The sequence below is a fragment of the Paenibacillus oryziterrae genome (assembly GCF_042610485.1).
In the GTDB taxonomy this organism is placed as follows: Bacteria; Bacillota; Bacilli; order Paenibacillales; family Paenibacillaceae; genus Paenibacillus_AQ.
Genome location: NZ_JBGJZO010000001.1, coordinates 115343 through 515068 on the forward strand (window position 1 = coordinate 115343; position 399726 = coordinate 515068).

Annotated in this window: 360 protein-coding genes, 5 pseudogenes and 3 riboswitches (1 of these 368 running past the window's edge); of the genes and pseudogenes, 229 read left to right on the forward strand and 136 right to left on the reverse strand. The window is 47.2% G+C overall.

The genetic code is table 11. From position 1 onward, the window contains the following. Positions 1-25 carry the 5' portion of a DNA-3-methyladenine glycosylase family protein gene (locus ACAN55_RS00580; RefSeq protein WP_379126712.1) on the reverse strand. Its footprint begins 875 nt before the window's first position, so only the first 25 of its 900 coding nucleotides appear in the window; its start codon is at positions 23-25; its stop codon lies beyond the left edge, outside the window. Positions 26-193: 168 nt separating this feature from the next. On the opposite strand from ACAN55_RS00580, the gene ybaK reads away from it, so the two are divergent. Further along, on the forward strand, positions 194-667 hold the full coding sequence (gene ybaK / locus ACAN55_RS00585; RefSeq protein WP_379126714.1) for a Cys-tRNA(Pro) deacylase: 474 nt from the start codon (positions 194-196) through the stop codon (positions 665-667). 8 nt (positions 668-675) lie between these two features. Here ybaK and ACAN55_RS00590 read toward each other — a convergent pair whose 3' ends face one another. Further along, positions 676-1614, reverse strand: coding sequence for an AraC family transcriptional regulator (locus ACAN55_RS00590; RefSeq protein WP_379126716.1), 939 nt, complete (start codon positions 1612-1614; stop codon positions 676-678). 175 nt (positions 1615-1789) lie between these two features. Here ACAN55_RS00590 and ACAN55_RS00595 point away from each other — a divergent pair, with 175 nt between their 5' ends. Then, positions 1790-3907, forward strand: coding sequence for a glycoside hydrolase family 52 protein (locus ACAN55_RS00595; RefSeq protein ID WP_379127533.1), 2118 nt, complete (start codon positions 1790-1792; stop codon positions 3905-3907). 56 nt (positions 3908-3963) lie between these two features. Here ACAN55_RS00595 and ACAN55_RS00600 read toward each other — a convergent pair whose 3' ends face one another. Then, positions 3964-5658: a M3 family oligoendopeptidase gene (locus tag ACAN55_RS00600; RefSeq protein WP_379126718.1), complete on the reverse strand. Its 1695-nt coding sequence runs from the start codon at positions 5656-5658 to the stop codon at positions 3964-3966. A 168-nt stretch (positions 5659-5826) separates the two neighbouring features. Here ACAN55_RS00600 and ACAN55_RS00605 point away from each other — a divergent pair, with 168 nt between their 5' ends. Beyond that, a complete protein-coding gene (locus ACAN55_RS00605; RefSeq protein WP_379126720.1) occupies positions 5827-7281 on the forward strand; it encodes a DEAD/DEAH box helicase in 1455 nt (484 codons plus the stop codon). Between the two features lie 83 nt (positions 7282-7364). On the opposite strand, the gene ACAN55_RS00610 is transcribed toward ACAN55_RS00605, so the two are convergent. Together ACAN55_RS00610 and ACAN55_RS00615 are read right to left on the reverse strand one after the other, a co-directional pair. Next, positions 7365-8219, reverse strand: coding sequence for an SDR family oxidoreductase (locus ACAN55_RS00610; RefSeq protein WP_379126722.1), 855 nt, complete (start codon positions 8217-8219; stop codon positions 7365-7367). A 4-nt stretch (positions 8220-8223) separates the two neighbouring features. Next, positions 8224-8667: a MarR family winged helix-turn-helix transcriptional regulator gene (locus tag ACAN55_RS00615; protein ID WP_379126724.1), complete on the reverse strand. Its 444-nt coding sequence runs from the start codon at positions 8665-8667 to the stop codon at positions 8224-8226. 159 nt (positions 8668-8826) lie between these two features. On the opposite strand from ACAN55_RS00615, the pseudogene ACAN55_RS00620 reads away from it, so the two are divergent. From ACAN55_RS00620 to ACAN55_RS00665, 10 genes and pseudogenes are all read left to right on the forward strand, one after another. Next, positions 8827-9921: pseudogene (locus tag ACAN55_RS00620) on the forward strand (NADH:flavin oxidoreductase). 160 nt (positions 9922-10081) lie between these two features. Further along, positions 10082-11668: a tRNA (N6-isopentenyl adenosine(37)-C2)-methylthiotransferase MiaB gene (gene miaB / locus ACAN55_RS00625; RefSeq protein ID WP_379126726.1), complete on the forward strand. Its 1587-nt coding sequence runs from the start codon at positions 10082-10084 to the stop codon at positions 11666-11668. A gap of 60 nt (positions 11669-11728) precedes the next feature. Continuing rightward, on the forward strand, positions 11729-12145 hold the full coding sequence (locus tag ACAN55_RS00630) for a YlbF/YmcA family competence regulator (RefSeq protein WP_379127535.1): 417 nt from the start codon (positions 11729-11731) through the stop codon (positions 12143-12145). 132 nt (positions 12146-12277) lie between these two features. After that, positions 12278-13048: an NUDIX domain-containing protein gene (locus tag ACAN55_RS00635; protein ID WP_379126729.1), complete on the forward strand. Its 771-nt coding sequence runs from the start codon at positions 12278-12280 to the stop codon at positions 13046-13048. A gap of 20 nt (positions 13049-13068) precedes the next feature. After that, positions 13069-13611: a cysteine hydrolase family protein gene (locus tag ACAN55_RS00640; RefSeq protein ID WP_379126731.1), complete on the forward strand. Its 543-nt coding sequence runs from the start codon at positions 13069-13071 to the stop codon at positions 13609-13611. Positions 13612-13640: 29 nt separating this feature from the next. Beyond that, positions 13641-15092: a nicotinate phosphoribosyltransferase gene (locus ACAN55_RS00645; RefSeq protein ID WP_379126733.1), complete on the forward strand. Its 1452-nt coding sequence runs from the start codon at positions 13641-13643 to the stop codon at positions 15090-15092. Between the two features lie 330 nt (positions 15093-15422). Continuing rightward, the gene (locus ACAN55_RS00650; protein WP_379126735.1) at positions 15423-16652 is read left to right on the forward strand and encodes a family 8 glycosyl hydrolase; all 1230 of its coding nucleotides are present in this window, start codon (positions 15423-15425) and stop codon (positions 16650-16652) included. Between the two features lie 377 nt (positions 16653-17029). Then, complete coding sequence (locus tag ACAN55_RS00655; protein WP_379127538.1) at positions 17030-18040, forward strand: 2-oxoacid:acceptor oxidoreductase family protein; 1011 nt, start codon at positions 17030-17032, stop codon at positions 18038-18040. A 25-nt stretch (positions 18041-18065) separates the two neighbouring features. Beyond that, positions 18066-20372, forward strand: a complete 2307-nt coding sequence (locus ACAN55_RS00660) for a thiamine pyrophosphate-dependent enzyme (RefSeq protein WP_379126737.1) — start codon at positions 18066-18068, stop codon at positions 20370-20372. 181 nt (positions 20373-20553) lie between these two features. Continuing rightward, positions 20554-21111 carry a hypothetical protein gene (locus ACAN55_RS00665; protein ID WP_379126739.1) on the forward strand — a complete coding sequence of 186 codons (558 nt, stop codon included), beginning with the start codon at positions 20554-20556 and terminating at the stop codon, positions 21109-21111. Positions 21112-21175: 64 nt separating this feature from the next. On the opposite strand, the gene ACAN55_RS00670 is transcribed toward ACAN55_RS00665, so the two are convergent. From ACAN55_RS00670 to ACAN55_RS00690, 5 genes are all read right to left on the reverse strand, one after another. After that, positions 21176-21994, reverse strand: a complete 819-nt coding sequence (locus ACAN55_RS00670; protein ID WP_379126741.1) for an ABC transporter permease — start codon at positions 21992-21994, stop codon at positions 21176-21178. After that, positions 21991-23010: an ABC transporter ATP-binding protein gene (locus ACAN55_RS00675; RefSeq protein WP_379126743.1), complete on the reverse strand. Its 1020-nt coding sequence runs from the start codon at positions 23008-23010 to the stop codon at positions 21991-21993. Before ACAN55_RS00675 ends, ACAN55_RS00670 begins: the two co-directional genes overlap by 4 nt. Before the next feature lie 22 nt (positions 23011-23032). Then, positions 23033-23830: an ABC transporter permease gene (locus tag ACAN55_RS00680; protein WP_379126745.1), complete on the reverse strand. Its 798-nt coding sequence runs from the start codon at positions 23828-23830 to the stop codon at positions 23033-23035. Between the two features lie 54 nt (positions 23831-23884). Next, positions 23885-24925, reverse strand: a complete 1041-nt coding sequence (locus ACAN55_RS00685) for an ArsR/SmtB family transcription factor (RefSeq protein WP_379126747.1) — start codon at positions 24923-24925, stop codon at positions 23885-23887. Between the two features lie 255 nt (positions 24926-25180). Next, on the reverse strand, positions 25181-25696 hold the full coding sequence (locus ACAN55_RS00690; protein ID WP_379126749.1) for a MogA/MoaB family molybdenum cofactor biosynthesis protein: 516 nt from the start codon (positions 25694-25696) through the stop codon (positions 25181-25183). 190 nt (positions 25697-25886) lie between these two features. Here ACAN55_RS00690 and ACAN55_RS00695 point away from each other — a divergent pair, with 190 nt between their 5' ends. The 7 genes from ACAN55_RS00695 (at position 25887) to ACAN55_RS00725 (ending at position 31474) form a co-directional block, all read left to right on the forward strand. Beyond that, the gene (locus ACAN55_RS00695) at positions 25887-26915 is read left to right on the forward strand and encodes a CobW family GTP-binding protein (protein WP_379126751.1); all 1029 of its coding nucleotides are present in this window, start codon (positions 25887-25889) and stop codon (positions 26913-26915) included. A 152-nt stretch (positions 26916-27067) separates the two neighbouring features. Next, positions 27068-27415, forward strand: coding sequence for a four-helix bundle copper-binding protein (locus ACAN55_RS00700; RefSeq protein ID WP_379126753.1), 348 nt, complete (start codon positions 27068-27070; stop codon positions 27413-27415). 161 nt (positions 27416-27576) lie between these two features. Beyond that, the gene (locus ACAN55_RS00705; protein ID WP_379126755.1) at positions 27577-28599 is read left to right on the forward strand and encodes an SDR family oxidoreductase; all 1023 of its coding nucleotides are present in this window, start codon (positions 27577-27579) and stop codon (positions 28597-28599) included. Next, positions 28586-29560: an ABC transporter ATP-binding protein gene (locus ACAN55_RS00710; RefSeq protein WP_379126757.1), complete on the forward strand. Its 975-nt coding sequence runs from the start codon at positions 28586-28588 to the stop codon at positions 29558-29560. Before ACAN55_RS00705 ends, ACAN55_RS00710 begins: the two co-directional genes overlap by 14 nt. Beyond that, complete coding sequence (locus ACAN55_RS00715) at positions 29557-30270, forward strand: hypothetical protein (RefSeq protein WP_379126759.1); 714 nt, start codon at positions 29557-29559, stop codon at positions 30268-30270. The genes ACAN55_RS00710 and ACAN55_RS00715 overlap by 4 nt, the downstream gene beginning before the upstream one ends. A 22-nt stretch (positions 30271-30292) precedes the next feature. Continuing rightward, a complete protein-coding gene (locus ACAN55_RS00720; protein WP_379126761.1) occupies positions 30293-30841 on the forward strand; it encodes a hypothetical protein in 549 nt (182 codons plus the stop codon). A 24-nt stretch (positions 30842-30865) separates the two neighbouring features. After that, on the forward strand, positions 30866-31474 hold the full coding sequence (locus ACAN55_RS00725) for a class I SAM-dependent methyltransferase (RefSeq protein ID WP_379126763.1): 609 nt from the start codon (positions 30866-30868) through the stop codon (positions 31472-31474). A gap of 137 nt (positions 31475-31611) precedes the next feature. On the opposite strand, the gene ACAN55_RS00730 is transcribed toward ACAN55_RS00725, so the two are convergent. The 3 genes from ACAN55_RS00730 to ACAN55_RS00740 form a co-directional block, all read right to left on the reverse strand. Beyond that, a complete protein-coding gene (locus ACAN55_RS00730; RefSeq protein WP_379126766.1) occupies positions 31612-32889 on the reverse strand; it encodes a DNA glycosylase AlkZ-like family protein in 1278 nt (425 codons plus the stop codon). A 175-nt stretch (positions 32890-33064) separates the two neighbouring features. Continuing rightward, complete coding sequence (locus ACAN55_RS00735; RefSeq protein WP_379126768.1) at positions 33065-35143, reverse strand: ABC transporter ATP-binding protein; 2079 nt, start codon at positions 35141-35143, stop codon at positions 33065-33067. A gap of 35 nt (positions 35144-35178) precedes the next feature. Further along, positions 35179-36921, reverse strand: coding sequence for an ABC transporter ATP-binding protein (locus ACAN55_RS00740; RefSeq protein ID WP_379126771.1), 1743 nt, complete (start codon positions 36919-36921; stop codon positions 35179-35181). Positions 36922-37386: 465 nt separating this feature from the next. Between ACAN55_RS00740 and ACAN55_RS00745 the strand changes: the two genes are divergently transcribed. Beyond that, on the forward strand, positions 37387-37704 hold the full coding sequence (locus ACAN55_RS00745) for a HesB/YadR/YfhF family protein (protein WP_379126773.1): 318 nt from the start codon (positions 37387-37389) through the stop codon (positions 37702-37704). A 59-nt stretch (positions 37705-37763) separates the two neighbouring features. Here ACAN55_RS00745 and ACAN55_RS00750 read toward each other — a convergent pair whose 3' ends face one another. After that, on the reverse strand, positions 37764-38270 hold the full coding sequence (locus ACAN55_RS00750) for an ADP-heptose synthase (RefSeq protein WP_379126775.1): 507 nt from the start codon (positions 38268-38270) through the stop codon (positions 37764-37766). A 123-nt stretch (positions 38271-38393) separates the two neighbouring features. Between ACAN55_RS00750 and ACAN55_RS00755 the strand changes: the two genes are divergently transcribed. Then, complete coding sequence (locus ACAN55_RS00755) at positions 38394-40142, forward strand: ABC transporter ATP-binding protein (protein WP_379126777.1); 1749 nt, start codon at positions 38394-38396, stop codon at positions 40140-40142. Positions 40143-40218: 76 nt separating this feature from the next. On the opposite strand, the gene ACAN55_RS00760 is transcribed toward ACAN55_RS00755, so the two are convergent. Together ACAN55_RS00760 and ACAN55_RS00765 are read right to left on the reverse strand one after the other, a co-directional pair. After that, the gene (locus ACAN55_RS00760) at positions 40219-40662 is read right to left on the reverse strand and encodes a DUF441 domain-containing protein (protein WP_379126779.1); all 444 of its coding nucleotides are present in this window, start codon (positions 40660-40662) and stop codon (positions 40219-40221) included. A gap of 18 nt (positions 40663-40680) precedes the next feature. Beyond that, positions 40681-41670 (reverse strand): YpdA family putative bacillithiol disulfide reductase, encoded by a 990-nt coding sequence (locus tag ACAN55_RS00765; RefSeq protein ID WP_379126781.1) that lies wholly within the window; start codon positions 41668-41670, stop codon positions 40681-40683. 193 nt (positions 41671-41863) lie between these two features. Between ACAN55_RS00765 and ACAN55_RS00770 the strand changes: the two genes are divergently transcribed. The 4 genes from ACAN55_RS00770 (at position 41864) to rsgA (ending at position 45432) form a co-directional block, all read left to right on the forward strand. Beyond that, positions 41864-42460: a DUF2087 domain-containing protein gene (locus ACAN55_RS00770; protein ID WP_379126783.1), complete on the forward strand. Its 597-nt coding sequence runs from the start codon at positions 41864-41866 to the stop codon at positions 42458-42460. Positions 42461-42581: 121 nt separating this feature from the next. Continuing rightward, positions 42582-43040, forward strand: a complete 459-nt coding sequence (locus ACAN55_RS00775) for a DUF3939 domain-containing protein (RefSeq protein WP_379126785.1) — start codon at positions 42582-42584, stop codon at positions 43038-43040. A 153-nt stretch (positions 43041-43193) separates the two neighbouring features. Further along, the gene (locus ACAN55_RS00780) at positions 43194-43865 is read left to right on the forward strand and encodes an HAD family hydrolase (protein WP_379126787.1); all 672 of its coding nucleotides are present in this window, start codon (positions 43194-43196) and stop codon (positions 43863-43865) included. 475 nt (positions 43866-44340) lie between these two features. After that, positions 44341-45432, forward strand: a complete 1092-nt coding sequence (gene rsgA / locus ACAN55_RS00785; RefSeq protein WP_379126789.1) for a ribosome small subunit-dependent GTPase A — start codon at positions 44341-44343, stop codon at positions 45430-45432. Between the two features lie 149 nt (positions 45433-45581). Here rsgA and ACAN55_RS00790 read toward each other — a convergent pair whose 3' ends face one another. Continuing rightward, positions 45582-46208 (reverse strand): FMN-dependent NADH-azoreductase, encoded by a 627-nt coding sequence (locus ACAN55_RS00790; RefSeq protein WP_379126791.1) that lies wholly within the window; start codon positions 46206-46208, stop codon positions 45582-45584. Between the two features lie 370 nt (positions 46209-46578). On the opposite strand from ACAN55_RS00790, the gene ACAN55_RS00795 reads away from it, so the two are divergent. From ACAN55_RS00795 to ACAN55_RS00810, 4 genes are all read left to right on the forward strand, one after another. Continuing rightward, the gene (locus tag ACAN55_RS00795) at positions 46579-46716 is read left to right on the forward strand and encodes a hypothetical protein (RefSeq protein WP_379126793.1); all 138 of its coding nucleotides are present in this window, start codon (positions 46579-46581) and stop codon (positions 46714-46716) included. Between the two features lie 127 nt (positions 46717-46843). Continuing rightward, the gene (locus ACAN55_RS00800; protein ID WP_379126795.1) at positions 46844-47761 is read left to right on the forward strand and encodes a helix-turn-helix transcriptional regulator; all 918 of its coding nucleotides are present in this window, start codon (positions 46844-46846) and stop codon (positions 47759-47761) included. 80 nt (positions 47762-47841) lie between these two features. Continuing rightward, the gene (locus ACAN55_RS00805) at positions 47842-48342 is read left to right on the forward strand and encodes a DinB family protein (protein ID WP_379126797.1); all 501 of its coding nucleotides are present in this window, start codon (positions 47842-47844) and stop codon (positions 48340-48342) included. Positions 48343-48363: 21 nt separating this feature from the next. Next, positions 48364-48933: a YdeI/OmpD-associated family protein gene (locus tag ACAN55_RS00810; RefSeq protein ID WP_379126799.1), complete on the forward strand. Its 570-nt coding sequence runs from the start codon at positions 48364-48366 to the stop codon at positions 48931-48933. A gap of 29 nt (positions 48934-48962) precedes the next feature. Here the strand turns inward: ACAN55_RS00810 and ACAN55_RS00815 are convergent, their stop codons facing one another. Further along, positions 48963-49202 carry a hypothetical protein gene (locus tag ACAN55_RS00815; RefSeq protein WP_379126801.1) on the reverse strand — a complete coding sequence of 80 codons (240 nt, stop codon included), beginning with the start codon at positions 49200-49202 and terminating at the stop codon, positions 48963-48965. Positions 49203-49301: 99 nt separating this feature from the next. Next, positions 49302-51014: an alpha-amylase family glycosyl hydrolase gene (locus ACAN55_RS00820; protein ID WP_379126803.1), complete on the reverse strand. Its 1713-nt coding sequence runs from the start codon at positions 51012-51014 to the stop codon at positions 49302-49304. Positions 51015-51437: 423 nt separating this feature from the next. Between ACAN55_RS00820 and ACAN55_RS00825 the strand changes: the two genes are divergently transcribed. The 27 genes from ACAN55_RS00825 to ACAN55_RS00955 all read left to right on the forward strand — a co-directional run bounded on the left by ACAN55_RS00825 (position 51438) and on the right by ACAN55_RS00955 (position 81127). Next, complete coding sequence (locus tag ACAN55_RS00825; protein ID WP_379126805.1) at positions 51438-52451, forward strand: ABC transporter substrate-binding protein; 1014 nt, start codon at positions 51438-51440, stop codon at positions 52449-52451. 62 nt (positions 52452-52513) lie between these two features. Beyond that, positions 52514-53296 (forward strand): ABC transporter ATP-binding protein, encoded by a 783-nt coding sequence (locus tag ACAN55_RS00830; protein WP_379126807.1) that lies wholly within the window; start codon positions 52514-52516, stop codon positions 53294-53296. Continuing rightward, positions 53289-54125, forward strand: a complete 837-nt coding sequence (locus ACAN55_RS00835; protein WP_379126809.1) for an ABC transporter permease — start codon at positions 53289-53291, stop codon at positions 54123-54125. The genes ACAN55_RS00830 and ACAN55_RS00835 overlap by 8 nt, the downstream gene beginning before the upstream one ends. Before the next feature lie 92 nt (positions 54126-54217). After that, positions 54218-55192, forward strand: coding sequence for an aromatic acid exporter family protein (locus tag ACAN55_RS00840; RefSeq protein WP_379126811.1), 975 nt, complete (start codon positions 54218-54220; stop codon positions 55190-55192). Between the two features lie 93 nt (positions 55193-55285). Next, a complete protein-coding gene (locus tag ACAN55_RS00845) occupies positions 55286-56302 on the forward strand; it encodes an HD-GYP domain-containing protein (RefSeq protein WP_379126813.1) in 1017 nt (338 codons plus the stop codon). Between the two features lie 125 nt (positions 56303-56427). Continuing rightward, a complete protein-coding gene (locus ACAN55_RS00850; RefSeq protein ID WP_379126815.1) occupies positions 56428-56985 on the forward strand; it encodes an outer spore coat protein CotE in 558 nt (185 codons plus the stop codon). 1107 nt (positions 56986-58092) lie between these two features. Further along, positions 58093-59028: a putative amidoligase domain-containing protein gene (locus ACAN55_RS24230; RefSeq protein WP_489685758.1), complete on the forward strand. Its 936-nt coding sequence runs from the start codon at positions 58093-58095 to the stop codon at positions 59026-59028. A 131-nt stretch (positions 59029-59159) separates the two neighbouring features. Further along, entirely contained in the window at positions 59160-62006 is a 2847-nt protein-coding gene (mutS, locus tag ACAN55_RS00860; protein WP_379126819.1) for a DNA mismatch repair protein MutS, read from the forward strand. 674 nt (positions 62007-62680) lie between these two features. After that, complete coding sequence (gene mutL, locus ACAN55_RS00865; protein ID WP_379126821.1) at positions 62681-64828, forward strand: DNA mismatch repair endonuclease MutL; 2148 nt, start codon at positions 62681-62683, stop codon at positions 64826-64828. 38 nt (positions 64829-64866) lie between these two features. Beyond that, entirely contained in the window at positions 64867-65652 is a 786-nt protein-coding gene (locus tag ACAN55_RS00870) for a class I SAM-dependent methyltransferase (RefSeq protein WP_379126824.1), read from the forward strand. Next, entirely contained in the window at positions 65636-66583 is a 948-nt protein-coding gene (miaA, locus tag ACAN55_RS00875) for a tRNA (adenosine(37)-N6)-dimethylallyltransferase MiaA (RefSeq protein WP_379126826.1), read from the forward strand. Before ACAN55_RS00870 ends, miaA begins: the two co-directional genes overlap by 17 nt. A gap of 52 nt (positions 66584-66635) precedes the next feature. Continuing rightward, a complete protein-coding gene (gene hfq / locus ACAN55_RS00880) occupies positions 66636-66875 on the forward strand; it encodes an RNA chaperone Hfq (RefSeq protein WP_379126828.1) in 240 nt (79 codons plus the stop codon). Between the two features lie 150 nt (positions 66876-67025). Then, positions 67026-69590 carry a transglycosylase domain-containing protein gene (locus tag ACAN55_RS00885; protein ID WP_379126830.1) on the forward strand — a complete coding sequence of 855 codons (2565 nt, stop codon included), beginning with the start codon at positions 67026-67028 and terminating at the stop codon, positions 69588-69590. A gap of 143 nt (positions 69591-69733) precedes the next feature. Further along, entirely contained in the window at positions 69734-70288 is a 555-nt protein-coding gene (locus tag ACAN55_RS00890; RefSeq protein WP_379126832.1) for a ribonuclease FAU-1 family protein, read from the forward strand. A 1-nt stretch (position 70289) separates the two neighbouring features. Then, positions 70290-70949, forward strand: coding sequence for a YdcF family protein (locus tag ACAN55_RS00895; protein ID WP_379126834.1), 660 nt, complete (start codon positions 70290-70292; stop codon positions 70947-70949). An 86-nt stretch (positions 70950-71035) separates the two neighbouring features. Next, positions 71036-72007, forward strand: coding sequence for an AAA family ATPase (locus tag ACAN55_RS00900; RefSeq protein WP_379126836.1), 972 nt, complete (start codon positions 71036-71038; stop codon positions 72005-72007). Positions 72008-72055: 48 nt separating this feature from the next. Next, on the forward strand, positions 72056-73351 hold the full coding sequence (gene hflX / locus ACAN55_RS00905; RefSeq protein ID WP_379126838.1) for a GTPase HflX: 1296 nt from the start codon (positions 72056-72058) through the stop codon (positions 73349-73351). A gap of 95 nt (positions 73352-73446) precedes the next feature. Beyond that, positions 73447-74700, forward strand: a complete 1254-nt coding sequence (locus tag ACAN55_RS00910) for a methionine gamma-lyase family protein (protein ID WP_379126840.1) — start codon at positions 73447-73449, stop codon at positions 74698-74700. A 63-nt stretch (positions 74701-74763) separates the two neighbouring features. Beyond that, on the forward strand, positions 74764-75090 hold the full coding sequence (locus ACAN55_RS00915) for a hypothetical protein (RefSeq protein WP_379126842.1): 327 nt from the start codon (positions 74764-74766) through the stop codon (positions 75088-75090). Between the two features lie 275 nt (positions 75091-75365). Then, complete coding sequence (locus tag ACAN55_RS00920) at positions 75366-75776, forward strand: MerR family transcriptional regulator (RefSeq protein WP_379126844.1); 411 nt, start codon at positions 75366-75368, stop codon at positions 75774-75776. A gap of 29 nt (positions 75777-75805) precedes the next feature. Next, complete coding sequence (glnA, locus tag ACAN55_RS00925; protein ID WP_379126846.1) at positions 75806-77134, forward strand: type I glutamate--ammonia ligase; 1329 nt, start codon at positions 75806-75808, stop codon at positions 77132-77134. Positions 77135-77423: 289 nt separating this feature from the next. Next, on the forward strand, positions 77424-77762 hold the full coding sequence (locus tag ACAN55_RS00930; protein WP_379126848.1) for a YolD-like family protein: 339 nt from the start codon (positions 77424-77426) through the stop codon (positions 77760-77762). A gap of 240 nt (positions 77763-78002) precedes the next feature. Then, positions 78003-78317, forward strand: coding sequence for a hypothetical protein (locus tag ACAN55_RS00935; protein WP_379126850.1), 315 nt, complete (start codon positions 78003-78005; stop codon positions 78315-78317). Positions 78318-78385: 68 nt separating this feature from the next. Then, positions 78386-78532: a hypothetical protein gene (locus ACAN55_RS00940; RefSeq protein WP_379126852.1), complete on the forward strand. Its 147-nt coding sequence runs from the start codon at positions 78386-78388 to the stop codon at positions 78530-78532. A 136-nt stretch (positions 78533-78668) separates the two neighbouring features. Further along, positions 78669-78977 (forward strand): hypothetical protein, encoded by a 309-nt coding sequence (locus tag ACAN55_RS00945; protein WP_379126854.1) that lies wholly within the window; start codon positions 78669-78671, stop codon positions 78975-78977. A 154-nt stretch (positions 78978-79131) separates the two neighbouring features. Next, positions 79132-79644: a TetR/AcrR family transcriptional regulator gene (locus ACAN55_RS00950; RefSeq protein ID WP_379126856.1), complete on the forward strand. Its 513-nt coding sequence runs from the start codon at positions 79132-79134 to the stop codon at positions 79642-79644. Between the two features lie 61 nt (positions 79645-79705). Next, entirely contained in the window at positions 79706-81127 is a 1422-nt protein-coding gene (locus tag ACAN55_RS00955; RefSeq protein ID WP_379126858.1) for an MFS transporter, read from the forward strand. Positions 81128-81156: 29 nt separating this feature from the next. Here the strand turns inward: ACAN55_RS00955 and ACAN55_RS00960 are convergent, their stop codons facing one another. Then, positions 81157-81843, reverse strand: coding sequence for an SOS response-associated peptidase (locus ACAN55_RS00960; RefSeq protein WP_379126860.1), 687 nt, complete (start codon positions 81841-81843; stop codon positions 81157-81159). A 197-nt stretch (positions 81844-82040) separates the two neighbouring features. Between ACAN55_RS00960 and ACAN55_RS00965 the strand changes: the two genes are divergently transcribed. After that, a complete protein-coding gene (locus tag ACAN55_RS00965; RefSeq protein ID WP_379126862.1) occupies positions 82041-84095 on the forward strand; it encodes a stalk domain-containing protein in 2055 nt (684 codons plus the stop codon). Positions 84096-84170: 75 nt separating this feature from the next. Here ACAN55_RS00965 and ACAN55_RS00970 read toward each other — a convergent pair whose 3' ends face one another. Further along, a complete protein-coding gene (locus ACAN55_RS00970; protein ID WP_379126864.1) occupies positions 84171-84806 on the reverse strand; it encodes a guanylate kinase in 636 nt (211 codons plus the stop codon). Positions 84807-84959: 153 nt separating this feature from the next. Between ACAN55_RS00970 and ACAN55_RS00975 the strand changes: the two genes are divergently transcribed. From ACAN55_RS00975 to ACAN55_RS01000, 6 genes are all read left to right on the forward strand, one after another. Then, complete coding sequence (locus ACAN55_RS00975) at positions 84960-85658, forward strand: response regulator transcription factor (protein ID WP_379126866.1); 699 nt, start codon at positions 84960-84962, stop codon at positions 85656-85658. Further along, positions 85651-86748: a HAMP domain-containing sensor histidine kinase gene (locus ACAN55_RS00980; RefSeq protein ID WP_379126868.1), complete on the forward strand. Its 1098-nt coding sequence runs from the start codon at positions 85651-85653 to the stop codon at positions 86746-86748. Before ACAN55_RS00975 ends, ACAN55_RS00980 begins: the two co-directional genes overlap by 8 nt. 84 nt (positions 86749-86832) lie before the next feature. After that, positions 86833-87696: a M15 family metallopeptidase gene (locus ACAN55_RS00985; RefSeq protein ID WP_379126870.1), complete on the forward strand. Its 864-nt coding sequence runs from the start codon at positions 86833-86835 to the stop codon at positions 87694-87696. Between the two features lie 34 nt (positions 87697-87730). Next, positions 87731-88234 carry a VanZ family protein gene (locus ACAN55_RS00990; protein WP_379126872.1) on the forward strand — a complete coding sequence of 168 codons (504 nt, stop codon included), beginning with the start codon at positions 87731-87733 and terminating at the stop codon, positions 88232-88234. 66 nt (positions 88235-88300) lie between these two features. Then, positions 88301-88813: a cupin domain-containing protein gene (locus tag ACAN55_RS00995; protein WP_379126874.1), complete on the forward strand. Its 513-nt coding sequence runs from the start codon at positions 88301-88303 to the stop codon at positions 88811-88813. 65 nt (positions 88814-88878) lie between these two features. Further along, the gene (locus ACAN55_RS01000; protein ID WP_379126876.1) at positions 88879-89088 is read left to right on the forward strand and encodes a hypothetical protein; all 210 of its coding nucleotides are present in this window, start codon (positions 88879-88881) and stop codon (positions 89086-89088) included. A gap of 173 nt (positions 89089-89261) precedes the next feature. Here the strand turns inward: ACAN55_RS01000 and ACAN55_RS01005 are convergent, their stop codons facing one another. From ACAN55_RS01005 to lexA, 4 genes are all read right to left on the reverse strand, one after another. Then, a complete protein-coding gene (locus tag ACAN55_RS01005; protein WP_379126878.1) occupies positions 89262-89861 on the reverse strand; it encodes a hypothetical protein in 600 nt (199 codons plus the stop codon). A 128-nt stretch (positions 89862-89989) separates the two neighbouring features. Then, positions 89990-90229 (reverse strand): LSm family protein, encoded by a 240-nt coding sequence (locus tag ACAN55_RS01010; RefSeq protein WP_379126880.1) that lies wholly within the window; start codon positions 90227-90229, stop codon positions 89990-89992. 110 nt (positions 90230-90339) lie between these two features. Further along, on the reverse strand, positions 90340-90678 hold the full coding sequence (locus ACAN55_RS01015) for a L,D-transpeptidase (RefSeq protein ID WP_379126882.1): 339 nt from the start codon (positions 90676-90678) through the stop codon (positions 90340-90342). A 126-nt stretch (positions 90679-90804) separates the two neighbouring features. After that, a complete protein-coding gene (lexA, locus tag ACAN55_RS01020) occupies positions 90805-91431 on the reverse strand; it encodes a transcriptional repressor LexA (protein ID WP_379126884.1) in 627 nt (208 codons plus the stop codon). Between the two features lie 192 nt (positions 91432-91623). On the opposite strand from lexA, the gene ACAN55_RS01025 reads away from it, so the two are divergent. From ACAN55_RS01025 to ACAN55_RS01100, 16 genes are all read left to right on the forward strand, one after another. Beyond that, positions 91624-92034: a LysM peptidoglycan-binding domain-containing protein gene (locus ACAN55_RS01025; protein WP_379126886.1), complete on the forward strand. Its 411-nt coding sequence runs from the start codon at positions 91624-91626 to the stop codon at positions 92032-92034. A 98-nt stretch (positions 92035-92132) separates the two neighbouring features. Beyond that, the gene (locus tag ACAN55_RS01030; RefSeq protein ID WP_379126888.1) at positions 92133-92342 is read left to right on the forward strand and encodes a DUF896 domain-containing protein; all 210 of its coding nucleotides are present in this window, start codon (positions 92133-92135) and stop codon (positions 92340-92342) included. Between the two features lie 49 nt (positions 92343-92391). Then, a complete protein-coding gene (locus tag ACAN55_RS01035) occupies positions 92392-92913 on the forward strand; it encodes a hypothetical protein (protein ID WP_379126890.1) in 522 nt (173 codons plus the stop codon). A gap of 34 nt (positions 92914-92947) precedes the next feature. Beyond that, complete coding sequence (locus tag ACAN55_RS01040) at positions 92948-93733, forward strand: HAD family hydrolase (protein WP_379126892.1); 786 nt, start codon at positions 92948-92950, stop codon at positions 93731-93733. A 246-nt stretch (positions 93734-93979) separates the two neighbouring features. Beyond that, positions 93980-97357, forward strand: coding sequence for a methionine synthase (metH, locus tag ACAN55_RS01045; RefSeq protein ID WP_379127541.1), 3378 nt, complete (start codon positions 93980-93982; stop codon positions 97355-97357). 216 nt (positions 97358-97573) lie between these two features. Beyond that, positions 97574-98503, forward strand: a complete 930-nt coding sequence (rnz, locus tag ACAN55_RS01050) for a ribonuclease Z (RefSeq protein ID WP_379126894.1) — start codon at positions 97574-97576, stop codon at positions 98501-98503. A 193-nt stretch (positions 98504-98696) separates the two neighbouring features. Further along, positions 98697-99485 (forward strand): TIGR01457 family HAD-type hydrolase, encoded by a 789-nt coding sequence (locus tag ACAN55_RS01055; protein ID WP_379126896.1) that lies wholly within the window; start codon positions 98697-98699, stop codon positions 99483-99485. A gap of 43 nt (positions 99486-99528) precedes the next feature. Further along, positions 99529-100344, forward strand: coding sequence for an Fpg/Nei family DNA glycosylase (locus ACAN55_RS01060; protein WP_379126898.1), 816 nt, complete (start codon positions 99529-99531; stop codon positions 100342-100344). Beyond that, complete coding sequence (locus ACAN55_RS01065) at positions 100334-101182, forward strand: deoxyribonuclease IV (protein ID WP_379126900.1); 849 nt, start codon at positions 100334-100336, stop codon at positions 101180-101182. Before ACAN55_RS01060 ends, ACAN55_RS01065 begins: the two co-directional genes overlap by 11 nt. 3 nt (positions 101183-101185) lie before the next feature. Beyond that, positions 101186-101533, forward strand: coding sequence for a cyclic-phosphate processing receiver domain-containing protein (locus tag ACAN55_RS01070; protein ID WP_379126902.1), 348 nt, complete (start codon positions 101186-101188; stop codon positions 101531-101533). A 42-nt stretch (positions 101534-101575) separates the two neighbouring features. Then, on the forward strand, positions 101576-102358 hold the full coding sequence (locus tag ACAN55_RS01075) for an ABC transporter ATP-binding protein (RefSeq protein ID WP_379126904.1): 783 nt from the start codon (positions 101576-101578) through the stop codon (positions 102356-102358). Next, complete coding sequence (locus ACAN55_RS01080) at positions 102355-103422, forward strand: SAM-dependent methyltransferase (protein ID WP_379126906.1); 1068 nt, start codon at positions 102355-102357, stop codon at positions 103420-103422. The genes ACAN55_RS01075 and ACAN55_RS01080 overlap by 4 nt, the downstream gene beginning before the upstream one ends. Before the next feature lie 136 nt (positions 103423-103558). After that, complete coding sequence (locus ACAN55_RS01085; RefSeq protein ID WP_379126908.1) at positions 103559-105037, forward strand: serine/threonine protein kinase; 1479 nt, start codon at positions 103559-103561, stop codon at positions 105035-105037. 116 nt (positions 105038-105153) lie between these two features. Further along, complete coding sequence (locus ACAN55_RS01090) at positions 105154-106707, forward strand: ABC-F family ATP-binding cassette domain-containing protein (protein ID WP_379126910.1); 1554 nt, start codon at positions 105154-105156, stop codon at positions 106705-106707. Positions 106708-106822: 115 nt separating this feature from the next. After that, positions 106823-107863 carry a ThiF family adenylyltransferase gene (locus ACAN55_RS01095; protein WP_379127544.1) on the forward strand — a complete coding sequence of 347 codons (1041 nt, stop codon included), beginning with the start codon at positions 106823-106825 and terminating at the stop codon, positions 107861-107863. A gap of 129 nt (positions 107864-107992) precedes the next feature. Further along, positions 107993-108742 carry a winged helix-turn-helix domain-containing protein gene (locus ACAN55_RS01100; RefSeq protein WP_379126912.1) on the forward strand — a complete coding sequence of 250 codons (750 nt, stop codon included), beginning with the start codon at positions 107993-107995 and terminating at the stop codon, positions 108740-108742. Between the two features lie 42 nt (positions 108743-108784). On the opposite strand, the gene ACAN55_RS01105 is transcribed toward ACAN55_RS01100, so the two are convergent. Together ACAN55_RS01105 and ACAN55_RS01110 are read right to left on the reverse strand one after the other, a co-directional pair. Beyond that, the gene (locus ACAN55_RS01105; protein WP_379126914.1) at positions 108785-109291 is read right to left on the reverse strand and encodes a C40 family peptidase; all 507 of its coding nucleotides are present in this window, start codon (positions 109289-109291) and stop codon (positions 108785-108787) included. Between the two features lie 275 nt (positions 109292-109566). Next, positions 109567-110208 (reverse strand): thiamine diphosphokinase, encoded by a 642-nt coding sequence (locus ACAN55_RS01110; protein WP_379126917.1) that lies wholly within the window; start codon positions 110206-110208, stop codon positions 109567-109569. Positions 110209-110368: 160 nt separating this feature from the next. Between ACAN55_RS01110 and ACAN55_RS01115 the strand changes: the two genes are divergently transcribed. Then, positions 110369-110833 (forward strand): low molecular weight protein-tyrosine-phosphatase, encoded by a 465-nt coding sequence (locus ACAN55_RS01115; RefSeq protein ID WP_379127547.1) that lies wholly within the window; start codon positions 110369-110371, stop codon positions 110831-110833. A gap of 141 nt (positions 110834-110974) precedes the next feature. On the opposite strand, the gene ACAN55_RS01120 is transcribed toward ACAN55_RS01115, so the two are convergent. Continuing rightward, positions 110975-111706 carry an alpha/beta hydrolase gene (locus ACAN55_RS01120; protein WP_379126919.1) on the reverse strand — a complete coding sequence of 244 codons (732 nt, stop codon included), beginning with the start codon at positions 111704-111706 and terminating at the stop codon, positions 110975-110977. A gap of 265 nt (positions 111707-111971) precedes the next feature. Here ACAN55_RS01120 and pdhA point away from each other — a divergent pair, with 265 nt between their 5' ends. Genes pdhA through lpdA form a run of 4 tightly spaced genes read left to right on the forward strand, consistent with a single transcriptional unit; the run spans position 111972 to position 116828 of the window. Then, entirely contained in the window at positions 111972-113039 is a 1068-nt protein-coding gene (pdhA, locus tag ACAN55_RS01125; protein ID WP_379126921.1) for a pyruvate dehydrogenase (acetyl-transferring) E1 component subunit alpha, read from the forward strand. A gap of 15 nt (positions 113040-113054) precedes the next feature. Beyond that, positions 113055-114032 carry an alpha-ketoacid dehydrogenase subunit beta gene (locus ACAN55_RS01130; RefSeq protein ID WP_379126923.1) on the forward strand — a complete coding sequence of 326 codons (978 nt, stop codon included), beginning with the start codon at positions 113055-113057 and terminating at the stop codon, positions 114030-114032. Positions 114033-114071: 39 nt separating this feature from the next. Further along, the gene (locus ACAN55_RS01135) at positions 114072-115412 is read left to right on the forward strand and encodes a dihydrolipoamide acetyltransferase family protein (protein WP_379126925.1); all 1341 of its coding nucleotides are present in this window, start codon (positions 114072-114074) and stop codon (positions 115410-115412) included. Positions 115413-115415: 3 nt separating this feature from the next. Continuing rightward, the gene (gene lpdA / locus ACAN55_RS01140) at positions 115416-116828 is read left to right on the forward strand and encodes a dihydrolipoyl dehydrogenase (RefSeq protein WP_379126927.1); all 1413 of its coding nucleotides are present in this window, start codon (positions 115416-115418) and stop codon (positions 116826-116828) included. Between the two features lie 323 nt (positions 116829-117151). Here the strand turns inward: lpdA and ACAN55_RS01145 are convergent, their stop codons facing one another. Next, on the reverse strand, positions 117152-117292 hold the full coding sequence (locus tag ACAN55_RS01145) for a DUF3918 family protein (protein WP_379126929.1): 141 nt from the start codon (positions 117290-117292) through the stop codon (positions 117152-117154). 157 nt (positions 117293-117449) lie between these two features. Here ACAN55_RS01145 and thyA point away from each other — a divergent pair, with 157 nt between their 5' ends. The 3 genes from thyA to ACAN55_RS01160 all read left to right on the forward strand — a co-directional run bounded on the left by thyA (position 117450) and on the right by ACAN55_RS01160 (position 120457). Next, entirely contained in the window at positions 117450-118244 is a 795-nt protein-coding gene (gene thyA, locus ACAN55_RS01150; protein ID WP_379126931.1) for a thymidylate synthase, read from the forward strand. A 15-nt stretch (positions 118245-118259) separates the two neighbouring features. Further along, positions 118260-118754 (forward strand): dihydrofolate reductase, encoded by a 495-nt coding sequence (locus tag ACAN55_RS01155; protein WP_379126933.1) that lies wholly within the window; start codon positions 118260-118262, stop codon positions 118752-118754. A 215-nt stretch (positions 118755-118969) separates the two neighbouring features. Beyond that, on the forward strand, positions 118970-120457 hold the full coding sequence (locus ACAN55_RS01160; protein ID WP_379126935.1) for a glutamate synthase subunit beta: 1488 nt from the start codon (positions 118970-118972) through the stop codon (positions 120455-120457). A gap of 81 nt (positions 120458-120538) precedes the next feature. Here the strand turns inward: ACAN55_RS01160 and ACAN55_RS01165 are convergent, their stop codons facing one another. Continuing rightward, positions 120539-122704, reverse strand: a complete 2166-nt coding sequence (locus ACAN55_RS01165; protein ID WP_379126937.1) for a methyl-accepting chemotaxis protein — start codon at positions 122702-122704, stop codon at positions 120539-120541. 256 nt (positions 122705-122960) lie between these two features. Here ACAN55_RS01165 and ACAN55_RS01170 point away from each other — a divergent pair, with 256 nt between their 5' ends. Further along, positions 122961-125204: a type IA DNA topoisomerase gene (locus tag ACAN55_RS01170; RefSeq protein ID WP_379126940.1), complete on the forward strand. Its 2244-nt coding sequence runs from the start codon at positions 122961-122963 to the stop codon at positions 125202-125204. Between the two features lie 95 nt (positions 125205-125299). Here ACAN55_RS01170 and ACAN55_RS01175 read toward each other — a convergent pair whose 3' ends face one another. The 3 genes from ACAN55_RS01175 to ACAN55_RS01185 form a co-directional block, all read right to left on the reverse strand. Continuing rightward, positions 125300-126037: a DsbA family protein gene (locus ACAN55_RS01175; RefSeq protein ID WP_379126942.1), complete on the reverse strand. Its 738-nt coding sequence runs from the start codon at positions 126035-126037 to the stop codon at positions 125300-125302. Positions 126038-126136: 99 nt separating this feature from the next. Continuing rightward, positions 126137-126895 (reverse strand): HAD family hydrolase, encoded by a 759-nt coding sequence (locus tag ACAN55_RS01180; RefSeq protein WP_379126944.1) that lies wholly within the window; start codon positions 126893-126895, stop codon positions 126137-126139. 35 nt (positions 126896-126930) lie between these two features. Further along, positions 126931-127848, reverse strand: a complete 918-nt coding sequence (locus tag ACAN55_RS01185) for an ArsR/SmtB family transcription factor (protein WP_379127550.1) — start codon at positions 127846-127848, stop codon at positions 126931-126933. A 135-nt stretch (positions 127849-127983) separates the two neighbouring features. On the opposite strand from ACAN55_RS01185, the gene ACAN55_RS01190 reads away from it, so the two are divergent. The 6 genes from ACAN55_RS01190 to ACAN55_RS01215 all read left to right on the forward strand — a co-directional run bounded on the left by ACAN55_RS01190 (position 127984) and on the right by ACAN55_RS01215 (position 134531). Next, positions 127984-129162: an MFS transporter gene (locus ACAN55_RS01190; protein WP_379126946.1), complete on the forward strand. Its 1179-nt coding sequence runs from the start codon at positions 127984-127986 to the stop codon at positions 129160-129162. Between the two features lie 92 nt (positions 129163-129254). Next, a complete protein-coding gene (locus tag ACAN55_RS01195; RefSeq protein WP_379126948.1) occupies positions 129255-129980 on the forward strand; it encodes a phosphonate ABC transporter ATP-binding protein in 726 nt (241 codons plus the stop codon). Between the two features lie 30 nt (positions 129981-130010). Further along, positions 130011-131309, forward strand: a complete 1299-nt coding sequence (locus ACAN55_RS01200) for a hypothetical protein (RefSeq protein ID WP_379126950.1) — start codon at positions 130011-130013, stop codon at positions 131307-131309. After that, positions 131302-132000 carry a response regulator transcription factor gene (locus ACAN55_RS01205; RefSeq protein WP_379126952.1) on the forward strand — a complete coding sequence of 233 codons (699 nt, stop codon included), beginning with the start codon at positions 131302-131304 and terminating at the stop codon, positions 131998-132000. The genes ACAN55_RS01200 and ACAN55_RS01205 overlap by 8 nt, the downstream gene beginning before the upstream one ends. Next, positions 131997-133397, forward strand: a complete 1401-nt coding sequence (locus ACAN55_RS01210; RefSeq protein WP_379126955.1) for a sensor histidine kinase — start codon at positions 131997-131999, stop codon at positions 133395-133397. Before ACAN55_RS01205 ends, ACAN55_RS01210 begins: the two co-directional genes overlap by 4 nt. 66 nt (positions 133398-133463) lie before the next feature. Next, a complete protein-coding gene (locus ACAN55_RS01215) occupies positions 133464-134531 on the forward strand; it encodes a GNAT family N-acetyltransferase (protein WP_379126957.1) in 1068 nt (355 codons plus the stop codon). A gap of 101 nt (positions 134532-134632) precedes the next feature. On the opposite strand, the gene ACAN55_RS01220 is transcribed toward ACAN55_RS01215, so the two are convergent. Continuing rightward, the gene (locus ACAN55_RS01220; protein ID WP_379126959.1) at positions 134633-135856 is read right to left on the reverse strand and encodes a glucose-1-phosphate adenylyltransferase; all 1224 of its coding nucleotides are present in this window, start codon (positions 135854-135856) and stop codon (positions 134633-134635) included. Positions 135857-136064: 208 nt separating this feature from the next. Here ACAN55_RS01220 and glgB point away from each other — a divergent pair, with 208 nt between their 5' ends. Both glgB and glgA read left to right on the forward strand, forming a co-directional pair. Then, positions 136065-137993 carry a 1,4-alpha-glucan branching protein GlgB gene (gene glgB / locus ACAN55_RS01225; RefSeq protein WP_379126961.1) on the forward strand — a complete coding sequence of 643 codons (1929 nt, stop codon included), beginning with the start codon at positions 136065-136067 and terminating at the stop codon, positions 137991-137993. A gap of 61 nt (positions 137994-138054) precedes the next feature. Continuing rightward, positions 138055-139479, forward strand: a complete 1425-nt coding sequence (glgA, locus tag ACAN55_RS01230) for a glycogen synthase GlgA (protein WP_379126963.1) — start codon at positions 138055-138057, stop codon at positions 139477-139479. Between the two features lie 109 nt (positions 139480-139588). On the opposite strand, the gene ACAN55_RS01235 is transcribed toward glgA, so the two are convergent. Next, positions 139589-141346 carry an alpha-glycosidase gene (locus ACAN55_RS01235; protein WP_379126966.1) on the reverse strand — a complete coding sequence of 586 codons (1758 nt, stop codon included), beginning with the start codon at positions 141344-141346 and terminating at the stop codon, positions 139589-139591. Between the two features lie 320 nt (positions 141347-141666). Between ACAN55_RS01235 and ACAN55_RS01240 the strand changes: the two genes are divergently transcribed. From ACAN55_RS01240 to ACAN55_RS01260, 5 genes are all read left to right on the forward strand, one after another. Then, positions 141667-143646, forward strand: coding sequence for a methyl-accepting chemotaxis protein (locus ACAN55_RS01240; RefSeq protein WP_379126968.1), 1980 nt, complete (start codon positions 141667-141669; stop codon positions 143644-143646). Positions 143647-143787: 141 nt separating this feature from the next. Next, a complete protein-coding gene (locus tag ACAN55_RS01245) occupies positions 143788-144603 on the forward strand; it encodes a transporter substrate-binding domain-containing protein (protein ID WP_379126970.1) in 816 nt (271 codons plus the stop codon). A 114-nt stretch (positions 144604-144717) separates the two neighbouring features. Then, the gene (locus tag ACAN55_RS01250; protein WP_379126972.1) at positions 144718-145377 is read left to right on the forward strand and encodes an amino acid ABC transporter permease; all 660 of its coding nucleotides are present in this window, start codon (positions 144718-144720) and stop codon (positions 145375-145377) included. After that, entirely contained in the window at positions 145364-146086 is a 723-nt protein-coding gene (locus ACAN55_RS01255) for an amino acid ABC transporter ATP-binding protein (protein ID WP_379126974.1), read from the forward strand. Before ACAN55_RS01250 ends, ACAN55_RS01255 begins: the two co-directional genes overlap by 14 nt. Before the next feature lie 114 nt (positions 146087-146200). Further along, positions 146201-147757: a Ppx/GppA phosphatase family protein gene (locus ACAN55_RS01260; protein WP_379126976.1), complete on the forward strand. Its 1557-nt coding sequence runs from the start codon at positions 146201-146203 to the stop codon at positions 147755-147757. On the opposite strand, the gene ppk1 is transcribed toward ACAN55_RS01260, so the two are convergent. Next, positions 147714-149828, reverse strand: coding sequence for a polyphosphate kinase 1 (gene ppk1, locus ACAN55_RS01265; RefSeq protein WP_379126978.1), 2115 nt, complete (start codon positions 149826-149828; stop codon positions 147714-147716). The two genes, ACAN55_RS01260 and ppk1, sit on opposite strands and share 44 nt — an antisense overlap. Before the next feature lie 237 nt (positions 149829-150065). On the opposite strand from ppk1, the gene ACAN55_RS01270 reads away from it, so the two are divergent. Continuing rightward, positions 150066-150749 (forward strand): 3D domain-containing protein, encoded by a 684-nt coding sequence (locus ACAN55_RS01270; protein ID WP_379126980.1) that lies wholly within the window; start codon positions 150066-150068, stop codon positions 150747-150749. Positions 150750-150816: 67 nt separating this feature from the next. On the opposite strand, the gene ACAN55_RS01275 is transcribed toward ACAN55_RS01270, so the two are convergent. Beyond that, positions 150817-151629, reverse strand: coding sequence for a polysaccharide deacetylase family protein (locus tag ACAN55_RS01275; RefSeq protein ID WP_379126982.1), 813 nt, complete (start codon positions 151627-151629; stop codon positions 150817-150819). A 158-nt stretch (positions 151630-151787) separates the two neighbouring features. Here ACAN55_RS01275 and ACAN55_RS01280 point away from each other — a divergent pair, with 158 nt between their 5' ends. The 11 genes from ACAN55_RS01280 to mobB all read left to right on the forward strand — a co-directional run bounded on the left by ACAN55_RS01280 (position 151788) and on the right by mobB (position 164596). After that, entirely contained in the window at positions 151788-152822 is a 1035-nt protein-coding gene (locus ACAN55_RS01280; protein ID WP_379126984.1) for an NADH:flavin oxidoreductase/NADH oxidase, read from the forward strand. Between the two features lie 84 nt (positions 152823-152906). Next, entirely contained in the window at positions 152907-153611 is a 705-nt protein-coding gene (locus tag ACAN55_RS01285) for a dihydroorotate dehydrogenase electron transfer subunit (RefSeq protein ID WP_379126986.1), read from the forward strand. Then, positions 153604-154536: a dihydroorotate dehydrogenase gene (locus ACAN55_RS01290; protein ID WP_379126988.1), complete on the forward strand. Its 933-nt coding sequence runs from the start codon at positions 153604-153606 to the stop codon at positions 154534-154536. Before ACAN55_RS01285 ends, ACAN55_RS01290 begins: the two co-directional genes overlap by 8 nt. Before the next feature lie 34 nt (positions 154537-154570). Then, positions 154571-154909: a prenylated flavin chaperone LpdD gene (gene lpdD, locus ACAN55_RS01295; protein WP_379126990.1), complete on the forward strand. Its 339-nt coding sequence runs from the start codon at positions 154571-154573 to the stop codon at positions 154907-154909. Between the two features lie 69 nt (positions 154910-154978). Continuing rightward, positions 154979-155647, forward strand: a complete 669-nt coding sequence (locus ACAN55_RS01300; RefSeq protein WP_379126992.1) for a PspA/IM30 family protein — start codon at positions 154979-154981, stop codon at positions 155645-155647. Between the two features lie 117 nt (positions 155648-155764). Next, the gene (locus ACAN55_RS01305; RefSeq protein WP_379126994.1) at positions 155765-156172 is read left to right on the forward strand and encodes a DUF350 domain-containing protein; all 408 of its coding nucleotides are present in this window, start codon (positions 155765-155767) and stop codon (positions 156170-156172) included. Positions 156173-156196: 24 nt separating this feature from the next. Further along, positions 156197-156703, forward strand: a complete 507-nt coding sequence (locus tag ACAN55_RS01310; protein WP_379126996.1) for a DUF4178 domain-containing protein — start codon at positions 156197-156199, stop codon at positions 156701-156703. A 30-nt stretch (positions 156704-156733) separates the two neighbouring features. Beyond that, positions 156734-156958 (forward strand): hypothetical protein, encoded by a 225-nt coding sequence (locus ACAN55_RS01315; RefSeq protein ID WP_379126998.1) that lies wholly within the window; start codon positions 156734-156736, stop codon positions 156956-156958. A gap of 402 nt (positions 156959-157360) precedes the next feature. Further along, on the forward strand, positions 157361-162331 hold the full coding sequence (locus ACAN55_RS01320; protein WP_379127000.1) for a discoidin domain-containing protein: 4971 nt from the start codon (positions 157361-157363) through the stop codon (positions 162329-162331). Between the two features lie 298 nt (positions 162332-162629). Continuing rightward, the gene (locus ACAN55_RS01325) at positions 162630-163910 is read left to right on the forward strand and encodes a molybdopterin molybdotransferase MoeA (RefSeq protein WP_379127002.1); all 1281 of its coding nucleotides are present in this window, start codon (positions 162630-162632) and stop codon (positions 163908-163910) included. Between the two features lie 176 nt (positions 163911-164086). Then, a complete protein-coding gene (gene mobB, locus ACAN55_RS01330; RefSeq protein WP_379127552.1) occupies positions 164087-164596 on the forward strand; it encodes a molybdopterin-guanine dinucleotide biosynthesis protein B in 510 nt (169 codons plus the stop codon). Between the two features lie 137 nt (positions 164597-164733). On the opposite strand, the gene xerS (ACAN55_RS01335) is transcribed toward mobB, so the two are convergent. After that, positions 164734-165816 carry a tyrosine recombinase XerS gene (xerS, locus tag ACAN55_RS01335; RefSeq protein ID WP_379127004.1) on the reverse strand — a complete coding sequence of 361 codons (1083 nt, stop codon included), beginning with the start codon at positions 165814-165816 and terminating at the stop codon, positions 164734-164736. A 162-nt stretch (positions 165817-165978) separates the two neighbouring features. Here xerS (ACAN55_RS01335) and ACAN55_RS01340 point away from each other — a divergent pair, with 162 nt between their 5' ends. The 8 genes from ACAN55_RS01340 to ACAN55_RS01375 all read left to right on the forward strand — a co-directional run bounded on the left by ACAN55_RS01340 (position 165979) and on the right by ACAN55_RS01375 (position 171770). After that, complete coding sequence (locus tag ACAN55_RS01340; protein ID WP_379127007.1) at positions 165979-166485, forward strand: GNAT family N-acetyltransferase; 507 nt, start codon at positions 165979-165981, stop codon at positions 166483-166485. A gap of 13 nt (positions 166486-166498) precedes the next feature. Beyond that, entirely contained in the window at positions 166499-167248 is a 750-nt protein-coding gene (locus tag ACAN55_RS01345; RefSeq protein WP_379127009.1) for an SAM-dependent methyltransferase, read from the forward strand. Positions 167249-167339: 91 nt separating this feature from the next. After that, complete coding sequence (locus ACAN55_RS01350) at positions 167340-168344, forward strand: hypothetical protein (protein ID WP_379127011.1); 1005 nt, start codon at positions 167340-167342, stop codon at positions 168342-168344. Positions 168345-168417: 73 nt separating this feature from the next. Next, entirely contained in the window at positions 168418-168819 is a 402-nt protein-coding gene (locus tag ACAN55_RS01355; RefSeq protein WP_379127013.1) for an Rrf2 family transcriptional regulator, read from the forward strand. 66 nt (positions 168820-168885) lie between these two features. After that, complete coding sequence (locus tag ACAN55_RS01360) at positions 168886-169536, forward strand: MBL fold metallo-hydrolase (protein WP_379127015.1); 651 nt, start codon at positions 168886-168888, stop codon at positions 169534-169536. Positions 169537-169725: 189 nt separating this feature from the next. Beyond that, positions 169726-170349, forward strand: a complete 624-nt coding sequence (locus ACAN55_RS01365) for a TetR/AcrR family transcriptional regulator (protein WP_379127017.1) — start codon at positions 169726-169728, stop codon at positions 170347-170349. Positions 170350-170385: 36 nt separating this feature from the next. Beyond that, positions 170386-171264: a hypothetical protein gene (locus ACAN55_RS01370; RefSeq protein WP_379127019.1), complete on the forward strand. Its 879-nt coding sequence runs from the start codon at positions 170386-170388 to the stop codon at positions 171262-171264. A 17-nt stretch (positions 171265-171281) separates the two neighbouring features. After that, positions 171282-171770, forward strand: a complete 489-nt coding sequence (locus ACAN55_RS01375) for a flavodoxin domain-containing protein (RefSeq protein WP_379127021.1) — start codon at positions 171282-171284, stop codon at positions 171768-171770. A 171-nt stretch (positions 171771-171941) separates the two neighbouring features. On the opposite strand, the gene ACAN55_RS01380 is transcribed toward ACAN55_RS01375, so the two are convergent. Next, complete coding sequence (locus tag ACAN55_RS01380) at positions 171942-172883, reverse strand: Gfo/Idh/MocA family protein (protein ID WP_379127023.1); 942 nt, start codon at positions 172881-172883, stop codon at positions 171942-171944. A 140-nt stretch (positions 172884-173023) separates the two neighbouring features. Between ACAN55_RS01380 and ACAN55_RS01385 the strand changes: the two genes are divergently transcribed. After that, positions 173024-173962 carry a helix-turn-helix transcriptional regulator gene (locus ACAN55_RS01385; RefSeq protein WP_379127025.1) on the forward strand — a complete coding sequence of 313 codons (939 nt, stop codon included), beginning with the start codon at positions 173024-173026 and terminating at the stop codon, positions 173960-173962. A 20-nt stretch (positions 173963-173982) separates the two neighbouring features. On the opposite strand, the gene ACAN55_RS01390 is transcribed toward ACAN55_RS01385, so the two are convergent. Continuing rightward, positions 173983-175206: an MDR family MFS transporter gene (locus ACAN55_RS01390; RefSeq protein WP_379127027.1), complete on the reverse strand. Its 1224-nt coding sequence runs from the start codon at positions 175204-175206 to the stop codon at positions 173983-173985. Between the two features lie 173 nt (positions 175207-175379). Here ACAN55_RS01390 and ACAN55_RS01395 point away from each other — a divergent pair, with 173 nt between their 5' ends. Further along, complete coding sequence (locus tag ACAN55_RS01395; RefSeq protein WP_379127030.1) at positions 175380-175652, forward strand: hypothetical protein; 273 nt, start codon at positions 175380-175382, stop codon at positions 175650-175652. 183 nt (positions 175653-175835) lie between these two features. Next, positions 175836-176723 (forward strand): aldo/keto reductase, encoded by an 888-nt coding sequence (locus tag ACAN55_RS01400; RefSeq protein WP_379127032.1) that lies wholly within the window; start codon positions 175836-175838, stop codon positions 176721-176723. Positions 176724-176934: 211 nt separating this feature from the next. On the opposite strand, the gene ACAN55_RS24235 is transcribed toward ACAN55_RS01400, so the two are convergent. Beyond that, positions 176935-177120: a hypothetical protein gene (locus ACAN55_RS24235; RefSeq protein ID WP_489685756.1), complete on the reverse strand. Its 186-nt coding sequence runs from the start codon at positions 177118-177120 to the stop codon at positions 176935-176937. A 216-nt stretch (positions 177121-177336) separates the two neighbouring features. On the opposite strand from ACAN55_RS24235, the gene ACAN55_RS01405 reads away from it, so the two are divergent. Next, the gene (locus ACAN55_RS01405; RefSeq protein WP_379127034.1) at positions 177337-177762 is read left to right on the forward strand and encodes a MaoC family dehydratase; all 426 of its coding nucleotides are present in this window, start codon (positions 177337-177339) and stop codon (positions 177760-177762) included. 269 nt (positions 177763-178031) lie between these two features. Here the strand turns inward: ACAN55_RS01405 and ACAN55_RS01410 are convergent, their stop codons facing one another. Continuing rightward, on the reverse strand, positions 178032-178481 hold the full coding sequence (locus ACAN55_RS01410; protein ID WP_379127037.1) for an Hsp20/alpha crystallin family protein: 450 nt from the start codon (positions 178479-178481) through the stop codon (positions 178032-178034). Between the two features lie 60 nt (positions 178482-178541). Here ACAN55_RS01410 and ACAN55_RS01415 point away from each other — a divergent pair, with 60 nt between their 5' ends. The 6 genes from ACAN55_RS01415 to ACAN55_RS01440 all read left to right on the forward strand — a co-directional run bounded on the left by ACAN55_RS01415 (position 178542) and on the right by ACAN55_RS01440 (position 181567). Next, positions 178542-178820, forward strand: a complete 279-nt coding sequence (locus ACAN55_RS01415; RefSeq protein ID WP_379127039.1) for a spore germination protein — start codon at positions 178542-178544, stop codon at positions 178818-178820. Between the two features lie 13 nt (positions 178821-178833). Further along, positions 178834-179058: a spore germination protein GerPB gene (locus tag ACAN55_RS01420; RefSeq protein ID WP_379127041.1), complete on the forward strand. Its 225-nt coding sequence runs from the start codon at positions 178834-178836 to the stop codon at positions 179056-179058. Positions 179059-179105: 47 nt separating this feature from the next. Next, positions 179106-179717, forward strand: a complete 612-nt coding sequence (gene gerPC / locus ACAN55_RS01425) for a spore germination protein GerPC (protein WP_379127043.1) — start codon at positions 179106-179108, stop codon at positions 179715-179717. After that, positions 179698-179892 (forward strand): spore gernimation protein GerPD, encoded by a 195-nt coding sequence (locus tag ACAN55_RS01430; RefSeq protein ID WP_379127045.1) that lies wholly within the window; start codon positions 179698-179700, stop codon positions 179890-179892. Before gerPC ends, ACAN55_RS01430 begins: the two co-directional genes overlap by 20 nt. Before the next feature lie 140 nt (positions 179893-180032). After that, on the forward strand, positions 180033-180275 hold the full coding sequence (locus ACAN55_RS01435) for a hypothetical protein (protein ID WP_379127047.1): 243 nt from the start codon (positions 180033-180035) through the stop codon (positions 180273-180275). Between the two features lie 62 nt (positions 180276-180337). Further along, positions 180338-181567, forward strand: a complete 1230-nt coding sequence (locus tag ACAN55_RS01440; RefSeq protein WP_379127555.1) for an aminotransferase class I/II-fold pyridoxal phosphate-dependent enzyme — start codon at positions 180338-180340, stop codon at positions 181565-181567. A gap of 155 nt (positions 181568-181722) precedes the next feature. Here the strand turns inward: ACAN55_RS01440 and ACAN55_RS01445 are convergent, their stop codons facing one another. Beyond that, complete coding sequence (locus tag ACAN55_RS01445) at positions 181723-183033, reverse strand: APC family permease (RefSeq protein ID WP_379127049.1); 1311 nt, start codon at positions 183031-183033, stop codon at positions 181723-181725. A gap of 129 nt (positions 183034-183162) precedes the next feature. Here ACAN55_RS01445 and ACAN55_RS01450 point away from each other — a divergent pair, with 129 nt between their 5' ends. Then, the gene (locus tag ACAN55_RS01450) at positions 183163-184092 is read left to right on the forward strand and encodes a LysR family transcriptional regulator (protein ID WP_379127051.1); all 930 of its coding nucleotides are present in this window, start codon (positions 183163-183165) and stop codon (positions 184090-184092) included. Between the two features lie 82 nt (positions 184093-184174). Further along, positions 184175-185098, forward strand: a complete 924-nt coding sequence (locus ACAN55_RS01455) for a tyrosine-type recombinase/integrase (RefSeq protein ID WP_379127053.1) — start codon at positions 184175-184177, stop codon at positions 185096-185098. A 264-nt stretch (positions 185099-185362) separates the two neighbouring features. Here the strand turns inward: ACAN55_RS01455 and ACAN55_RS01460 are convergent, their stop codons facing one another. Continuing rightward, complete coding sequence (locus ACAN55_RS01460; RefSeq protein ID WP_379127055.1) at positions 185363-186289, reverse strand: L-lactate dehydrogenase; 927 nt, start codon at positions 186287-186289, stop codon at positions 185363-185365. 146 nt (positions 186290-186435) lie between these two features. On the opposite strand from ACAN55_RS01460, the gene ACAN55_RS01465 reads away from it, so the two are divergent. The 14 genes and pseudogenes from ACAN55_RS01465 (at position 186436) to murB (ending at position 199656) form a co-directional block, all read left to right on the forward strand. Continuing rightward, positions 186436-187065, forward strand: a complete 630-nt coding sequence (locus tag ACAN55_RS01465; RefSeq protein WP_379127057.1) for a LysE family translocator — start codon at positions 186436-186438, stop codon at positions 187063-187065. Positions 187066-187119: 54 nt separating this feature from the next. Further along, the gene (bcaP, locus tag ACAN55_RS01470) at positions 187120-188505 is read left to right on the forward strand and encodes a branched-chain amino acid transporter BcaP (RefSeq protein WP_379127059.1); all 1386 of its coding nucleotides are present in this window, start codon (positions 187120-187122) and stop codon (positions 188503-188505) included. A gap of 44 nt (positions 188506-188549) precedes the next feature. After that, positions 188550-189842 carry a WD40/YVTN/BNR-like repeat-containing protein gene (locus tag ACAN55_RS01475; protein ID WP_379127061.1) on the forward strand — a complete coding sequence of 431 codons (1293 nt, stop codon included), beginning with the start codon at positions 188550-188552 and terminating at the stop codon, positions 189840-189842. Positions 189843-190188: 346 nt separating this feature from the next. Next, positions 190189-190365: a hypothetical protein gene (locus ACAN55_RS01480; RefSeq protein ID WP_379127063.1), complete on the forward strand. Its 177-nt coding sequence runs from the start codon at positions 190189-190191 to the stop codon at positions 190363-190365. 182 nt (positions 190366-190547) lie between these two features. Further along, positions 190548-190940 carry a DUF2500 domain-containing protein gene (locus ACAN55_RS01485; RefSeq protein ID WP_379127558.1) on the forward strand — a complete coding sequence of 131 codons (393 nt, stop codon included), beginning with the start codon at positions 190548-190550 and terminating at the stop codon, positions 190938-190940. 235 nt (positions 190941-191175) lie between these two features. Continuing rightward, the gene (locus ACAN55_RS01490) at positions 191176-191598 is read left to right on the forward strand and encodes a cell wall hydrolase (protein WP_379127065.1); all 423 of its coding nucleotides are present in this window, start codon (positions 191176-191178) and stop codon (positions 191596-191598) included. A 60-nt stretch (positions 191599-191658) separates the two neighbouring features. Then, on the forward strand, positions 191659-192153 hold the full coding sequence (gene gerQ, locus ACAN55_RS01495; protein ID WP_379127067.1) for a spore coat protein GerQ: 495 nt from the start codon (positions 191659-191661) through the stop codon (positions 192151-192153). A 283-nt stretch (positions 192154-192436) separates the two neighbouring features. Further along, positions 192437-193753, forward strand: coding sequence for a hemolysin family protein (locus ACAN55_RS01500; protein WP_379127069.1), 1317 nt, complete (start codon positions 192437-192439; stop codon positions 193751-193753). Between the two features lie 222 nt (positions 193754-193975). After that, complete coding sequence (locus ACAN55_RS01505; RefSeq protein WP_379127071.1) at positions 193976-194692, forward strand: DsbA family protein; 717 nt, start codon at positions 193976-193978, stop codon at positions 194690-194692. Then, the gene (locus ACAN55_RS01510) at positions 194689-195147 is read left to right on the forward strand and encodes a disulfide oxidoreductase (RefSeq protein ID WP_379127073.1); all 459 of its coding nucleotides are present in this window, start codon (positions 194689-194691) and stop codon (positions 195145-195147) included. The genes ACAN55_RS01505 and ACAN55_RS01510 overlap by 4 nt, the downstream gene beginning before the upstream one ends. Before the next feature lie 202 nt (positions 195148-195349). Next, a riboswitch (cyclic di-AMP (ydaO/yuaA leader) is annotated at positions 195350-195507 on the forward strand. 125 nt (positions 195508-195632) lie between these two features. After that, positions 195633-197450, forward strand: a complete 1818-nt coding sequence (locus ACAN55_RS01515; protein WP_379127075.1) for an APC family permease — start codon at positions 195633-195635, stop codon at positions 197448-197450. 253 nt (positions 197451-197703) lie between these two features. Further along, a pseudogene (gene fecE, locus ACAN55_RS01520) lies at positions 197704-197808 on the forward strand (Fe(3+) dicitrate ABC transporter ATP-binding protein FecE); the annotation flags it as partial. A gap of 4 nt (positions 197809-197812) precedes the next feature. Continuing rightward, the gene (locus ACAN55_RS01525; protein WP_379127077.1) at positions 197813-198637 is read left to right on the forward strand and encodes a (2Fe-2S)-binding protein; all 825 of its coding nucleotides are present in this window, start codon (positions 197813-197815) and stop codon (positions 198635-198637) included. A 101-nt stretch (positions 198638-198738) separates the two neighbouring features. Further along, complete coding sequence (gene murB / locus ACAN55_RS01530) at positions 198739-199656, forward strand: UDP-N-acetylmuramate dehydrogenase (protein ID WP_379127080.1); 918 nt, start codon at positions 198739-198741, stop codon at positions 199654-199656. Between the two features lie 51 nt (positions 199657-199707). Here murB and ymzB read toward each other — a convergent pair whose 3' ends face one another. Further along, the gene (ymzB, locus tag ACAN55_RS01535; protein ID WP_379127082.1) at positions 199708-200046 is read right to left on the reverse strand and encodes a protein YmzB; all 339 of its coding nucleotides are present in this window, start codon (positions 200044-200046) and stop codon (positions 199708-199710) included. Between the two features lie 270 nt (positions 200047-200316). Here ymzB and ACAN55_RS01540 point away from each other — a divergent pair, with 270 nt between their 5' ends. From ACAN55_RS01540 to ACAN55_RS01565, 6 genes are all read left to right on the forward strand, one after another. Next, positions 200317-201054, forward strand: a complete 738-nt coding sequence (locus ACAN55_RS01540; RefSeq protein WP_379127561.1) for a ZIP family metal transporter — start codon at positions 200317-200319, stop codon at positions 201052-201054. An 81-nt stretch (positions 201055-201135) separates the two neighbouring features. Continuing rightward, a riboswitch (PreQ1 riboswitch) is annotated at positions 201136-201179 on the forward strand. A gap of 152 nt (positions 201180-201331) precedes the next feature. Beyond that, positions 201332-201832 (forward strand): preQ(1) synthase, encoded by a 501-nt coding sequence (gene queF / locus ACAN55_RS01545; protein ID WP_379127084.1) that lies wholly within the window; start codon positions 201332-201334, stop codon positions 201830-201832. Positions 201833-201855: 23 nt separating this feature from the next. Then, positions 201856-202518 (forward strand): 7-cyano-7-deazaguanine synthase QueC, encoded by a 663-nt coding sequence (queC, locus tag ACAN55_RS01550; protein WP_379127564.1) that lies wholly within the window; start codon positions 201856-201858, stop codon positions 202516-202518. A gap of 17 nt (positions 202519-202535) precedes the next feature. Next, the gene (locus tag ACAN55_RS01555) at positions 202536-203000 is read left to right on the forward strand and encodes a 6-pyruvoyl trahydropterin synthase family protein (RefSeq protein WP_379127086.1); all 465 of its coding nucleotides are present in this window, start codon (positions 202536-202538) and stop codon (positions 202998-203000) included. After that, positions 202993-203715, forward strand: coding sequence for a 7-carboxy-7-deazaguanine synthase QueE (gene queE / locus ACAN55_RS01560; RefSeq protein ID WP_379127088.1), 723 nt, complete (start codon positions 202993-202995; stop codon positions 203713-203715). The genes ACAN55_RS01555 and queE overlap by 8 nt, the downstream gene beginning before the upstream one ends. Before the next feature lie 185 nt (positions 203716-203900). Next, positions 203901-204215, forward strand: a complete 315-nt coding sequence (locus ACAN55_RS01565) for a hypothetical protein (RefSeq protein ID WP_379127090.1) — start codon at positions 203901-203903, stop codon at positions 204213-204215. Positions 204216-204339: 124 nt separating this feature from the next. Here the strand turns inward: ACAN55_RS01565 and ACAN55_RS01570 are convergent, their stop codons facing one another. Further along, entirely contained in the window at positions 204340-204558 is a 219-nt protein-coding gene (locus ACAN55_RS01570) for a hypothetical protein (RefSeq protein ID WP_379127092.1), read from the reverse strand. A gap of 288 nt (positions 204559-204846) precedes the next feature. On the opposite strand from ACAN55_RS01570, the gene ACAN55_RS01575 reads away from it, so the two are divergent. From ACAN55_RS01575 to ACAN55_RS01590, 4 genes are read left to right on the forward strand one after another with little or no spacing between them, the layout of a single operon-like run. Next, a complete protein-coding gene (locus tag ACAN55_RS01575) occupies positions 204847-205365 on the forward strand; it encodes a sigma-70 family RNA polymerase sigma factor (protein WP_379127094.1) in 519 nt (172 codons plus the stop codon). Positions 205366-205401: 36 nt separating this feature from the next. Beyond that, positions 205402-206532 (forward strand): hypothetical protein, encoded by a 1131-nt coding sequence (locus ACAN55_RS01580; protein WP_379127096.1) that lies wholly within the window; start codon positions 205402-205404, stop codon positions 206530-206532. Beyond that, positions 206529-207521: an ABC transporter ATP-binding protein gene (locus ACAN55_RS01585; RefSeq protein ID WP_379127098.1), complete on the forward strand. Its 993-nt coding sequence runs from the start codon at positions 206529-206531 to the stop codon at positions 207519-207521. Before ACAN55_RS01580 ends, ACAN55_RS01585 begins: the two co-directional genes overlap by 4 nt. An 8-nt stretch (positions 207522-207529) precedes the next feature. After that, entirely contained in the window at positions 207530-208396 is an 867-nt protein-coding gene (locus ACAN55_RS01590; protein ID WP_379127100.1) for an ABC transporter permease subunit, read from the forward strand. Between the two features lie 73 nt (positions 208397-208469). On the opposite strand, the gene catR is transcribed toward ACAN55_RS01590, so the two are convergent. Further along, a complete protein-coding gene (catR, locus tag ACAN55_RS01595) occupies positions 208470-208796 on the reverse strand; it encodes a catDE operon transcriptional regulator CatR (protein WP_379127102.1) in 327 nt (108 codons plus the stop codon). 191 nt (positions 208797-208987) lie between these two features. Here catR and ACAN55_RS01600 point away from each other — a divergent pair, with 191 nt between their 5' ends. The 5 genes from ACAN55_RS01600 to ACAN55_RS01620 all read left to right on the forward strand — a co-directional run bounded on the left by ACAN55_RS01600 (position 208988) and on the right by ACAN55_RS01620 (position 213700). Further along, the gene (locus ACAN55_RS01600) at positions 208988-209770 is read left to right on the forward strand and encodes a GTP cyclohydrolase II (protein WP_379127104.1); all 783 of its coding nucleotides are present in this window, start codon (positions 208988-208990) and stop codon (positions 209768-209770) included. Positions 209771-209872: 102 nt separating this feature from the next. Next, entirely contained in the window at positions 209873-210925 is a 1053-nt protein-coding gene (locus ACAN55_RS01605; protein ID WP_379127106.1) for an ABC transporter ATP-binding protein, read from the forward strand. 34 nt (positions 210926-210959) lie between these two features. Further along, positions 210960-211754 carry an ABC transporter permease gene (locus ACAN55_RS01610; protein WP_379127566.1) on the forward strand — a complete coding sequence of 265 codons (795 nt, stop codon included), beginning with the start codon at positions 210960-210962 and terminating at the stop codon, positions 211752-211754. Between the two features lie 48 nt (positions 211755-211802). After that, complete coding sequence (locus tag ACAN55_RS01615) at positions 211803-212546, forward strand: ABC transporter permease (RefSeq protein ID WP_379127569.1); 744 nt, start codon at positions 211803-211805, stop codon at positions 212544-212546. A gap of 179 nt (positions 212547-212725) precedes the next feature. Further along, the gene (locus ACAN55_RS01620) at positions 212726-213700 is read left to right on the forward strand and encodes an ROK family protein (RefSeq protein WP_379127108.1); all 975 of its coding nucleotides are present in this window, start codon (positions 212726-212728) and stop codon (positions 213698-213700) included. Between the two features lie 97 nt (positions 213701-213797). Here the strand turns inward: ACAN55_RS01620 and ACAN55_RS01625 are convergent, their stop codons facing one another. Next, positions 213798-214445: a LysE family translocator gene (locus tag ACAN55_RS01625; RefSeq protein ID WP_379127110.1), complete on the reverse strand. Its 648-nt coding sequence runs from the start codon at positions 214443-214445 to the stop codon at positions 213798-213800. Positions 214446-214823: 378 nt separating this feature from the next. Here ACAN55_RS01625 and ACAN55_RS01630 point away from each other — a divergent pair, with 378 nt between their 5' ends. The 5 genes from ACAN55_RS01630 to ACAN55_RS01650 all read left to right on the forward strand — a co-directional run bounded on the left by ACAN55_RS01630 (position 214824) and on the right by ACAN55_RS01650 (position 218615). Next, positions 214824-215615: a 4'-phosphopantetheinyl transferase family protein gene (locus tag ACAN55_RS01630; protein WP_379127112.1), complete on the forward strand. Its 792-nt coding sequence runs from the start codon at positions 214824-214826 to the stop codon at positions 215613-215615. A gap of 213 nt (positions 215616-215828) precedes the next feature. Continuing rightward, positions 215829-216368, forward strand: coding sequence for a hypothetical protein (locus tag ACAN55_RS01635; RefSeq protein WP_379127114.1), 540 nt, complete (start codon positions 215829-215831; stop codon positions 216366-216368). Between the two features lie 20 nt (positions 216369-216388). Next, a complete protein-coding gene (locus ACAN55_RS01640; protein ID WP_379127116.1) occupies positions 216389-216733 on the forward strand; it encodes a DUF6054 family protein in 345 nt (114 codons plus the stop codon). 76 nt (positions 216734-216809) lie between these two features. Further along, on the forward strand, positions 216810-217394 hold the full coding sequence (locus ACAN55_RS01645; RefSeq protein ID WP_379127119.1) for a TetR/AcrR family transcriptional regulator: 585 nt from the start codon (positions 216810-216812) through the stop codon (positions 217392-217394). A 60-nt stretch (positions 217395-217454) separates the two neighbouring features. Continuing rightward, positions 217455-218615, forward strand: coding sequence for an MFS transporter (locus ACAN55_RS01650; RefSeq protein ID WP_379127121.1), 1161 nt, complete (start codon positions 217455-217457; stop codon positions 218613-218615). Here ACAN55_RS01650 and ACAN55_RS01655 read toward each other — a convergent pair. Beyond that, entirely contained in the window at positions 218606-219040 is a 435-nt protein-coding gene (locus ACAN55_RS01655) for a DUF4395 domain-containing protein (RefSeq protein ID WP_379127123.1), read from the reverse strand. The genes ACAN55_RS01650 and ACAN55_RS01655 overlap by 10 nt on opposite strands. Before the next feature lie 173 nt (positions 219041-219213). Between ACAN55_RS01655 and ACAN55_RS01660 the strand changes: the two genes are divergently transcribed. From ACAN55_RS01660 to ACAN55_RS01695, 8 genes are all read left to right on the forward strand, one after another. Continuing rightward, on the forward strand, positions 219214-219783 hold the full coding sequence (locus tag ACAN55_RS01660; RefSeq protein ID WP_379127125.1) for a TetR/AcrR family transcriptional regulator: 570 nt from the start codon (positions 219214-219216) through the stop codon (positions 219781-219783). A gap of 43 nt (positions 219784-219826) precedes the next feature. Further along, positions 219827-221278 carry a DHA2 family efflux MFS transporter permease subunit gene (locus tag ACAN55_RS01665; protein WP_379127572.1) on the forward strand — a complete coding sequence of 484 codons (1452 nt, stop codon included), beginning with the start codon at positions 219827-219829 and terminating at the stop codon, positions 221276-221278. 181 nt (positions 221279-221459) lie between these two features. Continuing rightward, the gene (locus tag ACAN55_RS01670; protein ID WP_379127127.1) at positions 221460-222371 is read left to right on the forward strand and encodes a hypothetical protein; all 912 of its coding nucleotides are present in this window, start codon (positions 221460-221462) and stop codon (positions 222369-222371) included. Positions 222372-222502: 131 nt separating this feature from the next. Then, positions 222503-223246, forward strand: coding sequence for a M15 family metallopeptidase (locus tag ACAN55_RS01675; RefSeq protein WP_379127130.1), 744 nt, complete (start codon positions 222503-222505; stop codon positions 223244-223246). A gap of 128 nt (positions 223247-223374) precedes the next feature. Further along, complete coding sequence (locus tag ACAN55_RS01680) at positions 223375-224034, forward strand: TetR/AcrR family transcriptional regulator (RefSeq protein ID WP_379127133.1); 660 nt, start codon at positions 223375-223377, stop codon at positions 224032-224034. 24 nt (positions 224035-224058) lie between these two features. Continuing rightward, a complete protein-coding gene (locus ACAN55_RS01685; protein WP_379127135.1) occupies positions 224059-225555 on the forward strand; it encodes a DHA2 family efflux MFS transporter permease subunit in 1497 nt (498 codons plus the stop codon). Positions 225556-225705: 150 nt separating this feature from the next. Beyond that, positions 225706-226269 (forward strand): PadR family transcriptional regulator, encoded by a 564-nt coding sequence (locus ACAN55_RS01690; RefSeq protein WP_379127139.1) that lies wholly within the window; start codon positions 225706-225708, stop codon positions 226267-226269. Between the two features lie 2 nt (positions 226270-226271). Then, positions 226272-227189 (forward strand): alpha/beta hydrolase fold domain-containing protein, encoded by a 918-nt coding sequence (locus tag ACAN55_RS01695; protein WP_379127142.1) that lies wholly within the window; start codon positions 226272-226274, stop codon positions 227187-227189. Here ACAN55_RS01695 and ACAN55_RS01700 read toward each other — a convergent pair. Further along, the gene (locus tag ACAN55_RS01700) at positions 227167-228066 is read right to left on the reverse strand and encodes a DMT family transporter (protein WP_379127145.1); all 900 of its coding nucleotides are present in this window, start codon (positions 228064-228066) and stop codon (positions 227167-227169) included. The two genes, ACAN55_RS01695 and ACAN55_RS01700, sit on opposite strands and share 23 nt — an antisense overlap. 122 nt (positions 228067-228188) lie before the next feature. Here ACAN55_RS01700 and ACAN55_RS01705 point away from each other — a divergent pair, with 122 nt between their 5' ends. Next, positions 228189-229058 carry a LysR family transcriptional regulator gene (locus ACAN55_RS01705; protein WP_379127148.1) on the forward strand — a complete coding sequence of 290 codons (870 nt, stop codon included), beginning with the start codon at positions 228189-228191 and terminating at the stop codon, positions 229056-229058. Positions 229059-229115: 57 nt separating this feature from the next. Here ACAN55_RS01705 and ACAN55_RS01710 read toward each other — a convergent pair whose 3' ends face one another. Continuing rightward, on the reverse strand, positions 229116-229322 hold the full coding sequence (locus ACAN55_RS01710) for a DUF1657 domain-containing protein (RefSeq protein WP_379127151.1): 207 nt from the start codon (positions 229320-229322) through the stop codon (positions 229116-229118). A 170-nt stretch (positions 229323-229492) separates the two neighbouring features. On the opposite strand from ACAN55_RS01710, the gene ACAN55_RS01715 reads away from it, so the two are divergent. From ACAN55_RS01715 to ACAN55_RS01740, 6 genes are all read left to right on the forward strand, one after another. Continuing rightward, entirely contained in the window at positions 229493-230353 is an 861-nt protein-coding gene (locus ACAN55_RS01715) for a DUF421 domain-containing protein (RefSeq protein ID WP_379127154.1), read from the forward strand. A 316-nt stretch (positions 230354-230669) separates the two neighbouring features. Continuing rightward, positions 230670-232112 carry a spore germination protein gene (locus ACAN55_RS01720; protein ID WP_379127157.1) on the forward strand — a complete coding sequence of 481 codons (1443 nt, stop codon included), beginning with the start codon at positions 230670-230672 and terminating at the stop codon, positions 232110-232112. Then, on the forward strand, positions 232109-233257 hold the full coding sequence (locus ACAN55_RS01725) for a Ger(x)C family spore germination protein (RefSeq protein WP_379127160.1): 1149 nt from the start codon (positions 232109-232111) through the stop codon (positions 233255-233257). Before ACAN55_RS01720 ends, ACAN55_RS01725 begins: the two co-directional genes overlap by 4 nt. Positions 233258-233276: 19 nt before the next feature. After that, positions 233277-234365 carry a GerAB/ArcD/ProY family transporter gene (locus ACAN55_RS01730; RefSeq protein WP_379127163.1) on the forward strand — a complete coding sequence of 363 codons (1089 nt, stop codon included), beginning with the start codon at positions 233277-233279 and terminating at the stop codon, positions 234363-234365. A 64-nt stretch (positions 234366-234429) separates the two neighbouring features. Then, positions 234430-234837: a MerR family transcriptional regulator gene (locus ACAN55_RS01735; protein WP_379127165.1), complete on the forward strand. Its 408-nt coding sequence runs from the start codon at positions 234430-234432 to the stop codon at positions 234835-234837. A 66-nt stretch (positions 234838-234903) separates the two neighbouring features. Beyond that, positions 234904-235845 carry an alpha/beta hydrolase gene (locus ACAN55_RS01740; RefSeq protein WP_379127168.1) on the forward strand — a complete coding sequence of 314 codons (942 nt, stop codon included), beginning with the start codon at positions 234904-234906 and terminating at the stop codon, positions 235843-235845. On the opposite strand, the gene ACAN55_RS01745 is transcribed toward ACAN55_RS01740, so the two are convergent. From ACAN55_RS01745 to nagZ, 3 genes are all read right to left on the reverse strand, one after another. Then, positions 235830-236159, reverse strand: a complete 330-nt coding sequence (locus ACAN55_RS01745) for an AzlD domain-containing protein (protein ID WP_379127171.1) — start codon at positions 236157-236159, stop codon at positions 235830-235832. The two genes, ACAN55_RS01740 and ACAN55_RS01745, sit on opposite strands and share 16 nt — an antisense overlap. After that, positions 236150-236884 (reverse strand): AzlC family ABC transporter permease, encoded by a 735-nt coding sequence (locus tag ACAN55_RS01750; protein WP_379127173.1) that lies wholly within the window; start codon positions 236882-236884, stop codon positions 236150-236152. The genes ACAN55_RS01745 and ACAN55_RS01750 overlap by 10 nt, the downstream gene beginning before the upstream one ends. Before the next feature lie 82 nt (positions 236885-236966). Further along, positions 236967-238295: a beta-N-acetylhexosaminidase gene (nagZ, locus tag ACAN55_RS01755; protein ID WP_379127176.1), complete on the reverse strand. Its 1329-nt coding sequence runs from the start codon at positions 238293-238295 to the stop codon at positions 236967-236969. Between the two features lie 192 nt (positions 238296-238487). On the opposite strand from nagZ, the gene ACAN55_RS01760 reads away from it, so the two are divergent. The 6 genes from ACAN55_RS01760 to ACAN55_RS01785 all read left to right on the forward strand — a co-directional run bounded on the left by ACAN55_RS01760 (position 238488) and on the right by ACAN55_RS01785 (position 244239). Continuing rightward, positions 238488-239351, forward strand: a complete 864-nt coding sequence (locus tag ACAN55_RS01760; RefSeq protein ID WP_379127179.1) for a cation diffusion facilitator family transporter — start codon at positions 238488-238490, stop codon at positions 239349-239351. A 231-nt stretch (positions 239352-239582) separates the two neighbouring features. Further along, positions 239583-239993 carry a bacteriohemerythrin gene (locus tag ACAN55_RS01765; RefSeq protein ID WP_379127182.1) on the forward strand — a complete coding sequence of 137 codons (411 nt, stop codon included), beginning with the start codon at positions 239583-239585 and terminating at the stop codon, positions 239991-239993. A 187-nt stretch (positions 239994-240180) separates the two neighbouring features. Then, complete coding sequence (locus ACAN55_RS01770; protein WP_379127185.1) at positions 240181-241452, forward strand: MFS transporter; 1272 nt, start codon at positions 240181-240183, stop codon at positions 241450-241452. A gap of 162 nt (positions 241453-241614) precedes the next feature. Continuing rightward, a complete protein-coding gene (locus ACAN55_RS01775) occupies positions 241615-242808 on the forward strand; it encodes a metallophosphoesterase (protein WP_379127188.1) in 1194 nt (397 codons plus the stop codon). Between the two features lie 74 nt (positions 242809-242882). Continuing rightward, positions 242883-243335 carry a MarR family winged helix-turn-helix transcriptional regulator gene (locus ACAN55_RS01780; protein WP_379127191.1) on the forward strand — a complete coding sequence of 151 codons (453 nt, stop codon included), beginning with the start codon at positions 242883-242885 and terminating at the stop codon, positions 243333-243335. 76 nt (positions 243336-243411) lie between these two features. Beyond that, complete coding sequence (locus ACAN55_RS01785; protein WP_379127194.1) at positions 243412-244239, forward strand: NmrA family NAD(P)-binding protein; 828 nt, start codon at positions 243412-243414, stop codon at positions 244237-244239. Here ACAN55_RS01785 and ACAN55_RS01790 read toward each other — a convergent pair. Beyond that, entirely contained in the window at positions 244236-245156 is a 921-nt protein-coding gene (locus ACAN55_RS01790) for an alpha/beta hydrolase (protein ID WP_379127197.1), read from the reverse strand. The two genes, ACAN55_RS01785 and ACAN55_RS01790, sit on opposite strands and share 4 nt — an antisense overlap. A 96-nt stretch (positions 245157-245252) precedes the next feature. Beyond that, positions 245253-245314: riboswitch (Fluoride riboswitch) on the forward strand. Positions 245315-245384: 70 nt separating this feature from the next. Here ACAN55_RS01790 and ACAN55_RS01795 point away from each other — a divergent pair. From ACAN55_RS01795 to ACAN55_RS01815, 5 genes are all read left to right on the forward strand, one after another. Then, the gene (locus ACAN55_RS01795; protein WP_379127199.1) at positions 245385-246686 is read left to right on the forward strand and encodes a voltage-gated chloride channel family protein; all 1302 of its coding nucleotides are present in this window, start codon (positions 245385-245387) and stop codon (positions 246684-246686) included. Beyond that, the gene (locus ACAN55_RS01800; protein WP_379127201.1) at positions 246683-247360 is read left to right on the forward strand and encodes a response regulator transcription factor; all 678 of its coding nucleotides are present in this window, start codon (positions 246683-246685) and stop codon (positions 247358-247360) included. The genes ACAN55_RS01795 and ACAN55_RS01800 overlap by 4 nt, the downstream gene beginning before the upstream one ends. After that, the gene (locus ACAN55_RS01805; RefSeq protein ID WP_379127203.1) at positions 247357-248745 is read left to right on the forward strand and encodes a sensor histidine kinase; all 1389 of its coding nucleotides are present in this window, start codon (positions 247357-247359) and stop codon (positions 248743-248745) included. Before ACAN55_RS01800 ends, ACAN55_RS01805 begins: the two co-directional genes overlap by 4 nt. 69 nt (positions 248746-248814) lie before the next feature. Continuing rightward, complete coding sequence (locus ACAN55_RS01810; protein WP_379127205.1) at positions 248815-249942, forward strand: ABC transporter permease; 1128 nt, start codon at positions 248815-248817, stop codon at positions 249940-249942. After that, positions 249939-250616: an ABC transporter ATP-binding protein gene (locus ACAN55_RS01815; protein WP_379127208.1), complete on the forward strand. Its 678-nt coding sequence runs from the start codon at positions 249939-249941 to the stop codon at positions 250614-250616. The genes ACAN55_RS01810 and ACAN55_RS01815 overlap by 4 nt, the downstream gene beginning before the upstream one ends. A gap of 112 nt (positions 250617-250728) precedes the next feature. On the opposite strand, the gene ACAN55_RS01820 is transcribed toward ACAN55_RS01815, so the two are convergent. Beyond that, positions 250729-251553 (reverse strand): helix-turn-helix domain-containing protein, encoded by an 825-nt coding sequence (locus tag ACAN55_RS01820; protein ID WP_379127211.1) that lies wholly within the window; start codon positions 251551-251553, stop codon positions 250729-250731. 170 nt (positions 251554-251723) lie between these two features. On the opposite strand from ACAN55_RS01820, the gene ACAN55_RS01825 reads away from it, so the two are divergent. The 4 genes from ACAN55_RS01825 to ACAN55_RS01840 are packed head-to-tail and all read left to right on the forward strand — an operon-like array spanning position 251724 to position 255848. Further along, positions 251724-252887: a Gfo/Idh/MocA family protein gene (locus tag ACAN55_RS01825; protein ID WP_379127214.1), complete on the forward strand. Its 1164-nt coding sequence runs from the start codon at positions 251724-251726 to the stop codon at positions 252885-252887. A gap of 49 nt (positions 252888-252936) precedes the next feature. Further along, complete coding sequence (locus ACAN55_RS01830) at positions 252937-253713, forward strand: sugar phosphate isomerase/epimerase family protein (RefSeq protein WP_379127217.1); 777 nt, start codon at positions 252937-252939, stop codon at positions 253711-253713. Next, on the forward strand, positions 253710-254798 hold the full coding sequence (locus tag ACAN55_RS01835; protein WP_379127220.1) for a Gfo/Idh/MocA family protein: 1089 nt from the start codon (positions 253710-253712) through the stop codon (positions 254796-254798). The genes ACAN55_RS01830 and ACAN55_RS01835 overlap by 4 nt, the downstream gene beginning before the upstream one ends. 33 nt (positions 254799-254831) lie before the next feature. Further along, entirely contained in the window at positions 254832-255848 is a 1017-nt protein-coding gene (locus tag ACAN55_RS01840) for a Gfo/Idh/MocA family protein (RefSeq protein WP_379127222.1), read from the forward strand. Between the two features lie 92 nt (positions 255849-255940). Here the strand turns inward: ACAN55_RS01840 and ACAN55_RS01845 are convergent, their stop codons facing one another. Further along, positions 255941-256825 (reverse strand): copper amine oxidase N-terminal domain-containing protein, encoded by an 885-nt coding sequence (locus ACAN55_RS01845; protein WP_379127224.1) that lies wholly within the window; start codon positions 256823-256825, stop codon positions 255941-255943. Positions 256826-257005: 180 nt separating this feature from the next. Between ACAN55_RS01845 and ACAN55_RS01850 the strand changes: the two genes are divergently transcribed. From ACAN55_RS01850 to xerS (ACAN55_RS01880), 7 genes are all read left to right on the forward strand, one after another. Then, positions 257006-257431 (forward strand): DMT family transporter, encoded by a 426-nt coding sequence (locus ACAN55_RS01850; RefSeq protein WP_379127227.1) that lies wholly within the window; start codon positions 257006-257008, stop codon positions 257429-257431. Between the two features lie 36 nt (positions 257432-257467). Then, the gene (locus ACAN55_RS01855) at positions 257468-258166 is read left to right on the forward strand and encodes a Crp/Fnr family transcriptional regulator (protein WP_379127229.1); all 699 of its coding nucleotides are present in this window, start codon (positions 257468-257470) and stop codon (positions 258164-258166) included. Between the two features lie 13 nt (positions 258167-258179). After that, positions 258180-258662, forward strand: coding sequence for a DMT family transporter (locus ACAN55_RS01860; protein ID WP_379127232.1), 483 nt, complete (start codon positions 258180-258182; stop codon positions 258660-258662). A 352-nt stretch (positions 258663-259014) separates the two neighbouring features. After that, positions 259015-260133: a phosphodiester glycosidase family protein gene (locus tag ACAN55_RS01865; protein WP_379127235.1), complete on the forward strand. Its 1119-nt coding sequence runs from the start codon at positions 259015-259017 to the stop codon at positions 260131-260133. A 183-nt stretch (positions 260134-260316) separates the two neighbouring features. After that, a complete protein-coding gene (locus ACAN55_RS01870; RefSeq protein WP_379127238.1) occupies positions 260317-261135 on the forward strand; it encodes a hypothetical protein in 819 nt (272 codons plus the stop codon). A gap of 286 nt (positions 261136-261421) precedes the next feature. After that, entirely contained in the window at positions 261422-264883 is a 3462-nt protein-coding gene (locus ACAN55_RS01875; protein ID WP_379127241.1) for a discoidin domain-containing protein, read from the forward strand. A 182-nt stretch (positions 264884-265065) separates the two neighbouring features. Then, entirely contained in the window at positions 265066-266136 is a 1071-nt protein-coding gene (gene xerS, locus ACAN55_RS01880; RefSeq protein ID WP_379127244.1) for a tyrosine recombinase XerS, read from the forward strand. 138 nt (positions 266137-266274) lie between these two features. Here the strand turns inward: xerS (ACAN55_RS01880) and ACAN55_RS01885 are convergent, their stop codons facing one another. From ACAN55_RS01885 to ACAN55_RS01895, 3 genes are all read right to left on the reverse strand, one after another. Further along, a complete protein-coding gene (locus ACAN55_RS01885; protein ID WP_379127247.1) occupies positions 266275-266820 on the reverse strand; it encodes a hypothetical protein in 546 nt (181 codons plus the stop codon). 281 nt (positions 266821-267101) lie between these two features. Then, on the reverse strand, positions 267102-267662 hold the full coding sequence (locus ACAN55_RS01890; RefSeq protein WP_379127250.1) for a dihydrofolate reductase family protein: 561 nt from the start codon (positions 267660-267662) through the stop codon (positions 267102-267104). 288 nt (positions 267663-267950) lie between these two features. Further along, positions 267951-268472, reverse strand: coding sequence for a hypothetical protein (locus tag ACAN55_RS01895; RefSeq protein WP_379127253.1), 522 nt, complete (start codon positions 268470-268472; stop codon positions 267951-267953). Between the two features lie 610 nt (positions 268473-269082). Between ACAN55_RS01895 and ACAN55_RS01900 the strand changes: the two genes are divergently transcribed. Next, a complete protein-coding gene (locus ACAN55_RS01900) occupies positions 269083-269499 on the forward strand; it encodes a VOC family protein (protein ID WP_379127256.1) in 417 nt (138 codons plus the stop codon). 78 nt (positions 269500-269577) lie between these two features. Here the strand turns inward: ACAN55_RS01900 and ACAN55_RS01905 are convergent, their stop codons facing one another. After that, positions 269578-270003 (reverse strand): SRPBCC family protein, encoded by a 426-nt coding sequence (locus ACAN55_RS01905; RefSeq protein WP_379127258.1) that lies wholly within the window; start codon positions 270001-270003, stop codon positions 269578-269580. Between the two features lie 75 nt (positions 270004-270078). Further along, a complete protein-coding gene (locus tag ACAN55_RS01910; protein ID WP_379127261.1) occupies positions 270079-271035 on the reverse strand; it encodes a sigma-70 family RNA polymerase sigma factor in 957 nt (318 codons plus the stop codon). 255 nt (positions 271036-271290) lie between these two features. Between ACAN55_RS01910 and ACAN55_RS01915 the strand changes: the two genes are divergently transcribed. Continuing rightward, positions 271291-272256 carry an NAD(P)H-dependent flavin oxidoreductase gene (locus ACAN55_RS01915; protein WP_379127264.1) on the forward strand — a complete coding sequence of 322 codons (966 nt, stop codon included), beginning with the start codon at positions 271291-271293 and terminating at the stop codon, positions 272254-272256. A gap of 685 nt (positions 272257-272941) precedes the next feature. Here ACAN55_RS01915 and ACAN55_RS01920 read toward each other — a convergent pair. From ACAN55_RS01920 to ACAN55_RS02000, 17 genes are all read right to left on the reverse strand, one after another. Next, complete coding sequence (locus ACAN55_RS01920) at positions 272942-273478, reverse strand: redoxin domain-containing protein (protein ID WP_379127267.1); 537 nt, start codon at positions 273476-273478, stop codon at positions 272942-272944. Continuing rightward, on the reverse strand, positions 273475-274194 hold the full coding sequence (locus ACAN55_RS01925; protein WP_379127269.1) for an ABC transporter ATP-binding protein: 720 nt from the start codon (positions 274192-274194) through the stop codon (positions 273475-273477). Before ACAN55_RS01925 ends, ACAN55_RS01920 begins: the two co-directional genes overlap by 4 nt. Further along, positions 274187-275008, reverse strand: coding sequence for an ABC transporter permease (locus ACAN55_RS01930; protein ID WP_379127272.1), 822 nt, complete (start codon positions 275006-275008; stop codon positions 274187-274189). The genes ACAN55_RS01925 and ACAN55_RS01930 overlap by 8 nt, the downstream gene beginning before the upstream one ends. Before the next feature lie 2 nt (positions 275009-275010). Beyond that, positions 275011-275568, reverse strand: a complete 558-nt coding sequence (locus ACAN55_RS01935; protein ID WP_379127276.1) for a nitrous oxide reductase accessory protein NosL — start codon at positions 275566-275568, stop codon at positions 275011-275013. Further along, positions 275565-276929, reverse strand: coding sequence for a right-handed parallel beta-helix repeat-containing protein (locus tag ACAN55_RS01940; protein ID WP_379127279.1), 1365 nt, complete (start codon positions 276927-276929; stop codon positions 275565-275567). Before ACAN55_RS01940 ends, ACAN55_RS01935 begins: the two co-directional genes overlap by 4 nt. A 187-nt stretch (positions 276930-277116) precedes the next feature. Then, positions 277117-277776, reverse strand: coding sequence for a response regulator (locus ACAN55_RS01945; protein ID WP_379127282.1), 660 nt, complete (start codon positions 277774-277776; stop codon positions 277117-277119). Then, positions 277773-278591 (reverse strand): sensor histidine kinase, encoded by an 819-nt coding sequence (locus tag ACAN55_RS01950; protein WP_379127285.1) that lies wholly within the window; start codon positions 278589-278591, stop codon positions 277773-277775. The genes ACAN55_RS01945 and ACAN55_RS01950 overlap by 4 nt, the downstream gene beginning before the upstream one ends. Positions 278592-278803: 212 nt before the next feature. Beyond that, a complete protein-coding gene (locus ACAN55_RS01955) occupies positions 278804-279769 on the reverse strand; it encodes an NAD(P)H-dependent flavin oxidoreductase (protein WP_379127288.1) in 966 nt (321 codons plus the stop codon). 48 nt (positions 279770-279817) lie between these two features. Continuing rightward, the gene (locus ACAN55_RS01960) at positions 279818-280606 is read right to left on the reverse strand and encodes an energy-coupling factor transporter transmembrane component T family protein (protein WP_379127291.1); all 789 of its coding nucleotides are present in this window, start codon (positions 280604-280606) and stop codon (positions 279818-279820) included. Beyond that, entirely contained in the window at positions 280596-281456 is an 861-nt protein-coding gene (locus tag ACAN55_RS01965) for an ATP-binding cassette domain-containing protein (RefSeq protein WP_379127294.1), read from the reverse strand. Before ACAN55_RS01965 ends, ACAN55_RS01960 begins: the two co-directional genes overlap by 11 nt. Beyond that, positions 281441-282250 (reverse strand): energy-coupling factor transporter ATPase, encoded by an 810-nt coding sequence (locus tag ACAN55_RS01970; RefSeq protein ID WP_379127298.1) that lies wholly within the window; start codon positions 282248-282250, stop codon positions 281441-281443. The genes ACAN55_RS01965 and ACAN55_RS01970 overlap by 16 nt, the downstream gene beginning before the upstream one ends. A 10-nt stretch (positions 282251-282260) precedes the next feature. After that, on the reverse strand, positions 282261-283064 hold the full coding sequence (locus tag ACAN55_RS01975; RefSeq protein ID WP_379127301.1) for an SDR family NAD(P)-dependent oxidoreductase: 804 nt from the start codon (positions 283062-283064) through the stop codon (positions 282261-282263). Further along, positions 283061-283414 (reverse strand): MaoC family dehydratase, encoded by a 354-nt coding sequence (locus tag ACAN55_RS01980; RefSeq protein WP_379127304.1) that lies wholly within the window; start codon positions 283412-283414, stop codon positions 283061-283063. Before ACAN55_RS01980 ends, ACAN55_RS01975 begins: the two co-directional genes overlap by 4 nt. Next, positions 283411-283791, reverse strand: a complete 381-nt coding sequence (locus tag ACAN55_RS01985) for an FAS1-like dehydratase domain-containing protein (protein WP_379127307.1) — start codon at positions 283789-283791, stop codon at positions 283411-283413. Before ACAN55_RS01985 ends, ACAN55_RS01980 begins: the two co-directional genes overlap by 4 nt. Further along, entirely contained in the window at positions 283788-284939 is a 1152-nt protein-coding gene (locus ACAN55_RS01990) for a thiolase family protein (RefSeq protein ID WP_379127310.1), read from the reverse strand. The genes ACAN55_RS01985 and ACAN55_RS01990 overlap by 4 nt, the downstream gene beginning before the upstream one ends. Next, positions 284936-286426: a class I adenylate-forming enzyme family protein gene (locus ACAN55_RS01995; protein ID WP_379127313.1), complete on the reverse strand. Its 1491-nt coding sequence runs from the start codon at positions 286424-286426 to the stop codon at positions 284936-284938. The genes ACAN55_RS01990 and ACAN55_RS01995 overlap by 4 nt, the downstream gene beginning before the upstream one ends. Before the next feature lie 8 nt (positions 286427-286434). Beyond that, entirely contained in the window at positions 286435-286986 is a 552-nt protein-coding gene (locus tag ACAN55_RS02000) for a biotin transporter BioY (RefSeq protein ID WP_379127315.1), read from the reverse strand. 216 nt (positions 286987-287202) lie between these two features. Between ACAN55_RS02000 and ACAN55_RS02005 the strand changes: the two genes are divergently transcribed. Next, a complete protein-coding gene (locus ACAN55_RS02005) occupies positions 287203-288180 on the forward strand; it encodes a biotin--[acetyl-CoA-carboxylase] ligase (protein ID WP_379127318.1) in 978 nt (325 codons plus the stop codon). A 167-nt stretch (positions 288181-288347) separates the two neighbouring features. Here ACAN55_RS02005 and ACAN55_RS02010 read toward each other — a convergent pair whose 3' ends face one another. The 5 genes from ACAN55_RS02010 to ACAN55_RS02030 all read right to left on the reverse strand — a co-directional run bounded on the left by ACAN55_RS02010 (position 288348) and on the right by ACAN55_RS02030 (position 292507). Continuing rightward, entirely contained in the window at positions 288348-289025 is a 678-nt protein-coding gene (locus ACAN55_RS02010; protein WP_379127321.1) for an FtsX-like permease family protein, read from the reverse strand. 41 nt (positions 289026-289066) lie between these two features. Further along, on the reverse strand, positions 289067-290155 hold the full coding sequence (locus tag ACAN55_RS02015; protein ID WP_379127323.1) for a hypothetical protein: 1089 nt from the start codon (positions 290153-290155) through the stop codon (positions 289067-289069). A gap of 12 nt (positions 290156-290167) precedes the next feature. Further along, positions 290168-290848: an ABC transporter ATP-binding protein gene (locus ACAN55_RS02020; RefSeq protein WP_379127327.1), complete on the reverse strand. Its 681-nt coding sequence runs from the start codon at positions 290846-290848 to the stop codon at positions 290168-290170. A gap of 11 nt (positions 290849-290859) precedes the next feature. Next, positions 290860-292080, reverse strand: coding sequence for an FtsX-like permease family protein (locus ACAN55_RS02025; RefSeq protein WP_379127329.1), 1221 nt, complete (start codon positions 292078-292080; stop codon positions 290860-290862). Between the two features lie 238 nt (positions 292081-292318). Further along, positions 292319-292507, reverse strand: a complete 189-nt coding sequence (locus tag ACAN55_RS02030; RefSeq protein ID WP_379127332.1) for a hypothetical protein — start codon at positions 292505-292507, stop codon at positions 292319-292321. Positions 292508-292689: 182 nt separating this feature from the next. On the opposite strand from ACAN55_RS02030, the gene ACAN55_RS02035 reads away from it, so the two are divergent. Both ACAN55_RS02035 and ACAN55_RS02040 read left to right on the forward strand, forming a co-directional pair. Continuing rightward, a complete protein-coding gene (locus ACAN55_RS02035; protein ID WP_379127335.1) occupies positions 292690-293403 on the forward strand; it encodes a L,D-transpeptidase family protein in 714 nt (237 codons plus the stop codon). An 83-nt stretch (positions 293404-293486) separates the two neighbouring features. Then, entirely contained in the window at positions 293487-294770 is a 1284-nt protein-coding gene (locus ACAN55_RS02040) for a TcaA NTF2-like domain-containing protein (protein ID WP_379127337.1), read from the forward strand. A gap of 76 nt (positions 294771-294846) precedes the next feature. Here the strand turns inward: ACAN55_RS02040 and ppsA are convergent, their stop codons facing one another. Then, the gene (gene ppsA / locus ACAN55_RS02045) at positions 294847-297462 is read right to left on the reverse strand and encodes a phosphoenolpyruvate synthase (protein ID WP_379127340.1); all 2616 of its coding nucleotides are present in this window, start codon (positions 297460-297462) and stop codon (positions 294847-294849) included. A 385-nt stretch (positions 297463-297847) separates the two neighbouring features. Between ppsA and ACAN55_RS02050 the strand changes: the two genes are divergently transcribed. Both ACAN55_RS02050 and ACAN55_RS02055 read left to right on the forward strand, forming a co-directional pair. Next, entirely contained in the window at positions 297848-298627 is a 780-nt protein-coding gene (locus ACAN55_RS02050) for a TrmB family transcriptional regulator (RefSeq protein ID WP_379127343.1), read from the forward strand. A gap of 30 nt (positions 298628-298657) precedes the next feature. Continuing rightward, a complete protein-coding gene (locus tag ACAN55_RS02055; protein WP_379127345.1) occupies positions 298658-299884 on the forward strand; it encodes an MFS transporter in 1227 nt (408 codons plus the stop codon). 121 nt (positions 299885-300005) lie between these two features. On the opposite strand, the gene ACAN55_RS02060 is transcribed toward ACAN55_RS02055, so the two are convergent. From ACAN55_RS02060 to ACAN55_RS02070, 3 genes are all read right to left on the reverse strand, one after another. After that, complete coding sequence (locus ACAN55_RS02060) at positions 300006-301004, reverse strand: NADP-dependent oxidoreductase (RefSeq protein ID WP_379127348.1); 999 nt, start codon at positions 301002-301004, stop codon at positions 300006-300008. A gap of 162 nt (positions 301005-301166) precedes the next feature. Next, positions 301167-301631 (reverse strand): DUF8821 family protein, encoded by a 465-nt coding sequence (locus ACAN55_RS02065; protein WP_379127351.1) that lies wholly within the window; start codon positions 301629-301631, stop codon positions 301167-301169. 22 nt (positions 301632-301653) lie between these two features. Further along, positions 301654-302133 (reverse strand): GyrI-like domain-containing protein, encoded by a 480-nt coding sequence (locus tag ACAN55_RS02070; protein ID WP_379127354.1) that lies wholly within the window; start codon positions 302131-302133, stop codon positions 301654-301656. Between the two features lie 111 nt (positions 302134-302244). On the opposite strand from ACAN55_RS02070, the gene ACAN55_RS02075 reads away from it, so the two are divergent. Continuing rightward, the gene (locus tag ACAN55_RS02075; RefSeq protein WP_379127357.1) at positions 302245-303195 is read left to right on the forward strand and encodes a helix-turn-helix transcriptional regulator; all 951 of its coding nucleotides are present in this window, start codon (positions 302245-302247) and stop codon (positions 303193-303195) included. A 111-nt stretch (positions 303196-303306) separates the two neighbouring features. Here the strand turns inward: ACAN55_RS02075 and ACAN55_RS02080 are convergent, their stop codons facing one another. Further along, positions 303307-303435: a DUF6254 family protein gene (locus ACAN55_RS02080; protein ID WP_379127360.1), complete on the reverse strand. Its 129-nt coding sequence runs from the start codon at positions 303433-303435 to the stop codon at positions 303307-303309. Between the two features lie 157 nt (positions 303436-303592). On the opposite strand from ACAN55_RS02080, the gene ACAN55_RS02085 reads away from it, so the two are divergent. Then, a complete protein-coding gene (locus tag ACAN55_RS02085; protein WP_379127362.1) occupies positions 303593-304768 on the forward strand; it encodes a serine hydrolase domain-containing protein in 1176 nt (391 codons plus the stop codon). Positions 304769-304904: 136 nt separating this feature from the next. Here the strand turns inward: ACAN55_RS02085 and ACAN55_RS02090 are convergent, their stop codons facing one another. The 4 genes from ACAN55_RS02090 to ACAN55_RS02105 all read right to left on the reverse strand — a co-directional run bounded on the left by ACAN55_RS02090 (position 304905) and on the right by ACAN55_RS02105 (position 307525). After that, positions 304905-305123 carry an SHOCT domain-containing protein gene (locus ACAN55_RS02090; protein WP_379127364.1) on the reverse strand — a complete coding sequence of 73 codons (219 nt, stop codon included), beginning with the start codon at positions 305121-305123 and terminating at the stop codon, positions 304905-304907. A 17-nt stretch (positions 305124-305140) separates the two neighbouring features. After that, positions 305141-306496, reverse strand: a complete 1356-nt coding sequence (locus ACAN55_RS02095) for a sensor histidine kinase (protein WP_379127366.1) — start codon at positions 306494-306496, stop codon at positions 305141-305143. Beyond that, positions 306486-307199 (reverse strand): response regulator transcription factor, encoded by a 714-nt coding sequence (locus tag ACAN55_RS02100; protein ID WP_379127368.1) that lies wholly within the window; start codon positions 307197-307199, stop codon positions 306486-306488. Before ACAN55_RS02100 ends, ACAN55_RS02095 begins: the two co-directional genes overlap by 11 nt. Before the next feature lie 71 nt (positions 307200-307270). Further along, positions 307271-307525, reverse strand: coding sequence for an FAD/FMN-containing dehydrogenase (locus tag ACAN55_RS02105; RefSeq protein WP_379127371.1), 255 nt, complete (start codon positions 307523-307525; stop codon positions 307271-307273). Positions 307526-307718: 193 nt separating this feature from the next. Here ACAN55_RS02105 and ACAN55_RS02110 point away from each other — a divergent pair, with 193 nt between their 5' ends. The 3 genes and pseudogenes from ACAN55_RS02110 to ACAN55_RS02120 all read left to right on the forward strand — a co-directional run. Continuing rightward, positions 307719-308336: a TetR/AcrR family transcriptional regulator gene (locus ACAN55_RS02110; protein ID WP_379127374.1), complete on the forward strand. Its 618-nt coding sequence runs from the start codon at positions 307719-307721 to the stop codon at positions 308334-308336. 33 nt (positions 308337-308369) lie between these two features. Continuing rightward, entirely contained in the window at positions 308370-310760 is a 2391-nt protein-coding gene (locus ACAN55_RS02115; RefSeq protein WP_379127378.1) for an MMPL family transporter, read from the forward strand. Positions 310761-310909: 149 nt separating this feature from the next. After that, positions 310910-311077, forward strand: a pseudogene (locus ACAN55_RS02120) (TetR/AcrR family transcriptional regulator); the annotation flags it as partial. A 786-nt stretch (positions 311078-311863) separates the two neighbouring features. Here the strand turns inward: ACAN55_RS02120 and ACAN55_RS02125 are convergent. Then, positions 311864-312046 (reverse strand): annotated as a pseudogene (locus tag ACAN55_RS02125) (ArsR/SmtB family transcription factor); the annotation flags it as partial. Between the two features lie 173 nt (positions 312047-312219). Between ACAN55_RS02125 and ACAN55_RS02130 the strand changes: the two are divergent. Then, positions 312220-313716, forward strand: a complete 1497-nt coding sequence (locus ACAN55_RS02130; RefSeq protein ID WP_379127381.1) for a glycoside hydrolase family 43 protein — start codon at positions 312220-312222, stop codon at positions 313714-313716. Positions 313717-313843: 127 nt separating this feature from the next. On the opposite strand, the gene ACAN55_RS02135 is transcribed toward ACAN55_RS02130, so the two are convergent. The 8 genes from ACAN55_RS02135 to ACAN55_RS02170 form a co-directional block, all read right to left on the reverse strand. After that, positions 313844-314380, reverse strand: coding sequence for a GNAT family N-acetyltransferase (locus ACAN55_RS02135; RefSeq protein WP_379127384.1), 537 nt, complete (start codon positions 314378-314380; stop codon positions 313844-313846). Between the two features lie 38 nt (positions 314381-314418). Further along, the gene (locus ACAN55_RS02140) at positions 314419-314727 is read right to left on the reverse strand and encodes a hypothetical protein (protein ID WP_379127387.1); all 309 of its coding nucleotides are present in this window, start codon (positions 314725-314727) and stop codon (positions 314419-314421) included. A 68-nt stretch (positions 314728-314795) separates the two neighbouring features. After that, entirely contained in the window at positions 314796-315581 is a 786-nt protein-coding gene (locus ACAN55_RS02145; RefSeq protein ID WP_379127390.1) for a DUF817 domain-containing protein, read from the reverse strand. Between the two features lie 2 nt (positions 315582-315583). Beyond that, positions 315584-316528 (reverse strand): ABC transporter permease, encoded by a 945-nt coding sequence (locus ACAN55_RS02150; protein ID WP_379127393.1) that lies wholly within the window; start codon positions 316526-316528, stop codon positions 315584-315586. Further along, a complete protein-coding gene (locus ACAN55_RS02155) occupies positions 316521-317450 on the reverse strand; it encodes an ABC transporter ATP-binding protein (protein ID WP_379127395.1) in 930 nt (309 codons plus the stop codon). The genes ACAN55_RS02150 and ACAN55_RS02155 overlap by 8 nt, the downstream gene beginning before the upstream one ends. Before the next feature lie 241 nt (positions 317451-317691). Beyond that, a complete protein-coding gene (locus ACAN55_RS02160) occupies positions 317692-318894 on the reverse strand; it encodes a Ger(x)C family spore germination protein (protein ID WP_379127398.1) in 1203 nt (400 codons plus the stop codon). Beyond that, the gene (locus tag ACAN55_RS02165; RefSeq protein ID WP_379127400.1) at positions 318884-320296 is read right to left on the reverse strand and encodes a spore germination protein; all 1413 of its coding nucleotides are present in this window, start codon (positions 320294-320296) and stop codon (positions 318884-318886) included. Before ACAN55_RS02165 ends, ACAN55_RS02160 begins: the two co-directional genes overlap by 11 nt. Next, positions 320293-321387, reverse strand: a complete 1095-nt coding sequence (locus ACAN55_RS02170) for a GerAB/ArcD/ProY family transporter (protein WP_379127402.1) — start codon at positions 321385-321387, stop codon at positions 320293-320295. Before ACAN55_RS02170 ends, ACAN55_RS02165 begins: the two co-directional genes overlap by 4 nt. Before the next feature lie 530 nt (positions 321388-321917). On the opposite strand from ACAN55_RS02170, the gene ACAN55_RS02175 reads away from it, so the two are divergent. The 5 genes from ACAN55_RS02175 to ACAN55_RS02195 all read left to right on the forward strand — a co-directional run bounded on the left by ACAN55_RS02175 (position 321918) and on the right by ACAN55_RS02195 (position 329070). Continuing rightward, on the forward strand, positions 321918-323708 hold the full coding sequence (locus ACAN55_RS02175) for a cache domain-containing sensor histidine kinase (RefSeq protein ID WP_379127406.1): 1791 nt from the start codon (positions 321918-321920) through the stop codon (positions 323706-323708). Next, positions 323701-325260 carry a response regulator transcription factor gene (locus ACAN55_RS02180; RefSeq protein ID WP_379127409.1) on the forward strand — a complete coding sequence of 520 codons (1560 nt, stop codon included), beginning with the start codon at positions 323701-323703 and terminating at the stop codon, positions 325258-325260. Before ACAN55_RS02175 ends, ACAN55_RS02180 begins: the two co-directional genes overlap by 8 nt. Before the next feature lie 123 nt (positions 325261-325383). Beyond that, on the forward strand, positions 325384-326340 hold the full coding sequence (locus ACAN55_RS02185) for an ABC transporter permease (RefSeq protein WP_379127411.1): 957 nt from the start codon (positions 325384-325386) through the stop codon (positions 326338-326340). 9 nt (positions 326341-326349) lie between these two features. After that, positions 326350-327252, forward strand: a complete 903-nt coding sequence (locus ACAN55_RS02190) for a carbohydrate ABC transporter permease (RefSeq protein ID WP_379127414.1) — start codon at positions 326350-326352, stop codon at positions 327250-327252. Between the two features lie 75 nt (positions 327253-327327). Then, positions 327328-329070: an ABC transporter substrate-binding protein gene (locus ACAN55_RS02195; protein WP_379127416.1), complete on the forward strand. Its 1743-nt coding sequence runs from the start codon at positions 327328-327330 to the stop codon at positions 329068-329070. Between the two features lie 137 nt (positions 329071-329207). Here the strand turns inward: ACAN55_RS02195 and gshAB are convergent, their stop codons facing one another. Beyond that, positions 329208-331538 (reverse strand): bifunctional glutamate--cysteine ligase GshA/glutathione synthetase GshB, encoded by a 2331-nt coding sequence (gene gshAB, locus ACAN55_RS02200; RefSeq protein WP_379127419.1) that lies wholly within the window; start codon positions 331536-331538, stop codon positions 329208-329210. A gap of 438 nt (positions 331539-331976) precedes the next feature. Here gshAB and ACAN55_RS02205 point away from each other — a divergent pair, with 438 nt between their 5' ends. Next, on the forward strand, positions 331977-332282 hold the full coding sequence (locus ACAN55_RS02205) for a hypothetical protein (protein WP_379127421.1): 306 nt from the start codon (positions 331977-331979) through the stop codon (positions 332280-332282). Between the two features lie 53 nt (positions 332283-332335). On the opposite strand, the gene ACAN55_RS02210 is transcribed toward ACAN55_RS02205, so the two are convergent. From ACAN55_RS02210 to ACAN55_RS02220, 3 genes are all read right to left on the reverse strand, one after another. After that, positions 332336-332437, reverse strand: coding sequence for a YjcZ family sporulation protein (locus ACAN55_RS02210; protein ID WP_379127424.1), 102 nt, complete (start codon positions 332435-332437; stop codon positions 332336-332338). A 459-nt stretch (positions 332438-332896) separates the two neighbouring features. Continuing rightward, positions 332897-333676 (reverse strand): Cof-type HAD-IIB family hydrolase, encoded by a 780-nt coding sequence (locus ACAN55_RS02215; RefSeq protein ID WP_379127426.1) that lies wholly within the window; start codon positions 333674-333676, stop codon positions 332897-332899. A gap of 171 nt (positions 333677-333847) precedes the next feature. Further along, entirely contained in the window at positions 333848-334828 is a 981-nt protein-coding gene (locus ACAN55_RS02220) for an aldo/keto reductase (RefSeq protein WP_379127428.1), read from the reverse strand. A 203-nt stretch (positions 334829-335031) separates the two neighbouring features. Between ACAN55_RS02220 and ACAN55_RS02225 the strand changes: the two genes are divergently transcribed. Next, positions 335032-335949 carry an AraC family transcriptional regulator gene (locus ACAN55_RS02225; RefSeq protein WP_379127430.1) on the forward strand — a complete coding sequence of 306 codons (918 nt, stop codon included), beginning with the start codon at positions 335032-335034 and terminating at the stop codon, positions 335947-335949. A gap of 109 nt (positions 335950-336058) precedes the next feature. Here the strand turns inward: ACAN55_RS02225 and ACAN55_RS02230 are convergent, their stop codons facing one another. From ACAN55_RS02230 to ACAN55_RS02250, 5 genes are all read right to left on the reverse strand, one after another. Then, entirely contained in the window at positions 336059-337300 is a 1242-nt protein-coding gene (locus ACAN55_RS02230) for a macrolide family glycosyltransferase (protein ID WP_379127433.1), read from the reverse strand. 26 nt (positions 337301-337326) lie between these two features. Further along, complete coding sequence (locus tag ACAN55_RS02235; protein ID WP_379127436.1) at positions 337327-338556, reverse strand: macrolide family glycosyltransferase; 1230 nt, start codon at positions 338554-338556, stop codon at positions 337327-337329. A gap of 85 nt (positions 338557-338641) precedes the next feature. Further along, positions 338642-345616: an amino acid adenylation domain-containing protein gene (locus ACAN55_RS02240; RefSeq protein WP_379127439.1), complete on the reverse strand. Its 6975-nt coding sequence runs from the start codon at positions 345614-345616 to the stop codon at positions 338642-338644. 27 nt (positions 345617-345643) lie between these two features. Continuing rightward, positions 345644-357568: an amino acid adenylation domain-containing protein gene (locus tag ACAN55_RS02245; protein WP_379127442.1), complete on the reverse strand. Its 11925-nt coding sequence runs from the start codon at positions 357566-357568 to the stop codon at positions 345644-345646. A gap of 20 nt (positions 357569-357588) precedes the next feature. After that, entirely contained in the window at positions 357589-360213 is a 2625-nt protein-coding gene (locus ACAN55_RS02250) for a non-ribosomal peptide synthetase (protein ID WP_379127445.1), read from the reverse strand. A gap of 920 nt (positions 360214-361133) precedes the next feature. Between ACAN55_RS02250 and ACAN55_RS02255 the strand changes: the two genes are divergently transcribed. Next, positions 361134-361754: a TetR/AcrR family transcriptional regulator gene (locus ACAN55_RS02255; RefSeq protein WP_379127447.1), complete on the forward strand. Its 621-nt coding sequence runs from the start codon at positions 361134-361136 to the stop codon at positions 361752-361754. A gap of 27 nt (positions 361755-361781) precedes the next feature. After that, positions 361782-363062: an MFS transporter gene (locus tag ACAN55_RS02260; protein WP_379127450.1), complete on the forward strand. Its 1281-nt coding sequence runs from the start codon at positions 361782-361784 to the stop codon at positions 363060-363062. Positions 363063-363121: 59 nt separating this feature from the next. Here ACAN55_RS02260 and ACAN55_RS02265 read toward each other — a convergent pair whose 3' ends face one another. The 11 genes from ACAN55_RS02265 to ACAN55_RS02315 form a co-directional block, all read right to left on the reverse strand. Next, positions 363122-364600, reverse strand: a complete 1479-nt coding sequence (locus ACAN55_RS02265) for an Lsa family ABC-F type ribosomal protection protein (RefSeq protein WP_379127453.1) — start codon at positions 364598-364600, stop codon at positions 363122-363124. A gap of 300 nt (positions 364601-364900) precedes the next feature. Continuing rightward, positions 364901-365731, reverse strand: a complete 831-nt coding sequence (locus tag ACAN55_RS02270; RefSeq protein ID WP_379127456.1) for an alpha/beta hydrolase — start codon at positions 365729-365731, stop codon at positions 364901-364903. 76 nt (positions 365732-365807) lie between these two features. Then, positions 365808-368129 (reverse strand): histidine kinase, encoded by a 2322-nt coding sequence (locus ACAN55_RS02275; protein ID WP_379127459.1) that lies wholly within the window; start codon positions 368127-368129, stop codon positions 365808-365810. Positions 368130-368208: 79 nt separating this feature from the next. Next, positions 368209-368829: a potassium-transporting ATPase subunit KdpC gene (kdpC, locus tag ACAN55_RS02280; RefSeq protein WP_379127462.1), complete on the reverse strand. Its 621-nt coding sequence runs from the start codon at positions 368827-368829 to the stop codon at positions 368209-368211. A 50-nt stretch (positions 368830-368879) separates the two neighbouring features. Continuing rightward, entirely contained in the window at positions 368880-370913 is a 2034-nt protein-coding gene (gene kdpB, locus ACAN55_RS02285) for a potassium-transporting ATPase subunit KdpB (protein WP_379127465.1), read from the reverse strand. Between the two features lie 18 nt (positions 370914-370931). Continuing rightward, entirely contained in the window at positions 370932-372608 is a 1677-nt protein-coding gene (kdpA, locus tag ACAN55_RS02290) for a potassium-transporting ATPase subunit KdpA (RefSeq protein ID WP_379127468.1), read from the reverse strand. Between the two features lie 62 nt (positions 372609-372670). Continuing rightward, entirely contained in the window at positions 372671-372748 is a 78-nt protein-coding gene (gene kdpF, locus ACAN55_RS02295) for a K(+)-transporting ATPase subunit F (RefSeq protein ID WP_379127575.1), read from the reverse strand. Between the two features lie 222 nt (positions 372749-372970). Continuing rightward, the gene (locus ACAN55_RS02300) at positions 372971-373129 is read right to left on the reverse strand and encodes a hypothetical protein (protein WP_379127471.1); all 159 of its coding nucleotides are present in this window, start codon (positions 373127-373129) and stop codon (positions 372971-372973) included. 264 nt (positions 373130-373393) lie between these two features. Further along, complete coding sequence (locus tag ACAN55_RS02305) at positions 373394-374104, reverse strand: response regulator (RefSeq protein ID WP_379127473.1); 711 nt, start codon at positions 374102-374104, stop codon at positions 373394-373396. Beyond that, the gene (locus ACAN55_RS02310) at positions 374097-376796 is read right to left on the reverse strand and encodes a DUF4118 domain-containing protein (protein WP_379127476.1); all 2700 of its coding nucleotides are present in this window, start codon (positions 376794-376796) and stop codon (positions 374097-374099) included. The genes ACAN55_RS02305 and ACAN55_RS02310 overlap by 8 nt, the downstream gene beginning before the upstream one ends. A 128-nt stretch (positions 376797-376924) precedes the next feature. Beyond that, complete coding sequence (locus tag ACAN55_RS02315) at positions 376925-377506, reverse strand: TetR/AcrR family transcriptional regulator (protein ID WP_379127479.1); 582 nt, start codon at positions 377504-377506, stop codon at positions 376925-376927. A 205-nt stretch (positions 377507-377711) separates the two neighbouring features. Between ACAN55_RS02315 and ACAN55_RS02320 the strand changes: the two genes are divergently transcribed. Then, a complete protein-coding gene (locus ACAN55_RS02320; RefSeq protein WP_379127482.1) occupies positions 377712-378923 on the forward strand; it encodes an MFS transporter in 1212 nt (403 codons plus the stop codon). Between the two features lie 51 nt (positions 378924-378974). Here ACAN55_RS02320 and ACAN55_RS02325 read toward each other — a convergent pair whose 3' ends face one another. The 3 genes and pseudogenes from ACAN55_RS02325 to ACAN55_RS02335 all read right to left on the reverse strand — a co-directional run bounded on the left by ACAN55_RS02325 (position 378975) and on the right by ACAN55_RS02335 (position 380338). Beyond that, on the reverse strand, positions 378975-379517 hold the full coding sequence (locus tag ACAN55_RS02325; protein WP_379127485.1) for a CueP family metal-binding protein: 543 nt from the start codon (positions 379515-379517) through the stop codon (positions 378975-378977). A 103-nt stretch (positions 379518-379620) separates the two neighbouring features. Then, positions 379621-380166: pseudogene (locus ACAN55_RS02330) on the reverse strand (ADP-ribosylglycohydrolase family protein); the annotation flags it as partial. 16 nt (positions 380167-380182) lie between these two features. After that, positions 380183-380338: an ADP-ribosylglycohydrolase family protein gene (locus tag ACAN55_RS02335; RefSeq protein ID WP_379127577.1), complete on the reverse strand. Its 156-nt coding sequence runs from the start codon at positions 380336-380338 to the stop codon at positions 380183-380185. A 152-nt stretch (positions 380339-380490) separates the two neighbouring features. Between ACAN55_RS02335 and ACAN55_RS02340 the strand changes: the two genes are divergently transcribed. Further along, positions 380491-382500: a Na+/H+ antiporter gene (locus tag ACAN55_RS02340; RefSeq protein WP_379127488.1), complete on the forward strand. Its 2010-nt coding sequence runs from the start codon at positions 380491-380493 to the stop codon at positions 382498-382500. A 71-nt stretch (positions 382501-382571) separates the two neighbouring features. On the opposite strand, the gene ACAN55_RS02345 is transcribed toward ACAN55_RS02340, so the two are convergent. The 11 genes from ACAN55_RS02345 to hydE form a co-directional block, all read right to left on the reverse strand. Further along, the gene (locus ACAN55_RS02345; protein ID WP_379127490.1) at positions 382572-384953 is read right to left on the reverse strand and encodes a polyprenyl synthetase family protein; all 2382 of its coding nucleotides are present in this window, start codon (positions 384951-384953) and stop codon (positions 382572-382574) included. Between the two features lie 179 nt (positions 384954-385132). After that, the gene (gene hydF / locus ACAN55_RS02350; RefSeq protein WP_379127492.1) at positions 385133-386389 is read right to left on the reverse strand and encodes a [FeFe] hydrogenase H-cluster maturation GTPase HydF; all 1257 of its coding nucleotides are present in this window, start codon (positions 386387-386389) and stop codon (positions 385133-385135) included. Between the two features lie 43 nt (positions 386390-386432). Continuing rightward, positions 386433-387848 carry an aspartate ammonia-lyase gene (locus ACAN55_RS02355; protein ID WP_379127495.1) on the reverse strand — a complete coding sequence of 472 codons (1416 nt, stop codon included), beginning with the start codon at positions 387846-387848 and terminating at the stop codon, positions 386433-386435. 10 nt (positions 387849-387858) lie between these two features. Continuing rightward, positions 387859-389058: a [FeFe] hydrogenase H-cluster maturation GTPase HydF gene (gene hydF / locus ACAN55_RS02360; RefSeq protein ID WP_379127498.1), complete on the reverse strand. Its 1200-nt coding sequence runs from the start codon at positions 389056-389058 to the stop codon at positions 387859-387861. Positions 389059-389079: 21 nt separating this feature from the next. Then, positions 389080-390504, reverse strand: coding sequence for a [FeFe] hydrogenase H-cluster radical SAM maturase HydG (hydG, locus tag ACAN55_RS02365; RefSeq protein ID WP_379127501.1), 1425 nt, complete (start codon positions 390502-390504; stop codon positions 389080-389082). Positions 390505-390583: 79 nt separating this feature from the next. Further along, on the reverse strand, positions 390584-392320 hold the full coding sequence (locus ACAN55_RS02370; RefSeq protein ID WP_379127503.1) for an NADH-dependent [FeFe] hydrogenase, group A6: 1737 nt from the start codon (positions 392318-392320) through the stop codon (positions 390584-390586). Between the two features lie 17 nt (positions 392321-392337). Beyond that, complete coding sequence (gene nuoF / locus ACAN55_RS02375) at positions 392338-394215, reverse strand: NADH-quinone oxidoreductase subunit NuoF (protein WP_489685757.1); 1878 nt, start codon at positions 394213-394215, stop codon at positions 392338-392340. Positions 394216-394257: 42 nt separating this feature from the next. After that, the gene (nuoE, locus tag ACAN55_RS02380; protein ID WP_379127505.1) at positions 394258-394758 is read right to left on the reverse strand and encodes an NADH-quinone oxidoreductase subunit NuoE; all 501 of its coding nucleotides are present in this window, start codon (positions 394756-394758) and stop codon (positions 394258-394260) included. Between the two features lie 292 nt (positions 394759-395050). Beyond that, positions 395051-397342: a thiamine pyrophosphate-dependent enzyme gene (locus ACAN55_RS02385; protein WP_379127507.1), complete on the reverse strand. Its 2292-nt coding sequence runs from the start codon at positions 397340-397342 to the stop codon at positions 395051-395053. A 22-nt stretch (positions 397343-397364) separates the two neighbouring features. Next, the gene (locus ACAN55_RS02390) at positions 397365-398357 is read right to left on the reverse strand and encodes a 2-oxoacid:acceptor oxidoreductase family protein (RefSeq protein WP_379127510.1); all 993 of its coding nucleotides are present in this window, start codon (positions 398355-398357) and stop codon (positions 397365-397367) included. 104 nt (positions 398358-398461) lie between these two features. Beyond that, a complete protein-coding gene (hydE, locus tag ACAN55_RS02395; protein WP_379127513.1) occupies positions 398462-399523 on the reverse strand; it encodes a [FeFe] hydrogenase H-cluster radical SAM maturase HydE in 1062 nt (353 codons plus the stop codon). Between the last annotated feature and the right edge of the window lie 203 nt (positions 399524-399726).

Consider the following 399726-nt stretch of genomic DNA (forward strand, 5'->3'; position numbering starts at 1 on the left):
CGATCATCTTTATTTCAGTGTTCATCTCTTCATCAATCCTCCATTTAAGTCCTTCCAATGTAGCATAAATATCGTGACCGTAATTTCGTTATCTTGCTCTTATATTCAGGATGCAGTTATTGACGGAGGCTGTATTGTGAATATACTGTAATCAGGTCAAGCCCGAATGAATGAAAGGAAGGATGTATTCCAGATGTCAGTTACTAAGACGAATGCCATGCGTATGCTGGATTCCAAGAAAATTCCGTATGAAATACATATCTATGACAATGAAGACGGCCAGATCCACGGAACGGCGGTTGCCGAAAGAATCGGACTCCCTCCGGAAATCGTCTTCAAGACGCTCGTCTCCCACAGCGGGCCGAACCTGTATGTGTTTGTCATCCCCGTCGGGTCAGAGCTTGATCTGAAAAAAGCGGCCAAGGCCGCTGGTGAGAAGAAGATCGAAATGCTGCCCCTTAAGGATCTGCTGAAATGGACAGGTTATGTTCGTGGAGGTTGTTCACCCGTCGGCATGAAGAAGCTGTATCCGACCTTTATTGATGAAAGCGCCGAAACTGGTGCGACAATTGCGGTCAGCGCCGGAAAAATCGGCATGCAGATGGAACTGGCTCCCGGGCTTTTAGCCGCGACCGTCTCTGCCAAGTTTACCGCTTTGGTGAAATAAAAGGGTCATTACTCTTCATTTAAACTACTCGAGCTGTCATGACTTAACCGTCGATATCCGGCCGGAGACAGGCCTGTCCAGCGCTTGAACTGCTTGCTGAAATGGGAGACATCCCGGTAGCCGAGGCGGCGGGCGATGGAATCCACAGATAAATTGTTGTCCATCAGAAGTAGTTTGGCTTGGCGGCTAATTAGTCCGGACAGATACTGGCGCGGCGACAACCCGTAAATTTGGTGAAAAGCACGGTTGCAATGGGTGGTGCTGTAGCCAAGTCTTGCGGCAATCGTCTCAATTCCGCCATCCCTCTCACCAGTGGCCTCCGCTGCGGCTACGGTCTGTTGCAGCAGCCGTTCAATGGCGTTAGCCAATGCAACGGTATTCTCTGTCGCCTCTGATGGGATTCGGTTGACAGTCTGCGGCATTTCCGAAAGCACCCAACCGCTAAGTGCGGTGAGAAGCTGGAGGGAGGCATGAAGCGTTGCCAGACGGGTTCTATGGGAATCGGCGGTTTCAGACAGGATGGTAGAGCTGATAATGTTATCGAGCGCGGAGCGGATCTCTTTAATTTCAGGAGTGTTACCGCTCAGGCAGACTGAATTCGTCGTCAGCAGTGCACGGCGCAGCGTCAGGTCGTCGATATCGAAATGCAGGCAGTAATAGGTCATGTCGCTGCCGCTTGGTCCAGGCCCTTGGCTGGAATGCGGTGTGCCGGGATGAATAAACAGAATATCCCCGCTCTGCTGGTTGTAGCTTTGGCCGTTCACGGTCATATGCTGCTCTCCCTGAAGCACGACATTGATTTCAAACATGGGGTGCGTGTGGAGCGGATACTGCCACTGCTCGTTTACCTTGCGCCAATGTGCGGCAAAAATATGAAACGCGGCCTGGATATCGGGAGACATCCGTCCGTCGATGGAATTCATGGTACCAGGAACATTTGTATTCATGCTCAGCCTCATTTGCAAATGAAATAATGGGTTTATTATATCATAGCCTCGTCAATGTATGATTTGCCCAAATAAGTGCAGGCTTTAACCCTGTGCTCTCTGAGGACCTGGAGATAAGATAAGGATGAACCCGGATGATCTCCGGGATATCTGCCGGAGGGAGTGCATTTCACGTATGCCTCAGAACCAGTTTTTTAATGCCCATCATTCACCAATCGGCGCTTTTGCCAGCTTTACCTTAGGTTTTCCCGGATCAGGCGGCGGCTTCGACCTGGAAATCGGCAAATCGCCGAAGCAAAACATATTCATCGGCCTGGAGCGTCACGATGGCCAGGGTTACGATACGCTCCCCTTTCATGAGCAAGCAGGGGACGATGAGAGCAAACGCTATGATATCGAGAATCCGGACCCGAATCCAGACAAGCCGCGGATTCTCCATCCTTTTGCTAAAGAAGAGATTACCAGAGATTTCAGATTGGCTACAGATAGCTGGAGCGCAGGCGATCTGACCTTTCGTATTCTGTCTCCGGTACGTTCTGTCCCGGACCCGGAGTTAGCTTCTGCAGATGAGTTGAAGGATGTGCTGCTGCCGGCAGTACTCGTGGAGATCGAGGTGGATAACCGGACATCGAATGCCGCACGCCGTGCATTCTTCGGTTTCCAAGGGACGGACGCCTACAGTGCGATGAGAAGGCTGGACGATGTATCCCCGGCGCTTACCGGAGTTGGACAGGGGCGATTCCTCGCCATTGCAGCGGAACGGGGGAGAGCAGAATCTGCCCTGCATTTTACCTTGGAGGATATTCTGAGTGCAGAACTAAGGGAGAACTGGACCTTCGGCCTCGGGCATGTCGGTGCCTTGATCATGGATGTTCCGGCAGGTGTGAAAGAGACTTACCGTTTCGCTGTCTGCTTCCATCGTTCCGGTTACGTAACCTCCGGTATTGACGCATCCTATTATTACAACCGTTTCTTCAGCAATGTAGAAGCCGTGGCAGAATATGCGCTGTCCCGGTTCGATGCATTGAAGGAAGCGGCTCTGCAGGCCAATGAGCTGCTTGCAGATACCGGACTCTCCGAAGACCAGACGTTTATGCTGGTCCATGCTATTCGCAGCTATTATGGTTCAACTCAACTGCTGGATTACAACGGCAAGCCGTTCTGGATCGTCAATGAAGGCGAATACCGGATGATGAATACCTTTGACCTGACTGTAGACCAGTTATTCTATGAACTGAAGATGAATTCATGGACGGTACGCAATGAGCTGGATATGTTTGTAGAGCGGTTCAGCTATGAGGATACGGTTCGTTTCCCGGGAGATTCGACCGAATATCCGGGTGGCATCAGCTTTACGCATGACATGGGTGTTGCCAATGCAGTATCCCGTCCGGCGTATTCTTCGTATGAGCAGTATGGTATCGACGGATGCTTCTCTCATATGACCCATGAACAGCTGGTGAACTGGGTGTTATGTGCCGCAGTGTACGCCGAGCAGACCGGAGACAATGCATGGATGCAGCGCAATTTAAGTGTACTGGAACGCTGCCTGGACAGCATGCTGAACCGCGATCATCCCGATCCGGAGCAGCGTAACGGCATTATGGGACTCGACAGCTCGCGTACGATGGGCGGGGCGGAGATTACAACCTACGACAGTCTGGATGTCTCTCTCGGCCAGGCGCGCAACAATATCTATCTGGCGGGTAAAAGCTGGGCCGCATACGTGGCGATGGAGAAAATATTCACCGATCACGGCCGGGTCGACCTGTCTAAGGTTGCCGGTGATCAAAGTGACCGCTGTGCAGCGACGATTGTTGCCCATGTAACCGAGGACGGCTACATTCCTGCGGTAATCGGAGAAGGCAACGACTCGAAGATTATTCCGGCCATCGAAGGACTTATCTTCCCTTACTTCACCGGTTCCAAGGAAGCATTGGAGCGGGAAGGACGGTTCTCCGCTTATATTGGCGCGCTGGATACACATCTGCATGCGGTTATGCACAAGGGGGTATGTCTGTTCGAGGACGGCGGCTGGAAAATCTCCTCAACCAGCAACAACAGCTGGCTGAGTAAAATTTACCTGTGTCAGTTTATCGCCAGGGAAATCCTTGGCTTGCCTTGGGATGAAAGTGGCCGCGAGGCCGACCGTGCTCATGTGGCCTGGCTGACCCATCCGGAGCTCTCCATCTGGAGCTGGAGTGACCAGATCATCTCCGGGGAAATTACCGGAAGCAAATACTACCCGCGTGGAGTGACAGCTATTTTATGGCTGGATGAGACGCGGAACTAATCCAAAACAAAGGGTTCTATGGAAGTCACTTCCATAGAACCCTTTTTTAAATATCCTTACAGCTTCTTATCATCAATTCCGTCCAGCCAGGCTTCAATATCGCCAATCACGGAGCTGATGCAGCCGTCCTCGAAAGGAGACGTCAGACCGGCAAGCTCTACCAGCTTGACGAAAGGCTGGCTTCCGCCGGCCTGACAGAGACGCAGATAGTCGCTCCAGGCGGCGGCGAAATCTTCTTTCGAGCGTTTCCAGAACTGAAAGGCGCACAGCTGGGCCAACGTATAGTCGATGTAATAGAACGGCATCGCATAGATGTGAGCCTGTTTTTGCCAGAAGCCGCCCTGCTCCAGATACATATTGCCTTCATACTTGCGGTGGGGCAGATATTTTCGTTCAATTTCACGCCATGCCTGTTTGCGTTCAGCAGGGGTCGCATCCGGGTTGTCGTACACGAAATGCTGGAATTCATCGACAGATACCCCGTACGGAATGAACAGCAGACTGTCTGCGAGATGGTTGAAACGGTATTTATCGGCTTCCTCCAGGAAGAACAGGTCCATCCATGGCCAGCAGAGAAACTCCATACTCATGGAATGAATCTCAGCGGCTTCCGAGGTAGGGAACGCATATTCAGGTACATCAATATTCCGGCTTTCATAGACTTGGAAGGCATGGCCTACCTCGTGGGTGAGCACATCGATATCCCCTGAGGTTCCATTAAAGTTGGAGAAAATGAACGGTAACTTGTAATCGCTGAAATATGTACAATATCCGCCGCTTTGTTTCCCTTTTTTGCTGACCAGATCCATTAGCCCGCGCTCTTGCATCAGGCTGAAGAACTCATCTGTCTCCGGGGACAGCTCCTTGTACATTCTCGCACCACCCGCGACAATCCAGTCGGGATCACCTTTGGGAGTAGCATTACCGGAATTGGAGTTGAGGTTCTCATCATAATAGAGCAGTTCATCGAGGCCAAGACGCTCGGCTTGGCGTTGTCTCAGCTTTTGCGAGACCGGAACGATATGTTCCAGCACCTGCTTGCGGAAGTTCGCCACCATCGCCGGGTTGTAATCCGTACGCGTCATCCGGTCATAACCCATCTCTACAAAGCTGCTGTAGCCCAGTTTTTTGGCCATCCCCACACGTACTTGAACTAGTTCGTCATAAATCCGGTCCAGTTCAGCTTCGTGTTCGGAGAAAAAGCCGTATTTAGCTTCGGATGCGTTCTTGCGCATGTCACGGTCAGTTGATAATTCGAAAGGCGCGAGCTGCGACAATGTGCGTTCTTCGCCTTCAAACATGATTTTGGCCGAGGCAATCAGCTGGTAGTATTCGGTGGACAGCTTATTTTCCAGCTGCAGATCCTCGATGATCTCGGGGCTAAAGGTACGGAGTGAGACTTCGGCAAATTGGAGCAACTGCGAGCCATATTCCTCTTCAAGACCTGCTCTGAATTTGGAATCAACAAGCGCCTGATAATACCTGGTAACATATTCCTGGATAACCGGACCGACTTCATCCATGAATTCCTGCTCCGCTTTGAAGAATTCATCCGTCGTGTCGATCGAATGGCGGACACTGGCCAGTGTCTGCATGGTGTCGAACCCGCTGCGCAGTTTGTTGATCTCGGTAACGGCAGCCTTTTGTTCCTCAAGGGTTGAAGCGGTAATCAGGACGTTCAGCAGTTCGGTGAAATCAGCTTTGAGCTTCTCTACGTCGGGACGTTCATAACGGTACTCGCCAAACTTCATTAATCAATCAACCCTTCCTGGATAAGATAACCTCTATTATAATATTTGGAAAATATTTTACCACTGTATAATTGAATAAGTGAGAAGCCAGTTTTTTTGTTTTCCTTTTTCGCTCCATCCATGCTATTATTATTTGTTACGAAATGAATGGAAGACTAAGGAGATCAAATGACATTTAATGAATTGAATATTGTACCTGAGATTCTAAAAGCTCTGGACAAAGAGAATTATACTTCACCCACACCTATACAAGAGCAGGCTATCCCTGCTGTTCTAGCCGGCAGAGATCTGCTTGGCTGTGCTCAGACAGGAACCGGCAAGACGGCTGCTTTCTCTGTCCCGATCATTCAACTGCTGCACGGACAGAAGAAATCTGGAGCAGGACGGAGAATCCGTTCCCTGATTCTGACACCAACCCGGGAGCTGGCACTGCAGATTTCCGATAATATCAAAGCGTATAGCCAGTTTACCGATATTCGCTGCACTGCTATCGTTGGCGGCGTATCTCAAAAAGCGCAGGAGCGTGCGCTCAGCCAGGGTGCCGATATTCTGATCGCGACGCCGGGCCGGCTAATCGACCTGCTGTCCCAGAAACGTGTAGACCTGCAGCATGTTCAAATTCTGGTGCTGGATGAAGCTGACCGGATGCTGGATATGGGCTTTATCCATGATGTTAAGCGTATCATCGCTAAAATGCCTGTTAAAAAGCAAACTTTGTTCTTTTCCGCAACGATGCCTTCCGAAATTGAGAAGATGGTTAAGTCTCTTCTTGTTAATCCAATAAGAGTTGAGGTTACTCCTGTATCTTCCACGGTCGACCGGATTACACAATCGATCTATCTGCTCGAAACGGGTAACAAGCAAAATCAGCTCAACATCTTGCTTCAGGATCCGTCTATTGCTTCAGCGTTGGTCTTTACACGGACCAAACGCGGTGCCGACCGAGTAACCCGTGATTTGGCGAAGGTCAATGTAACGGCACAGGCCATCCACGGCAACAAATCACAAAATGACCGGCAGAATGCTTTACGTAATTTCAAGAGCGGAGCAACCCGGGTGCTCGTGGCTACAGATATCGCAGCCAGAGGGATTGATATTGATGAGCTGTCTCACGTCATAAACTTTAATCTGCCTAACATTCCGGAAACGTACGTTCACCGGATCGGACGTACCGGCAGAGCTGGACTGAGCGGCACCGCCATTTCGTTCTGCGAGGCGGAAGAGCTTCCTTTCCTTAAGGATATCGAGAAATTAATTGGGAAGACGATACCTGAGGTGAAGGATCATGCCTATCCGATGAAACGGAAGACTGTGGCTGCCAAGGAGCAATCAACTCCCAAACAGACACAAACCAAATCTTCACAACAAGGGAAGCGGCCGCAAGCCAGACCCTCCCAAGGGAAGCCGGCATCAGTTGGAGCGCCTGGAGCAAAGTCAGGGGCAGCCAAGCCCAAATCGGCGAAGCCAGCATCCGCCCAGGTTTCATCCGCAAGACCTTCGGTCTATAAATCGGCTGCAGGCCAACCGACCGGAGCCAAGGCAAACTCATCGCGCAAGCCGCAATCCGATTGGTACCGTAAAGGTGCGGCGTCAGGAGTCAAATCCGGCAGATCCGCCACTTAACATTAGATAGTAAGAAGGTTGTTCTCTTAGCCATAATGGCCGAGGGAACAACCTTTTTTTGATTAGTACTGTTACGATCCCACCTAATTGCCGAACATCTCCTTATAGTCCTCCAGATAAGCATCAATCACAGTTGGCTGCTCCCCGGTGAGCGTGTTGTAGGCGTTCGTAACGCCACCGGCCAGCCCGATCTTGGTGACCAGATGAAGTCCTGCGACCACATTAATGTACTTGGCATCCAGCCCTTTTGCTAGCATGCAAGCTTTGAACTCTTTAAGTGAAGGATTGGCATAGTGGATGGGGCGTCCTAGTGCTGCCGTCATCTTCTTCGCCACTTCGTAGAAATCAAGTGCCTGACTTCCAGTCAGGGCATACTTTTTGCCGTAATGTTTATTCCCTTCAGTAAGGGAGCGGGCAGCAATTTCGGCGATATCCCTGATATCCGTAAAGCTGGTTTTGCCTTTTCCGGCAGGGACGTAAATCCGGTCATTCGTGATCAGCTCATCCAGCAGGAACAGGTTCAGATTCTGCATGAAATAACCCGCTCTAAGGAAGGTGAAGGGAATGCCGCTGCGCCGGATTTCCCTCTCATTCTTGTAATGGGGAATGAACGGCATATATTGTGCATCCTTCACGGATAAGTAGACGATGTGGCGGACGCCTTGTTGTTTCGCAGTGCGGATAAAACCGTGAAATCCTTCAAAGGCCGTTTCAGGTGGATACATCAGGAAGAGGCGGTCGATGCCCTGCAGGGCCGGTACAAAGGTTTCGGACCGGGCATAATCCAGTTTTACATAGGAATAAGTATTTCCATATTGGAGTGTTGCCTGCTTCGGATCACGTACAGCACAAACCATTTCAGCGTCTTTTGCGCTCAGGCGTTTAGCGACCTCCCGGCCAGTATTTCCGGTAAATCCCGTAACTAAAATTGCTCCCATTTTCTCACAACTCCTCTTTGCCATTCTGATATGAAAGGATAGATTCCGATAAGCGGTTCAAGGTTTGGACGGTGACAAGCAGTTCGTCTTCCGTATAACCCTTAAGAATCTTCCCGAACATTTCGATATGCTCACCTTTTCTACGATTCACGTACTCCATCCCGGCGTCAGTCAGCTCAATCCAACTGATTCTGCGGTCTTTCGTATCCCGGGTTCTGCTGATTAATCCCATACGCTCTAACTTATCGGCAACAGCAGTTGCTGCTCCGGGTGTGAGAGAGAAATATTCCGAGATTTCAATGGTTTTGATTCTTCCTTTGCGAACGATCATGAAGAGCAGGTAGACATAGCTATCCGGTATATCATCAGGATCTGTAGGCTTTGTGACTTCCGAGGTCAGCTCCTGCAGTTGTTTTATGGCAATAATCAGTTGTTCAAAGAGATCCATTATGCTCATCCTCCGCAAAATACTTCAATGACTAAAATATATAACGATTAAATTAATATTGCAACTGTTCATCCATTCCCACCATTTGCATATCTGTCTGAAAGACGCCATAATATTACTTACAAAAAGTAATCTATTTATCCATGTGGAGGTAACCATATGAAAGCTGAACTATTATTCAAACCATTTCATGCAGGAAATCTGCACCTGTCGAACCGGATTGTTATGGCACCTATGACCCGTGCATTCTCGCCGAACGGAGTACCCGGGAAAAATGTGGCCGAATACTACCGGAAACGTGCAGAGGGTGGAGTAGGCCTGATCATTACCGAAGGAACGGCAATAAATCATCCTGCAGCGGTAAGTCACCCCGATATCCCCAATATTCATGGCGAGTCAGCATTAGCTGGATGGGAGCAGGTTGTCCATGAAGTTCACGCGGCCGGCGGCAAAATAATCCCTCAGCTGTGGCATGTCGGTATGGCACGCGAGATCGGTGCACTTCCGAATAAGGAGGCACTGCCAATCGGCCCTTCAGGCCTTGATTTATCCGGTAACTCTGTGACCGCGCCGATGACTGAAGAAGAGATTGACGGAATTGTGGCTGCTTTCGCCGCTGCTGCCGCTGATGCCAAAAGAATCGGCTTTGATGGAATCGAACTGCATGGAGCCCATGGTTACCTGATTGATCAGTTCTTCTGGGAGAAGACCAATGTCCGTACCGATCAATACGGTGGAGATCTGGAGGCACGCACTACTTTTGCGGTGAAGATTATTGAAGCCTGCCGCACTGCAGTGGGTCCCGATTTCCCGATCGTGCTCCGTTTCTCACAGTGAAAAGCGGGAAATTATGATGCTAAGCTCGCGAAGACCCCAGATGAGCTCGAACGATTCCTGGCGCCACTCAGCCGTGCAGGTGTGGATATCTTCCATTGCTCCACGCGTCGTTTCTGGCTTCCGGAGTTTGAGGGCTCTGAACTGAATCTGGCAGGCTGGACAAAGAAGCTGACGGGCAAACCGACAATTACCGTAGGCTCAGTAGGCTTGAACAGTGAGTTCGTAAGTGCCGTTACCGAAAAGAACGAAGAGGACAATATGGAGCGGCTCTTGGAAATGCTGGAGAAGGAGGAATTTGATCTAGTAGCAGTTGGTAGAGTGCTGATCAGTGATCCTTCCTGGCCTGCAAAAGTCCAAAGCGGCAGTAATGATGAGATCATTCCTTTTACATCCGCGGCAACACGGACATTAGCATAATATAAGGGTAGACAAGAACAGCGGGTGTCCCAAGCAGCGATTCCCTGTTTTAGGTGACACCCGCTTCCAAAGTAACGTTCTCAAGTTCATGTTCTATATGTTATAATTTTGTATTGGCAAAATTAAAAATAATGGTTAATCAATAGAGGACGTGAACTTCATGACGAAAGAAAGTCAGAGCTCACCGGACTTAAAATCCGGCAAGGGTTCGAAGAACTATGCTCAATATTTCGATTTCACAGACGCCAAGATTATTGCTGAAGAGGAAGGCAAGACGACATACCGTATTAAAGGCCGGAACGTGCAGATTAACAGCCAGCCTGATTACAAGGAGGGCAAACGCCGCGGCAAGGAAGATATCGAGGTCCACTATGATTTCGCTATTCCTGAGGATATGCAGAATTTCGGAGTGGATAAGTACTATCATATTACCACCTATGGCTGCCAAATGAATGAACATGATACCGAGACCATGAAGGGTCTGCTGGAGCAGATGGGTTACCGCAGCGTGGAGGATCGCAATCAAGCCGATCTTATTTTGCTTAACACCTGCGCAATTCGTGAGAATGCTGAAGATAAGGTGTTCGGAGAGCTCGGACATCTGAAAACTTTGAAGCTTGAGAGACCGGGTCTACTGCTTGGGGTATGTGGCTGCATGTCGCAGGAGGAAGGCGTCGTGAACCGGATTATGTCGAAGCACGGATTCGTCGATATGATCTTCGGCACACATAATATCCACCGTCTGCCGCACCTCATCAAGGAGGCTGTGTTCAGCAAGGAGCTTGTAGTTGAGGTATGGTCCAAGGAAGGCGATATTATTGAGAACCTGCCGAAGAAACGGGAGGGTATGCGGGCCTGGGTGAACATTATGTACGGCTGCGATAAGTTCTGCACGTACTGTATTGTGCCATTTACTCGTGGTAAGGAGCGCAGCCGCCGTCCGGAGGACGTCATCGCGGAAGTGCGCGAGCTTGCCCGCCAAGGCTTCAAGGAAGTAACGCTGCTTGGACAGAATGTGAATGCATACGGTAAGGATTTTACCGATATTAACTATACATTTGGTGATTTAATGGATGATATGCGCCTGATCGATATTCCGCGCATCCGTTTCATGACCTCGCACCCGCGTGATTTCGACGACCGTCTGATCGAGGTGCTGGGCAAAGGCGGCAATCTGACGGAGCATATTCACCTTCCGGTTCAATCCGGCAGCAGTGAGGTGCTCAAGAAAATGAGCCGTAAATATACGCGTGAACGGTACCTGGAGCTTGTTGCCAAGATCAAGGCGGCAGTGAAAGATCCTGTACTTACCACCGATATTATCGTGGGCTTCCCGGGCGAGACCGAGGAACAATTCGAAGAGACATTGTCACTCGTACGCGAAGTCGGTTTCGACATGGCATACACCTTTATCTATTCTCCACGTGAAGGCACACCGGCCGCTTCCATGGAGGACAACGTGCCAATGGACGTCAAGAGCAAGCGTCTGCAACGGCTGAATGATCTGATCAAAGAGAACAGCCGGATCAGCAACGACCGGATGCTGGGCGAGGTTGTAGAGGTATTGGTAGAAGGGGAGAGCAAGAACAACACAGATGTACTTGCCGGACGTACCCGCAGCAACAAGCTGGTTCATTTCGAAGGATCTAAGGAGCTAATTGGCACCTTTGTACAGGTCAGAATTACAGATGCCAAAACCTGGTACATTAAAGGCGATTATGTGGTAGAGGCTGCCGTACTCAATTAAATCATACAGAATGGGGCGATTCATGTGTCAACAGAAGAAGGACGTCTGAACCAATACGGAATGCCTAGCTACAACACCCGCGATTTAATTGTACGTGATGATATTATGGGCAAAGCTAAGGAATTAGCCTCGCTGATCTCTACCAGTGAAGAGGTCAGGCATTTCCAGCAGGCTGAGCAGAAGATTCAGGCACACGAACGTGTACAGGGACTGATTGCCACCATCAAGAAGAAGCAGAAAGAGATCGTAGCTTTCGAGAGCTTTAAGAATAAAGATATGGTCGCCAAAATAGAGCGCGAAATCGATGAGCTTCAGGATGAGATCGACTCCATTCCGCTCGTTACCGAGTTCCAGCAAAGTCAAAGCGATATCAACTACCTCCTGCAATTGGTCATTTCAGTGATCCGCGACACCGTCTCCGAGAAAATCAATGTGGAGGCAGGCACGGAAGCACCACCTTCCAAATGCGGCGAATAATCGGGCAAAAGACAAGGGCGGATCAACTATCCGTCCTTGTCTTTGAATAAGCTTGTTGATTTTCCAAGATCAGGTTTGGTACATTAAAAGGTACGATAGCAAATTTAAGCAGCGGCAAAGGATGGATTAACAGTGAGCGAGAACGGGGAACAAACCTATAATACCAAAAAGTACCGCACACCGGACGGTGTTCCGGCCGACATTGTCATGTTCACATTGACCAAGCGGGAACGGAAGACCGTCACCAAGACGCTTCCTTTGCGTGAATTAAAAGTTATGCTGATTCGGCGCAAGAAATGGCCATATGCCGGAATGTGGGCGTTGCCGGGCGGATTCTGCCAGGAGGACGAGTCTATATATGATGCGGCCACACGGGAACTTAAAGAAGAGACGGGTGTAGACGGCGGTCATCTGGAATATCTGGGCGTATACAGTACACCAGGCCGCGACCCGCGCGGATGGATCATCAGCCACGCATTTTTTGCACTGGTGGAGGAATGGATGCTGGAGCACCGGCAGGCCTCCGATGATGCAGGTGAAGTCGGCTTATTCACATTGCAGGAAGCGCTGGAGGAGCTGGAGCTGGCGTTCGACCATCACGATATTATTACGGATGCGTATTTGCGGATTCAACAGCAGATGCTGCAGACAACGATTGCACGGCAATTTTTGCCACGGCATTTTACATTAAGCGAGCTGTATCAGGTCATTCAGACGGTAGTTCCTGAATTTAAGGAGCCTAACTTTATCCGGAAAATCACCTCAACACGCAGCCGCGAGGGTATACTGCAGGAGGTGCGGGACGAGGACGGTAACTCGCTCAGTTCCAACCAGTACTCCCAGCGTCCGGCCCAGCTCTATATGTTCACGGATCATGAACCGCTGCTGTCCATTTATACATAGCTTGTGGGGAGGTCATACTAATGAGAGCATTGATTGTTATTGATTACACCAATGATTTTGTAGATGGAAACCTTCCGGTCGGTCAGCCGGGAATGGATATTGAAGCCAGGATCTGTTCGCTGACCCGTGAGTTTGCGGAGGGCGGAGATTTTGTAGTCATGGCAGTGGATCTTCATGAAGAGAATGACCCCTATCATCCCGAGAGCGCTTTGTTTCCTCCCCATAACCTGCGGGGTACTACAGGACGTGAGCTTTACGGGAAGATGAAAGATGTTTACGAAGAACACAAGAAGACGATCTATTGGATGGACAAAACGCGTTACAGCGCTTTTTGCGGCACTGATCTTGAGCTGAAGCTGCGGGAACGGGAAATCACCGAATTGCATCTGATTGGCGTCTGTACGGATATTTGCGTGCTTCACACGGCTGTTGATGCTTATAACAAAGGATTCAAGATCGTTGTACATGAAGATGCGGTTGCCAGCTTTAATCCTGCGGGACACGCATGGGCACTGGGGCATTTTCAGGGCAGTCTCGGAGCGAAGGTTGTTAACGGAGTTTAAACCCGCTGTGCTAGACAGGAGATGACGAGTTGAAAAGGGAACTTGCCCTACATACAGACAAATATCAGATCAACATGATGTATGCGCATTGGGTGAACGGAAGCCATAAACGCAAAGCGGTATTCGAAGCGTATTTCCGTAAATTGCCGTTTGGCAATGGATTTGCTGTATTTGCAGGATTGGAACGTATTGCTAACTATATTGAGGGTCTGCGTTTCTCCGAAGAGGATATCCGCTATTTGTCGGAGCAGGAAGAGAATTATGCACCTGCATTCCTGGAGGAACTGCTGCAGTTTCATTTCCAGGGTTCTCTCTATTCCATGAAAGAAGGGGCTTTGGTCTTTCCTGACGAGCCATTGATTCGCGTGGAAGGGACGATTATGGAGGCACAACTTGTCGAGACTGCCATTCTGAACTTTATGAATTACCAGACTCTGATTGCGACTAAAGCTTCCCGGATCAAGCAGGTGGCAGGCGATGATATTCTGCTGGAGTTTGGTACTCGCCGTGCCCAGGAAGCGGATGCTGCGGTATGGGGTGCACGGGCGGCATATGTCGGCGGCTTTGACGCCACTTCTAATATGCTGGCCGGTAAACTGTTCGGTATCCCTACAAAAGGGACGCATGCCCACTCTTGGGTACAGAGCTTTGCAAGCGAGCAGGAGGCCTTTGATGCGTACGCCAAGGTTATGCCGGACGGGGTAACCCTACTGGTGGACACCTTTGATACGCTTCGCAGCGGGGTGCCGCATGCCATAGAGACGGCCAAAAAGCTTGAAGCTGCTGGCAAACGAATGAACGGCATCCGCCTCGACAGCGGTGACTTAGCTTATTTGTCACGGCAGGCGCGTAAGATGCTGGATGATGCGGGATTATCATATGTGAAGATTGTCGCCTCTAACGATCTGGATGAGAATACGATTAAGGATCTGAAGCTGCAGGGTGCTGCAATCGACACATGGGGAGTAGGCACTCAGCTCATCACAGCCTCGGATCAGCCTTCGTTGGGCGGTGTATATAAACTGGTCGAGATCGAGTCCGCAACAGGAGAAATGGTGCCGACGATCAAAATCTCTTCCAACCCAGAGAAAGTCTCCACCCCTGGTAAAAAGGATGTTTTCCGTATCGTCGGTACAAATGGAAAAGCACTGGCTGATTATATCAGCTTTCCGGAAGAGGAGGCTCCGCGCAGCGGGAAGAGGATTAAGCTCTTCAATCCCCTGCATCCTTATTTGCAAAAGAATGTGGATCATTATGAAGCCCTGCCTATGCTGACGCCGGTGTATGTTAACGGATTCCGTACGTATGATCTCCCGGATTTAGATAAGATCCGCCGGTATCACCGTGAACAATTGGATCTCTTCTGGCCGGAATACCTGCGGAAGCTGAATCCTGAAGTATATCGCGTCAATTTAAGCAAAGAGGTTTGGAGCCGCAAGCAAAAGCTCATCGAAGAGCATATGCAGCCGGATGAAGAGTAGTTGAGTAACCTTTCTTCTCCAACATGGACTGCTTCCTCATGTATATCATGGGGGGCAGTTTTTCGTGATCAGCTGCAAAAGGGGAAAGAATGAGACGAAATTACCATTGACGATATTAAAATGGAATAATATATTAAAAATGAACAAATTTACATGATGAAACTATCAGCAAGATCTAGCTCGCTTATGTTTTTTTCGCGGCAAAAGTTAAAGCGCTTTAACTTTTGCCGCGAAGGTTCATCCATTTCATCATGCGGGGAGGTGAGACCGAAAAAGGATAAGTTTTAATAGCAGAAATTTTGAAAACATCAACTAAAGGAGCGAAGCTTAATGAAAAAGGTTCGAATGCCGCTGTTAAGCTGGAAAAGTCTTTTCCTGCTATGCCTGGCTTTGATGATTTTGCCTGCCGGTTCAGCGTTTGCCGCCGTCAACAAGCCGTTTCCGCAGCACACTACGTATACAAGCGGTTCTATCAAACCGAATAATGTCACACAGACCGCCATGGACACTTCAGTCAAGACCAAATGGAACGAGTGGAAAGCGGCGTATCTCAAAACGGCCGGTACCGGTAAATATTATGTCAAATATAACCCGGAAGGTGAAACGGTGTCCGAAGCCCATGGTTACGGAATGCTGTTCACCGTTCTGATGGCGGGAAATGACGCCAATGCCCAGACGTATTACAACGGACTCTATAACTACTACAAAGCTCATCCGAGTGCAATCAATCCCTATCTGATGTCATGGAAGCAGAACAGCAACTTTCAGAACATAGAAGGTGAAGACTCTGCTACAGACGGTGATATGGACATCGCTTTTTCACTGCTCTTGGCGGACAAGCAATGGGGTAGTAGCGGAACGATCAATTACCTTCAGGCTGCCAAAAATATCATCGGAGCTATCATGGACAACGAAATTAATCAGACTCAGTGGACTATCCGTCTCGGAGACTGGGCGAACAGCGGCTCCTATAATACAGCAACCCGCCCCTCGGACTTCATGCTGAATCATTTGAAAGCCTATCAGGCAGCCACAGGAGACACCCGGTGGAAGAACGTTACAGACAAGACCTATACGATCATCAACAGCTTGTATAACGGTTACAGCGCAAGTACAGGACTTCTGCCGGATTTCGTAGTCTATTCTGGTGGTGTGTATACTCCAGCCCCTGCCAATTTCCTGGAGGACGCGAATGACGGAAGCTACAATTATAACTCCTGCCGTACTCCTTGGCGGATTACTACCGATTATTTATTAACCGGAGACAATCGGGCGCTCTCCCAGCTGAATCAGCTGAACAGCTGGATTAAGACGAAGACAGGCAGTACTCCGGGCAGCATCAAGGATGGGTATAAACTGAACGGAACTGTCTTCGGAAGTTACAACAGCGGAGCATTTTATGCGCCTTTCGGTGTCAGTGCAATGACATCGTCTACCAACCAAAGCTGGCTGAACGCCGTATGGAGCCATACTGCGGGCAGTTCTTCGGAAGGTTACTATGAAGACAGCATCAAGCTGTTCTCGCTTATCGTAATGTCCGGGAACTGGTGGACTTACTAGTCGAAATGTAGTTCAGTGAAAGAGCCCTTCCTTTACGAAGGGCTCTATTTTTTGTGTGATATAAATCATGATAAATGTGATAAATTTAACATCTTAATTTTTAATTTTATTGCTAAATTAAGTTGGTAGATTAGTAGCGTGAATGCGAAGTTCACACATTGCACACAATTGGCGAATTTCGTGGCAGTTAAGCTGCTGTGAAGGTAACGCTCGCCTGTAGTGTATAAAGAAACCCTTGGAAATCTATAAATTATTCTGATTCCTATCATGCGGATAATGCAAGATTTGTCACTTCGCGACCCGCTAAATCACGTTACAATTTTTGAAAAAGTCAAAAGGATGTTATTCTAGTTGACCAACTGAAAGGGGCTATGTCGGTGGTACAGTTGCCAAAAGTTAATGAGCTTGGGTTCTTCGAGATTCGTCTGGAATCCATAGGAGGCCTGGGTGCGAACCTTGCCGGAAAAATGCTTGCAGAAGCCGGAGTTGTAGGCGCAGGGTTGAACGGTGTCAGTTTCTCATCCTATGGTTCGGAGAAAAAAGGCTCACCTGTTAAAGCACATATCCGTTTTTGCGATTTAAACACACATATCCGCGACACTTCACCGGTTGAACGCCCTCACGTAGTTGGCGTGTTCCATGAAGCGCTGGCTAAAACTGTTAATGTAACAAGCGGGATTTATGACCATAGTACGGTGCTAATCAATTCGGCGAAAACACCGGAAGAGCTTAAGAAATCGATGAACATGCTGGCCGGTACGATTGCTGTTGTAGATGCGACCAGTATTGCTTTAGATGAGAAGAACCGCGTAAATATGGCCATGCTGGGCGCCCTGTTTCGGATGTGTGACTTCCTGGACCCCGAGATTATGAAGGGTGTTATTGAGAAATCCCTCGGCAAAAAATACCCGCAGGCTGTGCAATCGGCACTGACTACGTTTGAGCGCGGATTTAATGAAGTGAAGTTTATGCACTTCCCGCTGCCGGCTGGCGTTACCATGCCTGAATTTGTACGTACCGATATTTCTCCGCTTGGCTATGAAACTCAGCCTATCGGCGGAACGATCATCAATACGGGAAGCAGCTTCCTGAAGAATCTGAGCATTTCACGCTCCGGTATGCTTCCGCATTTCAAAAGTGAAGATTGCATTCATTGCGCACAATGTGACACAGTATGTCCAGATCTATGTTTTGTATGGGAAGAGCAGCCGGACAAGAAAGGCCGTCCGCAAATGTTCCTGCAAGGCATCGATTACCAATATTGTAAAGGTTGTCTGAAATGCGTAGAAGCATGTCCGACAACGGCTCTCTCCAGTGAACGTGAAGAAGAAGGTTATGCGGATACACATACGGTTCGTCAGCATTTCGATCTTGTAAACCAAGCTTAAAGCAGGAAGGAAAGGTGGAACACACATGGCTATCGATTATGAAAAAGAAGTAGGCTCTGCCAAGGTAGAGCAGAAATTTCTATATGAATCAGGTAATGAAATGGCAGCCTATGCTGCGCATCAGATCAACTATCATGTTATGGGTTATTTTCCAATCTCCCCATCGACAGAAGTTGCTCAATTTCTCGACACGATGAAAGCTGCCGGACAGCATGATATTATGCTGATTCCTTCCGACGGCGAGCACAGCTCTGCCGGAATCTGCTATGGTGCAGCAACCGCCGGTGGACGGGTATTTAACGCTACAAGTGCCCAGGGTTATATGTTCATGCTGGAGCAGATGCCGGTGCAGTCGGGCACACGGATGCCGATGGTTATGAACCTGATTTGCCGTTCGATTTCCGGTCCGCTGAATATTCATGGTGACCACTCCGATTTGTATTTTGCACTGAATACAGGCTGGCCGATTCTGATGTGCCGTGATCCGCAGTCTGTTTATGATATGAACCTCATGGCGCTGAAATTGGCGGAGCATGCGAAAGTGCGGCTTCCGGTTATGGTTGCTTCTGACGGTTATTTCACTTCTCACCAAAAACGTCGTGTACAAGCCTTCGCCCACCGTGCGGATGTGCATAAATTTGTCGGTGAGCAGCCGCCAGTCGGCTTCACGGACACGCTTGACCGCAACAATCCGGTAACTGTAGGTCCTTACATGAACGAGCCGGATTACATCAATAACAAATACCAACAGTCGGTTGCTATGTACAATGCCGGGGAAGTATTCGAAGAAATCGCCAAAGAATTCGGAGAATTGACCGGACGCCACTACCCGATGATTGAGCAATACCGGATGGAGGATGCAGAGGTTGCCGTATTCCTGATGAACTCCGCTTCGGAGATTATCAAGGATGTTGTAGACCAGCTTCGTCTTCAAGGAATCAAAGCGGGTGCGATCTCCCCGAACATGATTCGTCCTTTCCCGCAGAAGCAAATCGCTGAAGCGCTGAAGAACGTTAAAGCGATTACTGTCGGTGACCGCGGGGATTCTATCGGTGCACACGGCGGGAACATGGTCAATGAAATTAAGGCAGCCCTGTTCACTCACGGCAACACAACAACCAAAGTAATCAGCCGGATCTATGGTCTGGGCGGCAAGGACTTTTATGCCGAGGATGGACACAGCTTCTTCCAGTTGGCTCTGGATGCCATCGCTGCGGACAAGGTTGAAGTGCCATTCGATTATTACGGTCATAACCCTGGTACCCCGGAAAATGCACCGAAACGTCTCCTGAAGCCAATGGATTTCGATTTGCTGAAGACGGGTCTGATTACCGTGAAGCAGGATGAAGAAACGGGTAAGCTAAGCGTACGGATTCCACCACTGCGCAATCTGACCAGAAAGCCAAAACGGCTTGCCCCAGGACATGGAGCTTGCCCAGGCTGTGGTATTTTCTCCGGACTGGAGACTTTCTTCAAAGGAATCGAAGGGGATATCGTAGCACTGTACCACACAGGCTGTGCTATGGTTACTACTACCGGATATCCTTATTCTGCACATAAATCTACCTTCATCCATAACCTGTTCCAGAATGGCGCTGCGACCCTTTCCGGTGTCGTGGAGATGTTCTGGGAACGCAAACGCCGGGGAGAGCTGGATAGCCTTGGGTTGCTGGATGATTTCACTTTTGTAATGGTAACGGGTGACGGCGGTATGGACATCGGTATGGGTCCGGCTATCGGTGCGGCACTGCGCGGCCACAAAATGATTATCGTGGAATACGATAACGAAGGTTACATGAACACAGGAGCCCAGCAGTCGTATTCAACACCACTTGGACACCGTACTTCCACCTCCAGCATTGGTAAACACCAGCAGGGTAAGGTGACTCAGCATAAGGATACCGCTCAGATCATGGCGGCTACCAATATTCCTTATGTGTTCACTGGCTCTGAAGCTTACCCGCAGGATTTGGTGAAAAAGGCGGCCAAAGCTCAGTGGTATGCGCAAAATGAAGGATTAGTGTATGGTAAAATCCTGATCGCCTGCCCGCTGAACTGGATGTCCGATGATAAGGAAGGCACGAACATCGTCTCCCTTGCCGTGAATTCCTGCTTCTTCCCGCTGTACGAGGTGGAACACGGAATCACGAATATCACCTATAATCCGGAAGATAAAGACAACCGGATCGAGCTTTCCGCTTGGCTGAAAACGATGGGCAAAACCCGCCATCTTCTGAAGCCGGAGAACGAGCCTGCCCTGCGTGCTTTTGAAGAAGAGGTACAGCGCCGCTGGAACCGCCTGAAAGTGAAACACGAGCACCCGGATTTGTAATATTGAAGCAAGGACACTTATCACCATATGCATTTTGAACAAGCCCGGCAGAGTAATCTGCCGGGCTCTTTATTTTGATATTTTCATCACTTCTTATGTACGCAGAATATTTTATCCTGCGGCAAGCCATGCTAAACATCATTAAGAATACGCTGTTTAGCAGGAAAGAGGGATGGAAGAGATGAATAGACGTATGGCAGGAATACTGGCAGCGTCATTAGTTCTCGGGATGGCACTAACAGGCTGTACCCGTGATCAGGCACAGGGGGGAGCCGGGAATTATAAAATTAAGACATACCAGGATGGTGCACAACATGTCTTATCACAGGGGAAAGGTATTAACGTACGCGTACTGAATGATATCCGCCGCTCGTTTGCAAGGGAGCAAATGAGACTGACCAATGAAGGATATGCCGAGGATGGACGGGGTAACGTCACCTATCAATACACTATTGAGAACAAACCATCGCAATGCATTACAATCCATGCATTTACCAGCCGCCATGAACTGCTGAACCGGATGCCTCACTGGTATGGGCAGAACAAGGTTGTAGCTACTCCTACTTCCCGAGTCGAAATCTATAACGGCCGAAATGCTTCGATAGTCTATACATCTATAGGTAGGGATAAAGGGAAGTATTCGGATCAAATCAAGGCAATGTCCCCGCGCCTGCTGGATGAGTTAAATCTGCCGCAGGATCATATCCCCTCAGGCGAAGCAAGGATTTTTCATGAATGAAGCTGCATCAAGAAAAACGCTATTCTGCATAACTTCCTATGCAAAATAGCGTTTTTTCAGATGATTAAAACAGGTTCCAGTTCCCTTTGGCTCTGGCATGCTGCTCAGCGAAGTGCAGCAGAATTCGTGTGAAGTAGACGAGTGCCAGGCTCCCTCCAATTAAGACGGCCAGAGATAGCCACCAGCTTTTGCCGATGTCGTCATATAAAGCCCCTCTTACCAGAACCAGACTATAAGTAACCGGGAATACTAACGATAGCCCTGTAGCCCAGGCAGGAAAGACCGCAGGAGGAATACGGACTCCGCCGAACAGCTCCATGGGTGCCTGAAAGATATAATACAGCAGACCGGAGTCGCGGGAGAACAGGGAAACCGCGCAGAGAGCTGCTCCCCAGATCACCGCCGCTACCATAATGAGCAGGAGAACCGGCAGTAAAGCCCTCCAATTAACAGCTGCTGCATCCACGACAAAGAAAAATGTCAGGCATGAGAATACTCCAAACATCCAGATCCCATGAAGCAATGAATAAAGTGAACGGCCGAGCAAAAACCCCATTTTGGAGGCGGGAGTCAGGAATACCATCTCAAGGGTACCGTCTTTACGCTCCAGCTCGAACAGCCAAGCGGCCTGAACTACTGTCCAGAACAGCTGGAATACCAGATAGCCGCTGAGGAGAAACAGCGGAATCTTGCCATCGGGTATAACCTTCGAGAGAACAGAGCCTTCCCCGCTCCGGTAAGGCAACATCATAAAGTATGAAGTGAGAAAGGCTAGGGCGGGCCACAACAACATGGAGAAGAATACCGTCCGGCCTTTTGTGCGGTTCTTGTGTTGTTTGATGACTTCCGCGTAGACAATCGATCCTAAGCCGCCGGGTTTCATGACGCCTTTCCTTCCGCAAGCAGGATAATCGCATCCTCAAGATTAGGTTTATCAAAGGCAAATCCGGTAATGGCAAGCTCATGTTTGGTTGTCCATGGGAGCATTTCTGTTATTAACTTGTCGGCGGAAGGTGTCTGGACGGAGATCCGGAACGAACCATCCTGGGCGAACTCTGTCTCCGTCAGAGGAATGGTACTGACGAGCTCTGCAGGATAAGAACCTGCGTTGAGATATTCCAACAGCAGAGGACGAAGCTGTTCATTCCATCCGGTCACATCAAGATGTGCAGTTTGCGAACCTGCCACTTGCCGGACGATATGTTCCGGTTTATCGCAGAGCAAGAGCTCCCCTTTGTTCAACACATATACCCGGTCACACAGCTCCTCAACCTCCTGAAGGTAATGGCTGGTCAGCAGAATGCCTTTGCCTTGTTCCTCAGCCAGCTTTCGAACGGTACCACGCAGCTGCCTGGCAATCGGTGCATCCAGTCCCAGCGTCGGCTCATCCAGAAATAAATAATGCGGATCATTAATCAGGCCGCGGGCAATTTGCAGTCGCTGCTTCATCCCTTTCGAATACTGCTCCACAGGCTGGTCCGCGGCCTCCGATAATCCAACCTCTTCAAGCAGCCGTGAGGACTCCTGTTCAAGACGGGCAGTGCTTAGACCGTAGAGTCTGCCGAAATACTGGAGATTCTCCCGACCCGTCAGCCTCCAGTACAGCATGCGTTCACCGCCGGCAATCATATTGACCTTCTGTTGAATGGCCTGCCGGTTGGTCGCCATCGACATACCATCCACCTCAATACTTCCGGAAGTAGGGTCGAGCAGGGTGGACAGCATGCGGATGGTTGTTGTTTTGCCTGCACCGTTCAGGCCCAGTAGGCCGACAATCTCACCAGGCGCAATGTTCATCGACAAGGCGTTGACGGCGGTTAAGCTCTTTTTTTCCGAACGGAGCCAGCCGGTTTTATGTTTGGATTCATAGATTTTGGTAACATCCTTCATTTCAATCATTCTGTTCACCCTTTCCTGGTTCTTAATACCGCTCAAAAAGTGTCCGCTCGACGCGCCGATTCGTCCAAAGTCCTACCGCAATATACAGGCTGCAGAGCAGCAGGACCGGAATTACCTCTCGAATTGAAATGCTGCTGCCGGTAAGCAGGGTGCCCCGGAGAAGCTGCAGTGCACGGGTTAAGGGGAATATCTCGGCAGCATCCTGCAGGAAGCCTGGGAGGTACTGCCTGGGGAATTGAAATCCGCAGAGCAGTGTCGTTACCGCGAACAGAGTATTTTGCACATAGTATGTATCCCGTGTATATAACATCACGCTCCCCATAACCAGAGCCATGGCAAAACAGGAGAGCAGATAGAGGAGGCTCCCAGCCAGAATCGGAAGCAGATGGGGAGAAGGCAGATGAAGTCCGGCAGCAATTCCGCACACCAGCACCACCAGAAGGATGAATCCGCTCCGGTAGAGCTGCTGGACGGCATTGCCGATAAAATACCCGCTTCTTCCGGAAGGGGAGAGCAGGAGCGCTTCAAGTGTCCCTTCACGCCATTCTGTGATCAGAGCCCGCGATACGTTCATCATCATACTCACGGAAAATACGTTCAGCATGCCTCCAATAATCGCGAACGTTAAATAATCATGACTGCCGGTGTAAGCTGCAAAACGGGAATCCAGCTCGCCCCGGATGAGGTACTCGTATGAAAAATAAGAGATGATAACCAGATAGACACCTTCGATGATATGACCCAGGGTAAAGCTCCAGGGAAAAGCTCTCAGGTTGGACCGCTGATTCCTGACCAGGGTCGCGATAGCGGTGCGCCACACATGCGCCAACTCCTTTTTGCGAAGGTAATTACGATTGCCTTAAGTTTCATAGATTCATTGCTCCAGGAACTGTCTTTGAATGACAATAAGTTGCTCCATAGCTTCCTTGTTGCCGGTATAAAAGAGATAATTACCTTTCCGCTCCGATTTCGTAAGCCCGGCCTCACTTAGCAGTTTCAACTGCTTCGAGACTGCGGCCTCAGAGATTCCCAGAAGCGGGGCAAGCTGTTTGGTGCAATGCGGGCCACTCCACAGCAGCTTTAATATCCGAAGGCGCGTATCATCTCCAAGAGCTTTGAACTGGCGAAGAAGATCAGCTGGAGGCCCTTCATGAACAGGCAATCCGGGAATGTCCACCGTGAGGGGTAAGCATACGAAATCATTACTCCCGCCAATAAGCAGATGCGGAAAAATAAACGTCGATGGAAGCACATATACATGCTGCAGCTGATCGTAGGGATAGTAATAGGTTATTGCTTTTTGTGCTGACAACGTTCCGTTCTCCGCAAATAGACGGGGATGCAGGGTGTTTAGCGCTTTCTCCGGATTGCGATAGGCAGTCTCCTGGAACTGCGCGGCGGCAGTATTTACCCACGGTTCAATGTAGTCCCATTCCTGGCGAAAAAAATCTCTTTCGTACGTCTCGAGAGAATCGACCAGCAATTTGCGCACTTCTTTCACGTGTTTCACCAGATACTGTCCGTTTTCATTACGCAGCTCTGCTTCTGAAGCGTTAGAAGTGCTGCGGTTCATCCAGAGCAGAATGGTGCTTAACGGTGTTTTGCCGTTCAACATCAGGTGAACAAGCTCCGCTTCCGGAAGACTCCTCAGCTCCTGAATTCCTTCCGCACATGACATAGATACGCCAGCATGTGCAGGGAGATCGGCAAGCCCAAGCCATTCATCTGTGAGCTGCGCCAGCGTTGAAAGGACTTCTTTTAGCGGTGTGGGCATTTTCTTATTTAGGTCCAGCGCCCACTGTAACCGTTTAGGGTGATGCTCAGGCTGATTCAAGACGTGCAAGCTGCACAGTAATTCGTGAAACGGACTAATAATTGCTTTGATTTTGCGATGTAATGTTGGTAATGAGCTCATTGAATTCCTTTCCGATTAACCATTTGGTTAATCAAAAACCACTTTCGCGAAAAGTGTTCATAATCATAATGCGGCTGGGTAATGTTGTCAATAGGTTTTGCCGGAGGGACGGGGCTGGTACGCGGAAACACTACTACTTGCAAAAGGTTCTCTATTAAACACCAAAGAAGCTGTCCCAGGCAGTTGTTACTGCTAAGGATCAGCTTCCTCTCGATCATACGCAATTGCTAGGTTCACCTGCAAGTTACTCTAAGGTTATGAGCGTTTATAGATCTCCCTCATCACATGCCGAAGCTCGGGGATGATGATCCGGTTCATGGCTAGTTTAACGGCACCAGTCGATCCGGGCATGGAAAATATGGCGGTACTGCCAATGGTACCGGCGATCGCCCGGCTCAGGATGGCAGCCGAACCAATATCCTCGGTGAAACTGAGGAACCGGAAAATCTCTCCAAAACCCGGTAGCGTTTTATCCAAAAGAGAAGCTACCGCCTCGTAGGTATTATCTCGGGGTGATATACCTGTACCACCGGTCAGGATAACCGCTTCAATCCCGGAGTGTACAGATTTTTTGTACACCAATTCGCGGATTTCTTCGTAATCATCTTTAATAATGGTACGACCAGTAACTTTGTATCCGGCTTCTTCAAGCAGGGCTTGGGCAAGGTCTCCGCTCTTATCCGTTTCAGGGGTCCGGGTGTCAGAGACAGTAATTATATAGCAGGACACCGAATCCGGCGCTTCCCGGCGATGTTCTTCAACCGATTTCATGTTGATCAGCTCCTTGGCAGAGGGATTATGTAAGTTTGTATTAGATGTTTATCTCATGATATGCGGTGTACCGAACAAAGACAAGTCCACACAGAGGGACAGGGTGATAAACGGCGAACCAAGGTTGCTAATGAAGGAGGGGTGTAGTACACTCGCTAGCATACACGATTTTTTTTCGGGAGAGATGGTTATGGAGCAAGCTGTACCTGTATATATATTGTCTGGATTTCTTGGTAGCGGTAAAACAACACTGCTGTACCGGCTGCTTGATTATTGGAAAAGCCAAAGGAAACGCCCAGCAATCATCATGAATGAGCTTGGCGAGGTGAATCTGGAGGGCCTGTTGGTGGAAGAAACCGTACCGATGGCTGAAATGCTGGGAGGCTGCATTTGCTGTTCCAGCCGCGGAGACCTCAGTACGGAGCTTGCAACACTAATCAAGAAGGAATCACCGGATGTGGTGATCATTGAAGCTACGGGAGCTGCGAACCCACTGGAAATCGTAGATGCTGTCACAGAAACCTCCTTGTACCTTAAAGTTGAGCTGAAAAGTCTGATTACCGTAGTGGATGCCGCACATTTACTGGAGCTTTACCGTTCCCAGCAAGGTGCAACTTATCGTCTGATGCAAGAACAGATCCGTTGTGCTTCGGTACTCGTTCTAAATAAGACGGACCGTGTATCCCCTGAAGAAGGGGAAGAGGTTCAGGCTGTTCTTCGTAAATGGAATCATTATGCAGCTATTATGCCGGCTGTTCGCTGCAATGTTGAACCCCAGGAGCTGATCGACCAGTCGGGGGGGATTCTCAATGCGGATGATGAGGAAACGGATTTCGAAGCCGATCCAATAGCACCTGCCAGATCAGTGGAGGGTGAAGAACCACACCGATACCATCATACGCATGATCATGTCATGGCTTACACTCATTACTTCAAGCGTCCTGTGGACAGCGTGGAATTCGAGAATTTCGTAAACGGGCTACCGAGGGATGTGTACCGGGCTAAGGGGATCGTTACGTTCAGTGATACATCGAGTCGTTATCTTTTTCAATTTGCTTATCGTGAATCTGATTTTATGAAAATAACACCTCAAGGCGATGTGCCGGATGTTGCGGTATTTATCGGCGAACATTTCTCATCGGGGGAGATTCGCAACCAGCTTCTCAAATTGGAAAAACGGCTATTGAGCAGACCGGGGAGCATTAAGAGAAGCTTGTAATCCCATAGAAGCCGGATGTTTTCAAAGGAAACACATTAACGGGGTAAAGTTTTCAAATGTAAGTGGTTAACTTGATTAACAAAGTTGGTTCGTTAGAAAGCCGTCAGGTTAATACAAAGACATACTGACAAATCAAGCAGGAGGTAAAGGGTATGACCCCAATCCAATATCAGGAATGCATTGAAGCTTGTATCAAATGTATGAATGCCTGTAATTACAGCTATGTCTCAAGCCTAAAGGAATATGATTTGGAATCGTTGCGTGACATTATTCGTATGGACCGGGAATGCGCAGATATCTGTGCCTTTGCCGTTCAGGCCATGACCCGTCAAAGCCCGTTTGTAGCAGAAATTTGCCGGTTATGTGCTGAAATCTGCGAACGCTGCGCAGAGGTATGCAGCCAGAATGTACTTACCCGCTGCAATGGTTGCATCGAAGCTTGTCTGAGCTGTGCTGAAGCTTGCCGTCAGATCAGTGAAGCCGTTGAAGTCTACGCGTAATGCCTGATTATATGTAAGCCATTCGCTTTGGATAACAGCCGGAACTTTGCAGGAGGTTGCGCTGCAAGGGGCTGGCTATTTTTATGGGATACGATTTAAAGAGTGGTAGTTAGAGGGAATAGCTCTTATTCCGGCGAATACATGCGGAGGGAGGGGAGCGCATGAAGGTTCTTGTGATCGGCGGAAGCCGGTTTGTGGGTAGACATATTGTCGAGAAGCTGATTGAAGCAGGTATCGAGGTAACGGTATTTAACCGGGGAGTAAGTCGCAGTGGTGTTTTTCCGGGTACAGAGACCATCATTGGTGACAGAAACAACGCTCATGACCTCCAGCAGCTCCAGGGAAGGACATGGGATGCCGTGGTGGATACTTGTGGATATTTCCCCCATTCGGTTGCACGCACTGCAGATCTTTTGAAAGGTCAGACCGAGCATTATTTGTTCATTTCGACTTGTTCAGTATATAAAGACTGGATTTATAAAGAGTACATAGATGAAACCTCTGAGCTTGTCGCCCTAAATCCAGAGGAGGCGAAGATATGGCTGGCCGGACAAGGGGAAGAGAGCAGGGGCCGCGAGCTGTATGGAGAGCTGAAAGTACTTTGTGAAGCAGAGATTGATAAAAGGTCTTTTCCGTTAGTCACTCATATTCGTCCATGTGTTATCGCGGGTCCATACGATCCGACAGATCGATTTACGTATTGGGTAGAGCGTATAGCAGAGGGTGGTACTATTCTGGCTCCCCTGCCTAAAGAAGGAAGGCTTCAGGTGATTGATGCCCGTGATTTGGCGGAATGGACGGTTCAGTTAATTACTAATAAAACGGCGGGAACCTTCAACGCCAGTGGACCCCAGTCTCCGTTTACGATGGAAGAGTTCCTTCAGGAGTGTGCCGATGCACTACATACATCACCAACATTCATCTGGAAAAATGAAGAGTTCCTGAGCAGCCATAATGTCAGCCCCTGGAGTGATATGCCTTTCTGGATCCCGGGAGCCAAAAGTGCAATTAGCAATGCCAAAGCAATGCAGAACGGGCTGGTTCTCCGCAATATTCGCGAGACCGTAAGAGATACCCATGTTTGGGCATCGGAAGAATGGAAGAAGCGTCCGCATGCCGCAGGACTGAGTCGGGAACGTGAAGAAGCGCTGATTTCAAAAGGTGAACAACATGACGAAATTTGAGGAAACCGTGTCTAGCCTAAACGGTAGATTAAAGGATACGTCTGGAAGACCCTTTGTTGTACTGGAGCATGCCGGCAAAATATACAACGGGGTTACGGTACTGGATGAGGTCTCAATGAGCATTTCAGAAGGTGAGGCCATGGCCGTAATCGGCCGAAATGGCTCTGGCAAAAGCACGCTTTTGTCCATTCTCGCCGGACTGATCAAGGTCTCCTCCGGACGGCTGCATTATCAAGGGAAGAACAGCAAGATCGGTTACGCACCTGAGGTATTTCCTGGACTGAAATTCACACCGGAAGAGTTCCTTCACAGTATAGGGAGACTACATGGGTTTAACTCCGGGGTCATACAGTCTCGGACCGCAGCACTGCTGGAACGATTTCATCTGGGGAGCTACCGTTCCCGTTCCATGTCAACCTACTCTAAGGGGATGCTGCAAAAGGTGAACCTGATGCAAAGCGTATTTGCGGAGCCTTCACTTCTGCTGCTTGATGAGCCGATGTCAGGCCTCGATGCTCCTGCACAGGATGCCCTCGTTCAGCTTATCAAGGAGCTAAAAGCCAAGGGGACAGCGGTTGTTTTCTCGGTGCATGAACCCCACTTTGTACAGTTGCTTGCTGATCGTGTGCATGTGCTGCACAACGGCCGGACGATACGCACGCTGGATAGGTCAGAGCTGATCGGTTCATCTTTGTCTTTTATCATTTATAAAGGTATTACGAAAGAAATAACCCCGAACTTATCACAAATGCCGGGGTTTATATCCCACTCCGCTGCGGATGAGTACGGGGAAACAGGTTGCTTGGCGTTATCCGTTGATTCATCTGTGAGCGACAGCTTCCTCCGGTGTATTCTGGAGGCGCAGGGTTCTATTATCTCTGTGGAGCAGCGTGGCGGTATGGCCGGCTTGGAGCTATGGATGTCCCCAAAACCCAAGCAGCAAGAGGTGGCTGAGGCATGATCTCATTAATGTCGTATTTATTGAAGAGTTATACCCGCTCCCAGCGGTATTTTGGTCCTCTGGCTGGTGTGGTTATTGCAGTTCTGGTACTCTATTCATACAAACCCAATCCGATCATGAACAGCTATTCTGCAACAGCCGTAATCCTGTTCATCTGCTGCGCGGCTATGGGCCTTAGCTTCCTGAACCATGAACAGCCTGTGCAGCGGCAGGTGGTTATCGTCCATCTGCGTAGTGCCAGAAAGCATAGTATCGGAGCCATTCTCAGTCTGTTGTTAGTGACATTGATTCTGGATATTCTGATTGTGATATATCCAATCGCTACTGAACAATTCCCCGGACCTGTAGGGGGGTATCGTCTCATGCTGGCCTTAGTCGGCCATGCTCTGCTGGGACTGCTGGGGATTGCTATCTCGCTATTTCTACAGTCATCGTGGGTATCCAAAGCCAGCTACGCTACTGGACTCATGCTGGCAGTGATTATCCTGTCTATTGGGGGCACTCAGATCAGCGATGTTCTGCATGGTCCACTGATTCCGCTCCGTTTTCTGTTACCACCGGTTGCTCCGCTGATGAACGCATTAATGGATGGAGATACTCGCCCGTTCTCGGCGATGCTGGCAACTTTTTTTCAGACAGGCTTGTACTCGGCAGTACTAATAACGGTATACTTATATAGAACTGGTAAGAAGGATCATACCAGGAGGTAAAAAACTTGTAACGGGAGGAAAGATGAAGGACACACAACTACCGGAGAGTGAGCATTCCAAAGAGTTATTCGCATATTTCGGCCTGGCTGTCTATTATGGTCAGGCGCTGGAGCAACAGCTTACCAATCTCCTGCTTCTGACTAAGCTATCACAAGGCAAGACGCCATCAGAAGCCGATTTGGCTGATCTGTACCAACGCAAACTCGGCAATTCACTCGGCCAGCTCATCAAAGAAATCCAGCATCATTTTCCATTCTCCCAGGAGGAAACCGCACAGCTTCAGGACGTATGGAAGCAGCGCAATCATATCGTGCATGATTATTTCAAAGAACGTATCCAGGATACTTTCACTCCCGCCGGGAGAGCACATATGATTCGCGAGCTCAAAAGATTCAAGAACAAAGCTGGCAGACTAGAGCTTAAATTACAGGGCTACTGCACAGAGATGTATACCAAGCTGGGGCTGGAACAGCAAGGGGAAGGCATTCAGGATCTGAGCGGAAAGAAACGGTTATTATCTTCAATGTCGCCTGAAGTGCTGAGACGTGACTCCACCCGCTGGAAGAAATAAATACATAAAGGAAGTGCTGATGTGATGGAGATTTTTAAACAAATACCTATGTACAGATTCCTGATGTATTGTAATGAAACGGAGATGGAACGTACCGTTCTGGATTGCGGAGCAGGTGGCGATACCCCGCCGTTAGCTATGTTTGCCGGAAATGGCTATATCACCCACGGAATCGATTGCGACCCTGAGCAGATCAGGATTGCCAATCAATATGGGATGGATCATCAATACTTCTTAAACGTACGCCAGGGGGACATGCGGAAGCTGGAGTTCGATAATGCATCCGTGGGGTTCGTCTATTCCTACAATTCCATCTTTCATATGAGAAAACAGGAAGTGAAGCAGTCTCTCGAGGAAATGAAGCGCGTATTGAAGCCAGGCGGTCTGCTGTTTGCCAACTTTCTTACCGTAAATGATTTCCGCTGCGGACAAGGTCCTTGCGTCGGAGATAATGAATATGAGCAGTTCGATGATGATCTTCCGGTAATTCATTCCTACTACAGGGCAGATGAACCGGATTCAATGTTCAGTGACATGGAGCTCCTATATAAGGAAGATCGTGTAGTCGAAAGAATATTTGATGGAGAATGGATCCGGCAGGGTTTTGTCGACTATATCGCTAGAAAAAAATAAGAAGACGGCTTCCACTTTAGGAAGCTGTCTTCTTTATTATAATGCTTCGGTTGCTGGACTAAATCGTTTGGACGGTTACTTATTTAGTAATTGATCATATGGGAGCTCTTCGTTCAGTGTACATGCTTGATGTTTTGTTATTTGCTTAATGCGTCCAAGCTGTCTGCTAACATATGCAGCTGGGATGCCGAGAGGATCTCCGGCCTAAATTGTACAGACTCGGCCTTTAGACAAGTAATCAGCGAAGAGATAGCCCCACGCAGAGCAGTGCTTAGCTCCGGTGTAAGGGACACACCCGCTTCCCACCACCAGTTCTGGATATGCAGGGTTCGCGATTTCTTATCGAAGATGGGTTCGAATCTTGCGACAAAGCGGTCCCCGACTAATAATGGTAGAATATAATACCCGTATTCCCGATCAATTACAGGTTTGTATACCTCCCATCGATATTGAAATCCGAACAGCTGCGATATTAATTCCCGCTCCCAGATCAGATTATCTAAAGGCGCGAGAGCTGCAGCATATTGAACTTCCACATAAATTTCATCGTCAGGGTAGTTGAGAATGATCTCTTCCAATACAGGTGCATCCGTTGTCCGGATGTATAAAGGCAGTTTAATATCCTCTACCCGAACTTCCCGGAGTTTGTCTTGCTCAAGCAGCCGCTGAATGGCACTTGTGCGTTCCTTGCTTTTAAATTCACTAATACCTAGCCAACCGTCGCCTGACCGGTTCCATAAAAGTCCGATACTGCCAATGCGCCGGAGTACATACCATTCCACAAATTGATCCTCGCCGGGATTTGGATCCCGCGCTTCCAGTAAAGTTTCGGGTAGAAGCTTCGCAGCAAAGTCATAGAACCTACGGGTGTGAACCCGGTGATGAATAACGGTTTCGCCCCAGAAATACATGCTCTCCATTGCCGCTCGCGAGACCCTTGCCGGTGCCCAGGCCCAGTTAACTTTGTCTTTCCCCTCCAGATCAATGGAAGAGAGGGGGCCGCGTGCTGCGAGCTCACTGCGGACCTTCTGTACCGTAGCCATAATCTCTGGATTTCCCTCGTATCGATGTAGAGCCTTGTTCCGACTTCGTGTGAAATTAGGCCAGTCCTCTGTACTATAAATGGACATGTTCTTATCCCAACCGTCGATCAGCAGCCGGTCCTTATATAACAGCTCCTGCACCAGTTCCGGTGTGAATCCCGGAATCCGGGCTTGCAGAACAAGCTCGTGATTATGTCCCGCAATGCTGAGTGGATCGTATTGTATGCAGCCTACCCGCCGGATATAGTCAACAATACTTTGTTTGCCGCCGTGAAGACGGGAGGCTCCAAGTCCCTGATGTTCCAGCAGGAATAGTCTTGCCTGACGTTTAGTAATCCGGTAGTTGATCAATTCGCCATCACTCCGCTCCATTATATTAGTTAATATTATACAGAACAAATGTTCCATTCACAAGGCAGAGAAAAAGCCCCTGCACCGGAATTTCGGTGCAGGGGCGAATGAGAATAGCTGTTAGGTAATAGCTGTTAGGTAAGCGGATCTGGAACAGGCTGGAATACTGGTGTAGTACCCGCTTTGGTTTCTCCCTCTAACTGGTTACTGGCAGAGTCTGAGCATCCCCAGTAACTGAGCCTCCGGCTGTCTTAGCTTCTGCAGCAGCACCTGCTCCAAGCTGAAGCTGGTACATGCGGAAGTATCTGCCGCCAAGTGCCATCAGCTCATCGTGGCTGCCGCGTTCCACAATTTCACCGTGATGCAGCACCAGAATTTGATCTGCGCTGCGGATCGTGGATAGCCGGTGGGCGATGATGAAAGTGGTGCGGCCTTTCTTGAGCACCTCGAGTGCTTCTTGAATAATACTCTCCGTCTCTGTATCGATATTGGAAGTGGCTTCATCCAGGATAAGAATGGCTGGATCAAAGGCCAGTGCACGGGCGAATGAGATTAACTGCCGCTGTCCGGCAGAGAGGGTGCTGCCTTTCTCGATGACCGGCTCGTCAAAACCTTGTGGAAGATGGGCCAGAAGTTTATCTGCTCCCACCTCACACAGGGCGCGTTCCACGCGTTCACGTGTAATCCGTTCATCCCCCAGGCTTACATTGGAAGCGATCGTACCTGTGAACAGATACGGATCCTGTAGCACGATGCCCATGTGGCTGCGCAGCCATTGCTTCGGCATATCCGTAACTTCCTGTCCGTCAATGGTGATCGAGCCTTGCTGCGGATCGTAGAAGCGGAACAGCAGGTTGATAATCGAGCTTTTGCCGGAGCCTGTATGGCCCACTAGCGCAACGGTCTGTCCTGATGGTGCATCGAAGGAAATGTCACGAAGGACGAAATCTTTTTTATAAGCAAAGGATACATCCTTAAAGACTACATTTCCTTTGTAACGCGGCATGGAGCCATCGGTTACGGGTTCACCAGGTTCATCCATTAGCGTAAATACACGTCCTGCAGATACCATGGAGCTATCGAGATTGGCCAGCTGATTTACCATCCCCGTAATCGGGTGGAACATTCTGCCCAGAACATCGACGAAGGCATAGAGCACACCCAGTGATACAAATGTGGAGCCGCCCAGGCTGCCGAAGCCGAAATACCACAGTACGCATACAAAGGATAAGCTGCGCAGTGAATTCACCAGATTGTGGGAGGTAAAAGCATTCAGATTGAGCATTTTGTTCTGGTATTTCAGATAATCATCGTTCAGACTTTCGAACTCGCTACTCCGTTGCTTCTGGCGGCGGAAGATACGGATGATCGACATACCTTGGATCGATTCATTAATGATGGCGTTGATCTCGCTCAGGCGTGAACGAATAATCGTATTGAATTTGGTGGCGATCTTGCGGTACAGAATGATCCATGCTACCAGAATCGGCACGATGAACAAACTGATCAGACCCAGCCGGATATCCAGCAGAAAGAGCGCGATATATACACCGATCAGATTGATAACTCCTGTGAAGAAGTTGGACAGCACCGCGATGAACAGATCCTTAACGGCTTCTGTATCATTGGTAACCCGGGATACGACTTTACCCGCAGGCAGGTTATCGAAAAAGTATACCGGGAGCCGCTGAATATGAGCATATACATCGGTGCGAAGCTTGCGGATAACCTGATTGGCAGAGGACTGCAGCCAGTAGGTTTTGCCGAATTCTGCGAAGATGGAGATGACGAGGAAGAGGCCGTATAAGCCTACCAGCTCATAAATCCCGGGAAGCTCAGGTTTGTAAAAAGCGAACAGCTCTGTCGCAGAGAGCCTGACTGCTGGGTAGACCGCCTCTTCCGTGCCGCGCACAATATGAAGTTCACCGTTCGTATAGATGCGCTCACCGTCAGGCTGCTCAACGGCTCCGTTGATCAGGTAGAAGCTTCGTCCAGCCTGTAAGAGGCGGATTTCCTGCCCTTTGGTTTCTCCAGCCTCAAAGCGGTCTGCCCGCTTAAATAACCTGTCTTTGTATTCCGCTGCTTCTTTCGATGTTGTAGTTTCGTAATATGGCTTCTCGATAGCCAGCATGTGGTTGTCAATCATGCTTTTGGCGATGAAAGGTCCGGCCAGCTCTGCCGCTACCCCAATAGATAACAGCAGAAGGGCTGCAATAAAGGTTTTCTTAGCAGTTAATGCGTATTGCAGCAGGCGTTTGCCTGTACTTTGTGTCACGGTGACACCTCCTTGAGAGTGATTGAAAGAGTTCATTAGGATAAGTTGTTTTCCACTTGCTGCCGGTCATATTGCTCACGGTACCAGCCGTTAAGATCCAGAAGTTCCTGATGAGTTCCCCGCTCAGTAACCTTGCCGTCTTCAAGCACAACAATTTGATCCGCATGCTCAATGGCTGAGAGACGGTGTGTGGCGATCAGGGTTGTTTTACCCTCGCGTTGTTGGCGGATATTCTCGATAATACGTGCTTCTGTCCGCGCGTCAACGGCTGAAAGGGCATCATCCAGAATCAGAATATCGGGATTGGCGATGAAAGCACGTGATAACGACACACGCTGCTTTTGTCCTCCGGAGAGGGATACCCCGCGCTCACCAACCAGAGTGTCCAGCCCTTCGGATAAAGTGCCCAGATCGTTCTGGAAAGCAGCGGCAGTGATGGCATCCATGATGACTTCATCACTTGCATTATCGAGACCAAACTGAATGTTCTGACGGACCGTTTTGGAGAAGAGAATCTGCTCCTGCGGAACATAACCCATCCAGCTGTGTAGCCGGTCGAGGGCGATGTGTCCGATAGGAACACCGGATATCCGGATTTCACCGGTACCCGTCGGATATTCATGAAGCAGTTGCTTTAGAAGTGTTGACTTCCCGCTGCCGGTCCTGCCTACAACACCCAGAGTTTCACCTTCTGATAGTGAGAGGCTGACTCCTGAAAGGTTGTCAATCGTCGAGGATGGATAGCGGAAGGTTACATCCTTCAGTTCAATGCGGGTTGGAGCTTCAACAGGGATCGGATGTGCAATGTCTTGAACATCTGGGACGGAATTCAGTGTCTCGTCGATCCGTTCGAGGGAGGCGCCGCCGCGTTGCATAATGTTGATTAGCTCGCCAATGGCGAACATCGGCCAGACAATCATCCCGAGATACATGTTAAAAGAGACGAGGTCTCCAAGAGTGATTTGATTGCGGAAGACAAGATAAATCCCATACGTAAGGCCAATGATATAGCTTAGTCCGACACAGAAGCGGATGGTAGGTTCGAAGAAGGCGTCGATCCAGGCTACGGCCATGTTTTTACGGTAGACGTCTTCGGTAATATCGGAGAAACGTTTCTCATCCAGCCGTTCCTGCACATAGGCCCGAATTACACGGATACCGGATATCGATTCCAGCACTTGGTCATTCATATCCCCGAATGCATCCTGAGCAAGACTGTAACGGTCATGAATGGCTTTGCCGTAAAAGACCATTGCGATGGCGATAAGCGGAAGCGGCAATACCGCAGCCAGGGTCAGCTTCCAGCTAACCAGAAAGCCCATCGCAAGCAGAACAACCGATAAGAAGATCGTGGAGTCCACTAGCGTGAGCATTCCGAAGCCTACAGTTACGGATACGGCGCGAATATCATTCGTAGCCCGTGCCATCAAGTCTCCGGTGCGGTTGCGCTCGAAGAAGGATGGGGTCATGGTCATTAACCGGTTCATGAACCGGGAACGAAGCAGACGCTCTACGAGATTGGAACCGCCAAACAGCTTGTGCATCCATATGTAAGTAATCCAATAGATGACCAGCAGCAGGGCGATGATCATGGCAATATATTGTGTGAGTGACGCAGCGGAAATCGAACCGCGGACAATTTCATCAATCGCATTGCCCAGCAGACGCGGAGGCAGAAGCTCCAGAACACCCGCGACAATCAGAAGCACCAGGCCGATGAAATAGCGTCTTTTTTCCCGGCGGAAGAACCATCCGAGATTGGTAAGAACTGAGAACAATTAAATCCCTTCCTTTCAGGTTGAAGTGGAGATGGTTAGAAGTCATGTGAAGTAGGGAGTGGGCGCTCCAAAGCATATAAAAAGGCATACCATCCGAAAACGGACGATATGCCTGTAGTTAGAGCTTATCATGCGCACGGTGCTGAGCAGCACCAGGCAAGGGAGACTTTCAACGGTTCGAAGGATATGGCACTAAGATCTGCCAGCGCTTCAGAAAAGTTTCACCACTCGGGCTGCTTCGGTATTTGGTTGTGTGAAATTAACGACAATGGGAAATGTAGGTACAAAATCTCGATTAAACACCGCGCTCACCCTTTCTTTGATTTGGTAATAACTTGAAGTGCTTCGTTATGTTCCGAGTTTATCACTGGTCCCGAGACGTTGTCAAATGGATTTTTGCAGTTATCGATTTGGAAAAATGGTTTTTATTGAGTATGATGGAGGGACAAAAAGGAGCTGAGAGACGTGAATATTAACGTAAGTACAGGCGCGGCAGCCTGGTTCAAGCGTGAGTTGGCACTGGAACAAGGAGACTATATCCGCTTATTTCCCCGCTACAGTTCAGGTGGTGGACTACATCCCGGGTTCTCTCTTGGCTTAGCCGTTGAAATGCCTGGACGCCCAGCGGTTAAGATTCTGCAGGATGGAATCACCTTCTACATGGAGGAGCAGGACCTGTGGTATATGGATGGGCATGATTTGTCAATTGTGTATTCTGAGACCGAAGATGATATTGAATACAGGTATGAAGCGTTGTCACTGCCCGGCAGCAAACTACAGTAAACTTAAAACCCCCGCCAAATCGGCAGGGGTTTCATTTCAATCCGGGAATTTAGGGCTCCCTAACGGGAATGTTCCTCTTCCATGGCATAATCAAAATCATCAATGTCATATACCTGGACGGGAACGCCGCCTTCAATGATCCGTTGGATAAGTTCGAACTGATCCGTAAGAACCGGCACCTTCTCGCGCTGAGAGGCGAGGAGCAGCTCTGTTTCAATCGGATCAAACGATTCGCCATATACGGCAGTATCCACGCCATTGATTACAACAATTTGCGCATGTCCTCCAAGTAGAATGGCGGAACTTTTTGCCCAGGGCATGGTTAGGCAACGGTTGATCTTCTTCTTGTTCAGCGGCTCTTCGAAGTAGTTGATAAGCTCGACGATCTTGGCTTTGACATGCTTGTCATCTTCCTGGTAATTCATCAGAGGCTCATCGCTGTCCCGAAGCTCATACAGCTCAAGGATCGAAGTATACGGTACAATATATTCCACCAGGCTTCCCGGTACAAGAAGCTGGCCGTAAATCGCCATCATGACGGCTTCCGTCACAAATTGTCTGGACATGATTATCCTCCTGAAGGTACGGTACTGCTAGATAAATCCATAGGACTTAAAATTATAAAAACACTGTATAGAACAAAAGTCAACATTTGTTACAGAATGATCGAGGAAAGGACCCGCTGACCAGTGAAACAATGGAAATCATATTACACATTCGTAAGGCCCTATATGAAATGGATTGTGTTGACTCTGATCATCGGCATGATCAAATTCAGCATTCCGCTTACTCTGCCGATGATACTCAAATACGTAGTGGATCATCTACTGATGAACTCTGAATTGACGGTTCAGGAGAGGGTATCCCGGCTGATGGCAATCCTGGGAGGGGCATTTGTTCTTTTTGTAATCATCAGAAGCCCTGTCGAATATTTCCGTCAGTATTTTGCCCAGCTGATTACGAGTAAGGTGCTATACGATATGCGCAACAAGCTATACCGCCATATGCAGATGCTATCACTCCGTTACTATCAGAATACTAAGGTGGGTGAAGCTATTTCACGGTTCATCAATGACGTGGAGCAGACCAAGAATCTGGTGGAAGTCGGGATGATGAATGTCTGGCTGGATATGTTCACGCTGGTGTTCGCCTTGGCTTTTATGGTGTATCTGAACCCGGTGCTTGCACTCGTATCGATTGCGGTCCTGCCTTTATATGGTATTGCCGTAAGCAAGCTATACAAACGGTTGAAAGTGCTGACGAAAGACCGTTCGCAGGCACTCGCTGGGATACAGGCTTATCTGCATGAACGTATTCAAGGGATAGCCATTATCCGGAGTTTTACAATGGAGCGGGTGGATCAAGAGAAGTTCGCCGGAATTAACGGGAATTTCCTGAATAAAGCCATGGCTCAGACCCGCTGGAATGCTTTCACCTATGCGATTATTAACACGCTGACGGATATCGCTCCGCTGATGGTAATTGCCTACGGCGGATATCAGGTCATTCTAGGTCATTTAACGCTTGGAACTTTTGTGGCTTTCTTTGGCTATCTGGACCGGATGTATGCACCACTACGCCGTTTGATTAATTCCTCAACCGTCCTTACTCAGGCCTCAGCCTCGCTGGAACGAGTCTTGGAGCTCTTGGAGGAACCTTATGATATCGTGGATAGCCCGGATGCCAGACCGCTTGAAGGAGCTAAGGGAGCCATTGAATTCCGGAATGTATGGTTCAAATACAATGATGAGAATGAATGGGTGTTGAAAAATATTAATCTGAGTATTCAGCCGGGGCAGACGGTTGCTTTTGTCGGAATGAGCGGTGGAGGGAAGTCATCGCTGATTAGTCTGATTCCCCGCTTCTATGATGTTCAGGAAGGTAGTCTGTCCATGGACGGGCGGGATGTGCGCGGTGTAACACAGGAAAGTCTGCGGAGGTTCGTTGGCATGGTGCTGCAGGATAACTTCCTCTTCAGCGGCTCGGTGCGGGACAATATTCTGTTCGGCAATCCCAAGGCTGGTGATGAACTGATTATCAAGGCCGCCCAGGCGGCAAACGCCCATGATTTCATCATGGCGCTGCCTCAAGGCTATGACACAGAAGTAGGAGAAAGAGGAGTGAAGCTCTCAGGAGGACAGAAACAGCGTGTAGCTATTGCCCGCGTATTTCTTAAGGATCCCCGGGTACTGGTCCTCGATGAGGCAACATCCGCGCTCGATCTGGAGTCGGAGCACCTGATCCAGCAATCCTTGAAGTCACTGGCTTCACAGCGGACAACTCTGATTGTGGCCCACAGGCTGTCGACCATTACACATGCGGATATCATTGTGGTACTTGAGAATGGGGAGATCACAGAGCGCGGTACCCATGAAGAACTCATGTTAAAAGACGGCAGTTATGCCCGGCTGTTCAATGTTCAGCGCCTCGATACGTAAAGCACAAGCAAAGGATGTCCTTCAGCCATTGGCTTAGGGCATCCTTTGTTTAATTTGTATTCAAGGGAAATTAAAGTCACACCCGGCCGATCAGCAAAGAGAGAATGCCTGCGGCAATAAGCGGCCCGACGGGCACGCCTTTGAAAAAGGCTACGCCGATGACGGTTCCGATCAGCAGGCCAGCTACAACCGTCGGCTGGCTGCCCATCAGCACCGCACCGCGACCGCCAAGGTAAGCAACGAGAACTCCGATTCCTATGGCCGTTAGTGATTTCCAGTGCAAAAACGATTGACCGACCGTCTGTAAGGAGATCTTGCCGCTCGCAAGCGGAGTCATCACTCCGATGGTGAGAATAATGATGCCGATGGTCAGTCCATGCTTTTCGAGCCAGGGGAATGCCTGATGCAGACCCAATACACGCAGGAGTAGCAGGAAGACCATAGCTATCGTAACGGGAGAATTACTGCTAATGATGCCGAGGGCGGCAAGTGCCAGCAGAAGTAAGGAAGTTATATCCATACTGAGTGCGCAACTCCTTTAATCATGTTTAGATTGTCTCAAAGCGATATGTTCAGCGATCAGTGTACCATGTCCCCGGCCGGTCTCAATGAACACTTCGTTCGCATTACTGCCGGAAGCTATAACCCCTGCAATATACAGTCCAGGCACATGGCTTTCCATCGTTGCTGGATTAAACTCAGGTTTATCCTGCCCATCCAATATGGTTATCCCAGCAGAAGTAAGCAAAGCTCTATTCGGGCGGAAGCCGGTTAGTGCAAGCACAAAATCATTATCTAGCCTCAGGTTGACTTCGTCTTTAGAAGTTATGTTAACAGAATCGGGGTGAATCTCTGTTACTCTGGATTGAAGATGCAGGGTTATCTTTCCCTTCTGTACCATGCTTTCAAAGATCGGACGGACCCAAGGCTTTATATTATCCGATATATTGTCACCCCGGTAGACTACATCTACGCTGGCACCGACCCGCATCAGTTCGAGCGCTGCATCTACTGCGGAATTGCTTCCACCGATAATAGTAACCTTCATACCGCTATACGGGTGGGCTTCTCCGAAATAATGTGATACCTTTGGCAGCTCTTCTCCTGGAATACCAAGCAGATTCGGCTGGTCAAAATAACCTGTGGCAATTACAACATTGGCGGCTAAGCGGGTCTGGCTTTCTCCGCGCATATTTACAGTATGTACAGCAAAACTCCCATCCTTCAGCGGTTCTACCTTCAGCGCTTCCTCATACGAGGCAATTCGCAATTGATGAAGCTCCGCCGCCCGGCGGTAATAGACGAGCGCTTCATGTCGGTAAGGTTTCTCATGAGGCGAGGTGAAGGGGACATCTCCGATCTCCAGAAGCTCAGTGGTGCTGAAGAATTGCATATGGACAGGATACAAATATATAGAGTGCACAATAAAATTTTTCTCGATGACGAGACTTGTAAGGCCGCGGCGCTGGCATTCAATTGCCGCTGAAAGCCCGCAGGGGCCTGCACCGATGATGATTACGTCTTCCATTACAGCAGCTAACCTCCCGATTGATGGTTTATTTCCGTTCATCCCCGAATGGGTCACTCTAAATCGTACTGCACTTGAAGTATTTTTGCCAGAAGAGCCTTTCGTACTGGAAATGGATTGTTATAACAGTATTCATTGTGATAAAATTAGATGAACATCTAATTACTTGAATTCTATTACAGGGGGTAATACCTTGCAACTAGATAAAATCGTCAATTACCATAAGGCTTTAGCAGATCCTACCCGCATGCGTATTCTACTGTTGCTGTCGAGCGGGGAAATGCATGGCCAGGCGTTGGCTGAAAGATTGAGTCTTTCCCAGCCGACCGTTACCCATCATGCGGCGAAACTGCGGGAGGCGTCACTCATCAGGGAACGGCGTGAGAAGAATACGGTCTACTTTAAGCTGGACCCGGAATTTATCCGGACGAATGCGGAGGCGTCACTGCAATTTATTTTTTCCAAAGGAGCTCAGGATATGGAAGAGAAGAGTCAGGAGCCTAGTCTGCAGGATACGGTTATCCGTAATTTTTTCTCCAAGGACGGACGTTTACGTCAAATTCCCGCCCAGTATAAAAAGAAGCTGATTGTCCTCCAATACATGGTGGAGAAGCTGGAGTCGGGCAGAGTATATACCGAGAAGGAGATAAATGAATTTATCAAAGCTTACCACGAAGATTATGCCACCATCCGCCGTGAGTTTATTATGCACCAGTTCATGTACCGTGAGAACGAGAAGTATGAGCTGAATCCTCAAGAGATGTGGACTCGCTGGGAATATGTCAAATAATTAACTTAAAAATGGTAATATTCTGTGACGTTTACGTATCATGCTGATTAAAAAGTCGGAAAGCGAATAAACTGGAATTGGAAGCGTTATCTGACATATACTTCGAAAGGAGACCTTCAGTATGATATTTAAACGTACCAAAAAGGAGCCTACCCCAAGTCATGTAACTGTCACGCTGCCCCAAATCAAGCAGGCTGTTAGGAAATTCGAGGAGGATATGCCGACTCCCATTAACCGTACAGCACTGATCCTTGAAGATAAGAGTATTGATCTTTCCCGGCTGAAACGTTACATTGGTGGAATTTCGGAGCAGAAGTTCTATATGTCCCGTGAAACTTATGAAATTTTCGAAGAAGAAGACAAGCTGGTCCCGTATTATCTCGATCTGGTTCAGTCTGCAGTGGACAACTATATCAGTGATACCGGCAAGCTGCCGCTGCTTGAAGATTCATGGCTTCCCGAAGTGCATTACCGCCTCTTGTACACGGAAAGATATTTAAAAGAAACACCGCCGTTCCCGCTCTACATTACCGATGAGGAAATGATGCTGACCCACCGCAGCGACCGTTTTCAATCATGAGCCAAGAATCAGATAATAAATAAGGCTGTCCTGTAAGAGGGAGTAACGAGCTCCTGATTACGGAATGGTCTTTTCTTTGTGCAGTGAGGCATAGTACAATGATATTCTTATGGGTCATACTGATGATTACGAAAGTGCAAGGGGAATGACAGAATGAAGAAGTTCACAAACTTATTATTTGATCTGGATAATACGCTGATGGACCGGGATTATACGTTTCGGAGTTTTTGCACACAATTTGTACAGGACTTTCTTAGTCATCTGGATCCTACTGAGGCTGGACAAGTTGTCGAGGATATGATTGTCCGTGATGCCGACGGATACCGTGACAAAGATGGTTATTTTGCAGAATTGAGTGAGGTATTGCCATGGAGTACTCCGGTTTCTGCAGCTGAAATTCGGGTGTATTACGATACCCATTATGAATCGCATGGAGCAATCATGAAGCATGCCATGGATATTCTGAACTATTGCCTTGAGCAGGGTTATACGCTTGGTCTCGTAACCAATGGTAAAGTGCCTATTCAGCATGCCAAGATTGATCTGCTTCAACTCCGGCCATATTTCAAGGACATCGTGATCTCGGAAGAGGTCGGAATAAGCAAACCTGATCCGGAAATTTATCAATTGGCGCTTAAGCGATTGGGTGCGGATTCCTCAAATACTTTGTTCATCGGCGACCATCCGGTTAACGATATTTGGGGCGCCGGACAAGCCGGAATGAAGGGGATCTGGCTTCGGAGGAAGCATGAGTGGGATGAGAAACTCGGGTTGGAGCCGTGGAGAATGATCCATGAGCTGGATGAGCTGCGGAATATCCTCTGATGCCTATTTAGTACAATGCCGGTTGACATCGAGCGGGGCACGGTTTATGATGTCTTCATAATATCTGGAAGGAGACGATGTGATTATGACAGTTTATGCAGGAGAGACCGCAACTTTAGTAACTGTTGTTCATACGCGTCTTCCGGAAACAGCGGCTGCAGGAATATAATTCAAGCAGCTCAGCAGGTATGCTCTTAATCATGAGATAGAGCCGCCGGGGACCGTAGGGTACCGGCGGCTTTTTTGCGTACAATGAGTACCGGCAGATTTCACTGCGGTATTCATTGTATGATAAGGTCTGTACAATCAGATCAAATCGCCGCCGGAGCTTTATTTCCGGCGGTTTTTTAGTTTACCCGGAAAGCGGATTTGACCTGATAAAGGCTGATCCTGCCGGTTCCTCCTGTTACCGGAATACGCTGATGCGCGGCGAGTGCATTAACAAAATTAGAAAAGAAATATCAGGAGGCTATGAATGAATATCGAACAATACGGCTGGAATCCGGCCTGGGAACAAAAATTTAAGACAGTGAGTCAAGAGCATGGCGGCAAGCAACTCGAACCAGGAAGAATTGTCGGCGATTTCGGAAGCAAGTACCGTGTGATGACGGATCAAGGTGAGTTGTGGGGTGAGCTTTCAGGTAAACTGCGGCATGAAACCGGCATTTCGGGTGATTACCCTGCGATAGGCGACTGGGTGGCTCTGATGCTTACAGATGCGGGTGAACAAGGCATAATACACAGGGTACTTCCCCGCAGCAGTATGATTTCGCGGCAGGCAGCAGGGAACGTTATTGCTGAGCAGATCATTGCTTCCAATGTGGATATTTTGTTCCTGGTTAGTGCCCTGAATGATGACTTTAACGTCAGAAGAATGGAAAGATACTTGATTATGGCTTGGAACAGCGGAGCTACGCCCGTTATTTTGCTAACGAAAGCAGATTTGTGTGACGATGCAGAGCGGAAGATTGCCGAAATGGAGAAGGCAGCCCCGGGTGTAGCAGTTCATGCCGTAAGCGCGCTGCAGGACAGCGGCCGGGATGCGCTCCTGCCTTATATTGGAACAGGACAGACGGTTGCACTAACCGGTTCATCGGGCTGCGGCAAATCAACGATGGTGAACTGGCTGTGCGGAAGGACGATTCAACGCACACAGGATGTAAGGGAAGGGGATAGCCGCGGTCGTCACACCACCACCCATCGTGAGCTGTTCGTGATGCCCTCTGGCGGAATTATTATCGACACGCCGGGAATGAGGGAGCTTCAGCTTTGGAATGGAGATGGCGGGCTCGATATGGCCTTTGGAGATGTAACCGCGCTTGCGGCAGGCTGCCGTTTCAGCGATTGCAGACATGAGCATGAGGAAGGCTGTGCAGTGCTGGAAGCGGTACGCAGTGGCGTTCTTGAGGAAAAGAGACTGCAGAATTACCGCAAAACCGGAAAGGAACTGCTGTACCAGAGTGTTAAGGAAGGGAAGGCGAAGAAGAAGCTTGAGTCGGTGCAGGGCAAGACGAAACCCCCTCGTCCAAGGAGTAATGTATGGCTGAAGGAGTATGAAGAGTTGTAATGTCACAGAAAAAGCACAACCTCCGATTCCATAAATGGAAGGGAGGTTGTGCTGGACTACTGTATATAAATAAAAGTCCGGTATATCTGATGGTGCATTTCATTTGCTGAACTCGCCCTAAAGAACCGGACTTTTATGATTTTGGATTATTAGAAAGAAGCAGCGGTTTCTTTGGCCAATTGAAGGCCGTTAGCGATGATTTCTTCGGCTTGGGCAGGTAATTGATTATGTCCTTCAACAATAACCTTCGTAATATCACTGATTCCCCAGAAACCGAGGATGCCATTAATGAAGTTAACGGCCATTTCCGCACTTGCTGCTGGACCTTCGGAATAAATGCCGCCTCTTGCGTTAAGCAAAACTACCTTTTTGCCTGTCAGGAGACCTACTGGACCTTCAGCAGTGTATTTGAATGATTTGCCTGCTTGGTTCAGATAATCGATGTAGGTATGGAGTACTGCAGGTACCGTCATATTCCACAGCGGGAAAGCAAAGACTACTTTGTCAGCTGCTTCGAATTGGGTAAAGAATTTATTTACAATTGCAGCACTTGCAGCTTCTTCTTCTGTTACCGGGAATCCTTGAGCTTCTTTGTAAAGCCCGGTGAGGATTGTGTTGTCGTAGTAAGGAAGATTCTCGGCGAACAGATCAAGCTCGGTAATTTCATCTTCCGGGTTGTTCAGCTTGTAGCTCTCCAGGAATTCGTTATACAGACGTACGCTTACGGACTGGTCGGCGGGGCGGTTATTTGCTTTAATAAAAAGGACATTTGACATTATGATTTCTCCTTAAATTTATATTTATTACTTACTGTAAATAATATAGTACAGGAGTTTTTGTTTGTCAATTAAAGTCCTGAAAAAATCATGAAATAAATTTTTTATTATCTAAAAGTGTAGATTCACAAATTGTCAAATCATGCACCACAACATCTTTGGTTGAAAATCATGAAATTTTCATCAAGCCATCAATATATAGAATGTGACAATAGCGGTGTCGAAAAAAGCTTGATTTAACGCCATTTTTCCGCATTTTATACGTTTACAGGTGACGTTTGAACTTGTGAATATGGGGTTAAATAGGGGATACACATCTTCAGGAAATTATTACCGGAACAGGGTCAAAACAAATATAGGAGTGATTAAAATGTCCATTGACCGGTTTATTATTAAAAAGCTGGATACCTGCCAGGAGGAGCAAACACGTCTTAATTTAGTGAAGCTGTTCAAGCTTCGTGTCCAAAAAGCAGAGACAGCGGAGAAGAAAAATTTCAAAATCAGTTAAACAGGCCGATTTGCCCAGATGACTCCCGGCAATACTGCCGTTCCTCCATCGATGTATCAGTATCCCCTAGCAGGCTGTGATATAATATTGAGCAGCAGTACGAAATGGACTAACGGGCGGGATACACATGAAATTGGAGCGATTAATCTCCATCATCTACAAGCTGTTGAATCACGAAGTTTTGTCTGCCTCCAGGCTGGCTGAAGAGTTCCAGGTCTCCCAAAGAACGATCTATCGTGATATTGACGTGATCTGTGCTGCCGGCTTCCCGGTCATATCGTATCAGGGAACCAAAGGCGGCTATGGCATCATGGACGGATACAAAATGGATAAAAGCTTACTCGGTTCATACGATGTCAATTCACTTATCACCATATTGGGCAGCCTCTCCACCGTGTTTGAAGACGAGCGGGCGCAGGGAACGATTGAGCGACTGCAAACCATTAGAACGGAGCATAAGACTCCTAGTATAGCGGTCGACTTTGAAAATCACCGGACCGCTACAGAAGCACTTCGTTGTTTACGTGCGGGTATTATGGAGCAAAAGATTGTACGCTTTGATTATATTAATGCACAAAATGAACGTTTGACCCGTGATATTGAACCGGTTCGGCTTAATTATAAATATAGCAATTGGTACGTTTACGGGTTTTGCCGAACACGCGGGGATTATCGGGAGTTTCGGCTATCCCGGATGTTGAACTTGTTTCTGACTCAGGAATCATTTCAGGGAGAACACGAAGTGCCTCAAGATGAGGCTTGTACAAACCAGGAATGGCAAGAGCAATTAGAGGATGTAGTTATCCGGGTGGGCCCGGAGGCTTTGGCGGACGTGCTGGATCATTTCCACCAGTCGGATAAGCAATTTCATGCCGACGGAAGCATGACCATCCGGGTTCCGGTTTATCAGCCATTGAAAGCAAAGTGGCTTTGGACAATTCTGCTGAGTTTCGGTAGTGGCGCCGAAGTTCTTGCTCCGCCTGCACTGCGAGGGATCTTAAAAGAACAACTTCAAAACACACTCAAACATTATGAAGAAGTATGACGGTCTGTTGTCATACTTCTTCTTTTATGATGAGATCAGAAACATTCCAATTCATAGGAAGTCAAAAGGAGACGATACGAATGACAAATCATCCAGTAGAAATGTTTAAATACCACACATGGGCCAACCAAACGATCCTGAGAAGAATCAAGGAACTCCCGTCTTCTGTGCTGAGCCAAGAAGTGAACAGCTCTTTTCCAACCATCGCTCATGCACTTAGTCATCTCTATGCGGTTGATAAAATGTGGTATCTTGTTTTAACAGGTTCGGGTATGCCAGAGGCGCTGCAAGCAACAAGACCGCTTAATGAGAAAATCCTGCATTCTGCGGATGAATACGTCAGCCTCTTCGAAGAGTTAGCTGAACAATACAGCGAATGGTTCCAAAGCCAAGATGATTTGGAGCAAACCATCCTGCTCGAGAATCCATACGCCGGAATCCGTCAGACACGCTTATCGGAAATTGTGCTGCATACAGTCAATCATGGGACGTATCACAGGGGCAATGTCTCTACGATGCTGCGTCAGCTAAACCACTCCTCCACCATGAACGATTATATTCTTTATTGGTACTCAGCCTAGAAAGGAGAATTTATTTAATCTATGGAGATTGAGAATATACTTACTGTGAAATCGAGAGAAGATTTGAGGATTTGGTTACAGGAGAATTGTACAACTGAGAAATCTTGTTGGGTTGTAGTTAGTATGACACCAGACCCGGATAAGCTGCTGTATTTGGACGCAGTCGAGGAATCCTTGTGCTTTGGTTGGATTGATGGGGTTAAGAAGAAGATTTCTGAAACGGAGCTGGCCCAACGGCTGTCCCCTAGAAGCAAAAGAAGCTCTTGGACGGAATTAAATAAAGAGCGTGTCCGCCGCCTCGAAAGGTTGGGGCTGATGAGAGATGAGGGAAGAAAGGTGCTCCCTGATATGGACCATGATTCTTTTAAAATAGACAAGCTGATAGAGCAAAGGTTACAAGAGGATCGTCAAGTATATGAGAATTTCAGGGCATTTCCTGCTCTTTATACAAGGGTTCGGATCGATACGATACAGAGTAATATTAATCAGCCGGAATTATTTAAGAATAGATTAGACAAATTTATAGCTAACACTAAAATAAATAAAATGTACGGTCAATGGCATGATAATGGACGACTTCTGGATAATTAAATGTGCTATAAACAAAAAAACTATCCCTCTTAATAGAGGGATAGTGCTAAAGAATCGTTCTCGCTGTAACTGTGCAATATCGCTTCTGAGCCTTTTATTTCGATACTAATCAGAGAATTCAAACATTTCTTCAGGGCAGTTTTGCCTTTTTGAATTTTGAGCTCCAATGTGTTATTAAGCAATCGAAGTACTTTTTGAGTTGGCTGTTTATTTTCTGTTGTGAAATACACAGGTACAAGTTTGTTTTGGAAACTTATGAGCATTCTCATTCGAAATCACCTCGCTACAAGTATTTCATAATGTAATAGTAACCCCCATTTCTTAAATTTACCTTAAAATTAGCTTATAATATCATAAAGATTATAAAATTATGGTTCTAAAATGACGCTTGTATAAGGTTTAAGTGTAAGTTCCGCTCCGTTCAGCACCGATCCACCGGTTATATCCTCTATAATACGGCTATAAGTTTTACTTGCCCCGTCTGCCTGTAGTACCAGTTTCTGTTCCTTACTGGTAAGATTGTGAACCACAAGCACCTGTTCTTTGGCGGTTATACGCTCGAAAGCCATAACTCCGGCATTGCCGGTGACATATTCACGTACCGTCCCATTCTGCAGAGCGGGCAAGGAATTGCGGACTGCAATTAGCTTGCGGTAATGCTGTAAAAGCGAGCCTTCCTGAGTACTTTCGCTGTCGACACTGCCAGAATTAGCTGCTGAATTGTTCGTTCTGGCCTCCCAGGTCGTCTGACCCTTGTGCGCCTCTCCTGAAGTCCAGCCCATTGGCTCACGAATCCCCTCATCCGGTTTGACGCCAAGCATCCCGATTTCTTCCCCATAGTAGATAAATGGATTACCCGGCAGGGTCAACAACATAGACGCCGCCATTTTGGCATGCTCCAGATTCCCTTCAAGCTGGCTCATTACCCGGTTCTGATCATGATTCGTGAGGAAGGTAGCATCGGTGAACGCTCCCTCGGATATCTGGGAGTACAGCTTGTAGGTCCGCTCCAAGGTAAAGGCAATGCCGCTGTCCTTCTCAGTCTTCGCGGAGTTAACCAATGACTCACCTAGACCAAAGTTAAAGCCGGAGTCAAAGGCCTGATTCAAATAGGCGCCCACAGATACCGCTGAATTCTCCCATACCTCTCCAACGATATACGCTTCAGGATTCACTTCATTCATCGCTTTGCGGAAATCCTGCCACCAGGCTACATTTTTAGCAGTGGTTGCTTCGTCTTTATCACTGAGCAAATCCTCATAGATATGCTTAGCCGCATCCAGGCGGAAGCCGTCGATTCCCTGCCCGAGCCAGAACTGCCCGATATCCTTCATTTCAGTGCGTACATCCGGATTGTCAAAATTCAAGTCCGGCATACCGTCCCAAAAAATCCCCATATAATGACTGCCTAACAGGGAATGCCAGGGACTCCCGCTGCCCGCAGCGCTTGTACCGCTGAGTGGACGTTTCTGGTCCTCGGCCCAAATATACCAGTCACGGTATTTGCCATCTACGTTCTTGGCGGAATCCACAAACCACGGATTCGCCTTGCTGGTATGGTTCACAACCAAATCCATAATGATCTTAATCCCCCGTTTATGGGCTTCGTTCACCAGCTCTTTCAAATCATCCATGGTTCCATAATCCGGATTCACTGACCGGTAATCGGTCACATCATATCCGTGGTAACTCGGAGAGGGATTAATCGGCATGAGCCAGATACCGCCAACTCCCAAATCGCTGTTAGTCTGTGGATCTCCGTCATTCAGATAGTCCAGCTTTTCAGTTATTCCTTTTAGATCACCGATTCCGTCGCCGTTTGAATCATAGAACGAACGTACGAAGATCTCATAAAAAACCGTAGACGGCTGTTCATCCACCGTAGTTCCTTTTTCGCCAGGAGAAGTTGAAGGACTTGCTTCAGCGGGGGACGAGGTAGCTGACGGAAGCGGGGAGGTGCTGCTTTGAGGTGCATTTGCCTCCGAACCATTACATCCGCTGAGAATGCCGAGTACCAAAGCGGCAGTAGTTACAGCGAGCCATGAGCGTCTTATATGTATTTTTGTCCGTGTGTGTTTCATTTCTGTTCCTCCTAAAGATAAAATTATGTTTGGTTAGAGAAGGTAAGCGCTTTTATAACTCGTTACTTTTAGAGAGCAATACTTACGAATTTGAGAGCTTCTTGTTAATCTTACTTGATGAAGTTGATATGATAAAACGTTTGCACATTAAGAAAACAAGCTAATTTACTCCTTTATACTGATTTTATATTGATATTGCGTTGAATTCATGGAAATTCTTTGAATTGCTACGAATTACGTTTGATATCTATTATAAAATACGATTTATGATGCGTAATAAATACCTTTTGATCTGAAGCCCTATTAAAATTCAGCTAATTTGATGCGCAAACGATAGCACTACTACCCCTTAACCTTTCTCTGGGCAGCCGCATATGAATGTAGGAAGGGATGAAACCCGAAAGAGAGAAAGGAGAATGAACGATGGGTAAAGGAACAAGATTGCCGCTGCTGCTTATGGTCGTTGCGATGTGCCTTTCGGTCTTGGCCGGATGCGGCGGGGATTCAGCGGTAAAAGTCAAAATCGGTGAAGTGACGCGAAGTGTATTTTATGCGCCTGAGTATGTCGCGTTGTCCCAGGGATTTTTTAAAGACGAAGGGCTGGAAGTAGAACTGCAGACGATTCCAGGCGGAGACAAGACCATGACCGCGCTGCTGTCGAATGCCATTGATGTGGCGCTGGTAGGATCAGAAACTTCCATATACGTATATCAGCAAGGAGCGGATGATCCGGTCATTAATTTCGCGCAATTGACACAGAGGGACGGAACCTTTCTGTTCGCCCGCAAAGCGGACGGGACGTTCAACTGGGATCAGGTGAAAGGTTCCACGTTCCTGGGGCAGAGAAAAGGTGGTATGCCACAAATGGCAGGGTCGTTCGCGCTGCAGGGTAAAGGGATTGATCCGGCCAAGGACATTACACTGATCCAGAATATTGACTTTGCCAATATAGCCGGAGCTTTTGCTTCAGGTACAGGCGATTATGTCCAGCTGTTTGAGCCACAGGCGTCCATTTTTGAACGGGAAGGCCGCGGCAAGGTTGTGGCATCCTTTGGTGTGGAGAGCGGTTATCTTCCCTATACCGTGTTCATGTCCAAAGCCAGCTACATCAAGAAGAATGGGGATACCGTACAGAAATTCACCAACGCGATCCAGCGCGCCCAGCTTTGGGTGAAGGAACATAGTGCGGATGAGATTGCAGATGCGGTAATGTCTTATTTTGAAAATACGGACCGGGATATAGTCGTCTCTGCAATTAACCGCTATAAGGAGCAGGATACCTATGCAGTGAATCCGGTCATAGATGACAAAGAATGGGGCAATCTCCTGGATGTCATCGATAATGCAGGGGAGCTGAAGGAACGGGTTCCTTCTGAACAAATCGTCAATAACAGTTTCGCAGAGAAGGCGATGACGGACATCAAGGATGCGGAATAAGCAGCCGTATCAGACAAATGGGTTTGGGTGGATATGCAATCTGGTGGGAGGAGGCCGCTGCTATGCTACCAGTAGTGCAGTTGAAAGGAATTACGCATGCTTATCTTGGTGACCGGGAGGCTTCTATAGCGGTAGAGGACTTGAATCTCAGCATTGAAAAAGGGGAATTCGTCAGTCTGGTCGGACCCAGCGGCTGCGGAAAAACCACACTACTGTCTATTATCGCCGGGCTGCTTCAGCCTTCGAAAGGTGAGGTGATTCTAAACGGGCATGTTGTGTCAGGGCCTTCACCGGAAGTGGGTTATATGCTTCAGCAGGATTATCTCTTCCCTTGGAGAACGATTCTGGATAATGCGCTTCTTGGTCTGGAGCTAACCGGACGATTATATGAAGAAACCCGGGAGAAGACGCTGAGGCTGCTGGCGGATATGGGTCTTGAAGGCACTGGCAGCCAGTATCCGTCACAGCTCTCGGGAGGAATGAGACAACGGGTTGCCTTGGTACGGACGCTTGCTACAGATCCCCACCTGCTGCTGCTGGATGAACCATTCTCCGCACTGGACTATCAGATCAAGCTTCAGCTAGAGAATTTGGTATCAGAGACCTTCCGTAAGCGGGGTACCACTGCGATTCTGGTCACACATGATCTGGCGGAAGCCATTGCGGTCAGCAGCACCGTGATTCTGCTGGAGCGGAATCCGGGCAGAATCCGAAAAGCGTTCAAGATTCCAGAGGCGATCCGGGAGGCTCCGCCTCTGCTTGCGCGAAATCAGCAGGGTTTTGCGGAGCTATTTAATGAAGTGTGGAGAGAAATGGAGCTGGCAGGAGGGAAGACAAGTGGATAAGACAGGGCAAGCCGACATCTCCGATTTCCGTTCGCGCTGGCTGCAGGAGCTGCATGCTGGCTACAGCCATCAAATCAAGCGCCGCAAGAGACATGTTACAGCAGTGAGAACAGGAATTGCACTGCTGTTCTTCGCCTTCTGGGAAGCTGCTGCCCGCCTCAGTTGGATTGATGAACTGCTGTTCAGTTATCCCACCAAGGTATTCCGTCAAATTGTGAAGGATGCCATGAGCGGCAGCCTATGGCCTCACTTAGGCATGACAGTAGGGGAGACCGCAGTAGGGTTCGTGCTGGGGACACTTCTCGGCACACTGCTTGCGGTTGTCATCTGGTGGTCACCTTTTCTCTCGGCAGTGCTTGACCCATATATGGTTGTATTTAATAGTATGCCGAAGGTGGCACTGGGGCCGATCTTTATTGTCATGTTTGGTGCGGGTTTTACTGCGATTGTAGTTACTACGCTGTCGATTACCGTTATTGTTACCACGCTAGTGGTGTATAACAGCTTTTGCAGTGTGGATCCGAATCTGGTCAAGGTGGTCAGGTCGTTCGGGGCATCGCGTGTTCAGGTGTTCAACAAGGTGATCCTGCCGGCTTCATTCCCGACGGTTGTGTCTACGCTGAAGGTTAATGTCGGGATGTCCTGGGTAGGGGTCATCGTAGGGGAATTCCTGGTGGCGAAATCGGGGCTTGGTTATTTGATAATCTATGGCTTTCAGGTGTTCAATTTCACGCTGGTTATGTCGAGTCTGCTCATTATAGCTGTAGTTGCAACTGCGATGTACCAGCTTGTCGTATATATCGAGAAGATTCTTATATCCAAACATTAAAAGATGTCATATTGTGTGGCTATGAAAAATCAAGTACCATGAATGTATTCCGTACTTTGTATGAAGGCATTGTTTTAAGGAGAGGTATTTTCATGGGATTTCGTATTATTAAAACAGCGGCAGCGACACTGCTATCCATACTGCTCGCTGCCGCAGCCGGTATTCCGAATGCGCAAAGCGCTGGCCTGCTCGCAATATTGGGTGTAGAAGTAACCCGCAAACGTAGTCTGCGGACGATCACTGCCCGGTTTCTTGCTTCCATTGTCGGACTAGCATTCGGCTGTCTTTTGTTCAAGGTCCTGGGTTTTCACTACTGGGTGTTAGGTTTGTATGTATTATTCGGGTTTCCGCTCATTGTACGCTCCGGATATAAAGAAGGAATTGTGACCAGCTCCGTTGTTGTTTTCCGTGTGTTTGGACAAGCCGATATTAAGTTTCATATTCTGCTTCAGCAGGTAGAGCTGCTGTTCCTTGGTCTCGGTTCCGCCGGGCTGGTGAATCTGATATACATGCCGAAGACCGAAGGTATTATGGCGGGAATCCGAAAAGAAGTGGACACTGTTTTTTCAGTCATCTTCAGCCAAATGGCCCGTACCTTGCGGAATCCGCAATATCTATGGGACGGCAAAGAGTTGATTACAGCCAATACTGCTATACAACAAGGGTTAGCAGCAGCTTCACGGGAAATAGAGAATCACGTAATCCATCCCGATGAAGCATGGAATGTGTATTTTTATATGCGCAAGCAGCAGCTCGATTCCATCCAATCCATGATGCAATTATTGTCTCAGGTTTATCGGTGTTTCCCGCATGGAGAGATGGTAGCGGATTTGTTCGATCAGCTCAGCGGAGATGTGATGTCCGAAGAATATACCGGGCGAACGGAACGTCAACTCTTGGTACTGGAGCAGAAATTCCAGCAAATGGAGCTTCCAGCCACCCGTGAGGAATTCGAGGTGCGGTCTGCCATACTTCAGCTATGCCGTGAACTCATGCTCTACTTGAAGATTGCCAAGCAGCACAAAATGCCTGTTGCATCAAAAGGAGTTAAACAGCCTGCATCGTAAGTCATTCATGAGCCTTCTCTAAGGGAAGCAGTTAACGGCTGTTCCAAAGTAACTGTTATGTACTCAAAATTCCAGTTGGCAGGTGGAGGTACAATGGATATTAGTAACAGGACCTATATTGGCAAACAGCTTTCCGAGGATCTTTTTAATGACAAAGGTGTTTTTGTTCTGCCGGCCCTCACTTTACTCAATGCAGGGCATATCCGGCTTCTGGAGCAACACCATATTTATTTACAGGAGAACAGTATTATACAACTGGACAGCGAGATTTTTTTTCAGACTGCAGTTGATGATTGCACCAGGGCGATGGAGCAGATTTTTGATCAGATTCGGATTAGCAAAAAAGTTCCTGTTGCCGAGCTTGAAGCCGAAGTCATACCGTATATCTACCAGGTCGCAGAAAAAAATGATTTCTATGGAATGTTAGCTGCTCTGCAGTCGAAGGATGATTATACATACAGGCATAATATTGCAGTTGGCATCTTGTCCACTCTTCTCGGTAAATGGCTGAAGCTGGACATTGATGAGTTGGGGATGCTTGCCGTAGCCGCAACTCTCCATGATATTGGGAAGATTATGATTCCGGAGGAGATCCTGACGAAGACAGGCCCCCTGACAGTTGAAGAGTTCGAGGAGGTCAAGAAGCATACGACCATTGGTTATGAGATGATTCGTGATACGGCAGGAACCGACCACAGTCAGGCACTTGTTGCACTTCAGCATCACGAGCGAATGGATGGCAGCGGGTACCCGTTCGGACTGGTAGGTCACCGGATTACCGATTTCAGTAAAATTGTGGCGATTGCGGATGTTTTTCATGCCATGACCTCTGACCGTTCCTATAAGAAGGCTTCACCGCTTTATGAGGTGCTGAGGCAAATGGCCGACAGCGCTTTTGGGAAGCTGGACCCTTATATCTGCCGCCTGTTTATTGATAAGCTGATGCAGTCAATGATAGGCAACGAGGTAGAATTGAGCGACGGTAGGATAGGGCGTATTATCATGATTCCCAAGCACGATCCGATTCGTCCGCTTGTTAACATTGGGGAGGATTTCATCGATCTCAGCAGAGAAAGAACGCTCGGAATTGTGCGAGTATTTCCACAATAGCTACATATACATCTAATAGGGTAAGCCAGAAGGCTTACCCGAATTTTTTTATACGGGAGCAATCAACAAACGCCCATGTCCTGCATACACTTGATAGTGAATGATTGTATGGAGGAGGTTTAAAGATGCCATTGAGCCATAAACGTCAAACAAGGGAGATCATTACGAAGGCAATTTGCGGCAAAGGTCGTAAGTTTTCTACCGCAACCCATACCGTAACTCCACCGCATCATCCGACCAGCATCCTGGGTGCCTGGATTATCAATCACCAGTATGAGGCGGTTGCAGCCGGGAGCGGAATCGAAGTGATCGGTACCTATGATGTGAACATCTGGTACTCGTATGACAAAAACAAACAGACCGAAGTTGCCAAGGAAACGGTCTCCTATGTGGAGCTTATCCCGCTTTCGTATCTGGATCCCCGGCACCGTGCTTCCACTGTTGAGGTCTCTGCGGATGCAACGCAGGAGCCAAACTGTGTGGAAGCCGGTGTCTCTCCCGGCGGCGGCAGTGTAACCATCCGTGTGGAACGGGAATTCGAGGCGGAGCTGGTGGCTGAAACCAAGGTCCGTGTCTATGTTGCCGATCAAAGTGACGATCCGGAGGATAAGGACTACGACTTTGATGGTGAGAGCTTCGATTACGAGGATCTGGATCCCGATGCGCTGGATGATGAGCTGTAAGGAAGGTTTCGCCGCTGCTAACTGAATATTGATGGGTATGAAACCATTATATGATGAGGGGGCAGCGGCGAAGAGGGCGGATGCCCTCCTTTTTTAAATTTTTTTGCGGAAACGGTGCCGTCCCTTGTGATGGTGAACCGTTTTTTGCTTTCTATACATATCTGGCACCGGGCGGGTGAAGGAATGCGGGTGGAAGACGGGAAACGAAAGAGTGAGGTTGTGCGGATACGTGAAAGGGAACGAATTAGTGAAGGTGTACGGATAAGTGAAGTGGATCGAATTAGCCGGGGCTTTCGGGTGAATGAAGGAATGAGAATGAGCCAGGGTGTACGGATGAATGAAGAAGGGATGAGAATGAGCCAGGGCTTACGGATGAATGAAGGGATACAGGTGTTTCATGGGTTGTCACCTGCAAGGAGGGAGCAGAGGCTGCGGCGCAGTGGTGTTGAAGCAAAACTGAAGAGGTACTCGGGTCGAATATCGAGTGGACAGAAGGCTAGGGAGCGGGAGCTGTCCGCTAGAAAAGCAGGTGTTACAGCCTCAACAAGAGTTAAACCGAGTGCACGGCAGATACAGCAGAGATTGCGTTACAGAGTTGCTGTATTCAATCTTGTTGCCATTGAAATCAAGCAGCTTGGAATCGGGGCAGGGATGAGCGGGACGTACGAAGCTCAGGTAGAGCGATTGAATACGGAATCGAGAATGAGGAGCCACTCAACACATGTAGATGGTGATACTTATGGGGATGATCAGACGGTAATTGAAATGAATGAAAATATAATTGAGAATGATAATGAAGAAGAATATGAGAGCAGGCTTATAAACAATCCAATGATGGGCCGTGGGCAGACATTGGTTCAACCGCCTCGCCGGGGAGTAAATAAGCTTCTTGAGGCTATTGCTGCCCGTACACTCTATAGCCTGGGACTTGACAGCGGAGAGGTGCTGCTCGTTGCTAAGGGTGAGCGGAGGTATGTCGTGGAGGATGTGATTCCACTGCAGAAGCACACCGGAAGACCGCTGCCTGAGCCTTACCGAGCGGCTGCAGAGGCTGTGGCCCGTGAACTTGCCCTTGAGGCACGGGGCAGGCCCAGCCTGCTGATGGGCATGGACCCGGAGTTCCTGCTGCAGCAGGAACTCTCCGGCCGCGTCGTGCCCGCGTCGCGGTACCTGCCCACGGACGGCGTCGTCGGCTGCGACGCCGGGCCCCCGGGAACGCGCGGCGCGTTCCCGGTCGCGGAGCTGCGCCCCCGGCCGCGCGCGAAGCCGCGCGACCTGCTGGCGCAGCTCATGTCCGCCGCGGCTACGGCGGACCGCCTGATCGCCCGCCCGCTGCGCTGGCGGGCGGGGGGCATGCCGCTGCGGGGCTGGGCCCTCGGCGGCCACCTGCACTTCAGCGGCGCGCTGCTGACAGCGCCGCTACTGCGCGCGCTCGACAACTATCTCGCGCTGCCGATGCTGCTCCTGGAGGACGCCAGAGCGCAGGCGCGGCGTCCTCGGTACGGCGTGCTCGGCGATTTNGGGGGCATGCCGCTGCGGGGCTGGGCCCTCGGCGGCCACCTGCACTTCAGCGGCGCGCTGCTGACAGCGCCGCTACTGCGCGCGCTCGACAACTATCTCGCGCTGCCGATGCTGCTCCTGGAGGACGCCAGAGCGCAGGCGCGGCGTCCTCGGTACGGCGTGCTCGGCGATTTCCGGCACCAGCCGCATGGCGGCTTTGAGTACCGGACCCTGCCGAGCTTCCTGGTGTCTCCGGCCGTCGCCAAGGGGGCCGTCTATCTGGCTCACCTGATCGTGAGCCATTACGAAGAGCTCCCCCTCCGGCCGCTCGACAGGGAAGACCTGCATGCCGCCTACTACAGCGGCGACAAACCGCCGCTCCGCGAAGCCTTCGCTCCGCTTATGAGCCAGCTTCGCGCCTTGGGCAGCTACCGGGAGGCTGCCCGCTACATAGAACCATTATTCCGTTATATCAAGGAAGGCAGAACCTGGGATGAATCGCGTGATATCCGCGGCCTGTGGTGCCGCTCTGAAGCGCCGTGATGCGGCGCTTTTTCTTTATTTCTATCAACAACGAGCGGGGAAGCATATGCCACTTTTCACCTATGGGATAACTCTGCCGGATACTTTCTGCTATAATGGAGGTTAGCATGAAATAGGCATGGAGGTAGACCATGGCACAATATACGCCAATGATTCAACAGTATTTAAAAGTAAAGGAAGGGGCTAAGGATGCCTTCCTCTTTTTTCGCTTAGGCGATTTCTATGAAATGTTTTTTGAGGATGCCCTGCTGGCATCGAAAGAACTTGAGATTACGTTGACCGGCCGCGATGGCGGAGTCGACGAGAAGATTCCCATGTGCGGAGTGCCTCACCACGCTGCCGAGGGGTATATCCAGCGGCTGATCGAAAAAGGCTACAAAGTCGCCATCTGCGAGCAGCTCGATGATCCGGCAACGACCAAAGGCATGGTGCGCCGGGATATCGTGCGGGTTGTCACGCCGGGTACTGTGATGGACGGCAAGATTTTGTCAGAGAAAGCCAACAACTATCTGGTATGCGTAACCGAACATGACAGCATGATGGCACTGGCAGCCTGCGACCTGACTACGGGGGAACTTTATGTAACATCGGTTCTTTCCGGGGCGGAGTGGCTGCGGGATGAGATTGGGATTTATGAGCCGGCCGAGATTATCGGAGACGCTGCGCTTCTGGATCAAATTAAGAGTGAAGCCGTATTCGGGGCTAAACCCGTGGTCTATACCCCTTGGGATAAAAGGGACGAGGAGCTGGCACGCCGTCAGTTCGGTGAAGCGGCTTGGGTACGTTTGGAGAAGGAGCGGGGCTACTGTCTATCACTTTTGCTATCTTATTTAAATGAAACACAGCGCCGTTCACTTGGTCAGCTAAGTCAGATTTCTCCCTATGAGCCCGGCAACTACATGATCCTTGATCCGTTTACCCGCCGCAACCTGGAGCTGACTGAAACCGTACGCGAGCGTTCGAAGAAGGGTTCACTGCTCTGGCTGCTGGACCGGACGGAAACCTCGATGGGAGCGCGTCTGTTAAGGCGGAGAATAGACAAGCCCTTGCTTCAGCGCGCTCCCATCGAACGGAGACTGGAGGCTGTTGATTATTTATACAACCAGTTTATCGTGCGTGAGGATCTGCGACTGGCACTGAAAGAAATATATGATTTGGAGCGGCTGACTGGACGGATTGCGTTCGGGAGTGCTAATGGCAGGGATATGAATGCCCTGAAGCTGTCGCTGGCACAAATCCCGGCTCTGAAAGAGATGTGTTTGGCATCAGGTTCGGCGACTTTGCGTGAAATCGGCGCTTCTATGGATGAATGTGGCGATCTGCGGGAGGACATCGACCGGGCCATCGTGGACGATGCGCCTGTGTCGGTGCGGGATGGCGGAGTGATCCGTGGAGGCTACCACACCCGCCTGGATGAACTGCGGGAAGCTAGCAGCAGCGGTAAACGCTGGATCGCCGAGCTTGAAGCGAAGGAACGCCAGGCCACCGGGATTAAATCACTGAAGATCGGCTACAACAAAATTTTCGGATATTATATAGAAATAACCCGCTCCAACCTGGCTGCATTACCGGAAGGACGGTACGAACGCAAGCAGACTTTGGCGAATGCGGAGCGGTTTGTTACCCCCGAGCTGAAAGAAAAGGAAGCACTTATTCTCGAAGCTCAGGACAAAATGACCGATTTGGAATACAGCCTGTTCGTTGAACTGCGTGAACGTCTGAGCGCCCAAATTCCCCGGCTGCAGAATCTGGCTGAAAAAGTTGCCGAGATTGATGTATACCAATGTCTCGCAGCAGTTAGTGCAGAGCAGCGTTTCGTGAAACCAAAGCTATCTGAAGGATACGACCTTGTTATTGAAGGCGGCCGCCATCCTGTGGTCGAAGCTGTCCTGAAAGACTCAGATTTTATCGCCAACGGTACTAATCTGAGCAAGGGAGACGGCAATATACTGCTTATTACTGGACCTAACATGGCTGGTAAAAGCACATACATGCGCCAGGTTGCACTGATCACCATTTTGGCGCAGATTGGCTGTTTCGTTCCTGCGGGAGCGGCGGAAATTCCGCTTATCGACCGTATCTTTACCCGGATTGGCGCGGCCGATGATCTCATCGGCGGACAAAGTACGTTTATGGTGGAAATGGCCGATATCCAGGTTATGACGGAAAAAGCAACCCCGCGAAGCCTGATCATCATTGATGAGCTGGGACGCGGTACCTCGACCAGTGAAGGTATGGCCATTGCCCAGGCGGTTATTGAATATGTACATGATACGATTGCCTGTAAAGCGCTGGTCTCCACCCATTTCCATGAGCTTGCTCATCTGGAAGACAGCCTCGGCGGTCTGCGTAATTATTCCATGGCGGTGCAGGAGAGCGGGGACAAGGTCAATTTCCTGCGCAAGCTGGTGCCTGGCGCGGCGGACAGCAGCTATGGCATTTATTGTGCTCGTCTGGCGGGTCTTCCTGAAGGGATCATTGACCGGGCTTACGGGCTGCTGCTGGAGATTGAACAGTCCTCTGTGATTGGTAGCGGAATGCACACGACCCTTGATAGAGAGGCGCAGCATCGCGATAGCGAAGAGGGCGCTGACCGGAATCCATACAGCAACTCCGTTAGAGAAAATACAGATGAAAAATCCGGATTTTCCGTTTCTGAAGCGGTCAGCAGTGAACGCAGCAACCTTGATCATCATTCGATGACAGGCTCGGCTTCCCGCACGGCTGTAGCTGAGGCTTCAGCAGCACAGGAATCTTTTAATGGAGAAGTTATGGAAGTGGTACAACTCTCTATCTTTGGCGATGAGGAGCCTCGCGGACGCAAAGGCAGCCAGGCAGCTGTAGTACAAGCACCGCCTGACAATCCGTTCCTGAAGCAGATTATCGCAGCGGTCAAAGAAGCTGATTTAATGAATATGACTCCGCTGCAAGCGATGGGCTTATTAAATGATCTGAAGATGAAGGCCAAGGAATTATAATCGTGTTTATCCGGGAATAGGATGCCGTAGATTAGTGCGCTTAACCTTACTCGTATGGTTTTCTTACACCAGGTGAAGGTGATTTATCTACCTGCTTATCGTGTTCAATTGCATTTTGTGCAATAGATAGGCGGAGTGACGGCTTAAAGTAAGTATTCTATTGCATTTTCTGCAACAGATAAGCGGAAATACGTCTTTATGTAAGCATTCTATTGCACATCGTGCAATAGATAAGCGGAGTGATGGCTTAAAGTAAGCATTCTATTGCATTTTGTGCAACAGATAAGCGGAAATACGTCTTTATGTAAGCATTCTATTGCACATTGTGCAATAGATAAGCGGAGTGATGGCTTAAAGTAAGCATTCTATTGCATTATGTGCAATAGATAAGCGGAAATACGTCTTTATGTGAGTATTCTATTGCATTTTTTGCATTAGATATGCGGAATAGCGACGTTATGTGAGCATTCTATTGCATTTTTGCAGCAGATTTATGGGCTCCCCCCATTTTGAAGGATCGATTCTAAGATCTATTGTACTCTTTACAATCAAAGTGCATTATTTCACTGAAAATTTCCTGTTTTATTGCATGAAATGCAATTAGGTAGGTCTGTAATATAAGATCTGCTTACACAAGAACTAATAATATTTTTTATCCAGCGGGGTGAAGAAGAATGGCTAAAATACATGTGCTTGATGAGCATATTGCCAACCAGATTGCAGCCGGGGAAGTGGTGGAGCGCCCTGCTTCGGTGGTGAAGGAGCTTGTGGAGAATGCGATAGATGCCGGTAGCACGGCGATCGAGGTCTTGGTGGAGGAAGGTGGACTCCAGAGTATTCGTGTCAAGGATAACGGCTCGGGAATCGAAGCAGATGACTGTGAGACTGCTTTTTATCGCCATGCCACCAGCAAAATCGCCAACGGCCGGGATCTGTTCCAGATCACCAGTCTCGGGTTCCGCGGAGAAGCACTGCCATCTATTGCAGCCGTATCTAAGGTTTCGCTGCTGACAGCCAGCTCGGACGATGGTAAGGGCAGGCTCATCCGGATTGAAGGCGGCAAGCTTATTGTGAATGAAGATGCACCCGCGAAGCAGGGAACCGATTTTGAGGTGCGTGAGTTATTTTTCAATACTCCGGCGAGACTGAAGTATATGAAGAGTATTCAGACAGAGCTCGGACATATTTCGGATACGATGTATCGCATGGCGCTTGCCCATCCCGGCATCTCCTTCCGGTTCCTGCATAATGGCAACCAGCTTCTTCATACACTTGGCAATGGTGATTTACTGCAAGTCATCGCTGCTGTGTACGGTACATCTGCTGCCAAAGCCATGCTGCCAGTAACGGCTGAAGATCCGGATTACCGGATATCCGGTTATATTAGCCGTCCGGACTGGACCCGTTCCAACCGCAATGCCGTAACCACCATCGTCGGCGGGCGATATATCCGCAGCAATGGCTTGAACGCTGCCATTATGCGCGCTTACCATACACTCCTGCCGATCAACCGCTATCCATTGCTGGTGCTTGAACTGGACATGCATCCTTCACTGGTAGATGTGAACGTACATCCTGCCAAGCTGGAGGTCCGTTTCAGCAAGGAACCGGAGCTGTACAAGTTTGTAGAGGACGAGCTCCGCAAAGTGCTTATGGGCCAGACGCTCATCCCGCGTCCAAGCAGGGAAACTATCGGACCCAAGGGCAGCTCTTCGTTTATTCAGGAACAGTTCGCTTTTACAAAGGACAGAAGTCCGGGCTCTGAAGTTAGTCCGCAGGATCCGGCAGCTTCTGCGCATGCTCCTATCACTGGCAATAATAGAGAGCAGTGGGGCAACGGCGGTTCACTGTCAGCAAGCAGGGCTGGTGATGCATCGGTGTCAGGTTCGCTCAGAGGCAATCAGCAGATAAAAGAAAACGGACTGCCGGGTGGTGGCGGTTATACGGCACAGTCTACGTCAAACTCCGGTATACCGGGTGCAGGGGGTTATTCGACTTCACAAGGAGCTCCTCAGTTCAGTGAACAGGGGCGGGGCGGAAGTTATCCTTCTGCTCAGACACCTAGAGAATCTGGCAGGGGCGGGAGCAATACGACTCCTCAGGCTTCTCCGCAGTTCCGTGAAGCGAATCGAAGCGGAAGCTATATGACACCGCAGTCTGCTGGCGTGCCATCCCGTGAGCTGGCTGCGGCGATGGAAGAGCTGTGGGCACCTCCCGCCGGAGCAGAGCCGTCACTGCCGGCTTTTCCGGAGCTTAGCTATATCGGTCAGCATCATGGAACTTATATTATTGCCCAGAATGATGAAGGCTTGTTTCTGATTGACCAGCATGCCGCCCACGAGCGGATTAATTATGAATATTATTATGAAGAATTCGGACGTCCGGCCGATGCTTCGCAGGAGCTGTTAATTCCGATTACTCTGGAATTCACCCCGTCAGAGAGCCCTCAGCTGAGCGAACGGTTGCACTGGTTCGAGAAAGCGGGCGTATATCTGGAGCATTTTGGAGGACAGACTTTCTTGGTCCGTTCCCATCCTTACTGGTTCCCAAAAGGTGAGGAGAAAGAAATTATCGAAGAGATGGCGGAATGGGTGCTGAGTGAGAGAAGTATTGACCTTGCGAAGCTGCGCGAGAAATCGTCGATTCTGTGCTCCTGCAAGGCATCCATCAAAGCGAACCATAAGCTGACGGAACAGGAAGTTGACAGTCTTCTGACACGTCTGGGGGCCTGTAAGCAGCCTTATACATGTCCGCATGGGCGTCCGATCGTAATTTCTTTTTCGGCATATGATTTGGAGAAATTGTTCAAACGGGTGATGTAATGAACCGCTGACACACCCGTATTTAGATTGGAGGCATCATGATTATAACTACGGGTAACCACCCGGTTCCAGATATCGTAGACCGTGCCGAGGCACTTGCCAAGCGGCTGCATTCGGTGTATAGACCACGGGGTACCTTCTCATTACCTAAACTTGCGGAGAGATACCGTGATGATGAGATTCTGATCGTACTTCAGGAGGCTGTAAGGCTGTACCGGAAAGGTATGCCTATAATGGAGTTTCACCCCAGTATGGGTTATGTCCGTGCGAAGCGGGTCCTTAAAGGCGAAATGGATCCGATGATTGAAGCGGCGGGAATGATGCCCGGTGACAGTGTGCTGGATTGCACCGCAGGTCTTGGTACGGATTCTCTGCTGTTTGCGGTATACGGAGGAGAAGGTTCACGGGTTACCGCGTTGGAAAGTTCCCTTCCCCTGTATGCTCTGTTGCTTGAAGGAATGGTTCATTATATTTCGGGGGAGCCATTGGTGAATGACGCATTACGCCGGATAGAGGTTGTTCATAGCGATCACCTTCAATATTTGAAAAAACAAGCGGATAATAGTGTGGACATCGTATATTTTGACCCGATGTTCCGCCAGCCGCTGAATGATTCTTCGGCAATCTCTCCACTGCGGGTATTCGCCAACGGTGCAGCTCTTTCTCCGGAAAGTGTGTCCGAAGCGGTAAGGATTGCCCGCAAATGTGTAGTACTAAAGGAAAAAGCACTAAGCAAAGAGTTCGAGCGTCTTGGTTTCCACGAACTGCTGCGCAATAAATCCAAAATTTCGTACGGGGTGATACAGATTGACGAAAGAAGCTAAACGCAGGCTGCTGGTGCTTCTGGGGCCGACTGCTGTCGGCAAGACAAGACTAAGCCTGGAGCTTGCGGCGGCTTACAATGCCGAAATCATTTCGGGAGACTCCATGCAGGTCTACCGGGGAATGGATATCGGCACCGCCAAGATCACTTCTGAGGAAATGCAGGGCATCCCGCATCATCTGATAGACATCCAAGATCCGGATTTCTCGTATTCTGCTGCTGAGTTTCAGGAACAGGGACGAAGAGCGATCGAGGAGATCAGCAGCCGGGGGAAATTGCCATTTATTGTTGGCGGGACAGGATTATATATCGAATCCCTCTGTTACGGCTTCCGGTTCTCCGAGGCAGTAGCGGACGAGGCTTTCCGCAAGGCGCAAGATGAGTTCGCAGAGAAGCACGGAGCGATCGCCCTGCATGCTAAACTTATGGAGGTGGACCCGGAAAGTGCGGCCAGATTACACCCCAATGACCGCCGCCGGATCATACGGGCACTGGAAATTCACCACCAGACCGATACGACGCTTTCATCCTCCCATGCTGCTCAAACCAAGGAGTCTCCGTATGAGCTTTGCCTCATCGGTTTGACAATGGACCGGAAAATGCTATATAAACGTATTGAAGACCGCATTGATCTAATGCTGGCTGATGGACTTGTGGAAGAAGTGAAAGGCCTCATGGACCGCGGCTACGGCAGGAGTCTCGTATCCATGCAAGGACTGGGCTACAAGGAGATTGCCGCTTATCTCGCTGGAGAGACCACATATGACGAAGCAGTGACGCTGCTGAAACGCGATACACGCCGGTTCGCCAAAAGACAGTTGTCATGGTTCCGCCATATGAAAGAAATTGAATGGATCGATGTTGGCGAGGAGCAAAACTTTTCCGGGAATTTTGAAAAAATACGTGATATAATAGCAGGAAAGTTTCTCTAAGGTCTTGAATATACTTCTGAACAATCTAATTGAACCATTGGGGGTACGACATATGAACAAGTCCATTAACATCCAAGATACGTTCTTGAACCAACTGCGCAAAGAGAATATCCCTGCTACAGTATATTTGACCAACGGGTTCCAAATCCGCGGGATTATTAAAGCTTTTGACAATTTCACTATTGTCATCGACAGCGACGGACGTCAGCAAATGGTGTACAAGCATGCGATTTCTACCTTTACACCGCAACGCAGTGTGTCTTTGATGCAGGACAACGGAAGCGCTGAATAACCGTTCTGAAAGATTCTACCGGCTTAAAGCGAAACCTTTTACATTATAATTCGTTTGAATAGAATGAAAGAGAGCAACCTGAGAGGGTTGTTCTTTTCATTCAGGGAAGTTCATATCAGATTTTTTTCCAAAAGGGAGTCAGGAGGCACCATGTCTAGAGATGAGATATCAAGGACGAACCGGAACAGAGATAGAGAGCAGTCCAAACCTAAACCGAAAAAGAAAAAGATATTAACCAAGAAAAGGGTGCTTTGGACGGTATTTTTCGCAACGGCGCTTGCAATATTTTGTGCGCTGGGCGGATATTTGTTCATTATGCTGAACGGCGAGAAGCTGCTGCAGGAGAACGGTGATAAACTGACGGTCAATCCGACCACTAAGATTTATGACCGGAATGCGAACTTAATCGGTGAACTGTCGTTAGAGAAAAGTGATCCCGTCGAGTACGATAAAATTCCTGAGCTGCTGATTAACGCATTTGTGGCTACTGAAGATAAGCGGTTTTTTGAGCATAAGGGCGTTGATTTCTGGTCGATCGGCCGTGCGGCGGTTAAAGATATTGCGGCACGCAGCATGGTGGAGGGTGGCAGTACCATTACCCAGCAGCTCGCGAAGAATATCTTTTTGACCCGTGATAAGACTTTTTTCCGTAAAGCGACTGAAGTATCCATTGCAGTAGCATTGGAGAACAAGAAGTCCAAGCCTGAAATCATCACCATGTATCTTAACCGTATTCCTTTCGGCGGTACTGTTTATGGTATTAAAGCAGCTTCCGAGCGTTATTTCGGTAAAAGCAATCTGGATGATCTGGAGCTGTGGGAAATCGCAACTTTGGCCGCAATGCCTAAGGGGCCTTCCCGCTATAATCCGCTCCGTAATCCGGAGCTTTCGAAGGAACGCCGCGCTGTGGTGTTACAGTTGATGTACGATCAAGGGTATATCAACGAGCAGGAGATGAATGACGCCAAGGTTGTAGACTATAACTATAAGCCGCCGGAAAGTAAACAGCGTTATCAGGCATTTATCGATTTTGCCGTGGATGAGGCTGAGGAGAAATTCGGCTTGTCTGAAGATGATCTAAATATCGGCGGATATAAAATCTATACAACGATGGATAAACATGCACAGCAGACAGTGGAAGCTGCTTTCGCGGATAGCAGTAACTTCGAAGAGAGCGTCGACGATGAGCCGGTGCAGGGCTCTATGGTCATTATGAACCAGGAGAACGGCAGCATTGTGGCTCTGCTCGGTGGACGTAACTATGAGAAAAAAGGCTACAACCGCGTAACTGGAAGCCGCCGCTCACCGGGTTCGTCGTTTAAACCCATCGTGTCTTATGCTCCGGCACTGGAGTCTGGTAAATTCACGATCGATTCCCAGTTAAGTAATGAGAAGCAGTGTTTCGGCAAATATTGCCCGAACAACATGCATGGATATTCCACCTCCATCAGCATGATCGATGCACTCACGAAGTCGGAGAATATTCCAGCCGTATGGCTACTCAATGAAATTGGAGTTAATACCGGCTTTAAGTTCGCGCAGAGCCTTGGGATTACTCTTGGAGATGACGACAAGAACTTGGCACTGGCACTTGGAGGGATGAGTAAAGGAACGAACACCCTGGAGATGGCGCAGGCGTATAGTGCTTTTGCTAACGGTGGTGAATTAAGAGAGGCCTATTCCATCAAGTCCATCGTGAACAGCGATGATGAGACGGTGTTTAAAGCGAACACCACCGCTGACCGGGTGATGTCCGAAGAGACGGCCTATCAGATGACCCAGATGATGCAGAATGTTGTAGAAGACGGGACAGGTAAAAAAGCCAGAATCAACCGTCCGGTTGCCGGCAAGACCGGTACGACACAAAGCGGTTATTCCGGCATCAGCTCCAACCGTGATGTCTGGTTTGTCGGATATACGCCAGAGTGGACAGCAGCCGTCTGGATGGGCTATGACGAGCCGGACAAGAAACATCTTTTGAAGAACAGCAGTCCGCTTGCCGCTGCTTTCTGGGGTAAAGTCATGGAAGAAGCGCTGAAGGATTATCCGGTGAAGCCGTTCCCGCAAGGCAATATCGACCTGCCGGAGCCTACAGAAGATCCTGCCACACTGCCAGTACCCGGGCTGACGGCAGAATATGATCCTTCCACGATGACGGTTAACCTGAACTGGCAGACGTTGCCGACCGAGGGAATTGAATACCGTGTATACCGCAGAGAAACCTCGGAACCGGAGTTCACAATGCTCCTGAGTACACTGTCGCCGAATGCGGCAGATATCAGTGCAATGCCGGGATTGGTCTATGATTATTATGTGACGGCTTACTATCCAGCTTTGGAAGTTGAGAGCCAGCCTTCTGATCTGGTTACGGTATCTGTTCAGGATGAAGCACCGACAGAAGAGCCTATACCGACGCTGGATCCGAATCAACCGACATTACCTCCAGACGATGGGGGCAACAATGGATCTGGTGGAGAGAATCCGGGTAACGGTAGCGGTGATAATAATGGAAATAATGGGAACGGCAATGGCAATGGTGGTGAACCATCTCCAGGTGCTACTCCTCCGTCCGCTACACCGCAGCCTACAGCATCACCTGTGATAGATCCGGGGGCCGGTGGAGGTGCAGCAGGGTCAACGGCAAGTCCGAATCCTCAGACCGGGTTTGTGGATGGAAAAGGAAAGTCCAAGCAGCACTTGACTAAATTTCATTAAAGAAGTTTTATTGTGTTAACATTCAATGCCCTGACTTTGTGAGCTCCGTGACTACGGATGATCATAAATGTCAGGGTTTCTTTTTGAGTGTATCTCCTAAATGTGGTAAGCTGAAAGCACAATTACTGGAGAGGGTAATGAATATGAAACGTAAATTCGGAGACCGGGCCAACTGGCGCCGGATTACGCGCCGCCAATTTGCCTGCCGTTATGTGGAGACCCGTGAATTCAGCGGCTATATTACGCTGTATACGATATACGGTCTGAAAGAGCCACTGTGGAAGAGCTATGGCAGGCATACATACCGCATTGCGGATAAAGGATACTCATGGCTGCAATATTTTCCTAAGGATAGTCATTATATTGTGACGGCCATGTTCGACGACAAACAGAACATCATTCAATGGTACATTGATACCTGCAAGGTCCAGGGTGTAACGGATCAAGGTGTCCCTTGGTTCGATGATCTGTATTTGGATGTAGTTGTGCTCTGGAATGGAGAGGTGTTTCTCCTGGACGAGGATGAGCTTGAGGAGGCACTGGAGCGCAGCGATATTACAGACAGCGAGTATAATCTCGCATGGGCTACGGCTAACACCCTGTTACGGAGCATCGATGCGCACGCCTTCCCGTATTTTTCCCTCTCATTGAGGCATAGAGCCGAATTGTTCCATAATGGAGATTTCAGGAGGAAATGAAATGAGTTACGGTGTCGGGGGTTCATCCCCCATCAGAATGGTATCCAGAAGACGTAAGTTCAGTTCCGGACGATGGCCCAGGAAAGTTCTATTAGTTCTGATTATTCTGGGGCTTCTCTGGTGTGCGCTTACACTCTGGAAGATTAACGGGGCTGAAACCTCCAATCCCATGACAGGCGGAGATGCCGGCATCATCCTGGGGATGGCGATGTGGGGGGATGAACCGAGTCCGGGTCTTAAGGAAAGATTGGATTATGGGCTGAAGCTGTACCAAGAGGGGAAGTTCAAGAACTTTATCGTTACTGGCGGTCTGGATCAAAAGGACTTTAAGTATACGGAAGGCGAGGGAATGCGCAATTACCTGATTCAACAGGGTGTTCCCGAAAGTAATATATATGTAGAGAACGAAGCAACCACTACGTATGAGAATCTGCAGTTCAGCAAAGAGATCATGGACTCTGAGGGTTGGTCCAGTGCTGTTATCATTACGCATACCTTTCATGGACGCCGCGCCCAGGAGATGGCTGAAGAAATGGGATATGGCAGAATTGAACTGGGACTTACGGATTCACAGACCATGTCGATGCTGAAATATAAGACCCGGGAGATTCTGGCCTATACGAAATGGAAGGGGCAGCAGCTCCTACTTCAGTTTGATTAGTTAAAATCCGGAAATTGCTAATAAGACCTTATGTACAGGAATACACTTGAGTAGAGTACTCAGCCCTGTATAATGAGGTGGAATTCATGAACGGACGCTTAGCGGCGGCAAACGGGCGGGAGGACAGCAGACCGTCACGACAAATTAACATTGTCCTTCGTAATCAGGAACCGGCGGCCGTGATCAGTGCGGCACCAGCCAGTGATCCTGCACCTGCGAAGGGGCACACTCACAATGGATTGTTCCAAGAGATCAGCCAGGAGCTGGATGCCCTTGTCGGGCTCGACAACATCAAGGAATTGGTATTTGAGATCTACGCCCTGCTTCAGGTCGCACGGATGCGCAGTGAAGCAGGGCTGGCCATCGGTGGGCAGGCGTATCATATGGTGTTTAAAGGTAATCCGGGCACAGGCAAGACAACGGTTGCGCGGATCGTCGCCAAACTTTTTCAGCGTATGGGTGTACTCAGCAAGGGGCACCTGATTGAAGTGGAGCGTGCAGATCTGGTTGGGGAATATATCGGGCATACCGCGCAAAAAACCCGTGATCTCGTAAAGAAAGCGCTCGGCGGCATTCTTTTTATCGATGAAGCCTACAGTCTGGCCCGGGGTGGAGATAAGGATTTCGGTAAGGAAGCTATTGATACACTTGTGAAGTCTATGGAAGACCACCGCAGTCAATTCGTGCTGATCCTGGCGGGTTACTCCGGAGAGATTGATTATTTTCTGATGAGCAATCCCGGTCTACCTTCGCGCTTCCCGATTCAGGTGGAGTTTCCCGACTATACGATTGACCAGCTGCTACAGATCGCCGAACTTATGGCGAAAGAGCGGGATTACATTTTGATGCCACAGGCTATACTCAAATTAAAGCAGGCTTTGCTGCAGGAAAAAACGGAAAGTGTGCATGCTTTCAGCAATGCAAGGTTTGTGCGTAATTCCATAGAAAAGGCAGTCCGGAATCAGGCAGTCCGTCTGCTGAATCAGTATGAGAACGCAAGTCCGGGCAAGCAGGAACTGATGTCTCTGCGGACCGAAGATTTCAAGCTGTTGAATTAAAAGAACCGATAAGCAAAACTATTACCGGCATAAGGAGCAACTTAAGAGATGGCAATAACAACTCATGATACGAATATGGAAGTACAGGACAGGGCTATACTTGTTAGTCTTGTCACCGATAAAATCAAGCGCACGGGTTTTGATCCCGAGCTCTCACTGCAGGAATTAGTTCAGTTGGCAGAAACCGCCGGCGTTGAAGTAATGGATGTGCTGCGCCAGAATAAAGAGACCCCTGATCCCAAGTGGTTTATCGGGAAGGGTAAAGTGGAGGAGCTGCGGATGGCCGCAGACGGACTCGGTGCCAACACCGCCATTTTCGATCAGGAATTATCAGGTGCACAGGTGCGTAATCTGGAGGAAGCGCTGGACCTTAAAATTATCGACCGGACACAGCTGATCCTGGATATCTTCGCCGGACGCGCGAAGACCCGTGAGGGTATCATCCAGGTTGAGCTGGCACAGCTGTCTTATCTGCTTCCCCGTCTTTCTGGGCAGGGCAAGAACTTGTCCCGACTCGGAGGGGGGATTGGTACAAGAGGTCCAGGTGAAAGTAAGCTGGAAACGGACCGCCGACATATCCGGGGACGTATTGACGAACTGAAACGCCAGTTGGATGAGGTGGTGAAGACCCGCGAACTGCACCGTGAACGCCGCCGCAAGAGCGGGGCTGTACAGGTTGCTTTAGTAGGTTATACCAATGCAGGCAAGTCCACACTGCTTAAGCAGCTTACCAATGCGGATGTATATATTGAGAACCAGCTCTTTGCTACGCTGGACCCTACCTCACGCGTGCTGGAGCTTCCCGGTGGCAAGGAGGTCGTTCTGACAGATACCGTAGGATTTATTCAGAATCTGCCTCATGATCTTGTAGCCGCCTTCCGGGCAACTCTGGAAGAGGTTAACGAAGCGAATCTAGTGCTTCATGTGGTGGATTCCTCCTCACCGATGCGAGAGGAGCAGATGGATGTGGTGCAGACTATCCTTCAGGATCTGGGGGCGGCAGGCAAACCGCAAATCACGTTATTCAATAAAGTGGATCTTTGTCGTCCTGAACAACTAGAGATGCTGCCGAGCGGACCGGACTATCTTAAAGTCAGTGCGTTTAATCTGGAGGATTTATCGCGCATTACTGAGACGATTAATGATCAGCTGGCTGGAGACACCCTGAACTTCCGGATTCCAGGAGATCGTGGTGATCTGTCCTCGCTATTGTACAGAGTAGGTGAAGTGCTCGATCAGAGCTTTGACGAGAATGATATCGTGTACAATGTCCGTTTGAACAAGGAAGATTATGAGAAGTGGGGTTATATGCTCGAAGGATTTGTGGAGCAGGCAGATAAATAACCTGAATGAATAATTAGGATCGGATACAATGACAGGGAGCTACCACTCCCTGTCATTATTATGAGACATGAATGTTAGGAGAGAATATTAAACATATGGCAGTATTTGCAGAAGATTTATTACAGGCAGCAGAGGCGTCTGAGGTTCAAATCCAGAGCGCGGTTCAGGTACTGGACAAGATAGTGGACCGGAATCAGTGGAAAGTGATCGAAGCATTTCAGAAGCATCAGGTTAGCGATTTTCATTTTGCCGGATCAACCGGTTATGCGTACAATGACCGGGGCCGTGAGGTGCTGGACTTAGTATATGCCGATGTGTTTGGGGCGGAAGCTGCGTTGGTTCGTCCTCATTTCGCTTCCGGCACGCATACCATTTCAACTGCATTGTTTGGCGTTCTGCGTCCGGGCGACGAGCTGCTCTACATTACCGGACGCCCATATGATACCTTGCACAAGGTGATTGGCACAACAGGCGACGGAACCGGCTCACTCGCCGATTTTGGCATAACCTATCGTGAAGTTGCGCTTACAGAAGAAGGGACGATCGATTGGGTACAGGTGGGGCTTGCTATTAATCCCCGTACTAAAGTGATCGGCATACAGCGTTCCCGCGGATATGATTGGCGTTCTTCTTTTACCGTGGCTGAGATCGGTGAAATGACCTCGAGGGTCAAGGAGATCAAGGAAGATGTCATTGTCTTCGTGGATAACTGCTATGGAGAGTTTACGGAGGAGCTGGAACCCACTCAAGTTGGCGTAGACCTCATGGCTGGATCACTGATTAAGAACCCGGGTGGCGGTATTGCTGAAACGGGCGGATATATCTGCGGTCGGCAAGAGCTGGTTGAACTGGCGGCATACCGCTTGACCGCACCGGGGATAGGTGGGGAAGTTGGTGCTATGCTCGGTACGACACGCGGGCTGTATCAGGGACTGTTTATGGCTCCACATACGGTTGGACAAGCTGTAAAAGGGAGTGTTTTTGCCGCGGCATTATTTGAGCGCTGTGGATTTACGACTAAGCCCGCTTGGAATGACAAGCGAACGGATTTAATCCAGGCCGTTGCTTTTGACGGGCCGGAGCACTTGATTGCCTTTGTACAAGGCATCCAGCGCGCAGCTGCTGTAGACAGTCACGTGGTTCCGGAACCATGGGATATGCCCGGATATGAGCATCCTGTCATCATGGCGGCAGGTACGTTCATCCAAGGCGGAAGCCTGGAATTATCAGCCGATGCTCCCATCAGAGCGCCGTATATCGGCTACATGCAAGGCGGATTAACGTACTCGCACGTCAAATACGGCGTACTTATGGCGCTGCAAAATATGCGGGACCGGAAATTATTATAGGGGTAAACCAAAGGAGTCAATCCAGGAATAGCTGAAATATCTATCCGGAGGAGGGACGGTTTCGTGATTGCGGATTTTAAAGAAAGTGAGCTGCGCAAATGGAGAAATCAGATCATTAAAGAAGTAGATCAACTAGAAATGGACTTACAAGAAGTTCAATTGGTAGTGAAAAAGCTTAATGTAAGACGTGAAATATTAGTGCAATTATATGAGAACTCAATTAGTAATTCACCTGAACAAATGGGACTCGAATTTGAATTAGATCGCTTAAATGAGTTTTTTCAAGAAAGAGTGACTGAAGCTATGGAATTAAAGGCACTCTGCCAGCAACGAACCGCCGCCAAAAACTTAATTGTTAAGCATATCGATTCTGAATTGGACAAATTCTAAAAAATGCCCGTATAGGTCCTTTATGAATGTTCTATACCAGAACTAATCAACGAAAAGGTACAAAACAAGCATATGATATGCGCTTTCATTTTTTTGCTTGTCGATTGCCGGTTGTGTTATAATTCGAGGGCCGGATTCCACATAGCTCACACTCATATAACCTATATAATTTGTCGAATAAGAATATTGTGAGAAAAACTAACATACCATTGACACGTTATAACAGGAAATGTACAATGAGATGAGAAAAAGATCATTGGAAGGTTGGATGAGTCATGGGTGATGAAATCCGCAGAAATATGGCATTATTTCCTATAGGAATCGTAATGAAGCTAACCGATTTATCTGCACGCCAAATTCGTTATTATGAGCAGCACAATCTGATCGTACCTGCGCGTACATCAGGCAATCAGCGATTATTTTCTTTTAATGATGTAGAACGTTTATTGGAAATTAAAGCTTTGATCGAGAAAGGTGTCAATATCGCCGGTATCAAGCAGGTGATGAATCCGGTCTCCAAAGAATCCGAGGAGGCTACGGTTATTACCCCGGATACGGAGGTTAGACGCAGAGAATTGTCTGATTCCCAGCTTCATCGAATGCTGAAGCAGGAACTGGTTTCCGGTAAAAGACCGGGCCAAGTATCTCTCATTCAAGGTGAGTTATCCCGGTTTTTTAATAAATAAATACAGAGTCGTGAAAGGGAGAGGGTAAAGTGAGCTTTTCTAAAGAGGATATTCTACGTATTGCCAAGGAAGAAAATGTCCGTTTTATTCGCCTGCAATTTACTGATCTGCTCGGTACCATTAAGAACGTTGAAATTCCTGTAAGCCAATTGGAGAAGGCGCTGGATAACAAGATGATGTTCGATGGTTCTTCTATCGAAGGTTATGTACGTATCGAAGAATCCGATATGTACCTGTATCCTGATCTTAGCACTTGGGTTATTTTCCCATGGGTTACGGACAGCCGTGTAGCGCGTTTGATCTGTGATGTGTACATGCCTGACGGTACTCCATTCGCTGGAGATCCGCGCGGTATTCTCAAGCGTTGCCTGAAGGAAGCAGAAGAGATGGGCTTCACGGCAATGAACGTTGGACCTGAGCCTGAATTCTTCCTATTCAGAACGGATGAGAAGGGCAATCCTACTATGGAGCTTAACGACCAAGGTGGATACTTTGATTTGGCGCCGATGGATCTGGGGGAGAACTGCCGCCGCGAAATCGTATTGACTTTGGAAGAAATGGGCTTTGAAATTGAAGCCTCTCACCATGAGGTAGCTTCCGGCCAGCATGAGATTGATTTTAAATATGCGGATGCCATTAAAGCTGCTGACCAGATTCAAACCTTTAAGCTTGTCGTGAAGACGGTTGCCCGCCAGCACGGCCTGCATGCTACTTTTATGCCTAAACCTCTTTTTGGTATGAACGGATCCGGTATGCACGCACACCAATCCTTGTTCAAAGGCAGCGAGAACATGTTCTATGATGAAAGCGATACACTCGGACTCAGCACTACTGCGCGCTATTACATGGCAGGTATCCTGAAGCACGCACGCGCTTTTGCCGCCATCACGAACCCGACAGTGAACTCGTATAAACGTCTCGTTCCTGGTTATGAAGCGCCATGTTATGTAGCATGGTCTGCGAGCAACCGCAGCCCAATGATCCGTATTCCGGCTTCCAGAGGTCTGAGCACCCGTATTGAAGTTCGTAACCCGGACCCTGCAGCGAACCCTTATCTGGCACTGGCTGTAATGTTGAAGGCTGGTTTGGACGGCATCAAGCGCCAGCTTGATCTCCCGGCTCCAATCGACCGCAACATCTACATCATGTCCGAAGAAGAGCGGATCGAAGAAGGTATTCCAAGCTTGCCATCCGATCTGAAAGAAGCTCTCAGCGAAATGATCCGCAGCGTAGTCATCACCGAAGCACTCGGCGAGCACGCATTGGCACATTTCTACGAGTTGAAAGAGATCGAGTGGGATATCTATCGAACCCAGGTTCACCAATGGGAAAGAGATCAATACATGACTTTATACTAGTAGGATGAAACCTCAGCGCTTAGTCGCTGAGGTTTTTTTGTAGGCGCACGGTTAGGTTGGAATAGGCATTATTCAAATGATAGTAAATAATAAATAGATGAAGTACCCGTTGGCCAAATTGGCTAGCGGGTTTCTTTTTGTGTCATGGGAATGTAATCCATTGCTAAAAATTGAGTATCGAGCATATAATACAAACAAGTGTTCTTGTTTTTTTTTGTTGATGAGGTCGCTCAATTAGCACCGAGCAAGGCAACTCAGATTATTCACAGTATGAGTAGGAGGCAGAAGGATGCGACGTAAAAAGCTTGAAGGGAATGGTTTGTGGGAAAGTAGTCGTATGGTATTGCCCGAGCATAAGAACCGAATTATCCGGGAAGAACATGAGCAACTGCGTCGCACTAAACCAGAGCTTGATATACAAGAATGGGAGTCGATCGACCGGGCACTTTATTTTTCTATGGCAGATCATGCACCGGTTACGCTGAGACTTTGGGACCCGTTCACTGACCGCGTAGCCAAAGGAATCGTCATGAAAGTGGATCACCAGCTACGGCGGATAAAGCTCAGATGGTCAGAGGAAGATTGGGATTGGATTGAGATGTCGGAGATACTAGCTGTAACTACATAAACATTGCTTTTTGTTAATAGTGGACATCCAAGAACCATACGCTTATAAGCAGAGGTCATTTTACTCGACAAAGGCGGGATGGGGAATGGATGTATTCGTTACGCGGTCACTGGATGAAATACGGTTTTGGTCAAGGATCATGAAAGAACATTCCATTGGTTACCCCCTTTGTTTACATAATGTTCCAGTGGTGATAAAATTAAATTCACTGAAATTCCATACCCTGTAGGAGCTGAACCAATGAAAGCGGTCAAAATGTTATCAGCCTTTTTATTGAGTGCAACGTTAGTATTAGTCTTTTTGCTTACAGCACCACCACATTCGAATGTACGCTTCAACATCGCCTATCTCGGTTTTACTCTATTTATTGTAGCAGTATTTATTTATAGAATAAAAAAGCGCACGTTTATGAAATATAGGCGTGAAATGATTGGAATGTGTATATCGATTGTCGTATTAAATTTTCCGGGTGATATTCCAATGGTTCTTACAGTGTTGTCTATACTGCTGTTTGTTTGTCTTTTTGCAATTGGCCAATTCGTTAGACCCAGATAACCAAGGCTTGAAGGGTAAAAATCACCATTCCCAGCCATACTAAGCAGGAGAATAGGGAGGTGACTGCCATGCCCAAAAATAATTCGGATGCCAAGATGAGCCGTTCCGACAATAAAGCAGATAAGAAGAATAACCGGCCCAAACAGATGCTTAAGAACAGCAAGCTTGCTGATTACGTCCCGAGCTTAAACAATGTTCCCAAAAATGAAATTTAAGTAATATTCAGGTTGTTCTTACGTCGAAAAGGACGTTTGAGCAGCCTTTTTTATGGTTTGTCTCTTATTTCCATTGTATAAGTTTCGAAAATCCGAATATAATACAAACAAGTGTTCTTATTTGGAGGTGCTGATGATGCTGGATGATACCTCACGCAAGCTGCTTCGGATCATGTACCACTTCTCCAGGTCCTTTCGGCGGATGCCGGATCTTGTAGAGCTGGGACGACTAAGCAGCCGAATGCCTGCTCCCATTAAAAAAGGCATGCGGCAGCTGGCTGAGCAGAATTATATACTGTGGAACCCTGAAATGCCTGTAGAGACGGCGGTGATCATCGAGGGATGGGAGAGGAATAGTCCCGTGGATAAGCATGTGGAGAGAAAATCGCAATTGCCCCAGAAATCGGCTGAGCCGGGAGCGCTGGACTACTGGCAGTATTATTAGGAGAAATTGAGCTGGTTTCAAGGGCAGTCCCGTCATTTAATAAAGATTCCCGGTGGAAATCGCCGTTTTTTTTTGTAAATGATATTGACGGGAAGGTCTTAGGCGTGTTAATTTATTAATCAATAAATGAAAAAAATCAAAAGGAGCTATTCCATTGAGTCCCAAGGAAGACATTTCACTGAACCGCAAGGAACAGATTTTGGAGAGTGCTGCTGCACTGTTCGCTACACAAGGGTATTACAAGACGACGACAGCTCATGTTGCTGAAGCTATTGGGGTCACACAGCCCTATGTGTTTCATTTCTTCAAGACGAAAGAGCAATTATATCTGGCTGTGCTGGAGCGGGCGTATGAACGCATGGAGTATGCTTTTAAGCAAGTTGAAGCGGCTCCGGAGAAATTATGTGAAGTGATGGGGGATGCTTTTGTTGCATTGCTGGACACTCATCGTAACGAGATGCTGCTGCTGATGCAAAGCTCGTCCCACTCTGAACCGGGCATCAGGCAAACCGCTAAGGAAAAGTACGCCAGGATTTATGATTTTGCCTTTGAACGCTTTGAAGGGGCGGGGATACCTGATCCGGCTGCTGAAGCCAGACGCTTTATTTCGTACGGGTTAATGATCACTCTTTCTGCAACGCTTGATTTGCCGCAGCTAATGCCGTAGTGCGGTTTTTTTATCCAGTTTCATTTATTGATCAATAAATAAAATTAAGGAGAGAATTGAAATGATGAATTCATCAAGAGTACGATTGCTTGTGGTTACCTGTATCGCCTTATTTATGGCCATGCTGGATAGTCTGATCCTGGGGGTTGCGCTCCCGTCCATCCAGAAGGACTTGGGAGCTTCCCTTTCTGAGCTGGAGTGGTTCATGAATGCTTACACGCTGGCTTTCGCTGTATTGATTATTCCGTTTAGCCTGCTTGGAGATTCTATTGGCAGGAAAAAAGTTTTTCTGGCGGGGGTTGCGGTGTTTACGCTGGGATCTTTGTTCTCGGGGCTAAGCACGACTTCATCTTGGCTAATTGTCTTTCGTACCCTGCAGGGGATTGGTGGCGCCGCGATTGTGCCGCTCAGTCTGACTTTGGTCAATGCCGCGTTTCCCCCTGAAAAAAGAGCAATGGCTATCGGACTCTGGTCCGGAATTTCGGGCCTTGGCCTGAGTGTGGGACCGCTGGTTGGTGGGCTGGTCATGGAGGGCGCTCCCTGGCAGATGATATTTTACATTAACGTTCCTGTTGGCATTATAGCGATCATTCTCGGCATGTTCTGGATAAAGGAATCCCGCGGAGTACGGAAACCGTTAGATATGGTTGGTGTTCTGTTGCTGACTGGTGGCTTGTTCGGTCTGATATTCGGACTGGAGCGCGGGAACTCTTCCGGGTGGAGTACTCCGGAGGTTCTGACGGCACTGATTGGAGGGCCTGTACTGTTGATTCTCTTTTATTTCTGGGAGAAGAGAAGAGCGGTTCCGATTGTACGCTTTGATCTTTTCCGTAATAAAAATTACACATCTTACATTCTGGCGGGGGTATGGATGAATGCAGGTGTCTTCGGTGCGATCTTCCTGCTGACGCTATTTCTCCAGCAAGCACAAGGCTACAGTCCGCTGGAAGCCGGTGTAAGGGAGATGGCTTGGACAATTATGACTATGCTGGCAGCGCCGTTTGCCGGGATGGCTATAGGTCGGCTGGGTTCCAAAAAAGTGCTGATGACCGGCCTGCTTCTGCAGGGAGCGGGGCTGGCTTGGCTTGCACTGCTGGTCTTCACCAAAGGGGCAGCCTTTCCTTTCAGGGATGCAATTGTGCCTATGATGATGGGTGGTGCTGGCATGGGACTCAGCTTCACGCCACTGTCGCATGGCCTGCTTGCTTCTGTTGCGGAAGAATCAGCTGGTGAGGCCAGTGGAGTGAGCAATGCAACCCGGCAACTGGGTTCGGTGTTTGGGATTGCACTAAGTGGGATTTTCTTTCAGTCAGGAGGCACGATTCAGACACCGGGCCAGTTCGCAGACCATCTGGGGCCGAGTCTGGCTGCGGATGCGCTGATGATGTTCGTCGCCGTGCTTTTGATCGGGATCTTTGTGGTTAACTTAAGCGAATCGTCCCGGAAAAATACGTTGAAGGCAATCACGGAAGAAAGCCTGTAAAACAGCACTCATAACAATCATCCCGCCGGTCATGAGACCGACGGGATGATTTCTGTCAGCAGCTCCCGTGAATCGTTCCGCACATTCCCAACCTCGGACGAAACAGGGTAGGCTCGCATAGCAGATGAATCGTAGGGCTTTAGCAGTTTCATTAACGCCGGGGCCGCCCGGTTATCTCTTCTGAGCCATTCCGCTTCATCCTCTGGACGAAGAATCACCGGCATCCGGTCATGAATGTCTGCCATAAGGCTGTTTGACTCCGTGGTAATAATGGTGCAGGTGCTTATTTTATTCCCTTCCGGGCTTTCCCAAATATCATACAAACCGGCTAGGGAGAAGATTCCCCCGTCCTTCATCAGGATGCGCATGGGTTGTTTACTGCTGCCCTGCGTGATTTTCCAGTCATAGAAACCATCCGCAGGAATAATACAGCGCCGGGTGCTGAGCAGACGGTTAAAAGAAGGCTTGTCCATCAGTGTCTCTGCGCGTGCATTGATCATCTTGCTGCCGCTCTTGTCATCTTTAGCCCAGGAGGGAACCAGACCCCAGCGCAGCTCTCCTAGTCTGTTCTTGACCCCGTCATGAATCACCGCCGGAACCATCTGCATCGGGGATGCGTTAAACTTAGGCGCGTAGTGGGTGATTGTGGTATCCTGCATCAAATACCGGATCATTAATTCGTCCATCGTTACCGTTATCGTGTATCTTCCGCACATCGCAGGTGCCTCCCGTCACTTTCGGTTGATAATAGTCTACTACAATCTTCATGAGGATGAAAATATGCGGGAAACGGTATACTTGATTGTTATTGTGTATCCTCCGAAGAAGGATACACAAGGCTGGAGGAGAATATAATGTCTTACAGGATTCGCCAGTCGGCTGTCTGTACACTTTTTAACAAGGAGCAATTATGTTGAGAATAAGATATGGTCAGTACCGGATAAAAGCTGTCATGTTAGCGGCTACCGTTGTCACTATCCTGTTTGTGTATTGGGGAGGTACCAGTAATCGGTCGTATGCTGAAGAAGCAGTGGACACCTACAGCTATCCCCCGGCAAGAACCGAAGAACAGTTGAGAAACTATTGGGGACGATCTACACCAGGAAATGTCAGCTCGATTTTCAAGAAGAAAGCAGTATATTCACCAGCGTATATACCTGCAGAAGTCGATCCTGTCTATTATGAGTATGGGCTGAAAATATTGAATTATTGGCGTTATGCAGCGGGAATAGACAAAGAGGTGACGCTGGATCCCGGGGAGCTGTCGAAGAAAGCACAACTAAGTGCAGATCTTCAGGTAATTAACGGAGGTTCGCGGGTGGGGCCGAAGCCTGCTGCGATGTCCGAAGCTGAATATAAAGAAGCACAGAGGTTAACCGGAGATGTGTTCCTAATCTCTCTGCCTGGTGTGCACAAACTGGATACATCTTTTTTTTCGTGGTTCATTCAGCGCGACCTGCATTCCTTCAATCTGCTGGCGGATCGCATAGGTTTACTTGGTCCGGAGTTGACGAAAATCGGTTTTGGGCTGGGGGAGATAAATAATGAAAGAGCGACCCTAACAGGTAAAACGGATATAAATCCTTATACAATGGGTACTGCCGGCTATGATGTGGTTCCTGTTCCGGGTAAGGGGGTATTTCCTGCGGAACAGTTTAACCCCGATAACCCGTGGAGAATTATGCTGAGCCGTAATACTTTTAACATCACCAGCACCGATCAAGTTACCGTTTCACTAGAAAGAACCAATGATAATCGGAAATGGACCCTTACCAAAGAAGACAAGATCCTAACGAGCAGATCGGTTATTGATTCAGGAGCATTACTTAAAGTCTCCGCTTTGCCAAGGTATTACCTGATTCAATTCCGGCCGGGCCAGGTGCACTCGTATAATGGTGGAGATGAATATACTGTTCAGATAAACGGAGTTCAGAATAGTGGCGGCAGCTCTACAGTTATCCGTTATAAGGTGCGTTTTGCCAACACGGGGAGCATGGAACGTACTTTCCCTGAACTGCCCTATGATAATTTTGGTCATGCGGTAATGCTGAGGGAAGTGGGCACAAATAAACCTGTCAGTGGAGTAAAGACCGATATCTATCGGCTGGTAATACCTGCTGAAGGTTCAGGTATTGCTGTTAAGGAGCCCGTTCTTTATGCTACTGAAACTTCATCGGCTAACGGAGTAATTGTTATTGCTGATCAAGCTCCGGCATTATATAACTTTCAGATTTTGTCCAGAATTTATGCTCCTGAAATGACCTTTATGGCAGAGGTTAAGGAAGGACAGACCAATATTACTTTTACTAATATGTTAAAGCTTGCAGGTTGGGGGAAAGCGCTGGACTCCAGCGGGCAGCCTATCGAAGGTCTGGGTATTGAAGTGAAGGACTCCAAGGGTACGATCAAACGTGTAATGACGAATCGGCTGGGCGAATACGGATTTGCGGATCTTGCAATAGGAGAGACTTATAATATTGGTGTTTATATGAAGCCTCAAGGATATTCAGGAGTTATGGCGAACAATGTTTCTTTCGTATATAACGGCTCTTATTCTATGTTTCCTAGCCTCCGTATTCGTACATCCAAGTTACCGATTACAGGAAAGCCAGGAGTTGTTGTGAATGGAATTCCATTAGCCACGTCATCGAAACAACCGATTGCTGTACTAAATGCCGAAGGTAACTTGCTGATACAAATCAAAGCTCTGAATAATGCATTGAAGGAACCCTTTAGTATCAAATATGTAAATAATCTATTAACCTTAACGAACAGTAAAGTGTATACCATGATGGCAGGGAGTAAGCTGTACAGCAATAACGGTGTCAAAAAGGACATGGGGGCTAAACTGCAGGTCATTAATGGAACAGTGTATATACCTCTTTTCTTTATTGCCGAAGCACTGGATTACTTCATTGAGATAGAGGCCAGCAAGAACCTGATTCGCCTGACTTCCATCGAGTTATAAGGAAATTGGAAAAAACATAAAGACGTTAAAAGCCCCTTGTCAGAGACAAGGGGCTGTACAAGTTGTTCTTCGGGGTCAATGTTTCTCTTGCAGAAATGCGATGATCTTCTCCACGGTGGTAGCCGGATCAATGTTCTGCAGAAGGAAATCGGATTCCTTCTTGTATACCACCTGATCGGTATAATTCCGTAAATATTCATCTACAAGCTCGGTTGGAGCTGCTTCCCGTTCCAACCGAAGCCGGATATCATCTTTGGTAACATAGAAGAAGATCCGAATGGCTTCATTCCCGAATCTCTTACGGAACGCTTGCACACCTTCGTGATTGACAACAACAATGGCTGCGTGATGACTCTCGAAGACCTGGTTCAATTCTTCCTCAGAAATCCCGTAACTGCCTCTTTCCAAACGGACGGTCTGGAAGAAGGCCGACCGGTCCGCCATCGCCTGAAACTCATCGTCTGAGATGAAGTGATAATGATCTCCGTCCCGTTCGGAAGGGCGTATGGCTCGCGTAGTATATGGAAGAACATAGGGGATTCCAAGATAAGCACCCAAGTGCTTGGCTGCACTTTTACGGCCTGATCCGCTCATTCCGGTAATTACGATCACCTTATGCTTAGATTCCTGGAGCGGTTCTGTCTCCACAGGTTCGGTCGGTGCTTGTGTTTTGTTCGCTGCTGCTTTGGATGATTTCAGCCAGTCCCACATATTTCTCGGACCTCCCTTAAACTTGCTGTCTCTACTAATTCGACAAAAAACTGCAGAACCCTGCGCTCAACCTCAAATCACGATGAGATCTATATTAGAATTTGAAGGTTAAACATGATATATTGTTGATCATCTGATATAGGAGTGGAACCCATGAGGCGGATAACAATATTGATAGCGGATGATGAGGCGGAGATTGCTGATCTGGTAGCCTTTCATTTGCAAAAAGAAGGGTATCATACGATTAAAGCATACGACGGCAAAGCGGCGGTGCATGCCATACAGACACAGTCCGTTGACCTGGCGATTCTGGATATTATGATGCCGGAGCTCGATGGATACGAGGTCACCCGTCAAATACGGGAGCACTACCATCTGCCGATTATTTTTCTGAGTGCCAAGACGTCTGATATGGATAAAATCACCGGACTGGTGATGGGCGCCGACGATTATATGACGAAACCGTTTAATCCGATGGAACTTGTTGCCCGGGTGAACTCCCAGCTGCGCCGCTTGATGAGGTTTAACCAGCAGCATGCTGCAGCTCAGAAATCGGTACTGGAGGCTGGTGGATTAACAATCTCAGCTGAGCAGCATACCGTAAGTCTGTATGGGGAACCGATTGACTTAACTCCCAAGGAATTTGACATTTTATATCTGTTAGCGAGTCACCCTAAGCAGGTATTTAGTGCGGAGAGCATATTCCAGCAGGTCTGGGGCGAAGCTTACTACGAAAGCGGCAATACGGTAATGGTGCACATCCGTACCTTGCGTAAGAAGCTTGGCGAAGATATTCATAAGAACAAGTTCATCAAAACCATATGGGGCGTGGGGTATACCTTCAATGAATAAGGGGATTCGAGGCTTTCGGGCCAGAATGATTCTGCTGCTCGGGTTAAGCATGCTGCTCTCCGGTACAATCACTTATATCATCTATCGAATCCTTCAGTTCTATTACTCAGGAGTTCGTGCAGAAGATCCGGTAGCCCGGTACCGCCATATCATGTATGACATCGGGGATATCTATTTCTTCCTGCTAATCTTTATTCCGTTGGCGATTCTTTTTTTCTTCTGGTTCACCAAGCCTTATGTCAGCTACTTTAATGAGATCTCGAAGGGGATTCATCATCTGGCGAATGGAGAATTTAAGAACCGCGTGCACATCTCTTCACAGGATGAGTTCCGGACGATCGCGGAGGATCTGAATCTGGCGAGTGATAAGCTGCAGGAAGCGGTGGAAAGAGGGGATTTTGCCGAGAGCAGCAAAGATCAGCTGGTTGTGAATTTGGCTCATGATCTGCGCACACCGCTTACGTCAGTATTAGGGTATTTGGATCTGATCCTGAAGGATGAACATTTGACAGATGAGCAAGTCCGGCATTTCACTTCGATCGCCTTCACCAAATCCCAGCGTCTGGAGAAGCTTATCGATGGACTGTTCGATATCACCAGAATGAATTATGGCAAGATGCCGATCATCAAGCAGAGACTGGACATTAGCGAGCTGTTGATGCAATTGAATGAGGAGCTATATCCTGTTTTTGAGCAAAATCATCTGCTTACGCGGCTGAATATTACACCTAACTTATATGTATCCGGAGATGGCGAACTGCTTGCACGGGTATTTGAGAACCTCTTGACTAACGCGACGCGCTACGGCAAAGAAGGGCTCTATGTAGATATCAACAGCGCTTTAGATGATAGCCAGGTAGTCATACAAGTCGTGAATTACGGCGGATTTATTGCTCCGGAGGAGCTTCCTCATATCTTCGAGATGTATTATACGGGTGACCCGGCACGAACACAGCAGGAAGGCAGTACGGGACTCGGGCTCTTTATCGCCAAAAATATCGTGGAGCAGCATGAAGGGACGATTACTGCGGAAAGTAATGTAGTACGGACTCTGTTTGAGGTCCGGCTGCCGCACATGCCCGGTATTTAAGAAAAACTTAATTTTTGCCCCGCTTTTTTCTTAAACAATATTCTCTATCCTAAGGTGTATAAGGGATCAAGGAGGATATCGTTCATGAAGAAGAAGTGGGGTTTTGTTCTGTTTATGCTGGTATTGCTGGGGTATGCTGTGATGTTAACGACCTCGTACTTTCAGGAGAAAATGGAGGGTTCGGAGGCGGAACTCAGCCAGGATCTCCAAGCTGATGCAACCCATACGCTTAAAATCGTTCCGGAGGATCAGGTGCACCAAGGAAACTTATTGCTGGTTAACAAAGAATATCCGGTGCACGCCAAGAGTGTGCAATCCGATGTGCTGAACTTAGCCGAGCATGCGGAATTGATACAGGGCTACGGATTGCCGGATCAGCATATCCGCTTATCCAGACATGTGGCGGAGGAGTTCCGGAAGATGGTCGATGCCGCAGGGCAGAGTGGTGTGAACCACTTTATGATTAGCAGCGGGTACAGAAACTTTGAGGAGCAGGATCAGCTGTATGAGGACAAGGGTTCGGATTATGCGCTTCCGGCAGGCTATAGTGAACATAATTTGGGGTTATCTCTTGATATCGGTTCGACAGAGATGGCGATGAGCAAGGCATCTGAAGGCAAGTGGCTGGAGAGAAATGCCTGGAAATATGGTTTTATCCTGCGATACCCCAAAGATAAGACCGGAATCACCGGGATTCAATATGAAGCATGGCATTTCCGGTATGTAGGGCTGCCGCACAGTGCGATCATGCAAGAGAAAGACCTCGTGCTCGAGGAATATATCGATTACCTGAAAGAGAACAAGAATATCTCGGTTAAGGTCGAAGGCGTATCCTATAACGTTAAATATTATCCGGTCTCCCGGAGCGCAATTATCCAAGTGCCGGAACAAGGCCGATATGAAATATCCGGCGACAACGTCGGTGGAGTCATTGTAACTATAGCTTAGTGAATACATATGGAGAACAGAGAGGAGGAGCTTTATGAAACGGCCTGTTTTTTTGATAAAAGTACTACTGGCAGTTCTATTTGCTGTCTATTTGTATTTCCTGATCAGGCTGATCCTCTTTAAGTGGGGTTCTGTGGACATCCAACTACTGCTCGACCAGCTTCATGCGTCTATACAGCATCCTGATCGGATATTCGACCGGCCCGGCAATTATACCCCATTTAAGGAAATCAAAAGAGATATGGACAGCATATCTCTTGGCAATCCATTCGCTTCTACGAACTTGCTTGGCAATATTCTGGCATTTATTCCGCTTGGCTTCTTCCTGCCGAATCTGTTCAAACCTCAAGCAATTACGTTCATGAGAGTTTTTATGATCTCTTTGGGTTTAAGCTTAAGCTTCGAAGTGACTCAATTACTATTGTATATCGGAACCTTTGATGTGGATGACCTGATCTTGAATACGTTCGGTGGAGTTATGGGCTATTGTGTATTGAGGATCTTTTATGACAGTAAACAAAGGGTAGACACCCGTTAAGATAACCGTAATAATGTGTGTATCAGGGAAAAAAAGGCAATGCACACCGTAAAGGGAGTGGTCCGGATGGTCAAGATTTTCAACGAACATAATGTAACCTTTAAGCAGAGGCAATCTCCGGTACCGGAATTCGCCTGGCATACCAGTGAGCGACTGGCTGAGGTGGTGAACTCCAAGCATTTGATCTTTGATATCAGATCTCTTGATCCGGATAAGTATTCGTATCCGTATCATTTTCACAGAAACGCTGAAGAGATATTCGTGATAATGGACGGGGCAGCTATATTAAGAACGCCGGATGGTTTCAATGAGGTATCTGCCGGGGATATTATTTTTTTTGAGACAGGACCGGAGGGAGCGCATCAGCTCTACAATCATACCGATCGACCTTGCAGGTATCTGGATCTTCGCACGAACAATGGAATTGATGTTGCGGAATATCCAGATTCGGGCAAAATCAATATCCTGCCGTATCAAGAAATTTACCAAAGCGTGGACCAGGCGGATTATTACGAAGGCGAGCAAGCCACAAGAGAGATTTGGAAACAATGGCAAAACGAGATGAACACAGAGGGTTGAATATAGGCTTGGGATAAAAAGTTGAGTGCGGATTTCAAAAGACTATGTTTAGGGAGATGGTATACATGAATGTACAACAACCGGGTTTTTATTATGACGGAGGAATAATCGGGCTCTTCTTTTTTCTGATATGGCTGGCAGCATTGGGGCTTGGCATTTATGCATTTGTGCTCTTCGTCAAGCTGGCCCGTAGGGGGATTACTGCTCTGGATTTATATATCTATGATAAAAAGCGTTCACATCATGAGCCATATGCACCTAAGGATCAGAATTAATCGGAGAAGGAAGTGAATGCGTGAAACACTCGATTAATTTTGTGCATATTCTCGCATTTGTGGTGATTCTTTATGTGGTGACAAGCATTGTTGCAGGAATCATTGGGATGAATTTTAATAATTAGTTATTGAGTTGAGACGTCAGGCTGTATGCTTGGCGTTTTATATTTTTCTTAGGGAGAGACAATCGCCCGGATTGATGAATGCAGCTGAAGTAACTCTTCAAAAGCGCGGCAATATCTTATATCTGTTTTGCTGATAGGTACCGTTCCGGGGAGGAACGAGATCTGGAAGCTGGGCAGGTCTGCACGGCTGATATAAATTTTAAGAACAAGTTCATGAATCGTTTCTGCGTTGTCTGCCGCTTCGTATAATGCATTGTTTCCGGAGATTACCGCTCTATCCGTCATTGAGCTGACACTGATTCGGTTGATCCGGCTGGTTCTGGATACTTTGGTCAGCGTTAAGGCGTTCTCAAGGATCTCGCAGCCTGCGATATCTTCATAACTCAATAACACAGCAGCGGTTTGTCCGGCGGAACTTGAGGTAAAGCTGCCTATGGATAAGGTTCGTGCTGTATCATCCAGTGCTATGATATGGGTATGGTTTGGAGTCATAAAATGTTTTGAGAATTTCTTCTGGACTGCGGTAACGGCTACAATTAGCTTATCAGGATCACTTCTGGGGAACATGCGTTTGAGTTTAAGGACGGCAGCCAGCAGTAGAAGGGATACACCAATGAATGTGAACAGGTACATCAAGACAATCAGCATGTACGTTCATCTCCCGGATCAGAATATGAAGCATGAGCTCTCTATTAAATAGATATGCCTAGCAAGTGAAAGAATGCGCGGTTTCTTAGCAAAGAAAAACTCTCCTTAGATAAGGAGAGTTTAGGGAATTAGATCAGTGCAATAGCCAGCAGAGTGAACAAACTTAAGGTTAAAATCGGATTGGCATAATACCCAGGGTAAAATCCGGGATAAAAGGCCGAGGTTTTGACGTTGCCTTTGGAACCAGTCCGCAGATACACATTGTTCTGGTCAACATCTACAATGACACCTTCGTATTGGCGTCCGTCGACGGTCATGATACGTACTTTTTTGTTTTTACATCTCAAGCAATTGTAATATGCTTCCATAGATAGTTGTCGCCTCCTTTTCCTAATTAATTTATGGAGAAAGAGAACGATGGTAACGGCGGAGTTACCGGGGTCAATAGATTAAGCTGCACTTAAAGTCTTAGGCGATTCTATTGGCGAATGGTTACCCTTGTGCCGACATTCACCAGGGAAGCTAGTGTCAGCACATCGGCATTATACATACGAATGCATCCATGAGACACCTTTTTGCCGATCGAAGCTGGATTGTTGGTTCCATGAATGCCGTAATGCGGTTTAGAAAGACCCATCCAGAAAGCCCCGTACGGCCCTCCTGGATGGGCTTGTTTGTTGATAATAGTATATTCGCCTTCAGGTGATTGGTTTAACATGGTGCCTATTCCTACAGGGAACCCTCTTTTGACGATATCGTTATCCAGGAGATAAAGCATAAATTGGGATAAATCCACAATAATCCGAACATTGGGCATAGTCATCAGCACTCCTTTGCTAGCAGGATATGTGATGAAAGCTCTGGATGTTAAAAAAACAGCCGCTCCCCAAATGATGGGAAGACGGCTGTTTCAGTATCTTGAAATGATGAGTACAAATAATTCTTAATGAATGTCCCGAAACAATCCAACGACTTTACCGAGAATAGTTACACGGTTCAGACGAAGAGGCTCGTACACCGGATTCTCCGGCTGAAGGCGAATATGATCGCGTTCCTTGTAGAATGTCTTGACGGTTGCTTCATCTTCATCAGTCATAGCCACAACTATGTCGCCATTGTTAGCAGTCTGTTGCTGCCGGACGATTACGTAATCCCCATTCATAATTCCTGCTTCTACCATACTGTCACCGAGGACAGAAAGCATAAATACTTTGTTGTCACCTACATAATGAGAAGGAAGAGGGAAATAATCTTCAATATTCTCTGTAGCCATTATCGGAACACCGGCGGTTACCTTACCTACGACAGGAACACGTGTGACACTCTGTGCGAACTGGTGTACGTTGTCGGAATCATCCTGACCCAGAAGCTCAATTGCGCGAGGTTTCGTCGGGTCACGGCGGATCAATCCCTTCTTCTCAAGACGGTCGAGATGGCCATGAACAGTAGAGCTGGAGGCTAGTCCCACAGCTTCACCGATCTCCCGTACGGAAGGCGGGTAACCCTTGCTGCGGACCTCGTTACGTATAAATTCCAGGATCGCCAGCTGGCGACTCGAAATCTTTGACATCGGAATCAACCCCATATAGTAATGTTTGGGAAAATTATAACATAGAACTTCCGTTCGCACAAACATAAGTTCTAAATTTGCCTACTAAGAAATAAATAGGGAACAATTGTTCGAGAAAAGTATTGATTCAAACATGTGTTCGTGTTATATTGATTTTGGAAGTAAGAACAAGTGTTTGGAGGGCGATGAATCATGTTGAAATACAGTACTTACCGCAGCATTTATGAAGAGGCTCCGGAGGTTTCTAGTGGACATCGGTCCGCTTCAGGCAACGGAATAAGCTTCAGAAAGACAAATGTGAATTCCACGGGAGTAACTCAGCTGTTCCTTCAAGGTAATCTGATTAAGCTCCTAATGATTATAATGCTGGTGATTTCCGGATTTACTGTTGTTGGGAACGTTTTTGCTGGTTCGGTATCTATCGGCAGTCGTGAAGATAAACGCATTGTAGTTGAACCTGGAGATACGTTATGGAGTATTGCACTTAAGAACAAACCATCCGACATGAGAACAGCTGTATATATTGAAGGAATTAAAACGCACAGCGGGCTGGATACCAGTGACATTCAAGCCGGTGATATCTTATCTCTTCCTATATATTAAGAAGGATTTTCTATACTAGAGAGCTTGCAGGGGGAAGACCTTGACAAGCTCTTTTTCTCATGGCAAAGTTAGTATGAATTTATAAGGAGGGAAGAGCAGTGGATATTGATGAATTGGTCGCGCGGATTAACGAATTGGCACGCAAACATAAGACCGCGGGCCTGAATACTGAGGAATTGGCGGAACGTGCCAAGCTCCGGGAAATTTATCTGGGGAACATCCGCAGAAATTTCCGTGAACAACTGAACAACATTGAGATTGTTGATAATGACGGGCGTGAACAAGGCGACAAGGGATTGAAGCATTAATTCCTGTTACCTTTTCATAGATATTTAAGTATGACTAGGGGGAAATGACATGGCCCGTTCTTGGGAAAGAATGGTTCAACGCAACACGAAGCAAGCGAACAAGTTAAGAAAGAAGACGGGTAAGGATTCGATTCACGCCTATTCCACTGCCTCCAAGAACAGTGATGTTTACAAAGGACGTAACATTGTTCTCCCTGTAGTATTGCTCGGGCTTGGAGTTATGTACTGGTTAGTCGGAAGCATCGATGAAACAAGAGGCAATGGTTCCCTGATGAATTGGCTTGGAATCGTTCTTTATTTTGTTCTCGCAGCGCTTATTTTTTTCCGGCGTCCATACCTGAAGGTGGACCGTGCAAGACTCTCCACTTTTAAGTTTAACCGTGAGCGCTTTCTGGCTCCTGCGGATATCGAGAAAATCATTCTCTCCCGCCGCTCTGTGGTTATCAAGCACAAGAACAAACGGGCGAAGTGGGTGTTCTCCAAATTGATCAATCGTTATGCTACTGAGGCGATGGGCGTGCGCCTGGAGGAGTTCGCCAAGGTTAATCATATCACCTTAGAACACGAATAAAGAGACCGTAACTTGAGGGAGGGGAGAAATTTCAATGCCGATTAAAGCTGTACTGTTTGATCTGGACGATACGCTGCTGTGGGATGATCGCAGCATCGAGGAAGCATTTGAATTTACTTGCAAGTCGGCGGGGGAATCTATTGATCCCCAGGAGCTGGAAGCAGCGGTCCGCAAGGAAGCCCGCGGCCTTTATGAATCCTATGAGACTTTTCCTTTTACTCAAATGATCGGGATTAATCCCTTTGAAGCACTCTGGGGCAACTTTACTGCCGGAGAACAGGAAGAATTTCGCCAAATGGAGCAGTTGGCACCGGTGTACCGCAAAGAATCATGGCGACTCGGCCTAGCCTCACTTGGCGTACATGACGAAGAACTTGCAGAGACACTCGCTGCTAGGTTTGCGGCTGAACGGCGCAGCAGACCTTATATGTACGAAGAGACACTGCAGATTCTTGAGCAACTGCACGGCAATGTGAAGCTGCTGTTATTAACGAACGGCTGTCCTGCACTTCAGCAGGAGAAGCTGGATGGCGTACCTGAGCTGACCCCATTTTTCGATCACATCGTGATCTCGGGAACATTTGGCAGAGGGAAGCCGGATAAGAGTATTTTCCAGCATGCTCTATCGCGTCTAGAGGCTGCACCGGAAGAGTGCATTATGGTCGGGGACAAGCTGACCACGGACATTCTTGGAGGATTGTCAGCCGGACTGACCACGGTATGGATAAATCGGAACGGCAAGCTGCCGAATGCAGAGATTCAACCGGATTATGAGATAACCCATCTCGATGAGCTTCTTCCGCTGGTCGAATCGCTTTAATGTAACATTCATTATGTTAAATAAACCGCAAGTCTCATTTATTATGAGGCCTGCGGTTTTTTACATTTTCGTGGAGGATCGAGACTTCTAAATAGAATACGTATAAAACAGGTTGGAAAGGAAGGCTTTTCGAATTCCCTTTATTCTGCTAAACTTACTCTAATGTTTTACAGGGGGGACTAGACATTGGCTAAATCTACACTTGCTGAACGTTTGAAACAACGCATATTGATTCTTGATGGTGCGATGGGCACCATGATCCAACAAGTACCGCTTACCGGCAAAGATTTCGGCGGAGAAGAGCTGGATGGCTGTAATGAAATGCTGGTTCTGACCCGGCCGGAGGTCATACAGTCTATCCATGAGAAGTATCTGGAAGCAGGTGCTGATCTTATTGAAACGAATACATTCGGAGCCACATCCGTAGTACTTGCGGAATATGACATTCCGCAGCTTGCGCGTGAGATTAATTTGGCTGCTGCCGATCTTGCCCGTAAAGCGGCAGATAAATACGATACACCGGACCATCCGCGATATGTGGTAGGGGCCATGGGACCAACGACGAAGACGTTGTCAGTGACTGGAGGCGTAACCTTCAAGGAGCTGGTAGAGAGCTATGAGGAGCAGGCTTTAGCGCTGATTGAGGGCGGTGTCGATGCCCTTCTGCTTGAAACCTCACAAGATACACTTAATGTGAAGGCAGGAAGCATTGGAATTAAGAATGCGTTTGAGAAGAGCGGGATTACTTTGCCGCTTATGATTTCCGGTACCATTGAGCCCATGGGTACAACGCTTGCCGGACAGAATATTGAAGCGTTCTACATTTCACTGGAACACTTGAATCCGGTCTCTATCGGACTCAACTGTGCTACCGGTCCGGAGTTTATGCGTGATCACATCCGTACACTCTCGGAGATTTCTTCTGCGGCTGTGAGTTGTTATCCTAACGCAGGACTGCCGGATGAGAATGGTAACTATCATGAGTCTCCAGAATCGCTTGCACGTAAGGTAGGTGCTTTCGCTGAAAAGGGCTGGTTGAATATTGCCGGAGGCTGCTGCGGCACAACGCCTGACCATATCCGGGCGATGGCAGACGAGCTGGCCTCCTATCCGCCTCGTCCGCTGGAAGGGATCCATCCTCCGGCACTCTCCGGGATTGAACCTGTATATATCGAAAACGACAATCGACCTTATATGGTCGGTGAACGGACGAATGTACTGGGTTCGCGTAAATTCAAGCGTCTGATCGTAGAAGGGAAATACGAGGAAGCATCGGAGATTGCGCGGGCACAGGTGAAGAGCGGAGCACAGGTTATTGATGTCTGCGTACAGGATCCTGACCGCGATGAGAGCGAGGATATCAAGCGTTTTCTGGAGCTGGTCGTCAAGAAGGTTAAGGTACCGCTTATGATTGATACTACGGATCCCAAGGTCATTGATCTTGCCCTTCAATATTGTCAGGGCAAAGCGATAATTAACTCCATTAATCTTGAAGATGGTGAAGAAAAATTCGAGCATGTTACGCCGCTGATTCATAAATATGGCGCTGCTATAGTTGTAGGGACAATTGATGAGACAGGACAAGCCATCCTGGCGCAGGATAAGCTTGAGGTTGCCAAACGTTCCTATGATCTTCTCGTCAATAAGTACGGACTGGCACCACAGGATTTGATTTTTGATACACTAGTGTTTCCGGTAGGAACCGGCGATGAGCAGTATATTGGATCAGCCAAGGAGACCATTGATGGAATTCGGTTGATCAAGGAAGCCTTACCAGGTGTTCATACGATCCTCGGGATCAGTAATGTCTCCTTTGGTCTTCCTGAAGCAGGGCGTGAGGTACTAAATTCGGTGTTCCTGTATGAATGCACGAAAGCAGGACTCGATTATGCGATCGTGAATACGGAGAAAGTCGAACGATACGCTTCAATTCCAGAAGAAGAGCGCCATTTGGCGGAAGAACTGATCTACAATACGAATGATATTACGCTTTCGGCGTTCGTTGCTGCTTTCCGGGAGAAGAAGGTGGAGAAGAAAGAGAAGATCTCCAATCTTACACTCGAAGAACGGCTGGCCTCTTATGTGGTGGAAGGAACCAAGGAAGGCTTGATTCCTGATCTGAATGAGGCATTGAACAAGTACAACCCTCTGGAGATTATTAATGGTCCGCTGATGAGCGGAATGGCTGAGGTTGGCCGGCTGTTCAACAATAATGAATTGATTGTCGCTGAGGTTCTGCAAAGCGCCGAGGTCATGAAAGCGTCCGTTAACCATCTGGAACAGTTCATGGAGAAGGATGAGACTGCTGTTAAAGGTAAGATCATGCTAGCTACCGTTAAAGGCGATGTGCATGATATCGGCAAGAATCTGGTGGAGATCATCCTCTCGAACAATGGTTATCAGATTGTGAATTTGGGTATAAAAGTACCACCGGAGAACATCATTGAAGCATTCCGGCGTGAAAAGGCGGATGCGATTGGACTCTCGGGACTGTTAGTGAAATCAGCTCAGCAGATGGTCTTGACCGCGCAGGACCTGAGAACAGCCGGGATCGATGTTCCGATTATGGTCGGTGGCGCTGCTTTGACCCGCAAGTTCACCAAAACCCGGATTCGTCCTGAATATGACGGAATGGTACTCTATGCGAAGGATGCCATGGATGGGTTGGATCTCGCGAACAAACTGATGAACCCGGATGAACGGGCCAAGCTGGAAGAAGAAATACGTCTGGATGCCGAAGCTGTGGCCGTTGCAGCACCAATTACGGAAATGCCGAAGCTGACGCGCGCGGTCCGGTCCAATATTTCACCGGATGCACCTGTCTATCTTCCGCCGGATTTGGAGCGCCACGTCATGCGTAATTATCCGCTGGGTCATGTGATCCCTTATGTGAATATGCAGATGCTTCTGGGCCATCACTTAGGGCTGAAAGGTTCTGTTGAGGCCAAGCTTGCTGCTGGTGACGAGCGGACGGTGGAGCTAAAGGAAACGGTGGACGAGATTTTGCATGAAGCTATGTTGAATGGTACGCTTGCTCCACATGCGATTTATCAATTCTTCCCGGCGCAATCCCGAGGCAATGAGATTATCGTCTATGACCCGCAGGATCATACGAAGGTGCTGCATACTTTCAACTTCCCGCGGCAGGCCGTAGAACCCTATCTGTGTCTGGCGGATTTCCTGAAATCCGTAGACAGCGGTATAATGGATTATGTCGGATTCCTTGTAGTTACTGCGGGACATGGTGTTAGAGAATTGTCTACTGAACTCAAGGATAAAGGCGACTATCTCCGTTCTCATGCGCTGCAGGCGGTAGCGCTTGAAGTGGCAGAAGGACTGGCTGAACGAGTCCATCATATGATGCGGGATATCTGGGGATTCCCGGATAGTGCAGATATGACGATGAAACAGCGGCATGGTGCCCGATACCAGGGAATACGGGTGTCATTCGGATATCCGGCTTGTCCCGATCTGGAAGATCAGGGTCCGCTGTTTAAACTGCTCTCACCAGAGGATATCGGGGTTCACCTGACGGAAGGCTTTATGATGGAGCCGGAAGCTTCCGTTTCGGCGATGGTATTTGCTCATCCTGAAGCTCAGTATTTCAATGTCGATAAGGCTTAAATGCTTAATTTGATAAGGCCGGACTGGATGGATGCAATCCATTTCAGCGGAACCTCCCGGTTACGGGAGGTTTTTTGCTGGCAATACAAGAAAGTATAAATTTCCCGTTATACTTTATCCTTGTATTGTTACGAGAAACGGGTACCGTCCCTTTAAGGACGGCAAAGCCGTTTCTTCTTACAAGACTACAACCTACATAGATGAAGGAGGGTCGCCATGGAATTATATTTTCTGGGAACAAACGCAGGGATTCCTACTCTGCAGCGCAATGTTACCTCAGTGGTACTGAGGCTACTTGAAGAAAGACGCAGCTTCTGGATGTTTGATTGCGGGGAAGGGACGCAGCATCAGGTGCTGAAGTCTCCTCTGCGGCTTGGCAAGTTGGAAAAGATATTCATTACACATTTGCATGGTGATCATTTGTTTGGGCTGCCAGGGCTGATCTCTAGCCGGGGTTATCAGGGCGGAACCGCTCCGCTCACCGTATATGGCCCGCCGGGGTTGAAGGCTTTCCTGGATACGTCACTGCTTGTGAGCCAGTCACGAATTCCCTATAAGCTCGAAATTGTGGAACATTCCGGAGGCCTTATTTTTGAGGATGACGGGTTTAAGGTTGAAGCAGGGCTGCTGGAGCACCGAATCGACAGCTATGGTTACCGGATTACGGAAAAGGATAGCGTAGGGAGCTTGAATACTGAGCTGCTAAAAGCCAAAGGATTAAAACCAGGACCTTTATACGGAATGCTGAAAAAAGGCATCGATGTAACAACGGAAGCCGGAGAGCTTATCCGTGCAGCCGAAGTTCTCAGTACTCCCAAAAAGGGACGGGTCATCACCATTCTGGGAGATACCAGACTTTGTGATGGTGCGTTACCGCTTTCGAAGGATGCGGATCTGCTGCTTCACGAAGCAACGTTTGCTCATGATCTGGCGGAAATGGCACATCAGTATTATCACAGTACGGCGCAGCAGGCAGCACAGTTTGCACGGGAAGCCGGTGTCCATCAGCTGCTGCTAACGCATTTCAGCTCCAGATACAGTTCGCATGAAGAGCTGTTGCCTCTGTTGGATGAAGCCCGCTGTGAATTTCCGGAGACACGCCTTGCGGAGGAGTTTGTGGCATACCCAGTGTACCGGCAACAATAAGGGAAATGTATTATTTTCCGGGAAAGCGCAGGAAGTGACAACGGTGTGTCAAAAGCTGCTAAATCCGCTCTGTCTTTGCCATTGCAAGGCTGTTTAGCGCAGGAATAGGGTGCTTGTGTCAATGAAACTGTATTAAAATAATCTAATTAATAATTAACGACATTAATATCAATAAAGCCTGAAAAGGAGCCCCATGGAGAACATACAAGGACTGCTAATCGATCTGGACGGAACACTTTATCATGGTCGGCATATGATTTCAGGAGCGGATGGACTAATCGCTGGTCTGCGCAAGAAGGGCATCCCTTTCTTGTTCGTGACCAACAATTCATCGCGGACTCCGGATCAGGTTGCGGAGCATCTTCGTGGTATGGGCATCGAGGCGAAAGGTGAAGAGGTGTGTACTTCGTCACTGGCAGCTGCGCGGTACATTTCCGAAGAATCCCCCGGAGCCAGAGTGGCGATACTTGGAGAAGAGGGACTGCATCACGCCTGCATCGAAGCCGGGCTCCAAGTGGTAACGCATGATCCTGAGTACGTGGTGCAGGGGATTGACCGTTCTTTTACATATCAATCCCTGGCGCAAGCTGCCCGCTGGATCAGGGAAGGTGCAATTTCAGTACTGACGAATCCGGATCTTATGCTACCGTCCGATGATGGCATCATGCCTGGAGCGGGAACTATCGGTGCAGCTATTGAAGCCGCCAGCGGTGTTGCGCCTGTTATTATCGGTAAGCCGCACAGCCATCTGATGACTTATGCAACCTCACTTCTTGGTATTGAACCCGGGAATGCAATCGTGGTTGGCGATAATATGCGAACGGACATTGCCGCAGGCAACGATGCAGGCTGCCGGACGGTTCTTGTGCTTACAGGTTTGACTACAGCAGAGAATCTGGAGCATTACAAAAACATTACCGGAATAACTCCCGATTATATTTGTGCCGATTTAGCTGAACTGTCGGTGCTTCTTGGGTTATAATAGCCTGACGTATGATTTTACCAACCTGAAGGGAAGATGACACATGCCGGAATTGCCGGAAATGGAGAATTACCGAAAGCTGCTGAGTCAGCATATTATAAACGTGCCGATTACGGGCGTTACCGTGAATAGAGAAAAGACAATCAATGTAGAGACTGAGGTATTTACACAGGCGCTGCTCGGTGCACGGGTGGTGTTTGTGGAGCGGAGAGCGAAATATATCCTGTTCCATCTGCATGATGGACGGCGTCTGCTTCTGCATCTGATGCTTGGCGGTCTCTTGTTCTTTGGAACGGAAGAGGAACGGCCTGAACGCAGTACCCAGGTGGAGCTCACTTTTGGTGACCGGATACTATACTTTATGGGTCTGCGGCTTGGATTCTTGCATTTGGTATCTGTAAAAGAAGGCGAAGCGGTGATGGGCAAGCTCGGACCTGAGCTGCTGGACCGGAGAATGACTCCGCAGCGGTTCACGGAGCTTTTGAGAAAAAGACGCGGCGCGCTGAAGAGCACGCTGGTGAATCAGCATGTCTTCGCAGGGATCGGCAATTGTTATGCAGATGAAATTGCTTATGAAGCTCGATTGCTGCCGACTACCCTTATCCAGGGATTGACGCCTGATTCTATTGCGCGTTTGTATGAAAGTACTCGCAAAGTTCTCACCGAGGCAACAGAGATTGGCGGATATATGGAAATGCCGTTTATGACCGGGGATACCGTAACGGGTTCGTATAATGATAAGTATAAGGTATATGACCGTGAAGGCGAAGCCTGCCTTCGTGATGGGGGAACGATTGTGAAAGCGGAGCTGTCCGGGCGGAAGATTTTTTATTGCCCCAACTGTCAGCTTGAACAGTAGACCTTGTATCGGAAGCCATGTCAGTATCCGCGGCGGATTCGGCCAAGCGGCCCGGTATGCCTGGGAGAGCGGTGCGACTGGATTTCAATATTTTCCGAAAAACCCGCGCAGTCTGAAGCTTAAGCCGGTTATAACCCGGGAGGCGGCAGATTGCGCATCTTACTGTCTGGATAAAGGCATAACTTCTATTGCTCATACCCCTTATCCGACCAATATGGCTGCCGGGGGCAGTGTGCATGCAAGTATGGTGGAGTCCTTGAGAAATGACCTGGAGATTGCTGAAGCTTGTGGTTCTTTGGGTATCGTAGTGCATTTTGGACATTTTCAAGGTATAGAGCCGTTACAAGGCTATCAAAATATTATACAATGTATGAATGAAACGCTTCAGTCCTGGGAAGGACGGGCAAAGCTGCTTATCGAGAATCAGGCTGGCAACGGCGGTGCTGAAGGTACGACTCTGGAGGAATTGGTAAAGGTACGCGAGCTATGCAGATATCCGGAAAGAATCGGCTTTTGCTTCGATACCTGTCATGCCTTTGCTTCCGGGCTGTGGAATCCTGAGAATAGCAATGTTCTGCTGGAACGGGGTGAAGCTCTTGGTTACTGGTCCCAGCTCTATGCGGTTCATCTTAATGATTCTAAATATCCCTTCGCCTCACGGCGGGATAGACATGCAGGAGTCGGTTTAGGGCACATTGGCGAACAGAGTCTTAGAGAGCTGCTTGCAGCGGACGAACTTCGGCCAGCAGTAATTGTCCTGGAGACAGAGAAGGGTGCAGACGGAACTCACCGTAGAGAAATTGCGGCAGTGCGGGCATGGTATGAAACGGAGGATTAATTCGTGATCAATGTTTATATGGATGATTTCAGAAGGGTTCCCCCAGGCTTTACGCTGGCGAGGACTACGGATGAATGCCTGATGCTGCTTCGAGAGTGTGAAGTGGGCATTCTCTCGCTTGACCATGATATGGGCCCGGTAGATGTTACCGGGAGTGAGGTAGCGAAAATAATGGTACTCGAGGGCTTGTTCCCCCGGGAAATTTTTTTACATACCTCCAGCCTTTGGGGTAGAAAAGAAATGTATGCGATGCTCTATGCCGCCAAACCCGACGGAACTATTCTTCATAATGGACCCATGAGCACGGAGAAATTACGGGAGGCTGCTTCCGGATTATCGGGTGAAGAATAACAGCAAGAATAGCAATGTACATAAGGAGTGTGACCTGAGCCGATGATATCCTTACAGCATCTTACACTACGCAGAGAAGAAAGCTTGATACTGGATGATGTTTCACTGGAGATGAGTCCAGGGGAGAACTGGGTTATTCTCGGACGCAACGGCTCCGGCAAAACAACATTGCTGGAAATGATGACCGGATACTTATTCCCCAGCAGCGGGAAGGTAGAGGTACTTGGATATACCTATGGACAATGCGATGTGCGCGAGGTTCGCAAAGAGATCGGATATATTGGACCCTCACTGATGGAGAAGTTGTCACTCTCCGACCCCGTGTGGGAAGTCGTGGCGACCGGGGCCTATGCGTATCTGCGGTTCTACCAGACGATTCCGGAAGATGTGAAGCAGCAGGCGCTAGATATCCTTGAAGACATGAATCTGGGTGCCATGGCTTACCATTCATTTGGTACTCTGTCGCAGGGAGAACGTAAGAAAGCGATGCTTGCCCGGTGTCTGATGGGCAACCCGAAGCTGCTTATTTTAGATGAACCTTGCGCCGGTCTTGATCTATATGAACGCGAAAAAATGCTGGCTGAAGTAGACAAGCTTCGAAAGCGGAATGTTGCCGTAGTCTATGTAACGCATCACGTGGAGGAAATTGTTCCACTATTCACACATGTGGCGCTGATCCGCGGCGGTAAGCTCGCCGGAGCCGGCCCCAAAGAGCAAGTGCTTACGAAAGAAATGATCATGACGGCTTATGATGTTCCTGTTGAGGTTGAATGGGACGGAGGCCGTCCGTGGATCAAAATTAGACCTGGAGGAACACCCATTTGAACGAATTTAAGCAAGATCTTGAAGGACAAGCATCCGATACGGAGACACAAACGCTCTCCCGTTATATTTGTACCGCCAACCACGGGTTTGCCCCGTATGCCCAAGAGGAGCTCCGGCGTCTGTTCGGTGCTGTCAAAAGCACGCCACTGATTCCGGGTGAAATTTTCCTCGCTACGCTACAGGTTGAGCCGGAAGAGGTTTCAGCTCTTTTGCTCGCGAATCTGCCGATCTTTCTGCGGCATATTCAGCCTGTGCAGTTCCAGGATGAAGGCAGTGTGCCAGCTCTCGGACGTCTTGCCGTATATCTGAGCCGTCAAAGCCAGCTAGAAGGCTGCAGAATTGCCCTGCATGTTCGTAAAAGTGGGGATTCCTTCTGGCAGGAGAGTCCGGGAGAACTGCGGGAATGGCTCCAGGAGGAACTTAAGCCTCTGGAAGCAGAGTTCACCGTACAGGAACCGGAGTGGGTCATTTCTGTCTATGCAGATGGCGATATGCTGTATGCCGGTGTCTCCCGCCCGGAAGAGAACCTGTCCGACTGGAATGGCGGAGCGATTCGTTTTCGTAAGGAAGACGGCCAAATCTCCCGCGCGAAGTTCAAGCTGATTGAAGCGGAAAAAGAGTTCGGCATCCCGTTCAGCAGCTTTAAGCGCGGACTTGATATTGGCGCGGCTCCCGGCGGCTGGACATCGTTTCTACTAGAGCGGGGTATCCAGGTAACTGCGGTGGATCCGGCGCACATGCATGAATCGCTTAAGAATTACCCGGGTCTGAAGATTCTGCGCAAAAATGCCGGAGAACTGAAGTTTCGTGAGAATGAATTCGATCTGATCGTTTGTGATATGAGCTGGAGTCCGAAGCTGATGGCCAAACTGGTTACGGGATTGCTCCACGCTCTTGAACCGGGAGGGACGGCGGTCGTGACTGTAAAGCTTATGCATAAAAAGCCGCTTGCGGTTATTAAAGAAATCATGCAAATGTTCGAGGCCGAACGGATGCAGATTCAGCGGGCGAAGCAGCTCTTCCATAACCGTGATGAAATTACGCTTTATATGATTAAGTATTAAATCAGCAACTTCATAACCATGAAATAATACAGGGAAAGCATCCCGTTTCAAGCGCTGCGGCAATATCCGCGAGTGCAGAACGGGTATGCTTTCTTTTTTTTATTTATAAACAACTAAGTAAAGGTGGAGTGCTCACATGCGAATGAATTCCAAACTTGTTCCGGGGCAAATTCTGGGCGGGCGTTATCAAATTATGCGAGTTATCGGTTCAGGGGGCATGAGTCATGTGCATCTTGCCGAGGATTTAAGACTGCCAGGCAAACAGTGGGCGGTGAAGGAAAGTGTCACATCCGGCAGAGAATACGGCAGCGTTCAAGCTGAAGCGGAGCTGTTAATCTCACTAAATCATCGCAGACTCCCGCGGATCGCCGATTTCTATGCTCCGGACTGTGACGGGTATTCCTATCTGGTAATGGACTATATCGAGGGAATGACAATAGCCCAGTATATGCAGGCGAATCCGGGTCCGGTCCCGGGTGAGATTCTGCTCAGATTCGCCAAGCAACTGCTTGAAGTGCTTCAGTATTTGCACGGGCACCATCCGCCGATTGTCTACCGGGATCTGAAACCTTCCAACATCATGCTTACTCCGCAGCACGAGCTTGTATTAATCGATTTCGGAATCGCACGTAATTATGTTAGTGGAGGTACAGAGGACACGGTTAAGCTGGGGACTGTCGGGTTTGCTGCTCCGGAGCAATACGGGAGCGGGCAAAGCCGGCCGGAATCCGATCTCTATGGACTGGGAGCACTGCTGCTCTATATGGCTACCGGAGGGCGTCAGACCACGTGGCAGAAAGGGATCGAGCGTCAGCTGGCTGCAGTGGTTCCTGGGCGGATGATCCCGGTTATTCAGCGTTTGCTGCAGCCGCGGCCTGAAGACCGTTATCCCGATGCATTATCGGTGATTAATGTGTTATCGAATATCCCTACTGGACGCGAAAGGAATTCAGACGGGGAGCATCCCGGGGCAGGGACAACTGTTGTCGCTATCATGGGAGTTGCCGGCGGGCTGGGAACGACTCATGCATCTTTGAGTGTAGCTTCCTACTTATCGGGCTACGGATCAACAGCCTGGGTCGATTATGCCCCGGACTCACGGGTGTTTGAACGGATGCGCCATATGGCGGAGATGACCGGTTCAGCTAGAGAACCATCATTACAAGGGCACTCTTTTTTATGGAAAGGAATTCACTTCTCGAAACGTCCGGAGACAGGGGCCCTCAGGGCATTAAATGGTGGGGACTACCGCTATGTGGTACTTGATCTGGGGACCGGGAATGAGCGGGGAGCCCTTGAGGAATTTGCAAAGAGTCCTGTACCGCTGCTTATTGCGTCCGGTGCTGACTGGCGGATCGAGGAGGTGCTACTCTGGAAGCGGCGAAGCGGCCTCGAACTGGAGGATAAATGTAAGATCTTACTTTCACTCGCGGACCGTGCGGCTGCGGCGATGCTTGAGGAGGTGCTTCAGACCGCCAGAGTGTATCCCATGCCTTACCAGAGCAGTCCATTTACAAGGGATCATCGCATGGAGGAACTAATGACAGAACTGCTGAAGCCAATCACTGGCGGGGAGAGTGTCCGTAAACGAAATGGTTTATTTCAGCGGCGATAAGCCGAATTCCAAGTTTAGTCTATTTCAGTGACACTCCACCTGTGTTAGAATAGATCATTGTATGAAATTTTGACGTACACTGTGTATTTAGATAGATAGGAGCTTACAGAGAAAATATGAGTTTACTTACTGTAGAAGACGTTTCCCATAATTTTGGAGACCGTCAGTTGTTCACGGATGTGTCATTCCGGCTGCTGGCCGGTGAGCATGCGGGTCTGGTTGGTGCAAATGGCGTGGGTAAATCGACGCTGATGAATATTTTGACGGGTAAATTGCTGAAGGACAGCGGTAAAGTGGAGTGGACTCCAAGGGTCCGTTACGGATATTTGGACCAGCACACGATTCTGACTCCAGGCAAAACGATCCGCGATGTGCTGAAGGATGCATTCCTCCCGCTCCTGGAGCTGGAGAATGAAATGATGGAGATTACCGGTAAAATGGGCGAGGCATCACCGGAGGAACTGGATCTCTTGCTGGAGCAGATGGGTGAAATCCAGGAACAGCTGGATATCGGCGACTTTTATCTGATCGATGTTAAGGTAGAAGAGATGGGCAACGGTCTTGGTCTTTCCGCCATCGGTCTGGACCGGGATGTGGCTTCACTCAGCGGTGGACAGCGGACGAAGGTGCTGCTTGCCAAGCTGCTCCTCGAGAAACCGAATGTTCTGCTAATTGATGAGCCTACCAACTATCTGGATGTGGAGCACATCGACTGGCTGACGAACTATTTGAAGCAGTACCCCTATGCATTTCTGCTGATTTCCCATGATACGGAGTTTATGAATAAAGTCGTGGATGTAGTGTACCATCTGGAATTCGCCAAGCTGACGCGCTATACTGCAAACTATGAGCAGTTCCTGGAAATGGCGGGTATGAACAAAATGCAGCATATTGACGCCTTTGAGAAGCAACAGGAATATATCAAAAAGCAAGAAGACTTCATCCAGCGCAACAAAGCGCGCGCTTCCACCTCGGGCCGGGCAAAGAGCCGCGAGAAGCAGCTGGGTCGCCTGGAACGGATCGAGCGTCCGGAAGAAGCACCGAAACCAACGTTTCAGTTTAAGGAAAGCCGGGCCAGCGGCAAAACGGTATTTGAAGGAATTAACTTCGAAATTGGCTATGACCGCCCGTTGCTGCCGAAGCTGAACATGGTGATTGAGCGCGGGGACAAAATTGCAATTGTCGGCTGCAATGGTGTCGGTAAGTCTACGCTCCTTAAGACTATCCTAGGCGTAATTCCGGCATATAGCGGTAAGACTTATTTGGGAGATTTCCTAAACTCTGCATACTTTCAGCAAGAGGTTAAAGCTGGTAATATTACTCCGATTGATGATGTGTGGAACGAGTTCTCCGGTTTGAACCAACACGAGGTTAGAGCACACCTGGCCCGCTGCGGACTAAAGAACGAGCATATTACCCGTCCGCTAAGCATGCTGAGCGGGGGCGAGCAGGCCAAGGTGCGCCTTTGCAAGCTCATGATGAGAGAAAGCAACTGGATTCTGTTCGATGAGCCTACGAATCACTTGGATGTAGTCGCCAAAGCCGAACTGAAACGCGCGCTGAAAGAATATAAAGGGACCGTTATTCTGGTCTCGCACGAACCTGACTTTTATGAGGACTGGGTCACCAAGACCTGGGATGTTGAACAATGGTCAGGTCAAAAAGTTTAAAAGAATGAGATATGCGGGTAGTGCGGCTGGTATGAAGCTGCACTACCGCTTTTGAATACAAGGAGGGGTTCTGGTGGAGAACCATAGCGGAGGAGATCACGAGAACGTACCTGAGCTGTCACAGGAGGGGAGACGGGATGACCGTTATTCCCGGCAGGAGCGTTTTGCACCCTTTGGACCGGAAGCTCAAGCGAAGCTTGGAAAGTCCAGTGTCCTGGTGGTCGGCGCGGGGGCCCTAGGTACAGGAATGGCCGAGACGCTGGTCCGCAGCGGAGTAGGGCGGTTGGTGATTGTGGACAGGGATTATGTGGAGTGGAGTAATCTGCAGCGCCAGCAGCTGTACACCGAAGAGGATGCCCGGCAGCGAATGCCGAAAGCGGCTGCGGCACAAGCGAGACTCCGGCAGATCAACTCTGAAGTCGTGATTGAAGCTCACGTGATGGATACCAGAGCAGAAGAGTTAGAGGACCTGATTCAGGGGATGGATCTCGTTATGGATGGCACGGATAATTTCGATACCCGGCTGATTATTAACGATATCGCGTTGAAGCATGGGATTCCTTGGATTTACGGAGCCTGTGTCGGCAGTTACGGAATCACCTACACCATACTTCCGGGTGAAACCCCTTGTATGAACTGTCTGCTGGGAACGGTCCCCCTCGGAGGGGATACCTGTGATATCGCCGGCATCCTGCCACAGGCTGTACAGATGGTGACGGCAAATGCTACTGCGGAGGCCATGAAGCTGCTGGGCGGACGAAAGGAACAGCTAAGGCGCAGGCTGCTGACCTTTGATGTCTGGCGGAATGAATATCAGGAAATCGGAGTCAATGCTGCCCGTAAGCAGGAATGTCTATCCTGCGGGAGTCATCCCACATATCCTTATCTAATGGCGGCCAATACGGAACGAAGTGATGTACTGTGCGGCAGGGATACCGTGCAGATCCGGCCCGCTCACCGCCAAAAGCTTGATTTGGCAGAAACGGCAAAGAGACTGAACCGCCTTGGAACCGGTAAGGTTGATCAGAACCCGTATCTGGTTTCTTTTACAGAGGGAGATCATAGAATGGTTGTCTTCGCGGACGGACGGGCTCTTGTACATGGGACAAATGATATTGCAGCTGCCCGTAGCCTGTATCACCGGTATTTTGGATAACTTAATAAACGTAAATGTACATGTAAGAGACTGTTCCGTGAGGAATGGTCTTTTTAATTTGCGGGAACCCTATTCGTAAACTGCGGTAAAAGGGTAGTAGACGTACTCAGGAAATACGGAGGGATATCCGTGAGGGACCGGATCATATGGTACTCGCCTGCCAAGGAAAACATGCACAATGGTATGGTTCATGAAGGAAGCTGGTCGGGGGAACATTCGGCTCTTCGGGATCATTTTCTTCTCGGCCGGGATCTTGAAATGAAAGTAAGCACAGATCTGGAAGATCTGCGCATTCAGTTGACTCCTGATGAGACAGCCCTGCTTGTAGCGGAAATCCCAAATGCTGCCGACTGGGAGGGGTGGCAGGAGGTTTATACGGTTAGGGAGAAAGGGAGACAGCTGCCTGTGGTTATCATCTCTGAAGGCGGAGGTCCGGAAGTCGCAATTGCCGTGTTTGAAGCTGGTGGCAATGAATATATGGATAAGCCTTTGCATCCGGAAGAACTAAGATGTAGAATCCGTAACCTCCTGTCATTGACCGGGCGCCGCCGTCTTGGCAATGAGGTGCTAAGGGTCGATGGTCTGATTCTGGAGCCCACGCGTCGTTATGTCAGCCGTGACGGGGAGGAGAAAAAGCTCACCCCTAAAGAATTCGAGCTCTTGTACTATCTGGTGAGCAATGTCGGTGAAGTATGCCTCCGTGAGGAAATCTTAAGCCAGGTGTGGGGGTACCGTTTCGCTGCAGATACCAACGTAGTTGATGTTTATATCCGGCACCTCCGTCTGAAAGTAGATAAAGGATATCGCAATAAGCTGATTCATACGGTTCGTGGAGCTGGTTATGTATTGCGGGCGCCTGAAGAGGCGCCACTTGAGTAAGACTATAGAGTTACATAGTCAAAATCTGATGGTTATGTGTTGTTACAGTACGCGACGGGCTTTCAGGTATGTTCTTTTCCAGTTGCCGCTGTTCAGATCCGAAATGGTTACACCCGGTGACCCGTAGGTGTGCAGAATCTTACCATTGCCGGCGTAAACTGCTACGTGGGTTACATTGCTGCCATTTGCCCGGCTGCCGCTGGAGAAGAAGAGAAGATCCCCTGGACGCAGGTTTGCTTTGCTGACGGTATATCCCACTTTAGATTGGGACACCGAGGAACGCGGAAGGTTAATGCCATACTTGCCGAAAATATATTTCATAAAGGATGAGCAGTCAAAAGATTTTGTTGTGGAAGTTGATGCGCCAAATTGATAGCGGACGCCCATGTAATTTTTTCCGAGATTAACAATGCTTTGGCCGGTAGATGAAGTGATGGTTGCTGCTGATACTGGTGCTGTGCCGGCTCCTGTCGCCATTAAGGTACTCAGGCCAATCGTGGTGCACATCCCTACGACTATTGCTTGTTTGAACCACTGATGTTTTCTCATGTTGTAATAACCTCCATGGTATGTTTTGTCTAGCTTGCCTGATTCGTAGTATAGCAGGTTATCCAGTCCCTAAATTATGGGTTTGAGGGCTCAAACCCTTGAGCCGCCTGAGTTGGAAGCGTTTTATTAAAAAACCATTAAAAGTTACAAAAAATTAATAATTACAAGTCGAAGGATAAGGAAAAACACTAGAAAACCCTTGATGAATAAGGGGGATCTAGTGTTTTGAAGTTAAAACAAAAGGTTACAACGATGACTCTTAATGCAGCGTAATCTTAATCTTTGCTCTGGATAATAAGAAGTAAGCCACTAGTAATCGAAACAGTTCCCGAGCGGGCAATTAACCTGTTGCTAACACCAAGCGATTGTCCGAGTTTCAATGTAGCGTCCGTGAGAGGGTACTGGAATCCTTCAAGTGTGATTCCGGTAACTTCTGGTGTCAAAGGCAGCAATGAGACATATGTATACCCTTGTTCCTCTACCAAAGCCTGTGAATCAGTCAATGTTATGTAATTGTTCGCATCCATTACGGAGCAAATGATCTGCCGCTGGAGCGCCCGGGTCATCATTTGGATACTTGCCAAAGTATGATCAAGACGGGTTCCAGTAACTCCAACCAGAAGGATTTGTTCGGGCTGTGTACTCATCGCAAGCTCTAGCGCCATTTCGCTGTCTGTTAAATCCTTTAGTACGGGATCGCAAGTTATCGTTTCGCGGCTGAGAGCCTTGATTTCTTCAAGCTCCTCCTGAGTTACAGAATCGAAATCACCGACTGCGATATCAGGCGTAACGCCATGGGATATAAGGAACAATGCGCCTTCATCGGCACCGATTAAGAAATCATCTTCATTAATAGCATTCAGGAATATCGGGTCTAGGTTACCGCCAGCGAAAATTACAGCTCTTTTGGACGACATGACAATCGTTCCTTTCAGTTGTTTTGAAGTTTATGTCCTGCCCCAGTATAATGCAGATTCAAAAGTTGTACAATTGTCCTGGAGAACGCTAAAATAGAAATGTACACTAATCGCCTGAATGTGCTATTTCATATTTCAACTACAGCTGGAGGTGAGAGAGATCGTTAATGTTCTTTTTGTATGCTTGGGTAATATTTGTCGATCACCCATGGCCGAGTCTGTTCTGAGGCACAAGATCAATGAGCGCGGACTATCTCCAAAAATCACAGTGGATTCTGCAGGAACCGGAGACTGGCATATTGGTAAAGCGCCACACGAAGGTACCCGGCGAATGCTTGATCAACACGGGATCAGCTATGAGGGAGTAATGGCCCGTCTAGTCAGCAGTAATGACTTCGAAAAGTTCGATTACATCATTTGCATGGATAATTCTAACGCTATCAACGTCCGTAAGATTGCAGGCGGGGAGCAGGCGGAATTGATGTTCTTTATGGATCTGTTACCGGATGAAGAGCTGAGAGAAGTGCCAGACCCTTATTTTACAGGCAATTTTGAGCAGGTATATGATTTAATTGATGCCGGATGCACGATATTGCTGGACAAGATTATCGCGGAGAAGTTTTAGGCTTGTCTCCAAGCGGTAATCTTGTCCTTGCCGTACAAGTGCGAATATAGAAGAGGCAAAGGCATATTCATGTAAGCGCAACCATTGAAAAGGAATACATAATGTTCCCAGTATGTTCACTTTTTTCTGTTTAAATGTCTTTTAGGTGTTTAAGAAGTAGAGTAACGATTCCGGAAGCTCATTTTGCCAGAAACCCCAAAGATGTCTTCCGTCCTTTTCACGGTAGGAGACAGTTGCACCACGCTGCTCAAGCAGATCTTTGGTTTCCCTATTTATCTGTACAAAATCAAATACACCTGTATCAGATTGGAAATCCGTTTCCTGAAGGCCTACGACCATATTGATATTCAGCCATGACAAATCCTCTTCCGCTGCAATCAATTGACGGGATTCCGGATAGAATGCACCTGAAAGACTGATGACCTGGTTGAACAAACCTGGATATGAAAGTGCGATATGAAGCGATACACTTCCTCCCAGAGAGTCACCGGCAATGATACGTCCACCTGTTTCATGACTCACCGGATAATTATGTTCGATATAGGGAATAATTTCTTCGGCAAAGCAAGTGAGATAAGAATGGAACCGGCTGCCGAAAGGTGCATACTCCTGTGTTCTGACAGAAATATCGACTTCGACACCCACTATAATGAAAGGCTTGATGCCTTCTTCCAGAATCAGTCTTCCGGCAAGTGTAGCAATACGGCCAAAGTTAAAGAATTCTTCACCGTCCTGGCAATAGACCACCGGATAACTTTGGGCTTCATTATAGCCTGGAGGCAGATAGATTCGCAGTTTGCGGTTCTCCTGCAGATGCTCGCTCCAAATGGTTTGCTTCAATATTGTACGTTTCAGAAAAACAGGTTCACTCATTGTCGTCACGTCGCCTTTCTTGTCGGTTTTTGCATTAATACAGTCATTAAGCTAAATTAAGCCACGGAACAGGTGTGTTAAATGTCATATACTTGTTGATGAAAGAAGAAACTGTTATACAATTATTTAAAAACTGTAGTACATACAAAAATGAACTGAGCATAAATATTATGCGTATTTCTTTGACGAAATGTATAAAACAGGTGTATAATAATTCTATAACAGAGGTAGCTGATATTCAAATTTTTTTATTGAGGTGAAGATAATGAGCAAAGTTCCTTATGAAGTGTATACAGAGGATGTGGAAGCTCTTTCGGTGCTTTCTCCGGATGGAGAGGTTATCAACAAGGACAAACTTCCAAACCTTACAGACGATCAATTGAAAGAAATTATGTACCGCATGGTATTCACCCGTACTTGGGATGACCGTGCCGTTAATCTTGGCCGACAAGGCCGACTTGGCTTCTACGCTCCGGTTTCCGGCCAGGAAGCAACAATGATCGGCAGTGAATTCGCCCTTCAGAAAGAAGATTTCGTCTGCCCGGGTTATCGTGATATTCCACAGCTTGTATGGCATGGACTTCCGCTATACCAAGCTTTCCTGTACTCCCGCGGCCACCAGCATGGCGGTCAAATTCCGGATGGTGTCAATGTATTGATGCCGCAAATTATCATCGGTGCGCAGATCCTGCATGCTACCGGAATTGCAATGGGCTTTAAATTAAAGAATCAAAAGAATGTAGCTATTACCTACACTGGTGACGGCGGCTCCTCCGAAGGTGACTTCTATGAAGGCCTGAACTTTGCAGGACGCTTTAAACTTCCGGTTATCTTCTTTGTTCAAAATAACGGTTATGCGATCACAACTCCGTTTGCGAAACAAACCGCTGCCAAATCCATCGCTCATAAAGCGATTGCTGCCGGTATTCCCGGAATCAAAGTAGACGGTATGGATATCTTTGCCGTAATCGCTGCTGTGCAGGAAGCTGCTGAGCGCGCACGCAATGGCGAAGGTGCTACTTTGATCGAAGCTGTAACTTACCGTTTCCGTCCGCATTCCCTTTCCGACGATGCCAGTAAGTACCGTTCGAAAGAAGAAGAAGGACAATGGAACGAGAAGGATCCGATTGCCCGCGTTGCCAAGTATTTGGAGAAGAAGGGCCTTTGGACCGAACAAGACACTCTGCGCGTGAGAGAAGAAGCGAAAGCGACGGTCAACGAGCAGATCAAAAAAGCGGAGCAAACCGAAAAAATGACCGTATCCGGCTTGATCGACAGCATGTTCGAGGTTACTCCGAAACATCTGGAAGAGCAAAAAGCCGATTTTGAATAAGGGGGATATCAGGCAATGGCACAAATGAATATGAAAGAAGCAATCCGTGACGCCATGCGCGTTGAACTGAATCGAGACCCGGGCGTACTTATCTTCGGAGAAGACGTAGGTAATGTAGGTGGCGTATTCCGTGTAACGGAAGGGCTGCAAAAAGAATTCGGCGAAGACCGTGTATTCGATACTCCGCTGGCTGAATCCGCAATCGGCGGTCTTGCTGTCGGTCTTGGCGTACAAGGCTTCCGGCCTATCGCAGAAATTCAGTTCGTCGGCTTTATCTTTGAAGCACTTGATCAAATTGTAATCCAAGCCGCTCGCATGCGCTATCGTTCCGGCGGTAAATATAATTCTCCTGTTGTATTCCGTACTCCATTTGGCGGCGGCGTAAAAGCGGCTGAGCTGCATACTGATTCGCTGGAAGGCCTGATCGCGCAAAGCCCTGGGATCAAGGTGGTTGTTCCTTCTAATCCATATGATGCGAAGGGCCTCCTGATTGCGGCGATTCGTGATAACGACCCTGTATTCTTTATGGAGCATTTGAATCTGTATCATGCGTTCCGCGCTGAAGTTCCGGAAGGAGAATATACCGTTGAGCTGGGTAAGGCGAATGTTGTCCGTGAAGGTTCGGACGTCACCATTGTTACCTACGGCTTGATGGTACATACTTGCACCAAAGCCGCGGATCAGCTTGAAAAAGAAGGTATCAAAGTTGAGGTCATCGACCTCCGTACGGTCAGCCCGATCGATATCGATACGATTATGGAATCGGTGAAGAAGACTAACCGCGTCATCGTGGTACAGGAAGCGCAGAAGAGCGCAGGTGTGGCTGCTGAAGTCATTGCTCAAATTAATGAAAAAGGTATTCTCCATCTGGAAGCGCCAGTATTGCGCATCGCAGGTCCGGATACCGTGTATCCATTCGCGCAAATTGAAGATACATGGCTTCCAAACCCTGCCCGTATTATCGCAGGTGTGAAGAAAGTACTGGATTTCTAATAAATAATCAGCTCTTATTCCCATAAGGAGGTTTTCGAAGTGGCAAAGTTTGAATACCGGTTCCCTGAACTGGGCGAAGGTCTGCATGAAGGCGAAATTATCAAAATGCATATCAAACCCGGCGATAAAGTAACGGATGACGATATAGTTATGGAAGTGCAAAACGATAAGGCGGTTGTAGAGGTACCGTGTCCGGTAAACGGCACAGTGCTGGAAGTTCTCACTAAAGACGGCCAAGTCTGTCGTGTCGGAGAAGTTGTAGCGATTATTGATGCGGAAGGCGATGTTCCTGAACAGGAAGGCGGCCATGCTGAAGAACACGGTTCCCAGGAAGCAGATGCGGCAAAAGGAAGTGCGGACACAACAGCTTCCCCTGCAGCTACAAGTCCTGTTGATGCGAAGGAAGGCGGAGCAGCTGCAAGTGCAGTGCCGGCCCCTGACCGCGATGTTCTGGCAACACCAGGTGTACGCAAATTCGCTCGCGACAATAGCGTAGATATTTCTAAAGTGAACGGCACCGGCAAGAACGGCAAGATCACTCAAGAGGATGTACAAGCATTCTTAAGCGGTGGGGCACCAGCAGCAGCTCCGGTGGTAACTGAAGCGGCAGCACCTGCAGTTGAAGCGAAAGCTGAGACTAAAGTTGCAACGGCAGCAGCACCTGTGGGCAATGTCAGCCTTGAAGAAGAGCGTGTTCCATTTAAAGGCATCCGTAAAGCAATTGCCAATGCCATGGTTAAATCTGCATATACAGCACCGCATGTTACAATCATGGATGAAGTGGATGTTACTGAATTGGTAGCTTTCCGTGCACGCATGAAGCCTGTTGCCGAGAAGAAAGGCGTGAAGGTTACTTACCTTCCGTTTATCGTTAAAGCACTGGTTGCGGCATCCCGTGAGTTCCCGGCGCTTAACGCAATGATTGATGAAGAATCGAATGAAATTGTCTACAAGAAGTACTACAACATCGGTATTGCTACAGACACAGACAACGGCTTGATCGTTCCTGTTATTAAAGATGCTGACCGTAAGAGTATTTGGATGATTGCAAGTGCAATCAGTGATCTTGCTCTGCGTGGACGTGACGGCAAACTGGCTCCTCATGAAATGAAAGGCAGCACCATCTCCATCAGCAACATCGGTTCCGCTGGCGGTATGTTCTTCACACCGATCATCAACTTCCCTGAAGTAGCGATCCTCGGTACTGGACGTATTACGGAGAAACCGGTTGTCAAGAATGGTGAGATTGTAGCCGCTCCGGTTATGGCCCTATCCTTAAGCTTTGACCACCGGATTATTGACGGTGCAACTGCACAGAACTTCATGAATTACATTAAGACCTTGCTTGCTAATCCTGATATGTTAGTTATGGAGGTGTAATATATGGTAGTAGGAGACGCTTCACTCGATATTGACACATTGGTAATTGGTGCAGGTCCCGGCGGATATGTGGCAGCCATTCGTGCAGCCCAGCTTGGACAAAAAGTACTGATCGTAGATAAATCGGAACTCGGCGGCGTATGTTTGAACCGCGGCTGTATTCCTTCCAAAGCACTGATCGCTGCTGCTCATCAATTTGAATCCGCACAGCATGGAGAAGTATTCGGTATTTCCGCCGAGAACGTGAAAGTGGATTGGGCGAAGACTCAAGAATTCAAGAACGGCGTTGTAAAGAGAATGACCAGCGGCGTTACCAGCCTGATGAAAGGCAATAAAATCGAAGTGTTCAGCGGTGAGTGCATGTTCATCAGCGATACGGAAGCCCGTGTGTTTAACGACCACGAATCTCCGCGTTACCGCTTTAAGCACTGCATTATCGCGACAGGATCCCGTCCGATTGAACTGAAGCCTTTCCCGTTTGGCGGACGCATACTGTCCTCCACTGAAGCGCTTGACCTTCCGGAAATTCCGAAGAGCATGATCGTAATTGGTGGCGGATATATCGGTGCAGAGCTTGGCCAAATGTACTCCAAATTCGGAACCAAGGTTACGATTATCGAAGGTCTGGACACTGTACTTCCTGGCTTCGACAAAGACATGACTCGTCTGGTTGCCAAGAACATGGCGAAGACAGGCATCGAAATTGTGACCAATGCCAAAGCTGAAAGTGCGGTTCAGAACGACAAAGAAGTTACCGTTAAGTATTCCGTGAATGGGGAGTCCAAAGAAGTGACTGCAGATTACCTGCTGGTTACCGTGGGACGCCGCCCGAATACAGATGGTGAACTGGGTCTCGATCTGATCGGTCTGGAGCTTGACGAACGCGGACTCGTGAAAGTCGACCACCAAGGCCGCACTAACATTCCGAATATCTTCGCTATCGGAGATATCGTTCCAGGTCTTGCCCTGGCGCATAAAGCTTCTTACGAAGGTAAAATTGCCGCTGAAGCGATCGCAGGACATAAATCCGTAGTGGATTACAAAGTGATTCCGGCTGTTGTGTTCACAGATCCTGAATGCTCCAGCGTCGGCCTGACCGAGAAAGAAGCGAAGGATAAAGGCTATAATGTGAAGGCAGGCAAGTTCCCGTTCGCAGGTAACGGCCGTGCAGTATCACTGAACAGTCCAGAAGGCTTTATCAAGATTGTAGCGAATGCTGATAACAATCTGGTGCTTGGCGCACAAATCGTCGGCATCGAAGCCTCTAACCTGATTGCAGAGCTGGGACTCGCGATTGAAATGGGTGCAACCCTAGAAGATATCGCATTGACTATCCATGCACATCCAACTCTTGGCGAAATCGTCATGGAAGCGGCTGAACTGGTAGAAGGCCACCCGATTCATGTGATGAAATAACCAATAAAGGCTTGCCTCAGCAAGCTGGATTAGAAGGTGTCCCATCTGCTATTAACTTGGCGGGGGCACCTTCTTTTTAATTAATCTTACGGTTGTGAAGGGAATAAGGGTTAATGGAGTGGGTATAAGCGAGAGGAATAATCGCTATGTCAATGTCCTCAGCCATTCTGCTGACGGGTATACCTGAGATAGCCTGTTCGGGATATGTAAGCAGGAACTCGAAGGCAGAGCTGCCTGTCGAGTATCCGCATCTCATGCTTTTACAATCTTCAGATGATCTAATAAGTACTTGATATCCTCAACAATCATTCGGAGCGTTCTGCCTAGAACATTCTACGAACAGGTTGAAGTAACTGGCGCCAATCCATCATGTTTGATCTGCGACGGCGTTTCATGCTAAAGGCAGTAGCCCCGAGTCCGATGGCAATTAATGACATGATCGTTCTCCGCGATGTCCATTTCATTGCTTACACCACCTTTCGTGTATTTAAATGCTGATGAAGTTGTACAAGCTTTATTTTGCGTATGATCTGATCCCTTCATTCATGGAAATAATGTTGGTTCCGTCCGCCTGGGTCATGGTAAACTGATAAAAGAAAAAAAGAGAGGGGCGTATTACTGTTGCGCAACTATTTGGATTTACTTCAGGATATATTGGATCACGGAGCTACAAAGAGCGACCGGACAGGCACCGGAACCATTTCCGTGTTCGGACGCCAGCTGCGCTTCGATCTGAATGAGGGCTTCCCTCTGATGACTACTAAGCGGATTCATCTGAAATCGGTTATTCATGAACTGCTGTGGTTCCTGAAGGGTGAGACGAACATTGCCTATCTGAAGGAGAATGGTGTCTCCATTTGGGATGAATGGGCGGATGAGAACGGAGAGCTTGGACCGGTGTACGGATCGCAGTGGAGGGCTTGGGAGAGTGCAGATGGCCGGCATATCGACCAGATTACGAGTGTAATTGAATCCATCAGAAATAACCCCGATTCCCGCCGTCATATTGTCAGTGCATGGAATGTAGGGGAGATCGAGCAGATGAAGCTGCCGCCTTGTCACTTTGTATTTCAGTTCTATGTAGCGGACGGCAAGCTGTCCTGTATGTTAACCATGCGTTCGGTGGATTCCTTTTTGGGATTGCCATTTAACATAGCAAGTTATGCGCTGCTCACCCATATGGTCGCCCAGCAAACAGGGCTTGAAGTCGGAGATTTCATCTGGTCTGGCGGAGATGTACACATCTACAACAATCATTTGGAACAAGTGGCTACACAGCTGTCCCGTGAGCCTTATGCACTGCCGAAGCTGAAGATTCTCCGTAAGCCTGAATCGATTTTTGATTATACATTCGAAGACTTCGAATTCACGGATTATGTCTATCACCCGGGCATCAAAGCTCCGGTGGCCATATAATAAGGAGGTAGCAGCTTGGGCATCAGTATGATTTGGGCTATGGGGTCAAATGGCGTAATCGGCAAAGACAATGATATGCCTTGGCATTTGCCGCGTGATTTCGCTTTTTTCAAAGCTGAAACTCTGGGCAAAACAATGCTGATGGGGCGCAGGACATGGGATTCGCTTGGAGGGAAACCGCTGAAGGGCAGAAGAAGCCTGGTGATGACCCGTGACACGCGTTTCGCTGCAGAGGGTGCCAAAGTAGTTCATACGGTAGACCAGGCCCTGGAAGAGGCTGTTTCAGGCGATGAGTTGATGGTTATCGGTGGGGCTGAAATTTACCGTATGATGCTTCCGCATGCCGATAAACTAATTGTTACCTTAATTGAAGAGGAATTTGCGGGAGATACATTTTTTCCGGAGGTGGACTGGAGTCTTTGGCGGGAGATCTCGCGGACAAAGGGAATCCGGGATGAGAACAATCCGTATGATTACTACTTTGTTGTATACGAACGTTCGGAATCATAAAATCAGCTTTTCTCTGACATCACATGTGAAATAGTACAAACAATCAGCAAATTAATCCATTACTGTGCAAAAGTAATGAATGCTACTATAATTAAAATTAGTAATATCGGATTATATGCTAAAGAGAATGTACGGAATAACTCTTGCGGTAAATCGCATTATGTTAGAATGTACTATACATTAACATGAAGAGAACGGATGGGGGTAACGTAAATATGTCTACGCCAACAGGATTTATGGAGTATAAACGTCAGCTCCCTGGGGATCGTGAGCCAGAGCAGCGTGTAAAGGATTGGGAAGAGTTCCATCACCACTTATCGGAAGAAGAATTGCGCACACAGGGCGCACGTTGTATGGATTGCGGCACACCTTATTGCCACACGGGGATTGATATGGTTGGAGGCACCTCCGGTTGCCCGCTTCACAATCTGATTCCGGAATGGAATAATCTGGTCTACCGCGGACTTTGGAGAGAAGCACTCGAGCGTCTGCTGAAGACAAATAATTTCCCTGAATTTACTGGAAGTATTTGTCCGGCACCTTGTGAAGGTTCCTGTACCGTTGGACTGATCGGACAGCCCGTGACTATCAAGACCATTGAACTAGCCATTATTGATAAAGGCTTTGAGGAAGGGTGGATTGTTCCTACCCCTCCAGAGAAACGTACCGGCAAGAACGTTGCCATTGTAGGATCAGGTCCTGCAGGCCTCGCAGCAGCAGCCCAATTGAATAAAGCGGGCCACACCGTAACGGTGTACGAACGCAGTGACCGTATCGGCGGTTTGCTGACGTACGGCATCCCGACGATGAAGCTGGACAAGCGGGTTGTACAACGTCGCGTGGATCTGCTCGCTGCAGAAGGTGTTAATTTCGTAGTAAATACAGAGATTGGCAAGGATATCCCGGCACAGCAGTTGGTCGACGAATTCGATGCGGTTGTCCTGTGTGGCGGAGCAACGAAGGCTCGTCGCTTTAACATTGAAGGCAGCGAACTGAACGGTGTAATGTATGCCATGGATTATTTGAATGGCACGATCAAGAGCTACTTAAACTCCAACTTCGAGGATGGGAACTACATTAGCGCAGCAGGCAAAGATGTAATCGTTCTGGGCGGTGGTGACACAGGCTCTGACTGTGTTGCAACAGCATTGCGCCATGCCTGCAGCAGCATCACTCAGTTCGGTACTCATGATAAAGCGCCACTTGAACGTGACCCTATTGCTAACCCTTGGCCGCAATTCCCGAATGTATACACACTTGATTATGCACAGCAGGAAGCTAAGGCGCTTTTCGGAGATGACCCCCGTGAGTTCTCGATCATGACCACTAAATTTGTCGGCGACGATGAAGGTAACCTGAAAGAGCTGCACACGGTAAGAATTCACCGTATGGTAGATGAGACAGGCCGCAAGATTTATCAGCCGGTCCCAGGTACAGAGGCTGTGTATCCTGCACAACTTGCGCTGATTGCCATCGGTTTCGACGGTCCGGAACAGGAAGTCATTCAGGAACTGAATCTTGAAACGGACCGCCGTACGAATGTGAAGGCACGATACGGCAAGTTCAACACCAATGTGGATAAAGTGTTTGCCGCTGGTGACATGCGCCGTGGACAAAGCCTTGTGGTCTGGGCAATCCAAGAAGGCCGCGAAGCTGCCCGTGAAGTAGATAAGTATTTGATGGGATCTACCGTCCTAGTATAATGATATATTGTCATAATCAAAGAGCAGCCTATGCGCAAGAATTTGCGTGTAGGCTGCTCTTATCTTCATAGTTAATTCTTTTTACTCTTGCTCTTGGATTTTAAACTTAGAGAGCTTATTCAGTAAATCTTTGACCATGTGAGTTAGTGCTTCAGAAGAAGATGAAATCTCCTCCATAGAAGCTAATTGCTCTTGTGCAGCTGCGGCCACATTCGTAGAATTACCCATGGTGTCATTAGCGATTTTTGCCAGCTGATTGACTGTTGTCGAGACATGGTGAGAGCTGGAAGACATTTGTTCGGATGAGGAGGAGACCTCTTGGATTTGGTCATTGACTTGTTCAATTTCTGCTAATATAGATTGGAACAATTGACCGCTTTCTCTTACGAAATCGACACCTTTATTCATTTCTGCAGTTCCAGAGGCCATATTGTCGATTGCAATGCCTGTACGATCCTTTATTTCTTCGATTAGACTCGCGATATCGATCGCCGCCTCTTTGGTCTGATCTGCCAGCTTCCGCACCTCATTGGCAACAACTCCGAAGCCGCGGCCATGCTCGCCTACACGAGCCGCTTCGATAGCGGCATTGAGGGCCAATAGATTCGTCTGCTGGGCGATGTTCGTGATCAGTCCTACAATCCCACCGATTTCTTCTGATTTGGTTCCGAGAATGCGAAGGGATTTCTCAGACTGTACTGCAGCTTGTTGCATGGATTCCATCTGGCTAACGGCTTCCTGTATTTTAACTCTACCCGTTCTGGTCTGTTCAGAGGCCGCGGTTGCTGACGCAGATGCTGTACCCGAGGATTCGGCAATTCGCTGAATCCCAAGAGTCATTTCTTCCATTTCTTTGACCGTATTTCCTGAATGATGGAACTGTGATTCTGCACCGTTCGCTACTTCCTGTATCGCAATGGCGATTGACTCAGATGCTTTCCCAGTTTGATCCGCACTGGAAGAGAGTTGTTCCGTTGTTGAACCAACCGATAGTGCCAGCTCAGCAATTAATTGGAACATGTTTTTCAGTTTGATTGTCATTTCATTGAAATGGACGGCTAAGTCGGAAAATTCATCATTTCCTTTAACCTGCATGAACTGTGTCAAATCCCCGTCTGCCATTAGCTTCATCTTGCCGCCAAGCTCGAGTAATGGACGTCTTACCCAATGCCGGATTAATACTGTAATAAATACACTAAGCAACAGCAAGGCTCCAAAGGCAATCAGCCACGAAATGTTCCGGCTATGATTGTACGCATTGTTAAGATAACTTTCCGGTACAACCGTTTCCACATACCAGTTGAGTCCTTCATCATCCAGATCTATTGGATCGAGGGAGCGCATGACTTTTTCGCCGTTGGGTTCGGTTGAATACATGATTTTCCCTGTACTTCCTTGTGTTTCATTCCAAAACGCTGTTTTTTCAGGGGTATCTCCATAAGGTTTTGCCAGTAAATCCGGATAGGCTGCATTGGCGGCGTAACTACCATCCTGGGCTATAAGAGATATGTAACCTGCATCCATTTGGAATGATTCAGCCTGCACTTGCAGATCCGCCAGAGGAAGACCTGTGCCGATAACACCTAAGAAGTTCCCGTCCTTATCCAGGATGGGTAGCACAACGGATGAGAAGAGGGAAACTTCTTGCTCCGTTCCATAGTTTGTAGGCTTAACAACTGTGAATTTTTTGGTTTGCTTGGGTATCAAATAATAATCGGCAAGTCCTGGAGTATTAAGGTCCCCGAGCTGTGAAACAGTAAATTGATCCTTGACCAAGGTGATAAAAGCAGCGAACCGGCCAGTTTCATTAGTATATGCATTTTTGCTTGCGTATTCTTTGTCTTTACCATCAAAAGCGTTAGGCTCCCAGGCAACAAAAAGCCCGGACAAATCGGAATTGATCTTTAAAGTATTTTGAAGCAAATCGACGGTTTCTTCTCTGGTTAGGGATTGAGTTGCCTGAGACTCCTGAAGCATGGCTGAAAGAGTTTGAAGAGTTCCAAGCAAGTTAACTATATGTTCTTTAAATTCGCTGGAATACTCTATTCCGGAAATGCGGGCATCCATCTCACTTTTGTCGCTGCTGACAGCATGCAGTTGTTTCAGGTTGAACATGATAATTGCGGAGAAGCTGATTGTTAGTAGTAAAATGACCATCAATACCAGTTTTGTTGATAATGTAGCGCGTCTGTTGTTTGAAGAAGTTCGGAAAATAGTTTGTTGCAAGATGCTCTTATTTTTATTCATATTCGTGTCCTCCAATGGATTCATTCGTTTTCAAATGTAGTGGTTTATTAATTCACATGATAGATTACAAATATGAAAAGTTTATATAAATGAATCGATATAAATCTGAAAATGCTATCTTTTTGCTGGAGCAGTGTAATTCGGTGACATCCTATCAGTAGCTTCATTAAAAAACAGCCGATTTAATGGTATAATAGAACACTGGTGACTATGAATGATGGTTTAGATAAGAACAAAGTTTAAGGGGCGATTGTTTTTGAAGACATTGATTATTGCGGAAAAACCGGATATGGGGCGGAATATCGCTGCCGCAATAGAGCCAAAGGCCAAAAATCACCGTTCCTATTTAGAAGGGGAGCAGTACATTATTACCTGGGCGATCGGCCATCTGGTCGGACTTGCGGAGCCGGAAGCCTATGATTCTAAATATAAAAAATGGAACATCAATGATCTGCCGATCATACCAGAGCAATTTAAGCTCATCCCTAACGCCAGAACCTTAGATCAGCTTAAGGTAATTGGCGAACTCGCCAAGCGCAGTAATCTGCTGGTGAACTCCTGCGATGCCGGGCGGGAAGGACAACATATCTTCTCCCTGATTCAGCGGCATTTGGAGCTGGGACAGCCTGTAAAGCGGTTATGGATTTCTGATTTGACACCGGAGACTATCCGCAAGGGATTTGCAGAGCTGAAGGATGGGGCGGAGTACGAGAATCTGACGAAAGCAGCCAAAGCACGTAGTGAAGCGGATTGGCTCATCGGGATGAACGGGTCCCGCGCCTTTACTACGAAGCATAATGTACTGCTGTCCGTGGGCCGGGTACAGACCCCGGTGCTTGCTTTGATCTATGACCGCCAAAAGACGATAGAGGCGTTCGCTTCTCTTAAATTTTTTGAAGTGGAAGGGCATTTTGCTCAAGGGGATATGACCTACAAAGGAATGTGGCAGGGAGACCGTCTTACGGATGGTGCTAAAGCTGAGGCTTTGGCTGCGAAGGTTAAGGGTCAGCCGGGACGGGTGATCTCTTATGAGGTCAAGGATACGAAGGAGTATCCCACGAAGCTTTATGATTTGACGCTGCTTCAACGTGAGGCGAATGGCAAATATGCTTTTTCCGCTAAAAAGACACTTGATATTGCTCAGGCGCTTTATGAAAAGCACAAGGTCATCTCGTATCCGCGGACGAATTCCAACTATGTGACTGAGCAGAACATCCCGGAAATGCACAAAACGCTGTCAGCGCTTCAAGGGACGGCCTATGACGAATGGGTGAAGGGTGCTAATCGTAATCTGGTCCATAAAGGGAATAAATTTATCTGCAATCCGTCGAAGGTTGAGGATCACCATGCGATCCTGCCGACTTACCGCAAACCATCAGGACTTAGCGCGGATGAGCAAAAGCTATATGATTTGATTGTTCGCCGTTTTCTTTCGCAGTTCTATCCCGCAGCGGAATACAAGGTTCACACGGTATTAACCGGGGTTGAAGAGGAGACCTTCAAGACAACTGTCAAGGAGCTGCTCAGCTTGGGGTGGAAGGTAATTTATGCCGACCAGAAGAAGGATAAGGTCAAATCTTCTAAATCCAAATCAAAAGAAGACGAAGAGGAAGAGGAGATTGAGGTTAGCGAGCCGTTCTCGATAAACTCTGAGGCAGATGTGTTATGCGCCGATGCCATTGTTAAGGAGAAGGACACACAGCCTCCGAAGCATTATACCGAGGGAACCTTGCTGAAAGCCATGGAGAGCGCGGGCAAGCAGATAGAGGACGAGGAGCTGCGCGATGTAATGAAGGATTCGGGGCTGGGCACTCCGGCAACACGGGCAGCGACGATTGAGCGGCTGAAGAATGTCGGCTACATTGAAATGCAAGGTAAAAAGATTGCCATTACCCAAAAGGGCCGAACGGCCATTGAACTGATTCGCGCAGCAGGGATTGAGTTGTTAACCTCACCGGAAATGACAGGCCAATGGGAACGGCGTCTGAATGAGATAGCCCGGGGTACGGCTTCCGATGGACAATTTATGGAGAACGTCAAAAGATTCGCTACGATGATAGTGGACAAGGTTCGTGTACAGTCCCGGGCCGCCAAAACCTCATTCGAGGGTGCTGCACCTGCAGCGGCAGAGACGAAGGGACGAAGCCGTACCGCGGCTCCACGTAAAACAGCCGGCACAGCGAAGGCGGCATCTTCCGCACAAACGAGTGAGGACACTTCTGGCCCGAAAACGATTGGCAGTTGTCCTCGTCCCGGGTGTGGTGGAGTGATCTTCATGGGGCGCAAAGGGTACGGGTGCTCGAACTACAAGGAAGGCTGCAAGTTTGTCATTTGGAAAGAAAACCACGGACGCACCTTAACCGATACACAGGTGAAATCGCTGATCGGCAAAGGGCAGACCAGTAAGCTGAAGTTGCTCTCTGAGGATGGAACATCTTCAGTGGAAGCCAAACTAATCCTTAAAGATACGGCGACAGGAGAACTTGGGATTGAGCCGTAACTTTTAAGTCGAGCATATTGGAAAAAGGGTGATGACAGCCGAACTGGCTATCATCACCCTTTTATATTAGTTGCACCTATGCTGCTTATTCGCTGTTAATTGCTTGCTGATGCAAGCTGTGCATCAATGGAGCCGGTCAGACTTTCATAGGAGGAGTCCTTCAGAAGCTCACCGTTTACCATGAACTTAGGAGTTCCATTGACCCCGTATGATCCGGCGATCTTGAAATCTTCCTTCACGTCAAACATGAAGGTGCGATTCTTAACGTCAGCGGCGAACTGGTCGTAGTCGATGCCGTCGATATTCTTTTTGACGAAATCAAGTATGAACTTTTCAGTTGCCCATATCTTGGTTTCATCGCCTTGATTGGCGTATAGCTTGTGCGCGTATTCCCAGAACAAGTCATTGCTCTGTTTGTAAATGGCTTCACCCGCACTGGCGGCGAGATAGGAATCCCGGTCCAGGAAAGCGTAGTTCATAAAGAAAAACTCAACCTTACCCGTATCCACATAATCCTTAATGAATTGATCCAGATAGGTGTCTGTCCATTTCTTGCAGGCGGGGCATTTGAAATCTGCGAATTCGATGACCTTAACGGTAGCGCTGCTGCTGCCAAGGTGGGGTTGTTTCTCATATTTGAGACCATCTACTACAATTTGTCCTTTGACTTCAGTGTAATTAGGCAGGTTCTCCAGCTCTGAGGCGTCGCTATCCTTCCCGGCATTTACGATTCCGAAGACTGCTGCCAGAATGACTACAACTACGATTGCTAATAGCATTGGTAAGGCGAATTTATTATTCGGTGCCCACTTTTGTTTGAAAATGTTCTTCATGTATTCCCTCCTGCACAAAATGAAATCTATTTAGCTCAAAATAGTATAAGCATTTTGGCTGGAGAATTATATGCTTTTTGTAACACAATTTCCTAATAATTACCCGTGATTTTTGTTCTTCTGCTGAAGGGTGGCACGGATAACAGGAGGAACCTCACGGATGGAGGAGATGGTAGTAACAGATTGCTGCATCTCGCGCTGCAGTTCAATCATGTTATACAGCCATTCATTCTGCTGCTTCAAATAGATGCTGTTAATACCGGCTGTTACTGCAGGAAGTACATCGGTACGCAGGGAATTTCCAATCATCCAGGTACGCTTACGGTCAAATTTGTGGCTGGTTAGAATATCCTCAAGCGACTCTACATTTTTATGCTGGCGGATATAGATCCGGTCATCGAAATAAGCATCCAGCTTCATTTGTTCGATTTTACGCTTCTGGATTGTATCATCACCGCCGGTATATAAGTACAGGTGATGACCGTCTTGCTTAAGGGTATCCAAGGTTTCAACCATGCCGGGATAAGCTTCAATCTCCTGGTCATAAACGCTCATACCCAGCTTCATTAACTGCTGCTCCTGAAATGCTTCAGCCGGGCGGTTATATTTCTGGCAGAAATGACGGTAAGTCGCGATTAGGGATTTAGGGAAATTATCACTTGCAAGCCCGCTGGTATTTACGGTCTCCACATCAATTTCAACCTGTTTCTGCCGGAAATCTGCAGTAGTTGGACCAAAATCTTTAAACCAGTCACCCATCATTTCGAAGTATTGCCCCAGGATAAGGTCGAAATATTTGTTGCAATGAACTAGAGTATCGTCAAGGTCAAAGATTATTTGTTGAGTCATATACTTCATCGTTCTCACTCCTTTTGCATCTCTCTATGTTGATATTATAAACGAATATAGGACTCAAGGAACATTTGCAGCTCAGAAGCCCCATCGGGACGGATACTGAACCTCTCGTTCGATTCCTCCCGCAGATGGATGCGGAGTAGTCCTGCCACCCGCAACATCATTAGATGGTGCATCAGCATCTCACCGGATTGATTTAGCTCCGACTGCATCTCCCATAGTGATTTAGGCTCATGCGCGACGTACCGAAGCAGTTTAAGGCGGTTGGGATCGGATAAGGCTTTGGTCATCCGCAGCAGGACAGTAGGAGGTTCATCCTCATTCTCTACAGGCACCTCAACGGGATATTGAATCAGCATCAGTGTTTTATAGAAGCAATACGTATTGATGGGCCGGTTATGTACTGTCGGGAGCAGTACAATGGTCTGCAGCTCCGGTATATCTTCTATGACAACACCGCCAGAGGCGTATTCAATGAGCGCGATCGGGTCCATTTTGCTCAGGAGCATTTTCTTCTCAGCAGCATCTTCAATCAATAAAGGGAGCATCTGATTCTCCACATGCCGGAAGTAATGTTCATGCCACAAACGCAGTAACGGGCCATATCCGTCTTTTATCCGGCGGCACTCTTCAAGTGTGAATTCATGGAAGAAAGGGAGCAGCCGTTCATGCCAATCCTCGAGTGAACCCGATTCCAGTCCGTCAATAAACTGGACCACATTGTCAGAAGGACCGGCATCGTAAGCCCAGGCATACAGTACATCGTAATCGTTAAAGGGCCAGTCCGCGGCCTGAAGCATTTGAGCTGTCTTATGCGGAGGAATCCGGTTCTCCACATCGCGTACCCAATCGGGGCCGATATCCAGATTGGAGATCCACTTCCGGGTCACATATAACATAAAGCTGTCAATAAGCTCATAAACCGGTGAAACGTCTATTTTTAATTCGTATTTCAGAGTGCATTCCTCCCAGTAAATCCGTCACTTCTGTATATTATCTCTTGTTTTGAATGGGGTTGTCCACTATAATGTTGGGTGTTTGCCGATTGATGACAGAAATTATAACCATGTTAAACATAGGAGGATTTATTCGTGTCAGCTCTTTCAGCCTCAACATCTACACGTAACGGCAAGCTGCATTACTTCATTCTTATCACGGTGATTGTGTCTGCAGGCCTTAGCCAAGGGTTGCTTCTTCCTGTGCTCTCCATTCTTTTGGAGCAAAAAGGGGTCTCATCCTCGCTAAATGGACTGAACGCCACATCATTATATATCGGCTCGTTCGCAATGACGCTTATTGCAGAACGGGTACTTGGAGCCGTTGGCTTCAAGAAGCTGATTGCTTCCGGCATTAGCCTCGTGCTCGTTTGTCTGCTGCTCTTTCCACTGCTGCCTGGAATCAGAGCATGGTTTATTCTCCGCCTGTTAGTTGGTGTCGGTGATTCGGCGATTAACTATGCTGCGCAGCTGTGGGTGCTCTTGATGACACCTCCTGAGCATCGCGGCCGCAATCTTTCCTTATATGGCATGTCGTATGGACTGGGCTTCAGCTTGGGTCCGGTGGGGATCAGCCTGCTGCGGTTTGGACAATCGGTTCCGTTTATAGCGCTGGCATGTCTTTTTGGCCTTGTATTGTTTCTCACTCTAGCCAAACTTCCTCATTCGCACCCGGACAAAGCAGAAGGCGGGGAGAGCCAGGTTAAACGGTTTGGCCGAAGCTATAGTCTTGCTTGGTATGCCTTAATTCCCGCACTCTTATACGGATATATGGAGGCGACACTAAATAGCAGCTTCCCTGTATACGGATTACGCATAGGATTCAGCGAAGATCAGATTGCAGCGATTTTACCTTTTGCCGGAATTGGCGGCCTGCTTCTGCAACTTCCACTCGGACTATGGAGCGACCGCTATGGGCGTAAGAAAATTCTGATGGTGGCAGGAATTAGCGGGGGGCTGGCATTCACACTGCTGCCACTGGCCGGTAACCATTTTATGATTACTCTGTTACTGCTGGTTGTAGCCGGCGGATTCGTGGGTTCGTTCTTCTCTCTTGGCCTTGCCTATGCAGCAGATATTCTTCCCCGTAACCTGCTTCCTGCAGCGAATGTTGTATCATCCTTTCATTTCAGTGCAGGCAGTATTATCGGCCCCGGGATTGGAGGATTGCTCTTGGAGTATGGCTGGGGAGGCGGGTTGCTGGGACTTATGGGAGGATTATATTTACTATTTGGACTGGCAGGATTAATGTACTCGCCGCGGCCGAGATTATAAGGTAAGATAAGAACGGGTGCTCGCATGGAATTTGCTCACACTTTCCAATACACTATAAAGTAGTAGAGATGAGGACAGGGGAGACGAAAGACATGATTAAAGTTGAACATTTAGCAAAGGCCGTAGGGGAAGAGAGACAACCCGTTCTGCGGGATATTGAATTTCAATTGGGAAAAGGTGAACTGGTCGTCCTCCTTGGAGCCAGCGGAAGCGGGAAGTCAACACTTCTCCGTTGTTTGGCGTTACGAGAGAAATGGGATCAGGGTTCCTTTAAGGTCGACGGTACAGATATTTTGAGCAATGGCTTTGGCGGGAGAATTAAGATTCGCCGCGAATGGGCCTACCTGGAGCAGAATGCGGAACTGAATCCGAACCGCACCGCACTGAAGAATGTTCTGATCGGCCAATCGGCTCAGACTCCATGGTGGCGTATGATAACCGGTATGGTCCGTTCTGATGATTATATGGGTGCAATGGATGAACTCGACAGGCTCGGCCTGCTGGATAAAGCTAAATTGAAGTCAAGCCAACTGAGCGGCGGTGAACGCCAGCGCGTGGCTATTGCCCGGGCACTGACACATGGAGCCAAAGTCATTCTGGCCGATGAACCCGTGACCGGTCTTGATCCAAAGTCTGCAGAGAACGTGCTGGACATACTACGCAATTTGTGCAAGGAAACCGGGCTTACCGTAATAACGGTGCTTCCGCTTGAGCTTGCGGAGAGATATGCTTCACGTCTGTGGGTGCTAGAGAATGGACGGATTAAATATGATGTCAGCGGCAGGCGCCTTACCTCACAGGAACGGAAGAACCTGTGAATTTCGAAGGGACGGAAATGAGTGATGAATTTGATTAAGCGAAGTCTGCAGCAATGTCTGGCTCTACTTCTTGCAGGGACCGTGCTCTCAGGCTGCACTTCATTTATTAGCGATCCTGTATCCCGGATGATAACGCCCAGGCTTCCTGAAGATAAGGCTACGCTGATGGCGGCGATCAACTCTTTGAAGCCGGTGGGCTCCCTTTTGATCAGACCGGCTAATGATGATGACAGCTCCATATTTACCGAGGACTTGAACAACGACGGAGTTCCGGAAACGATTGTCTTCTATGAAACCCCGGGCGAAGCCGTGCAGATTCATGGCATGATTCTGGAGAATCAGGGAAGTTCCTGGGTGAAGAAGCTTATTTTTGATGGAGAAGGTACGGTGCTCGAATCCGTTGATCTGCAGGATGTTACCAATGACGGCAAGCTGGATATCGTTGCTGGCTTCTCCCGCGGGGACGAAGGGCTGCAGAAGGGGCTGGTCGTCTACAGCTATTCCGGAGCTTCACTTGGGGAAGTGCTTCAGCTGTCTTACACGAAGTACGTCATCGATGATTTGAACTCGGATGGAATTCCTGATATTACTGCGGTCTCGCTCAAACGTAATGATATAGCCACGTTAACCACTTATCAATTTGGTGAAGATGGTTTTACACAGCTGGATAAGCTCGACACGCTAGATCCTTATATTAATAATTATTACAATATTGTCGCAGGAAAGATCACCGAAGACCAAGAAGGTATCATACTGGATGCTGCCGTTAATTCCCATTCCGCAACTAGTTATATTGTGGTCATGGAGAACAATAAGCTTAGGTTAGTCCTTGGTGGCAATGATCTGACGTTTAGGGATCGCCGAATAGCCAGTGATGATATTGACGGTGACGGTATTCTTGAAATTGGACTTCTGGAAGCGCCTAAGGGCTGGGAGTATTTCGATCCGAATACCATTCCGTATTTCACTTCCTATTACAAGTGGGACGGTAATGCAGGTCTGAGTTTCAGCAAACAGCAGTACCGTGATCCTTCAGACCGTTTTTATATTGATTTCCCCTCGGAATGGTATGGCAATGTTACAGTGGATACGAAATCCATTCAGGATAAATATCTAAAGTTCATAATGTCCGAAACAGGAGAGACCGTAGCTGAGATTTCGTTCTTCTCACCTCCAGAATGGGAACAAGTGAAGAATGACGGCTGGGAACTGTGGGGACGGGACACCGATGCAATTATCGGTTATCGGGGTAAGCTCGAGCAGACAGCAGGCGGACAGAGTAAAGATAAGAATTCAGCCCCGGTGGAAAGGAAGGGTATAGATGAGTAAAGTACTGATTCTTGAAGATGAGGAATCGATCCGCAGTTTTATTGTGATCAACTTGAAACGGAATGGATTTGAGGTTTTAGAAGCAGCGGACGGAAACGAAGCGCTCCATAAGCTCTCCACGGTTCCTGATATTGATATTGCGCTATTGGATGTAATGGTACCCGGGATTGATGGATTTGAGGTATGCAGACGCATCCGCGAAACGAATGAACGTATTGGGATTATTTTCCTGACAGCCAAGGTTCAGGAGCAGGATAAGGTGTATGCATTATCCGTAGGGGCAGATGACCATATCAGCAAACCGTTCAGCCCTACGGAGCTGATTGCACGTATTCAATCCTTGTTGCGCAGGGTGAATGTGCACCGTGAGCAATCCGCCAAGGTCTCTTTTCATTCCGGGCCGTATAGCCTTGATCTGATCTCTAAGCAATTCAAGCGTAACGGAGAAGCAATCGAGCTTACTCCTACGGAGTTCTCGCTGGTGCAGTTCTTCCTGGAAAAAGAGAATACGCCGCTCAGCCGCGATCTGCTTCTGGATCATGTATGGGGCAAGGAGTATATGGGCGATCCCAAAATTGTTGACGTGAATATCCGGCGCCTGCGGCAAAAGATTGAGAGCAACCCGTCGGATCCTGAATTCCTGCAGACGGTTTGGGGGCACGGTTATAAGTGGAAAGGTCAAGGACAATGATCAAGAAGGGGATGCGCAGACAGATTGTCCTGCACTACATCTTTGTAGTCTTCTTGGCGCTTCTCCTGGTGGAAGTTATATTTTTGCTGGCCATTCGTACTTACTATTACGAAAGTATTTATACCACCATTACCAATCATATCAGCCTGGCAGAGGGGTATTTCCAGAATCAGATTTCGGGTGAGAATGTTCCGCTTCAAGTGGTGGTCGACAGCTTTACCATCAACAATACGGAGCTTGAAGTTCTGACTCTGGAAGGTGACATGCTGACCAGTTCGACCGGATTTCAGCCGGACCGCAAGATTACTACAAGCGATGTGCCCGAGGCGGCTGGGGGAAGTATTGGACGCTGGGTTGGCCGTCAGCCGGGAACCAACGAGAGCGTAATGGCGGTATCCAAGGTCCTGCAGATTCATGGCAGAGATACTTATGTATTACGGTATTTGACCTCAGTCGAACGGATTAACAATGATCTGCTTAAGCTTTCCCTCCTGTCTATTGGTATCGGCGCAGCCGTATTGTCTATCGTAGTCTTGTTCAGTTTTGGACTTGCGAATTCAATCGTTAAACCTCTAAACAACATAACGGCAGTGTCAGCTCAGATGGCGAAAGGCAGGTTTAATACTAGAATCAAAGGGAACTACAGATATGAAATCGGTGATCTTGCCTCAACGCTCAACTATATGGCGCAGGAGATTGTTCGGAGTAATCAGGTGAAGGATGATTTCATCTCGTCAATATCCCATGAACTCCGTACTCCGCTTACAAGTATCAAGGGCTGGAGTGAGACACTTATTTCCGGCGGGTACGATCCAGAAGAGACAAAACTCGGCGTGGGAATTATCTCTAAGGAAAGTGACCGGCTGATCGGTCTGGTGGAAGAGATTCTGGACTTCGCTAAGCTGCAGCAAAATGAAATGAAACTGTCTATGGGTATCGTTAATGTTAAGGTCCTTCTGCAAGAGACGATTCTGAATGTATGGGCCAAAGCCGAGAAGAAAGGGATTCATCTGCGGCTGGACAGTGAAGAATCAATTTTTGTAAAAGGTGATGCTAACCGGCTCAAGCAGGTGTTCTTGAATCTGGTTGATAATGCGATCAAGTTCTCCCATCCGGATTCTGTTATCGAATTGACCGCGTCCCGGTTATCGGAGCGTGAGGCCTTAATCCGGGTTCGGGACGCCGGAATCGGAATAAGCGAGGAGCATTTGTCACGGGTCAGAGACCGATTCTTCCAGGTGGATGCCTTAAATGGCGGTACCGGTCTGGGCCTGGCGATTTCACAGCAGCTGGTTGATCTGCATAACGGCAGACTTGAATTGAACAGTGAAATCGGTAAAGGAACTGAAGTTAACGTCATACTGCCACTGACTGAAAGCGCACCTGAGATAGTGTGATGTACAAAGTAACCCGTCTAGTGTTTGGGATGCCGGATCTCATTCAGGCAAAAAGGAGGAAGAGTATTGAGATTAAATGCGGATTTCACATTGAACAGATTGACCATCATACGCGGAGATATACAATGGGCAGGACAAATATTGACTCTTCTTCAGGAAGCTGCCCGCTGGATGGAGAGTAACGGAATTAAGCAGTGGACTCCGGGACAGTTCAATGAAAATGACATCGCCGGATATTTTAAAGAACGCGAGGTATATCTTGCCATTCAGGATGAACAGCTTGTCGGGATGTTCACACTGCAGTTCAGTGATCTCCAATATTGGGGACAGCGGAATGATGAGTCGTATGCTTATCTTCATCGTTTGTCTGTGGCCGGGTCGCACCGCGGGAGCGGGCTCGGGCGCCATATGCTGGAGTATGCTGCAGACTTGGCAATAGAAAAGGGCTGTAAGGGATTGAGACTGGATACCGTAGCTCATAATGTGAAACTAAATGCATATTATCAAAGCCTGGGGTTTCATTTTATGGGGACCCATGATATGGGCGGAGGCCGTCTAGTCAGTCTTTATGAGAAGTTTGCGGATGACGGGGATGCCGACGGGATCATTCTGCGTTACTTTGGCGAACGTGACTTCGAAGCCCTTAAAAGCTGGAGCGTCTCCCCAGAGTTTCTAAAGCAGTGGGCAGGTCCCTCCTTAACCTATCCATTGGAAGATGAAGAGCTACAACAATATCTTTCAGGTACGAATCATCCTGCAGAGTCGGGGATGTTGATATTCAGTGCTCTGCACCGAGCAACAGGCCAACTCGTGGGACACATCAGTCTGGCACATATTGACCGCGTTAACGGCTCCGGCAGAATTGGACGTGTGGTAATTGACCCTGCCTTCCGGGGCAAGGGAGTGGGGCAGCGTATGATGAAAGAGATGCTGCGTATTTCATTCCAGTCACTGGAGCTCCACAGGGTGTCGTTAGGAGTATTTGATTTCAATACCTCTGCTCTGAATTCATACGAAACCGCCGGGTTCCGTCGTGAAGGTGTACAGCGCGAAGCTGCACTATTCGGTGATCGTTATGTTGACTGCATCGAGATGAGCATGCTGGACCGGGAATGGTTGGCTTTGAATAACTAGTACTCGAATCAAAAGACAGGAAATCTCCATGCGAAGGAGATCACCTGTCTTTTTAGTTTTACTGAATGTGGTTGAAATTGGTCTCTATGAAATCATCAGGATCAAGATGGGAGGCTCTCTGCACGAAGACGTCCTGTTTTCTCGTAGACCTCCTGTAGCAGGCGAGTCGGCTGTGTCCGGATAACAGGTTTAGCAGCAACTGTCTCGTTTGGTCCAACAACGACGATGTTGTCTGCAGTTCCTTTAATGATCGCCCCGTCTTTGATAACGGCACCTTCACTAATAATTGCATTTTCGATGTGGACATTGCGCCCGATGCGGGCCCCTTGCATGACTACGCTGTACTTAACAACAGACTGTTTACCAATATCCACACCGCCAAATACGACGGAATGATGCAGGCTCCCTTCGGAACTGCACTGTTCACTCACAAGCGAATTGACAGAGGGCAATTGTACTTTGGGTTTGGCTACTGCAAGCATAGTTCGGCGTGCCCGGCTGTACATTGGCCACCGGACGTTGTCGAGTTTCCAGCCGTTATCCGGCTGCAATAGATCCATGTGAGCTTCCCATAAGCTGCGGACAGTACCTACATCACGCCAGTACCCTTTAAAGCGGTATGCGAATAATTCATGGTCCTGATCAAGCATGCGAGGGATAACATCCTTGCCAAAGTCATGGCTTGAGTTCGTTCTTGCTGCGTCATCCATTAAATGTTGCTTCAGATAGTTCCAGCGGAAAATGTATATTCCCATAGAGGCAAGATTACTCTGCGGCTTCTTTGGTTTCTCCGCGAACTCAGAAATTCTGAGTTGATCGTCTACGCTCAGCACTCCGAACCTGTGAGCATCCTCCCAGGGCACTTCCATAACGGCAAGTGTGGCCTTCGCATTTTTCTGGATATGATGTTGAAGCATCTTACGATAGTCCATATGGTATATATGATCACCGGACAGAATCAGCACATGCTCCGGATTGCGTTCATCAATGAATGAAATATTCTTATATATTGCATCGGCAGTTCCTGCGTAGCTATCCCTTCCCTCGGTACCTGCTGGAAGCAGGGTCACACCTTTATGCTCGTGGCTATGCAGCCCCCAAGGCTCGCCTTCTCCGATATGACTATGTAGCGAGTCCGCTTCGTACTGTGTTAGTACGCCTACAGTGTCAATGTTCGAGTTGACACAATTACTGAGAGGAAAATCTATAATTCTGTACTGTCCACCGAATGGTACTGCTGGCTTAGCCATCCGCGCTGTCAGCGGTGCCAGTCTTCGGCCTTCACCACCAGCCAAAAGCATGGCGATGCAATCACGTGTTCCCATTTGTTGTCCCTCCCGCATTTTTTGTCAATGTTTGTTATTTAACCTAACTTAAGGTCATTGAAACGACATAAGTGAAGTATATTGCTATGATTCAGAAAAAATTACATGAATTATTTTCTCGTTACAAAATTTAATATCAGTCATTTTCAAATGGAGATGTTTGGGGTAATGTAATAGGTGCATCCTATATAAATAAGGTGGTGACGAATTGGCAGAGCGACCAGGAATACGAACCTTACCTTCTCCGGAGGACATTTTTTTATTCCATGAAGGCACCCATTACCGCAGCTATAACATGCTGGGCGCACACACCGAAATAGAGGAAGGCCAATCCGGTGTACGTTTTACCGTGTGGGCACCCCATGCGGCGTATGTAGGACTAGCCGGTGATCATAATGGCTGGGACGGAAGCAAGATAGAAGATTCTTTATATAAGATACCCGAAACACAATTTTGGAGTCGTTTTTTCCCTGGCATAACACCGGGAACTTTTTACAAATACCGGATTCATGGCGCAGACGGTTCAAGCTTCCTGAAAGCTGATCCCTACGCGTTCCAAGCGGAAGTACGCCCGGCTACGGCTTCAGTGGTTGCTGATATCAGCGGGTACCGTTGGGGTGATGGGTTATGGCGGCGTAAAAACAAAACACCGTATAATAAACCGCTAAATATTTACGAAATGCATTTTGGTACATGGCGCCAGAAGGAGAACGGTGAATTCTACACCTATCAGGAAATGAGCGAAATTCTGATTCCTTATTTGCTGGAGATGGCTTATACCCATGTAGAATTTATGCCGCTTGCTGAGCATCCGTACGATCTTTCCTGGGGTTATCAGGGAACGGGTTATTATGCCGCAACCAGCCGTTATGGAGATCCCAAAGAGTTGATGTTTCTGATTGACCACTGCCATCAGGCCGGTATTGGCGTTATTCTGGACTGGGTTCCGGCGCATTTCGCTAAAGATGCACATGGACTCCGGATGTTTGACGGCTCACCCCTGTATGAGTATGCGGATCCTAAGCTCGCCGAGAAGCCAGGATGGGGTACCTTGTCCTTTGATTTCAGCAAGCCGGAGATCAACTCGTTTCTTATCTCCAATGCGTTGTTCTGGTTTGAAATGTTTCATATTGACGGGATGCGTGTTGATGCTGTGACTAGCATGTTGCGGCTCGATTTTGAGAAACAGGAGCACCAATACCGCCGCAATATACATGGTGGCCTGGAGAATCTGGAAGCGATTAAGTTTCTGCAGAATTTGAACAAGGCTATTTTTAATTATCATCCTCAAGCCTTAATGATGGCGGAAGAATCCAGTGCCTGGCCTGGCGTAACCTCACCTGTTAATGAAGGTGGACTTGGTTTTAACTACAAATGGAATATGGGCTGGATGAATGACACTCTGGAATACATAGAACTAGATTTCGGGGGGCGACCTTACCATCATAATTTGTTAACTTTCCCGATTTGTTATGCCTATTCAGAGAATTACACTCTTCCGCTGTCGCATGATGAGGTGGTACACGGCAAAAAGTCACTTCTAAACAAGATGCCGGGCGCCTACGAGCAGAAATTCGCCGGACTGCGTCTGCTGCTTGGTTATCAAATGACTCATCCCGGTAAAAAACTGCTCTTTATGGGTGGAGAATTTGGTCAATTCATCGAATGGAAGGATCAGGACCAGCTCGACTGGTTCCTGCTGGATTACGAGAGTCATCGTAAGATGCTGGCCTTTACCGCAGCGCTAAATAAGCTATATTTATCCGAAAAAGCACTTTGGGAGCTTGACCACGATATGGGAGGGTACCAATGGATTAACGCGGATGACAACGGACAAAGTGTAGTCTCCTACATCCGTAGAGGCAAGAAGCCAAGCGATACCGTGCTGATTGTTATCAACTTCCAGCCTGTTGAACATCAGTTTTACCGAATCGGAGTTCCAAGTGCAGGCACCTATGAGGAGATATTTAGCTCAGAGCACTCCGATTTCGGAGGCTCCGGATTTAACAACGCCCAGATGAAAAGTGAGAAACAGGAATGGCATAATCAACTTCACAGTCTGGAGCTGAAACTGCCCCCGCTCAGCATTATCGTGCTGAAGAAGGTGTCCGTGCGAAAAGCTAAAGTAGTCCAGTAATTTTAATCATGCAGTTCTACTGAATTTGAGTAGTGAACAATAGACCAAGGAGGAAATAATAATGAAGGTATTGTTCGCCGCAGCGGAAGCCCATCCTTTTATCAAAACGGGGGGACTTGCCGATGTGATTGGCGCCCTGCCTAAAGCGCTCAAAAATGCTGGTGTGGATGTAAGAGTGATTTTACCGAAATATAAGGGTATCCCTGAAAAATTCACTTCCACCATGCAGCATGTGACCGCTGTTAACGTTCCGGTCGGCTGGCGCAGCCAGTATTGCGGGATTGAGCAGATCGTGTTTGACGGGATTCCGGTGTACTTCGTGGATAACGAATATTATTTCGGAAGAGATGGCATATATGGATACATGGACGACGGAGAACGGTTTACTTTCTTCAACCGTGCGGTATTGGAATGCCTGCCAGCCATCGACTTCCAGCCTGACGTTCTGCATTGCCATGATTGGCATGCGGCTGTAATTCCGATGCTGCTGCAGGGACATTACCGGCATAATCCATTTTACAGCAACATGCGTACAGTATTTACAATTCATAACCTCCTCTACCAAGGGGTATTTCCATATGAAGTGCTGGAGGGACTGCTTGGGCTTGGAAGCAACTACTTCGGGGGCGTTGAATACTATGGCAATGTCAATTTCATGAAGGGCGGCATTGTATACAGTGATCATGTTACTACAGTAAGCCCAACGTATTCGGAAGAGATTCGCACACCTTATTATGGATATGGATTGGACGGCCTGTTAAACGCCAGATCTGAGCAGCTCAGCGGAATTGTTAACGGAATTGATACGAAAAGCTATAATCCGGCTACAGATCCGCAGATTTTCAGCCGATACCGCACCAACCTTGCGAAGAAGGCAGAGAACAAAATCGCCCTTCAGCAAGAGCTGGACTTGCCTGTTGCACCGCATATTCCTATGGTGGCGATGGTTACAAGGCTTGTGGATTCCAAAGGTCTTGACTTGATTACACGGGTTCTGGATGAGATTCTGTACTATGACGATATTCAGTTTGTACTGCTTGGTACGGGGGACGAAATATATGAGCGCTGGTTCCGGGAAGCGGCGTGGAGATATCCGAATAAACTATCCTCCCAGATCCTGTTCAATGATGCATTGTCTCGTAAAATGTACGCGGCGAGCGACTTGTTCCTCATGCCATCCAAATTCGAACCATGCGGCATTAGCCAGCTTCTTGCGCTGCGTTACGGAAGTATACCCGTTGTCCGTGAAACGGGAGGGCTGAATGATACCGTGAAGTCTTATAATGAGCTGACGGGAGAGGGCAACGGATTTACCTTCACCGATTATAATGCGCATGACATGATGCATACGCTCCGTCGTGCTGTTGAGTTCTACCATCAGCCGGATCACTGGAAGAAAGTCACGAAGAATGCATTCGCCGGTGATTATAGCTGGAATGTGTCTGCACAGCAGTACATCGATATTTACAATCAAATCACAGGGTAGTTTATAACGATGTTCACCAAACCAAACAAGCCGTGGCGGGATTGCCAGCGGCTTGTTTGTGTTGAATACCTATTAGATTCAGCATAAAGTGATTCTATTGAACGCCTACTCAGATCGTGTACTGCTCCAAATCACGGCACAGAATCCTGTAATGATATGGCTCCAGGGAGATATGCATGATCCCATCCTCAGGAACGACAGGCTCACCGGTTAGTGCATCCTGCCAGTCATCCGTCTCCATGGGATGAGTCAGCGTGCGTGCATCTGGTCCATTGTTCATCCACACAGTGAAATGACGGAAGTTATCTGCCCGCTCATATACGATACATGAGTCAGTTTCGCAGGCTTGCAGAATCCGGAAACGCCCTTCCCGCAGTGCTTTATTCTCTTTTCGCAAGGCAATCATCATCTGGTAAAAACCATATAACTCCAGATCCTGCTTCGATTTGTCCCATTCCATACATTTTCGGCAGTCGGGATCTTCATTTCCTGTCAGCCCGATCTCATCCCCGTAATAGATACAGGGTGTCCCCATGAAGGTGAACAGAAACACGACAGCGAGCTTCAAGCGGCGTTTATCTTCACCCACACAGGTTAGCAGGCGGGGAGTGTCATGACTGCCAAGGAGATTGAAGACGACTTCATTGGTCTGCTGAGGATACCTCATCAGCAAAGAGCCGATACGGTGGCCAAAAGCGATCCCGTTCATACCCCCGTTAAAGAACTCCAGCACAGTACCAGAGAATGGATAATTCATCACAGAGTCGAATTGGTCGCCAAGCAGCCAGTTTAGGGAGTCACTCCAAACCTCGCCGACGATATAGGCATCCGGATTCGCGGATTTGACGACCTTACGGAAATCACGCCAGAAATGATGATCAACTTCATTCGCGACATCCAGCCGCCAACCATCCAGTTTAATTTCTTTAATCCAGTACTCTGCAACTTCTAGAAGATAAGCCCGAACTTCACGATTTGCGGTATTGAATTTCGGCATATTGCCAAAAAAGCCGAAAGTGTCATAGGTGGGGATACCATCGACAATTTCAGCCGGAAATGAATTGATATGGAACCAATCTTTATAAACAGAGTATTCACCTTTCAGCAGAACATCCTGAAAAGGCGGGAATTGATCGCTGCAATGGTTGAAGACGGCATCAAGCATCACACGTATCCCTTTTTTATGGCATTCCTGAACAACTTTCTTCAGAAGCTGATTATCCCCGAAATGCGGGTCAACTCTTTTGTAATCGACGATATCATATTTGTGGTTAGAGGGAGAGACGAAAAGGGGGGTGAAGTAGAGGGCGTTAATACCAAGCTCGTGAAGGTCATCTAAATGGTCAAGCACACCCTGCAGGTCTCCGCCGAAGAAATTGTCCAGCTTCGGAGTACCACCCCAGTTCTCGGTTCCTTCAGGATCATTTGAAGGATCACCATTGGCGAACCGTTCGGTCATAATTTGATAAAATACAGCATCCTTAGCCCACTCAGGCACTTTAAACAGATCGATGTCGTGAATGTATGGAAATTCATAATAATGAGTGGGAGCCTGAGGGCATTCATACCGGATTCCGTTGTCCAGTAAAAAAACATCTTCAGGGCCCGCACTAATACGGAAGGTATAACATAAACGTTTGTATTTGGGCCGGACAGAAGCCTCCCAATAATCGAACATATCGTCAGAAGCCGCTTTGTCCATCATGATTTCGTAATAGGTATGCTCCCAATCATATTTATCTCCGGTTAGAGCCGTTACACAGTCCACATCGTTTCTTTTAGTGCGTACACGCAAATGTATAGTTTCTGCATCGTAGGCATAAGCCCATTTATCCCTGGGAACATGGTACATAGCTTCCAAAAGCATGAAAGCACCTCCTTTTTTACGTAGACCGCACAGCACTTTATAATCGTCCGGTTTAGCATGTAATACCCTTGAACATGTTCTATTAAACCGATGGGGTAGATCTCCCATTAAACTTTCACACTAGAATAAAGTGTACTTCCTATTATATCCTATCCTATTATGCCGATATTCATTTATATGCGCATGAATTTATGAACCGTGACAAAATTAATTGTGCTAATTTACATTTGTATGAAGAATAAAAGGAAGAATCATGTCGAATTTGGAAGGAGAAGCAAATAAGTTGATAAATTAGGATGTATATTGAGGGGAGTACAGGCATGCATATAAAGAAAAAGTTAACAACGATACGCTCACAAATGATTATTACTTACGTAGCAGTACTGCTAATACCTAGCTTGATCATTGGTTTTTTCTCTTATCAGGCTTCCAGTAATAAGATAGAGAAACAACTGATGCAGAGTGCTCTTGAAAGTGTAAAAGTAGCCGTGCAGATCGCTGATGAAACCATCCGTTCCAAAATGACGGATATAGCTTATTATAATACCCAGTTCACCTCGGATCAGATCGATGCTGAAGTAGATGGCACCTCCGGGGCTTCGCTTTCGACGAAGCTGAAGGAGTATACGAAACTGCATCCTGATGTTCTGAACATCATGATCGGGACAGATCAAGGGAATATCATCCAGGCATCGGATGAGAAGCTCCCGGCAGACTTTGACCCGCGAACAAGAGATTGGTATAAAAATGCAAAAAAAGCTGACAAAAAGGCGGTTGTATCTCCGGCATATTTATCCCCGGACGGTAATATAACGGTACCTGTCTCCATAACGTTACCTGATGCTAAAGGTGTTGTTGTTCTTAACATCGATCTTAAGAAGCTAGGGGAGCTTACGAATGTGAAAGTGGGGGAGAAGGGTTATATTTTTATTACGGACGCCCAAAAGACATATCTGGTGCATCCAACCGAAAAAATCGGTACGGTATCCACTCGGGATTTTGTTAATGCAATGTTTACAGGAAAATCAGGAACGTACTCATATAGCTTTAATGGTGAAGGCAAAAAGCTGGTCTATGTGACAAGTGAGCTGACTGGCTGGAAGTTCGGTGGTTCATTCTACACCTCTGAGATTAATGATGCAGTTGCTGGGATCCGCAATACCATTGTTATTGTCCTACTTGCCTCCATATTCTTAATCAGCTTCATTATTATCTATATTGTCCGTGCAATAATGAAACCGATGAACCGGCTCAAACTTGTGACGGAGCAGGTTAGTAATGGGGATTTGACCAAAGACATTGATGGTTTCCGAGATAATGAATTCGGTGATCTGGCTAATAATTTCCAGCGTATGGTAGTGAGCCTCCGACAAACCGTGAGCGGTGTGCAGGAGATGACCAACAATTTGTCGTCATCCGCCGAGGAGCTTCAAGCAAGCTCTAAACAGACAACTCTCGCGGTTGAGCATGTTACCAGCGCCATTCAGGAAGTAGCCGCCGGAAGTGAACAGCAGGTATTAGCAGTGGAGCGCGGCATGGAAGGCGTTCAAGCGACTACGGATGAAGTAGGACGAATTGTTGAATCCATGAATCTGGTATCAACTGCAATGACACGAACTTCTGATACGGCAATGAACGGCAATAATTCTGTCGTGACAGTGGTACAAAAAATCACCAGCATTCAGTCAACCGTTGAGGAACTAAATGAAACAATGTCCAAGCTGGAGGTCCGGGCCCAAAATATTGGCGGGATTGTAAATGTGATCTTTAATATCTCAAAACAAACCAATCTACTTGCCCTTAATGCCTCTATTGAAGCAGCCCGGGCTGGTGAACATGGAAAAGGTTTTATGGTCGTAGCATCGGAAGTGCGTAAACTGGCTGAAAACTCGCAGGAATCCGCACGCCAAATTTCTGAATTGATCTCTGCAATGAACGAAGAAATGAGTTTTGCCACTGCAACAATGAAAACTGCAATCGAAGGCGTGGCAGAAGGAGTGGATGCCGTAGATCTCTCCAGCCGTTCATTCTCTCGGATATTGAAGGCTGTAAGAAGCGTAAATACACAGATCGAAGGCATGGTTTCTTCTGTAGCGCATTTGTCTGAACAAAGCCAGGTGATGGAGGATGCCATTCTTAGTATTAGAAGTATTTCACAAGAATCTTCTGCAAATACGCAGATGATTTCAGCCGCATCACAGCAGCAGCTTGCTTCGATGGAAGAGATTGCTTCTTCTTCAACCAATTTGGGAGTGCTGGCTGCTGAACTCCAATTAAAGGTAGAGCATTTTAAACTGTAGGTGCGATTTTCACCTGCAAACCAGCATAAGATATTACATCTTTTGTCACAAAAATATCTTTGCATATTCATGCGATCTGATTTATAATAAATCGGTCCGAGAGGGTTGTGGACAGATGAATAGAACAGGGGAGATATAGAAATGAATAAATGGGGTAAACTATCATTAGGTATGCTGCTTGCTGCAGGTCTGCTTGTAGGCTGTGGCCAAAATAAGAATGAGAATGATTCCGCTACTGCGGGCAACACCAATACAAGCACCGAAGCTAAGACACTTACACTGGGAACCAGTGCGGATTTTCCTCCATACGAGTTCCATAAGGTTGTAGACGGCAAAGATACAATCGTTGGTTTTGATATCGACATCGCCAAAGACATCGCTGCTGATATGGGCGCTGAACTGGTAATTAAAGATCTGCCTTTTGATTCGCTTCTTAACGAACTGTCCAGTGGAAGAGTAGACATGGTTATTTCCGGTCTGAGCCCGACAGAAGAACGCAGAAAAGCTGTTGATTTGTCTGATATCTATTACAAAGCCGAGCAAGCTATTGTGGTACGTGAAGCGGATAAAGATTTATTTGCTACTATGGATGCACTGAAAGGTGCTAAAATCGGTGTTCAAACAGGATCGATTCAAGAGGATATCGCCAAAGGTATCGAAGGCGCTCAGTTGACCTCCCTTGGTAAAATCTCCGAAATCGTGCTTCAACTGCAATCCAATCGTGTAGATGCTTCCATTATGGAAGGTCCGGTAGCGAAATCCTTCGTGAAGAACGTTCCCGGTCTGGTTATTACTGACGCTAAACCTGAAGTTGAGGACGATGGTTATGTGATCGGAATTAAGAAAGGTAATACGGAGCTGCTTGATCTAGTGAACAAGACGCTGACGCGTTTGAATTCGGAAGGCAAGATTGAAGAATATGTTGCTGCGGCAAGCGTGCTTGCAGAAAGCAAATAATCTCAGTTAGAGACACTTGTTACAAGACACCGAATGGAGTACAGTGTGACCCTTCAGAAAATGGCGGTAACCCGCCGTTTTCTATTTTTTTGGAGACAGGAGGTTTTACTTAAAATGGATATATTTAATATGGCTTATGAATATCGGGACTTTTTCCTTACTGGTCTGCAGTACACGCTACTGTTGGCAGTAATCGGGGTATTCTTCGGTTTTGTTCTTGGTATCGCAGTTGCGCTGCTTAGAATGTCAAAGATCTGGCCTCTGCGTATTCTGGCTAGTGCATGGGTGGAGTTCCTGCGCGGGACTCCGATGCTGGTGCAATTATTTCTTATTCATTACGGTCTTACTGTTGTAGGAATTGAGTTCTCACCTATTCAATCAGGGGCTATTACTTTGATTATCAACAGCTCCGCATACCTCGCAGAGACATTCCGCGCGGGGATCCAGGGAGTGGATCGGGGACAGACGGAAGCAGCTCGTTCACTTGGCATGAAGCAGGGGATGACCTTGCGTTATATCGTGCTGCCTCAGGCGATTAAGAGTGTTCTGCCGGCGATTGGCAATGAGTTTGTTACGATTATAAAGGAATCATCCATTGTATCCATGATTGGTGTGACAGATCTTTTGTTCCAGTCACGCTCCGTAACCACCATTACTTATGAGCCGCTTACACCGCTGTTGATCATTGCATGTATGTATTTTGTCATGACATTTACATTATCCAAGCTGCTTGGAAGAGTTGAACGGAGGCTGAATACCGATGATCGAGGTTAATAAGCTGCAGAAGCATTTCGGTAAGCTGGAGATCCTGAAGGGTATCGATTTAACGATTGAAAAAGGCGAGGTTGTCGTGGTGATCGGTCCCAGCGGTTCGGGAAAAAGTACTTTTCTCCGCTGTCTGAACTTACTGGAGCAGCCGACCGGCGGCGAAATCAATTTTGAAGGCGAGTCTATTACCGCTAAGAAGCATGATATCAATGTGACCCGTGAGAAGATGGGGATGGTGTTTCAGCAGTTCAACTTGTTCCCTCATAAAACTGTATTACAGAATATTACTTTGGCTCCGGTTAAGGTGAAAAAGATGAATGCCGCTGAAGCAGAGAAGATTGCGATGGAACTGCTTCGTACGGTTGGTCTGGAAGATAAGAAGGATGCCTATCCTTCCCAGCTCTCCGGGGGACAAAAGCAGCGCATTGCTATCGCCCGCGCGCTGGCTATGCAGCCGCATGTCATGCTGTTCGATGAACCTACCTCAGCGCTTGACCCGGAAATGGTCGGTGAAGTGCTGGAGGTTATGAAGAAGTTGGCTGAAGACGGGATGACGATGGTGATCGTCACTCATGAAATGGGATTTGCCCGTGAAGTAGGCGATCGTATTCTGTTCATGGATGGCGGCGTTATTGTAGAACAGGGGTCTCCGGCAGAAGTGTTCGGTAATCCCAAACATGTACGTACGCAGGATTTCTTAAGCAAGGTCTTGTAAATAATCAATGGAAACGGCCCCGGTAGTGGTATACGGAGGCCGTTTTATATTAGATATGACTAGTTCAGAGCCACAAGGCCGCATTCATTTCTACCCGCAAACCATGTATAATAGATGATCAATCAACTAGCAAAGGAAGTGCAGCCTCATATGAGAAATGACCTCTGCCGAATTGGTATTATCGATATCGGTTCCAACTCCATACGCCTTGTTATTTATGATACGACACCGGAAGGCGGCTATAAAATTATCAAGGAGTGTAAAAGCTCCGCCCGCCTCAGCGAGAAAATTACAAAAGAAGGCAGACTGGAGCAGAAAGACATGAGTGCTGTTGTTCCTGTACTCTTGCAATTCAAAGAGGTCTGTGAAGCCTTTGGAGTTGACCGCATCCGTGCCGGAGCAACAGCAGCAATCCGAAACGCGGCCAATTCAACCGAGATCATCTCGTATTTGTCGGATGCTTCCTCTATTCCCATAGAAGTGATAAGCGGCCACCAGGAGGCGTATTTCGGCTTCCTGGGTGTAATTAATGCCTTTGATGTACAGGATGGCTTTGTGATCGATATCGGGGGCGGAAGTACAGAAATCACCTTATTTCGCGGACGCCGGCATCAGCACAGCATTTCCTTCCCGTTCGGTGCGGTAAATACCAATATCATGTTCGGCCAAGCAGGCAACTGGAACGGCGAACAGGTACGTAAGCTGCAGGCTTATGTAACTGGAAGGCTGGTAGAGCATGCCTGGCTTAGCGAAGGCTCAGGTCTGCCTCTGTATGGCTTGGGAGGAACCCTGCGTTCCCTTGGGAAGCTGGATCAGAAACAACGGGAATATTCTCTGCCGAATTCACATGGATATACGATGTCCAGCGATACGATCGAGAGGTTTCTTGACATATTGCCGGCAATGCCTTTTGAGAAGCGCAAGGAGCTGGAGGGTTTATCCAAAAGCCGTGCGGATATCATCGTGTCGGGGCTGATTATTTTTCATACAGTTTATCGTTATATCGGTGCTAGTAGTGCTGTGATCAGCGGGGAGGGACTCCGTGAAGGCATGCTTCATGATCTGATCAACCCGGAGGAGCCTGTACGAAGTAGTGCTTTGGAGTACAGTTTGGGAACCATCTTGCGTTTCAGCATGGGAACAACCAAACGTCACCTGGAGCATGTATATAAGCTCGCCAGCAGCCTGTACGAGCCGCTAAAACGGGAAGGGAACACACTGGAGCAAGAAATGCTGATTTATGTATCCATTATGCTGCACCGGACCGGGTTTAATATTAACTATTATCAATCCAAAAGACATACACGTTATTGGCTCATGAATGCACCCATCCGTGGCCTTACCCATCGTCAACTAATCCTATGTGCGCTGATCGCTTCCTACAGCACAAAAAGCCGGAAGCAGAAATTGTCCGTGGCACACAAGGACATTTTGCTGGCTTCCGACGAGGAGTGGATTCATAAGCTCGGTACACTGGTTCAGCTGGCCATCGCGATGGACAGCAGTGAAACCGGAATGGTGAAAGAGATTGAAGTGCATCAGCATGGCAATAATCTGGATCTGGCATTGAAAGGCATTCACGCTCTTCTGCTCGGTGCAGAAGATATTGATAACGCCATTAAAGCGTTCAAGAATGTTTGGGACTTGAAAGTGAAGCTCGTTCTTTCTTGAACCGTGTAACATCCATCGCGGCAAACTGGCTCCGGAAAGGGGCCTTTTTGTCGTCCGGCCGTTCATAATTTCCGTTAACCTGCAAGAAGCTCGATTTGACGTTGTCTTTTAAGGTTAACTCCAGTATTTTGACAATCTGTGATTTGATTCTGCTATCGAGAACTGGACACATCAATTCAATCCGGCGGGTAAGATTACGGGTCATCCAATCTGCACTGGACATGTAGATCTCAGGATTGCCGCCATTCTCGAAGTAATAGATCCGTGAATGCTCAAGGAAGCGGTCAACAATACTGCGTACGGTAATTCGCTCACTGACTCCCGCGAGACCCGGACGCAAGCAGCACACACCACGAACGATCAAGTCGATCGATACCCCTGCACGGTCTGCTGTATATAGATCATCAATGACTTGCTGGTTAGAGAGTGAGTTCATCTTCGCAATAATGCGAGCCGGTCTTCCGGCAGCAGCGTGTTCTGCTTCGCGCAGAATAAGCTTCTGCAAGGAAAGGCTCATATCTGTTGGTGCAACAATCAGAGAGTTCCAGTCATGATTAGAGGAATAACCCGTCATCTGGTTAAATAGCTCCGAAGCATCCAGACCGATCTGATGGTTCGATGTGAATAGACTCAGGTCAGTATAAGCTTTTGCAGTACTATCGTTGTAGTTCCCTGTTCCAACATGGACATAACGCCGCAGTTCATTACCTTCCTGGCGGACAATCAGGGTAATCTTAGCATGCGTTTTGAGTCCGACCAGGCCATAGACGACATGGCATCCAGATTGTTCCAGCTTACGTGCCCAAGCAATATTGCGCTCTTCGTCGAATCTCGCCTTCAGCTCCACAACAACGGTTACCTGTTTGCCGGATTCGGCAGCGTGGGCAAGCGCTGTGATCAATGGTGAATTGCCGCTTACGCGATAAAGCGTCATTTTAATGGCCATAACCTGTTCATCCTCAGAAGCCTGAGTAATAAAGTCGGTCATCGCATCGAAGGTTTCATACGGATGGTACACCAGCACGTCACGTTCACGCAGTACCTCGAAGAAATCCTCGTTCTCATCGAATTCTGCCGGATACACGGGTTCAATCGGCGGATAATTCATATAACTGAAGCCTTTTAGGCTTCCCGCGAAGCTTCTCAGGAAGCTAAGATCAAGCGGTCCTTCAATTTCAAATACAAAGTCATCGATTTCAAACTCCGCCTGCAGTTGTTCAAGTGCATAAGGATGAATACCTTTTTGTACCTCCAGCCTTGCTGGAACACCTCTGCGGCGCTTGCGGAGTTCTTTTTCGATCTCCTCCAGCAGATCTTCGGCACCTTCCTCATCAATGGTAAGGTCTGAATTACGAGTCAGACGGAACTCATTGACAGAAACAGCTTCATATCCGCTAAACAATGTCTGAATATGCTGCCGGATCACATCCTCGATCAAGACGAACTGCCGCTTCTTGCTGTTGGAACGGTGGGGGAGCGTAATATATCTTGGCAGGTTTGAAGGGATTTGCAGTATGGCGAAAAAAGGCTCGTCCTCGTCATTTTTTTTGCTGAGTACAACCGCCAGATAAATAAACAGACTGTGTACAAGTGGAAACGGGCGGCTCTGGTCTACCGCCATGGGCGTAAGCACGGGATAAATAATATCTCTGTAATATTGTTCAGCGGCTTGCATCTGGGCCTGGTTCAAATCTTCGTAATCTACAAATACGATGCCTTCCTTCTGAAGCTGTCTGGAGATCTCCTTAAAAGTACGATATTGATCGGCCATCATCTTTGTCACTCGTTTGAACAGACGTTTGTACAATCCAGATGGCGTGTAGCCTGTGAAGTCCATTTTGGTGTAACCCGCGCGAATTTGATCCTGAATTCCGGCAACGCGGACACTGATGAATTCGTCGAGGTTGCTGGATACGATGGATAGAAATCTCGCCCGTTCCATCAGCGGATTATCGGTATCCTGTGCTTCTTGCAGCACGCGCCGGTTAAATTCAATCCAGCTTAAATCGCGGTTCAGATAAGCGGTAGCTGGAGAGCTGTGGATGTGATTTTTTTTCTCTTCTGTGTTCATGGCCCCTCCAAATATAATGATCATCTTATTTATATTTATCTTATTCTATTATTCTACTATTTGCCAAAGAAAGAAATGTTAACGGAGTGTAAAATTTCTGCGGTGTTACGGTCTTATTCGAGAAAGTATGAACTGGAGATCAGCGAAATATTGCGAAGTGGTAACAATTGCATGAGCATAGGTTACAAAAATGTGATATATTCAATGTGCACTCAACAAAGGAGGCTTTTCTAGTTTATGATTAAAAAACGCAAATCTTACAAAGCAATCTCTGCCATACTTGGTTTAAGCATACTGCTGCACGCAGTACCCGCACAAGCAAATGGAGTACATATCGCCACAGAAGGCAACACATTCTACAACTTAGCCAAACAATATAATGTAAACGTGAACGAATTAATGGAAGCTAACCCGAATGTAGATGCTCTCAACATTTATCCAGGCTTGAAGCTGGTTATTCCGGATCTGACACCGGAGGATGAAACTCAGCAGAATGAACAAAACGCGACACCAGCGACACCAGCGACACCAGCGGTAACAGCCAGACTTTCTGTTAAACCAGACACAAATACGGTACAAGCATGGGGCAAAACCTTTTCATACGGTAAAACGCTGCAGGTCAAGGCTACTGCATATTCCTCAGCTGCGAGCGAGAACGGGAAATGGGGCGCAGTCGATTACTTCGGTAACCCGCTTAAACTGGGAACGATTGCTGTTGATCCAAGTGTAATTCCAATGGGAACTAAAGTGCTGGTTACAGGACACACCCATCCGGGACTCCCTAAGATGGCGTTCATTGCAACAGCAACGGATCAGGGAAGTGCAATCAAAGGCAAGCGGATTGACATCTTTATTCCAGGAAGCCAAAGTTTTGTTTCAGAGTTCGGCTTTCAATATGTGCAATTATATGTAATTCAATAACCGGCTAATATAATCAGTAATCTGCTGAACGTAAATAACGGAGGGTGCCCATGTGGCACTCTCCGTTTTATTTCTCCACAGGAAGCTTAAGAAGCTGAGGAACTGTCACAAAGGTATAACCTCGCTTACGCATAAGAGTTATCACATCAGGAAGCGCTTGAATGGACCCTCGGAGATTGCTGCCGCGGCCGCCGCCTCCATGCTGCAGAATGATCGCTCCTTTTCCGGCACGGGTGAGGATATTGCTCTTAACCTGTGTCTTGGATAAATTCCTCCAATCAAGGGAGTCCACATTCCAATTGACCACCTGATACCCGCGGGATCTTGCCCATTTCAGCTGCCCCTCACTAATCTCACCATATGGCGGACGGATAAATCGGGGTTTGTATCCCCCCAGACGTTGAATGATATCCTCAGTCCGGATGATTTGCCTCCGGAAATCATTAATTCCAATTTTCGTGAATTGAGGGTGATTGTAGGAATGGTTACCCACTGCGTGTCCCTCCCGAATCATCCTTCTGACCAATCCGGGATGTTTCTCGGCACGGCTGCCAACTACAAAAAAAGTGGCTTTTACATGGTACCGGCGCAAAACATCGAGAAGCTGCGGGGTGAATCTGGGGTCGGGTACATCATCGAAGGTAAGCGCTATGGATCTGACCCTTGGCCCCTGAGTCTTAATCGTATCTGGATACTTGTGAAGCAGTTGAGACAGGGACAGGCTGCTTTTTTTAACTTTTTGCCGGTGCTCCGTGGTTTGAGCTTTAGTTGCTATGACCGAGAGCGGAGGGACGGCGGCTGAAGAACGTACGGGAATGGCTGACAAGAAAATAACTGTGACAAATACGTATATTATTTTACCAGCAAGCCTGTGATTCAATTCTGCATACCCTCCTTCAGGTCATAGACCAGCAACTTCTCTTGGTATCCCCTGGATGCCTCAAATCTATCCGCACATGAATGTTCTGCGGTATACTATTGAAAAGGATACATATCCTGCTCTGATTATTTTACAATTTGGAAGGACGGAGAACATTAATGACCGATTTATTCAAGCCTTATGAATTGAAAGGAATGACACTCCGAAATCGGGTAGTCATGCCTCCAATGTGCCAATATGCTGTGGATCGCAAGGACGGGATTCCGACCGATTGGCATTTCGTACATTATGTAAGTCGTGCGGTTGGCGGAGCAGGTCTGATCATTGTTGAGATGACCGGCGTACATCCGGATGGCCGTATTACGGATCACGATACAGGAATATGGAGCGACAATCAGATCGAAGCGTTCTCTAAAATAACAGCGGGAGCCCATACAAATGGAGCTAAGATCGGAATTCAGCTGGGGCATGCGGGAAGAAAAGCGCAGGATGCCGAACCGCCGGTAGCTCCTTCTGCAATTCCGTTTGATGATCGTTCTAAGATGCCTAAGGCTTTAAGCAAAGATGAAATTCAGGAATTGATTCTGGCCTATCAGGATGGAGCACGCAGAGCGGTTGAAGCCGGATTTGATACCGTAGAAATCCATGGCGCGCATGGATATTTGATTCATCAGTTTCATTCGCCGCTGACCAATCGAAGGGACGATGAGTATGGCACGGATTTAGCATTGTTCGGAGAGCAAGTCGTGTCCGCTGTGAAAGAGGTTCTTCCTCCGGAAATGCCTCTATTGATGCGGGTTTCGGCCAAGGAATATGTGGAGAGCGGTTATGATGCGGAATATGCCTTAGGGATATGTCGCCGGTACAAGTCTGCGGGTGTGGATATGTTCCATGTATCTTCCGGCGGGGAAGGTCCAATCGGTTCAAATGGCGGTCCTAATGCCGGTCCGGCGTATCAAGTGGATCTGGCAGAATATATTCGCAGCGGTCTGCAGGTGCCGGTTATCGCTGTTGGCCGGCTAGAGTCGTATGAGCAAGCGGAGGCAGTTGTTAATGATGAAAGAGCAGAACTTGTTGCCGTTGGCCGGGGAATGCTGAGCGATCCGTATTGGGCTCTACATGCTGAAGAAGCGCTAGGCGGCGTTCATGCAATACCTAAAGCATATGAACGCGGGATCTGGCGAAAAAAATAGGCTCTAACCTGTGAACTAAATCACAGATTTTAAGTTCCTCCTAAGGCATTGTTAATAAGATTAAATTTGAAGGAGCTTGATAACGTGGGAACGGTGATTAGTAACGAGTATCTGACAGATCATGTATATCACCTCAAAGTAGAGGGGGATTACAGCGGTGCCATGGGGCAGTTTTATATGCTGCGTGCCTGGGGGGCTTACCCGCTGCTATCACGGCCGATCAGCATTCATGCTGTGAACGATAACGGCATCGAATTTCTGTATCATGTCGTAGGTGAAGGCACAGAGCTGCTCTCGCAGCTCAAACCGGGAGACTCCATTGGTCTTGAAGGGCCTTTCGGCAACGGATTTCCGCTGCTTGAAGGCAGAATAGCGCTAGTAGGTGGAGGAATAGGTATTGCTCCACTTCTGTATTGTGCACAGGAGCTTCCGAATTGTGATGTGTACCTTGGCTTCAGCCGTGAGCCATTCCGTACGGAAGAATTCCGTTCCCATGCCGCCAAGCTGACGGTGGATGTCGGCGGTTTGATCCTTGACAGCGTAGATTTCTCGGATTATGACCATGTATTTGTCTGTGGACCCTATCCGATGCTTAAAGCCGCCCAATTGAAAGGGATTGCTGCCGAACTCGCTGGAAGCAGAACATCTGTCTACTTGTCGCTGGAGAACCGGATGGCCTGCGGCATTGGCGCTTGCTTAGTGTGCAGCGTTTCGTGTAAGGACGGCCAGAAGAAAGCATGCACGGACGGGCCGGTATTTTTGGCGGAAGAGGTGATCTTCCATGCTTAATTTAAAGACAAGAATAGGGAATGTTGAATTTAAGAACCCTATTGTGATGGCTTCAGGAACCTTTGGATTTGGACGTGAATACGGGAAGTTGTACGATGTGAACAGATTAGGAGGTATCTCCGGCAAAGGTTTGACCCTCAATCCGAAAGCAGGTAACGCTGGAACACGTGTATATGAGACAGCCTCGGGACTGCTGAACAGTGTAGGTCTGGAGAATCCGGGTGTGCCCGCTTTTCTGGAGAAAGAGTGTCCGTATTGGGAGACTCTGGATACAGTACGGATAGTCAATCTTGGTGGAAATACACTCGACGATTATGTTCGCGGAGCAGAATTAATTCAGATTGATGCTGATGCCAGAGAACGTGCGGGGAACAAAGCAGTCGATATGATTGAACTTAATATTTCCTGTCCTAATGTTAAAGAAGGCGGAATTGCTTTTGGTGTCAAGACTTGCGCTGCACAAGAGGTAGTCCGTGCTGTAAGACAAGCTACAAAGCTTCCGCTGGCGGTCAAGCTGTCTCCGAATGCTGAAGACATCGCGGACATGGCATCAATGTGTGAAGCCGAAGGTGCAGATGCGATTTCTCTGATTAACACGATCTCCGGAATGAAGATCGATGTCCGCCGACGGAGCAGTGTCTTCAATAACCTGTATGCCGGTTTGTCCGGCCCTGCAATCAAGCCTGTAGCCCTCCGTATGGTGCATCAGGTAGCCAAGCGAGTTCAGATTCCGGTAATCGGTATGGGTGGAATTACTACGGCATCTGATATTATTGAGTTTATTATGGCTGGAGCTGCGGTTGTTCAAGTAGGGACTTATAACCTTATGAACCTGCGGGCGGGAAGCGACCTTGTGGAAGAGCTCGAGCAATTTATGCTTCATGAAAATATCGAAAGTCTGGATGAAATTCGCGGAATTGTGTAAATATCGGTTAATATAATGGGTAGGGGGGATGAATGTGACTTTACCCTGGATAGATCCAAGTGATATCGAACTTACCGAATTTCAAGTGGGCCGTGATCTTCTTCTGCTTATTACAGGTGGTGTCCGGCATATTGGCGCGGCAAGCACGGCTTATCTCAATGGGGAACAAGTGGAAGTATCCACTTCAGCCGTACCCCATCATAAGGAGCACACGATCAGTGAAGATCTCGCTGTTCGCGTTGCAGGCCAGCTTCAACGGACGGTGACGGTTGTAATGGGAATACACTATGACGATCTTTCAACTGAAGGCATCAAAGAAGTCGTACAAATAGTGAATCAGAAAGTCGATCAATATTTATCGCAACAAATTTGAAACGGTTATGATTTCATTGCGTAAAAGATATCCATAAGCAGCATAACTTATCTTTTGGAGGAATGAACCATGTCGATTTTTAAAAGATTGCGCGATTTAACCATGTCTAACGTAAATGCGATTATAGACAAAGCCGAAGACCCGATAAAGATGACCGATCAGTACATTCGTGACATGACCGAGGATTTAGAGGATGCAGAGAAGGCTGTTGCGGCACAAATCGCGATCGAGAAGAAGTTCAAACAACTGTACGAAGAGCAGGAAGCCTTGGTGAACAAACGTAACCAGCAAGCACATGCAGCAGCTCAAGCCGGCAATGCGGATTTGGCCCGCCGGGCTTTGGAAGAGAAGAAGGCTGCTGAGGTTAAGATGGTTGAATACAAAACCAGCTTCGACCAGAACAAAGCATCGGCAGATAACCTCCGCGGCAAGCTGGAAGAGATGCGCAAGCAGCTGACCCAGATGAAGAACAAACGTGAGACGCTAGTCGCCCGTTATAACGCAGCTAAAGCTCAGACTGAAATCAACAAAGCGATGAGCGGCTTCAGCTCCGATTCGGCATCTGCTGGACTTAAGCGTATGGAAGAAAAGATGCTGCAGGCGGAAGCGCAAGCCGAAGCCAGTAACGAGATGAGTTCCGGCAACAAATCACTGGATGATGAATTTGAGAAGCTCAATAAGGATCAGGCAGTGGATGATGAGCTTGCCGCGCTGATGAAGCAGTATGAGAAACAGTAATACTTAATCTTATATTCGGGCGGCATACAGTCCGGCAATCATCAGGCGAAGAAGAGACAGAACCAGCGTTTCTTCTTCGCCTTATCTATGCAGATAAACTGAGCAGCGGAGGCTAAAATGGTGGATATCCACGTCCTGGTTTCCATGATTGTCTGGACAGCATGCGGCTCGGCATTGCTGTTCGTGCTGATGTATGTTGATTCGCTCTTCACCCGGTACAATGATATGGAGGAAATGAGAAACGGGAATATGGCGGTGACCACCCGCCTTGTACTGAAGCTGCTAGGGCAGGCTTATATCATGGCTTCGTGTATTTCCTCATCCAGCAAGCTAAGTGAAGCTATGTTATTCTCCGTAATAACTTTTATCCTGCTGCTGATTCTGGATAGAACGGTTCGTTCTTTGCTGAGCAGATTCGGGAAGCTGGATCTGGATCACGGTGCGCAGCAAGGAAAGATCGGTTACGGATTATTCTCCGGTACATTGCATATCGCGGGCGCATTAATTATTTCAGCATTTCTATAATTGGTTTTGGGAGGACACTAGAATATGAGTATTTGGAAACGTATAGGAAATATTTTCTCGAAACCTGAGCCTCCGGCAGTTGAAAAAAGCATGCTGCAGCTGGCCCCAGGAGATATCTGTGAGGTCTCCCTTGTTACCTATGAGGTAACGGGCAGAACCCATAACCGCGGACGTAATGCGGTTGTACTGACCTTGCGTGACGGAAGCCGTATTAGCTATCTGCACATTGAAGAGCGGGAGCAGACTCAATATAGTTTGTACAGACCGATTGATGGCCGATTGGATAATCCTGCCGAAGTTCCTGCTACGATTGAACTGGATGAGCATACGTACTATTTGGAAGAAGAGTATGATGGATACGTTGTTTCAGTCGGTCAAACTCCCTTTATGAATGGTGGAGACCAGCATGTCTGGCAGTATCAAAGTGATGATTTCGCCTTGCTGCGGATTGAATGGCAGAATGGACGCTTTATGCTGTATGAAGGAGAAAAAGTAATTACGGGCGATGTGCGGGTAATTCGGGGCAATTGATTTTTGGTTATTTATGAGGAGGAGCAAGCCATGAGTGACGGAAATGAACAAGCCGGTGAGTCACAATCATTTGTAAAAGGTATAGTCAAAGGATTCTTTTACAGTTCTCCATTTGATCCCGATATGACTGAGAAAAAGGCAGAAGATATTGCAGGAGTCTCAACCAAACAGGTGCTCGATCATATAACCGGTAAAGACAAAATGACTCCTAAAGAGATTGAGGAAGTCAAACGCAGCTTTAAATATATGCCCTGAAGTAAATAAATGATGATCTGCTGACGGCAAGGCGCGGGCTGCTTGAACAGGAAATAAAACGAAATGAAACGAAATAGGAGAGCTGCTTCTCACCCGAAGCGGCTTTTTTGTCGTTTGCGGATAGTACAAATGTTCTATGCAGCAGAGATACGCCTAAATAAAATATTTTATATAGTGAAACTAAGATTCTTATTCACTGCATTGACGAAATCCTAATCCCGCAAGGGATTCCTTAAACAGCTGCCCATCATTCTCAAGAAAAGCTTATATAGTGCTAATATCCTGTTTTTAACAAAATGATATTTATACTCTAATAATTGAGTTTATAGTACCGATAATGAATCTGGAGCAGTTAAATCTTATAAAACCTACTGCTTAACCAAAGAAAAAAGGAGATAATTTATGAAACAAATGGTTGGGAGAAAGCGGAGATCCCACCTTGTGTGGATGAATCTTATTACGGTATTACTGCTGATTATCGGTAGCGTGCCCGGTGTGCCTCCAACAGTGGCTAATGCAGAGGAAAGCGGGTATCTATTGTCCCAGAACAGACCGGTGTACGCATCATCTTCACTGGGTGGGGCCACACCAGATTTAGCAGTGGATGGAAGTAAGAACACCCGATGGGAAAGTGTCTGGAAGAAGGACCCGCAATGGCTTTATGTAGATTTAGGCGCTGTTGCCGCAGTATCAAGGGTATCAGTACAGTGGGAGAATGCCTATTCTACCGCTTTTGAAATTCAAGCATCGGTTGATGAGATCCACTGGAGCCCTATATACTCTACAACAAAGGGTAAGGGTGGAACGACCGACGTGAAAGTTTCTGCAAAAGCCCGATACATTCGTATACATAGTACTGAACGCGCGCAGAAGTCCTATGGTGTCTCCATTTGGGAGTTCGAGGTTTACGGAACTGGCGGCGTTAGTACACCTCCCAAGCCGGAGGCTGTAAACCTGGCATTAGGGAAGCCGGTAATCGCCTCCTCCATAGAGATTGATGAGCCTACCCGGTCGGCCGAGGATAAGGCCAAAATGAAAGAAAAAGATTATTTGGCACGGAATGCGACAGATGGGGATGCCAGTACCCGGTGGGCTTCTATTTTTACGGATACAGAGTCACTATATGTCGATTTGGGCCAAACCAGTGAATTGGGCAGTGTTGTATTGAGCTGGGAAGCTGCATATGGCCGTGCCTATGATATCCAGGTATCAGAGGATGCCAAGAGCTGGACCACGCTGTTCAGACAGTTGAACGGTTCAGGTGGGAAGGAAACTATCCCGCTATATGGCAAAGCGCGTTATGTGAAGATGTCCGGTATTGGACGCGGCAGCAGCAACGGCTACTCGCTGTATGAATTCGAGGTCCAAGCCTACCGTGAAGGCGATCTCAAGCCAACGTATAATATTCCGGATATTCCGGCAGCATCCGCAGTTCAGGTTGGGGCGGGGAGCTATGAGATCAATGACATCACCCAGCTGCAGCCCAAAAATCCCAAATACCGTACATCGGACATAGAAGGTCCCATCCCGTCCAATGACTGGTGGCAATCGATCCTCATCTCAAATCTGGGAGACGGGAACAGCCTCATTACCCTGCCGCTTAAGAACAGATATACCAAGCAGGGATTATCGATTCTGAATCCGGGAGCAGGGTTTGCATCATCGGATGGAGGCTCGATCGACGCAGACGGAGATCCGGATTTATATTTATCAGCCAATACTATCAACCCGGCAGGAATGCAGACGAAAATTTCGAGCTATGGCGATTATTCCGCAACGGTCATTCTAAGTGATGATGATACGGCCAAAATGAGTACCACTTTTGTAAAGGGCTCTCCATATCTGTACAATACCTTCGAGAATCCCGATGCAGTCATTCTCCAGTCACCTGCGATTACCCGTCTGTTCAATGACCAGAACGAGCCGGTTCTGCTGAATGACGGCGATATGGTGACTGCCGATCATATTGGAATCGAAGTGACCAATAAGGACAAGGCTCCGGTTCCACAGACGTTTATCCGCAGCTATGGTATTTTTACACCTGAGGGTACCGTGTTCATGAAGCTTGGCAATACGATCAAGATCAAGCTTGGCGGAGGTGAGGATTACTTATCTCTTGCCACTCTTCCAAGCTCTTCGGAGCTGCATGAGTTTTATCGACATGCCTATGCCTTTGTGTCCGGTACAGAGGTCAATTATAGCTTCGATCAGAAGAAGTCTATGGTAACGACGAATTTCCATACCAGCACGGAGCTGAAACGGTCCGGATTCTCCGGTGATACAATTATGGCGCTGCTGCCGCATCAGTGGAAAATCACGACTACTCCGCTTACGGAGCAGTCGTATCCGTCCATCCGCGGTGTCTTGAAGCTTGTGGAAGGCAATACATTCACAACCACTGACCGGTTCAACGGAATCATCCCACAGTTTGTAGAGCCTGGGGATTCCACTTACTCCCGTGCACAACTGATTGCCTATCTGGATCAGCTGGATGCGGATTTGGCCGGGAATCTAATGATTGCTGATCCGTACTGGCAGGGAAAAAAGCTGCATCCGCTAGCTCTGGCGGTCCTGATTAGCGATCAGTTGGGGGATGATGAACGCAAAGCGCACTATCTGGCGAATCTGAAGACTATTTTGACGGACTGGTATACCTATTCACCGGATGAGCAACTTCATTCGTATTATTTCCACTACTCGCAGGAATGGGGCGCATTGTTCCCGTACTCCAGCGGCTTTGGAGTGAACACCGGTCTTACTGACCATCATTTTACTTACGGATACTATATCTTTGCATCGGCAGTGCTTGCCACCTACGACAAGGAATTTCTCGCCGATTATGGCGATATGGTGGAAATGCTGATCCGCGACTATGCGAATCCGTCCAAGAGAGATGGCGAGTTCCCGTGGATGCGTAATTTTGACCCGTACGAGGGGCATTCCTGGGCCGGCGGCTATGCGGATAACCGCAGCGGCAACAACCAGGAAGCTGCCGGTGAAGCGTTGTTCAGCTGGGTTGGTGAATATATATGGGGTCTCGTTACCGGCAACGACGCTTACCGCGACGCGGGCATCTGGGGCTTCACCACGGAGGTAAAGGCAGTCGAGCAGTACTGGTTCAACTATGATCATGACAACTGGGTGGAAGGTTACAACCATGCGGTAGTCGGGCAGGTCTATGGAAGCGCCTATCTGTTCGGGACCTTCTTCTCTGGTGATCCGCAGTGTATATATGGCATCCATTGGTTGCCGCCTGCTGAATGGATGACTTATTATGGCCGCGAGCCGGAAAATGCTGCAAATTTGTATGCGGGCCTGATCAAGGACCTGGGCAAGAAAGAGGATGCTTGGCAGCATATCATCTGGCCGTTTGAATCGATCAGTGATCCGCAGGCTGTACTGGAGAAATGGGATACTACAAATATGCAGCAGAATGAAGCCTTCAATGCCTATTGGTTCGTTCACAGCATGGCGTCCCTGGGTAACCGTACTACTGAGATCTGGGCGGATAATCCTGCAGTTACCGTCTATAAAAAAGCAGACAGCTACACCGCGCAAATCTGGAATCCCTCTGATAGTGATGTTACGGTTCATTTCTACAATGCGGCAGGTGTTCTCGGCTCCGCGAAAGTATATAGCCAAGCACAAGTATCTGTCGATCCTCTAAAACATACCGTTCTGGAGGCCCCTGACCTATCCGGTGCAGTTCAGTATCTTGATCGTACCCAGTGGCAGGTGACCACATCTGCAAGTTCTGAGCCAGTTAAGAATCTGGTTGATGGAAAACTAAATACCCGCTGGTCTTCCGGCCGGACCCAGCGCCCGGGAGATGTACTCCAGATTAATCTGGGTTCCGAGCAGACCTTCGACACGCTGTTCATGAATTCCGGCACGAGCTATGGCGATTATGCGCATGGTTATGAAATCACTGTCTCCCGTGACGGGGAGAATTGGGGAGAGGCCATCGCAGCGGGAGGAGGCACTTCTCCGAGTGTGGTGGTATCTCTGCCCGCCCAAACCGCGCAATATATCAGAATTACATTGACCTCTTCTTTGGACAGCTGGTGGTCTATTGCCGAACTGAAGGTGGCCAAATTCGGCAAAGGATTAACTGAGACACCAGAGGATACACTGGAGGACCGTTCACGCTGGAAGGTTGCGGCTACATCCTCTTATGCCTCTGACCTTCCGAAGAATATTCTGGATGGAAATGGGGCTACCTTATGGAGCAGTGGCCGTAAGCAGACCTCAGGGCAATGGATCCAGGTGGATCTGGGTTCCAAGCAGCGCTTTGACTCCATCGTTATGAATCCGGGTAATTCCGCTGATGACTATCCGCGAAGCTACAAGGTATATGTCTCTAGTGACGGGGTGGTTTGGGGCAACCCTGTAGCTGCCGGCCAAGGGAAGCCGGGTACGATGAATATTAGCTTCCCGGTTCAAACCGGACGATATGTTAAGCTGGTTCAGACCGGTGAAGCTGACAAATGGTGGTCCGTCGCCGAGCTGTACATCCATAATTACGGCAACGGGAAGCAAAAGCTTCTCGAACCGCAGTCATGGACATTGACGGCCTCCTCTACAGCCGGAGGAGAAACTGTAAACGCCATGCTGGACGGCAGTCTGGCTACCCGCTGGTCCAGCGGCCGTGAACAACAGCCGGGGCAATGGATTCAGCTTGATCTGGGTCGTGCGCAGGCCATCGACCAGCTTGTCATGGACAGCGGAAGCAATCATGATGATTACGCGCATGGATACGAAATTTATGTATCAGCCGATGGCGAACACTGGGGCACCCCGGTAGCTGCGGGTAAGGGTACAAGCTCAGTAGTAACTGCAGCCTTCCCGCTGCAGACGGTCCGTTATGTCAAGGTGATACTGACCGCCGCTGATTCGCACTGGTGGTCTGTTTCGGGACTGTCCCTCTATACAGCCGATGAAGATCAGAGTCTTCCGGTGGCAGGAGCCGGTGAACCGCTTGCACTTGACCGTTCTACATGGAACGTAATTGACTCCACCCACGGAATGGGAACGTCAACTCTGGAGATGCTGGATGCAGACAAGAACAGCCGTTGGACCACCAGTACTCCGCAGGCAGCGGGCCAGTGGATTCAACTGGATCTGGGCAGCCAACAGCAGTTCCGTGAGCTGGTTATGGATTCGGGAGGCAGTGAGAACGATTATGCCAGGGGATATCAGGTGCTGGTCTCCGAGAGTGGAACTGAGTGGAGGATGATTGCAGAAGAAAAGGGTGCTTCATCCCTTATCCGGTCTGCCTTCCCGGTACAAACCGCACGATATGTCAGACTCGTGCTTACCGAAGCGGCACCCCAGTGGTGGTGGTCGGTCTCCGAACTGAATCTGTATATGTGAGATTATAGGAGCAATTGAATATATAAAAGGCAATTGTATGCTACTCTCGTACGGTCCGACGGATTCAGCGTTGCTCCGGCTATTTAAAGCGAGGAACAGAGTTACAAGATTGTTCCTATGGGGTTTTTATAAAGTTGGAGGATGTTCTTATGCGTATGCATAGGGACATCCTCTTGTTTAGTTTCAGCCGAATAGGGTTCTCTAAAGAAGCAAACTCGCAGATTCTTGGTTATAATAGGTTATTATGCGAGTGTAAATAGATTATATTGATTCTAATACAGAAATGAGGCAATGATCCATGACTAGCAAAGAGAATGTACTTGATGAGAAATTTCAGCGCAGGGCCCTTCAGGTTAAAGAAGCTCAGGCCAAAGTGACTGAGTATGCCAAGCCGCTAGCTATGGAAAGTGTACCCCTCTCGGCATGTGCAGGACGGTATTTAGCCGAAGCGGTCATTGCACCACATCCATTTCCCGCTTTTGATAGGTCTGGAATGGACGGTTATGCGCTGATTGCTGAAGATATAAGGAACGCTAGCAAAGATCAGTTGGTTTGGCTTAAAGTTGTAGATCATATTCCCTGTGGCTTCGTTTCAATGAAGAATATTACATCCGGGCAAGCGGCAAGGATTATGACGGGGGCACAGCTCCCCGAGGGTGCGGATACAGTGGTTATGATCGAAGCCACAGAAACACGGGTTATGGATGAAGTCACATATGTTGGTATCCGTAAAGCTCAGGAAGCCGGACGGAATATCACTCCGCGCGGAATGGAACTTAGCGGAGGAGAAGTGATATTGCCAGAAGGAGGCCGTATTACTGCTGGAGAAATCGCTGTACTAGCCGCTTTTGGCGTATCATCAGTGAAGGTACATAGACGGCCTAAAGTGGGTATTTTTGCTACGGGATCTGAACTTCTTGAAGTAAATGAACCGCTTCAACCGGGGAAAATCCGCAACAGTAATTCGCCGATGCTGGAGACACTCGTATTGGAAGCAGGTGGTGAACCGGTGATGCTTGGCGCCATCGCAGATGATCTGAACCTGGCCCGCAGTAAAGTGCAGATGGCACTTGAGGCATACGACATGGTTATTACTACGGGGGGAGTATCCGTAGGAGACTATGATATTATGGGTGATCTGGTGCGTGAACAGAGCGGCAGCATGCTCTTCAACAAGGTAACTATGCGCCCAGGTAGTGTGACAACAGCTGCGGTCCGTGGAGGTAAGCAACTATTAGCCTTATCCGGTAACCCGGGTGCTTGCTTTGTAGGATTTCAATTGTTCGCAAGACCGGTGATTGGCATCATGCAGGGGGCAGCGAAGCCCTTCTTACCGGAGTGGACCGCAACTTTGGGACAGGATTACATGAAAGTAAATAACTATACTCGGTATGTCCGGGCACGGCTGGAGATCAATGAAGGCAGACTTGTAGCTTATCCTGCCGCCATTGATGAATCTTCCGTTATGGTTACAATTAAGGACAGTAATTGCCTGATTGTTGTGCCACCGGAAGAGCGGGGGCTTAGCGCCGGTTCTTTGGTTACTGTAATTAAACTGCCTGGAGAAATTTCAGGATAAAGGTATTTCAGAACGGTCAAGGAGTGTGCCAGGTGACAAGAATCATAAGGAATAACTTGGTTTCCAGTAGAAAGAACCCCAGGGGAGAGAAGCGCAGATCCACACGCAGGTTTCATCACGTTCAAGTCACACAAGGAGTAGACCGGCATGCTCCAGTTAGCTTGACTGGCCCATCGGTGTGGCAAATTGTCGGTTACAAAAACAGCGGGAAAACGACGATGATTTGTAGCATAATTCCACAGCTTAAAGCAAAAGGGTACACGGTAGCCGTGATCAAACACGATCATCATAACTTTGATATGGATCATCCCCACACGGACACTTGGCAGCATAAAGAGGCGGGAGCCGCTGCAGTTGCCATTACTAATAAATCCCGGACGGCGCGGATCGAAGAGAAGGAGACGTCACTATGGCAGTTGGTGAAGGATTTTGCAGGGTATGACTATATTTTGGTCGAAGGGTTCAAGGAAGAACTATATCCTAAAATTGTCTTGATACGCCATCCAGAAGACCTGAAACTTCTTTCGTTAAGCACCATTTCGGCAGTTAGCCTGTGGCAGGAGGCGGCCGACCTCGAAAGCTTGCCGGACTCACCATCGATTCCGCGTTTCGGTATTGATGAAACCGCAGCGATTGTGGAATATATGTGCCAACAACGATATTCATTTCCTGTTTTCAACATGTGAAAAATTCACAATAGAAATCCCAACGATCAGCAGATTATATACTCCATGCGTCTTCAAACCCATTTAGTCAAAAAGGGCGGTCCCTGACGCTCAACGAAGCGTTTGAGTCCGCCCATAAAAGGCATATTAAGTCTAAATTAAGAGTCCAAGCGGCGCTCAATGGCATCCGACATTGTTTTGTCGGTCAGATGTGCATAAACCTCGGTTGTCTCCGTTGAAGCATGACCAAGCTGCTCTTTCGTCTTATAGATATCGTTCTGCAGATAATAATCGGTCGCGAAGGAGTGCCGGAGCTTATGCACTGTAAGGTAAGGTTTGCCGAAACGTTTGGCGTATTTGATGATCATCTCCTGAATGGCCCGTTTCGTCATTCTTTTGCCTTCAGTATGACCGTTGGGCAGAGCGATAAATAATGCTTTTTCCTTCTTTGGCGTCTTATAACGGGTTTGACGTAGGCTCAGGTACAGCGACAGATCATCTTTGGCCTGTTCGCGAAAGTATACAGGTGTTTTGAACGTCTCATCGTTGTGGCCTTTGCGGAATACATATAACAGCTTATTATTGAAATCAAGATCATCCACATTGAGATTTACGACCTCTGACACCCGAAGACCGGAGTTTAGGATAAGACTGGCGATACAGGCATCGCGTTCCCGGTTCAGTTGAAAGGAATACAGCGCCTGCTTGTTCTTCTGAACATCTACTCCGTACCCTTCAAGGATGTAGCCCACAAATTCGAGCAGTTCTTCTTCCTCCAGAATCTTGCCTTTTAGTTTCGCAGCAGTATCCTTTGGTTTATGGATCCGTTTGATCTCCACTTTAGCCATAATATTGCGTTTCAACAGTGGATAGAAATTCTCATCCTCAGCAATCTGGCTCAGATAATGAAATAGTGAACGTAGTGCTGATAGCTTACGGGAGACGGTGATTTTTGTATTGGCGTTCTCGATGCGGGTCATGAGATGAAGCCTGTAGGACACTATGCTGTCCATATGCAGAACCTCGAGGTCCTGAAGACTAATCTCAACATTGCTCGAAGCTTGTGTCAGTCCCTCAGCACGAAGCCAGCCCAAAAAAGACTCATAATCTCTAATATATTCAAGAAGTGTAGAAGGGGAGAGGTCTGGTAGCTTGTAATCAATGAACTGCTGTATATACCAGGGCATGTTCGGAAGCTTAATCTCCAGCTGAAGTCGGTCGTGGTTCTTTTGTATGCTCATGGGATTCACCTTTTCATTTTGCTCTATTCTTCCGTATTATTTTATCATGATTTGAACTGCTAGAATATTTTGCCGAAATATTTAATCTTTTTTGATTCAGCGTGTAGTAAATGTTAAAGTTATTTTTAGTGAAATCAATCACGGCATAGACAGAGGTGAACCATGGAGCTTAAAATTGAACTGGTTCCGAAGGAACGGAAGCAAATTATCAGCAACCTGATGCAGTTTTATCTATACGACTTTACCCGCTTTTTGAATATTGATGTAGACCAGGAGGGGGTATTTCCGTCGTATCCGGGCCTTGAAGCCTACTGGGCCAGCGGAAGCAACAAGATGCCATACTTGTTCCTTGCGGACGGGAACTACGCCGGCTTCGCGTTGGTGGACAGGCTACTCCATAATTCGGAGGGACAGTTTTATATGTGTGAGTTTTTTGTGATGTCCAAATACCGCCGCACTGGCCTCGGCACTTGGGCCGCCCATACTCTTTTTGAAATGTACCCCGGTGATTGGAAGGTTTCGCAGATCCGGGCGAACACGCCAGCAATAGATTTCTGGCACCGGGTAATTGGAAGCTATACGGATGGCGCTTATCAAGAGAGATTTAATCCGCCGCAAGGCAACCCGAGTCAATATTTCAACACATTAAATAATAATAGAATTAAATAAAAGGAGAGTTGTTATGGATCATAATCAATTTTCTGCAATCGGCCACTCCCGCCAGAAATTTAATAATCCGATGTCTGAGGCTAAGCTAGTCCATACTCTGTCGCTGCTGCAGCTAAAGCCGGGAGCGCGGGTTTTAGAAATCGGGGCAGGGCAAGGCGAGCTGGCAAGAAGATTAGTACATATGTATGATACAGCTGTTGATGCAGTTGAGAACAGTGCCTATGCGATTGAAGAGGCGCATAAGCGGACTTCCCAGCAGTCGCCGGAATCCCGTATTCATTTCATTGAAGAAGATGCAGGCACGTACCTTGCAACGGTCGAGAATGGAACTTATGATGCGGCGATTTGTATTGCTTCGACACATGCACTAGAGAGTATGGCCAATACATTAAGTCTCTTTTCCAAGGCGGTTCGTCCGGGTGGCAGCATTCTGATCGGCGACGGGTACTGGAAGAAGAAACCGGATGCTTCCTACCTAGGTGCGCTAGGCTCGGAAGAAAATGAACTTCGGCATTATGACACTACGGTTCTGCTTGGAGAGCGATATGGCTTAACTCCACTTTGGTCGACCGTTGCCAGTGAAGATGACTGGGACCGGTTTGAATGGAATTACAGCCTGTCCATCGAGCAATATTGCCAGGATCATCCTGATGATCCGTCCGTCCCTGAAATGCGGGAGAACATACGCAATTGGCGCCGCACTTATTTAACTTGGGGCCGGGATACGCTCGGATTTGGGCTGTTCCTATACCGGAACAACTAAGTTAAGGGCTTACTAATCCGGAAGAGCACAATCAGTCCTGAATCGCAACTATTACCGATTACCAGCGTCTGGTAATTGAGGTGATTAATCAATGAATACGCATAGGAAGATCATTGCTGCTGGAGTTTTGGTGTTGGCAGTCTCTGCTGGCAGCGGCTGCACTCCAAACTCCAATGGTGCGGATCAGGATAACAAAGAACCTGCTATCCTTTCTGTCTCACCCTCGCTAGTTCCCAAGGTTACAACAACGCCTATGCCTGAAGCTACGGTAACTGCTACTCCTCAGGCTAAATCCTTGAGTCTCATCGGGCAGGAGATTCCAGTCTATGACGGGAGCGGACGCGGCTTTACCGTTGCCGGCAAAGAAGAAAATGCCGATTTCAGATCCCATAAAGAGCTGCCGCTTGGACTCTTCATCCCGGAGTCGCTGATGCGTATGGAATTGAACGGCAGTACCGCATGGGGCTTAGACGATAAACGTAATTACATAACCCTATTAGATGCGGATAAGTCGGCTGATCCATCAAAGATCACGGGCAAAGACAGTTCTTTAAGCAAGTATAGGGAGTATTCCGGATTCTTTGCAGATGGGGAAGGAAGAGTGGATATATTCAAGTTTCAGGTTAATGAACATGCTTACCTGGCCGAAATTCGAACCACAGCAGATCTCCGGGAAGAGATGCTGCCACTATTTACTACCATGCTTGCAAATATACAGTACATGGAGAAGAGAGAACCTCTGATTGCCGGAGTATTCATTCAAGATCCTAAGGTGGGGAATAGTAGGGAGGAGCAGCAAAGTCTTAAAGTCGCCATGCTGTGCCTGAAGGCCATCGCTGCAAAAGATATGGATCAGTTCAATTCGACACTATATGCTCCTGGAGCAGCAAATAATATGAGTTATTGGGTAGATAACACAAATACCTACCGATTTATTAAACTTACCTCTGCGTTTAATCCAGAGAACCCTAAGCGGGTTATATACTACGTTGAATATGAGTTTATGAATGCAGAAGGATATTACAGGGTGAACTCCATCGGGATGCCTGTGTTGCTGAACAAGCAGGGTGAGTGGAAGGTAGCTGATTTAGACTGAAATAGGTGTATTGCTGCATGGTATTAACTGTGCTATAATTTGCACATTAAATTGAAATGGAGGCATGACGACTATGGCGGCGATCAAACGGTTTGGATTTGGAGTGCAGGCATTGATTATACTCGCTTCAAATACGGGTCAATGCTCCAGTGAAGAGATAGCATCCCATATCAATTGTGAGCCGACTGCGCTACGGAAGATACTGGTCCGGCTTACGGAGACCGGATTGATTAAGGTGAAGCAGGGCAGAGGCGGAGGATATACTTTAGCGAAACAACCAAAAGATATAGCATTAGTAGAAGTCTATCATGCAGTTCTTGATGAGAGCCCGCAGTGGCTCCGGATGCTGGATACGACCGGTGACCATTTGTTCGGGACGAAGATGCGCGAGTCCTTCGGTAAGATCATGAACGATATCCATGGTCAGATAGATCTTGTGCTTCAATCCTATACCATAGCAGATTTAATAGAGTAATTTTTTGACTTAAACTGTGCTAAAATATGCACAATAAATCACGAGTGAAATCAAAGGAGTGTAATGATGAGAATCAAATGGTATGGACATTCATCGTTTTACATTACGTCTGAGCTGGGGACTACGATACTGATCGATCCATATGGCCGCAAATTCCTTGGATACCATATGCCGGAAGTGAGTGCGAATATTGTTGCCGTTACCCATGAGCACCGAGATCACAATCAAGTTCACATTGTAAAAGGTGATTATGAGCTGTTGAACCAAGCAGGCAGTTTTTGCGTTAAGGAAATTGAAATCAAAGGGATTCCAACCTTTCACGATAACGTAGGGGGTGCGAAGAAAGGTAATAACCTGGTTTTTGTCTTTACTATAGACGGACTTACGTTGTGCCATTGCGGCGATTTAGGGCATCTGCTTACACCTGAACAGTTGAACGAGATCGGAGATGTAGATGTTCTTATGCTGCCTATCGGAGGGGGCCGGACACTAGGCGGAGTGCAGGCGGCTGAAGTCAGAAACCAGCTGCGTCCTGCCATTGTCATTCCGATGCATTACCGGACAAAAGCCCTGGGGATCGCGGGCAGATTCTTTTTCGAAAATGAGCATGGATTTATTAAGGCCACTGGACTTCCAAGGTTGGAGGTAGAAGAGCTTGTGGTTACAAGGGAATCGCTTCCGGATTCTGCTAAGGTCGTAACATTGAATTATCAGTAATATGTAATTTTATGCGAAAAATGGAGATTGGCTTTGAACTAAGTAGACATAATAAATGTTATGTTAACTTATTGATTTTGCAGAATGAAAATAGGTAAATTAAGGATTGACTGATAACACCATAAGAGTTATATTAAACACTGTTCAATAGATTGAACGGTGTTATTTTTTGCGACGAGGAGTGACTTTATGACCAAAGAGGACAAAAAAGAACGTGAACGCGAAGAGATGCGGCGTTTAATTATAGAGACTGCAGGGGATTTCATTGCTGTGGATGGTATTGAGAAGCTGTCCATTCGTAAACTCGCCCGTCAAATCGGGTATTCACCGGGTATTATCTATCATTATTTTGAGGGAAAAGAAGAAATTATTGAGCAAGTGCTGCAAAAAGGGTACCAAGAGATGGTGTCGGGCATACGTTCTGCACAGCACGAGCTGCCAGTAAGCCAGCCTGATGAGATTTTAAAGGGATCCCTGCTGCAGTTTATTCGGGGAGCATTGGCGCAAGGGTCACAGTACAGGAATGTGATGCTAAATGATTCACCGGCGGTTCTTAGCCAGACTTCCGTATTGTTCAAGGGAGCCGCACTGGAGCGTAATGCACTAGGCATGTTATGCAGGACACTGAAATTATATCCGCATCTGCAGAATCAGGATGAGACATACATTGAACGGACGGCACAGATCATCTGGAGCTCAGCTTTTGGCCTGATTATGCGACTATCGGTGGAACATGACTTGCCCGACGAGCAGCGTGAAGCGCTGGTCTCACACTACCTGGACAGTATGGTGAAGCTTGCTGGTTGCATTTGATGGTCATGGGAAGATTTTGAGAGGGGGAACGTGGGAATGAAGCATTTGAAGAGAGTTGTTGCCTTATGTATTCTGATCATCGTATTAGCGGCTTTGGCATCAGGGTACGGACTATTCTCAAATGCTGGGGAAGGCGAATACATCTACACATCCATTCGGGGGGAGACAGTGCATATCTCGGGTGCAGGATTGTACGCCGATGAGTCGGTTTCCATGGCTACACAAGCCAAAGCGCAGGATGGTGTCACACTTTTTGCAGGGATTCCTCTGCTGATTGCCGCATTAATCATGACCTCCAAAGGGCTGGTAAAAGGGCGGCTGCTGCTCACGGGAACGCTGGGATATTTTCTGTACACGTACGCCTCCTACTGTTTTCTTGCCATGTATAACTCCATGTTCCTGGTGTATGCAATGTTGTTCTCAGCTTCGTTTTTCGGGTTTGTGCTGTGTATGCTTTCTTTCGAGAGAGATCGTATGGATAAGGTATTCAAGGATACTTTTCCTGCTAAGTCTACTGCAATTTACCTATGGGTTCTAGCCTTTATGATTGCCATGCTATGGCTCGGAAAAATCATTAAAACGCTCATTCAAGGATCGATTCCGGTCGGGCTGGAACATTACAGTACGCTGACGATTCAGGCCTTGGATCTTGCTATAATCGTACCTACGGCGGTAACGGCTGGCTGGATGTCAATCCGCAGAAAGTCCAGTGGTTATTTACTGGGGGCGGTGATTATCCTCAAGGGTGTTACCCTGTTAACGGCCATCTCAGCCATGCTTGGAGCTATGCTCTATACGGGCACAAAAGTTTCCTTGATAGAACTCATTCTGTTTCCAGCTTTTAACGTGTGGATTGTGTGGTGGATGTTCGTACTATTGAAGCACGTTCGGGAGCCGGAAGCAGATAGAATATGAAAGGGGAGTGCGTGAGAATGAAGACCATTATAGTTTATACTTCGAAATACGGCTGTACGGAGAAAGCAGCTCTGCTGCTAAAATCCAAAATGGGGGGCGATGCGGACGTTGTGAAACTTAGCCGAACCCAGGAGCCTGAAATCAGGGGATATGACACCGTAATTCTGGGCGGATCCATCTACTACGGGAAAATACAGAAGGAAATGACGGCATTCGTAGACAAGAAAAAGTCTGAGTTAGCGGGCAAAAGACTTGGTTTGTTCGTATGCGCTGGAATGAAGGGTGATCAGGCTGCACAGGAGCTGCATACAGCATTTCCGGTGGAACTGCTAATTCATGCGGAAGCAACCGAAGTATTTGGCGATGAATATGATTTCAGAAAGATGACCCTCATGGACAAAGTTATTCTGCGCGCGGTAAAAGGGAAAGAATTATCTCCGGGTCTGCATATGGATGCCATCGACCGTTTTGCCCAAATCATGAAGAACGGTGTTCCTCAACTTTAATTATTGTGCTAATTTCATCATATGAAAAATTCAGAATAGAAGATCAAATAACATTGAGTTCATTCTAGATCATACCTTCATATGCATCCAATTGTGATACCTACTCACATAAACAATGGTTTTAAAGGCCTGCTCCAGTCGGAAGCCTAAAGAAGCAGGCTTTTTTAGTGTTTAGAGACGCATCAGTCTCTGCTGCGCTTCCAGTGCAATAGATAAGGAATGACTGGCATGTTCAAGAGAGAGGATAGAACTCGAACCATCTTCAACACACTGAACCATGTGGCTCAGGCTCTTCTCATAGGGGTCTGCCGGAATCAATTCCAATTGTCTTTTGACTGAAGAGGTATACTCATCTAACGTGGCAGTAACTTCACCGTTCAGTTGATTAATCTCCTGGAATACAAGCTTTGCCGATTCAAAATAAGCCTCATATCCGACTGTAAATGGATAACCGGCTGGCATCTGTGATGATGATAAAATCTCGGCGAAAGTATCCTTGAGTTCGCAGGTGAGATGCACTATAGCCTGATCTTTATCTATTCCATGTGTCCCCCAGACCTGATAAGGAAGAGTAGAGCCAAACATCCAGACCATAAAATCCAGGTCATGAATCATTAAATTGGCCGTGATCTGATCGAGCCCCAAATTGCCCCAGAGAGGAGAGGTTTCTCTTCGCAAGGTAAACGATAAAAGCTTCCCATAGGTTCTGTTTCTGACCGACTCGTACAAATATTGATATGCGGGATCAAACTTTATGAACTGATTCACGAAAATACGCCGTGCATACTGCTCTTGAGCCAAGATCATCGCGTTCAGATCATCAGCATTTAAGCACACCGGAGTTTCGCACAACACATCTTTACCATTCTTCATAGCTTCGATTGCGTAGAACCGGTGGAGGTTGGAAGGCAGACAAATGTCAACCACTCCAATGTCCGGATCAAGCAGGATATCTTCAATCTTCGTCGTTACCTCCAAATTCAATTCTTTCTGCAGCTGTTGCAGCTTCTCAGGATTTCTACCATATACCACTACTTTACCGACTGTGCCCATGTTCGAGAATAACTTGGCATGATACGCTCCGAATCCTGTCCCGAGTACTCCAATATTCATCAGAATCCATCCTTTCCTTGGTTAATTCTAATGATATACTTGGATTGTTGACAACAGAGTGGCATGAATTATTCATGCTCGCTGATTTTATTTCACTATGGTTTATACCGGGGGGGATTATGTTGCGGCTGCACCGCTTAATGGCTATTTTGTTATTGCTGGAATCACGGGGGAAGCTGAGAGCCAGTGAACTCGCATCTGCTTTGGAGACATCCGTTCGCTCGATTTATCGAGATATTGATGTGCTATCAGAGAGCGGAATCCCGCTGCTTTCGACCCCAGGGCCTAATGGGGGCATCTCCTTAATGGAGGGATACACGGTGAATCTGAAGCAGCTTCATGGAGATGATGTGATCCAGCTGTATTTAACAGGTATGGGGATTTATTCTGGAGGAGGGAGCGACTCTGCCTTAAGGCTAAAGAATGCTCTCTTGAAGCTGGAAAAAACCTTGCCGCACGCTTATCAAAGCGATATCAGCAAGGCTAAAAAGAGATTTCTATTTGACGAGACACCATGGTGGAGCGAACGGCCTGCCGTACCTTTTCTTGAAGAAATCAGAACCGCACTATGGAGAACGGAGACAATCAAGGTCACGTACTGCAAAGTCACTCGCGATTGCTCTACACGTACTCTGGAGCCTTATGGACTTGTTGTGAAACAAATGGACTGGTACCTGATTGCCTATTGTCACGAGGCTGGCGACATACGAACCTTTAAATGCGAGAGAATCCAGTCTGTCGTGCACCTTAGTGAATTCTACGAGATTCCAGCAACCTTCTCTCTGGAGCAATACTGGCGCAGCCAGCAACTGATATTCAAGCAGTCACGAAGAGAAGAAGAGATGTATCCTGTAGTCATTAGAGCGGACAAGAACTATGAAAATATGCTGCAGACGCTTGAAGTTCTGGAGCTAAGCGATGATGGCGAAGGCTTTAGAGCAACGATTAACATGTACAGTTATGAAGATGCCTGTAAGCTGATTGCGCCTATTTTTGGACAAGCCGAAATCATAGGGCCGGAAGAAATGAGGTTTTTTGCAAAAGAAAGGTTGCTGTATCTTAGCCAGTTATACAATTAGGTAACATAATAATTATTATGTTACCTTGCTTGAGATCCTTTCTCCCGAGCCACGAGTCTTCTGTGAGCAGTGATCAGGAAAGGAAGCCCTAAGGCGGCGGTTAAAGACAGTGGAATAAAGACGGCAGGCCCATGTTGTGGGCCATAATGATCTAGCAACAGACCTCCGAAGATTGGAGCAATTACATTACCTAGGTTGTTAAATCCAATCGTTCCGAAGTATGTACCTTTCCATTCCGGCTTGGCGATCCGGTCAATCAGCATATCCATCATCGTGAAGAGCAGAACTTCACCAATGGTGAATAGCACCACACTGAACATCAGCAAGGCAATTCCTCCAGCCAAACCGAATAGAAGGAGACTTAGCGCCACGCAGGTATTTCCGAGTATGAGCGGCACGAGCGGTGGAAATTTACTTGCGGTGCGGACGATTGGATACTGCACAACCAGAACAGTTACGGCATTAAGCGATAGCATATAGGAGAAGACCTTGCCCCCATCGGTAAAAAGAGGATTCATGGCCAGATACTGAGCCAAGGTAGAACTGAAGTGACCGTAACCCAGCACGCAAAAAATGGTTCCGATGAGCACCGGAAGAAACACACGATCCCGTCCTGTTGTCGCAAGGGCAATTTTTAAACGAGGGGCAACGGCAGTTGACTTGCCGGGCAGGCTTTTATGGTGAACCTTGAACTGCATGAACAATACAATACCGTAAGCGACGTAGACGATTCCGGCGATGAGGAAAGGGAATGTTGACTTCGCCGAACCGAGCTGAAGACCAATAATTGGACCGAATACGACTCCCAGATTGACCGCTGCATACCTCAGGTTAAATACCAGGAGTTTATTGTCCGGTGGAGTGATATCTGATAGCAGTGCGCGAGACGTGGGTTCGAACACAGCGCGGCATAATCCATTAAGCGTATTGATCAGGAAGAACACCCATAAGTGCTGTGCAGCGGAGAAGCCAAAGAATACACTGGCCCAGCCAAATACAGAGACGAGCATGACGATTCTGCGGCCTACGACATCAGAAATATAACCACCATAGAAACTGACCATAACACCCGCCAGTGAGCTGACGGCAACTGTGAATCCGGTTTGTGTCGGTGAAGCGCCCAGAACTTGAGTAAGATAGATGGACAGAAAGGGAATGCTCATTGAGGTGACCAGACGGCCGAACATGGTTCCGATAATGATCGTCCAGGCCAAGGGGTGAATATGGCGTAAATGCTGATTCATAAATTCGGGGTTCTCCTTGTCTGCGTGATGGTTTGAACATAACATCTCTCATTCTATACGATTCCGAATCCACTGAATACCCCTGAATTCCAGTGCAACATGCATAAGAAACACTATTCCTAACCATGCTAAGGTAATCCTAGTGATATAGATGAAGGGAGAATTCTCTACTTATGAGCGAACATTACGATTCCAGTCTGCCGACTAATACCAACGTATCCCAAGCACAAGGCTCGGTGAACAAGCTGCATAATTCCATTTCTCAAGCGTTAAGCCATCCGAGTGAGCAGACGCTGGAGCAGGCCGAGAACAGTCTGCAACATACCAGACAAGCTATCCATCGGGCAAAAGTCCGGTCAGTTGACGGACAGGGTGTAGAGCTTGTGGAGGAAGCGTTGGCTGAGGAAGAGCAAAGATTTGGTTCGATTCCCGCAGACACTGAATAGATCACGAATCATTGAAGCAGCCTTACTTAATCATGATAAGCAAATCTTTTCGTGAAAATATGCAAATCTATTCGTGAATAAGATACCGTTTCCTTTTTGTGGTGAAGGGTATAATGTATAAGATGTGCTTTCTTCATAAGCAGCTCTACATTATATCTCATCGCTAAAGGGGAGACCTCTATTTTGGAAAAGCGCAAATATGGCAATACCGACATGGAAGTGAGTGTTCTTGGTTTTGGCGGGTCTGAAATCGGCAGTTCGGATGAGAAGACGGTTGACCGCTTGCTTGGAAGCGCCGTTGATGCGGGGCTTAATCTGATTGATACCGCGGAATGCTATGGCAACAGCGAGGAATTGATTGGCAAGACGTTGGGTAACCGCCGAAGCGATTACTATCTGTTCACCAAATGTGGACATGCCGCAGGTATGGATTATCCGGATTGGGATCTTAAGCTGTTGGAGAAAAGCATTGACCGCAGCCTTAAGCGCCTGAAGACCGACTATGTGGATATGATTCACTTACATAGCTGCCGGGAAGAGGTACTGCGTGAGGGTGGGGTTATAGAAGTTCTACAGCGTGCCAAACAGGCGGGCAAAACCCGTTATATTGGCTACAGTGGAGACCGTAAGGATGCACTCTATGCCGTTCAGACCGGTGTTTTTGACAGTCTCCAGACTTCAGTCAACATCGCTGACCAGGAAGTTATCGATTTGACCTTAGGCGAGGCTATCAAACGTAACATGGGTGTAACTGCTAAACGTCCGATTGCCAATGCGGCTTGGCTGTTCGAAACTATGGATGAATCGGAATACCCTTATATCTACTGGAACCGTATACGCGATCTTGCCTATAGCTTTCTTGGCGATCGGCAGACCAGTGTAGAAACTGCACTTCGTTTCACATTAAGCACTCCCGGTGTACATACAGCTATTGTAGGTACCCGCAATCCGGAACGTTGGCAGCAGAATGCAGCTCTACTCAGCAAAGGTCAGCTCCCAGTCGAGCAATATGAGGAGATTCGCAGCATTTGGCGCAGTGTAGCCGCTCCTGATTGGGTCGGACAAACTTAATAGGGTGAATAAAACTTCAAAGCACATACCGCATACGCGGTATGTGCTTTTTTAGTACGCCCAGCATGGGTGTCAGCTCTAAGTTGAGAGTTCCGTTTGTTTTCGGTGAAAGGAAAATAATTTCCGTGATTTTATAATGCAAAAGGTGCCCCGCGCCATAGCCATGGCTTGTGAGACACCTTTATGTACTTTCTTTTAAACGGATTTATCTTTATACCACCTGTTTGCCCTGACACTTCTTGCATACATTAACGACGTTACCTGCCGGCCCTCTGAGAGGGTAGAGGAGTTTAATACGGGTGCTGCCGCAGATAGGGCAAGTACCTCGCGCGCGCGAGGGCATACGCCAGAGTGATTTGCCGCGTTTATTCTTAGCCATGAAAAGTCCCACCTTCATTATTGATGTCTACTCTTATAGCTATGCAGGCGATTGGATCAGTAGAAGAGAGGTTTTCCATATACCGGGGAGCTCTTGCCCTTAAAGACTTTTATCTCAAAGAGCATAATTATAGAATCAGTCTTCGCACTGAACTAATGGACAGCTTAACTTGATTAATTATGTTATATTGCACTAGTATAAAAACATATATTAATTCAACTATGAGGTGTATACATGCGATTTAATGAATTTTATGTTGGACAAGAATTTAAAAGCAAATCATTAAAATTAACAAAAGAGGACATTACTAGATTTGCAGCGGAGTTTGACCCGCAATATATGCATTTGGATGAGGATAAAGCAAAGGAAGGACGGTTTAATGGAATCATCGCCTCCGGTATTCAAACTATTGCTGTATCTTTTAAGCTATGGGTGGAGACGGGTGTCTACGGAGAGGATGTTATTGCCGGGACTTCTATGAATAATCTTAAATTTATCAAGCCAGTCTATCCGGATGATGAATTACATACCCTTGTTGAGGTAACTGCTGTACAAGAGAAGAAGAATGAAACAGGTAGCGTTACTGTGTTGTTGTCGACATTCAATCAGAAAGATGAGAAAGTGTTTGAAGGTGATTTATCCGTACTGGTGAAGAAGTGAAGTGAATTTGAAAGTCAGCGATCTGGTTCAAATGTAGACTTAAGTTACAATTTAAGAAGGTTCCGGGATTTCTCCGGAGCCTTTTTTTATTTCATAAGTGAAAATCATGCTTTTCGGAGGATAAATGAAGATTGCGTTAAGATATTAACGTTTTAGGGGTGAAAAATACCCCAAAAAAACAGCGTATAACATAAATTATACGCTGTTTTAGTTCTGAGCGCTTTTCACGAGTTCTCACGGACAAGTGGGTGCGAAAATTAATGGTTTTTTTATAAAAATCGGACCTCAATATCTTTATATCGTCCTGCTTGGAGTTTTAGCATTCGGAGCTGAAGGGAACGCTGCTTGAATGTTCCTTTGCTTCGATCCGGATTGACAGGGTATGGCAGTGGAATGATTTCGCTGTTGTCTTCACCTAACCCATTGATCCTGATTTGAGTCCGGTTGAGCTGCACCCAGATATTCTCGGGATGAATCTTCTCAGGGATCACGATTTTGGTAATCAGATAGTTGTGCGTATCTAAGTGCTCGTATCGTAGTTTTGTTCCTCCGGCCGACAGCGCAGAAGAGGTTGCTTCACGAATGATATTTTCCACATAGCCATCGATTTGATTCGGGTCCAGCTTCCATTGCTCTTCAAGACCCTTCAGTGATAATTGCTGTTTAAAAAAAGGATCCTCATTCAGCCAATTCATTGGATTCGACTTATTAGACCGCATGAATCGCGCACCTCCTTGATATGTATACAATGTATGGGCGAAACACTTAGTCAGTGACACATGGGCGAATATCTACATAGAATGGCGTATCATGCGGAAGGGAGGAGTGGATGCGTGGTTTCCATTATCGGGAACATCAAGATCAACAGCGTAGGTCCAAGCTCCACGGTTCTCGTGGGGAATACGGCTTCCGTCATTCTTAGCAGCAACACGAAATTATACGCCGGTGCCAACTCCTTCTCAGTTGGTGACTCTATAGGAACAAATATTACAAACAACCAGGCCAGTAGCACCAATACGATGGATTCGGATGTCGTGGATCAGGTATCTCCTCCTTAAGGGTGTGGGCGATATGAATATTTCGGTGTATCAATGTATTTCAATCAACCATTTGAACGTGGGTAACCTCTCTAATTCCTCTGTGCTGCAAATCGGTACTTCCGGGAAAATCAACGCCTCGTCAACGAATAATACATCCAGTAATTCACCTGCATCACCACCTGCGGGAAACGATAAGACAACAGACGCTGCTCCCCGAGTACTTCTGCCTGCACCAGCCCTGCTGTATCCACGCTGAATTAGGGGTGTGCCCGTTGCATACAATGAACCATGGGAGGGGATGGTATGCATCCATATTATGTTCAGCAGGTATTTGATCAGCTCAGAATTCAGCATGGGAAGCTGGAACAACTGGAGAAAAAGATTAGTGAGCTTCAGGCTGAAGTGGACCAGCTGAAAAGCAGCCCTAATTCTACGATTGGACCAATCAATTATCATTTTGAACAGCTCAAGATTGAGAAGCTGGAAGGCACTTTAAATATAGGAATTACCCCAAATGAAGGTAATGGACTAGAAGGTATGACGGTGAACGGTCAGCAGGCAGGAGCACACGATGCAACTAGCCCCGCTTTGGCGGAATCCATTCGTCCTAAGGTAATTAAATATGTAGACGAAGAAGTGCCGCAGCAGTTTCAGAGATATGCCGAAGAGCAGCAGCGGAAGCTAAACAAACAGTATGTTCAAATGGTTACCCATGACCTTAGTCAGCAGTTGGGCGGGCGGATTGATGAATATCTAAGCCAGCTTCCGGTGCATGTAAGCGAGCGGGCGAGTGATGAGATAATCTGTGCCTCCATTGTTGAGCAAATCAAACGGGATCTCGATACAGCGGTTAAGAACCATTTAGAATGGAGCTTGGAAGGAGGAGGGAATCTGCATGAAGGTAACAATCGTTAATGGAGAACTAAAAGTGGGGTCGGTAAAAGTAATATCCATCGCGGGTTCATCCGTGTTTCTGGTCGGAGATTCGCAGAACATTTATTGTTCATCGCAGTATGACAGTAAGACAGAAAACGCAGATAATTCAGGTAACTCTGATTCGGAAGCCGAAACTCCAGGCAAAGGGGGCTAATTATGCGCTCTCCTAGCATAGGCAATGTCTATATTAACTCGATTTCTGAAGCTTCAATCTTTGTGTGTGGTGAAACCGGATCCATAAGATCACGACAGATGATGCAGAAAGAAACGATGCTCTCGGCTAATGATTCGCTAATGGATAAACCAGAGGGTGGGTCAAGCTCATTTATCAATAGGACTGAAGATTATGAAGTGGGTGAACTTGTCATGCTTCTTCATCCCCGGGATGCTCGGATCCAGATGGACTTCCTTAAGGTTCTTTCGATTACTGGAAGCTCTGCTGTCCAAGTTGGAAATAATGATTATATCCGGTTGCAGAGCAACATCCAGGAAGTTAACCACATTAATCAATCAGGTGATGATAGCACAAACTCATGAGGACTGTCTCATTTTAAACGGTCAGGCTTTGCCACCCCATGCTATAATAGTTGGAAAAACAAATGGGTGTGATTCCTTTGACTTACAAGGGTTCTAAGCGGATATGGAGATCGGAAAAGCTATCGAATCTTGGCTCCTCTATTTTTTCGGAAGTGGCAGCATGGAAAGAAGAAGCGAGCAGTAACGGTCTGAATGTCATCGATCTCGGGATAGGTAGCCCGGATCAGGCGCCCGCACCTCAGATTCGTGAAGTTTTAAGTGCCGCAGTGCTTAGAGGAGACAGCTATTCCTACCCATCCTCTAAGGGAAGTCTAGCATTCCGCAAGCAGGCTGCTGCTTGGATGAACAAACGTTTTGGTGTTGTGGTTGACCCGGAAGAGGAAATCGTGTCGTTGATGGGGTCGCAGGATGGACTTGCGCATTTAGCATTAGCTATTTGCAATCCGGGAGACTTAGGAATCGTTCCTGATCCGGGTTATCCGATCTATTCGGGTTCACTCGCGATTGCCGGGGTTCGTCCGTGGTTTCTGCCGCTGCTGAAAGAGAATGAATTTTTGCCGGACTTGGATCAAATTCCTGAACAGGTATGGCGGGATGCGGCGTTTATTCTGCTCAATTTTCCCGGCAATCCGATCTCGACAGAGGTGGATATTACTTTTTTTGAGAAATTAATTAGGCTTGCCCGTAAGTGGGACGTGCTCGTTATCCATGATCTGGCCTATTCGGAAATGGGTTTTGACGGTTATCGGCCGATTAGCATCCTGCAGGTTCCCGGGGCTGTAGACACAGCGGTTGAATTTCATTCCTTCTCTAAAAGCTTTAACATGGCAGGCTGCCGCATCGGATTTATGACAGGAAATCGGGAAGCTGTTGGTGCACTCCGGGAATTGAAGGGCAATATGGATTATGGTGTGTTTAATCCGGTTCAGGAAGCTGCTATTGCAGCCTTGGAACTGGCAATGTCAGACGATTACGATATCAGTGTCGGTCCGCTCTATGAGCACCGCCGGGATGTATTTGTTGAGGCACTTGCGAAGGAAGGGTGGATCGTTCCCAAACCGAAAGCAACCATGTTTATTTGGGCTCCACTTCCGAAGGGGCAACGCAGTAATGAGTTTACAAGCTCACGCGATTTTGCCAGGGATCTGCTGCTGAAGACAGGTGTAGCCGTCATTCCTGGTGATGCTTTTGGATCTCAGGGTGAGGGTTTCGTACGTATTGCCCTAGTAGAAGAAGAGGGGCGCTTGCTTGAAGCGGCCAAGCGGATTGGTACATATTTGCGTGGTGAGTAATTTATTCTATCCCTAACTATTTTTATATAATATAACAAACAAAAAGCCGGCAGGCCTGCCGGCTTTTTATTATTAGGAAGAATCAATATATGATTTCCTGCAATGTAATTATAACTCTTCCTTCAGCCATGCTTTTGTAGTGAGTAATTAATGCATTAAGCCGTTGTTTTTGATTTTTTTTCCGACGTTGAAGGAGATAATTTGATGTGTTTTTCCCCTCCCCGGAAATATATGATACCCGCGAATAACACAGCAATCAGCACCGGATAGCCAATCGCCCACCCTGTGAACGGAAACACAGCCGCCGTTGCAATGAAGGAAATCCAGCTTATTGTCACGCCAAGTCGGCTTCCCTTGAGGAGTCGTATCCCTGCGGCGCAGCCGCCGATATAGGTCAGAATAAAAGTAGCGTTAGGGAACTGAATTAATGTGGTGATCGAGAGAATACCACTACCATATAAGATAAGTACTGCCGCAAAACAGAACATCAGGAAGCCGATGGCTCCGACAGGGGTGTGATAACGTTTGGACAACCTGCCCATCCACTCTGGTGCATATCCCTGTCGGGATAAAGCGAAAGCTACTCGTGATGCAGCTCCGGTATAGGCAATAATAGTGGCGGTGCAGATGAATAGTCCGGTCAGGCCAGCGATAAATCCTCCCCAGGCACCCAGGGGCTGGCTTATTATCCATACCAGTGATGATTCTGAACCCCCGCGGAGATAGCTTTGTGTTCCTACGGTGGCAAGCGCAGACAGAAAATACAGAATGCCGACGACAATGGCGGCGATGGTAACGCCTTTCACGGCAGCCCGCTGTGGATCCTTAAACTCCTCCGATAGATGCGACACGGCTTCCCAGCCGATAAAACACCAGAAGAGAATGGCTGCGGCCTGCCCGATGCTCATCCAGCCATGGGGAACAAAAGGCGTGAAATGCACAGCTTCCATTCGGGGAAGCGCTGCGGCAAAAGAGAAGACCAGTACAGCTACAATAGCGATAACTACGGCGATCTGTACTTTGCCCGCCAGCTGCATGCCTATCCAATTCGTAATAAGGCCGATCGCCAGCATTCCGGCTGCAAGGGCAATCCTCGCTTGATCTCCCCAGCCCATGGCTGCTGTCATGTACCCGGCTCCGGTTAATGCGGCAACAGGACCCCCGATAGGTACAGACATGAGAAAGAACCATCCTACCAGAGCGCCCGCTCTTGGTCCAAATGCCAATGTGACAAAATGGGATACGCCTCCGGCGTTCGGATACTTGGCGGAGAGCAGTCCCATGGACAGTGCCAGCGGCAGGATCAGCAAGGTCATGAATCCCCAGGCGAGCAGGGAAGCGGGTCCAGCCATTTCCGCAGCTAAACCGGGAACAATCAAAACTCCCGAACCAAGTACGGCACCGATGTACAGGGCAATCGCCTGCGGCATGCCGATGCTTTTATGCAGATTTAACTTTTCTTTCATTATAAGAACAGCTCACTTTCCTTGTCTTTTATATAAGAGTATCAGATAATAGATCCATTGGAAAAACGAAAATTTCGAATACCATCCATCTAAAAAACCGATGATTCAGTTGATGAAGAGGAGGTACTTATGGAATCCAGACATCTATTTACGTTCTTGGCTGTCGTTGAAGCCGGAAGCTTCACGCGAGCTGCACAGAAGCTGGACTACGCTCAATCCAGTATAACCGCACAAATCCAATCACTTGAAGCTGAGCTTGGGCAGCCTCTATTCGACCGGATCAGCAAAAAAATCATCCTCACGGATGCAGGCAGACGCCTGCTGCCATATGCCCAGGAAATCTCCAAAATGCATCTTATGGCCGAGGATGCGCTTCGTTCAAATCAGGAGTTGTCGGGCGCTTTGCGCATCGGCGCACCGGAGTCCTTGGCCGCATTTCGGCTGCCTGGAATTATCAAGGAATTCCGCAGCTCTTTTCCGCAGGTGCAAATTCTTCTTAAGCCTGGGGACTGCATGGAACTGACTGGCTTGGTCCGATCCGGGGAACTCGATTTGGCTTTTCTGCTTCAACCGGAGACTGAATATAAGGACTTGCATGTTGATACATTGATTCATGAAGAAATGGCGTTATTAGCACCGCTGAATCATCCTCTGGTACTACTAGAGGAAGTTGAACCTCAGCATTTAATAAGCGAAACGATTCTGCATACCGAAGCGGGATGCACTTACCGTACCCTATTCGAGCGTCATTTGAACAGCTATGGCGTATTCCTGGACCCTTCGCTTGAGTTCTGGAGCATTGAGGCGATTAAGCAATGTGTCATTTCCGGCCTTGGCATTTCTTTTCTGCCGCTTGTGACCGTAAGAAATGAGCTCGCGGAAGGAAAGTTGGCCAGACTTAATTGGAACGATGAATCCCAGCGGGTCGCCACCCAAATGATCTATCACCACAAGCGGTGGATATCACCTGCTCTATCAACTTTTCTGGATACAGTACAGAAGCACGCAGTCCAGTGGAGGGATGCGCAGCATACGGAGATGCGGGATCATCTGGTCTAAGGATTGGTTCCTGTCACTCTATTCTATGGTACAATAGGTTGTCCTAATAAATGAGACGGCCTGACACAAGGGAGGCCCAAACGTGGTTGAACGAAGCGAAGATTACGAGGAAGAACTGGAAGCGTTTCTGATCTGGATGAAAGATGCCGGTTATACCTCCTATACACAGAAATCCTATCTTACGGATGTGCGTCAGTTTCTTGGAACGCTAAGAGGCAAGAAGCTTGAGGATGTCAAGAAGCTGCACGTCATCTCTTTTCTGACCTCCGTACGGGAGCAGGGAGTAAGTGATGCTACCCGAAACCGGAAACACGCCTCTGTGAATTGTTTCTTCAAAGCATTGGCAGAGCTGGAGCTGTATCACACCAATCCGGCTGCAGGCATTAAGAAATCAAAGACCGATAAGAACCGTGAACCCGTCTACTTAGATGAAAGTGATCTCAAGCGATTCCTGTCGGCCATCGAAGGCAAATATCGGTCGCGCAATTTGGCGGTCTTTTTACTTATGTCCTATATGGGGTTGCGGGTAGGAGAGGTTCATGTTCTTAATCTTAGCGATTATATGAGGGATAGACGTATGCTGCGGGTGTTCGGTAAAGGGCGCAAATGGCGTAATGTTCCAGTGCCTGAAGATGTGGTCCCTTTTCTAGAGCAAGCGATCGAAGAACGGTTAAAGCCTTGGCGCAGTAAGGAAGAAGCTATGTTTATCTCGCAAAAGGGGCGGAGGTTATCCATCCGAGGGATTCAGCAAATGGCATCCGAGACGTTCAGCCGGTTCCAAAGTGAGATACCCGCTGTCCAACAACGTCCGTATTCGAGCCATAAGCTTCGGCACTCTTTTGCCACCATGCTGTTGAGAAAAGGCGCTGATCTCCGGACGGTTCAAGAGCTGCTCGGGCATTCATCGATACAGACAACTACGGTGTATACACATATTACCAGCAGGGAAAAAGAGGAAGCAATGTCGAGACTGGAGATTAATCTCTCAAGTCCTATCCAGAGTTAAGTTTACATAATAATAGTTATGTAAACTTAACGCACAATTTACGCACAATGTGCATTTTTAGGATGACAAGTCTGCTGTGAATTGCTAACATGGTAAGGGGTCACGGCTAGGAGCTCGGCAGCAATTCTGACTTTAATCAGTTAACGCGTCTGTGCATGGCGGAGGACACAAGAGAAATGGAACAACAAGAAGAGCCATGGGAGAAGCAATCCCCCACAGCATCCTCAAATGATCCAGAAGGACCGTGTAGTAACAGATTGATTGTTATAACTCAAGCTTGGTGATTTCCGACTTCAGCTTCTCAGCAGACTGCTGGAAGAGTTTTTGTTCATCGGGGCTAAGTGGGAGATCTAATACTTCCCGTACTCCTGAGCGGTCTACAACACAAGGAGCGCCAAGGAATACATCGGATACTCCATTGTAGTTATTCAGCAGTGTGGAGACATTAAGCACAGAACCTTCATTGTCCAGAATGGAAACCACGATACGGTCGAGCGCAAGTGCGATTGCATAGGACGTTGATCCTTTAGCATTGATAATTTCGTATGCGGCATTTTTGGTATCATCAAAGATTTCGTTTTGCTCCGCTTCGTCAAAGCCCAAATCCATTCCGGCAACGTTCGCAAGACTCCAGACGGGAAGCTCGGAATCTCCATGCTCGCCAACGATCTGTCCGTGTACACTGCGGGGATCCAGTTCCTTGTGTTTACCAATCAGATACCGGAAGCGTGCACTATCGAGTACAGTACCTGAACCTATGACACGTCTACGGTCGAATCCGCTTAACTTCAAGGTGGCATAAGCCAAAATATCAACAGGATTGGTTGCAATCAGTAATATGGCATGATGATTGTATTTAGTGATTTTCTGTATGATGTCCTTAAAAATGGAAATGTTTTTCCGCAGAAGATCAATCCTGGTTTCACCCGGCTTTTGAGAGGCTCCTGCAGTAACAATAATGATGTCTGCTTCACGGCAGTCCTCATACGTGCCTGCCCACAGTTTCACACCGCCGACAAATGGCATACCGTGATTCATGTCAAGCGCTTCACCAAGCGCTTTCTGGTGATTCACATCAATAAGTACAAGCTCGGGCATACGTCGGCGCAGCAATAAGGTATATGCTGTAGTCGTGCCGACAGCTCCGGTCCCGATCACCACAACGCGGTTAGGCTTGAATGGGGTGGCCATTGCTTCATCTCCTCTGAAATGTGAATTTTTTGTGTCCAATCATATCCATCATAAACTTTAAATGTAGTGTTTTCAAGGTGACGGTTTTTCATTCATTACCCCAATTTGGGTACACTAACTAAAGCTTTAATGGAAAGGAGAACGTGATGTTTAGCATCTCCACACTCTTCTTATTTATTGGGGCGGCTGTGCTGCTCATCCTGATTCCAGGTCCGGACCTTATCTTTGCAGTAACCCAAGGAATCACGAACGGACGTAAGGCTGGCGTCTTTACTGCAGCGGGTCTGGCACTCGGGAATACAGTACATACACTTGCTGCAGCACTGGGATTGTCCATCATCGTAGCGACGTCACCTATACTGTTCACAGTGTTTAAGCTTGCCGGAGCTCTATATTTGTTTAACCTTGCATGGAAGTCAGTGAAACACCGGAAAGCTGCACTGAGTTTATCACCAGGTAGTGAGAAGGTTAACGAAATGGCACTGCTGCGGAAAGGGCTGATCATGAATGTCCTGAATCCTAAGGTGGCGATCTTTTTCCTTACCTTTTTGCCGCAATTTGTGAACTATGGTTATGGGCATGTACCCGTTCAGATGCTGGTGCTTGGTTTTATCTTTATTGTTTTAACAGCGATAATATTTGGACTGTTTGCTTATTTTGCTGGTGTGTTCAGCGGCAGGCTACTGGAGAAACCCCGGATTCAGGAAGGCGCCAACATTGGTGCCGCGATTATATTCCTGGGTTTAGGAATCAAGCTGCTGACTACCTCTGCATAAGACAACAGCTTCACATATATACACAACTGAAGCCGACAGGAGAGATTGTAAGTTATGGATTTGTTTCGCAAAAAACCGCTTGCCGCACCTCAGGGTGCCGGTACGGAAAAACTCAGCAAAACACTGGGTGCGCTTGATCTTACCGCGCTTGGCGTGGGCGCGATCATCGGAACAGGGATTTTTGTTATGACAGGCGTAGCTGCGGCAGAGCATGCCGGACCGGCACTTGTGCTGTCCTTCATTATTGCCGGGTTTGCCTGTGTTTTATCAGCCTTATGTTATTCTGAATTTGCTTCCACCATTCCAGTATCAGGTAGTGCTTATGCTTATAGCTATGTGGCCTTTGGCGAGCTTTTGGCCTGGATTCTTGGTTGGGACCTTGTGCTTGAGTACGGGGTTGCGGCAGCGGCTGTAAGCAGCGGCTGGTCAGGTTATTTCCAAGGCCTACTGGAGGGATTTGGAATCCATATACCAACAGCACTATCAGGTGCCTTTAACCCGGACAAGGGAACCTTTATCAATCTGCCTGCGGTTATTATCATCCTCTTGATTTCTTACCTGTTGACGCGGGGGGTAAAAGAAACCGCACGTTTCAATGCGATCATGGTCGTAATTAAACTAGCTGTGGTTCTGCTATTTATTGTTACAGGTGTATTCTACGTTAAACCGGAGAATTGGACACCATTTATGCCGTTTGGATTCCATGGGGTTGTCAATGGTGCTGCAACCGTATTCTTTGCATATATCGGATTTGATGCGATTTCAACCGCGGCAGAAGAGGTCAAACGACCACAGCGTGATTTGCCGATCGGTATCATTTCCTCGCTGGCTATTTGTACCGTTCTGTACATTGCGGTTTCACTTATTCTGACAGGAATTGTACCTTACCAAAATCTTAACGTTAGCGATCCCGTTTCCTTCGCACTCCGTTTTGTAGATCAGAATATGATTGCCGGATTGATCTCCATCGGTGCTATTGCCGGTATGACAACCGTACTACTCGTCATGTTGTTTGGTCAGACCCGACTGTTGTTTGCAATTTCTCGTGACGGATTGCTTCCTAAATCATTGTCCAAGGTCAGCTCCAAGTCCCACACACCAGTTCGAAGCACCTGGATGGTTGGGGGTATTATTGCTGTGTTGACTGGATTTGTACCTCTTGACCGTTTGGCTAACCTTACTAGTATCGGTACACTGTTTGCATTCCTGGTTGTTTCTCTTGGTGTCATTGCGCTCCGCTACACACATTCTGATATGAAGCGTGGATTCAAAGTTCCATGGGTTCCGTTTATTCCGCTGTTAAGTGCGGCAGCCTGCGGATATTTGATGTATAATCTGGGAAGTGAGACTTGGATCGGATTCCTGATTTGGCTTGTAGTGGGTCTTGTCATCTATGCTCTGTATGGATACCGTAACAGTAAGCTGAACGAGAAGCTTTAATAATTGGATTTACTTTAATTCATTGGTTCGAGAGGAGAGAAGGCATGCCGGGATTTGTTGGAGTTCATAAGTACATCAGGCTGCTGATTCTGGCCTTGCTGACAGCGCTGGCAGTGGCTGCCTGCTCATCTCCTCCTCCGGAGCCTTCACCACAGCCGCCACAGCCGACAGAATCCCCGGAAGAGGGGCAGACCATTACCGTAATTACACCGGATGCGGCCAATATTGATGCCGAGAATGCACCCAAATATCAGATTCAGACACGGCTTACCGATTTTGAGCTGTTAAGCGAATCTAAAGGGATCGCATGGGGCGTGACTAAGAATTCATTGCGAATTTACTTAACCCGCGACAACGGTGAAACCTGGGCGAATATCTCGCCTTCTTCCAATATACAATTCACATCAAATCCGGTTTATGGCAAAGACATATTTTTTAAAGATCAGGAACATGGCTGGATTGTCCGCGAAGCGCACGGAATTACAGAAACTGTAGTCCTGCGGACAGAAGATGGCGGTCAGCACTGGAAGATTTCCTCGCTTGCAGATGGTAACCGGATTTCGTCGATTTTCTTCATCTCTCCTGAGCGTGGTTGGCTGATGACCTCATGGAATTCTACCACTTTTAAAGAGAGTAAAGCTTTATATTCTACCATTAATGGTGGAGCCACCTGGGAAGTTGTGATGCAGAATGAACAGTATACGCCTATAACTCCGAATCCATCGATTCCGATACCTGGAGTAACGACTGGAATGTTGTACCGGGATAGTAATCACGGGTTCGCCTCACTGCAGACAGGTGCCTTACCCAAAATCTATACAACTAGTGATGGCGGCGTTACTTGGCGCCAGGGACAAGCTTTTCCCGTGAACGATCGCCTTACAACCTGTGACAGGGTGATTACCGGAACCCCAGACTTTTTTGGTACTAACAATGTGAAAGGATGGATATCCGTAGGGTGTCAGGTGGATAAGGACAGCAGTGTGACCTATCATGGATATTTTACAGCTAATGGTGGAGCCAATTGGAAATTCGTACCGTTTAACCTGGGAAAAATGACCGGAACGAATCGCGATATAGCACCTGCATTCCTGAATTCAACAACGGGATGGATATTAAGCGGCAATAATCTATATCAAACCAGAGATCAAGGGAAATCATGGAATCTGCTTCCGGTGAGTGACGTGCTTCAGTCGAAGTTAATCGAATATCCTGAAGTAGTGAAACTACAGTTCTTCTCAGAAGATCTAGGCTGGTTGTTGATAGAAAAGAAAGAGGACCGGCGCTCTATTCTGCTTCAGACCATCAATGGTGGTGTAAGCTGGAGAGTAATGTAAATAGGTCTAGGATGAACATGATTGAGAGACTGCCTTTTGGCAGTCTTTTTTTGAATTTAAGATTTTGCTATTAGGGCGAGGTCGTAACTACGGTGAATGTTTGGACTTCCAGCCACTGTTGTCTTCAGATTTCTTGATTAAAACCGCTCCTCCAGTTCCAAAAATTCCCCTTCGTTACTTTTGCCTTTTGTTTAGATATTAAGTTTAATTTTTATAACATTTTTATTTAAAATTTTCTTTAAAAGTGTGAAAAAAATCACATTACTTCAAAAAGGCGTGTGATATATTTAACACATAAAACAAGTTCAAATTTTCACAAACCTACAATCCGATTGGAGAGATAACAATGACAACTTTTGAAACGGATCATGTGACTAGAAACCTGCTGCAATTGTGCTACAACTGTGCTGATGCTCATCTGTGTGAAACGGAAGAACAATGCAGAGCTTGCTGGGCAGATAACGGAATGTTGCCGGAACAACAAGATGAAACTAAACAATTACTAGAATTAGTACATGCCTAATAAAAATATAATCAGCATATTGCATCAGTGAAGACTGCACATTTCCTAACCGGGAGAGTGTGCGGTCTTTTTGTGTTCTGTTATCCTTTATGAACCTTAAGGTGCATATATATAGAAGGAAGTGTCCTGTCCTGTGGAGGGATTGGGCTTTTATAGGACTTAGGGGGGAATAAGCTATGGGAATGGGGCCGGAGTCTTCATGGATGTTTGATTTTACCGGAACGGTGCTGCCGATCTTTATTGTCGTAATGCTGGGTATAATCGCCATATCAGCCGGCAGGGGCATCCTGCGATGGAGCCGGAATAACAGCTCGCCCATGCTGAACGTCCCTGCACGGATTGTAAGCAAGCGGAGTGAGGTCAGACAGCAGCAGGATGATGGGAACTCCAGTCGTACAATTACAACGTATTACTTAACTTATGAGGTCCTTGGCGGAGAACGGATGGAATTCAAAGTGAATGGACATGAATATGGAATGAGCGCTGAAGGTGATAGAGGCACATTAACCTATCAGGGAACCAGATACTACGGATTTCAGCGTCAGCCGGATTATTCCACTGCCGGAGGTCACTAAATCGCAGATATCCTCTTGTTTCGCTACGGCGGAGCAGGGGGATATTTAATTTTTTATTTATATCAAACTTCAATGGACTGTGGCAACTGGAAGAATCTCAAATCCAAATGACTCGAATGAGAAAGCAAAAAATGATCAATGAGGATTAATTGGCTGTCACCTCTTAGGCGAATGCACATACAATACAACGTGCGGAAAGGAATAGTGAATAAAGTCAGTTTAAGGAGGAAGCAGTGTGGCCGTCATCAAAACAAACTCGGAGGATGAAAAAGTGCTTGCGAGGCTGATGAGAGCGGAAGCCGAGGGAGATGGAGAACTCGGGATGCTTATGGTAGGTAATGTCGGCGTCAACCGGATTCTCGGAAATTGCCTCGATTTCAAAAATATCCGGAATATAAACGACATGGTTTTCCAGAGTCCGGGTGGGTTTGAAGCTACGCAGAAAGGATATTTCTATCAGCGTGCCCGTGATAGAGATGTTCGACTTGCTAAACGCACTATCGCAGGCGAGCGCACATGGCCGGCTTCCAATGCTCTTTGGTTCTTCCAGCCTGTAGGTGCTTGTCCTGCTACTTGGTACGATCAGCAGAATACCGGACGGTTCAAAGCACATTGCTTCTTTACCCCGACCAGTGCTGATTGTCCTGCAGTATACTGACCAACTTGCATGATATGAATGGAGTCCGCGCTACGATAACTTTTAGGAGGGTTCAGCCAAATGATAGTTCAACCTTACCGTCCCGTTACTTATACGATTGGGAGTGGTTCATCTGGAATGTCCGGAATGAACACTATGGGTACGCCTATGACCGGAGCTGGTATGCAGCCTCAAATGACTGGTATGCAGCCTCAAATGACAAGTACGCCGCCACCGGTGACCAGCGGCAGTCCAATGACTCCAGGAGGAACGGTTATTCCGACAACCGCCCCCGTCTTTGAGCAATCATACATCGAGAATATACTACGGCTTAATCTTGGCAAGGTCGGTACCTTTTATATGACCTATGAGAACAATAAGGATTGGAATGCCAAAATATTCAAAGGTGTACTTGAAGCTGCAGGCCGCGACCATATCATTATCAGCGACCCTAAAACGGGACAGCGTATCATGCTGCTGATGGTGAATTTTGATTATGCCACCTTTGATGAACCTCTTATTTATCAGTATCCGGGTGTTATCGGAAATCCGCTGGTTACCCGCAACTGTCGATAATTCAATCCTCTCCCGAGCCTTTTCGGGAGGGGATTTTTTTATTAATGACGGAGAAATAGTTGCTGGAGCTTGTTCCTGCGGCATACGTTGGGGTTTGACTGTGTAGATTAGTACTATATATAATAATGTCTATAGTTTAAATACGTGATTGCAGTCAGGAGCTGAGACAATTGGGAAGTTGTTGAGGAAAGGAATTGCTGGTGTTGTTAGAGCTAACATTTTGTACAAACGAAGGAGGTGTGCCTATCCGTCCTTTGAGGAGAATGGCGGATAGGAGTATAATTTGAGCGACCCTTTACCCGGTATATTACACGTAACATTAATTTTTTTACTGGTGCTGTTGAATGGATTCTTCGTTTCGGTTGAGTATGCGATGGTGAAAGTCCGGAGCGGCCGCATCGATACACTGATTGAAGAAGGCAGCAAGAGAGCGCGTGCGGCACGGAATATTGTACGTAATCTGGATGCTTATCTGTCGGCGTGCCAGCTGGGAATCACTTTGGCTTCACTTGCCTTGGGATGGCTTGGAGAGCCGGCAATCGCCAGAATCGTCGGGCCATCTATTGTAGAGTTAGGCTTTGGGGATACTTCGGTTCATGTTATATCGCTGATTATTGCCTTTATATTCATTACTGTCTTGCATATCGTTCTTGGTGAACTGGCTCCCAAAACGATAGCCGTGAACAAAGCAGAATCCGTTCTACTTCTGATGTCGGGTCCGATGAACATCTTTTACAATCTGATGTTTCCGTTTATCTGGATTCTGAATGGCCTAGCACGCGGATTGTTGCGGATCTTTCGTCTAACACCCGCTTCGGAGCTGGGTACAGCACACACGGAGGAAGAAATACGGATATTGATGCAGGAGAGCAGCAAGAGCGGACTGATAGACAAGACAGAAATGGATCTGGTAGATAACATTTTTGAGTTTGTCGACACGATGGCACGGGAGATTATGATTCCCCGTACCGAAATGATTTGTCTTAGCAATCATCTCTCGGTTGAAGAGAATCTGGAAATTGCGTATAACGGGATGCGTACCAGATATCCTGTATGTGATGGTGATAAGGACCATATTCTAGGTTTTATCCACATCAAGGATCTGATCAGGGAAAGTGCACCTAATTATTTGGAATTGATACGTCCTATCCTAACAGTGCCGGAGTCCATCCAGATTAGTGCCTTACTGAAGATGATGCAGCGAGCAAAGACTCAAATTGCCATTTTGATTGACGAATACGGCGGTACTTCGGGAATGGTTACGCTTGAGGATATTATGGAAGAGATCGTCGGAGAGATTCAGGATGAATTCGACCAGGAACGTCCTGGCGTGGAGAAGCTTGGAGACGATCTGTATTCGATCGATGGTCTGATGTTGATCGAAGAGATTAATGACCAACTCGGACTTCATATGGAAACCGATGATTATGATACCATTGGTGGATGGTTATATTCTAAACTGGAAGCCAGTTCGCCTTATAAGGGCCACTCTGTCGAATTTGACGACCATCTCTTTATGATTGACGAAATGGAGAATAAACGAATTTCTCGCATTAAGGTAATGAAACTTCAACAAATGATCGAAGAAGCAGGCGCTTAAGTTCGAAATCATACTTTATCTAAGGCATGGTGCCAATACAGGTACTGTGCCTTTTTATATCCTCTGAAGGGGTCTGAAGAAGAGCAGGTTTGCCAAGCACAGTTCAATGATTATATAATTTTAAATAATATACCGATATTCCCTATGCCAACGTCCGCCAAGGACAGAAAGGAAGCACACTTGAGTAAATCTACCCCTCCAAAGAAACCTGTACAACCAACAATGAGCAAGCAGGCAAGACGCCAGGCTGAACTAGAACGCTCTAAGCAAAAGACCCGAATCCTGATCATTTCAAGTATCGCGCTGGTTGTAATTCTATTTGCCGCATTGTTTATTCTGGCTTCCAAAGACAGCGGAAGTGACAATACCTCCGGGAAAGCGGTTGGGTTTAACTACAGTGACCTCCCAAGACTAGGTTCTGAAGATGCCCCAGTCAAAATCGTTGAATTTGGTGATTTCAAGTGTCCGGCTTGTGCGGAGTTTACCGGTGTCATCAAACCACAGATCGTTGACGAATACGTAACCCCGGGAAAAGCCGCTTTCTATTTCGTTAATATGTCATTTGTAGGTCCTGATTCAGAGACGGCATCTCTGGCAGCACTCTCTGTGTATCACCAGAATAATGACGAGTTCTGGAAGTATTATGATGCCATGTACGCACGTCAAGGTAAAGAAGACGAGGAGTGGGCCGCAAAGGATTATCTGGTGAACCTGGCGAAAGAGCTGGGACTTACGGTCGATACTGATGTTCTGGCGAAGGACATAGAGAATAAGACCTATGCTGATGAGCTACAGCGTGACAATCAACTCGCGAGTGATAGTGGTGTGACGACAACTCCGTCAGTGTTCGTGAATGGAGTGAAAATTGCCGAGCCATTTAATTATCAGGCCATCACTCAACAGATTGATACTGCTGCTAAAGAAGCGGCCAGCCAATGAGTACCTTCATCTCCTTTTGCCGCCGGAACTGTCTCTATTTGGCCTGGTTCGTATGTTTGATCGCTGTAGCCGGCAGCCTTTATTTGAGCGAGGTGCTGCACTACGAGCCCTGCAGATTATGCTGGTATCAGCGCATCTTTATGTACCCGCAGCTAATTCTGCTCGGCATTGCAACCTATCGAAATGATAAAAAGATCATTCCTTATGTTCTGCCGCTTAGTGTAATCGGTGGTTCGATATCGATTTATCATTATGCCGAGCAGAAGATACCCGCAATGAGCAAGATTCTGCCTTGCACCATCGGTGTTCCCTGCAACAAGGATTATCTGAATTTTTTCGGCTTCATTACCATTCCTTTGTTGGCCCTTATTGCCTTTGTATTAATGGCTACGGTGTTATGGTTAGGACGTGATCAGGGAGTTACTGAGAACACGGAAGATACAGAAGAAATGTAACTATTAATTCATATAAAATCTGTTACGGATATCCGAAGAAATTCCAAAAAAACACGTTCCATGGGGATAATAGGAGAGAATGAAAGAAAGGAACCTGCCCGTTGCATAATTTGCGGGAATTGGTTCCTTTTTCATTCTTTTTTCATTTGTTTCACAGCTTTACTGAAATTGCTTTGTAGACTAATATTAGACCTTGTGAGAAGTTGAATATGCGCTGAATTTTCCAAAGGAAAAACGGGGGAACCAACCTTGACCACCGTGGTCAAAAGGGGTGAATCGGCACTAGGAGAAATCCTGGTCCGTAGGGCTACCACTGCCCGAATCCGCCAGCTAACCTCGTAAGCAACCGTGGGATAATGATCATGCTTTAAGCATGCGGATCATATCCGTATGCTTTTTTTGTGCCTGCAATTATGAAAATCCACTATTGAAAATGGCGCGCGGGAATCCGATTCAACTCACCAAAGAGAGGAACTGTTTCTAAAATGGTAAGCAAAGTAAAACGTTTTTTAATCGGTCGTCCGATGAAATCCAACGAACTTGATCATGAAAAGTTAACCAAGGTAAAAGCACTCGCGGTTCTGTCATCAGATGCATTATCATCTGTTGCATACGGAACGGAGCAAATATTAATAGTACTCGTGGCAGCTGGATTTACGGCCATATGGTACTCGTTGCCGATCGCACTTGCTGTCTTGGCTCTGTTGGCAATTCTGATCTTGTCCTACCGGCAGACGATCTTTGCTTATCCACAAGGCGGAGGCGCGTATATCGTTGCCAAAAAGAATCTGGGCATTCCCACAGGTCTACTCGCCGGCGGTTCCTTACTGGTAGATTATATCCTGACTGTAGCGGTTAGTGCCTCTGCAGGTACGGATGCGATCACTTCGGCTTTTCCAAGTCTGCATAGTCATACTGTACTAATTGCGACTACTGTAATCTTAATTCTAACTATCCTTAATCTGCGCGGTGTGACGGAGTCTGCTTCGTTCATAGCGATTCCGGTCTATCTGTTTGTAGTTTCAATCTTTGTTCTGATCTTTACCGGTGTATTTAAATATATTACAGGTGGAACTCATGCCGCTGTACCTGAAATGGGGTCAGTAGTATCCAATGTTAGCTTGTTCCTGCTGCTGAAGGCCTTTAGCTCAGGTTGTTCTGCACTAACGGGTGTTGAAGCGGTATCGAATGCCATTCCGAACTTTAAGGCTCCTGCGGAGAAGAATGCTGCTAAAACTTTGGCACTCATGGGTATTATTCTGGGAAGTATGTTCACAGGAATTACGCTGCTAGCTTACTGGTACGGAATCGTTCCGGATGAAAAAGCAACTGTTATATCACAAATCACCGAATCCACATTCGGTCGCGGTGCCTTGTATTTCTTTATTCAAGGAATTACAGCAGTTATCTTGTTCCTGGCTGCGAACACTGCATATTCTGCATTTCCGCTGCTGGCCTGCATGCTTGCTAAAGACAAATATATGCCACATGCTTTCATGGTCCGCGGTGACCGTTTGGGCTTCTCAAACGGTATTATCTTCTTAGGTGTTATGTCCGCTGTATTGGTAGCTGCGTTTCACGGGAATACAGAAGGGCTGATTCCCTTGTATGCGGTAGGGGTGTTCATTCCGTTTACGTTGTCACAGCTTGGAATGATGGTTCGCTGGTATAAGCAAAAACCAAAGGGCTGGCAGAGCAAATTCGCAGTAAATACTGTAGGTATGCTTACAACTCTTACAATCACGATGATCTTCATCATCACTAAATTCACTAGCGTATGGATGGCGTTTATCTTCTTGCCACTGGTAATGTTCGTATTCTTCCGTATTCACCGCCATTATATGAATACAGCAGATGAGCTTCGTATTCAACTCGATACAGATAAGCCTTGCATTAAAGGCAGTACAGTGGTTGTTCCTGTATCCGGAGTAACCCGGGCAGTACTTCATTCTCTGAGTTATGCCAAGTCTTTAACGGAGAATGTGGTCGCAGTTTATATTGGCTTTGATGAAGAAGAGATTCACAAGCTGGAACAGAAATGGGAAGAATGGAATCCGGGAGTACGTCTGATTGTGCTTCGGTCCCGTTACCGCAGCATCATGCGTCCGCTGGTCAAGTTCATTGATACGGTAGAGTGGAAGACAGCTTCCACGGATCATATCACGATCCTGATTCCGCAATTTATTACGAAGCATTGGTGGCAGGCCATTCTGCACAATCAGACCAGCTTGCTCATTCGCTCCTATTTAATGAATCAGAAGGATATCGTTGTTGCAACAGTACCTTTCCATCTGAATAAATAATTTAATAGAGTTCATAATATAGAAAGCGGTTGTTCCTTAATTGAGGGGCGACTGCTTTTTTATTTTTTTGTTGACGTGGAGAATGATAATCACATCATTCAAGGGGTCAAGTCTACAGAACATCAAATTGCTAGTCGTGATACACACGTACATACTGGAGGGGAACTAAATGTTCTCAGTAAAGAGAACGAGAACAACAAGGATAAGTTCTGCGGTAATAGGACTCATGATTATGATATTGTTCTTATCCGGACGTGAGGTATTTGGCATTGAAGCCGATATCATGCCTGATCCCCGTACGGGTGTACCCTTGTGTCTGCCATATGAGCTTGCCCCTCATAAAGCCGCCGGTTTATGAGCGAGTGCAGAACATTGAAAGCCTCATTAATTCAGAATTAACTACCAAATTTGATCTTCATTTCACCGCACCTGAGGGAGCAGTATATTCCTATGTGGCTGTGGAATTACTGGATCCTGAGCATATGCGCAGATTTATTTATGAATACGCTCCACTAATAAAAGCACTGGACGATACTGCTGTTGGCGCTTATTTCGCAGGCTGGTTCACCAGTGCGGCGCTGGCACTGCAATATTCACTTTCCGTGTTCGATGCCGCGCCGGATCTGAGTCTGAACAATCTGCACATTCATTTGATTCCAGCCGCAGGCTATTGTAGAGTCGCATTTTCATTGCAGAAAGGGGAGTTAAATCCTGCACCTAATGAGCCATTTAAACGTGAAGAGTGGCTGCTGCAGATCCTTACAGACTTTTATAAAAATACAGCTTCACCACTCCTGCAATGCGTATCCGAAGCCAGCGGTTTGAGTTTAAGTAAGGTTTGGGGCCAGCTACCGACCAAATTCAATTATTATCTGGAACTGTTCACATCGGGGAGAACCGGTGACAGCCATGTGAAGCAGTTGAGTGACGATTATACAGCTCTAAAAACCAAACTGCCTCCCGAGGCGTTCGGATTATCCAACAATCCCTTTCATGTTAAAATCCGCATCATTGAGGATCTTGCCGATCCCCAACGGACAACTCAAATGCGTAACCGCTGCTGCTTATACTACCGGACAGAAGGCGGAAGCTACTGTTACACCTGCCCAAGGCTCAAGGAAGAGGAACGGGCGGAACTTCGTAAGGAAGATAGAGGTAAAGTGGCAGATAACAGCATATCAAAGTAGATTCTGGATTTTCTCCAGCCAGCAAGCTCCCGTCATTGACAAGGGAGCCTGTTCGTTGTTAAAGTGGGGAATGCAACAATACCGCTTAAGGAGCCTTTAATATGGACATCAGCAAAGTAATGGAGGATTTACAAGGACTTGTTCCTGACGGAGTCGTAAAAAGCCGGGAGTCCTTAAAAAGTCATGTATTTACCCAAATGGGCGGACAGGCGGATATCCTGACAGTTCCGGCCACTTATGAAGAATTTCAGAATATTGTTATATATGCACACGAACACGATGTACCACTGACCGTTCTTGGCAATGGTTCCAATGTGATTATCAGAGATGGTGGTGTACGCGGGATTGTCCTCCAAACGTATGGATTATCCGGTATGGAAATCCAGGATGGACAGATGCTTCACGCTCAGTGCGGAGCCAAAATCATTGATGCCTCGAGATTTGCTCTCGAGAACTCACTGGCAGGTCTTGAATTCGCCTGTGGGATTCCCGGCACAGTTGGAGGGGCACTCTATATGAATGCGGGCGCGTATGGCGGAGATATTAGTCATGTGCTTCATAGCGCACTTGTGTTATCGCAGGAGGGTCAGATGCTTACCCTTGAAGGTGAAGGGCTGCAATGGGGATATAGAACGAGTATATTTGCCAGCGGGAACTATATCGTTCTGGAAGCTCGCTTCTTGTTAACTTCAGGAGTACATGAAGAAATTAAAGTAACGATGGACCAGCTTACGGAACTGCGGGAATCTAAGCAGCCCCTTGAATTCCCTTCCTGCGGAAGTGTATTCAAGCGCCCTCCCGGACGATTCGCCGGACAGCTTATTCAGGATAGCGGACTTCAGGGAACACGAATCGGCGGGGCAGAGGTCTCCACGAAACATGCCGGTTTTATTGTAAATGCAGATCATGCCACAGCTACAGACTATATCGGACTGATCCATCATGTCCGTGCTACAGTAAAAGAGAAATTCGGTATTGAGCTTGAAACCGAAGTGAAAATCATCGGTGAAGAAGAATAGATCTTTAAAGTAGAAATTGGCTGGAGGGCAAACCTCCAGCCAATTTTTGTATTATTCCTGGTCAGAAAGGACATATTTTGCCCGTTCCGTATCTACTTGAATACTCCCCTCATGGTTAGCATCAACATGGAGTCCACTGACAGCTATTTCATAAGTAGGTTGTGGCAGAGGAACAAGATCTCCATCCTTATTCTGAGTACTTCCATGCCCTTTAAGGATAACAGCGCTGTCCAAATAATCATCAATGACATTTTCAGCGTCCCGGTAATCGACTGCCTCAAGGCTGAATTGGACAATATCCAGATCAGACAATTCTTTTTTCTCGATAATAAGTGTATGACCGATATGTGTATTTAACCATTGAGAAAGCTTTTCTACATTCTGTTCCATGGAAATCCCATCCTTATTGTTGTTATAAATTTTAAGTTACCCTATATCCGGGAAATGAATCCATCCGGGACATAGTTATAGAGGATATATTGTTAATTGGATTAAATATTAAATCGATGAAAAGTATTCTGATATGCGTTTTAAGACTGAACTCTAAACAGAATTGCAGATAGGAAATTACGTTATGGGTATCTAGGTTTGTTTTTATTGGATTGGGTGTAATCTAATCTTATGGATTCGGACTGATTAAAAACAAAGAGGGTGTTTGGAGTGTGGACTGCGGCGATGTGGGGCGGAGTTTCGGGCTCTGCGGTATTGATCGGGGCGTTGATGGCTTTATTCCTTCGTATCCCGAAGAAATTCATTGGACTCATCATGGCTTTTGGTACAGGTGTATTGATTGGAGCTGCAACGTACGAGCTGCTTGGTGATTCCGTAGCCGATGGTGGCCTGAGTCCGATAATCATCGGATTTGTTTCAGGAGCGGCTGCATTTACGTTATTTGACTGGTATATCTCCCGTAAAGGAGGAGCAGACCGGAAACGATCAGCAGGGGTTGCAGGCGGCGGAGCAGCTGTGAGCAGCGGCCTTGCTATTTTTGCCGGCACCATGATTGACGCTATACCTGAATCCATTATGATCGGCGGAAGCCTGAAAATGGGGGGAGGCGTCAGCCTGCTGCTGGTGATTGCGATATTCATCAGCAACATACCGGAAGGGTTATCAAGTACAGCCGGATTGAAAGCCGGGGGATTCTCCGCAGGGAAGACGTTGTTGTTATGGTTATCGGTGCTTTTTATATCTATTTTGGCTTCCTTTGGCGGATATATCTTTATGGAGCATGCCTCGAATGATGTAACAGCTATGATTGCCTCTTTTGCAGGAGGAGGGATTATTGCCATGGTATGCTCGAGCATGATGCCTGAAGCTTATGAGGAAGGAGGGCCGGTGACTGGCCTTGTGGCAGCATTTGGATTACTCTGTTCTCTCATTCTGGACCGGCTGTAGGGCTTGTCCGAAACCCTTGGTTCGTGGTATAGTACAAGACGCAACAAACAATATTTAAGAAGAAATCTGCGGCAGTACTGCGCAGGAGAGGTTCGCAAACTCCCTCTATAAAAAACTAAGGCCGCTTTGATATAAGGCTTGTTCTTATATGCAGCGCTGCAGACGCGTTCCTTGCGTAAGGATAGCGTTTATTCTTAGTTGGAGCCCAGTTTTCGGAATCTCGTTCTTCTTTCCATATCCGGCAGATGCCGTGAGGAAAAGAGAGGGGTTTTTTGTCATGTCAGAAGGAAGAGTTAAAGCAGAAATGCAGGATGTCACTTTGCTAGGAAATCAAGGCACCACGTATAAATTCGGATATGATCCGGACATTTTGGAGTCGTTTGACAACAAACATCCGGGACGGGACTATTTTGTTAAATTCAACTGTCCGGAATTCACCAGCCTGTGTCCTGTAACAGGACAGCCGGATTTCGGTGCAATGTACATCTCGTATATTCCACAGGTGAAAATGGTTGAGTCCAAGTCACTGAAGCTGTATCTGTTCAGTTTCCGGAATCATGGAGACTTCCACGAAGACTGTGTCAACATTATTATGAATGATCTCATCGCTCTGATGGATCCGCAATACATCGAAGTATGGGGCAAATTCACTCCACGCGGCGGCATTTCGATTGATCCTTATTGCAACTGGGGCCGTCCGGGTACCAAATATGAGGCAATGGCTGAACACCGGCTCATGAACCATGATCTTTATCCGGAAAAGGTGGACAATCGCTAATGGTGAACACCGAGGAGAAGAAGATGAATAAAAAAGCCCTAGTTGTGTTTAGCGGTGGACAAGACAGCACGACCTGTCTCGTATGGGCGCTTCAGCAGTTCGAGGAAGTTCAGGTCGTAACCTTCAATTATAATCAGCGTCATGCCGCTGAGATTGAGGTTGCTACTGAAATTGCCAAGAACTTCAATGTGAAGCAGCATATCCTTGATTTAGCCTTGCTAAATCAGCTGGCTCCCAATGCTTTGACCCGTGATGATATTGCGATCGAAGCTGGTGAAGGAGACGAGCTGCCAAGCACTTTTGTGGATGGCCGCAATATGCTGTTCCTTTCTTTTGCCGCAATACTGGCGAAGCAGCTGGGTTATCACCATATCGTTACTGGTGTATGCCAAACGGATTTCAGCGGATACCCGGATTGCCGGGATGTGTTTGTTAAATCGCTTAACGTAACGCTCAATTTGTCCATGGATTATGAGTTCGTCATTCATACACCACTGATGTGGCTTGATAAAAAAGAAACCTGGCGGATGGCCGATGAGCTCGGCTATTTCGATTATATCCGCAAGCAGACGCTGACTTGTTATAACGGTATTGTAGGCGCTGGATGCGGTACTTGCCCGGCTTGTCTGCTGCGTGCGAGAGGTCTTGAGCAATATGAGGCGGAGAAAGGAACGGTAGGATTGTAATGCTTAATGATGTAACAGTGTGTAAAATATTCACTTTTGATGCTGCCCACCAGTTGATCGGACACAAAGGTAAATGCAGCAATCTGCACGGACATACCTATAAGCTTGAGGTTGTATTGAAAGGGCGTCCGGTTACAGAACCCGGTCACTCTGACGAAGGTTTCGTTATTGATTTCAGTGATATTAAGTCAACGGTGCAGCATATGCTGATTGACCGTCTTGATCATTCCTTTATGGCTATGGGCAATGAACCTGTCCTGGAAACTTTAATTCAATCCGGCTCCAAGACCGCAATATTGTCTTTCCGGACAACGGCAGAGAACCTGTCCAGCTATATCGCCTATAAATTAAAGCAGTCAGGGCTTCCTGTGTATTCCGTGAAGTTATGGGAGACACCAACGTCCTGGGCAGAAGTCCTCGCTGAAGACATCCCTGAAGAAGGCCCGTCTTACCGCTTGTTCGGGGGCTGTGACTGTGAGTAAAATACCGGTAATTGAAATGTTCGGCCCGACCATTCAAGGGGAGGGTGCAGTCATTGGTGTGAAGACGATGTTCGTACGCACGTATGGCTGCGATTACCGCTGTGGCTGGTGCGATTCCGCTTTTACCTGGGATGGCTCGGCTAAGGACAAGATGCAAATGCTTGAAGCAGATGAGATTATTGCAGGTCTGCAAGAGCTTGCTGGAGATAACTTTAACTGCGTGACAATCTCCGGCGGGAATCCGGCGCTGATTGGTGAAGGAATGGCTGAACTGGTTGCGAAGCTGCAGACACGCGGCATCAAGGTAGCGATTGAGACTCAGGGCAGCAGGTGGCAGGATTGGCTTACTGAGGTAGATATCCTTACGATCAGCCCTAAGCCGCCTAGCTCGGGTATGGAGACAGATTGGAAGATGCTTGACCGGATTATGGGGCAATTGAATGAAGGGAACAAATCGTCGCATAGCCTCAAGGTTGTTGTCTTTAATGATGAAGATTATGAGTATGCGCGGATTGTGCATGAGAAATATCCGGATGTACCTTTTTTCCTGCAGCCGGGAAATGATGATGTAACGGAAGAGGGAGACATCTCAAGCCGCCTGCTCGGACGCCTGGAATGGCTGTTTAATAAGGTGATTGAAGATCCTCGGATGAATGAAGCCCGGGTGCTGCCTCAGTTACATGCACTGATTTGGCATAATAAACGCGGGAAGTAAATTAAATAGAAGTGTCAAGATAAGGTGCCTGTTCTCAGGTGCCTTATTTATCGTGTTAAGCAAGTAATAGTATGATAATTAGACTGAACAGGCGAGAAAATTCTTCAGGACTACAAATAGGCTATTGCAATGCATATAATACCGAGTATAATACTTGGTATATAGGAAATAAGGAGTCGGTTCATATGCTAGCAGATGATTACCTGGATCTATATAATTACGCGAAGGCTATTAACGATCACGAATGGCAGGCCAGTCTAATTACAGCCCTAATGGATCTTAAAACAGCCTTACCCGAGGTGTCCGGAATCGAGAGTCTTAAACAGCTTTGGGAGCAATTTGATATGATCAATTACTTACTGCTCGGATTATTCAGTGAGTTACAGGCAAATGATCCCTCAGTTGACCAGTATCGCTTGAAAGAACGTATCTGGGAGTTGAAGCTGGAACGTATTGAATTGTCAAAAAAGCTGCAACGAAAATATATGCAGATTAAATAGTAATAAGAAATAGCATTCATTCAGAAAAAAAGACATAAAAAAAGGCATGCAGTTGTCTGCTCTGCCAAGACTTGCGAGGATCTTGTCTCAAGTGAATGTGCAGATTCGCTTGAAGATCAATGAATTAGTTAGACATTTGCATTCTTTCACGCATCATTGTCATACACATTGTCATCATTTCATCGCAGTCCTGCATTTTCTTCATCATCATGTCCATATTCATTCCCGATTCCATCATACCCATCTCAGACATTTTCTCCATGCACATCTTCATCGTGTTCATTTTGGCCATCATGTCTTCCATGCACATGTTCATCATCATTTCCATACACATTTTGTCCATTACAATTCCACCTCTCTGAATTTTGAATAAAGTACCTATTAAAATTACTATATTTTCCTGAAACATTCAATGAAGAAAGTGGTAGTCTAAAAGAAGTTTACTAGCTTATTTCGGGGAACCTCCGAAAAAAATTTATAAATAAAGATGAAACAGCTCCCCAGCGAAAGGGAGCTGTTTCTTTTGGTTCTTGTGAAGAAATTGTTATGATGATTATACATGTGATGTGATACAAAAATAAGAAATCATCCGTCTTACTTATAGCTGCAGCAGATAAGGAGGATTTACACCATGGAAATTCCGGAATCCGATGCTTTCCAAGTAATATTTTATGAACACTATCCGTCAGTACGCCGGAAACTGGCTGCGCTTGTGCGCGATGAAGCAGCAGCCGATGACCTGGCCCAGGATGTATTTCTTAGATTATACCGTAACCCGCCTGAGGATCCACGTGCGCTTGGTGCATGGCTTCACCGGGTTCTTACCCGGATCGGATATGATTATCTGGATAAGAAAGCCAGGGAGCGCAGGCTACAAAACAAGCAAGAGACTCTGTACGATATGGAAGCTTCGCCTCCCACAGGGGAAGAATTACTGCTCCGCAAGCTAGACCAGGAGAACATTCGGGAGTGGCTGGATGGGTTGCCTGAGCGAGACAGGCAGGCGCTTATGCTGCGGTATTCGGGTTACAGTTATTCGGAGATTGCAGGGGAGCTGGGAATAAGACCACCAGTTGTTGGCACGCTTTTGCACAGGGCGACAGAGAAGTTAAGACGAAATGCGGCGAGATCATTACCGCAGAGTGATTGAACAGGTGTTTACAAGAATGGTTAGGAGGATATTCAAATGACTAACAATCCTATGGAATCCAATAAAGATAAGCAGCTTACAGATACTGCCTGGGCACGGATGCAAGAGAAGCTGGCGATGGAGCCCATGAACTCCGTTTGGTCAACATGGAACCAGCAGGGGATAGAAGACGAGGCCATGGAGCATAAAGTTAACAGTGTGAATTATTCCGATTCGCAAAAGCAGGGACAGGATACGTCTAGTTCCGGGAACGATCAAGCTTCAATTAGAGGAACTGTTCACACACCTTCACGCTCCCGCCGCAAAATGAGCCGTGGACGCAAATGGGCAACGGCTGCCGCAGGGATTGCTGTATTTGCTGCCATACTGGCTACACCTGTCGGCAATACCGCCATGGCGTCACTGCTGAATCAGTTCAGGATGCAGGATGTAACCGTAGTGAAGGAAGATGATCTGCGTGATTTGTTTTATCAGGTGACAGAAGATGGCGATATGAAGGAATCTATCAATAAATTCGGGACATTCACCTATACTTCAGGTACGTCTCATAGAGATCTAACACCGGATCAAATCCCTGGAATTCTCGGATATGCTCCTATATCCTCTTTGCTGAATGAGAAGGGTAATAACATAAATGTGGAATCCTCTCAGGAGATTACGCTAAATCTTAAGGTGGATGAAGTGAATAAAGCGATGAAACGTCTGGGAGCGGAAAAGCTGCTGCCGCAGTCCGTTGACGGAAAGCCCATTACCTTGGCTATTCCTGCTAGCGTGAATTACCAACTGACACCTGATGGGAATCACTGGGCTGATCTTACCCAAATGAACATTCCGGTGTTGACGGTGGACCCCTCGATTAAAGTGGAGGAAGCGCTGGAGGCAGTGATGAACTTTCCCTTGCTTCCTGATCATTTGAAAGACAGTCTGAAGCAAAGCCGGATTCTTTCCGGTGAAATTCCGATGCCGCTGATCACAGGGGGGCATTCCGAGCAGTTAATTGTTGGCAATACAGAGGTTATCCTGGAGACCCATGATTACAGCCAGGAGTTTGTTTCTTACGAAGCTACTTGGGTTCAGGACGGGCAATTGTTCCGTTTCAACGGTGGTAGTCTCTATGCCGATAAAGACAAGTTCATGGCAAAGCTGCAGGAATTGATTTCTGGATGAATGCAGCTGCAATCGAAGCAAAAGCTTTAACCAAGCAATACAGCAACGGCAGAGGTTGTTCAGAAGTTACAATAACTGTAGGGAAAGGGGAAGCCTTTGGCTTCCTCGGTCCCAACGGTGCCGGCAAAAGCACCTTTGTTAAGATGCTGGTAGGGCTAATTAAGCCTACAAGCGGGGAAGCGACTATTCTTGGTCATAAGATAGGTACAATTGAAGCCAGAGCTCAGATTGGATATCTGCCTGAATTGTACCGTTATCAGGAGTGGCTGACTGGAGAAGAAGTATTGCGGCTCCATGCCAGACTGTGTAAGATGGATCGATCCATAACTGAAAAGGTTATTCCTGAACTGCTAGCACGGGTTGGAATCGGTATCCGGGGCAAGGACCGGGTGAAGCATTACTCCAAAGGAATGCAGCAGCGGCTAGGACTAGCGTGCGCATTGGTTAATAATCCTCCTGTTGTCTTTCTGGACGAGCCTTCTTCCGCACTGGATCCAATCGGTCGCAAAGAGGTTCGCAGCATCCTGGAAGGTCTTAAAGCCCAGGGCACGACAATTTTTCTCAACTCTCATCTCCTTGAGGATGTTGAAATGCTATGCGATCGGATGGCACTTTTGAATAACGGCGTTATTCTTAGACATGGTCAGGTAACCGAGGTATTGAATAAGCGAACAAGCTGGCTTTTTAAAATCGGCGGCTTTTCGCCTTTTTTGCTGTCTTGGCTTAATGAAATAACAGGTCTGTCCATCAGGTTGTCTGCATCACCCCATTCAAGGCCGGATACTGAGCAGCCAATAGCATCATCTTTAGACAGCAGTCAGGTCTGGCTGGAAGCTGAACTTGAAAGTGAAGAGCAGGCGGGTTGGATCAATTCGTTACTGATCGAGCAAGGGATGACGCTATATGAGGTATCCCACAGAAAAGAACGGTTAGAGGAATGGTTTATGAGCGCTGTTTCAGGGCTTAACCATAGAGGTGAGCGGGAATGATGTTGATTATGAGTATGACGTGGAAAGAGCTGCTTCGTAAAAAAGTGATGCTGCTTACCTTAATTTTAACCGGTGTCTTTCTTCTTGCCTTCTGGTTTGTTGCCGGATCGATTAGTGACAGCACCTTTACAATGGGAATGGCAGAGGGTAGCGGGGAGCAGATGATTGCCCGTTTCGCCGATGGAGCTATCATACTGACACTCGGTTTCTTCTTTGGTGCATTTGTGATTGCTTTTTTAGCCATCTTCAGCTCATCCTCCGCATTGGCAGGAGAAGCAGAAGTAGGCGTTCTGCAGGCACTTCTGCCTCGCCCGCTTCCTCGGTGGAAGTGGTATCTGGGACGCTGGCTTGGATACGTAACACTAGGTATGGGTTATGCGTTGCTGCTATTTATGGCTATTGTATCTATTGCTGATGCCCATGCTTCGATTCCAGGGGAGCCGGCGTCGCTGATCAAGGCATTTCTGTTGTTTAGCTCCGTTGTGCCGATGCTGGTTAGTATTTCAATGCTTGGTTCGGGGATCTTCTCGGCAATCGGTAACGGCGTATTTATGACTATGCTGTATGGAGCAGGATGGCTTGGCGGGACCATTGATAAAATGAGTGGATCACTCGACTTGAAGCCTGATATCGCGGAATCGCTTCGGACGGTCACCGGCATCATGTCTCTGCTCATGCCGGCAGACGGCCTTCAGCGCAAAATGCTGGCTGAGCTGTTCAGCCTGGATATTCTAGGGGATATGGTCGATATTCATTCATTCGCGATTATGGATATTTCTGTGTATCCTTCAGGCGCTTTTGTTGGATATGCGATGTTCTATATAATTGCAGTGTTTTTGCTCGGTATGTGGCTTTTTCAACGCAGAGATTTCTAATTGAACAGTCATAAAAGCCCTTTTGATTTCTTCGGTCTCGAAGAACAAAAGGGCTTTTACGCGTGTACCGGCATCATTTACTTGTACCGAGTTCCACCCATTCCGAGGACCAATTGGTGATCTCACCAAGGATGGGTGCTAGTGCGGAGCCTTTGCTGGTCAATGAATACTCGATCCGCACCGGGATTTCCGGATAGACCGTCCGCTGGATAATACCTTCATTCTCTAATTCTTTAAGGCGGTCCGAGAGGACTTTGCCGCTAAGATTAGAGAGACAGCCTTCAATCTCGCCGAAGCGGCGGGGACCGGGTATGAGAACAAATACGATTAGGGCAACCCAGCGTTTACTTAGCACATCAACGGCTTTTTCAAAGCGGGGGCACATTTCGAAATTCTCCATAAGCATCACCTCTGCATTCATTATAACACAAACTTACTAAAAGTAATCATGAATATTTAAATATATATTATAACTTGACGATCTTACATTACAATGATAAACTAACTTACAAATAGTTACTATACAAAAAAGCTTACTTACTAAATCAGCCAAATTTGCTGGTAAATATGATTCCGAGGATGGTGCAACATATGATCAGATCCGATATTGTTTCTATCTTAAAAGATAAAATTAATAAAATAAATGTAGAAGACTCAGCCAATTACCTGGTTGGTCCTATAAATCTGCCGGTGAACCTGGACGGAGAGACCGTACATTTCAAATGGTACAGCTGGCTTCATGTAACAGATCAGGAACTGCTTGAGGACGACACCACTGATATGACGGCAACACTCATTTCACGCTTGTCTTCGATGAACCTGGCTGATGGTCAGCAATCAAGTGTACTGGTCTACGGTGATTTCGAGAACTCTGAGGATGCACTGATCCGTATGCATAGTATATGCCACACGGGTGATATCTTTGGCAGCAAACGCTGCGACTGCGGATTCCAGCTGCGTCAATCGATGAAGATGATCGCCGAGAACGGTTCTGGCGCGCTCTTTTATCTCGCTAATCACGAGGGTAGAGGTATAGGCTTGTTCAGCAAGGCAATGGCTTATATTTTGCAGGAAGAAGGATATGATACGGTGGAAGCCAATCTGGAGCTCGGATTTGCCGATGATGCCAGAAGTTATACAGATGCAATCAGTGTTCTCCAGCATTTGCGTCAAAAACCGGTAACGCTGATCACTAATAATCCGAAGAAATTGGAAGCTTTACGGGCAGCAGGTATGAATGCAGTGAAGCGCGCTCCGCTCTGGGGAGATGTATCCGTCTTTAATGAGAAGTACTTGAAGACGAAGGTTACCCGCTCAGGTCATCTGGAGATTGTGAAGGATAATGATCTGTATGAAGGCAGATTAGCTAAATAAACATACTGGGAACATGGGTTCTGATATTTCTTGTAGTCTTTTGACCGCATGTCCGATATAATGGATTGTTGAAACCATACTTAAGAATTAGCGAGGTACGATATGACTGCCATACAAGTGCAGGACTTAAGAAAAACATTCAAGGTCCAGAAAAACCGGGAAGGCCTAAAAGGGGCCTTCTCTGATTTGTTTAAGCGGGAATATACTGAAGTAACAGCGGTAAAGGACATCTCCTTCACGATTCCGAAAGGGGAAATCTGCGGTTACATTGGTGAGAACGGGGCAGGTAAATCGACAACGATCAAAATGCTTTCAGGGATTCTTGTGCCTACTTCTGGATCGCTATCTGTCGGAGGTTATGTACCTTATTTGGAACGGGAGAAGTTCGTCAGCAATATCGGTGTGGTGTTTGGCCAGCGCAGTCAGTTGTGGTGGGATATCGGCGTCATTGAATCCTTCCAGTTGCTGCGCAAAGTGTATCGTGTGTCTGAGCAGGAATTCAAGCAGCGTCTGGATGAGCTTGTGGAGCGCCTGGAGCTTCAAGATTTGCTGAACCGTCCGGTTCGCAAACTAAGCCTAGGCCAGCGGATGCGTTGTGAGCTCGTGGCTGCACTTCTGCATAATCCGTCGATCCTGTTCTTGGATGAACCGACGATTGGCCTTGATATTGTCGTGAAATCGGAAATCCGCGAGTTTCTGAAGGACATGAACCGCCGCCATGGCACTACAATTCTGCTCACTACCCACGATCTTCAGGATATTGAAGCGCTCTGTTCCCGGGTTATCATGCTCGATGACGGACGCATTATCTATGATGGCGGGCTTGAAGAACTGAAGCAGCGCTGGGGAACAGGCCGCGAGGTGCTTTTTCAATTCGGTTCGGCTACGAAGCTGCAGCAGCTTCAGCAGTGGACGGAAGGGATGCCTGTGGGATGGACAGCGGAGAATGACCTTGGCGCTAAAGCCTGGATTCCACTTGAACTGAATGTATCTGATGTACTGGCCCGGGTCGTGGGTCAAGCGGATATTACGGATATCAAGATCATTGAGACGAATACGGATGATATTGTCCGTAGTATCTACCAGTCAGGATCTGCCGAGAAACCGGAGGAAGCTTCAGCGGTGAAGGATGGGGAAGAGGTAACTCATGCCTAATAAACACGAACGTACAGGGAGCGGCCGAAGGCTGCTGCTTGGCGCGTATATGGACTTCATCCGCATCCGATTCCTGACTATGCTGGCTTACAGGGTCAATTATTACACCGGTATTCTGATCTATTCCTTGAATATCGGGGTGAACTATTTCACCTGGAAAGCCATTTATGGTGACGGAGGTTCGCTAGGTGGTTTCACAGCATCTCAGATGACCACTTATATTGCCGTATCATGGATGGCCCGCGCCTTCTATTTCAACAATCTGGACCGAGAGATCTCTACGGATATCCGTGACGGCAGTATTGCCATCCAGTTCATTCGTCCTTATAACTATGTCATGGTCAAAATGATGCAGGGCCTCGGAGAGGGTATCTTCCGCTTCATGCTGTTCATGATTCCCGGAATGGCTATCGCCATGTTGCTCTTCCCGGTTCAACTCCCTACCGATCCTTCGGCGTGGGCCGGATTCCTTAGTATGCTGTTCTTCAGCTTTCTGATCAATTCGCAGATTAATGTGATTACAGGGCTTTCTGCGTTTTTTGTGGAAAATAATGAGGGTATGATGCGTATGAAGCGCGTCATTGTTGACTTGTTCTCCGGACTGGTTATCCCGATCAGCCTGTTCCCAGGCTGGTTATCTTCCGTGCTGAAGCTGCTGCCGTTCCAGGCCATTACCTACCTGCCTGGTTCCGTCTTTACCGGACGAGTGACAGGTGTCGGCATTTGGAATGTGCTTGGAGTACAGGTCTTCTGGTTCGCGGTACTCCTGATCCCGATGATCTGGTTATATCATGCGGCGCGGCAGCGCCTGTTCGTACAGGGAGGTTGAGGACGCTTGTATTACTTGGGACTTGTCGTTGAATATTTGAAAAATTATATGAAAACCCGGCTCACCTACCGCGCCGATTTCTGGGTGGAGGTCGTGTCGGATCTGTTGTTTCAGGCGACCAACTTTATCTTCATCTTGGTAGTTTTCATGCATACCAACAGTCTAGCCGGCTGGAATCAGAGCGAGGTTATCTTCGTCTATGGATTCTTTATGGTGCCATTCGGACTGTTCAGCTGCTTCGTGAATATGTGGAACTTCAGTGAGCGGTACATTGTTAAGGGGGAGATGGACCGCGTTCTGACGCGCCCCGCCCATAATCTCTTTCAGATCTTTCTGGAAAATATCGATCCGCCCGCACTGTTCGGCTCGATCATTGGCTTGATTATTATGGCGATCAGCGGAGCGAATCTGGGGGTTCCGTTTGAATGGTGGACGATTCCGGCACTGATTGTCCTTTCTATTAGCGCCGTTGCGATCTACACCGGAATTTATACCGCCTTGACCTCGCTGTCTTTTTACTCAGACGCGCCAACAGGTATCATTCCTCTGATGTACAATATTCAGAACTATGGTCGCTATCCGGTTACGATCTACAACCGGGCCATTCAAGTGCTGCTTACCTGGATCCTGCCGTTCGCGTTCGTAGGTGTGTATCCGTCAGCACTGCTCCTTCAGCGGGACGAAATGAAGAACATGGCCCTGCTGACGCCTCTGATGGGTGCGATCTTCCTAGGCATCGGCTTAATCGCTTGGAACTTCGGAGTAAGAAAATATAAGGGAGCAGGATCTTAAGTCAAGTGAAGATCAGCTACTGTATCAACTAAGCACCTCTGGAAACCGCGGGTTTCCAGAGGTGTTTAGTATGGAAAGAGGTCCTTAGTTGCAAGAACATCATAAATGACGTTTCACTCGTGTAGCTTATGGAGAAGTATACGTTCATAATAAAAGTAATTTCAGTTCAGGAGGCCGTTATGAAGCCATATCTCATCGGAATTGACTTAGGTGGTACCAATATTAAGGCGGGTATCTTTAGTACGGATTTCAAGCCAATCGAGGAAGTGTCTTTTCCAACGGAAGCTGCGGGTGGGTCCGGGCATGTGTTTAAACGGATCAGGGAAGCTGTGCAACTGCTGACGGTCGAAAAGGGGATCTCTTTAAAGAGCATTCAGGCTATGGGGATGGGGATTCCGGGACTGCTTGACCCAACCCGGGGAATCTCCATTTTTTCACCGAACTTTCCTGATTGGGAGCAAGTGCATATAGTTAATGCCATGAAAGAATTTGTTGAGTTTCCCGTATTCATCGATAATGATGTTCGAGTTAACCTGTATGGTGAGTGGTATCATGGTGCCGGACGGGGGTATAACAATCTTGTTCTGATTACGCTTGGAACCGGACTTGGCTCAGGAATCGTTAGTGATGGCAAGGTGTTGTACGGCACCACGTACAGTGCGGGTGAGATTGGGCATATGAACATGTTCAGAAGCGGTCGTCCCTGCAGATGCGGAAGCTCGGGCTGTCTGGGCAGATATGTCTCCGCCGTGGGGATGGTTTACACCATTAAGGAAAAAATTAACTCAGGCTGGACAAGCATTATCCAGGACTGGGTTCATGGAGATCAGCAGCGAATAACTGCACAAATGATATCGGAAGCTTATGATCTAGGGGACCCTTTGGCTAAGGAAGTAATGGAGGAGACCGGCGTTCTGCTTGGTTTCGGATTAGCGAATGTCATCAATCTGCTGAACCCGGAGCTGATCATCATCGGGGGAGGGATGGCTGCTGCAGGTGACAGGCTTCTAAATCCCGTCCGGGAGACTGTTCATAATCACGCGCTGAAGCTATCCGGCAGTCGTTGCCGAATTGTTCAGGCTGAACTTGGTGCGCAGTCAGGGACAATTGGAGCAGCCGCCTACGCATATCGTAAGGTGACTGCAATGTCCTAGTGGCCGTGGGGAGCATTTGGAGTGTATTTGCCGGATGATTATGTGAGGCAGAAGACCAGGTTGTATGGAAATTGGAGTTGTAGATGGATATTGGAGATCAGGAAGCCGGACGGGCAGTGAAAATGATCTTGAGCCCGAGCGAGATAAACAATACTCCAGCCAAACGATTCAGGATGACAGAGATCCGTGAACTCTCCCGCAGCTTGCGAGTAGTGAACTCAGAGAAGAGCACCAGCAGACAACACCAGATCGTGCTGGTGGCAATGAACGAGACGCCTAGCAGTAGGAACGGCAGTGTTCCGTAGCTGTTGCCGGGTGCGATAAACTGCGGCATAAAGGCCAGATAGAAGAGCGCTACCTTGGGGTTTAGCAGATTGGTCAGAAAACCGTTCATGAAGATCTTCTTTTTCATTGCTGTGGAAGAGGAATTGCTGCTCATCAGTTCACTGTCTTTGCTTAGCAAGGAACGAACGCCTAAGTAGATGAGATATCCCGCCCCCAGCCATTTCACCACAGCAAAGGCCGCTGCCGATTGAGCCAGGATGACCGATAATCCTAGTGCCGCAAACAATGTATGCGCAAACGTACCGCTGATAATGCCAAATACGGACAGAAAGCCGGTGCTTCGTCCCTGTGCGATCGTTCTCCCCAAGATGTAAAAGGTGTCCGTACCCGGTGTCATGTTCAGGATAATCCCCGAAAGTACAAACAACGAATAATGCTCAATGCCGAACATTCCGATCATTCCTTTCGCTCTTTATTACGTTAATTCGCAATTGTCTACAATTTGAATACCATTTTACCATAATCAGGAACAGTCATGAACGGTATTTATATCATTCGATTAATATGTCAAAATTCACCATATATACATAATTATTTAGTAAAACGACATTGTTCACCATTTTCTGTCAATGAAGCTGTTCAGATAAAAATATATACTGAAAGTAGTGAATTACAAGGCCGTTTAACCTCTGAGACAATCGCATTTAGCAACAGAGAAGCTGGCCAAGCACAGATTTCCTACATATACTGCTGCACCGCAAGTTACTACCGTTAAAGAAACTTTGGACTGTTCCGGAAGATCCGGAACGGGTCGTAAACTCGAAGGAGGTAAGCTTCCATGTTGATTATTGCGGTATCCTTGGAAAGTGCTTTTGCCATTGATGAGCTTCTTCCGTATGTATCTCCTGAACTTAGAGCCCGCAGCAGCCGGTTGAGACGTGTGGACGATGTGCGCAGGTCACTGGTCGGCGAGATCATTGTTCGTATGTTCGCGATGGACATTGAAGGCCAGAGAAATGATGAAATTGCCTTTGAAAAAGGTGTGTTCGGTAAACCGCGGCTCCAGCACATGCGTGAGCCCTGGGAATATAATATATCCCACTCGGGGAAGTGGGTCACCGGAATCGTCAGCCGGAAGAATCAGCGGGTTGGAGTAGATGTGCAGAAGATGGGAGCCGTAAAGCCTTCTTTATCCAGATATACGATGTCACCCAAGGAATTGGAGCATTATTTGTCCCTCCCTTTGAAAGCACAACGGGCATATTACTACAAGCTCTGGACGAGTAAAGAAAGCTATCTCAAAATGGAGGGGATCGGCATCTCGATGCCCATCCGGAAGGTATTTACCGAAGGTCTGACTATACAAGACGAGACTGCCTGCGCTAGAAACGGGAGAACCGTATGTTACTTTAAGCAATATCCGGTGGATGCCGGATACTCACTTACTGCTGCTTCAACAGACTATAGATTCCCGGATGAATGTCTTCTGGTTAAATCCTCGGATTTGCTGGATGTATTTATGCGCCGGTGCAGGGAGCAATCCCAGAGTACTGTAGAGGATATAACCAGACTTCACCTGACGCATTCGGACGAGCTGGTAATACAGTCAAACGGCGTTCCAGCCGTATAGTTGAATTAACTAAATAAGCTGAACTAGGTATTTATTATAAGGTAAAGGGAACGAAGGGGAATTTGGAACAGGAGGAGCGGTAGATCTTTATGCGCAGAGCTGTGTGTACTCCCCTTGTACATGCAACCTTCTTTTTTTTGTGAAAAATCTGTTTGTGGAATTGTACGGTTGCTTATGCCGCATGCTATGCTATATGACAGAGGAGGGGTTGGGATGAAAAGGGATATACAGAGAGTAGCCTACGGTTACGAGCCGCAGCCTGAAGAGCGTAAGGGAACATTGATATATTATGATTCCTTCCAGAACACCACGGAGCAGGAGCTAGAGAAAGCGGCTAAAACAGCAACCGACCGCAAATTCACCAAGCTTGTTCTCTACCCGCTGCATGAAGAAACCGTAAGACGAATGACGAAGGAACCCGTACTGGCGCTATATAAACGGGAAGACCGCCTGCACGAGTGGAAGAGAAATAAGGGAGCTTCGTTCATTACTGTTGAGGGGCTCGAAGGAAAACGGAAAAAATACACTCCGCTGGATTCGGCGCTACGGCATATCACTGATGTATATCCTTCGCCGTATTTTCTCTATCTAACGCCTGAGATGGCGAACCAGTTCGCTTCTTTCTCATCCTTTGAGGAATGGATTGTGAAGCTGCGGCTGCTGCTGTCGTCAGAACCGGAGGTGGTGCATCCGCGGCTGGAGAAATTCCGTCACCGTTGGGATGTGGCAAGTGAGGAGAAGCAAGGGGAGTAATTCGGGAGGAGAGATCGGACATGTCCAATGTGTACAGCTTTAATATCAGTCTGACCCCGTACCAGGCATTATCATTGATACGGGATACGTTGCCGAGGAATTCTGAACTGGTTCACGAAGAAATTAACGATGCCGGAGACGGCCGTATGATCGGAACGCTGGTATATGAAAGATACTTTTTCCGGTCCGCGAATCAGGCTGCGCTTGTAATCATCATCGATAATCTGCAAGGAGTAACAAACGTCCGGTTGATTGCGGCGGGGGTCTCGAATGGTATGATTCTAAAAATCGATTGGGGAGCAGGCGCGAGTTTTGTTTCTTCCGTAGAAAAACTTCTCGAACCTTACGTGATCGATGAGCCCTAAGGGGCTCAACATGCCATTATCTTGACTGATCGTTCAAGATAATATATATTGGAAAGTATTAAAGGAGATGAAAGCTATGGCAAGACACAAGGAGTTCGACCAGGAGGAAGCGCTCGACAATGCACTAGATCTGTTCTGGACCAAAGGATTCGAGCGCACTTCGATTCAGGATTTGTGCACCCATCTGGGCATTCACCGGGGAAGTCTATATGATACCTTCGGAGATAAGCATTCGTTGTTCTTGGCATGTCTTGATCGTTTCCAGCACAATTCAGAGGAGCAGTATTATTCGATTCTGGAGGAAGAAGGCTCGGCAAAAGAGCTTTTGACTCGTTTCTTCGACAGGGTGATCGATAACTCCATGAGTAATGCAACCCTTCGGCGGGGCTGCTTTATGACGAATACCGCTGTAGAGGTAGGGATTAATGATCCGGTTGTTGCTGGCAGAGTAGAGTCTTACTCCATTCAGGTGGAGACACGGTTCTATAATTTTTTGCTGCGCGCACAGAAGAAAGGCGAGATCAAAAGCAAACACAGCCTTCGCGAGCTAGCACGTTTTCTGGCTACGACCAAGCAAGGTCTGCATGTCATGGCTAAAACTGCACACGACCGCAGTGTTCTTGCCGATGTCAGCAAAGTTGTTCTTGCAGTATTGGTTTAATTTTTTTTGCTTATTTCTTGAACGAACGTTCAAATAAATGATAGAAATGAGGAACTTCTTATGAAAAGAATGCTCTGGGTCCTGCTCATCATGTCTGTTGGGGCTACATATACTTCACCATTATTCCCGCTTTATCAGGAGCATTTCCAGCTCTCAAGTCTAGGTATCACGCTATTGTTCGCTGCTTATGCCGTCTGCCTGCTTCCGACCTTGCTAATTGTTGGTTCTAAGAGTAAAGGATGGGGATTTCGTCGTGTGCTGATGGTTAGTATTATCCTATCCATTGCGGCGACTGTACTGTTCCTGACTGCCGTTCAGCCTTGGATGATCTATCTTGGGCGTATGCTGGAAGGGGTCGCTTATGGGGCGTTTACTGGCTGTGCGGCTGCCTTTTTGTTCATTCAGACGCCTTCAGAACAAAGAGGTACTGCGCTTACACTGTCAGGGATAACGATCTCAATGGGCTTTGGCCTTGGACCTGCCATCAGCGGACTGATGATCGAATATTCAAACTACGAGCCACTGCATTTGCCTTTTGTAATATTGAGTGTGCTGCTGATTAGCGCCCTAGTGGTGCTGTTCACATTATCAGAGGATGCTGAAGCTCAGCAGGGGAGAAACACTTCGAGAGTTACACTGGGGATCCCGAAAGAGATTGCCCCTCATTTCCGTTCTCTCATCGGTTTATCTATTTTCATGGTATTTACCCTGAACGGCATTGTACTGTCATTAATTCCTTCATTCACTAAAAATGTAATCCACAGCTCGAATCTTTCGATCTCGGGTTTACTTATCCTGTTACTTCTCGGTGGGGGTGCCATGACACAGTTGATCCGCTCGCCACAGGACAACGTGACCCGTATCCGCATCGGATTGATTCTGCTGCTCACCGGTTCCTGCATCACAGTATTATCCGGTGAAACCTCGCAATTGGCACTGCTATGGACAGGGATCTTTATCCAGGCCATTGGTTCCGGTTGGACCTTCCAGGTGAGCTTGAAACTGGCCGGAAGCATGCCCAAACCGGAAGAGCGGGCACAGGTAATCTCAAGCTATTATCTGTTCGCATATTCCGGTTTCATTGTTCCGATTGTTGGCGTAGGCGGACTGACTTTTTTCTTCAGCCTGAACACGGCTTTGATTATTCTGAATGCCTTAGGAGCCCTCACAATTCTTTATATCCTCATGTACTCTGTTCGTTTTCGTAAAATCTACAATTGATTGCGCCGATAGCTATACATTTTCCATTGATAGTGAATAAAGCAGCCGATGCAAAAGCCGAGAATCGCTACTGTCGCTGCAACAGCCACGAGAGTTGTGAAAATATATGCGGCGGTTGTCCAGCCAGCAGCGAAGCTGATTAAGCCGGCAGCAAGGCAAAATACGGCAATGGTCTGGTTGAACTGCTGCTGATCCCAATCCTCAAGAATATAGGCCGATCTTTCTTTGGTCAAAAAACGTGCTGCGAACTTAATCACTGGGTTATAGCCGAAGATCAGACCAGATAATCCTGCAGCTAGCGGAAATGCCAAAATCCAGTATTGTCCGCTAATCCATGATGCCAGAACTGAAACTACAATAAAGGCCTGGTTTGTACGCACTAACGGCCGAGGGATCGACTTATTCGTTGAAATGACTCCGTTCACTTAAATCACACCTTTCTTATAGGAATAATCTAAGTATACTCCTCCGGATATTGTAATGGAAGTGCGTATTGGCTGATAAACATTAAATTTGAATAAATAAATATTGACTTATTTCCTGAATTCATGGTTTTATTATGTAGACCAATTGTTATAACGAAAAGGAAGTGTCTGGCATGACGCACAAGCCGAATGCACGCGAAGCTATTGTGGATACGGCTTCGAGATTGTTTTTCACGCAAGGCTACCATGCAACTGGACTGAATCAGATCATTAAAGATAGTGATTCACCAAAGGGTTCGTTATATTATTACTTTCCTCATGGCAAAGAGGAACTTGCACTGACATGCATTAACCGCACAAGTGAACTCGTTGCCCAGAAACTTAAACGAAGTGTGGATCGCAACCTCAATATCGTGAATGCCATGAATGAGTTTATTCTGGAAATGGCGAAGGAAGCAGTTGATTCATCCTTCAAGGGAGTGGTTCCGTTCAGCTTCTGGCTTGCGGTTGAGACGTCATGCATCAGTGAAGAGCTGCGCCATGCCTGTCAATCCGTATTTAAGGACTGGCAGGAAGTAATTAAGCTGCGTCTAGTGGAAGAGGGGATCGCAGAGGAAGAAGCTGCTGGCAAAGCCTCGGTGGTGATCTCCCTGTTTGAAGGCGCACTACTTCAGGCATTAACCTACCGGGACGAAGGTCCGCTTCTGGCAGCAGCCAAGATGATCCCTGTCATTTTGGGATAAAGAGAACATGTATATTTAGGAGGAAACAAGAGTGGAAGCAACATTGAAAGAGAAACATACCGCAGAACCAAAATTTAAAGTCATTCCCATTCTGGTTTCCTTACTGCTGGCCGGATTTATCGGAATGTTCAGTGAGACGGCCTTGAACGTAGCGATTACGGACCTGATGCAGGTTCTAAACATTACACCCGCAACAGCGCAGTGGCTGACTACCGCGTACTTATTGACGCTGGGTATTCTTGTGCCGATCTCGGGCCTGCTGCTTCAGTGGTTTTCAACCAGACAGCTGTTTGTAGCGGCGTTATCATTCTCGATCGCAGGCACGTTCCTCGCGGCGATTTCGCCAAACTTTGAATTCCTGCTGGTTGCACGGGTGGTTCAGGCTATGGGTACTGCACTGCTGCTGCCGCTGATGTTCAACACGATTCTGGTCATTATTCCGGCGGAAAAACGGGGAGCTGCAATGGGGCTCATCGGACTGGTCATTATGGTTGCACCTGCCATTGGACCGACCATCGCCGGACTCCTGATTGAAAGTCTCAGCTGGCACTGGATATTCTGGCTGTCGCTGCCGTTTCTCGTGATTGCACTGTTGTTTGGAATCAGATTCATGCAGAATGTAACTACCGTCACCAAACCTCCGATTGACTTATGGTCTATACTCTTATCTTCTGTGGGTTTTGGCGGCATCGTCTACGGCTTCAGCAGTGCGGGTGAGGCTGAAGGTTGGGGAAGTGAAAAAGTAATCTTGTCCATTGTTGCGGGCGTGGTGGCACTGGCATTGTTCGTCTTCCGTCAGTTGAAGATGAAGCAACCGATGATCAACCTGCGTGCATTTAAGTATCCGATGTTTGTGGTCGGTCTCTTGATGGTCCTGATCTGCATGATGGTGATCCTGTCCTCCATGCTGATTCTTCCGATGTACCTTCAGCAAGGGCAAGGTTACACCGCATTCAAAGCTGGATTGTTGCTTCTTCCAGGTGGATTAATTAACGGTCTCATGTCGCCAGTTATGGGCCGGTTATTCGATAAGTACGGACCTAAATGGCTGGTTATTCCGGGTCTTGTGATCACAGCAGTCACAATGTGGTTCTTCTCGGATATTAATGCGACCTCATCGGTGGTATTTGTGATCGTGCTTCATAGTGCTTTGATGGTGGGAGTATCGATGATCTTTATGCCGGCACAGACCAATGGAATCAACCAGCTGCCGATGGACCTGTATCCTGATGGCACAGCCATTATGAATACACTTCAGCAGGTGGCCGGGGCCATCGGAACCGCTCTGGCGGTGAGTATTATGACGGCTGGTGTCAAGAGCTATATTAGTTCATCTGACAACCCGGAAGATCCGGCTAATGCACTGCCAGCCTTCACACACGGTGTGCAGAATGCTTTTATCTTCGGAATGGCAATGGCATTAATCGGTCTATTGTTGGCGTTCTTCCTGAAGCGTGTGGTCATTAAGCATAAGGCGCAGACATCCATGCACTAATAAACTGATTGAATAAAGCACATCCGCATGCTGCGGGTGTGCTTTATTTGGGATTGCCGAATAGAGAGCTTCAGGGATTTACTCGAAGACAATATGATTAACCACATAAAGTTTCGGAACTGCATACTGCGTCCAAACATTAAATGTACGCACTATTTAATGTTTCTATAGGAGGCCTATTATGAATAAGACTCGTCTTGCCCTTGGGTTTACCATAATCCTGTCGGTTGTGACATTCATAACATCTGTCGGCATCAACCCTACTGCAGCTGCGGTAACGACACAGGAGAACTCAGCAGTTTACCGGCAGTTCCAGCAATACCTGAAGAATCCCGCTACCTTGGCACAGGCCCGCAAGTATTTAATCAACCATATCGATGAGGTCAGCGTATGGAATGCCACAGTTATGACGCTTCACCTGGAGAATGCCCAGAAAGCACAATTAGCAGCCTTCGCGGAAAAGATTTATTCACAGGATGTACAGATAGCGATTGAAGAGGCTGCTAAGAAAAAAGATCTTACTTATACCGGACTTCTCAGTGTCATTAAAGATCCTAAGATTAGAGCTATTCTGGTGGAGTCACGGGACAAGGGATATAAAATCCGGAACAGTGAAGGGATGTCTTATCCCGTTATGAATTATGAGGGCTTCAAAGTTTTGAAGCCGTTTATTACAAAAGACATTGCTGAATATATTAATATCATGGCCAGGGAATCCAGTCGCCCGAGTATGTCTGATGCTGCCGTTGTGATCAGTTGGGAAGAATTGATCTCCAGGGCGCTAGCCCAGGAAGTTTTTGTGAAGACATATCCAAATTCCAACCGGACGGCTGTGATGAAACAGGAATACGGATACTCGCTTTCCCGTGTATTTTACGGCAGCAGCAATACTCCCGCCTATGACTCGGCAGATGGAGGGAAGACAGGAAAGCTTGATCCCGAGCTGAGACAGGCTTATGAGGAGGCTTTGAAGAATGGTACTGGTAGCAGTTCATTACTCGCGGCAATCGAGGGTTTGTTGAAACTGCTTGATACGACAGGTGATGTCCTTACCCCTGATGTGGAGAAGTATCTGGAGGCTCATGTGGTGTAGCTTATAAATCAAAACCCAAACCGGCGGAATCTCGTTTAACGGAGAACAGCCGGTTTCTTTTTTTCATAGATTACAGTCTTTGTCTCTGATAGAATTAGGGAACTTCAATGTACACAAAAGGGGAGCGAACGATGAGGTTTTTGACTCGCAAACATTTGTTAATCTGGTTAATTATCATGTGTGTAATGCTCACACTCACACCCATTACGGATAATCAGACGGCCGCATACGCCGACACGGACATTCAGCCGGCCAAGAAATATCCTTTCCCAGATGGTTTTGTCTATCTCGATGAGGTAATCCCGACAGCCGTCTTCGAAATTCGTTATTATAGTAATAATAATTTCGTTGGCACACGTGTGGATGGCTATAGAGCCCCTCTGGCGATCATGACTAAACAAGCCGCAAAGGCCCTTAAGGTGGTCAATGATGATCTGGCCCGCAAAGGTTATGCGCTCAAAATTTACGATGCTTACCGGCCGCAAAAGGCAGTTAATCATTTCGTCCAATGGTCGCAGGATCCGGCGGATATCAAGATGAAGCAGCAATATTACCCCAAGCTGAATAAGGCCAATTTATTCGATCTAGGCTTCATTGCGAAGAAGTCCGGTCATTCCCGGGGCAGTACCGTGGATTTAACGATAGTGAACCTGAAGACGGGTGTGAATGTGGATATGGGCAGCCCGTATGATTTCTTTGGCAATATCTCCTATTATGATACGACACTGATTACGAAGACACAGAAAGCGAACCGTAAGATTCTTCATGACGTTATGGTGAAGCAGGGATTCAAGCCTTACAGCAAGGAATGGTGGCACTTCACGTTGAACAAGGAGCCGTTTCCAAACCAGTATTTTAACTTTAATGTGGAATAGACGGTTGCCCTTATATAGATAATATGATCAAAGAGACTATGGACCTTCACTGGAAGGATAAGCATAGTCTTTTTTTAGGCTATTGACATGTCGGGCGGAAGAGAGTAAGTTTAAATTCGAATTAATCATTGTTTAAAACGTTGTTTATATTGTTTGAAAGGGGGATAGACACGCAGGAGATGAATAACGAAACCAATCAACACGATACTTCAGACAAGGATACCAAACAGACGATACTGCATGCGACTGTGGAACTGATCCGGGAAGACGGTTTCCAGTGTGCAACCCTGCGCAATATTGCCGCCAAGGCGAATACCAACCTCGCGCTGGTCAATTATTATTATGGTTCCAAAGAGAAGTTACTCGGCGATGCCGTGAGGCACCTAATCTCCACCTTTGATGTAGCCTTTAAAGTGCTGGATGATGAGAATTTGCCGCCCAAAGAACGGTTAAAGCAATTTTTCCTCCTTTATATTGGTAGCCTAGCGAAGTATCCCGGGTTAGCCCGGAAAATGCTGGATCAGACTCCACAAGTTATGGGTTCAGAGGTGGAGTATGCAAGATACAGCAAGATGATGAAGCTGGAGAAGATACAGAATGCGATTGGAGAAATTACCGGTGAACAGGATCGTCAGAAGCTGATGACGATGATGATGCAGCTGTATGGAGCTTTGGTGTTTCCAATTATCATGTTCTCATGCTGGAAAGAAGATATGCTGCCGGTATTTCAACAGCCATCGATTGAAGAGCAAATCGACGGATTATTCGCAAGATATTTTAATGAATAAATAGAGAAATGAGTGGAGAAGAGAATGACAAACACAACTAAAGGGAATCAGGCAGCCGTAGAGCAGCCCTTCTCACTAAAAGCCATATTGCCGCCGCTTCTGGCGATTATTGTTGGCATGATTATGGTTATCCTGGACAGTACCGTGGTGAATGTAGCTGTACCTGAATTGCAGAAATATTTCGGCACAGATCTTAAAACGGTTCAGTGGACCATTACCGGATACACCCTGGCTTTGGCAGCAGTAATTCCTCTTGCCGGGTACATGACGGACCGCTTCGGTGCGAAGCAGGTTTTTGTAACAACGGTTAGCATGTTCGTATTGGGTTCGATGCTGTGCTCCATTTCGCAAACGTCGACTCAGTTGATTATCTTCCGTGTTATTCAAGGTCTTGGCGGGGGTATGGTTGCTCCGATCGGGATGGCGATGGTCTTCAGACTGGCACCTCCGGAACGCAGAGGCTCGATTATGGGGATGCTTGGGATTCCCATGCTGCTTGCTCCGGCACTTGGCCCGATTCTATCCGGCTGGCTGGTTGAGTATGTGAGCTGGCACTGGATCTTCCTGATCAACCTGCCTATCGGAATTCTGGGTGTAATCCTTGGAGTTAAATACTTGCCTGTTACAGAGAAGAAAGGGAAAGCGCCTTTGGACGTGCTGGGGATTATTCTTGCTCCAATTGCTTTCTCAATGCTGGCCTTCGGGGTGAATCAAGGCGGTAGTGAAGGCTGGTCTACAACTGGTGCCATTACCGGACTTGCCGTTGGTGGCGTTGCACTTCTATTGTTTATCATGGTTGAGCTGGTTCATAAGCATCCGCTGCTTGAGCTGCGTGTCTTCAAATCTTCAGACTTCAGCCGTGGTATCATCCTATCTTGGGTTACCCAAGCTGCATTATTCGGCTCCATGCTGTTCGTACCGCTGTATCTGCAGCAGATCCGCCAATATACACCGCTTGAAACTGGTCTGATCCTGTTGCCGCAAGCCTTGGGTTCCGGTATCGGGATGCCACTGGGCGGAAGACTGTTTGACAAGATTGGTGCCCGTCCACTAGCTTTTGCCGGTCTTTCCGTGATCTCGACAGGACTGTTCTTATTGTCCGGTGTAACGGTAGATACAAGCTTACCGTACGTAATGATGTGTCTGGGTATGATGGGGCTTGGCATGGGCTTTACCATGATGCCTGTGAACACACATGTGCTTAATTCGGCTCCGCGTGAGTGGGTTGGACGCGTAACACCACTTACAACGGCTGCTCAGCAGGTGGTTGTATCCTTTGCAGTTGCCGGGATGACCGGATACCTGACGAGCCGGATTTCTACTCATATGGGAGAGATGACTCAAGGAAGCAATCCGTTGAGTGCAGCTGTTCTTGGATTTAATGATGTATTCTTCCTGTCAGCTTTCGTTGCCCTATTGGGGGTTGCTCTAAGCCTTATCCTGCGTAAACCGAAAATTGTGAAGCTTAACACTAGTGAGGACGGCCAAAAAGCCGACCCTGCTATGATGATGGGCCATTAATATTAAATGGTACGGAAGTCCTGAAGAAACCTCTGCAGCTTTAGCTGTGGAGGTTTTTTGCTGTTTGCGTGGATGCAGTGCAGATTGTACATTGACGCGGCACGATAACCAATATATAGTTTTAATAAAACTATTAATAGGAGTAGTCATATGTATGAATTATTGGTTTTGTCTCTGTTAATGCATTTCCCGCTGCATGCTTATTTAATCGCGAAGATTATCAGCCCATGGGAAACCATCAGCCGTGGAACACTATCTACACTACTGGCCAGATTAGAGAAGGAAGGCTTGATAACGGAGGCTGAACCTTCCGAAGTACCGTTTACGGGTGACCGTCCTTCCCGTGCACTGCAGATCACAAGTAAGGGTAGAGACCGGTTTTATGAGCTGATGCTCGATACTAAATCCGGGTCCAATACGTATCAGAAGCTTTTTCATATTAAATCGCAGCACTTGGAGTTTCTAGCCACTGATGACCAGCTCTTCTTAATTGAACATTATATTGCATACGCTGAGAAGGCGATTGCGAAGCTGCAGAAGCAGATTGTCCGGTTTCTGGAGGATCCGGTACCTGAGTCTGGTCAACCGGGAGTACTATTCCATGCCACCACAGCGGATCTTCTGCAGGTTAGACTGGAGTCGAAGAAACTGGATTTAGCATGGGCTAAGCGGCTGCGGGAAGCTGTCAGTGGAATGAAAGCAGGGGGAGTATGATGATGGAGAAGGTAAGTTTAATTAGCAGAGCTGCAACATTAGGCTTTCGTATCCTGAGAATCAATGAAATGTGGAAGAAGACAGGGAAGGAGCTTCGTAAAGTTATTGATCATAAGCAGGCCACTGAAAGCTATGAGCCTCCGGCGAAGCTGTCGCAACAGTTCAATATTTCCAAATGGGAAATCGAGGGGCATTCATATTACGTGATCTCTGGTAAAAGCCAAACGACAACATCATCCAAACATATCCTTTATCTGCATGGCGGAGGGTATGTCCTCAAGATATCATCACTACATTGGGATTTCATCGCGGATATGGTGGAGAAGGTCGGGTGTACAGTCACAGTTCCGATGTATCCGCTCGCTCCGAAGTATGGACATGCCGATGCTTTCGGAATGTTAGTCCCTCTATATCAAATTGTCGCAGCGAAGACACCTTACGAAGATATCGTGATTATGGGGGATTCTGCAGGGGGTGGAATGAGCTTAGCATTGGCACAACTGCTGAAATTAAAGAATATTCCTCAACCCGGACAAATCATTCTGATCTCACCTGTAATGGATATGACATTCAGCAATCCAGAGATCAAAGCCGTCGAGGCAAAAGATCCCATTGTCGCTGTTCCGGCAGTCCGTGAAATCGCCGAGTGGTATGCGGGGGAAAAAGGTATCCAGCACCACTTAATCAGCCCTATCAATGGGGACTCTGATGGATTAGGAAATATCAGTATATTTATCGGCACCCATGACATTGTGTACCCGGATGTCCGAAAGTTCAGGGAGCTTCTGATGAAGCAGGGAATCGAGTTGAACTATTATGAATACTCCAGAATGTTGCATGTATGGCCGCTGTTCTTTTTTCCTGAATCACATAAAGCCAGAGAAGAGATCTGGAGAATTATTCAGTCCGGCGTTTCTTAAATAAGGTAACTGGAAGTGGGGATAATGACATTCTCCCAAGCAATTCAGAGGCTACAATGCCCAACAAAACCAAGGAAGCACCTGCATACCCTTGCATGGATAACTGTTCACCTGCGAACCAGTAACCAAAGAATGCGGCGAACACCGGTTCCAGCGAGAAGATGAGTCCGGTACGGGTTGCGGTGGTGTATTTCTGGGCGACGGGCTGCAGGATAAAACCACAGGCGCTGCAGAGTATTCCGAGAGCCAGGATCGCTATCCAAGACGGAAGCGACGAAGGAAGTGCAGGGGATTCGAATAGGAATGACAGGATGAGCGCATACCCTCCGGCGAAGCCTAATTGAAGAATACCGATATTCAGGGAATCACAATGTTTAACCGCTCTGCCAGTAACCAGTATCTGTACCGCGTAAAAAACCGCAGACAGGATGCAGAGGAAATCCCCCGGCCGGATTTGCAAAGAATGATTTAAGGTAAGCATTCCGATGCCGGCAATCGCGAGAACAGCGCCAAAGGCTTGAGGCGGGGAGACTTTTTTCTTAAATACGAGCACTTCAAGCAGAGGTACAAATATGACCGTCAAGGCAACCAGGAATCCGGCGTTCGAGGTAGTGGTTGTCTTTAGCCCAAAAGTGATGCAGGTGAATACACCAAGAAGCAGGAAACCCAGCAGGGCGCCATATTTAAGGGTCCTTACATCAATAAGCATCAGACGTTTATGAAAAAGCAGTCCGGCGAGCACGAAAGCAAGTCCGAACCGGAGGGCAATCAGATTGAATTCTCCAAGCGTGTCCAGGCCCATCTTCATGAACATATAAGAGGAACCCCAGAACATCGTTACCATAAGCAGCAGCAGCTCAGCCTTGAGCGGTTTCATGATCATCATCCTTCTTTATTTCAGCTCTGCATAGTATAATATGGAATTATACATAAGTTAACTGAATATTTATCATATGTTACATGAATTATTCTCATGCAATTAAACGGGGTGATGTATCTTTGAGCATTAACAAGTATGAAGTGTTTCTGAAGGTTGTGGAGCTCGGTAGTCTGACCAAAGCTGCAGATGTCCTTGGATTTACGCAATCGGCTGTCAGCCACACCTTGAGTAGTTTGGAAAGCCAGTTCGGCTTCCCCTTGTTAACTCGTAACCGTTCGGGAATTAAGCTGACTGTGAATGGTGAGCAGGTACTTCCTCCGATCCGGGAGATTCTGAAATGGAATGAGTTATTGAAACAAGAGGTGGGCAATATTCACGGTCTGGAAGTAGGGACGATTACGATCGGAACCTTCACTAGCGTCTCTGTACATTGGCTTCCCGGGATGATTAAACAATTCCGCAGTCAATACCCGCATATCCAGTTCAGGCTTATGGAAGGCGATTATCTGGAAATTGAGCAATGGATTGAAGCGGGGGTTATCGATTGCGGTTTTATTTCCTATCCAACCCGGGATAACTTTGAAGTATTCCCACTTAAAAAGGATCGGATGCTGGGGATTGTCTCGGAGGATCATCCGCTTAGCCAAGAACCTTATCTAACTTTCGCCCAGATTGCCGACGAGGATTTCATCATCCCGAAAGAAGGATCTGATTATGACGTCAGAAGGGTACTGGACAGGGCTGGGATTAAACCTAAGGTAAAATTCACAGCCGGTGATGATTATGCCATTATCGCAATGGTGGAGAAAGGGCTGGGCATCAGCATTTTACCGGAACTGGTTATCCAGGGGCAAAATCGTAATGTGGTTGCTCTGGAGCTGGAGGAACGCAGCTTTCGTTCGCTTGGGATTGCAGTACATTCTATGAAATATGCTTCTCCGGCAACGAAACGTTTTGTCCAGGATGTCCAATTATGGATACACGAATAACCAGCGTATCTCTGCTAACCGGAGATACGCTGGTTTTTTGTTCAAATACCCTTTTAGTTAAAAGCCTTTATACTGCGGTTCTTCCTGTTCAATCTGCTGTATACGGCCTTCAACCTGTTGTACGATTTGCTGGGTCTGCTCAGCTGCACTCGTAAACAAATTTTTAGCGTCAGTATTCTGAGTCTCCATTGCGAATTGTTCAAGGCTCGCTTGAGCGCTTTTCAGCGAAGACAGGCAGGTTTTGACTTGAGATGCTACGGTCACGTTCTTCCCTCCCCGCATAGCAAATTCAGAGAATTGCAGCATTATTGTTAACTAAAGAGAACAACGGCAAACAGGTAATACCTTCCAGAACTCATCGGAGTTATTTCTTCTTTTTTGGCAAATAATTAGTTTACGATGCTAGGTCTTACATAGACAAGGAGGTATTAAGCGTGTCAGATTCAGTGGAAGTCATAATAAGAACGCTATTCTCAATCGTTGTACTATTTTTTTTAACCAAACTATTGGGGAAAAGGCAGGTATCACAGCTTTCGTTCTTTGAATATATTACCGGGATCACTATCGGCAGCTTGACTGCATATATATCACTGGATACAGATAAGCAGTGGCATCTCGGAGTGATCGCGCTTGTAGTGTGGGTGGCTGTATCGTTCGGAATTGAATTCCTGCAGATCAAAAGCAAAAAGGCCAGGGATTTCATTGACTTCAAGTCTACTGTATTGATTAAAGACGGCAAAATTCTCGAAGATAATTTAAAAAAAGAACGACTGTCAACCGATGAGCTCCTGGAAGAGCTTCGTAAAAAAGATGTCTTCAAAGTCGCAGAAGTCGAGTTCGCGATTATGGAATCAGATGGAGCCATTAACGTTCTGTTGAAAAAGGAGAATCAGCCGCTTACAGCAAAGGATCTCGGAGTCAAAGTAGCATCAGAGAAGGAGACTTTAGCCGTCATAATGGATGGCAAGATTCTGGATGAACCGCTCGACACCCTTGGTTTAACCCGCTCCTGGTTGCAGGGAGAACTGGAGAAGCAGGGACTGACCACGGAGAATGTTTTTCTGGGTCAAGTCGATTCTTATGGTGAGCTTACAGTCGATTTGTATGCAGATGGTGTCAAGGTTCCGCAGCCGCAGGATAAACCGCAATTGTACGCACTTCTGAAGAAATGTGAAGCCGATTTGGAACAGTTCAGCCTGTCCACGGACAATAAAGAGGCCAAGCAAATGTATGAGCAGTGTTCACAGAAGCTGCAGGCGCTTCTTACGCAATTAAAGCCATATATCCAGAACTAACAGAAATCTACGGTATACCGGAACGGAGATGTAGATCGAGGGGTTGCAATGGCGGGTTGAATTAAATAGCTAAAGGGGCCGTCCCAAGTAGCCATTCATGGCTTATGAGGCAGTCTCTTTTTATTTCCTAAATATACAGCAGCCTGAATTCCAAACATTCACCTTAGTTACGACCTCATCTGAGATGGCAAAATATTAAGCTGAATTAATAAAGTCGGTTCCCTCTGACACCGTATCCTTCACTAAAGGGAATAGCATGGTCAGATCTTGGCATAATAAATCTAATGCTTCAGCCAGAAACTGGAGGTGAGAACGGGTGGATCAAATTCTGGACAATATACATATGCAGCTTGAGAACTGTGAAGACGCAGTCTATCAAACTTTCAGGGTTCATGGCCGGTCTTGTGTTCTTATCTATATTCCTTCAATTGTGGATATCGTAAAACTCGATGATTCTATTGCGCTCCCGATCAAAGAAGAAGCTAATTCGGAGAATGATTGGCCTGGTTTTATGAAACAGGTCGATGGAGGTACCGCATTCTCAATTCCATATGATAAAGTGATGGATTTAGGGCAAGTGGCGAATCTGGTGGTAGCAGGCAATGCTGTGCTGTGTATGGAGGATCAACCTTTTACCTATTATTTTAAAATCACACGATATGAGAAAAGAGCCGTATCGGAATCTCAGAATGAACTTGTAGTTATCGGGCCGCAGGAAGCCTTTATCGAGGATATAGAAACGAATCTTTCCTTGCTGCGCCACAAGATCAAACATCCAGACCTTAAGACCAAGCATTTCAGCATTGGCAAATACACCAAAACCGATGTGTATGTCGTATATATCGAAGGGCTGCCCAAGCCTGGAATTATTGACGAAATCGAGCGTAAGCTTCAGGGGATCTCGATTGACGGGATTCTGGGGATCAGCTATCTGGCCGAATATCTAAATGACCATCTCTACAGTCCCTTTCCAATCTTTCAATATACTGAACGTCCGGATTCTGTGGCAGCATCCCTGCTGGAAGGGAGAGTCGGAATACTCCAGGATGGTACACCAACTGCAATGCTTACACCAGTTACGTTCTTCACATTGTTACAGTCCTCGGAAGATTATTATCAAAGTTTCTACGGGAGCAGCTGGATACGTATGGTAAGGATCTGTTTCTCCATGATATCCATGCTTATGCCAGCGCTTTATGTGGCAATCACCACATTTCATCAACAGATCATTCCGTCCCAGCTGCTGATTACTATTGCATCCGCCCGTGAGAACATCCCTTTCTCCGCATTAACTGAGGCGCTGCTTATGGAGCTCACTTTCGAGGCGTTACGTGAAGCTGGGACGCGTATCCCCAAGCCTGTAGGACAAACTGTGTCTGTAATTGGCGGGATCGTTATCGGACAAGCTGCTGTACAGGCGGGTATCGTGTCCGCACCCATGGTTATCGTCGTATCCATTACCGGAATTGCCTCTTACATCATTCCACATATGGAATTAGGCTTGACCTTCAGACTGCTGCGCTTCGTGCTACTGATCATTGCCGGAAATTTCGGGCTGGTGGGCATTATTTGTGCATTGTTTATGTTATATGGCCATCTGGCACATCTCCGATCATTCGGCACGCCATATTTACAGCCGCTCGCACCGCTTGTGTTCAAGGATTGGAAAGATACGTTTATTCGAGTGCCTACTCAAAATATGAACAAACGTAGCTCTGCCTTCTCAAAAACAAGTGTGAGGAGGAAAAAACCGCGATGAGATTCATTCAAATCGGATTGTTACTAGTAATGTTGCTAAATTTGACGGGTTGCGGGTCTAAAGTAGAGATGGATGAGATGACTTTTATCTATGCGTTATTTGTGGATTCAGGCAAAGAGCCGGGTACGGTTACACTAACGATCAGCACCCCCTTACCTAACCGTTTGATGTCGGGTCAGATGTCAGGCAGCGGAAGTGGTGACGGGAAAGCTTACTCTACGGTAACGAAGACTGCCCCTAGCATCACAGAAGGGTTACGGGCAATTCAAAAAGACTTGACCCGAAGACTCAGTATTTCACATATTAAAGTCATTGTAGTGGGAAAGGATTATGCGAAGCGTGGAATCGGCGATCTGTTTGAATGGTTTAAAAGAGAGCCTGGATTTCCGCTCGGAACCTACGTACTGGCGAGTCCAGGGACGGCTAAGGAAATGACCAAGCTGACCCCAATCTTTGAACAGTTACCTTCGCAGGTCCTGGAAGACTTTGCCGCAGAGAAATACATGCTGGACACTTCAGTCCAGGATTGTCTGATTGCGGATGAGTCTGATTTAGGATTTGCACTCACTTATCTTTCTTATGGCACTAAAACCAAGCAGAACGAACAAAGTCAGAAGGAATATTGGGCGGGGATACAGGGTGCCATGTTGTTTGAGAAGAATAAAATGAAAGCCATTGTGAAGACGCAAGAAGGACAGGCTTTAGCCTGGGCATTAGGGGGTCTCAGACTGCCTAATTATTCTTTGAAGCTAAATGATAATCACCTGAAAGTCGGTGCTATATTCGTTAAGACTGGCTCATCTAAATCGGTCAGATTGTCCGGCAACAAGCCGGTCTTCACGGTTAAAATTAAAGGTAAAGCAAGCATCATCTATTTAGATAATCCGGACAATTTAGATCAGGTGACTTTAAACCGGTTAATCCGTAATGCTCTGCAACAAAAAGTAGATGCCGAGGTATCGGAAGCCATTCAAAGTACTCAGAAGGCAGGGGCGGATATTTTACATCTTGGATTACTTCTGGAATGGAATCATCCGCGAATTTGGAATCAGCTCCGCGATCGTTGGACGGATTATTATACTCAACATGCTAAGATCGACGTTGTGACGGATTTCAATCTTGTCGATTTCGGATCAGAAAAATAAGAGCTAGGAAGGTAGTGAGATGATGCATACTACAAAATGGCAGCTGTTCCGGTTCGCGATTATCTACTTCAGCTCCCAGACCTCTATTTTCCTGATCCCTGTGATCTTGGAAAGCTCTAATTATCAGGGTTGGATTGCACTGATCGCAGGCTGTGGACTGAGCTTGATCATTCTGTACTTCACCATCCGGACGGGTTCATTCAGAGCTGGACAAGCGTGGCTCGAGTTCGGGAAGGAAATGGTTGGCAAGTGGATACACCGATTGGTTGTTATTCTATTGGCTTGGTGTGTGTATTATGTGTCTATCGATATCGAGAATTTCGTGCTCTTTTTCGGCTCGAATTATTTAAGAGGGACACCACCATTATTGATCCAGTGCATGATTGGTTTGGTGATTTTATATTCGGCCTCATTAGGTCTTCCCACGATTATATATATGTGTGACGGCATATTTATGATTTTTTTGGCATCACTCGCTTTAATATTCTATTTATTTATACCTAATGCTAACATGGATATGTTACCGGCATTGATTCATTACCATGACCCCGTGATTGCAGCTAAGGATTCCATTGTTGTCTTGTCATGGTTCGCTGAGTGGGTGGTTTTCCTATTTGTAGCTCCTGATCTTAAAATTGATTTCAAAATTTTCAAAAGATTAGTCTTGGCGGTTGTAGCCATATTTGGTATCGTACTGGTCGGTTGGATTCTGACACTCTTGAATTTCGGTCCTTATTTGGGCGGGGATCTGAAATATCCCTTTCTGGAATTGGTTCGTAGCTCCTCACATAATAATCTGCTGTCCAACATTGATCCGATACTTATTGCATTGTGGTCTTCCTCTATGTTTATTCACAGTGCATTTTTAATACATATAGGAACACGATGTGCGGCCTATGTGCTGAAGAACCGGGGAAGCAAGTACCTCTCGCCTGTACTCACAACAGCTGCGGTCGCAATCGCTTTTCTATATTCGCGGAACGTGGCGATCTACTCCCGGGATGCTTATTCATTTACGATTGTACTGATCTGGATTGGAGTTGGATGCATTCCTGTGTATTACACTTTGTCCGCCTACATTCGTCAACGGGTCTTAAAGAGGAATTGAAAAGTTAACGGGAGCACTTTCTGCTATGATGGAATCCAAAGGATTGCATGAGGAGGAGAAGACGATGGCCCCATATTTACGCGGGCAAATTGCCCGGGCAGCAGGAGTGAACATTGAAACGCTAAGATATTATGAGAAGCATGGGCTGCTCCCGGCTCCAAGCAGGACCGATTCCGGTTACCGCCTTTACTCTGAAGAAGCTTTACAGCGGATGGAATTTATACAGAATGCCAAACGCTGCGGATTCACTCTGAAAGAAATTAAGAAGGCGTTGATTAAAGCATGTGACGGGAATATTGGTATTGATGATTTTATTGCAGTGATTGACCGAAAAGTGATCAGCATCGATTTGGAAATCGCTAAAAAAGAGAAGACCAAAGCCATGCTGGCTGATCTGAAAAGGAACCTTCAAGCTGCAGATCGACATCCTGGAGTGCAAGAAGTGCTGCAAGTCTTGAATATGAATGATTAACTTGACGTTGTACTTTACTACAGGGCTTACACTGAGCATATTAAACCTGTAGGAGGGATTTAGGAGATGAAGACAGACCTTGAGCAGCTTGAAAGAATCAAGAGCTTCTTGAAACAGACAGCCACTAAAGAGGTTCAAACGGTAGAGCAGACCCGTAAAACTATGGAAGAAGCGGTGGACCGTCTCCCGAAGCTTCCCGGAGTTCATTTCGAATCGGTTTGGATGGGTCATTGCGGTGGGGAACAAGTATACGTAGGCGAGAATACGGAAGGCAGTACAGAGAAAGGGATTCTCTATTTTCATGGTGGAGGATTTACTACAGGCAGCTCCAGCATTTACCGTGACTTGGCGGCAAGAATCTCGCAGACTAGCGGCATCACTGTAGTAACAGTAGATTATCGGCTGGCTCCTGAGCATACGTATCCTGCTGCGAACGAGGACTGTCTGAACGCATATCGCTGGATGCGGCAACTAGGATATTCTGCTTCTAATCTTGTCCTCGGTGGTGATTCCATTGGGGCAAGTCTAGTACTTATGACACTAATCACCCTACGGGACGCAGGAGAGGAGCTGCCGGCAGGGGCTTTTTTGCTGTCTCCGCATACGGATTTAGTGAATCTGGATGGTGACTCTTATGTTAGCCGGGCGGATCTGGACCCTTCAGGAAGTTTAGCAGGGAACCGAAAGATTCTAGAGGATTATCTGGGAGATTATGCAGCGGAGATTCCTGCGCTCTTATCGCCACTGAGGTTAGGGTTGCGAGGATTGCCGTCTATGTTAATACAAGCAGGAGACCAAGAGGTTCTGCTTAGTGACGCAACGAGATTTACAGAATCTGCACATGCTGCAGGTGTGGAAGTTAAACTGGAAGTGTGGGAGAACATGTGGAGTGTGTTTCAGCTCATGGCCGCACTTCTTCCTGAAGCACGGCAAGCTATCGCGAATATAGGTGCGTTTGTACGGAGTTCACTAAACTTACCGGTTGAAATAACTTACGAAAAGAAATAACGCAGAACCATTAAGGAGAGAATCCCGGCAATAACCGTTCCGAGCAGGCTTCGAGTCTTGATGGCAACGAAGAAAGTAGGGAGGGCGGCCAAAAGTTCAGGAACATTCGAAGTTAAGGACAACTGGCCGTCCCGAATAAATAATTCCTGAGCGATTAATGCGGCCATAACGGATATCGGTACATAGCTCAGCCACCGCATTCCCCATTCGGGGATATTAATCCGGCTGAGAAGCATTAACGGCAGTACCCTTGGAATGAATGTCACCAGGGCTGCACCCATAATAATTAGGACGATCTCCATTCTTATTTCCATTTCTCAATCCCCATTCCAATCGTCGAGGCAATGATGGTCGCAGCTATGACCCCAAAGCTCGGTGATCCCATCATGGATACCAGAACCGCAACAATTGCAGCAATAATCCCGATACACACATCCAGTCTTATTTTCTTGCGGCTGAGCATGGAGAGCACCAGAAGGCCGATAAACATTGCGGGAAGTGCAAAGTCCAGACCTAGCTTCTCCGGATTCAGTATCCACTGTCCTAGGAATGCTCCTGCCAGATTGGCCACAATCCAATTTAAATAGGCAGTAATATTGAGCCCATGCATCCATTGTTCGCTAATCTTATGTTTTCTCGCACTCTCGTTAATCGCTACACCAAACGTCTCATCGGTCAGCAATGATCCGATCAGCATGTTGCGTAACGGGGATAGATGCCGGAAGAAAGGTGATATGGCAGCGCTCAATAGTAAATGTCTTAGGTTAACAAACAGTATCGTTACAACAATACTCGACGCAGTACTTCCGGCAGCTATCATTCCCGCTGCGATAAACTGTGCGGAACCGGCATATAGAATACTCGACATCATCGCGATCTCAGGAATCGAAAGTCCCGCGGTTTTCTCCACAACTCCGGCTGCGAACCCTATGCTTAAATACCCCAGCAGTGTGGGCAGGCAGTCTCTGATTCCTTTAATGAAGCTGTCTTCATTTACCGGGGCTGTGGAGGAGTCAAGATGGGCAGTCTCCAACTTCATTCACTAAGCCTCCTAATACAAAATTATATAAACTATAAATTCATATTGGAGTCCTGTCAATTAGCCAATTGTTAACCAGTTGTTATTTCAATATCTGCTTCCTCCAGCTGCGAATTTCCTGATTCAGAGATGTCAATGCAGGAACCTGGATCTGCTTATCCGATAACTTATATTGATTCTTTAATGTCAAAATCCTCAGGACACTCTCATCAATCCGCGATTCCGGTATTGTGCCATCCTCTACGCTGTGCTGTATTTGCTCTACGACTGCCCGTTCATTATCATACCCGTGAGCTATGAGCAGAATATCGCTTCCTGCCTTAATGGTATCTACTGCAGCAGTACTCAGGCTGTAATGCTTCATAATCGCACCCATAGTTAGGTCATCGGTAATCACCACACCTTTGAAGCCCATTTTAGTGCGGAGAAGATCGCCGATGATAGGTTTGGACAACGAAGCGGGTTTATCCGGATCCAGCTTAGGGAAAAGAATATGGGCAACCATGACGGCTTCAGCCTGTTCACGGACAGCCGCCTGAAAAGGAATCCATTCCAGCTTGGACAGCTGCGCTGGCGTTTTATTAACAACAGGGAGCTCTAGATGCGAGTCGACTCCCGTATCTCCATGACCGGGGAAGTGCTTCACCACAGGTATGACTCCTGCGCTGCGAAGGCCTGTCATTTCCGCAATCCCCATCTTCGTGACCAGAGAAGCCGCGCTTCCGAAAGAACGGTCACCGATGACTGGGTTCTTAGGGTTGCTATTCACATCAAGGACGGGGGCGAAATCCATATTGAACCCGGATAATCTTAGCTCCTTACCTAGTAATTGTCCCATGGTTCGAGCCAAGGAGACTTTTCCGGTGTCACCGACGGCTTTATTTGATGGGATTGCTACAAATTCTTTGGGGAGTCGACTGACTTTACCGCCTTCCTGGTCGACGCTGATGAACAGAGGAGCAGCATTATTAGTATTGCTGTTCTTTAATTGATTAATCAACTTAACCATACCTGGCAGATCCGAGATATTATTGGCGTACAAAATAATACCGCCGACTTTATCTTCAGTGATCATCCTTTTGGCGTTGGCATCAAGTGCTGTTCCCTCAATGCCTACCAGCAGCATCTGGCCTATCTTGTCCTCCAGCGACATTCCGGCAATTGTAGCAGCAATTGAATCCTTAATTGAATCCGTGGCAGGAGGAACAGTAGCTGTCGGTTTGACAGATGAATCTTTAGCCGGAGTGGCTGTAGTACGCGGTGTTGACGTTACGATAGTGGGAGCACTGGATTCAGCCGGAGCAGCAGATGCTTGTCCTGCTTCGCCTGTATTGCTGCCAACACAGCCTGTAACTACGAAAGTACAAAGGATCAACGTGGATATGGAACTGAGAAGAGGGTGTTTAAACATTGCTATGTCATCGTCCTTTCAAATGGATAAGTTGAGCTAGGGAAAAGAATGTTGCATACTGCAAAACAATTATAAAGCACCAACTCTCTTTTGCCGAGTGAACACTTCCGGTCCCCGGCAAAACTGTTTCTCTAGACCCACCCGAGCCTTAACGTGTAGTATGGAACGATACTAAACTTTGGAGGATCTGCTTTGGAAACATACAAAACCATCAAACAGGGTGAGAGGGGCGCCTGGCTCAGTATCATCGCTTATATCATCCTGTCCGCAATCAAGCTGGCCGCAGGAACCATTTCAGGATCCCAGGCTTTATTCGCGGATGGACTAAATAACAGCACAGATATTGTGGCTTCCATTGCAGTGCTAGCCGGCTTAAAGATCTCCCGGAAGCCACCTGATTCGAATCATGGCTACGGACATTTCAGAGCGGAGACCGTAGCCTCTCTTGTGGCTTCCCTGATTATGATTATTGTCGGATTTCAGGTCTTATATCAAGGTATTAATAAATTTGCACAGCCTTCTCATGTAGCGCCGGATCTCTACGCCGCCTGGACTGCTGCAGGCTGTGCGATAATTATGTATCTGGTGTACCTGTATAACCGCAAGCTTGCCGGCCAGATTAATAGTAGTGCGATGCATGCCGTAGCGCAGGATAACCGTTCAGATGCCATGGTCAGCATAGGCGCTTTTATCGGAATTATGGGCTCCCAGTTCGGTATTCCTTGGCTTGATCCCCTGACCGCAACTGTAGTTGGCTTACTGATTTGCAAAACAGCTTGGGATATATTCCGCAAGGCTACCCATGATCTCACAGACGGCTTTGACGCTGATAAGCTTGAAGAGATGAAGAATACGGTTGCCGAAGTCGATGGTGTACAATCCATTAAAGATATTAAAGCCCGAATCCATGGCAACATTGTACTTGTTGATACTACAGTACTTGTAGATCCTTCACTCAACGTGGTCCAAAGCCACGACATCACTGAAGAAATTGAAGAGCAGCTGATGAAGCAGCATCAGGTCTCCAATGTTCATGTTCATATTGAGCCTCTGTAGTTTATTGAATGGTGGAGGTTAGTTAATCCTAGCTGTAGGAGAATGGTGGTGCCAGGGCACTTCCGTACTCCTACAGTTTTTTTCTTGTAGGCATTAAATATCCGTCAACTCTCGAGAGGAGCGAAGTAGAATAATGTCGTGTGATGTAATTAACTGTTATTTTTTATACAAAAGCTGAAAATAAAGTGAACGATTAGATATGAAAAATTTGGATGAGAGTATGGTGAGCGTATGATTTCGTGGAAAGATTCGTACAACATTGGAGTAGAGACAATCGATTGTCAGCATCGTCAGCTCTTAGTTAGACTGAACGACTTCTTTGAGGCCTGCACCAACCAGCAGGGCAAGGAAAAGATTGATGAAACACTTAAATTTCTGAAGGAGTACACCATTGAGCATTTCGGCAGTGAAGAGCAGTTGATGAAGGACATTGACTTCCCCGAACTCAAGGAGCATCAGGAGACTCATGCCGAGTTTGTGAAGACAGTCCTGGAACTGGAAGAAGCCATCAATACCAAAGGCGTATCCATTCTTTCTACCATTAAGCTGAACCGTACATTAACGGACTGGCTGTTAAATCACATTAATAAATGCGACCAGTTGATCGGCGATTGCATTGCTAAGCGGAATGCCAGCGCGTAAGAGCCAGCATTCTTCTCAAATAAATATTCCTAAGCTGCCTTAGAGTTCTCTGGGCAGCTTTTTGTTTGGTCAATATGTTAAAAATCAAGATAAAATAATACTTGACCGATCGTTCAAAAAACTTTATATTGATACTCATATTAGATTCGAGAACGTCCATTCTCGAATTACAGACAGGAGTGGGAAGATGGAGCAGGTAGTGAAAAGAGGGAGAATATATTATGGATGGTTCGTAGTTGCCATCGTGTTCCTGGTGCTCTTGGTGGCAGCAGGTATCAGTTCAATACCCGGAGTATTGATGCTTAAGTTTGAACAAGAGTTCGGCTGGAGCCGTGCATCCATTTCAGGCGCCATGTCCATAAGAATATTCCTGTATGGTTTAATGGGGCCGTTCTCGGCATCCCTAATGGCACGTTTCGGCATCCGTAGAATCATGCTGATCTCCATGATCATGTTAATCGCAAGCTTGGCATTGACGCCATTTATGACTCAAATCTGGCATTTCCTTGTGTTATGGGGTGTCCTGATGGGACTGGGCTCAGGTTCACTGGCGAACGTGCTTGGTGTAACTGTAGCGAACCGCTGGTTCGTGAAACAGAAGGGACTTGTGGTGGGGCTCCTTACTGCCAGCGCAGCAACAGGGCAACTATTATTCCTGCCGCTGATTGCAAAGATCACAGTGGTTTTCGGCTGGAAATATGCGATTTACACGACAATTCTTGTATTACTGATCCTGATACCGGTTGTGGCTATTTGGATGAGAAATCATCCATTTGATAAAGGAGTTGCTGCCCTAGGTGAGAGTGAAGTAATGCCACCTAAAGCTTTTACCGGTAATCTCTTTCTGGAGCCGCTGCGGGTTCTGGGCCGAGCAATGAAGAACGGTACCTTCTGGCTGCTGGCAGGAACCTTCTTTCTCTGCGGATTCTCTACAAACGGTTTGATCGGAACTCATCTGATTCCCGCCTGCGGGGACTTCAATATTCCGCTCGTTACAGCAGCAGGTTTTCTTGCGTTAATGGGAATGTTCGATATGGTGGGCACTACCATGTCCGGCTGGTTATCCGACCGGTTTGACAGCAGATGGTTATTATTTTGGTATTACAGCCTGCGTGGTCTTTCGCTGATCTTCTTACCTTATGCGCTGAGCGGCGGATATACGATGATGCTGATTTTCACTGTATTTTACGGATTGGACTGGATTGCCACAGTTCCGCCTACGGTGAAAATAACTTCTGATATCTTTGGCAAAGAGCAGGCAGGTATGGTGTTCGGCTGGGTTGTTGTCGCGCATCAGATTGGTGCATCAACCGCTGCCTATGGAATGGGGTTAATGAGGGAATGGATGGGAAGCTACAGCGTCCCATTTGTAACGGCAGGTTTCCTTTGTTTCTTCGCATCGCTGATGGCTGTCCGCATTGTCAAAACCGTAAAAACTTCCCGTGCCTTAAATGCTTAATCTAAGCCTAAGTACGCAGGATTTACACGAACCGTCCAGCTCATTAGTGGGCGATTTTTGCTATGAATTCATAGATTTGCATATTGGATTTTATCCGGAGATAATAAGTTTAGAATATGCTAACAACAGGCATAGAGATGCAAATGGAAAAGAGGAGAGACTATGAATAAATCACGCATGCTGGTTATGGGAACCGTGATGGTTTCCGTTCTGCTTTTATTCAATTATTACATTGGGTTTCATGTATGGGAGCTGTTACTGGAATGGTCGCCGGGTATGCCTGCAGCCGGGTTCTGGACGGTGTTCTTGATCGTTGCCTTTGCCTACGTGATTGGCCGAATTCCATTACCGAAGCCTTTGAAACCAGTGGGAAGATTGTTCAAGGTAATTGGCTCTTATTATTTGGCTTTCATGGAATTTGCCTTGATTATCCTACCACTAACAGATTTGCTCTACTGGGGTATGCGGCTTGCCGGGGCATCCATGGATCACTTTGTAACTGAAGCCGGAGCAACACTGCTTATTCTGCTTGCTATTTTCTTCCTTTGGGGTTCGCGTAATGCCTGGAGCGTAGTGGTTCGTTCTCATACCTTGTCCATCGATAAATCAATAGGAACAAGCACACCTCTCACCGTTGCCGTGGCATCCGATCTGCATTTGGGGAATATCGTGGGCAACCGTCATTTACAACGCATGGTTAATCGTATTAATGAAATGAATCCGGATATTATCTTGCTGGCTGGTGATGTGCTGGACGACAGCATCGAGCCCTTCATCCGTAATGATATGAGTAAAACACTGCAGCAGCTTAAGGCGAGACATGGTGTATATGCCGTACTTGGCAATCATGAATATTACGGCGGTTCGATCCAGGAATATACAGAGGTTATGGAAAGCATTGGGATTCAAGTCCTACAGGATGAAGTCGTCCAGACAGCAGGCGTTTACATTGTTGGAAGAAAAGACAAAACAGCCGAGTCCATGGAGGCGGCGGGCCGGATCAGCGTACCTGATCTACTGGAGAATCTTGATCATTCCCGTCCGGTAATCATGATGGACCATCAGCCTACCGGCTTCGACATTGCTGCAAAGGCTGGGGTGGACATTCTTTTGTCGGGTCATACGCATCGTGGACAGATTGCTCCAAATCATTGGATCACCAAACGACTGTTTGAACTGGATTGGGGATATTTACTGAAAGATAAACTTCATGTCGTTGTTTCATCCGGGTTCGGAACATGGGGACCACCCATTCGCCTTGCCAGCCGTTCGGAGATTATCAAGCTTGAAGTTATGCTGGAGGGCAGCAAGAAGTATAACGAAGAGTTGGTTACAAGTAAAACCGTATTAGTTTGACAATAGCTTATTAATCGTTTATTTTAAAACTAGTTAATAGCTTAACTATATTATTGTTAGATTGAGGCTGAGTGATGGATAATTTGCAGCAATACCTGCTGGAACAACCATTAACCGCAAGGGCATTCTTCGGTCTGGTGGAAGCTACGGCTGAACTGGTAGGTGTATCTGAGAAGTACTGGCAGGCTAAAGGACTGAATGGTGCCAGAATACGAATTCTCGTAGAAATTGCCAAGGCGGGAGGAAGAATGCTTCCTTCTGAGCTTGCCCGGACTATAGGCGTTACCAAAGCCAATATTACACTTTTACTTACTCCTCTGGAGAAAGACGGATTTATCTCCCGGAACGCCGACGGGGAAGACGGACGGAAGAGCGTGATATCAATCACCGGACATGGGCGTCAGTTGTTGATAGACCATATTCCGGGTAACCGGCAGGTCATTGCGGAGCATATGGGCGGACTTTCCGAAGCTGATATGGAGCAGTTGATTTCTTTATTGCAGAAGCTGATAAAACCGGCACGGTGAGTGCCCAGCTTCTGCATTTTTTTAGGAATATGGTTAAGCGCTAAACTATAATGATGAATGGAAAGGATTGAATTCTATGTCGATCTTAATCACAGGGGCAAGCGGGAAGCTTGGGAAGCTAGTTATTCATGAGTTAAAGCTTTTAGCTCCATCGCAGAGAATTGTCGCTTTGGTTCGCAAGCCTGGAGAAGCCGCTGATGCGTTGGCTGCGCAGGGCATTGAAGTACGCTATGGAGATTATGATCTGCCGGAGACGCTGGAGTCTGCTTGTGCAGGGGTGACTAAATTACTGTTAATCTCCAGCTCCCACTCCGATAATGACACAAGAATCGCTCAGCATGAAAGAGTGATCTCAACAGCGATAGAGGCAGGAGTTCAGCATTTGCTGTATACAAGCTTTGCATTCCCGGCGAAGGGACCTATTCCACCCGGACATGTTCATCTGCTAACGGAAGAAGCTATCCGGAATTCGGGTATCCCTTATACCATTCTGCGTAACTCTTTATATACGGATTTCGTCGGAGCATTAAATCTTCCGAAAGCAGTAGAAAGTGGAGAACTGGTAACCTATCCGGGGGATTGGGCTTTTAACTCTGTGATTCGTGAAGATCTTGCTGCCGCAACCGCGGCTGTGCTGGTTTCAGAAGGCCATATAGATAAAATTTATGAGCTTACTGCACCCCAAACCTGGGACTTTGAAGAATTATGCTCTGTCCTCTCAGAGCTCACAGGACAATCCATTCGGCATAGGCAGGATGAAGAGGCGAAGAGCTGGCTTTACGGATTCCTGGGCAGCATCAATACTTCAGCCGTTTCCTCAGACCTTGAAATGTTGATGAAACGGCAGGTTACCCCACTTAAAGCCAGCATCCGGCATTTTCTCCTCGAGTCCGGCAACAATTAATCCCTGGCTCCGGCATACAGCATTCTTGCGAGACGGCCCGGCTCGGTCTTAACAGTGGTCATATGGTCACCAGCCCCTTGGATAAAACGGTACATTCCCAGTCGGTTAGCCATATGTGGAAACCATCCATAGTCTTGACTTCCATGCGGCAGCGCGGAATCCTCGGTCAGATGCACATAACTCTTAGGAATGTCCAAAGTGAAGTACTTCTTGAGATTCAGTTTCTCGAACAACGGTTTGGCGGGCTCGGGAGAAATTCTATTGTATAAACATTTGACGGTCTCGAGACTCCCCAGGTTGGCGAAGTTCTCCCGGAATAAGGGGAAAGGCAGCATAACCGTATCATCCTTTGAGCTTTTTCTTAGCTGCTGAAAGGCTTCTCTGGTAGGGAGCGGCAGCTCATCCGCCAGGCTTTGACCGTCATTCAGCACGAAGGCGTTTAGAAAGACAAGCCGTTTGATCCGCTCGGGAATCAGTTCGGCTACTTTTTGAATTACCGTCCCCCCGAAGCTGTGGCCTACAAGGATAATATTCCTTAAATCATTGTTACGGATAAAGTGAGTGACTGATCCTGAGATCATGGCATGAGTTACATTCTTATTGCGGTCCGTTCCATGCCCGGGATACTCAGGGGCATATACCATATGACCCATGTTCTGAAGTTCGGCTGCGATGCCGTTCCAGAAAGTGCAGTCTGCCCACGAACCATGAACCAATACAAATGTAAGCGGCTGTGGCTGATCGGGGTGGCTGTTCTCCATTTCAGAGGCCCAGGGGGATGGTGCAAGCCATAAGTGATCGGGGTACATTCGGCCGAATGGATTTATGGATGATGCGGTAAAGTAATGGTGGCTTGGAGTATACGCCCACGTACGGACCTGATGGCGGTCTCCGGATTCCTGTTCATTATTCTGCATGATATAATTCCTCTCAATTCTCAGATCATTCAGCATATGCCTATTTTTTATGGAAGGTTAATTGACCGGACAGACAAATCCGGCTATATTAAAAGAAGTTGAGATGGCGATGGAGTTCGCCATAACCGCCGGTAACGGCTGATGACTCCTACCAGCGATTATTCTGCTGGTAGGAGTCTGTTTTTTTAACGGGAAGGTTATTATACGTCTGAGGAGATTTGAATACATATGCAAATGTTAAGAAGCGGTTTATCTTTATCGAAAGCCTTTATCAAGTGGATTCTGCTCGGAAGCGGGGTAGGTATCCTATCCGGAACGGCTTCAGCGTTCTTTCTGATCAGCCTGGAATACGTAACTGGAGTTCGGATGGATCATCCTTGGCTGCTGTATCTGCTGCCTGCCGGTGGAGCATTAGTAAGTTATTTATACCTTAAATTCGGAAAGAACAGCTCCAAAGGCAACAATCTGATTCTGGAGCAGATCAATGACGGTAATGAGACCATACCTCTGCGTATGGCGCCGCTTGTTCTGTTCGGCACACTTGTGACGCATCTGTTTGGCGGTTCGGCAGGCCGGGAAGGGACTGCGGTCCAGATGGGTGGAAGTCTGGCAGAAGCTTTCGGCAAGCTACTCAAGGTGAGTCCGACAGACCGGAGAATTCTGTTGATCTGCGGTATAAGCGGCGGCTTTGGATCGATCTTTGGGACCCCGCTAGCTGGAACGGTTTTCGGCCTCGAAGTGCTGGCAATTGGCTTGATTAGTCATGAAGCGTTACTGCCGGCTTTTGTCGCCAGCTTCGTGGGTCATCTGGTAACAACCTCGTTCTGGGGAGTGTCCCACATTCACTATAATGCGGGTCTTGTACCGGACCTTTCTGCCATCGTACTGCTTAAAGTTATCGTGGCTTCTATTCTCTTTGGGTGGACAGGCATGCTGTTTGGTGAGTTAACGCACGCCCTGAAGAAGGGATACACTTATCTGTTTAAGAACCCGGTGATCAAGAGCGCCATCGGCGGTGTTGTTGTCATCGGTCTGGTTATGGTGCTTGGTACCCGGGATTACCTGGGACTTGGCATTCCCTTGATCCAGGATTCGTTCAGCACCATCGTATCTCCTTTTGCTTTTCTGTGGAAACTGATCTTCACTTCACTTACGCTGGGTGCTGGCTTCCAGGGCGGTGAGGTGACTCCGCTGTTCGCGATCGGGGCGACACTCGGCAACTCTTTGTCCGGCTTCCTGCATTTATATGCTCCGTTTCTGGCTTCCTTAGGCTTTATTGCGGTATTTTGCGGAGCGACGAATACACCGATCGCCTGCTTTCTGATGGGCATCGAATTATTCGGATCGGGTGGAGCAATCTATATGTTCATCGCCTGTCTAGTCAGTTACCTGTTCTCCGGCCATACGGGCATTTATACCTCTCAGCAAATCGGAATCTCTAAGACTCACGATATCCGTGTTCTAAAGGGGACAACCTTAGGTGCCTTTAAGCTGGGGAGGAACAAAAGAAACGGGAGTGAGCAGAAATGAAGACCTTGCTGATCGCTGATGATGATGTTCATATCCGCACCCTGCTGAAGCATGTGCTTACAAGAGAGGGCTACTTTATCCTTGAAGCCGGAAATGGACGAGAGGCTTTGGAGAAAATGAAAGAAAATACGGTAGATTTAGCTGTTGTCGATATAATGATGCCTTATGTGGACGGACTTGAGGTCTGTCAGTATATCCGTGAAACGTATGACATTCCGATAATATTACTAACCGCTCTTCAGCAGCTTAGTGATAAAGAACAAGGATATATGCGCGGTACGGATGATTATGTGACCAAACCTTTTGAACCGGAGGAGCTGATCTACCGGATTAAAGCGCTATTTCGCCGTTATTCCGTCGCATCTAGTGATAAGCTACGCCTGAACCGGCTGATCATCGACCGTAAAAATTATGAGATTACCGATGGTGATAATATGCTGCTGCTGCCTGTGAAGGAATTTGAGCTTTTAGCCCAGCTGGCGCAGTATCCGGGAAGACTGTTCTCCCGTAGCGAGCTGATTGAACTGGTCTGGGGTGCGGATTATGAGGGGGATGAGCGGACGGTGGATGTGCATATCAAACGGCTCCGGCAAAGATTTGCCGATTATCAGGATAATTTTATCATCCGGACGGTCCGCGGGATTGGCTATAAGGTGGAGTTGAGCACCCCATGAAGCACCCTATGAAGTCACTATACGTACGAATGTGCTTTGTCTTTTGTTCAGTTATTGTATTTAGCGGATTGTTCGCATTTCTGGGTTCGAACTTCTATTATCAGATTAAAGTCAAACCACAAAATGATGCCAAGCTCACCGGAATGGCATTGCAGCTTCAAGAATTCAGTAAGAGTTATCCGGAGACGACAGATGATTATCTGTCCAGCTCAGCGGCTTTGGGGTACAAGTTGTATGTCACCGATGGGCAAGGGGATGAACGGTATTATGGTACACCATTCCGGGAGAAGAATCTGGATTCAGACGTCATCCGCAATGTACTTCAAGGCGAGGTTTATCACGGCGTTGCCGAGTTCCCGCGCCAGTTATTTGTCACCGGATTTTTTGACAATGAACTGCGTAACTCGATTGGAGTATCCATAGTTATGAATAACCGGACCTATGCCTTATTTCTGCGTCCGGATGCTGAAGTACAGTTTGGGGAGCTCCGTATCTTTTTCGCGATGATTCTTGGGTTGTCCTTATTGTTCAGTCTTTGGTTCGTCATGGTCAGTGTGCTGCATGTGGTTAAACCGATTACCCGGCTTACCGCTGCAACGAAGAGCATCTCCAAAGGCAGATATGATATTAAACTGAACACACGCAGGAAGGACGAGATCGGCCAACTGGCTTCGCATTTTATGATCATGAGCCGGGAGCTGGAGCAGACTAACCGGGCAAGAGCGGAATTTGTCGCCAATGTCTCTCATGAAATTGAATCTCCGCTTACTTCAATCCAGGGGTTCGCCCATTCATTAAAGAATCCCGGCCTGGCGGATGAAGAGAGAGATCAATATCTTTCGATTATTGAGGAGGAGAGCCGCCGTTTATCCCTGCTGAGCAAGCAGCTACTCACGTTGTCTTCACTGGACCATGAGGGTAAATTACTCCAGATCACTTCTTTTGATCTACGCACACAGCTGCGTCAGGTAGCGCAGATTATGGAATGGAAGCTGGCAGGCAAGCAGCTTTCATTGCGTCTCAATGTGCCGGAGATTAGCCTGCGCGGAGATGTGAATCTGCTGCATCAGGTATGGATGAATCTGGTGTCCAATGCGGTAAAATACACTGCTGAAGGCGGAGAGGTCACGGTAAGTGCGAATATGGAGGGTGCGAACTGTATTATCCGTGTATCGGATACTGGAGAAGGCATTTCACCGGAGGATCTGCCGCGAATCTTTGACCGCTTCTACAGAGCAGACCGGGCGCGGACAAGGGATACCCATAGCACGGGCCTTGGTTTGTCTATTGCGTTTAAAATAGTCACGGCACACGAGGGAACGCTTGAAGTGGAGAGTGAACTCGGTAAAGGGACAACTTTTACAGTCACTCTGCCGGGTTTGTAATTCATTATTCATACTCCGTTCATTTAAGTCTTCTAAACTGTCCATATACAGATTAGAAGGAGTGGTAGTATGTTTTTAGCTTTAAGGGAAATCCGGCATTCGAGGGCCAGATACGCGCTGATTATGGTCATTATGCTGCTGGTTTCCTTTTTGGTGCTGTTCGTCACCGGTCTGGCGAGAGGTCTGGCCTATGCGAATATATCAGCGGTCCAGAATATGCCTGCGAATTATTTTGTCGTTCAAGGGGATGCCGATCAGACCTTCCGGCGCTCACAATTGACAGATGCCGACTTACAGCAGGTACGCTCGGTCGTGGGTGAAGAGAATGCGGCTTCGCTCGGGATTCAGATGAGTACCATAATAGCTAGTGATACCGATGTGAAGACGGATATTACCTTTTTCGCGATAGATATGAAGGGGCTTCTGGCTCCAGAGGTTGCCGAGGGAAAGAGGCTTGAGAGTGACCAATCCGGTGGTGTGCTGATCGACCGCAAGCTGGAGCAAGAGGGAATCTCAGTGGGCAGTACAATTGTTGACCAGACAACCGGAATGAGCTGGATGGTTACGGGGGTTGTAGAGGATAGTTCATACAGCCATACACCTGTAGTCTATATGAATACGCTGGACTGGAAGCAGATGAAGCAAGGTGCTGTCGTGAATAATGCTGGAGATTCTGGTGCACCATCAGCCTCTTTTAACGTTATCGCCATCCATGCTTCGAACAGCCAGACCGCAGCAATTGAAGCGGCTTCTAGTAATGTAGAGGTCATCACCCAGAAACAGGCGATTTCCAGCATTCCCGGCTATTCCGCTGAGCAGAATTCGCTGATGATGATGATTGTCTTCCTGTTCGTCATTGCTGCGTTTGTACTTGCAGTCTTCTTCTATGTGATTACGATTCAAAAAACAAGCCAATTCGGCATCTTAAAAGCTATGGGAACAAAAATGTCTTACTTAGCCTGGAGCGTCGTTGGCCAGGTCATGATTTTATCGATAGCCAGTCTGTCGATCAGTCTGCTGCTCACGTTTGGCATGAATATGTCGCTTCCGGATGAAATGCCGTTTCAACTGGAGCCTTCGACCATTCTCATAACAAGTGTGTTGTTTATTGCGATGTCCTTGCTGGGTTCTTTGATATCAGTGGCAAGAGTTGCGAAAATTGATGCTTTGGAAGCGATTGGGAGGACTGGCGCATGAGTGCGAAGTTAATGATGAAGCAAGTGACCAAAACCTATGGTGACGGGGACACAACCTTATCCGTATTGAATAAACTCGATCTTCAGGTCAATGAAGGCGAATTCGTCGCCATTCTGGGGCCGTCTGGATCTGGCAAAAGCACCTTCTTGTCTGCAGCCGGAGCTCTGCTTACACCGACAAGCGGTGAAATCTTTATCGATGGAGAATCATTGGCGGATAAAGATAAAGCTGAATTAACCACACTCCGTCTGCACAAGATCGGCTTTATGTTCCAGAGCGCACAGCTGCTGCCATATCTGAAAGTAGAAGAACAACTTCTCTATGTCGCCAGACTGGCTAAGCTGGATATGAAGGAAGCGAAAGCACGTGCGGCAGATTTACTGAAACGGCTCGATATATGGGAACGCCGCAACCATTATCCGGAGCAGCTGTCCGGTGGCGAGAAGCAGCGTGTGGCCATTGCCAGAGCCTGGATGAACAAACCGGCTATCCTGTTCGCAGATGAACCTACAGCGAGTCTGGATTTCAAACGGGGGCAGGAAGTCGTTAGAATGATCGCAGATGAAGTTCGCAATGAAGGCAAGGCTGCGGTGATGGTTACCCATGACGAGCGGATGCTGGAGTGGTGTGACCGGGTGCTGCTATTGCAGGACGGTATATTGGTCGAAAGATAATTGGATTAGTGGAAATGAATACACCCTTTGGAGCGAGTGAGTTCCAGAGGGTGTTTTTTTATGGATTTGAGAAATAGGGATAGGTTAAGTAAGCTTTGTTCGTGAAGTTAGGTTATCTCGTACTGTTTCGGTAAGCGGATGGAGAAAGTCCGGTTAGCTTCTTAAAATATTTAGAAAAATGGGCGAGTTCCATCCCTACCTGCTCCGATAACGCCGAAATGCTGAGGTCGGAGGTGGACAGCAGACGCTTGGCATATTCCATGCGCTTCACCTGGACATAGTGCATCGGCGGAACACCCATGAATTTCTTGAAATAAGGGATAAAATAATTCGGATGTAGATGAACCAGCTCCGCAAGCTCTTCAACTTCCAAGGGCCTATTTAGCCGTTCATCAATATAGTTAAGCACGTTAGCAAGTTTACCCTGGTCGCTGGTTTGGATAAATTCCTGCATGAAATTGGCGTGCCCTCCGGCTTCCAGGCAAGTAGCTAGCAGGCTTAATAGAGATGACTGGATTCGCAATGTCGACAGCACGTCTCCAATCTGAAACTGCCGGATCAGATCCGTGAACACCGTCCGCGCCAGATCCGGGTCCGGGGCATCACTCAAATACAGCTTAGACGAGTGGAACAGCGGCCATTCCCCGATCCGGGCGTCAAAATGGCAGAAATAACGGGTATATGGATTCTCGGCAGAGGTAAATGTAGTCTGTGTTGATCTGGCAGGCATAATCATCAGTTGCCCCGGTTTGGGATAATACGTAACCCCATTAATTATTACCTTGCCTTCACCCTGGTCAATGAAATACAGACGGTTAAAGGAAGGTGTCTCATTGCTGCGGTTCCAGCCCGGGAAGGTACGGGTGAGCTGGGCATAAGTGACCGTCATTGTAAGATTCTCCAGCAGGCGTCCCGGAATATTGGGCGGCTCTTTCATCCTCTCATTCCCTTCTTTTAAAGTGATAACTCTATTATACCGCTTTCATTTAACTAATACATCTTATTTAATGACAAAAGATTCTTAGTTCCAGTCATGTTCACTTTCCCCGATTACGTATATTCTCAATACAAAGGCAGTCACATTAAGAATTGGGAAGTGATCCGCGAGTGCAGAACGTTCGATACGGCATCATTGGAATAGGTAATATGGGCAGGAGCCATGCAATAAGTTTGGTTGAAAATATCAAAGGGGCGACACTTGCAGCAGTATGCGATGTGAACGAGGAATGCCTCAAATGGGCAGATGAGCATCTTCCGGAGCAGGTCCAGAAGTTCAACTCTCCAGAGGAATTATTCGCTGCAAAAGCTGTAGATGCTGTACTCATCTCTACTCCGCATTATGACCATCCAACTCTAGCGATAGAAGCTTTCAAATATGGCTATCATGTACTGATCGAGAAGCCTGCCGGGGTGTACACCAAAGCTGTGCAGGAGATGAACGATGCGGCGGCTGTTTCGGGCCGTAAATTTGGCATCATGTATAACCAGAGAACGAATCCGCTATATCAGAAATTGAGGGAACTGATTCAGTCCGGAGAACTTGGTGAAATCCGCCGTACCAACTGGATTATTACGAATTGGTATCGATCACAGAGCTATTATAATTCAGGCGGCTGGCGGGCAACCTGGGCCGGTGAAGGCGGCGGAGTACTGCTTAACCAGGACCCGCATCAGCTGGACTTGTGGCAATGGACAACAGGGCTTATGCCAAAGAGGATACGTGCCTTCTGCCATTTCGGCAAATACCGGGATATCGAAGTCGAAGATGATGTGACTGCTTATGTAGAATACGAGAATGGCGCGACTGGATTATTTGTAACCACAACAGGGGAAGCACCGGGCACGAACCGGTTTGAAATCAGCGGGGATAACGGGAAAATCGTGGTAGAGGACGGGAGTTTAACCTTTTGGCGGTTGCGGACACCTGAGCCGAAGTTCAATGCGGAGTTCACCGGAGGATTCGGCGCGCCGGAGTGCTGGAAATGCGAGATTCCGGTAGTTAAGGGCGAAGGAGAACAGCATCAAGGGATTCTGCGTAATTTCACAAATGCTATTCTGCATGATGAACCTCTGCTTGCCCCTGGTGAAGAAGGAATTCGTGGTCTAACTTTATCGAATGCGATGTATCTCTCTTCTTGGACCGATAATTGGGTGGAGCTGCCGATCGATTCGGAACTGTTCTATACGAAATTAAGTGAGAAGATCCAAACCTCCAGTTACCAGAAGAGAATAGTTGAGAGCCGTACTTTGAATGTTACGGGGACCCATTAAGAATCACTTCATTTACTTGTCACTAATTCTACTCAGGAGATGATCATCTATGCAGGCCTCTCAAATTGCTGCACAAATGTATACGTTCAGAGATTACACCAAAACCGCTGCAGATCTGAAATTGACCTTTCAAAAGCTGGCAAAAATCGGATATACGGCTGTACAAATTTCCGCAATTGGTCCTATCGATCCCAAAGTTGTCAAGGAGTATGCCGATGAATACGGCCTTCGTATCTGTGCTACGCATGTGCCATGGACTAGATTAATCGGGGATTTAGACAGCCTTGCGAAAGAGCACCAGCTTTGGAATTGTCCTTATATCGGGCTTGGCGGGCTGCCGGACTCCTATCGGACGAATCAGGAAGGATACCGCAACTTCGTAAGACAGGCTTCTACGATTGCAAAATGGCTGAAAGAAAATTACGGGCTGCAGTTTGTTTATCATAATCATGACTTTGAATTTGAGCGTCTCGACGGGGTAACAGGCATGGATATCCTGCTTAATGAGACCGATCCTGCCACTTTCGGATTTGAGCTTGACTTATATTGGCTCCAGGCTGCTGGAGCTGACCCCATCGAATGGATTCGTAAAGTGCGGGGACGGATGCAGGTCGTACACCTGAAGGATATGGCTATTGTGAACCGGATTCCGGTATTTGCCGAGATTGGTGAAGGGAATATGAACTACAGCGGCATCATCGATGCCTGCCGGGAGAACGGCGTGGAGTGGTATGTCGTCGAACAGGATGAATGCCGCCGGGATCCTTTTGAAAGTGTAGCCATAAGTTTGAAGTATCTGCAGCAAAAAGTAGCGGTTACGCGATGAGTCGAAGTGACGGCATGAACTATGCACCCAAACACAAGACTTTGCCTGTGGTACAGGCTGGAGAATTTGTGTTTGCAGCCATGGCCCTGGAACACGGACACATTTATGGAATGTGTAATGGGTTAACCGAGGCTGGAGCTACGTTGAAATGGGTATATGACCCGGATCCGGTGAAGGTTAAAGCATTTATAGAAACATATCCCGGAGTCATGGCTGCCCGGTCTGTTGAAGAAATATTGAATGACCCGGAAGTACGCCTGGTAGCAGCAGCGGCCATACCATCAGAACGCGGACCACTTGGCTTGAAAGTTATGGCTAGCGGGAAGGATTATTTCACAGATAAGACCCCTTTTACTACACTCCAGCAGCTGGAGGACGCCCGTCTGCAGACCATCCATACGGGGCAAAAGTACATGGTCTATTTCAGTGAAAGGCTGCATTCGGAAAGCGCGGTGTATGCCGGACGACTGATCCAGGAAGGGCGAATCGGACGCGTATTGCAAGTGCTTGGAACAGGACCCCACCGCTTGAATGCACCCAGCCGCCCGGATTGGTTCTTCCAGCGGCAGAAATACGGCGGGATTCTCTGTGATATCGGGAGTCACCAGATCGAGCAGTTTCTATTCTATGCCGGTTGTAAAAGAGCGACCGTACTTCACAGTAAGGTTGCGAACTATAATAACAACGAATATCCAGAGCTTGAAGATTTCGGAGATGCTACGCTTCTCGGTGATAATGGGGCAACCCAATACTTCCGTGTAGATTGGTTCACGCCGGAAGGACTCGGAACATGGGGAGACGGACGGACCGTGATTCTTGGTACTGAGGGGTACATCGAGCTGCGGAAGTATATCGATATTGGCCGCTCGAACACGTCAGATCATGTGTACTGGGTCGACCGGCAAGGTGAGCATTATGAGCAGGTGGCCGGGACCGTCGGGTTTCCATTCTTCGGTGAGCTTATTCTGGACTGCCTGAATCGAACAGAGATTGCAATGACACAGGATCATGTATTTATGGCTGCGGAATTGTGCCTGAAAGCACAGAATCAGGCGATGAACCTTACACCTGATATTCTAAGATAACGCGCGGGGTTCGCGCAGAAAGAAGAATGAATTGTGCCAATCACGAACGAACGGGGTGTGGCGATTATTGGATGTGGAGCCATTTTCCCTCTGCATGCCCAAGCGGTCTCGGAAATAGAAGGTGCGCGCCTTCTTGAAGTTGTCGATTTGGATGCAGCGAAGGCAGAGCATTGGGCTGATGAGTACGGCTGCTCCTGGAGCAGCGATTACCGCACCCTTTTGAACAGAACAGATATTCATCTCGTACATTTGTGTACTCCCCATTACCTTCATGCCGATATGGCAGCAGATTTCCTGCAAGCGGGCAAGCATGTCCTCACAGAGAAGCCGATCGCATCGGAAATGGGTGCGGCAGAGCGGATGATTGATGCTGCTCAGCAGAGTGCATGTCAGCTTGGAGTCGTATTCCAGAACCGTTATAACGATCCTTCCCAGCATATCAAGCAAATCATAGCTTCCGGTGAACTTGGACAGCTGATCTGCATGAAAGGAATCGTAACCTGGCACCGGGATGAAGCCTATTACCGGCAAAGTAGCTGGCGGGGCCGCTGGGACACGGAGGGCGGAGGGGTTCTGATTAATCAGACTATCCATACGCTGGATTTGCTCCAGTGGTTCGGTGGTGAGATTGCTTCGGTTCAGGGCAGTGTTTCAAATGATTCATTGGCGGATGTGATCGAGGTGGAGGATTCTGCGCATGCGGCGATCTTTTTCAACAATGGTGTGAGAGGTTTGTTCTATGCAACCAATGCCTATCTCGCGAACTCTCCTGTGGAGCTTGAACTCGTATTCGAGCACGGGACCTTAACACAGCGTAGAGATTGTCTATATCTGTGGAAGGACGGGCGCGAAATCATGCTGTGCGAACCGATTGAAGGAACAGGTAAGGGTAAAAGCTATTGGGGCACCAGCCACAGCCGCCTGATTCAAGATTTCTATGCACATATCATGGACGGGCGGAAGTTCTGGATTGATGGAAGTGAAGGGTTAAAGGCATTGAAGCTGGTGAAAGAGATTTATCATTCTTCGCGGCAGCGAGATCGTAAATAAATACGTAACATACACAAAGACTCCGGTATTTGGGTTCATCACTGATGATCCCGTATACCGGAGTCTTTTTTAATACGCAGCGTCTAGATTCATTATTTCGCTGGTTCTATTTGATACATTTGCGTGGAGTCCAAAGGGATCTGCTCTGCCTTTATAGATATAAACTTACGTATCTTCCAAACTCCATTCACTTTGACAAGCTCCACAGGCATGTTGTTGTATTTTAATCTGGCTGCAATGTATTTCTTACCCATGCTGTCGGTTCCCAGAATATCATGAATGTTGGTATACTTTGCTGTTGCTTGATTCCCTGTAATTGTGATTTCACCGAAGCTTTCAATAGTGTCTCTATAAGTTCCGTCCTTTTCAGCGAAATACTTATTCAAGAATTCCACAGTTTCAAAGGGTTTCTCGAATACACTTCTGAAGCCAACGGCATCTTGATTTGCTAAATAGGTAAGATGAGCTGTTAATATCTTCTTGATTTCTTCTTCGTCTTTAAGCTTTTGCGCAGCCGCTACTTCCGGATCAATTCGAGCCGCTGCCTTCTGTTTAATAACTATGGTATTCGTTTTACTATCAAAAACGGCTGTTGAATTCAACGCTACAGAAACGAACTGCAGGGGAACCATCGTATTGCCGTTAATAACCTGAGGGGCAGAATTCAAAGTAACTTCTTTGCCGTTCAAAAGAGCTTTTTTGGAGCCGATAGTCATTACGATCGTCGTTTCCGCTTTCACCGCTTTAATCTGCTGATTCGCCTTATTCCACTCAAAGGTTGCACCAAGTGCTGTAAAAATATCTTTCATTGGTACCATATAACTTCCATCTACTTTATAGGGAGCAACTTTACTGTGCTGTTCAATACCTTCGATTGTGATCTTAACCGGCTGAGTGGCTGCCGCTGCCATGCTTGGTGAGAGTACACTGGTGCTTAGTACAGCTGATAATGCGATGACATAAATGAGTTTCGACAAGACGATTCCTCCAAAGTTAGATTTACCATAAAGATCTCTAGTAGAACCAGTTTATACAAATCAGAATGTTATTCCTATTAGATAAATCATGTTTATGTTGATTGAGGACATATGTCCTTCACGAATTCCCGGATATATCTTTTAATGAATGAAGAGAGAAGAGTGAAGGAGAGAGTTGGGATGAAGGGAATTATATACGCGTTTATAGGCGGGGCCTGCATCACCTTGCAGGGGGTGGCTAATGCCCGGATCAGTCAGGATATCGGTACATGGCAGGCAGCTACAGTTACGCAATTGACAGGATTTATTATGGCGCTGGTTATACTACTGTTTGTACGCGACGGGAACTGGAAGGGGTTTACCCAGGTGAAACCGCTATACATTACTGGTGGCGGATTGGCGGCGTTCATTATTTTCAGCGAAGTGACTGCGATTCAGACGATAGGTGTTACTTTTACCATTTCTGCACTGCTGATTGCCCAGCTCTGCCTGACGTTCCTGATCGATATCAGGGGCTGGTTCGGCGTGGTCAAGCGAAAGATGGGCACCCCGCAGTTTATCGGTATTGGAATGATGATTGCTGGCGTGGTCGTACTGAAATTATAGTACATGGAATGGAATATAGGAGGTGACCTGCAGGCGATGACAGTCATACAGGATAAAGAACAGCTGCAGAAATATATAAGCGTGCATGGAATCGAACCTATTTTCAATGAGCATCTTATGCCGCATTTATCACTATACAGCTATGATGTCGGGGAGCTTATCTGTTCCAAGGGGGACACTCCGGAAATCCTGTACCTGCTGGTTAAGGGGAAAATCAAGATCTTTACGACCTCGGCGGAAGGTAAAACGTTGATTCTATCTTTTAAGAAGCCGCTTGAAGTCATTGGGGATATTGAGTACATCCAGGGAACTGACCTGATAAATACTGTTGAGGCGGTTTCACCTGTGCATATGATTGGCATTCCTTATCGCTGGTTGAACCAATACGGGAGGAATCATCCGCCGCTGCTGCAGTTTTTACTGGAGATCATTACGAGGAAATTCTATATCAAATCCAACTTTCTTAGCTTCAATCTGATGTATCCGGTGGAGGTGCGGCTCGCCAGCTACTTGCTATCAGTGACTTTCGATGAATCCGATAGTGGATTTGAAGGGCAGCTGAGTACGCTCAGTCTTGGAGATACGGCGAATCTGATTGGCACGAGCTACAGACACTTGAACCGGGTAATTCAGCGATTTAGCATGGAGGGTCTGGTTGAACGCAGCAAAGGAGTTATCCTTGTGAAGAATCGTGAGGGATTGAAGGAGCTGGCAAGTACTAATATCTACGAATAAGGAGTGATTAAGTATGTTAATAGGTTTAATACTGGCGATGATCGCGGGAGCACTGGTCAGCCTGCAAAATATATTCAATACCAAAGTTAACGAAGTCACAGGCTCCTGGTCTACGACTACTCTGGTGCTTGGAATGGGGTTTCTGGCTTCTCTAATGGTAGGTCTGATTCTGGAGGGAAAAGGAATGTTTGTGCTGCAGCAGATGCAGCCCTGGTATTGGTTCAGCGGGATGATTGGCGTGGGTGTTGTCATCTGTCTGGTACAGGGAACGAAGCTGCTGGGTCCTACCTATGCCATCTCTATCGTTCTGACTTCACAGCTTGCTTTTGCCTTATTGTGGGATTCACTGGGATGGTTGGGCCTGGACAAGGTTCCTTTTACACTAAATCAGCTCATCGGCGTGGTGGTCATCGTTGGCGGTATCCTGGTATTTAAGTTTGGCGGCCGTGAACAACAAGCAGAAGCAGAGCCAGTAACAATCACACGTGCTTCTTAATGATAGTGGCAGTCCGGGGAATAGAGCCAGGTAATCAGCAGATACATCCACACCTGGTTTATTGACCCAAGGGCAAACAACACAGCAAATACCCCGTTGACCACTCCGAAGAATAGAAACCCCGAAAGGCTGCCTGAAATCACATCATAAACAATCCCATGACCATCTGGTTAAATCATGGTGTCTGCACCTAATCCTCATGCTTAAGAGTAGTAGAAGGAGAATCAACCATCCATTACAAATCCAATCACTGTATCCTTCAGAGTTGAATAAACTGAAACCTTTAATCGAAGGATTTCGTTTAGAATAAGGCGGTAGATAAGTTTGTTGATTTGAGGGGGAAAATAAGGTCATGGGAGCATCATCATTGCCGCAGCGATCTGCGACACGGAATAAGAAGAACAGCCGGAAGAAAAAGAAAAGAGGGTTCTTTCGGACATTGTCGAGATTGCTTACGGTATTCGTACTTATATTAATCGCAGGGGGCTGCTGGTTCTATCTAGCCCCTTCAGCCAAGAGTTTTCGTTATTTGGTTGCTGATACCTTGATTACGACTCAACACCGTTACCTGGCTAAATATATCATTGGCGAAGCGGAATTAAAGAGCCGAGTATCTGACTATAATGCTTTGTTTGAGGAGATGGGGGAGGAAGAGGACACCCACACGATAGTCCCGGAAGATACATCTTCGGTAACCGCCGTGAAACCTCTGGTTGAGATTGAACATGTATCAGGTACTGGTTATTCCGGATATGTCATGATTGTTAATGATCCGACCAAGGTACGTTTGGGTGTTCCGGACAAGGCCGGCTCCGGGGAGAAGGTCTCTAGCATGGTGGAACGAACCGGAGCGATCGCCGGAGTCAATGCAGGCGGATTCGCAGATCCTAATTGGAAAGGCAACGGATTTAAGCCGATTGGTGTTGTAATCTCTCAAGGTAAGCTGTATTACAACGGCCTCGGCGGGAAAGAATCGACACAGATCGTCGGACTGGACAAACAAGGGAAGATGATTGCCGGTAAATACACGCTTGAAGAGTTAAGTGAGCTTGGAGTGCAAGAGGCGGTTACGTTTCAGCCGCGGCTCATCGTTAACGGTAAAGGTCTGATCAAAAATGCTGCAGACGGATGGGGAATCGCACCGAGAACAGCCATGGGACAGCGCGGTGATGGAGCCATAATTTTTGTCGTAATCGACGGACGGCAGCCCAGCTACAGCATAGGCGCGAACCTGTATGACGTTCAGCAGATCCTGTTAAAACATGGTGCAGTGATCGCAGCCAATCTCGATGGCGGTTCTTCTACTGTTCTGGTGAAGGATCATGAAATCCTCAACAAACCTTCATCGAAATATGGCGAGAGGTATTTGCCCACTGCTTTTTTAGTGTTTGAACACCCGGAACAGGTTGAAATTCCGAATATATGGGAAGGTCTCGACCCTAGTACGATCGATGCCGGTAAGAAGAAGTAATACATTCCAGGGTAAGCATTACACTGAAATATGGGCTGTTCTTAGCTGATATTAGCTATAGAACAGCTTTTTGCATTCATAAAAAGTTAGAATAAATACCATTTTCTTCATGGATAATGTTGTCAGCCTTACTATATGATTAGGTGTATCTTATACATAATGAAATGAGGGAGTCTTACATCCATGAAGAAATTAGTCAATTCCATACTTATCGCGATTATGCTGCTGGTCACTGCCTTTCCATTGAGTGCCGCTGCGGCGGGCCTAAATCTTAGTTCAGTTGTAAGTTTCAGTGGTTTCGATACTTCAATGACAGTAGGAGAAGTTTCGGATTTTAATGTGCAGATTACAGATTGGACGGTTGAAGGAATCATGAATTTTAATTACCTTCCCGTTTCGTCCGATTCATCGGTGGTCCGCGTGAAAGCGGTTGGTGCGTTATATTCTCAGCTTGAAGCAGTGGGGCCGGGGACTGCTACTATAACCATTGATGCAGGTCATGGCTATGAGCCCTACAAGGAGACACTCACGGTGTATAATCCCGGGGAAGAACCAGTGGATGATACGATCTCAGAAGAAGATTTAAATCCTATGCTTAATGATCTGGTGGATTATGCCGATGCCATAACAATAATTGAACCATACGAGACGAAGGCAGTGGAAGGCTTTAATAAATATTTAGTTGTCACCAATAGTAATCGCAAACAAGCTTTTACCTCCTTAAATACTGTTGTAATCCCGAATTATACTAAGTTTGTAGTCGAACTTAAGAAAATAATCCCCCAAAATGAGGAACTGGCAGCTGTTCATAAGCTGTATCTGGATGGTGCGAAGCTTCAGCTTGAGGGGATGCAGCTTATGAAGACGTCATTGTCTAAAACAACGATCAATAGGACACAGTATACTGCAGCACGTAAAAAGGTAGTCGCAGGAAGAACTATTCTGGAAAAAGCAATTAAAGAAATTGAAGCCTATGGAGCTAAATATTCGTTCTCAGAGTAAGACATTCTAACTTCAGAACAGTGATGAAAAACCCGCGCTAAGCGCGGGTTTTTGTTATCCAAAAGCCATCATTATATATCATTAAAGTAAAAACATGGAATCACATACTATTTCCGTAGAATTACCTATTTGATTGGATTACAGGATATCTATAATTATGGTGTATTCACTTGAAAGGAGGAGGCGTTGCTTAATCAAGAACAATGCGAGTATTTGAAACCGCTATCATTTTGTATTTTCGAAGATTCGCACATATTACTTCACCCACAATAAGAGGAGGATTACAATGCGCAACAAGTATTTTGTATGGTCACTGGTCGTGACTATGCTGATCACAAGCTTGTTCCTGGCTGCCGGACCACTCGGTCCTGTATCAGCGGCCGGTGGACCGAACCTGACTCTGGGCAAAACTATTACATCAAGCGGACAATCACAAACATATGAACCTAATAATGTAAAGGACAACAACCAAGCTACTTACTGGGAGAGCACGAACAACGCCTTCCCTCAATGGATCCAAGTCGATCTAGGAGCAAATACAAGCATTGACCAGATTGTGCTGAAACTGCCTGCGGGCTGGGGCTCACGGACACAAACCTTAGCTGTACAAAGTAGCACGAATGGTTCAACGTTCACGAATATTGTTGGCAGTGCAAACTATGTGTTTGATCCTGCGGTTAGTGGCAATTCGGTTATCATCAATTTCACTGCAACAAGTACCAGATACGTTCGCTTGAACGTTACCGCGAATACGGGCTGGCCTGCTGCACAGTTATCCGAATTCGAAATTTACGGTGCAGCCACAGCGACACCAACACCAACTCCTACAGTCACACCTACACCGACACCAACGGCGACTGTAACACCAACTCCTACATCTACAGTGACTCCAACACCAACGGCAACACCAACTACGACGCCTCCACCAAGCACTTCGAACCTTGCTGTAGGTAAGACAATTACTGCGAGTTCCACCGTATTTTCATTTATTGCCACAAATGCGAATGACGGTAACATAAGCACGTATTGGGAGGGAGCAGGCGGTTCTTATCCGAACACATTAACTGTGGATCTCGGTGCGAATGCCAGTATTTCGTCCATCGTCCTGAAGCTTAATCCGGATACAGCCTGGGCGACACGGACTCAGAACATTCAAGTTCTTGGACATGATCAATACGGAACCAGCTTTAGCAACCTGGTATCCGCTGCAAATTATACATTTAACCCGGCTAGCGGTAACACGGTAACCATTCCGTTGTCAGCTACTGCCAGTGCAGTTCAATTGAGAATCACGTCCAACACGGGATCTTCAGCCGGGCAGATTGCTGAATTCCAAGTTATGGGCGTACCAGCTCCGAACCCGGATCTGATCGTTACAGGACTAACCTGGACACCTTCAGCACCCATTGAGACCAATGCAATTACCCTGAGTGCAACGGTTAAAAACAATGGAACGGGTGCATCTGCAGTGACAGATGTTAACCTCTATCTGGGAAGCACAAAGGTAGGCACCGCTTCCGTAGGCGCATTGGCAGCCGGCACATCCGCGACGGTATCTGCCAGCATTCCAGCTCAAAATGCAGGCACCTACACCGTAAGCGCGAAAGTGGATGAAGGAAACTCGGTCATCGAGCAAAATGAATCCAATAACAGCTTCACCAGTGCTAGTTCATTAACGGTTACCCAAGTTGCTAGCTCAGACTTAGTAGGAACAACTACCTGGGCACCTAGTAATCCGGTTGCCGGCAATGCGGTTGCTTTTACCGTAAATCTTAAAAACCAAGGAACGGTTGCTTCAGCAAGCGGTTCTCATGGAATCACAGTTGTTCTTAAGAATTCTGCAGGTACCACGCTTCAGACCTTTAACGGTTCGTACAGCGGCGCTTTAGCTGCAGGAACATCTGTTAATGTGTCCATTCCGGGAACCTGGACGGCAGTCAACGGTAACTATACCGTAACGACTACCGTTGCAGTAGATACCAATGAAGTGGCTACGAAACAAGCCAATAACGTGAACACAGCTAACCTCGTTGTATATGCATTGCGTGGTGCAAGTGTGCCATACAGCCGTTATGACACCGACGATGCCACTCGTGGCGGAGCAGCAGTGCTTAAGACTGCTCCAACCTTCGATCAAGCATTGACTGCATCAGAAGCCTCAGGACAACGCTACATTGCGCTTCCTTCGAACGGATCCTACGCGCAGTGGACAGTTAGATCAGGCCAAGGCGGCGCGGGCGTAACAATGAGATTTACAATGCCTGACTCAGCAGATGGCATGGGACTTAACGGTTCCCTTGACGTGTATGTTAATGGCGTTAAAGTCAAAACCGTTTCGTTGACATCCTATTTCAGCTGGCAGTACTTCTCGGGTGATATGCCTGGGGATGCGCCTAGTGCGGGTCGTCCGCTTTTCCGGTTCGATGAAGTACACTTTAAGATGGATACAGCTCTTCAACCAGGAGATACGATCCGGATTCAGAAAAATAATGGCGACAGCAACGAATACGGCGTTGATTTCCTTGAAATCGAACCGCTTCCAGCAGCAATCGCACGTCCTGCCAACTCAGTCTCCGTAACAGATCACGGCGCAGTGGCCAATGACGGTCAAGATGACCTCGCAGCATTCAAAGCTGCCGTTACTGCGGCTGTAGCCGGTGGTAAAACCCTGTACATTCCGGAAGGAACATTCAACCTCAGCAGCATGTGGGAGATCGGTTCGTCCAGCAATATGATTAACAATATGACTATTACAGGCGCGGGTTTCTGGTATACAAACATCCAGTTTACGAACCCAAATGCAGCAGGTGGCGGTATCTCGCTCCGTATTTCAGGGAAGCTTGATTTCAGTAATGTATATATGAACTCGAATCTGCGCTCCCGGTATGGACAAAATGCGATCTACAAAGGATTTATGGATAACTTCGGTACCAATTCCGTTATTCATGACGTATGGGTAGAGCATTTTGAATGCGGTATGTGGGTAGGGGACTATGCACATGTTCCGGCCATCTATGCTGATGGATTGGTTGTAGAGAACAGCCGTATCCGGAATAACCTTGCAGATGGCATTAACTTCTCCCAAGGTACCAGCAATTCAACAGTACGCAACAGCAATATCCGTAACAATGGTGATGACGGTCTCGCAGTATGGACCAGCAACACTAATGGAGCGCCTGCTGGTGTGAACAATACCTTCTCGTATAATACGATCGAGAACAACTGGCGTGCTGGAGGCATTGCCTTCTTCGGAGGCAGCGGCCACAAAGCGGATCACAACTATATTATCGATACCGTTGGTGGTTCCGGCATACGTATGAATACCGTGTTCCCAGGTTATCATTTCCAGAATAATACCGGGGTTGTGTTCTCCGATACAACCATCATTAACAGCGGTACCAGTAAAGACCTTTATGGCGGCGAGCGTGGTGCAATTGATCTGGAGGCATCCAACGACACGATCAAGAATGTAACCTTCACAAACATCGATATCATCAATACTCAGCGCGATGCGATCCAATTCGGATACGGTGGAGGCTTCGAGAACATCGTATTTAACAACATTAATATTAATGGAACAGGATTGGATGGGGTAACCACTTCACGGTTCTCCGGACCGCATCAGGGTTCGGCGATTTATACGTACACCGGCAATGGATCGGCCACATTCCACAATCTGGTCACCAGTAACATCGCCAATCCGAATATTAATTATATTCAAAGCGGATTTAGCCTCATCATTAATTAGGGGCGATAAGAGGGAGTTCTTCGGAACTCCTTTTTTAATTTTTTCTATATGGGATTTGCTTCATATTAAGTCGGGGAAGTGCCAAAATCGAAGGTCACCCATAAATATTATAATTACGTAAAATAATAATTTGACGAATAAATAACGATAAGATATTCTGAAATTAAGGAGGTCGCCAAATTATGGACAAACAGATGAGATCCCAATACATACAACGTATTGATGAGAAACTAACTGATCTCCCGTGGTACGTCACTGAATTTATCGACAGCCGCAAACGCAAGCTCTCACTAACAACGTTGTTGAATTACTGCCACGATTACATTATCTTTATGGATTGGCTGGTGGCGGAGAATTTCGTGATTGGTGAACGTAAAGAAATTGAATTACAAGTTCTCGAGAAACTTACCATTCGTGATGTGGAGAATTTCCTGTCATTCCTGGAGTATCAGTTGGGTAATTCGAGGCTTACGATCAACCGTAAACTATCATCCTTGAAGTCCTTATTTGACTATCTGCAGAATAAAGCCGAAACCGACGAGCTGCAGCCGTATATTAAGCGTAATGTGATGGCCAAGATGGATTTTAACCCGGTTAAAGAAACGCAGGAAACGATCGCTAACCGCATCGAAGGCAAAATCCTCAGAGAAGACGATTTCGAAGCATTTCGATTATTTATTGCCCACGATTACGGTGAAATTCATAAAGAGAATGCGAGAATCTATCGGTTCCATCAGTTTAACCGGGAGCGTGATACGGCAATAGTTTCTCTGATCCTTGGATCTGGGTTGCGGTTATCCGAAGCCGCCGGCATAAACCTGGAAGACTTGGATATGAACAAAGGTTTAGTGCGAGTGATCCGTAAGGGAAACAAGGAACAATATGTGTATTTCAGCAAGCAGGCATTAATGGATCTGGAGGCGTATCTGCAGATTAGGGAAATCAGGTATGTACCGGATAAAAAAGAGACTTTTTTGTTCATAGCAGCGCCAATTGGCCGTAAAGGCATCAGCCGGAGATTAACACCAAGATCCATAGAGAAATTGCTTGAAAAGTACGCCAAAGCCTTTGGGAAGCCATCATTAACCGTTCATTCGCTTAGACACTCATTCGCAACACGTTACCACCAGGAGAACAACGACGTCCCGAGGCTGAAGAATCAACTAGGGCATTCATCAATTCAAACTACAATGATCTACACGCATTTAACGGATGAAGAGATGCGTAAAGCCGTGAATAATATGGATAAGTGAGATCAGTCTAAAACACATAAATAACAAAGCTAAATCCGCAGCATTATGCGGTTTCTTTAATACTTGTTCACAAAACCCGTATTTTGTACATATGTACATATCGAAGAAATCAGTCTCTTTATCACATTGTTAAATATATTAAAACTGAATTTTCTTTATATCGTTAAGTTTCTCTTTAAGTTTAATCAGTTCACGTGAATCTAATATTAATTTATTTATAGACCCTATATGCTTTAGAAGTTTTTCAGAAACAGTTAATATTGTCTCATAGAACTCTTCTATTGTAACAAATTCGCTCCAGAAAAATTCGCTTTGTGCATGTGGTACTTTTTCAATCATATTGGGCACAAGCTTTTGTTTTTCTGCTCTAATCTTAGAGACCTCAACAATATTATCATGTAATGCAAATTCAAACCATATATTATCTGAATCAGGTTTGAATATCGTAGCAAAACCGTATTCTTTTAAATAGACTATGGCTTCATTCAACAATTGAACCCAAGTGATTAAAAATTCACCTTCATATGGTATATCTCTATCGACAAAACCTTCTTCTCTACCATTAAACTTAAGTTGAATTTGTCCAACGATAGTGTTTAAGTCATTCTCAAACTCATACAAATCATTTACTATTGATATCCGTTTAATTTCACAGTCAAGTATTTCATATTCTATTTGAAACATTAGATACCTCCTAATATCCAAAATCGGATAATTTTAATTTATAATCACCCCACGCTGAACTAAATCCTCCTTCAGTTAGGTTTACTGTAATGTTCTCGCCAAATACACTTGTTGTGTAATTACCATTTGTGACACCATTGGCCAATGCTTTATTATAAGCTTGGTTCGCTGCATTTGCGATCGTTATCTCTGACCAACTTTTGTGTCACTGAACACGGCTTCGTAACTTGATTATAGTAAGCCCGAAAGCGTATCTCGTGAATTTCACTCTAGCGTCGCGGTCAGACGATCACGCGGTAGTGAAGATGAACAACGCCGCTTCGGAAGCGGCGCTCACCGAGCAGCTCGAGCCGCATGCTGAGGTTGTCCGGAAATGCTCGCTTTCCTCCACCCAAGATAATCGGATTAACAAGCAGATGACACTCGTCGATCAGTCCTGCGCTCATCGCCTGCCCAGCAAGCTCGGGACCGCCAATAGTAATGTCGGCTCCTGAAGACTCCTTAAGCCTCCGAATCGCATCAGAATCGAATTCGCGCTCGATCTTAGTCTTGGCGCTTGACACCGCTTGAAGCGTACGGGAATATACGATCTTCTCAGCCGCTCGCCAGATCTGCGCGAATTCCTGCTTTACTTCCGGTTGGTCGCCGCCGGCGTTCGCCGTCTCCCAGTACACCATCATCTCGTACATTCGACGTCCGTATAAGTAGGTGCCAATCGTCCGCTGGAAGTCAGACCAGAACGCATACGTCTCGTCATCGGAGATCCCCCACCCTAAATTGCCTTGCTCGTCCTCAGTGTAACCGTCCAAAGATACGTTAGTAGCGTAGATCAGTTTAGACACTTCTATACCTCCCTCCAATTATAAGTCCCTCGTCCCCAAATGACAGTGACGGCAGTACTCAGAATTTCTTAGCACTAAGAAAATACATTATTTCTCAGTATACAACTTTATTTGCTTAGTCTATCACTTTATTTTTCAGTCTAGAACTCTAGTTAGCTTAAAGACTCAATCGATGTTCGGACGAGATTTCCCAACGATGATAAAGTATTCATGTCTATCACACTCCCGTCCGGCCCGATCTTCTTAGTGACAATGCGCACTGCCCGCTAAAAGGGCCAAGAAGCCCGCTCATCGAGCGGGCTTCTTGGCCTTTGTCTTCTTGGTTTTTATCTTTTTGCTCTTGTTCAACTGCTGGTACTTCCTCCACCATCGTTCGATCAGGCCATGCCAGCGATAGAACAGGGTGCTTCGAGGAGATCTAAGGATGACTCCGAAATCTGGGTCACCGTAAACCTCCGAGCCGAGGACATGAATGGAGTCGTGGAGCGAAGACGTCAGCAGGAACCGGCCCAGTTCATCCGAGGACTTGAACGAGCCCAGACGCTCCACGATACGATCCTCGGCTTCCTGCAGCTGGCTGTCCCAGCCGGGGCTGGCTTTGACAGCCGATGGGATCCGGGACCATGGCGTCACTCTTTGGAGATCGAGCCCTTGGGACTTATACCACCGCAGGGCTTTTCTCAAAAAACTTCGATGAAACCGAAGGAACGAAATACCATCGCCCGGACGCACGTCCCGATTCATATGGCTCATATGCCATTGGGCATGCTCATCCATAAGCCTTTGGGGAAAGTTGGGGATCTTCGCCATATGCTTCATCCTCTTTCTGAATATACATTCGTTTTTGCATTTTCATATGATGCTTCTTTTTATGTATATGTAGTAAGCTGGCGTTAGCTTGGGCGATAGCCCCCTCCCCATTTGTCCCCTGTACTTCGTTTATGACTTTAGTATCAATGAATATACGTTCTTGTCCTCTTATATTTTTGTTGATTTATTAACACGTCGTTTTATATTTATCACTTTAACGGCTCTTTGGACGGATACGCCCTTCGTGATCATGCTTGTCTGGCGTTCCAAGAGGCTCGGACCCTTGACGAACTTTAGATAAGCAAACGTACGATTAGTGAAGAGAACAGAAGAATTGTAAGCATGAAACAGACATTTAACCTAATACTGAAATGACGAAGGTTCCGAACTTTTCTTTTGCACTTCGTTTTTATTATTAATTTCCATACTGTTCCTCATTCCGTCACTCGAACCCCACCCTTTAATTGTGATATATTCAAACGAAGCAAGTTATTTATCAAAATTTATGCTTCCGAATCCATGAGACCGATGAATTTCCGGATGGGCTGTCGTCTATATAAACGAAGGCATAAATGAACACAAACTAATTTGACAAAGAGGTGTTGTGAGAATGGCATTAACGTCCGCATTCACGAGCTTAAACCTGCCTGTAAAAAACGTAGAACAATCGAAAGTGTTCTTCACCGGACTCGGATTCGAGCTCAACACGCAATACCCCGAGAACGAGATTTCGGTAGCCATCGTGATCGGCGACAACCTGCAGGTCATGCTGATCGATCAAACATTCTTTAATACGCTCACGGAGAAGGAATCCGTCGATACGAGTAAGTACGCGCAGCTGACGATCGCATTGGCCTTTGAGAGCCGGGAAAAGGTCGATGAAATCGTGAATACTGCGGTCTCTTTGGGCGGGAAATTGCACGCTGAACCTGAAGATCATGGGTTCATGTATCACTGGGGCTTCGTGGACTTGGATGGCCATCTGTGGGCTATTAACTACATGGGCATGGATGCGGCACAAGGTTAAGGCTAACGGAGAGTACGCTCGTATTAGGGTTCAAAAAAAGGACGCCGGATATTTTCCCCGGCGTCTTTTTCGCGATGATTAGTTTTGTTCGGTATAGGTTTTGAAATTGTCCATGATCGCTTGCCAGCCTGCTTGCTGGAACTCGACGGGATTGGAGCTTTCCGCGTCGAACGTTTCAACGACCTTCGTCTCATTCACTTGATCGACGAAAGCAATATCCACTCTTCTTCCGTCTTCCATGGTGTAGCCGATCGCCTCATGCTGATTCACGACATCGTAAACGCCGCCAAAATCAAAGCCCATGCTGCCATCCTTCGCTTCCATTCGTGTCAGAAACTTGCCGCCGACCCGCAGATCGTTTTCGGCTCTCGGTGTATGCCAGTCCTCGGAAGCTTGATTCCACTTTGTGAGGTGATCCGGCTCGGTCCAATAACGCCATATCTTCTCGACAGGGGCCTGAATCACGGCTTGCACAGTTACTTTCGTCGGTTCATTCGTTTCCATTTTAAATAGACACCTCTCTCTGATATTCGTTGTTTAGTTATTCTCATTGATATAGACGTATGCCAAAGACGAAATTCATTGGTCCATTCGCTCAGGCAGCCCAAATCGCGTAAATAATGGCGTATGAATGAAGTTTTGAACGTGCAGGATTTGATTTTCTTTGGTTTCGATAACATGGATGCCCCACGGTACCAGGCCAGAGCCCTCTTTGCCCGGCATATACTGGGCCAACGCCGGATAACCGCCGTTCACCGTAATGGGCACAAATCGCGAACCTTCGCAATGCCAGCGAGTAAGCGAATAGAAGGCGGATAAATCTTCCTTGCCGCGGATCCACATCTCGAAGGGCGGCATTGACATGCAGCCTTCCTCGTGAAACAACTCGACGAGCGCATCAATATCGAATTGCTCGAAGGCCTCTACATACCGGGCCAGCAGTTGCTGCTCCGGTTGAACGTCCATACTGCTGAGCTCTTCCGAGCGAAGCTGCGCACGTTCCATCGTCTCTCGGGCTCTTTGCAAGGCGCTGTTCACCGCTGCCGGCGACATCGCCAATGTTTCCGCGATCTGCTTGGAGGACCATTCAAATACATCCTTCAAAATGAGTACCGCGCGCTGCCGTGGAGGCAAGGTCTGCAGGAGCGCGATGAAGCACAGTCGAAGGGTATCTCTGCGGACGAGTCGATCCTCCGGATTGCCCCCAAAGTCGGGAGACGGCCAGATCCAGGCAGAGTCCGGTAGCGTGTCGCGTGGCTCGACGATGGCGACGGCCGGGTCGAACAGGTCAACGGGAAGCACGCGGCGTTTGGATTGTCTCAGCTTGTCCAAGCACAGGTTGGAGGCAATCCGATAGACCCAAGTTTTGAACGAGGAATCCTGTCTGAACGTGCTCCAGCTCTGCCAGACCCGAATACTCGTCTCCTGAACGGCATCGTCCGCATCGTCCATGGAGCCTAGCATTCGGTAACAGAACGAGGTTAACCCCGGCTTCAAGCTTACAAATAATAGTTCGTCAAATGCGGTCTCGTTCATCGCGCATCGCGGCCTCCCTTAAAGATCTCCCCGGAGGGGGTACCTTCATTATATGCAATGAAGCGGACAGCCTCAAATATTTCTGTTGCTCCAGTCAACTTACCTTCACCCTTGCCTTTACAGTAAGCACATGATATTTAACATAGTTCAAGCATGTTTACAGTCACATCCGGAAAAAATTTAACTGTGTTACGATGTATCTTATTACTCTAGAGAGTTTTAAAAATGTCAACAACTTGCGAAAGAGGTGCGTAATTGAAACTTCCAACCATCCAATTCGGACATATTAAGTCGAGAGTTCCTGTTATTCAAGGTGGAATGGGTGTAGGCATATCCTTAAGTGGACTAGCGGCTGCTGTAGCTAATGCAGGTGGGATCGGTACCATCTCAGGTACAGGGATCACTTCCGAAGAGCTGAGAATGCATATTCGCAAAACAAGAGAACTCTCTAAAGGGATGGGCCATATCGGTGTGAATGTACTCTTCGCAGTAAAGGATTTTGCCGAAAAAATGAAGGTTGCTTTGGAAGAAAAGGTTGACTTTATTATTTCCGGAGCCGGAATTTCCAGAGATATTTATGCTTGGGGTAAAGAATATGGTACTCCTGTGGTAACTATCGTTTCATCCGCTAAATTAGCCAGAATTTCCGAAAGACTTGGTGCTTCTGCAGTCGTTGTGGAAGGATTCGAAGCTGGGGGACATTTAGGTACAGATAGATCCATGTTTGATATTCTTCCTGAAGTCTTAGAGGCCGTTTCGATTCCGGTTATTGCTGCGGGTGGAATTCTGACAGGGGACGATATCGCCAAAGCCCTTCAGATGGGCGCATCGGGTGTTCAAATGGGTACCCGTTTCGTGGCTAGCCATGAGTGTGATGCTCCCTTAGCCTTCAAGCAAAAGTATGTAGATGCTCAGCAAGGAGATACTGTGCTCATCAAGTCTACGGTAGGTCTAGAAGGTAGAGCGATTCGCAATGAATTTACGGACCGGATCAGTGATGATGCCAAATTAAAGATAGTCAAATGCTATGATTGTCTAAAGGTTTGTTCACATCGCTTCTGCACCATGGAATCCCTGCTTACTTCCCTTAGAGGAGATGTGAAGAACGGTTTGGTTTTTGCTGGATCAAGAGTTCATGAGATTAAAGAGATTTTGTCCGTACAGCAGATAATGGACAATTTAATGAATGAGTATCAAGGGGCATTGAACCCGATTACTTAAAGTTGTAACAAGTCATAAAAGCACGACTAACCACTTAAGCTTGGATTTCCGAGCGTAAGTGGTTTTTATTGAGGTACAACCGCATTGTATATCTCTTTATCCCCTACCTATTGGTAAAGGTGAATGGATCGGAAAATGGATGCCATTGATTAATTCTCTGCTTCTATTAGCAGTTCATTCATTAATGCACTTTCTTTAATAGAATTCAGTTCTTCCTTGCCGTGACAAGAACCTGCGCGTATGACGTGTCAATGTTGTGAAGGTTTTGAACACTCGCTAAGGGATATGCATTCAAAAGCACGATATCGGCATTCTTACCTGTTTCTAAAGTGCCCATTTCATTGAGTCGCCTCAGAAACTCAAACCCTTAAGGGTCGTCATTTGCAGAACATGAAGCGGTGAGATCCCAACTTTCTCAAGTCATTCTTCACCAATAAGTTCCTTGCACTAAACAGGAAAGAACTATAGAAATTCTATCATTAAATTGGTTTTGAACCACTAATTAGACTATTGATTTTGGTGATCCTCATGTCCTTCGTGGCCCTCATGTCCAACATGTTCGCCATTGTTGTTCGTGCTTAGACTGCAACCAGCCACCATAGCCATGATGCATACAATCATTAAACAATACATTATTTTCCGCATTGCGTAATCTCCTTTCGTGATACTTACCCTGGTCAGTTTATTATTTATTTATCCCGGCTTCCTTCAACCATTGCTGCAACAGGGTGAAATCATCTATCTCACCCAGAATAATATTTCTGATGCTTCCCTCTTCATTAATAATAAAAGTAGCGGGAAGTGCAGTAACACCAAATGCTGTAGATATTTTTCCGGTAACATCGATAGAAGCAGGAAACGAAAACTGGTGATCCTTCAGATATTCCAATACTGTCCCTTTGGATTCTCCAACATTGATGAACAAAGTCTCTACTTGAGATCCCGAGGCCAAGTGAATTTCATTCAACAGTGGCATTTCCTGCACGCATGGCTTGCACCAGGATGCCCAGAAGTTGAGCAGAATCTTTTTCCCCTTGTAGTCGGACAAGCGAACCTTTTCACCATTCACAGTGGTAGCAGCGAAATCAGGAGCGGTCGCTCCCACTTGAATTCTCCCGGATAGAGTTTTATGTGGATTACGAACAGATTCCCATACCACAATCACGCTAGATACAACAACCACGATAACAACCAGCCAGGCAACCCTCCGGCGTATCTTCATATCAGACCCAAACTATGGTGAAATGCCGCATATAGAGAACCGAATTTAGTCCGGAAATCTTCCGTCTTACCTAAACCCACATTTCTTCCCTGGCTGAGAAAAACAATCTGATCGGCAATTTGATCAGCAATCTCCAATTGATGTGTTGAGAAAATTATGGTATGTCCTTCTTTTCTTATCCCTTGAAGAAGTTGAACAAATTCATTCATCCAGAAGGGATCAAGCCCGTTTGTTGGTTCATCCATAATTAACAGCGGTGGTTTGGCCAGTAGCGCTTGGGCAAACAAAACACGCTGACGCATTCCTTTGGAGAACGTGTTGACCAGAACATTCTGTTTATCCTCGAGTCCTACAATGGCAAGGACCTCTTCGACTCTGGATTTCCGCTTGGGCACCTTGCGAAGCGCCGCCCAAAAATTCAAAGCCTCCCCTGCCGTTAAACCTTGGCTGAATTGATAATCATCTGGCATATATCCAATCTGTCTTGAGAATTGCTTGCGCGACTTGCTCCATTTAAGGCCGCTCACAGTTATTTCACCCGCCGTCGGCTGGAGAATACCGGCAATCAGGCGCAGAACAGTGCTTTTGCCAGCCCCATTGCCGCCACAAAGTGCAAGTATGCTGCCTCCGGGAGCTTGAAAGCTGATGTCCTCCACTAAGGTCTGATTCTTTATAATCTTGGAAATATCTTGCACACTTATTAATGGGCTATCCACGGACACGTCCCCTTTCCCATATCCAATACACGAACAGGATCGAAATTAGTATCCAGATCAGACAAACTCCCAGAAACAACAGGCTACCGTTGGATCTTCCAATCCATTCTACCCACTGATAATACTCAGGTCCTAATACAGACCCTCCACCTAGCTTAATCACAACGAATAGACGCACTAGTTCCGCCGGGTTGAGTATCGTGAAGACCACTAGCAATGGCTTTATCCAGAGATACGGCATTAAACCTAGACCCGCGATCAGAAAGGTCGGCCAGCCAATGACTGCAAAAAACCAAACAGCAACAGATATAGTCAATGCTTGCCAGCGGTTGCGGGATAATGAGCCAATAAACAAAGCGATCGTCAAAAATAACACAACAAGTCCGGAGGAAAACGCCAAAAAAAGGAAGTAGGTGGTGGAATCAAAGGCTATCCCGACTAATCCGCTAATCACTCCCATCAGCCCATAGCCAATAGCCACAATGATGAGTAGTACGGCAGTCAGTCCCATATACTTACCTAGAATAAATGACAGCGTACCTGTCGGGTAGGTCGATAACAATTGCCAACTGCCATCTTCTTTTTCCGAGGTTAACGAGAAAGAACCCAGAAACAAAGTCATGAGTGGAAGCAAGTACAGAATCAGGCTTAACATGGAACCTGTGACGGCTGTATAGCCTTCAACTGCATTTTGTGAATTAATCAGCAGAAGGCCCAGACTGAACGTGCAGAATAGGCCCATAAAAGAATACGCCCATGGATTACGGAACCCCATTTTAAATTCTCGGCGGGCCACTTGCAGCATGTCATCCATAGTTACATGCCCGTTCCTTGGTCTGAAGGCGTCCCCTCTTGATCTTCAGACATAGGCTCGTCCATTTGACCGTCGCTGCCTTGCATATCCATATCCATCATATCCTTATTTTGCTTCCATTCATGGGCTTCCAGATCTTTAGCTGTCAATACAGTACCTACTCCTTGCTCTTTTACAAAGGCTTCGGCTGAGTCGGAGTCTTTAAAACTGATTATCCCATAGGCCATAGGAGTGCGCAGAGACTCATCATAAACATAGCTGGCTTTGCTGAATTCAATCCATTCTTTATTGTTGTAGTCCCGGACAAAGTCCATTCCGATGTTCTTTAGTCCATTCTTTTTCTTCCATTCATTCATGCAGCCAATATCGTCGAACTTATAATTCTTCCCGTCTTTAGTTGTCAGTTGTGTGGAAAAAGCATCATCCTTCACTTGCATGTTGCATATCACGCAAATATCGACGGCTTCATTTATAGCCACGGGTTCGTATTTCTTCCCCCCACAAGCTGACAAAACTAATAGACCCAAAATCAATATGAACCCTACACTCCATTTTTTCATAACCTTAGTACCCCCAAGTATATTATTGTGACCACTGAAAGAAATAACAGCAGCCAGCCTGTTACCATTACCGATCTCTGACCTTTATCTGCTTGCCCCTCAGTAGTAGCTGCCTCCAATTGCATGGACGGCTCCGGGTCAGTAGACCACTGCGATTTACCGCTGGTAAACATGCTGCTTAAAAATGTCATCCCTGGTGATTGGAAAAAAAGCTGATAAGCAGCATTCTTGGAGACTAACTGCTGGTAGAACGGATTAATGGCATAAGGAAGATCGCTTACCCCATCACCTGTAAGATCGAGACCCTCGAAAGAGTCCCAAAAGTTCCCGGTCATCTCGTTATTCTTGCTCCCAGTTGCCTGTGCCTCTATAACATTCGCTACAAAGCCATTGCGCTGAAACCGGTTGTCTTCTGCCTCCTCAAATAGAATACCGATGTAATTCCGCAACACCAGATTATTCTGGAGACTATTATTCGAAGATTGCTGCATATAAATGCCCACCCGATTCCCTTCCACTACGTTGTTCATGATTTTGGAGGTTCGCACATCATAGAGCAGAATACCTTGAGAATGGACATTCTGGTTCTGCTTGCGAAAGGAGTTCCCGGACATTACAACATCAGTCACTCCCATTACCATCGCGCCTGTAATGTTATACTCTCCCACATTATTGGTAACTGAAGATCCATTAATGTACATGCAGTGGACACCGTAGCGTAGATAAGTGAGCTTGTTCTGATCCACCTTTGTATTCCGGCTGTTCTCCAGATAGATGCCATCCCGCAAATAAGAGATTTCATTCTCTCTGATATTTGTACCATGAGAATTATAGAGGTCGATGCCATTTCCTCTCATTCCCGGAGGTGTACCTTCAGGAATAAACCAGCTAATCTTGTTATCAGCAATAACTCCATCGTTAGCTTCATAGAGCATAATTCCAAAACCAGCAGTGTGAATTACTAGATTTTTCAATTCAACCTTATCGGCTTCCACCCGCACCGCCGTTGCTTCTCCGTCATTATTTTGTTGAATGTTAAGGTTCTCCAACTGCACACCATTTGCACGGATCAGAATAGCAACTTCAGTCTCCGATGAGGATGTGGTATTCAACAAGGTCACCTTACTCGTTCCGCTGATCTTCAGCTTCTTATCTATAATGATCGGAGCCAGATAAACCCCAGGAGCTAAGGAGATAGAATCTCCGCTCTTAGCCGCATCAATAATAGGCTGCAATGGAATCGCTTCCTGATTTCCCCCTGCACTGACTGTACCGCAATAGGAAGGAATTATCATACATAAGCAGAGAATAATCGTAAAAAGCATTGCAACCGGAAGGCGGGGATTTTGAGATTTAACCATTGTTCACCCCTCTTGTGATGGATTCTTCAGAGCATTATTCCCAATCCATGAAGGATATAAAAGCATATACATCTCACTATAATGAAAAGGAATCTGTACGCCTATAGCTCAATGTAGCTATGCCACAGAACAAGATGTGTCAAAATAGTGATTCATGTCACACATATACATTTATATTAAAACGGACTTACAGCGGACGTTGGTAATCGTCCGAAATAAGTCCGTTTTTGAGTGCATATCGTGTAAGCTGAACGCGATTCTGCACTTGTAGCTTCTGCAGAATATTCTTGAGATGATTCTTGACCGTATATTCAGAAATACTGTAATTATCCGCGATTTCTTTATTCGTCCATCCTATAGCTACTCCATTTAGAATATCCTGTTCTCTGAGCGTTAGACGGACATGAATTTCTTTCTTTTCAGCTAGAGAGATATCCTTCAGAATCTGATAGGCCACTTCCCGACTTAAAGGCACTTCTTCATTGACTATGGAATGTAGATACTTGAGCCAGGTTGAAGGGGCCAGATTCTTCATGAGATATCCTTGGGCACCACGTTTTAAAGCCTCTAGCAGGTGAATCAGGTCATCCGATACAGTAATCATTACAATCTTCACATATGGGAATTTCATCTTAATTCGCTGGGTAGCTTCTAGCCCGTCCATCTCGGGCATCTGAATATCCATGAGAATCAAATCCGGCAGCCATTGTGTCGCGAAATCTATCGCTTCATTTCCATTAGCTGCTGTCCCAACCACTTCAAAGCTTGAATCCAGTGATAAAATATCACAGATCGCTTCACGGGCATGTTCGTGATCATCGACAACCAGTACTCGCGTGTGTATCATTTCGATTTCACTTCTTTAACTAATTCAACACTTGTAATCAAATGATCCCGATGAAGCCCCATCGTCCAAGACATTGCCTCAGCTCGTTCCTTCATAATTTTTAAACCATAACGATCTGTATGCATAAAGGGATTGTCAACAAACCCCCGGCCGTTATCTTGAATCGTAACCTTCCATTGCTCTTTATCCCCCGCCCCCATAATCCAGCCCTGCACAGCATATGAATGCTTCTCCATATTCACCACAGCTTCACGAATGCAGGCAAGCAGCTCAATTTGTTCCTTTGGAGCTAGAGCACTATCCGGTATCGACCATTCAACATCAACAGGAAAGGGGACATCCTTTACCATCTTTTTCAATCTTTCATTTATAGACTCATGGAACAGAATCTTTTTATGAACAACAGATTCATCTTTCAATTCGGCTATAGCTTGTCGAACATACCTGTTCACTTCATGGACTGTCTTGCGGATCTGATAAATGTCCTGCAGGTGTTGCTCGTGATCCACCGCTTGCCGTTCCAGACGGTCTGCCTTCACAGAGAGCAGAAATAACGATTGTGCAATTCCGTCATGCAGTTCTCTAGCTAATTGCTCTCTGGCTTCAAGTGCTGCTGTTGTGGATCGTTCTGCCTCCAGCTCTGCCTGAATATTCTCCAGCATACGAAATAACTTATTTAGCAAGGTAATGCTGACCAGATAGATGATCAATGGCGTGAGCCAGTTCCCTAAGTTCATGGTAATAAAAGGCAATAAAAACTGATGCCTGATATATTCCCATAGCCCTAAAGTAATCGTTGGAATGAAAAGAATCATCCACTTAATCTGTCTATACGTCATTGGCACTCTTCTCTCTCTATGAGACTATGGAATCTTGAAATATACCTTAAAAATTATATCAAACTTCTGGCAGCAAGTCGCTAAAGAATCGATCATTCGTACCCGTAGGATATGCAGCCAAGAGAACCTGCTAAGTCGTGGATGGATATCCCTGTCAGGGGACTATTGTTTTATACTTCCACTAAATTTCAACTCAGGCTGCCCCATTTGTATCTTATTTGCTCCGCTTCTTGAACCATTCGTTCAATTAAGCAAGAAACGGTTGGAACATCTTTAATCAAACCAGTGACTTGCCCTGCCCATCCGAATCCTTCTTCTATGGAGCCATCATGTATCAGTCGTTGATTGGCTTCCCCACTGATTTCCCTTTTAAGTGCTTCATGTCCTGGCGCAGCAAGCTCGCTTGTCAAGAACTTCTCAGTCAAGTGACTCCGCAGCGCTCGGGCAGGCTGGCCTATGGAACGTTTGAGTATAACGGAATCTGCACATCCTGCCTCCAACAGTGCATTTTTATAGACAGGTGAAGCATTCACGCACTCCCGGGTCGCGATAAACCGTGTTCCCATCAGGATTCCCTCGGCTCCGAGCGCGTGGGCAGCCATCCAGCCACGGCCGTCCCCGATTCCGCCCGAGGCGATGACAGGTATTCGAACCGCATCGGCTACATCCGGAACAAGCACGATCGTCCCTGTCTCGTCACGGCCTACATGGCCACCTCCCTCATGCCCGACAACTATGACTGCAGAAGCACCGTGTTGCTCTGCCTTTTGCGCTTGTGTCCGGGAGGAGACCAGTACCAGGGTATGAATCGGCGTAGAACCCAGCATCTCTAGTATTGGCGCTGGATTCCCTCCAGAAATTGTGACCGCAGGGATCTCCTCTTCCATGACAGCCTGAACCATCTGAAGATGATCATTGCGATGCATGCCTATGGACAAATTTACACCAAAAGGCTTGTCCGTTAATGCACGTGCACGCCTGAGCTCCCACCGCAATGCTTGGACATCTGGAAGACTCATCGCCGTTATTTGGCCGAAACCGCCGGCATTGGAAACCGCAGCGGCAAGTTCGGCGTAAGCTAGATAAGCCAGTCCCCCTTGAAGGATTGGATATTGTATCTTCAGCATATCGGTTACTCTAGTATTCCAAATCATTGATAGTCCTCCGTATCCTCCAATAAGATGACCAAGTTCTGTACTTCATTATATGAAAAGGATAAGTACAATAAATGCAAGCATGAATCCGCCGGCTGCACAATCAGTCCGCGAAAATGCCAGCGCCCGGTATGAAGTGCGACCTTTTCCATTCCCGTACGCCCGTGCATCAATGGTCATCGCCAGCTGCTCCGCCCGCTGAATCGTCGTTATGAGCAGCGGAACGACTAATACCATATAAGCACGTACCCGCTTATGTCCTTTGACTGCCATGAGGTCATACCCTCTGGCCTTTTGTGCCAGAACCATGCGGTCCAGCTCCTCCATAATCGTTGGAATGAAGCGAATGGCAATCACAATCATCAGGGCAAAAGCTTCTACCGGAACCCCGCAGCGAGATATCGGCTTGCACAGATTTTCCAGACCTTTTGCCAGATCCAGCGGTTTTGTCGTAAAGGTCAGGACCGAAGCAAACGAAACCAGCAATAGGATGCGCCAGACAACGAAGATTCCATTCTCTATCCCTTCTTGCGTCACTTTAAGGATCGATCCCGGCCAGATCGGTGTTCCTTCGGTAAAGAAGAGATGATACACAAAGGTGAAGGCCAAAATGAATAGAATCGGCTTTATTCCTCCAAAAAATCTCTGAACAGGCACACGTGACAACCGCAGCTGTACACCTGCCAGAATCGTCATCGCTGCATAGCCGCCAACCGTTTTGAGCATAAGGCAGCATATCGTAAAGGCAAGAACGCTCAGCAGCTTCGTCCGGGGGTCAAGCCGGTGAACTAGCGAGTCTGCATTCATGTACTGGCCCAATACTAGATTATCCTTCATTCTGCTGACCTCTTGACTGCCAGATGGACTTTACCAGCCGCATGATATCTTCTTCCCTGCAGCTCGCAGGCTCAAGAATCTGGCCGGATAACGCCTCTATCATTATTAATAGCTGTATGGACTCCGGCAAAAGCAGTCCTGCTTGTTCCATAAGCGAGTTATGCTTCAGAAATAGCTCATCCGCATTCGAATGTGCCAATAACTGCCCCTTTTTAAAGATCATCACCTCGTCCGAATATTCGGCTACATCCTCAAGCTGATGTGAGATGAAAAGCACCGTTCGGTTCTTCTCCCCCTGCCATGCTTTAAGCTGCTTCAGCAGCGCTCTCCGGCTTACAGGATCAAGACCAGCTGTCGGCTCATCCAGAATCAGCAGTTCAGGCTCTGTGATCAGCACGGAAGCGATCGCGACAAGCCGCTTAAGCCCCCCGCTAAGCTGGAACGGATTCAGAGGGAGAAGTTCCTCTGAGACTCCAATCTGTTCCATCACCTTCTTGACGGCTTCCTCCTGTTTTTCCGGTGACTCTCCCTTCATTTTGGGGGCAAAGGCCAGCTCCTTATAAACCGTCGTCTCAAAAATCTGATGCTCCGGATACTGGAACACATAACCGATTTCCGGAACAACCTTCAATTCTCCTTTGCGGTCCCTCGGCATGGGTTGCCGGTTCTGCGTATATTCGCCTGTATAGAATGGAATAAGCCCTTTAAGCACTTTAGCGAAGGTGGACTTTCCGGCTCCGGTATGGCCGATGACCGATATCCATTTCCCCTCCTGAAAGGTACAACTTACCGATTGCAGAATATCTTCGCCGTTAAGCTTTACGCTTACGTCATTTAACTGATAGGCCATAAGCTGGTAATCGTCTCCTTCCAGTCCGTGCCCAAAGGGGCCTTTAACTCCAGTTCTTGATACAGTCTTACCGCAAAAGGAAGTGTGAGCCGATGTTCTTCCATGGAGATGCTGCTGAACAAGTTGTAAGGCGGTCCGTCAAAAGCTATTTCGCCTTTATTTAGAAGCAGAACGCGATCAGAGGACAAAATCTCTTCCATATGATGAGTGATATGAATGATCGTCAGCCCTTGCCGGTGAAGGGTATGCAGCACAGCAAGGACGTCTCTTCTGCCTATCGGATCGAGCATGGAGGTCGCTTCATCCATGACCAGAATCGAAGGCCGCATCGCTAAAATAGCCGCAATCGCAACCCGTTGCTTCTGACCGCCTGACAATTGATGCGGCATCGCTTCCGCATAATTCTCCATATGTACGGCGCTAAGAGCTTCATACGCTCGATGCGCCATTTCAGCTCTGGGGACACGCAAATTTTCCAGTCCAAAGACGACTTCGTCCAGAACGGATGTCGTGATGAATTGATCGTCAGGATTTTGAAACACCAGTCCGACCATCTCCCGAATCCTTCTGAGATCTTCTTGGTTCAAGGTATTTAAATGCTCCAGCTTGACCAGTCCTTCTCTTGGCTGCAGCAGTCCGTTCATTAGCTTGGCAAGTGTGGACTTTCCGCTTCCGTTCCCGCCAATGATGGAAATAAATTCGCCTTGGTGAATCTCGAAGCTTAGCTGACGGAGAACGGGATGCTCCCGCCGGTAATGATAATCGACTTGATCAAAAACAAGCATCTTCCTCATGCTCCCTCCTCTACTTCCAGCGTTCAAAAAAATCCTCCGGCCCGGAAATAACGGGAGCTGAAGGTTCCGGTTTCTGCCAATGTGTTATCCGATTGCCGTTAATGCCGAACACTTCACCTGTCAGCCCGGGGTCTTGTTGCTCCAGAAGCGCACGAACGAACCGTGCTACATCATCAACTTCTCCGAGCTTCCATTCCTCCGGAAACGGCTCGTTTCGCTTTGCGTATTTTTCTTCCAGATGTTGAACCACCGGACGGGTCATATCGGTTAAGGCGGCGGGAGCAATGCCATTAACCCTGATCTGTTTGGGTTTCAGCTCATCGGCAAGCGTCCAGAGCATCCCGAGAAGTCCGGCCTTGGCCGCGCTGTAATTGACTTGACCGACCGATCCAGTAAGTCCCGCGGTTGAAGTCATGAGCACAATATCGCCACCTTGCCTGCTCAGATGTGGTAAAGCCCGCTGGATGCAGTAGAAGGCTCCGTTCAGATGAACATCCAATACGGTTTGCCACTCCAGATCCGTCATACGCTCGCATTTACGATCCTGAATGATGCCAGCGTTATGGATCAAAATCTCCAAGGACCCCATCCTGCCAATCACTTCGTCAACCATCGACGTGACCGCAGCAGGGTCTGCGACATCGGCACAGAATCCCTCAGCTAAGCCGCCTGTCCGGCGTATGTCCTCAACGACTTGCCTAATACTCTCGCCATGCATACCATTAACGGCAATCTGATACCCGCAGCGTCCCAGTTCCATAGCCATACTGCGCCCGATCCCTCTGGTTGCACCTGTAATCAATACTGTCTTCATCTATCTGCGATCCCCTCTACAACGTTGAATGCACCTTTAGCAATAATCTCTCCGTTCGATAACGTAACCGTTATCTGAACTTGATCATGGCTACAAACATTATACCGGAAGCATACAGATGAGTCTTGGACACAAGGCTGTTCAAACCTCATACTAAAGGATTGAATCCACTGCGAACGATGTGCGTTCAGATAAAGAGACTGTGCCAGCCCCATGATGTACATTCCATGCGCTATAGGAACATCGAAGCCTGCTAGTCTTGCTGCTTCAGCATCCAGATGAATCGCGGCTTCATCCTTGGTGACAGCAGCATATTGACGGATATCCGCCTCTGTGATTTCGATGATCATTTAACATCACCTCTCCCGATTAAGACGGTTTCTGCTTCAGCTATGGGGTTGCCCTGGTGATAGCAGATGAGAGAGTGAGTATAGAGAGTAAGCGAGCCCTGCCTGCCGTTCTTGGACTCCACCTTAACCAAGGAAAGCTCACATTCCAAGTTCATTCCTGCTAATAGCGGCGCATGATAATAAAATTGCTGCGATCCGTGTACCCATACTTCCTCCGTATGAAGCCAAGGGGAATTTTCCACTTTCCAGAAGGTTACCAGCATGGTTGAAGGAGCAATGACTACTCCCCCAATTCTCTGGAGGGGCGAATGGATGCTGTTTGCATACCGAATGATAGATTCCTCTGTGAGCTGAACCTTAAACCGAATCCTATTCATATAGCCGCCTCTACCAGTACCGCCAACCCCATTCCGCCGCCGATGCCTAGCGTTACCAGTCCTCTTCGGTAAGGGTTACGCAGCATCTCCGAGTATAAACGCGTCATAAGGATCGCCCCGGATGCTCCGTAAGGATGGCCTAACGCCAATGCGCCTCCGCCAAGATTGACCTTGCCCTGCGGAATTTGAAGCTCCTGCAGCGAGGCCAATACCTGGGAGGCAAAGGCTTCGTTAAATTCAACGATATCTATATCGTCTACATGCAGCCGCTGGCGGCTTAACAGTTTCTGAATCGCCGGAACCGGTCCAATCCCCGGATACAGCGGGTCCACTCCGGCCGCCTGCGAGTCAACAAATCGGAGGACGGGGGTTAGGTTAAGCTGTTCGCACTTTTCACGCGACATTAGTAGCGCCAGCGCAGCACCATCGTTAATGGGACAAGAATTACCGGCTGTAACCGTGCCATGTTCTGCAAAAGCAGGCGGCAGACCACTCAGCTTCTCTATGCACGTATCCGGTCTCGGACATTCGTCCTCCGTGATTCGGAGTCCGTTGACTTGAATCGGTACAATCTCCGGAGCATACCTGCCAGTGCGCTTAGCGCGAACTGCCTTTTGATGGCTCTCCAGCGCATACAAGTCCTGCGCCTCTTGGGTAATCCCGTATTTGTTCGCCACATGCTCAGCGGCAAGACCCATATCCGGATCGCCGAAAGTAGGAGGTGTGAACGGCGCGCGCGTATATAGTGTTGGTGTACCGGTCAGCGTGTCGGGTTTGAACATTTTCCAGGGCGCCCGGCTTGTGCTCTCGACTCCGCCTGCCAGGAATATTTCTCCGGCTCCGCTCTGAATGAAGCGAGCAGCCATGATGATCGCTTCCAGTCCTGAACCGCATTGCCGGTCGATCGTGACTCCCGGAACCGTTACGGGAAGTCCTGCTTCAAGCAGTGACTTACGGGCAATATTCCCGCCAGGACCTACGACGTTGCCGATGATCACATCATCGATCCATTCCGGAGGCAGCTGAGCTTCAGTAACCAGAAGGCGAATCAGCGGTGCAAGCAGCTTCTCCGGTTCGAGCATGCTGAACTGACCACCGATTTTGCCGATTGGCGTACGCTTGGCCATGACCAGTACGGCCTCTTTCATTGTATCCCTCCGCTCGAAGCATCTTTCATCTGTTGGCGCGCTATTTTCCCGGAGCTAGTATATATGAATTCCTGCACTGTAATAAACTGCTTAGGCACTTTATAGCTTGCAAGATATGGGCGGCAATAATTACTGATTTCATCCGGACTAAGCCGCTGTTCTCCGTTCCACCCAATCAGCGCTGTTACTTGCTCCCCCCAGCGGTCATCCGGCTTGCCGAATACCATGACTTCCCGGATCGCCGGAATACGTAGCAGGACAGCTTCCACCTCTTCGGGGAATACCTTGAGGCCCCCGCTTTTGATCATGTTGCTGGCACGGCCGGCCAAACGTAACTGCAGGTCTTGATCAAGGTACATGTAATCTCCCGTCCGCAGCCAGCCGTCGTGAAATACACGTGCCGACTCTTCAGGCAGACCATGGTATCCGGCGAACATCATTTCGCTTCGGATGTATAGCTCACCAATCGTCCCCGGAGAGACCTCGCAGAACTGCTCGTCTCGGATCGAAATGCGCACGCCATCAAACGGTATGCCCAAGGAATCCGCCTGCTCCTCCCCGGTTACCTCAAGATAGCTGATGTAACTGGCCTCCGACGATCCGTAATACTCATAGAGTTTCGTCTCTTTAAATATCTCCCGACACCTCTGTTTCAAGGACGCGGGCCATTTGCCGCCGGAGCTGACCAGGGCTTGCATGGGTATCTGCAAGGTACTTGAAGCCGCTTGATGAAGCAATGCGTCGATCATCGCTGGCACAACGAACAGGATCATATCCGATTCACGGGAGCAGAGATTCAGAACGCTCGCGGCATCGAATTCCGGGAGCAGATGAAAAGTCGCCATACTGTACAGGGATTGCATCACGGCAAATAACGACAGGGAATGCACGAACGGCCCCGGCGCAAGCACATACCTCATACGGTTCAGCCGGAATGCCTTCTCCGTTGCCTCGAAGCTTCTTAACCAAGATAAATGAGTCCGCATGTACCCCTTAGGCAGGCCGGTTGTGCCTGACGTATAACCGATGAACAGCAGCTCGGGGTTCTCCTCGGCTGTGGCATCCGGTTCGAAGCTAGCCAACCAAGTGCTGTAGCTGCCAGATTTCTCATCCTCATCGAAGGTTAACTGCGGAAGATTTGGATACTGTTGTGAGAGTTCTGCCGCGAAACGCCCTTCACAAACGATCAGCCCGGGCTCACACTGCCGGATCACCTTATCCCTCTCGTTCGGAGACCATTTGGGGTCCAGCAACACGGGAATGCATCCCGCGTAAATGGCGCCAAGGACAAATTCAGCGAATTCCATGCGGTTTCCGGACAGAATAGCAATGTTGCACTTGGTGTATCCGTCATGCCTTAGTCCGCTCGATACCTGTTGAACCAGTCGCATAAGCTGAGCGTATGTCCGTTCCTCGGAGCCGTCCGAGATCGCGATACGGTGAGGGACAATCTGTGCCCGTTCTAGAATGTGCTCTATCAGGTTCATAGATTACCTTACGTCTGCGCTTTTTCTTCGATCGGGCTGATGGATTTAAGCTGCATCGTGATGACGGCGGCAATTACAGCTTTTATAATGTCTCCTGGAAGAAATGCGAGTGCGCCTGTTAGTCCGGCCCAGACCGCTGTATTCGTAATCCATGCCATGATGGATGCGCCAATCAGATTTACCAGCAATACGCCAAATACAAGATTAATGGTGATCAGCTTCCAGGTTTGAACCTTCGGCCAGATTTTTTCGGAATACCAGCCGATAAGCCCGGCCACAACCGGCCAGCTGAATATGTATCCTGCAGACGGTCCAACGAGCACGCCCAGTCCGCCACGTCCGCCAGTCAGCACTGGCAGCCCAATCGCTATTAGAATGATAAAAACGACCAAACTGAGAGCGCCCATCCGTTTGCCCAAAAAACATCCAGCGAGCATGACCCCAAGCGTCTGGGCAGTGATCGGAACAGGGATGAAGCCTAGAGGTATCGGCGGAATCAAGCCGAGCACTGCGATAAGTGCCGCGAATAATGCGGCATAAACAAGTTCTTTCGTTTTCAAGAAAAAGACCTCCATTGGATAAATAAAAGTAATGAACCGGTTAATGAATATTGCAAGCTGAATTATAATAGAGACCCACCCTATTGTAAACCCGTAAGATTTTTAGGTTCACAATCAATCAAAAATAACACTCTGAATTTTCCTAATGTTAGATAAGCATGTTAATATAATCGATGAGGTTTGATCGGAACGTTAAATTTCTGGAGGATTATTCTCATGACAGTTAAAGAACAAATTCTATCCTTGCTTCATGACAACAAAGGTGGATATATATCCGGGGAGGAGATCGCGGGCCAGTTATCCGTGACGCGCAGCGCAGTCTGGAAAGCCATCAAATCGCTTCAGACAGACGGTTATTCCATACAGGCTGTAACCAATAAGGGATATTCCTTATCACACCTAACGGATATCTTGTCTGCCGGGGCAATTTCAAAATACCTGGATACACAGGCTCAAAAGCTGCGCCTTGAAGTTGTTAAGACAATACCTTCAACGAACGAAGCTGCAAAAATCCTTGCTTCCAATGGTGAGGCTGAAGGGAAAGTAATCCTCGCGGAAGAGCAGACAGCCGGCCGCGGAAGAAATGGCCGACCATTCTTTTCTCCGCCAAAAACGGGCATCTATATGAGCATTCTGCTGCGCCCCAAGCTATCGGCAGCGGAATCCATTCTTCTGACGACCTCCGCGGCAGTCGCTGTTGCTCTTGCCATCGAGAACGTATCCGGTAAAGCCACTCAGATCAAGTGGGTCAATGATGTATGTATAGAAGGCAAAAAGGTATGTGGAATCCTCACCGAAGCTTCTTTGTCGCTGGAGAACGGATTGCTTGATTATGCTGTTCTCGGCATTGGTATCAATGTAGCACTACCGGCAGGTGGCTTTCCTGACGATTTAAGCGGGATTGCAACGGCTGTATTTCCCGAAAGCATTCATTATGATGATCTCCGCTGCCGGCTCGTGGCAGAAGTGCTAAACCGTTTCATGGAATTCTATGTGCATTTAACGGACAGGAGGTTTCTCCCCGAATATAGAACACGAATTATTTCCCTTGGCAAAACCGTATTGGTGGTGAAGGATAATAAACAACGTGAGGCGACAGCCATTGACATCGATAACGATTGTCGTCTGAAGGTCAGATATGAGAATGGTGACGAGGAATATCTTTCAAGCGGGGAAGTCAGCATTAAAATTTAGCGGTGACTCTTTTGAACGGCTAAGAGAACAGATTCTTTTCTCGAGAAATGACAAGAACCTGATCTCTTAATCGAGGATTCTAATAGATAATTGTTGTCGTAACTAAGAATTCATACTTAGAAAATATGATTTCAATCATCCGTTTGGAGATCTATAGGGTTATCTGATTATCTTTCTCTGGTACTAAGCAGTTTTAGCGGTTCGCTCTTAAGATTTAGTCGTATACCAGCTAGCGCAATAAGTATGGAGACAAAAATAATCATTCCTCCGGTCACAACTGATGTCGCAGCACTAGTAGCTTTATCTATTTCCACTTGATTCTCTGTCTGTGAGTTCACTGCCCATGAGCTGTAAATTGTATTAAATGTCTCCTTGTTAATTAGATCTGCTGACTTATCTGTGAGCCAAAAACCTGCCATAGTACCTACGGTACTCCCAATAATCACGATGAAGAGAATTCCCGCCAACAGAGAGATCGTACACCTGGACTTGCTGGTCCCCAGCGAACGTTCGATGGCTGTACGTTTTTTTTGTTTGACAATAAGGATATAACAGAAAAATATAAGTATTAAAAATGTGGTAGTAATGCCCACTATCAGCAATACCACCGATATTTTTTTAGTGCTCTCTAGCCCATTTCTGAGTTTGGTATACCCCTTGTCATAGAACTTGATTTCCAAATCCTGAATACCAAGGGTATTCCACGCCTTCATGTACTGCTCTGCCTCACCATTGGGAATCTCAAAGGAGGTGTTGTAACCCATCATGGGTCCAAACGCTACAATATTATCTTCATCACTATCTTTAACGGATGTGGAGGGAATCACCACTTCATCTGCACCCATCCTATACCCCTTATCATAACCGGAAGAAACGTCATAAATGCCTACAATCGTATAACGATTGTCTGCAACACCTTGTATGACTCCCCACTTGCATTTAACCGACCAAATCGAAAATTTCTCATCGTATTGCTTAAATTCTGTCCAGGAGATTCCTGGTAATTTGCAAAATACAAATGCAACGGCATTGTACTCCCCACAACCAGTCCATTTCTCTGGGCAAATTCCCTCGACACAAGACAAACTGCGGCTCCATCCCCATATTCCGCTTCACTAATGTCACGGCCATTCATAATAAAGGCATCTCCATTATAAAATGGCATCAAAAGATTCGTACTGTTAGTAGAAGACACCGGTATGGTTTGCTTCAATTGTTGCTCTGCTTTAATTAATTCGTACCATCGTTTGCCTCTCGGTGTCTCATAAAAGCCATCTGTTACTTCGTCCCATGGAGTTTTCATTTGAAAATCATCCATAATGTGGGCACCATCAGGAGCATATTGTGTTGAGGTTATTCCCCTTCCCGGTATATATTCTTCGACTGTATCTACGGCATCATTGTGAGCACGAAACATTTGGACAGCCATTACATATGTTTTTCCAGCAAACATCATATCAGGTTTCGGATTAAAATGATCACAGAACCAAATTTCTTCCCGTTCTGTACTTCCCAGAAGCACTCTTTTTATTTTCAGTTTTACTGGACCCGCGGGTATAGAGTCTTTCAAGGGTGTAACCTCAAGAATCATATAATTGTTATCGCTAAAATCTTCTAATACATAATCCGAGTGATAAGCACCGTAATACGGTCTTTTTTCAGGGGGCTGTTTGTAGCTTGCGCCTTTAAAATTCAAAGTGGTCACCGATATTGGCGTATTGTATGAAGGAGATTTATAGAGAGTAAAGCTTTTTTTCTCCGCATCCCATTGATAATTGCTTTTAACTGCAGATGCTTTTTGCTGCACTGTACCAATGGTGGTAAATGTACCCTCAAATGCTTTTATATTCACTGAACTGCGCTGCCAAAGATTACACCCGAGAGAAAGCAGTAAGGCTGAAAGTATAAGCAGCATTAGAAATAGTACTGTCTTTACCGGTGTGCGCCACATTTGTTTAATACTGTTCCATATCATTATTGTGGCCCCCTACCAGCCAGGTTGATCGACTGTCATTTCCCCATCTTTCATTTCATAAATGGCGTCAGCCTGCAAAGCGATCTCTTTGTTATGCGTGATAATAATTACGGAGTAGTTATGATGATGTGCTAGAGATTTTAGCAGATTCACTACAATGGTTTCATTAGCGCTATCCAGGTTTCCAGTGGGTTCATCCGCTAACAGAATTTTTCCGCCTGCGGCTAGTGCCCGTGCGATAGCCACACGTTGCTGTTCCCCTCCGCTCATCATACTTGGGAATTGCCCAAGAGCTTTTTTACCAAGCCCAACCTTATCTATTAGATCCACTGCCACTGCTGTTGATTTGCGTCTGCTCTTACCTTGTATTTCCATTGGATACATTACATTTTCCAGTGCTGTCAAAAGCGGAAAGAGATTAAACGACTGGTAAACCACAGAGGCCATCGTTCGCCGATAGTGGTCGCGATCAAGAGACGCCATGTCTACATTGTCTACGTAAATGTTACCGCTAGTCGGCAAATCCAGTCCTGCGAGCAAAGACAGCAGAGTACTTTTCCCGCTGCCTGATTCTCCAGTAATGGCTGCCACTTTGCCTGTTTCAAAGACGCAGGAGACGTTTTTTAAAGCTTCAATCGTTTGGTACTTACTTCGATAGGTATAACTGACCTGATTAACGGATAAAATTCCCATAATTATCCTCCCTAATCATTCCGACAAAGAATAGCCATTACACTAAATCTGCTCAAAAACAATAACGCAATAATATTGCCCAGCATAAAGAAAAACATGGTGATCATAGCCGGAATAGCGGTTAGTTTATCTGTGCTAAATAGAGTAACTACAATGGTACCAAGCATGACGCCTACGATCATCAGTGCAAGGCTTTCGGTGATAAGCGCGGCAAAACATGCTCTTTTACTGCTGCCCAGGGAACGCATAACAGCAAACTCCGGCCGTCTGTTCTGCTTCAACAAATAGGATGTGATATATCCCGTGCAAGCCACAATCATGAGGATTAAATAAAAAAAGGAAGTTAATAGAGAGAGGTTTTCTTTCAGGTGGCCCGCGGCTTTGATAAAGTCCCCGTCATTCACCAGCAGTGCATTACCGTTATGAGAAAGCGGGGCTGATGCCTGAACAGACTTAAACCCATACTTTTGCATCTGTGACTTGAAAGCATTAAGCTTGCGTGGGTCTTTTACGGTAAAAGCAGCTGAATCCGCATAAAATTCGGTGTCAGCTTTAGCAAATGCTTCCTCCGTCCAGCTCGTTGGGAGGATGACCTGCGCCACTAATCCGGAACTCAACTCATTCCATGGTGCCATACTGCCTATAATTTTGAAGGAATACACGCCGAGTGGTTTTAAACGTAATTCAATTCCATCCGGTGCATAACGATAGTAGTTTAGTTTGAGCACAATCGTGTCACCGACGGCTAATTTATTTTGCCTCAATAATTGTTCGTCAGCGAGACATTGTGCTTCTTTAGACTGTAAATAATCAAGAGTTGCTCCACTTGCCAATGCTACATTCTCCAAAGGTAGGGCGGGGATGGCTCTTATCGAATTTACCGAGGCAACAGATATATTTAAGTATTTCTCCCACTCATCCATAGGGTAATCTCCTAATCCTGCCATAAGCTGCGTAGCATATGTAAGTCCGCTGACGTATTGAGACGACTGCAATTGCAGGATAGATTCTTTCTTGATTTCCAGCCCGACATTCTGCGATCCATCACTATTAGTGATGTGGGCTGAAACCGGAAGAGCCACGACTAAATTGGATAGTTGCTTTTTATTAGTCTCTATACTGGATATGTACAAATTCAATAGGGATACAATAAGTGCACAAATTAAAATATTTAATATACTTTTGAATTTATTACGATAGATATTCAGAATGCCCGTCCGCAAATAAAACATGGAGTTCCCTCCTTTTACTTATAGCATTCGACAATATCATCATTTAAACCTTTTATGGAATTATATTCAATTTAGATAATCCTCTACTATATTTAAAATCGAATGGTTTTAAGAGGATTAGGCAATCATTTAATACGAATCAGCAATCCGCTGCCCCACGAATGTAGGGCAGCATTATCACATGATATTACTTTTATACTTAAATCGGCATATTTTCATTTCATTCTTAGATCTATAGTCATTCACGTTTGTTCTCAACAGATTTCATACGGTTTTGATCGTCAGGAACTCGGTCATTACTGAATTCCTGACCTGCTTCAGACTCTGTATGGCCACTAGCACTTCGGGCAAAGTTCGTGAACTGCCTTTTTTGCTCATCCATTTCGTGTTTCTGTTTAAGGAGCTCCTGTGGATCCAAATTTGACATCGTATTTACCTCCTAGATAGAATCATGTAGTTTATTCGCTCTACACAAGTTTTCCTTAACAGAGCGGTGGTTATGCAAGAATTAATAATTCAGTACTCTCATCCACCAAGCATCTTAGTTTACTCCGATTCCTCTGACACCATCAGCGGTTAATAAGATGAAAAAGGAAGGGTGTGACTGCTGTGGCTGTATGCCAGCACAAACGAATCGCCGCTGTGCTTCTATTCATCACAATCTTGTTTGTGATCTGTATGACGCTTCAGCTTAAACAGGTATCTGCATCCGCTTTCTCCGCGGCCTGGCCTTATAAAGCGGAGATTCTGAAATCACGTCAGGTAATTGTAGTTGAGGCGACTTCTACACGATCCCAGACTGGAACCTTATCATTGCGTGAGATAAGGAATGGGCAATGGAGATCTGTCATTTCTCGTATCCCAGTTGCTTTGGGGCGGGAAGGCATTGCCAAAATCCGTGAAGGTGACGGGCGTACGCCATCTGGAGTGTATCTTCTGGTGCAGGCTTTCGGATCTGCGGTCAAACCAGTTGATCTGAAGCTTACTTTCACTCAGACTTCTTATTTCGACTACTGGATCGATGATCCTGCCTCTGCCGAGTATAATCAGTGGGTGACTTACACCGGCAATCCGGCAGGCAGGTGGAACTCATATGAACACCTGCTCCACCCACTGTATAAATACGCAGTGGTGATCCGGTACAATGAAGCGCCAGTGGTGCCCGGCAAGGGCAGCGCCATTTTCCTACACATTTGGAGAACGGCTGCCAAGCCTACAGCTGGGTGTATCGCTATGTCCGAAGCCAACCTCCTGAAGCTAATAAAGCTGCTTGATCCGGCGCTAACGCCGGCGATCGCCATTGGACTGGGAGATGTAGACTAAAGCTAAAAGGAAATATTTACAACCCGTCCACGGTGTGAGAAGATCAGAACGGATTTATTCTACTGTCGGAAAGTTGGGAATCTATGAGGTTTAGAATCGGCTTACTCTCTCTGCTTCTTGTTTTGGGAGTTGTATTTCAATCGTCACCGGGAGTTGTATCAGCCAGTGCAGAAAAACAGGCTGACCAGTGTTCTTTCCTTCCGGACAACGGCAAGGAATTTGTACTTAATGATCACTATATGGATCATGGCTTTTTTTCTTTGTTCTGCGGCATTCATGTGCAGGATGGACAGCTGGGAGATCAAGCTACACTGAAGTTGAACGGCAGCAGCTTGAAGATTACGAAGCAGGGAAAATCGTATTTGGAGCTCCAGGCAACAAAACCAGGTACTTCCGTCATCCAGGCCATTATGCCGGATCAAAGTGTCGTATCGCTGACCGTTACGGTAATTACTTTAGCCCAGGCGGAACAACAACGTGACCCGCATAAACTTACGATCCAAGAAGCGTTGCGGCTGGTGAGGCTAAAGGTAAGCGATTTGGGTGGATTATACGATTACTCTGGCAGGGATGAATATGGAGGCTATCATCTTCAAGATGTGGTAACAGATGGTGAGTACTTGGGTGAAGGGAGTAATTATTTCGTCAACCCCGAGGATGGAACCATGTATAACATTCTGAACGGCGAGTACATGGATAATCTATTCTCCGATAAGCATGATCCGCCGCTGGAACCTGAGGCCATTATATCCTTGTTGAAACAGCGGATTACAAAGAACATCCCGGCAAACTTTACGCTGCAGGAAACCGGCAATTATGTTAGGGGAAGTACTGAGTTTGGGCTGTATCCGCTGGTGAAGTCTGCACGCTCCGGTCAGCTTGTACCAAACACCACAGTCTCCCCTTCGGCCACATATCTGGTAAATCCGGGAACGGGTTATGTGTATGACTCGAACTATCAATACATAGGAACCGTATTTAATTCAAAAATGAAGCTGGATAAGAATTGGAACATCTACGTCAATACGATGCTTAGAGATTATTATTACGTTATTACTCAAGCAGTCAATAACAACTATATTGATTATCTTCAGAGCATATTAAAGCCCGGCAGCGCCATAGACAAGCAGCAACGTAAATTCGCTACAACGATGCATGCATCCGGTATCAAGGAACAATTTGGACTTTCTTATACCATCGACCATACGGAAACGGTGTCCTCCACAATCGTCAAAATTTATGTAACCGAAGAAACCCGGGTCACGCCAAAGACCGGAAAACCGTACTCCGTCAAAGAGAAATGGATGTATCAAGCGGAGGAAGAAACCTATTCTTGGCGTTTCACGGCTATGAAACGATGGAAATAGGATGCTCTTTGGGCAGTCGGTAAAATACACCCCTCAAATCAGAAGCATTTGATTGAGGGGTGTTTTATGTCAATTATTAATTAAGTAATTCGATGTACCCCTCTGTTCCATGTACGCGAATCCGTTGCCCGTCTTTGATCAACTTGGTAGCATTCTCCACTCCGACTACTGCGGGCAAGCCATACTCACGCGCGATCACAGCTCCATGGGTCATCAGGCCCCCAACTTCAGTGACCAGACCTTTTATGGATAGAAACAATGGCGTCCATCCAGGGTCTGTAAAAGAGGTCACTAATATATCTCCCTCTTCCAGATCAGCCTCTTCCATATTTAAAATAACACGTGCCCGGCCCTCGATCACTCCGGAAGAAACAGGAAGACCTGCAATGGCTTCGGCCGGGAGATGATCCCGTTTGTACTTACCTGCAATGATTTCACCGTCAGACGTAATAATTCGTGGCGGCGTTAGTTTATCATATAATTTGTACTCAACTTTTCGTTGGCTGATGATCTGATAATCCAGTTTTTGCGTACGAACGACGTCGTGAAATTCTTCAAAAGTGAGATAGTAAACATCATCTTTTTCATGGATAATGCCTGCTTGTACGAGTTGTTCGGCTTCTTTCAATAAAGCTAGTTTATAGACGAAGTAACGGTTAATGTAGCCGTATTTGGGATATTCCCGGTAACCGATATAATTCCGAATCAGGTCAATCATACCTTTGGTTTCTTTGGCTTTTTGTTCACCATCCGGTAATTGCTTCAATCGGCTTAAGATTTCTTGTTCTTTTGTCAAAGCTTCCTCTAGGCCTTGCTCAAATCTACGTTGGCTTTCATTAGGCTCAAAGGTTCTGATATTACTTAGGATCAAAGGGATCAGTATAGTTGGCTTCTCACTCCAGCGGGTTCTGGTAATGTCGATTTCTCCGGTACACCGCATTCCGTATTTGCTTAGATACGCAAGGATCGCCTCTTGGGATTCCTGCCCGCCATGAAGTTTAGCCAGGTCATTCAAGAAGTTATCATCTTGTACATGCTGTAAATATTCAATGACCTCCGGATAAGGACGAATCACATCTGCGACATCCAACAGCGCTAGGCCCATCTCCGAAGTAATATTGTTCGGTACAGATTGAGATAACGTATCTGCTGCGTTTTTTTCACCTAACCATTCGTCCATATGTTCATTGATCCATGAGGAAGCCTCCATTGCAGCCATAAACACACGAGTGCTTTGCGGGTTAAATAGAATCTCTTTTAATTGCTGGATATCTTCCAGAATAAAATCAAATAAAGCAACGCCTGATTTCGTTCGTATATTATGTTGTAACTCTTTGATCGAAGTTTGATTATGCTCTATCAACTCAGTAACAATTGACGGATTCAATTCGCTTTGTGTGTGAGAGGCTGCAGGGGGACCAACTGTTATGTTTTTCCCGGGAACCTGTGCTTTTTCACTTTCTGGTGCCGATTGTATAAAATCTTCCCGCTCTACAATGGTCATTAGTGCGTCTTTGATGAGCGGATCGGATTTGCCTAGGGTATCTATGGTCACCCTACGATTAGGTGATGCAAGCATTGGTGTGATATCCACAAACAATCTTCCGCCCGCTTTACGCATAGGCGCACGAGTAATTAACAGGTAGAAAGACAATCCGAGTGGTTTGATGGGATCTGTCATCATTTGTTGGTGACCGACAGATACATAAACGTGATTCCCTTGATCATTTGCTTCCGGGATGGGGAATAGTGTGGTGATGGGCCGGCTCTGAACGATATAAAAAGTATCCTGGACTAAACACCATTCTATATCCTGCGGGCAGCCGAAATGCGCCTCGATTTGTCTTCCGATGTCTGCCAGTCCTAATATTTGCTTCTCCGTGAGGGCTTGAGCCTTTTGCTGATCGAGTTGAATCGGCCGGGTCTCTGTTCCGCCTTCTTTCCGTCCATAGATCGCTACTGTTTTGGTTGCTATCCGCGTCTCGATGATGGCCCCTTCCTTCACTTTATAACCATCAGCCGAAACCAAACCTGAGACTAATGCTTCTCCAAGCCCGTAACTGGCATCGATGGTTTGTACTTTTCGGTTGCCGGTCATGGGATCGGCGGTAAATAGTATCCCCGAAGCCTGCGGGAAAACCATCCTTTGTACGACAACGGATAGATACACCTGATTGTGGTCGAATCCATTGTGCATACGGTAAAGTACCGCGCGATCCGTAAATAACGAAGCCCAACATTTGCTGATATGCTGCAAGATGGCATCAACGCCAATGATATTTAAGTAGGTGTCTTGTTGACCGGCAAAAGAGGCATGCGGCAGATCTTCGGCAGTCGCGCTGGAACGCACCGCATAAGCGTGTTCCTCGCCAATCTGGGACAGATACTCAGTAACTGCTTTCACAACACCGGCAGGAATTTCTGCTTCCATAATGATCTGGCGAATATTCCGGGTAAGCTCACCGATTTGTTCCCGATCTTCTACTTTAAGGATGGTGAGTCGATTTAACAAAGCTTGGTACTCTTCGTTATGTTGAACGGCTGTTTGATATCCCTCTGTTGTGACACAAAATCCTTCAGGAATCTGGATTCCTTCAACTTTTGATAATTTCCCAAGATTTAACCCTTTTCCGCCAACGAGCAAAAGCTGCGAATCTTTCACTTCCTGAAGCCCGAGAACCAATGAACTCATTCCACATTTCTCCTAACCATTCAATTGAGAAAAAAATATTTGACAAGAGTTTTGCCTGCATGATACACTTAAATTGTAAGATAGTCTTACTATGTTCTCCTATCTAAAATTAGTCGTGAATTGATTATAGCATCACGTATATTTATAAGCAATATCAAGAACCTGACAAAACTGTCCAGGTTCTTTTTTGATTTCCCGCTATCTTCTATTCATTTCATCAGACTGAAATCCTGACCTTATCGCTTCCAGCGATGCGTCCTCCCGCTTCGTTAGTTCTTCTCTGATTTCATGTTATGACACACTTGACAGCCGGAATCATAGAAAGTAGTATTTTGAAATACTCCTTAATTTTCAGGAGATCATTTTATACGAAGGAGGCTCCTCAATGATTGAAGCACTGCGGAAACTCGGTTTATCCGATTTGGAAGCCCGCTGCTATCTGGCGTTGCACGGTCAGCCACCCTTTTCGGGCTATGAGGTTGCCAAACAGGTATCGATTTCGCGCTCCAACGTGTATGGTGCTCTGCGCAGTTTGGTGGAAAAGGGTGTCTGCCGCGCTGTAGAAGGCGATCCTATCACGTTCGCGGCGATTCCAATCGGGCAAGTCATTAAACTGCTTCAATCTGATTTCGAGCGCACTGCCCGCTTGCTGGAGAGTGAGTTGTCTGCCTTGCCTGAGACCCCACCCTTCTTCAGTAATTGGAAAGGAAATCAGCAAGTCGATCTGGCGATTCGTCGCCTCGCCGCCAATTCCAGGAATGAGATTCTGGTCGATCTTTGGGCAGAGGATCTACACTTAGTAGAGGAAGCACTGCTCGCGGCTGAGCGCCGGGGTACTGCTGTTCATCTGATGCTCATTGGTGATGCGCCGACTGAACTAAAGCGTGTTATCTTACATAGTGTTCCGCTGGGGGGACCGCATAAGTCGCGGAACTTCTCTATGCTTCTGGACAAAGAGACGGCGATTCTCGGCAGTTTCAGCCGGTACGCGTCAGCATCGGCGCTGGAAAGCAACCATCCGGCGGTATTGAACATGCTAGAGACCTCGTACTTTCACGATGTCGTGATGATGCGGATCGAGGCTGATTTCACCAAAGAGCTGGAAGACCGATACGGGAAGGACTATGCACAAATCCGCCGTGAGCATCCCGAGATGCATTCTTAACTACCCGATAACATGAGAGGATGACTTACATTGAATGAAAAAAGCTCGTCCGTACTCCATAACCGTTCGTTCCTACGTTTATGGATCGCACGGATTTTCTCAACCAGCGCGTTTCAAATGCTGTCCGTCGCCATTGGCTGGCAAGTATATGCGCTAACTGACAGCGCATTTCAACTCGGCCTCGTCGGTCTGGCCCAATTCCTGCCTATGCTGCTGTTGACGCTGCCGGCCGGACAAACCGCAGACCGCTACGACCGCCGCACCATCGTTAATCTATGTCAACTTTTAGAGAGCGTCGTTGTTCTCCTGCTCGTCCTTGGCAGTATACAAGGCTGGCTCGGTTCGGTCCATCTGCTGATTGCCGCAGCTATTCTAGGGGCGTGCCGCACCTTTGAAGGCCCGGCTTCTGCTGCACTAGTTCCGGATATCGTGGACCGTGATCAACTGCCGAAGGCGGCTGCCTGGTCCGCCTCAGCCATGCAGACGGCAATGATTATAGGCCCGTCACTAGGAGGTGTGCTTGTTCTCTGGGGCACAGCAGCCGCCTATACTGCATCGCTGATCGCGCTCGTAGTATCGACCGTGCTGATCTTCTTCGTCAAAACCGTTCATTTCGTAAAGAAGCTGGATGCCGTCAATATGGACACATTCTTCAGTGGACTCCGGTTTGTATTTGCCCGCAAAATCATCTTGGGAACCATCTCACTTGACCTGTTCGCCGTGCTACTTGGCGGGGCGACCGCACTGCTGCCGATCTTCGCCGAAGATATCCTGAAGACAGGTTCGCTTGGTCTGGGCTTGCTGCGCACTGCGCCGGCAGTCGGCGCTATCGTTGTATCACTGATTCTAACCCGATATTCGGTGGAAAGAGCCATCGGGAAGACGTTATTCGCCTCGCTCGTCGTGTTCGCCTTGGCAACGGTTCTGTTCGGGGTCTCTAACAACATCTGGCTGTCGCTCTTCGCGCTGTTCCTTACAGGCGCTTCCGATGTGGTAAGTGTCGTTATCCGCTCGACACTCGTTCAGGTTAACACCCCACAAGATATGCAAGGCCGGGTTAACGCCGTTAACTCGTTGTTCATTGGCACCTCGAATCAGCTCGGAGAGTTTGAGTCCGGCACGATGGCCGGATTGGTCGGAGCCGTTCCTGCAACCGTTATTGGCGGACTTGGCACCTTAGCGATTTCGGTCATTTGGTTCTATTGGCTCTTCCCCGTTCTCCGAAACCTGAAGACGTACCGGGCTGAAGGAAGCTAGCAATTTCCATTGAAAATGCTGAGTAAGATGAAGGGTACACTGGACTTATTTATACACCTAAAAAATGCATGGAATCGCTTTTTATTCGGATTCCATGCATTTTTATATCATTTGATCCATTCTACTTTATCTTCAGTACAATTTTCCCTTTAGCTCTGCCCGATTCTGAATATTCCATCGCCTTTTGAGCTTCAACGAAAGGAAATACAACATCAATAACCGGAACAATTTGATTTGATTCTATCAATTGAGTAATAATGTCTAATTGAGCTCCGCTTGGTTTCATAAACAAAAAGTTATATTTTACATCATATTTGTTCTCTAGCTTATTCAATTTCCGCGTAACTAATCGCAATATATTCGTTTTGATGAAGCCCAAGCCATATTCTTTGCCGAACCGTGCATTAGGTAATCCTGAAACCGATACAATCTGCCCGCCTCGTTTAACGATTTGGAATGCCCTTTCTAGGGTCTCTCCTCCATTAGTGTCATATACTCCATCATAATTACTTAGCAGCTTGTCAAATTCTTCTGTTTTATAATTTATTATTCGATCTGCTCCAAGTGACTTAACCAATTGTTCTCCGGCTTCACTTGTAGTTGTTGCAACATAGATCCCCATCGTTTTGGCGAGTTGAATAGCAAAAGTTCCTACGCCACCTGATCCTGCTTGAATAAGCACCTTCTGTCCGGAAGATAGTTGCAGGATATCATGTAATGCTTGATAAGAGGTAAGCCCTACTAATGGAATAGAAGCCGCTTCTTCAAAGGATAAATTGTAAGGCTTGTTGGCAATATCGTCTTCATGCACAGAAATATATTCGGCGAAGGTTCCAATCCGGCTCTTTCTTGGCCGACCGTATACTTCATCGCCTAATTTAAATTTTGTAACTTTCGCTCCTGCTTTTATAACGATACCGGCAAAATCATTCCCTAGAATTAGCGGCATATCATATTTCAGCAGCAAACGTAATTTACCATCGCGTACTTTAAAGTCTATTGGATTAATGCTGGCAGCATGGATTTCAGCCAATATATCATATTCGCCAACTTCAGGCATTGGCATTTCGGATAACACAAGAGGGTGTTTGCCGTACTCATTGATTACCATAGCTTTCATTCTTTATCCTCCACATACTAAAATTACACCACATTAGATGAGCTTGATTATCGAATTATATTCGTTTTACAATGTTAGTAACCGGGCAAAGGGCAAAAGGTGAATCCTGAAATAGAAAAACCGCGCAAGGCGCGGGTTCTCAAAAGGACTTTGTTCTTGTCTTTAATATTCTCCCTTGATCACAAAAAACGAGCCGCGAATGGTTCCGGCTAGTTTAGACTTCTGCCGCGCGAACTTAAACTTCTCTGCTAATTCCTTCGGGATCTCCATTCCCTCTGAAAGCTTAAAACCTACAGCCCGCTTCTTAGGGTCATCTACGGTATACATGACGTTGATCGCAAGCCCGTCCTCATAAAAAACGTAAGTAAATTGGATATTTTCCACTTGAAAGCGCGAAGTTTCTAACGGCTTGGCCGCAAATTCGATATTACGTTCCTCTTTCAGAATCCGGTTCACATATTCAAGACTCTCCTGACTTTCACTGGCAGGCACAACCGTAAATTCATGCTTGTATTTGTTCATAAAGTAACGGGCTTCATTCGCACGTAAACCAGCAAGTGTTTCTACTACAGGTGAAGACTCTAAACCAACCGTAGACACATCCTTAAAATCAACGATATAAGACATTCTTCCCTCTCCTTTACTCTCGTTATTTCCTCACAACTGGAATCCACATTTCACCTAAAATCAAGCCGTTTCGCTGCCCTGTCTCAACAGTTGTATTAGGCCCGCCAACATAGGCGACATCCTGTGCTTCCGGCAAGGCTTGTCCAAAGGCAAGACCTGCAAGCAGATTATTTAATTCGTCAGCCGTCTTCCCTTCTCCTTTAACAACCAGGTATTCTCCCTTAGGAAATTGGATCACTCTGGCCTCTTCAGGTGCCGGTGCCTCTGTCATAACGCCTGCGTAATGCATCATCTTATTATTGACCGCTTCGTTCACAGCGAAAATGTAGTCATTCGTAGCCGCGGCTTTTAAAGCATCAAGTCTTCCATCCTGGCTAACGGCCTGCCAGAAATCCGCCTTTTCCTTGTTTATCCCAGCATAGTCTGTGTAGTGACTCTTAAGCTCAGTTCCAATGCCTATAACGGTAAAGCTGTCTTTTTCTTCTAGAGTATAATTCGCCATATTTGAAACCTTCCTTTTCACTAGGATTTATCAAATGATTTGTCTTCACCACTTGATAAGGATATGATAGCCTTAAATCATGTCAAAAAATGATACTGTTTAGGAGTCCCAATGAAAAAAGTTGAACGGATTAATATCATTATGCGGTATATCAACAATCGTGCCCATTTTACCATTTCTGAAATCATGCGGGAATTCAACATCTCCCGTTCAACAGCGATCAGGGATATCAGAGAAATTGAGGGCATGGGGATGCCGCTTGTCGCTGAAGTTGGGAGAGATGGGGGTTATTTTGTCATGCGCAACTCTGTCCTTCCCGTTGTTCGCTTTACCGATAATGAAGTTAAGGCTCTTTTTATTGCATTTATGGCCACAAGAAATGGGCAGCTCCCCTATTTAAAGAGCCGTCAGTCTTTAGCCGAGAAATTGCTCGGCCTCATCTCAGAGAATCAGCAGGATGACCTTTCTCTTTTAAATCAAATATTGCTATTTGAAGGGACGAACCCGAATAACCCGGATCTGCTTGATCTTTCAGACCTGCCCCATCCCATGCTAGAAAAACTGATCCAGCTCCTACTATTGGATAGCTATTTATTGATTACTATTAATGAAGAGACTACTCCCATTTATCTCTTGCACCTTTATCGTGAAAAAGGCCTTTGGCTGATTGAAGGCTTTGACTTAATGGAAGAAAAGAAGCAAATTGTCCCGGTCGACCATCTCACCGATGTCAAACCCTACAGCGCCGATAAAAGATTAAGTAAGAAAAAGATCATGGAAATCCTAAGTAAGCAAGAAGCAGTGATCAACCTTGTCCTTGAACTTGGTCCCCAAGCAATTGCCCAGTTCAAAAAATACCATCCTCTTAGAGTTTCCATTTCCTATACGAATCCTTACCAAACCACAGCCATACTAAAGACTTTTATCAATGTGAAGAAGCCCGAAGAATTAGCCGAAATAATCAATTGGCTGCTGTTTCTAGGCGGGGATATCAAGGTCAAGGAAATTCCGCAAGAAGTCTCAAACGGTATACAAGAGCGAGTGAATTTATACTGCCCATAATTAGCGGCTCTTAAAACCAATAATCAATTTGAGCTTGTCCTATGGTAACTTTCCGAAAGCTCGGGTATGAAGAAAGACTGCCGAAGAATTCTTCGACAGTCCTTCTCTTCCTTACAAAGTAGTATGCTTCTCTTCGTATTCGCTGGACAATACCTTAAGCGATTTGATTTTACCATGGGGATGTTGCTGTTGCTTTCGTGACTTCCAGGCAGCTTCTTTCCTTCTCATCTGGTGAGCCATAAAGAATCCTCCTCGGGAAAATGAGATGTATACTACTTTCTTATGATGTCTTTCCTGGACTTTGTTCATTCATTTAATAATCCGTCCTATACAACACGTCCAAAAGCGATTAATATTCTTTGTAGCAAATTATACGAAAGAAGAGGTCATAATCGATATGCTGGAGCCAAACATAACTAATCAATTGAAGAAAACGCTGAAACAAAGTATCGAGAACAAGGAAATCGCCGGTGCGAATTTCATGGTGCTCAAGGACGGCAAGGAAGTGTTTTACCATGAAGATGGTTTGGCTGACATGGAGTCGGGACGCCTTATTTCTAGGGATTCGATCTTCCGTTTATACTCCATGACGAAGCCGATTACCGCCACTTCCATCATGATGCTGCTCGAACGTGGAGAGATTGATTTGTTTGATCCGGTAAGCCGCTATATTCCGGGTTTCAAAAACCAGCTGTTCGAGAAGGATGGTGAACTGGTACCAGTAAGCCGCGAAGTTACAATTCACGACTTGCTGAACATGACATCTGGGTTAGTGTATGGTGGTACCGACAAAGCCGGGCAGCATACGGATGAATTATTCGAGGAACTGAGTAGCCGTTTATACGGTGATACACCCATGAGCACACTGGAATTTGCAAATCGTCTGGGTGAAGCTCCCCTTTCCTTCGATCCGGGATCGTACTGGCAATACGGAACGTCGGCGGACGTTCTTGGCGCGATTGTGGAAAGTGTTAGCGGTGTACGTTACGGAGAATTTTTGAACAAGGAGATCTTTAAGCCGCTTGGAATGAAAGATACCGGCTTCTGGCTGTCGCAAGAACAACGAGCCCGCCTTGCAAAAACCTATCAAGACGACGGTGAAGGCGGCCTGAAGCTGTATGCGGACAGCCATCTCGGCATCGGTCATCAAATGGATCGGGAGCCGGTATTCGAGTCAGGCGGAGCTGGTCTGGCGTCTACGATTGACGATGCTGCTAAATTTACAACGATGCTGATGAATCAAGGTAGCTTAAACGGCGTGCAGCTTCTAAAACCTAGAACAGTTCAATATATGACATCAGCTTCTTTAACCGATTGGCAGCAAAAAGGCTTCGATACGTGGCATTCATTGTGTGGCCATAGTTATGGCAACCAGATGCGAATCATGACCGACACCGGGAAAGCCGGAATTATCGGCGGCCAAGGTGAGTACGGCTGGGACGGGTGGCTTGGGGCATACTTCAACAACAGTCCTGCGGACGGGCTGACAATCCTATTTATGATTCAGAAAAAAGATGCCGGCACGATGCCGATTACCCGTAAGTTGCGTAATATCGTATTCAGCACCTTGTAAGGGGCACAATCAAACGTGACTCTTCAGCAGTTCAGCTATGCTTATTTTATCGATACTGGACTGATGCACATAACAGCAAAAATAAGCCTTGGCCGGCGAAGGGCTAAGGCTTTTTTTTGCATTTCCAAATCCTTTATTAATCACGTAAAATACTTCTCATCTTGATATACTCTTCCTCAGTGATCTCCCCTCTGGCAAATCGCTCCGCCAGAATTCTTTGGGGTGTACTTTCTTTGTCACGGGAATTCCCTTCACCACTAACCCATCGGATCACCAAATAAATGACACCAATTATCAACAATAGATTGATGATAAAACCAAATATTCCGAACCCAAAACCATATCCCATCATCATCTTGGCATCATCCTTTTTTAACGTATTATCGGAAGACGGACTCGAACGGTCGTCCCGGTATTTAACTCACTCTGTACTTGAATAGATCCTGCATGTGCATCAAGGATCGCTTTTACAATTGCAAGGCCTATGCCGGCACCACCTGTCTTCCGGTTTCTGGACTTGTCTCCCCGGTAGAACCGCTCAAAGATATAAGGAAGCTCATCTTCCGAGATCCCTTGCCCTGTATCTGAAATTGTGACAATCCCTTCGTTTGAATCTTTTGAAACTACAATATGGATGCTTCCTGTGTTGGTGTATTTAAATGCGTTGCTTAAAAGGTTAAGGAATACCTGATCCAACCGCACTCGATCTCCGGTGATCCATACTTCACTTTCACTTACTAAATTAAACGAAAGGTTTTTATGAACGAATTGACCGGACACAGTAATTAACGACTGCTGGACAATGCCGTGCAGGGATACCATTTCCTTCTTTAAATGAACCATCGGGTTCTCTGCAGCAGCCAAATTTTCCAGATCATTAATGAGTTGAACCAACCGCAGAACCTGGTCATGGCATACTACAAGTCTATCGGGTGTCGGTTCCCAAATCTCATCCTGAAATGCTTCCAAATGGCTTTGAATCGTCGTTATCGGCGTTCGTAATTCATGGGCTACATCGGCAGTCAATGTTTTTCTTAACTGATCCTGTTTCTCCATTCCTTCGGCCAAATGGTTAAGTGCAAGTCCGACCTCACGGATCTCACTATTCAGATTTGCAACCTCAATTCGGGAGGTGAGATCTCCTTCTTTCATTTTTGCAGCAATCTCTTTAATCCTGATCAGCGGCTGGCTAATACTGCTGGCGATGTACCTGCTGAACAGATACGTTCCAATGATTACAATCACAAGAGCTGCCCATAACAGCGTATTAAACATGCGCAAGAACTGCTGATTCAGGTTTTGGAACGTTTCGGTTGAAGCTTGAAATTCAATGGTTCCGAGCTGGTGATTATTTTTCACGAGGGTTTGTTGAATAGCAGCTTGCCGGTTCTTGAAATCCGAAGTCTGTCGCTGCATCCCCATTTGTGAAGTGTCCCATAATAAAAGGTGTTCATTGTTGTAAATACGAACAATATAATTACGTGCCATCGCTTGATGAGAAAGGAGCATCCACACATTAGGACTCCACTCTGATGTGGTTTCATCATAAGCGGCTATGAGTTCGTCATGAATACTCTGAACTTCTGCCTTCTGCTGGTTATTCTGATATTTATGAAATGAGAAGCTCATCACCAGATTTACAAGCAGTAGGATAGACAGTACAGCAGTGAGGGCTACACCTACATGGGATACAAGAAGCTTTCTGTTTAATCCACCTCTATTGTTCATCGGGACTCACCAAGAACTTGTAGCCTACACCGAAGACTGTACCAATGAATTCAGGTCGTCTCGGGTCTTCATTTATTTTTTGTCTAATGTTCTTGATATGTACATCAATGGTCCGCTCAAACCCTTCATAGCTATCGCCCTGAATAAGATTCACTAGTTCAAGCCGGGAGAAGACTCTTTTCGGGTGTTTGGCTAATACTTCTAACAGTTTAAACTCCATGGGTGTAAGAATGACGGATTCATTATGCATTTTTACTTCATAGCTTTCGATATTCATAATTAAGCTGCCTTTGGAGAATGACATTAATGACTTGTTAAGTCCTCCCTGATCGGGAGGTTGGGCTCTTCGCAATAAACTGATCACTCGGGCTAACAGTTCTCTGGGACTGAAAGGTTTTGTAATATAATCATCTGCTCCGATCATCAATCCGTTAACCATGTCATCCTCGCTGCTTTTGGCAGTCAGCATAAGAATGGGTACGCTGGACGTTTTTCGGATCATTCTACAGACCTCTTCGCCTGACATATCCGGAAGCATCAAATCCAGCACGATAAGATCGGGATTTAAAGATTCAAATAAATAAAGAGCACCTCGGCCCGTATCTGTCTCATATACAAGGAATTGGTTTTTTTCCAGGTACGCTTTAATAACTTGAACAATATGCTCTTCATCATCCACTACTAAGATTTTCATGAGCTTCATCACCATTCGGCTGTGATTTATGAAATGAGATAGACCCCATTTACATGAGGTCTCATCTTATCATGATCTGGTTAAAAGTTCATCATACCTTGAGAACTTTGCATCATTTGAGTCATACCAGCGCTTCCCTTTGCATTACAGTTGTCGTGCATCTGCTGAATCTCTTTTTCGGACAGATTGGGATGCATTTGCTTGGCATGTTGAAGCATCTTACCCACGGATCCACCACTGTTATTATCATTGTCCGCTGTTGCAGCATAAGCGCCTGCAGTTCCGATTCCCATAATCAGTATTATTGCTGTAATTCCAATCCACATTTTCTTCATTTGTATCTCCTCCTTATATGAACAGTTTAAAGAAGAGTTGTGAAGATCGAATGGGCAACTTGTTAAGAAGTGATGAAGATCTTATGGTCTTCTGGTGCCATGTATGATCTTGCCTTTTGTGCAATATTGCCCATTGGGCAATGAGTGTGATATTGTAAGTGAAGCCGAATATAATTACGGAGGTGAACTTAACATGATTAATAGACCAAGTCTGCGGGAAATGAAAAAAGAAGCGACGGCTAGTGCCTTGTCCGAAATCGCATTTCAGCTTACGATCGAACGCGGATTAGAAGGTTTTGTCGTTGAGGATATTGTGCAGCGCGCTGGCTATTCCCGGCGGACATTCGCCAACCATTTCTCCTGCAAGGAAGAAGCTGTTGCAATGGCAGCCTATCCCTATCATGGCATAGAAGAATTTTTCGAATTGCTCCAACATATGCCCGATTCCACGTCGCCGGTCGAAGCCATGTATCAATTCGTGAAGATGCAGCTGGCTGAACAATCGCTAAAAAGGATGCGCCATCTTTATAAGCTTTGTAAGGAGTATAAAGCCCTCGAGCCATACACGCTAAGCGTGTTCCACAGCATGCAGAAAAAAGGCCAGGAAATGTTAACCACTTTATACCGGGATACGCATTCGCCCCAATACACTTATCTTCTTATGGGCGCGATCTTCTCCACAATCGAATCCGTGCTGGACGGAACGCTGCAGGTTCTCCTTCCCGGCCAAGACAAGGAAGAAGCACCCGGGGCTCTTTCGTTCGACGACTATTTAGACACGACATTTAGCTACTTAAGAAATGGATTCTAACAATTAGCAACATAAAGGAGAGATAACCTCGCTATGTCCAAATTATTGTACAAAATAGGTAAATCCGCATATAACAAACCTTGGGCCTTCATACTAGGCTGGGTTCTTATCATTGGCATCGTTATTGCGATGCTCGGAATTAACGGCATGAGTGTCAGCTCAGAGATGAAGATCGAAGGCACCGAATCACAGAAGGTACTCGACAAGCTCGCACAGGATCTTCCGGAAGCGTCCGGCGGTCAAGCAAGCGTATTGTTTAAGGCTCCCGAGGGAGAACGTCTCGACACACCCGAACGAATAGGGACGATTACAGCAGCGGTTAACAAGGTATATAACCTTGATTACATCATCAATCCCGCGGAGCTGGCAGCCGCCGCTGGTGCCACTCTGGCTGACCAAAGCGGGCAAGGGGCTGCTCAAGGTGATCCTACAGCGGGGGCCGGAAGCGCTCAAGGAACGGATGCAGCTGCCGCAGGCACGGTAAGTCCGACTCCTGCCGAAATGCCTCCTTACATGCCGCTCATGGTGAACGGTATGCCTGTCCCCGGTGTATTGATTGCTACCGATGGCAGTATTGCGTTGTTCCAATTCCAATTCACTGTTCAGCAGAACTCATTGCCTTCTGGTGTAACGGACTCCGTTGTGAAAGCCGTAACCGAAACGGTGGACGGCAGCGGGATGACTGCCCTTCCAAGTGACTCTCTAAAAGAGGTCGAACTTCCGATCGGCGTTAACGAGGTGTTCGGCTTGATCCTCGCGGCTGTTGTCCTAATCATGACACTTGGTTCGCTTGTTGCCGCCGGCTTGCCGATTGTGACTGCTCTGTTCGGTGTCGGGATCGGTGTGGGTGGCGCGTTCGCCTTCTCGAACTTCGTTACCATGACATCATTCACACCTGTCTTAGCCCTTATGATCGGGCTAGCAGTCGGCATTGATTACTCGCTATTTATCGTTAACCGTCAGCGCCGTCTTATCTTCGACCAAGGTCTAACGGCGCGTGAGGCTGCGAGTCGGGCCGTTGGCACTGCGGGAAGTGCAGTATTCTTCGCGGGACTTACAGTCATTATTGCTCTGTGCGGCCTGCTCGTCATCGGTATATCCTTCTTAAGTATGATGGCGATCGTTGCATCGGTCACGGTATTCCTCAGCGTACTTATCGCGCTTACTCTGCTGCCGGCACTGCTGGGATTGGTGGGAGAGCGGATCTGCTCCGCGAGAGCACGCGAGAAGAACCGCTCCAAAGTCCAATCACATGGTATCGCGGATCGCTGGGTGAAAGGCATCGTCAAACTTCGCTGGCTGGTTATCATCGTAGTTATTGTCATTCTAGGCACGGCAGCCATTCCGGCGGCGAAGATGGAGCTTGGCATCCCTTCGGGTTCCAGCGCGAATCTGGATACGTCAGCACGGCAGAGTTATGATGCGATCTCTGCCGGTTTCGGAGAAGGCTTTAACGGCCCTCTGCTTATCGTTGCAGAGGCCAATGATCCATCAGGAAGTATCGCACCTGAAGCGCTGGGTGGAATTACACAGGGCATTCAGCAGCTCAAGAACGTATCCGTGGTATCGCCTGTTGGCATGAACAAAGATGGAAATATCGCTATTTTAAGCCTTATCCCGAAAACTGGACCTACGGATACCGCAACAAAGGATCTGGTCCAGGAGCTTCGGGCTGCAGATTTGGCTATCGCTCAGAACTTTAATGTGACGCTTGGCGTGACAGGGTTCACCGCAATCAACATTGACATGTCGTCCAGGCTGGCAGAAGCATTCCCGATCTACATCGGGATCATTGTCATCCTCTCGCTGATCATATTAATGCTCGTCTTCCGTTCGATTCTCGTTCCGGTTAAAGCAACACTGGGTTTCTTGCTAAGCATACTTGCCACGTTCGGCATAACGACCGCCGTGTTCCAATGGGGCTGGGCTAGCGAACTGTTCGGCGTTGATACGGGCGGTCCGCTACTGAGCTTCATTCCGATCCTTGTCACAGGTATTCTGTATGGACTCGCGATGGACTATCAAGTATTTCTTGTCTCTTCCATGCGCGAATCTTACGTTCATGGACATAAAGGCAGAGACAGTGTTATTCACGGATACGATCAGGCCAGCCGCGTCGTAGTTGCAGCTGCCGTAATCATGGTCGCCGTCTTCGCAGGTTTTGTCCTCTCGCACGACATCATGATCAAACAAATCGGTTTTGCGCTCGCACTTGGCATTCTGATTGATGCGTTCTTCGTCCGCATGGCCTTCGTCCCGGCTGTTATGGCCCTCTTCGGCGACAAAGCCTGGTGGCTGCCACAGTGGCTCGACCGCTTATTGCCGAACCTGGACGTCGAAGGCGACAAGCTTATCGCCGAGCTTAACGCAAAGAATGACGAGGAAATCGGAAAAGTCGTTAAAGTAGCTTCGAAGTCACATTAATCTAATGGGACACGAGAAGTAGTTTCATAGGTTGAGTACTAAAAAAAGCGTTGTTTTGTTGCCAAGAGCAACAGAACAACGCTTTTTTTATTTTTGAAGGTGTTCCTTAAATTATTAGCCAATTTCGTTTGTAGAGAACTCCAGTACAATTGCATCCGGTCCAATCTAAAGCCTTCCCCCTTGGGAGAAGAATCCTCAAAACTCAGGAAGCCTTAAAGACAGCAGTGATTGAACGGATGACTGAGAAGAGTTTTGACGATATGACCATTCAGGATCTTTCAGATAAAGCTAACGTCAGCCGTGGAACGATATACCTTCGTTAGTGTCAAACGCTGCATATCGAACAATTGGCCGCTCAGCCTGCTTATAACTCATGTCTTGTCGCTAAGATATACCCTGATCACAATATCCTGGTCGTGATTGCCGAATCCGGAGCCATAGAGCGTTAATCCCCCGATGTTAACCGCCTGCTCGTCAACCGAGAAACGAAGCGTCCAGAACGGTTCTTCCAGCTTGACCTCTCTGATGGTCACATCCGACATTCGCTCACCGTCTATACATGTTCCGAGTGCGTCAATGCGGATCGTCTTCAATAATCCGTATTGATTCACGTTTCGATGCCACCAGTCCGGGGTATACTTACCACGCGCAGCTCTTCCGAAATCGGCAGGACTTGTCCAGGTTCCCAGGGTAATGCCATTAAAGGTGAACCTTATATCCGAAGGCCAATGGTCCCGGAGGCCTGGCGCTTCAGAAGCAATTTCCATCGAAATTTCGATAGCGTCGGCGGGTTGACCGGCGGGCATATAATTAGGGGTTTTATATTCAACATATCCCCTCCCAAACCATAGGATGGAAGCTTGAACCCGCTCAGGATCAAGAAAGTAGCGCGGGTCGTCCCAAACCCCAATTTCCTTCTCACGCGTTCCCAGTCCGCAGGTAGGATGAACTTCAAAAGCAGTATAATGACCGACAGAAATGGTCTGCTCCCGCACCCTCGCAGAGTGGCCGGAAGTTGGCAGCTCGATTTCGATTCTTTTTTGAGTAAGGTAACACATCTTGTGCGTCCCTCCATTTAACCGTACTCTACGGCTTCCAATTAATCCGGCTACTTCCAGCTTGCGGATATGCATGGTAACAATGGACGGGCTAAGTTCTAACGCAGACGCAATCTCCTTCACATTCATTTCGTTATCGGCAATAAGGTTCATGATTCTCCATCGGACCTCGCTTGCCAACGCCTCATATAGTGACATGAATTTAGGTTCCCCGTTTGCTTTGATCATGACTAAGATCTCCTGACTCTACTTGTTGAAATCATATCTATATTAATTTAATGGATTTAGCATGAACCTTCAACTGTGTTCTATTGCAAGGCTGTTAGCTATGATGTTTAATTTTTGTAGAAGCCAATCATAATGAATTCTTATTGATGTAAATTTACAGATGAGGTGGACAAATGAAATACAATAATCCTGTCATTAAGGGTTTTTATCCAGACCCAAGTGTGTGCAAAGTGGACGACACCTATTACCTCGTCTGCAGCTCCTTTCAGTATTTCCCCGGTGTTCCAATTTTCGAGAGTAAAGACCTGATCAATTGGACCCAAATCGGTCATTGCTTAACCCGAAAAAGCCAAGTACAGCTCGAGACTGTAAGCAGCTCGGGAGGTGTCTTCGCACCCACACTGCGTTACATCAACGGCAGATTCTACATGACGACCACGAATGATACGACTCACCAGAATTTCTACGTCTGGACTGATGATATTTACAGCGAGTGGTCTGAACCAATCTACGTTGATCAAGGGGGAATTGACCCAGATTTATATTTTGAAGAAGATAAAACGTATTTCATGAGCAAAGGGATTGATGACTATGGCAAGAGTGGTATTGTCCAGTGTGAACTCGAAATTGAAACCGGACTCAAGCTCACGCCCAGCCGTTACATATGGCAAGGAACAGGCGGACGCTATTTGGAAAGCCCTCATTTATATAAAATAAACGGACGTTATTACCTGCTCGCAGCAGAGGGCGGAACGGAATATGGACATATGGTCACTTATGCACGGGGAGATTCTCCGTCCGGCCCGTTCGAACCCTATTCGAACAATCCCGTACTGACCAATCGTAATTTGGGCGGTTATGAACTGCAAGGGGTTGGTCATAGTGACCTGGTTCAAGACCATGAGGGGAACTGGTGGCTTGTACATCTAGGGTTCCGTCAGATCGGACAGTGGCTGACCTATCACCACTTGGGCCGCGAAGTGTTCCTGACTCCGGTTACCTTTGACGAGGACGGCTGGTTTACTGCAGGCCATCAAGGTACCGTTCTGATGAGTTTCGAGACCGACCGAATCGCAGACACGATCATACAAGAGGATAAAAAGGTCATTACTTTTGAAAATACAGATTGGACACTGGACTGGTGTTATCTTCGTCATCCGGCGGTAGATCACTATCAGTTAGAATCCGATAAGGTTAAGCTTATAGGCACAGGTGTAACACTGGATGCTCCGGCATCTCCAACATTTATCGGCATTCGTCAACAAGACTTCAACGCGGTAATTTCATGTGAAATCAGCCTTACCAGTGGTGAAGCAGGTATCACTCTCTATATGGATGAGAACCACCATTATGATTTGGCATTGCGCCAGCATCAAGGTGGATACGAGGTCATTGAGCGACTTAACATCGGGGATATTAAATCCATTGAACACACTGTAGACTTGGGCAATAATAATCATGCCTTCTTAGTTATTAAGTCTACCCCTACTCACTATCACTTCTATGTTCAGATGGAAAGTACCGAAACACTACTCGGAGCCGGACAATCGCGATATCTATCCTCAGAAGTAGCAGGTGGATTTACTGGTGTACTTATCGGTTTGTATGCTACTGGAGACAGCCCTGATTATAATGCAGAGTTCACACGATTCAAGTGTGAGTATTTGTAGACTAGATAATTAAACAGCGACTCGCTTCCGATTCTCTACCGGACAGAGTCGCTGTTTCTTTTAGCGTCCCTTACTATTGCTGAGGGTTTCTCCTTTGGTACTGAGATGTTATTAACTATAACTACATTCATTCTGCGGGATTAATGATGGCAAGAACCTGATGATCCTCCCACACCCCGTTGATCTTCACGTTGCTTCGGGCAATGCCCTCTTTGTGGAAGCCCGCATTCTCAAGTACAGAAATCGAACCTGCATTCCGGGGAGAGGCTTCTCCTGTGATCCGGTGAAATTTCAGCGTATCAAAGGCATAGCTGACCACCTGTTTCACAGCTTCCGTCATATAGCCTCTGCCATTATACTCGCGATCTAGACTATATCCGATCATACAGCTCTGAAGAGGTCCCCGTACGACAAAAGAAAGTCCTACTGCACCAATAATCCGCTCGTCCGCTATATGGCATATTACGAAGTCATATCTCCGGTCCTCTTCCCTGTCAGCCTTGCTCTTCATAATCGATTGGAGCTGGTGCTCTTCCGTATAGAACTCTTCCGCGGTGTTTGGTGAGAATTCCTTGAAAAATTCCCGGTTACGCCTGTACATTGCTGTTAATTCTTGGACATCCGCTTCCTCCGGAAACCTTATGTGCACTCGCTTCTCTGCCATCTGTATCCTCTCCACATCATCCATGCGTTCTTAGCGTGTTACCCTTCTATTATATCCGCCCGCAGATCCGTTGCAATTTCAATCATTTTGGGAACTACAGCCTCAACTGTAATGGCTACATACAAATCCCCCATATAAAGCCGGAAAGGGATATCCACGTCCCCATGCTTCCACATAAAAAAGTCCCCATCAATGGACATGGTGCTTTCGGGTCCCTTAACGGTGAATACCTGTGAGTAGGTAAAATCGGGTTTAGATGCAAAGTAATCTTTGCACTCTTCTAAGGATATGATCGGTTCCATACTATGTTCTTGCATCGATCGGGTGATACGAAAACGCTGACTCATTGATATGCCTCCACGATTGTTGTTATGTTCTTGCCACTCTTGTATTCTACCTCATAATCTGGACTGGTTCATCTATCTTTCGCTACCCGGCTGCCTTTAACATGTTTAAGCTGTGCGACAATAATGACGCTGATGATGACCAGCAGGAACCATGAGCTGATCTTACCGAAGCCCACCAACTTCCAGGCTTGATACTGGTCAGGGTACTTCCAGGCACTAAAAAAGGTGGCAATATTTTCGGCTAACCAAATGAAAAAACCTACAATGAAAAAGGCCAGTGTCAAGGGCATCCGATAGGTAATGGTCCGTACCCGGTAGATGATCCATGTTCTCCAGAAGACAACGAGCACAAGAGCTGTCAGCCACCAACGGAAATCTGGGATGAAATGGTGTGTAAAAAAGTTCAGATAGATGGCCCCTCCAAGCAGTCCAGCAGCAGCCAGCCCCGGCCAGCCAGTTATGTCCATCTTCAATCTGCGCCATACCTGACACATATAGCTTGCGACGCTTGCATACATAAATCCGCTGTAGAGCGGTACTCCGAATACCTTTGTAAGTCCGGGTTCAGGGTATGACCACGATCCCATCCTAACTTTATAGATTTCGAGGAATAAACCAATAATATGAAATACACAAATCACTTTAATCTCATCAAGTGTCTCAAGTCCACTGCGGTACATCAGGAACTGCACAGTTAGTAGAATGATAAGAATGGCATCATAACGATAACCGAAAGGCACCTCAATTACCTTGGAAAGAGCTAATGTTACAAAGATCGCAATAGGAAATATGCAGCTCAACGCTTGATGATAGCCAAAATACAGTAATTGTAAATATGATTTTGATGACGGCATCTTTAGGCCGCCACGTCTCTTTGTGTGAACATTAGCCAGGAAATCATATTGAACACTAGGAAATATACAGCGAGTACTCCAATGGAGAAGGACAATGTCATTCCTTCCTTGAAGGGGTTTCCGTCCAGGTACTGGGTTAAATCGGTATTGGCGAACAACGTGTATTTGCTCCATTCATAACGCGCCAGCAACTCCAGTAGAATATTACCCGCAAAGAGAGTCCCGATTGAAACCCCGATCGCCATAGCACTGCTGCGGAATGCAGACGAGATCATAAAGGCCATGGTTACGTACATTATCGTGGACACGCCGTTCAGCATATAAGTCTTCCACAGATTAAGCATCATATTGTTCTCGATGATTTGCCCTTCCCCCGTCATGCTGACCAAAGGGAGATCCAAGTGTCCGAAGCCATACAAGATACCATTCACCACTACAGATACAACAAACAAGATGAGCAGCAGCAGCAAGCCAAATATCAGCAAGGAGAGATACTTGGATACCAGGATCTTGACCCGGTTAGCCGGACGGATCAGAAGCAGCTTGATCGTACCCGTCGAAAATTCGCCTGCCAGACTGTCTCCTGCAATGATAATAGTGAAAATACTAATGATAATTGTCAAAGTCGCCGAACCGTTAACGCCTTCCCATAACGTGCCTTCCGTAGTACGGATATTCTCCTTCAAATGATAATCGGCAACGGCAACCTGCTGCTGGTAGAACGCTCGGGTCTCTTCATCCAGATTGGTCTTCTTCAGAGTTTCGCTCCATTGCTGTTTCTCCTGCAGCAGTTCTGCCCGCCAACTATCGCCTTTCGCATTTTTGCCGTCAGAATGCCAGTCCATAATATTCGCCAAAAGCACAAAAGCGATCATCAGACCGATCATAATCCATGTTCTCACCCGCCGGTAGATTTTCATGTTCTCATTAAGGACAAGATTAACCAACCTGTCCACCCCCTGTCATTTGCAAAAAGCGATCCTCTAGCGACTGGCGTTGCAGCTGTACTCCATAGATGCGGATATCATTGCGCATCAAGGCCGCCAGAATATCCGGAATTCTATCCCGTTCGGTTATCAGTTCCATTCCGTCCAATGCAGCCTTGGCTTCAAGAACACCTTCCATATTCTCTACAATCGCCAGAGCGGATTCAAGCGGCTCCACTTCCATCAGGAAGGTCTGGGCGCGTTCGTCCGAATCGATGAAATCGCGGATCGGTTTCACTTCGAGCAGTTTGCCCTGCTGCAGAATCGCGACCCGGTCGCACATTAGCTCCATCTCGGACAGCAGGTGACTGGAGACGATAACGGTAATCCCTTCACTCTGCGTCAGCATCCGCAAGTAATCACGCAGCTCACGAATTCCCGCCGGGTCAAGTCCGTTCGTCGGTTCATCAAGAATCAGCAGTGATGGACGGTGCAGCAGCGCCTGAGCGACACCCAGACGTTGACGCATACCTAGCGAGTACTTCTTAACTTTGTCGTGAATGCGGTTCTCCAGTTTGACCAGTGAGACCACTTCATCAATTCGTTCTTTGGTCACTCCCGGCACCATGCGGGCGTAATGAATTAGGTTATGATAGCCGCTCAGATACTTATACATTTCCGGGTTTTCCACAATGGCGCCGATGTGGCAGATGGCTTGTTCGAACTCCGTTTTGATATCTTTCCCTTTGATCAGTATCTGACCTTTGGTGGTTGACATCAGTCCGACGATCATGCGTATTGTAGTTGTTTTACCGGCCCCGTTCGGGCCTAGAAAGCCAAAAATTTCACCTCGCGGAACATCAAACGTAAGATCGTCAATGATGGTAGTCCGGCCGACCCGCTTGGTCACATTCCGCAAGCTGATAATGGGTTCATTGTTCATATTTTTTCCTCACTTTATTTTTTGTAATTTTGATTCTAACATTTAATTTATTGTTTAACAATAAATTAATATCAATTAATAGAATATATATATTGTTAAAATTAAAAATTCATAAAAAAACCGCGCTGAGCGCGGATTCCAATAAATATGTCCTTCGACAATTTCCTGAGCGATATTTTTGTCCTGCTCCTGGCTATAAATATACAACTTTTATCAAAAAGAACAGACGCTGCACTGATGACTAGTCTCCACCATCCTTTAACCTCCTAGTCTTCAAGTCCGATCGGGAGATGGAGATTCTGCTGGACACCTCAATTTTTGCTTCTGCGAAATGAGCGTTCCAATCTTTCTTCACGGTCTTATACTGGGGGTAATGATGACGGTTCAGATAATCACCGAATCCAAATATATCCACACCCAACTCTTTTTGTACCCGCTTAATTATGGCTTTCACCTGTTCGTTCAGGTAATTAGCCTCTATATGCTCAAGTTCCCTAAACCCGGCTGCAGTATCCAGCGGCAAGTCTGTATCAATACTGCTCACATGACCTTCCCCTTCAATGTTTAACTTTACGTTAGGACGTCCGTCTTTAAGTGTTACTTTCATGGCTGTGTGCATCGGGAACATCCTAATGGTTGCGATACCTTGATTAGAATGAACTGGAACTGCAAAACTTGTTCCTTTGATTTCGTCACTAATCAGATTTACTAATCTGGTATCGGGCACCGAGATATAACCGATAAGCTTATCTTCTTTGAATACTGCTGAACCTGCACATTTGACGATCGCTTTGGGTGAAGATGAAGTTACGTTTTTGCTTTTCTCACTTTTCTTAACATCACCTTGCACCGAAATCGCAGCCAGAACCGGCTCTCTCCCTACATTCAAGATTGCATTTGTATAGTTGTATAACGTACTCTTCGGAGTGCCGCCCCAAGAACGATAGAAGTGATTGTTCTGCATTCGAAGCTTCCAGCTCGCATACTGTCCGCTGGGATACATAATCTTTAGTACGTCCGATGCGCGTGAATCCTTGGCGATCAGTAGCAAAACGTCTTCGCGCACAAAGCGGGATCGCTGAAGGACATCAATAATCTGATTCAATCCTTCTCGTGCAATGCTTTCATCCACGATAACCATATGAATATGAGAGTATATAATTCTCCGTTCAACGATCTCGTTCATACGGGAAGAAACCTCGCTTACTGATTTCCCCTCCATGGCATACAATAAAGTAGCTGGTCCTCCACTACCGCTTTGTACACGTTGCGCTTCAGTAGGATTCAACACTTCCAGGGTGAGCTTAAACTTTCCGTTCTTTCCGGGCTCTATGGCTATTCCGGTTAACATGGAGGATTGATTCATTTCCACCCAGTCCCAGCAACCGCTTAGAAGCAGACACAAGAGAGTTGTCATCATCAGAAGTAAACCTCTACGCAGCATTTCGCTCCCCCTTTTTCGCGAGTCTCGTTAGACTTGGGGTTAGATAAGGTATCCCGAACAGTTCAATGCGTGACAAGTGAATCAACAGAACCGAACACGCAAGGAAGACGCCAAACAAACCCAGGATGGAGCCGAGTATGATGAACCCATAGCGGAATATACGAATTCTTGCACCAAAGCTGTATATCGGTGACACAAAACCTGATATCACCGTTAACGAAACGACGATTAAGCTCACATTGGATACGAAACCTGCTAAAACAGCTGCCTGTCCGAGCACGAGCGCGCCTGCAATTGAGATGGATTGTCCGATAATACGCGGCATCCGGGTTCCTGCTTCACGCAGGATTTCAAACGTAATCTCAAGCATCAGAACTTCAAAGACCACCGGAAATGGAATTCCTTGCCGCTGAGCAGCAATACTTGTGAGCAGCATAGTCGGTATCAACTCTTGATGATAACAAGTAATTGAGATGTAGACCGCTGGCATGCACAGTGAGATTAGTAACGATAAATAGCGCAGGTACCTGATAAATACACCGAACGTGAACCATTGGTAGATATCCTCAGGTGATCTAAAGTAATCATTAAATAACGCTGGAATCATCAGTACAAACGGGCTGCCTTCTACGATAATAGCTACACGCTTATCCATTAGACCATTACAAATATTATCTGGCCTTTCACTAGCATAAACCATTGGAAATATTGAAAGTTTTTGGGGTTGGAACAGGGAATCAAGGCTGCTGGAAGCGAAAAGAATATCCATTTTACTGTTCAGAATTTTTTCGCGGATTTGATTCAAGACGTCTTTCTCCACCAGAGCATCCACATAGGAGAGGTAAATGACTGTCTTTGTAATCTCACCAAGCTCATATTTCTCGAAACGAAGATGGGGGTTCTGAATCTTCCTCCGAATTAAACTGATATTGGTCTCCGATGATTCCGTGAATCCATCCTTAGGGCCTATGGCTACACTTTGCGTTGTTGGTTCAGAGACCGTACGCGTTTCGATATCCTTGACATCAATCATTAATACTTCTGGCATTCCGGCGATATACAAAGCGGCATAACCTTTTATCACTAGGTTCGCTAAATAGGCAAAATCATTCGATGTCTCCGTGTTTAAACCCACCAAATAATGCTCTCGAATTCGATCAATCCACTGCTCCTTACCCGGTGTGTCCAAGGGGCTGCCTGCAAGGGTGAGTGGTTTTATTACATTATCCATCAGGAAAGCAGTATTCGTCATGGAAGTTAAATAGCTAAAAACGCCCTCCTCCCCAAAAATCCTTATCGCTACGGATGCTAAATCAGACGTTGCTCCCAACCGCCGCTCGATTTCTGCTTTTACGGACTCCATGTTAATCTCAGTACTTGGCTTAGTTGTATCCGTAGTCATCGTTCTTCTCCTTTCAGCTTATGAATCCAGACAAGAAGCAGTGTCACTACCGGGATTGCCAGCTGCATCGGTATGTGCAGCCAGAAGATGACATATTTTAATCCTTCCTCAATGTGTTCGCCATAATTATTCGAAACCAAGATGGAATAACCGCCAATAAGGATTGCACAGGGCAGCGTGAACTTTTTATAGCTTCGCTTAAACACATATGCGGCTCCCTTCGTGCCAGCGTATAGAAAGATCGAACATTTTAACAGAACACTAAAAAAGATAATGAACGCCACCAATGCATCCATTCGAGTAATGAAGTCGGCAATATTGATTTGCCGTGATGCATCTAATAATGCAAAGACCGAGAAGTGCATGATCTCCTTCCCAAGTGTACAAATCTGCAGGAGGGTGGAGAAGGTTAACATGATACCACTGCAAATCATCGAGGCTAATCCCAGTGTCCGAAATCGGTGCGGGCTTCCCATTCCATTCAGAAACACAAGAAATACGATAATTTCTCCATAAGGAAACCAAATTGTGCTTTTCCATGTAGCTCTGAGATCAGGCATAATCCCTTTCGTGAGTAGCGGGAGGATTCGTTCTGTATCGAGTGATCCGCTGAACCCGAGAAGTACGGCTAGCAGGAGAAAGAAAAAAATAACCATACCCGATATCGGTAGGGCAATACGGCCGATCGTTGACAGTCCGCCGGATGTAGCATAGGCAATAACTAAACAAAACAGTAGAATGAGTAACTCCTCAGGTGTATTCGCAAGAAGCGTTGTCTTGACTAACTCAATCATGTCGCGAATGTTCCGGGAGGCAATATAAAGGAAATAGACGGAATACCCCAATATAAGACACGAGCCTAGGAATCGCCCCCATGTCTTATAAAGCAAAGAATAGAGGTCCGTGCTCTTCCCGGCCGTTAACAAGTACGTATAAAACAAGAATAAAGCACTTGAAGGAATAAGTGTGATGAGGTCAACAATCCATGTATCCTCAACCAACCTTGGTGTGCCGAATATAATCGAGGTGCCCAGCAGAAAGACGAACAATATTGTAAATGAATGCAGGGGTTGAAGGCGGTTAATCTTCATCACTCTCTCAGCCCCTTTTTATCGATAGCCTGGTGGCTAAACGCTTCATTAAAGTGGTGTTCTTCAAGTCGGTCCACCCTGCCGTAAAGAGAGCAGCCCCAAGAAACCAACCAACGGAAGAATTTGTAGGGAGGGAATACAGCTGATACAAGGAGGATGAGAACGAGATATGATACACTAGTGTGTCCAGTAACACCAGTAAGCTTGTCCCCATGAATGCTAGAATAATAATGCCAAGTGTAATCATTGCAGGTTCCCCCTGTTCTCTTGAGTTATTGTTAATGTGTACATTTAAACCCATAAATATGTAGTTCGATGACCGTAAAATAACAGGCTGAATCTTTGATTTCATTCTTCGCAACCTCTGGAGGGTAGTAAATGATCTTTACCCCTTGCTCCTGATGTCAAATGCGTCAAAACTCCATAACTGAAGACAATAAAAGCATAAAGAATTACATATAATGGATCAGGAATTAACAGTATACTCTCTTGTAAGCGCTAACAAAACCTTCGTGGAGGCGGTTTAATTCGTGTATACACGTATCATAACCTTGATGAACAATCTGAAGTTAAGGACAAAGCTCTTCCTCTCCTTTGGTTGTGTCGCCCTGATTCCGGTGCTCATTGTAGGTGTATTTCTGACCAGTGAACTGCGAAATATGGCACTGAGGAATGCGTTGGAGCAGATTACAGCCAATGTAGACCGGGTGAAAAAAAGGACCGGCGAGATGCTGAATGTTCCGCTGGACATTTCATACCGATTGTCGAATGACAGTCGTCTGGAGGAAGCCGCCAACCACCGTTATGAATCGGTCTATGATGTTGTCGAGGCTTATTGGGACTACCCTGACTTCCGCGAATTTGTCTTTCTGTATGACGAAATATCTAGCATCCGCCTGTACATCGACAACCCGACGATTCTTGATAACTGGGAGTTCCTTCAGGCAGATCCGGTAATTACGCAGGAGCAATGGTACCAAACCGCTATCGCTCAGAAGGGCCTGGTCTGCTGGAATTATATCCGCGATAACCGCAACGGCAAGTATTATCTTAGCTTGATCCGTAAGGTTGATTTTCTGGAGCAGCGGACTACCGGCGTGCTGATTGTGAATGTGAATACCGATAAACTTAACTCCATTCTGAATCAGGAGACCTTTGAAACGATAATTGTTGATGAGAACGATAATATCGTAGCCTCCAACCGTGCGGACACACTTGGGAAGACACTCGTTGAAATCAACTTAAAACCGTATTCTACCCTCGTTGGGCAAGGGCCTACTGATGTTATGATTGACGGCAAACCCTCTAAAATCCTAATTGATGACTGGCATCCTGGAGGCAGTCTGAACAGCTTGCGGATCATCTCTATCTTCTCCGTGGATAGTATCGTCGGGGAGCCAAACCGGATTATCCTGTTGGCTTCATTGGTGATCTTCTCTGCACTCATCATGGCCATCCTGCTCATCTATTATTTCTCGCGGCTGCTCACAGGACGCATGCTGCAACTAAGTAAGCATATCTCCAAAGTCGGTTCCGGAAATTTAGGAGCTACGCTAGTTATCGACGGTAAAGACGAAATTGGTCAGCTAGCGAGGCAGTTCAATCATATGGTACGGAACATCAACGAACTCATGAGTGAGGTACAGGAATCCAACCGGCAAAAGAACGCCATCGAGCTGAAGCAGAATGAGATTAAATTCAAAATGATGGCTAGTCAGATCAACCCCCATTTCCTGTTCAATGCTCTGGAATCGATACGGATGAAAGCCCATATTAGAGGCCAGGCGGACATTTCCCAAGTCGTAAGGCTTCTCGGTAAAATGATGCGGAAAAATCTGGAGGTCGGCAATGGAATGATCGCGCTTCAAAGTGAACTGGAGACCGTCAACTGCTATCTGGTCATCCAGAAATTCCGTTATGACGACAGACTTGCTTATGAATTGTATGTGGACCCTCAGGCAAATCAGATACAGATTCCTCCCCTTATCATTCAGCCTCTGGTGGAGAACTGTGTAATCCATGGACTTGAGAACCGGATCGATGGCGGTATGGTCAGGGTGGATATCCGCGTCGACAATGACCAGCTTCTTGTGCAGGTATCCGACAATGGAGCCGGGATCTCAGAGGCGCGGATTCAAGAAATCAGGCAGATGCTGGCAAACAAAGATGACTACGAGACCAATAATATCGGAATGCGCAATATTCATGTGCGGCTTCAACTGACTTACGGCCAGGAATGTGGACTAACGCTGGCAAGCCAGGCCGGATTTGGAACGCAGATTAGCTTCGCCATCCCTTTAAGGAGTGATTCTTATGTATAAAGTATTAATTGTGGATGATGAATTGTCGATTCGCGAGGGACTCGTAACACTGCTGGACTGGGAAAGCCTTGGCTACCAGGTTATTGACACGGCATCCAACGCCCTAGAAGCCAAGCATAAATATGAGCTTTATACTCCCGATCTGATGATTGTGGATATCCGTATGCCCGGACGAGATGGTCTGGAGCTTATACATGAACTGAGAGAGACGAATGAGGATATGCATATCATTATTCTCAGTGGTTACGCTGATTTTAGTTATGCCAAACGTGCCCTCGCCTATGGTATCGATAACTTTTTACTCAAGCCGGTGGATGAAGATGAATTGCAATTATATCTATCCCGTCTGTCCACTGAACTGAACGCACGTGTTGCCGATCGTAAGAAACATGCTGCCGTTAAAGTTTGGAGCCGGGAAATGCTAGTGCAATCTCTGCTCATGGACAAGAGCACTCAGGCAACTCCAGGACTTGAAGGATCGCTGCTCGAATCCGGTCTGCTCTGGGATACCTATCAGGTGGTCTTGATCCGGCTGCTGCTTCAGGACAATGCGGATAACGGACCCTCGACGGCTGTGAAGGCTAAGCTTACACAGAGTTTTGAAGATCAGAGCTGGGGAATTGTCTTTTCCATGGATTCATATTTGGGCGTACTTCTACAGCCTTCTTTCCAGAAGGAACTTATTCGTAAATTAATGGTTCAGAATATCCGGGAAACGGTAAGTGCCCAAGGACTGGAATGTATCATCGCTGCGGGCGACATGGTGGAGAGCCTGGATGAACTCTCGATCTCCCATCAATCGGCTTTGGAACGAATGAAGGATCATTTCTTTTATGATGAGACGGGGATGATAGGACCGGATTCCTTGAAGCTGAAGAAAGGACTTCCAGCCCAGCCCATGTTCGTAGAGAGTAAACTTTCGGCGGTGGTAGATCAGCTGTATTTTGCGATGGATATTGGGAATTGCACCGTTATTCCTTCACTCATCCAGGAAGCTGGAGATATTATGACTACCGCCGGTTTATCCGAGCTGGCTGTTAAATCCTCTTATGTACGCACAGTAACTTTATTGGTCAATAAACTCTCTCTCCAATATAAGGAGCTCAGCCTCACCCACACGGGGATGGATGCTCAAATCCAGCAAATCTACAAACACACCTCGCTTCCCCAATTGCAGCGTTACATCATCCATCTACTGGAACAATATTCAAAGGGGATTATCCGTGATGATATGGATGTTTTGATCAAACGTATGCTTGATCTGATTCATCGTCATTACGACGAGAACCTGAAACTTGATACTCTAGCCAGTGTCTTCACGTACAGCAGCGCTTATCTAGGCAAGCTTTTCAAGAACAATACAGGCCTCTCTTTTAACAGCTATCTGGATAAAGTACGTATAGAGAAGGCCAAAGAGCTGCTCGATCATGGCTGTAAAATACATCAGGCGGCCAGTGAGGTAGGTTTTTGTGATGTAGATTATTTTCGTGAGAAGTTCAAAAAAATGGAGGGCATCTCCCCCTCCGCCTACCGCAGAAAAGAGCTTTCATAATTGATTTTTTCAGAAAGCGCTTACGTAAAAAGCTGATTCCCCCCTGTTTTTTAACTAAAATCCTCAGGTGTTTCCAGTTTTGTCTGGCGATTATTATAAAAGCATATCGAAGGAGGGACATAAATGAAAGCGATTACCACCAAAGTGAAGCCGGAGCTAAAGACACCACCCTCACGTTTTTGGCCAACTTTCTTACAGCAGAAGTACCTCTATATGATGGCGATTCCTTTTGTGCTCTGGGCGTTTGTATTTAATTATCTGCCTTTGTGGGGATGGACGATGGCCTTTCAGAAATACAAGCCGGGCAAATCTTTTTTCGAGCAGAAATGGGTTGGCCTGAAGTACTTCCGGGAGCTGTTCCATGACGATCAATTCTTCAATGCGCTGCGTAACACCCTTGCGATGAGTATTATGGGCCTGCTGGCTGGATTCATCATTCCCATTCTCTTCGCCATCCTTCTGAATGAGCTGCGGTTGCAGATCTTGAAACGTTTTGTACAGACGGTCTCTTATCTCCCCCACTTTGTATCTTGGGTGGTTGCCGCAGGAATCATTACCAAAATGCTATCTACTGACAATGGCGCAGTGAACGATCTGCTGCTGAACCTCCATCTTATTAGTGAACCCATTCAATTCATGGCCAAAGGCAACCTGTTCTGGGGTATCGTTACCGCATCAGATGTCTGGAAAGAAACCGGCTGGAACACGATTATTTATCTCGCCGCCATCTCGGGCATCGGGCCGGAGCTGTACGAAGCAGCTAAAGTGGACGGCGCCAGCCGGCTGCAGCAGGTACGGAACATTACACTACCGGGGATCCGGACTACGATAATTATCCTGCTCATCATTTCCATCGGGCATTTAATCAGTATCGGGTTCGAGAAGCAGTTCCTGCTGGGCAACAATCTGGTGCGCGACTACTCGCAGACGCTGGATCTATATGCACTGAATTACGGGCTGGGCATGGGACGGTTCTCCTTTGGTACAGCCATTAACATCTTCAACTCTGTAGTGAGCGTCATTCTGTTATTTGTCGCAAATGGTATTTTCAAAAAAATAACAAAGGAAAGCATCATTTAGGAGGCCCCTATGCTGATTAAAAAACTGGCCGCCACATCCTGGTCGGACCGTATCTTCGATGTGGTTGTTTATGCTGCGATCACAGTGGTCACCATTGCCACGTTGTATCCTTTTTTGAACGTGCTGGCGATTTCGTTTAACGATTCTACGGACAGTATCAAGGGTGGAATTACGATCTACCCCCGCGATTTTACTTTTAAGAACTATGAAACCATCTTCGCTTTTTCGGGTCTGCTGACAGGGCTCAAGATCTCCATACTGCGTACGGTCATCGGCACCATCCTTGGACTGATCAGTGCCTCCATGCTTGCGTTCACTCTGAGCCGTGTGGAGTTTCAAGCCCGTAAGTTCGTCTCTACATTTCTCGCACTGACGATGTATGTCTCAGGCGGACTGATTCCTGTCTACATTCTGATTAAAAATCTGCATATGATGGGGACCTTCGGTGTGTACGTCCTTCCCAGTCTGGTGAGCGCATTTAATGTATTCGTTATTCGTTCTTTCATCGACGGGCTGCCGTATGCCTTGCAGGAATCTGCCAAGCTGGACGGAGCCAATGACTTCACCATTTATTGGCGGATCATACTCCCGCTGACCAAACCGGCACTTGCAACCATCGCCCTGTTCCTGGCCGTCGGGCAGTGGAATGCCTGGTTTGACACCTTCCTCTACAACGGCTCCAAGGATAGTCTGACCACCTTGCAGTTTGAACTGATGAAGGTTATCCAGAGCACAACAACCAATGCAGATAATTTCCGCGGACGGAATATGACCGAGGTCATGGCTCAGATCTCCCCGGAATCGGTCAAAATGGCGATTACCATTGTCGTCACAGTACCTATTCTGATCGTCTATCCATTTTTGCAGCGCTACTTTGTCAAAGGCATGACCTTGGGTTCGGTTAAAAACTAGTCCAGTTCCGGTATCGACAGGCATTGCCTGTGTATACAATACATTTTTGACCCAAAAAAGGGAGGGTTTGTATTCATGACAAGAAAGACAGCGAAACCGTATGTGATCCTGATGATCTTAACCTTGCTCCTCAGTGTGCTGGCAGGCTGCAGCAGTTCAAACAACAAGAATACAGCTGATAATTCTGGTGGAAATAACGCGAACAATGCAGGTACTCCTACAGCTGAAGCTACGGCAGAAGCCGAAGATTTAAGCCCGCTCACTCTTTCCTTCTTCGCAGAAGATCCGAATCCGAACTGGAACAATATGAAGGATGATATCAGCAAAGTCATTACAGAGAAGACAGGTGTCACTCTCGATGCTGAATTTGCCGTGGGTGACCCGCAGCAGAAGATTGCTTTGATTGCAGCGGGCGGTGAATATCCTGATATCATCTCTGCCAAAGCGGATATCGGGAAGCTGGTCGACGCCGGAGCAGTGATCGATCTGACCGAACTCATTGATAAATATGCGCCTAATATCAAACGTGTGCTCGGCGACAACCTCGCCCGGGCGAAATACACCAATGAAGACCAATCCATCTATGCCATCCCTACCTGGGCCGCTGTTGATGAGAAGAAATTCGTGGCCGGCGGAGGATTTGAGCTTCAGCACCGGGTGTTGAAAGAAGCAGGTTATCCTGAAATCAAGACCGTCCAGGATTATGAGAATGTCATTAAAGCTTATCTAGATAAACACCCTACCGACGAGAACGGTAACAAGAATATTGGGGTCTCTCTGAATGCGGATGATTGGCACATGTACATTTCCGTAACCAACCCTGCAGTCGCCACAACAGGCGGCTCCGATGACGGAGAATATTTCGTCAATCAGGAAACTCATGAAGCCATCTACCACTTCCGTCGTCCTGAAGAGAAAGAATACTTCCGCTGGCTGAACCATATGAATGACATTGGCCTTCTTGATAAGGAAAGCTTCGTACAGAAGTACGATCAATACAAAGCCAAAGTGGCTACTGGGCGGGTACTCGGCCTGATTGACCAGGACTGGGACTACAATGATGCCCAGCAAGCTTTGAAGACGGCTGGTAAATTCGATCAGACTTATGGTCACTATCCTGTAACGCTCAGCAGTGAATACAAAGAAACCAGCTTCTGGCCAACCGGCTTTATGGGCGGATATGGAATATCCATCTCCAGTACGAATCCCGATCCGGTCCGTACGATTAAGTTCCTGGATTATCTCGCTTCCGATGAAGGTCAAATTCTGAACAACTGGGGTATTGAGGGTAAACATTATGTTGTGGAGAACGGTAAACGTGTCGTTCCAGCCGAAGTTCAGGACCGCATCAATAATGACAACACTGCCTTTACTAAGGAGACAGGAATTGGCTTCTACTGGAATATGATGGTTCACTACGGTGATGGCGCCAAGGATTCCACCGGTAACTATTACACCAAGAACTTCCCGGAACAATTAGTGCTCGGTTATAGTGATGTTGAGAAAGAAACGCTTGCTGCCTACAAAGCCACTACATGGAAGGATTTATTCCCTAAAGAAGAAGAATTTTCTGAGAAAGCGTACGGAGCAGCGTGGAACATCGCCATCCCGGGCGAAGATGAAGTCTCCATTCTGGGCAATAAAATGAGAGATATTACGTGGAAACGTATCCCTGAGGCTATTCTAGCCAAACCAGCCGATTTCGATAAGATCTGGGATACCTACATGTCTGATCTCGAAAAAGCCGGTGTTGAGAAAATGGAAAAAGGCTACACCAAATATGTGCAGGATCGTGTAGATTTATGGAGCAGTAAATAATCAAGTGTTAATAACAAGAGCCGTGCGAGAGATATCCGTACGGCTCTTGTTATTGTTCAGACGATTAAGGTCAATATAAACCGATTATAAACTGGACTGATCGCCTTTTTTTCACCACCCTCCTATAAAAATTATATCTAAGGTTGGTATGATTGGAGTCGGCGTTTACCGAACAACAAATCTAGAATTTTATCATCAGCTTTGCGGTTGGTTCCTTTATAGGGATAACAGTGGATATGAATCGCAGGATTAAAGTTGATCTCAATAATGCTGTAATTATTATCCGTCGCCTCGTGTTCTATATTGCTAATCATCATATCCACGCCGCAGAAAGTTGCTCCGGCCGCTTGTGCAGCTTTAATCGCGATTTCTTTATAGCTGGCAGGAATATCATCCGTGTAATCGATGCTGTCGCCGCCCGTACTAATGTTCGAGTTCTCTCGTAAATAGATCACCTCACCTAAGACCGGAATATCAAAGGGAGTCTTGGATTGGCTTTTTAAAAACATCTTCTCTACTTCACCCAACTGAATCATTTCAAGCGGAGTTGTATATCCTTTGCCTCTTAGCGGGTCTTTGTTCTTCTCATGAATCAACTGCTCTATGGTATGAACTCCATCACCGGCAATATTAGCAGGAACACGATGAAGAATGCCGATAACCTCATCCCCCATGAGGAGAAAGCGGTATTCTTTGCCAGAGATGAACTCCTCAACCAAGAGCGTCCGGTCATGTTCAAAAGCCATCACTAATGCTTGCTGGTAATCCTCTTTCGTGTAGCTGTTAGTGAAAATCGTAATACCAAGTCCAAAATTAGTTGATTTCGGTTTAATAACGATTTTCTTATCCTTATGCACTTCAAAGTCCTGCAGGGCATCCTGCAGATTTCGATAGGCTGTGCCGTCCGGGACTTGTATGCCATGTGCCTTCAGTACTTTTTTGGTGACAATTTTGTTCTCCATAATTAAAACTGTGCTGTATGAATCCAGCGCTGTTTTCGTGGCCTGCTTCACATATTCCTGATGATCGCCCTTCGTGAGCATAATAAAATTATCTTCGCGGTCTAGAAGTTCAAAGCGGATCCCACGTTTTACAGCAGCTTTTAATAAGAGTTGTGTCGATAATTCCAGATCTTCATATCCCGCGAACTTGTACCCGGCTTCGAGACTCTGGATTGTATACTGCTGTGCTTTATTTAAATGATAATGTAAATAGGAGGATCCGTGGATTTCAGATTTGACGATAGATGCATAAGTCAGCTCTGGGTTTAGAATGATGTTCTTTTTATGTTCCAGCAGAATCTTCCATTGTTGATCATGGGGCTGTATCAGTCTCACCATTTCAAGCATGGCATCAAGGATTTCTACCGCCTCCTCATACAACTCCCCCTGAAGACCCCTCATCAAAAGCGTATCCACATCCCGATTGGCCTGTACCTGTTCATCTTCGTCGCTTAAGGATGTTTCCTGCTTCAACAGCATGTAGACCAGGAATAGATGAACGAACTGAAGGGTTGTGAGACTGACCCCATTCTTATAGAGCGGGTTCAAATCGAACATCCGCAGTTCTAAATAATCTACCCCATTGGCAAGCAGTCCCTCTAATTGATGATGTCCTTTCGCTGATTTCAACCGGATTGGACTATAAAATTCCTTATCACTCAGTAATTCCTTAGCATGAACCAATTGTTGCAAATCATGGACATACTCCTCAACGGAATGAAAAGAAACATAAAACGATTTCTCATTACGATATCCGCATACGCTGTTCCGGAGCGAGCCCATATTAGGAAAGAAGCGGCTATCTTCATCCAGATGATGACTTAAGGAAACGCATTGTTTAATATATGATTTATTAAAAACAGGGCTAGCCCCGGTCAGGTAAATCAGCAGCCAACGGTATTTCAATACATTTCGTGCTACTTTTAAATAAATTTCATTCTTGAAGTTCTTGTATTCAACATTACGGTTTGAAATCTCATACAGCTTCTCAAGGAAACTCTCGGCAAATGAGAAATTATAATGGATGCCGCTTAGCAGCTGCTTTTTACGTCCATATTTATGCGCTAACTCCATCCGGTACGAATTCTCCAACGGATCATCCATATCAGCTATGGGGATATCCTTTTCCTCCATCGGTAATACAGGGGGATTGCTGCTGGGCCACAAATATTCATCAACCAATTCCTGAGAGACGATGTCATGCAGTGTTTCCAGGAATTGATACGACTCTTCAATGGAGTTAAATACGGGCGTGATCATCTCCACTTGGCTTTCAGAGAAGTCCGTTTTGATAAAGGGATTTTCCTTTTTGTTCCCGAACGCTTTTGGGTGAGGAGTTAACGCAAGGTTCCCCTCTTTATCGACTCTGGTGTTCTCTTTTTCAAGACCGAATTGCCCCTTGAGCACTTCCTCGAACAGGTTATTGTTTATAATTTCTTTGATCAAATTAAAGTTAGATGTAATCACTTCAAACCCCTTCCTTCACAGGTTTAATTCAACATTCATATTTATATCACTCTTAAAACTTGCTATTTACAACTAAATACAGCCAAAGAATTTCCGTTTAGGTGATCTAATAACTACGATGGATGTTTGGACTTCCGGCCACTGTCGTCAATCGATAAAATATCAGAATAATCTTATGTTAGAATTATATCCAAATTATTTGCATAATGCAAATATAATTCATTCCATTCTTAATTGCATTATACATCTGCACTTTCTGTAGAACTGTGATTGTACGCAAGAAAAAAAAGAACAGACCAAGTATCTGCCTTTTCTACAGGGAACGTGTTGAATAAATGTTACGGTGCACTTCTGCTGCTGATCCCCGTTTATTCAAACGAACGCGGAATGCTCCATAGGCATACTATGTATTACTTTAAACAGGAAGGTAGTGTAATCATGGGTTTACAAATGGGATCACCAGGAAGAGTCTTGTATCAAGCAGACCATAATTATGTGCAGAATCTGAGAAACGTTAGACATCAATTACATGGAATATGTAGACAACATGCCAATCAGTGGGTTCGTGTGGAGACATTAGATGGTCAAGTCGTTACGGGGAGAATATTAGGCTGTGACCGGGGTCTAATTCATTTGGCCACACGGCATCATGGAGGACACCGCGCTTTTTTCGGAAGTCCTACCGACGAAGCGATTCTTACCCTTGTTCTATATGAATTACTGGTTATTACGCTCTTGGCTTAGCAAACGAATGAGAGCCTACAGCGTAGACTCTCATTTTTTTCAGCTTATTACACTTAAAATGTTTTCAGAATAATCACTAACAGAATATAAAGCACCAGTATTGTAGTAGTGGAAGTGACCATACCAATAACATTGTTGTGTCCACATTCGCTCATTTGCTTTACCTCCTTTGCAATATCATCTTACAGACCCATGATATGCACTTCCCCCTATCCCTGTATGGACGATTGCCCTAAATATAAATTGGAATGATCGAAATTCTTCTAAGGAGTGAAGTCACATGACAATTAGCCCAACTTCCCCTCCCCCACTTTTAGTACCACCACAACCTGCTAATTCTTATATCATTGATTGCGTATACCAATACACTTATGTATGGCTTTGGACCGGGGAAAGTTTCTGGTTTTACCCAACACGGGTGGAGTATGGAGAAGTTTCAGGATATCGGTGGAATGGTTTATTTTGGACCTTTTATGGATTTGATCCAAAATTTATCAATGCTGTTTCTTGTCCTCCGATTCCGACCCTGTACTAAAAGACAAACTGGGGCTGTCCCAATAGCATGAAATTGCTGCTGGGATAGCCCCTTGATTTTTGCGCAGGAAGTTCCGGGTCTATAAGAGACCTACCATTTGAAGGCCGTACAGAATTCCATCTTCTTCGACCGACTTGGTTACATATCTGGCTGCTTTTTTAATCTTCTCCTCAGCATTTCCCATAGCGACACTGTTCTGTACTGTGCTCAGCATTTCCATATCATTCAACCCGTCCCCGAAGGCGTATTGCTGTTCCGGAGCAAATCCTAATGCTTCTACGATCTTCTGAATGCCTTTTGCTTTAGACCCTCCGTGGGGAATGATATCAACCGAGAACGGGTGCCATCTGATAAAATCAAAATCCCGGTATTCCTGTTCGTATCTGTACTCTTCTCCCTCCGCACAAAAAAGAAGGCTTTGATACAGCTCGCGTCCCTTGTAATAAAGAGGATCATACCCCGGATAACGGCTGATTTTTAATGTGGAAATGCTTTCCCTTATATAATTATGTTCCGGGGTGTTCGCTCTCATATCCTCGTGGTCCATATAGACAATGGGGTGTTCATGCTTAAGAGCAGTCTCGGTCAGTTTCTCTAGAGAAGCAATGTTTAGCGGATTGGTATGTAGTACCTTTCCGTTAAGAACTACATATTGGCCGTTATAACTGACGTACGAATGAATATCTAATTCCTGCCGGATTTCCTCAAACATAAAGGGAGCTCGTCCGGTTGCAATCGCGACTTCATGTCCAAGTTCCTTCAATTTAAAAACAGCTTGCTTCGCTGAGTCCGGAAGCTTCTTATCATGGTTAAGCAAGGTCCCGTCTATATCAAAAAATATAACGCTTCGTTTAGTCATGTTCCTCTACCCTTTCAGTGGCTAATGGTTAATTATGCAGTCTATTATGTGTTTCACCGTAATCATTTTAAACGATAATCTATTTTCTGCAAATACAATCGATTAATTGCAAAATAAGCCTATGCAAAAAGACAAGCCGCTACGGCTTGCCTCATACTCCAAAAATATCTTTTACTCGAACCCGCTGATCGGGTGAGGAACATACGGTTCCTCCAGCGATGCTATTTCTTCAGGTGTTAGTTTAAGGGAACGTGCCGCATCCGCATCCTCAAGATGGGTTATTTTCGTCGCACCGAAAATAGGAGCAGTTACGGGATCTTTCTGCAGCAGCCAGGCAAGTGCAACCTGAACCCGGGGAACACCGCGCTCTGCAGCGATGGATGCAACCCGCTCCACAATCTGGCGGTCTGTTTCGGCCGTGGCATCATATTTCGATTTCTGAATCTGATCGGTTTCGGACCGGTATGTGGATTGCTCCGGATCACGAGTTAATCTTCCTGAGGCGAGCGGACTGTATGGGATTACACCGATTTTTTCCGCTTTGCACAGCGGCAGCATCTCCCTCTCCTCCTCCCGGTATAAGAGGTTGTAATGATCCTGCATGGAGATGAATCGGGTCCACCCATTGCTCTCCGCTACATGCAGCGCCTTTAGGAACTGCCAGGCATACATCGCTGAAGCGCCAATATATCTTGCCTTCCCGGCTTTCACTACATCATGCAAGGCTTCCATGGTCTCTTCAATCGGGGTATTGTAATCCCAACGGTGAATTTGGTACAAATCTATATAATCGGTTCCCAATCTCTTGAGGCTCTTGTCAATTTCACTCATGATCGCTTTGCGTGAAAGCCCGGCACCATTGGGACCTTCGTGCATACGGAAATGGACCTTCGTGGCGAGGACAATTTCATCCCTGTTCGCATAATCCTTTAAGGCTCGTCCAACAATTTCTTCGCTAGTTCCATTGGAATAAACGTTAGCCGTATCAAAAAAATTAATTCCAAGATCCAGAGCCTTTTTAATAATCGGACGGCTGTGTTCTTCATTCAACACCCATTGATGTACCCACCGCTCTGCATCGCCAAAGCCCATACAGCCCAAACAAAGCCGGGATACATCCAATCCGCTATTCCCAAGTTTTACATACTCCATGTGATCTCTCCTCGCTTTCAATAGGGTTATCTTTAGTTGGTTCAGATATTCATTCGGATTGAGCCATGAGATTATTGTGCAATAAATAAGTATGCGAGTGTTACCACAATTGTCTTAAATGATTGCCTAATACTCTCACTGCCACTAACACCAAGGACACATATGATTTATACTGATAATCAATAAGGAAAAAGGAGGCGCCTATGTCTGAGGAAATATTGAAGAAGCAGCAGGAGCTTGCCGCATTGATAGACCGTCATACGCGTGAGAACGGCGTGCACGAGACTGCGATCCCGTCTTTATTTTTAATTCGGGAATCTAATGTTTATGAACCGGCTTTCAGAGTGGTTAAACCCTCATTTTGTTTCATTGCTCAAGGCGTCAAGGAAATATTACTTGCTCAGGAGCGTTTTATTTATAGTTCTGCCGATTATCTGGTTACTTCCGTAGACTTGCCTGTCGTTGGACAAACCATTAAAGCTACTGCGGACGTTCCGTATTTGTGCCTGAAGCTTGAATTTACGCAGAGCCAGATCTTAGAGGTGCTCAATGATTCTGTAATTCAAATCACTCCTAAAGAGAATGCCAAGCGGGCTTTGTTCGTTGGCAAGATAGACATAACCCTCTTAGACGCAACTCTCAGACTTGCCCGTTTATTGGACAATCCCAAAGATATTCCGTTTCTTGGTTCGATCTATACTAGGGAGGTTCTCTATCGTCTTCTTCAGGGGTCGTACGGAAGCACGCTGGCACAAATTGCCATGGAAAAAAGCAGCACTTACCGAATCCGAGATGCGATTGAGCAGGTCATTAGTAACATGGATAAGCCTTTGCGGATTGAGTCACTCGCTGAAACAGCCAGCATGAGTACTTCTTCATTTCACAGGCATTTTAAAGAAGTTACCGCAATGAGCCCCATCCAGTTCCAGAAGCAGCTTCGATTGCAGGAAGCCCGGCGACTTTTATTATCCGAATCAACGGATGCTGCGGATGTCGCCTACAGGGTGGGTTATGAAAGTGCTTCCCAATTCAGCCGTGAATACGCCCGGATGTTCGGGTCTCCTCCAAGAACAGACATCAGACGTCTGAAGGAAAAGTATGAGCGTAGTCTAAATGCGTGATTATGAAAAGAAACAAGCCTTGCTCAACCACGGCTGTCTGCCGAATGAACAAAGCTTGTTGTTATACATACTTAGACACCGTTAATCCTGTTCGAATATATCACGGAGTTCAGACACTAAGTGCAGAGACATACTGGATCAGCTCATCAACACCTCTGGCGGCGCCTCCACCGCCGAAGAAAGTTTCTCCCAGAGCCCTTGCGTTAAGTTGAATATATTCATTATTCATTGTTTCGAAAGTAATTTCTTTGAGCTGGGAGGCCGTTATCTCCTCGTTCCGGATATATAATCCAGCCCCCAGTTCCTCCAACCGGTCAGCGATGGCGAACTGATCTGCTCCCTGAGGCAGCAGCACCATAGGGACTCCGAATACCATCGCTTCGCAGACACTGTTATAACCCGCATGGGAGATAAAGACATCTGCATCCCGGAGTATTTCCAATTGGGGAACAAAACTGCGAATCTCTATATTTTCTGGCGGCTCTCCAAATATAGAGAGATCCATGTTCCGGCCCACGGACATGATCACCTTTGCTCCACTATCCTTGAATGCCGCAATACATTTCTGGTAAAATTCCGGCCGGTCAGTATATATGGAGCCGAAGGAAATGTATATTAGAGGCTGTCCTCCATCCTTTTTCCGAATGTTGCGTCGTAGTGATACCGGGGATTCTCCCGGAAACAACGGTCCTAGAAAGATAAACCGTTCATCGAACGTATCGGCATGCGGCTGAAATGCTTCCGAAGTGTAGACCAGATTCAACTCTTCATTACCGCTGAAAGCATCGATCAGGCTGAATCCCTGAATATTGTGCCTCTCCGCTATTTCCTCCGCTGCCTTGTCCAGCTCACCGACCGACACCGTTTCATTGTAATGTTCTGCCTTAATTTTAAAGATGTTGTGAATCAGGAAAGGAGGGTCCTTCTCAAGCATCCTGTGATTAATCGCAAAAGTGAGAATATAGCAGGCCACCGGCAGGTCGAGCAGTTCTCCGATTTGCTTCCCCCAGTAAGCATCGCAATCCCGTAAAATATAGTCGGGCGGATCGGCCATAACTTCAGGTAAAACAGCATTCATCACCGTCTTACTTTTGCCGATGACTCCAGGTACTAGATACTCAAGCATCATTCGCGGATTACTCAGATAGATTCCCGGATCGTTGTCGGTGAATAATCCTTGCATATCGCCATAACTTCGAAACGTAACATCGTAATCCTGTAACAGCTCTCTGTAACCTTCATCCGAATAGTAGACCACTTCCTCTCCTCTTGCCAGAAGTTCTGCCACGAGAGGTAATGTAGGCTTAACGTGGCTGAAAAAGGGAAGGCTGAATATCATCACTTTGCCCATGACTCCGATCCTCCGTTCTGAAGTGCTTAACCGTTCAAAAAGTGAAAAATACCGTCGACTGCAAGCTTCGCACCGCCGGAATTTCGTATTGCCTCACTCACCATTTCACATGATTTCCGATAACTAGGATGTTCCAGCACTGTCTTTGTCATCACTGCTATATCTTCAGGAGTACAATCCCTGCTACTTCCCGTTACTCCCGCACCTATCTCCTGAATGCGGCCCGATACAGCAAATTGATCTGCTGCTTGTGGGAACATAACCATAGGAACCTGATAGAACATCGCTTCACTTGCACTGTTATGCCCCCCGTGTGTAATGAAGACATCTGCCATCTGCAGCACTCGGATTTGAGGCATATGGGATCTGACGATAAAGTTCTCAGGAATAACACCCAGGTCTTCTACATGAATCCGCTGTCCTATGGACATTACAACTTGCCATCCGGTATCCCTGAATGCCTCGATGCATTTAGCGTAGAAAGGCAGACAATCATTATAGACTGTTCCCATGGATATGTAGACGAGTGTAGTTGACGATTTAGATACTTCGAGCACTTCCAAGTCCTCCTCCTTACGGATGGAGGGTCCCAGAAATAAATAGTTAGGTCCGAATGTATCCGCAAAAGGCTGGAATTCCCGGGAAGTAAAGACAAGATTAAGTTCATCAGCCCCCGAGAAGGCATCTATTGCTTTGAATTCTACAGCATAGGGACGGGATAGCTCCCGGGCGCAGACATTCAAATATTCACTGAATGGTATCCCAGCGTCTGGTTGTGTGTATTGACCATCCGGGCTGCCAAGTACGTTCCTGACAAAGAAATCGCTATGTTGATCAATCATGGTCTCATTTAAAGCCATTGTTGTAATGTAGCAGATCACGGGAACGTCCAGCATGACGCCGATCATTTTGCCCCAATAAGACTCACAATCCCGGATAATATAATCAGGGTCGTCCTTCATAATGCGTTCGATCAGCAGATTCGCCATCCGTTGATGTTTATTCAGCTTGTGCGGGATGAGCAGCTTCAGAACTTCAAGGGGCTCAGTGGACCGGATTGCTATCTCCTCATCGAGTAGTCCGATAATATCTCCATAACTCCGGCATATCACACCCTCGATGTTAATGAATTTCATATAAGCATCTGTCGTATAGTAGATGACCTGTTCCCCTCTACCCACCAGCTCCTTCACCAGACTCACTGTAGGATTGACATGCCCGAAATACGGATAACTGAGCAATACGACTTTCCCCATAACGCCACAACCTTTCCCTTGAGTCATACATTGAGCCCTCAGACGCCGGCGGCGTCTAGAGGGCCGGGGTTAATCGATCCTCCGACTAGAACAGGATTCCGGGGACAGAATTGCCTGAGAGGAGTTGCTTCAGTCCATCAGCGTCTGCCTCAAACGGTAGTGCGATATCAATCCTTAGACAAGATCCGATATGCCGGACATAAAAACAAATGCCATAATGTGCTGCTGTTTCCTCAAAAGACGTACTGTTCTCCGGGGTCCAATCGGATATTTCTTCTTTCTGTATAGCACCAAAATAATTGACAAGAACCGTTTTCCCGGTCACTTCTATATCCATTGCAGCAAAGTTAATGTGATGGGTTGAAGCAGCCTGCGTCAATTCTCTGACCAAATTCAAGTTGTGCCCGGCAGGCTCTGCAACGTTAACAACCAAAGGAATATAATCGATAAAATTACCTGCAAGATGGTAAAACGTATGATTGCCGTATCTTCTGCCTCCGCTGACTAATTGAACAGGCATCTGCTCCAACTGCAGGAAGTCCCGACCAAATGCGGCCAATACTTCAAGCACTGTATGCCAGCCTTCTTCGGGAAGCTCGCCATTCAGTGGAAATTCCAGTTCTATTACGGTTGGATGGCTTGCAGAGAACAAATTCACACGGCTCTCAAGCTCCAGAAGACTGCGACGGAATACCGGTAGATTGAAATTGTGCTCCAGCTCATTAAGAGTTATTTCCTGCGGACCTTCCTCCAAGAGATGGAAATAGTCGCGGTATCCAATCTTACCGTTACTCCCGGAAGGTGACGAAGTATAAGGATGGCTAAGCAGTTCTCTGATCAGGCCGCAGGTTAAACCGTCCGACAACGAATGATGGGAAGCATAGACTAATACCTTTGCTCCGGAAACAGCATTTTCGATCAGCACCAGACGGTACAGCAGGCTGCCGGGAATATCATAGTCAAAGCGTCCGTTGTACACTTCGAGGATCAACTGCTTCATTTGTTCTTCGGCGTGGAGTCCGCTTAGTCGGATAAAAGGCAATGAAAGATGCGTTGGCTGCTCGTATAAGCACCAGGATTTGTCGTCCTCCACGGGAAGAAAACATCTTAGCATTTCCTGGTCATGGACAAGGTTCAGCACGGAAGATTCGATTTCTTCTCTACTTCGATCCGCAGACAAATTAATTACGGTTCCGATATTCTCCGAACGCCCCAGATGCATAGCTTGAATCGCGGTAAACGGAATTTTTCCGATGAACGGGTTCTCGCTTATTTGTCTAGCATAAACGTTCTGCTGGTAGGCAAGATCATGAAGCAGATCAGACCACGCCTTCGATTCTTCTATACCAGGCTGCGTGGATTCACTCGTTACTCTGCCGCCTGTGACTGGTAGTGTCGCAACAGCAATACTATCCTCTCCTAACCGCTGCTGCAGCATTTCTCCAAGACGGCCAGCCGACTGATGGATTAGCAGATCCCTTACCTCCATAGATAAACCTTTACGCTTTAGTAAAAATACGGCCTTCATAGCTGAGATAGAGTCTCCTCCGATTTCATTGAAGCAATCGTCTGCTCCGATCTCTTTCCTCTCCAGCACTTCCTCAAATACCTCAATGATCTGCGCTTCAAGGTCATTCACTGGAGGACGCGCACTAATGCTGTGTATCTCAGACTGTGGCAGTCTGATGAGAGCAGCAGCATCCACTTTGCCATGTAGGGTTAACGGCAGAGAGTCCAGCTTTGAGAATACGGAAGGAATCATATACTCCGGTAACCCTTCCGACAAAAGTATTCTCATCTCCCTTGGCTGTGGTGCTGTCTCTCCACTGTAAAAAGCGGATAACATTCCGTTCCCGTCCTTCTGCCTCTTTAATAGAACAGCAGCACTTTTCACTCCGTTCAGCTGCAGCATACGAGCTTCAATCTCACCCGGTTCGACCCGATAGCCTCTGATCTTGAGCTGGCTGTCCTTTCTGCCCTGATAGATCAGATTACCGTTTGGCAGCAGCTTGGCTAGATCCCCGGTCCGGTACATCCGCTGAAACCCCGTTACCGTCGACGAAACAAATTGCCGGGAGGTCATCTCCGGCTGATTCAGATATTCCCTGGCCAGCCCGGTTCCTGCGATACAGAGTTCACCAGTTATACCCGCCGGAAGCAGATTTAACCCGGCGTCTACAATGCAGATTCTGCTGTTTAATATAGGGAATCCGATAGGTACCTTATGATGGTTAGTCAAATTCTCAACTTCCCACATTGCCGCACACACGGACGCTTCCGTCGGACCGTAAGCATTGATACAACGCATATGCCGACTCCACTCCTCAAGCATGGAGACTGATGGTTCGGAACCCGCTGTAACGACGAGGCGCAGACTTTGAAGTTTATCCGGCTGTAGCCGTTCCATATAGGAAGGCGGGAAGGTCGCAACAGTAATACCCATTAGGTTGGCATAGCTCTCGAAACATTCTGGATCACCGATAGTTTCCTTCACTGCCAGACACAGTGAGCCGCCAGTACCCAGTGCCATAGCAAATTCCCAGACAGAAGCGTCAAACGAGCATGGAGCGAATTGAAGAATTCTGTCATCGGGTTTTACTCCCAGACTAGTACGGAAAACTTCCGGCAGATTGGCAAGGCCCGCGTGTTCCAGCGCGACTCCTTTTGGTCTTCCGGTCGTACCTGAAGTGTATATGATATAAGCTAAATCGACTAATTGGGGCTTAATGACCGGAATATAAGCACTGTGTTCAGGAAGCTCTACCATATACGTAAAGGCAGTTCTTCCCTTGAAACCTATTTGTTTAGTCTCCAAATCATCTGTTATCAGCATGACCGCTCCGCTATCTTCAAGCATATATAGAACTCGTTCCGCCGGGAAAGCCGGATCTATAGGAAGATAGACTGCGCCAACTTTTAGAATGGCAAGGAAACAGACAATCATCTCGAAAGAACGTTCCAGCCGGACCGCCACGACATCATTGTGGCCTATGCCATTGAGTTCTAGCCAGGATGTCCACCGATCAGAAAGGGCGTTGAGCTGCCCATACGTCAGACGAGCCTCACCGAACAGCAGTGCGTCACGGTTTGGATGCAGCGCAGCCAGCTGAGTGAATTGTTCTGTTAAGGTACACGATGGTAACTCGCCTTCAGCGGAGGCGTTGAAGCAGGCAGTTTGCTGATACAGTATGTCCACAGGTAGCAAAGTGATAGAGCCTATCCGTACCGCCGGCTGCTTAATAACAGCCTGTATGATATGCATAAAGTAGGCGGCAAACCGCTCCACCGTCTCTCTCTGGAACAGTCGGTTACTATACTCCAAATCAAAATACAGAACTCCGTCCCCTCCTTCGAAGCCAGCCAAAGTAAGATCGAACTTCGAAATGGTCTGTTCGAAAGCAAAGTGTGTAAAATGAAGTCCCCGGAAGTCATACCGGTTCTCAGGCATGTTCTGAAGTACGAACATCACGTCAAACAGAGGATTTCGGCTGGTGTCACGGCTATATCCCAGCCTGTGGGCAAGCTCCTCGTATTGAAAAGACTGATTCTCAAAGGCACCCAGTGCACTTTTCTTAACCTGATCCAGAAACTGTACGAATTCGAGTTGTGATGACACTGCGTTTTTTATGGGGACGACATTCACAAACATCCCCATCGTCTCTTCCAATTCTGCCTGCATGCGGCCTGAAACGGGAGATCCGACAACCAGTTCCTCTTGACCCGACACCTTAGATAACATGAGATTATAGACCGACAGCAGCAGCATAAATAACGTTGCGCCATGATCAGCTGCCAATTTCTTCAAAGAAGAGGTACAAGCTGCATCGAGAGTGAAATGGATCCGCGCACCTTCAAAGCTCTTAAATTTGGGCCGAGGATGATCGTATGGTAAATCTAATACCGGAATTCCATCTTGAAACTGCTTCAGCCAGTAATTCTCCTGCATCTGAGAATCATTACTATTCCGTCTTTGCTGCTGCCATACCGAGAAATCCTTATATTGAACTGTTATTTCTGGCAGCTGGTCACCGTTGTACAGCCGAGCCAGCTCGTTGATGATAATGCCTATGGAAGCGCCGTCGGCTGCAATATGATGAATATCAATGAGTAGTAGATACTTGCGGTCCTCCATTCGAGAAATGCCGATACGGAGTAGGGGCCCGCTTTCAAGATCGAAAGGCTGTACGAAATTTCGTATCGTCTCTTCGGTATTTGTTGGCGGTTCATCGTTGTAGTCCAATTTCAAAGAACATTCCTCATGAACAACCTGAACCGGATCGCCGTTCACCAGCTCAAAAGTAGTTCGCAGAATCTCATGCCGGGCCGCAAGGCTATTGACCGCCCGCTCCAATCTGTCCCGATCCAGATCTCCATCAATAATTAAAGCTTCCGGCATATTGTATGCGGTCGAATGCGGATCATGGCAAAATAAAGCATACATCCGCTTTTGTGCTGAGGATAATGGATAATGGGCAGCAGGTTTCGCCGGAGTAACTGCAAAATAAGATTTTGTACCTTTTTCCACGATAGCTGAAGCCAATGCTTTAACGGTTTGTTTCTCAAATATGTCATCGATTCCGATATCTACACCAAAAATCTTCTGGATTCTGGACATCAGCATAGTAGCCTTCAGTGAGTGCCCACCGACGTCAAAAAAACTCTCCTCCGTAGACACCCGTTTAATTTGCAGAACATCTGAGAAGATTTCGCACAGCTTCTGCTCAGTTTCATTCGCCGGCTCTATGAATTCTGCATCCAGATCATCAGGCTCATCCAGTAAAAGAAGTGCCTTCTTGTCTGTCTTCCCGTTCTCGGAGAGCGGAATCCGTTCGACACTGTAGTAGCGGGAAGGCAGCATATAGTGAGGGAGTTCACCGGCCATATAGGCTCTAATTTCTTTCGCTTGCACTACTTCGCATTGAAGATAGGCGGCAAGCCGGGCTGGGACTCCGTCTTCCTCTAAGCACAGGACGGCAGCCGCTTGTATACCCGGAAATGCCAGGAGGCGCTGTTCGATCTCCGAAAGCTCAATCCGGTATCCTCTAATTTTGACCTGTGCGTCCTTACGTCCCAGACAGCAGATTTCGCCTTCATCCGTCCATTTGGCCAAATCCCCCGTTTTGTACAGCCGTTCTCCAGGAATAAACGGATGAGAGATAAATACCTCATCAGTCAATTCTGGACGGTTAAGATATCCCGCCGCAAGACCGGGTCCCGACAAACAGAGTTCTCCTGTAATGCCGGGAGGCACAGGATCAAGCTGCCCATCTAGAATATATGCCTTCATATTTGCTATCGGGCGGCCAATGGCGATCTCCGCTGATTCAACTACGTTTCTTTTATAAGCAGCGACAATACTGGCTTCGGTTGGACCGTATTCATTGATGATTTCAACCTGGGGAAGTCTTCTCAGGCTTTCCCGGATTAAGGATGGTGCCAACCGTTCACCGGCCAATGTTATCATCCGGAGTGTGCCTCCCTCTTCACCGGCCATCTGCTCGAGCAGCAGCTGATACAGTCCAGGAATGCAAATAAAATGTGTGATCCGGTGAACATGGATAAGCTGTTTCAGCCGAAGCGGATCTTTCACCTGGCTTTCAGTCGGAATAAAAAGACTGGCCCCTGAGACAAGCGGAGTAAAGAAGCCGGTCATAAAGCCATCGAACGAATATGAGAAAATCTGCATCGTCCTGTCTTGTGAGCTTAAGCGGTATTCGTCCTTTCTCCAAAAAATTGAGTTGGCTAATCCTTCATGCCGAACGATAACGCCTTTCGGTTTCCCTGTAGTGCCGGAAGTATAGATGATATATGCGTCCGTTACACCTTGTCCGAAATTGAAATCAGAGCCACTTTTCTTCTCTTCATCCAGAGACTCAGATTTCAATATCATTTCCACGCCGGCGAACTCGGGCATTTCCGCATACCGCGTGTGTGTTAATAACCGGGTTACAGCAGCATCCTCCAAGATAAAATTCATGCGTTCAGCCGGTGTCTGGACATCGATGGGCAGAACACATCCTCCTGCTTTCATTACAGCAAGCACTGCAACGGCCGTCTCTGCAGAACGGTCAAGATACAATGCAATAATTTCTCCGGGATTCAATCCGCTGCTAACCAGTGCTTTGGCCCAAAGGTTAACCCGTTCACTAAGCTCCAAATAACTCATAGATTGTTCCGGAGTTATGACTGCTGAAGCCCCCGGTGTACGCAGGACCTGCGTCTCGAACATTTCCATAATGTTCGGTATATTTGGGGATTCATTACCAGAAGCATATTCGTTAAGTAGTACATGACGATCACTGCCGGAAAGCCAGGTGCACTCACCAACCCTGCGGTCGGGATTTGAAGTCAGCTCCCTTAGTATATGAATGTAATGTTTGGCTAAGCTCTCCACTGCACGGACAGAAAAGAATGGGCTTTGGCCGGCAATTAATCCATGGATCACCCCATTGTCTGAGCAAAAATGGACAAGAAGACCTTTGGTATTTGTTTTTAGGTCTAAATTGCCATGAAGCTCTTTCATCGAAATACGGATATGCTGTAAAAAAGTATAGTCCCGGTCATGAATTACTTTCATATCCTGAACAACCTTATCTATCGGATAGTTCCCGTTTGTGCATACGGCTTCATAGGTGGCCTTGACCTCGTAGAGCCAATCCCGGAAAGACTTTTCGACGGATGGCTGATCGATAACCGGAAGCCAGGATGGATTGTATTCCGGGTTCGCGGATTGCACTTGAAGCTTAGACTGCAGGCAGGCTACCGTTACCGACCCGCCACCAGTGTACTTGTGTACCATACATTTCAGTACAGCCAGCATGATCAGGTATAGTGCATCCGACGATTCTCCGCTCATCCTCCGAAGACGCTCACTCAGATCCGCTGGCAACTCGAAAGCCGCCTGATTGACAATGGGTACTTCAGCCGGATGTGAACCTGAGAGTGTCAGCAGTGTCTCTTCTTCTTTCAGCTCCAGCATTTTTTTTACCCAATACTTCTTTTGTCTTCTCATCTCCTGAACGGAGGGACCACCCTCCGGCATTCTGTCATCCGTCTTCATTCGTTCTTCTCTCCCCTGGGCTTTGGCTTAGAAATGAAATTCAATAGCAGTCCCGGTACCTTCTGTCCCATCTGTGTCTCCCTCAAACGTAATTTGTTGGAGTGGAATTTCAGGATCATTCGCAATCCTGCCAAGAACAGAGATGAAGCAGTCAAGTACATCCTCCAATTCCTTTTCATTAAAAACCTTAAGGTTGTATACAAACTGGATGAGGAATTCTTCCCGAGGCTCTACAATGACGTTGAAATCATAGTTGGTATGTTCAATCCATTCGTAATCCACCATTTCCAGTTCCCGGGGTAACTCTAGCTCCAGCGGGTAATTTTCAAATACAAGCACATGATCAGGACCCGTATTCCCGCCGGCATTCTGAATAACAGATAACGGGAGATGAGAGTAGGGCTCACTGACCAGCATGTCTCTTTGAAGACTTAGAGCTAATTCGAGAAAACTCTCTGTGTTTGCCCTCACCCGAACAGGAACCGTATTTATGAATAACCCTGTCATTTCATCGATATCCTGCACTTCAGGGTTTCTCCCGGATACCACTGCGCCGAACACAACGTCTTCTGTATCATTCAACCTTTGCAGCACTATTCCCCAGGCAGCTTGAATCAGTGTGTTCAGCGTCACACTGCGTTCAGCCGACAATTGGATTAATTCTTGACGCAGCACGGCTGGAAGGTAACGGGATATCTTCCCACGTGTATACGTGGTCACGGCTTCATTGACTTCCCTGGGAAGCAGACGTGATCCCTTATACCCTGACAAATATGTCTTCCAGTATTCCTCGGCAGCTGTCCTGTCCCTATTCTCGATCCATCGGATGTATTCCCCGTAAGCAGGAGCCTGTATCAAACGAGGGTGTTCGTTGGAGACAAGTGCTGCGTAGAGATTAAACAGCTCCTGGATAATCATGCTTACACTCCATCCATCAAGAAGAATATGATGGAAGCTCCAAACCATGCAGTATTCCTCATGATCTGTCCGGATCAGAGAGACTCGAAGCGGAATATCGCCGAACAACTCAAAACGTTGGTTACGGTCCTGCTCTAAATAGCAGTCCAGGTCATTTGTTCCCGTTGACTTACTAGCTATTGTCCAATCTTCGTAATGAAATGGAACTGCTCGGGTGTCTGCGACCTTCTGCAATGGACGCTCCAGACACCTTACTGCAAAACTCGTGCGAAGAATGTCGTGCCGGTCGGATACAGACTGGAAGCAACGCTTAAGAATGTCTGGAGCCATCGGCCCGCTGAAGCGCATAACACATTGCTCGAAATAAGCCTCCGATTCCGGATAGCGCAGGTAATGAAACAGCATGCTTTCCTGCATCGGGGATAATGGATACACCTTTTGTAGATCACAGGAGGAATTCGCCATAACAACTGCAAAGTCCCCGGGAGATACAAGGTCGCTATTCTCCGGTGAAGGTCCCGGAAGACCAGAATGACCACAATATGACAGCACCTCTAGCAGGCCGGACACGAACCCTTGCAAGAAAATCTGCATCGTTGCCTCTTTGTACTCATGTTTGCTATATTCCACCTCGACAGTTAACCGATTATCAACTTGAAGTGCGTTGACTGCGATGGAGAATGGCCGCTCCGAATCCGGACTTTCCGTTCCATTCAACGGAAGTTCAGCGAGCCTGAACAGATCTCGGTAGGATTCGTCATTCATTTCCCCAAGATAATTAAAGCTGATTTCAGGTCTAATGCTTAATGCTTTAACGTTATCCGGGCTCTCCTGACGTAAATATTTGAGCACATTATAACCGGCACCTTTGTTCGGCATCACGTATATGTCATGACCTAACAAGACAGCATACTGTCCCGGATCAGCCGCAGCGGTAGTATTAAGATAGAAAGGATAATGTGAGGTGAACCAGCCTACCGTCCGTGAATAATCAGGATGTCCTCCAAATGGCTCTCTTCCGTGACCTTCCATATTGACCCAGACTCCATCTGAAACTCCCAGATTGTTTATAGCATGACCTACAGCCGCAAGCAGCAGAACAGACGCATCTGTATGGTAACGTCCGCTCGCCGCTTCGCGAATCGACAAAGTGGCTTCCTCTGTAAAATGGATACTTTGTACTACCGCATCCCGTAACTTTCCGTTTCCGGAGTTCCAATCCTTAGGAATAACTGAGGCTGACTGAGTGAACTTTTGTTCCCAGTAGGACAGCTCAAGGGTGGAAGATTCACTCCAAGCATACTCGTGCAGCAGGTTGGAAAATAGTTGGTATGAGTCCGTCTTAACCGGAAGCACCGGCTCAATTCCCCTACTGAGTGATGAGTAAATATCATAAAAGTCATCCAACAGAATTCTCCATGACACCGCGTCGATGACCAGGTGATGGATAACAAAGGTTAATTCATCTGCTTCGCGGCTTCTGAACAGTCCGACTTGAACCAGAGGCCCGGTCTCCAGATTAATAGCCTGGTGCATCTCCATGGTCATTCGTTCCTGTGCTGCGCGGGGGTTCCCTTCCACCTCACTCCCGTCAACGAACCGATAAGCGAAGTCGTTCTGATTAGACTTGTTGCAGTATTGCCGTATAGTTCCGTTAGGAGTACGCCGATAATTCATTCGAAGCGTATCATGGTGACGGACCATCCGGCTGACCGTATCCCGCACCTGATCGACATCAAACCGTCCGTTCCCTTTCAGCGTAATGGTTTGATTCCAGTGATTCATATCTGTGAAGTCCTGTTCAATAAACCACCGCTGAATCGGGGTCAGGGGGACCTCACCCTCAAGCGGTATACGTTCCGCTACAGACTGTACTTCGCTTTGACGTACAGCGAAACGTGCGATCTTTCGAATGGTCTGACCTCGCAAAATATCGCTAACCTCCAGACGTATGCCCCTTTTTTTCAAAAGTGCAGAAATCTGGATAGCTTTAATTGAATCTCCGCCCATCCTGATAAAGTCCTCATCAATATGTGAATCCGGGACTTTGAGAATGTCACGCCATACTTCTATTAGTTGCGACTCTATGGAATTCTTCAAAAATTCGTATTCCATCGTAACGTCATTCTTTCGCGTTGTATCCGGCAGCTTCTTATAATCCACCTTGCCATTTGCCGAAAGCGGGAGGTGATCCAGCCGAATATATTCAACTGGAAGCATATATGAAGGTAGATAAGCTGAAAGATAGGATTCTAATTGGTCAGCCTCCAATTGTTCCTCAGAGGTATAAAAGGCACACAGGCGTTTCTCTCCACCCGGCCCTGTTTTGGCAGCCACCGCAGCTTCATGGATGTGTGAATGACTCAGCAGGAGGTTCTGGATTTCACCGGTCTCAATCCGGTAGCCCCTGATCTTAACCTGCTCATCCAATCTGCCTAAATAAGCCATACCCCCTTCAGGCAGCCAACGAACTAGATCACCCGTTCTATAAACCTTGCCCTTCTCTCCAAACATTCCGCCGACAAATTTCTCTTCCGTCAAGTCCGGTCGGTTTAAATACCCGCGGGCCACACCAGCTCCGGCGATGCAAAGTTCGCCCGGAAGAAACTTAGCCTGAAGACCTCCCGAAGAATCAGCAACATAGAGCCTGATATTATCGATTGGCATACCGATAGGTACTTGATTCCCCGTATCTGCCGCCTCGTACCGTTTGATCATACAGCCTACAACAGTTTCCGTAGGCCCGTATTCGTTGTACACATCGGTTCCAGGTCCGAAGAGTTCTACAATTTCCGCTGCGGCGGAAGTTTCGAGAGCTTCACCGCCCACAATAAAACGTTTCAGACCGGATTGATCCGTCTTGTACAAGCGAAGCAGCTTCAGATGGGATGGGGTTAATTTGATGATCCCCGCCTCACCCTCCTCAATGATCCGGCCTAGAGCAATCTCCACATTTTCCGGATAAATCAATATCCGGTTGCCTGACAGTAGTGGAGTAAACATGGAGGTGACTGTAAGATCGAAGGATATTGAGGAATACAAGGGAAATGCGATCTCCTCACCTCGTACGTACTTGCGATCCGCCCACCAGATATAATGAGTTAAGCCCCGATGCTCGACCATTACTCCTTTAGGCTTACCTGTGGAACCGGAGGTGTAAATAATATAGGCAAGATTGTCTGGACTGACCTTAATCTCCAGATTATCGCTTAAGTCTCTGTCTTCTTCGATAGTTGCAGTGACCTTGATAATCTCGCCTTGGTATCCGGATAGTTCCTCATACTCTTCATCCGTGATCACCCACTGCGCTTTGCAATCCGATAGAATGTATGCAATCCGCTCTTTTGGGTAAGATGGATCAATGGGAACATAACATCCTCCTGCTTTCCAGATTCCCAGTATTGCCGTGATCAAACCGGGTGATCGGCGCATTACGAGTCCAACCGCGGTGTCTCTTCCGACTCCTTGATTTACCAGCCGGGCGGCCAGATGGTTCGCATCCGCGTTAAGCCTTTCGTAAGTAAGTTGCTCACCGTCGCAGGAGATTGCAATAGCCTGGGGCGCACGTCGCACCTGCTCCTCGAACAACTTGAATACTGGCTTGTCCTCTGGATATTCTGCTGTTGTATTATTGAATTCGTACCGGAGCTGTTCATTCTCTGAGTATGGTAAAAGTTCGATTTCAGATACTGGAATATCAGGGTTCACAGCGACCGTTTCTAGTATTCTCAGCAGATGACCAGCCATCGCTTCAATTGAAGCGGGATGAAACAGGGCTCTACAATATTCCAAATGCAATCTCAGTCCATTGGAGTATTCTACTGCTTCCAGAGTCAAATCGAATTTGGAAGTGCGACTCTTGCATTCTTCTGCCTTAAATACCGTATTCTCGATTGTCATAGCCACTGGTTCAAGCGCTTCGTGCTGAAATACATACATTACATCGAACAAAGGATTCCGGCTCATATCCCGATTGTCGTTCAACCGGGTAATAAGCCTCTCCAGCGGGAACTCCTGATGCTCGAATGCTGCTATTGAACCTGCCTGCACCTCTTTTACCAGGTCGCCAAATGCCTTATTCGGAGTTATCTGATTCCGGAGAGGAATCGTATGGACGAACATACCGGGTACCCGTTCTATATCCGGATGCATTCGTCCAGAAACTGACGTACCAACAATAATGTCTTCCTGATTGGCATATTTGGACAACAGGACATAGTAGGCAGCAAGCAGATAGCTATACAAGGTAATCCCGTTAAACGCAGCAAATTCCCGGATTATTTTCAAAAGATCATTGGTAATCTCGAAGGAATATCTTTCTCCCTCAAGACTCCGGACGGCAGGCCGCGAATAATCTGTCATCCAATCAAGCCGGGGAATGTCTCCCTGTAAGAGACGACTCCAGTATTTGTCCCCTTCCCGCATATATCCGGACCCGATTCTGCCAAGCTGCCACTGCGTATAATCCTTATAATGAACATTTAGTTCAGGTAAGCATTCCCCTGAGTACAGACGGAACAGCTCATCAAAGATCAGATTGGCAGAGATTCCGTCTGCGATCATATGGTGCATGTCCAGAAGCAGATATTGTCTATTACTTATTGGATTCTCTTGCCATGCTTCAATCCGTAAAAGAGGTGCCGCCTCCAGATCAAACGGTTTCACTGATTCCAAAATGGACAACACATTCCTCGCATCAACCAGTGTATGGAGAGAAATGTCAATGGAACATTCAGCATGAATTTTTTGCACGGGCTCATTATCCTCCAGATGAAAAGATGTCCGGAGGCTCTCGTGCCTCCGCACCAGTTCATTGGCAGCCTGCTTCAAACGACCGATGTTGAGATCACCTTCCACTGTTATCAGACCCGTGACATTGTATGCCGTTCCGGCGTTGCCCATCCGCTCAACCGCAAATATGGAACGCTGCGAGGATGACTGCGGATAATATTCGGCCTCTTCTGCCTTCGGAATTCGTACTGCTCCTGTTCTTGGTTTGTTGTCCAATACTTCAGCTAATTCAGCAATAGTCGTGTATTGGAACAAGAGGCTTAATGGAATCATGCTCCCAAGTTCATCTTGCAGCCTGGCGGCGATTACTGTTGCGGCAAGCGAATTGCCACCTATCTCAAAAAAATGATCGGTTATTCCGATATCCTTGCGCTTTAATACATCCTGCCATAAACGGTGTAACAGCTTCTCCAAGGCCGTAACGGGAGCCGCGGGAGGAACAACCAGATCGTCGCTTATGGCAATAAGAGATTCATACTGTACACCAACGGATTTCATTGCCAGAAGTCCATCTACTTTGACCCATTTGGCTGGTATCAGGGGTTCGGAGAGTAACGAAGCCGTGCTTATCTTTCTTTCACGATCGTCCGGCTCTTTATCGTCTTTAGTGTCATAGTAAGCCACCAGCCTTGAGGCGCCAGCTAGATCAGACTCATGCGCAACCACAACGGCCGACACCCACGAAAGGCCTGATAACTGAGCCTCTATATGATCCAGATGAATACGGAAGCCGTTCACAGAGACTAAACGATCCATAGAGCCAAGCACGTGAATATGTCCGCCCTCCATGAGTACCGCTGCAAATTCTGTGGCACGAACTTCATCTTCCCCACCGTTAGCTCTCCAATACAGCTGGCCAGTTACACCTTGCAGGCATGGCAGTCCGCGCTCGTCCGCTATGATACCTGAGCCATTTAAATCAAACTCCTCATCGAGCTGATCAAGCCGAGAGAAATTTAAGGCTATGCATTCTCTTTCATCTGCACTGGGTAATCCGTACTGTTGAAGCTCTTCCCCGTCATCTGCAAGAATATCTTCAAGCAGACGGATGTATGTCTGCAGCCAGACATCGGCATCTTCATCTGCGCATACGACGTTCTCATAGTCTAATTCGAGAACCAGTTCATGCTCGAGATCTAGTACATTCAAGCTGACAGGGTATTTAACAGCATTGGTTGGAGAAGGTTCCAGTGTCGCTTCAAGATCTCCGAACTTAAATGTGGAAGGTTTATCAAAATTAAAGATGGTTCGGATAGAAGGCGGATGGACTGTTATCCCATTCATCCCCAGATCTTTAACCATTTCTGCATAAGAGCACTGCTGGTGATCCAGCATATCCAGCAATTCCTTCTTCATCTGCTTCAGATAATGGGCAAAACTCATAGTACCCGAAAGACTACTTGAAAATGGAAGCAGATTAACACATTGACCGACTAAATTCGGGGCGTCCATTTGAAGCTGGCCGGATGTAGGAATGCCCACCGTTATATCCTGAAGACCAGAAAGTCTGGATAGCAGAATGCTATAGGCTGCAAGCATGAGCATATATAACGAGGTTTTACTTTGTCTGCCGTATGATTTCAGATCTGAAGTCAGCTGCGAACTTATCACCCTACGGATTCTTTTACCAGGCAGACCTATGGAGTTACCTAATCTTAAGGAAGAGGGGAAAATCATTTCCGGTATAGGAAATGAGAGCTTGGACATCCAGTACTCCCGGGCAAAGCGTGATTCTTCCTCAGGGATACTGAGCTGCCAATCTGCAAATGCGGAGAACGGCACGGCTTCCTGTACCCTGTAACTTACCTGATCCGAGTAATACAATGAAATATCTTCTAGAATCCGTATGAAAGACCATCCATCCACCACAAGATGATGAGCCTGCACAACAAAAAAATGCTCCTGTTCGCCGGCATGAAGAAGACCGAATCTGATGAGAGGGCCAGTCTCCAGATTAAATCCTTCCGTCATCTTCAGCAGTGAGAGGTCAGGAAGCCCTCCCGCTTGAACAAGCGCTTCTGCTTCGTAAAGCGGATAGCTTGCTTGCACATTTCTGAACGGTTCTGTATATTGAACACTGCCATCTTCAGCAAACCTTGTTCTTAGCATGCCGTGTCTTTGGATGACATGATGTATTGCCTTGTGAAGCCGGGCGGAATCCACTTTCCCCCTCAGTTTAAGAATGACAGTTTCGATGTATGCCGCCGAAATCTCGGGATTCATACTGGAGACGAACCAAAGCTGCCGCTGCTCCTCAGTAAGCGGCAAGATTTGTGTCTCACCGGAGTCCGCCAAATGCCCGGATGGATTCAGTCCACCTCCTGGAGTAGGTGAAGGCGGAAGAAATCCGGCACTACGCAGTTCTCTTATACTGTCTTTGACTGCACAGATAATCTGCTCGATGTCCTCCATCGAGTGAGCAGTTGATAGAAAACAGTTCCGGCCTTCCCAGATATAGATTCCCTTCTCAATCAGCAAATAATAGAGCAGCTCCAAATCGGTACGTTGTACAAACCTGAATAATGAGCCGTAGCGGGCAATATGAAGCGGAAGCTGTTCTTTCTCAAAATACGAGTTCAAGGAGTCGGCAAGATATGCCGTCTTGCTGTTCAGTTCCTCCTGCAGTGCGGGACCTCCCTCTTTCAACCGCTGCAATACGGCCAAGGCAGCATTCATGGTCAATGGATGCTGGCAGAAGGTACCGGCCACGAATGTCCTCCTTTCTTCAAAAGGGGGAAACGATTCGTCACCATAAGACCACATTCCACCATCAATGCAGTCCAAATATTCAGGTTTACCTGCGACAATGCCAATCGGCAGCCCGCCACCTATGATTTTACCGTACACTGCAAGATCAGCTTTGACGCCGAACCATGCCTGCGCTCCTCCTGGATGCACCCGAAAACCGGTAATGACTTCATCGAAGATCAGAGCAATTCCGCGCTCGGCAGTCAGTGTCCGCAGTTTCTTTAAGAATTCGGTTGGCTGCAGATCCGGTTTTCGGCTCTGTACCGGTTCAACCAGAATCGCTGCCAATTCACCTGCTCTTGATTCGATGATCCGAAGCGACTCTGGATGGTCATAGTTCAGTACAATAACATCATCAATCATCCCGGCCGGTATGCCGGGAGCGATCGGTGATCCAACTCCGTCCATACCAGCACTCATGGCGAGGACACCATCAAAGGTGCCGTGATAGGAGCCCGAGAAAATGGCAATTTTAGGCCTACCGGTTCCTGCTCTAGCCAATCGCAGTGCAACCATTACCGCTTCTGTTCCGGAATTAAAGAATGCAGCCCGTTCCATACCGGTCAATTCGCATAAAGAGGTTGCCACTTGACCCGCTGTCGCATTAATAGGTCCGATGCACATTCCTTTCTGTAATGCGCTATCCACCGTTTCATTAATAAATGAAGTATTATGTCCGAATAAATTCACGCCAAAACCCATTGTCAGGTCAACGTACTTATTACCATCGATATCTTGGATGGATGAGCCTTCGGCATGATCCACTACGATTTGGTATACGATATCTTTCCAGTAAGGTCTAAACCCGGCTACATTTCGGTTGTTGGCTACAACTTCACGATAATTCTGAGTATGGAGCTGCGAGTTCCTCGTTTTCTTCGTATATCTGATAATAAACTCATCAATAAACTGCTTTTGAGAATCAGTAAAACCTGACTTTGCAGACGTTTCAATCTTTTGATAAGGCACATATGGCCGATCTTGGGAGTGCGGAGGCTCCGACATAACATTCGTCAGTGGTTTCTCCACACTATGCATTGATACATCTGCATGGCGGAGTGGAGCATTCTGGATGGAGGTATGAAGTGCCGCGACTGGCAGTGAGTCCGGTGTACCATGGGGTCGGCCTTCCATGATGAGGAGCTGCTTTGCCATGATGTCCAATTGTTTATGGATGATTCCTTCCATTCCAGGCATCATCCCCGTGTTGTGCTCCTCCTGGGATACCCTGACCTCATTTTTGGTCACCACATACGAGGTCGCCGTTTCTTGCACGGCAGTTACATTACGGGGGGGAGTTTCCGGCACCGGAGTAACCATAGGTTGGTCCTCTGACAGTCCAGAAACATATCTTCCAACTTCTGATACAGTAGAAAGCTCTTCGAAGAATAAACGCATTGGAATCTCAATGCCGAACTGCTCCTTAATGGCATGCCTTGCATTCACTAGCAGGATAGAATCTAGACCCAATTCCATAAAGCTTGAATCCGTACTGATTTCTTCAAGCCTATATCCGGAAATATCAGCAATAATTCCGCGTACCGCCTCTGTAACAGAACGATTGTGTTCCGTTTGACCAATGACAGTCATGCTCTGTTCACCCTCCTTGTAATCCGCCTTACCATTCTCATTGTTAGATGAAGTATTCTTACTGGAAATAGTAATCCAATGCTTAGTCTTATCAAAAACGTAGGTTGGTGCTGACACCACTCTACGATTCCTTCCAGCATGCAGTATTTTCCAATCTATAACATCACCGCAGGCATATGCAGCAGCAGCCGCACATAAAGAATCATAATATGGCTGACTATTACCACATTCTAATACTTCATCAGATTGCTGTTTACCCTCAGCTTCCGGACCGCCATACCAGATACCTTCCTCAGGGTCTCCATATATACCTGTGAAATCCTCAAGCCGGAGTATCGCCAGCTTATCTTTTAGCGCTTGCGGGTTCCGAGCGATTACAGCCAGACGATATTCGTATTGTCCTCGCCCAATATTCGTGGTATAACAGATATCCTTGAATTTATGCGGATCCGCAGTGATCAAGTAGTGCCGATAGCTGATAATCAATGAGCGCAATGAGGATACCGATTTAGCCGAAAGGGTCAGCAGCGCCCATTCATCTTCTTCACTTGATAATGAACGATGCCGTGTGTCCACACCTGCTTCTTCCAGAATGACGTGACAGTTAGTTCCGCTCATTCCGAAAGAACTGACTCCGCATCTTCGTACATTTTCACTCCTTGTCCATTCTGTTAATTGCGTATTGACATACACAGGTGACTGAATGAAGTCGATTCGCGAGTTTGGCTTATCAAAATGGATAGACGGTGGAATCTGCTCCAGGTGAAGCGCAAGTGCAGACTTGATCAGACTGACAATCCCAGCTGCATGATACAAGTGCCCGATGTTGGGTTTAAGCGAACCGATGGCACAAAATTGTTTCCTGTCCGTAAAAGTTCGGAACGCATTTTGTATTGCATGGACCTCAATCGGATCCCCGATAGGAGTGCCCGTCCCATGAGTTTCAATATAGGAAAGAGAGGCAGGATCTATACCTGCTTTTTCCCATGCACTGATCAGTAGCCTCTCCTGAGCAGCCATATTTGGTGCTGTTATACCGATGGACTTGCCATCCTGATTGGAAACGCTGCTTTTGATCACTGCATAGACCGGATCGTTGTCGGCGATCGCTCTGGACAATGGCTTCAGCAGCACCGCTCCTATTCCCTCACCGCGGACTGTTCCGTCGGCATCATCATCAAATGCACGTACTGTTGAGGATGATGACTCGATTCCGATTTTAGGCTGTTGACCGGACAGATTAAGCATCAACTGAATTCCTCCGGCAATAGCCATGTCGCATTCACGCAGTGTCAAAGACTGGCAGGCGAGATGAACAGCCAGCAGTGAAGAGGAACAGGCTGTGTCAACAACCAAACTGGGGCCTTTCAAATCCAGCAGGTAAGAAATTCGGCTGGCGATGACGGGTGGCAGATTTCCGGGTGCAGCTGCTGAAACTAGATGAGGACAATTAACAGCAATCATTTGTTTATATTCATGCTCATGTCCAGAACCGACAAAGACTCCCGTTTGGCTGCCTTTTAGCCCATCTCCGCCGTAACCAGCATCTTCAATTGCACCCCACGCCGTTTCTAGGAACATTCGTTGATACGGATCCATCAGATCGGCTTCCTTGGGAGGAATGCGGAAGAAGTGTGAATCGAAAGTATCGACCTCGGATAAGTATCCCCCCCGGGGAGGGAGTGTTCCAGAAGAATGATGACCTTCGGATGCCAACCTGGATAGAGGTGCTTCTCTGATCCAGTCCTCACCCCGGGCAAGATTGCTCCAGAATTGTTCCAGAGTTTCTGCTCCAGGCACGTTTACCGCCATTCCGACAATAGCTATATCCCGGCCTGAAAGCTCCTCGATTACAGGAGATCCGTTTCTTTCTTTGCCCTCCCGGGACAGCAAATTTTTCTTCATCGCAAGCCTCTCCTTCCGTATCATTGCGGTGACGGTTCAACGGCTATACTATCCAAATTCAATAGAGATTCCAGCGCCTCGGCAAATATCTGAAAAAGCTCACGCATCAGGAGTCCGTTCATTCTTGCTGCGTTATAAGCGAAGGTAAACAATGCTGTATCCGCTGTATCTTCCCATTCAAGCATCATGTCGAAATAATCTGCCGGACCACTTCGCTGCGGCTTCCATTCCTTTCTTCCCAGATAACAGAGAGCCTCTCCTTTCTTCGGCCGGGCGACCTCACTCTCCATATCTCCGATATAATATAAAGGAGTTTCACCGGGCGTGTTCTTCACATTGGCTAAACGAAGTAAATCCTCAATCGTATCGAGAGTAGAGAAATCAACAGAAAAGGGAATCACCCAGCCAGGACCGTCTATCATTGTATGAATTGATACCTTGGATTCAGTGGAGATTTCATACAATGTATTGGCGAATAAAGCCAGAACTGCTGCTTCCTCAGAAATTTGACGATGTACACAAAGTGACCGCAACCGGTTTCGTTTGTGGCCTTGAAGTACCATTCGGTATTGATTCTCCGCCCCATTCTCTCTTGCTTCAAAGTACTGCGAAGAAAGATGAACGTGCTCAGTATGAAACCGGATCTGCTTAGGCTCCTGAGAGCCGGTAATTAACCGGGACAGCTGAACTACTGAAGGCGAACCATAAATATCAGTCATTGTGATGACAGCCGGATATATTTCCTCGATCCGCTCGAACATTTGCACTACCAACATAGAAGTACCTCCTATTTCAAAGAAGCTGTCTTCAATGTTAAAGTGCGCTTTTCCGAGAAGTTCGTTCCATATCCGGTACAGTGATCGCTCAACTTCACCTTCCGGGACTCTACCTTTCGTGCTGGTTGAAGCCTCCTGATCAAGCTGCAACCGGGCCAATTCCGCTTCGATTTCACGATAGAAACCATCTTTGTATTTCGCGGCATATTTGTATCTTTGCAGTTTGCCGCTGGTAGTCTGGTAGATCTTGTGTACGGGAAGAATAATCGAAATCTGAAGGCCCATTACACGGTTCAAGTGTCTGCGTATCCGTTCAGAAATCTGCAAAAAGTCTTCCATCTTATCCCTGTAAAGAACGAATAAGGCTGCTTCCTCAGTACCCGATCGTTCATTATAGATTCCGCAGGCAACCATTCTTTTGATTTTTAAATCTGTGCATTCTTCCGCTATCCGTTCGATATCATGGGGGAAATAATTAGATCCGTTAATAAAAATGATATCTTTGGTTCTCCCGGTAACAATCAGACGGTGGTTAACCATAAATCCCAGATCTCCCGTCCGCACCCAGCCGTCGGTTGTGAACAGCTTCTCTGTTGCGTCAGCATTATTGTAGTACCCGGAGGTCACGTTAAGACCTGTGATCTGAATATGTCCCACTGTCCCTTCCGGCATCAGACAATCAGAGTTGTCGCAAATTCTTACACGACATTCCTGTATGGGGGTACCGGTTCCAACTAACATCAAAGTATCTGTATGACGTTCACCTGAAATAAACTCTACTGGGTCACCAACCTGCAAAGAATCACGTTTCACATAATAGGTTGTATAAGCCTCATCCTGTTCTTGAATGCATACACCGACGCATGCCTCGGCCATTCCGTATCCCATTTTCATTGCTTTCCGGTCCAGACCGTGCGGGCTCATTTCCTCAAGAAACTGTCTACAGACTTCTGCATCAATCGGTTCGGCACCATTCACTATGGCGCGGATGCGGGACAAATCCCATTGAATCTCTTTTTTCGATCTCAGCTTATTGTAAGCTGTTTGGAAATATTTAAGCCCGAAATTCGGGGAAGCCAGAATTGTTGCACCATATTGATTGCTTTTCTGCATCCAGAGTATCGGTCGACGGATAAAAAGCCAGGTTGGCATTAGATATTGGCTTGTCCTGCAAAAAAGTGGAAGCAAGTGAAACATGATCATCCCTAAATCATGAGTCAAGGGCATCCAGCTTAGAAAATGATCGTCATCACCGGCCCCAAGACGTTCCTTTAAAGCAAGGATATTGGCCAGAAGATTGCTATGCCTGAGCATCACACCTTTGGGGTCACCTGTAGTTCCGGAGGAAAATTGAATAAAAGCAATATCTCCTGGCATTACCGTCGTATTCTCTCCGGATACTCTTTCGACCGGCTGCTTTATTAGTTCCATAATATCCAAATGGCGTTCAGCGGCATTACCATATTCAGTTGCCCAATTACCAAGTTTCTCGAAATGTTCCTGGTGCGAGACGATAAAAGGATTATTCAACACACTGGCAATCCTTACAACCTTGACATAATGTTCTTCATTGTTACCGACGGATAGCGGAACAGGTATGATGCCTCCCAGTAGACAAGCCCAGAAAACAATAAGAAATTCACGGTTGTTGTCCATTTGCAGAATCACTTCATCCCTTGCCCCTACACCTTTCATTCGGAGATGATGGAGCACACCCAGGGCGGATTCATACAGAGCAGCATAGCTGCAAAACTCGCTCTCAGCTTCGCCGGTTATGAAGGTAATTCCCCGCTCCCGGCTTGTTGTTTCGCTTCGTAATGCTTCGTTAAGCGTATTGAACATTTTGTCCAGCTCCCCCTTCCTCAACAAAACGTTTGAAGATCTCCTCTCGAGTTTCGGAAACCATGCGCTCAAGCTCCCGATACGGTGCAGTAATCTTGTTCATATAATCCTCGTTAGAGTCCTCCACATTATATTATTTTGAACATAATGCCACTTTTAGATTGACTTAATAGTTAATGATACCTGCTTCTCTCTCCTCAACATGTTGCCCAAAACGTTTCCAGGCCCTACTTCTATCATGCGTTTGGTTTCCCGTTCAAATAGAAAGCGCATACATCCTTCCCAATTTACTACCGAGACCATCTGTTCAGCCAGTAATGCCGAAGATGTCACATTCGACAATTCGGACGCAAACTTTGAAGCAGCTTCCATCATTAAGGGGCTGTGAAAGGCTGCACTCACGTTCAGCGGGGTCACTCTCCCTCCGAGCATAGTCTGCCTTGTTGTTCGACCGCATCGGGAAAATAAATGGTTCCGGACGCAGTCAAAGCTGATATTTCTCCAAGACTGTGTCCGGCGTAATAATGATGTTCGAGATCCTGATTCTCTAATAGAACCCGATAAGCAGCGATGCTGACCGTAAGTGTGCAGGGCTGTTTCGAAGCCGGTAAACAAATTTCTACCCATGCCTATGTACTGCGAACCCTGACCCGGAAACAACAGTGCCGTTCTCGTAATTACTTCCCCTTCTACTGAAGTTGTTACACAACAGGTGTTTGCATTGAGTTGATAGAGATGAAAAGTGTAATAGTTATATTTTCACTTTATGTGGAAAAACATGGTGTTTAAATGGAATATAAAAGCATTATAGCAAAATTATCATATAAATATCAATTATTTTAATTATTTGTTTATTCCGAAATTATTCATTGCAAAATGAATCCGATGTCAGTATTATCTTAAATGAAACACAGTTCATTTTGGAATTACAGAAAGGAAGCAGCCTCATGTCGCCTAAACTCTCAAGCAGCCGTAAAGAATGGAGGAGCCAGCAAATACTCGAAGCCGCTAAACAAGTATTTACCAAAAAAGGATACGGAGCGGTGACGCTCAAGGATATTATCGAGGAAACCGGCATGAGCCGAGGATGGATTTATTTGTACTATCAGACTAAAGAGGAGATCTTCGAAGCTCTGTTGGCTCATCAGGATGCCGAATATGATCAATACCTCGAAGAGTTGATTGAATCTTCCTCTACCATTTGGGATGTGGTTACCACACTGTATTCACGGCAGCTGCAGGATCTTCAGCACTCGCAAAATGGTAGTTTAATGTCGGCTTTCTACGAATATTTCCTAATTAGCTGGCGTGACGAGACACGGCGGGTTCTTCTGCTGAAACGATACGAAAGAGGAATTGCTCAATTTGCGGAGTTACTTAAGACCGGAGTTGAACGCGGAGAATTCACTCCAGTCTTAGATGTATATGATATCTCGAGACTTGCTGCTTCCTATCAGGAAGGCATAATGACACATACTATTACCATGGGGCCGGAGAAGGTAAACGTGCAGATGCAGCTGGAAGCACTCGGAATTTATCTGCAAAGTCTGCTCAAACCTATATCTTAGCGTAGCGTACATAAGGGAGGATAAAGAATGAGAACGCTCTTTCGCAATCCAACGTTCAATAAGCTGTTCCTTGCAGCTTTCACCTCACAGCTTGGCACCGTGGTCGGAAATATGGCATTTGCTTACTATTTGGTCGACCGTTACAGTGAGCGGCCTGCATTAGCCACTACAGCAGAACTGATGTACTCGTTGCCTACTTTGGCAGTATTTTGGATCGTCGGTGTGATTGCTGACCGTTTTGACCGTAAGCGTATAGCTGCCTACAGCGACTGGATACGGGCCGGGTTGACCTTGATGCTACTTCTTTTTGTTCATTTTGACGTATTATTCGCCTGTTTTATGGTGCTTTTTCTTCGCAGCTCGATATCCAAGTTTTTTGGTCCTGCGGAAATGGGGCTTTTACAAGGCAGTATTGACCATGATCAATATATCCAGGCTTCCGGACTGAACCAGATGGTCATGGGTGTATTCATGCTATTCGGTATGAGCTTAGGGGCAACCGCTTATCATTTTATCGGGATTGAAGGTGCTATTATTGTTGATGGTCTCAGTTTTATGCTATCCGGCCTTCTGCTACTCTGGGGAGATTTCCCTGAGCATGCCCGCACTCCTAACGGAACAACCCGTATCCGGGATCTACGATTTTCACTTTTGCTAAAAGATTTTTGGCAAGGCCTCCGCTACATTACGGGCAACCGTCTGCTTCTGGTTCTGATCAGCGGTTTTCTGTTCTTTGGTATCGTAAACGGTGTATTCGCCGTACTTCCCATCTTCGCCATGAAATACAAGCTGAGTCCTGATCAGTACGTTGTCCACTCTTCTCTCATTACCGTCTTTCTTGGGGTTGGGTTTCTGCTTGGCAGTATCATCGGTCCTCTTCTGATCCGCCGTTTCACCAGATCCCCTATTCTGATTGCTGGCCTGTTTATCTCCAGTCTGCTTATTACCGGCTTAGGAGCAACAGGGCACGTTGAAGTTTATTTTGTCCTTGTGCTACTGGCCGGGATTGCCATTGCTCCTATCAATATCGCCCTTGGCAGCTGGATGCCGGAACTCGTGCCGCCGCAGAATATGGGGCGTGTGAATGCTTTAATCGAACCTGTAATGATGCTCGGGCATTCGCTGGCTTTGGGAGGAATTGCCTTGGCCTTCCCTGCCTTGATTTCCGTCACTTGGCTTCATTTCATCCTGGGCTTTTGCACTGTAGCTGTAAGTCTTTTTTATCTGGCCGCACTTCCGCCTTTGGTACGCAAACGTCGGGTAAAAGCAACGGCTGAAGCGGCAATCGTTGAAGGAGAGTCCATATAATACCTTCTTCGAAAATACTTATAAGGCCAGGGCTATGCCCTGGCCACATCCTGACTGTATCAGAGTTTAATAATCTTAGTAGCCACACTTTCACAAAACTCTTGGTCATGCTCCACAAAAACAATGGTAGGGGTATATTCCAGCAACAGGTCTTCGATCTGCATACGGGAAATAACATCAATAAAATTAAGCGGTTCATCCCAAATATGCAAATGAACGTTCTCACTTAGGCTTTTTGCAATCAGCACCTTCTTCTTCTGTCCACCGCTGAAAGCTAAAATATCCTTCTCAAATTGAACTCTGGAGAAATCAAGCTTCCTCAAAATCGATTTAAAGAGGCTTTCATCGATATCGTGTTCTCTAGCGTAGTCCGTCAGATTACCTTGCAGATGTGAGGTGTTCTGAGAGACGTAAGATATTTTAAGCTGAGGCTCCTTCTGAAACACTCCGGTATAGCGGATATCCTCACCGTATAACAGCTTGAGTATGCTTGATTTGCCGGAACCATTATTCCCGGATAACACGATTCGATCCCCTTGTTCGATCATCAAACTAATGTCTGTACATACTCTTTTCTCACCGTAGTAAATCGACACATTCTCTAGCTCAGCCAGCTGTTTTTTGTGAAAAGAAAGCTGTGAAATCTCGAGGCTCTCGGAGCTCTCCAGATTCCGCAGGAGTTTTGATTTCTCTTCAATAGCCGACTGCTGCCGCTGCTCAATGGATTTAGAACGCTTCATCATTTTCGCAGCTTTATGTCCTACGTACCCTTTATCGAGTTTGGAACCGGAATTTCGGGTGCCATTCTTGCTTCTCTCCACTTCGTGTGACCAGCCGCCTGTTCGTTTCGCGGAATTCGACAGACGGAAGATGTCTCTTTTCAGCTTCTCATTAGCGGCAATCTCAAAGTTATCCTGCCGTTCTTTATTGTGCCACCAGCTGGAGAAATTGCCCTTCTGAATCTCGATATTTGTCTTGTTAATGGATAGAATATGGTCGACGCAATGATCCAGAAACGCTCTATCATGTGACACCAGAATATATCCGCTCTTGGAGCTCAGGTAACTGCTGACGAGTCTTCTTCCCTCCATATCCAGATGATTGGTCGGTTCATCAATTAAGAGAAAGCTGTTCTCCTTAAGGAATAGGGCTGCCAGCATCACCTTCGTCTGCTCCCCATTCGACAACGAATCAAAGGGCCTGTACAACACATCCTCTGATACCCGCAATAAAGAAAACTCCCGCAGCAATTCCCAGTGCACATATTCCGGATAAATCTCGCTAATGATGTCAATCGTCAGATTTGTTTTATTCTCCACATGAAAAGGAAAGTATTCAAAGCCGACTTTAGCGGAAATCGTTCCACTGTATTCGTATTTGCCCAGCAGCAGATTCAGAAATGTAGTCTTCCCTCTGCCGTTCCTGCCTGTAAATCCCAGCTTCCAGTCGGTATCAATTTGAAAGCTCACATTCTCAAATATATGATCGTAGCTGCCCTCATAGGCAAACGTCAGGTTCGTTACATTAATTAATGACATAAAATTATCCTCCTGTATAAAAATAAAAGCCGCAAGAAAGTTACTTTCTCGCAGCTCAAATAAATACAGCTAATCTAGACCCCAGGTGGAGTCAGAAAAGGATATATTGACCCGAGTGAAAAGAATGTGTAACTTTCTCGCAAAAGTAATAATAAAACAAGAAAATAAACGGATAGGTTCCGCTCAGGTCTGCTTTATTATCTTGAATACTCTGCAAGAAAATCCTACATTATTCTTTTCAACCCCAATCCTTAAAGTAGATTTAGATTATCATACCCGTTTTTCAATTTCAATCATTGATTAATCCCGTGCGGCTTGATATAACCGCAGAGCGATTGTTTTCGGATCTGTTTTGAATGTAGTCATATGGTCACCATGTTCTTTTATTAGTCTGAAGAGTCCTAACCGGTTAGACATATGAGGATGCCACCCATAGCCTTCCCCTTGCGGCAGCACATTGTCTTCCGTTAGATAGACATAGCTTTTTGGGACTTGCAGAGAGTAAAATTTCTTCAAGTCAAGCTTCTCGAATAGCGGTTTAGCCGGTTCCGGGGTGATTGTACTGTACAGATACTTCGCCAGGTTGGAATCCGCAAGGTTAACGAAGGTATCGCGGAAGATCGGATATGGCAGCATGAGTGTATTATTGCCGGAGGCCTCAATAAGTTTCTTGAACGCCTGCTGAGAAGCGGGAGGGAACTGATCACCCAGTGACTGGCCATCCTCCAGAACGAAACCGTCAATAAATACGATACGTTTTAGCCGGTCCGAAACTTGCTCAGCGACCTTTTGAACCACAGATCCCCCAAAGCTATGTCCAACGAGAATAATGTTGTTGAGATTTCTGGAAATAATGTATTTTGCCACGGCATCATCGATCTCCTGATGACTTACATTCTTGTTCGTATCCGCTCCATGCCCCGGGTACTCCGGCACATAGACCGTATGGCCTTGTTTGCGGAGCTCAGCTGCAACGCCATCCCAGAAGCTTGCATCAGCCCAAGAACCGTGAACCAGGACAAATGTTAAAGGCTGCTGCCTTTCCCGGTAAACCTCTGTTTGCTCATCCCGGTACACCGGAAAGTACGTCGGCCAATAGTACTGAGGCGATGGCGGATCATAAGAATACATGAGATCAACTCCCTTTCGAGATGAATCAGATACTCTAAGCATATGTCCGTTACGCCTATTTATTAGTTCACCATCGCTATAAAAAATCCGGATCATAATCCGCAACAATCAGCATATCCATGTGCCGGGCGTTCCGGAGTAAAAAATGGACGAAGCTCTCTTTAAACAAGGTTTGCCAGCGTGACTTACGGGACTGGCCGATGATCAGCTGTGTGGTTTGCACTTCATTCACACGGTTTAGTAATTGCTGATGAATGTTTCGGCCGCTGCTTGCTTCAGTAATCTCCAGCTTTCCGCCAAGTCGTTCTGTTAACTGACGCATCTCATTCAACCGCTTCTCTTCTTCGGGATACTGTGCAGTGCCGCAATGGACATAATGCACGTACCATTCCGCCTTCAGCCGATGGGCGATGCGAAATCCCCGGCGGATCAATCGTTCAGCCCGTGGTCCTATATCCACACAAACGAAGATTACTTCGCGTCTGCTCCACGGTCCCCGCAGGGAATTATCCCTGTCCCAGGCTTCCAGACGTTCATCCACATCGTCCGCGATCTCTCGTAGGGCTAACTCTCGCAGCGCAATAAGATTACCCACTTTGAAAAAAGAATTCAGCGCCTGGTTCACCTTCTCGGAGGCGTAAATCTTCCCTTCCCGCATTCGCTCCTGCAGCATTTGAGGGGTGACGTCAATCAGTTCCACTTCACTCGCCATCTTCAGAATCGCATCCGGCACAGTTTCACGGACACGTACACCTGTTAACTGTGCTACTGCATCGTTGAGGCTCTCCAGATGCTGCACATTCACGGTGGTAATGACAGAAATTCCATTCTCCAGCAGCCGGATTACGTCTTCGTAGCGTTTTCGGGTTGAACTCCCGGGTACATTGGTATGCGCGAGTTCATCGACCAGTACCACCTCCGGGTGACGGGCAATAATACTATCGGTGTCCATTTCTTCCAGTTGCGCCGACTGATATTGGACCTTCGCCCGCGGGATCATGGCCAGCTTACCGACTTGACCTTGAGTTTCCTTTCGTCCATGGGTCTCCAAGAGCCCGATCACAACATCGATTCCCTTGTTCAGCAGCAGATTGCCTTCCTGAAGCATTTTGTAAGTTTTACCCACGCCGGGCGCTGCGCCGATATATACTTTGAATGTTCCCCTGCGGATTTTTTCAATCTTCTGCTCCAATTCCTGGCTGGTTAAACGGTGATAAGACTCCTTCTTTCCCCGGACCGTGCGTTTCACCGGCAGAATCCGCTCCCCTTCCTGTTCTGCCCGATCAGCCATTAGAAACACATCAATATTTCGTGTTTTGCGGAGTACGCGGTTTGCGATGGAACCTTGCCATTTCTCCTGCCATCGGTTCTTCTTGGAATGCCCCATTACAATCCGAGTTACGTTGTTCTGAATCGCATACCGTACCAGTACTGCAGGCAGCTGGCGAAGCCGGGTTAACTGAAGCTCATCGAACTTAGCCTCTACCCTTTCTGCGAGCTTAATAATAGATTGTTTGAACGCCTGCTGCTCTTTCGTCAACTTCCGGCTTGGCATCACGAACGAGACAACCAGCAGATCGCCATTGAGCCTTTTGGCGATCTGTTGCCCTCTTCGCACATAAAGTGAACCGTTCCAGTGATATTGTGCCGAGACCAAAATACGCTCCGCGGCACCGGAAGGGCCGATGAGGCCATGGGCTTCCCGATGCTTTTCCAGGGACTCGTTGACACCCTCTGCAACCAGACGCAGCGACAGTTCACGGAGCACACCAAGATTGCCCCGGCGGGAAAGTGCCGGATGTGTCACATCACCCAGAATGCCCTCTTCGATCCGTTTCAAGATTGTTTCCGGCGACACATCAATGAGACGTACTTCATCTGCAAGTTCCAGCGTATTCAAGGGTACCGTTTCCTCAGCACGAATTCCCGTCATTTGATATATACTCTCACCTACGCCTGCCAGCTCATATACATTGATCGTCGTTATTACACTAATGCCATGATCCATCAGGTAATGAATATCGTCCAGCCTTGTTGGAAACTTGGCTCCCTCGCGGTTGCGATGCGCCAAGCCATCCACCAGCAGCACTTCGGGATTTCGCTCCAGAAGAACTTCGATCGGAAGATCTTTCTTCTCCTTCCCATCCTTCCACCAATGTATACTCGGCACGCGCTCCATATCGGCAAGCTGCTGGACGGTTTCTGCCCGCTGCATCGTTGATACCGCACTGATGACGACATCAATACCCTGCTTCTTCAGCAGCTTTCCTTCCTCCAGCATATGATATGTTTTCCCGGAGCCGCTGACGGAACCGATAATGATCTTCAGTCTGCCCCGGTGCAGCTTATATATGGAATATAGAATTTCTTCCGGGGTTTTGCGTTTATACGGCGGCATCTCTTGCCCTCCATTTCTGCTGCGATGCTGTAACGGCAAACGACCCTGTCTACTTCACCGCAGACAGGGTATTGCCAGATTATTGAGCCGACATCTCAGTTAAAGCGCTATTCAGCTTCAGTACATTAACACGTTCCTCACCGAATAGCCCAAGATCACGCCCTTCAGTATGTTCTTTAACCAAAGTGTTCAGCGCTTCCACCGGTATACCGGTGAGACTACTAATTCTTGGGATTTGCACAAGGGCAGCCGCCGGAGAAATATGCGGGTCAAGACCCGATCCGGAGTTCGTGATCAGATCAATCGGCAGCTCTCGGATTGGCACTTCAGGGTTATTCTGCTTCCACTGCTCTATGGAATCCTTGGTCCGCTGCAGCATATCCGGATTTGAAGGTCCATAATTGTTCGAACCAGAAGCTTCTGCTTTATACTCAATACTGGATACCCGGCCTTGGAACAGTGCCGGATTCGTGAAGTTCTGACCGATCAGTTCGGAGCCGATCACCTGGCCCTCGCTGTTCTTCAGCAGACTTCCGTTCGCCTGGGAAGGCATCAGCACTTGGGCGAGAGCCGTGGAGGCCAGCGGATATACGATCCCGCACAGTACAATGAAGATTACACCTAATCTCAATATACTAAATATATACGAGCCTTTTGATATCGACTCCTGTTCGATTACGTCTTCATCTATTTTTTCCATCATTATTACTTCCTTTCTGCCAGTCAATGCCTTCGGATTCAAACGAAACATTAGATCCAGATGCCAACGATCATATCAATCAGCTTAATGCCAAGGAACGGAACAACGACCCCACCTAGTCCATAAATGAAAATATTCCGGCGCAGCAGCTTTGAAGAACTCATCGTTTTATACGCTACACCCCTCATTGCCAGTGGAATCAGCAGCGGAATGATGATTGCGTTAAAGATCAGCGCCGATAGGATGGCTGAGTTGGGTGAGTTCAGTCCCATAATGTTCAGGACATTCATTTCAGGAATAGCTAGAGTGAACATGGCAGGGATGATGGCGAAATATTTGGCAATATCATTCGCGATACTGAAGGTTGTCAACGCTCCGCGTGTCATGAGCAGCTGTTTGCCGATGGCTACCACTTCAATAATCTTGGAGGGGTCAGAGTCCAAATCGACCATATTGGCCGCTTCTTTAGCGGCTGTAGTGCCACTGTTCATCGCTAGCCCAACATCCGCCTGAGCGAGTGCTGGTGCATCATTCGTACCGTCACCGGTCATGGCTACAAGCTTACCTTCCCGCTGTTCCTTGCGAATGACTTCAATTTTGTTCTCCGGTGTACTCTCGGCGATAAATCCGTCGACTCCGGCTTCTGCGGCAATCGTTGCTGCTGTGAGCGGATTGTCACCCGTACACATAATCGTCCGGATACCCATACGCCGCAGCTCTTCGAAACGTTCTTTCATCCCCGGCTTCACGGTATCTTTGAGGTAGATTAGTCCATATATGCGGTTACCCACCGCTACAGCAAGAGGAGTTCCACCTTTACCGGCGATAACGTTCGAGTTCTGATCCAGATTATCGGGAATCTGTCCTCCCTGTGAGGCTACCCAGCGTTTGATGGAATCCACGGCTCCCTTGCGAACCATACGGCCATCTTTCAGATCCATGCCGCTCATTCGTGTTTCCGCCCGGAACTCGATGAATTCGCCGCCAGCCTCCAAGCCAGCGTCATAACGATACCCCAGCTTGTTAACCAGTTCTATCACTGAACGTCCTTCCGGTGTCTCGTCCTTGAGCGAACTGACGGCCGCCCATACAGCCAAATCTAACTCCGTTTCACTGCCGACGGGAACAAATTCGCTGGCCATGCGGTTACCGTAGGTAATCGTACCTGTTTTGTCCAGAATCATCGTGTTGATATCTCCAGCGGCTTCAACTGCCTTACCTGACATCGCGAGCACATTGAACTGCGTCACACGGTCCATACCGGCAATCCCGATGGCGGACAGCAGACCACCGATGGTCGTTGGAATCAGGCAGACCAGCAGTGCGATTAGAACAGGAATCTCCAGGTCAACATTCAGGTATGATGCAATTGGGCGGAGCGTAACCACCACGATCAGGAAAATAATCGTCAAGCTGATGAGCAGCGTGTTCAGCGCAATCTCATTAGGTGTCTTCTGGCGCTGAGCACCTTCGACCAGTGAAATCATCCGGTCCAGAAAGGATTCACCAGGATCACTTGTAATCCGTACCTTGATCCCATCACTGACGACTCTGGTGCCGCCTGTGACCGAGTTGAAATCTCCGCCAGCCTCTTTAATGACAGGCGCAGATTCGCCCGTAATTGCCGATTCATCCACAGAAGCAAGACCTTCTATGACTTCACCATCGCCGGGAATCAATTCGCCCTGGCTGACAATGACTATGTCGCCCTTGCGAAGCTCGGAAGATGCCACCGTCTTGATCGAACCTCCCGCCAGCTTTCTGGCGGAGATATCCTGTTTCGTCTTCTTGAGTGTATCGGCTTGTGCCTTACCGCGTCCTTCCGCCAAGGCTTCAGCGAAGTTGGCGAACAGCACGGTAATCAGTAGAATAATAAAGACTGTAATATTGAATCCCATCGAATCTTCGGCATGGAAGTAACCGGGAGCAAGAACCATCAGCAGGACGATAAGTGTTCCGATTTCAACCACGAACATAATCGGATTCTTAATTAAGGTCATTGGATTTAACTTTATAACGCTGTCCTTGACTGCACTTCGCAGTATGGCACCTGTAAGCATCTTCTTTCTTTGTATCGTACTCATCTCTGTTCTCCCTCTCTCCTACCGTAAAGTCAAATGCTCTGCTATCGGTCCAAGCACTATAACCGGTAGAAACGTCAAAGCGCCTATAATCAGTACTGTGCCTATTAGAATACCGGTGAACAGACCGTTGTCTGTACGGAATGTGCCTACCGTCTCGGGAACCGGCTTCTTGCGAATCAGGGAACCGGCCACAGCGAGCATGGCGATAATGGAGATATAACGTCCCAGCAGCATAACTATCCCGGTTGTAATGTTCCAAAAAGTATTGTTATCCGCCAGCCCTTCAAAACCTGATCCGTTATTGGCTGCCGAAGAGGTATATTCATAGAGTACCTGTGTCATCCCGTGGAAGCCCGGGTTAGTGATCGCCCCCTTGCCGAGGTCAGTCAGGAACGCTCCTGCCGTGGGTACAAGTATAATCAAAGGGTGAATCAGAATAGCAATAGCTATTAGCTTCATCTCTCTGGCTTCTATCTTTCGGCCAAGAAATTCCGGCGTTCTGCCAACCATCAGTCCGCACAGGAAGACTCCGAGTATGGCATACATCAGCATGTTAACCAATCCGACACCCTTTCCTCCGAATACATTGTTAAGCATCATAAGAGAGAGCGGCGCAATACTGCCAAGTGGCGTCAACGTATCATGCATATTATTAACTGTTCCTGTGGTAGCCGCTGTCGTTACTGCTGTAAAAAGAGACGTCTGCGGAATGCCGAAGCGGACCTCCTTACCTTCCATACTGCCTTGCGAGGCGTCGATTCCCATGGCATTAATCGCCGGGTTGCCCTTGCTTTCCGCATACAGGTTCAAGCTCAGAAGCACCACGAACAAGGTCATCATCGCAGTGAAAACCATCCAACCCTGTCGTTTGTTCTTGGCGAAGAGTCCGTACATATAAGGGAGAGCTGCCGGCAGTGTCCACATCGAGAGAATCTCCAGGACGTTCGTAAGCGGACTTGGATTCTCAAAAGGATGCGCCGAGTTGGCTCCGAAGAAGCCGCCCCCGTTCGTACCCAGGTGCTTGATGGATTCCAGTGAGGCCACAGGTCCGATAGCAATCTGTTGGGTCTGGCCTTCCAGTGTTGTAACCTCCAGGGTTGGCTTCAATGTCTGAGGCACCTGTAAGGAGACCATAACTAGTGTTATAAGAAGTGTCAGCGGAATGAAGATCCGCGTATGTGCTTTGACGAAATCTTCAAAGAAATTACCAAGCGACTTTCTCCCGGTGATTCCTCTGACGAACGCAACCGCCACAGCGAACCCGCTTGCCGCAGAAGTGAACATCATCATCGTGATGACAGCCATCTGCGAGAAATAGGAAAGACCCGTTTCACCGCTGTAATGCTGCAGGTTGGTGTTCGTCATGAAGCTGATGACTGTATTAAATGTAAGTGTCTGCTCCATCCGGCCGATACCGCCCGGATTCAGCGGCAGACTGCCTTGAATGCGAAGCACCAGGTAACTGAATGCTACCAGAACGATATTGGTTAGCAGAAAGCTGGTGGCATATCTTTTCCAAGACATCCCTTCGCGCTTATCCAGACCGCTGAGTTTAAAGATTCCACGTTCGACGCCACCGAAGATCCGGTCTGTCTTGTTCGATTCATTAGAGAATACATGATACAAATACGTTCCTACCGGTTTGACTAGTAGCAACAATATGGCAATGACTACGACGATTTGCACGATACCCACGTGTGCCCCTCCTTAATTAATTCCATTAATATTTTGTCTATATCGCTTCGTTCGGTGCACACTTAGAATTGCTCCGGATGAATCAGTGCATATACCAGATACAGAAACAACAGCAAGGTTGCGATGATGACCAGTGTCATTGCTCTGCCCCCCCTTTATCGTCAATCACGTGATTACACCATTTCGCGAACACGTAGAATAAGCTGTACAGTGCTGCAAGACCACCAACCATATAAATGTCCATCATCGTTATCACCCACTCCTTTCCAGTCTCTGAAACTCATCTATGATCTATGTGATTCAGCGTACCATCTTAGCCATTAGTTCAGGATTAGGGTTTCTGCAGAGGAATTAAGATAACATTAAGATTTGCCGTTTCGGATCTCCTCGGCTTGATTAAAGATAATATCTTCGCAATCATCTGCTTCTTGTAAATAAGCGTGATCAACTATTCTTTTATAAATGTACATAATCGCAAACGCGATAGAGATCATACCCACGCTCTTTAAAAATTCATTCATATCGATACACCCTTTCCTGATGACTGATCTTTCTGTTCAACATGCCAGCCTGCGCCTCCTGTTCCTCATTTCTTTCAAATCCAGCGTATCACTTCGAACATTAGTTCAGGGTTAGGGTTTAGTTGAGAGAATTAAGGCTGCGTTAAGATGTCATTTCATGACTGGGTCGTATCTGAAGACACACAAAAAAAAAATAACCATACCCCCAATGGACATGGTTATGAAGTCTATTTGTATAATGTTTCAATATGCCAAGATGAAAGATTACTTGCTGTCGTCGCCAACCTGAAGCATGCGGTAACCAATGCCTATATGCGTTTGAATGTACTTTTGCTGGGAGGACGTTTTTTCGATCTTTTTTCTCAAAGTAGCCATGAACACGCGAAGCGCGGGTATGTCATACGTATGGCTGCCCCAGATTTCATGCAGGATGTGATTGTGAGTCAATACTTTGCCGGTATTTTTGGCCAATAGGCATAATAGTTTGTATTCGATGGGCGTCAGGTGAACTTCTTCCTCATTCACCCATACGCAGCCCGCGGCATAATCAATCCTGAGCAGTCCATTGGTAAATACTGACGAATCCTTTAAAAGCTTATCGCTGTCATACCGGATTCGACGAAGGCTGACACGTAATCTGGCCAGCAGCTCTTCCACACTGAATGGTTTGGTCAGATAATCATCCGCCCCGGCATCGAGTGCATCGATCTTGTCCTTATCCTCGCTTCGGGCGCTGACGACAATAATCGGAAGATTTGACCAGGACCGCACCTTCTTAATAATCTGCACCCCGTCCATATCCGGAAGCCCCAAATCCAGAATCATCAAATCCGGCGGGCTGGTCACCGCCTCTAGAATCGCAGCTTCGCCAGTCTCTGCCGTATGATATTTGTAGCCTTGTGTCTCCAGTGTTGTCGTAATTAGTTTTCGGATTGGCTTATCATCCTCGACCACCAGAATAAGCGGTTTATTCATGAACGTTCACCTCTTCTGCCTTCAGGGTAAAATAGAACACGGTTCCCTTCGGGAAATTGTCTTTGACGCCAATGATGCCCCCGTGGGCATTTACGATAGATTTGCAGAGTGCAAGGCCGAGTCCCAGACCTCGGCGTCCGTCACCGTGAATATTATCCGCTGTATAGAACATGTTAAACAACTTATCCTTAGCTTCATCGGCAACGCCGGGTCCGTCATCGGCGACCTCCACACGGACCATTTCTTTCTCACGTCTTGCCGAGATCACGATCTGCGAACCATGCCCGGTATATTTGATCGCATTGTCCACGAGATTAATCAGCACTTGAATGATCAGCCGGGAATCCATCTTAGCCATCAGCAGCTCATCATCTAATATGGCCCGTATGAAGTGTTCTTCACTATTCCGGTTCGTATGCAGCAGCGCTTCGGATATGACTTCCTCTACAAGCTCTGCCTGCATATTCAGATTTAAGGCACCATTGTCAATTCTGCTAATGGAGAGCAAATTCTCAACCAGATTAATCAGCCACATGGAATCATCATAAATGTCCATGTACAGACCTTTCTTCTGATCTTCGTTCAGTTGCTTGGATTGTCCCAGAAGGATACCCGCATTACCGGAGATACTGGTAAGGGGTGTACGCAGATCATGCGAGATCGCCCGCAACAGATTGGCCCGCAGCTGTTCTTGCTGAATCTGCAAAGAGATTTCCTGCTCCCTCTTGTTGAGCAAGTCTTTTTCGAGTGCAAGAGCACATTCCCCCAGCATGGCAATCATCAGGCTCTTCTCAAAAGCTTCGAGCGGATCTTCCTGTTCCATCACGATGGCCGCAACGGCAAATACCGTGTCCCCGCTCCGCACAGCATGATAGAGGCATTTGGCAGCAGAGAAAGTGTCTGATGTCGTTCCGGCACGTTTGTTATTCTTATATACCCAATCGGCAACCGCCCGTTCATCCACGCCCGTATACTCCTGCGGTAGAATTTCCGATTCATTTTTGGTAAAAATCTGCGGTTCACTCAGTCCATCCGTTGTCACAGAATAGAAAATAATTGGCCTATCGAGCAGCTTCACCATCTGGTTAGCCGTTTCATGAATAATGGCCTCGTTCCCTTCCGCCTGCTGCAGGATCCGGCTGGTCTCCAGCAGCACTTCTGTCCGGTAGGCCTTAAGCGCAGATTGCCGCGCTTGTTCCTTCACCCTCATGGTAAGTGTACTGGCAATAAAGGATGCCGTGAGCATGACGAGGAACGTAATCGGATAACCCGAATCATAGGCCCGCAATGAGAAGTAAGGCTCAGTGAAGAAATAATTAAACACAATTACGCTTAACAGCGAAGATGCAATGCTGTAGAGCCTTCCCTGGGTGACCGTAGCTATGAGGAGAACGCTTAGAATATACAGGGTAATGATGTTCGCTTCTTTAAAACCCAGATGTTTGAACCACAGTCCGATGATCGTGCACACCGTCAATATACCCGCAGTCTTCAATGTATCGGGCAACGAAAGCTTAGGTGTATTAGTATAGAGAGGCAACCTCTTATAGAAAGAAGGCTGCGTGTCGGGAATAATATAGATATCCAGTTGAGGTGCATAAGAAGTCAACTTATCCACCACGTTTGATTGGGTAATCCAACTCTTCTTGTTGTGGGATCGCCCCATCACAATCTTCGAGACCCGGCTTGCTCCGGCATATTCCGCGATCTGCCCTGGAATATCCTCCCCGTATACCGTGGCGATCTGTGCGCCGAGCTGCTCAGCAAGTCTGAAGTTGGCTCTCAGTTCCGCTTTATTCTTATGCGTTAACCGCTGGGTTTGCGAAGTCTCCACATACAGAGCTGTAAATTGACCGTGAAATGCTTCAGCCATTCTAGCCGCCGCGCGGATCACTTTCTTGTTGGACGATGCCGATGACAGGCAGACCATAATATGATCGGTTGTATAATGCTCGTTATGCTGTGATTGTTCACTGATCTGCACTGCAATCCGGTTCAGTTGACCTGCTGTATTGCGCAGCGCAATTTCACGCAGGGCGATTAGCTTCTCCTTGCTGTATAAATGCTCGTGAGCCCGCTGAACTTCTTCCTCGCGATAGATTTTCCCCTTGTTCAGACGGTCAATGAGATCATCGGGTTCAATATCGACCAGTTCGACCTGATCAGCATTCTCAAATACACTGTCAGGAACACGTTCAGTCATGATCTTACCTGTGATAGAGTTTACGATGTCACTCAAGCTTTCTATATTTTGAACGTTAATTGTAGTATAGACATGAATTCCAGCGCGCAGCAGTTCCTCGACATCCTGATATCTTTTTTTGTGCCGGGATCCTGCTGCATTCGTATGGGCTAGATCATCCAGTAATATAAGATCAGGGTTTCTCCGAAGCGCATGATCCAGATCGAACTCCTGTAGCGCCATTTCTTGCGGGTATACCTCAACAGTCGGCAGACGCTCAAGTCCTTCGAGCAGTGCCGTCACTTCAGGCCGGACGTGGGTTTCAATAAACCCGGCCACCACATCCATCCCATCTTTCCGTTCCTCATGGGCAGCCTTCAGCATGGCACATGTCTTGCCGACCCCTGCTGCGTATCCAATAAATATTTTGAGTCTTCCGCGTCTTTTTTCTACTGATTTTCCCGGAATCTGTTGGAAAAGGGACCCGGATTCAGACGGATTAAATGACATCCTCATGCCTACTTTCTATATCTCGCTTCTCACTGAATTTCGTTTTTAGCGTAAGTATAGCATTCGTATAATCAATACAGCGTTACGACTTTGGCTCCCGTATTAAGATTACATTAAGATGACTCACATTAATCTGTTGCCCGTAATCCCTGAAACGCATACTGAATCAATTCTTTCACATAAGAATCGTCTATGGTCTCACCGGTTAATATCAAACGGTAAAAAATAGGCCCATAAATAAGATCGATACATACCCCAACATCAAGCTTACTGTTTAACTCGCCCCGCTGAATTCCCTGCTCCAGTAATTGACGTGCCTCAAGCCTGCGGGGCTGAAAATACCGGGTGCGGTACGTATCGGCGAGGCCCGTGTCAAGTTGCCCTTCTCCAATGATCTCTGTAATGATTTTACCCTCGCGGCTTACCAGAAATTGAGCTAAATTGGTCGCATGAATAAGGATATCATTAAAGATTGAACCGGTATCCGGTACCGGTAGTCTCGCCGATGCGGCTGACAGAAATCCATCCATAACGACAGCCGCTTTATTAGGCCACCATTTGTAGATCGTCGCCTTGCTGACTCCGGCACGTTCTGCAATTTTCTCAACGGTAACCGCTCCAAATCCGTTCTCGAGCAGTAGGTCATATGAGGCTTTCAGAATTGTCTTCTGGGTTTCTATATTTCGTGGACGTCCCCTTTTTGCATTCACACCGCTGTTCCCCCTTATTAGGAATTCCTTGTCTACTTCCTCTTAATAAACTATACGTTCATTATACTAAATCAAGCCGGTAAAATAAAACCCATTTACAAAACGATACGTTCAGTATATTATAAACACATGAATTATAGTACTGACCGTTCAGTAATTATTTTATCGAAAAGATCAGCACTTACAACTACAAGGAGGAAGCACAATGAAAATGAACCATCAGGAAGATGCTCATGATTTGATGCCGAACTGGCTCACCTTTCTTTTAGCAACAGCATGCGGTGTTATCGTCGCGAATCTGTATTACGCACAAACCTTGGTAGGACCGATTAGTACAGCTACAGGACTATCTCCCGCTGCAGCTGGATTTATCGTTACCATCACGCAAATCGGCTATGTCCTGGGATTGTTATTTATCGTTCCCCTTAGTGATCTTATTGAAAACCGGCGTCTCTCCGTAGTATCACTGACTGTTGTCTTTATTGCTCTGGTTGCAGCGACTTTTGCCCGCAGTGCATTACTTTTCCTTACAGCGTCACTGTTTATCGGATTGGGTTCCGTGGTAGCTCAAGTCTTGGTGCCATATGCAACTTATCTAGCTTCAGAGAAGCAACGGGGACGTGTGGTGGGGAACATCATGAGCGGGCTGCTGCTGGGGATTATGTTCGCCCGGCCGGCGGCCAGCTTTATCGCAAGTATCTGGGGATGGCAGGCTGTATTTGGAATCTCGGCAGTAATCATTGCATTATTGACGCTGCTGCTGTCATTAATTCTTCCTGCACGCAGACCTTCGAGAACCATGAATTACGGGGGGTTAATCGCTTCTCTTGCTACACTTTTCATTAAGACCCCTATCCTTCGTAGACGGGCGCTCTATCAAGCTTGTCTATTCGGTGCTTTCAGCCTCTTCTGGACAACTGTACCTCTTTGGTTGTCGGACGGATTTGGGATGTCGCAACAGGGAATCGCATGGTTCGCGCTTGCAGGGGTAGGCGGTGCTGTAGCTGCACCCATTGCCGGAAGACTGGCTGATCGGGGGTTGACTCACTTACTGACAGGAATCGCCATGCTCACTGCCATCGCCAGCTTCGTCCTGATGTATTTCTTTAGCGGGCACTCGCATCTTTCGCTTGGACTTCTGGTACTAACCGCAATTACACTGGATATGGCTGTGTCCGGTAATCTGGTGCTTGGACAACGTACGATCTATTCGCTTGGAAGTGAAACTAGGGGACGATTAAACGGATTATTTATGTCAATGTTTTTTATAGGTGGAGCTCTTGGTTCTTCCTTGGGGAGTTGGTCTTATGTTCACGGGGGCTGGCACTTTACTACTTTGATTGGTGGTGTCCTTCCTTTTCTCGCTCTACTCTACTACTTTACTGAGAAAAGAAGTTCGCAAAAGTTAACCGTGTGATCATTTCATCGTATATACAAGAACAAAAAGCGCCCTAAGGCGCTTTTTGCTCTACATTAACTGCATGGTTGTGTTGCAAGTATCGTTGCTCTCGAACGTGGAAACTTCAGAATTCGCTGTCTTACCATCGTAACCGATTTTAACGCGGTACTTTTGGTCACGCGGCAGCCATAAATCGATAAATCCGTTTGGCTCAGACTTCAATGTCGTGTCCATGATCACTTTGCCATCCAGGTCCTCAATATATACGCTAAACTCTTTGCTTGCTAATTCTCCCTTGCAGCCTGTAAGGTTGTGAGTTGCACAAGGGTGGGTAGTCTTGATATACGGAGCAATGGAGAGGAAGAATTCATCCCCGGGTAAGTTGTATGTTACCGATTGATTATCTTCGCCAGTTACGGTGAGCACCTTTGATGTGATCGAAGCACTCTCAGCTTTTAAGTTCCCCGAACTGTAATCATGCACTAGTTGTTTAATATCAATGTTTGGGTCTGGATTTGCTGCAGGGTTGTTAGAATCGCTGTTCCCCACAATGAAATAAGCACCTAAAGCAAATGCGACCAATCCGGTAACCACAACAATCTTTCTTCTCATTTCTATATGTCCCCTTTGTCTCTGTGATTATAAGGTTTATCTGGAGTTCTGCCACTCTAGTAGTTATTATATCCGACTTCATACTATGTGAAAAGTTGAACAATCATCTAAAGACACTTTCAAATCTATCACACAACCAATTAATCTCATCCACTTTTACCAGCATCGCCATCCAACTTCGAGGGATTTGGTGTAGCCCGTAATAGATGCCGGCTAATCCTCCCGTCACCGCTCCTGTTGTATCTATGTCATCCCCTAGATTAATGGCTTTTAACACGGCTTCTTCATATGAACTGCTAGTCAACAAGCTCCATAGACTTGCTTCCAGGGTTTGAATAACATAACCGGACGATTGAATACTTGATTCCTCAAGCTGTCCGATCGTTCCAGACATGATTCGCTGAAATCGTTCCATATAGGGATTAGATGAAAAGTTTTTGTTCATAAATTCGATAGTCGCTGTGTAGCTCTCTTGAAGCCCTTTTCCAGCAATCAAAAGCATTGCGTATTTCACATAGATAATACATGCGATGACCGAAACCTGATGTTTATGTGTGATGGAGGACACCTTAGTAACAACAGAAATGAGATCCTCCTGCTCGTTTACATTCAAGTAATATGCGAGTGGTAATATTCGCATTAAGGAACCATTACCATTGCTGAACTTATCTTCTTACCCAGTCAATACATTTATCGGCGATATCGTACATGTCCACTTTTTTGCAATCAACCAGACTTTCAAGCAGGCATAACGTAAGAGAAGAATCATCGGACCATGTGCTTGGAGGCTGGTTATGGCTGCCATAACAGTCTTTTATAATTTACCATTTATGAGCCATTGAAAAAATATGCACAAAGACCCCGTTATTCAAGCAGCTTGATGAATCACTGCATCTGAATTACACTGTTGAAAGTATATGCCTATATCATTGGGGATTTTCTCAAATCTGAACATAAACGAGGTCGTGTTTCCATGGAATTGTTCGAATACATTCTACTGATGTTGGTTGCAGTGTCAGCTTCCAATCTCATCAATCGTTTTATCCCTTCTATCTCGGTCCCTATTATTCAAATTGCCCTTGGTGTCTTGATGACCCTGCTGCCTCTGGAGTATGAACTCAGGTTGAATCCTGAATTATTCTTCCTGTTGTTTATCGCTCCACTTCTATTCAGCGACGGTAAGTATTCCGACAAGGAATCTCTATGGAAGCTGAAGAAACCCATTCTTCTACTCGCGCTTGGACTGGTATTTATGACCGTGGCAGCGATGGGTTATCTGGTGAACTGGCTGATTCCGATGATCCCGCTGGCAGCATCCTTCGCATTAGCCGCTGCGCTTGCTCCCACCGATGCGGTAGCTGTCGGAGCACTGGAGGATAAAGTGAAGATTCCTCATCAAACGATGCGAATGCTGGAAGGCGAGTCCCTTATCAATGACTCTTCTGGCCTGGTCTCCTTCCAGTTCGCTGTAGCCGCTATGGTAACCGGTGCTTTTTCACTTAAATCTGCAGGCCTTACCTTTGTTGGGCTTTCAATCGGGGGTATCATACTTGGCCTCATCTTGACGGCTAGTAAGTATTTATTCGTAAAATGGCTTCGAAAGCTGGGGATGGAGAACGTAACACTCCATATGCTGATTGAAATTTTAACTCCATTCATCTTCTTTCTGGCAGCCGAAGAGCTGGGGGTCAATGGGATTCTTACCGTGGTAAGTGCCGGAATCGCCCATTCCTTCAATCGTCAAAGGCTGAATCCGGAGGTTGCCAAACTGAATATTGTCTCCAAAAGCACGTGGTCCGTTCTTATCTTCGTCTTGAACGGTCTGGTATTTCTCCTTCTCGGGACACAGCTTCCCGACATTATCCGGACGATCTGGACCGCTTCAGAACCGGGACATTCCCAGGTAATCTTCTATTCCTTGGCACTGACTGCGGCGCTCCTGGGACTGCGCTTGATTTGGGCATACGTGATGCAGATTCCCCGGAACTATGCTCTAGGGATTTCTCTAAGGGATAAATTTAAGGAAGCGCTTATCCTTAGTCTTTCAGGTGTGCGTGGAACAATAACACTTGCCAGTACCATGTCTTTGCCCTTTGTTCTGAATGATGGAAGCCCATTTCCGGGCCGGGATCTGATTATCTTTTTGGCTGCGGGAGTCATTGTGTGGACGCTGCTTGCTGCCAATTTTCTTTTGCCGGTTGTTGTAGGGGAAGATATTGAGGCGGGCAAGCGTGAGGCTGAAACAGAGGCTCAAATGGATATCCTGCGGAACGTCGTCATGGGATTAAATGAGCAAGCAACGGATTCCAACGGGTTGGCTTTGGGAGAGATCATTAATGCGTATACTACCCGAATCCGGAAGCTGAACCGGAGTGAAAATCGAGATCAGATCGAGAAGTCGTTACGGATATCTACGCTGGAATGGGAAAGAGAAAATACGCTGCAACTGATGAACCAAAAAGCTGTGAATCCTTACGTGGCACACAGGCATCTAAGAAAACTGAATAGAATTCTGTACATTTACACACACCATGACCGGTTTAAGAGAGAATTGCTACCCATTCGGCAGCTGCCAGAGGTAACAGGAATGCTTCAACAGGTCCGATTAAGCAGCCGTGAACGGCGTAACCTGTTCAATTCATTGATCATTCAGAATACTTCATATGTCTCGCAAAAACTAAACGAAATTTTAGCAAAAGGTGAAACAGACATTGATATTGTCAGCACGTTTATCTTGCATTATGAGAGAAGGTTAATGCGGTTAAATAAGAATGCAGCCGATTTATCCACCCGACAGGAGTTGGATTTGGAGATGCAAAAACTGGGGAAAATCGGGGTGCAGCTTGAGCGGGATTATGTTCAGATGTTCTATGAGAACGGTAGGATTTCAAGAACCTGTATGAAGGAACTGAAGAATAATATTGCCTTAATGGAGCATGATTTAATCGAAGAATCAGATTACGTTGCAGCGGAGCTTTTTTAAAAACAACAAGCGGCTGATCTCCTTGATATGGGGATTGGCCGCAGTTTTTTTATAGGTAAGCATCACACTTCTTAACGATCACGATTAACCATAACATTTAACAAGTACTTCAGAAAAGTAGTATTACAAGACATCGGCATCAGTGCATCTGTAGCCAGACAGTAGTGTTCCCACATCTCTTGTCTGGCCCCTTCCAGACCGAGGGTAGACACAAAGGTTGAATTATTATTTTCAGCATCCTGACGGACAGGCTTGCCAAGTACTTGCTGATCGCCTTCCGCATCAAGCAAATCATCCTTAATCTGAAAAGCGATCCCCGCATGATACGCATATTTCTTCAATGCTTCGATCTCCGGTGTCTTCACTCCGGCAAGGATGGCGGGCATCACCAGTGAGGCCTCGAAAGCTGTTCCGGTTTTGTAAAAGCAGATCTTATTCAATTGCTCTAGGGTCAGTGTTTGACCTCTCGAATGTAAATCCATCGCCTGGCCCATGCACGCCTCTTCTGCCTTCTGGGCGGAATATTGTATTAAGACAAGTACGATTTTGGCCTCAAAGGTGTGGAGTGACGCCTGCTCTCCTATCGCTTTCTGAATCAAATACAGACCAGTCAATTCTGCTGTGGCGCTATCGTACACTTGGTGCAAAGTTGCGCGTCCTCTACGGGTAGCGGCATTATCCTGAGACGGGAGATCATCAAAGATCAGAGATGCGGTATGCAGGTATTCCAGCGCTTTAAGCAGCGGCATGACTTCCGATGGCTTTAGACCAAATTCGTTCACTCCCATCACCCAAGCAAGTATAGGACGCAGACGTTTCCCGTCGCCCTCCAGACTATAATTGGCCGCTTCCATAAGTGTTTCTTGGAGAGGTGGAATACCCTCAGGTTGGTGAATCAACAGTTGGCTATTGATCTGATTGCGGATATTTTTAACGGTTTCGAGAAAATCATCCTTATCCTTCTCATGGTTTCTAAGTGTAATTACCATCCGGTCCCGAAGCAGCTTGTCGAAGAAATCTACATCATCCGCTTTTTGAACCATCTGCTGGACAAGGTGGTTAAATTCAGGGTTACCGTAAGCGAATAAATTCATAATTTCGTTATATTTATCAAGACCAACACGCACTTTGCATCGTTTCAGACCGTTAATAACCCGATCCAGAATAACCTCGCGCGACTTGGCATCCGATTGATACACGTTGTGAATAAGATGGGAAATTACGGCCCAATAGAGTTCGAACGGGTTGATTAAATCCTTGCGGACCTTATGATATTTCAAATAATAGGTATAGGGTGTAACTGCGCCTTCCTTCATATCGTCAAACATATCCGCGAAATCATCTGCCAGCTGATTGTATATGCCAAAGTAGAACGCCCGATCATCGAATCCTTCGTCCTTTGGAGCACTGATGATGGAACGAATGATTAACCGGGAAGATGATGATTTAATAATGACGGGGATATATAGTTCCTCATTGGTATAATCGGCTTTAGTCAGATCCTTCACACGGTCCAACTCTTGGGACTGGAAAAATACATAGGATTGCTCGTAAAATAAGCTCAACGTATCCGGCCGCTGATGATTTCGAATATACTCAAAGGCATCCCGGAGCTCAGAATGAACATACTTGATCATATCCAAGGTTGTTCCTGTCCAGTCTTTAAGTTCCGGTACGATCCCGGTAAGCAGCGCGGTACGAATCAGGTCGGTATATTGTGCTTTCTCGGCAGGGGTTAAAATTCCCGAATCTAGAAGATCATCAATGAAAGGATACGTCAGTCCATAGGAATAACCAAGCCGGATGGCTACATCCAGTCTTACCGCACGTTCAGCAGGGGATATATCTTCATCCATCTCTTCCATGACATGAAAGACAACTCCGATAATAATCTTAATCAGTTTACGCTGGGCATGCTCTGCATTCATTCCCTGCGGTATATTGGTGGAGACCGCCTTAAGCTTCTCTATTAACCAGATAACAGCGGATTCAATGCTTTCCTTCTGAGCCCAGCGGTAGACTCTGGCCAAACTCATGTCTTCGTCGAACGCTGCCCCGTTCCCGTTGGTGGAACGAATCAGATGATCTTTAATATCAGCCACCACATGATGAATCCGGGTTTGAGTACCTGGAGAATCCAGAAGCTTGCCCAGATCTCTCAAGTAAATGTAGCTGATGCTCCGATCCAAGTAATCATCCAGTTTGCCAGTGTAATTCAGCCATTTTATATATCTCTGGTCATTCTGAGAATCAGGTTTTCTTTTCCTCGAGAAATAAGACAGCCATGAATGGCCCTTCACATGATTCTTTCTCCACACTTGAAAATCCTCTGTCAGGACTGGCACATAAGACTTCTCCGTCACATGCTCATATAATGATGTAAAATACCGGGCCGCCTTCTGCTCAGCTAGTTGATACCATAGTTCAGCCTGATCTGTATATTCATGTTTCATTAGGTGGGTTACCTCTTCTTCTATAATGAATTCTTCCCGCAACAAGTTCGTTCTGACTTATAGATATAATAATACGGGAAAGGGCCGTTTAGGTTACCAAAATGAAGAGTTACTGCATTAATACAAAGAAGACCGCCCAAGAATATAACCTTCTTGTTCGCGGTCTCGGATTTACTGTTTCAAGTCTCCTCCCAGGCAAGCCGGGCTAGCGGGAAAGGGGTAATTGCTCTCTCCAGGATACCTTGGACATAGGCTATGACTACACCATAATTGACGATGGGAACTTCATTCACCACCGCTTGCTCTACTCGCCAAAGCATCTGTCTGCGGTTCATCATACAGCCACCGCAATGGACGATCAGCGAATAGTCCTTCACATTCTCCGGAAATTTCATGCCATTGGCAAAATCGAACTGGATCTGTTTGCCAGTGGCTTGGCGGATCCAGCGGGGGATCTTCACTTTGCCGATGTCATCGGGCTGCTGGTGATGTGTACAAGACTCCGCGATTAACACTTTATCTCCGTCCAGTAGACGATCAATCGCTCGGGTGCCACGCACCATCTCCTCAAGATCACCTTTGCTTCGGGCGAACAGGATGGAGAAGGACGTAAGCGGAATATCCTTTGGTGTATCTGCTGCTACTTTCAGGAATACCTGGGAATCGGTAATCACCAACCGCGGCTTCTTCCCGAGGCTCTCTAGTGTCTCTTTCAGCTCATGCTCCTTCGTAACTACCGCAATCGCATCACTCTCCAGAATGTCGCGAATCACCTGCTGCTGCGGTAGAATCAGTCTGCCCTTTGGCGCTGCTTTATCTATCGGCACCACCAGTACGACCAAGTCACCCGGGGCAATCAGATCACCGACAATGCGGAATTTATCATCCTCGTCCGGTACGGCAGCGATTAACGCCTTCTTAAGTTCAGTGATCCCCTGCTGCTTCACTGCAGATACAGGAATCACCTGAAAACCTAGCTCATCCGCTGTCTTTTGAACAAGATCTGCATACGCTACAGCGATTCCAAGATTCGTGTCCGTGACCAAATCTATTTTATTTAATATTGCAAGGGTTGGGATTGCCTTAGCCCGAATGGCCTCAGCAATTTCACGGTCATACGACGTAACACCGCTAGCAGCATCTATGACAATCAAGGCCACATCGGTCTTATTAAGCACATCCAGTGTTTTCTTTTTCCGCAGCTCTCCAAGTTCTCCTTCATCATCCAGTCCTGCCGTATCGATTAACACAACAGGTCCAAGCGGGAGCAGTTCCATGGATTTATAGACGGGATCTGTCGTAGTCCCTTTAACTGGTGACACAACAGCGATATCCTGTTTGGTGATCGCATTGATCAGGCTTGATTTACCGGCATTGATTCTGCCGAATATGGCGATATGCAAGCGACTTGAGCGGGGAGTATCATTCACACTCATGCGGCTCTCTCCTTCAAAAAGGCTGATATACTTCTGTCTGTTCTTACCCCCCGGGTACGCCCGGTTTGGTCACTTGTTGAAGACTCAGAATGGTATCGATCTGAGCTTCCGGGAGAGTCTGATGTTCCAGCAACACCTGGCGGACGGTTTTGTTTTCTTTTCTTGCCAGCTTAGCAACCTCTGCGCTCTGCTCGTAACCGATATGGCTGACTAATGCGGTTGCCAGAACGGTAGAGTTCTCTACCCCTTCGAGACAACGTTCCTTATTCATACGAATACCGCGCACACACCGTTCTTCGAACAAACGGGTAGCGTTCGTTAATATCTCCAAGGATTCGAGTAGGGCATCAGCAATGAGCGGCATAAAAGCATTTAGCTCCAGTTGTCCGCCTGCGGCTGCCATCGTGACCGCTGAATCATTGGCAATAACGCGCATCGCGACAAGTCCTGCCATCTCAGCGATCACCGGATTCACTTTCCCCGGCATAATGGAAGAGCCCGCCTGAACTCCAGGAAGTTCAAGCTCCCCGAAGCCTCCAGCCGGCCCACTCGCCAGAAGCCTCAGGTCGTTTGAAATTTTCATAAGCGTTACAGAGGCGGCCTTCAGCAGTCCCGATACTTCAACGAATACATCCATATTCTGCGTCAGGTCCATGGGGTACTCGCTCCGTGCCAGTCCATAGCCAGTTAACTCCTGTAATAGATCCGTGATGTAAAATGTATATTTTACCGGTGCATTCATTCCTGTTCCAATGGCTGTTCCGCCAATATTAATCTCCCGCAGCCGTTCCTCTACTTTATACAGCCGCCAGCGGTCTCTAGCTACAGCTTTGGCATAAGCCCCGAAGCCCTGCCCTGCCGTCATCGGCAGAGCATCCATGAGCTCCGTGCGGCCGAGCTTAAGCACATCCGCGAATTCATGTTCTTTCTCTTGAAGAGCTTCTTGCAGGGAGGCAAAAGCTTGACTGAGTGACCGAACGAGTCCGATGGCAGCAATCCGGAGTGCAGTTGGATAGACATCGTTAGTTGACTGGCAGCAGTTCACATGATCCAGAGGATGAACGAGTGAATAATCTCCCCGCTTTCCACCCAGACGTTCAATCGCATGATTGGCGATAACTTCATTCACATTCATATGAGTCGAAGTGCCGGCACCTCCCTGCATCGCATCTACAGGAAACTGCTCCATATGATCCCCTACCAGAAGTTCATCACACGCTTGCACGATAGATTGCGCAACTTCAACCGGGTAGGTTCTCAGTTTCAGATGAGCTAGTGCTGCTGCCTTCTTCACCGTAATCATGCTTCGGATCAAATGAGGATTCGCTGCCCTGCCGCTTACAGGGAAATTCGCCATAGCACGCGCGGTATGGATCCCATAATAAGCATCTGCCGGTATATCGAGTATGCCTAGCGAATCCTGTTCTCTGCGGGTCGATTTCTTAGTCTCCTCCAACATATGAACAGTCTCACACCTCTACTTGCAGAGCTTCGAGCACACGCGGAAGAATCCCTTGGAAATAGGCAAATGCGATACCGTAATTCGTAATCGGCACACCTTGTTCGCCCGATCTCATCAGTCGCATCATCAGCTGCTTGCGGTTAAAGATACAGCCTCCACAATGCACAATTAATTTATATTCAGAGATATTATCAGGGAAGTCCGGCCCTACACTCGTTGTGATCTTCAGACCTCCGCCAGCGATTTCCTGAAGTTTGGCATTGACCAGCACACGATCGATCTCTCCGTTATGCGGATGATGAATGCAAGCTTCAGATAAAAGCACTTTGTCTCCCGGCTTCAGATTCGGAATGACGCTTGCACCTGCCACAAATGTATCCAAATCTCCTTTGAACCGAGCCATCAGGATAGCAAAAGTGGTCAGCTTCACATCCGCCGGAATGATCTCATTCACACTGTCAAACACCTGCGAATCGGTGATCACAAGATCCGGTGCGCTTTTTAAATGCATAAGCAGGGATGGCAGCTCAGCTTCCGTAACAGACAACGCCATAACATGATGATCAAGCAGATCACGTAATATTTGCTGCTGTGAGGCAACCAGACGGTATTTCGGAGCGGGTATTCGTTCAGGCATAACCATTACGACTAGATCTCCAGGATGGACCAGATCGCCTACGATGCTGCTGCGTTCAAATTCCGCCGGAGCGAAGACACGAATGGCATGACGCAACCCGCCAAAGTTGACATTTTTCTTCGAGCTGACTTTGACGATGGGGATATTCAGTTCTGTTTTTAATGAATCGATATCGACATAGTGATCGTCAGTTTTGGAGATGACTCCAATGACGGGAATATTCCGTTTGGCAAGCTCGAGGAACCATTCTTTTTCCATTTGATAGTTTGTGGACTCATCCGAGAAGATCAGAATCCCCAGATCGGTAAGATCCATAACCTCTCTGGTCTTTGGAGCCCGGAAGATCCCTGACTCGGTATCATCGTCAATTCCCGCTGTGTCCACAATAATAACGGGACCTACCCTATCCATTTCAAAAGATTGAAAGATGGGCTCAGTTGTTGTCCCTGGCTGATCGCTGACTACTAATGTTGCCTGTCCGGTAAGTGCGTTGATCAGACTGGATTTACCGGAATTTCTTTTGCCAAAAACAGCAATGTGCATCTTGTTCGATTGGGGTGTAGTCTGCATCACAATTCCCTCCTTAGAATCTTAGAAACGCAAGTCCCGTTCACCATTCTCAATGCGCTGCAACCGGTTAATCGTTGCTTTGCGAGCAGCTTCCTTCGGAATATCCTCAAGACCTTTACGAATGATTTCTTCCCCCAGCACCCGGGTTTCTTCGTCTGCATAATCAAGTAAATATTCTTTAAACGTTAGTAGTGAGTTCGGCTGACACACATTATGAATCTGCCCAGATTTGGCGAGCCTCATAAATCGATCACCCGTTCGCCCTTCCCGGTAACAGGCCGTACAATAGCTGGGAACATATCCATCCTGGCAGAGCCCACGGATAATCTCCTGCGGAGAGCGATGATCGCTTACTTCGAATTGAGGTTTCTCTTTCGACTGGCTTGCAGTCCCCTGCTTGGCTTCCATATATCCGCCGACACCGGTACTTGATCCTGCGCTTACTTGCGAAATACCAAGCTTGATCACCTCGTCCCGAAATGACGGTTCTTCTCGGGTGGACAGGATCATTCCGGCATAAGGCACAGCCAAGCGCAGTACGGCAACAAGCTTCTTGAAGTCTTCATCTTTCACCAGATGCGGATATGTCTCCAAATTCACACCAACTGCTTCACGCAACCTTGGAACAGAAACGGTATGAGGTCCCACCCCGAATCTCACTTCCAAGTGTTCTGCGTGCATTAACATCGCAATGGTATCGTACTTGTGGTCATATAAACCGTAGAGTACACCTACCCCCACATCATCGATCCCGCCCATTTGTGCTCGGTCCATAGCAGTGGTATGCCAATCGTAATCACGTTTGGGCCCTTGAATATGCATGGCCGAATACGTGGGTCTGTGATAGGTTTCCTGGAACAAAATATAGGTTCCTATCTCTGCATCCCTAAGTTTCTTGTAGTCATCAATGGTAGTAGCTGCAATGTTGATATTTACTCGGCGGATACTGCCATTGTCCACTTTAACGGAGTAGATCGTCCGGATACAATCGACCACATAGTCAATGTCACAGTTCACCGGATCTTCTCCTGCTTCTACGACTAACCGTTTATGGCCTAATTCCTGAAGCACCCGAACCTCATCCGCAAGCTCTTCCATGCTGAGCTTCCGCCGGAGAAAGTCGGTATTGGTATGTTTATAGCCACAGTATTCACAATTATTAACACAATGATTACTGATGTATAGGGGAGCGAATAATACAATGCGATTGCCATAGATTTTCTCTTTAATCACCTTGGCTGACTTATAAATATCATCAAGCACATCGGAATCCGTAACCTCGAGAAGAACCGCTGCCTCCCGGTGGGTAAGACCCTTGCACTCTCTTGCCTTCTCTAAGATAGATAAGACATATCCATAGTCGGAAGCCTTCACTTTAGCTTCTTCCAGACTTAATAAGATTTCCTCATCATCAATAAAATCTGCCGCTTCCCAATCCTTGCGCAATTTCCTCAACCTCCTACAACTTTTGTGAGCTTTCGCATCACTGAACTGCTTCGGACTAAACTACTTCGGAAGCTTAAGCTTAGAACCGGGAACGCTTCGCATAATGAGTATGCAGCAGTTCGTGAGCAAGATGACTGTTCGGCGCTCCCAAGTATTCTTCATAAAGCGCTTTGATGTATGGATTGTGATGCGACTTGCGAATGGTCTGTGCCTCATCTTCGGTGTAGATAGCCTTCGCACGTTCGGCTTTAATATTAATCCGCTCGGAGGTTCTCGCATCCACAATCGGCTGTCCTCCGCCTGTTATACAACCGCCTGCGCAAGCCATAACTTCAATGAATTCATAACTCTTCTCACCGCGTTCCATCGCGTCCATCAGCTTGCGGGCATTTCCAAGACCATGAACAACAGCCGTGCGGATCTTCTGGCCATTCGGTAGCTCGATAAGATTTTCCTTAATCCCTTCCATTCCCCGGACTGCGGTGTATTCGATGGTATCAAGCTCTTTGCCTGAGACGATTTCGAAGACTGTGCGAAGTGCCGCTTCAGCAACGCCACCCGTAGCCCCGAAAATAACGGCTGCACCTGATCCTTCACCGAACGGATTATCGAATGCTTCACCCTTCAGGTTTACAAAATCGATACCCGCTTCTTTGATCATCGCTGCGAGCTCACGAGTCGTTAGTACCCAATCAACATCCTGCATTCCTTCATTCGATAGCTCGTCACGCGCTCCTTCAAACTTCTTCGCGGTACATGGCATGATCGAGACCACCACAATATTCTTTGGATCGATTCCTGTCTTTTTGGCAAAAAAGGATTTAATCATTGCGCCTTCCATCTCATGTGGTGATTTACAAGTGGACAAGTTACCCAGCCGATCCGGGAAGTTATGTTCCATAAATTTCACCCAACCTGGGCAGCAAGAGGTCATCAGCGGAAGATTCTGTCCACTTGTGACGCGGGAGAGGAGCTCAGTTCCTTCTTCCATAATCGTCAGGTCCGCACCAAAGTTGGTATCAAACACTTTATCGAAGCCAAGTTTCCGTAGGGCAGTGACCATTTTCCCGGTAACACGGGTTCCAACGGGCATACCGAATTCCTCACCAAGCGCTACCCGTACAGCAGGTGCTGTCTGGACCACTACATATTTGCTCGGATTCGCCAGATCGCTCCATACATCATTGATGTTCTCATGCTCTGTAAGTGCACCTACAGGACAAGCCATAATACACTGGCCGCAATTGACGCATGTAGATTCCGAAAGCGGACGGCCGAAGGCAGTTGAGATCACCGTATCAAAACCACGTTTAGCGAAGCTGATCGCGTTAACGGTCTGCAGTGTTCCACAAGCTCCGACACAGCGTCCGCAGAGGATACATTTGGATGCATCCCGGTAGATGGATGGCGAAGTATAGTCTTTTTCTTGGCTGGATTTTTCTCCAACATAACTCACTTTTCGGATATTGAGGTCACTTGATACGGTCTGCAGCTCACAGCCGCCGCTCCGCAAACAGCTTAGACATTCCCGGTCGTGATCGGAGAGTAGAAGCTCGACGGACGTTCTGCGGGCATCACGGACTTTTTTGGTATTTGTCTGAATCTTCATGCCTTCTTCCGCTTTCAGGGTACAGGAAGCAATCAGTCTCGGGCCAACCTCAACCACACATACCCGGCAGCTGGAAGAGTGGTTGATCCCTTTCAAATAACACAAGGAAGGTATATGAATATTAAGATCACGGGCCGCTTCAAGTACCGTTGTACCTTTGGCGACTTCGGTTTCGATCCCATCGATCGTAAGTTTAATCGTATCCAACTTCATCACTCCTATCGTCAGACTATCGCTACGGCTTTGAACTTACATACATCGAAGCAGACGCCGCACTTGATACAAGCGGCCTTATCGATGATATAGGGTTCCTTGACCTTGCCGGCTATTGCATTGCTTGGGCATTTCCTTGCACAAAGACTGCAGCCACGGCATAACTCCGCATCGATCTCATAAGAAATCAGCGACTTGCAGACCCCCGCCGGGCATTTCTTGTCGACAATATGGGCCATATATTCTTCCCGGAAATATTTAATGGTCGACAATACCGGGTTTGGAGCCGTTTGACCTAACGCACACAGCGATGCATTCTTGATCTGAACAGAGAGGTCTTCAAGCTTGTGAATATCTTCAAGAGTCCCTTTCCCCTCCGTAATCTTATCCAGTAATTCAAGCAGACGTTTGGTGCCAATCCGGCAAGGTGTACATTTTCCGCAGGACTCATCGCGTGTGAAATCCAGATAGAACCGGGCAACGTCCACCATACAGGTATCTTCATCCATAATGATCATCCCGCCGGAGCCCATCATCGAACCAAGACTGGTCAGTGTATCAAAATCGATCGTGCAGTCCAGATGCTCTTCCGTCAGGCAGCCGCCGGAAGGTCCGCCGGTTTGTACAGCTTTGAATTTTTTACCGCCCGGAATCCCGCCGCCAATTTCAAAAATGACTTCCCGTAGAGTGATGCCCATAGGAACCTCGACTAGACCGGTATTCACAACCTTGCCGCCCAATGCGAAAACTTTCGTTCCTTTGGATTTCTCGGTGCCGATACTGGCATACCACTGCGAGCCGTTTAGTATAATCTGGGCAATGTTGGCGAGTGTCTCTACGTTGTTGATGATTGTCGGGTGATTCCATAGTCCTTCGACAGCAGGGAACGGCGGTTTAGGAGTTGGCATCCCTCTGTGGCCTTCAATGGAGTGCATTAATGCGGTTTCTTCCCCGCAGACAAAAGCTCCAGCTCCGAGACGGACATCAATGTTAAATTTAAAGCCGGTACCAAGAATATTGTCACCAAGCAGTCCATACGTCCGGGCTTGGTCAAGCGCTTTCACAAAACGCTGAACGGCAATGGGATATTCCGCCCGCACATAGATGAAGCCCTGGTTAGAACCGATTGCGTAGCCGGCAATGGCCATCGCTTCGATAACGGAGTGAGGATTGCCTTCCAGGATTGAGCGGTCCATAAATGCTCCCGGATCCCCTTCATCTGCATTACAAATGACAATTTTCTGTTCCTTGTCCTGCTTCGCGGCAAATTCCCATTTCAGACCCGTATTAAATCCGCCGCCACCACGGCCCCTTAGGCCGGATTGCTTCACCGTCTCGACAACTTCCTGACGGCTCATGGTCATGAGCACTTTACCAAGCGCTTTGTAGCCGTCACTTGCGATATATTCATCGATATTTTCCGGATCGATAGTTCCGCAGTTGCGCAGAGCAATACGGACTTGTTTTTTATAAAAATCCGTTTCCTCAAAGTTCAGAATTGCCCCGTCCTGCTTGGTTTTTTCGTAGATTTTCTTCTCATATGGTTTCCCGTTCAGCAGATGCTGTTCAACCAGATCGGGAATATCCTTGACCTCCACACGGCTGTAAAAGATACCCTCGGGGTAGACGATAACGACCGGACCGAGCTCGCAGAGCCCGAAGCAGCCTGTGCGAACGACTTCCACCTGATCCTGAATACCATGATTGGCAATTTCATCATTCAAAGCGGCGATGATCTTATTGGAATCCGAAGAAGTACATCCTGTACCGCCGCACACCATTACAGATCTGAACTGAATGGAGTCAGCAGATTCTCCGGTAATTTGCCGGTTGTCCAGGCGACCCTTTGTTAACGTTTTGATTGCATCAAGATCCGTTAAAAGCTTCATGCTAAGACCTCCCGTATCAAATGCGCATCCAGCGCAGAATAATCATTTGTATTCGTTGAGTATTTTCGGCACATTGTTGGGAACCAGGCGTCCATGAACTTTCTCGCCTATCGTAAGGACAGGTGCAAGGCCGCATGCTCCCAGACACCGGGTGGCTTCAAGGGTAAACTTGTTATCTTCTGTTGTTCCTTGAACAGGGACTTTCAGTTCCGTACTCAGCCGGTCAAGCACCGCTTGTGCCCCTTTGATGTAACAAGCCGTTCCCATACAGACATGAATGACATTCTCGCCTTTGGGCGTGAGCGAGAAGAAATGATAAAAGGACGCTACGCCATAGATTTCACTCATAGGCAGGTTAAGCTCAGCGGATACAATCTTCAGCACTTCCTCTGGCAGAAAGCCGTATATATCCTGTACTTCATGAAGAACAGGGATGAGTGCGCCTTTGATCATCTTGAACTGCTGGATCGCGGACTTTACCTTTTCCAATTTCTCATCGGCTTCCGCTACGTTTCCGCAGCTGCCGGTTAGTTGCTGTTCCATTTAAAATGCTCCCTTCACGTAAAGTGAGAAAAACGTTGCTAACTGGCGATAAATCCAACATCTTTTGGAGAAATCCGGATATACTGTATTGAGAATGATTTTCAATTGAAGCAGGTAGTCGGAAACCGTAACTTCGAAAAATGTTGGACCTTCGGCCGCTGTTCTTTTTGGATTTCTTTGATTGTGCTTCCGATGCGAGCTTTCCTAAGGAAAGCTTTCGGGCGGACCCTTACGCTCCTACGGTTCCAACTTTCTCTCCGTTGCTGATCTCCTATCAGAAAGGGGTAGAGAGTTAGAGCAGTGAGTTCTCATGTCTGAGCTTCAGCCGGCTCCAGCGGCGCTCGATTTCGGCTTCGAAGTTATGCAGAAGCTCTTCATCCTTCAGAAGATGTTTGGTTTTGCCCATTCCCTTCAGCCACTCAATGACAGCGATGCGCTTCCCTTTCTCCTCCGGATTGTAAGTAATATTGGTGATACCTTGTTCGATTTCATACAACGGGAAGAAACAGGAATCCACCGCTGCTTTCACAAGGTCATTGCCTTTGTCATCAGGGGTCTTCCAGTTCAGCGGACATGCGCAGAGAATTTTACCGTAGGCTGTACCGACGTTGTTCGCATACCACTGTGCTTTGGCCGCTTTTTGCAGCAGGTCCTGCGGATTGCTTTCAGCTCCTGTGAATACATAAGGAATATTACAAGCAGCAAGAATCTGCGCCGTATCTTTGTGGTGACCCTTTTTGCCTTTTTGGGCTTTGCCGACACCGGAGGTGCTGGTCATGTGACCCATAGGTGTGGAATAAGACAATTGCGAACCAGTATTCATGTATCCCTCATTGTCGTATTCAAGAATAATCATTTTATGATTGCGGAGTGCTGCTCCTACAGTTGCCCCCATGCCGATGTCCATCCCGCCGTCACCGGATACCATCACGAAGGTTACATCATCGGATACCTGAACTTCGCCACGCCGTTTCAGTTCATAGAAGGCATCCACCATTCCGGCTAAAGTAGCTGCACCGTTCTGGAACAGGTTGTGTACAAAAGTTTGTTTATGGGATGAGTACGGATAGCTCGCGGTTACTACGTACGCACAGCCGGTTTGGAACAGGACCACCATATCGCCTTCAATTCCCTTGAAGAACAGCTCCAGTGCAGAGAGAGCGCCGCAGCCTGGGCAAGCACCATGACCAGGAGCCAAGCGATGCGGCTTCACCGTCAATTGCCGAAGAGGCGGAAGCTTCACTTTCAGCAAGCCGGTATCTTCATTCTGGGTCACTTGGATCAGACCTGATTTGAAAGCATTACCATGAAGCGGTTCGATCACAGGTGTAAGAGCATCCTTCTCTTCGCCAGGATAGTACCCGTAGTAGTCAAAAGGTTTCTCTGCATAACCCTTTTCAGCCGCATCAATGGCTAATTGGAAGAAAGCTTCGGCATCGTTCGCATAGAAGTCTTTACCGCCCAGCCCGAAGATACGAGAGAGGATAATGGTCTTGTTCTCTGGGTCTACTTGGAGCGCAGAACGAATCTCATGGGTCAGATTGCCGCCCTCAGCGCCATAGGAATCTGCACGCTCGCCTACCAGCAGTGCTTTGACATTCTTAAGCGCTTTGCGGAGATGTTCCGTCGGGAACGGGCGAATGATGTTTGGACGAATCAATCCCGCCTTGATCCCTTTGGCACGGAGCGCATCCACGGTATCCTTCGCGGATTCACCTGCCGAATTCAGAAGGAATACAGCTACTTCTGCATCTTCCATACGATATTGATCAAGAACCTTGTATTCCCGTCCTGACAAAAGTGCATATTCTTTGGCTACTTCTTCATACACATCGCCCGCTTTGTGCAAGGCTTCTGACAGCTGGTAGTGGTTATTCAGCAGATCGTCGCCGCCCATATGCGCACCGATTGTAACCGGGCGGGAAGGATCGGATACATTCGGATAGTCATGGTTTGGATTCGGGCCTACAAAATTGCGGACCACTTCATCGTTCTTGAAATATTGCACTTTGCGTTTTTGGTGGGAAGTGAAGAAGCCGTCATAGGCGACGATTACAGGTAGACGAACCTCCGAATGTTCAGCGATCTTCAGTGCCATAATGTTCATGTCATATACCGCTTGAGGTGTGTGCGCAGTCAAGATTACCCAGCCAGTATTTAGCCCGTAATAGAGGTCGGAGTGATCACCGCGAATATCTAGCGGTCCGCTGACTGCGCGGGTTACGAGGTTAAGAACCATCGGGAATCGTGTTCCGGATTGGGTCGGCAGCTGCTCCAGCATATACAGGAATCCTTGTGAACTGGTAGCGTTAACTACCCGTGCACCCGCCATAGCTGCGCCGTAACAGATCCCCGCAGAACCGTGCTCACCGTCCGCCGCAATCAGTTGAATATCATGCTGACCGCGCGCTTTCATTTGATCTAGATATTGAGCGACTTCCGTCGAAGGTGTGATTGGAAAATACCCCATGATGTGATAGTTAATCTGTGCGGCTGCTGTTGCCGCCATTTCATTGCCGGATTCGAAGTGAGTGACTTGCTCCGCGGGTACTGCTTCTTTTAATTGATCTTCTCGAACTGACATTGGTTAAATCCTCCCCCTCGATTTACTTGAACACTTGAGCAACTCTATTCTGTTCGGCATATCCAACTTCTTCCCGGCGGGTGGTTAAGGCATCTGTCGGGCAGACGTCGATGCATTTCAGGCAGCCTTTACAATACTGATAATCGATACCGCGCAAGAACTGCTGCATCCGGCCGCGCTTATCTTCAGCCGATTCCCAGACGAAGCAATAATCAGGACATACATTGTCGCACGCCGCACAGTTGATACATTTCTCGGTATTGAATTCCGGAATGAGTCCTGCACGGGAACCGCTGAGATTCTTCAGAATACTGTTAGCTTGAGCCGTGATTACACCGCCAGGCAGTTGTGTTTGATATCCAAGAAGTGAATGAGCCCGCTGAAAAGGCTTTGCTACGGTACCTTCCGGCACATCGTAGGTTTTAAATTTCACTTCGTTATAACCGCGGTCAAAAGTACGGATATTCGGTTCAACCAGATGCGGATACTTCTTCTCAAAGGTTCTGCGGATTACGGTACGCATCGCTTCCGGATCCAGGAAGTCACAAATGCGGAACATCGCGCCAAGCATGGAGGTGTTGACCTTGGTCTTCTCTTCAACGGCAATTCCCATGGCATCTACCAGTGCAATCGTCCCGAACTCCAGCTTAAGGTCTTCCCGTACTTCATCGAAGTCGCGGGTTGTATTCACCAGGACAACACCATCCGGCTGCATTCCGCTGGCGACGTTAACTGTCTTATATAAGGCTTCATGAAAAACAGCAATCAAATGCGGTTCTTCGATTGGACTGTGATCCCTGATATCAACCTCTGGATCGCAGAATCGCACAAAAGCTTTGACAGGTGTTCCCTTTTTCTCGGAACCATAAGACGAGAAGTTCGCAGCATTGAAGCCAAGCTCGATGGCACCTGTCTCGGCAAGCATTTTACCCGCCAGATTAGCACCCAGCCCGCCGATGGATTCAAGGCGGATTTCGTAGAAGCCAAGTGCATTTTTTTTCGGTAAAGTAGACATCTGGTTTCCTCCTTAGATGGTTTCAAGCTATCATACGTGAAAACATTCACTTAGATGATTGAATAAATAAATTAAATGGTATATTTTCTGTAGCCCGGTGTTTTTTAGTGGTCGGTCTCTCTTTTACCATCAAAGCTGCAGTGATCCCCACGGCTGAGCTCGACCCTATAACCTGAACTAAGAATTCTCATTTCTATGCAGCTCCTGCAATGTGCAGACTCGTCACCCATACAAATCTTGTTCTCGTACAGGGCATACTTCCGCCTAACCGTAAGCGGGGACAAAATAGGCATGACTACATTGGCTCCTGCCGAAAGCGCCTTCTCCCTCCCGACCGGATCTAAAGTACCCATAGCCGTGGTGGCTGGCATTAATGCATCCGGAACGAGCAATCTGGCCATAGCAACCATGATAAGCGTGTCCGCTACGGTTCCACCGCTACAATCTTTAAGAGGTGTTGCGCTATGGGGGATGAAGGGTCCAATGCCGATCATTTCCGGGTGCAGCTCTTTCAGAAATATCAGATCCTCTGCAAGATGCTCATAGGTCTGACCAGGCAGTCCAACCATGAATCCCGCACCGACCTGATACCCAATCTCTTTAAGGGTTCGCAGGCAGTTCACGCGGTTATCAAAAGACATGCCGGGATGCAATGTTTCATAAAGCGAACGTGAGGCTGTCTCATGCCGCAGTAAGTAGCGGTCTGCTCCTGCATCATATAACGCACGATAAAAGGCTTCGCTCCGTTCTCCGATGGACAAGGTAATGGCCGCATCTGGGAATCGGACCTTCATACTCATGACAATGTGGCGCATCCGTTCTTCCGTAAAGTGAAAATCTTCTCCACTCTGCAGCACGAATGAACGATAACCTAGCTGATATCCTTCTTCCGCACAGTCCAGTATCTCTTCTTCTGTTAATCGGTACCGCTCCACATTAGAGTTGGATCTACGCAGACCGCAATACAGGCAATCCTGTTTGCAAAAGTTTGAGAACTCAATCAAACCGCGAAAGTAAACGCTATCACTATAGTATTTCTTGCGCGTAACATCCGCCAAACGAAATAACCGCTTCCTGAATTCGGGAGTCAGATTGTGGAGGAAATAGACTATTTCTTCTTGGGTTAGCTCATTCTGCTCATATAATTTATTGAGCAACATCTCCATCGCTAAGATTCCTCCATCCCATGATGTCAGTAAGAAGTTCAAGCTTTAGTGAATACTCTAGAATATGCTATGCCGCTCCCTTACATGACGATATTCCATTCGGATTAAATACTTTTAAGAGAATCGAGTAGGAGGGGGCGGCGAGCCCCCGACCTCTCACACCACCGTACGTACCGTTCGGTATACGGCGGTTCATGGAATAT

Coding starts and splice junctions, on each gene's coding strand:
- ACAN55_RS01240 (WP_379126968.1), top strand. CDS start 141,667: ATGCATATAAAGAAAAAGTTAACAACGATACGCTCACAAATGATTATT.
- ACAN55_RS02230 (WP_379127433.1), bottom strand. CDS start 337,300: ATGGGCAAAGTGATGATATTCAGCCTTCCCTTTTTCAGCCACGTTAAG.
- ACAN55_RS01685 (WP_379127135.1), top strand. CDS start 224,059: ATGACAAACACAACTAAAGGGAATCAGGCAGCCGTAGAGCAGCCCTTC.
- kdpB (WP_379127465.1), bottom strand. CDS start 370,913: ATGAGTACGATACAAAGAAAGAAGATGCTTACAGGTGCCATACTGCGA.
- ACAN55_RS00600 (WP_379126718.1), bottom strand. CDS start 5,658: ATGAAGTTTGGCGAGTACCGTTATGAACGTCCCGACGTAGAGAAGCTC.
- ACAN55_RS01790 (WP_379127197.1), bottom strand. CDS start 245,156: ATGCAGAATAATGAACAGGAATCCGGAGACCGCCATCAGGTCCGTACG.
- ACAN55_RS00605 (WP_379126720.1), top strand. CDS start 5,827: ATGACATTTAATGAATTGAATATTGTACCTGAGATTCTAAAAGCTCTG.
- ACAN55_RS01945 (WP_379127282.1), bottom strand. CDS start 277,776: ATGATACACACGCGAGTACTGGTTGTCGATGATCACGAACATGCCCGT.
- ACAN55_RS01040 (WP_379126892.1), top strand. CDS start 92,948: ATGCCGATTAAAGCTGTACTGTTTGATCTGGACGATACGCTGCTGTGG.
- ACAN55_RS02020 (WP_379127327.1), bottom strand. CDS start 290,848: ATGGGAATTTTATCCGTTAATCAGGTCAGTTATACCTATCGAAGTAAG.
- ACAN55_RS02205 (WP_379127421.1), top strand. CDS start 331,977: ATGGGTTTACAAATGGGATCACCAGGAAGAGTCTTGTATCAAGCAGAC.
- ACAN55_RS01250 (WP_379126972.1), top strand. CDS start 144,718: ATGGATATATTTAATATGGCTTATGAATATCGGGACTTTTTCCTTACT.
- ACAN55_RS01805 (WP_379127203.1), top strand. CDS start 247,357: ATGAAGCACCCTATGAAGTCACTATACGTACGAATGTGCTTTGTCTTT.
- ACAN55_RS02185 (WP_379127411.1), top strand. CDS start 325,384: ATGAAAGCGATTACCACCAAAGTGAAGCCGGAGCTAAAGACACCACCC.
- ACAN55_RS01055 (WP_379126896.1), top strand. CDS start 98,697: ATGGAGAACATACAAGGACTGCTAATCGATCTGGACGGAACACTTTAT.
- ACAN55_RS01430 (WP_379127045.1), top strand. CDS start 179,698: ATGAAGGTAACAATCGTTAATGGAGAACTAAAAGTGGGGTCGGTAAAA.
- ACAN55_RS01600 (WP_379127104.1), top strand. CDS start 208,988: ATGATCAGATCCGATATTGTTTCTATCTTAAAAGATAAAATTAATAAA.
- rnz (WP_379126894.1), top strand. CDS start 97,574: ATGGAATTATATTTTCTGGGAACAAACGCAGGGATTCCTACTCTGCAG.
- ACAN55_RS00815 (WP_379126801.1), bottom strand. CDS start 49,202: ATGAGAATGCTCATAAGTTTCCAAAACAAACTTGTACCTGTGTATTTC.
- ACAN55_RS01570 (WP_379127092.1), bottom strand. CDS start 204,558: ATGGACAAAATGTGTATGGAAATGATGATGAACATGTGCATGGAAGAC.
- ACAN55_RS00675 (WP_379126743.1), bottom strand. CDS start 23,010: ATGATTGAAATGAAGGATGTTACCAAAATCTATGAATCCAAACATAAA.
- ACAN55_RS00760 (WP_379126779.1), bottom strand. CDS start 40,662: ATGGATATAACTTCCTTACTTCTGCTGGCACTTGCCGCCCTCGGCATC.
- ACAN55_RS01730 (WP_379127163.1), top strand. CDS start 233,277: ATGATGCATACTACAAAATGGCAGCTGTTCCGGTTCGCGATTATCTAC.
- ACAN55_RS01120 (WP_379126919.1), bottom strand. CDS start 111,706: ATGAGTGAACCTGTTTTTCTGAAACGTACAATATTGAAGCAAACCATT.
- catR (WP_379127102.1), bottom strand. CDS start 208,796: ATGGAGAATTTCGAAATGTGCCCCCGCTTTGAAAAAGCCGTTGATGTG.
- ACAN55_RS01775 (WP_379127188.1), top strand. CDS start 241,615: ATGAATAAATCACGCATGCTGGTTATGGGAACCGTGATGGTTTCCGTT.
- ACAN55_RS02305 (WP_379127473.1), bottom strand. CDS start 374,104: ATGAATAAACCGCTTATTCTGGTGGTCGAGGATGATAAGCCAATCCGA.
- ACAN55_RS01075 (WP_379126904.1), top strand. CDS start 101,576: ATGATATCCTTACAGCATCTTACACTACGCAGAGAAGAAAGCTTGATA.
- ACAN55_RS02190 (WP_379127414.1), top strand. CDS start 326,350: ATGCTGATTAAAAAACTGGCCGCCACATCCTGGTCGGACCGTATCTTC.
- ACAN55_RS01995 (WP_379127313.1), bottom strand. CDS start 286,426: ATGAACCTGATAGAGCACATTCTAGAACGGGCACAGATTGTCCCTCAC.
- ACAN55_RS01870 (WP_379127238.1), top strand. CDS start 260,317: ATGAAGAAATTAGTCAATTCCATACTTATCGCGATTATGCTGCTGGTC.
- ACAN55_RS01450 (WP_379127051.1), top strand. CDS start 183,163: ATGGAATCCAGACATCTATTTACGTTCTTGGCTGTCGTTGAAGCCGGA.
- ACAN55_RS02265 (WP_379127453.1), bottom strand. CDS start 364,600: ATGTCATTAATTAATGTAACGAACCTGACGTTTGCCTATGAGGGCAGC.
- ACAN55_RS01820 (WP_379127211.1), bottom strand. CDS start 251,553: ATGAAAGAGCCGCCCAATATTCCGGGACGCCTGCTGGAGAATCTTACA.
- ACAN55_RS01625 (WP_379127110.1), bottom strand. CDS start 214,445: ATGATCGGAATGTTCGGCATTGAGCATTATTCGTTGTTTGTACTTTCG.
- ppk1 (WP_379126978.1), bottom strand. CDS start 149,828: ATGAACACAGAAGAGAAAAAAAATCACATCCACAGCTCTCCAGCTACC.
- ACAN55_RS01165 (WP_379126937.1), bottom strand. CDS start 122,704: ATGAATAAAAATAAGAGCATCTTGCAACAAACTATTTTCCGAACTTCT.
- ACAN55_RS01360 (WP_379127015.1), top strand. CDS start 168,886: ATGAGAATCAAATGGTATGGACATTCATCGTTTTACATTACGTCTGAG.
- ACAN55_RS00700 (WP_379126753.1), top strand. CDS start 27,068: ATGACCCCAATCCAATATCAGGAATGCATTGAAGCTTGTATCAAATGT.
- ACAN55_RS02025 (WP_379127329.1), bottom strand. CDS start 292,080: ATGTTTTATTTGCGGACGGGCATTCTGAATATCTATCGTAATAAATTC.
- ACAN55_RS01630 (WP_379127112.1), top strand. CDS start 214,824: ATGTTGATTATTGCGGTATCCTTGGAAAGTGCTTTTGCCATTGATGAG.
- ACAN55_RS02390 (WP_379127510.1), bottom strand. CDS start 398,357: ATGTCTACTTTACCGAAAAAAAATGCACTTGGCTTCTACGAAATCCGC.
- ACAN55_RS02130 (WP_379127381.1), top strand. CDS start 312,220: ATGAAATACAATAATCCTGTCATTAAGGGTTTTTATCCAGACCCAAGT.
- mutL (WP_379126821.1), top strand. CDS start 62,681: ATGGCTAAAATACATGTGCTTGATGAGCATATTGCCAACCAGATTGCA.
- ACAN55_RS01860 (WP_379127232.1), top strand. CDS start 258,180: ATGTTAATAGGTTTAATACTGGCGATGATCGCGGGAGCACTGGTCAGC.
- ACAN55_RS00975 (WP_379126866.1), top strand. CDS start 84,960: ATGAGGCGGATAACAATATTGATAGCGGATGATGAGGCGGAGATTGCT.
- lpdA (WP_379126927.1), top strand. CDS start 115,416: ATGGTAGTAGGAGACGCTTCACTCGATATTGACACATTGGTAATTGGT.
- ACAN55_RS01090 (WP_379126910.1), top strand. CDS start 105,154: ATGAGTTTACTTACTGTAGAAGACGTTTCCCATAATTTTGGAGACCGT.
- ACAN55_RS01255 (WP_379126974.1), top strand. CDS start 145,364: ATGATCGAGGTTAATAAGCTGCAGAAGCATTTCGGTAAGCTGGAGATC.
- ACAN55_RS00810 (WP_379126799.1), top strand. CDS start 48,364: ATGGAGATTGAGAATATACTTACTGTGAAATCGAGAGAAGATTTGAGG.
- nuoE (WP_379127505.1), bottom strand. CDS start 394,758: ATGGAACAGCAACTAACCGGCAGCTGCGGAAACGTAGCGGAAGCCGAT.
- ACAN55_RS02070 (WP_379127354.1), bottom strand. CDS start 302,133: ATGGCGAATTATACTCTAGAAGAAAAAGACAGCTTTACCGTTATAGGC.
- mutS (WP_379126819.1), top strand. CDS start 59,160: ATGGCACAATATACGCCAATGATTCAACAGTATTTAAAAGTAAAGGAA.
- ACAN55_RS01695 (WP_379127142.1), top strand. CDS start 226,272: ATGGAGAAGGTAAGTTTAATTAGCAGAGCTGCAACATTAGGCTTTCGT.
- ACAN55_RS01410 (WP_379127037.1), bottom strand. CDS start 178,481: ATGCGGTCTAATAAGTCGAATCCAATGAATTGGCTGAATGAGGATCCT.
- ACAN55_RS02325 (WP_379127485.1), bottom strand. CDS start 379,517: ATGAGAAGAAAGATTGTTGTGGTTACCGGATTGGTCGCATTTGCTTTA.
- ACAN55_RS02355 (WP_379127495.1), bottom strand. CDS start 387,848: ATGTTGGAGGAGACTAAGAAATCGACCCGCAGAGAACAGGATTCGCTA.
- ACAN55_RS01195 (WP_379126948.1), top strand. CDS start 129,255: ATGATTAAAGTTGAACATTTAGCAAAGGCCGTAGGGGAAGAGAGACAA.
- ACAN55_RS01475 (WP_379127061.1), top strand. CDS start 188,550: ATGCCGGGATTTGTTGGAGTTCATAAGTACATCAGGCTGCTGATTCTG.
- pdhA (WP_379126921.1), top strand. CDS start 111,972: ATGAGCAAAGTTCCTTATGAAGTGTATACAGAGGATGTGGAAGCTCTT.
- ACAN55_RS01005 (WP_379126878.1), bottom strand. CDS start 89,861: ATGCTGATTGTCTTGATGTACCTGTTCACATTCATTGGTGTATCCCTT.
- ACAN55_RS01855 (WP_379127229.1), top strand. CDS start 257,468: ATGACAGTCATACAGGATAAAGAACAGCTGCAGAAATATATAAGCGTG.
- ACAN55_RS01025 (WP_379126886.1), top strand. CDS start 91,624: ATGTTGAAATACAGTACTTACCGCAGCATTTATGAAGAGGCTCCGGAG.
- ACAN55_RS01180 (WP_379126944.1), bottom strand. CDS start 126,895: ATGAAGTATATGACTCAACAAATAATCTTTGACCTTGACGATACTCTA.
- ACAN55_RS01950 (WP_379127285.1), bottom strand. CDS start 278,591: ATGATTCTTTTCATTCCAACGATTACTTTAGGGCTATGGGAATATATC.
- ACAN55_RS01435 (WP_379127047.1), top strand. CDS start 180,033: ATGGATAAACCAGAGGGTGGGTCAAGCTCATTTATCAATAGGACTGAA.
- ACAN55_RS00615 (WP_379126724.1), bottom strand. CDS start 8,667: ATGGATCTCTTTGAACAACTGATTATTGCCATAAAACAACTGCAGGAG.
- ACAN55_RS01745 (WP_379127171.1), bottom strand. CDS start 236,159: ATGGAAATAAGAATGGAGATCGTCCTAATTATTATGGGTGCAGCCCTG.
- ACAN55_RS00870 (WP_379126824.1), top strand. CDS start 64,867: ATGATTATAACTACGGGTAACCACCCGGTTCCAGATATCGTAGACCGT.
- ACAN55_RS00830 (WP_379126807.1), top strand. CDS start 52,514: ATGCTACCAGTAGTGCAGTTGAAAGGAATTACGCATGCTTATCTTGGT.
- ACAN55_RS01290 (WP_379126988.1), top strand. CDS start 153,604: ATGCTTAATTTAAAGACAAGAATAGGGAATGTTGAATTTAAGAACCCT.
- ACAN55_RS01235 (WP_379126966.1), bottom strand. CDS start 141,346: ATGCTTTTGGAAGCTATGTACCATGTTCCCAGGGATAAATGGGCTTAT.
- ACAN55_RS02160 (WP_379127398.1), bottom strand. CDS start 318,894: ATGCTGCGTAGAGGTTTACTTCTGATGATGACAACTCTCTTGTGTCTG.
- gerQ (WP_379127067.1), top strand. CDS start 191,659: ATGATAGTTCAACCTTACCGTCCCGTTACTTATACGATTGGGAGTGGT.
- ACAN55_RS02155 (WP_379127395.1), bottom strand. CDS start 317,450: ATGAACAATGAACCCATTATCAGCTTGCGGAATGTGACCAAGCGGGTC.
- ACAN55_RS01795 (WP_379127199.1), top strand. CDS start 245,385: ATGCAAATGTTAAGAAGCGGTTTATCTTTATCGAAAGCCTTTATCAAG.
- ACAN55_RS02010 (WP_379127321.1), bottom strand. CDS start 289,025: ATGGGTGCAGATGAAGTGGTGATTCCCTCCACATCCGTTAAAGATAGT.
- ACAN55_RS02015 (WP_379127323.1), bottom strand. CDS start 290,155: ATGATATGGAACAGTATTAAACAAATGTGGCGCACACCGGTAAAGACA.
- ACAN55_RS01735 (WP_379127165.1), top strand. CDS start 234,430: ATGGCCCCATATTTACGCGGGCAAATTGCCCGGGCAGCAGGAGTGAAC.
- ACAN55_RS02105 (WP_379127371.1), bottom strand. CDS start 307,525: ATGAAGAAAATGTGGATTGGAATTACAGCAATAATACTGATTATGGGA.
- ACAN55_RS01415 (WP_379127039.1), top strand. CDS start 178,542: ATGGGCGAATATCTACATAGAATGGCGTATCATGCGGAAGGGAGGAGT.
- ACAN55_RS00890 (WP_379126832.1), top strand. CDS start 69,734: ATGAAACGTAAATTCGGAGACCGGGCCAACTGGCGCCGGATTACGCGC.
- ACAN55_RS00695 (WP_379126751.1), top strand. CDS start 25,887: ATGGAGCAAGCTGTACCTGTATATATATTGTCTGGATTTCTTGGTAGC.
- ACAN55_RS02180 (WP_379127409.1), top strand. CDS start 323,701: ATGTATAAAGTATTAATTGTGGATGATGAATTGTCGATTCGCGAGGGA.
- ACAN55_RS01445 (WP_379127049.1), bottom strand. CDS start 183,033: ATGAAAGAAAAGTTAAATCTGCATAAAAGCATCGGCATGCCGCAGGCG.
- ymzB (WP_379127082.1), bottom strand. CDS start 200,046: ATGGAACAGAATGTAGAAAAGCTTTCTCAATGGTTAAATACACATATC.
- ACAN55_RS01105 (WP_379126914.1), bottom strand. CDS start 109,291: ATGAGAAAACATCAGTGGTTCAAACAAGCAATAGTCGTAGGGATGTGC.
- ACAN55_RS01420 (WP_379127041.1), top strand. CDS start 178,834: ATGAATATTTCGGTGTATCAATGTATTTCAATCAACCATTTGAACGTG.
- ACAN55_RS01835 (WP_379127220.1), top strand. CDS start 253,710: ATGAGTCGAAGTGACGGCATGAACTATGCACCCAAACACAAGACTTTG.
- ACAN55_RS01725 (WP_379127160.1), top strand. CDS start 232,109: ATGAGATTCATTCAAATCGGATTGTTACTAGTAATGTTGCTAAATTTG.
- ACAN55_RS02110 (WP_379127374.1), top strand. CDS start 307,719: ATGATTAATAGACCAAGTCTGCGGGAAATGAAAAAAGAAGCGACGGCT.
- ACAN55_RS01830 (WP_379127217.1), top strand. CDS start 252,937: ATGCAGGCCTCTCAAATTGCTGCACAAATGTATACGTTCAGAGATTAC.
- ACAN55_RS01970 (WP_379127298.1), bottom strand. CDS start 282,250: ATGAGGAAGATGCTTGTTTTTGATCAAGTCGATTATCATTACCGGCGG.
- ACAN55_RS02050 (WP_379127343.1), top strand. CDS start 297,848: ATGATTGAAGCACTGCGGAAACTCGGTTTATCCGATTTGGAAGCCCGC.
- ACAN55_RS01765 (WP_379127182.1), top strand. CDS start 239,583: ATGATTTCGTGGAAAGATTCGTACAACATTGGAGTAGAGACAATCGAT.
- ACAN55_RS01365 (WP_379127017.1), top strand. CDS start 169,726: ATGACCAAAGAGGACAAAAAAGAACGTGAACGCGAAGAGATGCGGCGT.
- ACAN55_RS01340 (WP_379127007.1), top strand. CDS start 165,979: ATGGAGCTTAAAATTGAACTGGTTCCGAAGGAACGGAAGCAAATTATC.
- ACAN55_RS01370 (WP_379127019.1), top strand. CDS start 170,386: ATGAAGCATTTGAAGAGAGTTGTTGCCTTATGTATTCTGATCATCGTA.
- kdpF (WP_379127575.1), bottom strand. CDS start 372,748: ATGACACTGGTCATCATCGCAACCTTGCTGTTGTTTCTGTATCTGGTA.
- lexA (WP_379126884.1), bottom strand. CDS start 91,431: ATGTCAAAGATTTCGAGTCGCCAGCTGGCGATCCTGGAATTTATACGT.
- ACAN55_RS00900 (WP_379126836.1), top strand. CDS start 71,036: ATGAACGGACGCTTAGCGGCGGCAAACGGGCGGGAGGACAGCAGACCG.
- ACAN55_RS02385 (WP_379127507.1), bottom strand. CDS start 397,342: ATGTCAGTTCGAGAAGATCAATTAAAAGAAGCAGTACCCGCGGAGCAA.
- ACAN55_RS01900 (WP_379127256.1), top strand. CDS start 269,083: ATGGCATTAACGTCCGCATTCACGAGCTTAAACCTGCCTGTAAAAAAC.
- ACAN55_RS01875 (WP_379127241.1), top strand. CDS start 261,422: ATGCGCAACAAGTATTTTGTATGGTCACTGGTCGTGACTATGCTGATC.
- ACAN55_RS01345 (WP_379127009.1), top strand. CDS start 166,499: ATGGATCATAATCAATTTTCTGCAATCGGCCACTCCCGCCAGAAATTT.
- ACAN55_RS01640 (WP_379127116.1), top strand. CDS start 216,389: ATGTCCAATGTGTACAGCTTTAATATCAGTCTGACCCCGTACCAGGCA.
- ACAN55_RS00850 (WP_379126815.1), top strand. CDS start 56,428: ATGCCATTGAGCCATAAACGTCAAACAAGGGAGATCATTACGAAGGCA.
- ACAN55_RS00775 (WP_379126785.1), top strand. CDS start 42,582: ATGATATTTAAACGTACCAAAAAGGAGCCTACCCCAAGTCATGTAACT.
- ACAN55_RS01780 (WP_379127191.1), top strand. CDS start 242,883: ATGGATAATTTGCAGCAATACCTGCTGGAACAACCATTAACCGCAAGG.
- ybaK (WP_379126714.1), top strand. CDS start 194: ATGTCAGTTACTAAGACGAATGCCATGCGTATGCTGGATTCCAAGAAA.
- ACAN55_RS00750 (WP_379126775.1), bottom strand. CDS start 38,270: ATGTCCAGACAATTTGTGACGGAAGCCGTCATGATGGCGATTTACGGC.
- ACAN55_RS00710 (WP_379126757.1), top strand. CDS start 28,586: ATGACGAAATTTGAGGAAACCGTGTCTAGCCTAAACGGTAGATTAAAG.
- glgA (WP_379126963.1), top strand. CDS start 138,055: ATGAAGGTATTGTTCGCCGCAGCGGAAGCCCATCCTTTTATCAAAACG.
- ACAN55_RS00940 (WP_379126852.1), top strand. CDS start 78,386: ATGCCCAAAAATAATTCGGATGCCAAGATGAGCCGTTCCGACAATAAA.
- ACAN55_RS01740 (WP_379127168.1), top strand. CDS start 234,904: ATGAAGACAGACCTTGAGCAGCTTGAAAGAATCAAGAGCTTCTTGAAA.
- ACAN55_RS02080 (WP_379127360.1), bottom strand. CDS start 303,435: ATGGCTCACCAGATGAGAAGGAAAGAAGCTGCCTGGAAGTCACGAAAG.
- ACAN55_RS00805 (WP_379126797.1), top strand. CDS start 47,842: ATGACAAATCATCCAGTAGAAATGTTTAAATACCACACATGGGCCAAC.
- hydF (WP_379127492.1), bottom strand. CDS start 386,389: ATGAGTGTGAATGATACTCCCCGCTCAAGTCGCTTGCATATCGCCATA.
- ACAN55_RS01000 (WP_379126876.1), top strand. CDS start 88,879: ATGAATGTACAACAACCGGGTTTTTATTATGACGGAGGAATAATCGGG.
- xerS (WP_379127004.1), bottom strand. CDS start 165,816: ATGAGCATACAAAAGAACCACGACCGACTTCAGCTGGAGATTAAGCTT.
- gerPC (WP_379127043.1), top strand. CDS start 179,106: ATGCATCCATATTATGTTCAGCAGGTATTTGATCAGCTCAGAATTCAG.
- ACAN55_RS00780 (WP_379126787.1), top strand. CDS start 43,194: ATGAAGAAGTTCACAAACTTATTATTTGATCTGGATAATACGCTGATG.
- ACAN55_RS01015 (WP_379126882.1), bottom strand. CDS start 90,678: ATGCCCAATGTTCGGATTATTGTGGATTTATCCCAATTTATGCTTTAT.
- ACAN55_RS02300 (WP_379127471.1), bottom strand. CDS start 373,129: ATGAATGAATTTTTAAAGAGCGTGGGTATGATCTCTATCGCGTTTGCG.
- hfq (WP_379126828.1), top strand. CDS start 66,636: ATGAACAAGTCCATTAACATCCAAGATACGTTCTTGAACCAACTGCGC.
- ACAN55_RS01975 (WP_379127301.1), bottom strand. CDS start 283,064: ATGAAGACAGTATTGATTACAGGTGCAACCAGAGGGATCGGGCGCAGT.
- metH (WP_379127541.1), top strand. CDS start 93,980: ATGGGCACCATGATCCAACAAGTACCGCTTACCGGCAAAGATTTCGGC.
- ACAN55_RS00725 (WP_379126763.1), top strand. CDS start 30,866: ATGGAGATTTTTAAACAAATACCTATGTACAGATTCCTGATGTATTGT.
- ACAN55_RS02210 (WP_379127424.1), bottom strand. CDS start 332,437: ATGAGCGAATGTGGACACAACAATGTTATTGGTATGGTCACTTCCACT.
- nagZ (WP_379127176.1), bottom strand. CDS start 238,295: ATGTTTAAACACCCTCTTCTCAGTTCCATATCCACGTTGATCCTTTGT.
- ACAN55_RS00730 (WP_379126766.1), bottom strand. CDS start 32,889: ATGGAGCGGAGTGATGGCGAATTGATCAACTACCGGATTACTAAACGT.
- ACAN55_RS00840 (WP_379126811.1), top strand. CDS start 54,218: ATGGGATTTCGTATTATTAAAACAGCGGCAGCGACACTGCTATCCATA.
- ACAN55_RS01935 (WP_379127276.1), bottom strand. CDS start 275,568: ATGAAAAAATGGAGTGTAGGGTTCATATTGATTTTGGGTCTATTAGTT.
- ACAN55_RS01815 (WP_379127208.1), top strand. CDS start 249,939: ATGAGTGCGAAGTTAATGATGAAGCAAGTGACCAAAACCTATGGTGAC.
- ACAN55_RS01390 (WP_379127027.1), bottom strand. CDS start 175,206: ATGAATCAGCATTTACGCCATATTCACCCCTTGGCCTGGACGATCATT.
- ACAN55_RS01205 (WP_379126952.1), top strand. CDS start 131,302: ATGAGTAAAGTACTGATTCTTGAAGATGAGGAATCGATCCGCAGTTTT.
- ACAN55_RS01785 (WP_379127194.1), top strand. CDS start 243,412: ATGTCGATCTTAATCACAGGGGCAAGCGGGAAGCTTGGGAAGCTAGTT.
- ACAN55_RS01440 (WP_379127555.1), top strand. CDS start 180,338: ATGGGTGTGATTCCTTTGACTTACAAGGGTTCTAAGCGGATATGGAGA.
- ACAN55_RS01110 (WP_379126917.1), bottom strand. CDS start 110,208: ATGTCGTCCAAAAGAGCTGTAATTTTCGCTGGCGGTAACCTAGACCCG.
- ACAN55_RS01885 (WP_379127247.1), bottom strand. CDS start 266,820: ATGTTTCAAATAGAATATGAAATACTTGACTGTGAAATTAAACGGATA.
- ACAN55_RS01350 (WP_379127011.1), top strand. CDS start 167,340: ATGAATACGCATAGGAAGATCATTGCTGCTGGAGTTTTGGTGTTGGCA.
- ACAN55_RS00955 (WP_379126858.1), top strand. CDS start 79,706: ATGATGAATTCATCAAGAGTACGATTGCTTGTGGTTACCTGTATCGCC.
- ACAN55_RS02240 (WP_379127439.1), bottom strand. CDS start 345,616: ATGAAGACGGATGACAGAATGCCGGAGGGTGGTCCCTCCGTTCAGGAG.
- ACAN55_RS00790 (WP_379126791.1), bottom strand. CDS start 46,208: ATGTCAAATGTCCTTTTTATTAAAGCAAATAACCGCCCCGCCGACCAG.
- ACAN55_RS00885 (WP_379126830.1), top strand. CDS start 67,026: ATGTCTAGAGATGAGATATCAAGGACGAACCGGAACAGAGATAGAGAG.
- ACAN55_RS01865 (WP_379127235.1), top strand. CDS start 259,015: ATGGGAGCATCATCATTGCCGCAGCGATCTGCGACACGGAATAAGAAG.
- ACAN55_RS01960 (WP_379127291.1), bottom strand. CDS start 280,606: ATGAAGGATAATCTAGTATTGGGCCAGTACATGAATGCAGACTCGCTA.
- ACAN55_RS01485 (WP_379127558.1), top strand. CDS start 190,548: ATGGGGCCGGAGTCTTCATGGATGTTTGATTTTACCGGAACGGTGCTG.
- ACAN55_RS00665 (WP_379126739.1), top strand. CDS start 20,554: ATGAATAGACGTATGGCAGGAATACTGGCAGCGTCATTAGTTCTCGGG.
- ACAN55_RS00595 (WP_379127533.1), top strand. CDS start 1,790: ATGCCTCAGAACCAGTTTTTTAATGCCCATCATTCACCAATCGGCGCT.
- ACAN55_RS01565 (WP_379127090.1), top strand. CDS start 203,901: ATGCTAGCAGATGATTACCTGGATCTATATAATTACGCGAAGGCTATT.
- ACAN55_RS01130 (WP_379126923.1), top strand. CDS start 113,055: ATGGCACAAATGAATATGAAAGAAGCAATCCGTGACGCCATGCGCGTT.
- ACAN55_RS02320 (WP_379127482.1), top strand. CDS start 377,712: ATGAAAATGAACCATCAGGAAGATGCTCATGATTTGATGCCGAACTGG.
- ACAN55_RS02255 (WP_379127447.1), top strand. CDS start 361,134: ATGTCGCCTAAACTCTCAAGCAGCCGTAAAGAATGGAGGAGCCAGCAA.
- ACAN55_RS02195 (WP_379127416.1), top strand. CDS start 327,328: ATGACAAGAAAGACAGCGAAACCGTATGTGATCCTGATGATCTTAACC.
- ACAN55_RS02095 (WP_379127366.1), bottom strand. CDS start 306,496: ATGAACAATAGAGGTGGATTAAACAGAAAGCTTCTTGTATCCCATGTA.
- ACAN55_RS01910 (WP_379127261.1), bottom strand. CDS start 271,035: ATGAACGAGACCGCATTTGACGAACTATTATTTGTAAGCTTGAAGCCG.
- ACAN55_RS02225 (WP_379127430.1), top strand. CDS start 335,032: ATGTCTGAGGAAATATTGAAGAAGCAGCAGGAGCTTGCCGCATTGATA.
- ACAN55_RS00960 (WP_379126860.1), bottom strand. CDS start 81,843: ATGTGCGGAAGATACACGATAACGGTAACGATGGACGAATTAATGATC.
- ACAN55_RS00670 (WP_379126741.1), bottom strand. CDS start 21,994: ATGAAACCCGGCGGCTTAGGATCGATTGTCTACGCGGAAGTCATCAAA.
- ACAN55_RS02060 (WP_379127348.1), bottom strand. CDS start 301,004: ATGAAAGCTATGGTAATCAATGAGTACGGCAAACACCCTCTTGTGTTA.
- ACAN55_RS01940 (WP_379127279.1), bottom strand. CDS start 276,929: ATGGTTAAATCTCAAAATCCCCGCCTTCCGGTTGCAATGCTTTTTACG.
- ACAN55_RS02140 (WP_379127387.1), bottom strand. CDS start 314,727: ATGAGTCAGCGTTTTCGTATCACCCGATCGATGCAAGAACATAGTATG.
- ACAN55_RS02245 (WP_379127442.1), bottom strand. CDS start 357,568: ATGAAGAAAAATTTGCTGTCCCGGGAGGGCAAAGAAAGAAACGGATCT.
- ACAN55_RS00705 (WP_379126755.1), top strand. CDS start 27,577: ATGAAGGTTCTTGTGATCGGCGGAAGCCGGTTTGTGGGTAGACATATT.
- nuoF (WP_489685757.1), bottom strand. CDS start 394,215: ATGAAGCTTTTAACGGATCTTGATGCAATCAAAACGTTAACAAAGGGT.
- ACAN55_RS00895 (WP_379126834.1), top strand. CDS start 70,290: ATGAGTTACGGTGTCGGGGGTTCATCCCCCATCAGAATGGTATCCAGA.
- ACAN55_RS00800 (WP_379126795.1), top strand. CDS start 46,844: ATGAAATTGGAGCGATTAATCTCCATCATCTACAAGCTGTTGAATCAC.
- ACAN55_RS02215 (WP_379127426.1), bottom strand. CDS start 333,676: ATGACTAAACGAAGCGTTATATTTTTTGATATAGACGGGACCTTGCTT.
- ACAN55_RS00980 (WP_379126868.1), top strand. CDS start 85,651: ATGAATAAGGGGATTCGAGGCTTTCGGGCCAGAATGATTCTGCTGCTC.
- ACAN55_RS01985 (WP_379127307.1), bottom strand. CDS start 283,791: ATGAATAGGATTCGGTTTAAGGTTCAGCTCACAGAGGAATCTATCATT.
- ACAN55_RS02260 (WP_379127450.1), top strand. CDS start 361,782: ATGAGAACGCTCTTTCGCAATCCAACGTTCAATAAGCTGTTCCTTGCA.
- ACAN55_RS01310 (WP_379126996.1), top strand. CDS start 156,197: ATGAGTATTTGGAAACGTATAGGAAATATTTTCTCGAAACCTGAGCCT.
- ACAN55_RS01355 (WP_379127013.1), top strand. CDS start 168,418: ATGGCGGCGATCAAACGGTTTGGATTTGGAGTGCAGGCATTGATTATA.
- ACAN55_RS01460 (WP_379127055.1), bottom strand. CDS start 186,289: ATGGCCACCCCATTCAAGCCTAACCGCGTTGTGGTGATCGGGACCGGA.
- rsgA (WP_379126789.1), top strand. CDS start 44,341: ATGAATATCGAACAATACGGCTGGAATCCGGCCTGGGAACAAAAATTT.
- ACAN55_RS00630 (WP_379127535.1), top strand. CDS start 11,729: ATGCCTAGCTACAACACCCGCGATTTAATTGTACGTGATGATATTATG.
- ACAN55_RS01060 (WP_379126898.1), top strand. CDS start 99,529: ATGCCGGAATTGCCGGAAATGGAGAATTACCGAAAGCTGCTGAGTCAG.
- ACAN55_RS01690 (WP_379127139.1), top strand. CDS start 225,706: ATGTATGAATTATTGGTTTTGTCTCTGTTAATGCATTTCCCGCTGCAT.
- ACAN55_RS00715 (WP_379126759.1), top strand. CDS start 29,557: ATGATCTCATTAATGTCGTATTTATTGAAGAGTTATACCCGCTCCCAG.
- ACAN55_RS01300 (WP_379126992.1), top strand. CDS start 154,979: ATGTCGATTTTTAAAAGATTGCGCGATTTAACCATGTCTAACGTAAAT.
- ACAN55_RS02145 (WP_379127390.1), bottom strand. CDS start 315,581: ATGCCGTCATCAAAATCATATTTACAATTACTGTATTTTGGCTATCAT.
- ACAN55_RS02135 (WP_379127384.1), bottom strand. CDS start 314,380: ATGGCAGAGAAGCGAGTGCACATAAGGTTTCCGGAGGAAGCGGATGTC.
- ACAN55_RS00920 (WP_379126844.1), top strand. CDS start 75,366: ATGGGTGATGAAATCCGCAGAAATATGGCATTATTTCCTATAGGAATC.
- ACAN55_RS01990 (WP_379127310.1), bottom strand. CDS start 284,939: ATGAAAGAGGCCGTACTGGTCATGGCCAAGCGTACGCCAATCGGCAAA.
- ACAN55_RS01800 (WP_379127201.1), top strand. CDS start 246,683: ATGAAGACCTTGCTGATCGCTGATGATGATGTTCATATCCGCACCCTG.
- hflX (WP_379126838.1), top strand. CDS start 72,056: ATGGCAATAACAACTCATGATACGAATATGGAAGTACAGGACAGGGCT.
- ACAN55_RS00990 (WP_379126872.1), top strand. CDS start 87,731: ATGAAACGGCCTGTTTTTTTGATAAAAGTACTACTGGCAGTTCTATTT.
- ACAN55_RS01480 (WP_379127063.1), top strand. CDS start 190,189: ATGACAACTTTTGAAACGGATCATGTGACTAGAAACCTGCTGCAATTG.
- murB (WP_379127080.1), top strand. CDS start 198,739: ATGGACATCAGCAAAGTAATGGAGGATTTACAAGGACTTGTTCCTGAC.
- ACAN55_RS01160 (WP_379126935.1), top strand. CDS start 118,970: ATGTCTACGCCAACAGGATTTATGGAGTATAAACGTCAGCTCCCTGGG.
- ACAN55_RS02040 (WP_379127337.1), top strand. CDS start 293,487: ATGAGGTTTAGAATCGGCTTACTCTCTCTGCTTCTTGTTTTGGGAGTT.
- ACAN55_RS00935 (WP_379126850.1), top strand. CDS start 78,003: ATGAAAGCGGTCAAAATGTTATCAGCCTTTTTATTGAGTGCAACGTTA.
- ACAN55_RS01920 (WP_379127267.1), bottom strand. CDS start 273,478: ATGAAGATACGCCGGAGGGTTGCCTGGCTGGTTGTTATCGTGGTTGTT.
- ACAN55_RS02090 (WP_379127364.1), bottom strand. CDS start 305,123: ATGATGATGGGATATGGTTTTGGGTTCGGAATATTTGGTTTTATCATC.
- ACAN55_RS02165 (WP_379127400.1), bottom strand. CDS start 320,296: ATGACTACGGATACAACTAAGCCAAGTACTGAGATTAACATGGAGTCC.
- ACAN55_RS01245 (WP_379126970.1), top strand. CDS start 143,788: ATGAATAAATGGGGTAAACTATCATTAGGTATGCTGCTTGCTGCAGGT.
- ACAN55_RS01220 (WP_379126959.1), bottom strand. CDS start 135,856: ATGGGAACACGTGATTGCATCGCCATGCTTTTGGCTGGTGGTGAAGGC.
- ppsA (WP_379127340.1), bottom strand. CDS start 297,462: ATGAGTTCATTGGTTCTCGGGCTTCAGGAAGTGAAAGATTCGCAGCTT.
- ACAN55_RS01380 (WP_379127023.1), bottom strand. CDS start 172,883: ATGAATATTGGAGTACTCGGGACAGGATTCGGAGCGTATCATGCCAAG.
- ACAN55_RS01305 (WP_379126994.1), top strand. CDS start 155,765: ATGGTGGATATCCACGTCCTGGTTTCCATGATTGTCTGGACAGCATGC.
- ACAN55_RS00970 (WP_379126864.1), bottom strand. CDS start 84,806: ATGTGGGACTGGCTGAAATCATCCAAAGCAGCAGCGAACAAAACACAA.
- ACAN55_RS01280 (WP_379126984.1), top strand. CDS start 151,788: ATGACCGATTTATTCAAGCCTTATGAATTGAAAGGAATGACACTCCGA.
- ACAN55_RS01145 (WP_379126929.1), bottom strand. CDS start 117,292: ATGAAATGGACATCGCGGAGAACGATCATGTCATTAATTGCCATCGGA.
- ACAN55_RS01325 (WP_379127002.1), top strand. CDS start 162,630: ATGACTAGCAAAGAGAATGTACTTGATGAGAAATTTCAGCGCAGGGCC.
- ACAN55_RS01635 (WP_379127114.1), top strand. CDS start 215,829: ATGAAAAGGGATATACAGAGAGTAGCCTACGGTTACGAGCCGCAGCCT.
- queF (WP_379127084.1), top strand. CDS start 201,332: ATGTCAGAAGGAAGAGTTAAAGCAGAAATGCAGGATGTCACTTTGCTA.
- ACAN55_RS00640 (WP_379126731.1), top strand. CDS start 13,069: ATGAGAGCATTGATTGTTATTGATTACACCAATGATTTTGTAGATGGA.
- ACAN55_RS00650 (WP_379126735.1), top strand. CDS start 15,423: ATGAAAAAGGTTCGAATGCCGCTGTTAAGCTGGAAAAGTCTTTTCCTG.
- ACAN55_RS01385 (WP_379127025.1), top strand. CDS start 173,024: ATGGCTATTTTGTTATTGCTGGAATCACGGGGGAAGCTGAGAGCCAGT.
- ACAN55_RS01590 (WP_379127100.1), top strand. CDS start 207,530: ATGAGTATGACGTGGAAAGAGCTGCTTCGTAAAAAAGTGATGCTGCTT.
- ACAN55_RS01700 (WP_379127145.1), bottom strand. CDS start 228,066: ATGAAACCGCTCAAGGCTGAGCTGCTGCTGCTTATGGTAACGATGTTC.
- miaB (WP_379126726.1), top strand. CDS start 10,082: ATGACGAAAGAAAGTCAGAGCTCACCGGACTTAAAATCCGGCAAGGGT.
- ACAN55_RS01085 (WP_379126908.1), top strand. CDS start 103,559: ATGCGAATGAATTCCAAACTTGTTCCGGGGCAAATTCTGGGCGGGCGT.
- ACAN55_RS00910 (WP_379126840.1), top strand. CDS start 73,447: ATGGCAGTATTTGCAGAAGATTTATTACAGGCAGCAGAGGCGTCTGAG.
- ACAN55_RS00660 (WP_379126737.1), top strand. CDS start 18,066: ATGGCTATCGATTATGAAAAAGAAGTAGGCTCTGCCAAGGTAGAGCAG.
- ACAN55_RS00685 (WP_379126747.1), bottom strand. CDS start 24,925: ATGAGCTCATTACCAACATTACATCGCAAAATCAAAGCAATTATTAGT.
- ACAN55_RS01510 (WP_379127073.1), top strand. CDS start 194,689: ATGAGTACCTTCATCTCCTTTTGCCGCCGGAACTGTCTCTATTTGGCC.
- ACAN55_RS00930 (WP_379126848.1), top strand. CDS start 77,424: ATGCGACGTAAAAAGCTTGAAGGGAATGGTTTGTGGGAAAGTAGTCGT.
- ACAN55_RS01895 (WP_379127253.1), bottom strand. CDS start 268,472: ATGGCGAAGATCCCCAACTTTCCCCAAAGGCTTATGGATGAGCATGCC.
- ACAN55_RS01175 (WP_379126942.1), bottom strand. CDS start 126,037: ATGAAGAACATTTTCAAACAAAAGTGGGCACCGAATAATAAATTCGCC.
- ACAN55_RS00845 (WP_379126813.1), top strand. CDS start 55,286: ATGGATATTAGTAACAGGACCTATATTGGCAAACAGCTTTCCGAGGAT.
- ACAN55_RS01750 (WP_379127173.1), bottom strand. CDS start 236,884: ATGAAGTTGGAGACTGCCCATCTTGACTCCTCCACAGCCCCGGTAAAT.
- ACAN55_RS01965 (WP_379127294.1), bottom strand. CDS start 281,456: ATGGCCTATCAGTTAAATGACGTAAGCGTAAAGCTTAACGGCGAAGAT.
- ACAN55_RS01615 (WP_379127569.1), top strand. CDS start 211,803: ATGAAAACCCGGCTCACCTACCGCGCCGATTTCTGGGTGGAGGTCGTG.
- ACAN55_RS01505 (WP_379127071.1), top strand. CDS start 193,976: ATGAGCAAGCAGGCAAGACGCCAGGCTGAACTAGAACGCTCTAAGCAA.
- ACAN55_RS01930 (WP_379127272.1), bottom strand. CDS start 275,008: ATGGATGACATGCTGCAAGTGGCCCGCCGAGAATTTAAAATGGGGTTC.
- ACAN55_RS02065 (WP_379127351.1), bottom strand. CDS start 301,631: ATGTCTTATATCGTTGATTTTAAGGATGTGTCTACGGTTGGTTTAGAG.
- ACAN55_RS00610 (WP_379126722.1), bottom strand. CDS start 8,219: ATGGGAGCAATTTTAGTTACGGGATTTACCGGAAATACTGGCCGGGAG.
- ACAN55_RS01810 (WP_379127205.1), top strand. CDS start 248,815: ATGTTTTTAGCTTTAAGGGAAATCCGGCATTCGAGGGCCAGATACGCG.
- ACAN55_RS01605 (WP_379127106.1), top strand. CDS start 209,873: ATGACTGCCATACAAGTGCAGGACTTAAGAAAAACATTCAAGGTCCAG.
- ACAN55_RS02100 (WP_379127368.1), bottom strand. CDS start 307,199: ATGAAGCTCATGAAAATCTTAGTAGTGGATGATGAAGAGCATATTGTT.
- ACAN55_RS01465 (WP_379127057.1), top strand. CDS start 186,436: ATGTTTAGCATCTCCACACTCTTCTTATTTATTGGGGCGGCTGTGCTG.
- ACAN55_RS01210 (WP_379126955.1), top strand. CDS start 131,997: ATGATCAAGAAGGGGATGCGCAGACAGATTGTCCTGCACTACATCTTT.
- ACAN55_RS01035 (WP_379126890.1), top strand. CDS start 92,392: ATGGCCCGTTCTTGGGAAAGAATGGTTCAACGCAACACGAAGCAAGCG.
- hydE (WP_379127513.1), bottom strand. CDS start 399,523: ATGGAGATGTTGCTCAATAAATTATATGAGCAGAATGAGCTAACCCAA.
- ACAN55_RS01955 (WP_379127288.1), bottom strand. CDS start 279,769: ATGATTTGGAATACTAGAGTAACCGATATGCTGAAGATACAATATCCA.
- ACAN55_RS01395 (WP_379127030.1), top strand. CDS start 175,380: ATGAGCGAACATTACGATTCCAGTCTGCCGACTAATACCAACGTATCC.
- ACAN55_RS00590 (WP_379126716.1), bottom strand. CDS start 1,614: ATGAATACAAATGTTCCTGGTACCATGAATTCCATCGACGGACGGATG.
- ACAN55_RS01850 (WP_379127227.1), top strand. CDS start 257,006: ATGAAGGGAATTATATACGCGTTTATAGGCGGGGCCTGCATCACCTTG.
- ACAN55_RS01620 (WP_379127108.1), top strand. CDS start 212,726: ATGAAGCCATATCTCATCGGAATTGACTTAGGTGGTACCAATATTAAG.
- ACAN55_RS01315 (WP_379126998.1), top strand. CDS start 156,734: ATGAGTGACGGAAATGAACAAGCCGGTGAGTCACAATCATTTGTAAAA.
- ACAN55_RS00765 (WP_379126781.1), bottom strand. CDS start 41,670: ATGGAAGACGTAATCATCATCGGTGCAGGCCCCTGCGGGCTTTCAGCG.
- ACAN55_RS02270 (WP_379127456.1), bottom strand. CDS start 365,731: ATGTATTCTTATGATCCGCCATCGCCTCAGTACTATTGGCCGACGTAC.
- ACAN55_RS01405 (WP_379127034.1), top strand. CDS start 177,337: ATGCGATTTAATGAATTTTATGTTGGACAAGAATTTAAAAGCAAATCA.
- ACAN55_RS01320 (WP_379127000.1), top strand. CDS start 157,361: ATGAAACAAATGGTTGGGAGAAAGCGGAGATCCCACCTTGTGTGGATG.
- ACAN55_RS02220 (WP_379127428.1), bottom strand. CDS start 334,828: ATGGAGTATGTAAAACTTGGGAATAGCGGATTGGATGTATCCCGGCTT.
- ACAN55_RS01375 (WP_379127021.1), top strand. CDS start 171,282: ATGAAGACCATTATAGTTTATACTTCGAAATACGGCTGTACGGAGAAA.
- ACAN55_RS00995 (WP_379126874.1), top strand. CDS start 88,301: ATGGTCAAGATTTTCAACGAACATAATGTAACCTTTAAGCAGAGGCAA.
- ACAN55_RS02310 (WP_379127476.1), bottom strand. CDS start 376,796: ATGTCATTTAATCCGTCTGAATCCGGGTCCCTTTTCCAACAGATTCCG.
- ACAN55_RS01650 (WP_379127121.1), top strand. CDS start 217,455: ATGAAAAGAATGCTCTGGGTCCTGCTCATCATGTCTGTTGGGGCTACA.
- ACAN55_RS02345 (WP_379127490.1), bottom strand. CDS start 384,953: ATGAAACATGAATATACAGATCAGGCTGAACTATGGTATCAACTAGCT.
- ACAN55_RS02085 (WP_379127362.1), top strand. CDS start 303,593: ATGCTGGAGCCAAACATAACTAATCAATTGAAGAAAACGCTGAAACAA.
- ACAN55_RS01580 (WP_379127096.1), top strand. CDS start 205,402: ATGACTAACAATCCTATGGAATCCAATAAAGATAAGCAGCTTACAGAT.
- ACAN55_RS02075 (WP_379127357.1), top strand. CDS start 302,245: ATGAAAAAAGTTGAACGGATTAATATCATTATGCGGTATATCAACAAT.
- ACAN55_RS01270 (WP_379126980.1), top strand. CDS start 150,066: ATGATTAAAAAACGCAAATCTTACAAAGCAATCTCTGCCATACTTGGT.
- ACAN55_RS00690 (WP_379126749.1), bottom strand. CDS start 25,696: ATGAAATCGGTTGAAGAACATCGCCGGGAAGCGCCGGATTCGGTGTCC.
- ACAN55_RS00820 (WP_379126803.1), bottom strand. CDS start 51,014: ATGAAACACACACGGACAAAAATACATATAAGACGCTCATGGCTCGCT.
- queC (WP_379127564.1), top strand. CDS start 201,856: ATGAATAAAAAAGCCCTAGTTGTGTTTAGCGGTGGACAAGACAGCACG.
- kdpC (WP_379127462.1), bottom strand. CDS start 368,829: ATGGAAAAAATAGATGAAGACGTAATCGAACAGGAGTCGATATCAAAA.
- ACAN55_RS02235 (WP_379127436.1), bottom strand. CDS start 338,556: ATGGGGAAAGTCGTATTGCTCAGTTATCCGTATTTCGGGCATGTCAAT.
- ACAN55_RS01905 (WP_379127258.1), bottom strand. CDS start 270,003: ATGGAAACGAATGAACCGACGAAAGTAACTGTGCAAGCCGTGATTCAG.
- ACAN55_RS01575 (WP_379127094.1), top strand. CDS start 204,847: ATGGAAATTCCGGAATCCGATGCTTTCCAAGTAATATTTTATGAACAC.
- ACAN55_RS00720 (WP_379126761.1), top strand. CDS start 30,293: ATGAAGGACACACAACTACCGGAGAGTGAGCATTCCAAAGAGTTATTC.
- ACAN55_RS00795 (WP_379126793.1), top strand. CDS start 46,579: ATGTCCATTGACCGGTTTATTATTAAAAAGCTGGATACCTGCCAGGAG.
- ACAN55_RS02005 (WP_379127318.1), top strand. CDS start 287,203: ATGACAGTTAAAGAACAAATTCTATCCTTGCTTCATGACAACAAAGGT.
- ACAN55_RS01980 (WP_379127304.1), bottom strand. CDS start 283,414: ATGATCATCGAAATCACAGAGGCGGATATCCGTCAATATGCTGCTGTC.
- ACAN55_RS01010 (WP_379126880.1), bottom strand. CDS start 90,229: ATGGAAGCATATTACAATTGCTTGAGATGTAAAAACAAAAAAGTACGT.
- ACAN55_RS02115 (WP_379127378.1), top strand. CDS start 308,370: ATGTCCAAATTATTGTACAAAATAGGTAAATCCGCATATAACAAACCT.
- ACAN55_RS00985 (WP_379126870.1), top strand. CDS start 86,833: ATGAAGAAGAAGTGGGGTTTTGTTCTGTTTATGCTGGTATTGCTGGGG.
- hydF (WP_379127498.1), bottom strand. CDS start 389,058: ATGCAGACTACACCCCAATCGAACAAGATGCACATTGCTGTTTTTGGC.
- ACAN55_RS00825 (WP_379126805.1), top strand. CDS start 51,438: ATGGGTAAAGGAACAAGATTGCCGCTGCTGCTTATGGTCGTTGCGATG.
- ACAN55_RS01660 (WP_379127125.1), top strand. CDS start 219,214: ATGACGCACAAGCCGAATGCACGCGAAGCTATTGTGGATACGGCTTCG.
- ACAN55_RS02275 (WP_379127459.1), bottom strand. CDS start 368,129: ATGCCGCCGTATAAACGCAAAACCCCGGAAGAAATTCTATATTCCATA.
- ACAN55_RS01675 (WP_379127130.1), top strand. CDS start 222,503: ATGAGGTTTTTGACTCGCAAACATTTGTTAATCTGGTTAATTATCATG.
- bcaP (WP_379127059.1), top strand. CDS start 187,120: ATGGATTTGTTTCGCAAAAAACCGCTTGCCGCACCTCAGGGTGCCGGT.
- ACAN55_RS01515 (WP_379127075.1), top strand. CDS start 195,633: ATGGTAAGCAAAGTAAAACGTTTTTTAATCGGTCGTCCGATGAAATCC.
- xerS (WP_379127244.1), top strand. CDS start 265,066: ATGGACAAACAGATGAGATCCCAATACATACAACGTATTGATGAGAAA.
- ACAN55_RS00945 (WP_379126854.1), top strand. CDS start 78,669: ATGCTGGATGATACCTCACGCAAGCTGCTTCGGATCATGTACCACTTC.
- ACAN55_RS01260 (WP_379126976.1), top strand. CDS start 146,201: ATGATCAATCAACTAGCAAAGGAAGTGCAGCCTCATATGAGAAATGAC.
- ACAN55_RS02030 (WP_379127332.1), bottom strand. CDS start 292,507: ATGTCAAATTTGGATCCACAGGAGCTCCTTAAACAGAAACACGAAATG.
- ACAN55_RS01770 (WP_379127185.1), top strand. CDS start 240,181: ATGGAGCAGGTAGTGAAAAGAGGGAGAATATATTATGGATGGTTCGTA.
- ACAN55_RS01670 (WP_379127127.1), top strand. CDS start 221,460: ATGAATAAGACTCGTCTTGCCCTTGGGTTTACCATAATCCTGTCGGTT.
- ACAN55_RS01645 (WP_379127119.1), top strand. CDS start 216,810: ATGGCAAGACACAAGGAGTTCGACCAGGAGGAAGCGCTCGACAATGCA.
- ACAN55_RS02170 (WP_379127402.1), bottom strand. CDS start 321,387: ATGAAGATTAACCGCCTTCAACCCCTGCATTCATTTACAATATTGTTC.
- ACAN55_RS01585 (WP_379127098.1), top strand. CDS start 206,529: ATGAATGCAGCTGCAATCGAAGCAAAAGCTTTAACCAAGCAATACAGC.
- ACAN55_RS24235 (WP_489685756.1), bottom strand. CDS start 177,120: ATGAAGGTGGGACTTTTCATGGCTAAGAATAAACGCGGCAAATCACTC.
- ACAN55_RS02340 (WP_379127488.1), top strand. CDS start 380,491: ATGGAATTGTTCGAATACATTCTACTGATGTTGGTTGCAGTGTCAGCT.